The sequence below is a fragment of the Novosphingobium sp. NPDC080210 genome (genome assembly GCF_050281025.1).
Lineage (GTDB): Bacteria > Pseudomonadota > Alphaproteobacteria > Sphingomonadales > Sphingomonadaceae > Novosphingobium.
Window position 1 is genome coordinate 1 of the sequence record NZ_JBNNWL010000001.1, and the last position, 448,612, is coordinate 448,612.

Consider the following 448,612-nt stretch of genomic DNA (forward strand, 5'->3'; position numbering starts at 1 on the left):
CTCCCCTGGAACTGGAAGGTCGCTCAGCAACAGCTCGCACAGGATATCGCTGCCTGAAATCCGGCGCCGCCGCGCCGCTCAGCGAATGCGTACGATTTAGCAGTTCTCCTATCGACATCTCGTAACCATCTGAGACGATCTCAGTGCGAGCGTGCTCAAGTTCGTCAGCAAGTGCCATGTGATCTCCTTATGTTTGGCAGGTTACAATGAGAGCAGGAGAGGTGCAATCGAGTTATCGCTTTTTTAATCTAGTTTCAGGTTGTTAACACTTTTTGTGCTCATTTGCACGCAGTTTGGCTGGAGTTGTAAGGCCGTAGACTCGCTCCCCATTTTCCTACTCCCCCAAAATCCGATAATCGGACCGGTTTCCCTTCACGCCATTTGCGAGGTGAACCATGTCCGACAGCGTCAAACCCAGCCCGTCCGTTTCCGGTGATGCGCCGGCCTTTGCCCCCTCCACTTTAGGGGGGCTAGGGGTCGTCCAGTCCCCCGGACTGGACTTGGACTGTCCGGGGGACAGTCCAACCCCGACGCCGGTTGGGGGAGGGGGACTTCAACGCGACGGTGGTTTTGAGACGCAGCCCCGCCCCGCTGCGACTAGGCAGCACGCTGCCAAGTCTCGCTGCCCCTCCCCTGAAGGGGTGGGGGACTATGGGGGAGAGTGCCGACTATCCCCGGAAGGGGTGGGGGTTTCTTCCCGCCCCGCTGCGACTAGCGCCGCTGGCAGCGCCGCAAGTCTCGCGCCCCTCCCGCAGGCGGGTGGGGAACGGGGTGTTGCTCTGTCCCCCCTCCCGCTTGCGGGAGGGGCCGGGGGTGGGGACTTGGGCGCGCCGCCTTGCTCCGGACGGCACAACCAGTGGACCCGCGCCAAGATGGTGGCTTTCCTGCGCGAGCTGGCGGCGACGCAGTCGGTCGCGGCGGCGGCGCGGGCGGTGGGGATGAGCCGGACTTCGGCCTATAACCTGCGCAACCGGCTGGCCGGACAGCCCTTTGCCCTGGGCTGGGAAGTGGCGCTGGAATGCGGGATGCACGCGCTGGCTCATGCAGTGATGGACCGCGCGGTCAATGGCGAGGAAGTGCCGCTGTACTATCACGGCGAGCTGGTCGGCACCACGCGGCGCTATGACAACCGGCTGGCGCAATGGATCCTGGAGAACCCGTGGCGGGTCGGGCGGCACCAGATGGCGCGCGAATATGCGGCGGGGGGCTTTGACGCCCTGCTCGAACGGATCGAAAGCGCCTCGCTGGACTGGGAAGCGGGCGAGCCGGTGCCGGGTCCGGGCTGGCCCCTGGAAGAAGACGCCGCCGCCGCCGCCGAAGCGCAGTTCCAGCGCGCCAGCTGGTACAGCGCCGAAGCCGCCGAAACCGCTCGCCCCGCGCGCCGGCGCGGCCGCGGTTTTTCCTGACCGGGCGCGGACAACTCCTCGCTTTGGGCCGGAAAGGCGGGGATTTCCGGGGCTGGTGCGGTGTTGGACGAAGTGGACAGGGTGTCAACTGTGTCAACTTGGGGGAGGGTGCTTCCGGGACCAAACGAAGCAAGGTTCACGCAAAGGCGCGAAGGACGCAAAGGGGTTGTGTCAGGCGCGAGGCCTCTGCGTCCTCTGCGCGAAAAATCAGGGTTTCACGATGGGCGGGCCGGATTGGGCAAACCCGCTCGTCCTGAGCTTGTCGAAGGACGTGGTGCATGGCGCGACATGCTTCGACAGGCTCAGCATGAGCGGGGGAGGGACGGCTCGGCATGAGCGGGGCGGTGCTGCGGGCCGGATTGCACAAACCTGCCCCACCACAATCCGTTCGTGGTGAGGAGGGCCTGAAATCGCAGATTGAAGGCCCGTCTCGAACCACGGCGTGCGGGGCTGTCCTTCGAGACGGCCTTTCAGCCTGCGGCTTCAAGGCCTCCTCAGGACGAACGGGGATTGGGGGCTGCGCTCAGCCGCGCCGGGTGCTTTCGCGGACGAGCAGCTTCACCGGAACGCGGCGCTGTTCGTGGGTCTCTCCGGCGAGGGCGGCGAGGAGCTTGTCGACCATCATGGCTCCGGCGGCGGCGAAGTCGGGCTGGACGGTGCTGAGCGGGGGCATGGCGTGGGCGCTGGCGCGGATGCCGTCGAAGCCGATCAGGGCCATGTCCTGCGGCACCTTGACGCCCTGTTCGGTCAGTTCGCGCAGGGCGCCCAGGGCGATCTCGTCGCAGACGGCGAAGACCGCGTCGCAGGGGCGGCCCGTGGCGAGCAGGTCGCGGACCGCGCGGCGGCCCTGTTCCTCGCGGGACAGGCCGCTCTCGATCTCGACCAGCCAGGGTTCCAGCCCGGCGCGCTCCATGCGTTCGGCATAGCCGTTGTAGCGCTCGGCAAACTGGCGCTGGAGCGAATCGAGTGAGCCGATGCAGGCGATCTTGCCGAAGCCGCGCTCGATCAGGTGGCCGGTGGCCAGCCGCGCGCCTTCGTGGTTGTCGCTGCGGATCCACTCCAGGTCGTCATAGGGGGAGCCCCAGCAGACCCAGTTCATGCCGGTGCTGCCCAGCTCGCGGTAATAGTCCCAGGCGGCCTCGTTCTGGGTGGTGCCGATCACGATCAGGCCATCGGCCTTGCGCTGTTCCTCGTACCGGCCCGACAGGTTGTTGGGGCCGTCCTGGAAGCTGACCAGCGTCTCGTACCCCCGGGCCGAGGCGGCGGCGCAGATCGAGCCGAGCAGGGCATAGGTGAAGGGGTTGAGGTCTTTCCGGTCCTCGTCCGGGCGGCAGATCACCACCACGGCCAGCGTCCCGGTCTTGCCGGTACGCAGGCGGGCGGCGTTGTTGTCGACGTAGTAGTTCAGCTTGCGCGCAGCCTCGGCCACGCGCAGGCGGGTCGCCTCGCTGACCACCGGGTCGCCGGCCAGGGCGCGGCTGACGGTGGACTGGCTGACGCCCGCCTCTGCCGCCACGTCGAACGAGGTGACGCGGAAGGGGCGGGGCTTGGACTTGTCGGCGGTGTCTCCCATGCGCCGGTTCCTAGAAGGTTTCGGCGCAAGAGGGAAGGCGGCGCCTCACATTGCGGAAATGCCGCCGTCCAGCTTGAGCTCGGCACCGGTCATGAAGCGGCTCTCGTCGCTGGCGAGGTAGAGCACGCCGTTGGCGATGTCGTTGGGTTCGCCCACGCGGCCCAGCGGGATCTGGCGGGCCAGCTTGCCCATGATCAGGTCCTTGGGCTTGCCGGTATTGGCGACGATACCATCCAGGATCGGCGTGTCGACAAAGGTCGGGTGAACGGAGTTGCAGCGGATGTCCCAGCCCATCTTGGCGCAGTAGAGCGCGACCGACTTGGACAGCATCCACACGGCAGCCTTGCTGGCGTTGTAGCCGGGCATGGTGTCGCTGGCGATCAGGCCGGCAATGGAGGAGATGTTGATGATCGAGCCGGGTTGGTTGTCCTTCAGCAAGGGCAGGGCCTTCTGGCAGCCAAGGAAGACCGAATCGACGTTGATGGCAAAGCCGCGATGCCAGTCTTCCAGCGTGCAGGTCTCGATATTGCCGCGCACGCCGACCCCGGCGTTGTTGACGAGGACCGAAAGGCCGCCAAGCTTGTCCGCTGCAACCTGGACCGCCTCGACCCACTGGTCTTCCTGGGTGACGTCCAGCTTTACCGAGAATGCCGTACCGGCGCCCAGTTCGGCGTTGATCTTCTCGGCCTGCTCGGCCGCGCCTTCGGCATTGATGTCAGCCAGCAGGACCTTCGCGCCTTCGCGCGCCAGCATTGCCGCCTGCGCCGCGCCCAAGCCTTGCGCCGCGCCGGTAACCAGAGCCTTCTTGCCTTGAACCCGTCCTGCCATTGTCATCGTCCTCCCAATATGCCGGGACCGAGCAGCATCAGCAGCCGCACGTCAATCCCCAATCCACGTTTGCGCGCGCTTTCGATGAAGGCGGGCAATTCTGCAAGAGGGACGCGGTGCACGGTGATGTCCTCGCCGTCCGTGCCGCCGCCCGGGCCGACCTGCTCCAGCCCGTGGGCGCGCAGCATGGTGAAACTCTCGCTGACCATGCCGGGTGAGGAGAAGAATTCGCCGAGCACCTCCATCCGCGAGGCGCTATATCCGGTCTCTTCAATCAGTTCGCGATTGGCGGCGGCGGCGGCATCCTCGCCAGGAAGTGAGTCATCGTCGCCGACCAGTCCGGCGGGCAGTTCAAGGCAGGCCTTGCCCAGCGGTACGCGGTACTGTTCGACCAGCAGGACGTGGTCCTCTTCGTCGATCGCCAGAATCACGGCGGCGCGGATGCCCCGGCTGCGCGCGACATATTCCCACTTGCCCCTGACCTTGGCGGTGATGAACTTGCCCGCCCAGACGATCTGCTCCGGTTCTTCGCTCATGGTCCTAAAGCTCGATCAGCCGGTCGGGCAATTCGTTGCGATCATCCTCGGCCCGTGGGAAGTGCTGGGCGAGGACCGCGCCGACCTGTTCCACGGCGGCGACCATCCCGGCGCCGGGGCGGCCTGCACGGATTTCAGCGATCAGGGCGGCCATCGCATCGCCCCAGACTTCGGGTGCGACCTTGCTGGCAATCGCCTCGTCAGCGACGATCTCGGCGCGGCGTTCGGCCAGGCTGAGGTAGATCAGGATGCCGGTGCGGCCATGGGTGCGGCGTTCGGCGCCGACCTTGAAATAGCGCACCGCCCGGTCGCGCACCCGCGCGCTCTTCAGTGCGGCAGGCACCAGGGCCAGGCGCAGCGGTCGCCACAGTTGCAGCAGCCACATCGTGAGGAACTTCGCCGTAGCTGCGGTGAGGGCGAGGGCCAGGACATGCTGCGGCGTCCACTCGCTGGCCCAGCGGCCCAGCACGCGGTCAACAAGCGGAAGGTAGAAATCCGGAAACAGGCCAAGGACAGCCAGGGACAGGAAAGCAACCAGCGCCGACCACAGCACGGCTACGTCGTGGAACGAATTGGACTCGCCAGCGATGATCGTCACGATCTCGCCCGCGCTCTTGCTTTCGGCTGCGGCAACGGCTGCGCTCACGGACTCGTGGTCCGCCTCGCTCAGGTGGACAGGTTGATGAACCATGCTTGCCTCCTACCAGCTGCCAGAGGCGCCGCCGCCCCCGAACGAGCCGCCTCCGCCGCCCCAGCTGTCGCCGCCGCCGCCTCCGCTTCCGCCCCAGCCTCCCCCGCCGCTGCGGGCCGCAGCGTTGAGGACTTCCCAGACGATCACCGGGCCCAGGCCGCTGCCGCGATAGTGCCGCCCGCCGCGCATCCGGCGCAGCAGGGGCAGGACGAAGAACAGGAAGAAGATGATCAGCCAGATCACCACGCCGAACGGCACGCCCTCCGGCTTGTCCTGCTTCTGGGCCTTGGCGGCGATCTGCGCGGCCTGGTCGGCGGGAAGGGTAAGCTGCCTGATGATCGCATCGGTGCCTGCCTCGATCCCGCCGGGCATGTCGCCAGCCTTGAAGCGCGGCACGATCTGCTGGTTGATGATCAGGCTGGACAGACCGTCGGTCAGGACCGGTTCCAGCCCGTAACCAACTTCGATCCTGACTTTGCGCTCCTTTGGAGCAACGATCAGGATCGCGCCTTCGTTCTTGTCCTTGGTGCCCAGCTGCCAGTGCCGGCCAAGCTGATAGCCATAGTCCGAAATCTCGTAGCCTTGCAGGTCGGGGAGGGTAACGACGACCAGTTCTCGCTGCGATTGCGCTTTCAGCGCAGTCAGCTTCTGCGCCAGTCGTGCCTCTTCATCGGCGGGGATGATTCCGGCCTGATCCACGACTGGCCCGGTGAGTTCCGGAAATGACTGCGCGCGGGCCAGACCGGGCAGCAGCAGCAGGGCGAGTGCCAGCAGCGCACCGGCCACCAGGGCCAGCGCGCTGCGATTGGTCATCGGGGAAGGCCAGGCCCGGCCGAGCATGGCTTTATCCTCCGCCCGCGTCAGAGCTTGCCTTCAAGGCTGGGGGCCACTTCCGCGCCGGGCGTGGTCGCCTGGTAGGGGACCATCGGCTTGGCGCCATAGATCACCTTGGCGCCAATCGCGTCGGGGAAGGTACGGATCGTGGTGTTATAGGCGCGGACTGCTTCATTATAGTCCCGGATCGTGATGCGGATGCGGTTCTCCTGCCCTTCCAGCTGGCTTTGCAGCATCTGGTAATTGGTGATGCTCTTCAGTTCGGGATAGGCTTCGACATTGGCGAGCAGGCGGCCAAATCCGCCGAGCGAACCGGAAAGCTGGTTCTGCGCCTCCTGGAATGCCTTCATCTTGGCCGGATCGGTGATGTCATCCGGGCTAAGCTGGATGCTGGTTGCCTTGGCGCGGGCTTCCATCACGTCGGTCAGGATGCCGCGCTCCTGCTCGGCCGCGCCCTTGGCCACGGCGGCAAGGTTCGGGACCAGGTTGGCACGCTCCTGGAAAGCAGCCTGGACATCGGCCCACTTGGCCTTGGCCTGCTCTTCGGCGGTGGGCACCGAATTGATCCCGCAGCCGGCCAGCGAGGCGGCGGCCACCGAGACAACGGCAAAGCGTCCGAAAGTACCAAGGCGGTCAAACGAAGTCGGCATCGGGTCAAATCCTTTTTACGCCCGCCAGATGCGGGTCTTGGTCAATGTAATAGTCCCTAGCCGCCGTTCAAGCGAAACCGGAATTATAGCGATTGCAGGCGTTTGGCCCGCATGGCAGGTTGTCCAAAGTGGAAAATGCTTAGGTGAAGGGGTGGTTTCATGCTCGGTGAATTCAAGGCGTTTATTGCGCGCGGCAACGTGCTGGACCTGGCCGTCGGGGTGATCATCGGCGCGGCATTCGGGAAGATCGTTTCGTCGCTGACCGACGACGTGATCATGCCCGTGATCGGCTTCATCACCGGGGGCGTGGACTTTTCAAACCAATACACCGTGCTTTCAGGCGAAGTCCCCGCTGGCGCGACCCTGGCTGCGGCCCGTGAAGCAGGGGCGACGGTGATCGGGTGGGGCAGCTTCGTGACGGCGGTGGTGAATTTCCTGATCCTGGCCTTCGTCATCTTCCTGATCGTGCGCCAGGCCAACCGCGTCTTTCCGAAGCCTGCCGCAGCGCCGAGCGGGCCGAGCGAGGTGGAACTCCTCACCGAAATCCGGGACGCGCTGCGCAAATAGGGCGCCATTTCAAAGGCACTGCATCGCCCCTTTAAATCCGCGGCACATGCCCTATATTGCCAAGTGCCGGTTTCGACCGGCTATGGCGATAAATTGCGGCGTGCAATAGATGCAGCGGACCCGGGGGCGGTACCCGGCGGCTCCACCACCTCCTTCGCCACGGCGGAGGATATGACGGGGCCGAACTAGGATCGACGTGTGTTGAAAAGCGGTGTTTTCGCCCGGGCTGAGTAACCCGTTAAAGGCTCAAAACTCACAAGTGCCAACGACAACGAAGCACTTGCTCTCGCAGCGTAACCTGACGGCCTAACGGCCTGATCTTACAAAGCGACAGCACGGTTCGGACCGAACCGGGTAACAGAATCGGAAACCGGGGGCCCGGGGTGAGCCTAGCAACAGAATCACCCCACCTTCATTTGCATTGGTGGGACTACAGCACAGCCGCGTCGGTCACGAACGTCTGGGCGAACGACTGACGTTAGTCGCCAGCTTCAACGGCCAGGCGCTTTTCGTGGCGCAGGCAGTCCAGGATCTTGCCCCCGGCCATGAACACGGCTCCGGTGCAGGCCAGGAACAGCAGCTTCCCGCCGAAACCGGGGAAGCGGTGGAGATAAACGGTGCCGCGCTCAACCGCCCCAAGGGCGAGAGCATAGATGATCATGTAAGCTTCCACCGGTGTCTTGATGACAAACAACCGGCCCAGTTTTGCAATCATCACGTCGCCCCAAAAGTTAACAGCGACTCCGCAAACGACAATGCCACGCCCACGGTTCCGCGCAAGGGAGTGGTTAAGCGCTGTTTACCGGGTTTGTCCCAGGATGGCACATCCGCGCCGGATCAGGCGAGTTCGGACAGGTCCAGTGCATCCAGCAAGAGCAACCGGGCGGCGATCACGCGCTCTGCCAAAAGCGCGGAGCCGACCTGATCGGGCGCTATCGATTCGGGCCATTCGCGCTGGATGATCTCCTCGATCCGCCTGGCTTTCGCCTCGTCCAGCAGGAAGCGTGGATCGACGGTTGCGGGGTCGGCCACCACGCGAAGGCGGAGGCACGCGGGGCCGCCGCCATTGGCCATGGACTGGCGGACGTCGACCGGCAGGACGGTCCGGATCGGGCCGTTTCCGGCCAGCATCCGGTCCAGGTACGGGCGTACCCGGGGATGCTCGATCGCCTCGCTTGGCACGACCAGCGCCATTTCGCCCGATGGCAGGGTGAGCAGCTGGGCGTTGAACAGGTAGGACTGGATCGCATCCGCCAGGCTGACTTCGGCGGCGGGAACGACGACGAATTCGGCTTCGGGCAAGCGGTCGCGGATCGCGGCGTAGGTTCCGGCCGAATCGGCAAAGGCCTGTTCGTGGGTGAACAGCACGCGTTCGTTTGCCACGGCCACGACGTCGTTGTGGAACGCCCCGGCGGCAATGGCTTCGGGGTTCTGTTCGACGAACAGGGTTTGCGCCGGATCGAGCCGGTGGAGCCGGGCCACGGCGCGGCTGGCCTCCTGATGCTGGCGGGCCGGGAATGCGCCGCCGCTGGTGCCGTAAACGAAGATCTCCAGGCCGGGCGCATCGTGGCTGGCCGCCATGCGCATGTGGTTGGCCGCGCCTTCGTCACCAAAGCAGGGCGGCACGGCATCGTGCACGGCAAAGTGCGCGCTGTCGGCAAAGGCGAGGCGCAGTTGCCGAACCGTATCGGGCCATTCCTGGCTGCGATGCGGCATGGTGACGAGGTTTGCCGCGGTCAGGTGGCAGCGCCCATCTGCCGTATCCGCGGCGGGCGAGACAGTCGCGGCATTGGCAGTCCACATCGAGCTGGCCGACCAGGCGGCGGCGTTCAGGCGGCGATCCTCGGTTCCGTCCGCCCCGATTGCGGCCAGGAACGCGGTGTTCGGGCGGGGCAGGGGCAGCAGGAACCCTTGAACCAGGCCAAGCGCCATGTTGTGGCGCATCTTGGCCAGCCCTTGCAGCGCGGCGGCGCGGGGATGGGCCAGATCGCCTGCGTGACTGGCCGAGGCCAGGTTCCCCAGGCTCAACCCCGCATAGTTGTGGGAAGGGCCGATGATCCCGTCGAAGTTGATTTCCACCATGGTCATGGGATCACCAACGCGCCACGAAAGTAACCGTTGCCCCGGGGCCGATGCCCAGCACGCTTGCGCATTCCGGGTCTATCGCCACCCCGCCATCGCGCGGTTCGACCCAGCCATAGGCGCAGCGGAAGTCAGCCATATGGCCGTGGGCGACCAGCATCTTCTCGCCGGTCTTGTGCTCGCCCAGGCCGTCGTCGACCGCGACGACCGCGCCGTCGCGCGCTTCGCGGATCGAGCGGATCTGATCGGTCCGCACGGTCATGGTTGGCCCCCCATCGAAGATGTCGATGTAGTTTTCCCAGGCAAAGCCCTCGTTCTCCAGCATCCGCATCGCCGCGCGGCCAGTGGGGTGGGGAATGCCGATCACGTGCCGCGCCGCATCGGACAGCATGGCGATATAAACCGGGTGCTTGGGCATCAGGTCGGCGATGAACTGGTTGCCGTATTTCGCGTTGAATTCGTCCGCATCCTGGAAGTTCATGCCAAAGAAGCGCCCGGCAACCCCGTCCCAGAAGGGCGAGCCGCCCGCCTCGTCGATCACGCCGCGCAGTTCGGCCAGGGTGCGGTCGGCAAAGCGGCCGCGGTGGTTGCGGATGAACAGATAGCGGCTGCGTGCGATCAGCATGCCCAGGCCCCCCGCGCGCTCGCCCGGGTGGAGGAACAGGCCGCCGACCTCGGTTGCACCTTCAAGATCGGTCGACAAGTTGAGGATATCGGCGCGAAAAGTCCGGCCCAGTTCCTCGCTATGCTGGGTCAGCGCGCCGATCCGGTAGGAATAGAATGGCCACTTCTGCCCGACAGCGGAGAACACCTGGCACGTGCCGCGCACTTCGCCGGTCTGGGTGTTTTCCAGCACGAAGAAGAACAGGTCGTCGCCCAGATCGTCACCGTCGCGCGTAAATCCGGCGTGCGAGCGGTCGAGCTTGGCGGTGAGGGCCTTGCGGTCCGGCGGCAGGTTGGTGAAGCCCCCTCCGGTGCGCTTGGCCATCTCGTAGATGTGCTGCAGATCGTCGTGGTTGGCGGCGCGGATCACGAAGGTCAAAGCGGGGCTCCGGTAGCTAGACGGTGAAGGACCAGCGCGGAAAGCTTCGCGCGCTCTTCCAGGCTGGGCACGATCAGGAATTCATCGGGCGAATGGATCGCCCCGCCGCGCACGCCCATGGTATCGACCACGGGCACGCCGCAGGCCGCGATGTTGTTGCCATCGCAGACCCCGCCCGATGCCTTGCGGGTGATCGGCTGGCCGAGCAAGGCGCTGCATTCCTCGACAATGCCGAACAGCTTTTCGGCGCGGGCATCGACCGGCTTGGGCGGGCGGCTGATCCCGCCATGGAGGTGGATCGAGACTTCGTGTTCTGTCTCAATCGCCGCAATCAATTGACTGAACTGAGTAGAGAATTCTTCCGCGTCCTGCTCGTGGCGCGGGCGGATGTTGAACCGCAGCACGGCCAGGTCGGGCACCACGTTGTTCGCGCTGCCGCCTTCGATCCTGGCGGGGTTCACGGAAAGCCCGTCGCGGTGCAGCGCCTTCAATCCCAGCGCCAGCGCGGCGGCGGCGACGATTGCGTTGCGCCCGTCGTCCGGATTGCGTCCGGCATGGGCGGAGCGGCCACGGATCGTGACGCTCCAGTTCCCGCTTCCCGCCCGCGCTCCGGCCAGAGTGCCATCGGGCAGGGCGGACGGTTCATAGGTCAGCGCCGCAGCCTTGCCGCGCGCCAGCTGCGCAATCAGCGGCGCGGAGGACAGGCTACCCGTCTCCTCGTCCGAATTGATCATCACGTCGTAGCCGACGGCTTGGGCCGCAGCGCTGGTTTCAAAGGCCTTCAGCGCGGCAAGGATCACGGCGATGCCGCCCTTCATGTCGGCAACCCCGGGGCCATTGAGGGTCTGCTCGTCAAGCCAGGTCTGCCCCTGAAAGGGGTGGCCCGCAGGAAAGACCGTATCCATATGCCCAGTCAGCAGAAAACGCCGCTCTGCCTGTGGGCGCACCCTGAGCACCAGGTGCTTGCCATAGGCCACGGGTGCTTCCTCACCGGCTGGCGTGATCGCACTGACCGGAGCGGGCTCTTCAAGCCGGACATCGCCAGGCAGGGCCGCAAAAGCATCGGCCAGCCTGGCCGCCTGTTCCGCCAGTCCGGTCAGATTTCCAGTCCCGGTATTGATCGCGCTCCAGGTCTGGACCTGCTCCAGCATGGGCGAGGCGTCGACCTGTTCCAGCAGTGCCGCTTCAAGAGAGGTAAACTGTTGCATCTGAAACCTTCTAGCCCAGCTAAAAGTGCTGTCCACCCCCCCCGGTGGATAACCAAGGGACTGGGACTGCGACCTATTCGCAGGCGGAGCGGTTCGACCAAAGTCTGGCCTTTACCGCACAACACCCGGTTGCCTTCCCTTCGCACTTGCGGCATAGCGCTGGCATTCCTCCCCGGGATCGTCGATGGTGTAGCGGTCGTGCAATGGCGCGGGCGCGCTGATTTACTTGCGAGGATCCATGAGCGAACGGGTTGAGAAGGCTGGTTTGAAGGTCGATGCGGCGCTGGCCGCCTTTGTCGAGACCGAAGTGCTGGCACCGCTGGGCAAGGATGCGGCCGGGTTCTGGAACGGCTTTGCCGCCCTGCTGGACCGCTTCGTGCCGCAAAACCGCGCCCTGCTGGCCAAGCGCGACTCGCTTCAGGCGCAGATTGACGAATGGCACCTGGCCCGCGCCGGCAAGCCGCTCGACCAGGGTGAATACCAGGCCTTCCTGCGCGAGATTGGCTATCTGGTCCCCGAACCGGCGCCGTTCCAGATCGGTACGCAGAACGTCGATGCGGAAATCGCCACGATGGCCGGGCCGCAACTGGTGGTGCCCGTGCTCAACGCCCGCTTCCTGCTCAATGCCGCGAACGCGCGCTGGGGCAGCCTTTACGACGCCTATTACGGCACCGACGCGCTCGATGCCCCGCCGGCGCGCCCCGGCGGCTATGACAAGGACCGCGGCGCGGCCGTGATCAAGGCTGCACGCGCGTTCCTCGATGGCGCGATCCCCGGTTGGCAGGCAGCGCTGGAAGGCAGGCAGAGCGAGCATCTGGTGGCCAAGCGTGACGGCGCGTACCTGTTCCGCAACAATGGCCTGCACATCGAAGTCGTGGTCGATCCCGCCAGCCCGGTGGGCCGCGACGATCCGCTGGGGATTGCCGATGTTCTGCTGGAAAGCGCGCTGACCACGATCTGCGACATGGAAGACTCCGTCGCGGCGGTGGATGCCGAGGACAAGCTGCTCGCCTATTCGAACTGGCTGGGCCTGATCCGGGGTGACTTGACCGACACCTTTGAAAAGGGCGGCAAGACCATGACCCGCGCCCTCAATCCGGACCGTGACTATACCGCGCTTGACGGTTCGAAGCTGACCCTGCCGGGCCGCTCACTGCTGTTCGTGCGCAATGTCGGTCACTTGATGACCAATCCGGCGATCCTGCTGGCCGACGGTTCGGAAGTGCCCGAAGGCGTGATGGACGGCGTGATCACCAGCGCCATCGGTGCCATCGGCATTGCGGGCCAGGGCAAATTTGCCAACAGCCGCTGCGGCTCGATCTATATCGTGAAGCCCAAGATGCACGGCCCGGAAGAAGTGGCCTTCACCAACAGCCTGTTCGATGCGGTCGAAGACCTGCTGGGCCTGCCGCGCCATACGCTGAAGGTCGGCGTGATGGACGAGGAACGCCGGACCAGCGCCAACCTGGCTGCCTGCATCCATGCGGTGAAGGACCGGATCGTGTTCATCAACACCGGCTTCCTCGACCGCACCGGGGACGAGATCCACACCTCGATGCGGGCCGGCGCGATGATCCGCAAGGGCGACATGAAGAAGAGCGCCTGGATCTCTGCCTACGAAGCGCGCAACGTCCAGATCGGCCTCGCCTGCGGCCTGTCCGGCAAGGCGCAGATCGGCAAGGGCATGTGGGCCGCTCCCGACCTGATGGGCGACATGATCGTGCAGAAGATCGGCCACCCCAAGTCTGGTGCGAACACGGCCTGGGTTCCGTCGCCGACTGCAGCGACGCTCCATGCGATGCACTACCACGCGGTCGACGTGTTCGCGGTTCAGAAGGAGCTGGCTGGGCAGCCGACTCCCGCGCTCGAACCGCTGCTGACCGTCCCGCTCGCCGAAGGGACCAACTGGTCCGAAGAGGAAGTGCGCGAGGAGCTGGACAACAATGCCCAGGGCCTGCTCGGCTATGTCGTGCGCTGGATCGACCAGGGGGTGGGCTGCTCCAAGGTGCCCGACATCAACGACATCGGCCTGATGGAAGACCGCGCCACCCTGCGCATTTCCAGCCAGCACATGGCCAACTGGCTGCTCCACGGCGTTTGCACCAGGGAGCAGGTGATGGACAGCCTGCGCCGCATGGCCGCCAAGGTGGACGCGCAGAATGCGGGCGATCCGCTGTACGAACCGCTGGTCGGGAACGAGGATGCCCCGGCGTTCCGCGCCGCCTGCGACCTGGTGTTCAAGGGCGTGGAGCAGCCGAGCGGCTATACCGAGCCCTTGCTGCACCACTGGCGGCAGGTGAAGAAGGCAGGGTAGGGCTCGACAGTCTGGTCGAGTGAAGCGTCGTTTCCTGATCCGTTCGTCCTGAGGAGCCAGCGAAGCCGCAGGCTGAGCTGGCGTCTCGAAGGGCAGCGTGGAAGCGCTGTGGTTCGAGACGGCTCCTCAATCTTCGATTTCGGAGCCTCCTCACCACGAACGGATTTGACGGACTTGGGTGGCCTTTAGAGGCTCAGCACCCGCGCGATTTCCACGAATTCGGACACGCTCAGCGTCTCGGCGCGGCGCTGGGGATCTATGCCCAATTGGTCCAGCGCATCCAGCGCCCCCGGCAGGCCCTTCAGGCTTTGGCGCAGCATCTTGCGGCGCTGGCCGAAGGCGGCTTCGGTCACGCGCTCCAGCATCCGGGCGGAAACCCCGGCGGGCATGTCTGACGGCGTAACATGGACCACCGCGCTCATCACCTTGGGCGGGGGAGTGAAGGCGCTGCGGTGGACCTTCATCGCGATCTTGGCATGGCTGCGCCACTGGGCCAGCACGGCGAGGCGGCCAAAGGCATCGCTGCCCGCTTCGGCCACGATCCGCTGCGCCACTTCCAGCTGGAACATCAGGGTCAGCGAAGCCCATTGCGGCGGCCAGTCCTGCCCGGACAGCCAGCCCGTGAAAAGCATGGTCCCGACGTTGTAGGGCAGGTTGGCGACAACGTGGAACGGACCCTCGATCCCGTGGGCGATCTTGGTCGCATCGCCTTCGATCACCCGCAGCTGCCCGGGGAAAGCCTCGGCCAGTTCGGCCAGGGCGGGCAGGCAGCGGCGGTCCATTTCGATCGCCGTCACTTGTGCTCCGGCGCGCAGCAGGGCGCGGGTCAGGCCGCCGGGACCGGGTCCGACTTCCAGCACCTGCTGGCCTTTTAGTTTGCCCGGTATCGCGGCGATCCGGTCCAGCAATTGCTCGTCGAACAGGAAGTTCTGGCCCAGCGCCTTGCTGGCGAACAGGCCGTGCCGGTTGATGACATCGCGCAGCGGGGGCAGGTCAGTCATCGAACAGGCCCGCACGGCGCATGGCGCAATCCCCGGCCATGCGGATCGCCGCAATCATCGCGCCGGGATCGGCCTGCCCGGTTCCGGCGATGCCAAAAGCAGTGCCGTGATCGGGACTGGTGCGGATGATCGGCAGGCCCAGGGTCACATTGACGCCCTGGTCAAAATCCAGCGCCTTGAGCGGAATCAGGGCCTGATCGTGATACATGCACAGCGCCACGTCGTAGGTTGCGCGCGCCCGCGCCGTGAACATGGCATCGGGCGGGAAGGGGCCGGTTACGTCCAGCCCTTCTGCGCGCAGCAGTTCGATGGCCGGGGCGATGATCCGTGCTTCCTCGTCCCCCATGCGGCCTTCTTCTCCGGCATGGGGATTCAGGCCGGCAATCGCTATACGCGGGCGCTCAATCCCGAAGTCCCGAGCCAAGGCCATGGCGGTGATCCGGGCCTTGCGCTCGATCAGGGCGGAGGTGAGCTGGTGCGGAACTTCTGACAGGGCGATGTGCACGGTGATCGGCACGGCGCGCAGGTTTGGTCCGGCGAGCATCATCACCGCATCGCCCGGCGCATAGCCGCAGGCATAGGCGACGAATTCAGTCTGCCCCGGATGATCGAAGCCGACTTCCGCGAGACGAGCCTTGGAAACGGGCGCAGTCACGATCCCCGAGACTTCGCCCGCCTGAGCCAGCCCGGTTGCCTCGTGCAGGCTGGCAAGTGCCAGTTCCGCCCCGGCGCGGCTGGGTTCGCCCGGAGTGTATTCGCCGTCCGCACCGTCCAGCACGGGCAGCGCGAAAGCAAAGCAATCCGCCGCTTCGTTGGGGTGGAACACCTGGCGCACCGGCACGTTCAGGCCGCGCCGGGCCGCAGCCGCGCGCAGCACGTCCGGCCCGCCCGTCACGACGAAGGGCATCAGTTCCTGGCTGTCACGCGCGGCCCAGGCAGCGGCAATCAGTTCGGGTCCGACACCTGCCGGATCGCCCAGCGAAATGGCAAGCGGTGCCCCCTCCACCAGCGCGCCTTAGCTGCCGTAGTCGATCACCGCATCGCGGCGAAGGTCGCGCAGATAGGCCTGGGCGCGGCGGTTGATCCGCTCGTCCTCAAGCTGGGACTGAACTTCGTCGAAATTCGGCGCGCCGCCCGCTTTGGGATCGTCGCGGCCGCACAGCATCAGCACGCGAACGCCGTCCTGGATCGAGCCGAAGGGCGGGGTGCTCTCGCCCAGTTGCAGGTTCAGCACCAGGTCCTGAAGCGCGCCGGGAAGATCGCGGGCCTTGAGGGATTCGTTGTTGACCACTTCCGCGCCCAGCTGGGCGGCAATCTGGTCTGCTGCGGCGCAGCCCTTGGCAGCCTTGATCTGTGCGGCAAAGTCCTGCGCGCGCTTGCCCGCTTGGGCTTCGGTCGTCCCCGGAGCGAAGGAAATGGCAATCTGCTTGAGGTTCAGCGTGGCATCACGCGGATCGGCGGTCAGCACCTTGCGCTTGTCGATCAGCAGGATGATCGAAAAACCGCCGCGCACTTCGATCGGTCCGGCCAGCTGGCTGGGCTGGAGACCCTGCATCGTCTGGTCCAGTTCCGGCGGAAGCACGCCTGTGCGAACCCAGCCCAGATCGCCGCCAACCGATGCGGTCGATGCTTCGGAAAACTGGCGGGCATAGCCGACGAAGCTGGCGCCCTTTTGCAGCTGCTCCACGATCTTCATCGCATTGGCCAGCACGGCCTCGCGGTTTTCGCTGGTGGCGGAGAGGAAGATTTCGCCGACGCGGTATTCGTCGCTGCCGCGCGCCGCTTCCTGACGGGTGATCGTTTCGCGCACTTCGTCTTCCGAGACGTTGACGAAGGGCGTGACGTTGCGGCGCAGCAGGCGCTGCCAGGAAAGTTCGCCGCGAATCTGGCGCTTCAGCGAGTTCGAGGATGAGCCGATGCGGTTCAGATAGGCGTCCAGTGCCTTGGGGTCCTGGCCAAAGTTCTGGCGGGCAATGCGCTCATAGCTGGCCGTCACTTCGGAATCGTCGACGGCCAGATCCTGGGCCTTCGCTTCCTGGATCTGGAGCGCTTCATCCATCAGGTTGCGAAGGACCTGCTGGCGCAGGCGGACCAGTTCTTCTTCGCCGATCTTGCCGCCGCTGGCCGCGACGATCAGCGCAACGCGCTGGTCAATGTCGGTGCCTGTGATCACTTCGCCGTTGATGATCACCGTCGCGGTGCGCAGGTTCGGATTGTTCTTGCCGAAGATCACCGGGTTTGCGGGCAGATCGAAACCACCTTGCGGACCTTGCGGGGCCGTCGAGCCTTGCTGGGCGACGAGGGCCGAAGGTGCCACCAGCGCGGCCGCAGCCAGGGACAGGACTAGGCTGTGAAGACGGGTAGGGCGGAAGCGCAAGGGGCGTGTCACCGTATCAAATTCCCAATTTGGACGCGGCCAAAGCGCGCCATTCTGGCCAGGCCAATGCCGACTGCCGGCTTAACCTTGGCTGAGCAAGGGCGGATAGCCTGTTTGTCCTTGCCTGCCAATCCTCAGGCCCGCCGGTACTGGGTCAAAACCCAAGGTTCTTCACTGCTATGTGAATCTGGAAGGTGTTGCCCTTTTCCGCGTCACCCGTCGCCACATAGTCGCGCCGCCAGGTCAGGTCGATTTCCAGGCAGTCATCCTCATAAGCGATGCCAAGCCGGGTGCGGATCGGCTGGAACCCGTCCGCGCCGACAATTGCCGGGTCTTCGTTTGCACCGGTCAGGTCGAACACGCCCGATCCGAACAGCGACCAGTTGCGGGCAACGCTGACGCGCCCGGCCAGGCGCAGTTCCTCGCGGTCCTTCAGGTCCTCGATCCCGCCGCCGATGTCGCGGTTAAGCCGCAGATAGCCTGCTTCGAGATAAGTGCCCTGGGTGCCCACGGAGGCATCGAATTCGTTGCGCCGGACCGACAGGTCGTCCTTGTCGAGGCGGAAGCGGTGGGTGACCTTGACCACGTCCTTGAACCGCACTTCCGTTCGCCCGACGATGTCCGAGGTGCGTTCGGACAGCCCGGTTCCATCCGGCAGCAGAGTGGGATTGCTGGACAGGCGGTAGGACTGGCCGACCGTGGAATTGATCCGCAGGCCGGGGCGTTCGAACTGCCAGTCCACGCCATAGGTAAAGCGCACGCCGTCTTCGAAGCGGTCGTAACCGGGGAAGCGGTTGAGCGCGAAGAGGTTGGAATCCTCAAGGTCGATCGAACGGGCATCCTCGTTCGGAACTTCCAGATTGCGCAAGGTCGGGCTGGCGACCACCTGGAAGCGCGGCGTCAGCACCTGGGTTCCGCCCAAAAAGCTGCCGACCAGCGGCCATTTCAGATCAACGGCGGCTGCGGCCAGACCCCGGCTCTGCCAGCCCGGATTGCCGCGATAGGAGGCCGTGGCGGTAAGGGCGTTCTCGTCCGAGTGATAGACGTCGCCGCGCGCCAGGGCGGTCACGGTCACTTCCTGGCCCCAGGGTGTCAGGCGGCGCAGGTCCCACTGCGCACTGGCAAAGGCGCGCTGGGTATCCTGCCCCGCCGTCCGGGTGATCGCCAGGCTATTGGCCTGAATCTGCACGCGTCCGCCCAGCACGGGATCGGTGAAGCGGCGGCGATAGTCGATTTCGGGAATGGCAAAGGGCACCTGACCCTGCACGTCGTTGACCCGCAGCGTTTGCGTTGCCCAGCCGGCGAGGGAGAAATAGCTGTCCGCGTCAATCCGCTCCAACTGGGCAGTCGAGCGCAGGCGGTCATCCCGGCTGATGTCATAACGGCGCAGGAAGGTGCGGTCGGACGTGACCCGGCCCGAAAAGTTCACACTCCAGTTCGGATCGAACTGATAGCGCCCGTTGGCGAACAGGTAGCCGCGGAAATCGGCCTGGCTCGACGCATTGGGAGCGCCGACGGGAATGCGGCTTGAGCGCGTGACATAGCCGGTTGCCTGCAAGGCGCCGTGGCTGGTCAGCTGGCGATACTGCGCCGAAACCATCGGCGGTGCCTCGGTGAAGAGATAGCCGGTAACGGCCAGGTCGCGGTTGTCGGCCAGGCGCTGGTACCAGGTTTCCGAAATCTGCACGCCGTTGGAGGCCGAGAACTGGAAGTTCGGGATGAGCAGGCCGGATATCGGCCGTCCGTCCGTGGCAATGACCAGTCCGGGCAGGGGCATCAGGCGCAATCCGAACACTTCTGCGCGCGCGCCTTCAAAGCGCACCGTCTTGCGTTCGGGGTCATAGATCACCCGGCGCGCGGTGATGCGCCAGCTGGGCGTGCGAGGGCAGCCCTTGTCATCCTCCACCGCGCAGGCGCTGTAGGCGGCATTGTGGAGCAGGACCTTGCCGTCCTCGATCCGCTCGCCCTTGATCGCCGCCAGCCTCCCGCCTTCGCGCAGGGCAAGCAGCATGTTCTCCATCGCCCCGGCGCGCAGTTCGTCGGTCAGTTCCAGCCGGTCGGTGAACAGCTGGTTTCCGTCCGCGTCGACAAAGCGGATATTGCCCTGGGCCACGATCTGCCCGGTCTTGCGGTCCCAGGTCAGCTGGTCGGCGCGAACCGACTGGCCATCGCGGCGCAGCACGACATTGCCGAAAACGGACAGAAGATCGGCATTGTCGTCATAGCTTGCGCCGTCGGCTTCGAACTGGATCTGGTCCTGCTCGGCGCTGGGCGGCTGCGGGGCTTCGGCAATCGGACCTTCGGGCGCCTCTTGCGCCTGGGCCAGTACCGGGCAGCCAAGCGTGGCCAGGGCCAATGCGGCGGCACTGGCGCGGACCGTGTTCAGGACCAGGAATGATTGCGGCAAATCAGGCCGCGCGGGCGGGTGCATGGCTTGCCTATCGCACCGCCCGCGCTTAACTGCAATCCACGCAAACAATCTGCGGCAACGCTTTGCCGCAGCACCGGGCATTTCCCTTGGGAGCAACCATGAAGATTGAATTCGTTTCCGGCACCCTGGTGCCCACGACCAGCCCCGTCGCTTATGTGATCGATCAGGACGCCCTGCCCAGCAGCCTTGAAGCCGTGGTCAGCGAAGGGGCCAAGGCCAGCCGCTTTACCGGCAAGACCGGGCAACTGCATGAAACCTTCGTGGCGCGTGATGGCGCGGTTGTCCGCGTGGCTTTGGCCGGGGCGGGGGAAGCCAGCGGCAAGGATCGCTCTGCCGCGCTGGAGAAGGCCGGATCGGCCATCACGGCCAAGTTCCTCGCTTCGGGCGAGAAGGAAGTGACGATCGACTTCACCGGCACCAAACTGTCGGCCAGCGACGTCGCTTCGGTCCTGCTGGGTGCGCGCCTGCGCGGCTGGCGCTATGACCATTACCGCACCAAGCTGACCGAGGAGCAGAAGGTCAGCCTGACCACGATCAAGGTTGCAGGCGCTCCCGACGGTGCGGAAGCCGCCTGGGAAGCCGAAGCGGCGCTGGCCGAAGGGATCGAATTCACTCGCGAACTGGTCACTGAACCCGCCAACGTGCTCTATCCCGAAAGCTTCGTCGCGCGGGCCAAGGCACGGCTCGACGGCACCGGGGTTACGGTACGCGCGCTGGATGAGAACGAGATGGCCGCGCTGGGCATGGGCGCGCTGCTGGGCGTGGCGCAGGGTTCGGTGCGCAAGCCGCGCCTGCTGGTGATGGAATGGAACGGCGGCAAGCCCGGTGAAAAGCCGACTGCCTTTGTGGGCAAGGGCGTCACCTTCGATACCGGCGGGATCAGCCTGAAGCCGCCGGCCGGCATGGAAGACATGAAGTGGGACATGGGCGGGGCCGGTGCCGTCGCCGGAGCCATGCTCGCCCTGGCCAAGCGCAAGGCCAAGGCCAACGTCGTGGCGGTCTGCGGCCTGGTCGAGAACATGCCTGATGGCAACGCCCAGCGTCCAGGCGACGTGGTGACCACCATGTCCGGCCAGACCGTCGAAGTGATCAACACCGATGCCGAGGGTCGCCTGGTGCTGTGCGATGCGATCACCTGGACGCAGAAGGAATTCAGCCCGGCCGCCGTGATCGACCTCGCCACCCTGACCGGTGCTATGATCATCTCGCTGGGCCATGAACACGGCGGCCTGTTCTCCAACGACGATGATCTCGCTGACAAGCTGGTTTCCGCAGGCCGTGCGACGGGTGACAAGCTGTGGCGCTTCCCGCTGGGTCCGGCTTATGACAAGCTGATCAACTCGCCGATTGCCGACATGAAGAACGTCGGCCCGCGTGAAGGCGGCTCGATCACTGCGGCGCAGTTCATCCAGCGTTATGTCGACAAGGGCACGCCCTGGGCGCACCTCGACATCGCTGGCATGGTCTGGGCCAGCAAGCCCGGCCAGACCTGGGACAAGGGCGCGACCGGCTTTGGCGTGCGCGTTCTGGACCGCTTCGTGCGGGACAACCTGGAAGGCTGAGGTATGGGCAGCCCACCCCCAACCCCTCCCGCTTGCGGGAGGGGAGCGAGACTTGCCAAGCCACAGGCGAGGCTAGTCGCAGCGGGGAGGGCTGCGAGGTGCGTGGGATGAGAGTAGATTTCTACCAGCTCAGCCAGACCCCGGTCGAAGGTGCTTTGCCGCAGCTTGCGGCGAAGATGCGCGAGGCCGGGGCGCGGGTGCTGGTGGTGTCGGCGGACGCGGCGCAGCTGACGCGGATCAGTGACGCGCTGTGGGCGGTAAAGGCCGATTTCCTGGCCCATGCCCCCGCAGGCGGTCCGCACGATGCGCGCCAACCGATCCTCCTGGCCGACAGTCTGGCCAATCCCAATGGCGCCACGTTCCTGGCTCTGGCCGACGGACTGTGGCGCGAAGGGGCGGAGGGCTTCGACCGGGTTTTCCTGCTGTTTGACGGACAGACCATCGAAGGGGCCCGTGCCACCTGGCGCAGCCTCGACGGGCGCGAAGGGATGGAGCGGCACTATTGGCGCCAGCTTGCCCCCGGCAAATGGGAGAAGGCAGGCTAGGCGCAGTCGTTCTTGCAGCGCAGCATTTTCCCCGCTAGGGGCGCGCCATCCCCGAAAACCATAAAATCGCAAGGACGAATATCATGGCGGTTACCCGCACCTTTTCGATCATCAAGCCCGATGCCACCCGCCGCAACCTGACCGGCGCGGTCACCAAGATGCTGGAAGAAGCCGGCCTGCGCGTCGTCGCCAGCAAGCGCATCCACATGACCCGCGAACAGGCCGAAGGCTTCTACGCGGTTCACAAGGAGCGCCCCTTCTTCGGCGAACTGTGCGATTTCATGATGAGCGAGCCGGTCGTCGTCCAGGTTCTGGAAGGCGAAGACGCCGTTGCCCGCAACCGCGAAGTGATGGGCGCAACCAATCCGGCCGATGCTGCCGAAGGTACCATCCGCAAGACCTATGCCCTGTCGATCGGTGAAAACACCGTCCACGGTTCGGACAGCGAAGAGAACGCGGCGATCGAAATCGCCTACTTCTTCAAGCCGGAAGAAATCGTCGGCTGATCTTGCGATCCGCCAACGCCTGAAAGGGGCCGTCACCACCGGTGGCGGCCTTTTTCTTTGCGATTTGACCAAGCGCAACGCGGGGCCGACGGGGGCAGGGAAGGATGCTTCTCAAGACCTTAGGGCAACAGAGGAGTCATCAATGTCGAACACCCCGCACGAACTGGCAGACGAATTTCCGAACGACCACGAACTGCTTCACAAGCTGAAGATGTTGGACCGCCATTTCGTGACCCTGGCCGAGCGCTATCACGAAGTGAACGGCGAAATTCACCGCATCGAGGCGCAGATCGAAACCCCGTCGGACGATTATACCGAATCGCTCAAGAAAAAGCGGCTGGCCCTGATCGACGAGATTTCGGGCATCATCGCCAAGGCCAAGGCTGACGCCAGCGCCTGAGTAAATTTCCGTCACCCTGAACTTGTTTCAGGGTGACGTTGCTTTTGCTTTCACCGCATTGCCCTGACGCCCTTGCACGTTAAGACTGCGTGCAAAGGGAGATTCGCAATGAAAGGCATGGGCGGAGAGGGCGAAGACTGCCCGTTCGCATTCAATTTCGATCCGGCCACGTTCAAGGTCGGCGATACGGTCAGCTACCGGGTCACGACCATGGAGGATTGGCCCTTTGTCGGCACCCTGCTGGAAGTGCACGAGGATCACGTGGTGATCAGCCCCGGCCCCACGGAGCCTGATGCCCGCTATCGCGGCACGCGCGAGGCACGCCCTGTGGTCGAAGGCAGCGAGATTACCTGAGTTCTGCGCAGCCGGGGGCGGTTCAATAGACCACACCATCGCCGTCACCCCGGCGCAGGCCGGGGTCCAGCCCGGATAAGACGAGCCGCACAGCGGCCCGGATTCGCTTGCGGTTCTGGGCCCCGGCCTGCGCCGGGGTGACGATCATTCCAAGGCGAGCTTCAGGGCTGCGACACCAGCCGCGCCAGGCAGCGCGAATAGAGCTGGTGCTCGGCTATCAGTACCCGCGCGGCAAGCGAGTCCGCCGTGTCGCCCGAGACAATCGCCACAGGCGTCTGGCCCAGGATCGGGCCGTCATCCAGTTCGGCGGTAACCAGATGGACCGTGCAGCCGCCGTGGCTGTCGCCAGCCTCAATCGCGCGGTCGTGGGTGTGGAGGCCCTTGTACTTTGGCAGCAGGCTGGGGTGGATGTTGACCATCCGCCCTTGCCAGCCGCCGACGAATTCCGGCGTCAGAATGCGCATGTATCCGGCCAGCGCCACGAACTGCGCACCGCTGGCGCGAATCGCCGCGTCCATCGCCATGTCGTGATCCAGCCGCGCCATGCCCTTGTGCGGCAGGGCAAAGGCCGGCACGCCTTCTGCTTCGGCCAGTCGCAGCCCGCCCGCTTCGGGATTGTTTGAAGCGACCAGCGCGATCTCGTAAGGGCAATCCGCCGCGCGGCTGGCGTAAAGCAGCGCCGCCATATTGGTGCCGCTACCGGAAATCAGGACGGCAACCTTGGCGCGCTCAGGCAAGGTGGCTGGCCTCCCAGCTGCCCCGCGCGGACCAGACTTCGGCCGCGCCCTGCACGGTGCACCCGCGCGGACCGGGCTCGATCGCGCCGATCACATGGACCGTTTCGCCCGCTGCGGTAAGGTCTGCCTGAACGCCCGCAGCCTCGTCAGCGCTGACCGCCAGGACCATGCCGATCCCGCAGTTGAACGTGCGCGCCATTTCCGCCGGCTCGATATTCCCCTGCGCTTGCAGGAAGGCCATCAGGCGCGGCTGGTCCCAGGCTCCGGCATCGATCCGGGCGTGGAGGCCATCGGGCAGGACGCGGGGAACGTTTTCCAGCAAGCCGCCGCCGGTGATGTGCGCCAGCGCATGAATGCGCCCCGCGCGGATCAGCGGGAGCAGGCTCTTCACATAGATCCGGGTCGGTTCGATCAGGTGGTCGATCAGCAGGCGGTCGGGATCGAACAGAGCAGGGCGATCCAGCTTCCAGCCCTTGTCCGCAGCGAGGCGGCGGACCAGCGAGTAGCCGTTGGAATGGACGCCGGAACTGGCCAGACCCAGCAGCACGTCTCCAGCGGACACCTTGTCGCCCACCAGCTGTTCGCCGCGCTCGACCGCGCCGACGCAGAACCCCGCCAGGTCATAGTCGCCTGCAGCATACATCCCTGGCATTTCCGCCGTTTCCCCGCCGATCAGCGCGCATCCGGCGAGCTTGCAGCCATCGGCGATCCCGGCCACCACGCGCTCGGCAATGCCGTTTTCCAGCTTGCCGGTGGCGAAATAGTCCAGGAACAGCAGCGGCTCAGCCCCTTGCACGATCAGGTCGTTGACGCACATGGCAACCAGGTCGATGCCGATGGCGTCGTGGCGATCATGGTCGATGGCCAGCTTGACCTTGGTGCCCACGCCGTCATTGGCGGCGACCAGCAGCGGATCCGAGTAGCCCGCGGCCTTCAGGTCAAAGAAGCCGCCGAAGCCCCCCAGTTCGGGATCGGCACCCGGCCGCGCGGTGGCGCGGGCCAGCGGCGCAATCGCCTTGACGAGGGCGTTTCCGGCCGCGATCGAGACGCCGGCCTGCTCATAGCTGTAAGACTTTTCAGACATCGCTTGCCGCCTAACGCTTTCCTGCTTGGATTTCCATGAGTGATTGGGCAAAAGGCGCTTGGTTTTCCCCCATGGCAGTCGTTTTACCCTCCCTCTCGCCGCGCTTTCGCCGCCTTGGCCCTGCTGCCACGCTGTTCAGCGGGCTGGGAATCGCGCTTGCCGTGGCCTTGTCCGTAGTCGGGGTAGAGCGTCTGATCGCCCAGATCGAGGCGGATCGCGGGATCATTCCGGTGGCCAGCACTTCGGACATCGAGATTGCCGGGATCGAAGTGAACACCACCGGAAAGACGGCTGAGGAAGCCCGCCTGAACGGCTGGCAGGAAGCCGCGCGCAAGGCCTGGAAGCAGGCGGGCGGCCCGGACATCAGCGACAGCCAGCTTCAGGCGATGGTCGCCGCCGTGGTGATCGAGCGGGAAGAGATCGGCCCGCGCCGCTATTTCGCGCGGCTCAGCGTCGTGTTCGATCGCGCCCGCGCGGGGCAGTTCATCGGCGGGAACAGCGGCGATACCAGCGGCATTCCGCGTTCGGCCCCGCTGCTGATCGTGCCGGTGCTGCATTCGGGCGGAGTGGCGCAGGTCTATGAGATCAAGGGGCCGTGGCAGCGCGCCTGGGCTGAATTCCGCGCTGGCGCCAGCCCGGTCGACTATGTGCGTCCGGTCGGGTCCGGTGGCGATTCGCTGCTGATCACGGCGGGCCAGCCCGAACGTCGCAGCCGTGCCTGGTGGCGCAACGTGCTGGACCAATTTGGCGCGGCGGACGTCATCATGCCCGAGGCGCGGCTGGAGCGGCAATGGCCCGGCGGCCCGGTGCGCGGTACTTTCACGGCGCGTTACGGCCCGGACAATACCTTCCTGGATAGCTTCGTCCTGACCGCCAATGACGAGGCGGGTCTGCCCAAGATGCTGAACGATGCCGTGGCGCGGCTGGACCAGATCTACGCCCGCGCGCTGGCCGATGGTCGGCTCAAGCCGGACAGCACCTTGAACGTCAGCCAGGGGATCGATCCTGCTTTGGCCGCCCTGATCGCTGCGGGGCAGAGCGCGGAAGCTGCCGCACCCGATGCCGCTGCCAGTGCCACGCCAAGCGCTGCGCCGACGGTGGCCGCTCCGGTCGAGACGCGGACCTTTACGGTGCAGTTCGCATCGCCCGATGCGGCTGCGGTCGATGCGGCGCTGGGCGCGGTGCGGTCAGCCCCGGGGGTGCGCGGCGCGGCGACGACCAGCCTTGCCATGGGCGGTACATCGGTCATGCGGGTGACGGTTGAGGGCGATCTCAACAGCCTGGCCGATGCCCTGCGCGCGCGCGGCTATCGCGTCACGGTGGGCACCAACGCGCTTTCGATCCGGCGCTGAGGGCATGAGCCAGATTGTCCTTCCCCTGAACGTCGGCAGCGCCGCGCCCAGCCGGATCGTGATCGGCAATGCCAACCGCGCGGCGCTCGAAGCGCTGCAAGTGGCGCAGACCTGGCCGTTTCGCACGGCGATCCTGTTCGGGCCGCCGCGTTCGGCCAAGTCGCTGATCGCGCGCTGGTTCATGGAAAGCGGCGCGGGCGAAGCCATCGACGATGCCCCGCAAATGGACGAAACCGAACTGTTCCACCGCTGGAACCGCGCCCAGGAAAACGGCACGCCCTTGCTGCTCACGGCGACGGGCGGAGAAGGGGAGTGGCGCATCGCCTTGCCGGATCTCGCCTCCCGCCTGGGGGCAGCGCTGCACTTGCAGATCGGCACGCCGGACGATGAGATGCTGGGCGAACTGATCCTGCTCCACGCCGAACAGCGCGGGCTGGCCCTGGGGCCGGACGCCGTGTCCTATCTTGTGCCGCGCGCTGAGCGTTCCCATATCGGAGCCGAGCGGCTGGTGGCCACGATCGATCGCATCAGCCTGGAACGAAAAGCGCCGCCCAGCCAGGGAATCTGGCGCGAGGCACTGGACGAAGTGATGGGACCCAGCGAGCCGCGCTTGCTTTGACGCGCTGTTTGGGGGACAATGGGGATACGATGCTGGAAGACCTGACCCGCTATCTGGATTCCGTGGTCGCCCGCGATCCCAGCCCCCGCTCGCGCTGGGAAGTGCTGATGTTCCCCGGCGTCTGGGCTCTCGGCCTCCACCGCGTGGCACACTGGCTGTTCGAAGCGCAGCTGTTCCTGCTGGCCCGGCTGGTGAACACGTTCAGCCGTTTCATGACCGCGATCGACATTCATCCGGGCGCCAAGATCGGGCGCAATTTCTTCATCGACCACGGCTTTGTCGTGATTGGCGAAACGGCGGAAATTGGGGACAATGTCACCATGTACCAGGGCAGCACCCTGGGCGGCACCAATCCCACCAATGGCATAGGCGGCAAACGGCATCCCACCATCGGGGACGGTGTGATCGTCAGCCTGGGTGCGGCGATCCTTGGCCCGATCCACGTCGGCGCAGGTGCCCGCATCGGTGCCAATGCGGTGGTGACCAAGGACGTGCCGGAAGGGGCGACCATGATCGGGATACCGGCCAAGGCCACCCTGGTCGAAGTGAAGCCGGAAACCCAAAGCTTCGTCCCCTATGGCACGCCATGCAGCGAACGCTTTGATCCGGCCACGCAAAAGCTGGAAATCCTGCAATGCCAGATGCAGATCATGCAAAAGCAGCTGGACGAGCTGCTGAAAGAGCGTGACGAACTCCTCGCCAAGCAAGGCGGCACTGGCAAGGGCAAGGCCAAAACGGCTTGAGCGGAACGGTTACGCCTTTCCCCATCCAGGCCGTCCGGCCGACGCAGGTGGGGTTCACGCGCGAAGAACTGCAACGAATCCTGGACCTCTATGGCCGCATGGTCGCCGCCGGGGAATGGCGCGACTACGCGATGGATTTTGACCGCGAGGCAGCGGTCTTCTCTGCCTTCCGCCGCGCTGCCGAGCGCCCCGTGGCCCGTATCGAAAAACGTCCCGCCTTGCGCAGCAAGCAGGGCATGTGGGCGCTGATCGGGGAAGCGGGCCAGGTGCTCAAGCGCGGGCATGAATTGCCGGGCGTGCTTTCCCCGCTGGAGCGCAAGCTGGTCAAGCTGGTGGACTAAGCCGCCGTCGTCTCGGCGGCGATGGCTTATTTGGCCAGCGATTGCGCGCGTTCCAAGTGCTTTTTCAGAGTCGGCAGGGTCTTGCGCGCAAAGTCCGCCACGGCGGCGTTCTGGGTGTCCTTGGCCGCGGTTTCGAACTTGGTGATCGTCTTCTGGTGCTCTTCGACCATGAAGCGGGTGAACTCCTTGTCAAAATCCGCGCCGGTCAGCCCCTCAAGTTTCGCATATTCCGCGTCTGCTTCGGGATTGGTGGAGTTCGTCCGGGCAAGGCCCGCGCTGGTCGCCAGGGTGAGCGCCTCGGCACCGGCCTTGCCGTGATCGTTGACCAGCATCGTGCCATAGTCCTTCACGGCCTTGCTCGACCCCTTTTCAGCGGCAAGCCGTCCGAACTTCATCTCGCTGTTGTTGCCCCTGATCGCATCGAGCAGGAACGCCTCTGCCGCGCTGCCCGCAGTGACGGCCGCATCGCTGGCCATGGCCCCATTGCTGCTCAGGTCACCCGAACCGTCGGCCACGGAAGTAGCCTCGGCCGTTGCGGCCTTGTCGTCCCGGTCATTGGAACAGGCCGCGACGGAGAAACAGAAGGCGGACATGGCGCTGAGGATCACGAAGGGACGGTAGGACATGGCGTGGAACTCCTGAATGTTCCGTCCACAACCCATCGCAGGCCGGGTTCGTTCCCGGTCGAGAAAATACGGCGATGATGCAGGAGAGGTGGTTCCGTGTGGAACCCTTGGCTGGGGCGGCAGGATTCGAACCTGCGAATGCCGGTACCAAAAACCGGTGCCTTACCACTTGGCGACGCCCCAGCGGGAGCGCGGCCTATAGAAAGGCCGCGCGGGGTTGGGAAGGGGTAATCTTAGGCAGGATCGGTGTTTTCAACCTTGTCGAAGTCCGCTGCCGAATGCCGTTCCGGCATCTTGGCGGTGTTGACGATCCGGCCGCGCTGGACGGCCGGGCGTTCCTTGATCTCTTCCACCCAGCGGCCCACCGCTTCGTATTGATCGAGCTGCAGAAATTCGCGCGTATTGCCATAGGCGTTGCCCGCGTAGAGGTTGCCCAGCCAGGGGAAAGCCGCCATGTCGGCAATGGTGTAGTCATCGCCGCCCAGGAAGCGGGCTTCCTTCAGCCGGTTATTGGCCACGTCGAACAGGCGCTTGGTTTCCATCGCGTAGCGGTTGATCGCATATTCGATCTTCACCGGGGCATAGTGATAGAAGTGGCCATAACCGCCGCCAATGAACGGCGCGCTGCCCATCTGCCACATCAGCCAGCACAGCACTTCGGCCCGCGCGGCGGGGTCTTGCGGGATGAAGGCGCCGAACTTGTCCGCCAGGTGCAGCAGCATCGCGCCGCTTTCGAACAGGCGGATCGGCTTGTCCCCGCTGCGGTCCAGCATGGCCGGGATCTTGCTGTTGGGGTTGAGCGCGACAAAGCCCGAACCGAACTGGTCGCCCTGGCCGATGTTGATCATCCAGGCATCGTATTCCGCACCGGAATGCCCAGCTTCCAGCAGCTCCTCCAGCATGATCGTGACCTTCTGGCCGTTGGGCGTGCCGAGCGAATAGACCTGGAAGGGATGCTGCCCGACGGGAAGTTCCTTTTCCTGCTGGGCGCCCGCCGTGGGTCGGTTGATGCTGGCAAAGGGGCCGCCGTTGCCCGGGTCCCAGGTCCATACCGCAGGGGGCGTATATTCGGCATCGGCCATGGTGCATTTCCTCAATTCGGTTGGTCGTTGCCCCTTGAATGCGGGCTATGCCGCGCCTTCGCAAGGGGCAATTGGCGGCGCACGATTGCCTTTATGGGCAGAATGGCTAGGCATGGGCCATGTCCAAACGCACCCTTGTTGCCGCAGCCCTTGCTGCGCTGTCCTTCGCCGTCCCCGCCGCCGCCCAGGAACCGATCAGCGAGGCTGGCCTGATCCAGACCGTCCGCACCATGACCGACGACTGGTTCCAGGGCCGCGCCCCCGGAACCATCGGGGAAGAGCGGACCATTGGCTATCTGATCGGGCGGTTTCAGGCGCTGGGGCTGGAACCGGGCGGGCCGGACGGACAGTGGATCCAGAAGGTGCCGCTGCTCCACACCCGGCTGGGCGCGCCGCAGCAGCTGGAACTGGCGACACCGCAGGGCAAGGTCCCGCTCAAGCTGGGAACCGACATCTACCTTTCCACGCTGCGCAACGATGCCGTGGCTACGGTTGCCTCTGCTCCGCTGGTCTTTGTCGGCTATGGCGTGACCGCGCCGGAACGCAAATGGGACGATTTCAAGGGCCAGGACCTGAAGGGCAAGGTCGCGGTATTCCTGATCAACGATCCCGACTTCGAAGCGGCCAAGGGTGAAGCGGTCGCGGGCAAGTTCGGCGGCAAGGCCATGACCTATTACGGCCGCTGGACCTACAAGTTCGAGGAAGCGGCAAGACGCGGGGCCGTGGCGGCGCTGATCGTCCACGATGCCGAAGGGGTCGGCTACGGCTGGAATGTCATCACCAGCCCGGGCGGTGAAAACTATGGCCTGGTGCGCAAGGACGGCAGCCAGACCAGCCTGGCCGTGCAGGGCTGGGTCAGCCACGAGCAGGGCGACCGCCTGTTTGCCAGCGCGGGGCTTGACCTGAAGAAGCTGCGCGTTGCGGCGCGCTCGGCGAAGTTCCGCCCGGTGGAACTGAAGGGCGTGACGCTTTCCGCCGCGATCCCGAACGCGCCCGAAGTCATCACCAGCCACAACGTCCTGGCCAGGCTGCCCGGCAGCGAGCGGCCGGATGAAGTGATCATGTTCGGCGCTCACTGGGACGCTTATGGAGAGGGCAAGCCTGATGCCCAGGGCCGTATCTACCGCGCCGGCGCGAATGACGACGCGCTTGGCATTGCCGCGCTGCTGGAAATCGCCGGACAGATGAAGTCCGCTCCCGCTCCCAAGCGCAGCGTGGTTTTCGCCGCCTGGACGGCGGAAGAGCGCGGGCTGCTGGGGTCAGAAGCCTATGCGGTCGATCCGGTCTATCCGATGGCCAAGACGGTCGCCAACCTGACCGTCGACGTGCTGCAAACCGCAGGCAAGGCGCGCGACGTGGTGCTGATCGGCAAGGGCCAGTCCAGCATGGAGGACGAACTCGCGGCCTTTGCGGCGAACCAAGGCCGGACGGTGACGCCGGAGAACCTGCCCGAACGCGGCCTGTTCTACCGCGCGGACCACTTCTCCTTCGCCAAGCGCGGCGTTCCGGTGCTGCTGATGATGAGCCTGGCTGGCGCTTCGGACCTGGTCGAGGGCGGCCGTGCCGGGGGGCAGGCGTGGATCGATGATTACACCGGGCGCTGCTATCACCAGGCCTGCGATGCCTGGGACCGGAACTGGAAAATGGCTGGCGCGGTGCAGGACATCGAACTGCTGCGCGACATCGGTTGGGACCTGGCCAATTCAAACCGCTGGCCGGTATGGAAACCGGGCAGCGAATTCGCCGCAGCGCGGGGCAAGGTGGGGCAGTAGCGAGGGCCTGAACGAATCCGTTCGTGGTGAGGAGGTCCTGAAATCGAAGATTGAAGGACCATCTCGAACCACAGCGCTTTACGCGGTCCTTCGAGACAGCGCTTCAGCCTGCGGCTTCAGCACCTCCTCAGGACGAACGGACTTTCGGGTCGCCAAACCCCGCTCAGGCTGAGCTTGTCGAAGCCGGATCGGGCGCGGCTTGATCCAGGTTGGAAACACCTGTCCTTTCTGCCATCTGCCCTTTGTCCAGCGATCGGCTTAGACCGCGTGGATGCACGATCTCGCGTCATCTGCGCGATTCACCAGCCACCCTTCTGAGTCGCCCGCCGCTTTGGTTTCCGCTCTTTCGGGCCACCACACCGTTCTTGTTACCGGGGGTACCGGCTTTGTCGGTAGCCGGCTCATCGAGGCACTGCTGGACGCGGGCCATTATGCCATCGTTCTGTCGCGCAAGCCTGGGAGTGCGGCGGTTCCGGGCAAGGCCTGGACGGTCGGGACGCTCGACGAGATTCCTGGCGATACGCGCGTCGATGCCATTGTGAACCTGGCCGGAGAGCCGATTGCGGACGGCCTGTGGACCGCAGCAAAGCGGCGGCGGATCATCACCTCGCGGCTCGACATGATCGGCGCCTGCCTGAAGCTTATCCAGCGCCTCATTGCCCGCCCCAAGGTCTTCGTCACGGCCAGCGCCATCGGTTGGTACGGGATTCGCGGGGACGAGGCCCTGGACGAAAGCAGCGACGGCGCTCCCTGCTTCTCGCGCGATGTTTGCCTGGCGATCGAAGACGCTGCCGAGCGGGTCGAAGCGACAGGACTGCGCACCGTGCGCTTGCGGATCGGGCTGGTGCTGGACCGCGCAGGCGGATTGCTGGGGCGGATGCTGATGCCGTTCAAGCTGGGACTGGGCGGTCCCTTTGGCCGGGGCCAGCACTGGATGAGCTGGATCCACCGTGACGACCTGATCCGCCTGATTTCCCACTGCATTGCGCATCCGGACCTTAGCGGCCCGATCAACGGCACCGCCCCGCAGCCGGTCCGCAACCGCGAATTCGTCCGCAGCCTGGGCAAGGCGCTGCGCCGTCCCGCAGTGATCCCGGTTCCGGCGCTCCCCTTGAAACTGGTGCTGGGGCAATTTGCCGAGGAATTGCTGCTGGGGGGCCAGCGGGTCCACCCGGTCCGGGCCGAGGCGAGCGGCTTTGCCTTTCGCTACGCCGATCTGGACGAGGCGCTGGAAGCCATCCTCGCCCGGCGCTGAGCGGAACCGGCAAGGAGCGCTGGCGTTGCGGGTTAATGCCGTCAGACCCGTCCGCTCGCCTGGTTTTCGTTGATGACAGCCTGCCGGGCATAACGCGCCGCCGCGCGGGCAAGGGCTGGCGCTATTTTGACGCAGCCGGGTTGCCCGTTGCGGACCGCGCCGAAGTGGCGCGACTCAATTCCGTGGCGCTGCCACCGGCCTATCGCGATGCCTGGTTTTGCCCGGCGCCGAACGGCCACATCCTTGCCACCGGGATCGATGACAAGGGGCGCAAGCAATACCGCTACCACCCCGATTTCCGCGCCGCGCGGGAAGCCGAGAAGTTCGACGGCTGCGTTGCATTCGGCAAGCTGCTGCCACTGGTCCGGCAGCGGGTGGAAGCGGATCTGGCGGGGACTGCCCTGACGCTGGAGCGGGCGGTCGCCTCTGTCGTCCGCTTGCTCGATACCGGCGGTATCCGGGTGGGGAACGAAGCCTATGCCAAGGCGAACCGCAGCTTTGGCGCAACCACGCTGCGGATGCGCCACGCTGAACTGAAAGGGCAGACCCTGCGTCTGCGGTTCCGGGCCAAGAGCGGCAAGGACTGCGTCATGAAGATCACTGACCGCAGTCTGGCCCGCTTCGTCAAGCGGATGCAGGATCTGCCTGGGCAGAACCTGTTCCAGTATCTTGACGATAAGGGCGAACCCCGACCGGTCACGTCGGGCGACGTGAATGCCTATTTGCGCGAAACGATGGGCGAAGACTTTACCGCCAAGCATTTCCGCACCTGGCACGCCAGCGTCCTCGCCTTTGAACTGCTGGCAGGAGCCAGGGAGCGGCTGGGCCTCAAGCCGGTGCTGGAAGAGGTCAGTCAGAGGCTCTCAAACACCCCGGCCATTGCGCGAAAAAGCTACGTCCACCCCGAAGTGATCGCGCTGGTCGAACGGCAGGAGGAATGGCGCAAGGCCCTGGTCCTGCCGCGCAAGTCGCGTTGGCTATCGCGGGCCGAACGCGGGCTGATCGCGTTTCTCGAGGAGCGGGCGTGAGAGCGCATTGGCTCTCACCCTTTGATGCAAGACGCCGCTCAGGCTGAGCTTGTCGAAGCCGGATTGCCGAACGTCACCCTTCGACAGGCTCAGGGTGAGCGGGGCGGGGCATCCGAGAGCCGGTCCAGCCTGCCTCAGCCGGATTTCCTACCCGATGCGGTGCACCCAGCCGTGGCTGTCGGCCGCTTCCCCGCGCTGGATGGCAGTGAGGCGTGCTTTCAGCTTGCCGGTGACCTGGCCGGGACCGCCCGAACCAATGGTGAATTCGCCGTCCTTGCCCGCAACCTTGCCGACCGGGGTGACCACGGCTGCCGTACCGCAAGCGAAGACTTCTACGAGGTTGCCCGATGCAGCATCGGCGCGCCACTGGTCCAGGCTGTAGCGGTCTTCGCGGACGGTCAGCCCTTCCTCGCGGGCCAGCTGGATCAGGCTGTCGCGGGTGATGCCGGGCAGGATCGTGCCGGTCAGCGGCGGGGTCGACAGGCTGCCATCGGCGAAGGCGAAGAACAGGTTCATGCCGCCCAGTTCCTCGATCCAGCGGTGCTCTGCCGCGTCGAGGAACAGCACCTGGTCGTGCCCCTTGGCAAAGGCTTCGGCGGTCGGCACCAGGCTGGCGGCATAGTTGCCACCACACTTGGCCGCGCCGGTGCCGCCGGGGGCCGCGCGGGTGTAATCCGATACCCAGATCGAAACGGCCGGAGCGCCCGACTTGAAGTAATTGCCCGCCGGGCTGGCGATGACGATGAACTTGTAAGCCTTGGCCGGACGCACGCCCAGGAAAGCTTCGGTCGCGATCATGAAGGGACGCAGGTAGAGCGAGCCGCCTTCAACCGTGGGGAACCAGGCCTTGTCCGCCCGCACCAGTTCCTCGATCGCGCTGACGAACATTTCCTCCGGCAGTTCCGGCATGGCCAGCCGCTTGGCCGACGCGTTGAAGCGCGCCGCGTTCGCCTGGGGCCGGAACAGCGCCATCGAGCCATCGGGATGGCGATAGGCTTTCAGCCCTTCAAAGATTTCCTGCGCATAGTGCAGCACGGACGCTGCTGGATCGAGCGGGATCGGGCCATAGGGCGCGACCGTGGGATTGTGCCAGCCGGCGTCCTCGCTCCAGTCAATCGTGACCATGTGGTCGGTAAAACGGCTGCCGAAACCGGGGTTCGCCACAATCTCGGCCCGCACGTCGTCTGCCACCGGGGAAGGGTGGGGCAAGTGCGTGAACTGGGTCCGGGATTCGGCGATTGTCGCCATGGGCTTCGATCCTTCTGTTACGGAGCGCGCGCATTGAACGAAAATTACCTTCGGTGCAAGCGCAGAGTAATAAATGAAAAGGGCTTATTTCGCTTTCCTGCATAGCGTGAATTGCCGTGCAGGCCAAGCGGGAGCGGGCCGGAGAAGTGGGGAGGCGCCAGACGCAGGTGCAAAAATGAGAAGGCCCGCCCTGGCTAAGCCAGAAGCGGGCCTTCACATGGTCAGCGGCCGGAAGTGCCGCTCACGAAGCCTTTATCGCGAAATCGAAACTCAGCGATAATGCTCCATAACGCGGATCACCGACCTCCCTGCTGAACCATGAGACATCGGTCACCTCCTTTCGCGCTGTTGAGCCAAAACGCTTCCGGCTGGAAGCTGGGGCCGATCCGCCCGGAGGCGAACCGTCCTTGTCCCTAGGTGTGAATCATTCGCGCGAAATCAACAAGTCTTGCATTGATTTTTTTCGCTGCCAGAATCCGCCACTTCCGCTGCCGGTTTCAAGTTCTCCACAGGCGCGAAAAATCCTTTAGCGGCAATCTTCGACGACGCGGCTGATTTCAGGCCAGCTCGGCAGGTAGAGCGTTTCCTGCCCCGCCGTTTCCAGAGCGAATCGTCCGCGTGAAAAGGCGATTGCGTCGAGCAGGGTATCCGATGCCGCGATCGGCACGACCAGCCAGCCATTGGCGGGGAAGGATGGATCGCTCAGCAGCGGTCTGCGCGTGAACGTGGTGGAAAGTGCCATGGGCAGGGCGGTTGCAGCGGCGCCAGTCCGCGCCAGCAATACGCGGCCTTGCACGCGGTCGCAGCTGAGCGTCACCATTGCGGCCCCGCTCGTGCCCGAGAAGGTCGCGGTGGAGCGCCCGCCGACCATGCCCCAGGTCCAGGTGCCGGGAGTCTGCATTGCATCGCGCCAGTCAGCGGGCGGCTGAGGCAGTGGGGCAGGCTGGATCGGGCGCGGCTTCGTCGCGACCGGCGCGGGGGCCGGAGCGGGGCGAGGGGCGGCGCAGGCGGCCAGGGCCAGCGACAACAGGACAAGGGGAGCAATTGCCTTCACGCCCCTTCTATGGAAGGAGCCGCGACGATGAGCAAGGCACCGAAAATCCGGGTCGATCAGCTGCTGGTCGAGCGCGGCCACGCCGAAAGCCGCACCCGCGCGCAGGCGCTGGTGCTGGCAGGCACCGTCTTTTCCGGGGGAACCAAGATTGCCAAGCCGGGCCAGACCCTGCCTGCCGATGCCCCGCTGGAAGTGCGCGGGCGCGACCATCCGTGGGTTTCGCGCGGCGGGATCAAGCTGGCTCATGCCATCGAAGCGTTCGATCTCGATCCATCCGGCGTGACCGCGATGGATATCGGCAGTTCGACCGGCGGTTTTACCGACGTCCTGCTGAGCAAGGGTGCGGCGCACGTCTTCGCGGTCGATTCGGGGACGAACCAGCTGGCCTGGAAACTGCGGCAGGACCCGCGCGTCACCGTGCTGGAACAGACCAGTGCCCGCGTGCTGACGCCGGACCTGATCACGGCGCCCTGTTCGTGGGTGGTCTGCGATGCCAGCTTCATCTCGCTGGCCAAAGTGCTGGACGTGCCGCTGAAACTGGCCGCGCCGCGCTGCCAGCTGGTTGCCCTGATCAAGCCCCAGTTCGAAGTGGGCCGCGCCGAAGTGGGCAAGGGCGGCGTGGTTCGCGATCCCGCGCTGCATCAGCGCGTCTGCGACGAGGTGCGCGGCTGGCTGGAGGGTCTCGATTGGCAGGTCCAGGGAATCGTGGAAAGCCCGATCAAGGGACCGGAAGGCAATGTCGAGTTTCTGATCTCTGCCACCCGCGGATTCTGACGGATTGCAACGGGGACAGCCTCTCGTCAGTATCATGCGGAAATTGCGCACTGATTCGAGGTTCCGGCAATGACTGAACTTGCTTCGCCCGGCCAATTGCGGGCCTCTCTTCTGCGCTGGTCGCTGTTTCTTGCACCGCTGTTGCTTTTGCTGGGCACGCTTTCGGGCATGATGTCGGGCAGCGGTGGCAACAATTACTGGTTTGCCGGACTGGAAAAGCCCGCGATCTATCCGCCGCCCGCCACGTTCGGGATTGTCTGGACGATCCTTTACTTGCTGATGGGCATTGCTCTCGCCATGGTCGTCACTGCGCGTGGAGCCCCGGGACGGGGTCTCGCCATTGCGATTTTCGTGGTGCAGTTCCTGCTCAACCTGGCCTGGTCGCCGGTGTTCTTCGGGATGCAGTTGCTGGTTCCCGGGTTCTATCTGCTGCTGGCAATCGACGTCGCCGTGCTGCTGACCGTCGTGCTGTTTTACCGCGTCCGGCCGCTCGCCGCCTGGCTCCTTGTGCCCTACCTGGCCTGGGTGCTGTTCGCGGCAGTGCTGAACTGGCAGTTCGTCCAGGCCAATCCGGAAGAGGCTGCCGGTGCGCAAGTGGCGCTCGCCTCTTGATCCCGGCGGCGCAAAGGCCCATTTAGCCGCCATGCAGAGCGAAAACCCCCTGATCGCCGATATTGCCAAGCTGCTGAACAGCGCGGCTGGAACCGTTGCCGGTATGGGCCGCGAAGCCCGCGATGCGGCGCGCGAACGCGTGAAGGAAGGGCTGGGCGGCCTCGATTTCGTCAGCCGCGAGGAATTCGACACGGTCAAGCTGATGGCTGCCAAGGCGCGCGAAGAAAACGAAGCGCTCAAGGCCCGGATTGAAGCGCTTGAGGCGGCTCTGAACGCAAAGTAGTAGGCGTTTCCGCCGCACTCTATCCCGCCGCAGAGAATTCTCCCTTTCAGTTGCGCTCCCTGCGCAATCCCTTCACACCGTGCCGATGCAGCTTCGTGCGTCCGCTCTTGTTTGTGCTTGCCGTCCGCATGGTGAAACGGCGGTCATTGCGCGGCTGCTGACCGAGCAGCACGGCATGGTCGCCTGCTATGTGGCCGGAGGCCGCGGCAGGCAGCTGCGGCCCGTGCTGATCCCTGGCAACCTGGTGGATGCCGATGTCCGCTCGAAGAGCGAAACGCAGCTGCCCTTCGGCAAGATCGAGCTGCTCGACAGCCGGGCGCCCTGGCTGGCCGAGCCGCTTCCGGCTGCGGCGATTGGCTGGGTTACGGCGCTGACCACGGCTGCCTTGCCCGAACGGCACCCCTATCCTTCGTTGTTCGAGGCCCTGTCCGCACTACTCACCGCAATTTGTCACGCGCCTTCCGCGCGGGGCTGGCTACCGGGTCTGATTGCCTATGAATCCTTGCTCTTGCGGGAACTTGGCTATGGCGGAGCGCCCCCCGATCCGGCCGCTGGACTGGCCGAGTTCGACGCCCAGGGGCAGCGGCTGGAGCGGTACTTGCTTGCAGATCGGCACGGCAATGTTATGGGCGCGCGCGCCATCCTGCGTGAGCGGCTGGCACGGATGGGCTGACTACATTGGGGTGTTGCTAAGATGAAGATTGCGGTTCTCGCCGGTGACGGCATCGGCCCCGAAGTGACCCGCGAAGCGGTGCGCGTGCTGGAAGCGCTGAATCTGCCCGGTCTGGAACTGGTGACGGCCGATGTCGGCGGCGCGGCCTACAAGCTGCATGGCCACCCGCTCCCGCCCGAAACGCTGGAAGTGGCCCGCAATTCCGATGCGATCCTGTTCGGTGCCGTAGGCGATCCGGATTGCGACAATCTGGAGCGCCACTTGCGCCCGGAACAGGCGATCCTGGGCCTGCGCAAGGAGCTGGGCCTGTTTGCCAACCTGCGTCCGGCCAAGCTGTTTGCCGGTCTGGAAGATGCCTCGGCCCTGCGCCCCGAAGTGGCCAGCGCGATTGACCTGCTGATCGTCCGCGAACTGAACGGCGACGTCTATTTCGGTGAAAAGGGCATTCGCACCCTGCCGGATGGCCGCCGCCAGGGCTGGGACATGATGGCCTATGCCGAGGACGAGGTGCGCCGCATCGCTCATGTCGGCTTCCGCGCCGCGATGGGCCGCAAGAAGAAGCTCTGCTCGGTCGACAAGGCCAACGTGCTGGAAACCAGCCAGGTGTGGCGCGACGTGGTGATCGAAGTGGCGGCGGAATATCCCGAAGTCGAACTCAGTCACATGTATGTCGACAATGCCGCGATGCAGCTGGTGCGCAATCCCGGCCAGTTCGACGTGATCGTCACAGGCAACCTGTTTGGCGATATCCTGTCCGACCAAGCCAGCATGTGCGTCGGCTCGATCGGGCTGCTCGCCTCGGCCTCGCTCAGCGAAGGCAGGCAGGGCCTGTATGAGCCGATCCACGGTTCAGCCCCGGACATTGCCGGCAAGGGTCTGGCCAATCCGATGGCAACGGTCCTTTCCGCTGCCATGCTGCTGCGCCACTCGCTGGGGCTGGAGGCCGAAGCGGCGCGGATCGAGGCTGCCGTTGCCAAGGCCCTGGCCGATGGCGTGCGCGGCGGCGATCTGGGCGGAAACCTGGGCACCGTTGCAATTGGCGACGCGATTGTCGAAAGACTGTAATCATGACCCTACGGCTTGGCGTTGTCCTTCCCACCTATAACGAGCGCAAGAACCTGCGCGGCATGATCCAGCGGCTGGACAAGGCGCTGGCCGGCATCCCGTGGGAAGCGATCATCGTCGATGACAACAGCCCCGATGGCACTTCGGATGAAGCGCGCGCGATTGCCCAGGAAGACGGCCGGGTCCGCGTGATCCAGCGGATTGGTCGGCGTGGACTGTCCTCTGCCGCAATCGAGGGAATGTGCGCTACGGCAGCACCCGTTGTCGCGGTGATGGACGCCGATCACCAGCACGATCCCGAACTGCTGCCCGGAATGCTCGCCGCCATCGAAAGCGGCGAATACGACCTGTCCTATGCCAGCCGCTTTGCCGAAGGGGCGAGCACCGAGGAGTGGGGCCGGCCCGACCGGGTCAAGGCTTCCAACCTGGCCAACCGCATCGCCAACAAGGTGACGGGCGTCGAACTGACCGATCCGATGAGCGGCTATTTCATGCTCAAGTCCGAAGTGCTGCGCGCTGACGCGCACCGCCTGTCCGGCGTCGGCTTCAAGATCCTGCTCGACATTCTGGCTACGGTCGAAGCGCCGCTGCGGATCAAGGAAGTGCCGATGAATTTCGCTGCGCGCGCCGAGGGCGAATCCAAGCTGGACCGGACCGTGGTGTTCGAATTCCTGGTCGGCCTGTACGACAAGTGGCTGGGCCGCTGGATCCCCACGCGCTTTGCCCTGTTCGGCACGATTGGCGGGCTGGGCGTTGTGGTCCACATGGCCGTTCTCGCGGTGGTGCTGAACCTGTTCGGCGAAGCGCTGCGGGTCAGCCACTATCCCAAGGAAACCGCCTTCATCGTCGGCCAGACGACGGCGGCGCTGGTGGCGATGACGTTCAACTTCGTGCTGAACAACGAGCTGACCTATGCCGACAAGCGGCTGCGAGGGTTCGTTCCGCTGCTGACCGGCTGGGTGCGATTCCTGCTGACCTGCGCGTTCGGCCTGCTCGCCAATATCGGCGCAGCGACCGCGCTGGTGCGGCTGGGCTTTAACCCTTACCCGGCCGCGATTGTCGGGATCGTACTGGGTTCGGTCTGGAACTTCGCTCTGTCGAGCAAGTTCGTCTGGGGCAAATATTGAGCCCTGTCGCGGGCGTTGTTTAATCCGCCCTGGATTGCTTCGCTACGCTCGCAATGACGACATCAGGTTCGTCATTGCGAGGAGCATAGCGACGAAGCAATCCAGGGCGAAACAGCCCCGCTGTTAACTACGCCTCCACCGGCTCACCGACAAAGCCGGGCCAGGTCTTCATGTAGCTGACGAAGGCCTCGCCCAGGCCTTCGGCGCGCAGGTGCGCTTCGCTGACCGGGTTCTTGACCGAGGCAAAGCCGTCGTCCGCGACGCAGCGGGCAGCGAAATCGTGGTGCAGGATTGCGCCCCGTCCGATCAGGACAAAGTCCGCCCCGGCGTCCAGACAGGCCTGGACCTTGGCGGCATCCATGATCTTGCCCGCCACGCCCAGGCGGGTGTTTCCGCGCGGCAGGGCGGTGAAGTGCGAGATCAGCGGCGCTGCGCCTTCCGCTTCGCCTACTGGGGCCTTGAAGCAATCCCACAGCGACATATCCAGGTAGTCCAGCTTGCCCCCTTCCATCACTTCCTGGGCCAGGGCCTTCGCCTCGGCAAAGTCGATGTTGAAGCGTTCCGGCGACAGGCGCAGGCCGACCTGGAAATCGGCGCGGGTCGCGGCGCGCACGCCGTCGATCACTTCCAGGAGCAGCCGCTTGCGGTTTTCAAAGCTGCCGCCGTAGCGATCCTCGCGCCGGTTGTTTTCGGCATCGAGGAACTGGGCCAGGACATAGCCATGGGCGCCGTGGATCTCCACACCGTCGAACCCGGCCTTTTCGGCGCGGACGGCTGCAGCGATGAAATCGTCGCGCAGCTGCTCGACCTCGGCAGTGGACAGGGCGCGGGTACCGGTTTCGGCGTCTTCGAACGGGCCCTGAGGCGCTTCGCCGATCACGTCGCGCGGGCTGCGCATTCCGGCGTGGTGAAGCTGGACCGAGGATACCGCGCCGTTCTCGCGCAGCCTGGTCGCCAGTTCGGTCAGGCGCGGCAAGTGGTCATCGGACCAGATGCCAAGCTGGCCCGGAAAGCCCTGGCCCTGCCGCTGAACATGAGCGGCGGCGGTCATGACCAGGCCAAAACCGCCCTTGGCCCGCATGGTCAGCCAGTGGATCTCGTCATCCGACAGGGTGCCATCGGCATGGCTTTGCAGGTTGGTCAGCGGCGCGAGCATCATGCGGTTCTTCAGCGCAGGGCCGCGCGCAAAGGTCAGCGGTTGGCGGCAATCGGTCATGTCTGGAAACTCCCCCTCAATATGTCGGATCAGCGCCAGCTTGGCAGCCACATCCAGAATTCGAAACTTGGCCGTCCGCAGCACAGCGGCAGGGCCGAGATGATCGGATAGAACACGGCGAACATAACCACGCTCAGGCCGATGCCAATGGGCAAAAGCAGCCGCCAGCGATTTGGCTGCCGTCCCGCCTCGTCCAGCGCCAGGGCCAGGATCGCCATCAGGAAGGTGCTGGGCAGGAGGTAGTGATAGAGGAACTGCACCGGCTTGCCTGAGGTCGCCCAGAACAGCAGGGTGACCAGATAGAGCGTGACGAAGGCCAGCAGGTCCAGGCGCCGACGCCGCAGCGCCTCGATCACCGCCCACACCAGCGCGACCAGCCCGGCCAGCATGGTGAAGGGATTGCCGATCAGGACAATGCCGCGCTGTGCCCCTTCGACCTCCTTGTAGAGGTACCAGATCGCCCGCCAGTTGCCGGCCCACTGGTACCAGACCGAGCGGTAGGGATGGGGTTTCTTCACGCTGTCCTGCAGCATCAGCATATGCTTGTGCCAGGCAATCGGATCCCACGGATTGACCGGGCGCGCAGCCCAGTGGAATGCCGGCCAGAAGGTTGTCCAATAGACCGCAAGGGGGACCAGGCCCAGCCACAGGCCCGCCTCGATCAGGCTGATGCCGGGTACCGGTCCTCCGCTGCGTGCCCACAGGAAGCGCCAGCCATTGTCGCGCAGCTTCAGCGCCAGGAAGGCGAGGCCCGGCAGGAGCAGCGCCGGGGCGACCGACCATTTTGAGCCGAGCGCCAGGCCCATCAGCACGCCTGTCAGCGCCAGCCGCCAGCGGCCTTGCCTCGGCAAGCGGATGGCCGCCGCCAGTTGCCAGCCGGCCAGCATGGTCAGCGCGGCCATGGTCATGTCGAGCATGGCGATGCGGCTGTGAATGAACCAGAAGAAATCCGTGGCCAGCAGCACGCCCGCCAGCACGGTCGCCCGGGCATTGCCGCTGGCGAACCAGACGATGCGGGTAAAGGCAAACAGGCCCAGCGCTCCGCCCAGGGCAGAGGGGATGCGCCAGTTCAGCGGCCTGTCACCCAGCCATTCGATGGCCAGCGACAGCACGGTCTTGGCGAACATCGGGTGTTCGGGATTGACCCGGATGTGGTCCAGCTGCTTGCGCGCCGCGTTGACGTAGTGGACCTCGTCAAAATAGATTTCATGCGGGACCGCCAGCCGCCACCAGACCAGCGCGAGGAAGAATATCGCGATGGTCCCGCACCAGAGGGCTGGATCGTGATCTCTGGTAAAGCGGGCCTGCATGACGTCCGGATTATCTGCGGCGGCAGGGCGGTGCAATGGTTTGGTTCACACGAAGACACGAAGGCACGAAGGGCTTTCGTTTAACTCCATGTTTGTCGGCACTTCGAAGTCTGCGGCATTCGGCATCGTCCAGATGATAGATCGGCTGCGCCGGAAAAGGGACATCTTCATGTCTTCGTGCCTTCGTGTGAGCCGATCTTTTCTTGCCCCGCACAGTGCCTCTGCCTAAAGCCGCAGCCACTATGAAACGCACCACCGGACAGGACCGCTCGATCACTTCCAAATGGCGTGCAGCCACCCGCGCCGTGCGCGCCGGGACCTGGCGCAGCGAGCAGGGGGAAACGAGCGAGGCGCTCTTCGTCAATTCCGGCTTCAGCTATGACAGCGCCGAACAGGTGGCCGCGCGGTTCCAGGGGGAAGAGCCCGGTCCGGTCTATTCCCGTTTCCAGAACCCGACCACGGCCATGCTGGAAGAACGCATCGCCATGATCGAAGGGGCAGAGGCGTGCCGCACCCAGGCTTCGGGCATGGCGGCGATGACTTCCGCGCTGTTGTGCCAGCTTTCCGCAGGCGACCATATCGTCGCAGGGCGCGCCGCTTTCGGGTCGTGCCGCTGGATCGTGGATAACCTGCTGCCCCGCTTCGGGATCGAAAAGACCATTGTCGATGCGCGCGACAATGCCGCCTGGGAAGCCGCGATCCGGCCCAATACCAAGGTGTTCTTCTTCGAAACCCCGGCGAACCCGACGATGGACATTGTCGATCTGGAATTCGTCTGCGGGCTGGCAAAGTCAAAGGGGATCACCACGGTGGTCGACAATGCCTTTGCCACGGGAGCCTTGCAGCGCCCGATCGAATTCGGCGCGGACGTGGTTGCCTATTCCGCGACCAAGCTGATGGAAGGGCAGGGCCGCGTCCTGCTCGGCGCGATCTGCGGAACGGCGGAATTCATCAACGACGTGCTGATGCCGTTCCAGCGCAACACCGGCCCGATTGCCGCGCCGTTCAATGCCTGGGTCGTGCTGAAGGGGCTGGAAACCCTGCCGCTGCGCGCCAAGGCGCAGAGCGCGAGCGCCATGGAAGTGGCGCGGTTCCTGGAAGGGCGCGGGGTCCAGATGCTCCACCCCGGTCTGGAAAGCCACCCGCAGCACGCCGTGGCGGCAAAGCAGATGGATGCGTTCGGCAATATCTTCAGCTTCAACCTGAAGGACCGGGCTGAGGCTTTCGCCATGCTCAACGCGTTCGAGTTGATCGACATTTCGAACAACATCGGCGATGCCAAGAGCCTGGCCTGCCACCCGGCCAGCACCACCCACAACAACATGGGCCCGGAAGGCCGCGCCGAGGCGGGCGTGGGCGAAGGGATGATCCGCATGAACGTGGGGCTGGAAGACGTGCAGGACCTGATCGAGGACCTGGACCGGGGGCTGCGCGCGATCGGGCGCTAAGCCCGCCGGGAACTTTCCGCGGTTTGAGGCGTTGAGCCGGGACATAATTGCGCCCGTCGCGGGTGCGTGCCCGGGGAACCCGAACAGAGATGAGCCGCCAGGAACCGTTCGCCGCGATGGATTACGCGGGCCTGTTTGCGGCAATCGTCAACTCGGTCGATGCGGCGGTGATCTCCAAGACCTTGGACGGCAGGATCCTCAGCTGGAATCCGGCGGCTGAGCGGATCTTCGGCTGGACGGCGAAAGAGATGATCGGCCAGTCGATCCGCCTGATCATTCCCGAAGAACGCCAGTCAGAGGAAGACGATATTCTGGCGCGGGTGGAGCGCGGGGAAAATTCCATCCAGCTGCGTACCGAACGCATCCGCAAGGACGGGACTCTAGTCCATCTTGAGATCATGGTCTCGCCGGTCAAGGACCGCGAAGGGCGGATCATCGGTGCCAGCAAGATCGGGCGTGACGTCACCCGCGAAGTCGAAACGCGCCGCGCGCTGAATGCGGCCGAAACGCGGTTCCGTCTGATGGCGGACAATATCGCGCAGCTGGCCTGGATTGCGGACGCGAAAGGCTGGATGTTCTGGTACAACAAGCGCTGGTTCGACTACACCGGGACCACCCAGCAGGATGTCGAAGGCAACGGCTGGCGCGACCAGATCCACCCCGACCATGTCGAGCGCGTCGAAGCGCACGTTGCGCGCTGCCTGAAAGAAGGGGTGGAGTGGGAGGATACGTTCCCGATCCGCGCGGCTGACGGCACTTATGGCTGGTTCCTCTCGCGTGCAGTGCCACTGCGGGATAAGTCTGGCGACATCGTCTGCTGGTTCGGCACAGCCACTGACATTACCGAGCGTAGGGCGGCGGAGCGGCAGATCGAATTGCTGCTGATGGAAGTCAACCACCGTTCGCGCAATCTGCTGACCGTAGTGCAGTCCCTGGCCGAACGCACGGCGGAGCACAGCGAGGATTTCCTGCCGCGCCTTCGCGAACGGATTGCTGGCCTTGCGGCGAACCAGGACGTCCTGGTCAAGCGCAACTGGCGGCAAGTGCCTTTAAGCGAACTGGTCGATGCGCAGCTTGCTTTCCTGGAGGACCGGCTGACGCAAGTCGAGCGGGACGGCCCGGACGTGATCATCCAGCCCGGTGCGGCGGAATCGCTCAGCATGGCGCTGCATGAAATGGCCACCAATGCCGAAAAGTACGGCGCGCTATCCGTGCCGGAAGGCCGGGTTACGATCCGTTGGCGGATCGAGCCGGGGCAGGGAGAACCGCGCTTTGTGCTGACCTGGGAGGAAAGCGGCGGACCGGCGGTCACGCCGCCCACCCAGCGCGGCTTTGGCAGCCGGGTGATCGAGGACGTTCCAGCGCGAAAGCTGCGTGCCGATGTCGAATGCAGCTACGATCCGGGAGGCTTCCGCTTCTCGCTCGCCTGCCCGGTGAGCCACGTGTTCGAGATGTAGGCCGGATTGAAGCGAGGCTACTCCCGCGCCAGGAACAGGACGTCGCGGGGTTGGGACAGGAGGTGCTGGCCGGAATCAACGTAGATCGTCTCTCCGCTTGCCAGCCAGCCCTGCGCCATGAACAGCGCCGCCTGGGCCAGTTCCGCCGGGTCGGTCAGGCGCTGCAACAGGTTCATCCGGCCGGAAATCTCGTGCTCTTCCTCAGCCTGGTCAAAGCTGGGCAGCATGGCACCAGGGGCCAGGCCATAGATGCGGGTGGCCGGATCGTCCTGCGCCATGGCCAGCATTCTGACCGTGCTGGCAAAGGCGTGCTTGGCCATGGTGTAGCTGAAGAAATCGGGATTGGTGTTGATCAGCTTCTGGTCAAGGAACTGGATCACCCGCTTGCCGCCCTGCGATTTTGCCCGGGCTAGAAAAGCCTGGGCCATGGCCGTCGGCGTTTCGGCATTGACCCGTATGGCTTCGGCAAAGATTTCCGGCTGGATGGCCTGTGCGGTATCGGGCTTGAACACGGCGGCGCTGTTCACCAGTACGCGCCAATCAGGCAGGCGGGCCGCCACTTCGGCAATCATTGCCAGGCCGGCTTCACGGTCGACCAGGTCAGCCTCGACCACTTCCGCGCTGGGCAGGGTGGCGGCAAATTCGCGGGCGAGGGCGGGGGAGTGGCCAGCGTGGATCACCACGTGCCAGCCGCTATCGGCAAAGCGGCGCGCCAGAACAGCGCCAATGCGCTTTGCCGCGCCGGTAATCAGGACTGCTGGTCGGACCATCCGTGCAGGCTTTGCTGAGGATGGTCCGCCAGGTCAACAGCCCCGAAGGGAATGCTTAGCGGCAGCGGGTCCGGCCCTGGGCCAGTTCGTTGCCGATGAAGGCGCCTGCGGCGGCGCCCAGGATGGTGCCGGTCGCCCGCTCGCCGCGGGTATCGACTGCGCGGCCCAGCAGTGCGCCCAGGGCGGCACCGGCCAGCAGGCCGACCGTGCCATCACCCCGGCGGCAGTAGTAGCGACCATCGTCGCCGCGCCAGTAGCGGACGCCGTTTTCAGCGCGTTGATAGCGGATATCGCCGTTCTTGGCCCGCCAGCCATGAGCTGGAGCCCAGCGCGGCGGATCGGCCAGGGCCGGGGCGGTCGCGCCAAACATCGTGGCCGCCAGGATCGACGCGGTAAGGGCCTTGTTCATGGATCATGCTCCTGTTGTTCTTGTCAGAAGCACAGTGGAACGCGCCAAATGAACGGCAGCTTTCTCGCATGGGCGAACCGTGGCGCAAGTGCGCCAAGCCGTTGCGGAATTTCGATTTCAGTCCGGCTTCAGCCGAGAGCCGCTTGCTTTTCTTCGGCCAGCCGGTCCAGTTCGGCGCGGCTCATCTTCTTGGCGGCGGTCTTGAGCTGGCCGCAAGCCGCGTCGATGTCGCGCCCGCGCGGGGTGCGCACCGGCGCGCTGATGCCCGCTTCGAAAACGATCTCCGAAAAGCGGCGGATGCGTTCCGGCGTGGAGCATTCGTAAAGTGCGCCGGGCCAGGGGTTGAACGGGATCAGGTTGACCTTGGCTGGCAGCTTGTAGTGCTTGATCAGGCGGACCAGTTCGCGCGCGTGCTCGTCGCTGTCGTTCTTGTCCTTGAGCATCACATATTCGAACGTGATGCGGCGCGCGTTCGAGGCACCGGGATAGTCGGCGCAGGCCTGGAGCAGTTCTTCCAGCCCGTACTTGCGGTTGATCGGCACGATCTCGTCGCGCACTTCCTTGGACACGGCGTGGAGCGAAACGGCCAGGTTCACGCCGATTTCCTCGCCGCACTTGGCCATCATCGGCACCACGCCGCTGGTCGACAGCGTGATGCGGCGCTTGGACAGGGCCAGACCGTCGCCGTCCATCACCAGTTTCAGTGCGTCGCGGACATTGTCGAAGTTATAGAGCGGCTCGCCCATGCCCATCATGACGATGTTGGTCAGCAGGCGGCCGTCGGACGAGTAACCGCCTTCGTCCTCGTCCTCGTCCAGTCCGGCCATCGAACCCTTGGGCCATTCGCCCAGCGCATCGCGGGCAAGCATGACCTGGCCGACGATCTCACCGGGGGTGAGGTTGCGCACCAGCCGCATGGTCCCGGTGTGGCAGAACCGGCAGTTGAGCGTGCAGCCGACCTGGCTGGACACACACAGGGTGCCGCGGTCCGCATCCGGGATGAAGACCATTTCAAACTCGTGGTCGTCCGCTGTTTTCAGCAGCCACTTGCGCGTGCCGTCGCTGGAGTGCTGGGCCAGGACGATTTCCGGGCGGCCAATCACGAAGCGCTCGGCCAGCCACGGGCGCATGGTCTTGGCAATGTCGGTCATCGCCTCGAAATCGGTGACGCCCCGGTGGTAAAGCCAGTGGAACACCTGCTTGGCGCGCAGCTTGGCCGCCTTGGCATCAAGGCCCGCGCTTTCGAACAGTTCGGCAATCCGCTTTTTCGGCAGGCCGATCAGGTCGACGCGGCCATCCTCACGCGGGGTGATGTCGCGCGGGACGGTGACGGGATCGATTTGTCCCGGAATCGACATGAGTGCAGTATCGGCCATAGGCGGCGCGATATAGTGCGGGAGCGGCGAAAAAGCTACCGCAACTGCGCGCAGCCCAGCGCAGCGGCGTCCATCGCGGTGGCCGCCCCTTCCAGCGCATAGGTGTTGGTAAAGCCGCGCCCGGTGCCATCGCGGGCCTGAACGGTCATGTCGCGGGCAGAGCGCATGGCGGCCAGGATCGCCGCATCGCCGCGCTTGTCAGCCGCCCAGGCATCGGCACCGCCGCCGACCAGGACCATGCGCTGCCCGCCGATCGAAAGCGTGATCGGCGCGCCAGGCCGGACCTGCCGGGACAGGCGGAAGTGGACCTGTCCGCGCACCTGCTGGCGCGGCCACCAGGCCACCGTGGCAAAGGGCTGGAATTCGCGCTTCAGCGTGGAGGGTGCGGCCATGGCAATGGCATAGCAGCGCGGCGCGCGCGGATCGCGGAAGGCCGCCCATTGGCCAAAGGTGCCCAGGGCATCGCGCGCCAGCGCCGGCGTGGCGATCAGCACGGAAAGGACCAGCAGGCGGCGCAGCATCAGCGGCTATTCCCCGATCAGGTCGAGATAGGCAACCACATCGTTGTCGGTGGCGATGAACAGGCCGGCCTGGACCTCTTCCGGCTGCTCGGCGGCCAGGCGCAAGGCCTCGGTCAGCGGGGCATAGCACAGGGTGGTGGCCGCGCCGCCTTCGCTGGCGTCGTCCAGGTGGTAGAGCCGCACCGTGGCGTGATCGTAGGTGGTCCGCATCAGTCGTCCTGCTCTCGCTTTGCTCCGTCCAGCAGCCGCGCCGCGCGCTGCGCATCGATCTGCTGGCGTTCCTTCTCCGCCCTGGTGCGGCCGTGAAGGGCGCGGTTCTGCTCTGCTTGCCGCGCTGCCTCGCCGCGGGCCTTGGCCTTGCGGGCCAGACGCAGGTTGATCACTTCAGCCATTTTCAGCACTGCTCCGGGTAAGTGATTGCGATGACTTCCCATTCCTTTTCACCGCCGGGCAAGCGAACCTTGCGCAGGTCGCCCAGGGCCGCGCCGCGCAGCGCTCGCGCCATGGGGGCGCTCCACCCGATCTGCCCGCTGGAGGCATCCTGCTCGTCATCGCCGACCAGAGTGACGGTGCGGTGGTTGTCATCCTCATCCGCGATGGTCACGGTCGCACCAAACCAGGCGCGGGTGCGGTCCTGCTGGCTGGCCGGATCGACCACGCGGCAGGCCTTCATCCGCCGGGCGAGGTGGGCCAGCTCCCGGTCGATCTCGCGCATCCGCTTGCGGCCATAGAGGTAATCGCCGTTCTCGCTGCGGTCGCCATTGCCAGCTGCCCACGAGACGATCTCGACGATGGCCGGGCGCTCGGTGCCCAGCAGATGGTCATACCGCGCGCGCAGTTTGGCCATTCCGGCTGGCGTGATGGGTGGGCCTTCCTTGACGATACTCATGGCGCGAAGCGGCGGTCCTTTGCTCCCCTCCCGCTTGCGGGAGGGAATTCTTGCTTTTCCCCTCCCGCTTGCGGGAGGGGCAGGGGAGGGAGTGTTATCCAACTTTGCTCCACATGCCCTCCCCCGACCCCTCCCGCAAGCGGGAGGGGAGAGGATGGGGCCATGGACCTTGCTTTATCCTGGATAGCGCTTGCCCAGGAAAAAGCTGAGCGGATTGGGGCCCTTGTTGATCGCGCGGGCCGGATACATCGCTTCATAGACCACCGCGTTTTCCAGCACCCGCTGCACATAGTTGCGGGTTTCGGTCACCGGGATCTTCTCTACCCATTCGACCCAGTCCATCGCCCCGGTGCGGGGATCGCCATTGGCGCGCAGCCACTTGTTCACATTGCCCGGACCCGCGTTGTAGGCGGCCACGGCCAGTGGGTAGGAGCCGCCGTAATAGTCCAGCATTCGCCGGAAATAGCCATCGCCCAGCAGCATGTTGTAACCGGCATCGCGGGTTAGGGCCGAGGGGTCATAGTCCATTCCCATCTTGCCCGCCTGCTCGCGCGCCGTGCCCGGCATCAGCTGCATCAGCCCGCGCGCCCCGGCATGGCTGATCGCGTTCATGGCGAACTGGCTTTCCTGCCGGGTGATCGCGTGGACGAAGGTCCAGTTCGCGCCCTGCGGGATCGGGATCAGCGGAAAGCTGGTACGACGGAACACGCCGTGGCCGTCCACGTGCGCGGCCTGGCCCAGGATCACGCCCAGATCGCGGCGGCCCAGTTCGCGGGCGAGATCGGCCACCAGCACGTGATCGGCCTCGCTGTCGGCCTGTTCGGCGATTTCCTTGAAGAAGCGCACCGCAGTTGGCCAATCGCTGTCGCGCGCGACTTCGCGCACGGCGCGGGTAAGCGGGCGGCTCTGGAAGGCCTGACGCTCAACCTGCGTGGGAATGGCCGTGGGATCACTGCCCAGCGGCGGGACCGGACGGCCCAGCCGCTCCAGCGCGAGCAGTCCGTAATACTGGTCGGGATATTGCGCTGCCATTTCGAAATAGCGCAGCGCCTCCGCCTGGTTGCCCGCCTGTGCGGCGGCGCGGCCCGCCCAATAGAAACCCTTGGTGCGGGTCTGCGGAGTGCGGGCCGCCGCGCCATAGCGCCAGAACAGCGGGGCCGCGCGCATGCCATCGCCCAGCGACCACAGCGCCTTGGTTCCGCCCAGCCACATCAACGAAGTATAATCATCGCGCAGGCCAAAGCTTTGCGCCGAAACGTCGGTGCCCGGGGCAAAGGTATCGTCCACCGATGCGGCAATCCGCGCCGCGCTGCCTCCGTCGACGTTGCGGGCCACCGCGAGCAGCTCGGAAATCCACTTGCGCGGGTCGCGCGGCGGCACGGCAAAGCGGGGTCGGCTGGCCAGCAGGTTCGCCGCCGTGGCGCTTTGCCCCGCACTGCGAAGCTGGCGGCTGCGGTTGTAGAGGTAGCCCGGATCGCCCAGCACGTCAGGGCCAAGCTGGATTCCGGCGCTGGCCGGATCGATTCCCTTCGTCAGTCCCAGCCGCGCCGCCAGCGCCATGCGGCGCGCGGGCGAGACATAGAGCAACTGCCGCTCTGCCTGGGCATCGGCATTGGCCCAGAGCAGGGCATCCATCCGGGTGTCGTGGTCTTCGGGCGTCAGCGTGGGAGCAAGCCGTGCGAACAGCGTAGCTTCGGCCATGTCGCCCAGCAGCCCGCCGCGCCATGCCTCCAGCGCAACGCGGCTCGCTTCCGGGCGGCCCAGGGCGTAAAGCGCGACGGCATATTGCCCGCGTCCGACATTGCTGAGGGGCGGGTAGCGGTCGAAAAAGCCGACCACCTGCTGCGCAGGCACGCTTTCGCGTTCCAGCGCCTTTTCGGCAAAGCCGCGCAGCTTGGCCTCTTCAGGCAGGCCGGGGTAGGTCAGCAGAAAGCCGGAATAGTCGCCAAAGGTGAAGCTGGGACTGGCGGTGAGTAGGCGCCAGCGCTCGACCGCCAGGTGCATGTCCCCCGGCGGCTGGGCGCGCACGGCGGTGCGGGCGTGGTCCCACTCCATCCCGTCCGGGTGCGCCGGCTGAGCCCATGCAGGAGCGGCATGGAAAGCCAGTATTGCGAGGGTCGAAGCAAAGGTGGTGCGAAGCATGCTGGACATTCTGCGCAAAGGCTCCTTATGGCAGGCTGAACAGCCCGTATGGGGCATTTGCAGGGATAAAGTCCATGTTCTCCGGCTCGATTCCGGCCCTAGTCACCCCCTTTGTGGATGGTGCCATCGATGAAGCCGCCTTTCGCCGCCTGATCGACTGGCAGATCGAGGAAGGCTCTTCCGCGCTGGTGCCTTGCGGCACGACGGGAGAGGCGCCGACGCTCAGCAACGATGAACAGCACCGCCTGTTCGCCATTACCGTAGAGCAGGCCAAGGGCCGGGTTCCGGTCATCGCGGGCTGCGGCAGCAACGATACGCAGACCGCACTGTGGCACATGCAGGAAGCAAAGGCCGTGGGCGCGGATGCCGCGCTGATGGTCGCGCCCTATTACAACCGCCCCAGCCAGGCCGGGCTGCTGGCCCATTTCAGCTATCTGGCCGAGCGGGTTGCCCTGCCCATCGTGCTGTACAACGTGCCGGGCCGCACCGTGACCGACATCAAGCCGGAAACCGTGATCGAACTGGCGCGCCGCTTCCCGGACCGGATCGTGGGGATCAAGGATGCCAGCGGCGACATGACCCGCCTGACCGCGCACCGCATGGCGCTGGGCGAAGGGTTCGACCAGATTTGCGGCAATGACGACATGGCCCTGCATTACAATGCGGGCGGCGGAACGGGCTGCATTTCCGTGACGGCCAACGTGGCGCCGCGCCTTTGCGCCGAATTCCAGGCGGCGAGCCTGGCAGGCGACATGGACCGCGCACACGAAATCAACCAGCGGCTGTTCCCGCTGCACCAGGCGCTGTTCACCGATGCCTCGCCTGGTCCGGTGAAGTATGCCCTGGCCAAGGTGCTGGGCTGGATTGGCGAGGAAGTGCGCCTGCCGCTGGTCGCCTGCTCTGCGGAATCGCGCCGCGCGGTCGATACGGCGCTGGCCCACGCCGGTCTGGCGTAAACGCTGTACCGCCCTGGATTGCTTCGTCGCTAAGCTCATCGCAATGACGGGGGGCTAAAGCCGTTCGTGGTGAGGAGGAGCCGAAATCGCAGATTGAGGATCCGTCTCGAACCACAGCTTTTTACGCAGTCCTCCGAGACGGCACTTCAGCCTGCGGCTTCAGCACCTCCTCAGGACGAACGGACGTGGGTCTCAACTCCGCTCAGGCTGAGCTTGTCGAAGCCGTGGATTGGTTCATGCAAAGGCGCGGAGAAGAAAAGGAAGGCGCGAAGGGGTAAGGGCGCAACAGCTGCGCGCCTATGCGTCCTCTGCGTCCTTTGCGTTCTTTGAGCGAACCTTCACACGTCACCCCGGCGAAGGCCGGGGCCCAGTCCGGACAATAAGCGCCGCACAGCGGCTCAGTTTTGCTGGTGGGTCTGGGCCCCGGCCTGCGCCGGGGTGACGGCAGGGGAGGGGTGGCCAGCCGTTTGCCTCTGGCTCCGCGCGCCCCATTCGTCTCCGCGCCCCTCTTTTGCTTTTGTGTCTTTGCTGAACCATCGGAAGCCGGTTTGCATTTCGCGCCGGGCAGCCTACATGCGCGAAGACCATGGCCCGCCCAACCCACGCCCAGTTCGACAAGAAGAAGATCGTCGCCGAAAACCGGCGCGCGCGGTTCGACTATTTCATCGAGGATACGACCGAGGCGGGAATCGCCCTGACCGGGACCGAAGTGAAGAGCCTGCGCTTTGGCGAGGGCTCGATTGCGGAATCCTATGCCGAAGTGAAAGACGGCCAGGTCTGGCTGATCAATTCCAACGTCCCCGAATTCAGCCACGGCAACCGTTTCAACCACGAACCCAAGCGTCCGCGCAAGCTGCTGCTCCACGCGCGTGAGATCGATCGCTTTACCGGCGCGGTCGAGCGCAAGGGGATGACGCTGGTTCCGCTGTCGATCTATTTCAACAGCCGGGGCCGGGCCAAGGTGGAGCTGGCTCTGGCCAAGGGCAAAAACGTTGCGGACAAGCGCGCCACGATCAAGGAACGTGACTGGAAGCGCGATCAACAGCGGATTATGCGGGACTACAAATGAGCACCTTCGTCTCCCGCATTTCCGGTTGGGCCCAGCGCAACATGCCCAAGCGCGAAGAGCTGGAGCATGTCCGCTTCGTCGGTCCCTTTGCCCGCAGGCCGGAACTGTGGCGCTTTACCCGCCGTTCGGTGCCGCGCGGCGTGGCCGTGGGCCTGCTGATCGGCATCTTCGCGCTGATCCCCGGCATCCAGATCGTCGGCGCAGCGCTGATGTGCGTGCCCAGCCGGGGCAACATCCCGCTCGCCGCGCTGATGACCTTCCTGTCGAACCCGGTCACGACTCCGCTGATCCTGATCGCTTCGGCCTGGATCGGCAACGGGCTGGGCTATCACGCCGACCTGGAAACGCTCTATGCCTTGATGGACCGCCGCGCCAGCCTGGGCGAATGGTCCACCTGGTTCTTCTCCGACGCGGCCCCTGCCGTCCTGATCGGGCTGTTCACGATCTCGACCGTGGCTGCAGCCATCGGCTACCTCGTCTCGTCCTTCACCTGGAACTGGTGGGTGCGGCACAAGCGCAAGATCGCGCTTGAGCGGATCCGCGAAGCGCGGGGCGAGGGGTGAGCCCCGGTTTGCCCGCCCCCGGTGCCCGGCTGTCCGAGCGCCTGGTGCTGGGCGGCGCTCTGCTGGCAAGCCTGATCCTGGTCTGGCTGGCAACGCGCCAGCTGGTTGCCCTTGCCGCCTTCGCGGGCGGACTTGGCGCGTTTGGCGCCGTCGTCTGGGCCTTGACCCGCCGTGCGCCCAAGGCTCCGGAAATCGAATATGCCCTGCCGGACTGGTCGGTCACCGTCACCGCGATTGACCGCACCGACGCCGCGATTGCCGTGACCGACCGGGCCGGGCGGCTGGTCTGCGCCAATCCGCTCTACGAAAAGTGGTTCACTGCCGATCATGCCCCGCCACGCCTGCCGGTGGATAACGCCAGCCTGGAACGCCTCGCCAAGGCGGGGCGGGCTGCCTGGCGCGACGGCAAGGGCGTGGTCGACGTGATCGAGAGCGAGCAGGGCGGACGCTGGAAAGTCACCGCGCTCCGCTCGGGCCGGGGCGACGATTACCTCGTCTGGACCGTCACTGCGGTGACGCCGCCCGATTTGGTCGCGGAACTGGTTCCCTATCTGGATGGCAAGCTGGGCCGCGCGCTCAGCCAGGCCGGCTTTTCCCTCGCCATTGTCGATCCTGATGGCAAAGTGCGCGCGGCCAGCTCCGGCTTTGCCCAGCGTGCTGCCGGGGACGCCGGCGCGATCCTGACCGGACAGGAATTCACCGCGCTGCTGCGGCAGGACGAAAATGACAAGATCACCTGGGCGCGCGAAGGCAGCAAGGGCGCGCCGCTCAGCCTGTTCTACATCCCGGTGATCGATCCCGATGCGCCCGGCTCGGTCGATTACGAGATCACCCCTTCGCTGATCCTGCTGGCCGACCACGGCGTCGGCATTGGCGGCGGGGGGAGCGAGGCGACAGCGGCGGTCCCGCATCTGGAGGCGCTGCTCTCGCAGTTGCCGCTGGGCCTGGCCATGGCCGACCGCGACGGGCGGATGCTCTTCGCCAATGTTGCCTTCATGCGCGCTGCCGGGCGCGAGGGCGATCCGCCGCCGACCTATCCCACCGACCTGGTGGTGCAGGAAGACAAAGGGCCGCTGTCCGACGCGGTCCGCCGCTTTGCCCAGGGCCCGGCGGCCAGCGGGGATATTGCCGTGCGCCTGCGCAGCCAGCCGGAAGAGCCGGTCAACCTCAGCCTTGCCGGAGTGCGCGGGCTGGGTGAGGCAGCGGTCCTGCTCGGCCTGACCGACACGACCGAGGAAACCCGGCTCAAGCGGCAGGTGGCCCAGGCGACCAAGATGCAGGCGGTCGGGCAGCTGGCGGGCGGCGTCGCGCACGATTTCAACAATGTCCTCACCGCGATCCTGGGCATTTGCGACCTGATGCTGCTGCGCCATACGCCGGGCGACAGCGACTATGACGATATCCAGCAGATCCGCGCCAATTCCAACCGCGCCGCCAGCCTGACGCGCCAGCTCCTCGCCTTCAGCCGCCAGCAGACCCTGCGCCCCGAAGTGCTGCAATTGCCGGATGTCCTGTCCGACGTGTCGCACCTGCTCAAGCGGCTCATCGGGGAAAAGATCCAGCTGGTGGTCAAGCACGACCGCGACCTTGGCCCCGTCCGCGCCGACCCGACCCAGCTGGAGCAGGTGATCGTCAACCTGGCGGTCAATGCCCGCGATGCCATGCAGATGCGCGGCGATGGCAGCGGCAAGCTGACCATGGCGACGCGCAAGGTCAGCGCGGCGGACGTGCGGGCGATGCGCAGCGCGATCATGCCGCAGACCGACTATACCGCGCTGATCGTGGAAGACACCGGCTGCGGGATTGCGCCCGATCACCTCGGCAAGATTTTCGAACCGTTCTTCACCACCAAGGAAACCGGCAAGGGCACCGGGCTGGGCCTCTCGACGGTCTACGGCATCGTCAAGCAGTCGGGCGGCTTCATCTTTGCCGATAGCGAAGTGGGTCGCGGCACCAAGTTCACCGTCTATCTGCCGGTCTATCACGCCGCTCCCGGGGAAAGCCCGGGCAAGGCGGTCAAGGTGGAGGAAGTGCGCGAATGGTCGGGCGGCGGCAACGTGCTGCTGGTCGAGGACGAGGACATGGTCCGCGCCGTCGCCGAACGCGCGCTGACCCGGGCGGGCTATTCCGTCACTCCGGCCAGCGACGGCGACGAGGGCCTGGAGATCGTGCGCAGCGGCGCGCAGTTCGACCTGATCGTGTCGGACGTCGTCATGCCCGCGCTGGACGGCCCGTCGATGGTGCGCGAGATTCGCAAGCTCGATCCGCAGATCCCGGTGCTGTTCATGTCGGGCTATGCCGAGGAGCAATTGCGCAAGGAAATCGACATTACCGACGTCCGGTTCCTGCCCAAGCCGTTCACCGTGCAGCAGATTACCGAGAAGGTGGGGGCCGTGCTGGCCGCTGCGAAGGGCTGAATTGCAAAGCGTTATCAAAAAACGGAAAAATCTTGTCGTTCCCCTCTTGTTCCATAAGAACAAATGCGATACATAATGGCGAGTTGACCTTCCGGGTCGGCTAGGTACGCAAGGGGAACTTCGATGGGTGCTCAACTCAAGCTGATTCAGGAAGGCAAGGACAACATGGACCGTCAAAAGGCGCTCGAAGCAGCGCTGGCGCAGATCGACCGGGCGTTTGGCAAGGGCTCGGCAATGAAGCTGGGTTCCAAGGAAACGATGCAGGTGGAGGCTATTTCCACCGGCTCGCTTGGCCTGGACATTGCCCTGGGCATCGGCGGCCTGCCGCGTGGCCGCATCATCGAAATCTACGGTCCCGAAAGCTCGGGCAAGACCACCCTGGCGCTGCACGCCATTGCCGAAGCGCAAAAGACCGGCGGCACGGCAGCCTTTGTCGACGCGGAACACGCGCTCGATCCAGTCTATGCCAAGAAACTGGGCGTCAACATCGACGAACTGATCGTATCGCAGCCCGACACGGGTGAGCAGGCGCTCGAAATCGTCGATACCCTGGTGCGTTCCAATGCGATCGACGTGCTGGTGGTGGACTCGGTTGCTGCCCTGGTGCCCCGCGCCGAAATCGAAGGCGAAATGGGCGACAGTCACGTCGGCCTCCAGGCCCGCCTGATGAGCCAGGCCCTGCGCAAGCTGACCGGTTCGATCAGTCGCTCGCGCTGCATGGTGATCTTCATCAACCAGGTCCGCATGAAGATCGGCGTGATGTACGGCAATCCGGAAACCACCACCGGCGGCAATGCGCTGAAGTTCTACGCCTCGGTCCGTCTCGACATCCGCCGCACCGGGCAGATCAAGGACCGCGACGATATCGTCGGCAACGCGACCCGCGTCAAAGTGGTCAAGAACAAGGTCGCCCCGCCGTTCAAGCAGGTCGAATTCGACATCATGTACGGCGAAGGCATTTCCAAGATCGGCGAAATCCTTGACCTTGGGGTCAAGGCTGGCCTGGTCGAAAAGTCCGGCGCCTGGTTCTCGTACGACAGCATTCGCATCGGGCAGGGGCGTGAGAACGCCAAGACCTACCTGAAGGAAAATCCCGAGCTTTGTGACCGGCTGGAGGCTGCCATTCGCAGCCAAACCGAAGGTCTTGCCGGGGAGATGATGACCGGTCCGGACGCGGAGGACGACATCTGATCCCTGAGAGCTTCCGGCCCGGCAGGCCGCCCGCCTGCCAGAACCGGGACTGAATGGAGGGCGCTCCCGTTCCCCGTACCCCGTGGGGCGTCCTCCAGACCATAAACCGGCGCGGCGAGCCACCCGGCTCCCGCGCCGGTTCTGTTCTTGCGGTTGATTGCTGGGCGCTCCGTGCGGAGCCACCCAAGCTGGCCCCCGGATCAAGTCCGGGGTGACGGCATTGCGGTAGTCCTCCACGCCGTTCGTGGTGAGGAGGCGCCGAAATCGCAGATTGAGGACCCGTCTCTAACCACAGCGCCTCAGGCAGTCCTTCGAGACGGCGCTTCAGCCTGCGGCTTCAGCACCTCCTCAGGACAAACGGCGATGGGATTAAACACCCCGCTCAGGCTGAGCCTGTCGAAGCCGGGTTGCGCCAAATTGTTCACGCAAAGGCGCAAAAAGAAGGAAAGGCGCAAAGGATATGCCGCCGCAGGCGCGCATCCTTCATCCGGTGCGTTTGCGGCGAGCCAGGAACAGCAGGCGACAGAGCCACAAACGCAACCCCTTCGCGCCTCCCTTCTTCTCTGCGCCTTTGCGTGAACCATTCCGAGCTGGCCGAAGACGCAGCGCGGGAAGGAAAACGCAGCTTCTGCCGCCCTGGATTGCTTCGTCGCTGCGCTCCTCGCAATGACGAGGTTTGATTAAATCCGTTCGCGGTGAGGAGGAGGCGAAATCCTGGATTGAGGACTCGTCTCGAACCACAGCGCCACAGGCAGTCCTTCGAGACGGCACTTCAGCCTGCGGCTTCAGCACCTCCTCAGGACGAACGGCCATGGGATCAAACACCTCGCTCAGGCTGAGCCTGTCGAAGCCGGGGTGCGACAAATTGTTAATGCGAAGGCGCAAAAAGAAGGAAAGGCGCAAAGGATATGCCGCCGCAGGCGCGCATCCTTCATCCGGTGCGTTTGCGGCGAGCCAGCAACAGCAGGCGACAGAGCCGCAAACGCAACCCCTTCGCGCCTCCCTTCTTCTCTGCGCCTTTGCGTGAACCATTCCGAGCTGGCCGAAGACGCAGTGCGGTAAGGAAAACGCAGCTTCTGTCGCCCTGGATTGCTTCGTCGCTGCGCTCCTCGCAATGACGGGGTTTGATTAAATCCGTTCGTGGTGACGAGGAGGCGAAATCCTGGATTGAGGACCCGTCTCGAACCACAGCGCATCAGGCAGTCCTTCGAGACGGCACTTCAGCCTGCGGCTTCAGCACCTCCTCAGGACGAACGGCAATCGGATCAAATACCCCGCTCAGGCTGAGCCTGTCGAAGCCGGATTGCTCGGCGCAACCTCGGCAGACCACAGCACCCTCAATGCGCCGCCGCGCTCCGCGCCTTGATCACTTCGTCCGCATGTTTCCCGCCCAGTTCCGCCAGGTGATCGAAGCTCGCGCTGAACTCCGCGAGGCCCTGGCTGAGCGAGCGCAGTTCCGCATCGAGCCGGTGCAGGGCGCTTTCTGGCAGCAAGGCCTCGACCCGTTCCCAGCGGGACCATTCCGGGTGCGGGGACAGGCCCAGAATCTGCCCGCGCCGTGCCGAAAGGACCGAGCCCGCCTTGGACCCTGTCCCGCCCGGCGTGTCCACGGCCACCTTGGCCACCGGCTCCAACAGGAAGGGTGAAGCCTTCTCCAGCGCTTCGGTCATGGCCATCCTTCCCGCCACGCGGAAGGCGAGTTCCGAGCTATCGACCGAGTGAAACGAACCGTCGGTCAGTGTCACTGCCACGTCGACCACCGGAAAGCCCAGCGGCCCGCGCTCCATCGCGTCTCGGATGCCGGCTTCCACTGCGGGAATATACTGGCGCGGGATCGCGCCGCCGGTGATCCTGTCTTCGAACTGGAAACCCGCCCCCCGCTCAAGCGGACGGATTTCGATCACGCAGTCGCCATATTGGCCGTGGCCTCCCGACTGCTTCTTGTGCCGCCCGCGCGCGCCTGCCGCCTTGCGGATCGATTCGCGATAGGGAATGCCCGGAGCGCGCGTGTCCACCGCCACGCCATAGCGGCGTTGCAAGCGGCCCAGCACGACGGCCAGGTGATCGACGTTGATCCCGCGCAGGACGGTTTCGTGGCTGGCATCGTCCTGGTTCCATTCCAGCGCCGGGTCCTCTTCGCACAGCCGGTGGAGCGCGGTTGACAGCTTGACGTCATCCTTGCGGTCCCGGGTGGTGATGGCGACGGCCGCGTTGCGGGCGGGATAGTCCGGCGCGGCTGCCCCGGCCGCCCCTTTGCCCCCCAGGATCATGCCGCAGCGCGCACCCTCGATCTTGGCCACCGCGACGACATCTCCCGTCCGCGCCTCGGCCAGTTTCGTGGTCTTTTCGCCCTGGACCAGGAACAGCGATCCGGCCCGTTCCGCCGCGCCGTCCACGACCAGTTCGTCGCCTTCGCGCAAGGCCGCGCCCAGCACCCGGCCTAGCGCCAGCCGCCCCATGGCGCCGCCATTGGCGATCTTGAACACGTGCAGCGCGCTGCCTCCTTCCAAGCCCAGACGGGCCGCCGTGGCCTCGGGAGGAGGCGTTTCGTGGCGCAGCATCTTGAGCAGACGGTGCACCCCGCCATCGCTCAGCGCCGAGCCGAGCAGCACCGGAACCACCTTGTTCTGCGCCGTATCGACGGCCAGGTCGCGCAGGACCAGATCCTGGTCCGGTTCCTGATCCATCAGCAGCGCTTCCAGCAGGGCATCATCGAAATCGGCTAGCGTTTCCAGCAGATGGGTGCGCTCTTCCTTCTCCCGCGCCAGCAGTTCGCCGGGTATCTCGGTCCGCTCGCTCTCTTTTCCAGGGCGATAGCGATAGGCGCGTTCCAGGGCGAGATCGACATAGCCGGTAATCTCGTCCCCTTCGCGGATCGGAATCTGGCGCAGGGCGAGCGGCTCGCGGCTCATCGGTTGCAGCTGCGCGATCAGTTCGCGCAGCGATCCGGCGCGGGCGTGCTCGATCTTGTTGACGAATAGCGCGTGGGGAATGCCCAGCCGGTCGAGCCGCCGCAGCATCGGTTCGGCCAGGATCGCGCGTTCCGGCGCGGGATCAATCACCACCAGCGCGAGGTCCACCGATTGCAGCGCTGCCAGGCCATCCACCGCGAAACCAGGGCCACCGGGCACGTCGATCAGGGCGAAACGGTCGCCCATGTAGTCCAGGTGATAGAGGTTCATTTCGGTCGAGCTGCCGCGCGCGCGGGCTTCGGGGCTGGCGTCGCCGATGCTGGATCCGGCCTCTACGCTGCCCTGGCGGTTGGTCATGCCGCTGGCGAACAGCAGAGCCTCTGCCAGGCTGGTTTTGCCCGTGCCGGCCGGCCCGACCAGCGCGACCGCACGGGTTGCCGCTCTGCCGCCATTCGTTGCTTTCTGGGTGTTGCCCATCGTCGCCTCCTTGTTCGAACGAGGCGCGCCGGGCGCAAATTCCGTGGGGCGCCCGGGGCGCGTGGAATGAATGGATGGTCTGCCTGTTCAAGATGAGTCGCAAGTCATTTCATGACGACGATTGTTCCTTGTGCGACAAGTCCGCCGTGCTTAACTTCGGTCCATGACTACCGGATCAGACTGGCGCGATGCTGTTGGGCGCACTTGGGCGGATAATTACCGCCTGACGGACCGGTCCTTTGCTGGACTGACCGAGCGATTGCTGGCGCGAATCGGCAGTTGCCAAGGGCAGAACGTCCTCGACATCGGTTGCGGCGCGGGTGAGCTGTCGATCGCGGTTGCCCGGGGCAACGATGGCGCGAACGTGATCGGAGTCGACGTTTCGCCCGCGCTCGTGGCAGCGGCTGTAAAGCGCGGTTCGGAACATCCCAACCTGCGCTTTGAAGAAGCCGATGCCGGGTCCTGGACGCCGAGCGGCTTCCGTCCCGACAAGCTGATTTCCCGCCACGGCGTCATGTTCTTCGATGCGCCGCGCGGTGCCTTTTCCCACCTGCGGGAGATCGCCGCGCCGGGCGGAGAACTGATCTTCAGCTGTTTCCGCAGCCCGAAGCTGAATCCCTGGGCCAGCGAGATGGCCAGCCTGCTGAAACTGCCGCCCAATCCCGATCCGCGCGCGCCGGGGCCGTTCGCTTTCGCCGATCAGGATCACGTCCGCTCGATCCTGACTGATGCGGGCTGGCAGGACGTGGAACTGGCCGAAACCGACTTTGCCTATGTGGCCGGAGTGGGCGACGACCCGGTTGCGGACGCGCTCGATTTCTTCAGCCGGATCGGCCCTGCCGCGCCTGCCTTGCGGGCGCTGGAGGGCGAGGAGCGGGAGCGCGCGCATAGGTGGATCCGCGAATGGCTGGAGCAGCACCGCAGCGGAAACCTGGTCGCCTTTGCCGGTGCAGCCTGGATTGTAACCGGAAAAGCCTGAAAACCGGCGCTTGACGCTTGCCGCTCGGCCAAGCGTGGCTTATCGGCGGCGACATGACCTCGACGAACGAAATCCGCCGCTCTTTCCTCGAATACTTCGGCTCCAACGGGCACGAAGTGGTGCAGAGCGCGCCTCTGGTGCCGTACAACGATCCCACCCTGATGTTCACCAACGCGGGGATGGTGCCGTTCAAGAACGTCTTTACCGGGCTGGAAACCCGCGCCGTACCGCGCGCGACCTCCAGCCAGAAGTGCGTGCGCGCGGGCGGCAAGCACAACGATCTGGACAATGTCGGCTATACGGCGCGGCACCACACCTTCTTCGAAATGCTCGGCAACTTCAGCTTTGGCGACTATTTCAAGGAACAGGCCATCACCCATGCCTGGACCCTGCTGACCAAGGAATGGGGCCTGCCCAAGGACAAGCTGCTCGCCACGGTCTATCACACCGATGATGAAGCCTTCGCCCTGTGGCAGAAGATCGCCGGCCTTCCGGAAGACCGCATCATCCGCATTGCGACCAAGGACAACTTCTGGGCCATGGGCGACGATGGCCCGTGCGGTCCGTGCTCGGAAATCTTCTTTGACCACGGCGACCACATCTGGGGCGGCCCTCCGGGATCGCCGGAGGAAGACGGCGACCGCTTCATCGAGATCTGGAACCTGGTGTTCATGCAGTTCGAGCAGACCGCCGGGGAAATCACCGGCGAACTGCCCAAGCCCAGCATCGACACCGGCATGGGCCTGGAACGCATCGCCGCCGTGCTCCAGGGCGAGCACGACAATTACGATACCGACACGTTCAAGGCGCTGATCGCCGCTTCGGAAAGCCTGACCGGCGTGAAGGCCCAGGGCGAACAGCAGGCCAGCCACCGCGTGATTGCGGACCACTTGCGATCGACCAGCTTCCTGCTCGCCGATGGCGTGCTGCCCAGCAACGAAGGGCGCGGCTATGTGCTGCGCCGGATCATGCGCCGCGCGATGCGCCATGCGCACCTGCTGGGCGCGAAGGACCCCTTGATGCACCGCCTGGTGCCCGCGCTGGTCGCGGAAATGGGCGCGGCCTATCCCGAACTGGGCCGGGCGCAGCCGCTGATCGAGGAAACCCTCCAGCGCGAGGAAGTGCAGTTCCGCCGCACCCTGGCCAATGGTCTCAAGCTGCTGGACGAAGCGACGGCTGATCTGGGCGAGGGCGCCGAACTGCCGGGCGAAACCGCGTTCAAGCTCTATGACACCTACGGCTTCCCCTATGACCTGACCGAGGACGCGCTGCGCGCCCGCGGGATCGGGGTGGACAAGGCCGGGTTCGATGCCGCCATGGCCCAGCAGAAGGCGGCGGCACGCGCGGCCTGGAAGGGCTCTGGCGAGGCGGCGGACAGCGAAGTCTGGTTCGACATTGCCGAGCGCGAAGGCGCGACCGAGTTCACCGGCTATGCCGCCGCCACGGGCGAGGCGCAGGTCGTCGCCCTGGTCCAGGGCGGCAAGGAAGTGACCAGCGCCAAGGCGGGCGAGGCGGTGACTGTCATCACCAACCAGACCCCGTTCTATGGCGAAAGCGGTGGCCAGATGGGCGACGCGGGCACGATCACGACCGCTGCCGGGCTGAAGCTGGTGGTGGTCGATACGGCCAAGCCGCTCGGCCGCCTCCACGCGCACCAGGCCAAAGTTGAGGCGGGCGAGATCAAGGTGGGCGACATGGTCCGCCTGGACATCGACGTGGAACGCCGCGACGCGATCCGCGCCAACCATTCGGCCACGCACCTGCTGCACGCGGCGCTGCGCAACCGCCTGGGCGGTCACGTAACGCAGAAGGGCTCGCTGGTCGCGCCGGATCGCCTGCGGTTCGACTTCTCGCAGCCGACCGCGCTGACGCCGGACGATATTGCGGCGATCGAAGCCGAAGTGAACGCGGAAATCCGCGCCAATGATCCGGTCGTCACGCGCCTGATGACGCCTGACGATGCCATTGCCGCCGGGGCCATGGCGCTGTTCGGCGAAAAGTATGGCGATGAAGTGCGCGTGCTCAGCATGGGCCGCACCACGGACAAGACCTATTCGGTCGAACTGTGCGGCGGCACCCACGTCCGCGCGCTGGGCGACATTGGTGTGTTCCGCATCGTTTCGGAAAGCGCGGTCAGCTCTGGCGTGCGCCGGATCGAGGCGCTGACGGGCGAGGGTGCACGGCAGTGGCTGGTGGGCCGCGAGGACGCGCTGAAGAGCGCCGCCAGCCTGCTCAAGACCACGCCGGACGAGGTCGAAACCCGCGTTGCGGCGCTGCTCGACGAACGGCGCAAGCTGGAGCGGGAACTGGCCGAGGCGAAGAAGGCGCTGGCGCTGGGCGGCGGCGGAGCCAAGGCTGAGGCTGCCGACGAGGAAGTGGGCGGAGTGAAGTTCTCCGGCCAGGTGCTCGACGGGCTTGATCCCAAGGAACTGCGCGGCCTGCTCGATCAGGCCAAGCAGCGGCTCGGTTCGGGCGTGGCGGTGATCGTTGCGGTCAATGACGGCAAGGCGAGCATCGCCGCTGCCGTGACCGACGACCTGACCGGCAAGGTCAGCGCGGTCGACCTGGTCCGCGCCGGCGTGGAAGCGCTGGGCGGCAAGGGCGGCGGTGGCCGTGCCGACATGGCCCAGGGCGGCGGTCCGGACGGTGACAAGGCGGCGGACGCCATTGCTGCTGCGAAGGCTGTGCTGGCGGGCTGAATTAAGAGGCTGCTTGAGCGGCCCTGGATTGCTTCGCTCCGCTCGCAATGACGGATGCAGATTCGTCATTGCGAGGAGGCGGAGCCGACGCGGCAATCCAGGCGGTTTACGCTAAGCGCTCAACTACAATTACCTGCCCCGGCTGGTCCCGCGCGTTTCGGGTTCGGAGCCGCGCGGCAGGTCCTTTTCGGGCATGGTCGCGTCGGTCTGCTGCGGGCGCTTGATCTTGCCCTTTTCCTCGCCCTGCTGGTGGGAAAGCTGGTGGGTTTCTTCGGCGCTGTGCGGGTCGCGGTCGGCCATTTCGGGTTCTCCTTTGCAGGAATAACCCGTTAGCCCGGGGCGCGTTCCCGAAGCGTGCTGGTGCGCAGCAGCGGCTTTTCGTCCAGGTCGCCTTCCTCCATGATCTTTTCGCGCAGTTCGTCGCGCTTGCCATGGATCGAGGCGATGACCGGCCCCATCGGCACGCCGATTTCCACCAGCGCGGCTTCCGACAATTGCAGCGAGGCCTCCAGCGCTTCGGGGATCGCGTGGCTGGCGCCCGCCTTATACAGCGCGGCAGCGTGGCCGGTATCGCGGGCGCGGGCCAGGATCGGCAGGTCGGGATAGGCCTTGCGCAATTGGCGCACCATGCGCAGCACGGCGACCGGCTCGTCCATGGTCAGGACGACCGCACAGGCCTTTTCGGCATCGAAGCGCATCAGCGCGCCGCTCTGGGCCGCATCGGCATATTCCGCGCGCAGACCCATCTTGCGGGCCTCGCGCACCTGGTCCGCGTCGGCATCGATGATCAGGTAGGGCTTGCCGTGGGTGACCAGCATGTCGGCCACCAGCCGTCCGACGCGCCCGCCGCCGATGATCAGCGTGCGTTCCCGCTCGCCCTCGTCGGGCAGGCTGTCGACCGCACCGGCCTGGTCGACGCGGCGTGCTAGCCAGCGACCGAAGATCGCCAGCAATGGCGTGACAGTCAGGCCCAGCGCGGTGACGATCTGCCAGAACTGCGCCGCGTCCGGCCGAATCAGGTTCACCGCAACGGCGCTGGTCAGGACGATCAGGGTGGTTTCGGAAGGGCTGGACAAGAGAATGCCGGCCTCTGTCGCCGTAGCCGTGCGATAGCCGTGAAGGCGCAGCAGCAGGCCGGTCACCAGCGCCTTTGCGGCCAGGATCAGCACGGTGGCCAAGACGATCTCGCCCAGCCGCGCCACGACCAGGCCCAGGTCCAGGCTCATCCCCACGGTCAGCAGGAAGACCCCCAGGGCCAGCCCCTTGAACGGTTCGATGATCGATTCGACTTCCGCGTGATAGTCCGTCTCGGCAATCAGCAGGCCCGCCACCAGGGCGCCGACGATGGGCGAAAGACCAACCGCGCCGGTCGCCAGGGCCGACACGATCACGACCAGCAGGCTGGCGGCGAGGAACAGTTCGGGGCTCTTGGTCCGGGCAGCCTGCGCGAACAGGCGGGGCAGGGCGAACCGGCCAATGCCGAGCAGGGCGACGATGACCAGCGTGCCCATGCCCAGGGTATGCAGGAAATCGCCCAGGTCGGCGCTTTGCTCCCCCCGGCCCATGGCGCCAAGCAGGAAGATGATCGGCACCAGGGCAATATCCTCGAACAGCAGGGTGCCCAGAGCGGCGCGTCCGACCGGCGTGGTCGTATCGGCAATGCGCAGGACCAGCGCGGTGGAGGACAGGGCCAGCGCCAGGCCCAGCGCCAGGGCGGTCGGCACCGAATTGCCCAGGAAGATCAACACTAGCGCAATCAGCGCCCCGCCGCCGAACAGCTCCATCGGCCCGATCCGGAAGATCGTCCGCCGCATCTGCCACAGGCGCTGGAACGAAAGCTCAAGCCCGATGGAAAACAGCAGCAGTATGATGCCGAACTCGGCAAAGGGGGCCAGCCGTCCCGGATCGCTGATGGTGACGTAGGACAGCCACGGGAATTCCGGCGCCATGCCCCCCAGCCCGAACGGGCCGACCAGCACGCCCGCCAGGATGAAACCGATCACCGGGGTGATGCGGAACCGTGCAAACAGCGGAATGACAATGCCCGCCGCGCCCAGAATGACAAGCGCGTCGCCAAGCGATGAAGTTGGAATGAATTCAGTGGGGCCGGCCATGACGGCACCCTAGGGCAGGGGCAGGCCGCTTGTCACGGGGCGGCGCAAAAAAGAAAACGGCGGCAGAAGTTTCCTTCCGCCGCCGCGTGTCCGGGAAAAGGCTGGCTGGAGCTTACTTCCAGTTGGCCATTTCGGCTTCGAGGTTCTTTACGATCGCTTCGAAGAAGCCTTCGGTGGTCAGCCAGGGCTGTTCCGGGCCGATCAGGATCGCGAGGTCCTTGGTCATCTGGCCGCCTTCGACGGTGTCGATGCAGACCTTTTCCAGCGTTTCGGCAAAGCGCACCACGTCGGGCGTGTTGTCGAACTTGCCGCGATAGATCAGGCCGCGGGTCCAGGCGAAAATGCTGGCGATCGGGTTGGTGCTGGTCGCCTTGCCCTGCTGGTGCTGGCGGTAGTGGCGGGTCACGGTGCCGTGAGCGGCTTCGGCTTCGACCGTCTTGCCGTCCGGAGTCATCAGGACCGAGGTCATCAGGCCCAGCGAGCCAAAGCCCTGCGCAACGGTATCCGACTGCACGTCGCCGTCATAGTTCTTGCAGGCCCAGACAAACTTGCCCGACCACTTGAGCGCGGAAGCGACCATGTCGTCGATCAGGCGGTGTTCGTAGACGATGCCGGCTGCGTCGAACTTTTCCTTGAAGCCTTCGGTGTCGAACACTTCCTGGAACAGGTCCTTGAAGCGGCCGTCATAGGCCTTGAGGATGGTGTTCTTGGTCGACAGGTACACCGGCCAACCCAGACCCAGGCCATAGTTGAAGCTGGCGCGGGCGAAGTCGCGAATCGAATCGTCCAGGTTGTACATCGCCATGGCGACGCCCGCGCTGGGGAACTTGAACACTTCAAGGTCGATGGTCTGGCCATCGTCGCCGTCGAACACCAGGCGCAGCGTGCCCGGGCCGGGGATCAGGGTGTCGGTCGCCTTGTACTGGTCGCCGAAAGCGTGACGGCCGACGACGATCGGATCGGTCCAGCCCGGAACCAGGCGGGGAACGTTCTGCATGACGATCGGTTCGCGGAACACCACGCCGCCCAGGATGTTGCGGATCGTGCCGTTGGGCGACTTCCACATCTTCTTGAGGCCGAATTCCTCAACGCGGGCTTCGTCCGGAGTGATCGTCGCGCACTTGACGGCGACGCCGAATTCCTTGGTTGCATTGGCGGCGTCAACCGTGATGCGGTCGTTCGTCTCGTCACGCTTTTCGATCGAGAGGTCGTAATACTTAAGGTCGATGTCGAGATAAGGCAGGATCAGCCGTTCGCGGATCCACTGCCAGATGATGCGGGTCATTTCATCGCCGTCCATTTCGACGACGGGGTTCGTAACCTTGATCTTGGCCATTGGCTTTTGCTTTCCCCGGGGATGTGAAACGCGCTCCCCTTAGCAGAGCCGTGACGGTGCGCAAGTAAGGGCTGGACGGGGCGGGCAGAGCGCTTTAATCGTCCGGTTAAACGTCCTGTTTGAGAGGAGCCACAACATGAGCGAAGCCCCTGAAGTCCTGACCGAAGTCGAAGACGGTGTCCTGATCGTCACGATGAACCGTCCCGAAGCCAAGAATGCGATGAACAAGGGGCAGTGCGAAGGCATCGCCGCCGCGATGGACCGGCTGGAAGCGGACCCCGATCTGCGCTGCGCGATCCTGACCGGTTCGGGCGGCACGTTCTGCTCGGGCATGGACCTCAAGGGCTTCCTGCGCGGTGAGCGTCCCAGCATCGAAGGGCGCGGATTCGGCGGCCTGACCGAATGGACTCCGTCCAAGCCGATCATCGCTGCGGTCGATGGTTATGCCCTGGCGGGCGGCATGGAACTGGCGCTGAGCTGCGACCTGATCGTGGCCAATGCCAATTCGAAGTTCGGCATTCCCGAAGCCAAGCGCGGCCTGGCTGCCGCCGCTGGCGGTCTGATCAAGCTGCCGCGCCAGATTCCGCCCCGCATCGCGATGGAACTGGCCCTGACCGGCGACTTCATCGATGCCAAGCGCGCTTATGAGCTGGGCTTCATCAACCGCATCGTCGAAGGCCCGGCCATCGAAGGTGCGAAGGAACTTGCCCGCGCCGTTGCCGCCAACGGTCCGCTCGCCCTGATCGCGTCGAAGGCGATCATCCGCGATTCGCACAGCTGGTCGGAAGAAGAGATGTGGAAGAAGCAGGCGTCCTACATCGCGCCGGTCTTCTCCAGCGAAGACGCCCGCGAAGGCGCGGCTGCCTTTGCCGAAAAGCGCAAGCCGAACTGGAAGGGCAAGTAAGCCCCTTTTTCGAAGCTGCCACGTGAATCGAAGGCCTCGGGTTTCCGGGGCCTTCTTTTTTAGGTCGGAAGCAAGGCGGGAGTCGCGGCGGCTTCAACCGAGGGCGCGGACACCGCCGTGCGCGCCGCGATCCGGTCGGCTGCCCAGGCGGAACCCCAGGCAAGCAACATGCCGACCGGCAGGTCGATGAAATAGTGCCAGCGGCTCGCCACCGCATCGATAGTGATGAAGCCGAACAGCATGAGGTAAAGCGGCACCAGGGCCGGGGCGTGGCGCCAGGCGAACAGCAGGAACAGGAACGAACCGCCCGTGTGCAGCGAGGGCATGGCGGCCAGGCCCACGGTGATGTGCGTTCCGCCGTTCTGCGCGATCCAGGCTGCTCCGCCGGCGACGATATCCTTGTAGCTGCCCAGCATGGCGGCCTGGGCGCTGGTCTGGGCGGGTTCCAGTCCCGTTTCGTAGAGGAACGGCCCGAGTGCCGGCATGACGAGATAGGCAAGCGCGCCTGCGCCCTGAAAGATCAGCGCGGCGAGGAACAGGGTGCGAAAGTCCCGGGCGCTGCGCAGCGCGTGAAAGCAGAAGCTGATATAGAACATCGCAATGAATGCGGTCATGTAGAGGTTGCTGTCCGCTGGAACGACCGGCAGCAGCGCCTTGCGCAGGGCAAAGCACAGGTCGACCACGGGGCGCAGCCAGCTATCGGTCTGCCAGTAGAAGGCGTCCCAGTTGACCGGATTGATCAGTGGTCGCCACAGCTTCAGGTTGAAATGACAAACCAGCATCAGCGCATAGCTGGGCAGGGCGATGAAGAAGGTCGAAGCGAGGTGCCGCCGCTGTCCGAACAGGGCAAACAGGCCCCACACGCCTACGCCCAGCAGGGGATAGAGGTAATGAATGCCGACAAAGGCAGCGCGGTCGCCTTCCGGCAGGCTGACCGGCACTCCGATGATCCAGCCGATCAGCGTGACCAGGGCCAGCATGGCGCCGGTGATCCAGATTTCCGGGAAGCGCTTCAGCTGTGTCGTCACATTCGCCATGCGGCAGGGATTAAGCCATTGTGGTTAAAATCGTATTGCCGGGCCAAAATGCAAAAAAACCCCGCATCGCTGCGGGGTTCTTGGTGAATGGTGGGCGTAGCAAGGATTGAACTTGCGACCCCTACGATGTCAACATAGTGCTCTACCACTGAGCTATACGCCCGCACCATTCAGGTTCTGCCCGAAGCCGTCGCCCCTGGCAGGGGAGCGCCATTAGCGAGCCTCCCCGGGATTCGCAAGCGCTTAGATGCGTGCCTGGGCCTGTTGGCCGAAAATACGTTCCACTTCGAGCACCAGATCCTTGAGATGGAACGGTTTGGACAGGATCTTGGCCTGCGGGGCTTCGCGGCTGGCTTTAAGGGATACGGCGGCGAATCCGGTAATAAACATCACTTTCGTGCTGGGGCTGACCTCCGCGCAATGCTGCGCCAGTTCGATCCCGTCCATCTCCGGCATGACGATGTCGGACAGCAGCAGATCGAAAGTTTGTTCCGTCAGCAAGGGCAGGGCGGCCGTCCCGCGATCGACCGCAACCACCTCATAACCCGCGTTTTCCAGCGCCCGCGTCAGGTATGTGCGCATGGCTGCTTCGTCTTCGGCTAGGAGAATGCGGATCATGGGGGGCCTTCTTGGTATTCAAATCGTGGCCTTTTGGGCGTCGGCACCGGTTAGCGGAGTTTGCAGACTTTGTCGGTTACCATTCATCGTTAAAATTCCACATGGCCGACTTTGACACACAAAGCGCGGCAGGCCAGTTTTCCACAATGGATTTCGGTCAGCCCCAAGCCAGCGATTCGCACCTCTCGCACGGGGGAGAAATACCGGGCGGAGCGGGCGGCCCGGCCTTCAGCCTGTCGCACCCGCAGCCGTCGGCCCTGCCGCTGATCATTGCCGTGCCTCATGCCGGGCGAGCCTATCCCGGCAGCCTGCTGGAACGGATGCGCAATCCGGGTTTCGCCGCGCTGAAGCTGGAGGACCGCTATGTCGACCGGCTCGGCCAGGAAGTGGCCAGGCGTACCGGCGCGGCCCTGCTGGTCGCCCATGCACCGCGCGCGATGATCGACCTCAATCGTGACGTGCATGACGTGGATTGGGACATGTTCGCGCGCGGGCGGCCTGACAGCGTGGGCAGCTATACCCCGGGAATGCGGGCCAAGACGGGCCTGGGGCTTATCCCGCGCCGCATTCACGGCCTTGGCGAGCTGTGGAAGCACCGGCACGAGGCAGAGGATCTGACCGCGCGGATTGCGGGCATCCACACGCCATACCACGAGTGCCTGTCCAGGGCGCTAGGCGAACTCAAGGCGCGGTGGGGCGCGGCCATGTTGCTCGATCTTCATTCCATGCCGCCGCTGGTCCTGCGGGGCGGAGCGCCCGCGCCCGAATTCGTGCTGGGCGACCGGTTCGGCACGACCTGCCACGGATCGCTGGTCGGCAGCTGCTTTGGTTATTTCGCGGAGAGACGGCGCGGGGCGGCGCACAATCGCCCCTATGCGGGAGGCTACGTGCTCGAACGCCACGCGGCGCCCGCTGATGGCATTCACGCGCTGCAACTGGAGATCGACCGGTCCAGCTATCTCGACTCGCGCCTCGCGGAACCGGGTGAAGGGTTCGACGCGATGGTCGACCTGCTGTGCGGCCTGGTCCGGCGTCTCGCGGCCGAGGTGGCGGACCTGGGACGCGGCGCCGGCTGGAGCAATGCTGCGGAATAGCCCGATAAAAAAACCACCTCGTGCAAGTTGCACGAGGTGGCCAAGGTTCAGGGAGGAGGTGCACATGCGTGCACCGTATCCAGCCGGACCATGAGGGAAGCCCGGCAAGACATCGTCCAAGATAGACTTGTCCCGGCCCTCTTGCAAGAGCCGGGACAAGCGATCTCGATCAGGTCATTGAAGGGCCTGAACTAATCAGGCCGTTCCAGAGCTGGCTCAGGCGGCGGGCACCGGAACCGGGCCCTTGCCCTGCTGTACCTGGCGGCCGAACACGTCGCTCATCAGTTCCAGGCTGAACAGGTGGGCGAAGATCAGCGCCAGCATGCCGCTCTGGTTCATCGAACGCAGCACGTCGCCGCGCAGATCGCGCAGCTTTTCCTGGTCGACCATCTTGAAGCCACGATAGACGAAGGGCTGGGCATTGCCCTGCTGCTGGATCGACACTTCGCCGTCCATCAGCAGGTCGTGCTTGACCAGTTCATCGACGAAAGCCTGGGTGCGGAAGCCGGCTTCTTCGAAGTTGCGGCAGAATTCCAGGGTCGCCTTGCAGGATTCGCTCGGTTCGCCGTTTTCGAACAGCGCCGCGCCTTCGGCAAAATCACCGAGCAGGTCGCTGGTCGGGTCGAAGCACAGCGAGAGTTCTTCGGTGTTGGCGTTCAGCTTGGCCAGCATGAACGGATAGCGGCGGGCATAGGCCGGGACATAGGCTGGATTGATCAGCTTGCCTTCGTTGTCGAAGAAGGTGTTCACGCCTTCGTTCAGGCCCATCAGGGCGAGCGGAACGGGGTTATCCGCAACCGAGAAAACGATCGGGTAATTGCGCGATGCGTGGACGAATTCTTCTGCGGTCAGCGGAATAGCGTGCTGCCCCACCATCCAGCTGGCGGTTTCGGTGGTCTTGCTCTTCCATTCGCCGTGATCGCGGCTGTTGAGCGGCATCAGGTCTTTGTAGAACAGCGGAAGGTTGGCAGATTGCGGCGCGCTGGCCATGGGTTTCTCTCCAGAATTCTATGCGGATCCAACCCGGCATGACTTCCAGGCAGGCACGAACTCGCGCCTTTAGGCGGTTGGCGCCCGCCGCGCAAGCAGCTTGCCGGGATTGAGCAGCCCATCGGGATCAAGTGCGCCCTTAACCTTACGTAGCAATGCGAGGGCGACCGGATCGCCCAGCCGTTCCAGTTCGTCCACCTTGAGCTGGCCAATCCCGTGTTCTGCCGAAATCGTGCCGTTCCAGGCGGTTACCAGATCGTCCACGGCCTGGCTGATCGCCTTGCCGTCGCCCGCTTCCCACGCGGCGCGGTCCACCCCGGCAGGAGCCTGGACGTGGAAATGGACATTGCCATCGCCCAGGTGGCCAAAGCCGAAAGCGCGGGTGCCGGGCCAGCGGCTCTCCATGGCGGGAACGGCAGCTTCCAGAAAATCTGCCATGCGCTCCACCGGGACGGCAATGTCATGCTGCATGGCAGGCCCCTTGGCGCGTTCCGCCGGGGAAATCGATTCGCGCAGGTTCCAGAAGGCGTCGGCCTGGGTTTCGGACGCGGCAACGACCGCATCTTCCAGCAGTCCGGCCTCCAGCGCCGAAGCGAGCATGGCCTCTCCGGTCGCTTGCGGATCGTCCCCGACCAGTTCGATCAAAGCGTGCCATGGGTGCTTGCCCTCCAGCGGTGCACGCGCATCCGGCAGGTAGGCCAGCACCGCGTCAAGGCAGGACTGGGGCAGGACTTCGAACCCTTCCAGCGCCTGGCCGGCCTGTGCCTCGCAGTGAAGCAGGAGGGCGCGGGCTTGCTGGATGGAGGACAACCCGGCCCAGACCACCATTCGCGCAGGTGCAGCCGGAACCAGCCGCAGCGTGGCAGCGGTGACCAAGCCCAGGGTGCCTTCGGAGCCGATGAACAGCTGCTTCAAGTCCCAGCCGCGGTTGTCTTTCTTCAGCGGGGTGAGCGCGGAATAGATCGTTCCGTCCGCCAGAACCGCCTCTATTCCCAGCACCTGCGCGCGCATCGAACCGTGGCGCAAGACCTGCGTGCCCCCGGCATTGGTCGAAATCAGCCCGCCGACCGTGGCCGAACCCTTGCCGCCCAGGGTAAGCGGAAAGCGCAGGCCGTGGGCCTCTGCCGCCTCGTGCAGGTCTTGCAGGATGACACCCGCTTCGCAAACCACCGTGCGGCCCTGGGGATCGAGGCGGCGAATGGCGTTCATGCGCCGTAGCGACACGATCAGCGCCACGCCGCTGGCATCGGGCGTCGCGCCGCCCGACATGCCGCTGTTGCCGCCTTGCGGGACGATCGGCACGCCGTGCCGGGCGCAGAGCCTGACCAACGCGGCCAGTTCCTGTGCATCGGCAGGCGAAGCAAGCGCGTGCGCCGCTCCGGTATAACGGCCGCGCCAGTCGGTCAGCCACGGCTCCATCAGCTCCGCATCGGCGGTCAGGCCGCGCGGGCCAAGCAGAGCGAGGGCTTCGGACAGGAAGGGATCGGCGGCAGGGCTCATCGTCTGCGCGCTATGGCACAGGGCGGGGGCCTGTTGCGAGTCCCCGCCGGGCAGCCTTTGCCGAGCAAGCTTGCCGAGTGGCCCTGCTTGAGGTTAAGCGGTCGTTCAAACAGGGGCGCTATTGACCGGGGCCATGCAAACCATCGCGCAAATCCTGGCACCCTTGGTGCTCTTGCTGCCCGGACTGGGCGTGGTGGAAGTTCCGCGCGATGCCGCTTTCCCGCTCGATCCGTTCCAGCCCCAGGCGGCGGAGCAGGTTTCGATCCAGCAACGCGTGACCGTGCGGATCAATCCGCGCCCCGCGCCGATGCCGCTGGATGCCATGCGCTTCGATAGCGAGATTGAGCGCGACGGCCCGCGCTTTGTCGAGCGCAAGATCGGCAAATGCCTGACGATGGATTCGATTTCCGGGGTGCAGCCGATCGACAATTCGCGCCTGCTGCTGTTCCTGCGCGACCGGCGGATGGTCACGGCCAGGCTGGAGAAGGGCTGCCAGGGCCGCGAATTCTATTCCGGCTTCATCGTCGCGCGCAATTCTGATGCCCAGATTTGCGCGGGCCGCGACCGCTTGCAATCGCGCAGCGGGATGGGTTGCCAGGTCAGCGGCTTCCGCCAGGTCGTCCAGATCAACGATTGATCGCTGCCAAAATGGTGGCGGCGGGCGCATTTTCTTGACTTTTGCAGGCCTTTGCGCCTAGGCCGCGGCAAGCCTGCGGCTGCTTGGAGCACCCTTCATCCGGTTCGGCCCGCGTCCCTCTTCTAACAGTTGTAACTGCCCATGAAATTTGCCGATCTCGGCCTGTCCGACGAATTGCTGAACGCGGTCATCGCGAAGGGATACGATACGCCCACGCCGATCCAGGCCCAGGCGATCCCCAGCGTCCTGATGATGAAGGACCTCATCGCCATTGCCCAGACCGGCACGGGCAAGACTGCCAGCTTCGTGCTGCCGATGATCGACATCCTCGCCCACGGCCGTCGCCGCGCGATGATGCCGCGCAGCCTGATCCTGGAACCGACTCGTGAACTCGCCGCGCAGGTCGCTGAAAACTTCGAAGCCTATGGCAAGAACCACGACCTGAAGATGGCGCTGCTGATCGGCGGCGTGCAGATGGGGGATCAGGTCAAGGCACTGAACGACGGCGTCGACGTGCTGATCGCCACGCCCGGCCGCCTGATGGACCTGTTCGAGCGCGGCAAGATCCTGCTGACCGGCTGCGACCTGCTGGTGATCGACGAGGCGGACCGGATGCTCGACATGGGCTTCATCCCGGACATCGAGACGATTTGTTCCAAGCTGCCGACCAACCGCCAGACCCTGCTGTTCAGCGCGACCATGCCGCCGCCGATCAAGAAGCTGGCGGACAAGTTCCTGAGCAATCCGAAATATATCGAGGTTGCTCGTCCGGCGACGACCAACACCAACATTGCCCAGCACAAGGTTCCGGTGGCTTCCAACCGCGTGAAGCGCGAAGTGCTGCGTCACCTGCTCAAGGCGGATGAGGTGCAGACGGCGATGATCTTCTGCAACCGCAAGACCACGGTGCGCGAGCTGGCCAAGAGCCTGCAGCGCCACGGCTTTGCGGCGGGCGAAATCCACGGCGACATGGACCAGTCGGCCCGCATTGCCGAGCTGGACCGGTTCAAGGACGGCGGGATCAACATCCTGTGCTGCAGCGACGTCGCGGCGCGCGGTCTGGACGTGAAGGGCGTGTCGCACGTGTTCAACTTCGACACGCCGTGGCACCCGGACGACTATGTTCACCGCATCGGCCGCACCGGTCGCGGCGGCGCCACGGGCCGCGCCTTCACGCTGGTCGCGCCCGAAGACCAGGAAGCGATCGAGAATGTCGAAAAGCTGACCGGCGGCAAGATCCCGGTCTACACGGTCGATCTGGGCAAGGCTGAAAAGCCGGAACGCGCCGAGCGAAAGCCGCGCGCCGCCAAGGAACCGCGCGAAGCCAAAGCCCCCCGCGAAGAACGCGCCGAAAAGCCGCGCCAGGATCGTCCCAAGCGCGACGGCACCAAGCCGCCGAGGGCCGAATCGCGCGGCAAATCCCGCCGCGAGGAAGAAGAAGTGGACGAGCCGGGCGTGTGGAACGGCCCGGTCCCCAGCTTCCTGGGTGTTTCGGCGCTTTAACCCTGCGGCTGGATTGACCCCGCAATAATACCTGGTCTAGGTCCGCCGCTTAAAGGGGGCGGACTTGAACCTTCTGGAATTGCTAGGATTTATCGTTCGGCACCCGCTCAATCGAACGGGCAGGGCGGCGGCGGTTGCGCGTTTCGTGCGGTGGCAGCTGGCCAGCCGCATTCTTGGTCAAGCCGCAGTCCTTCCGTTCGTGAACGAGACCCGGCTGCTGGTAAGGCGGGGCATGACCGGGGCGACGGGCAACTGGTACACCGGATTGCACGAGTGTGCCGATATGGCCTTTGTGCTCCACGTTTTGCGACCCGGCGACCTGTTCGTCGATGTCGGGGCCAATGTGGGCAGCTATACGGTGCTGGCGGCAGGCGCCGCGCAGGCCGATGCGATTGCGGTCGAGCCGGTGCCGTCGACCTTCTCCAGCCTTGCCGACAATATCGCACTCAACGCCCTGGGTGTGCGGGTGGAACTTCGTTGCTGCGGGCTATCGGCAAGTGCCGGCATGCTGACTTTCACCGCCGGGCTGGATACGATGAACCGGGTCGCGCGGCAGCGGGAGAGCGGGCCGGTCGTGACCGTTCCGGTGACCACGCTCGACGAACTGTGCCGCACGCGCATCCCGCTGGTTCTGAAGATCGACGTGGAGGGACACGAGCTGGCCGTGCTCGATGGCGCTCAGTCAGTTCTGAGCAACCCTGGCCTGCGCGCGGTGGTGATGGAGACGAACGGATCGGGTGCGCGCTACGGCCATTCCGATGGCGATTTGGTTGAGCGGATGCGCGCGGCGGGTTTCCTGCCCTGCCGCTACGACTGGAATAAGCGCCGCTTGCAACCAGTTGGGCGGGGCGGCCAGAACACCATTTTCGTCCGGGCACCTGACGAACTTTCGCGGCGTTGCCAGGCAGCACCGCAGTTCCGTCTGGTCAACGGAACGATCTAGTCCGCCAGCTTCACGAAACTGTCGATCACCCGCTTGGGTCCGGCAGTTTCGAAGTCGATCTCCAGCTTGTTGCCTTCCTGCGCGGTTACCTTGCCGTAACCGAACTTGTCGTGGAACACGCGTGAGCCGATGGCCACGTCGCTGCGCGGCTTGGCGGCAAAGCTGGCCGCGCTGCGGGTTGCCTCGGGCAGGCGTCGCGGCGTGGGGTCATAGGTTTGCGCTGCCGCGCGTTGCCAGCCCGGACCGCGCGTATTGCCCCGCGCGACGTGGGCAAAGGGGTCGCCGTGCTCCGACCACTGCGCCCGCCACAGCGAGGCCCCGCCAGACAGCGTGCTTTCCTGCTCGATATGAGCGTCGGGCAGTTCGCCGATGAAGCGGCTGGGGATGGAGCTGGTCCACTGGCCATAGATGCGGCGGTTGGCAGCATGCAGGATGGTGCAGCGCCGCCGCGCGCGGGTGATCGCGACATAGGCGAGGCGGCGTTCCTCCTCCAGGCTGGCCAGCCCCCCTTCGTCGAGCGCGCGCTGGCTGGGGAAGACGCCTTCTTCCCAGCCGGGCAGGAAGACGTGGTCGAATTCCAGTCCTTTGGCGGCATGGATGGTCATGATGGTCAGCTTTTCGGCGGCATCGTTCGCCTCGTTGTCCATGACCAGGCTGACGTGTTCGAGGAAATCGCCCAGCGTTTCGTATTCTTCCATGGCGCGGGCGAGTTCGGCCAGGTTCTCCAGCCGGCCTGCGCTTTCCGCGCTCTTTTCCGCCTGCAAGGCAGCGGTGTAGCCGCTTTCGTCCAGCACGGTCCGGGCCAGTTCCGCAGGCGTTGTCTGCTTGGCCAGGTCGCGCCAGCGGGCAATGTCGCGCATCAGCGAGATCAACGTGTTGCGGGCGCGGGCGGGCAATTCGTCCGTGTCGGCGATCTCCACCGCCGCAAGGCTGAGCGGCACGCCCCGCGCGCGGGCGTGTCGGTGCATCTTTTCCAGCGTCTTGTCGCCCAGGCCGCGCTTGGGCGTATTGTAGATCCGCTCGAACGCCAGGTCGTCGCTCGGCTGCGAGATGATCCGCAAGTAAGCCAGGGCATCGCGGATTTCGGCGCGTTCGTAAAAGCGGAAGCCGCCCACGATCTTGTAGGGCAGGCCGATGGCGATGAAGCGGTCTTCGAACTCGCGGGTCTGGAACTGCGCGCGGACCAGGATCGCGACCGTGGCCAGCGAAGCGCCCTCGCCCTCCAGCCGTTCCGCTTCCTCGCCGATCCGCCGCGCTTCCTCCGGTCCGTCCCAGACGCCGATGACGCGAACCTTGTCGCCGCCATTCCGCTCGGTCCACAGCGTCTTGCCAAGCCGCTCGCTGTTGGCGTCGATCAGGCCGGATGCGGCGGCGAGGATGTCCGGGGTGGAGCGATAGTTCTGCTCCAGCTTGATCACTTTCGCGCCAGGAAAATCCTGTTCGAACCGCAGGATATTGGCCACTTCTGCGCCGCGCCATGAATAGATCGACTGGTCGTCGTCGCCCACCACGCAGATGTTCTTGCGCGCCTGGGCCAGCAGGCGCAGCCACAGGTACTGGACCTGGTTGGTGTCCTGGTATTCGTCCACCATGATATATTTGAAGCGCTGCTGATACTGCTCCAGAATCTCGCGATTGGTGCGCAGGATGTTCAGCATGTGGAGCAGCAGGTCGCCAAAATCGCAGGCGTTCAGCGCTTTCAGGCGGTCCTGGTAGAGCCGGTAGAATTTCTGCCCCTGGCCATTGGCATAGGCCTCGCTGTCCGCAGCGGAAAGGTCCGCTGGCAACAGGCCCTTGTTCTTCCAGCGGTCGATGCAGCCGGCCAGTTGCCGCGCGGGCCAGCGCTTTTCGTCCAGCCCTTCGGCCTGGATCAGCTGCTTGAGCACGCGCAGCTGATCGTCGGTATCGATGATCGTGTAATTGCTTTGCAGCCCGGCGAGTTCGGCATGGCGGCGCAGCATCTTGGCCGCAATCGCGTGAAACGTGCCAAGCCACGGCATCCCTTCCACTGCCGGCCCGACCAGGTGGCCGACGCGTTCCTTCATCTCGCGCGCCGCCTTGTTGGTAAAGGTGACGCAGAGGATTTCGCTGGGCCAGGCGAGGCGGCTGCGGACGATATTCGCCAGTCGCGCGGTCAGCGCCGCAGTCTTGCCCGTTCCGGCCCCCGCCAGCATCAGCACCGGGCCTTCGGTCGTCAGAACAGCTTCGCGCTGCGGCGGGTTCAGCCCGCTCAGCAGTGGATCGGATTGGGGATCGATGGGAACTTGCACGCGCGAACAGCTAGGGAACAAAGCTGTTCGGCGCAAGAGCCGTGCGGCTGGGCGTTGCGCCGGAACCGGCATTCCGGGCGTTCGTTCGATTCCGGTCCACACCAGGAAAGGAAGATCCATGAAGCACCTGCTTGTCCTGGGCGCTGCCGCTGTGTCGCTGGCCGCCGTGCCCGTGCTGGCCCAGCACAGCCACCCGACCCCGCCGGTGACGCCTGCAACGCCCGCCACTCCGGCAGAGCCTGCCACCCCCGCAATTCCGGCGGACCCCGGCGTTGAACCGGCGACCCCGGCAGAACCCGCAACCCCCGCCACTCCCGCCACCCCAGCAGACCCCACGGTCATTCAGGCAAACCCGCCGGGACTGGGCGTTCCTTCGGCCACGCCGCCCAATCCGGCCAGTGCATCCGACGCGGTCCCGCCAGCACGGCCTGCCGATCCGGCCTATCGCGCCGGACCCTACAAGGGCGCACTGACTCCCCCGCCGCCAGAGGCGATGAACAAGGTCTATCCGGTTTGCACCAAGAAGCGGCAGGACAGCTGCCGCAATCCTGGCGGCGTGTAACCCGAACTGGTCCCGCGGGACACGCGCGAGGGGCGTCGGCCCGGACTGGTCCCGGGTCCGGCGCCCTTTTCGTTTGACTTGAGGGCGATGGGCCGCAACCAGATGCGCCCATGCATCCGGTTCGCCAACACGCCCGTATTCTGACCGCCTCGCTTACCGGCACGGCGGTCGAATTCTATGACTTCTACATCTACGCCACGGCGGCGGCGCTGGTGTTTGGTCCGCTGTTCTTTCCCGCGGAAAGCACCGCGGCGCAGACGATGTTCGCTTTCATGAGCTTTGGGCTGGCCTTTTTTGCCCGGCCCGTCGGCGCGATCGTGTTCGGCCATTACGGCGACCGGATCGGGCGCAAGTCGACGCTGGTCGCCTCGCTGATGCTGATGGGCGTTTCCACCCTGCTGATCGCCTTCCTGCCGACCTATGCGATGGTCGGCTGGGTCGCGCCGCTGCTGCTGTGCATTCTGCGCTTTGGCCAGGGCTTCGGGCTGGGCGGCGAATGGGGCGGGGCATCGCTGCTGGCGGTGGAATATGCCCCGAAGGGGTGGGAAGCGCGGTTCGGTTCGGCCCCGCAGTTCGGCGCGCCGGTGGGCTTTCTGGCCGCGAATGGCCTGTTCCTGCTGCTTGGCCTGTTCCTCTCCGATGCGGATTTCCGGGCCTGGGGCTGGCGCATTCCATTCGTGGCCAGCGCCGTGCTGGTGGGCTTGGGTCTGTGGGTGCGGCTGCGGATTGCGGAGACTCCGGCCTTCCGCGAGGCGCTGCACCGCAAGCCGCCGCCCGCCGTGCCGGTCGCGGTCCTGTTCAAGCATCACCTTGGCGCAGTGCTGGCGGGCACGGCCGGGGCGATTGCCTGCTTTGCGATCTTCTACCTCTCGACCGCCTATGCGCTTGCCCAGGGGACGACCGCGCTGGGCTATTCGCGCGAGACGTTCCTGGCGGTGCAACTGGGGGCCAACTGCTTCTTTGCGCTGGGCATCCTGCTGGCGGTGATCCGCGCCGATCAGACCAGTCCGCGCGCGGTCATGCTGCTGGGCGGGGTCATGACCATCGTGCTCGGCGCGGTATTCGGCGCGGGGCTGACGTCGGGTTCACTGCTGGTGATCTTCGTCACGCTGTCGGTCGCGCTGATGGTCATGGGCTTCGTCTACGGCCCGCTGGGTTCATGGCTGCCGACGCTATTTCCCGTGACCGTGCGCTACAGCGGAATTTCGCTGGCCTTCAACGTCGGCGGGATCGTCGGCGGAGCGCTGACCCCCATCGGCGCGCAGAAGATGGCCGAACTGGGGCAGGGCGGACAGGTTGGCCTGCTGCTCTCGCTGGCAGGACTGGCGACCTTGATCGGGGTGGCCGTGGCCAAGGAAAACCCCCAGTCAGTTTAACCCGCTCGTGGTGAGGAGGGGCCGAAGCCGCAGGCTGAGGTTCCGTCTCGAACCACGGCGTTTTGCGCGGTCCATCGACACGGCTGCTCAGGACGAACGGGGGCGATGGTTCGCGCAAAGGCGCAAAGGGCGCAAAGGGTTTCGCGCAGAGAACGCAGAGGACGCAGAGAAAGGTGTCCTTGCTGCCGCAGGCTCTGTCATATTGGCTTGTCGAAAACAGGAAAGCAGAGGCGCCAAAGCGCTTCACCTCTGCGTCCTCTGCGTTCTCTGTGCGAAACTCTGTGGCGGCTCGGCCTTGCGCTACGCCCGCTGGGCCCCGGCCTGCGCCGGGGTGACGGTTTAGGCTTTGAGCTTTTCAATACCCGTTCGTGGTGAGGAGGAGCCGAAGACGCAGGCAGAGGTTCCGTCTCGAACCAGAGCGTCACGCATGATCCTTCGAGATGGCCACTCAGCTTGCAGCTTCGCGGCCTCCTCAGGACGAACGGCTTATTGTGCGGGCTGCCGCAGCAGAGTGATGCGGGCCTTGCCGACCTTGCGGTCGGCCACGGTTTCCAGGCCCTTGACCTTGGGTTCCTCGTCAGCCGCCGTTTCCAGGCTGACCCAGGTGCCTTCGCCGATCCAGCCCAGCCGTTGCAGCTTGTCCAGCGCAACCGCGCCCGCGCCCGAGCCATAGGGTGGATCGAGCAGGACCAGGTCAAGCGGAGCCTTGGCCGGTCCCAGTGCCAGGACCGAACTTGCTCGCACGTCGCATTGCGGCGCGGCGCGCAGGGCCCCGATATTGGCGCGCAGGGCGCGCAGCGCGGCAGCATCCTGCTCGACGAAAATGCAGCTCGCCGCGCCGCGCGACAGAGCCTCAAGCCCCAATGCGCCCGATCCGGCGAACAGGTCGGCGACGGCCAGCCCGTCAAAATCGCCGATGCGGCTGACCAGCATGGAGAACAGCGTTTCGCGGGTGCGGTCGGCAGTGGGGCGCGTGGTGTCACCCGCCGGGGCCTGCATTTTGCGCCCGCGCCATTCCCCGGCAATGATCCGCAGGCTCATTTGCGCGGACCGGGCTTGCGCGGAGCAGGCTTGCGCGCGCCGGGCTTTGCCTGGCCAGGCCGTGCAGGACCGGAGCGCGCTGGGCCAGGCTTGGGCGCAGCAGGCTTGCGCGGGGCATCCTCGCTGCGGCGCGGAGCCGAACGCGCGATGCGGGCGCGGGCCTGCTGCGGGGCGCTGAGCTTGATGTCCGTACCGGTGCCGCCAACCAGCGCGCGGCGGAAGCGTTCCACTTCGACCTGGCGAATCTCCACCGCCTGCCCGCGCGGCAGGTCCAGCAATTCGAACGGGCCATAGGCGGTGCGCAGCAGGCGGCTGACTTCCAGCCCGAGGTGTTCCAGCACGCGGCGGACTTCGCGGTTCTTGCCTTCGGTGATGGTCACTTCGATCCACTGGTTGCGCCCGGTGCTGCGCTCCAGATTGGCGTCGATCTTACCATAGCGCACGCCGTCGATCTCGATCCCTTCGATCAGCTCTTCCAGCTGGGCCTGGGTCACGTCGCCAAAGGTGCGGGCGCGGTAGGTACGCGGCAAGCCGGTGGCGGGCAGTTCCATCGCCCGCTTCAACTCGCCATCGTTGGTCAGCAGCAGCAGGCCCTCGGTGTTGAAGTCCAGTCGCCCGATCGGCATAACCCGGCCCGCATCCTTGGGCAGGGCATTGCGCAGGGCGGTGTAGATCGTCGGGCGACCGGCAGGATCGCGCTCTGCCGTGATCAGGCCGGCGGGCTTGTGAAAGATGAAGATCCGGGTCGGTTCGGCCGCCTTCACCGGCTTTCCGTCCACCGTCACGCCCTTCAGGTTCTTGAGCACGGTGGCGGGCGTGGTCAGCACCTCGTCGTTCAGCTTGACGCGGCCTTCGGTAATCATCCGCTCCACCTCGCGGCGGCTGGCAATGCCGGCACGGGCAAGCAATTTGGCGATGCGTTCGCCTTCGCGGGGCTGTTCTGGGGAGTTCATCGCCTGCCCTTAGCCGCTGATGGCAATTTGGGGAAGGGTTGGGGGAATGGGGCCCATTTCACCGTTCGTCCTGAGGAGAGACCGAAGCCGAAGGCTGAGGGCTCGTCTCGAAGGACAGGGTTTGACGCAGTGGTTCGAGACGGTGCTTCAATCTACGATTTCAGCACCTCCTCACCACGAACGGGATTGGGTGTTACTTTCCGCTCACCCTGAGCCTGTCGAAGGGTGTGGGTGCTCGAAATCCGGCTTCGACGGGCTCAGCCTGAGCGGGTGGGCTGGTCAGGCTCGGCCTTCCGCCAGCGCCATCTGCTCCGCGATGATCTCATGCAGGCGGCGAATTCCGCCTTCCAGCGTGCCGAGCGTCAGGTGCGGCACCGCGCCCGTTTCCAGACCTTGCTGGCCCAGTGCAGCGGCGCGGAAGTCCTCCCCTGCAAAGACTCCGCCGTCGAGCAGTTTCCACGAGCGTTCCCAGTGGTTGCGCGCCTTGTCGGTCTGCGGCTCTTCCGGGATCAGCATGAAATCCTCGACCAGGGTGCGGTCATGCGCCTGGGGCCAGAGGGCCATGATGTTGACGTAATCCGGGCTGATCACCAGCACGGTCGCGGGGAACAGCTGATAGGCGAAAGTGCCGATCCGGCGCAGTGCGGCCATGTCGGTGAAGTCGACGCCTTCCAGTTCCTCGGCGCGGCAGACCAGGCTGCGCTGGTGCGGGCCGATCTGGTCACCGCTCGTCACCCCGTCCTTGAAGAACGGACCGATGGTTGCGGCGTGGAGCCGCGCGACGTGATAGCTTTCCAGGAAGGCATCCATGATCAGCTTCCAGTTGGAAGCGACCTCGTGCGTCTTGCGCCGGAACAGGTGCAGGTCGCGCATGGCAAAGGCGTCAAAATCCGCGCCCAGCGTAACCGCGTGACTGAAATCGGCCCCGCCTTGCGGCGCGTACCAGATCAGACCGCCAGCCTCGCAGCTCTCCAGCTCGACCAGACCATAGTCCGCCTTGTCGAGGCCGGGGAACGTTTCCGGCCGGGGCAGGGCCAGCAGGCGCCCGTCGGTGGAAAAGGTCCAGGCGTGATAGGGGCAGGTCATCCGCTTGCTGCACTGGACCTCGCTGCCTTCGACCAGGCGCGTGCCGCGGTGGCGGCAGACGTTCAGGAAAACATGCGCCTTGCCCTCGCCGTCGCGGGTAATCAGCAGCGGCCTGCCGGTGGCATCGTGCGGCACGGCCATATTCGGTTCAGGCAGCAAGGCCGAAGGGCAAAGCACCTGCGGCAGCCGGGAAAACAGCCTGTCCTTCTCGCAGTTCCAATGGGCCGGATCGGTATAGACCGACGCGGGCACGGTCGCGATCCCGCGCTCGATGCGGGTGCAGCCCTGGGCAATCGTCTGGGCCAGGGCAAGCTGGCCATCAGTCGGGCGAGCGCCCGGCAGCACGCCGGGAACGGTGGAAGTCCTCTCCATGGGGCTGGTCATACCGCATTTCGGCGCTAGGTTCGCGCCAAATTTAAAGGAAGGTCTGGATGTCGGTCGATCTCATTCGCTTTGTCATTTTCGCTGGCGTGCTGATCGGTCTGGGCTTGCTGGCAACGCGGGTGCCGCTGTTCCGGCCCTATCTGCGCAAGAACCCGATGATCACCTTCCTGCTCGGCATTTCGAGCGGTTTTCCGCTGACCCTGCTGGTCGCGACCATGACGTTCTGGCTCGCCAAGGTCGGGATCGACACGGCCACCATCGGTTTCGCCGTGGCGCTAGGCACGCCCTATACGATCAAGTTCCTCTGGGCACCGCTGGTCGACAAGCTGCCGCTGCCGTTCCTGACCCGGGCATTCGGGCAACGCCGCGGCTGGCTGTTTTTCGTCCAGGCGCTGCTGTTCGTCTCGATCTGGCAACTCGGAGCCAGCGATCCGCAGACCGGGCACATGGGACCCTTCGTGTTCTGGGCGATTGTCACGGCCTTCCTTTCCGCGACGCAGGACATCGTCATCGACGCCTATCGCATCGAGATCCTGGACGATGACGAATTCGCGCACGGCACGGCGACCAACCAGTTCGGCTATCGTACTGGCAACCTGATCGCCGGGGCGGGGACGGTCTATCTTGCCTCGACCGAGGGGCTGGGGCTGGGCTGGGCGATGGGCTATGGCCTGACCGCCTTTTGCATCATCCCCGCGATCATCGGCGCGATCTGGGCCGGGCCTGGCCGCTTTGTCGATCGCTTTGCCAATGCCAGCGGAATGAGCGCGGGACAGTGGCTGAAGGAAACGGTGTTCAACCCGTTCCGCGAATTCCTGGGCCGCCATGGGGCCTTCCTGATCCTGGGCTTCGTCCTGATCTACAAGGTCGGCGATGCCATGGGCCAGACCATGCTGGGGCCGATGATCGTTGATCTGGGCTTTGCCGATCTGGACTATGTTTCGGCCAACAAGCTGTGGGGCTTTGCCGCGCTGATCGTGGGTTCGGCTCTGGGCGCGCCGTTCATCCTGTGGCTGGGCATGGGCCGGGCGCTGCTGATCTCCGGCCTGCTGATGATGTTCTCCAACGTCATGTTCATGCTGCTGGCGCTTAGCGGCAACAATTACTGGATGCTGGTTCTGGCCATCGTGACCGAGAACCTGACCAGCGGCATCGGCCTGACGGTCTTCACGACGTACCTCTCCGGCCTGTCGAGCCTGGCCTATACGGCTACCCAGTTCGCCCTGCTGTCATCCTTCGCGGCATTCGGGCGCACCTGGCTGGCCTCGCCCGCTGGCGTGGTGGCGGAAAAGCTGGGCTGGGTGGGCTTCTGGGGCTTTACCGTGGTCGCCGCCGTTCCCGGGATGCTGCTGCTGTGGCTGCTGTGGAACAAGGGCTATCTGGTGCAGAGCGTCCGCCAACCGAGCACGCAGGACGATTAGTCTAGGTATTCCGCTCACCCTGAGCTTGTCGAAGGGTGATTTTGGCCAACCCGGCTTCGACAGGCTCAGCCTGAGCGGGGTTTCATATCCGTTCGGAGTCTTAGTCCGGAAACTCGCGGTTCCGGCGCAGCACGTCGCCCGCAAGGTAGAGCGAACCGGCGATCAGCACGTCGCCTTCGGGCGGCAGGGCCTTTAGCGCCGCGGCCACGTCGGCAAAGGCCTGAACCGGCACATCGGCGTGGGCGGCAATGTCCTCGGGTCGGTGTGCTTCGTGGCCCGGTGCGGGGACGACCGACAGGCTAAGCAGGTGGGCCTTCAGCGGCGCGACGATGGCCGCAGGGTCTTTGCTCGCCAGCATCCCGGTGATGAGATGGAGCGGCGGCTGGTCGGCAAAGTGACGGGCGATGGCGAGGCCCGCATCGGCATTATGCCCACCGTCCAGCCAGACCTTGCGACCCGGCACCAGTGCGGTCAGCGGTCCTTCGCCCAGCAATTGCAGCCGTGCGGGCCAGCGTGCGGCCTGGATGCCGCGCGCCATGGCCTCTGGCGAGACGTGGACCTTGTCCTGATGGCGCAGCATGGCGACGGCCAGCGCCGCGTTATCGGCCTGGTGCTTTCCGGCCAGCGCGGGCAGGGGCAAGGTCAGTTCGCCATGGCGGTCGCGATAAGCGATCTGCGCGTCGATCCGGGCCGACCAGTCGAGATCGCGGATCGCGGTTCGGGCGCCGACCTGCATCGCGTGGTCGATCACGGTCCTGGTCACGTCCGCCCGATAGGACTGCGTCACCAGCGGCACGCCCGCGCGCGCGATGCCGGCTTTTTCAAAGGCGATGCGGCACAGCGGCTCTTCGGGAACGCCTTTTTCGGGCGCGAGCAGGAATTCCTTGTGGTCGATCCCCAGCGAGGCAATCCCGCAGGCAGCCTGTCCGTCCAGCACATTTGTGGCATCGAAGCGCCCGCCAAGGCCGACCTCGATCACGCAGGCATCGGCGGGAATACGGTGGAAGGCCAGGAAGGTCGCCGCCGTGGTCACTTCAAAGAAGCTGGGCGAGAGGTCCGCGCCCAGGTCCAGCACTTCCTTGAGCAAATCGGCCAGCAGGTCATCCTCGACAAGCTTTCCCGCGATGCGGATGCGCTCGTTATAGCGAACGAGGTGCGGCTTGGTCGCGGCATGGACGGTCAGCCCTTCGGCCTCCAGCATCGCGCGCAGATAGGCGCAGGTGCTGCCCTTGCCATTGGTTCCGGCGACATGGAAAACGGGGGGCAGGGCGCGGTGCGGATTGCCCAGCCGCGCCAGCAGTTCGTGAATGACCTCAAGCCCCAGCCGCCCGCTTGGCAGACTCAGCGCGCCAAGCCGGTCCAGCTGCGCCTGGACCCGCGGATTGTCCGAGATGGCGAAGTCTTTCAAATGCCCCTCCCGCCTGCGGGAGGGGTTAGGGGAGGGCCTGTTTCCGGCCAATCCCCACAAGCCCTCCCCCGACCCCTCCCGCAGGCGGGAGGGGAGGTAAAGCCGTCGATCCGTGTTGGCGGACCCGTAATTACGCCGCCTTTGCCGCCGTCAGGAATTCCAGCACGCTGGCCAGCTTGGCTTTCAGGTCGCGGCGGTGGACGACCATGTCGATCATGCCGTGTTCGAGCAGGTATTCGGCGCGCTGGAACCCTTCGGGCAGCTTTTCGCGGATCGTGTCCTGGATCACGCGCTGGCCGGCAAAGCCGATCAGGCAGCCCGGTTCGGCAATCTGGATGTCGCCCAGCATGGCATAGCTGGCCGTGACGCCGCCCGTGGTCGGGTCGGTCAGGACCACGATGTAGGGCAGGCCCGCAGCGTTCAGGCGGCGGATTGCGACCGTGGTCTTGGGCATCTGCATCAGGCTGAGAATGCCTTCCTGCATCCGCGCCCCGCCCGCTGCGGTGCAGATCACATAGGCGCACTTTTCCTTCAGCGCCTTGTCCGCCCCGGCGACGAACGCCGCGCCCACGGCCATGCCCATCGAACCGCCCATGAAGGCAAAGTCCTGCACGCCCAGGACAACCTTGTGCCCTTCGATCTTGCCCAGGGCATTGGTCAGGGCGTCGGGATGCGGATTGGCGGCGCGGGCCGATTTCAGCCGCTCCGGATACTTCTTCTGATCCTTGAACTTCAGCGGGTCTTCCTTGACCTTGGGCGATTCAAGGATGGTGAAGCCTGCATCGAGCAACTGGGCAAAGCGCGCGTCGGCGCCGATGCGGCCATGATGGTCGCAGCGCGGGCAGACCGACTGGTTTTCCTCATACTCCTTGGTGAAGAGCATTTCCTTGCACGAAGGGCACTTCGTCCAGAGATTGTCGGGAGTGTCGCGCTTTTCCGTGAAGGGCAGCGCCTTGCGAACACGATCTAGCCAGCTCATGCCAGTTCCCTAGCGGAATGGACGGCATCGGCAAGCGCCTTGGTCAAGTCACGCACAGGTCCGGCGGCATCGGCGCCGTGCTGGCCGACCAGATCGACCAGGGCCGAGCCGACCACCACGCCGTCCGCCACCTTGGCAAAGGCAGCGGCCTGTTCGGGCGTGCGCACGCCAAAGCCGACCGCGACGGGAATCGTCGCCTTGGCCTTGATCCGCGCCATGGCCTCGGCAATCGAACCGACTGCGGCCTGCTGCATGCCGGTAATCCCGGCAACCGAGACGTAGTAGAGAAAGCCGGATGAGCCTTCCAGAACGGCGGGCAAGCGCGCGTCATCCGTGGTCGGCGTCGCCAGGCGGATCAGCGAAACGCCAACCGCGCGCAGGGCAGGGCCAAGCTCCGGGTCTTCCTCTGGCGGAATGTCGACGCAGATCACGCCGTCCACCCCGGCTTTCCGGCATTCCTCGGCAAACCATTCCGGCCCGCGAATGGTCATCGGGTTGGCATAGCCCATCAGGACCAGCGGCACTTGCGGATGGCGCGCGCGGAAATCGGCGGCGATGCGGAAGATGTCGGCGGTCTTGGTGCCAGCGCCCAGGCTGCGCAGGTTGGCAGCCTGGATCGCCGGGCCATCGGCCATGGGGTCGGTGAAGGGCATGCCCAGCTCGATCACGTCGGCCCCGCCTTCGACCAAGGCGTCAAGGATTACGGGCGTCGCATCGGGCGTCGGATCGCCCCCGGTGACAAAGGTGACGAGAGCCGGACGGCCCTTGGCGAATGCGGAGGAGAGGCGCGCGCTCACTTAGCCCTCTCCCCTTCAGGGGAGAGGGTTGGGAGAGGGGGGCGCAATTCAGCAATCACAGCCGCCAGGTCCATCAAGACACCTTCCAGATTATGCATGACATCCACATTCGAATAACGCACCACCCGATAGCCATGCTGGTTCAGAATGCCAGTCCTGATGTGGTCATTTCCGTCATTGGCATCGTGCGTATCGCCGTCGATCTCGATCACCAGCTTTGGATCGTTCGCGGCGAAATCGGCAATGTACGGCCCGATCACCTTTTCGCGGCGGAACTTGATGCCCATGAACCGGGCGGCACGCAGTTCCAGCCACATGCGCAAGGCAGGCTCCGACATGGCCGTGCGGTTTTCGCGGGCAAAGTTGGTAAGCCTTCGGTCGCGCAAAGCCCCTCTCCCAACCCTCTCCCCTGAAGGTGAGAGGGCTTTGCTGCTACAGCTTCACCCCCAGGTGTTCCGCAACGGAGAAGATGTCCTTGTCCCCGCGACCACACAGGTTGACCAGGATCACGCTGTCCTTGGGCATGGTGGGCGCGACTTTCATCACGGCGGCGATGGCGTGGCTGGGTTCGAGCGCGGGGATGATGCCTTCGGTGCGGCAGAGCAGCTGGAAGCCGGCCAGGGCCTCGTCATCGGTGACGCTGGTGTAATCGACGCGGCCGACGTCGCGCAGCCAGGCATGTTCCGGACCGATGCCGGGATAGTCCAGCCCTGCGCTGATCGAGTGGCCCTCGACGATCTGGCCGTCCTCGTCCTGCAACAGGTAGGTCTTGTTGCCGTGGAGGATGCCGGGGCGGCCGCCAGCCAGCGATGCGGCGTGGTCCTTGTCCAGGCCATAGCCTGCCGCTTCGACGCCCAGCATTTTCACGTCTGCGTCGTCGAGGAACGGGTGGAACAGGCCGATGGCATTGCTGCCGCCGCCGATCGCCGCGACCAGCAGGTCGGGCAGGCGGCCGGTGCGGGCGAGCATCTGGGCGCGGGCTTCCTTGCCGATCACGCTTTGAAAATCGCGGACCAGTTCCGGATAGGGGTGCGGCCCTGCGGCGGTGCCGATGATGTAGAAAGTGTCGTGCACATTGGCGACCCAGTCGCGCAGCGCCTCGTTCATCGCGTCCTTCAGCGTCGCGGCGCCCGCGGTGACCGGGACCACTTCCGCGCCGAGCAGCTTCATGCGGAACACGTTGGGCGCCTGCCGCGCCACGTCAGTCGCGCCCATGTAGACCACGCAAGGGAGGCCAAAGCGGGCGCAGACCGTGGCCGTGGCCACGCCGTGCTGGCCCGCGCCGGTTTCGGCGATGATCCGGGTCTTGCCCATGCGGATCGCCAGCAGGATCTGGCCGATGCAATTGTTGATCTTGTGCGCGCCGGTGTGGTTCAGCTCATCTCGCTTGAACCAGATCTGCGCGCCGCCCAGTTCTTCGGTCAGGCGCGGCGCGAAATAGAGCGGGCTGGGCCGGCCGACATAGTGTTCAAGCAAGTCGTCGAATTCGGCCTGGAACGCCGGATCGGCCTTGGCCGCGTTGTATTCGCGCTCAAGGTCCAGGATCAGCGGCATCAGCGTTTCGGCGACATAGCGACCCCCGAATTGTCCGAAGTGGCCGCGTTCGTCAGGCTGGTTGCGAAAGGAATTCGCTGTCGGGTTTGCAGTCATGATGGCCTAGCGCTTGGCAGAGCGGGGCCGCGAAGTCCAGCCTTGGCGCAGCGCCAAAAGGGGAAGCAGTCGGAAACAAGAATTCAATGACTTGTTACTTAGTGTTGCAACTTGGCCACATAAATTCAGGTTTGTGCAATTTCTGAACGCGTAGTTCATCGGCGCGCAAGCTGACGGTTCCTACTTAGCTCCTCGACCCCTGTACCGGGGCTGAATCGTAAAGGAGTTTCAAATGCGTAAGATCGTCCTCCCGCTGCTCGCCTCGCTTGCGCTGGCTTCGCCGGCTCTGGCCAACGAAACCCGCGTCGAAGCACGCGGCGGCGTGATCTGGTCGAACGGCACCAGCGAAGACACCTGGGGCGGAGCCGTGGGCTATGACTTCGACCTGGGCCAGACCACCTTTGCCGGTCTGGAATTCTCGGGCGACAAGATCGGCACCGAAGGCACCAAGGTTGCGTTCGGCGCGACCGGCCGCCTCGGCGTGAAGGCTGGAACCGGCACCGCGCTCTACGGTGCTGGCGGCTATACCACTGAGGCCTGCGACGCATGCAAAGGCCAGTGGCACCTGGGTGCGGGCGTGGAGCAAAAGATCTCCGGTCCGTTCTATGTGAAGGCCGAATACCGCCACTATTTCAAGAACGACGTTGTCGCCGATGGCGACGCGCTGGTTGGCGGCGTCGGCGTAAAGTTCTAATCCACCCGATCGGAAAACACCGAATGGAGGGCGGCCTGGCAACGGGCCGCCCTTTTCCTAGGCGGCGCGGGCAGCCTGGCAGAATGCGGCGATCAGGTCAGCGTCCTTCACCCCCGGCGCGCTTTCCACGCCCGAGGCGGTGTCGACCAGCGGCGCCTGGGTCCTGCGGACAGCCTCGGCAACATTGCTGGGCGACAGGCCGCCGGCCAGGCCCCAGGGCAGCGGCGATTGCCAGCCGTTCAGCAGGTTCCAGTCAAAGCTGAGGCCCATGCCGCCGGGCAGCGTGCCCTTGGGCGTCTTGGCGTCGAGCAACAGGAAATCCGCCGCGCCGGCATAGTTCTGGGCGCGGGGCAGGTCCTCCCGCGCGGAAACCGACAGGACTTTCCAGACTGGCAAGCCAAAGTGGGCCTTGGCCTGGGCCACGCGCTCCGGGCTTTCCGCGCCATGGAATTGCAGGGCATCGAGCGGTGAAGCGGCGAGGGTCTGGGCCAGAAAGGCATCGTCTGCATCGACGAAAACGCCGACGCGAACGATCCGGCCCGCCGCCGCTTGCGAAAGCTGCCCCGCCAGGTCAGGCGCGGCAAAGCGAGGGGAGGGCGGGAAGAAGTTGAAACCGGCATGGCTCGCCCGGGCGGCGATTGCCGCTTCGAGCGAGCCGGCGGAATTGATCCCGCAAATCTTGATCTGGGTGCGCGCAGCCATGCCGCGCGCCTAGCCTGCCTGCGATCAGGGCGCCAGTTCGAACTGTACGCTCAGGCTCACCTCGGCTTCTACCTCGCCCACCGCGATGGGCGTGGGGGCAGCGGCCATTTCCGCCTTCATCGCGCGGGCATAGACCGGCTGGGGCGGAGCAAAGCCGCCGCTTTCGCTGATCGAAACGATCCGCACCACGCGCAGGCCAGCGGCGCGGGCATAGAGATCGGCGCGGGCGCGCGCTTCCTTCATTGCGTCCAGCCGCGCTTCATCCAGGGCGGCGGCAGGTTCGGCCATCTGGAACGAAGGGCCGTTCACCTGGTTGGCCCCCGACGCAACCAGCGCGTCCAGCACCTTGCCGAACCCGGAGACGTTGCGGCTGCGGATGGTGACGTTGTTGACCGCCTGGTATCCGGTGATCCGGGGCTCCTGGCGCGGCACGCCGTTTGGGCCATATTCGGGCTGGCTATAGACCGGGTTCAGGCTGATCTGGCTGGTCTGGATGTCCTTGTCGGCAATGCCCGCTTTCTTCAGCGTGGCGATCACCCGGTTCATGGCTGCGGCATTGGCCGAAAGCGCTTCGCTGGCAGTCGCGCCCTGGGTGACCACGCCTGCGTTGAATACCGCGAGGTCGGGTGTGCGGGTCGACTTGCCCTGCGCGGTGAGGGACAGGAGCGTCGAACTCGCCGCAATCGAAGGCTGGCCAACCGGCCCTTGCGCGGCGGCGGGCAGGGCCAGGGTGAGGGCGAGCGGAGCGAGAAGAAACGTCAGCTTTTTCATGGCACTATCTCCTGTGCTTAAGCCCCGCGCTGCTAATCCCTGTCAGATTGCCCCCACCTGAATGCAACGGCCCGGATATCAAAGCGTTGCTTCGATTGCGCGGGCAGCGGCGGCGGGATCTTCGGCGCGGGCAATCGGGCGGCCGATCACCAGCACGCTCGCTCCCGCGTCGCGAGCCTGGCGCGGGGTGACCGCGCGCTTCTGGTCGCCAAGCGAGGCTTCGGCAGGGCGCAGGCCCGGAACCACCAGGAACCCGTCGCGCCACATGGCATGAACCGCACCGACTTCGTGGCCAGAGCAGACGATCCCGTCCAGCCCCGAATCGCGGGCCAGTTCGGCAAGGCGCATGACCTGATCCTGCGGCTCGCCGGAAATGCCGGTTGCGGCCATGTCGCCCCCGTCCAGGCTGGTCAGCAGGGTGACGCCGACGACCTTGCAGTTCTCTCCCGCAGCGGCCTTGGCATCTTCCATCATCGCCCGTCCGCCTGCGGCGTGGACCGTGACAATGGCCGGTTCCAGCACGTGGATCGCCTGCATCGCGCCGGCGACGGTGTTGGGAATGTCGTGCAGCTTCAGGTCCAGGAAGATCGGCAGGCCCAGCTTGTGCACTTCCAGCACGCCGTGGTGGCCATGGGCGCAGAAGAATTCCAGCCCCAGCTTTACCCCGCCGATGTGGGCCTTGGCCTTTTGCGCGACAGCGATAGCCGTCTCGAGCCGGGGAAAGTCGAGGGCGAGGTAGATCGGATTGGTGGTCATAGCGGGGATGCCGGTGGCTCCTGACGGGCTTCGAGTTGGGTGGATGTGGCAATGGCCGAAGGATCGGACTGGCTGGCCGATTTCAGCGTGTTTTCGAGAAAGCTGATCCGCCGGTTCATGCGCCAGCGCGCACCCTTGTGCAGCAGCCACATCGGCACGAAGCCAAGCGCGATCGAAACCAGGACGATGAACCCGACCGGCCATTCGAAATGGACGTAGTTCCCGTCCTGCAAGGGCCAGAGGTTGAGCGGCACCGTCTGCCAATTGATCGCGATGAAGGCGACCAGCGCAATCGTGACGATGAGCAGCAGGAGCGTGCGGATCAGTTGCATGGGCTTCCTTCCAATCGGCTCAGGGCTTTACCGGGGCAATGCTAGGCTGCTTGGGCGCGGAAGGAAAGGGGCTGGACAGGAAAGCATCCAGGTCCGCCGCCGAGCGGTCAGGAGCTTCCTCCATCGGAATGTGGCCAATGCCGGGATAGACGATCTTGACCGACCCGGGAATGCGCGCAGCGAACCAGTCTGCCCCGCTTGCCGGGATCAGCTTGTCCTCGGCGCCCCACAGGATCAGCGTGGGAACGGCGATCTGGCTGACCTGATCTGCATTGCGGTTGCGCCCGGAAAATTGCGCAAAGCGGGCGAGAGTCGCGCCGCGATTGCCGGGATAGCGGTTGAGTTCCCAATAGCGGTCGACCATTTCCGGTGTGACGATGGCCTGGTTCGAGACCGAACCGCGCAGCGACTTTTCGAACAGCGAACGCGGCGTAATGATCTCTGCCAGTCTGCTGATCCCCGGCATCCGGGCAAGGCGGAAGCCGATGGGCAATTTCTTGTTCGGATCGTCCGGCGGACCGGCGGCGTCGATCAGGATCAGGTGCGTCAGCTTGTCCGGATAGGCCAGGGCATATTCCCACGCGACCCAGCCGCCCATTGAATTGCCCGCCACGGCAAAGCGGGATACGCCGAGCTTGGCCAGCGCGGTATTGAGCGTGCCGACGAAGGCCAGGTTGTCATACTGCCCGGTCGGGTTCGGCCCGGTCAGGCCATGGCCGATCTGGTCCAGGCTGATGATGCGGTACTTGCTTTTCAGCCGTTTTACCCACGGCTCCCAGGTGTGGAGCGAGGCATTCGATCCGTGGAGCAGGACCAGCACCGGTCCGTCGCGGTTGCCCTCATCCCGGACATGCATTTTGACTCCGCCGCCCAGGTCGACGAATTGCGACGCGGGCGTGGCATATTTCGCGCGCATCGCGGCGGCATCGGTATCGGGCGTGTAGCCGAACGCGAAGAGGCCAAGCAGCGCGACCAGCAGCAGGCCGAATGTCCATTTGAGAATGCGCTTCATCGAGGCCCCCAATTCGCCTGCTTCATTCAACCGTCACCCTGAACTTGTTTCAGGGTCCATGTCTCGCCAGTGCCCGTTGTTTGTTGGCAGGCAAAACGCTTCGCCGTCCTGCTAAACCAAGCACGGGTTTGCCTCCCGATGGACCTCGGATCAAGTCCGGGGTGACGTGGTGTGGCAAGAAACGGCGGCGGGAGAAGCCAATCGACCGGCGACTCCATCCGTCACCCCGGCGCAGGCCGGGGCCCAGTGGGTCATGCGCAACCGGAGCCGTGCCAGCTGCCCCCCGGATCAAGTCCGGGGTGACGGGTGGGGTGGAGAGGGTGATTACTCCCCGAACACCCGGGCGAAGATCGTGTCGATGGCCTTGAAGTGGTAATCGAGGTTGAACTTCTCTTCGAGCTGCTCGGCACTCATCACAGCGGCGACTTCCGGGTCGGCCTTGAGCAGGTCGAGCAGGCTCAGCTGGCCGTCGCTTTCCCAGACCTTCATCGCATTGCGCTGGACCAGGCGGTAAGCCGCATCGCGTTCCAGCCCGGCCTGGGTCAGGGCGAGGAGCACGCGCTGCGAGTGGACGAGGCCGCCCATCTTGTCGAGGTTCTTCTGCATCCGCTCCGGATAGACGACCAGCTTGTCGACCACCGAGGTCAGGCGGGCCAGCGCAAAGTCGAGCGTGATGGTCGCGTCCGGGCCGATGAAACGCTCGACCGAGGAGTGCGAGATGTCGCGCTCGTGCCACAGGGCCACGTTTTCCAGGGCCGGGGTGACGGCGGAACGGACCATGCGGGCCAGCCCGGTCAGGTTCTCGGTCAGCACCGGATTGCGCTTGTGCGGCATGGCCGAGCTGCCCTTCTGGCCGGGCGAGAAGTATTCTTCCGCTTCCAGCACTTCGGTCCGCTGCAAGTGGCGCACTTCCACGGCGAGGCGTTCGATCGAGCTGGCGATCACGCCCAGCGTGGCAAAGAACATGGCGTGGCGGTCGCGCGGGATCACCTGGGTGCTGACCGGTTCCGGCTGAAGCCCGAGCTTTTCGGCGACATACTCTTCCACCGACGGGTCGATATTGGCGAAAGTACCGACCGCGCCCGAAATGGCGCAAGTCGCGATTTCCGCGCGCGCGGCGATCAGGCGAGTCTTGCAGCGGCTGAATTCCGCATAGGCTTCGGCCAGCTTCTTGCCGAAGGTGGTCGGCTCGGCATGGATGCCGTGGCTGCGGCCGATGGTGGGGGTGTACTTGTGCTCCAGCGCGCGGCGCTTGATCGCGGCGAGCAGGTCGTCAAGGTCCGCCAGCAGCAGGTCCGCCGCGCGCGCAAGCTGTACGGCCAGCGTGGTATCCAGCACGTCGCTGCTGGTCATGCCCTGGTGCATGAAGCGCGCTTCGGGGCCAACCTGCTGGGCCACCCAGTCGAGAAACGCGATGACGTCGTGCTTTGTCACGGCCTCGATCGCGTCGATGGCGGCTACGTCGATGGCCGGGTTCGTGGCCCACCAGTCCCACAGCGCCTTGGCGCCGCTGGGCGGGACAACGCCCAGTTCCCCCAGCTTTTCGGTCGCGTGGGCCTCAATCTCGAACCAGATGCGATAGCGCGCTTCGGGCTCCCAGATCGCGGTCATGGCGGGGCGGGCATAACGGGGGACCATCATCGACTCCTTGGCTGGTTGCGGCTGCCGCTACGGCGGGGGAGGGCGAATGGCAAGGGGCGGGGGAAAAGTCGGGGGGTGCTGGGCCGCCGCAGATAATAAGCACAACCACAAAACCGTTCGTGGTGAGGAGGGTCCGAAATCGAAGATTGAGGAGCCGTCTTGAACCACAGTGCCAAACGCGGTCCTTCGAGACGGCGCTTCAGCCTTCGGCTTCAGCGCCTCCTCAGGACGAACGGTTTTACTAAAACACGCTTACAACAACCCCGCTCAGGCTGAGCTTGTCGAAGCCGGGTTGTGCAAAGCACCCTTCGGGCTGGCTCAGGGTGAGCGGATAGTATTCTAAACCGGCCAGGTGAAATCCAGCACCGTCTCGCCCATACAGGCGCCGCTGGAATCGAACCTGCGTTCGCGGATCTGGCCCTGGCCGGAGTGATCGACCAGCACCACGGTCGAGCACCGCGTGCCATAGGTGGGGTTGCGGATGAAGACAGAGGAGAAGGCATCCTCCGGATCGCCCGATTCCGGCGTTTCATCGCGCAGGGGATCGAACAGCCTGTCCGCCTCCTGCTCCCCCGCCAGCCACAGCGCCAGCGCTTCTTCCAGCCGCGCGGTCTTGAACCAGCGATCACCGCGTGCGCCGTTGGACAGGCCGTGGATGCCGGGTTCCAGTTCCACCTCATGCGAATCCGGATAGTTGGAGACGAAGCGCAGGCTGTCCGCGCCCGCCAGCCACAGGTTGAACGGGTTCATCGCCTCGATCCCGACCGGCGCGCGGCCCTCCAGCCAGTCGGTGATCAGCTTCCCGCGTGAAGCAAGTTCCGGCTTGGGATAGCCCGGCACGCGCAGGTTGGTGACCAGGCCAAAGCGGCCTGCACTCACCCCCAGCCAAGTGCCGCCCGCCTGCAAGTCGCGTCCGGCCAGCACGGGGCTGTCCGGCCACGGTGCCAGCGGAGCGGCGGGGCGGGCGTGGTATTCGTCGCGGTTGCCGATGACCACCAGCTTCCAGCGCGGATCGGCTTGCCAGGCGATGGCCGCGACGCACATCAGACCAGCCCCTTGGCGCGCAGGCTGACGTGGCCTTCCTTGCCGACGATCACATGGTCATGCAGCGTGATGCCCAGCAGCCGCCCGGCCTCGGCAATGCGGTTGGTGATCTGGATGTCGGCGCGGCTGGGTTCGGGCGAGCCGGACGGATGGTTGTGCACCATGATCAGCGCCGCCGCACCCAGGTCGAGCGCCTTCTTCACCACTTCGCGCGGGTGGATCGCGGCTTCGTCCAGCGAGCCTTCGGACAGGACCTCGTCGCTGACCAGGCGGTTCTTGGTATCGAGGTAGAGCACGCGCACCCGCTCATGCCGAAGGTGCGCCATGTCGACGGTCAGATAGTCGATCAGCGCCTGCCAGCTGGACAGCACCGGCTGTTCCTGAACCCCGGTGCGGGCCAGGCGGCGCGTGGCGAGAGCAACGATCTTGAGCGCGGCGGCGCTGGTTTCGCCCATGCCTGGGTGCTTGGCCAAGGCGGACGGATCGGCATTGAACACGCCCGCCAATCCGCCGAACCGCGCCAGCAGGCTTTTCGCCAGCGGTTTCACGTCCTTGCGCGGAATCGCGGTCATCAGCAGGTATTCGATCACTTCGTGGTCGCCCAGCGCGGCATCGCCGCCGCCCAGCAAGCGGGCGCGCAGCCGGGCGCGGTGTCCGGAGCCGTCATGCTTCTCGCGCGTTTCGTCTGCCAAGCGGCGTCCCCTGACGGAATGTCGTCCCCCCAATCCATTGCCTTTCGCAGGGCGAGGGCGCAAGTGTAGCGATCTATGTCCGAGCTTGAGGCCGAACCCTCTGATCCAGAAACGGAAGCTATCTCTTCGCCTCGACGGCGCTGGGTACGGCGCACGCTGGCCGCATTCGGCATAGTCCTGATCCTCTTGCTGGGCGTGGTTTGGCTGGCGCGCGAGCGAATCGCCAATTCGATCATCGCGGGGAAGCTGGAAGACCTGAACATTCCAGGGACTTACGAGATCGAGTCGATCGGACCGCGCCGCCAGATCATCCGCAACGTGGTGATCGGCGATCCGCGCCGCCCCGACCTGACCATTGCCCGCGCCACCGTGTCGTTCGAGCCGCGCTTTGGCATTCCGGTGCTGGGCAAGGTCCGGCTGGAAGGGGCGCGGCTATACGGCACTTACCGCCAGGGGAAATTGAGCTTCGGGCGGCTCGATCCGGTGATCTTCGGCCCGCCCAGCGCGGAGGGGCCGCAGGGGCTGCCCGACCTGGACCTGGCGCTGGTCGACGCGCGGGCGCGGCTGGATGGCGATTTCGGCGTGGTCGGCTTCAAGGCCGAGGGCAGCGGCAACCTGCGCAATAGCTTTGCCGGCACCATCGCTGCAGTCGCGCCGCGGCTGGACTTTGGCGGGTGCCAGGCCGGACCGACTACCGCCTTCGGCCAAGTGCGCAGTGCGGGCGGTGGAGCGGCTTTTGCCGGACCTTTGCGCCTGTCGGACCTGTCCTGCCCGGAGCCGGGAGTGCGGACACGCTCCGCTACGCTGGACCTGGACGTCAGCACGGGCAAGGCTTTCGATACGGTAAAAGGCAGCTTTGCCTTGGCCGCGCGCGAACCGGGGGTGGGAACCGTCGGCGCGAACCTTTTGACCGGCAAGGGCCGCTTTTCCTTTGCCCAGGGCGATCTGGTCGCATCCTATCGGCTGAACGGCGCGGGGATTGACCTGGGCGGTTCCGGCATGAGGGCGCTGGCTGCGGAAGGGACGCTGCGCAGCCGTGAGCGGATGGCGCGAATCGAAGGCGAGGGGAACCTGCGTGGCAGCGAGCTGCGCGGTGGTCCTGCCCTGTTGGGTGCCCTGAATGGTCTGGAGAAATCGGGCGAGGGCTCGCTGCTTGCCCCGCTGGCGCGCAAGATGCGCGACGCCCTGGCCCGCGAAGAGCGCGGATCGGCGCTGCGCGGGGATTACAGCGTGCGGCAGAGCGGCGGCGTAACCCAGATCCTGCTGCCCAGCGCGGAACTGACCGGCGGCAGCGGAGAGCGGCTGGTGGCGCTCAACCGCTTTGCCGTGACGCTGGGAATGCCGGGCGGCCCGCGCTTTGCCGGGCGTTTCGCCACGGCGGGGGCGGGCCTGCCGCGCATCGATGGCTTTGCCCAAAGGCAGGCCGGGGGCGGCATGGAAGCGCGGCTGCGGCTGGCCGAATACCGCGCGGGCGACAGCGCGATTGCCTTACCCGAACTGCGCGTGGTGCAATTGCCGCGCGGCGAGCTTGGCTTTGCCGGTCGCGCGCTGCTGTCTGGTCCGCTGCCGGGCGGGGCAGTGCGCGGTCTGGACCTGCCGATTGATGGCAACTGGTCGCAGCGGGGCGGCCTTTCCATGTGGCGCGGCTGCGTTCCGGTGGCCTTCGACAGCCTGACCATCAGCAGCCTGAAGCTCACCCGGCGCGGGCTGACCCTTTGCCCGGGGCGAAGCGGGGCAATCGTTCGCAGCGATGGACGGGCCTTGCGAATCGCGGCGGGAACGGCGGGGCTGAACCTGGTCGGGACGATAGGCTCGACGCCGATACGCCTGCGCAGCGGCGCGATTGGCGCGGCCTGGCCCGGCACCCTGGCGCTGCGCAATCTGGACGTTTCAATGGGGCCGGTCGACAAGCCCAGCGTGATCAAGGTCGCCGCTTTCACCGGCTCGCTCGGCAAAGTGGTGTCCGGGCGTTTTTCCGGTACCGAAGCCAGGCTGTTCGCGGTGCCGCTGGATATTACCGAAGCCGAAGGCCGGCTGCGCTTTGCCAATAGCGTGCTCGACCTGACCGGCGCATCGCTGAAAGTCAGCGACCGCGCGCAGCCCAGCCGGTTCTACACCCTGACCGGGCGCGATGCGAAGCTGCGGCTGGCGGGCAATGTCATCACCGCACAGACCCTGCTGCGCGAGCCGAAAAGCGACCGCGAAGTGGTTCTGGCCGACATCGTCCACAACCTCGGCACGGCAGTCGGCCATGCCAACCTGAAGTTCCCCGGCATCCTGTTTGACAGCAAGCTTCAGCCCGACACGCTCAGCTATTACGCCAGCGGCGTCATTGCCCTGGCCAAGGGCACGGTGACAGGCGATGGCCGGATCGACTGGAACCCCAAAGGCGTGACCAGCACTGGCAAGTTCAGCAGCGAGGGGCTGGACTTTGCCGCCGCCTTCGGGCCGGTCAAGGGCGCAAAGGGTACGGTGGTCTTTACCGACCTGCTCGGCATGGTGACCGCACCGGACCAGCGGCTGCGCATCGCCTCGATCAATCCGGGGATCGAGGTGTTCGATGGCGTGCTGTCATTCCAGCTGGAGCCGAACCGGCTACTGGTGGTCAACGGCGCGCAGTGGCCATTCATCGACGGCACGCTGAAACTGCTGCCGACCCGGATGGTCCTGGGCAATGCCGAAGTGCGGCGCTTCACGCTGGAGTTGCAGGGGGCCAATGCGGCCAAGTTCGTCCAGCAGCTGGACCTTGCCAATATCAACGCCACCGGGATTTTCGATGGCACCCTGCCGCTGGTCTTTGACGAGGAGGGCGGGCGGATCGAGAAGGGCCTGCTGATCTCGCGCCCGCCGGGCGGCAATGTCTCCTATGTCGGCGAACTGACCTACAAGGATCTGTCGGCCATGGGCAATTTCGCCTTTCAGACGCTGCGCAGCCTGGACTTTACCCGCATGGAAATCGGGATCGACGGCAAGATCGACGGCGACATCGTCACCAACATGCGGTTCGAAGGGGTGCGGCAGGGGCCGGGGGCGAAGCGCAACTTCATCACCCGCCAGCTGGGCAACCTGCCGATTCGCTTCAACGTGAACATCCGCGCGCCGTTCTATCAGCTGGTGACCTCGTTCAAGTCGCTCTACGACCCGGCCTATGTCCGCGATCCGCGCACGCTGGGCCTGATCGACGCCGCGGGCAATCCCACGCTGCGGCCCGGCACGCCGGTCAGTCCCGATCCGGAAGACCTGCCGCCGATCAAGCCGAACGCCGTGCCGGTCACTCCCCAGCCAGCCCCGAAGCCTGACGAAAAAACAGATGATATTCAGGATTCAGACAGCAGGAACAGTCCATGAAGAGCGATGAATTGACCAACCGCGCCCGGCTTGCGAAAGACTTGTCCATGCAGGCTAGCAATCTTGGGAAACGGCGGTCGGGCCAGAGCGGCAAATTCGCCCTGGCCGCGTTGGTGGGAGGCGCGATGGCGCTGGGCGGGTGCGTTTCGGTGAAAGCGCCGGACAAGCCCATCGTCATCGAGCTGAACATCAACATCAAGCAGGAGGTCGTCTATCGGCTCGCGGCGGATGCCAAGAACACGATTGATGAAAACTCCGGCATTTTTTGAGGATTTGTCATGTTGAAGAAGCTTGTTCCTCTCGCCGCAAAGGCCTCGTTCGTGGCCTTGGCCACCGGCGTCGTCGTCCTGGGGGTGTCCGCGCTTACCGCTCCGGCCGCGCAGGCGCAGAACCGCGATCCGGCCTATGCCGCCGCCCGCGCCGCCGGCCAGGTGGGCGAAAAGATGGACGGCTACCTGGGCTATCCGGTCCCGCCGAGCGCAGAGATTCGCCGCATGGCCGAGGATATCAACATCAAGCGCCGCGCGCTTTACGCGCAAAGGGCGCAGGAACAGCACGCCACGGTGGAGGACTATGCCTTCACGTCCGGCTGCCTGCTGATTTCGCAGACGAAGGTAGGGGAAAAGTACCAGGGCCCCAGCGGCAACTGGGAAACCCGCACCAGCGCTGCTCCGCTGCGCGATGCGCGCTGTCCGTAAGGTCCCTTAACGGGTGCAAAAATCGAGCCTCTCCGCAAGACCTTGCGGAGAGGCTTTTTTGTGCCGGTTGACTTGAGGGCCGGGCCTGCTAAGGGGTCGGCGCCCTCGGCGGGCAACCGGTGTGCGTGCCCTGAGTTTCCCTTAAAAAGGAGCAAGGCATGAACGACGAGAAACCTGCCCGAGAGCCCATCGGCGAAGATGCGCGGATCGACGCGCTCGAAGCGCGGCTAGCAGCCGCACGCGAGCGGGAAGAACAGCGCAACAAGCCGATCGCGGGCGCCGAAGCCGATGCGAATTACCGCATGGGCAACCGCGTCCTCGCCGAGTTGATCGGGGGAATCGGCGGCGGTGCGTTCATCGGCTGGGTCATTGACCGATTTGCCGGAACATCGCCCTGGGGTCTGATGGTGGTGATGATCCTCGGGATCGTCGTCTCCTTCAGGAACATCATCAGGATGTCTTCGCCGCGATCCGACTAGGGATGGCGACCGGGGGCATCAGACCGATTTGAAAGAGGCAGGACTCGTGGCAGCCGAACAGGCCAAGGTCGATCCCATGCACCAGTTTTCGATCGAGCCGTTGTTCGGCACCGATCACTGGTCGATCGCGGGCTACTCCATCCCCTTCACCAATTCCGCGCTGTGGATGGCGATCACCTCGGTGGTGCTGTTCGCCTTCGTGGCAGGCGGGATGAAGCGTCAGCTCGTCCCCGGCCGCTGGCAGATGGCCGTCGAAAGCTTCACCGGCTTCATCGACAATCTGCTGGCCGCCAACATCGGCCCGGCCGGCAAGAAGTATGTGCCCTACATCTTCTCGCTGTTCATGTTCATCCTCTTTGCCAACCTCCTGGGCCTGATGCCCCTGATGCTGGTTGGCATTCACCCGTTCACGCCGACCAGCCACTTCACGGTGACCGGCGTCCTGGCGATCCTGTCGTTCTCGATCGTGCTGATCGTCGGTTTCTGGCGCCATGGCCTCCACTTCTTCTCGCTGTTCGTTCCGCACGGCACGCCCTGGTGGCTGCTGTGGCTGATTCCGATCATCGAAGTGGTGTCGTTCCTCGTCCGCCCGTTCAGCCTCGCACTGCGTCTCTTCGTTGCCATGATGGCCGGACACGTTCTGCTGGAAGTGCTGTCGAGCTTCGTGATCGACGCCGCCAACGCCGGCCCGCTTTGGGGCAGCGTGGTTGGTGTGCCCAGCTTCATACTGATGGTGTCGATCTGCGCTCTCGAGCTGCTGGTCGCCGGCATCCAGGCCTATGTTTTCGCGCTGCTGACTTCGCTGTATCTCAACGACGCGGAAAACCTCCACTAAGTTTTCGAACATTCATCCCAAACGGTTTTTTCTAAAGGAGTTTTGAAATGGACGCTGCAAGCGCAAAGATGATCGGTGCTGGTCTTGCCGCCATTGGTGCGGGCCTGGCTTCGCTCGGCGTGGGTAACGTGTTTGCCAAGTTCCTCGAAGGCGCGCTGCGCAATCCGGGTGCTGCTGACAGCCAGCAGGGCCGCCTGTTCATCGGCTTCGCCGCCGCCGAACTTCTGGGCCTGCTCTCGTTCGTCATCGCGATGATCCTGGTTTTCGTCGCCTAAGACCTACGATTGACTGACCGACCGGCTACGCGCCGCCCTGTTTCGGGGCGGACGCGGGCCGGGCAGATGCGGACGCCACGATGCCTCAGATTTCCCAGCTTGCCGCAACCTATGCCAGCCAGATTTTCTGGATGGCCGTGTTCTTCGGCTTCATCTTCTTCGTCATTGGCCGGGGCATGGTGCCCAAGGTGATGGCGAACGTTGAAGCACGCGACAAGCAGATCGCCGACGATCTCGCCGCAGCGGAAGCTGCCCGCAAGGCTGCCGACGAGCAGGAAGAGGCCTGGCGCGTCCAGTCCAATGCGCAGCGGGCCCAGGCCCAGGCGCTGATCGCCAAGGCCAAGGCAGACGCCGCCGCCGCGAGCGAAAAGACCCTGGCCAAGGCCGATGCGAAAATCGACGAGCGGCTGAACGAAGCTACGGCCCGCATCGCCGAAGCCCGCAATGGTGCGCTCAAGGAAATCGAAGCCGTTGCTGCCGAAGCGGCCGGGGACATCGTCGCCCGTCTGACCGGGGCAAAGGTTGATGCCAAGGCGGCTTCGGCTGCTGTGAAGGAAGCGCTCAATGGCTAATTTCAGCCTGCTGGCCGCCGCTGCCGAGCACGGCGCCGAACACGCCGAACCGATGGCTTTCGGTTTCGTCACGCCGGGCATGTGGGTGGCTCTGGCCATGACCACGCTGATCCTGATTCTGGTGTGGCAGAAGGTTCCGGGCGCGATTACGTCGGGCCTGGACTCCTCGATCAACGAAATCCGCAAGCAGCTGGACGAAGCCAAGGCGCTGCGCGCCGAAGCCGAAGCCCTGCGCAAGGAATATGCCGACAAGATCGCTGGCGCCGAAAAGGAAGCCGCCGAAATGCTCGAGCATGCCAAGGGCGAGGCTCAGGCCATCGTCGCCAAGGCGTCCGAAGACACCAAGGCCCTGATCAAGCGCCGCGAGAAGATGGCCGAAGACAAGATCGCCGCTGCCGAACGCGGCGCGATCGACGAACTGCGCGCCAAGGCTGCCACCGCAGCCGCCGGTGCCGCCCAGGCCCTGATCGCCGCCCAGCACGACGCCTCGGCCGACAAGGCCCTGGTCGACGAAGCCATCGCTGGCATCTGATATTTTTACAGTTGGAGAGGGAAAGGGCGGCCCGCTGAGGCCGCCCTTTTTCGTTGGGCGTTATTCGCGGTCCTTCGTGACAGCCATTCAGCTTGCAGCTTCATGGCCTCCTCAGGACGAACGGGAATAACGGATCGCGCAAAGGCGCAAAGGGCGCAAAGGGATTCGCGCAGAGAACGCAGAGAGCGCAGAGAGATGTGCTGCTGCCGCCGCAGGCTCTATCTCATTTCCTTTCCGGAAACTGGAAAGCCGGAGCGCCCAAAAGCACTACACCTCTGCGACCTCTGCGTTCTCTGCGCGAGATTTTTTACCCCTGTGACCCAGCGCAAGGTCTACTGGGCCCCGGCCTGCGCCGGGGTGACGGGGCCGTTGGCGCATACCCTTTAGATGCACCCCTCACGGTTCCAGTACGATCTTCCCCACGATGCCCCGCGCAGCCATGGCTTCGTAGGCTTCGCGCCAGCGGGCGAAGGGGAGGACGCGGTCGATGTGCGGGTTGAGGCGGCCGTCGGCGGCGAGGGTGGCGACCGCTTCGCGGATGGCCTTGCCGCGCTCCGGGAAGCGGCGGGCATATTCGCCGGCGCGGACGCCTACGACGGAGAAGCCCTTGATCAGCGGAATGTTGGTTGAAATGTCGGCGATGCGCCCACCGGCAAAACCGACCACCAGCAGCTTTCCGCCAAAGGCGACGCAGCGGGTGCTTTCGTCGAAGATGTCGCCGCCGACCGGATCATAGACCAGATCGCACAGCGCGCCGCCAGTGAGGTCGGCGACCTGCTCGCGGAACCGGCCTTCCGCCAGGATCACCGCATCGGCATCGCTGGCCGCTTTCAGCCGTTCGACCTTGTCCGGCGTGCCGGTGGTGGCGATAACGTGTGCGCCGAGCCGCTTGGCCAGTTCCACCGCCGCCAGTCCGACCCCGCCGCTGGCCCCGTGGATCATCACCCATTGCCCTGCCTTCAGGCCGCCCAGTTCGACCAGGCCGGTATAGGCCGTGCCATAGGCTGCGCCCAGAGCTGCGGCGGCCGGGAAACCAATGCCGTGCGGCATCCGCGTCACGGCGCGTGCCGGGACAGAGGCATATTCGGCGAAAGCGCCAGTCTTGTTCCCGCCATAGACCTGATCGCCCAGCGCAAAGCCGCTGTCCGCATCGGCCTCAACCACTTCGCCGGCAAATTCCAGCCCGGCAATGAAGGGCAGGTCGGGCTTCAACTGATATTCCCCCTTTGTCATCAGCAGGTCGGGGAAGTTGAGCGAGGCGGCGCGAATCCGCACCAGCACTTCGCCCGGTTTGCGCTTGGGCATGGGAACTTCGGTATAGGCCAGCCCGGAGAGATCCTGGGACAAGGTGCTGACGACAAGAGCTTTCATGAACGTTCCCCCATTCGGCGCGGCACCGCTGCGCGCGTGCTCGTCCCGGCACGGCGCGCGATCGCGGTGGGGCCGGTTATTGCTTAAAAGGTATCCTTGGCCCCGCGCAGGGCGGCAAAGGTGGCCACGGCGTCACCGCCCCCCCAGCGGGCCTGCATGGCGGGATCGTCCGCGCGCAGGAAGGGATTGGTTGCCAGCTCCCGCGCCAGGGCAAAGGGCACGGTCGGCTTGCCCGCCGCGCGCGCCTTGGCGATGGCTTCGACGTACTTGGCCAGCTCGGCATTGTCGGGATCGGCATGGAGGGCAAAGCGCGCGTTGGACTGGGTATATTCGTGTGCGCAGTACAGGATCGTGCTGGGGGGCAGGGCTTTCAGCCGGCACAGGCTCGCCCAGAACTGATCCGGGGTGCCTTCGAACATGCGCCCGCAGCCGAGCGCGAACAGCGAATCGCCCACGAAGGCCAGGTCGGCATCGGGCAGGTGATAGGCGATATGGCCATTCGTATGACCGCCCACGTCGATCACGGCGGCGTCCCATTCGCCCAGCATGACGACGTCGCCGTGCTTGACCGTGCGGTCCACTGCGGCAATGCGCCCCGCGTCGCCTTCCGGGGCAATCACGGTGCAGCCGGTGGCGGCCTTGATCGCCTCGTTCCCTCCGGCATGGTCGGGGTGCCAATGGGTGTTCCAGATCTGGCTGATCTGCCAGCCCTTGTGCCCGGCCTCGCGCAGATAGGCATCGGCATCGGGCGTATCGATGCAGGCGGTTTCGCCGCTCACCGGATCGTGAACGAGATAGCCGTAGTTGTCGGACAGGCAGGGGAACTGGTGAATTTCGAGCATGGTTTTCTCCCGCCGCGATTAAACACCAGATTTGCGGGCAAGGCGAGGGGGCGAACGTGTCTCTTGGTGTTCATTTGGACCAATCCGGCTTCGACAGGCTCAGCCTGAGCGGGGGTTTGGAACCAGCCCGTTCGTCCTGAGGAGGTGCTGAAGCCGCAGGCTGAAGCGCCGTCTCGAAGGACCGGATTTGGTGCTGTGGTTCGAGACGGCCCCTCAACCTGCGGTTTCGGGGCCTCCTCACCACGAATGGTCGGGATTCTGCTTCGTCATTGCGAGGAGCTTCGCGACGAAGCAATCCAGGGCGGCATGGGGTGTGGGTGCCATCCAGCGCTGTGTCTGCGGCCTGCTTGGAATGGTTCACGCAAAGGCGCGGAGAAGAAAAAGAGGCGCGAAGGGGGTGCGCTTGCGGTTCTGTTGCTTGCGGCTCTTTGCTCGCTTCAAACGCACCGGAGGGAGACTCGTGCCTGCGGCGGCGGATTGCTTCGCGCCTTTCCTTCTTTTCGCGCCTTTGCGTGAATCTTTCTGACCAATCCGGCTTCGACAGGCTCAGCCTGAGCGGGGGCGTGTAAGTGCTGGGCTATTGTCAAAAGCAAAAGCCCGCCCGGATCGCTCCGGACGGGCCTTTGGTTTCAGCCTGTCGGCGGAAGGAGATTAGTCCTTCTTGGCCTTCAGAGCGGCGCCGAGGATGTCGCCGAGCGAAGCGCCGGCATCCGACGAACCGTACTGTTCGACTGCTTCCTTCTCTTCGGCCATCTGGCGGGCCTTGACCGAGAAGTTCGGCTTCTTCGAACGGTCGAAGCCGGTGATCATGGCGTCGAGCTTCTGGCCAACCTGGAAGCGGTCCGGACGCTGTTCGTCGCGGTCGCGGCCCAGGTCGCTGCGCTTGATGAAGCCGGTCGCGCCGTCTTCGCCAGCCTGGACTTCCAGACCGCCATCGCGGACTTCGAGAACGGTGACGGTGACGACTTCGCCCTTCTTCAGGCCCGAGGCCGAAGCGGCGACGCCAGCGGCCGGAGCACCCTTTTCAAGCTGCTTCATGCCAAGCGAGATGCGCTCCTTTTCGACATCGACGTCAAGGACGATGGCCGAAACCTGCTCACCCTTGCGGTGCAGAGCCAGGGCGTCTTCACCCGAGATGCCCCAGGCGATGTCGGACATGTGGACCATGCCGTCCACGTCGCCATCCAGGCCGATGAACAGACCGAATTCGGTCGCGTTCTTGACTTCGCCTTCGACGGTCGAGCCAACCGGGTGCTTTTCTGCAAAAGCTTCCCAGGGGTTCTGCTGGGCCTGCTTGAGGCCGAGCGAAACGCGGCGCTTGTCGCTGTCGACTTCCAGAACGATGACGTCGACTTCCTGGCTGGTCGAAACGATCTTGCCGGGGTGGACGTTCTTCTTGGTCCAGGACATTTCCGAAACGTGGACCAGGCCTTCGATGCCCGGCTCCAGCTCCACGAAGGCGCCGTATTCGGTGATGTTGGTGACAGTGCCGTGCAGCTTGGCGCCAACCGGGTACTTGGCGGCAACGCCTTCCCACGGATCGCTTTCCAGCTGCTTCATGCCCAGGCTGATGCGCTGGGTGTCTTGGTTGATGCGGATGATCTGGACCTTCACGGTGTCACCGATGTTGATGACTTCGTTCGGGTGGTTCACGCGCTTGTAGCTCATGTCGGTGACGTGGAGCAGGCCGTCGATGCCGCCCAGGTCAACGAATGCACCGTAATCGGTGATGTTCTTGACCACGCCTTCGATGATCTGGCCTTCAGCCAGGTTCGAGATCAGGCCCGAACGCTGTTCAGCGCGGGTTTCTTCCAGAACGGCGCGGCGCGAGACGACGATGTTGCCACGGCGGCGATCCATCTTGAGGATCTGGAACGGCTGCGGCACGTCCATCAGCGGCTGCACGTCGCGCACGGGGCGGATATCGACCTGGCTGCCGGGCAGGAAGGCCACGGCGCCGTCGAGGTCGACAGTGAAGCCGCCCTTGACGCGGCCGAAGATCACGCCTTCGACGCGCTTGCCTTCGCCGAATTCGCTTTCCAGCTTGTCCCAGGCGGCTTCACGGCGCGCACGGTCGCGCGACAGCATGGCTTCGCCTTCGGAATTTTCGACGCGGTCGACATAGACTTCGACTTCATCGCCGACCTTCAGCCCGTGGGGCTGGCCGGCCATGGCGAATTCGCGCAGGGCCACGCGGCCTTCGCTCTTCAGGCCGACGTCGATAACGGCCTTGTCGCCTTCGATTGCAGTGATGGTGCCCTTGACCACGCGGCCTTCAAAGCCACCGTCGGCAGCGCCGCCGAGCGATTCGTCAAGGAGAGCCGCGAAATCGTCGCGGGTGGGGTTGGCGGTAGACGCCATAAGGTTGGTTTCCTATACCGATGTTTCCGGCCAGGCGGTTGTTTCCGCCGGTCTTCCTCCGCCTTCGGGACCATCCCGGGGCGGGCCAAAAGGGCCGAACTGCGATGGGGGCCGGATGCCTTCCACCGCGCCGGACAGGGCCAAAGGCCTTGCCAGACGCGCCGCCCTTATGCGCGAGCGCGCGCAAATGCAAGGAAAATGGCGCGTTTGGACGTGCCGGTGCGACGGACGGAGGCTTGCTGCGAATCCGGTTCCCAGTAGAAGTGGCCATGGACGCCGGGAAGGCGTAGGACTGTTTCTCCCTTTGCGGAGTTTTGACAGATGAGCAGCGCCCAGATCCGCCACCCCGGCCTTACCGCAACCGCCCGCGCCGCGCTGTGGAGCCTGTTCGCCGCCGTCCTGATCGTGCCCGCCGTGGCCATGCAGTTCACGGCCGAGGTCAACTGGGGGCCGGGCGACTTCGTGGTGGCCGCCGGTCTGCTCGGCCTGACCGGCCTGGGCCTGGAACTGGCCGCCCGCGCCCAAATGGGCCGCCCTGCCAGGCTGGCGGCGAGCGGACTGGTGGTGCTGGCGCTGCTGGTGGTCTGGGCGGAACTGGCCGTGGGGCTGTTTGACTAACCACCCAATCCGTCCCGCGCCCCGCTCAGGCTGAGCTTGTCGAAGCCGGGTTGTTGGATCGATTCACGCAAGGGCGCGAAAAGAAGGGAAGGCGCGAAGGATGGCCGCCGCAGGCGCTTGCCTGATCCGGTGCGATTTCAGCGGTCAATGAGCAGCCAGCAGCAGAGCCGCAAGCACAACACCTTCGCGCCTCTTTTCTTCTCCGCGCCTTTGCGTGAACCATTCCAAGCAGGCCGCAGGCGCAACGCCGGAAGGCGGGCGCGTCCTTTGCCGCCCTGGATTGCTTCGTCGCTATGCTCCTCGCAATGACGAGGGACTAGATTTCCGGTTTGTAATCCGCCTTGCGCAGGGTCAGGACATAGGCGGTCAGATCCTCGACCTGGCCCGGCTCGACCGTGAAATTCATGGCAGCGGGATAATTGTGCGAATCGCGCAGGAAATTGCGCAGGGTTTCGCGGGTCAGGCCGGGCATGTTGGCGACCGCCTGGAAGTCCGGCGATTCGACATTGGGCGATGCGGCGTTGGCGGTGATGGCGTGGCAACCAGCGCAATTGGCCTTCGCAAAGCTATAGCCGCGCGCCTCCTGCTCGGTCAGTTCGATCGGGGCCAGCCGGGGCACCGCCGGGGCGCAGGCGGCGAGGGCGAGGAGGAGCAGGCTGGCAGAGGGGAGCTTGGTCATGACGCCGGACCTAACCCGCCAAAGCAGCGGGTTCAACCGCAACAGATCAGCGCCGGAACAGGCGCGGGCAGAACCGCACCGCCAGCAGCAAGACCGTCGGCAGCAGCATGGTCAGGGCCAGGTCCTTGGCGCCTTCGCCCAATTGCTCGCCCAGATTGGGCCAGCGCTCGATCCTGAGGTCGTTCCATTCGTTGGCCAGTTCAGCCAGCAAGACCACGGCCCAGGGCCAGAACCGCGCGATGGAGGTGCGGAACAGTGCGGCGAGGACGAGTTGCACCGCCACGCCCACGATCACATGCAGCGCATCGTGGCTGACCCCGGTGAAGCGCTCCAGGAACGCCTTGGCCTCGATCCAGTCGCGCGCGGCGACGGGGGCGAGCAGGGTCAGGAGTGGGGGCACTTGGCCTCGGCAATGGCAATTGCGGCGGCGATGGCGGCTTCGCGGTTCAGGTCCGAGGTGTCGAGCAGCACCGCGTCCGGCGCGGCAGTCAGCGGGGCTTCGGCCCGTTCGCGGTCGCGCTTGTCGCGGGCTTCCAGGTCGGCGGAAATCTCGGCCAGCGAAACGGCGCGGCCCGCGGCCTGCATTTCGCGGAAACGGCGTTCGGCGCGGGCCGGGACCGAGGCGACGACGAACAGCTTCACCTCTGCCTCTGGCGCGATGACCGTGCCGATGTCGCGCCCGTCGAGCACCGCGCCGCCACTTTGCAGGGCAAAGCCGCGCTGGCGTTCATAGAGCGCCTGGCGCACGCCGGGGTGGACCGAGACGCGGCTGGCCAGCCCGCCGCTTTCCTCGCTGCGCAGTTCCGGATCGTCCAGCAGGCTATCGGGGAAGGCGCAGGCCTTCAGCGCGTCGGAAGAGTCGTCCGGGTTGCCGCCGTCCAGCGCGCATTGCCGCCCGACTGCGCGATAGAGCAGTCCGGTATCAAGATGCGGCAAGCCGAAATGCGCGGCCAGCGCCTTGGCTATCGTTCCTTTTCCCGAAGCGGTGGGTCCGTCGACCGCGATGATCATGCCTGTTGCCTCCGCTGCCGCCATGCCTTGGCCAGGCCCCACAAGGCAATGGCCGCCCAGAAGAATTCCAGCACCAGCGAGGCCAGGTTCAGGTTCACCAGCAGCGATACGGTCAGCAGAGCCGCGCCCAGCAGGTTGACGCCGTGCTGCACGAAGGGATTCGGCGCAGCCCGCGCGGTGGAATAGGCATAGGCGAAGATGATGCAGGCCGTGCCGGCAAAGCCGATCAGGTTGGCCAGGGTCTCATTCATCCGCGCAGGCCGTCCAGCAGGCTTTCGAACTGCGGGAAGCTGGTGGCGATAGGGCGGGTGTCATCCACTTCCACCCCGTCGCGGCTGACCAGGCCGGCCACGGCCATGCTCATGGCAATGCGGTGGTCGAGGTGGGTGACGACCGGCCCGCCGCCACGCAGCGCTTCGCCGCCGGTGCCGGTGATGGTCAGACCGTCCTCGGTTTCGACAACCGTGGCCCCGGCCAGAGCGAGCGCTTCGGCCATGGCGGTCAGCCGGTCCGATTCCTTGACGCGCAATTCGTCCAGACCGGTGGTGACCGTGGTCCCTTCGGCAAGGGCAGCAGCGACGAAGAGCACCGGAAACTCGTCAATCATGCTGGGGGCGATTTCAGGATCGACGGTGATTCCCTTGAGCGCGGAATGGCGCACCAGCAGGTCGGCCACCGGCTCGCCGCCGACCTCGCGCGCGTTCAGTTCGGTGATGTCGCCGCCCATCTGGCGCAGCACTTCGACCAGACCGGCGCGGGTGGGATTCAGTCCGACGTTCTGGATCACCAGCTCGCTGCCCGGCACGATCAGCGCGGCGACAATGAAGAAAGCGGCGGAGGACGGGTCGCCCGGCACTTCGATGGTCTGCGGCTTCAGCTCCGCTTCGCCGCGAATGCGGATCGTGCGGACCCCGGCGGAATCGGTCTCTACTTCCAGTTCCGCGCCGAATCCGCGCAGCATCCGTTCGGAATGGTCGCGGGTCGGCACCGGCTCGATCACGGTGGTGATTCCCGGGGTGTTCAGGCCCGCAAGCAGCACGGCGCTTTTTACCTGGGCGCTGGCGACCGGCAGGCGGTATGCGATCGGCACGGCGGGATTCGCACCGCGCAGGGTAAGTGGCAGGCGGCCGCCCTCGCTCGCCTCGAACGCCGCGCCCATCTGGCTGAGCGGTTCGATCACGCGGCCCATCGGCCGCTTGGACAGGCTGGCATCGCCGATGAAGGTCGCGGAAATCGCGTGGCTGGCGATCAGGCCCATGAGCAGGCGGGTCGAAGTGCCGGAGTTGCCCATGTCGAGCGGGGCCTGCGGCTGAAGCAGCGCGCCAACGCCGACGCCGCTGACCGACCATTCGCCTTCGCCGGTGCGTTCGACCGTGGCCCCCATGGCCCGCATGGCGGCAGCGGTGGCCAGAACGTCCTCGCCCTCCAGCAGGCCGGTGACGCGGGTTTCGCCCACGGCCAGCGCGCCCAGCATGATCGAGCGGTGGCTGATCGACTTGTCGCCCGGAACGCGGATCGTGCCTTTCAGTGGACCGCTGGGCAGGAAACGGCGCGGGCGAGGGGCGGAATTGGCTGGAGCGGTCAAAGGTCTATCCCATTCGTCATCCCGGCGCAGGCCGGGACCCAGTCCCCGCAAAAAAGCATCGCTGCGCGATACCTTGTGTCTTGCTGGGTTCCGGCCTGCGCCGGAATGACGGGATCATCCTGCGACGGATGCAAGTCAGTAAAATGCGCGCGGCTTTTGACAGCGCGGTCCCGCTATGGCAAGGCGCGCCCGCGCTGGGACTGGCGCAACTGCCTCCCAATACGTATTAAGCTTTTTTCCGCGAGGCCCCGGTGGGCCAGCGCAAGTGAGGAATTCTATGGCCAAGGCTGAATGGGGCGCCAAGCACGGCTGCCCGAAGTGCGGCACCCGCTTTTACGATCTGGGCAAGGACGATCCGGTCACTTGCATCGAATGCGGCTATGCCTGGCATCCCGAGCCGGTGCTGAAGTCGAAGCAGCCGATTCCCTATGAAGAAATTCAGAAGGAAAAGGTGGAAGTCGTTGAAGATACCGACCTGGCCGATGCCGATCTGGACATCGACGATGACGGCGATTCGCCCGACAATGACGTCGATCTGGGCGGCGATGACGACCTGGGCGTTGGCATCGACGATAATGGTGACAACGACGACAATTAACCTCTTGCCAAGCGCGAAGGTCGCCACTAGAGGGGCGGCCTCTCGCGAATGATCGCAAGGGCGACGGGCCTCCCAGGGTCTGTCGGAAAGAATGGCACGGGGCCTTAGCTCAGCTGGGAGAGCGCTACAATGGCATTGTAGAGGTCAGCGGTTCGATCCCGCTAGGCTCCACCATTCTTCAGGTTTTTGAGTACTTGAGCGGTAAGCTGGTCGGCGAGGTTTCGCCCACCGGCTTTTTTCGCGTTTTGGAGCGGTTTGCGCATGTTTGACGCCCTTTCAGACCGGCTTGGTACTGTCTTTGACAGGCTGCGCGGTCGTGGTGCGCTCAGCGAACAGGATGTTCGCGATGCCATGCGCGAAGTGCGAATCGCCTTGCTTGAGGCTGACGTCGCCCTACCGGTGGTCCGGCGCTTCATTGACGAAGTAACTGAAAAGGCCGTGGGCCAGAACGTCCTGCGCTCGGTCACGCCGGGCCAGCAGGTCGTCAAGATCGTCAACGACGCGCTGGTCGACATGCTCGGCGGCGAGGACGTGCCGGGGCTGGACCTGAACGCCGCTCCGCCCGTGGTCATCATGATGGTCGGCCTGCAAGGCTCGGGCAAGACCACGACGACCGCCAAGCTGGGCAAGCTGCTCAAGGAAAAGTACGGCAAGAAGGCACTGATGGCGTCGCTCGACGTCAACCGCCCGGCCGCACAGGAACAGCTGAAAGTGCTGGGCGAGCAGGTCGAAGTGGCGACCCTGCCGATCGTGCCGGGCCAGCAGCCGACCGAAATTGCCACCCGCGCCCTGCAATCAGCCAAGCTGCAGGCGATTGACGTCCTGCTGCTCGACACGGCGGGCCGTCTCCACGTCGATCAGGCGCTGATGGACGAAATGCAGGCCGTGGCGCGGATCGCCACGCCCAAGGAAGTCCTGCTGGTCGTCGATTCGCTGGCCGGTCAGGACGCGGTCAACGTCGCCAAGTCCTTTACCGAGCAGATCGACCTGACCGGTGTCGTGCTGACCCGGATGGACGGCGATGCACGCGGCGGTGCGGCGCTGTCGATGCGCCATGTCACCGGCAAGCCGATCAAGTTCGCCGGTGTCGGCGAAAAGCTCGATGCGCTGGAAGTGTTCCAGCCGAGCCGCGTCGCGGGCCGCATCCTGGGCATGGGCGATGTCGTCTCCATCGTGGAGAAGGCCGCCGCCGCGATCGAGCACGAAGAAGCCGAGCGCATGGCCGAGCGCATGGCCAAGGGTCAGTTCGACATGAACGACCTGCGCAGCCAGCTTCGCCAGATGCAGAAGATGGGCGGGCTCGGCGCTCTGGCCGGAATGCTCCCCGGCATGAAGAAGGCCAAGCAGGCGATGGACGCCAGCGGCATGGATGACCGGGTTCTGCTGCGCATGGATGCGATCATCGGTTCGATGACGCCCAAGGAACGCGGCCGTCCCGACCTGCTCAACGCCAAGCGCAAGATCCGCATTGCCAAGGGTTCGGGCGTACAGGTCCAGGACGTGAACAAGCTTCTCAAGATGCACCAGGAAATGGAGCGCGCGATGAAGCAGATCAAGAAGATGGGCGGTCTGGGCGGTCTGGCCAAGCTGTTCGGCAAGGGCGGCCTGGGAGCGGCCATGCCGGGGCTGGGCGGTGGCGCTGGCGGCCTGCCCGGTCTGGGCGGCGGAGTGATCCCGCCCGCGCTCGACGATCTTATGAAAAAGAAGTGATTTCGCAGTTAAAGTGATTTGTTAGAAAGGTAATTCAAATGTCCGTTTCTCTTCGTCTTTCGCGTGGCGGCTCCAAGAAGCGCCCCTATTACAAGATCGTCGTTGCCAACAGCCGCGCTCCGCGTGACGGCAAGTACCTGGAGCAGGTTGGCACCTACAACCCGCTGCTGGCCAAGGACGACGAAAACCGCGTGCGCCTGGTTGAAGACCGCGTGCGTTACTGGATCGGCGTTGGCGCCCAGCCGACCGACCGCGTTGCCCGCATGCTCGACAAGGCCGGCATCAAGGAGCGCGCCGCTACCCTGAACCCGAAGAAGGGTGAGCCGGGCCAGAAGGCCAAGGACCGCGCTGAGGAAAAGGCTGAAAAGGCCCGCGAAGCTGAAGAAGCAGCTGCCGCTGCCGCCGCCGCTCCGGCCGTGGAAGAAGCTCCGGCCGCTGAAGAAGCTGCTGCTGAAGCTCCGGCTGCCGAAGCCACCGAAGAACAGGCTGAAGGCTAAGCCTTGCTGGCCGATCGCCCCGTTACGCTGGCCGCCATCGTCGGTGCGCATGGCGTGGGGGGCGAGGTCCGCTTGAAGCTGTTTGGTGAAGGCGTGGATTCGCTCCGGCGATTCCGCGCCTTCAACGCTTCCGCGCTGACGCTCAAAAAGCTGCGTGACGATGGCAAGGGCGGGGCGATTGCTTCCTTCGCCGAAGTGCCGGATCGCACCGCAGCGGAAAAGCTGCGCGGCACTGCGCTCACTGTCCCGCGCTCGGCTCTGCCCCCGCTGGAAGAGGGCGAATACTATCACGCCGACCTGATCGGCCTTCCCGCCGTCTCGACCGATGGCGAAGCCTTGGGCACCTGCATCGCGGTGGACAATTTTGGCGCTGGCGACGTGCTGGAAATCCAGCGCCCCTCCGTCGATGGCAAGCCGGGCAAGAAGTTCATGGTCCCGATGCGCGCTGAAGCCGTGCCCGAATGGGATCACGCGCGTTTGGTCATAACTGCGGCATTTGCGGCCGAAGATTGATTTTCCGGCGGACGCTGTTCCTTGCAACCCGGCTTCGACAGGCTCAGCCTGAGCGGGGTTTTCAAGGGGAGCCTCTCACTCCGCTCGGGCTGAGCTAAAACTTCCGCTCAGGCTGAGCCTGTCGAAGCCGGATCGGGCTACCCCGCCTTCACGAACCGCTCCAGCTCCCGCCCGAAAGCCTTCAAGTCGAAATTCTGCGGATCGTCGTGGGCCTGGGGAATGGTCGAATCGACCGTGTTGTGCTGCGCCGGGATCAGCCAGCGCCCGGCCCGCGCGCTGACGTAGACGTAGAGCGCGGCGAGCATCCGGTACTGCTCGCGGGTGAAGCCCGGCTTCGGCCCGTGGGTTTCGGCGCGGGTGGTCGCTCCCGGCAGGAAGCGGCGCGGCTGGACCGTTTCGATATGGACGAAGCGCCCGCGCGCGCGCGGGCCGACCACGCGGCTTTCCAGCTTGGTCGCGCGCCAGCCTTCCTGGAACTCGTGCCCGGCCCAGATCTGCCCGACGCGGTTGAGGAAGATGTGCGCCACCGGAGCATCGGCGAAAGTGCCGTCGATGTAGGGCATGAAATCGTTGACCTTCCAGTCCTGGTTGAGCCGCTTGGGAAAAGGCTGGTGCTCATAGAACGGGGTCGAGGTGTCGTGGATCACGTAATAGAGCAGCGGATGGCCCTCCGCCGTGCTCGACACTGGCGCATCGGCATATTGCGCGGCATAGTCGCGATAGGGCTGGGGGAACGCGGCCAGGGCGGCTGCCTTCATCGCGGGCGTGGGCGCTCCATCGCTTTGCATCAGCTGCTCCAGAACGGGCGGCAGCGGCTGCGCCTTGCGCACCGCCTTCACCTCGATCTTGCGCATCAGACACATCGCCTGCTCCAGCGGCGTGCCCGCAAAGGTGAGGGTTTCGCTGTCGAACTGGCACTCGCCAATCGTCTCCGCACTGGCGGGGCTGGCGATGAGCAGGGGCAGGGCAAGCAGGCGCTTCATTGACGGTCGCTCCTGAAATGTATATACGCCGTGTATATACGGAGGTTCCCGATGGGCAAGGAATACATCGCCAAAAGCTTCATGTCGGGCAACTCGGTTGCCATTCGCTTGCCTGCTGCCCTGGGGATCGAACCGGACCGGGAATGGACGGTAAGTGAAGTGGATGGAGAATTGCACATCCGGGCCAAGGTGCCTGCGCCCAAGCGGATTGACCTGAGCGGAATCTATGGATCCTGCCCTGGTCTGAAGCCGCTTGATCCTGCGGATCGTACGATCGACCCGACGGAACTGGATTGGGAAGGAAAGCGGCTGGGCAATGCCTGAGCCGCGCTATCTGCTGGATACGAACGTCTGCATCTACCTGCTTCAGGGAATGTCCCAGGTAGCTCGCGACCGGGTGGAAGCGCTTGAACCCGGCGAGGTCGTGACTTCGGCCATCTGCTATGCGGAAGTGATGCGCGGGGTCGATCCGACCCGGACCGAAGCCCTGGCCAGGACCGAACAGTTCTTCACCGTCATTCCGGTCCTGGATTTCGGCCTGGAAGCCGCGCGGCGCTATGCTCGGCTTGCCTTTCGCCGCCATAGCTTCGACCGGTTGATTGCCGCCCATGCCCTCGCGCATGATCTGGTGCTAGTCAGCAACAATGAAAAAGATTTCGCCGACGTACCCGGCCTCAGGGTCGAGAACTGGACCGCATAAGCAATGACTTTCGCCGCAACCGTCCTCACCCTCTACCCTGAAATGTTCCCCGGGCCGCTGGGCGTCTCACTCGCTGGGCGCGCGCGGGAGGAGGGGAAGTGGACGCTCGATACGGTCCAGATCCGCGACTTCGCGATCGACAAGCACCGCACCGTCGATGACACGCCCGCAGGCGGCGGCGCGGGCATGGTGCTGCGAGTGGACGTGCTGGCAGGCGCGATCGACCATGCGCGCAGCCTGCATCCGGATGTTCCCGTCATCGCCATGACCCCGCGCGGCAAGCCGCTTCGCCAGGCGCGGGTGCGCGAACTGGCGGCGGGGCCGGGGGTCATCGTTCTGTGCGGGCGATTCGAGGGATTTGACGAACGAATCTTCGCCGCGCGCGAGGTGGAGGAAGTGTCGATTGGCGACATTGTCCTGTCGGGCGGCGAACCGGCGGCTATCATGCTGTTAGACGCTTGCATTCGGCTGCTTCCCGGCGTAATGGGCGCGGCTTCGAGTGGTTCCGAGGAGTCCTTTGAACAGGGACTGCTTGAATATCCTCACTACACCCGACCACAGGAGTGGGAGGGGCGCACGATCCCTGAAGTGCTGCGATCGGGGGATCATGCGAAGATCGCGGCCTGGCGCAAGCAACAGGCCGAGATCGATACACGGTCACGCAGGCCGGACCTTTGGGAGCTTCATGAGGAAGCTCGGGTCAGTCTGCCTCTGGCGCGCGGCGAAAAGAGAAGGACTGAGGACCAGTGAACCTGATCCAGCAGATCGAGGCCGAGGAAATTGCCAAGGCCGCCAAGGATATTCCCGAATTCCGCCCCGGTGACACCGTGCGCGTCGGCGTGAAGGTCATCGAAGGTGAGCGCAGCCGCGTTCAGGCCTACGAAGGCGTTTGCATTGCCCGCGCCAACAAGGGCATCGGTTCGAACTTCACCGTTCGCAAGATGAGCTTCGGCGAAGGCGTTGAGCGCGTATTCCCGCTCTACTCGCCCAACATCGACAGCATCACCGTCGTCCGCAAGGGCGTCGTGCGTCGCGCCAAGCTGTACTACCTGCGTGGCCGCACCGGCAAGCGCGCCCGCATTGCCGAGCGCCGCGACGTTCGCGACGAAGGCTAAGCGGCAAAGAGGCACTAGCCTCTTGCAGCAAAACCGGATTACGAAGGCGTCCTGGCCCAGCCAGGGCGCCTTCTTCCGTTTCAGGACCGACACATTGATATGCGTTTCATTGCCTGCCTGCTTGCCGCAAGCTGCCTTGCGGCCGTTCCCGTCCATGCCGAAGGTGCCGGCGTGAATCCGCCTGCCGTCCAGACCGAAGCCAAGGTGCTCGATTTCGAGCGGGTCTTTGCCAGCCCCAGCCTGAACGGCGCCGTGCCGCGCGGGGTGAAGCTGTCGCCCGATGGCCGCTGGCTGACCGTGCTGCGGGGCCGAACGGAGGACCGGGAACGCTATGACCTGTGGGGCTTTGACCGCACCACGGGGCAGTGGACCATGCTGGTCGACAGCCTGAAGCTCGGTTCGGGCAAGGAACTGTCCGAAGCGGAAAAGATGCAGCGTGAGCGGCAGCGGATCGGCGACCTGAAAGGCATCGTCACTTACGACTGGACTGCCGACAGCAAGGCGATCCTGGTGCCGCTGGATGGCGACCTTTTCCTGGCCTCGCTGGATGGTTCGGTCCGCCAGTTGACCCAAAGCCATGAGGATGAGCTGAACCCCGCGCTCAGCCCCAGGGGCACTTACCTTTCTTTCGTGCGCGACCGCCGGTTGTGGGCAGGCAAGGTGGGGCAGGAGCCGCTGCCGGTCACCCCGGAAGAGCAGGCGGAGACCGTCCACTGGGGCGAGGCGGAATTCGTCGCGCAAGAGGAAATGGCCCGCTTCACCGGATACTGGTGGGCACCTGATGACAGCCGCATCGCCGTGCAGCGGTTTGACGATGCGCCGGTGGGGATCGTGACCCGCACTGCCATTGGCGCGGAAAGCACCAAAACGTTCCAGCAGCGCTATCCAGTGGCCGGTTCGGCCAATTCGCTGGTCTCGCTGTTCGTCCTGTCGCCCGATGGCAAGAGCCGGGTCGAAGTCGATCTGGGTCCGAACCGCGACATCTATCTCGCCCGCGTCAACTGGGCGCCGGACGGCAAGACGCTCTACGTCCAGCGGCAGGACCGCGAACAGACCCGGCTGGATATGCTCGCCGTCGATCCGGACACCGGCAAGGCGCGCGTGCTGTTCACTGAAAAGGCCGCGCCGAATAGCTGGATCAACCTGTCGAGCGACTATCGCTTCCTCAAGGACGGCAGCCTGATCTGGTGGTCGGAACGCGATGGCTATGGCCATCTCTGGCATTTCAAGCAGGGCAAGTGGCGCCAGCTGACCAGGGGCGAATGGGTCGTCACGGGCCTGGCCGGTGTCGATGAGAAGGCGGGCCGGGTATATTTCACCGCCACGCGGGACGATGTGCTGGCCACCAATGTCTATGCGCTGAACCTGGCCAATCCGGGCAAGATCGAGCGGCTGGGCGAGGCAGGCTTTGCCCACACCGCCGCCATGGACAAGGCGGGGCAGACGCTGCTGATCACCCGTTCGGCGCAGAACCAGCCGCCGCAGGTCTATATCGCCGACGGCAAGGGCAAGCGGCTGGCCTGGGTCGAGGAAAACCGGGTGGATGCCAGTCATCCCTATGGCCCCTACCTGTCCAGCCACCGCGCGCCGACCTTCGGCACGATCAAGGCGGCGGACGGGACCGAACTGCACTGGCGCATGACCACGCCGGTGATGGAGCCGGGCAAGCGCTATCCGGTGTTCTTCCAGCACTATGGCGGCCCGACCTCGCAAACCGTCACGCGCGGCTGGGGGGGGGCGCTGGAACAGGCGGTTGTCGGCAAGGGCTATATCTTCTTCCAGATCGACAACCGCGGCAGCGAGAACCGGGGCGTGAAGTTCGGCTCGACGCTCTACCGCGCGATGGGTTCGGTGGAAGTGGAGGACCAGAAGGCAGGGGCGCAGTTCCTGAAGAGCCTGCCCTATGTCGATGGCGCCAAGATCGCGACCTATGGCTGGTCCTATGGCGGCTATATGACGATCAAGATGCTCCAGGCCGATCCGGGGCTTTACGCCGCAGGGATTTCCGGCGCGCCGGTGACCAAGTGGGAGCTTTACGACACCCATTATACCGAGCGTTACCTGGGCGATCCGAACAAGGAACCGCAGGTCTATGCCAAGGCGAACGCGCTGGACGATGCGGGCAAGATCAAGGATCCGCTGCTGCTGATCCACGGCATGGCGGACGACAACGTGGTGTTCGAAAACAGCTCGATGCTGATCTCGCGCCTGCAGGCCCAGGCCGTGCCGTTCGAAATGATGCTCTATCCCGGCTACACCCACCGCGTCGGCGGGCCGAAGGTGGGCGTGCACCTGTGGGAGACGATCTTTGCCTTCCTGCAGCGGCACGCAGTGACGCCGCCGGAGTGACGAGCGAGTTTCAAACCCCGCTCAGGCTGAGCCTGTCGAAGCCGGATTGCGCCGCTCCCTTCTTTTCGTCACCCTGAACTTGTTTCAGGGTCCATTGCGCCTAAAGGACAGGTGTGGGCTTCCGGCCTGATGGATGCTGAAACAAGTTCAGCATGACGGTTTTGAATTTGGAGTGATGCGATGGGTTACCGGGTAGTCGTCGTTGGCGCGACGGGAAATGTCGGCCGCGAAATGCTGAACGTGCTGGCCGAGCGCGAGTTTCCGATCGAGGAACTGGCCGCCGTGGCCAGCTCGCGCTCCACTGGCGACGAGATCGAGTTCGGTGAAACCGGCAAGATGCTCAAAGTCCGCAATGTCGAGCATTTCGACTTTGCCGGCTGGGACATCGCGCTGTTCTCCGCCGGGTCCGACGTGTCCAAGGTCTATGCGCCCAAGGCGGCTGCGGCGGGCTGCGTGGTGATCGACAACTCCTCGCTCTACCGCATGGACCCGGACGTGCCGCTGATCGTGCCGGAAGTGAACCCCGATGCGATTGACGGCTACAAGGCCAAGAACATCATCGCCAATCCCAACTGCTCGACCGCGCAGATGGTCGTCGCGCTGAAACCGCTCCACGATGCCGCGACGATCAAGCGCGTGGTCGTCGCAACCTATCAGTCGGTCTCCGGCGCGGGCAAGCAGGGCATGGACGAACTGTTCGAGCAGAGCCGCAATATCTTCGTCGGTGACAGCAGCGAGCCGGTGAAGTTCACCAAGCAGATCGCGTTCAACGTCATCCCGCACATCGACAGCTTCCTGGACGACGGTTCGACCAAGGAAGAATGGAAAATGGTGGTCGAAACCAAGAAGATCATCGATCCCAAGATCAAGGTGACCGCCACCTGCGTACGCGTTCCGGTGTTCGTCGGCCATTCCGAAGCGATCAACCTGGAATTCGAAAACGAAATCAGCGCCGAACAGGCCCAGGAAATCCTGCGCGAGGCTCCCGGCGTGATGCTGGTCGATAAGCGCGAGGACGGCGGCTACGTCACCCCGGTCGAATGCGTCGGTGACGGGGCGACCTTCGTCAGCCGCGTGCGCGAAGACCCGACGGTCGAGAACGGCCTGTCGCTGTGGTGCGTGTCCGACAACCTGCGCAAGGGCGCGGCGCTCAACGCGGTGCAGATCGCGGAACTGCTGGGGCGGCGGCACCTGAAGAAGGGGTGAGCGGGATGGATGTCACCACCGAGTTCTACCCCGGCCATGGCGGTGCGCAGCTCGCCTTGCACCGCATGGGGCAGGGCAGGCCGCTGATCCTGCTGCACGGGCTGTTTTCCAATGCGGAGATGAACTGGATCAAGTGGGGCCACGCTGCCCTGCTGGCCCAGGCCGGGTTCGAATGCCTGATGCCGGACCTGCGCGCCCATGGGCAGAGCGCGGCGCCGCATGAGGCGGAGGCCTATCCGGCAGACGTGCTGGCGCTCGATCTCGTGGCGCTGATCCAGCACCTCGGCCTGGCCGACTTTGACCTGTGCGGATTCTCGCTCGGCTCGCGCACTTCGGTGCGGGCCGTGGTGGGCTGCGGGGTGAAGCCGGCGCGGCTGGTGCTGGGCGGCATGGGGTTGCAAGGGCTGGCCGGCTGGACCGGGCGGCAGGCGTTCTTCACCGATGCGATCGACCGGTTTGAAACGGTCAAGCACGGCGATCCGGCCTATTTCGCGGTGCAGTTCATGAAGAGCATGAAGGTGGACCGCGTGGCCGTGCGGCACTTGCTGGGCACCTTTGCCGATACCGCGCCGGATGCGTTGAGCGCGATCACCATGCCGACCGCCGTGGTCTGCGGCGACGAGGACCGCGACAATGGCGATCCGGTCGCCCTGACCGAGGCGCTGCCCGATGCGGTGCACGTGGTCATTCCCGGCACGCACATGAGCTGCGTGACCAAGCCGGACCTGGGCCGCGCGATCCGGGATTTCCTGGCCCGCTAAATCCTCCCCGTGAGCTTGCTCATGGGGAGGGGGGCCGCCGCGTAGCGGTGGTGGAGGGGCCCCTCCGTCAGCCCTGCGGGCTGCCACCTCCCCATCGCCTGCGGCGACAGGGAGGGATTTGGTTTACCGGAACGGCGGCTCGTGGAAGGCGCGCAGTTTGCGCGAATGCAGCCTTGCCCCTTCGGCGCGGAGCAGATCGCAAGCCGTGGTTCCGATTTTCAGGTGGGCGCCGATGGCTTCCTCGTAAAAGCGGTTGGCCTGTCCGGGCAGCTTGATCTCGCCATGCAGGGGCTTGTCCGAGACGCAGAGCAGCGTCCCATAGGGAACGCGGAAGCGATAACCCTGCGCCGCGATGGTCGCGCTTTCCATGTCGATCCCGATGGCGCGGCTGAGCGAGAGGCGGCGCGCGGATTGGGTGTAGCGCAGTTCCCAGTTGCGGTCGTCAGTCGTGGCGACCGTCCCGGTGCGCATCCGCTTCTTCAGATTTGCGCCGCTATCGCCGCTGACCTGTTCCGCCGCCTGGGCGAGCGCGATCTGCACTTCGGCAATGGCCGGGATCGGGATTTCCGGGGGCAGCACGCAGTCGAGCACGTGATCGTCGCGCAGATAGGCGTGGGCCAGCACATAGTCGCCGATCCGCTGCGTATCGCGCAGTCCGCCGCAGTGGCCGATCATCAGCCAGGCTTCGGGGCGCAGCACGGCGAGGTGGTCGCAGATCGTCTTGGCATTGGACGGACCGACGCCGATGTTGACCAGAGTGATGCCGGTCTTGTCCTCGCGCACCAGGTGGTAGGCGGGCATCTGGTGGCGGCGCCATGCCGTGTCGGACAGCCGCTCGCGCGCATTGGCCGCAGGCGTATCGAGATGCAGGCCGCCCGCGCCGGTCAGGGCGACATAGCCATCCTTGCCCAGCTGCTCACCCGCCCAGTCGACGAATTCATCGACATAGCGGTGGTAATTGGTGAACAGGATGAAGCGCTGAAAGTCCTCGATCCGGGTGCCGGTATAGTGGGCCAGGCGGGCAAGGCTGAAATCGGTGCGCAGGCCATCGAACAGCGACAGCGGCATGGTATCGCCGTGGCCCGAAACCTCGATCCCGTCGGACAGTTCATCGCCGATCAGGGCCAGTTCCGTAGTCGGGAAATGACGCGCCAGTTCCTGCGGGCTGATCCCGGCAAGGCCGGAGCTGGCGTCGATCACATAGGGGAAGGGGATGGCCTGTTCCGACCGGACCACTTCGACTTCGACTTCGAAATCGTCGGCCAGCAGGTCAAGCTGCTCGCTCAGGTAATCGCTGAACAGCAGCGGCCGCGTGACCGTGGTGGCATAGGTGCCGGGATGCGAGAGGCGGCCGAACGAGCGGCGATAGTCCGGGCGGTTTTCGACGCCGTTGTAGTGGACCCGCAGTTCCGGATAGCACCAGCTCTTTTCGATCCGGCGGGAGGCGGGGGGAAGGGTGCCGTTCGCTGCGAAATTCGCGATGTCGCTTTGCAGGGTTGAAACGGCGGCTTCGTAAACGCGGACCAATTCCGCGATGATCTTTTCTGTCTTTTCCATCGCGGGCCTTTAGCCGCAAATGCATGACATTTCAATTGCAGGGAGGCAGTCAGTCCTTGTTACGGGTGTCGAACCGCGCTTCGCCAATTTCTCCACCATGATCGCGGACGAACCGGGCGAGGCGGAACGAAGCCCAAATGAGGGCTGCACCAGCAAGGCCCAGAAGGACAAAATCGAATAGCGAATCGGCGCCCTTGCCCATATGGACAAGCAACATCACACCGGTGACAGCGAGGACACCGGCGCCGCCACGAGTAGCACGCTGGTGATTGTCTGGCTTTGGTTCCATGGCAAAAATATTGCCATAAAACAGGTGCTTTGCCAATCCGGCGGGCGGATACGAAAAAGGGGGCGCCGAAGCACCCCCTGATCCGTATCGCTTGAGCGAAAGGCTTAGCCTTCGGCTTCGTCCGAAGCCGGAGCCTGCGCTTCGACTTCTTCGCCGTTGCCAGCTTCGAATTCGCCAGCCGCGGCAGCAGCCTCGGCAGCGTCGTCTTCGAACATGGCAGCGATGACGTCGACGCCGGCAGCCTGCTGTTCAGCTTCGTCCGGCGAGCGGGCGACGTTGACCTTGACCGTCACGGCGACTTCAGGGTGCAGGGCAACCTTCACGTCGAACACGCCGATGGTCTTGATCGGGCGTTCCAGCACGATCATCGACTTCGACAGGTTCGCGCCATCGGCGTTCAGGGCGTCAACGATGTCGCGCACCGAAACCGAACCGTACAGCTGGCCAGCGTTGGACGAAGCGCGGATCAGCACGACCGACTTGCCTTCGACATCCTTGGCGTGGACTTCGGCTTCACCGCGGCGGGCCGCGTTGTCAGCTTCGATCTTGGAGCGGTTGGCTTCAAAGACCTTGCGGTTGGCTTCGTTGGCGCGCAGCGCCTTCTTGTTGGGCAGCAGGTAGTTGCGGGCGTAGCCGTCCTTGACGGTTACGACGTCGCCGATCGTGCCCAGCTTCTCGATACGTTCGAGGAGGATGATATCCATCGGTATTCTCCCCTTACTTCACGAGGTAGGGCAGCAGGCCCACGTGCCGGGCGCGCTTGATCGCCTGGCTGAGCTCGCGCTGCTTCTTGGCGGAAACGGCGGTGATGCGCGAAGGCACGATCTTGCCGCGTTCGGACATGTAGCCCTGCAGCAGACGCGTGTCCTTGTAATCGATCTTCGGCGCGTTCTTGCCCGAGAACGGGCAGGACTTGCGGCGGCGGAAAAATGCGCGGGCCATTGCTTAGAACTCCTCGCGTTCGCGGCGCTTGGCGCGCTCACGGTCTTGCTTGCGCATCTGCACCGACGGGCCAGCTTCATGCTCGTCAACGCGGACGGTGAGCCAGCGGATCACGTCTTCGTTGATGGCGGTCTGGCGCTCCAACTCGGCCACGACGCCAGCGGGGGCATCGATGTTGAGCATCACGAAGTGCGCCTTGCGGTTGCGCTTGATCTTGTAAGCGAGATTCTTGAGGCCCCAGGTCTCGGTCTTGGTGACCTTGCCCTGTCCTGCTTCAACGATCTCGGTGGCGGCGGCAGCGAGCGCATCGACTTGCGCTTGGCTGAGGTCCTGGCGTGCCAGGAACACGTGCTCATAAAGAGCCACGGCAGCTTCCTTCCATCATTCTAACCGATCGCTGGCTGATCCGCGGGATTGCGGGGCCCCTCCGGCTTTCTTCAAGTTTCCGCCGGTCTGCCCGGAAGAAGGGGCGGGCCTTAGCCAGTTTGCGGCGGAATGCAAGGGAAAAAGGGGTGCGGTCAGCGCAACCTTGGTCTAAGTGTTTGCGCAAGGTCAATGAAGCCCATGCTGCAACTGCTAACAGATGCCGCAACGCAACAAGGAGGCCGTGATGAGCGCCGATAACAATGCTCCCCAGGTTCAGCAGATTCCGACCCGTTCGGGCAAGGTGATTTCGGTCCGCCCGGTTACGCCCGAAGACGAAGCGCTGCTGGCGGAATTTTTCGACCGCGTCAGCGACGAGGACCGCCGCTTCCGCTTTCTGACCGCGCACAAGCACCTGACGCATGAACAGCTCGCCCCGATGGTCGAGGTCGATCACAAGGGCACCGAAAGCTTCATCGCCTTTGACGATGCCGGCGCCGTGGTCGGCCATGCCTTGCTGGCCTGCGACGCGGCGATGGATACGGGCGAAATCGCCGTGTCGGTGTGCAAGAACTGGCGCGGCCAGGGCGTGGGCTGGGCTCTGCTGGACGTTCTGGCGGCAGCCGGACGCGAACGGGGCCTGCGCCGCGTGATGTCGCTGGAAGACCGTGAGAACCATGCCGCGATCGAACTGGAGCGCGAAAAGGGCTTCACTCCGCACGCCGTGGAAGGCGATGCCACGCTGATCATGCTGGAAAAGTTGCTGCGCTAAGGGCACTTGCACTGCCGGGCCAAGTGCCGCACAGGATCGGGAAGTCCCCTTCAGGAGTTCCCGATCCATGCCCACCGGCCTAGTCGCGCTGCTTGACGACATTTCCGTGATCGCCAAGGCGGCGGCGGCCACGATCGACGATGTCGGCGTTGCCGCAACCAAGGCCGGGACGAAAGCGGCGGGCGTGGTGATCGACGATGCGGCGGTCACGCCCTCCTATGTCACCGAATTCACCCCCGACCGGGAACTGCCGATCATCAGGAAGATCGCGATTGGCAGCTTGAAGAACAAGCTGCTGATCCTGCTTCCCGCCGCGTTGATCCTCAGCCAGTTCCTGCCCTGGGCCGTCACTCCGCTGCTGATGGCGGGCGGCCTGTTCCTATGCTTCGAAGGCGCGGAAAAGGTGCTGGAAAAGCTGGGCGGCGAAAAGCACGGCGAGACGCTGGAAGACGCGATCACCGATCCTGAGGCATTCGAGAAAGAACGCACCAGCGGGGCGATCCGCACCGACCTGATCCTCTCGGCTGAAATCATGGCGATTGCCCTGGCCGAAGTGGCGGGCGAACCGCTGCTCAGCCGCGCGATCATCCTGGCGGTGGTCGGGATCGTGATCACCATTGCGGTTTACGGCGTGGTCGCGCTGATCGTGAAGATGGACGATATCGGCCTGCACCTGGTCAAGCACCGCGACAGCGCTTTCGAGAAAAAGCTGGGCGCGGGCCTGCTCCACGCCATGCCGCGCCTGCTGGCGGTGCTTTCGGTGGTCGGCACGGCGGCGATGCTGTGGGTCGGCGGCGGGATCATCATCCATGGCTTCCACGAACTGGGCGTGCACGGCCCGTCCGATGCCGCCCATGCGGTGCAGCACGCGGTGGAAGTCAGCACTGGCGCGCTGGGCGGCGTCCTGGGCTGGCTGACCTATGCCGTGCTTTCGGCCATTGTCGGCCTGGTGCTGGGCGGGATCGTCGCGATGATCCTGCACGGCCTGCAGAAGGCGCGGGGCAAGGCGCATTGAGCTTTTGCGCCGCTCACCCTGAGCTTGTCGAAGGGTGTCTTTGGCCAACACGGCTTCGACAGGCTCAGCCTGAGCGGAGGGGTAATTCTAGACGCGTCTTAATCCCCACACTCGTCATTGCGAGCGGAGCGAAGCAATCCAGGGCCGCCCAAACCGCCCTGGATTGCTTCGCTCCGCTCGCAATGACGAGTTGCGTGTCCCCGGAAGCTTGCAGGACCGCTAAGCCAGCCGCGCCAGCAGGTCCCGCGCAAATTGCGTCAGCGTGTCGTCTCGCGCGCCCATCACGACCACGCGGTCGCCGGGGCGGGCGAGGGCTGCGATGCGGTCGGCACAGGCCTTGCGGTCAGGGATATATTCCGCCTTGCCGCCAGCCTGCTTGATCAGGCCCACGATCCGTTCGCTCCCTTCGCTGCGGTCCACCGTGCCGCCGAAATAGACCGGATCGCACAGGATCGTCACGTCCTCCGGTCCGAGCAGCCGCGCGAAAGTCTCGGCCAGTTCGTGCCCCATCTGGCGCAGCGGGCCATAGCCATGCGGCTGGAAGAAGGCGATCACGCGGCCCGGCTGGCTTTTCAGCGTGGTCAGCGTGGCGGCGCACTTTTCCGGGTTGTGGCCGAAATCGTCGATCACGGTCACGCCGCCCGGGCTGGTCCCGATCACGTCGAACCGCCGCGCGAGGCCCGCATAGCTGCCCAGGGCCGCCACGGCATCGCCGACCGAAACGCCAACCGCACTGGCGGCGGCAATGGCGGCCAGCGCGTTGGACAGGTTGTGCAGCCCCGGCACCTTCAGCTTCAGTTCGTGGTGAGAGGCATCGCGCCGGTCGATCAGGGTAGCCGCAATCGCGAAGGGTCCTTCAACAATGCTGCCTTCGACCACGCCGATCTGCGCGCCGGGATTGTGCACCGCATAGGTGATCGACGGCGTATAGACCGGCAGCAGCAGGCCCGCCTCGTGATCGTCCAGATTGACCACCGCCGTATCGCAAACCCGCAGGAAATCGCCGAACAGCTGGCGCAGCTCATCCATCGACTTGTGATCGAGGCTGACGTTGAGCAGCACCGCGACCCCGGGCTGGTAGAGCGCGATAGAGCCGTCGCTTTCATCCACTTCCGAGACGAACACGCCGCCGCTGCCCACCCGCGCGCTGGCAAAGGGAGCATCGGAGGTGGCGTAGTTCTTCATCACCGCGCCGTTCATGATCGTCGGATCGCGGCCCGCCTGGTCCATGATCCAGCCGGTCATGCCGGTGACCGTGCTCTTGCCGCTGGTGCCGCCGATGGCGATGCTTTCCGGGGCCTTGTTGAACAGGGTCGCCAGCAATTCGGCGCGGCTCATGCGCGGGCAGCCAAGTTCGCGCGCGCGGACCATTTCGGGCACGGTGTCCTCCACCGCCGCCGAAGCGATCAGGGTCTGCCCGGCCGAAGTGATGCCGCTGCCGTCCTGCGGGAACAGGGTGAAGCCCAGGCTTTCCAGCCAGGCGAACTTTTCCGGGGTGCGGCCCTGGTCGCGGCTGCGGTCCGATCCGGCAACCTGCGCGCCGGCGCCTTTCAGGATCAAGGCGAGGGGCAACATGCCCGATCCGCCAATGCCGCAGAAGAACCAGGGGTGGGAAGTAAGGTCGCTCATGCTTCTCCGGTATGCGCCCTTGCCTGCCAGCGCAACCGGGTTAGGAAGGGCCATGACCCGGATAGCCATTTGCGCGCCTTCGCGTCCGATCACCCACGACGATGCGGCGCGCGTCAGCGACATTGCCGCCCGGTTCCCCGGAATCGACCTGCATTTCCACCCGCAATGCTATTACGAACACGGCCATTTCGCCGGCACGGACCGGCAGCGGCAGGATGCATTCGTGGAATGCGCGAACGACCCCGCCTTCGACGCGGTGTGGTTCGCGCGCGGCGGCTACGGCTCGAACCGCATGGCCGAGGACGCGCTGGCGCGGCTCGACCACGCGGCGCAGGACAAGGCTTACCTTGGCTATTCCGATGGCGGCTATCTGCTTGGCGGGCTTTACCGGCAGGGGATTGGCCGTCCGGTCCATGCGCCGATGCCGGTCGACCTGCGGCGCAGCGGGGGCGAGGCGGCCATTCGCCGGGTGCTGGGCTTCATGGCTGGAGAAAGCGCCGGGCTGGAGCCGGGGCTGGATCACCGCCCGGTCGTGGCCTTCAACCTGATGACGCTGGCCATGCTCTGCGGCACTCCGCTGATGCCGGGGCTGGCCGGCCATGTCGTGCTGGTCGAGGAAGTGGGCGAGTACGACTATGCCTTCGACCGCCTGTTTTTCCACGTCACCGCGCATCTGGGGGGCGTTGCCGGACTGCGGCTGGGCCGGGTCAGCGACGTGCCGGTGAACGAGGTGGATTTCGGCCAGTCGGCAGAAGAAATCGCGCGGTTCTGGTGCGGGCGGCATTCGATCCCCTACCTAGGCCGCGCCGACATCGGCCACGATATCGACAACACAATTGTGCCCTTCGGGCTTGCCCGCGCCTTTGCCAGACAATAGGCGGCGGCAAGGATTGATCGGAGTTATGGTATGAAAGCTTTCGTTTTCCCCGGCCAGGGTAGCCAGAAGGTCGGCATGGGCGTGGAACTGGCCCAGGCCAGCGCCGCCGCGCGCGAAGTGTTCCAGGAAGTGGACGACGCCCTGGGGCAAAAGCTTTCCGCGATCATGGCCGAAGGGCCGGAAGACGCCCTGACCCTGACCGAGAACGCTCAGCCCGCGATCATGGCCAATGCCATCGCCGTGCTGCGCGTGCTGGAAAAGGAAGGCGGGATCACGCTGGCCCAGAAGGCCGACTATGTCGCGGGCCACAGCCTGGGCGAATATACCGCGCTGTGTGCTGCCGGAGCCTTTTCGCTGGCCGATACGGCCCGCCTGCTCAAGCTGCGCGGACAGGCGATGCAGGCGGCGGTTCCGGTTGGCGTGGGCGCCATGTGCGCGCTGCTGGGGGCCGACGTGGCCAAGGCCCAGGCGCTGGCCGATGCAGCGGCAGAGGGCGAAGTTTGCACCGTCGCCAATGACAACGACCCGACCCAGGTCGTCCTCTCCGGCCACAAGGCCGCCATCGAGCGCGCCGTGGCCATGGTCAAGGATTTCGAGATCAAGCGCGGCGTCCTCCTGCCGGTTTCCGCGCCGTTCCATTGCCCGCTGATGCAGCCCGCTGCCGACGCCATGGCCGAGGCCCTGGCCAAGACCCCGCCGGGCGCGCTCAGCGTGCCGCTCTTCGCCAACGTGACCGCCGCCGTCGCCAGCGAACCGGCTGACGTCCAGCGCCTGCTGGTCGAACAGGTCTGCGGCCGCGTCCGCTGGCGCGAAAGCGTGATCGCGATGAAGGACGCGGGCGTTGACAGCTTCGTCGAACTGGGCGGCAAGGTGCTCGGCCCGATGATCGGCCGCAGCGTGACCGACGTTTCCGTGACCAGCGTGGTGGGCATGGCCGATATCGAGGCGCTTTTGGCGGCGCTTTGATACTGGTTCGCGCAAAGGCGCGAAGGGCGCAAAGGGGTCGCGTATGGTTGATGTGGATGCGATAAGCGCAGACGTCGTGGACGAGGCTATTCGCATCCATCGAGAGTTCGGACCGGGACTGTTTGAAGGGGTTTATGAAACGGTTCTGGCTGCAGCCCTGGAGCGCAAAGGATATCGGGTCGACCGGCAGAAGCCGGTCGATATCGTTTATGACGGGATGTCCTTTTCGGGTGCCTACAAGGTCGACATCCTGGTTGAAGGAGCGCTGGTGATAGAGGTGAAGTCCGTTGAGCGATTGACGGGCACCCACGCGAAACAGTTGCTGACCTATTTGCGATTGTTGAAGCAGCCGCTGGGGCTGCTTTTGAATTTTTCTGGAGAGACTATGAAAGAGGGCATTCGGCGCTTGGCAAACAACCATCGACCCATTCGCTGACCCCTTTGCGTCCTTTGCGCCTTTGCGTGAACCAATCTGATACCGGAGCTTTTATGGAAAACCGCATGTTCGACCTTACTGGCATGACCGCCCTCGTTACCGGCGCGGCTGGGGGGATTGGTTCGGCGATCAGCCATGCCCTGGCGCGGCAGGGGGCGCGGTTGGCGCTTTCGGGGACCAATCCGCAAAAGCTGCGCGCGTTCCGCGAGGAACTGAACGACACCTATGGCCATGACCATGTCGAGATCACCTGCGACCTGTCGAACGCCGAACAGGTTGAGCATCTGGTTCCCGCCACGGTCGATACCCTGGGCAAGATCGATATCCTGGTGAACAACGCCGGGATCACGCGCGACAATCTGGCCATGCGGATGAAGGACGAGGAATGGGATGCGGTGATCCGCGTAAACCTGGAAGCCGCCTTCCGCCTGATGCGCGCTTCGCTGAAGCCGATGATGAAGGCGCGCTTTGGCCGCATCATCACCATCACCAGCGTCGTCGGCGCGACCGGCAATCCGGGCCAGGCCAACTATGCCGCGGCCAAGGCGGGCCTGGTCGGCATGTCCAAGAGCCTGGGCCAGGAAGTCGCCAGCCGGGGCATTACCGTGAACTGCGTCGCCCCCGGCTTCATCCGCACCGCGATGACCGACGTTCTGCCCGATGCGCAAAAGGACGCGCTCAACGCCCGCATCCCGATGGGCCGCATGGGCGAGGGCGAGGATATCGGCGCGGCGGTGGCCTATCTGGCCAGCAAGGAAGCCGGTTACGTCACCGGCCAGACGCTGCACGTGAACGGCGGCATGGCGATGATTTCGTGACTGTTGCACCAGGGACAGGGCGGGGGTGAAGTCCACCTCCGCTCAGCCTGAGCCTGTCGAAGGCGGATGCGAGACGCCAACTCCGGAATTATCCCCAGTTTCCCCGGCAAATCCGCGCGTAAAACTTGCCGCCGTGCGGTGCATCGTTAAGGAATAACGACCGCAAACCAAGGCGCGCGGGGGCGATTCCCCTTTGCGCGCCCTAGGGGGATACGATCGTACCATGAAGGCCACTATCGAACGCGCGACGCTCCTGAAGTGCCTGTCGCACGTCCAGTCCGTCGTCGAGCGGCGCAACACCATTCCGATCCTGTCGAACGTGCTGATCGAAGCAGCGGGCGATGGCACGGTGCGGGTCATGGCGACCGACCTTGACTTGCAGGTCGTGGAAAGCCTGGGCGCGGTCGCGGTCGAAAGCCCCGGCGCGATCACCGTTTCGGCGCACCTGCTGTTCGATATTGCCCGCAAACTGCCCGATGGCAGCCAGGTCAGCCTGGAAACGGCGGACAACCGCATGACGGTGAAGGCCGGGCGCAGCCGCTTCAGCCTGCCGACCCTGCCGCGTGACGATTTCCCGGTGATTGTCGAAGGCGACCTGCCGACCAGCTTCGAACTGCCCGCAACCACGCTGGCCCAGCTGATCGACCGCACCCGCTTTGCGATCAGCACCGAGGAAACCCGCTATTACCTGAACGGCATTTTCCTCCACGTTACGGACGAGGAACTGCGCGCCGCCGCCACCGATGGCCATCGCCTGGCGCGCTATACCATTGCCCGCCCGGACGGGGCCGAGGGGATGCCCGACGTGATCGTGCCGCGCAAATGCGTGGCCGAACTGCGCAAGCTGCTGGAAGAAGCGCTGGACACCAATGTCCTGATCGACCTTTCGGCCAGCAAGATCCGCTTTACACTGGGCGGCGAAAATGGCGTGGTCCTGACCAGCAAGCTGATCGACGGCACGTTCCCCGATTACAGCCGCGTGATCCCGACCGGGAACGACAAGCTGCTCAAGCTTGATCCCAAGAGCTTCTGGCAGGGCGTGGACCGCGTGGCCACGATCGCCACGGAAAAGACCCGCGCGGTGAAGATGGCGCTCGAAAATGACCGCGTGACCCTGTCGGTCACTTCGCCGGACAACGGCACGGCTGCTGAAGAAGTCCCCGCCAGCTATACCTCGCAGGGCTTCGAGATCGGTTTCAACGCCAATTACCTGAAGGACATCCTGGGCCAGATCGATGGCGACACGGTGGAACTGCATCTGGCCGACGCCGGTGCGCCCACTCTGATCCGCCAGGACGACAAGAGCCCGGCGCTCTATGTCCTGATGCCGATGCGCGTCTGAACTGCGCGGCCGCCCGGGCTTGGTCCGGGCTAGGGCTTCACCAGCGATGGCACACAAAACGAGACCCCGGAGGGCAACCTCCGGGGTCTTGTGTTTCCAGACTGGCCAGCCGTTCAGATATCGACGGCAATCTTCCCGAAGTGGGCATTGGCAGCCTGGTGGCGGAAAGCATCGGCCAGGTTCGCCAGCGGGAAGTGGTCCGAAATGACCGGCTTGATCCCGTTGCTGTCGATGCCCTTGATCATGTCGAGCTGCTGCTTGCGGCTCCCAACGGTGAGGCCCTGGACACGCAGGTTCTTGGCCATCAGCAGGGCGGTCTGGACTGGCCCGGCAAAGCCCGCCAGCACGCCGATCAGCGCCACGTGACCGCCAACGCGGGTGGCCAGCATCGACTGGTCAAGCGTGCCGGAACCACCGATTTCGACGACGCAGTCAACTCCAGTGCCGCCGGTCAGCTCCATTGCCTTCATCCCCCAGGCGGGGGTTTCCTTGTAATTGATCAGCTCGTCCGCGCCGAGCGCCTTCATCCGTTCCAGCTTGGCATCGCTGGACGAGGTCGCGATCACGCGCGCGCCTGCCGCCTTGGCGAATTGCAGCGCGAATACGGAAACGCCGCCGGTGCCCTGGACCAGCACGGTCTGTCCCGGCTGGACCGTCCCGTCCACGAACAGCGCGCGCCATGCGGTCAGGCCCGCGCAGGTCAGCGTGGCTGCTTCTGCGGCGTTGTAGCCCTTGGGCACGTGGGTGAACCAATGGGCCGGAGTGACGACCGCTTCGCGCGCATAGCCGTCGATCCCGTCACCCGGTACGCGGGTAAAGGCGGATGCGGGCGGGGCGCCGTCGATCCAGTCGGGAAAGAAGATCGAGGCAACTAGATCGCCCGGTTTGAACTCGGTCACGCCGTCGCCCACCGCTTCGACGATCCCCGCGCCGTCGGACATGGGAATGCGCCCGGCCTCTGCCGGGATCATGCCGCAGACCACGGCGAAATCGTGATAGTTGAGCGAACTGGCCTGCAGCTTGACGCGGATCTCGCCCGGTCCGGGCTGGCCCGGGTCCGGTGCGGTGGCGGGCAGCAGGGTATCCAGGCTGGCGGGCGAACCCACGCGGACAGCGGCAATGGTCATGGGAATCCTCGCAACAAAGGACGTAAAAGCAGTGCTTCGACAGGCTCAGCACGAGCGGCAGAAAGCACCGCTCAGCCTGAGCCTGTCGAAGGCGGGTTACTCAGCCGCTTCGCGCAGTTCGACTTGCTGCGGGCCACGGATCAGGCCGCCGGGGGTGGCGCCGGTCCAATCGCCGTTCCTGAAGGTCACGACGCCGTTCTTGATCGTGCAATCGTATCCCTCTGCCTTTTGCAGCAGGCGCTTGCCGCCCGCCGGGAGGTCAAAGGCCAGCCACGGCTTGCCCAGCTTGATCCGGTCAAGGTCGATGATGTTGAGGTCGGCGATGTAGCCCGGCGCCAGCACGCCGCGATCGTTCAGGCCATAGAGCCGCGCGGTGTCATAGCATTGGCGCTTTACTGCGGTTTCCAGGCTAATCCGGCCGCCGCGCTTGCGATCACGCACCCAGTGCTGAAGCATGAAGGTGGGGCTGGCCGCATCGCAGATCGTGCCGCAGTGCGCGCCGCCATCGGACAGCGAATTCACCGTGTCGTCGCTGGCTTGCAGGGCCTCCAGGAAGTCCAGGTTGCCATCGGCATAGTTCAGGATCGGCAGGTAGATGAAGCCCCTGCCATCGTCGCGGCAGAGCAGGTCATAGGCATATTCGTCGCCCGAAACCCCCGCAGCGGCGGCGCGGGCGGCGATGCTTTCATCGGCCTGGGGCTCGTAATTGAAGTCCGGGTCCATTTCGAACTGCATGGCCCAGCCGGCGGCCACGACCCTGGAAATGCCGATCAGGTCTTCTGGAACCTGGCTGTAATCGCATTCTTCGGACAGGAGCTGCGCCTTGAAGGCCGGATCGAGCAGCTTCGCGCGCTGCTGGTCCCACGGCAGTTCGGCAATGGCCTGCCATGACGGACGCAGGCGAAACGGGTGGACCGTGCCCTGCCAGGCCATGATGATCCCGTTGCCGCGCAGGGCAATGGCGGCGACGATGTTGGCGCCGTTGTCGTTCTCGGCCCGCATGCAGTCGATTTGCTCGCTCAGCGGCTGTTCCTTGGCGATGGATTGCAGCGCGGCGAAGGTCACCGGCAGCCCGGTTTCGCGGCTGATCTGGCCCATCCAGCCAAATTCGTTCCATTCGCGGCGCATGTCGCTGGCGAGTTCAAACACGCCATACCCGACCTTGCCCATGGCGCGGCCAATCGCGATCAGCTCTTCTTCGGTCGCGGTCGTGCCCGGGACGAGCTCACCGTCGATGGAGCGGTGCAGGACCGTGCGGCTGGTCGAAAAGCCCAGGGCTCCGGCGCGCACGCCGTCCTCGACGATGTCGGCCATCTTCTGGATGTCATCAGCAGTGGGAACGGCGCCGGGCCGCTCGCGGTCACCCAGCACATAGGCGCGCACGGCGCCGTGCGGAACGTGGGTGCCGACATCGACCGTGCGCGGCAGGCGCTCCAGCGCGTCGAGGTATTCGGGGAAGGTTTCCCAGTCCCACTTCATCCCTTCGGCCAGGGCCGTACCGGGAATATCCTCAACCCCCTCCATCAGGCGGATCAGCCATTCGTGCCGGTCTGGCGCGGCAGGGGCAAAGCCGACGCCGCAATTGCCCATGATGACCGTGGTGACGCCGTGCCAGCTGCTGGGGGCCATTTCCTGGTCCCAGGTGGCCTGGCCGTCGTAATGGGTGTGCACGTCAACCCAGCCCGGCGCGACGACCTTGCCGCCCGCGTCGATTTCCTGGGCCGCATCGCCGTGGACCTTGCCCACGGCGGCGATCAGGCCGTCCTTGATCCCGACATCGCCAGTAAAGCGCGGTGCGCCCGTGCCGTCGACAATCGTGCCGCCCCGGATAATCAGATCATAGGTAGCCATGGCATCACTCTCCGAATGCGCCGACTCTCGCTGGGTGGCGCTTTAACTGGGCGATTAAATCATGGCTTGGGGGAGGGGGCAAGGGCGAATGCCGCAGTCAGCTGCGCTAAGTTCCTCCCCATTTGCGCTGCGCGAAAACGGGGAGGATCTTTTGGTCAGCCTTTGCGCGCCTCGATCATGTCGGCGACGTCGACGAACTTTTCGCGCGGGGCGCCTTCGCGGGCGCGGGCTTCTTCCTGGGCTTCGATCTTTTTCCAGTCGCGGAACGTTACCACGTCCAGCCCGCGCCTTTCGGCCAGGGCGTCAAAGCCGGGGCGGCCTTGCTTGCCGCCATGGCCCAGCGCGCCCGCGGCCATGTCCTCGGCAATCTTTTCGACCACGCTGAACCCGTCCGGGCGGTTGGTGCCGATGGTGCCCGAAGGGCCGCGCCGCGCCCAGCCGACGCAGTAGAGGCCGGGCAGGATGCGGCCTTCGTCGTTGGCAAAGCGGCCCGCGCGCTCATCGAACGGAACGTCGGGAATGGGCGAGGAGCGATAGCCGATGCAGCAGACCACCATGCTGGCCGGGATCGTATAGACCTCGCCCGTGCCCACGGCGCGGCCTGCCTCTACCTTGGTCCGCTCCACTTCCACCGCCTCGACCTTGCCCGCACTGCCGATCAGCGCGCGCGGGCTGGCGAAGAAGTCGAACTCGATCTCGATCGGATAGTCGGCATAGTGGCTTTCCGGGATCGCCGCGAAGGAGCGCAGATGCGTGACCGACTTGCGCAGGCCGGGTTCCAGCAAGGCATCCTCGCCCTCTTCGGGCAGGTCGACCGGATCGACGCGGGGCGCGGCGCGGGTGAGGTGCGACAGCTCGCCCAGCTCCTTGGGCGTCATCATGATCTGGTGCGGCCCGCGCCGGCCCAGCACGACGATGCGCTTCAGCTTCGACGTGTCGAGAATGTCGAGCGCGTGGGCGACAATGTCGCTGCCAGCGAATTCCGCGCGCGACTTGGAGAGAATGCGGGTGACGTCCAGGGCTACGTTGCCCATGCCGATCACCACCGCCGTATCGCCCGACAGGTCCGGATCGAGATTGGCGAACATGGGGTGGCCGTTGTACCAGCCCACAAAGGCCGCGCTGCCGAAGACGTTGCCCAGATCCTCGCCCGGCAGGTCCATCTTGCGGTCGTGCGGTGCGCCCGTGGCAATGACTACGGCGTCGTACAGCTGCTGCAATTCGGCCACCGACACGTCCTTGCCGATCATGACATTGCCGACGAAGCGGACATTGTCGGACAGGGCGGTCGCCTCATAGCGCTTGGACACGCCCTTGATCGACTGGTGGTCCGGCGCGACCCCGGTGCGGATCAGGCCATAGGGGACCGGCAGCATGTCGAACACGTCGACCCGGACATCATCGCCCCATTGCTTCTGCGCGGCCTCGGCCGTGTAATACCCTGCGGGACCCGAACCGATGATCGCGATGTGGCGCATTTTTGCCTTGTTCCTTATCGATGGGGCTTCGACAGGCTCAGCCTGAGCGGAATGAAATGTCCGTTGGAACCCCGGCGACGCTCATCCTGAGCTTGTCGAAGGATGCGCCCCACGGATCAGGCCGCCTTGCGCTCTGGCCGGTCGGGCCCGTCGAGGAAGCCGCGCAGGCAGGATATGGTCTGCTCGCGGTGAGTCAGCATGAACAGGTGGCCGCCCTGTTCGAATATTTCCAGGCGGCTGTGCGGGATCAGGGCTTCCAGCATCTTGCCGTTGATCAGGGGCACGATCTGGTCCTCGTCCCCCATCATGATCAGCACGTCCTTTTTCAGGAAGGGCAGGGCCGGCACGCTGGTCCAGCCCAGCATGCACAGCAGCTGATACATGTAACCGCGCGGCGTGGGCGGGGTGAGGCGGCTGATATGTTCGTTCTTGCCCCCGGTCAGCCCGCCGTAAAGCGTGCGGAAATGCTCTTCCATGAAGGCCGCGTCGACATAGCGGCGCGGGTTGGCCATCTTGGTCAGGGCGGCAGGCTTGCCCGGAATCATGATCATGCCCGTGCTGGTCGCGGCCAGGGCCAGACGGCGGACCATGTTGCCGTGTTGCAGGGTAAAGTGCTGCGCCATGGCGCCGCCCCAGGAAATGCCCATCACGTCGACCTGTTCGACATCGAAGCGCTTGAGCAGCTCCTTTGCGGTCCAGCTCATGGTGAAGGGATTGTAGGGGACGACCGGCTCCGGGCTGCCGCCGATGCCGGGCATGTCGAACATGATGAAGGGCCGCTCGGTCAGGGCCTCGGCCAGCGGGGCCACGGCCTCGATATTCGCGCCGATGCCGTTGAAGAACAGGATCGGCAAGTGCTCGCTCGGCTCGTTCCAGCGCCACCGCGCGACGCGCAGCGTCCGGCCGCCGACGGTTTCCATCGAGAATTCGGCGGTCAGATCAAGGCTCACTTTCGGCAATTCCTCAGGACTGTTCGAGAACGTAGAGGCCCGGAGCCGGTTCCATCGGCGGGTGCTGCTTGCTGCCCAGGGCCTGCGGTGCCGGCACTTTTCCTCCCGACCTCTTTTGCAGCCATTCCATCCAGAACGGCCACCAGCTTCCTGCCTGTTCCTCTGCTCCCTTGAGCCATGCGTCAACATCGGCGGGCGGCTGTCCACCCTTTTTCGAGACGTAGTACTTCGCCTTGGGATTGCCCGGCGGGTTGAGGATCGCCTGCATGTGGCCCGACTGGCTGAGCACGAAAGTGACGTCTTTCGATCCGAACAGCTGGGTAGAGCGGTAACAGGCGCGCCACGGAGTGATGTGATCGGTCGTTCCGCCCAGGATGAACAGGTCGCTTTTGACCTTGCTCAGGTCGATCTTGTGCCCGGCCATCTCGACCTCGCCCTTGCGGGTAAAGGCCAGGGTTTCGAACAGGTGGAGGAAATCCCCCATCAGGCTGGCCGACAGGTTGGTGGCGTCCGCGTTCCAGAACAGCACGTCGAAGGCCGGGGGATCGTCGCCCATCAGGTAATTGTTGATGACATAGTTCCAGATCAGGTCGTTCGGGCGCAGCCAGGCAAAGCCGCGCGCCAGGTCGTCGCCCTTGATGATCCCGGCCCTGGCCGCACGCTGCTTGGCCAGTTGCAGGCCGTTTTCGGTCATCAGCGAGCCGGCCTCGATATCGTTCTGCTTGGGATGCAGGACCGTGACCATATAGGTCAGCGCGCCCAGCCGCTTGTCCCCGGCAGCGGCCATCTTGCTGGCCAGGATCGCGCCGGTCTGCCCGCCCGAGCAGGCCGAGGAAATATTGACCTTGGGCGCGCCGGTAATCTCGCAGACGATGTCCACCGCCTTCATGCACGAGGCGATGTATTCGTCCATGCCCCAGACGCCTTCCTCTTTCGTGGGGTTCTTCCACGAGATGACGAAGCACTGGATGCCGTTGTCGACCTGCCACTTCACCACCGACTTCTCTGGCGAAAGGTCGTTGATGTACATCTTGTTGATCTGCGGCGGGATCGTCAGCTGCGGGATCGCGTGCACTTCGTCCGTGGTCGGGGCGTAGTGGATCAGTTCGAACATGGCATCGCGGTAAACGACCGCGCCTTTCGACGTGGCGACATTCTCGCCCAGCTTGAAGGGCTTTTTATCGACCTGGCTGACCATGCCGCCGTTGTGGACCAGGTCGTTGTAGGCGTTCTTCAGCCCCTTGATCAGGCTCAGCCCGCCGCTGTCGATCACCCGCTTCTGCGCCGATGGATTGCCGGCCAGGGTGTTGGTCGGCGCCAGGCCGTCGATGATGATGTTGGAAATGAAGTTGGCCCGGTCACGCTCCAGCTCGTCCAGTTCCAGGTCCTCCAGCCATTTCTTCATGCCCTTCTGGACGGCGAGGTAATATTGCGCACCGGCGCGGAAGAAGGGGTTGAAGCGCCAGGCCGGGTCCATGAAGCGCTTGTCCTTGGGATCGGGGGCCAGGTCCGACTTGCCGGACAGGATCTTGACCACGTCCTCGCCCAGGCCCTGCATATGCTTGAACGTGCGCCCCGGATCGCTGGCCGTTTCGCGCAGCAGCAGGGCCACCGCCCCGACAAAGTCCTCTCGCGCCAGACCGACCAGCGGCCCCAGCGCCGTGGTTGACTGGGCCGCTTCGTTCTCAAGCGTGGTGCCGTGCCTGGCCATCCTCGTCCCCCCGAACCTATGTTTATGCCTGGCATGATGCCCTTCACTTCGGAGCATTTCAAGCGGCGCGATCGGTTAACGAAAATCACTCCATGTGGGTCAGGCGAAAAGCTTAATTTAACGGTTTATCAAGCGCTTCCTGACATGCGGGTAAGGATGGTCGCAGCCTCAGCCAATTTGTCCCGCGTCATGGGAGGCGCACAAGCGCAGCGCGTCGATGCGCCTGGCGATGGCGCTGCGGCCCTGCCAGCGGACGGCCCGCGGCTGGAGAAACGCCTTCCCGGCGCGCGTCCCCTGCCGCTGCGCCGCGTGCCGGTCCAGCCGATCCGTCCCAACCTGATCGAACCCAACTGGGTGCTGATGGCACCGATCATAGGGGCGGCGGCACTGACCAATGGCATCGCCACCATGACCCTGCCGCACTTCTATGCCGTGCTTGGCTGGGTGACGGCGCTGCTCATCGCGGCCTCGACCCCCTGGCTGATCCGGTTCGAGCGGGGACGGAACCTATCCGCCACCTGGCACAATACTGTCAGCGCGTTCCTGACCGCCCTGCCGATGTTCCTGATCGGCCTGTCCGTCGCGCTGTGGACCGATGCCACCCAGGCGCACTGGCGCGACGCGGTAGGCACCCTGGTCATGATCGGGGCCATGGCCAGCATCATCCTGAAGCGCCGCGCCCACAGCATCATTACCGCCCATGTTGCCCTGTGGACGGGCGTTGCCCTGATCGCGGGCAACCGGGGGATCTGGTTCGGCCTGACCATCGGGGCGGCCATCGGCCTGATCACCGCGATCCGCCAGGCCCACGCCGACGAGCGCGACGCGCGGCGGCAGCGGCAGCGCGAACACAACCAGCTGCGGGCCGAGGAAATCCTCAGCGACTATGAACAGACCGGGCAGGGCTGGTTCTGGGAAACCGACCGGCGCGGCCTGCTGGTCTATGTCTCGCCGACCATTGGCGAAGTCCTGCGCATGCCGCAGGGCCGGCTGCTGGGGCGGCCCCTGACCGAACTGTTCGATCCGACCGAGCAGGGCCTGGATGGCGAGCGGTCGCTGGCCTTTCACCTGACCGCGCGTTCGCCGTTCCTGGACCTGACGCTGCGCGCCGCCAGCCGGAGCGAGGAACGCTGGTGGTCGGTCAGCGGGCGGCCGATCTATGACAGTTCGGGCAATTACCTGGGCTTTCGCGGATCGGGCAACGACCTGACCGAAAAGCTGCGCTCGGAAGAGCAGGTGTCGCGCCTGGCCCATTACGATTCGCTGACGGGCCTGGCCAACCGCGTCCAGATGGCCCGCACGCTGGAACAGATCCTGACCTCGCCCAACAGCGAGGGGCGGACCTGCGCGGTCTTCCTGCTGGACCTCGACCGCTTCAAGCAGGTCAACGATACCATGGGGCATCCGGCGGGGGACAACCTGCTGACCCAGGTGGCAGAGCGGCTGGAAAATGCGGTCGACCAGTATGGCCGCGTCGGCCGGCTGGGCGGGGACGAGTTCCAGGTCATTCTGCCGGGCTATCATTGCCGCGAGGAACTGGCCGCGCTGGCGCAGCGGATCATTGCCGAGCTGTCGGAACCCTATTCGGTCGAAAACCATCGCATCGTCATCGGCGCCTCGATCGGCATCGCGCTGTCGCCGGACGATGGGCTGACTTCCGAAGCGATCATCCGCAATGCCGACCTTGCGCTTTATGCGGCCAAGGACAGCGGGCGCGGGCGTCATCATTTCTATGCCGCCGACCTGCACAGCGACGCCGAAGAGCGCCGCCAGCTGGAACAGGACCTGCGCGATGCCCTGATCAGTGGCGGCTTTGAACTCTATTACCAGCCCGTGGTGCACACCGTGACCGAACGGATCACCGGGTTCGAAGCCCTGCTGCGCTGGAACCACCCCACCCGGGGCTGGCTGCCGCCCTCGAAATTCATTCCGGTAGCGGAAGATTCCGGCCTGATCGCACAGATCGGGGAGTGGGCGCTGCGCACGGCCTGCGCGGACCTGGCGCAATGGCCCGAGCCGGTGCGCGTGGCGGTCAATGTCTCGCCCCTGCAATTCGCCAATCCGTCGCTCCCGGCGATCATCACCCAGGCCCTGGCCGCGGCACAGGTCAATCCGGCGCGGCTTGAGCTGGAAATCACCGAAAGCGTCTTCCTGAACGATGACGAGGGGATCGAAGCGGTCTTTGCCGCGCTCAAGCGGGTCGGGGTGCGGCTGGCGCTGGACGATTTCGGCACCGGCTATTCGGCGCTCGGCTATCTGAAGAAGGCCCCGTTCGACAAGATCAAGATCGACCAGTCCTTCGTGCGCGGGGCAACGGTGGATGGCAGCCGCAACGGCGCGATCATTTCCTCGATCGTCAGCCTGGCCGAGGCCCTGGGCATGGAAACCACGGCGGAAGGCGTGGAAACCCTGGACGAGCTGGACCTGGTCCGCTCGCTCGGTTGCAGCCACGTCCAGGGCCATATCTATGACCAGCCGCTGGACCGCGAGACCGCGACCGCGCGCTTGCAGACCGGGCCGACCGCCGCGGCAACCGGCCCGCGAACCTCGCGCGCGGTGCGCCACTCGGTTCTGCGCAAAGTCGATCTGGTCCATGGCAGCAGAACCTACAGCGGGACGATCCGCAACATTTCGGCGACCGGCGCCATGGTCGAAGGGCTGTGGAACGTGCCGCCGGGTACGGGCTTCACCATCGCCATGGGTGATGGGCACCAGCTGCGGGCGACGACCCGCTGGTGCCAGGACGACCGGATGGGAATGGAGTTCGCGCAGCCGCTGGCAGTGGACTCGATGGGCCGCGTTGCCCTCATCTGGGGCCACGGCGCGGACCGCCCACCGGCCAAGCGCGAAATATGGGAGCAGGACGCTGCCGTTTGATCAACAAGTCGGAACTTGATTCACATTATGCAATTCGAAACCTCGCGCCGCTAATCCGCGAGGGACACTCGGTTTTTTCAATTCTCTGAGGTGAGAGGTCTTTTCTGGAAATGTCGGTTGGTTCGGTCCTTGAACGCATTCGGAATCTGCGGGGTTCCGGGGCAAGCAAGCAGGCAGCGCCGCGCGTTGACCTGACCGGACAGGAACTGCACGAAGCTGTCCTGCTGTTGCAGGACTATGAAGCATCGGGCCTCGGCTGGTTCTGGGCCAGCGACCGCGAAGGGCGGATTACCTACATCTCGGATTGCGTGGCAAAGCTGCTGGGGCAGGAGCGCAGCGCGATCATCGGTCAGCCGCTGCAAAGCATGTTCATCCTGGAACGCGATGAGGACGACCCGGTCGAGCGGACCCTGCCGCTGCTGCTTTCGACGCGAAAGACCTTTTCCGACCTTCAGGTGCGCGCCGCGATCGACGGGAAAGAGATGTGGTGGTCGATCTCGGGCCGTCCCCAGGCGGACGAGGCGGGGGAATTCACCGGATATCGCGGCAACGGCAACGACGTTACGGCGACCCGGCAGAGCCAGCGCGATGCCTCGCGCCTGGCGCAGTACGATTCCCTGACCGGGCTGGCCAACCGTCACCGCATGGGCAAGCGGCTCAGCGCGACGCTGACGGCTTACCAGAAGTCAAAGCGCAGCTGCGCGGTGATGATGATGGACCTCGACCGGTTCAAGGCGGTCAACGATACCCTGGGCCATCCTGCGGGCGATGAATTGCTCAAGCAGGTGGCCGGGCGCCTGCAACGCATCGTCACCGAACCGGGCTGCGAGATCGGGCGGCTGGGCGGCGACGAATTCCAGATCATGATTCCCGATCTCGACGACCGGGGCCGGCTGGGCGAAATCGCCCGGACGATCATCACCATGATCAGCCAGCCCTATCAGATCGAAGGCAGCCGCTGCGTCATCGGTGCCTCGGTCGGGATTGCGATTGCCCCTTACGACGGGATCAATTCCGAAGAGCTGATCCGTTCGGCCGACTTGGCGCTCTATGCCTCGAAGGGCGGCGGGCGCGGCCAGTTCCGGTTCTATTCCAGCGAACTCCATTCCGAAGCGGAGCGCCGCCGCCAGATCGAGGAAGAGCTGCGCGATGCCCTGGCGCATGACCAGATGCACGTGGTCTATCAGCCGATCATCGATACCAAGAGCAACAAGGTGGTGTCGCTGGAGGCCCTGGCGCGCTGGACTCATCCCGAACTGGGCGAAATCTCGCCGGGGGTGTTCATTCCGATTGCCGAGGAAGCCAACCTGATCGGCGCGCTGGGCGATTGGGTGCTCAAGCGCGCCTGCGCCGAAGCGGCGGGCTGGCCGGGCGGCGTGCGGGTGGCGGTCAACGTATCGGCATCGCAGTTCGGCAATGCGGGCTTTGCCGCGGTCGTCGCCCAGGCGCTGGCCCATTCCGGCCTGCAGCCCGAACGGCTGGAACTGGAACTGACCGAGTCGGTCTTCCTGGGCGATGAAAATGCCACGTCGGACATGTTCGCGCAGCTGAAGCTGCTGGGCGTGCGGCTCGCGCTCGACGACTTCGGGACCGGCTATTCCTCGCTCAGTTATTTGCAGCACGCGCCGTTCGACAAGATCAAGATCGACAAGAGCTTCATTCGCGGCGTGACCCGCCCCGAAAGCCGCAATTCCGCGATCATCGCCTCGATTGTCAGCCTGGCCGATGCCCTGAAGATGGATACGACCGCCGAAGGGATCGAGGCGCAGGACGAGCTGCACGCCATGCGCGCGCTGGGCGTGAAGCAGATCCAGGGCTTTATCTATGCATGTGCGGTCCCGCCCGACGAGGTGAGCGCGGCCATGCTCAGCGGAACCTGGGTGATCGAACCGGAAGGCCCCAGCAAGTACCGGCCCGAACGCCGCACCGTGCTGCGCAAGGTCGGCCTGATCCACGAGGATCACCGCTATGAAGCGATGATGCGCAACCTTTCGCGCACCGGGTGCCTGGTCGAAGGCCTGGTCGACGTTCCGGTCGGCACGCCGTTCGTGGTGGATTTCGGCGATGGTCAGCTGGCGGTGGCCGTGGTCCGGCGCTCGGCCGGGGCCACGCAGGGTCTGGAATTCGAACAGCAGCTCGTGGACGACGGGGCAGGCGGCCTGTGCACCCGGCACCGCGTTTCGCCCTATATCCTGGCCCAGGTCGCCGCGCCGCAGCCGGTGGCCGGTGCGGGCCAATATCCGCCGCAGCCGGGCATGCCGCTCAGCATCCCGCGCTTTGGCCAGATCGAAACCAGCAAGGTGAGGACCAAGGTAGCCTGATCGGCCGAGCCTAACCCCCGGGGGCTGAGGGATAATAGACCTTCGGCCCGGCCACCGTAAGCTGCGGCCTGGGCAGCGGGATGCGGGGGAATTCGGGCGAGCCGGCCTGAGGCTGGGCAGCGACGGCGGTCGCCGGCGTTGCAGCAGCCAGGTCTTCAGGCGTGTCGGGATTGATCGGTGCCGGTTCTTCCGGCGTCAGGCTGTCGTCGCCAAAGGCCCATTGGTTCGAGCCGGTCGAACCTGACTTTTTCGCAGGCGGTTCGGCCACGGCGCTGGCCTGGGTTCCGGTCACGGCCTGTTGCTGCGCATTTTCCTGAACCTTGCTCAGAATGCCGCTGTCCTCACCGACCAGAATGTCGACAAGGAAGAGCAGGCCGAAAAGCGCAAGGACAAGATGGCTCGGCTTCATCGTCTTACCCGCACCGGCTGGGAGTGACAGCAGGGGAGGGGTTGTAGATCGCGGAGAGGTCGCGGTTGTCGCGGACGTACATGGCGGCTGTCTTGCGGATCTGCGTATTGATCAGGGAATCGCCGAACATCAGCGGGCGGTAATCGTAGACCACTTCTACGAACATGATGGCCGAACCGGGTTCCGCCGCAACTTGCCGTCCGGCTGGACCGATGGCGGCGAGGCCGGTGCCGTCCGCACCGTCGCCTTCCTTGCCAAAGCTTGATGGATAATCGTCCCCGCCAAAGCAGCGCTGCCAATGGATCCACTGCCCGCCTTGCGCGTTCGCTTCGACGCTGGAGAGGATGATCCTGCCGCGTTCGGCAATATCGAGGCCGGTGGTTTGCAGCACGGTGGCAGCGAACACTTCATTGACGTCTGCTTCGCGAATGCGCGGAATGCCCGAAACGACGCTCTGTTTCGCGCGTGACGCATTGTCGGCAAGGGAAACCGCGACCTGGCTGACCCGCATATGGGTTGTTGCGAAGTTGGTCAGTTCTACCCCGCTGCCCAGCAGCAGGAGGAAAAGCGGTACCGTATAGGCGAACTCGATCAGCGCTACGCCGCTATCCTCGCGGCGGAGCCGGTCAAGCAGAGCGGGGAGCCGCCCGATCACGCGGGGCATATCTGCTTCTCCGGTCGCGCGGCCTGGCTGCCGAACGGCTGGTTGCGCAGCACGGTTGAGGCACTGACCGTATTGGTATCCGCCCAGCCGATGAACCCGCCCATCGGTATCAGCCATCTGTAGGTCAGGTCCGCCGTGTAAACGACGACGTCATCGGCCCCGCCAAGGCCACCGATGGCGCGGTCCTGGTCCCAGGAGTCATTGCCGTTGACGTCGGTGAAACATTCGTTGTCATCGTAGGCGCCATTGTTGTTCGCGTCCTCGAAGTCTTCGGGCGTACCGACATCGTTGAAGGTGGCGTAGTTCTTGCGGGACGAGATGATCGCTCCGTCCGGCGCAATGCCTTTCACCCGCGCAATCACCAGGTTGTCGATCGCGGCGAGGTTGGATGCCGCAGCTTCGAGTCCGGCGTCGCGCCCGGCGTCCTGCACCGCACCGTGGAAGACGCCTTGCAGGTAGACCGCCTGGCCAAGGTTGAAAGTGCCCATCAGCAACAGGAAAAAGACCGGCGCGATCAGGGCGAATTCCACGGCCGTGACGCCGCATTCGTCCCTTGCCAATCGCCGCCCGGTGCCTTGGGTCAAGCGAGCCATGGCAGCTATTGACCCAGCCGCAGATTGGCAACCTGCGAGGCGATATAGCTGAACTGCTGCTGCAATGCGGCCGTGTCGCTGGCGTAAAAGGCGCGGCCATCGCTGGAGCAGGCCTTCATGTCGTTGGTCAGCGTGGTTCCAAAGGCCACGACCCAGACAGTGATCCCTTCTGCCTTCACCGCTTCGCACGCTGCCCTGAACCGCGCGATGTGCCGCGCGGTAACGGTAGTGGTATCGCTGTTCAGCGGGGCGACCCGGTTGGACAGGGCCTCGATCCCATAGGCGTTATAGCCGCCGATATTGGGTTCCATCTGGCCGTCCGACATGAAGATCAGGTGCCGGCTGACCGGCTTGTTGTCCTGGTTGACGTTCTCGGCAAAGATCCCGCGCGGGCTGGCCAGACGTCCGCCCCAGATCATGCCGATATCGTGGTATGTGTTGCCCGTTGCGACCAGGGCGGCGAGGTAGTTTTCCAGCCAGGCGGGCACATCGGCGGGATTGCCCGTGAGTTCGACTTCGCTGAACAGCCGCATCGGCGAAGGGCAGGCGCGGTTCGCATTGGACAGATTGGACGTGGAATCCATGTGCTGCTGGTTTGAGCGGCGATAGGTCAGCCGCTCCCACTGCGGGCGCCAGCGTGTCGCTTCGGAATCGGGTGCGCTGATCAGGTCGAGGTCGAAAGCTCCGCCCGGAACCGGATTCCAGTTTGCGGCATCGACAGTGTCGCGCTCCTCGATGCAGCCATCCCAGACCGTGTTGGTCACCCCGACATTGTGCAGCAGGGCCCCGTTCTGCTTGGCCATGGCAACCATGTCGTAATATCCGGCCTCGTCGGCATAGGTGAAGTTCTCGCTGGCCGGAACGACAGCGCTGCTCGGCATCGTGACGCTGGTCCCGACCGGCACGCTGGCGCGGGTCTTGAACGCCGATGTGTCGAGCATGACCTGCTTGTAGCGCCAGTTCGAAAAGGCGAATTTGGTCACATAAGTCGTTTCCGCAGTCGTCACGGTCCGCGTACAGGTGCGGGTGGTTCCGGAACCGGTCCATGACTTGAAGGCGTAGGTCTTGCGGGTGACCTTGCCCGGGGCGCTGCCGCTGATTTCCGGGTTCGATCCAGACGAGGACGGAAAGGTGTTTGCCCCGTAACGGTTGCAGTTGGCCGAACTGATCCTTGACGGATAGGTTTCGTCAACCGTTCCCGTCGTGACGGTCGTACCAACGTAAACCGGTGTGTTGAACAAGGCCTCGCGCGATTCATAGGGCGCGCTATCCCGGAAAAACTCGACCGGCATCGGCGTATCCGGATGGGATAGAAGCGCGCTGGCGTTCACTGTCATGGAATAGGGTACGAAGCCGTATCGCACTCGGGTCGTGTCCGACGTGACTGCCTGGTTCATCGTGCGGTGAAAGCCTTTGACCGCTTCGCGCAGGCCGGCGATCCGGGAGCCCGACATCGATCCGGTCGTATCCAGCACGAACATCACATCGGTGTTGGACACCTGCAATTCGGCCATGCAGTCGGCCGTGATGGCCATGCTGTCCTTGTTGAACATGTGCATGACCACAGTGGGCACCTGGGCGCTGGCGGTTCCCGTCACCTGCCCCTGATCGTTGCTGTCGGTTTCGAAGACGATGCGGCTTGCACTGACCGTGGCTGCGTCGAAGTTCGCATCGAACATGCGCCGCGCGATGGCGCGTTCGTTCGTTTCAAAGACGCCGGATTTGCCCATGGCGCGCCTTCCGGCCAGAGTTCCGGCATCGCACGCCGATTGAAGCTGGGTTTTTGCCATGTAAGCGCGGCTCATATCCAGCCCCCCGCCGATCATGGCAAGGATCGGAACCAGCGAGGCGGCGCTGATCAACGCAACGTTGCCGGACCGGTCCAGCAACAGCGGGCGTAACCAAGGCTTGATAAGGAACATAGAGTTTTCGCTAGCGCTGCTGGACTGAATGCGGGACAGCGCTAGGGATCAACCTCTTACCAAGTCATTAGCAAATAACGCATAATTGCCAATTTTGTCAGGTGGATAAGGTTGATTGGCGGCCAGGGGCAAGCCTGGTGCGCGTTCCGATCTGGCGCAGCCTGAATCACAGGCTGACAGTTTGGCAATCCGCTGCTAACGGCGCGAGCTATGACTGACCTGTCCCGTATCCGCAATTTTTCGATCATTGCGCACATTGACCATGGCAAGAGCACGCTGGCCGACCGGCTGATCCAGTTCACCGGCGGCCTGACCGAGCGCGAAATGAGCGCGCAGGTGCTCGACAACATGGATATCGAGAAGGAACGCGGGATCACGATCAAGGCCCAGACGGTGCGCCTCAACTACAAGGCGCGCGACGGGCTGGATTACGAACTGAACCTGATGGACACGCCCGGCCACGTCGACTTCGCCTATGAAGTCAGCCGCAGCCTGGCCGCCTGCGAAGGCGCGCTGCTGGTGGTCGATGCCGCGCAGGGGGTCGAGGCGCAGACCCTGGCCAACGTCTATCAGTCGATCGAGCATGACCATGAAATCGTGCCGGTCATCAACAAGATCGACCTGCCCGCCGCCGAACCCGAAAAGGTCAAGGCCGAGATCGAGGAGATCATCGGTCTCGACGCCAGCGATGCAGTCCTTGCCAGCGCCAAATCCGGCATCGGGATCGAGGAAGTGCTTGAGGCTGTCGTCACCAAGATCCCCCCGCCCAAGGGGGACCGCGACGCTCCGCTCAAGGCCATGCTGGTCGATAGCTGGTACGATCCCTACCTCGGCGTCGTCATCCTGGTCCGGGTGATCGACGGGGTGATCAAGAAGGGCTTGCAGGTCAAGTTCATGGCCGGCGGGACCGAGCACCTGATCGACCGCGTCGGCTGCATGACGCCCAAGATCGAACATCTGCCCGAACTGGGGCCGGGCGAAATCGGCTTCATCACCGCGCAGATCAAGGAAGTGGCCCAGGCCAAGGTCGGTGACACCATCACCACGGCCAAGAACGGCGCTGCCGAACCTCTGCCGGGCTTCAAGGAAGTCCAGCCGGTGGTGTTCTGCGGCCTGTTCCCGGTCGATGCGGCTGACTTTGAAAAGCTGCGCGAATCCATCGCCAAGCTGCGCCTGAACGATGCCTCGTTCTCGTTCGAAATGGAAAGCAGCGCGGCGCTGGGCTTTGGCTTCCGCTGCGGATTCCTGGGTCTGCTCCACCTGGAAATCATCCAGGAGCGCCTGACACGCGAATATGATCTGGACCTGATCACCACCGCGCCGTCGGTGGTCTATCGCATCCAGCTGCGCAAATCGAAGACCGACGACGCGCGCGAGATCCTGCTGCACAACCCGGCGGACTATCCCGATCCCAGCCGGATCGAGCAGATCGACGAACCGTGGATCAAGGCGACGATCTATACGCCCGACGAATATCTCGGCTCGATCCTCAAGCTGTGCCAGGACCGGCGCGGGGTGCAGACCGGCCTGACCTATGTCGGCGGGCGCGCGCAGGTGACCTATGAACTGCCGCTCAACGAAGTGGTGTTCGATTTCTATGACCGCCTGAAAAGCATCAGCCGCGGCTATGCCAGCTTCGACTATGAACAGATCGGCCTGCGCGAAGGCGATCTGGTCAAGATGAGCATCCTGGTCAACAACGAGCCGGTCGATGCCCTGTCGATGATCGTCCACCGCGGCCAGGCCGAAGCGCGCGGGCGGCACATGTGCGAACGCCTGAAAGACCTGATCCCGCGCCACCTGTTCAAGATCCCGGTCCAGGCCGCGATCGGCGGCAAGGTCATCGCCCGCGAAACCATCGCGGCCATGCGCAAGGACGTCACCGCCAAATGCTATGGCGGCGACATCACCCGCAAGAAAAAGCTGCTGGAAAAGCAGAAGAAGGGCAAGGCCCGGATGCGCGAATACGGCAACGTCAGCATCCCCCAGGAAGCCTTCATTGCGGCACTGCGGATGGGTGAGGAGTAGGGGCGGCGCTTCACCCGCTTTCCTACATGCCCCCGCGCGTGGTTTAGGGGGGTCATGTCGCTTCCCGTTCATCTCACTTCGTGCTGGTTGCCTGGCCTGGCGCAGGAATTTTGTTTTCCCGCGTTGCGTTTTGGCGGCGCTCCCGGTGAAATCGGCAGAAATGCAGGCGGTTCAGGCTGTTGGATGAAGTGGACAGGGTGTCAACTGTGTCAACCTGGGTTCCGCGCACGCGTGCCGGGTAAGCCTGTCGCAGTTGGCGGGGCTTGCGCTCGATCAGGGGAAACACCGCGCCTTTCACTTGGCGTTCAGGAAAGCACTGGTTATAGGCCAGCATCATGATCGCCCGCTCCCCGCTCAAGCTCGCCATCCTTGCCGCTGCCTCCACGGCCATGCTGCTCACTGCCGGTTGCGGCGGGCGGGCTGGAAAGGTGCGGGACACCGCCTTTGTCGCGCGTGACGTGGAAACGCTCTACAATGCGGCGAAGGACCGGCTGGACCGGGGAGATACCCAGGTTGCCGCCGCCCTGTTTGACGAGGTGGAGCGCCAGCACCCCTATTCGCCCTGGGCCCGCCGCGCCCAGTTGATGAGCGCCTTTTCCTATTACGTGGCCAAGGATTACACCAAGTCGATCCAGTCGGCCCAGCGCTTCCTGTCGATCCATCCGGGCAACCGCGACGCGCCCTACGCCTACTACCTGATCGCGCTGTGCTATTACGAGCAGATCAGCGACGTAGACCGTGACCAGAAGATCACCGGCCAGGCGCTGACCGCGCTGACCGAAGTGGTGCGCCGCTATCCGAACACCCGCTATGCCGCCGATGCGCGGGTCAAGCTGGACCTGGTCAACGATCACCTCGCCGGCAAGGAAATGCAGATCGGCCGCTATTACGAGCGTTCGGGCCGCTGGCTGGCTGCCAGCCTGCGTTTCCGCAACGTGATCGAAAACTACCAGACCACCAGCCATGCGCCCGAAGCGCTGTTCCGCATGGTCGAATCCAGCCTGACCCTGGGCATGCAGGAAGAGGCGCTGAAATATGCCGCCGTCCTGGGCAACAACTATCCGGGCAGCGAGTGGTACGACAAGGCCTACAAGCTGATGGGCAAGCATGCTCCGGGCGTGACGGCGAAGTAAGGTGGCAAGGCGGACTTTCTACTCCGCAGGTTGACATTTAGGATTTGCGGGTGCTCTATGGCGCCCGCTCATGCTTTCGCAGAAAACCCGCTATACGATCCGCGCCTTGCAGCACCTGGCCGATACCTGGCGGCAGGGGGCAGTGCGGCTCGATACGATTGCCGAAGCGCAGAATATCCCGCGCAAGTTCCTGACCGTGATCCTCTCCGAAATGGTCCGCGCAGGACTTGTGATTTCGCACCGGGGACGCGACGGTGGGTATGAACTGGCGCTGGCCCCGGTCGATATCCGCTATGGCGACATCATCCGCCTGACGCGCGGCAGCCTGGCTCTGGTCCCATGTGCCAGTCGCAACGCGCACGAACATTGCAACAATTGCCTGCCCGAAGCGGAATGCCGCCTGCGCGGCCTGATGCTGACCCTGCGGGACGAAATGGCGGCGATGCTCGACCGTGTGACCCTGGCCGACCCGATCGCGCTGGAGCCGCCTTTTGATGAGGACGAGGCCAGAGCCGAAACTGGGTAATTCGCGTGCAAGGTGGATGACTCCATGCAATCATGCCGTTAGAACAGGCGGCGAACATGCTGACCCGTCTATCCATCCGCAATGTCGTTCTGATCGAAGCGCTCGACCTCGATTTCGCGGGCGGGCTCGGCGTGCTGACGGGCGAAACGGGGGCGGGCAAGTCGATCCTGCTGGATGCGCTGGGCCTGGTGCTGGGCGCGCGGGCGGATAGCGGGCTGGTCCGTGCTGGCGAGGATCAGGCCAGCGTCACGGCCAGCTTTGAATTCGGCGCTCTGCCGCACGGGATCGCTACGATCCTGGGCGAGGCGGAACTGGACGTGGAACCGGGCGAGCCGCTGCTGATCAAGCGCCGGGTCAAGGCCGATGGCGGATCGAAGGCCTTCGTCAATGACCAGCCGGTCAGCGCCGCCCTGCTGCGCGAACTGGCGGGCCACCTGGTGGAGTTGCACGGCCAGCACGATGATCGCGGCCTGGTCAATCCGCGCGGGCACCGCGCCTTGCTGGACCGCTTTGCCCGCGCGGATGTTGCCGGGGTGGAAGCCGCCTGGGACAAGTGGCGCACCGCGCGCGAAGCGCTGGACGGCGCGCGCGCGGCTATCGCTCGCGCTGCCGAGGACCGCGACCTGCTGCTGGCGCACCTCGCCGAACTGACGGCGCTGGAGCCGCAGGAGGGCGAGGAAGAGCAACTGGCCGAGGCGCGCGCCGCGATGCAAAAGGGCGAGAAGCTGACCGACGACCTGGAGGCGCTGCGCGCGCTGTGGGCCGGATCGGATTCGGCGCTGGCCAATCTGCGCGGCGCGGCGCGGCGGCTGGACCGGATCGCCGGGGAGCATCCCATGCTGGGCGAGGCCCTGGCCGCGCTGGACCGCGCCGTGATCGAGGCGAGCGAGGCCGAGGAAAAGCTGGAGCGCGCGGCCGAGGCGCTGGCTCACGATCCCGCCGCGCTCGACCGGATCGAAACGCGGCTGTTCGATCTGCGCGCGGCTGCCCGCAAGCATCAATGTCAGGTCGATGACTTGCCAGCCAAGATGCGCGACATGCGGACAGCACTCGACGCAATCGAAGGCGGCGAGGCCGAGATTTCCGCGCTTGAACAGGCCGCTGCTGCTGCCGAGGCCGAATACCGCGCGAGAGCGGAGGCTCTGTCCGCGCAGCGCAGCGAAGCCGCCGGGCGGCTCGATGCGGCGGTGGCTGGGGAACTGGCACCGCTGAAGCTGGATGCCGCCAGGTTCCGCACCGCAGTTACGCCGCAACCGGAAGAGCGCTGGGGCCCATCAGGCATGGATGCGGTGGAATTCCTCATCAGCACCAATCCCGGTGCCGATTTCGCGCCCCTGGCCAAGATCGCTTCGGGCGGCGAACTCTCACGCTTCATCCTCGCACTCAAGGTGGCGCTGGCCGAAGAGGGCGGGGCGGCAACGGTGATCTTTGACGAGATCGACCGCGGCGTGGGCGGGGCTGTCGCCAGCGCGATTGGCGAGCGGCTGGCGCGGCTGGCCGACGGGGGGCAATTGCTGGCCGTCACCCACAGCCCGCAGGTCGCGGCGCGGGGCAGCCAGCATTACATGATTGCGAAGTCGAGCGAGGGCACGGTCACGCGCACCTCGGTCCAGTTGCTCGACGTCAGCGGCAGACAGGAAGAAATTGCGCGCATGCTGTCCGGTGCGGAAGTGACGCCCGAAGCGCGCGCCCAGGCTGACCGGCTGCTGGAAGGGGTATGATGGAGCATCCACTGGATCGTCCGGTCTGGCACATGCTGACCGGACCGCAAGCCGCGCTTGCCCGCGGCGCTGGGCAGGCCGTGCGCGTCGATCCACGCTATGGCCCCTTTGCTGCGGCGCATGACCATTCAGACGAGGCCCAGGCCGCGCTGGCCGAACTGCTTGCGCCGGGAGAGCAGGCCTGGCTGGTCGAGGCGGAGGAATGGCCTGCACCTGCCGGAATGCGCACCGCCCGCACCGCACCCCTGTTGCAGATGGTGGCGGAAAGTCCTGCCCTGGTTGCCCCGGACGATGAAGCTGTCGTGCTGCTTGGCGCCGACGATGCCGAAGAGATGGCCGCGCTGGCCATAGCGACCGAACCGGGACCCTGGGCGCCGCTCACGCGTTGCTATGGCAACTTCTATGGCATTCGCCGTAATGGAAAGCTTGCCGCCATGGCCGGATCACGGATGCGCCCCACGCAGGAATTCGGCGAAGTATCCGGCGTCTGCACCTGGCCCGAATTTCGCGGGCAAGGGCTGGCCGGAGTCCTGATCCGCCGCGTGATGGCGGACATCGTTGCGGAGGGCCGGACCCCGTTCCTCCATTCCTACGCCGGCAATGCCAAGGCCATCGGTCTTTATGAGAGCCTCGGCTTTCGCGGGCGGCGGAACATGGTGGTGACCGTGCTGGAGCGGGAGTGAGCAGATGACCGAACTCTTTTCCACCAGCGAGGCGGACGCCGCGAATGAACTGATGCGCCTGGCCCGGCAGATCGCGCGCCACAACCGGCTGTATCACGCCGAGGATTCGCCGGAAATTTCGGACGCGGAATTCGATGCGCTGGTTCGCCGCAATGCGGAGCTTGAGGCCGCCTATCCCCACCTGATCCGGCCCGATTCCCCCAGCCGCAAGGTCGGGCACGACGTCGCAGCTTCGCCGCTGTCCAAGGTGCGGCACGAGCAGCGGATGTTCAGCCTGGACAACGCCTTTTCCGACGAGGACGTGGCGGACTTTGCCACGCGCGTGCGCCGCTTTCTGGCGCTGGGCGATGAAGTGCCGGTGGCCTTCACGGCAGAGGACAAGATCGACGGCCTGTCCTGTTCGCTGCGCTATGAGCAGGGGCGCCTGGTCCGCGCCGCCACGCGCGGCGATGGCGAAGTGGGCGAGGACGTGACGCCCAACGTGCGCACGATCACCGACATCCCCGAACAGCTGTCGGGCGAAGTGCCGGACGTGTTCGAAATCCGGGGCGAGGTCTATATGGCCAAGTCCGATTTCCTTGCGCTCAATGCTGCGCAAGAGGCCGCGGAGGGCAAGATCTTCGCCAATCCGCGCAATGCCGCGGCGGGCTCGCTGCGGCAGAAGGATCCGAAGATTACCGCCAGCCGCCCCTTGCGCTTCCTGGCCTGGGGCTGGGGTGCGGCGAGCGAAGTGCCGGAGCAGAGCCAGTTCGCGATGATGCAGCGTATTGCGGCCTGGGGTCTGCCCGTTTCCCCGCTGCTCGCGCGGTGCGAGAGCGTGGAGGCGATGCTGGCGCACTACCGCGGGATCGAGCACAAGCGCGCCGAGCTGGGCTATGACATCGACGGCGTGGTCTACAAGGTCGACCGGCTGGACTGGCAGGAGCGGCTGGGCTTTGTCGCCAAGGCGCCGCGCTGGGGCATCGCCCACAAGTTTCCGGCCGAACGCGCCGAAACCACGCTGGAGGCCATCGACATCCAGGTCGGCCGCACCGGCAAGCTGACGCCGGTCGGGCGGCTGACTCCGGTTACGGTAGGCGGGGTGGTGGTGCAGAACGTGACGCTGCACAACCGCGACGAGATCGCGCGGCTGGCGGTGCGGCCCGGTGACCGTGTGGTGATCCAGCGCGCCGGCGACGTGATCCCGCAGGTGGTGGAAAACCTCACGCCTGACGAAGCGCGGCCTGCCTACGCTTTCCCGGACCATTGCCCGGAATGCCAGTCCGAAGCCGTGGCGGAAGAGGGCGAAGTCGACGTGCGCTGCACCGGCGGGCTGATCTGTCCGGCGCAACGGACCGAACGGCTCAAGCACTTTGTCAGCCGCGCCGCGCTCGACATCGAGGGGCTGGGCGAGCGGACCATCGACGAGTTCTTCGCCCTGGGCTGGCTGGAAAGCCCGGCGGATATTTTCCGCCTGCGCAAGCGCCGCAGCGCCATCCTTGAGCGCGAGGGGTGGAAGGACAAGTCTGTGGACAACCTGTTGGCAGCGATCGAGGCCAAGCGCGCGCCGGATGCGGCGCGGCTGCTGTTCGGCCTGGGTATTCGCCACGTCGGCGCGGTCACGGCGCGCGACCTGATGAAGCGGTTCGGCTCGCTGCAGCGGCTGCGGACCGTGGCCGAGGCGGCCCATGCCGGGGACGCTGAAGCGGGCGCGGAACTGACCTCGATCGACGGGATCGGCCCCGCCGTCGCCGAGGCGCTGGGCGATTTCTTCCACGAACCGCACAACCGCGCGGTGTGGGACGATCTGCTCAGCGAAGTGTCCCCGCCGGACTACGTGGTCGAAACCAGGGACAGCGCCGTTGCGGGCAAGACCGTGGTCTTTACCGGCGCGCTGGAAACCATGAGCCGGGATGAGGCGAAGGCCCAGGCGGAGCGGCTTGGCGCGCGCTCTGCCGGTTCGGTCTCGGCCAAGACCGACCTGGTGGTCGCCGGACCCGGCGCCGGCTCCAAGCTGAAGAAAGCGCAGGAACTCGGGATCGAAGTGATCGACGAGGCAGCCTGGGCGGAAATCGTGAAGGCGGCGGGTTAGGGCCTGACACCCTTCGACAAGCTCAGGGTGAGCGGGTGTAGGCGCGTTACCAACCCCCGCTCAGGCTGAGCGAGTGCTTCAATGAACCCGCTCAGATACCCTTCGACAGGCTCAGGGTGAGCGGGTGTAGTCGCGTCACCGAACCCCGCTCAGGCTGAGCTTGTCGAAGCCGGGTTGTTTTCGCCAACCCTCACGAATGCTCCTGCGCTTGCGGGATCGGCGCGCGGGTGCGGCGCACGGCGACGATCAGCACACCGGTCAGGGCAATGGCAGATCCGGCAATCATCTGCGCGTCCAGCCGGTCCCCCGTAATCGCCACGCCGAGGCCAATGGTGGCGAGCGGCGTGATCAGCGTCAGCGGCGAAAGCAGGTTCGCTTCGTACCGCTGGATCAGCACGTAATAAGCGGTGTGGGCAACAACGGACACGATCAGCGCGGAGAACAGCAGTGCTGCCAGGAACGGCCAGCCAGCCGCTTCAATGACGGACCACTGCGGATTCTCCAGAATGAAAGTCAGCGGCGTCAGCGCGGCAAAGCCCATCAGGCCAACCCAGGCCTGGAACCGCAGCGGGGCAATCTCGTCCATCTGCTTCATCAGCACCGCGCCAAGCGAGGCAAAAAAGGCCGAGGCGAGGATCAGCAGCATCCCCGAAGAAACCGCGAAACCGGGCTCCCACACCACCAGCAGCACGCCGACCAGCGTCAGGGTGATGCCAAGCGCGCGACGCCAGGCGATCCGCTCACCCAGCATGATTATCGAAAGCAGGGTGGTGATCGGTACGCCTGCCTGGCTGACAATCGCCGCTTCGGATGGGGTGACTGTTTGCAGGCCGACGAACAGGATAGCGAAACTGCCTCCCCCCATCAGCAAGCCGACCAGCAATATGCGCCAGGTCGGTCTGGGGATAGGCAGCAGCCAGGGCAGCGTGGCCAGGAGCACGATGGCAAAGCGCAGCGCGGCATAGAGCAGCGGGGGCACGTGCCACTCTGCGACGACGATCTTGCTGATCACATTGTTGGCCGCCCAGGTCAGGCAGACGCCGATCAGGATCAGGAAGTCGCGCAGGTTCACCTTACCAGGCCCGCGACCAGTCGGGCAGGACGCCTGGACGACTGGCCCGAACCGCTCCGCCATTGCGCTTGCGCAGCCACAGGATCGACCAGTCGCCATTCACCTTGCGCTCGGCAATGCGAAGGCCGGCGGCGCGGCAGGCGCGGCGGACCTGTGGCTCCTGCGTTTCGAGCAGGCCCGCCAGCAGCAAGTGCCCGCCCGGCAGGAGCGCCTTGGCGAAATGGGCGGCAAGCCCGATCAAGGGTCCGGCCAGGATATTGGCAATGATCAGGTCATAAGGCCCGCGCGCTTTGAGCAGCGGATGCTCCATCCCGTCGGCCACCAGCATGGTCAGCTCGCCAGGACCCGCGCCCATCGCAATGCCATTGCTCCGCGCGTTGTCCTCGACCACGCCGACGCAGACCGAATCGATGTCGCTGGCCGTGGCAATGGCGCGCGGCCAGAGGTGGAGACCCGCAAAGGCGAGCAGGCCGGTGCCCGTGCCGATGTCGGCCAGATTGCGCACCACCAGCCCACGCGCCTTCATCTCGCCCAGCATTTCCAGGCACCCGGCAGTCGTGGCGTGCTGCCCCGTGCCGAACGCCTGGCTGGCCGGAATGGCAAAGTCCCGCACGGCGGGGTCGCCCAGCGGCGGATGCTCAGGCGTATGGACGTGAAAGCGTCCAGCGCGGATCGGCTCAAGCCCTTGCTGGCTTTCCGTCACCCAATCGACATCGGGTAGCTTTTCTTCGACCAACCTGGGTGCCTTGCCGGGGAACAGCGCCGCAATCGCGGCCTTGTCCGCCTTGCTCGGCTTACGGGCGAGCCAGGCTTCAAGCTGCCAGTCGTCGGGCCGGTCCTCGGCAATCTCGCTGCCGGACAGGACGATTTCCGGGTCCCAATCGAACGCATCCTCATGCGCCAGCAAGGCAGCCTCGATCACGCCGCGCGGGGCTAGGGCGGTCAGCTTCCAGCTCATTTGGCGGCGGTTTCCTTTTCAAGACGCTCGGCAAGGCGTTGCTGTCCGCCTGCGGCATAGGCCTGGCAAGCCTTGCTATCGACCAAGGCGGCACGACCGGACAGGCGCGGGAGCAAATTGCTGCCTTGCGGGTGGGGCGTCAGCAGCACGTCGCAAGGAAGCGCGGCAATCGCCTTGATCCCGCTGCGGGCCTCATCCACGCGCTGCGGGTGATCGATAAAGCGGTAGGGGCCGCTGGAAATCGTGCTGATGCTGTCCGCGAAGGCGATGTCCAGGCACTTGCCGTCCTGGCAGCTTTGCCACGTCCAGCTGGTCGAGCCCCTGGAATGCGTGGGCGTTGCATGGGCGGTCACGGTAACGCCGCCCAGCGTCAGCTTGCCACCGTCGCGCAGCACGCGGTCCACGCGCGCCGGGGGCATGGGCCGGTCCTTCAGTTCGTCATGCTGCGGATCGTCGGGATAGGAGCGACCAGTGCGCAGGGCTTCCCTGGCAAAAGGACCGACGGCCAACCTTGCGCCGGTGGCTTTCTGGATAGCCGCGATTCCGCCTGCATGATCAAAGTGTTCGTGCGTGACCATCAGCCATTTGATCTGGCGCGGATCGAATCCCAGCATGCGCACGCTGGCCAGGACGTGCTCTGCCGCATCTTCCGGGCCGGCGTCGATCAGCATCAGACCAGCGCTGGTCTCGATCAGGAGGACGGTAATGCCGCAAGTGCCGACGTACCAGGTGTTGCCATAGACATGGGCTGGTGGAGCCGGTTCGGACCAGCCATCGCGCGTTCCGCAGGCGGCGACAATGTCCTTGCTTGCCCCGACCCGCTCGGCAGAGGCGGTGCTGGCAAAACCTAATGCGGCAAGGGCGGCGAGTGTGATCTTAGCGAACAAAGCTGGCTCCATTGGCGTCCAGCACTGCGCCGGTCATGCTTTCGGGGGCATCCAGGGCGCAAAAGGTTGCCATGGTTGCGATTTCTTCCGGCTGGGCGACTCGGCCCAGCGGAATGTCAGCCAATAGGCCCGGACCGCCCCGGCTGGCCAGATAGTCATCCGCCATGGCCGTATCGGTGAAGCCGGGACAGATGGCATAGCTCATGATGCCTTTGCTGGCATAGTGGCGGGCAATGGTTTTGTGCAGGCCGATCATGCCTGCCTTGGCTGCGGCATAGTGCCAGTGGTCCGGCGAATCCCCGCGATAGGCGGCGCGGCTGGCGATGTGGACCACGCGTCCGCCGCGCTCTCCCTCAAGCCAGTGCTTGACGGCCAGGCGCGACAGTTCTGCCGCTGCGGTCAGATTGATCCGCAGCGTGTCCTCCCAGTTGTCGAGCCATTCGATGTCGGACAGGCCGATGGGATTGGCCTGGAACAGCCCGGCATTGTTGACGAGCAGGTCGATCCGGCCTCCGGCGCGTTCCAGCGCCTGGTCCCAGATTGAAGAAGGCGCGGTCGGGTCGGTTAGGTCGGCGGCAATGGTAGAGGCATCGACGGCACGGGTCGCGTGGCCAATCACCTGAACGCCGCGCGCGCGCAGCGATTGGGCAATGGCCGCGCCGATCCCGCGTGACGAGCCAGTAACGAGGGCAGTTAGATGGGTCATGCCCCGTCTCTGGCCCAGCTTTGCTCCTTCGACAAGCGCGGGCTTGTCCGGATGCGCCAATGCGCTGCTTCGGGCGTGCGAAGCGAAGCTGCCGCACCGTCTTCGCAAGATTACCCCATAGTGCGCTTGCGCCGTTCATCGTTTTGATTATGGGGAGTGTCGCGAAGGGGGCACTTTGCCCCGCCATGAATCCAAGGGGAAACGGCGCAGATGGCTGCCACGAAGAACCGACCGATCGCTCCGCACCTGCAGGTGTGGCGCTGGGGACCGGCAATGCTGGTCTCGATCCTTCACCGCGTTTCCGGCGATGGCCTGGCCCTGGTGGGTCTGGGTGTGCTGATCTGGTGGCTGGCCTCCCTGGCTGGCGGACCGGAGGCCTATGCCGGTTTCGTCGCTCACGCCTCGGCCTGGTATGGCAAGGTGGTGTTGGTTGGCCTGACCTGGGCTTTCTTCAACCACATGGCCTCGGGAATCCGGCACTTCGTGCTGGATATCGGCGCGGGTTACGAGCTTAAGAACAACGCCGCCTGGTCGGTCGCGACGCCGCTGCTTGCGCTTGCCGCAACGGTTGCGACCTGGGCCGTGATTCTCCTGAAGTAAGGACGAAAGACGATGGGTAACGGAACCTCTATCGGCCGCGTCCGCGCGCTTGGCTCGGCTCACTCGGGCTCGCACCACTGGCTGGTGGCGCGCTATACCGCGATTGCCAACCTCTTCCTGGGGCTGTGGCTGGTCTTCTCGCTCGTCACGCTGCCGGGCTATTCCTATGGCGACGTGATGAAGTGGGCGACTGCCCCGCTTGCCGCCACGCTGCTGGCGCTGTTCGCCGTATCGACCTTCTGGCACGCCAAGCTGGGCCTGCAGGTCGTGATCGAGGACTATGTCCACGAACATGCCAACAAGTTTGCCGCCATGGCCGCCCTGAACCTTGCCGCATTCGGCGGGGCCGCGGCCAGCCTGTTCTTCATCGCCCGCATGGTGATGGTCGCTGCCGGAAACGAAAGCGCCGCCAATGCCATGCAGGCCATGCAATCCATGATGGGAGGCCGCTAAGATGGCCGATGCTGCCAAGCCCGCTTACAAGATCATTGACCACACCTATGACACGGTCGTCGTCGGCGCCGGGGGCTCTGGCCTGCGCGCGACGATGGGCAGTGCCGAAGCCGGTCTGCGCACCGCCTGCATCACCAAGGTGTTCCCCACCCGCAGCCACACCGTCGCTGCCCAGGGCGGGATCGCCGCCAGCCTGAAGAACAACAGCCCGGACCATTGGACCTGGCACATGTTCGATACGGTCAAGGGTTCGGACTGGCTGGGCGACCAGGACGCCATCGAATACATGGTCCGCGAAGCACCCCAGGCGGTTTACGAACTGGAGCACGCCGGCGTGCCGTTCAGCCGCAACCCCGATGGCACGATCTACCAGCGTCCGTTCGGCGGCCACATGCAGAACATGGGCGAAGGCCCGCCGGTGCAGCGCACCTGCGCTGCGGCTGACCGTACCGGTCACGCCATGCTGCACGCGCTCTACCAGCAGAGCCTGAAGTACGATGCGGACTTTTTCATCGAATACTTCGCGATCGACCTGATCATGGAAAACGGCCAGTGCCGCGGCGTGATCGCCATGTGCATGGACGATGGCACGATCCACCGCTTCCGCTCGCACGCAGTTGTGCTGGCGACGGGCGGCTACGGTCGTTCCTACTTCACCGCCACTTCGGCCCATACCTGCACCGGCGACGGTGGCGGTATGGTGCTGCGCGCTGGCCTGCCGCTGCAGGACATGGAATTCGTGCAGTTCCACCCGACTGGCATCTACGGCGCGGGCGTGCTGATCACCGAAGGCGCGCGTGGTGAGGGCGGTTACCTCACCAACTCCGAAGGCGAACGCTTCATGGAGCGTTATGCCCCCAGCGCGAAGGACCTGGCCAGCCGCGACGTGGTTTCGCGTTCGATGGCGCTGGAAATCCGCGAAGGGCGCGGCGTCGGCCCGAACAAGGACCACATCTACCTGCACCTCGATCACATCGATCCCAAGGTGCTGGCAGAGCGTCTTCCGGGCATCACCGAAAGCGGCAAGATCTTTGCCGGGGTTGACCTGACCCGCCAGCCGCTCCCCGTTGTGCCGACCGTGCACTACAACATGGGCGGCATTCCGACGAACTATCACGGCGAAGTCGTCACCATCGGCGCCGATGGCAATCCGGAAACGGTTGTGCCGGGCCTGTTCGCGGTTGGCGAAGCGGCCTGCGTTTCGGTCCACGGCGCAAACCGCCTGGGTTCGAACTCGCTGATCGACCTCGTGGTGTTCGGCCGCGCCGCAGGTCATCGCCTCAAGGAACTGATCAAGCCGCAGTCGGCCCATGCCGAACTGCCCAAGGACAGTGCCGACCTGGCCCTGACCCGTCTGGACCACTTCCGCCACGCCAATGGCGGTTCGCCGACGGCCGAAGTGCGCACCGAAATGCAGCGCACGATGAGCCAGCACGCTGCCGTGTTCCGCACCGACGAACTGATGGCCGAAGGCAAGGTCAAGCTCGCCAAGACCTACGAGCGGATGCAGGACATCAAGGTGTCCGACCGCTCGCTGATCTGGAACTCGGACCTGATCGAAACGCTGGAGCTGGACAACCTGATCAGCCAGGCGACGGTCACGCTCCACGGCGCGCACAACCGCAAGGAATCGCGCGGCGCCCATGCGCACGAGGATTACCCCGAGCGTGATGACGCGCAGTGGATGAAGCACACTGCCACCTGGTTCGAAGGCTGGGGCGGCAAGGGCGGTCAGGTCAGGATCGACTACCGTCCGGTGCACGAATTCACGCTGACCGACGACGTGGAATACATCAAGCCGAAGAAGCGGGTGTACTAAGCGTTCCGGTTCACCGGAAAAACGAAGGGGCCGGGTCGCAAGATCCGGCCTTTTTCGCGTCTTGTCCGGAGGGTAAATGCCGAACCACTGCGTTCAGGCGCAATCCTTCGAGACGGCGCCTCAGCCTGCGGCTTCAGTACCTCCTCAGGATGAACGGACATCCAAGAATCTCGCTCAGGCTGAGCTTGTCGAAGCCGGGTTGGTCAGAAGGGCTCACCCAAAGGCGCAAAGGCGTGAAGAGGGGGTGACAAGCTTGAAGTGCAGCCCCCTTCGCGCCTCCTCCTTCTTCTTCTTCTTTGCGCCTTTGCGTGAATCCTTCGGATCATGCCGTAAGACCCAGCGCCAAAGGGAACGCGCATCACTCGCCGCCCTGGATTGCTTCGTCGCTGCGCTCCTCGCAATGACGAGGTGCTTTAACCGCCCCCCATCAACGCCAGCGCAGCCGGTCCGGCGTTAGTTCCGCGACGGACTTGACCCCCATCAGCTTCATGCCGCGTTCGATCTCGTCCTTCAGGATGCTGATCGCGCGTTCCACGCCGTCCTGGCCGGCAGCGGCGAGGGCATAGAGGTAGAGCCTGCCGCCCGATGCCGCCGTGGCCCCGGTGCAGACGGCTTTCAGCGCGTGGGTGCCGCGCCGCACGCCGCCATCGCAGATGATCTCGATCCGGCCGCCCACGGCATCCTGGATCTCGCGCAATTGGTCGAACGGAGAGCGGCTGCCGTCGAGCTGGCGGCCGCCGTGGTTGGAAATCATGATCGCGTCGATCCCCATGTCGGCGGCGCGGCGGGCGTCGGCCACGCTCATCACGCCTTTCAGCGCGAACTTGCCGCCCCAATCGTCGCGGAGTTGCTCGGCCATTTTCCAGTCCATGTTGGTATCGAGCATGGTGTTGAAATAGCCAGCGATCGAGATCGCCTCGCCCGTGCCTTCGCGGACATGGGTGTCGAGATTGGGCAGGGCGAACTTTTCGCGCAGCAGATAGTCCAGCCCCCAGCGCGGCTTCATCGCATAGCCCAGCAGGTTGCGCGCGGTGAACTTGGGCGGAGAGGTGAAGCCCGAGCGGGCGCAGCGTTCGCGCTTGCCCGAAACGATGGTGTCGACCGTCAGAGCGATGGCATCGAACTTTGCCGCCTGGCAGCGTTCGATCATCGAACGGTTGAGCCCCCGGTCCTTGTGGTAATAGAACTGGAACATCTTGGGCGTGGAGACCAGGTCGGCGATTTCCTCGATGGAAACGGTCGCCAGGCTGGAAATCCCGAACCACAGGCCGAACTTTTCGGCGGCGCGGGCCACGGCGCGCTCACCCTGCCAGTGGAACACGCGTTGCAAGGCCGTGGGCGACAGCATCAGCGGCAGCGCGCTCTTGCGGCCCAGGATGGTGCAGCTGGTGTCGATCTCTCCCACCCCCGCCAGCACGTCGGGGACCAGATCGCAATCGGCATAGGCCGCCGTGTTGCGCTGTTTGGTCAGTTCATCGTCCGCCGCACCGTCGATATAGTCGAATACCGGCCAGGGCAGGCGCTGCTTCGCAAGAAGGCGAAAATCGTCGATGTTGTGGCAGTCGGTCAGTCGCATGGCGACGGAGTTACACGTGCGACTCCGGTCCGGCAACCGGCCTTGCTGCGGCGGGGATCAGCGCATCAGCTGGTCGCACACGGCGTCGTCGGCATTCTCCATGCCCTTGCGTAGCCACTCCATGCGTTGTGCGCTGGTGCCGTGGGTGAACTGCTCCGGACTGACGCGGCGGCCCGCACCGCGCATCAAGGCATCGTCGCCGATGGCATTTGCGGCGTTGAGGCCGCTTTCCATGTCGCCCGGTTCCGGCCGGTCGCGGTTCTTCGCGGCCCAGACCCCGGCATAGCAATCGGCCTGCAACTCCAGCCGGACCGACAGGGCATTCGCCTGGCGCGGGTTCTGCGATTGCAGGCTGCGGATCTGGTCGGACACGCCGGTCAGGCTCTGGATGTGATGGCCGTATTCGTGCGCGATCACGTAGTCGCGGGCGAACTTTCCTTTCGCGCCCAGCTCGCGGTCCATCTGCTCAAAGAAGTCGGTGTCGAGGTAGATTCCCTGGTCGCTGGGGCAATAGAACGGCCCCATCGCGCTCTGCGCTGCGCCGCAGCCGGACCGGCCCATCTGCGAATAGAACACCAGTTTGGGCGGCTGGAACGGCACGTTGGCGGCGGCAAAGACCGGCTGCCAGGTCTTGTTGAGCGAGGACAACGCGTTGCACATTTGCAGGCTGCTGGCGTCGGTTCGGCAGCTTTCCTCGACATTGGTACCGCCACCCGGTCGCGCGTCCTGGGCCGGTCCCTGTACCTGTTCCAGCCCGCCCAGCATCTGCGCGGGGTCGATCCCGAACACCAGCGCACCGATGAGGGCAATGATCAGCGAGCCACAACCCAGCTTGCCGCCGCCGCCGATCGGAAATCGTCCGCCGCGCTGGTCTTCCACGCGGATTGCACTGGGATCGAAATCATCGAGACGCATCGGCAACCCTCCGGGCCAGTTTGGTGGCGACCGGGCTGGACAAAGCGAAGTCCAGCCGCAATGGCCAAGCTCTATCGCATTAAACAAGTCTTTGGAGTCGAGAATGTTCCTTTCGGGCAAGCGTGCATTGGTTACGGGTTCCACTTCGGGCATCGGTCTGGCCGTGGCGCGGTCGCTTGCGGCCGAGGGGGCCGAAGTCGTCCTGTCCGGCTTTGGCGACGAACAGACGATTGCCGCCCTGTGCGAGGAGCTGAAGGCGGTTCACGTACCCGCTGACTTGTCCAGGCGCGAAGGCGTCGAAGCGCTGATGGCCGGGGCCGGGCCGATCGACATCCTGGTCAACAATGCCGGGATGCAGCACGTTGCGCCGGTGGAGGAATTCCCGGTCGACAAGTGGGACACGATCATCGCGCTCAACCTGACGGCGGCCTTCGATGCCTGCCGTCTGGCAATCCCGCACATGAAAGCGGCGGGTTGGGGCCGGATCATCAACACAGCGAGCGCCCACTCGCTCACCGCATCGCCGTTCAAGGCGGCCTATGTTTCGGCGAAGCACGGCCTGGCCGGCCTGACCAAGACGCTGGCGTTGGAACTGGCGACGTTCAACATTACCGCCAATTGCATCAGCCCCGGCTATGTCTGGACCCCGCTGGTGGAGAACCAGATCCCCGATACGATGGCGGCGCGGAACATGACGCGCGAACAGGTGATCAACGATGTCCTGCTGACCCGCCAGCCCACCAAGAAGTTCGTCCAGCCTTCCGACGTGGGCGAAATGGCGGTGTTCCTGTGCCGCGATGCCGCCGCGAATATCACCGGCACCAACATCTCGATGGATGGTGGCTGGACCGCCGAATAGCGGCACCTGTAACATTCCTGCCACCGTGCGGCGCAAAGTTTCCGCGCCGCACGCAGCCGCTTGCCGCTTTGCCCACTTGACGGGATAAGGAGGCGATGAGGCGTTTTGGACAAGCGATAATCCGCATTGCTGCGCCGCTGCTGGCGGCATCGCTGGCGATTCATCCGCTTGCCGCTGCAAAACCCAAGGCCAAGCCCGACAAGGCGCGAATCGAACTTGAAACGCAATTGCGCGCCCACATCACCGAACTGGCCAGTGACGAATACGACGGGCGCGAACCGGGCACCGATGGCGAGGCCAAGACGCTGCGCTATATCGGCCGCCAATGGTTTGAGATCGGCCTGCAATCGGGCACCAACGATCCTGCTCACCCGTGGTTCGCGCCGGTCAACATCGTCGCGCGCGAGCCGGATACCAGCCGCGCTTTTTTCACGCGCAAGGGGCGGCGGCTCTATGCCCCCGCCGGATCGGTCCTGGCGCTTACCTCGGGCAAGCGCGGCCTGGTGGAGAATGCGCCGGTCGTCTTCGTCGGCACCGGCGATGCCATACCGCCGCGCGCGGACCTCGCGGGGCGCGTCGCCCTATTGCTTGATGGCGGCATTGCCAATTCGGATCGGCAGAACGCGCTGCTGAAAGCCGGGGCCTCTGCGGTCCTCACCGTGCTGGACGGGGATCGCAGCCTGGACAACGTCCGGGCGCAGCGCATGCGCAAGGGCTATGCCCTGGCCAGTGACAGCCTGGGCGGCGACCTGGAGGCTTTCATCACCGTGCCGGCGCTGAACGGCGTGCTGGTCGGGGCAGGGCTCGACCTTGCCCGTCTACAAACAGAGGCCCGGCAGCCCGGCTTTACCGCGCGCCCGCTCGACCTGGCCGTTTCGCTGGAGGCGACCACGCGCGAAACCCGGATCAAGAGCCACAACGTGATCGGCAAGATCGCCGGTCGGCGGCCCGAATTGGGCGCGGTCATGCTGCTGGCGCACTGGGACCACTTTGGTGAATGTGCTGAACCGCCCGCCGAAGACCTGATCTGCAACGGCGCCGTGGACAATGCCAGCGGCGTTGCTGTCCTGACCGAAGTGGCGCGGCGGCTGGCGAAAATGCCCGAACCGGACCGCGACATCTATTTCATGGCGACGACGGCAGAGGAGATCGGCTTCCTGGGAATCGAATCCTTTGCCGACAATCCGCCTTTGCCGCTGGGCAACATCGTGGCCGCGTTCAACATCGATACGGTGGCCCTGGCCGGAAAAGGCCAGCCCTTTGCCGTCGTGGGCAAGGGCATGACCGCGCTCGATCCCTATATCGCCGCCGTGGCCAAGGCGGAAAAGCGCAAGCTGGCGGAAGGCGATGCTGCCAACGCCTATGTCCGCCGCCAGGATGGCTGGGCGCTGATGAAGCACGACGTTCCCGCGGTGATGATCTCCAGTTCCTGGTCGGACATTGCCCTGGTCGAAAAGTTCATGGACACCGACTACCACCGCCCCGGCGACCAGATCGGCCGAGGCCTTGAACTGGGCGGCGCTGCGGATGACGTCGAATTTCTGACTGCCCTGGCCCGCTGGTTCTCCGACCCGCGCAAGGTTCCCTTCGCGCGGAACTAGACTCGCGGCATCCTTTGGTGGTTGCCAGGAATAGTTCACGCAAAGGCGCGGAGAAGAAAGGGAGGCGCGAAGGTTTGGACCGCCGTAGGCGCGTCTCACCCGTCCGGTGCGTTTTACTCGGCACAGGATTGGAACGCGAAGCAGCCCATTGCGCAAGCCCTTCGCGCCTCCTTCTTCTTTGCGCCTTTGCGTGAATCATTGCGAGCTGGCCGCAAACCCGGCGCTGAAAGGACGCGCACCCCCTGCCGTCCTGGATTGCTTCGTCGCTATGCTCCTCGCAATGACGAGGTGTTTTTCAGAACCGTTCGTGGTGAGGAGGGGCCGAAATCGCAGCTTGAGGACCCGTCTCGAACCACAGCATCAAACGCAGTCATTCGAGACGGTGCTTCAGCCTGCGGCTTCAGCACCTCCTCAGGACGAACGGACTTGCTTTGAAACCCCGCTCAGGCTGAGCTTGTCGAAGCCGGGTTTTACGCGAACCAAGTTCTCCCTTCGGGGCACTAGCATATCCGCCACCCTGCGTTTACATGGGCCGCCACGAATCGAACCGCGCAAAAGGCAAGTGGCACCATGGATATCCCTCTCGGCCTGACTTACGACGACGTCCTGCTTCGGCCGGCCGAGTCTGACATCCTCCCTTCGATGGCGGATACCCGCACCCGGCTGACGCGCGATATTGCGCTGAATATCCCGGTGATCTCGTCGGCGATGGATACGGTGACCGAGGCCGACATGGCGATCGTCATGGCCCAGCTGGGCGGCATCGGCGTGCTGCACCGCAACCTGACGATCGAGGAACAGTGCGCCGCAGTTCGCGCGGTGAAGCGGTTTGAAAGCGGCATGGTGGTCAATCCGATCACCATCGGCCCGGACGCCACGCTGGGCGAGGCGCAGGCGCTGATGCTGGCCAACCGCATTTCGGGTATTCCGGTGGTCGAATCCGGCGGCAAGCTGGTCGGCATTCTGACCAACCGCGACGTGCGCTTTGCCGACAATCCGCTTCAGCCCGTGCGCGAACTGATGACGCACGAAAACCTCGCCACTGTCCGCCCGGGCGTCAGCCAGGAAGAAGCGCGCCGCCTGCTGCACCAGCGCCGGATCGAAAAGCTGCTGGTGGTGGACGAGAATTTCCACTGCACCGGCCTGATTACGGTCAAGGATATGGAAAAGGCGATCACCTATCCCGACGCCACCAAGGACGCGACCGGCCGCCTGCGCGTGGCTGCGGCAACGACCGTGGGCGACAAGGGCTTTGAACGCACCGAGGCGCTGCTGGCGGCGGAATGCGACGTTATTATCATCGACACCGCCCATGGCCACAACAAGGACGTGGCCCGCGCGGTTGATCGGGTGAAGAAGATCTCCAATTCGGCCCAGGTGATCGCTGGCAACGTTGCCACCTATGACGCGACCCGCGCCCTGATCGACGCGGGCGCGGACGGCGTGAAGGTTGGCATCGGTCCCGGTTCGATCTGCACCACGCGCGTCGTGGCGGGCGTCGGCGTGCCGCAGCTGACCGCCGTGATGGAAGCTGCCCGCGCCGCGCGCGATTCCGGCGTTCCGGTCATTGCTGACGGCGGGCTGCGCACCTCGGGCGATGCGGCCAAGGCACTGGCCGGCGGGGCGAGCACGATCATGGTCGGTTCCATGCTGGCTGGCTGCGAGGAAGCGCCGGGCGAGACGTTCCTCTACCAGGGCCGCGCTTACAAGAGCTATCGCGGCATGGGCTCGGTCGGGGCCATGGCGCGCGGCAGTGCGGACCGTTACTTCCAGCAGGACATCAAGGACCAGATGAAGCTGGTTCCCGAAGGGATCGAAGGTCAAGTGCCGTACAAGGGCCCGGCCAAGGACGTGATCCACCAGCTGGTCGGCGGGATCAAGGCGGCCATGGGCTATACCGGCAGCGCCACGATCGACGATCTGCGCACTCGCGCCCAATTCGTGCGGATCACCAATGCCGGGCTGAAGGAAAGCCACGTCCACGACGTGACGATCACCCGCGAGGCTCCGAACTACAAGCTGTGACCCCGCAAGCCCGCGTCCAGGCGGCGATCGAGATTCTCGATGCCGTGATTGCCGCAGCAAAGGGCGGCGGGGCCAGCGCGGACCGGATCGCGGCGGACTGGTTCCGCACCCGACGTTTTGCCGGAAGCAAGGACCGCCGCGCCGTGCGCGAACTGGTCTTTGGCGCGATCCGCGCCTGCGGCCCGGTTCCGGACAGCGGCCGCGCCGCCATGTTGCGCCTGGGGGAGGGCGATCCGGCCCTGCTTTCCTTGTTCGACGGTTCACGCCACGCACCCGCGCCGCTGGCCGAGGATGAGGCAGCGGCAAAAAGCGGTGTCGCTCCGGTCTGGCTCGAAGCCGCTTTGGCTAGCAGCGGAATTGCGGGAGTGGAGGCCCAGGCTCTGCTGGGCCGCGCGCCGCTCGACCTGCGGGTCAATTCCCTGCGGGCCGACCGCGATACGATCAGCCTGCCCGAAGCAGGCGAGCCGCTCGCCGCGCCGCATGGCCTGCGGTTTCCTTCGGGCACGCCGGTCGAGCAATGGCAGGCCTATGAGCGCGGCCTGGTCGAGGTGCAGGACGGCGGCTCGCAGATCGCCTGTCTGGCCGTGCAGGCCCGGGCCGGCGAAACGGTGGTGGATCTTTGCGCGGGGGCAGGGGGCAAGACGCTGGCCCTGGCCGCAGCGATGGAGAACCGGGGGCGGCTGATCGCCTGCGATACCGATCGCACGCGGCTGTCGCGCCTTGCGCCGCGGGCCGAGCGGGCCGGGGCGAGCATGATCGAGACGCGCTTGCTCAACCCCAATCGCGAGGCCGAGGTTTTGGCCGATCTGGCCGGGCAGGTCGATGCGGTGCTGGTCGATGCGCCCTGTTCCGGCACCGGCACCTGGCGGCGCAACCCTGAAGCGCGCTGGCGGCTGAGCGAGCGCGAGATTGCGCGCTACGGCGCGATCCAGGCGCGCTTGCTGGACATTGCCGCCAACCTGGTTCGTCCCGGCGGGCGGGTCGTGTTCGTGACCTGCTCTCTGCTCGATGCCGAGGGTGCGGATCAGGCTGAGGGCTTTCTTGCGCGGCATCCGGGTTGGAAGGCGCAGCTGCCTCCGCTTCCTGCCGGGGCACCGCGCGGGGCAGGCTGGCGCCTGTCCCCAGGGGCAGATGGAACCGACGGGTTTTTCATCGCCTGTTTTGGTTCGCCATGTTAAATGCACCGCAAATGGCTACGCTCAAGGAGCAGATCATGCGTTATTCCCCGGCCGCCTTCGCGCTGGCTTCGCTCGCGTTGGTAACGGCCAGCACCGGCCACAGCGCGCCGCCCGCGCCGCTGGACCCGCGCGCGGCAGTGCTGGTTGCGGAAGGACGGCAGGCCATGCTGGCGGGACAACCTGATGCGGCCATCGACAATTTCGAAAGCGCGCTGACGATCCAGCCGGGCCACGTTTCGATCTACCTCAACCTGGGTGAGGCGACCCGCAAGCAGGGCATGCATGGCAAGGCGCTGCACTATTACCGCGAAGCGCTGAAGATCGACCCGGAAAACCAGTACGCGATTTCCGGCGAGGGTCAGGCGCTGGTGGAAAAGGGCGCAGTGGAAAAGGCCCGCCGCAACCTGGCGCGGCTGGAACAGCTGTGCGGCGACCTGTCCTGCACGCCGGCAGCGCAACTCTCCGCCGCCATTGCGCGCGGCCCTGCCCCGCAAGTGGTAACCGCCGCGCAGATCGAGCCGAAGCTGGAAGTCTCGACGAACTAGGGGCGCCCAAGCCGAGGCGGGTTAGGCCGTCCTTCGAGACGGCGTTTCAGCCTGCGGCTTCAGCGCCTCCTTAGAACCAACGGATATTAGAAATCCCCGCTCAGGCTGAGCTTGTCGAAGCCGGGTCGGCCAGAATGATTCACGCAAAGACGCAAAAAAGAAGGAAGGCGCGAAGGCGTCTTTCCGCCGGAGGCGCTTGCCGTTGATGCTGTGCGTTTCACGCACTTGCCGAGCCGCAAGAGGCAGAGCCTAAAGCGCAACCTCTTCGCGCCCTTTGCGCCTTTGCGTGAACTATTAGAACTCGCCGCGTCCCTCGCAAAGACGAAGCGGCCAAATCAGATCAGATCGCGGAATTCGTCCAGGACCGCGCGATAGACGCGCTTTTTGAACGGCACGATCAGTTCCGGCAGCAGCAGCGGGTTTTCCCAGCGCCACTCTTCAAATTCCGGCGGATCGTGGCGTTCCAGGTGGATATCGGCGTCCTGGCCGGTGAAGCGGGCGAGGAACCAGTGCTGGCGCTGGCCGCGGTACTTGCCCTTCCACAGCTTGCCCATCAGATCGTCTGGCAGGTCGTAGAAGATTTCCTCGCGGGTCTGGGCCAGGATCGTGACGTATTGTTCTTCGACCCCGGTTTCCTCCCACAATTCGCGCAAGGCCGCGGCGCGCAGGTCTTCGCCATCGTCAACGCCGCCTTGGGGCATCTGCCAGTAGACGCCGCCTTCATCAGGCTGGCCGCGCGTATCAATGCGGCGCCCGACAAAGGCCAGGCCATCGGGATTGACCAGCATCACGCCGACGCAGGGACGATAGGGGAGGTGGGCAAAGGGATCGCTCATCCCTCTGCCTTAGCCTCAAACCTTGGTCAGCATCAACTTCATCGCGGCACGTGTCCGCATTCCCCGTCCGTTCGTCCTGAGGAGCCGCCGAAGCCGAAGGCTGAGGGGGCGTCTCGAAGGCCGCGCTGCTACGCAGTGGTTCGAGACGGGCCTTCGCCAAGGCTCAGTCCCTCCTCACCACGAACGGTAAAGGGGCGATGTGTGTGTCAAACCTTGGTCAGCATCAACTTCATCGCCGCAATGATCTTCGCCACGGCGGCAGCGGCGCTGGGCAGGGCCTTGCGGGTGGTGGAAAAGTCGTGCGTCATGCCTGCGATGTGCAGGTAGAGCGTATCGACCCCTGCATCGACCAGCTTGGCCGCCATGCGCCGGCCCTGGTCCTGAAGCGGATCAAGCCCCGCCGTCGCCACGATCGACGGGCACATGCCCTTGGCGCTGGCGTGAAGCGGAAAGGCGCGCGGATCGCCGCTTTTGGGCTGATAGAGCGAATAGAACCATTCCATCACCGCCTTGGTCAGCAGATGGTCCTCGGCAAAGGTCTCCATCGAACCGTCCTGGCTTTCGTCCGTCGCGGGATAGAGCAGAACCTGCAGCACCATCGGCGCAGCCGCGGGCCGGTCGATCAGGGCGCGGGCCGTGACCGTGGCAAGGTTGCCCCCGGCGCTGCCACCAATGGTGACCAGGCCGGTCACCTTTCGGCCCAGTTCCGTCGGACTGCCTGCCAGCCAGCGCGCCGCCGCTTCGCAATCGTCCGGCGCGGCGGGGAAGGGGTGTTCCGGGGCAAGCCGGTAATCCACCGCCAGGACGGGCAGGTCGAGTTCGGCGGACAGCTCGGTGCACAGCGAATGATGCGTGTCGAGATCGCCGATCACATAGCCGCCGCCGTGGAAGAACAGGATCACCGGGCTGGGATCGCGGCTTTCGCGTACGTCATAGAACCGCACCGGGATCGGGCCAGCGGGGCCCGGGCAGGTCAGGTCCTTGATCACCGCCATCTCGCGCGGGTCGGCCTCGGTCATCTGCTTAAGGCCAAGATAGCCGACGCGCTGCTCGACCGGGTCGAGTCGTTCCGGCTTGGGCAGGCTGTTGGCCAGGGCCAGGAAACCCTGCACGTCTTCGCGGATGATCTGGTGATGGTCGGTCATGGCTGCGGCATCCTCTCTTTTTTGCCCGTCTTGCCGCGCAGGGGCGCGGGAACGATTTAATCGACAGGTTAAGATACCTTTTGCCCCTTGACTAGCCGCCTTGGCGCGCCTCTTCTTCAATTGCCCGCAGCACAGTTTTTCTTGGTTGCGCGCAATGCGGGGAGGGGACTAGGGCGCTTTCGTGAAGCAGGCGCCAAGGTCCGCCTGACAAGGAAGAAGCATGGCAACGCAAACCGCCGAACCCAACGCAGTTATCAAGAACAGTCCCGAAGCCGTCGTCGTCCGCTTTGCGGGTGACTCTGGCGATGGCATGCAGCTGACAGGTGGCCAGTTCACCTTGTCGAGCGCGCTGGCGGGCAACGACTTTGCGACTTTCCCGGACTTTCCGGCCGAAATCCGCGCGCCGCAGGGCACCCTGTTCGGGGTCTCCGCCTTCCAGATCAACTTCGGTTCGACCGAGATTGACACCGCTGGCGATGCGCCCGACGTGCTGGTTGCGATGAATCCGGCAGCACTGAAAACCAATGTCGGCGCGCTCAAGCCCGGCGGGCTGATCATCGCCGACACGGGCGAGTTCACCAAGCGCAACCTGGAAAAGGCCAAGTACGAGGTCAACCCGCTGGAGGATGGCTCGCTGTCCAAGTGGCAGGTGCTGGCTTTCGACATTTCCGCGCTGACCATGGAATCGGTCAAGCCGTTCGGCTTGGGCAACAAGGAAGCCCTGCGCTGCAAGAACATGTGGACGCTGGGCCTGGCGCTGTGGATGTTCGACCGTGACCGCCAGCCGCTGATCGACTGGCTGAACGGCAAGTTCAAGAAGAACCCGGTCCTGGCCGAAGCCAACATCGCCGCGCTCAACGCCGGCCATGCCTATGGCGAAACGGCGGAAATCGGCGGGCAGCTGCACAAGGTTCACCTCGATCCTGTGGCAACCCCGGCCGGACTTTACCGCACCATCACCGGCGCGGAAGCCGTGGCGCTGGGCCTGGTTGCCGGTGCGCAGCTGGCCCACCTGCCGATGTTCTTCGGCGGCTATCCGATCACCCCGGCCAGTTCGATCCTGCACTATCTGGTCGGCCTGAAGGAATTCGGCGTCACCACCTTCCAGGCGGAAGACGAGATTGCGGCCATCGCCTCGGCCATTGGCGCAAGCTATGCTGGCCAGCTGGGCGTCACTTCCTCGTCGGGTCCGGGCATTGCGCTCAAGACCGAGGCGATGGGCCTGGCCGTGATGACCGAACTGCCGCTGGTGATCGTCAATTCGCAGCGCGGCGGTCCGTCCACTGGTCTGCCGACCAAGACCGAGCAGTCGGACCTTTACCAGGCCGTCTATGGCCGCAACGGCGATACGCCCATGCCGGTGATTGCCGCGCGCAGCCCGGGCGATGCTTTTGACTGCGCGATCGAGGCATGCCGGATCGCGACCCAATACATGACGCCGGTGATCCTGCTGACCGACGGTTACATCGCCAATGCGGCAGAGCCGTGGAAGGTGCCCGATCCGGCTGCTTACGCGGAATTCCCCGCGACTTTCCTGACCGAGCGCAACGGGCCGGACGGCACGCTGCTGCCCTATGCCCGCGATGAAAAGGGCGCGCGGCCCTGGATCAAGCCGGGCACGCCGGGCCTGACCCACCGCATCGGCGGGATCGAGAAGAACCCCGGCACCGGCAACCTTGACTACAGCCCCGGCGCGCATCAGGCGATGACCGACGCCCGCAAGGCCAAGGTCGATGGCGTGGCCAAGAGCATTCCGGATCAGGACGTGTGCCTGGGCAATACCAGCGGCAAGCTGGCCGTGGTCGGCTGGGGCAGCACCTTCGGCCCGATCCACCAGGCCGTGCGTCGTGCCCGCGCCAAGGGCCAGGACGTCAGCCACATCCACGTTCGCCACATCTGGCCGCTGCCGGCCAACCTGGGCGAACTGCTCAAGGGTTATGACCGCGTGCTCGTGCCGGAAATGAACACCGGCCAGTTCAAGACCGTGCTGCGCGATCAGTTCCTGGTCGATGCCCAACCGCTCAACAAGGTATCGGGCCAGCCCTTTACCATTGCCGAGATCGAGGCCGCGATTGCGACCTATTTCGACGGCGTACCGGGCAATGCCGGGGGCACCGAGCTTCCGGCCGACAAGACCCAGCTTCCCACCCCGGAATCCGGACACGACGACGGTTCGCTTCACCCCGACCGCCAGTCTCCGCAAAGCAGCAAGGCTTGATCCGATGAACGCGATTTCTCCTATCACCACCACGCTCAAGGACTGGGAATCGGACCAGGAAGTCCGTTGGTGTCCGGGCTGCGGCGACTATGCGATCCTCAAGGCGGTGCAGCGCACCCTGCCGGAACTGGGCGCGGACCCGGCCAAGACGGTGTTCGTTTCGGGCATCGGCTGTTCCAGCCGTTTCCCCTACTACGTCGAAAGCTATGGCTTCCACACCATCCATGGCCGCGCCCCGGCCGTGGCGACCGGAATCAAGCTGGCCAATCCGGAACTGGATATCTGGCTGGTCACTGGTGACGGTGACGGGATGAGCATCGGCGGCAACCACACGATGCACCTGCTGCGGCGCAACCTGAACTGCCAGGTGCTGCTGTTCAACAACGAGATCTACGGCCTGACCAAGGGCCAGTACTCGCCGACCAGCCGTGAAGGCACCCACAGCCCGACCACGCCGCTGGGCTCGGTCGACCGGCCCGCGCTCCCCTGCGCTTTTGCCTTGGGTGCCGGTGCCCGCTTCATTGCCCGCGGGTTCGACGTGTCGAAGCATCTGCCGGACGTGCTCAAGGCCGCCTATGCCCACAAGGGCGCGGCCTTCGTGGAAATCTTCCAGAACTGCATCGTGTACAACAAGGACCGGTTCGACGATTTCGCCGCCCCCAAGGGTGCCGAAGATCGCCAGCTCTGGCTCAAGAACGGTGAACCGATGCTGTTCGGCAGCGAGAAGACCGGCGGGGTCAAGGGTATCGCGCTCGACCTGGCCAAGCTGACGCTGAAGGTGGTCGACGTTGTCGATGGCGACTGGCAGGCCGCCGGGGTGATCGTGCACGACGTTACCAACCGCTCGATTGCGCACATGCTGGTCGAAATGCCGTTCGGTCCGTTCCCGATGGCGCTCGGCGTCATCTACGACGATCCGCGCCCGACCTATGAGGACGCGGTCCTGGGTCAGGACGCCAAGGCCCGCGAAGGCAAGAACACCGACCTCGCGCGCTTGCTGGCCAAGGGCCAGACCTGGACGGTCAGCGAAGGCGGGCCTGAGCTTTAATTCTAAAACAATGGTTTAATTGATTTTCTCACGCAAAGACGCGAAGACGCGAAGATGTTGCGTCTTGAGGAAATCGAAGCATTGGCCCGGACAGTCGTCGATTGCGGTTACCACCTGCATCGAGAGATTGGTCCGGGCCTTTTGGAATCCGTCTATCAGGCAATGATGATTGCCAGCATTCGCGAACGCGGGTTGCAAGTCGCAAGCGAAGTATCTGTTCCGATAAGGTATAAAGGCGTTGTCATCGACAACGCTTTCAAAGCCGACTTGATCATCGAGAACAAGCTTCTGATCGAACTCAAGTCCACAGAGCGAACGAGTTCCGTCCATGCGAAGCAGGTTTTGACCTATTTGCGCCTCTTGCAGATGCCGCTTGGCCTTTTGATGAATTTCGGCCAATCCACATTCAAAGATGGCCTCCAGCGGATCGTAAACGATCACCGCTGAACAAGCCTGTTGCAGAACATCTTTGCGCCTTTGCGGCTTTGCGTGAGTATCAAATGGACAATCTCACCCATTCCATGATCGGCGCGGCCTTGGGGCAGGCGGGGCTTAAGCGGAAGACGGGGCTGGCCATGCCCGCGCTGATCATCGGCGCGAACCTGCCCGATCTGGATGCGGGCTGCGTGGTCTATGGGGTCGAGAGCCTGGCCATGCGGCGCGGCCTGACCCATGGGCCGATTGCCCTGGCCCTCCTTCCGCTGCTCTTGGCAGCTTCGCTCTGGTGGTTCGACCGGTGGCAGGCGAGGCGCGGCAAGCGGCCCGAAACCCGGCCTGCCGTGCACTTCGGCTGGCTTGCCGCGCTCTGCTATCTGGGCACGCTCAGCCACCCGCTGTTCGACTGGTTCAACAGCTATGGCATTCGCTTGCTCGAACCGTTTTCGTCCCGCTGGTTCTATGGCGATACCCTGTTCATCATCGACATCTGGATCTGGATTGCCCTGGGCGTCAGCCTGTGGCGATCACGCCTGTGGGAGCGGGCGGGGAAGGGCAACTGGTCCCTTCCAGCGCAGATCGGACTGACCGTCCTGGCGCTCTATGTCGGCGCTAACATCGCCATCAGCCGCGCCAGCGCCGCTGCGGTCCGCGCGTTCGATCCGCAGATTGAGCTGGCCGTCTCCAATCCGGTGCCCTTTGCGTTCTGGCGGCGTGAAGTCCTGTGGCGGTCCGGTGATGGCTTTTACGGCACGATCACCTGCGATTTCGCGCAGTGCCAGCGCTACCCGCGGATCATCCGCAAGACGGCCATGGATGACCCGCGTATCGCCGCCTGGGCCAAGGGCGATCCTGCGGCGGAGGCGTTTCTGTTCTGGAGCCGGATGCCGGTCGCCGAAACAGGCCCAAAGGGCATATTGCTGAAGGACCAGCGCTTCATGGATAGCCCCGCCAGAAGTAATTTCACGGTTGAACTGAAGCCCCGCTGATGAGCATTCCAAGTCTAGTCTGGCTGCGCCGCGATTTGCGGCTGGCCGATCATGCCGCGCTGGTGGCCGCCTGCTCGGCTGGGCCGGTTGTGCCGGTCTATGTGCTGGACGACGAAACCGCCGCGCACCGCCGCATGGGCGGGGCCAGCCGGTGGTGGCTGCACCATTCGCTCGCCGCGCTGGATGCGGCTCTGCGCGCGAAAGGCTCGCGCCTGATCCTGCGCCGGGGCAAGAGCGACGAAGTGCTGGCCGCTCTGGCCGAAGAGACTGGCGCGCGCGAGGTTCATGCGCTGCATCACTACGAACCGTGGTGGCGCAATGCGGAGCGGGCCGTTTGCAAGCGGCTGACGCTGCACTTGCACCACGGCAATTACCTCGCCCCGCCGGGAACCGTGCTGAACGGGTCGGGTGCGCCGTACAAGATCTACACCCCGTTCTGGCGCGCGCTTAACGAGCGGCTGCCGCCTGCGCCCCCCTTGCCTGAACCGCGGTCGATTCCCGCGCCCGAAACCTGGCCGGAGAGCGATGCGCTGGAAAGCTGGAACCTGCTGCCGACCAGCCCGGACTGGGCCAGCGGCCTGCGCGACGAATGGACTCCGGGGGAGGCGGGGGCGCTGGAGCGGCTGGAGCAATTCGTCACCCGCGCGGCCAAGTACGAAGCGCGACGCAACCTTCCGGCGGTGGAAGGCACCTCGCGCCTGTCCGGCCATCTCGCCTTCGGGGAGATTTCGCCTGCCACGATCTGGCGCCGCGTGGCCGATCTGGGCGGATCGACGGCCACGTTCCTGGGCGAACTGGGCTGGCGCGACTATGCCCAGAACGTGATCCTGCAATTGCCGGACTATGGCGCGCGCAATGCCAAGGCGGAATTTGACCGCCTGGCGTGGCGCAGCGGGCCAGAGGCAGAGGCGGACCTGGCCGCGTGGCAGCAGGGCCGCACCGGCTATCCCATCGTCGATGCCGGAATGCGCCAGTTGTGGCACACCGGCTGGATGCACAACCGCGTGCGGATGATCGTGGCCAGCTTCCTGATCAAGCACCTGCTGATTGACTGGCGGCGCGGCGAGGAGTGGTTCTGGGATACCCTGGTCGATGCCGATTACGGCCAGAACGCCGTCAACTGGCAGTGGAGCGCGGGCAGCGGCGTGGACGCCAACATGTTCGTGCGGATCATGGCTCCGCTCAGCCAGTCGGACAAGTTCGACGCGGGCGAATATATCCGCCGCTGGGTGCCGGAACTGGCCCACTTGCCCGACGCCGCGATCCACGATCCCCCGCTGCCGGTACGCGGCTATCCGCGCAAGCTGGTCGACCATGCCGAGGGGCGGGCAAGGGCGCTTGCCGTTTGGGCCACACTGAAAAGCTGAAGGTCAGCGCCAAGTCAGCAAACGTCTCGCGACACTGCGCTTTTACACCAAACTTGTGAAAAGTGGTGCCCGGAGGCGGATTCGAACCACCGACACGCGGATTTTCAATCCGCTGCTCTACCAACTGAGCTATCCGGGCATCGCCTGAGCTGCGATCCGATGGACCGGCCAGCGACTGGAAGCGCGCCTATGGCGAAGCTAAGCGCGCTTGGCAAGAGGGTTTCAGGCCTTTCCTTCTTCTTCATCAAAAGCAGGCGGGCCGGGGATCGCATATCCGTCGTCCAACCAGCGCACCAGGTCGCGGTCCTTGCAGCGGGTCGAGCAGAACGGACTGTGTTCCTCGCGGCGCGGTTTGCCGCAGACTGGGCATTTGCGGGTGTTCGTCATAGCGCCACCGCCTGCGCGAAAGCGGCCTGCGGTGCAAGACCCTCCACTTCATTCCAGCGGATAGCGCGCCCGGTGCGGCGGACGAGTTCCTCCTCCCACGCGGCAGAAACAGCTGCGCGTACCGCGGGGGAAGCTGTCAGCAAGAGCGCGCCGGGTTCAGCTACAATTTCCGCGCGGCGCAGCAACAGGCGTGCTGCGGCTTGAGCGGGCGAAAGCGCAAAACGGTGGAGGATCGAGGGCCGCTCCAGGCGGGCAACCAGATGGACCAGGCCAAACCCGTTCATCGCGGTGCGTTCATGCGCCCAGCCGGACAGGGCGGCAGCCAGAGCCTCATCCACCGCCTTGCGGTCTGCCTTTTCGGCCAGGGTGGGAAAGTCGATGCCGATGGAGCCGGCGAGGTCCAGCCGCTGTATGGCAGCTGCCAGTGCGGGAACTGCTGCCAAGGCCAGGGCGCGCGGGGGCAGGTCGCCATCGATGTCGATCACGGTCAGGGCCGGGGTGGGGGTGATGGTCAGCGAGCCGCCGGGGAATGCAACATCGCCGCCGAAGGCTTCGCTGGCAATGTCTTCCCAGGCTCCCGCCGGAAAGCGTGCCACGCGCTTTGCCCGCAGCGATTCGGCCAGGCTGGGGGCAGGGCGCTTGGCCTCGTCCGTGGGGCGGGCCTGGGCGCGTTTGAAGCGGCCCCGTTCGGCCATGGCGGCGCGCGTGATCTTGAGACGGATTGCTGCGCCTTCGCTGACGTCGCGGGGCAGGCCGTCAACCAGCGCTTCCGCGCCGCTCGGGAAGCGGGCCGTGCCGCGCTTCGACCCAGCAGTGCGGGAAATCAGGACAGCATCATCGACCAGGCCCGCTTCGAGCCCGCCGGGCCAGCGCAGGCACGCTGCGATGACATCTGCGCCGCGAAGCAGGATCGCGCGCTCCTCGCCGATCCCTTCCTCGACCAGCCAGTCAGCCAAGGGGGAAGCCCGCCGCTTTGAGCAGGGCGCGGGTTTCGAACAGGGGTAGGCCCATGACGCCCGAATGGCTGCCGCCGATCCAGGCAATCAGTCCTTCGGCGCTACCCTGGATGGCATAGCCGCCCGCCTTGCCGTGCCATTCGCCGCCCGCGATATAGGCGTCAATCTCTGCGGCGGAGAGCGGCTTGAACCGGACGATCGTTTCAGACAGGCGTTCGCGCAGGGTGCCGTCAGGATACTTCAGCGCAACGGCGGACAGCACGCGGTGGCGGCGGCCTGACATGAGTTCCAGGCACTGGCGCGCAGTGGCTTCATCCTCGGCCTTGGGCAGGATGCGGCGGCCCAGCGCAACCACCGTGTCGCCGGCGAGGACGAAGGCTCCGTCGCCGGCAATGGCATGGGCCTTTTCGCGCGCCATGCGCACGGCATAGGGGCGGGGCTGCTCGTTCTTGTGGGGGGTTTCGTCAATCTCGGCAGCGGCGATGCGCGCGGGTTCGATCCCCAGCCGCGCGATCAGTTCGCGGCGGCGCGGGGACGAGCTGCCAAGTATCAGGGAAAGGTCGGACAAATCAGCCGAACTGGCCAGGGCCGCCACGGCCCGGCATGAAGCGATAGGTGATGCGGCCCTTGGTCAGGTCATAGGGCGTCAGTTCAACCAGAACTTCGTCGCCGACCAGGACGCGGATGCGGTTCTTGCGCATCTTGCCAGCAGTGTGGCCAAGGATTTCGTGATCGTTTTCCAGGCGGACGCGGAACATCGCATTGGGCAGCAGTTCAACCACTGTGCCGCGCATTTCGAGTAGTTCTTCTTTCGCCATTCGCGCCTGTATTCCGTATCAGTTTGGTGTGATTGCCGCGCGCCATAGCGGCGGAATGGCAAAAAGGGAAGCCTTACGCGCGTCTGCCCCTTTGCATCTGCGAAGCGACAATTTGATACGACGGGCGGCATTGCCTTGGCCACCGGGCTGCGCCAGTGACGGGGCGGGGGAGGGGTTTGTTCAATCCGCACAAGTACAAGCGAGTTCCCGAAGATCATGCGAAACCTGACAGCTCTACCACTGGTGCTTGCCCCCAGCCCTGCCATTGCCGCAGAGCCGGAGGCGCAGCAGCAGAGCACCAGCGCTGCGATCAGCCAGGCCGCTGACCAGGCGGCTGAGGATGAGTCGCGCGGTCTGGACGAAGGCGATATCGTGGTCGTCGCCACCCGTATCGGGGGGCAGATCGACGCGCCGCAAGCACCGATTGCGACCTTTGACGAAGCCGAGATTCAGGCGCTGGGCGCTTCTTCGGTGACCGAGCTGCTGGCCCGCGTCAGCCCGCAGACGGGTTCCGGCCGCGGCCGGGGCGGCGGGGGGCAGCCGGTGGTGCTGGTCAATGGCCAGCGCATCACCAGTTTCCGGGAAATGCGCAACTACCCGCCCGAAGCGATCAAGCGGGTGGACATTCTGCCTGAGGAAGTGGCGCTGCGGTTCGGTTTCCCGCCCAATACGCGGGTGGTCAACATGATCCTGAAGGACAGCTATTCCAACCGCCGGGTCGAACTGGACCATGCGATCCCCACGCGCGGCGGCTTTGGTCAGACGGAGCTTGAGGCGACGGTACTCAAGATCCAGAAGCTCAACCGCTTTACAGTTACCGCCAGCATCGATGACACTACGCCGCTGTTCGAAAACGAGCGCGGCCTGATCCAGCAGAGCGGTTCGCGGCCGACTGTCCTCACCGATCCCGATCCGGCAGCCTATCGCTCGCTGGTGGCGGATTCGCGCAGCTATGGCCTCAACGCCGCCTGGACCAAGGGGCTGGGTGAGAATGGCACGGGCGGAGCGCTGACAGTCAGCGCCGAGGCGAACCGCAGTGACAGCCTTGCCCTGTCAGGGCTGAATACCGTGTTGCTGCGCGGTCCGATCGGGGCCGAAGCCTTGCGCAGCCTGCCTGGCGGGCTGGAGCGGGTGACGCGCAGCACTACCCTGGCAGCGGGGCTGGGTTACAACGCAATTCTCGGGCGTTGGCAGTTCACGGCCACCCTGGACGGCAATCATGGCGAGACGCGCAGCCGGTTTGATCGCCGGGCCGATACCTCTGCGCTGGTTGCCCAGGCTGCTGCCGGAACTCTGCCAATCACCGGGCCGCTGCCCGCGGTTGCCGATGCCGGGTTCGATACCACGACGAGCAATACCGATAGCATGACCTCGCTGGTGACCATGGTGGGCCGTCCGCTGCGGCTGCCGGGCGGGGAAGTCAGCACCACGTTCAAGGCGGGCTATGGCTGGTCGGGGATCGACAGCACCGATACCCGCAGCACCGCCGGCCCAGTCAGCTTGTCGCGCGGCGATCTCTCGCTGGGGACCAACCTGGCGATCCCGCTCACCAGTCGGCGCGAGAACTTCGGGGCGGGTGTGGGCGACATCACTCTGAACCTCAGCGCCGGGTGGAACCACCTGACCGACTTTGGCGACCTGACCGACTGGAGCGCGGGCCTGACCTGGGCTCCGACTGAAAAGCTGAACCTGCAAGGCAGCTATATCGTCAACCAGGCCGCGCCCGGTCTGTCTCAGCTGGGCAATCCGCAGACCGTTACGTTCAACGTGCCGGTCTATGACTTCAGCACCGGTCAGACCGTTCTGGCCAGCGTGATCGGCGGAGGAAATCCGCTGTTGCAGCGCGAACAGCAGCGCGACATCAAGCTCTCCGCGACCTGGACCCTGCCGTTCCTGCAAAATTCCAACCTCCTGGTGGAATGGTTCCGCAATCGCTCCAGCAATGTGACCGCGTCGTTCCCCTTGCTGACGCCCGAGATAGAGGCCGCGTTTCCAGGCCGCGTGACGCGGGATGCGAATGGCCAACTGCTCTCCATCGATCAGCGCCCGGTGACCTTCGCCAGCCAGGAAAGCTCGCGCCTGCGCTGGGGCCTGAACCTGTCCGGCGCCCTGACCAAGCAAGCCGAAGGCGGCCCGGGTCCGCGCGCTGGCGGAGGAGGGGGAAGCGGTCCGCGCGGCGGTTTCATGGGGCCGATGTTCGGCGGCGGACGGGGCGGCGCTGGCGGGCGCTGGAGCCTTGGCCTCTACCACACGGTCCAGTTCCAGAACGAGGTACTCGTCGCGCCCGGTGGTCCGGTGCTGGACCTGCTGGACGGCGATGCCCTGTCCACCAGCGGCACGCCGCGCCACTCGCTCGAATTCAATGGCGGACTGTTCTACAAAGGCTTTGGCAGCTTCCTGCAAGGCAGCTGGAACGCGCCGACGCGGCTGGATGCCAGCGGCCTTCCGGGAACGAGCGACTTGCGCTTTGGCAGCGTGACCAATGTGAACCTGAACCTGTTCGCCGAACTTTCGATGATGCCGGGCGTGGTCAAGGCGGTCCCCTTCCTGAAGGGAACGCGCCTCTCGCTGCGGTTCCAGAACCTGTTCGATTCCGTGCAGAAAGTGACGGACGCCAGCGGTTCGGTTCCGCTGTCCTATCAGCGCGATTACCTCGACCCGCGCGGGCGGATCATCGAGGTGGAACTGCGCAAGTCGTTTTAAGCGAACCTGCTGGACTTGAACCAATATTCGTCATTGCGAGCGCAGCGAAGCAATCCAGGGCGGTTTGCGTCGGCACTGGATTGCTTCGTCGGCTCTGCCTCCTCGCAATGACGATGGTGTAGGGCGGTACCTTAGTGGAACACGCCAATGATCAGGTGCAGCGTCAGCGCGATAAGGCAGAGGCTGGAGAGCGAGAACAGCAGGAAGCGCACGGCCACCTTGTTCACGGTCGATTGCCAGATCGAATGAACGATGCGCAAGGCCACATAGGCCCAGGCCAGCGTGGCGTTCAGGCCGTCGCCCTGGCCGATCATGGCCAGTGCCAGCGCCACGGCATAGAACACGGTCGGCGCTTCGTGCAGGTGGTTGTAGTTGTGCGCCTTCCACTGCACTTCGCGCGGGATCAGGCCTTCCAGCATTGCGCCGGTCCAGCCCTGATCGGCACCCGGCTCGTTCGACTTGGGCAGCTTGTTGATCGCGGGAATCCGGGTGGCGTACATCCAGATCCACATGATCATGGTCCAGCCGGCCAGGACGGCCAGCGGCTTCAGAATTTCCATGGCATTCTCCCCCTTTTTCGCGCGGCTCGGCTCAAGCCGGTCCGCGTGGGGAGAGGTTGGTTCGCGCCGCCACCAATGTCAAACGCAACTAATCCTGCGCCGCCAGGACCTTGGCAAATTGTGCCGCATCGGTGTTGCCGCCGGAGAGGATGATCGCAGTCCGTCCGTCCAGCGGCACCTTTCCGGCGAGGGCCGCAGCCAGAGCTACCGCGCCGCCCGGCTCTACAACCAGGTGAAGATGGCTGAAGGCCCAGCGCTGCGCCGCGCGTACTTCTGCTGGCGAGACGGCCAGGCCATAGGGGCAGCGCTCCTTCAGGATCGCAAAGTTGATCGGCCATGTGGCAATCGTCTGGAGCGCATCGCAATCGGTGGGCGGCGCGTCGGTCGGCACGCGCTGGATCTCGCCACTCGCCAGGCTGCGCGCAATGTCATCCCAGCCTTCCGGCTCAACCGGAATGATTTCGGCATCCGGGCAGGCGAGGGCCAGGCCTGCGGTAAGTCCCCCGCCGCCGCAACAGGCGACGATCCGGCTGGGGCCAGGCAGGCCTCGCTCGGCCATTTGCTGGGCAATCTCGATCCCGGCGCTGCCTTGCCCCTCGATCACCCAGGGGTCGCCATAGGCATGGACCAGCGTCGCACCAGTCTCGTCGATCAGCCGCTGCGCCACCGCGTCGCGGTCTTCCCCGCCGGGCCGGTCATAAAGCACGACCTTGGCCCCCATAGCGCGGGTTGCCTCAAGCTTAACTTGCGGGGCATCGACCGGCATGACGATGGTCGCCGCAATTCCCAGCCGCCGCGCGGCCCAGGCGACGCCCTGTGCGTGGTTCCCGCTGGACACGCCCACGACGCCTCGCGCGCGCTCTTCCTCGGTCAGGTCGCTCAGCCGGTGCCAGGCGCCGCGAATCTTGAACGCCCCGATGGGTTGCAGGCATTCCGCCTTGAACCAAACCGGGGTGCCGCCGATTTCCCCCTCGATTAAAGGTGTTTTCGGCAGAAGTTCGGCTATCTTGGCGGCGGCGCGTCCTACCCCTTGGGGAGTCGGAGTTCGCATTTGTTGTGCGGTCATGAAACAATCCTATATGCGCGCAATTCTGCGGCAAGGAGATTCGAGCAGTGAGCAAGGTTCTGGTGATCGGCGCGGGCGGTGTAAGCTCGGTCTGCGTGCACAAGATGGCGATGAACGCCGGGATTTTCAGCGAGATTCACCTCGCCAGCCGAACCAAGGCAAAGTGCGACGCGATCGCCGCCTCGGTGAAGGAACGCACCGGCCAGACGGTCCAGACCTATGAGATCGATGCCGAGGAAGTGCCCGCCCTGACTCGCCTGATCGAACAGATCGCGCCTAAGCTGGTGGTCAATCTGGCGCTGCCCTATCAGGACCTGCCGATCATGGACGCCTGTCTGGCCGCCGGCGTCAATTACCTCGACACCGCTAACTACGAGCCCAAGGACGAGGCGAAGTTCGAATACAGCTGGCAGTGGGCCTATCACGACCGGTTCAAGGAAAAGGGCCTGATGGCGCTGCTGGGTTCAGGCTTTGACCCGGGCGTGACCAGCGTGTTCGCCATGTGGCTGAAGAAGCACAAGCTGAAGACGATCCGCCAGCTCGACATTCTGGACTGCAACGGCGGCGATCATGGCCAGGCCTTTGCCACCAACTTCAACCCGGAAATCAACATCCGCGAAGTGACCGCTCCGGCGCGTCACTGGGAGAACGGCCAGTTCGTCGAAACCCCCGCCATGTCGAAGAAGGTCGCCTTCGACTTTGAAGGCGTGGGCCAGAAGAACATGTACATGATGTACCATGAGGAGCTGGAAAGCCTGGCCAAGTTCCTGCCCGAACTGGAGCGCGCCCGCTTCTGGATGACCTTCGGCGATGCCTATATCACCCACCTGACCGTGCTGCAGAACGTCGGCATGACCCGGATCGATCCGGTGGTCTACCAGGGCAAGGAAATCGTGCCGCTGCAGTTCCTGGCCGCCGTGCTGCCCAAGCCGGAAACGCTGGGCCCAACGACCAAGGGCAAGACCAACATCGGCGACATCGCCACGGGCGAGGCGCTGGACGGTTCGGGTGAAAAGACCTTCTACATCTACAATATCTGCGACCACGAAGACGCCTATGCCGAAACCGGCAATCAGGCGATCAGCTATACCACGGGTGTCCCGGCGATGATCGGCGCGGCCATGATGCTGACCGGCGCATGGAAGGGCGAGGGCGTGTTCAACATGGAGCAGATGGACCCCGATCCGTTCATGGACATGCTCAACACCCAGGGCCTGCCGTGGCAGGTCAAGGAACTGGCTGGCCCGGTCGAGTTCTGATCTCAGATGACTCTGGCTGCTCGCGATATCCTGAGTGATTGCGAGACTATACTTGAAATGATGGAGGTGGAGACCAATCCAAAGCGACTTCGCGTTCTTTGGATTGGCGCTCTAGCGATACTGCGAATGGTCGGCCATATCTTAGATAAAGTCGATTGCAGTGATCCCAAAATTAGATTGGTAGTCGATGAGAAATGGTCCGATTTAAAATGCGAACCAATATTTTCGAAATTCATCGAAAAGAGGCGAAATCTTGCCATTAAGAAAGGTGAAGTTGGTCTGCGTGGCGAGAGTGAGATAACTGTCTTGATTCAATCGAATAGTTCCAGACCTACCGTGGCAACATTTCAAGATTGCTTGTTTATGCCGCTGGAAAGTGGATTTCGAGCAGGCGAGGATGGGCGAGATGTTTATCGTGATGCAATTGACTGGTGGGACGCCGTGCTTGAAGAGATTGAGAGTGTTTGAATAATGGAAACCAGAGCCGGCGATCCGGGCGCATTTGCCCACTTTGACCTTTCCCGCGTGGATAGCCCCAGCTTCGTGGTCGATGCCGCGCGGCTGCGGCAGAACCTTTCCATTCTGGCCGACGTGCGCGACCGGGCGGGGATCAAGTTGCTCTCCGCGCTCAAGGCTTTTTCGATGTGGTCGACCGCGCCGATTGTCGGGGAGTATCTCGACGGAGTCTGCACCTCGGGCCTGTGGGAAGCGCGCCTGGCCAGCGAGTTCTACGATGGCGAGATTGCCACCTATTGCGCGGCCTACAAGCCAGAGGACCTGGACGAGATCCTGCGCCTGTCGGACCACGTGATCTTCAACTCCCCGCAGCAGATCGTGCGGTGCAGCGCGATCATCGAGGCGGCGCGGGCGCGGGGCGAAAGCTTTGACATTGGCCTGCGGATCAACCCGATGCACGCCGAGGGGGAGGTGCCGCGTTATGACCCTTGCGCCCCGCATTCGCGCCTGGGCTTTCCGATCGACCAGCTGACCGACGAGCATATCGAGCTGATCGACGGCATCCACATGCACACGCTGTGCGAGCAGGATTTCGAGCCGCTCCACCGCACCTGGGACGTCGCCTTCGATTATCTCGAGCCGTGGTTCGGCCAGTTCAAGTGGATCAACCTGGGCGGCGGGCATCACATCACCCGGGCCGATTACCAGCGCGACGAACTGGTCGAATTCCTGAAAGACCTGCGCGAGGACACCGGCGCTGAAGTCTATCTGGAGCCGGGCGAGGCAGTCGCGCTTGACGCCGGCATCCTGGTCGGCACGGTCCTCGATCTTGGTTACAACGGCATGCCAGTGGGGATCACCGACATTTCCGCGACTTGCCACATGCCAGACGTGATCGAGGCACCCTATCGCCCGGCCATGCTGGGTGAACTGCCGCAGGTCGATACCGAGATCGACGAAGGCGCGGGCGGGGCGGTGCGGCTCGGTGGTCCGTCGTGCCTCGCAGGCGATGTCATCGGCGATTACCGTTTCGCGCAGGGGCCGCAGGTGGGACAGCGCTTCGCTTTCCTCGACCAGGCGCATTACTCGATGGTCAAGACCACGACGTTCAACGGCGTGCCGCTGCCGTCGATCTGGCTCTGGGACAGCGAGACGGACAGCCTGGAATGCATCAAGCGGTTCGGATACGAGGATTTCCGGGATCGGTTGAGCTGAGTTTTATTGGCTCACACGAAGACACGAAGAGGTTTTGTTTTCGGCAGCGTGGCGTGCTTTGGCTGCGTGTTGCTTTGGTGCTGATCTCGTAAAATGCTCACACGAAGGCACGAAGACACGAAGAGGTTGCGCTATTCGCCGAAGGCGTTTGCCAATCCTTGGTCGAAGCAAGTTCCACCGTTTGAATGAAAAACGGCTTCGCCGAAAGCACAGAATCTTAGCGTCTTAGCGCCTTTGCGTGATAATCCTGCGACATCGCCTCCAACTCTCCGCACCGAACACCAGGCAGCCCAGCCGAAACCGCAACCCCTTCATGTCTTCGTGTCTTCGTGTGAACAAACACTGGCACAACGCCCCCATTTGCTTATCCTCGCCGCAAAAGGGAGAGAGCAATGCCGGACAAGATCCTCGGCGCGCACACGTCTGACCCCACCGTCATGGGCTGGATGGAAGGCCTGCCTCCGCCGCCGGAAAAGCGGCTGGCCTGGGCGCGGGCGGATCACATGCGCTTTCCGACGCACCGCTATGCCTATTCCCACATGCGCGAATTTCTGCCCACGGTGCGGGTGGGGCGGGGCGGCCCGGTGTGGGAACTGCCGACCGCGCCGCGGGGCGACCTGGACGGCATCAGCTTCAAGACTCTGACCGACGGGCGCGAAATGACCTGGGCGGAATCGCTCGCCGCCAATTTCACCGATGCGATCCTGGTGCTGCACAAGGGTGCGATTGTTTATGAACGCTATTTCGGGGTTACCCGGCAGGACACGCCGCACATCGCTTTCTCCGTGACCAAAAGCTTTGTCGGCACCTTGGCCGAAATGCTGGTTGTCGAAGGGCGACTCGATCCCGCCGCGCCGATGGGCGACCTGATTCCGGAACTGCGCGGCAGCGGGTTTGCCGACGCGACTCTGCGCCAGGTGATGGACATGACCACCGGCCTCGATTTCTCGGAGGAATATACCGATCCCACATCCGGCATCGGCGCCATGAGCAATGCCCTGGGCCTGACCCCGCGCGCACCCGGCTATTCCGGCGCGACAGACGTTTATGCCTTCCTGCCGACCATCGCCAAGGCAGGCGAGCATGGCGAGCGGTTCACCTATCGCACCTGCAACACCGAAGTTCTCGGCTGGCTTGTCGCGCGGACCGAGGGCAAGCGAATCGAGCGCGTGCTGAGCGAGCGAATCTGGCAGCCGCTGGGCATGGAACAGGACGCCGATTTCCTGATCGACTCGACCGGAATGCCCTTTGCCGGTGGCGGCCTTAATCCGGTGATCCGCGACATGGCCCGCTTCGGCGAAATGATGCGCTGCGACGGAGCCGGAAACGGCGCGCAAATCGTCTCTGGCGCTGCGGTCGAATCGATCCGTGGCGGGGGCAGCAAAGAGGCCTTTGCCAAGGCTGGATATGTCTTTCTGCCGGACAGTTCCTATCGCAGCCAGTGGTGGATAATACCCGGAAATCACGGAGCTTTCTCGGCCCGGGGCATTCACGGTCAGGTGATCTATGTCGACCCTGCGGCAGAGATGACCATTGCCCGCTTCGCCTCTCACCCGGTGGCTGCGAACTCTGCCCTGGACCCCACTTCGCTGCCTGCCTATCGGGCCATGGCGGAGCACCTGATGCGGGGGTGATTTTCACTTGCAGTTCACCTGCGAATCTCTATAGCGACCCCCCGCTGCCCCAAGGGGACTTCCAATAACCGCAAGGCAGCCTCGTCTTCGTGTTACCTGGCCGTCAGGCCTATTGGGGGTCCCTTGAGTTGCACAGCTATCCTGACGCATCGGCAGTAGTTCGCGCCCTTTCGCCCGACGAACCCGTCATCCTCAATCGCCCGCATGCCGCAGCACGCGCCGCCCGTTTCTTTGCTGAGAAGTTTCCGGGCAAGTCGCTCTATGCGGTAAAGGCCAATCCGTCGCCGGAACTGCTCCGGGTCCTCTGGGCTTCTGGCGTGACCCATTACGACGTCGCTTCCATTTCGGAAGTGCGGCTGGTGCGCGAAACGCTGCCCGATGCCGTGCTGTGCTTCATGCACCCGGTAAAGCCGGCTGGCGCGATTGCCGAGGCTTACAAGCTCCACGGCGTGCGCACCTTCAGCCTGGACAGCCACGAAGAGCTGGAAAAGATCGTCAAGGCGACTGCCGCTGACGATGGCACTCCGGTCACGGACCTGCGCCTGTGCGTTCGCCTGCGCGTTTCGTCCGACTATTCGGAGCTCAGCCTCGCTTCGAAGTTCGGCGTCGACCTGGTTGATGCGGCCGCGCTTTTGCAAGCCACCCGCCAGGTCGCGGACTGGCTGGGCGTGTGCTTCCACGTCGGTTCGCAGGCCATGACCCCGTTTGCCTATGTCCAGGCAATGGAGCGGGTCCGCGCCGCGATTGTCGATGCCTCGGTCACGGTCGATATCGTCGATGTCGGTGGCGGCTTCCCGTCGATCTATCCGGGCATGGAACCGCCGCCGCTGGAAGACTACTTCGGCGTGATCCACCGCGCGTTCGAATCGCTGCCGGTGTCCTATTCGTCCGAACTGTGGTGCGAGCCGGGCCGGGCCCTGTGCGCGGAATACAATTCGATGATCGTGCGCGTGGAAAAGCGCCGCGGCGATGAACTGTATATCAATGACGGTGCCTATGGTGCGCTCTATGACGCGGCACATGTCGGCTGGCGCTTCCCGGTGAAGAGCCTGGCCGAGGACCGCGTGGATGCCCTGGGCACCTATTCGTTCTACGGCCCGACCTGCGACGATGCCGACTATATGGAAGGCCCGTTCCTTCTGCCGGCGGATATCCAGCCGGGCGACTACATCGAAGTCGGGATGCTGGGAGCCTATGGTGCGGCCATGAAGACCCGCTTCAACGGCTTTGGCACCGGCAGCGTCGTCACGGTCGACGATGAACCGATGCACAGCCAGTATCGCGGTGACCGCCGCGATCCGCGCCAGAGCGACAACGTCGTCTCGCTGCGCTGATCGAAGTCACAGCAAAAAGAAAAGGGCGGCCCCGCAAGGAGCCGCCCTTTCTGTTTGCGTTCGGGTTAAATCAGGCTGCGCCGCGTCCGATTACCCAATAGACCAGGAAGCCGATCAAGGCAGCGCCGAGGGCCCACCACAGCCAACCCAGGCCGGAGCTCTGCTCCTGCTCCTGGCTGGCACTGGCAGCCTGCGCGCTGGGCTGAGGCGCGGGGACTGGCGCAACGACAACAGGCTCGGGCGCAGCGGCCGCAGCTGCCGGTGCCGCCTTGGCCTCCACCGGAGCCGCTGCCTTCGCCGAGGCGACCTTCTTCGCGCTCGCTGCGCGCTTGGCCGGAGTGCTTGCGGCAGTTGCTTTCTTCGCTGCTGGCTTTGCCGGTTTCGGGGTCGCCTTGGGTGCAGCCTTCGCAGCAGGCTTGGCGGCCGACTTCGTGGCGCTGGCAGCCTTCACTGGTGCAGCAGCCTTCGGTGTTGCGGGCTTGGTCTTGGCCGGTGCCTTGGCGGCGGACGTCTTCGAGCTCGCAGCAGGTGCCTTTGCCTGGGCCTTGGATGCAGCAGCTTTCGGGGTTGCCGGTTTAGCCGGGGCCTTAGCCGCCGTCGTCTTTGGTTTGGTCTCTGCCGGAGCGGCTTTCTTGGCGGCAGGTTTGCCAGCCTTGGCCGGAGCCTTTTCCTTGCTTGCCATCTTCCCAAATTCTCCCCATCGATCGGCAAGGTCGCGTTGCCGTCGTCTCTCCCACCGGAGACGCGCGGAGAAATTAACCGATTTTAGGCTTGGGTCTAGGACCTAAAAATGTGGTCTCAGGCGGCCAGCTTCAGTTCGAGCCGGCCCCAGATTTCCACCAGCGCGTCGGTCAGTTCCCGCATCATCGCTTCGGTATGGGCCGGGCCGGGCGTAAAGCGCAGCCGCTCTGTCCCGCGCGGAACCGTGGGGTAATTGATCGGCTGAACGTAGACGCCATACTCGGCCAGCAGAATGTCCGAGATCTTCTTGGCCTTGACCGGATCGCCCACCATCAGCGGAACGATGTGCGTGGTCGAATCCATCACCGGCAGACCGGCATCACGGAACATCTGCTTGAGCATGGCGGCAGCCGCCTGCTGGCCTTCGCGTTCGACCGAGCTGGACTTGAGGTGGCGGACCGATGCCAGCACGCCTGCCACCAGAACCGGCGACAGCGAAGTGGTGAAGATGAAGCCCGGCGCATAGGAGCGGATCACGTCGATGATCCGCGAATCCGCGGCGATATAGCCGCCCATGACGCCGAATGCCTTGCCCAGCGTCCCTTCGATGATGTCGATGCGGTGCGCCGCTTCGTCACGATCGGTAATGCCGCCGCCGCGCGGGCCGTACATGCCCACGGCGTGTACTTCGTCGATGTAGGTCAGCGCATTGTACTTTTCGGCCAGGTCGCAGATCGCGTGAATCGGGGCGACGTCGCCTTCCATCGAATAGACCGATTCAAAGGCGATCAGCTTGGGCGTGTCCGCATCTTCGGCGGCCAGCAGCTCTTCCAGATGTTCCAGATCGTTGTGGCGGAACACGCGTTTTTCCGCGCCGGAATTGCGGATGCCGGCAATCATCGAGGCGTGGTTAAGCTCGTCCGAAAAGATCACGCAGCCGGGCAGGATCTTGGCAATGGTCGAAAGCGTGGCATCGTTCGAGACATAGCCCGAAGTGAACAGCAGCGCCCCTTCCTTGCCGTGCAGGTCCGCCAGTTCGCGCTCCAGATCGACGTGGTAATGGGTGTTGCCGCCAATGTTGCGGGTGCCGCCCGAACCAGCGCCGACATCGTGCAGCGCTTCTTCCATGGCGGCGATCACCTTGGGGTGCTGGCCCATGGCGAGATAGTCGTTGGAGCACCAGACAGTGATCGGCTTGGGCCCGTTATGCCCCGCAAAGCAGCGCGCGTTGGGATAGGCACCCTTGTTGCGCAGAATGTCGATGAACACGCGATACCGGCCTTCGGAATGAAGTCGCTCGATCGCCTGATCGAAAATGTGCTCGTAGTTCACTTTGCGAAGTACTCCCGGCTGAGCGCCGCAATTTGGCGCGCTCTACGCCAAGATATGGCCAAAAGCCAGCCTAAAGGCGTTGCGCTGGATCAAAGGGCATTAAGCGGAAACACTGTGTGACGGGACCGCCCGGGATATTGCCGAGCGGGTTGCTGACATTCAGGTCAATAGTTCAATGCTCTCAAGCCCATAACTGGCGAGCGCTGGCTGGAGCGCGGCGAGGCCCGGTTCGTCCTTGGTGAACAGCGCAAAGTCGGGCCGGTTTCGCTGAAACGGCTGACCTTGGGTGAGGTGCACGATGCGCCGCGCGATTCCCGCAGCCCCATCAACGAATGTTACGCCGGGTCCGAAAGCAGCGGCGAGTTCATCGCGAACCAGCGGAAAGTGCGTGCAGGCGAGGACCACCGTGTCGATCTCGGCTCCGCCCGGTTGATCGCGCAGGCCGGCTGCGGCGCGGGCGTAGACGGCGGGATCGACTGCCTCGCCGCGCAGTTTCGCTTCCGCAGCGCCGACCAGTTCGCCGGCTGCAAAGCGCAGCAAGCGCTTATCGGCTGCGAAGTCTGCCACCAACCGGTCGACATAGGGCTGGCGGATAGTCGCCGCCGTGCCGAGCAGTCCGATCACGCCGCTGCGGGTCTGCTCGGCAGCGGGCTTGATCGCCGGGACCGTGCCGACGATCGGCACGTTCAGCACGTCGCGCACCATGCCCAGCGCTATGGTCGATGCCGTGTTGCAGGCAATGCAGATCAGGCGCGGGCGGTGGCGCTCGCTCATCCGGCCCAGCAGGCCGCACACGCGCGCTGCCACTTCCGCCTCGGTCTTGGTGCCATAGGGGAGGCCGCCGTTGTCCGCCGCATAGACGACCGGCGCCTGGGGCAGGGCGCGGCGCAGTTCGGCCAGCACCGACAGCCCGCCGACGCCGGAATCGAACAGCAGGATCGGTGCACTCGCATCCATTTCCGTGGCATTCCCCTTCTGCGGGCTTGTGATAGCCGCAGGCTTGTAGCTAGGCTTAGGACAAGAAGGGAAGGTGGGGCAATGTATTGGATTTACGCTGCGGCACTTGGGTACTTGCTGGGATCGGTTCCGTTCGGCCTGATCCTGACCCGGATGTTCGATGCGGGCGACATTCGCCAGATCGGTTCCGGCAATATCGGCGCGACCAACGTGCTGCGCACCGGGCGCAAGGGACTGGCTGCGGGCACTCTGCTGCTCGACGGGGCAAAGGGCTTCCTGGCGGTGTGGCTCGCCTGGCGCTACCTGCCGGACGTTCCCGGCTTTGCCGCGCTGGGCGCGGTGCTGGGCCATTGTTTCCCCATCTGGCTGAAATTCAAGGGCGGCAAGGGCGTGGCGACCACGCTGGGGGTGACGCTGGGCCTCGCCTGGCCGATTGGCGCGGCCTATGCGGCGGTCTGGCTGGTCATGCTGGCGGTGACGCGGATCTCCTCGCTGTCCGGAATGGCGGCTGCACTTGCTGCACCGATCGCGGCGGCTCTGCTGGGGCGGCTTGAGCTGGTGCCGGTCCTGGCCGCGATCGCGGTGATCGTCCTGATCCTGCACCGCGCCAACATTGCGCGGCTGCGGGCTGGAACCGAACCAAAGGTCGGGTCCAAGGCGTGAGCGGCCTTTCGCAGGAGGAGGCCTTTGCGCGCATCCGCCTGCTGCGCTCGCCCAATATCGGGCCGGTTTCCTATCGCCAGTTGCTGCGCCGGTTTGGCACGGCATCGGCTGCCTTGGCGGCCTTGCCCGATCTGGTGAAGCGCGGCGGCGGGCAATACCAGGCCGCACCGGAAGAGCGCGTGACCAGGGAAATCGCCGCCGTCCGCTCCGCCGGTGCGCGGTACCTGTTCCATGACAGCGCGGACTATCCGCCGCTTTTGGCTGAACTGGACAGTGCGCCGCCGATCCTGACTTATCGCGGTGACCTTGCGCTGGCACGGCGTCCCTGCGTGGCCATCGTCGGCGCGCGCAACGCCTCTGCCGCAGCGGTAAAGCTGGCGCGCCAATTCGCGGCCGACCTGGCAGAGGCGGGCATGGTGGTCGTATCCGGCCTTGCGCGCGGGATCGACGGGGCCGCGCATCAGGCTGCACTGAACGGCGGCACCGTTGGCGTGATCGCCAGCGGGATCGACGTGACCTATCCCCCCGAGCATGGCGACTTGCAGGAAGCCGTCGCCCAGCGCGGTCTGCTCCTGGCCGAGCAGCCCCCGGGCACTGAACCGCTGGCCCGCCATTTCCCTTCGCGCAACCGGATAATCGCCGGCCTGGCCGCAGGGACCGTGGTGGTTGAGGCTGCGCCCAAAAGCGGCTCCCTCATCACGGCGCGGCTCGCCGGGGAGGCTGGGCGCGAGGTCATGGCCGTGCCTGGCTCTCCACTAGAACCGCGCTCGCAGGGCTGCAACGAACTGATCCGCGAAGGCGCGGTCCTGGTCCAGTCCGCAGCGGACGTGGTGGAACTGCTCAGCGCCTTTGACGGCGTGCCGCGCTCCAGCCTTCGCGAGAGCGCAGCCGTATTCGACGCCCAGGCCGAGGAACTGGCCGACACCCCCGCCGACATCGCGGCCTTGCTCACCACGGCCCCCATCGGCGTGGACGAACTGATCCGCCAAAGCGGAGAAAGCCCCGCCGCCGTGCAACTGGCCTTGCTGGAACTGGAACTGGCCGGGCGCCTGGTCCGCCACGCCGCTGGCCGGGTCAGCCTGGTGGGTTAGATATAAAAGGAGAGCGCCATGCACAGCTTCCCCTCCCGCATGTTCCGCTGGGCCGCGATCTATGGCGTGGTTGTGCTGACGCCGCTTTACCTGACGCCTCTGCCGCCGATGATGGGCGAGACGCTGTTCGGCTTCATCGGGCTGGCGCTGGTGTTCCAGGCGGTGTTCTGGGTGATTGGCGGCGATCCGGTGAAGTACCGGGCGCTGATGCCGATTGCCGTGGCGGAGAAGCTGGTCTTTGCGGTGCCGGCGCTGGGTCTGTTCGCGCAGGGTTATCCGGTGCCGCCCCCGGTTGCGGTCTTTGCCGGGATCGATGCGCTGCTGGCGCTGGGGTTCTTCATCGCCTGGCGCCGCACCCCCTTGACGAGGGGATAGGAGCCTCGCCACCCTCGCGCGTGTACACATACGCGTAGAAGGGCACCGCGCCGCATCATGCAACTTGTCATCGTAGAATCCCCGGCCAAGGCCAAGACCATCGAGAAGTACCTGGGCAAGGACTACAAGGTCCTCGCCAGCTATGGCCACGTCCGCGACCTGCCGCCCAAGGATGGCTCGGTCCGCCCGGACGAAGGCTTTGAGATGGACTGGGAGCTTTATGGCGACAAGCAGCGCCAGGTGAAGGCGATCACCGATCTGGCCAAGCAGGCCGACCGCCTGATCCTCGCCACCGACCCTGACCGCGAAGGTGAGGCGATTTCGTGGCACGTGCGCGAACTGCTGGGCAAGCGCAAGGCGCTGCCCAAGGACGTGCAGCGCGTCACCTTCAACGCGATCACCAAGGATGCCGTGACCACGGCCATGGCTCACCCGCGCGAGCTGGACCAGGACCTGATCGACGCTTACCTGGCCCGCCGCGCGCTGGATTACCTGTTCGGCTTTACCCTTTCGCCGGTGCTGTGGCGCAAGCTGCCCGGAGCCAAGAGCGCGGGCCGCGTCCAGTCGGTCGCCCTGCGCCTGATCTGCGAGCGCGAGCATGAGATCGAGAAGTTCCGCCCGCAGGAGTACTGGTCGGTCCTGGCCCGGCTGGAACACCTCGGCACGGAATTCACTGCGCGGTTGGTCAAGTTCGACGGCGAAAAGCTGGAGAAGCTGAGCCTGGGCGATCAGGGCAGCGCGGACCGCGCCAAGGCGGCGGTCGAAGGCGCGCAGTTCCGTGTGGAAGAGGTCGATACCCGGCCCACGCGGCGCAATCCCTATCCGCCGTTCACCACCTCGACCCTGCAAATGGAAGCGGCGCGCAAGCTGGGCTTTGCCGCCGCGCACACCATGCGGGTGGCGCAGACGCTGTATGAGCAGGGCGCGATCACCTATATGCGGACCGACGGGGTGCAGATGGACCCCAGCGCCATTTCCGCCGCGCGCAAGGCGATCTCGGAGCGCTATCAGAACGGCCATTACCTGCCGGAAAAGCCGCGGCACTATGAAACCAAGGCGAAGAACGCGCAGGAAGCTCACGAGGCGATCCGGCCGACCGATTTCGGCAAGGATCACTATGGGAGCGGCGACGAAGCGCGGCTTTACGAACTGATCTGGAAGCGCGCCATCGCCAGCCAGATGGCCAGCGCCAATATCGAACGCACCACGGTTACGCTGCGCGATCCGACCGGCAAGCATGAGCTGCGCGCGACCGGGCAGGTGGTGAAGTTCCCGGGCTTCTTGGCGGTCTATGACGAAAGCCTGGACCAGAAGCCGGGCGAGGACGAGGACGAAAGCGGCCTGCTGCCCGCGATGGTGCAGGGCGACACTCCGGCCAAGCGCGCGGTTGAGGCCAGCCAGCACTTCACCCAGCCGCCGCCGCGATACAGCGAAGCGACGCTGGTCAAGCGGCTGGAGGAACTGGGTATCGGCCGTCCGTCCACCTATGCCGCGACGATCCAGGTGCTGAAGGATCGAAACTACGTTAGAACTGAAAAAAATCGTTTTTTTGCAGAGGAATCAGGGCGACTTCTCACCGCGTTTCTGGAACGGTTCTTCCCGCGCTATGTCGCTTATGATTTCACGGCGGGCATGGAAGAAGAGCTGGACGACGTGTCCGGCGGGCGCATGGAATGGAAGGCGCTGCTCGAGGAGTTCTGGAAGGACTTCAAACCGAAGAGCGACGAGGTGATGGAGCGCAAGCCTTCGGAAGTGACCGAGGCGCTGGACGAATACCTCGATGATTACCTCTTCCCGCCCAAGGAGGACGGCAGCGACCCGCGCCAGTGCCCGCAGTGCGGGGCCGGGCGCCTGGCGCTGCGCGGTGGCCGGTTCGGGGCTTTCGTGGCTTGTTCAAACTATCCGGAGTGCAAGTTCACCCGCAAGTTTGCCCAGCCGGGCGGCTCGGCAGCGGGCGAGGAAGGCGAAATCGGCCAGCATCCGGAAACGGGCGAGCCGATCAGCCGCAAGGTTGGCCGGTTCGGTCCCTACATCGAAATGGGCAGCGGCAAGGAAGCCAAGCGCAGCTCGATCCCCAAGGACGTTCCGGAAATGAACCTGGACTGGGCGGTCAAGCTGCTCAGCCTGCCGCGCACGGTCGGCGTCCATCCTGAGAGCGGGGAAGAAATTACTGCATCCATAGGCCGTTACGGCCCCTACCTTGCGCACAATGGCAAGTATGCGAAGCTCGGCGGCACGGCGGAAGTGTTCGACATCGGCATGAACGCAGCGGTCGCGCGGCTGGCCGATGCGGCCAATGGCGGAGGTCGCGGCGCGCGCACTCCGGCGGAACCGCTCAAGACCTTTGGCCCGCACCCGGACAGCGGCGGCGAAATGAAGCTGATGGCCGGGCGCTATGGTCCCTACGTCACCGACGGCACTACCAATGCCACCCTGCCGCGTGACAAGAAGCCGGAAGACCTGACCGCCGAAGAAGCAACCGTGCTGATCACCGAAAAGGCAGCCAAGGGTCCGGCCAAGAAGGGCGGGCGCAAGAAGGCGGCGCCGAAGAAGGCTCCCGCAAAGAAAGCTCCGGCGAAGAAGAAGGCCGATTGACAGTTTTGGAGATGACCAGCGATCCCTGCTTTCGCGGGGATGACTCCAAGCGGCTCGTCGTCCCCGCGAAAGCGGGGACCGCTGGCAAATGGCATAAAGTTTCGTAGAATAACGAAATCTTGTTTGCCTGTGCCAAGGAGGTGCCATGCGCGGCGGGTTTGTCTATATCATGACCAATCGGCCAGGGGGTGTGCTCTACATCGGCGTGACGGCTGATTTGTTGAAGCGCATTCACCAGCATCGGTCCGGCCAAGGCTCAAGTTTCTGCCGACGATATGGTTTGGATCGCCTCGTCCTCGTTGAAGACTATCCCACGATTGAAGAGGCAATCGTTCGGGAGAAGCGCCTTAAGAAGTGGGAGCGGGCCTGGAAGATCGCGTTGATCGAAGCGGCCAATCCCGGCTGGCAGGACTTGTCCGGATTTCAGCTATAGCGGTGGCCGAATTCGGGCGGGGCGCTGAACCGCGCGCGATCCCCGCCTTCGCGGGGATGACGAGATGCGATAGGGATTGCAAAAGGGGGGCTGGACGACGGTCAGCGAACCCAGTCCAGGCCCAGTTCTTCGTAGATTTCCTTGTCTTCGGTCCAGCGCTCGTCGACCTTGACGTGAAGGAACAGGTGGACCTTTACGCCCAGCAGTTCGGCCAGCTCCTTGCGGGCTGCCTCGCCAATGGCTTTCAGGCGTGATCCGCCTTTGCCCAGGACGATGCCCTTCTGGCTGTCCTTGGCGATGACGATCTGCTGGTGGATCTCGATCGAGCCGTCCTTGCGGGTCTGATAGCTTTCCGGGCGGACCGTGCTGTCATAGGGCAGTTCGTCGTGCAGCTGGCGGTAAAGTTGCTCACGCGTGATTTCGCAGGCGAGCAGGCGTTCCGATGCGTCGGAAACCTGGTCTTCCGGATAGTGCCACGGACCTTCCGGCATCAGCTGCGCCAGCCGCGTTTTCAATTCCGGCACGCCGTCGCCGGTGAGGGCGGAGATGAAGAATACCTCGTCAAATTGACCTTCGCCCGCCAGGGCCTGGGCGGTGACCAGCAGCGGCTCCTTGGCCACTTCGTCAACCTTGTTCAGCACCAGGATCTTGCGTTCCGGGCGCCCTTGCAGGCTGGCTAGGATGCTTTCCAGATAGTCCAGCTTCTTCTTGCGGCCATCGACCACCAGCAGGATCGCATCAGCCTCTGATGCGCCCTCCCAGGCCGCATTGACCATGGCGCGGTCGAGGCGGCGTTTCGGCTCGAACAGGCCGGGGGTATCGGCGAGGATGATCTGCGCGTCACCTTCCAGCGCAATCCCCATCAACCGCGCGCGCGTGGTCTGCGCCTTGGCGCTGACAATCGCGACCTTCTGCCCGACCAGCGCATTGACCAGCGTGGATTTGCCCGCATTGGGCGCGCCAAGAACGGCAACCAGGCCGCAGTGTTGTGTCATGTGATCGTCCAATTCTTGTTCAGGTGCGGGCCAGCTTAACCGGAATCACCCGAACCTCTTCATAAACGCAGCGGCGGCTGCTGTCTCGGCATCGCGCATGCTGGAGCCGGTGGCTTCGGCTTCGCCCACGCCCTTGATCCCGACCGCTACGGTAAAGCGGGCGTTATGATCAGGGCCGGAGCGTTCGACCAGCCGGTATTCCGGCATCTTGCGCCGGTTGCCCGCAGCCCATTCCTGCAGTGCCGATTTGGGATGCTTGGACTTGCCAGCCTGCCCGGCGACCATGTCGGCCCAGAGCCGCCGTACGACCTGAGCCGTGGCGTCAAAGCCCTGGGTGACGAAGCTGGCGCCGATCAGGGCCTCCATTACGTCCCCGAGGATATTGTCGCTGTCCTGCCCGCCGTCGTCGCGGGCCTGTTTGCCCAGCTTGATGTGTGGACCAAGTCCGATGGCGCGGGCTACCTTGGCGCAGGTGGCGCGGCTGACCAGGGCGTTGAGGCGCTGCGAAAGCTTGCCCTCATTTCCCGTGTCGAGCTTGTAGAGCCATTCGGCAATGACCATGCCCAGCACCCGGTCGCCCAGGAATTCCAGGCGCTGATAGTCCCGCGCCGCGCCGGTGCTGCCGTGGGTCAGCGCTTCAAGCCACAGGGCTTCATCGACCGGCGGACGGCCCGCCAGTTCAGTCAGGAAATCGTGGGTTTCCCGCGATAGCACTTAGAACGTGCCGCCGATGCGGTTCCAGCGGGCGGCGGTGAACCAGGTCCACGGCTTGAGCCATTCGGCCCCGCCATCGGTGGACCACATCATCACGGTCGCCCGGCCAATCACGTTGTCGATCGGGACAAAGCCGATCCCGCCGCCGACTTCGGCCGGAAAGCGGCTGTCTTCGGAATTGTCGCGGTTGTCGCCCATCAGGAACAAGTGGCCTTCCGGCACGACATAGGGGTCGGTATCGTCCGAAGGCTTGTTGAACAGGTCCAGCACTTCGTAGGTGCGGCCACCCGGGAGCGTTTCCTTGAAGCGGGGATAGCGGCAGACGTCGATCCCTTCGGCATTCTTGGCTTCGAAGGTGGTCGAGAGGCAGTGCGTGTTGGGGCTGACCGCAACCTCGAACGGGGCGATTTCCTCCTTGGGGATCGGCTGGCCGTTCAGCCAGACCTGGCCGCCCTTCATCTGCACCGTGTCGCCGGGCAGGCCGATGACGCGCTTGATCCAGTCATCCTTGCCCAGCGGCGGGTTCTTGAACACCACCACGTCGCCGCGTTCGGGAGTAGAGGCCAGCACGCGCTTCTCAGGCAGCAGCGGCACGCCCAGCGGGAGCGAGCGGTTGGAATAGCCGTAGGGCCACTTCGCCAGCAGCAAATAGTCCCCGTTGATCAGGCGCGGCAGCATCGATTCGCTGGGGATGTAGAACGGCGAAAAGATGAAGCTGCGGAAAATCAGCACCACCAAGGCCAGCTTGAGCACGAAGACGGGAAACGAATCCTCTTTCTTCTCGGCTTTCTTGGCCTTGATCGGCTCGGCAGCGGCGGCGGTGGTCGTATCGGTCATATGCCTGTCCATGTTTGCCCGCCGCCGCTGCGTCAAGTGCTTACGGTATGGGGCCTGAATACGTTTTTAGCTGCTTGGCCTGCGCAGCCCGGGCGGGCATAGGCTCTTTCGACCAAAGGCAGGAGCGATACGATGAGCGATACGGTGGCGGGAATCTGGCAAGCCCTTGAAAAATTGGAAAAGCCGACGCTGGGTACGCTCTTTGCCGATCCGGCGCGCGTGGCGGATTGGTCGACGCGGCTGGACCTTCCGGGCGGGGCGATCCGGTTCGACTGGTCCAAGACCCACCTCAATGCCGCTCATGCCGCGCAGTTCGATGCTCTGGCCGATGCCGTCGGCTTCAAGGTCAAGCGCGGCGCGATGTTCGCGGGCGAAGTGATCAACGTGACCGAACACCGCGCGGTCGAGCATACTGCCCTGCGCGGGATCGGACGCGACACCTCGGTCGAGGAAGCGACTGCGCTGCACCTGCGGATGAAAAGCCTGGTCGAGGCGATCCATGCCGGGGCGCTGGGTGAGGTAAAGCACCTGATTCACATCGGCATCGGCGGTTCCGCGCTGGGTCCGGCCCTGGCGATCGACGCGCTGACCCGCGACGGGGCGAAGGTGGACGTCCAGATCGTCTCCAATATCGATGGCTGCGCGCTGGAAGCCGCCTTTGCCAAGTGCGATCCGGCGACCACGCTGATTGCCGTGGCGTCCAAGACCTTCACCACGACCGAAACGATGACCAATGCCGATTCGGCGCTGAACTGGCTGCGGGAAAATGGCGTGGGCGATCCCTATGGCCGGGTCGTGGCGCTGACCGCCAGCCCGGACAAGGCGGTTGATTGGGGGGTGGACGAGACGCGCGTCCTGCCGTTCCCGGAAAGCGTCGGTGGGCGTTATTCGCTGTGGTCCTCGATTGGCTTTCCGGTCGCGCTGGCGCTTGGGTGGGACGATTTCGCCGAATTCCTGGAAGGGGCAGCGGCGATGGACCGGCACTTCCTGGAAAGCGACGGCCTGGCCAACCTGCCGCTGCGCGCGGCCTATGCCGACCTTTACTACGCCCGTTTGCGCGGCTGCCAGACGCGGGCCTGCTTTGCCTATGACGAGCGGCTGCGCCTGCTCCCCAGCTATCTCCAGCAGCTTGAGATGGAATCGAACGGCAAGAGCGTGAAGGCCGATGGCTCGCCAGTGGACGGCCCGACTGCACCGATCACCTGGGGCGGGGTGGGGACCGACGCGCAGCATGCCGTGTTCCAGTTGCTCCACCAGGGCACGAACCTGGTCCCGGTCGATTTCATCGCGGCGATCATTCCGGGCGACAGCCTGGATCCGGCGCATCACCGCAACTTGCTGGCCAATTGCTTTGCCCAAGGGGCGGCGCTGATGGCGGGCAAGGAAGCGAAGGACGGCGCACGCGCCTATCCGGGTGACCGCCCCTCGGCCACGATCCTGTGCGAAGACCTGAACCCCGCCACCCTTGGCGCCCTGATCGCGTTCCACGAACACCGCACTTTCGCCAATGCCGTGCTGATGGAAATCAACGCCTTCGACCAGTTCGGGGTGGAGCTTGGCAAGGAAATCGCCAAGTCGATCCTGGGTGGAGGCACGAAGTTCGACGCCAGCACCGAGGCGCTGCTGGCAGAGGCGGGGATCAAGTAGGCAGCTTCTGAAGGCTACCGTCACCCTGAACTTGTTTCAGGGTCCATGGTGCGGACGAAACCAGTGGTCTGGGATACTAGGCTACGGTGCCGTTTGCTCCTCCGTGCACCAGCTGGGCTAAGCGGAGGGATGGACCCTGAAACAAGTTCAGGGTGACGGTAGGTGCGAACTGGGTGTTTGCCGGTCAATCACTCTGACCAGCAAAACCGTTTGGCAAAGCGGCCTGCCAGGCTCCATATCCGGCGCATGACAAATTTTGACTACGACCTTTTCGTGATCGGTGCCGGTTCGGGCGGAGTGCGGGCCAGCCGCATTGCTGCCTCCCACGGGGCGCGGGTGGCTGTTGCGGAAGAGTTCCGCGTGGGCGGCACCTGCGTGATCCGCGGCTGCGTGCCCAAGAAGCTGCTGGTCTATGCCTCGCACTTTGCTCACAGCCTGGAAGACGCGCCGACCTATGGCTGGACCCTGGAAGGCAAGAGCTTTGACTGGGCCAAGCTGCGCGATTTCGTCGCTAGCGACGTGGACCGGCTGGAGCGGGCCTATACGAACACGCTGGACAGCAACAAGGTCGATCACTTCCACGAACGCGCGACCGTTGCCGGGCCTAACACGGTGCGACTGGCCAGTGGGCGCGAGATCAGCGCGAAATATATCCTGATCGCGGTCGGCGCCTGGCCGGTCATGCCGGAGATCGACGGAGCAGAGCACTGCATCACGTCGAACGAGGTGTTCCACTTGCCGGAACTGCCGAAGCGGGTGGTGATCCAGGGGGCGGGCTATATCGCGCTGGAATTCGCCGGGGTGTTCAACGCGCTGGGAAGCCAGGTGACCGTGATCAACCGCAGCGACAAGATCCTGCGCGGCTATGATCATGACCTGACCGACCGCCTCCTGCCGATCATGCAGGCGCGCGGGATCGAATTCGGCTTCAACCGTCCGATCAGCAAGGTCGAGAAGCAGGCCGATGGATCACTGCTGGTCCATGCGGGCGAAGGGGAACCAATTGCCGCAGACGTCGTGATGGTCGCCACGGGTCGCCGGCCCAAGACCGCTGGGCTTGGCCTGGAAAACGCCGGGATCGCGTTGGGTGCGGGCGGCGAAGTTCCGGTCGATGAATTCAACAAGACCAGCTGCGACAGCATCTATGCCGTGGGCGACGTGACCGACCGGGTGCAGCTGACCCCGGTCGCCATCCGCGAGGGCCATGCCTTTGCCGATACCGTTTTCGGCAAGGCGCCGCGCACGACCGCTTATGACAATATCCCCAGCGCGGTTTTCACCCAACCGCCGATTGCCGCAGTCGGCCTGACCGAAGAGCAGGCGCGGCTGGTCCACGGCAATGTGAAGGTGTTCAAGTCGGACTTCCGCCCGATGCAGAACATGTTCTCGGCCGTGGCAGAGCGGGGATACTACAAGCTGGTGGTCGATCCGGAGACGGACAAGGTGCTGGGCGTGCACATGATCGGCCCGGATTCCCCGGAAATCCTCCAGGCCGCTGCTATCGCGGTGAAGGCGGGGCTGACCAAGGCGCAGTTCGATGAAACGGTCGCCTTGCACCCAAGCATGGCCGAGGAACTGGTGCTGATGCGCTGATGGACCGCTACGTTCCCGAGCTTGACGGCCTGCGGGCGCTGGCGGTGCTGGCAGTCGTGGCTTTTCACGCCGGGAACGGTCCCTTTGGCGGCGGCTTCATCGGCGTCGATATCTTCTTCGTCCTGAGCGGTTATCTGATCACCGGCATCCTGGCCGGGCAGTATGCGGCACGGGGACGCATTGCCGTCTGGCCATTTTATCTGCGGCGCTTCTTCCGCTTGATGCCTGCGCTGCTGCTGCTTTGCCTGGTGTACCTGGTCGCCGCGCCGTTCGTCTGGCCCGAATATGGCCTTGCCAACCATGTCCGCGACAGCCTGGTCAGTGCCGCCTACCTTTCCGATTATGGTCGCGCCATCTGGGGCGTGCCGGAGTTTCTGCGGCACACCTGGTCGCTGGCGGTGGAAGAGCATTTCTATCTCGCTTGGCCGCTGGTCCTGCCCTTCGTGCTGCGATCCCGCCGACCTGCGCAGATGGCCTTGCCGCTCTATCTGGCGGCGACGCTGTGGCGGACGCTGAACTTCCTGTCGGTCGAATGGGACCTGGCCTACTATCGCTTCGATACCCGCTTGGCGGGCATCCTGCTCGGTTGCTGGCTGGCCTTGTGGTTGCGTGAGCGGGCTGCGAGCGGAAGTGCACTACCGCAGATCGGCCCGCAGTTACCCGCGCTGCTGCTTGTGATCGTAAGCATCGCGCTCCCATGGCATCACCGGCTGATCTATCCGATGGCGGCGGTGGGCGTAGAAATCGCTACTGCCGCCTTGATCGTCGCTCTGGTCCACCCGCGAAAGCTGGAGGAAGTGCGGCTTTTTCGGTCTGCTCCGGCAGTGTTCCTCGGCAAGCTTTCTTACGGGATCTACCTCTGGCACTTCCTGATTTCGCTGATAACGCGGGACACGCTGCCCTATTGGCAGTCGGTTGCGGTCTGCCTGATCGGCGCAACCTTCTGCGCCTGGCTCTCGTGGCACACGGTCGAGGCCTGGGGACGGCGCGCCAAGCAGCAAGTCCCGGCGACGACCCGGACCCTGGCGGTCTGACCTTTCGATTTGCATCCGCCCGGCGCCTCATTAGTCTGCACCGCAAACAATAAAGGGGAGAATGCCATGCAGATCGCGGGCAAAACCATTTTCGTCACCGGCGGCACGGACGGGATCGGGGCGCAATTGATCCGCCAACTGCGCGGCAAGGGCGCGACTGTCATTACCCAGGGGCGCAATCCGGAACGCTGCGCGGCGACGCGGGCCGATGGGTTCGAAGTGATCGAGGCCGATCTTGGCGCACAGCCTGGAGTAGACGCGGTCCTGGCGGCGCTTTCCGGTCGGCAGATCGACATTCTGGTCAACAATGCCGGGGCGGGGGTGGATCATGACTTCCGCGATCCGGGGCTGCCTGACCTGGTCGCCAGCGATGCGACGATCTTCCTCAACCTCAATGCGCCGATCCATTTGATTACGGCCCTGATGCCGGTGCTGAAGGCGCGGCCAGAGGCGATGATCGTTAACGTCACTTCAGGCCTTGCCATTGCGCCGCGGGCAGGCGGCCCGGTCTATTGCGCGACCAAGGCGGCGCTGCGGTCCTATTCCCAGGCCTTGCGGGCGCAGTTGAAGGACACCTCGGTGCATGTCCTCGAAGCGCTCCCGCCGGTGGTGGAAACGAAGCTTACCGCAGGGCGGGGCAACCGCAAGATGGCCCCGGATGAATGTGCGCGCCAGATCGTCGCCGGGATCGAAAGCAATGCAGACGAAGTGAACGTCGGCATGGTCAAGGTGCTGCAACTCGTCCATTCGATCTCGCCCACCCTGGCGCGGTCGATCATGCTGCGGTTCTAGCCCACGCGGTACGGCACGACCCCGCGCTGGTCGGGGTCGACGCTGATTGGGCGGTCGCTGGGCGGGAAGGCGCGCTGGTCGCAGTCGCCGCGCGGGCAGATGCGGCAGGATATGCCGATGCGGGTTGCGGCGGCGGCGGCAGTCAGGTCCAGCCCGTCGGCATAGACGAATTCGCTCGCGTGCTCGGCCTCGCAGCCGAGCGCGACGGCATAGCGGCGCGGTGCGCGCTGGTAGGAGCCGCTGGGCTTCACCAGCCCCTTGGCCATCGAGACATAGCGCACCCCGTCCGGCGTTTCCGCCAGTTGCACCAGGATGCGGTCGGGAATCGCCACGGCTTCGTGCACGATCCACAGCGGGCAGGCCCCGCCGAACCGCGCGAATTGCAGGCGGGTGGCGGAGTGGCGCTTGGTGATGTTCCCGGCCATGTCGACCCGGCAGAAGAAGAACGGGACGCCCTTGGCCTCTTCGCGTTGCAGAGTGGAAAGGCGGTGGCAGGTCTGTTCGAAGCTGGTGCCGAAGATCTGCGCCAGCCGGTCGATGTCATGACGCACTTCGCGTGCTTCGGCGCGAAAGCGGCGGTAGGGCATCAGCAGGGCACCGGCCGCATAGTTGCATAGGCCGACGAACAGCAGCTGGCGCGATGCCGCACTGTTGAGCCGCGCGTTCTCAACCACGGCGGCAATTTCATCCTTCAGCGCCAGGGCGGCCAGTTGGTGTGCCAATTGAAAGCGGCGGCTTTCGCTTGGTTGCCCCGGATCGACGGTCAGGTGCCCCATTTCGGCATCGAACGAGCGCAGTCCCGCCTGTTCGGAATAGATCAGGGAGATAGAAAGCGCTTCCTTCAGATAGGTTTCGATGGCGCCGGTATCGGGCGAAAGCCCGCCCAACTGCCCGGCAAGCGCCTCTGCCGCACGGTCGAGGCTGTCGACGTAGTTGTTCTCCAGGTGGAACCAGTCGCGCACTTCCTCCCACGGCAGGCGAGCGACCGAGCCGGTTTCGGCTGACAGTGCCTCGTCCACCATGGCCAGCCGCTGCCCCGCGCGGCGGTAGGCTTCGTGCAGGGCAATGAAGCGTTCGGCCAGGGCAGGCTGCTGCTCTGCAAAGCGCGCGAGATGGGCAGCGTCGATTGGCTCGGCAAAGATCGGATCGGCATTGGCCTCGCGCAGGGCAGCCAGCCGCGTTTCCGCATCGCCCGCACCGATCTCGCGCCAGTCCAGCGGGAAGGCGCGGCTCAGCCGCTCGATCAGGGCCGGGGTAAGCGGCCGGTCGTCATTCTCAAGCTGCGAGAGGTAGCTGGTCGAAATCCCCAGCAGGTCGCCCATCGCCGCCTGGTTCAGCCCCCGCTCCGCGCGCAGCGCCCTCAATTGTTCCCCTGCAAAAATCCGCCGTTTCATCGCTATCCCTCTGCGTCTCGGTGGTTCTTCTCTGCGTCTCTGCGTGAACCAATCTTCGGATGAGTTCACGCAGAGACGCAGAGAAGAAAAGGAGGCGCTGAGGTTATTGGCAGTTTATGGAAGTTTTGCAAACTCTGACTTTGCAACTTTGCAAATTCACATTGGACATTGCCTGTCTCGCTCGCCATGCCCGACCTTTCGGAATTACCGGGACGAGGGACCATGTCCGCAAATATCGCAGAAATGGAAAAGCGCCGCGCTGCAGCCCGACTGGGCGGTGGGCAAAAGCGGATCGATGCACAGCACGCCAAGGGCAAGCTTACCGCGCGAGAGCGGCTTGAAGTGCTGCTTGACGAAGGCAGCTTCGAAGAACTCGACATGTATGTTGAACACAACTGCGTTGACTTCGGCATGCCCGATACGACCATTCCGGGCGACGGTGTGGTCACCGGAAGCGGCACGATCAATGGCCGCCTGGTCTATGCCTATGCCCAGGACTTCACCGTGTTCGGTGGTGCCGTGTCGGAACGCCACGCGATGAAGATCTGCAAGATCATGGACGCGGCGATGAAGGTTGGCGCGCCGGTGATCGGCCTGAACGATTCCGGCGGCGCGCGCATCCAGGAGGGGGTCGCCTCGCTGGGCGGCTATACGGAAATTTTCCAGCGCAACGTGCTGGCTTCGGGTGTGGTCCCGCAGCTTTCGCTGATCATGGGGCCCTGTGCGGGCGGGGCGGTCTATTCGCCCGCGATGACCGACTTCATCTTCATGGTGAAGGACAGCTCCTACATGTTCGTCACCGGTCCGGACGTGGTCAAGACGGTCACCAACGAGATTGTTACGCAGGAAGAACTGGGCGGCGCGGTGACGCACGCGACCAAGACTTCGGTCGCAGACCTGGCTTTGGAAAACGACATCGAGGCATTGCTGACTGCGCGTGACCTGATCGATTATCTGCCGCTCAACAATCGCAGCGGTGTGCCGGAGCGGCCGACCAATGACCCGTGGGACCGGATCGAGGACAGCCTGGATACCCTGATCCCGGCCAATGCCAACCAGCCCTATGACATGCATGAAGTGGTCCGGAAGGTCCTGGACGAAGGCGATTTCTTCGAAATCCAGCCGACCCATGCCGCCAATATCATCGTCGGCTTTGGCCGGATCGAAGGGCGCACCGTAGGCGTGGTTGCCAATCAGCCGATGGTGCTGGCCGGGGTGCTGGACATCAATGCCAGCAAGAAGGCGGCCCGCTTTGTCCGGTTCTGCGATGCGTTTGAAATCCCGATCCTGACCTTTGTCGACGTGCCGGGCTTCCTGCCGGGAACGGCGCAGGAATACGGCGGGATCATCAAGCACGGGGCAAAGCTGCTGTTCGCCTACGCCGAAGCAACCGTGCCCAAGATCACCGTCATCACCCGCAAGGCCTATGGCGGGGCATATTGCGTGATGAGTTCCAAGCACCTGCGCGGCGATCTCAACTATTCCTGGCCGACCGGGGAAATCGCCGTGATGGGGGCCAAGGGCGCGGTGGAGATCATCTTCCGTCAGGACATCGGCGATCCCGACAAGATTGCCGAGCGGACCAAGGAATACGAAGACCGTTTCGCCAATCCCTTCGTGGCGGCGAGCAAGGGCTTCATCGACGAGGTGATCCACCCGCACTCCACCCGCCGCCGCATTGCTCTCGGCCTGCGCAAGCTGCGCAACAAGAGCCTCGAGAACCCGTGGAAGAAGCACGACAACATTCCGCTGTAAGGAATTACCCATGAAGCTTGGCCGTCTGAACCACATCGGCGTTGCAACGCCGTCCATCGCGGAATCCATCGTGTTCTACCGCGATGTGATGGGCGCGACGAAGATTCACGAACCGTTCGACCTGCCGGACCAGGGCGTGAAGGTCTGCTTCGTCGATACCCCCGGCGCGGATGGCGCGCTGAACGGCACGCAGATCGAACTGATCGAGCCGCTTCCCGGCAACACCTCGATCGCCAGCTTTCTGGAAAAGAACCCGGCGGGCGGGCAGCACCACGTCTGCTACGAAGTGCCAGACATTCACGCGGCCAAGGCCTGGTTCGAAAGCCAGGGCAAGCGCGCGCTGGGCGAACCCCGCATCGGCGCGCATGGCACGCTGATCTTCTTCGTCCACCCCCGCGACATGCAGGGCGTGCTGACCGAGATCATGGAAACGCCGAAAGAAGCGCACTGAATAGGGCTTCGCTCACCCGGCGGGCCCCAAAGAATGGAGAGAGGGAAAGACGATGGCTGAATACGAAACGATCCTGACCGAACGCGTGGGCAACGTGCTGAAGATCACGCTGAACCGGCCTGAACGCCTCAACGCGGCGTCGATCCCGCTGGCGGAAGAACTGGGCGCGGTGTTCTATGACCTGGGCGATGCGCGTGCGGTTCTGATCACGGGTGCGGGCAAGGGCTTCTGCTCGGGTGCGGACCTGGCAGCGCGCGGCGAACAGAGCGCGATCCAGCAGAAGGGCGGCAGCCACCGTGCGCTGCAGAACTATTACAACCCGCTGATCACGCAGATCCTGCGCTGCCCTGTGCCGGTGGTGACCGCCGTCAACGGTGCAGCGGCTGGTGTCGGCTGCTCGATTGCGCTGGCGGGCGATTTTGTCCTGGCGGGCAAGAGCGCCTATTTCCTGCAAGCCTTCGTCAATATCGGCCTGGTGCCGGACGGCGGCAGCACCTGGCTGCTCGCCCGCGCGATTGGTCGTGCCCGTGCCACCCGCATGATGATGCTGGGCGAAAAGATCGGGGCCGAGCAGGCCGAGGACTGGGGCCTGATCTACAAGGCGGTCGCCGACGAAGCGCTGATGGACGAAGCCATGGCGCTCGCCACCCGCCTGTCGGAAGGGCCGACCGTGTCCTACTCGACCATGAAGGCCAACATCCAGACCGCGCTGGACGGCACGCTCAGCCAGGTTCTTCTGGCCGAAGCCGAAGGCCAGCGCGTGGCTGGAGCCAGCGAGGATGCGGCGGAAGGCGGCATGGCCTTCCTGCAAAAGCGCAAGGCCGAGTTCAAGGGTAAGTAAGCAGTTCTTTGCTGGACTGGGTCCCGGCCTGCGCCGGGATGACGAAAAGAAGCGTCACCCCGGCGCAGGCCGGGGCCCAGTCCGGACAAAGACACCGCGCAAGTGTCAACTTAATCGAGTGGAAGTAATGGCGAAGATCGAAGACTGGCAGGCCGCAGCGGCGAAAGAGGTCAAAGGTAAGGACCTGACCTGGCATACGCCCGAAGGCATCGCGGTAAAGCCGCTTTACACGGCGGACGACGTGAAGGCCGATCCGGGCCTGCCGGGCTTCGCGCCATTCACGCGCGGGGTGCGGGCCAGCATGTATGCCGGGCGTCCCTGGACGATCCGCCAGTACGCCGGTTTTTCGACGGCCGAGGAATCGAACGCTTTCTATCGCCGCAACCTGGCGGCAGGGCAAAAGGGCCTGTCGGTCGCCTTCGACCTTGCCACGCACCGCGGCTATGACAGCGATCACCCGCGCGTGGTGGGCGACGTGGGCAAGGCCGGGGTTGCCATCGACAGCGTCGAGGACATGAAGATCCTGTTCGACGGCATCCCGCTCGACAAGATGTCCGTCTCGATGACCATGAACGGCGCGGTCATCCCGATCCTGGCCTTCTTCATCGTTGCGGGCGAGGAACAGGGCGTTCCGACCGAGCAGCTCGACGGGACCATCCAGAACGACATCCTCAAGGAGTTCATGGTCCGCAATACCTATATCTACCCGCCCGAACCCAGCATGCGGATCATTTCGGACATTTTCGCCTATACCAGCGCCAAGATGCCGAAATTCAACAGCATTTCGATTTCCGGCTATCACATGCAGGAAGCCGGGGCGACGCAGGTTCAGGAACTGGCCTTCACCATTGCCGATGGCATGGAATACGTGAAGTACGGCGTGGCCAGCGGGCTGGACATCGACAAGTTCGCCGGACGCCTGTCGTTCTTCTTCGCCATCGGCATGAACTTCTTCATGGAAGTTGCCAAGCTGCGCGCCGCGCGCGTGCTGTGGCACCGGGTGATGACGCAGTTGGGGGCCAAGGACGAACGCTCCAAGATGCTGCGCACCCACTGCCAGACCTCGGGCGTGTCGCTGCAGGAGCAGGACCCCTACAACAACGTCATCCGCACCACGATCGAGGCCATGGCCGCGATGCTGGGCGGAACCCAGTCGCTCCACACCAATGCCCTGGACGAGGCGATTGCCCTGCCGACTGATTTTTCGGCCCGCATTGCCCGCAACACCCAGATCGTGATCCAGGAAGAAACGGGCATGTGCAACGTGGTCGATCCGCTGGGCGGGTCGTACTACATCGAAGCGCTGACTCAGGAACTGGTCGATAAGGCGTGGGAAATCATCGAACGCGTCGATGCCGAGGGCGGCATGGCCAAGGCGGTTGCCGCCGGTTGGCCCAAGGCGATGATCGAGGAAGCCGCCGCTGCGCGCCAGGCCCGGGTGGACCGGGGCGAGGACGTGATCGTCGGCGTCAACAAGTACCGCCTCGCCAACGAAGACCAGCTGGAAACGCTGGAAGTCGATAACCACGCCGTGCGCGAAGGGCAGATTGCCCGGCTGAAGCGCGTGCGCGAAACCCGCGACGAGGCGAAGTGCCAGGCCGCTCTTGCCGCCCTGACCGAAGGCGCGAAGTCAGGTGCCAATCTGCTGGAGCTAGCAGTCGAAGCTGCCCGCCAGCGGGCCACGCTGGGCGAGATCTCCGACGCAATGGAAGCCGTGTTCGGCCGCTTCGGCACTGTACCGACTCCGGTCAAGGGCATCTACGGCGCAGCCTATGCCGAGGATACGCGCTACAACCAGGTGATCGAAGGGGTTGAGGCTGTGACCCGCCGTCTGGGCCGCAAGCCCCGCATGCTGGTCGCCAAGATGGGTCAGGACGGGCACGACCGCGGCGCGAACGTGATTGCGTCCGCGTTTTCCGACATGGGCTTTGACGTGACCAGCGGACCGCTGTTCCAGACCCCGGAAGAGGCCGCGCAACTGGCGCTTGCGAATGACGTCGACGCAGTCGGTGCATCCTCGCTTGCCGCCGGGCACAAGACGCTGATCCCGGAACTGATCGGCCATCTCAAGGCTGCTGGCCGCGCCGACATCAAGGTCGTCGCGGGCGGGGTCATTCCGCCGCAGGACTATGACTTCCTGCGCGAAGCCGGGGTGCAGGGCATCTATGGCCCCGGCTCCAACGTGGTCGAATGCGCGGCGGACATGCTCCGCCTACTGGGCCACAACATGCCGCCGCTTGACGCCTGAAGGAGGCACCGATGACGCAGAAGCTTGAAACGCTGACCATTCATGCCGGGTGCGAGCCTGATCCGACCACCAAGGCGCGGATCACGCCGATCTATCAGACCGCCAGCTATGTGTTCGACGATGTCGATCACGCGGCGGCGCTGTTCAATCTGGAGCAGTTCGGCAACATCTACACCCGCCTGATGAACCCCACCAACGGGGCCTTCGAAGGCAAGATTGCCGCGCTGGAAGGCGGCGCGGCGGCGCTGGGCTGTGCCTCTGGCCATGCCGCGCAGTTCCTGGCGTTCCACACCCTGATGGAGCCGGGCTGCGAAATCGTTGCGGCGAAAAAGCTTTATGGCGGCTCGCTCAACCAGCTGGCCCATTCGTTCCGCAAGATGGACTGGCACGCGAAGTTCGTCGACGCCGACGATCCGGCCAATGTGGCGGCTGCGATCACCGACAAGACCCGCGCGGTGTTCATCGAAAGCCTCGCCAATCCGGGCGGGGTGGTTCAGGACATTGCCGCCATTGCCGAAGTGGCCCATGCCGCTGGCGTTCCGCTGATCGTCGACAACACCATGGCTTCGCCGATGTTGTGTCGCCCGATCGAGCACCGCGCGGACATCGTGGTTCATTCGGCCACCAAGTTCCTCGGCGGCCATGGCAATTCGCTGGGCGGCGTGATCGTGGACGCGGGTCGGTTCGACTGGGCGAAGGACGGCAAGTATCCGTACCTGTCGCAGCCCAACCCCAGCTATCACGGCAAGGTCTTTACCGAGGCCTTCGGCAATCTGGCCTTCATTCTCGCCTGCCGCGCGCTGGGTATGCGGGATCTGGGGCCGCAGCTGGCACCGATGAACGCCTTCCAGATCCTCACCGGCATGGAAACCCTGGCCCTGCGGATGGAGCGGCACTGCGCCAATGCGCTGCACCTGGCGCAGTGGCTCCAGAACCATCCCAAGGTGGCCTGGGTCAGCTATTCGGGCCTGCCGGAAAGCCCCTATCACCAGCTTGCGCATCGGTACCTGGGCGGCAAGTTCGGCTCGGTCTTCACCTTTGGCGTGAAGGGCGGGTACGAGGCCGGGGTCAAGCTGGTCCAGTCGGTCAAGCTGTTCAGCCACCTGGCGAACCTGGGCGACACCCGCTCGCTGATCATCCACCCCAGCTCGACCACCCACCGCCAGCTTGAAGAAGCCGCGCAGGTCGAGGCCGGGGCCGGTCCGGACGTGATCCGCGTTTCGGTCGGTATCGAGCATATCGACGATATCGTGGCCGATCTGGCCCAGGCGCTCGAGCAGGTCTGAGCGCCATGTCGGCTTTCCGTCTCTTCCGTCATGCTGAACTTGTTTCAGCATCCATCTCGCCGATCCAGCCAAAGGTCTGCGGGGCGCGATGGACCCTGAAACAAGTTCAGGGTGACGAGAGTGGCGAACAACAAGCTCCAACCAATCCAATTCAGATCAGACTGGATCGCTGAATGTTCAAGAAAATCCTCATCGCCAACCGTGGCGAAATCGCATGCCGGGTGATCAAGACTGCCCGCCGCATGGGTATCCAGACCGTCGCGGTCTATTCCGATGCCGATGCCCGCGCGCCGTTCGTGCAGATGGCGGACGAGGCCGTGCACATCGGCCCGTCGCCCGCCGCGCAGTCCTATTTGATCGCGGACAAGATCATCGCCGCGTGCAAGCAGACCGGGGCCGAAGCGGTTCACCCGGGCTATGGCTTCCTGTCCGAGCGTACCTCGTTTGCCGAGCAGCTCGCGGCTGAGGGCATTGCCTTCATCGGCCCGCCGGTCGGCGCGATTGCGGCGATGGGCGACAAGATCGAATCCAAGAAGCTGGCCAAGGAAGCGGGCGTCAATGTCGTCCCTGGCTTTGTCGGTGAGATCGAGGATACCGAGCACGCGGTGCGCATCTCGAACGAGATCGGCTATCCAGTGATGATGAAGGCCAGCGCGGGCGGCGGCGGCAAGGGCATGCGCCTGGCCTATGACGAAAAGGACGTGCGCGAAGGCTTTGAAGCGGTGAAGCGCGAGGGCCTGAACTCGTTCGGCGACGACCGCGTCTTTATCGAGAAGTTCATCCTCAACCCGCGCCACATCGAAATCCAGATCCTGGGCGACCAGCATGGCAACATCCTCTACCTGAATGAGCGCGAATGCTCGATCCAGCGCCGCCACCAGAAGGTGGTGGAAGAAGCGCCGTCGCCTTTCGTGACGCCCAAGATGCGCAAGGCGATGGGCGAACAGTGCGTCGCCCTGGCCCGCGCGGTCGGCTATTACAGCGCCGGTACGGTCGAGCTGATCGTCTCGGGCGCGGACCCCAGCGGGGAGAGCTTCTACTTCCTGGAAATGAACACCCGCCTGCAGGTGGAGCATCCGGTCACCGAATGCATCACCGGGATTGACCTGGTCGAACAGATGATCCGCGTGGCTGCGGGCGAGAAGCTGGCCTTCACTCAGGACGACATCAAGATCGAGGGCTGGGCGATCGAGAACCGCGTCTATGCCGAAGACCCCTATCGCGGCTTCCTGCCCAGCACGGGCCGTCTGGTGCGCTACCAGCCACCGGTCGATGGCTGGACCGAGGATGAGGACGGCAACGGACGCCGCGGCGTGGACGGCGTGCGCGTGGACGATGGCGTCTATGAAGGCGGCGAAGTCTCCATGTTCTATGACCCGATGATCGCCAAACTGATCACCTGGGGCAAGACCCGCGACGAAGCGGCCGACAAGCAGATCGAAGCGCTCGACCGGTTCGAGATCGAGGGGCTGGGTCACAACATCGACTTCGTTTCCGCCATCATGCAGCACCCGCGCTTCCGCTCGGGCGAACTGACCACCGGCTTCATTGCCGAGGAGTATCCGGACGGCTTCAGCGGCGCGGCGACTTCGGACGAGGCGCTGGGCCACCTAGCCGCAATTGCCGGTTTCGTCGCCACGGCGCGGGCCGACCGGGCGCGGCAGATCGACCAGCAGCTCAACGGTGAGCTTGAACCGCCCTACGATTGGTCGGTGAAGATTGGCGGGCGGACCTTCACGGTTGAGCTGGAAGAGGAAGTGCTGGTCAACGGCGAGCCGCTCGACATCGGCATCAGCTACACTCCCGGCGAGCGCCTGATCGAAGCGCACGTCGAAGGGCAGACCTACGGCGTCAAGCTGGAGCCGACCCGCACCGGCCTGAAGATGACGACGCGCGGCGCGATCCACAATGTGCAGATCCTGCCTGCACGGGTGGCGAACCTGACCCAGCACATGATCGAGAAGGTGCCGCCAGACCTGTCCAAGTTCCTGATCTGCCCGATGCCCGGCCTGCTGGTCGCGCTGCACGTGGCCGAGGGGGACAAGGTCGAGGCCGGACAGCCGCTGGCCGTGGTCGAGGCGATGAAGATGGAGAACATCCTGCGCGCCGAGAAGTCCGCTACGGTCAAGAAGGTCAATGCCAAGGCGGGCGACAGTCTGGCGGTCGATGCGGTGATCCTGGAACTGGAGTAAGCGGCGGGGCGTTTCGCCTTGGTCATGCCCACGATCTGGACCATCGGTTACGAACAGACCACCATGCCCGCCTTCCTTGCCGCCTTGCAGGGGGCGGGGGTGGAGCTTGTAGCCGATGTCCGCGCCATTGCGGCCAGCCGCCGCCCTGGCTTTGCCAAGAACGCGCTGGCCGCGAACCTGGCCGAAGCGGGAATCGACTATCGCCACTTCCGCGCGCTCGGCACGCCGCCCGATGGCCGGGCTGCTGCCCGGGCGCTCGACCTGCCCAAGCTGGAGCGGATCTATGCCGGGCAGCTTGAACTGCCCGAAGCCATGGCCGCCGGGGCAGAACTGGCCGATCTGGCGCACCAGCGCCGGGTCGCTCTGCTCTGCTACGAACGCGATCCGGCCTGCTGCCACCGCACCCTGCTGCGGGGGGCGGTGCTGCCGGACTGCGTGGCGGTTGACCTCTATCCCTAGCCGTCGATCAGCGCGACCGCGCGGATCCAGCCCGCGCTCGCCCCTTCGATCTTCACCGGAAAGCAGCTGACCGTGAAACCTGTCGAGGGTAGGGCGGCCAGATTGGCGAGCTTTTCGATCTGCCAATAGGGACGGATGCGCCCGGCCTTGTGGCCTTCCCAGATGATCGCCGGATCGCGCGTTTCGGACCAGCGCCGCGCGGTGTGGCTGAAGGGCGCATCCCATGACCAGGCATCGGTGCCGACCACTTCCACGCCCCGCTCAGTCAGCCACAATGTCGCTTCCGCGCCCAGGCCAACGCCCTGATCGGTGAAGTTGTCCGTGCCATAGATCGCCCCGGATTGGACCAGAACGATGTCGAGCGGTTGCAGCGCATGGCCGATGCGCGCCAGTTCCGCCTCTACCTCGGCAGCGGTGACCACGTGGCCGTGGGGCAGGTGGCTGAAATCCAGTTTCACGCCGGGGCGGAAGAAGCGGTCGAGCGGAGCCTCGTCAATCGTCGGGGCCGGGCGCGCGCCGCTGTCCGTGGTCGAATGGTAATGCCACGGTGCATCCATGTGCGTGCCGTTGTGGGTCGAGAGGGTGAGCGTCTCGACCGCCCAGCCTTCGCCATCGGGCAGGTCCTGCTTGGTCAGGCCGGGGAAGAACAGCGCGATCTGGGCCCAGGTCTCGGCATGATCGGTATAATGGATCTGCGGCAGCATCTGGGGCGGATCGGAGATCACCTTGGTCGTGATCGGGATCGACAGGTCGATGAACTTTGTCATGGGGAGAGGATTGACCCGGTTTCCGTTTACGTCAATGGAAAGTGCATGAGCCTTCCTCAAGTCCTTGCCGCCGCGCGGCCGATCGACGGCGGATTTGCCGCCACTGTTCCCGCCGACTGGATGCAGGGCCGCACGGCCTATGGCGGCTTTTCCGCGGCACTCGCCCTGATCGCGGCGCAGCGCGCTGCGGACGACCTGCCGCCGCTCCGTTCGGCCACGGTCAACTTTGTCGGCCCGCTTTCGGGCGATGTCGAAGTGCGCGCCAAGGTGCTGCGGCGCGGGCGCAATGCCAGCTGGATCAGCGCCGAAGTAACCAACGAGAGCGGCGTTGGGCTGACGGCTACTTTCGTGTTCATGGGCCCGGTCGAGGCGAGCAGCCTGCACCTGCATGACGTGCCGATGCCCGCCCACACCGTGCCGCTGGACCAGGCCGTGCCGCTGCCGGAACGCGCCGGTCCCAGCTTTGCCCCCAATTTCGAGCGCCGCTTTGCCCAGCCGCGGACCGAGGAGAAGGTGCCGGAAATCCTGTGGTGGGAACGCCTGAAGGACACCGAAGGCCTCGACCCGATGGTCGCGCTGATCCTGCTGGCCGATGCGCTGCCGCCCGGCGTCATGCCGCTGACTGGATCGGTGCCGATCAGTTCGATGACCTGGCTGATCAACCTGCTCACCCCGCTGCCGCAGACCGACGACGGCTGGTTCCTGCTCCAGGCGCTAGGCAACTATGCCGAGAAAGGCTGCTCCAGCCAGGACATGGCGATCTGGAACACGCGCGGCGAGGCGGTTGCCGTGGGGATGCAGTCCATCGCGGTCTTTGGCTGAGGCGCCGCACCCGGTCATGCCGGGGATGCGGCCAGCCGTTTGCCCATGACCGCGCGGAACAGCGCAAATCCGACCAGACCGGCAAAGGCGGAGCCGACATGGACCAGCCAGAAGGTCGGCGTGTCCATGGTCGAATACCAACCGCCGATGATCCCCACCGTCTTGTTGGCGGTGAAGAAGGCCAGGTAGTAGATCCCGACCACCGTGGCGTTGATCGCGCGCGGGGCGACCTTGGTGAACAAGGCCAGGCTGACCGGCATGATATGGGCAAAGCCGATGGAGTTGAGCAGGTGGAACAGCACCGGCCAGCCCAGGCCGATCTTGCCCGCGCCCTGGGTGAGCGCGGCGGCATAGAGGCACAGGCCGCCAGCGATCACGAACAGGCTACCGATGATCATCTTGCCGATCTCGTCCGGCTCCCAGCCGCCCTTGCCGCTGCGCCATTTCCAGTACAGCGCGACTGCGGCCAGCATCGAAAAGCTGAGCGCCGCGTCGATGGTGATCATGTAGCTGGTGGGCAGGGTGGTGCCGAAGAAGGTCAGCTGGAAATGCTCGTCCGCCCAGACGAGGTAAGCGTTGAAGATTTCCTGATTGGTCAGGACCGACAGTGCCAGGATCGGAATCAGCAGCAGCAGCGCGAACACGCGGGGGCGGTCTGACCCGCTGACCGCGCCAAGCAGGCCCAGCGCAACGGACAGGCCGACCTGCCCGGAAATGCCCATTTCAGCGATTTGCGGAACCGCAGGCGCCAGCAGCATGAGCACGGCCAGGGACAGCGCGGCAAAGCCCAGCAGCCTGGCCCCGTTCACCCCGTCGGAGGACTGCGCGGCCCGCTCGGCCCGGTCCTCGCCCGGGAGCCACGGACCGGCCTTGATGTACAGCAGCAGGCCCGCAACCATGACCACGCCCGCCGCGCCAAAGCCGTAATGCCAGCCGACCTTTTCGCCCAGGGTGCCGGAAATCAGCGGGGCGACGATCACGCTGACGTTGATCGCGATGTAGAAGATCTGGAAGGCCATGGCCCGGCGCAGGTCGTTCGGGCCGTACAGCTCACCCACCTGGCTGGCGATATTGCCTTTGAACAGGCCGACACCGATCACCAGGGCGATCAGCGCGAACAGGAACAGCCCTTCGAAAGCCATCAGGAAATGGCCCACGGCCATGACCACGGCCCCGGCCAGCAAGGTCGCCCGCCGGCCCAGCCAGCGGTCCGCAATCAGCCCGCCCGCGATGGGGGTGAGATAGACCAGGCTGGTGTAGTCCCCAAAAATCGCCGAGGCGAGCGGCTGGCCTTCCTTGCCGTCATAAGCGACGGCTTGAAGCCATTGCAGGCCGAGCACATTGCCGATGTTTTCCGGCAGCAGCAGGTACTTGACCATGTAGAGCACCAGCAGGGTCTGCATGGAGTAATAGGAAAACCGTTCGCACCCTTCGACGAAGGCGAGGTAGCCAAGGCCCTTGGGGTGGCCCAGGAAGGCCCGGTCGTGCGGCGGGGCTTCCAGCTCCGGCGTGGCTTCGGCAGCAGTCATGGCAGTCCCCGCAATAGTTTCGTTTGCAACGGGCTAGCGGCATGGTCCCGCGCTGGCAAGTTGACACAGTTGACACCCTGTTCACTTCTTCCAACAGGCGCAAAGCCGCAGGGAAGGCGAAGTTCCTGCGTCAGGCGGGACATGTGCGCGCGTGGGAAAAGGAAAAAGTTGCCGCTTAGGCGCGCTGTTGCGGCATGGGAAAGGTGCACGGGTTTCATCCTGCCGACGATGTCAGATTGCGGCAGAGTAGGAAAATTCGGTATATCCTCCGTCATCCCGGCGCAAGCCGGGACCCAGTACAAAACAAGATGCCGCCGCTTCGCGGCACCGCTTTCTATTTGAGGGCTGGGCCCCGGCCTGCGCCGGGGTGACGGGATTGATTGGTGTAGGACGTAGCGCTAGTCGCTCTTGCGCACGTGCTCCGGCTTGCCCTTGCGCTTGGTCGAGGCGAAGTCTTCCAGTTCGTCCTCGCTCATCGAGGCTTCCATTTGTCTGGAGGCCCCGCGCAACTTGCTCTTGGGCGTTTCGCCGCGCTTGGCGGACAGGGCGGCTCCGGCGGCTTTCTGCTGGGCCTTGGACTTGGCGGGCATGACGGGTTCCTTTGGCTGGGGTGGCAAAGGAACAGTACGGGATGGGATCGGTTCCGACCTTCCCCGCCAAGCACCGTCACCCTGAACTTGTTTCAGGGTCCATTCCTCGGTTTAGCCGAATGTTTCGTGGAAGGCGCGACCGCGCGGTCGTGTGCCGGTCGAGGCTTCGGCGCAAACTGCCCGATGGATCCTGAAACAAGTTCAGGATGACGGGAAGTGGGAGGTGAGGGTCGCTTGGGACGCCCTGGATTGCTTCGCTGCGCTCGCAATGACTTCGCCCGCAAACCAAACCTCCGTTCGTGCTGAGGAGGTTCCGAAATCGAAGATTGAGGGACCGTCTCGAAGCACAGCACGCGGCCCTTCGAGACGCCTTTCAGCTTGCAGCTTCAAGGCTCCTCAGGGCGAACGGCTTGGAAGTATTTACCCCGCCAGTTCCCCGTCCAGGAACCGCGCCACTTCGGCCAGATCGACGTCCTTGGCCAGGAAAGCCTCGCCGATGCTCTTCAACAGCACGAACGGCAGGGTGCCGGCGTCCATCTTCTTGTCGTGCAGCATGTGCTGGACCAGCGCCTGACCGTTGCAGTTGAGGCCCAGCGCAGAAATCTCGCTCGCCATGCCGACTTCTGCGAAATGGCGCGCGATGCATTCCGCGCTGTCCTGCGTCATCAGGCCGCGGCGGGCGGAGAAGCGGGCGGCGAGGACCATGCCCAGCGCGACCCCTTCGCCGTGAAGCAGGCGGCTGGAAAATCCGGTCTGCGCCTCCAGCGCGTGACCGAAGGTATGGCCCAGGTTGAGCAAGGCGCGCAGGCCCAGGGTTTCCTTCTCGTCTTCCTTGACGATCCGCGCCTTGGCCGCGACCGAGTGAGCCACGGCATATTCGCGCAGGGCCGCGTCCCCGGCCAGCATGGCCGCGCCGTGGGCCTGGCACCAGGCGAAGAAGTCCGCGTCGCCCAGCAGGCCGTATTTCACGACTTCGGCGTAACCGGCTTTCAGTTCGCGCTCTGGCAGGGTGTCCAGAGCCGCGAGGTCGGCCAGGACCAGCGAGGGCTGATGGAACGCGCCGACCAGGTTCTTGCCGGCGGGCGTGTTGATCGCGGTCTTGCCGCCCACGCTGGAATCGACCTGGGCGAGCAGGGTGGTGGGAAGCTGGATGAACTTGCAGCCGCGCTTCAGGATCGCGGCGGCAAAGCCGGTGAGGTCGCCAATGACGCCGCCGCCGAGCGCCAGAACGTGGTCGCCGCGCTCCACTTCCTCGGCTAGCAGCCAATCGACCGTGGCGGCAAGCTGCTCCCAGTTCTTGCTCGCTTCGCCGGGGGGAAGGATGCGCCAGACCGCCTCGTGCCCGCCTTCGTGCAGGGCCTGTTCGACCACGCCGCCCCAGGCCTTGTGGACCTGGGCGTCCGTAATCACCGGCACCCGGCGCTTGCGCAGGCGGCCGCTGCATTGCTCGGCCAGGCTGGCGAGCAGGCCCGTGCCGATCCGCACTTCATAGGGAGCGCCGGCAATGTCGACGGGGATCACAGCCATTCGGCAATTCCTTTCAGCACGCGCGCCACGGTGCGGCTTTGCGGGCCGGTGGAGCTCATCACCCGGATCGGCGCCTGGGCATAGGCCGGTTCGCGCTCTGCCTTCAGCCGGGTGAGGATTTCGCGCGGGTCGCCATCCTTCAGCAGGGGGCGCGTGTCTTTCCGCCCGACGCGGTCGACCAGCACGTCGATCTCGCTGTCGAGCCAGACGGCAATCGCCTTGTCGAGGATCAGGGCGCGGGTTTCGTCGTTGACGAAGGCGCCGCCGCCCGTGGCGATCACGCAGCGCGTGCCGGGGCCGTCGATCAGGCGGGCAATGACGCGGCGTTCCCCGTCGCGGAAATAGGGTTCGCCGAACTGGGCGAAGATTTCGGAAATCGACATCTGCGCGGCGCGCTCGATCTCGTCGTCGGCATCGACGAAGGGCACGTGCAGCAGGCTCGCCAGCTTGCGCCCGATGCTCGATTTGCCCACGCCCATCAGGCCGACCAGCACGACCGGACGGTCGATCCGCTGGACCAGTGCCTCTATTTCAGCGGGCGAAAGCGTGGATTCGTCATGTTCCATTGCGGCCCCGCCTATAGATAGGCTAACCGGCAGTGCAAGTTTCCGAACATGGAGAAGTGGCGCGTGGCAATAAGTGGGCGCAAGTCGGTGTTGGGTTTCGCTGTCGTGCTGATCGTTGCCGCTGTCCTTGTCTGGGCGTGGAGCGATGGCGGCGAGCGTCCGGTTTCGCCGCAGATCGCGCCTGCGACCCTGCCGGGAGTCGCCCGGTGAAGCGCCTGCTGCTGATCACCGCCGGGGCCGCCGTGGCGCTGTCCTCGGCCCTGGTCATGGCGCAGGATTCGCCCGAATCGCTGCTGCCGCCGGGCTTTGAACGGCCCAAGGCCGCGCGGCCCGCAGCCCAGCCGCAACCGCAGCCCGGCTCCACTCCGGTGATCCAGCCCCTGCCGAGCGAGGGCACTGCCACGAGGACCGCTGCGCCGCGTACGCTTCCCAATGGCCAGCGCATTCCGACGCTGAAAGAGATCGAGGCGATGTCGCCGGAGGAGCTCGACGAGCTGCTGGGGCTCAAGCCCAAGTTCGACATTCCGCCCGCTGCGCGCCGTTCGATGAGCCAGGTCGGCGTGCTGGGCGCGGGCGAGGGCGGCTTCTCGCCCGGATCGCTGGGCGGACAGGACGCGCGGCTGGTCGGGCGCTTGCTGGATGGGAACAAGGGGCGGCTGGTCTCGCGCTGGGGGCATATCCTGCTGCGCCGCGCGCTGGTTTCGCGGCTGGATGCGCCGCAGGGCATGAACCCCGCCGACTTTGCCGGACAGCGCGCCAGCCTGCTGATCCGCATGGGCGAAGGGCCGCTGGCCCGCTCGGTCGTGCAGGACGTCGATGCGGCCAACTATACCCCCAAGCTGACCGATGCGGCGCTGGATGCCTATGCCTTTACCGGCGACATTACCGGGGCCTGTCCGATGCTGGCGGTGCAGGGCGGGGCACGCAAGGACGTGGACTGGCGCGTGCTGCGGGCGATCTGCGCCTCGTTCCAGGGCGATGGCGCTGCGGGCATGGCCCAGCTTGACCGCCTGATCGGCCCCAATGGGTGGAAGCGGACCGACGGCCTGCTTGCGATGAAGTACGCCGGGGCCGCAGGCAAGGTGCGCCGCGCGGTCAAGGTGGAATGGGACGATGTCGAGGGGATGACCCCGTGGCGTTATGCCCTGTCCATCGCCGTCGGGCTGGAACCGCCGGAAAAGCTGATGAAGGATGCAGCGCGCCGCTATACCCTGGTCAATGCCACGGCGCCGATGCTCTCGCTGCAATCGCGCGCCCTGGCGGGGGACAAGGCGGCTGGGCAGGGCATCCTGTCGAGTGCGGCCATGGTCGATCTCTACAGCCAGATCTATGCCCAGCCGGACATCGAGGGCGATCTCGCCACCATGGCAGAGACGCTGCGCACGGCCTACGTCGGCGAAACGCCGTCGGAACGGATGGCCGCTATCCGCAAGCTGTGGGACGGCGCGCCCGATGCAGAGGCGCGTTACTCCCGCCAGGTGCTGACCGCCTATGCCGCCGCGCGCATGCCGGTATCGGAGGATTTCGCGGACGACGCGCCGGAACTCATCGCCTCGATGCTGGCGGCGGGGCTGGACCGCAATGCCCTGCTCTGGACGGCGCAGGCCGAAGCGGGTTCGCAGGCCTGGGCCCTGCTCGCACTGGCCGCGCCGCAGCGCGCCCCGGTCGAGGCCGGGCCGCTCTACAGCTTCTACGACGATGATCCCAGCGACGACTATCGCAAGAGCGCCTTCCTGCTGGCGGGGCTCTATGGCCTCAACCGGCTCGACGCTGGCCTCGCCAAGGAATTTGCCGACAAGTTGAAGGTCGACCTCAACCGGCGGAGCAACTGGACGCGCCTGATCGATCAGGCCGCCGATGCGAACAACCAGGCGCTGGTCGCCATGCTCGCGGGCGTGGGGATGCAGGGCAATAGCTGGGAACTGATGACCCCGCTGCACCTCTACCACATCGTCTCCGCGCTTAACCGCGTCGGGCTGGGGGCAGAGGCGCGGATGATTGCCGCCGAAGCGGTCGCGCGGGGCTGACGATTACCGACGCGGTAGAAACCTTCCTGGCCATGCTGGCGGCAGAGCGCGGCGCGGCGGCCAATACGCTGGCCGCCTATCGCCGCGACCTGGAGGGAGCAGAGGAAGCGATCGGCGATCTGGTTCATGCCGACAATGCCGCACTCGCCTCTCTTGGAGCGGCCTGGTCGGGCCTGGCACCCAGCAGCCTGGCCCGCAAATGCTCCGCGCTGCGGCAGTTCTATGGCTTCCTGGTGGACGAGGGCTGGCGCAAGGACGATCCTTCGCCCGCCCTGCCACGCCCGCGCGCGCGCCGCCCACTGCCGCGCCTGCTGAGTCACACCGAGGTAGAGGCCCTGTTCGCCCGCGCCGAGGAAGAAGCGGCGGGCGACAAGCCGGATGCCGTGCGGATGCTGGCGCTGCTGGAACTGCTCTATGGTTCGGGCCTGCGCGCGACGGAGCTGGTGTCGCTCCCGCTTTCCGCCGTGCCACGCGACGCTCCGTTCCTCACCGTGACCGGCAAGGGCGGGCAGCAGCGCATGGTGCCGGTCAGCACGCGGGCGCGTAAGGCGCTGACCCGCTGGCTGGCCCTGCGCGGCGATGCGGGCAAGGCCCTGTTTCCCTCCACCAGCCGCCAAGGCCACCTGACCCGCATCCGCCTGTTCCAGCTGCTCCGCGCGCTCGCCGCCCGGGCCGGGATCGATCCGGAAAAGGTCAGTCCGCACGTCCTGCGCCATGCCTTTGCCACGCACTTGCTGGAGGGCGGGGCCGATCTGCGCGTGTTGCAGACCCTGCTGGGCCATGCCGATATCGCCACCACGCAGATCTATACCCATGTCGATTCGGCGCGGCTGGTGGCCCTGGTCAATGCGCGGCACCCGCTTTCGCGCCAAGCGAGCTAGGGATAGTGGCCCGCTTGGCTCTTGCCGAGCGCGGGAAGGGGGGCTAGCGCGAACAGCATGATTTCCTACCTTGAGTTCGAAAAGCCCGTTGCAGCGCTGGAAGCCCGGATTGCCGAGCTGCGCCAGACCGCTGCCGAAGGTGACGTCGATATCGCCGCCGAAATCCGCCGCCTGGAAATGAAAAGCGCGGACCTGCTGGCCGCGACCTACAAGGCGCTGACCCCGTGGCAGAAGACGCAGGTTGCGCGCCATCCGATGCGCCCGCACTTCGTCGACTATGTTGCGCAGTGCTTCACCGATTTCATGCCGCTGGGCGGAGACCGCTATTTCGGCGACGACCAGGCGATCATCGGCGGCTTTGCCAAGCTGGGTGACCGCCGCGTCATGCTGATCGGCCACGAAAAGGGCCACGACACGCAGACCCGCATCAAGCACAACTTCGGCATGGGCAAGCCCGAAGGCTATCGCAAGGCGATCCGCCTGATGGACCTGGCCGGGCGGTTTGGCCTGCCGGTCGTCACGCTGGTCGATACGTCCGGGGCCTTTCCGGGCGTCGAGGCGGAAGAGCGCGGCCAGGCCGAGGCCATTGCCCGCTCGACCGAGGCCTGCCTGGGCCTGCCGGTGCCGATGGTCGCGGTGATCGTGGGCGAGGGCGGTTCGGGCGGCGCAGTCGCGCTGGCCAGCGCCGAACGCGTCCTGATGCTGGAACACGCGGTCTATTCCGTCATCAGCCCGGAAGGCTGCGCCTCGATCCTGTGGCGCACGGCCGAAAAGGCCGCCGATGCAGCCGAGGCGATGAAGGTTACGGCGCAGGATCTGCTGGCGCTGGGCGTCATCGACCGGATCGTGAAGGAACCGATCGGCGGCGCGCACCGCGATCCGGCCCTGACTGCGCAGGGACTGTCCAAGGCCATCGGCGAAGAGCTGGACGAACTGGGCAAGCTCTCTCCGGAAAAGCTGCGGGCCAAGCGCGAAGAGCGCTTCCTGCGCATCGGCGAGAACTGAGCAGAGCGGAACCTTCGGGGGTTTCCATGCGTTTCAACGGTGTATAACCGTTAAACGTCGGAAATTGCTGAAAGGATAGTCCGCCATGCCCGCCAGTTCCTTCCCCGCCAAGCGCGCGGCAACCCTGCTGATGGGCGCGGCCCTGGCCCTGCCGGCCTGCGCCGCCGGTACCTCTGGCTCGACCGCGAGCGCTCAGGGATCGACCGGCGCGGTCCAGGCGATCAGCACGCAGGAAAAGCAGGAAGGGGCGAAATATCACCCGCAGCTGCTCGCCGAATTCGGCGGTGCGGTTCAGGGGCCGCAGGCGAATTATGTCGCCTCAGTGGGCAAGAAGATTTCGGTCCAGTCGGGCCTGTCCAACGCGCAGAGCGACTTTACCGTCACCTTGCTGAACTCGTCCGTGGACAATGCCTTCGCCATTCCGGGCGGCTATGTCTACACCACCCGCCAATTGGTTGCGCTGATGAACAACGAGGCGGAACTGGCCGGGGTGCTGGGTCACGAAGTCGGCCACGTCGCGGCCCGCCACTCGGCCAAGCGCCAGTCGAACGCGATGAAGAACCAGATCATCGGCGTGCTCGGTGCGGTCCTTTCGGGCGTGTTCCTGGGCAACAGCCAGGTCGGCCAATTGCTGCAACAGGGCTTCATGCAGGGGTCGCAGCTGCTCACGCTCAAGTTCTCGCGCACGCAGGAGAACGAGGCGGACCGGCTGGGGATCGAATACCTGCGCCGGGCCGGTTACGATCCGCGCGCCATGTCCACCGTGCTGGCCAGTCTGGCCGCGCAAAACGCGCTGTCGGTGCGGCTGCTGGGCGCGCAAGAGAATCGCGTGCCGGAATGGGCCTCGACTCACCCCGATCCCGCGTCGCGCGTCTCGACGGCGCTGCGCCTGGCCGGAGCCAATCCGGGGGGCGTGCTGAACCGCGACGTGTTCCTGAATAATGTCAGCGGGCTGATCTATGGTGACGATCCGAAGGAAGGGATTGTCGAGGGGCGGACTTTCACCCATCCGGTCGAGCGATTCGCCTTCCAGGCGCCGCAGGGCTTCTTCCTGGTCAATGGCACCCGCGCGGTTTCGATCAGTGGCCAGACCGGCAAGGGGCAATTCACCATCGCCCAGTTCAATGGCGATCTTGATACCTATGTCCGCTCGGTCTTTGCCGGGATTGCCAAGGACAACCAGGTCCAGCTGACCCCGGCGGCGGTGCAGCGGACCACGGTGAACGGCATTCCGGCCGCCTTCTCGGTCGCGCGCGTCGCGCAAAGCAGCGGGGCGATCGACGTTACCGTGTTTGCCTATCAGATGGATGCGAACAAGGCGTTCCACTTCATGACGCTGACCCAGGCGGGGAGTTCGGGCGTGTTCGATTCGATGTTCGGCTCGATGCGCCGGATCAGCGCGAGCGAGGCAGGCTCGATTCGTCCGCGCAAGCTGACCGTGGTGACCGCGCGCAGCGGCGATACGGTTCAGTCGCTGGCGTCGCGCATGGCCTATACCGACGCGCCGCTGGACCGGTTCCTGGTGCTCAATGGCCTCAACGCCAATTCGCGGATCGTGGCGGGACAGCGGGTGAAGCTGGTCACGTACTGAGCCACGCGTCTCCCGCGCGCATAAGAAAAGGGCGGCAGGTTTCCCCGCCGCCCTTGTCTGTAAGAGCTTGCCAGCCTTAGGCCGCCGGAGCGCTCGAGTTGGCGGTCTGCATAGCGCCCTGTGCGCTGTTGAAGGTGGTCTGCAGTTCGCCACCCAGGCCCTGCAGGGCGCCGATTGCGGCAACGGCGATCAGAGCGGCAATCAGACCGTATTCGATAGCGGTCGCACCAGCTTCGTCGCGGAACAGCTTGTTGATGAACTTCATGGTCAGTCTCCTGTTAGCAGTCATTTTTCCCGGCTCTTTCCCTGTCACCCGGATCGAGCGTTTTCAGGGCTAGGTCCAATTCCTTGATATTTATTTAATTGCCGGGGTTTGTTGCTTCGCGGGTCTTGTCGGCGATGGTATCCCACATGTTGATGGCTTCGCCGGCGAATCCGTTCAGCGCTCCAAGCAGGGCAAGGACGATCAGCGCGCAAAGCAGACCCATCTCGACCGCGGTGGCACCGCGGTCATCCTTGAGAATTGCGATAAAGGTCTTCATGCGTGTGATTTCCCGCCCTCTGGTGGAACGGTCAGCGCATAGGCCGATCGTCCCTAAGGATTCGTTTAAGGAGCGGATAGGAATGAAAAAAATCCCGACAGTCGTGCTCGTCGTGGCCGTCGCGCTGCTTGACGATGCGGGGCAGGTGCTGATGCAGCGCCGCCGCCGGGGGGCGGAACATGGCGGTTTGTGGGAGTTTCCGGGCGGCAAGGTCGAAGTCGATGAAACGCTTGGCGAATCGCTTTGCCGGGAAATTTGCGAAGAGCTGGGAATCGCGCTGAACCCGGCCGTGCTGGAGCCGCTGACTTTCGCGACTTCGCCCGATCAGCCGCATGTCATCCTGCTTTACACTTGCCGCGACTGGACTGGCGAGCCGGCTTGCCTGGACGGGGAGGAGATCGCCTGGTTCGCGCCGGAGGCCGTTCTTTCGCTGGATATGCCGCCGCTCGACGTGCCTTTGGCACAGGCTCTGCTGGCTCGTGAAAAAAGGTCAAATTAGTCGCTTGCCAAGCCGGAATGTCGCCCCTATTAGCGCCTCTCCAACGCGCCCGTAGCTCAGCTGGATAGAGCATCAGACTACGAATCTGAGGGTCGGACGTTCGAATCGTTCCGGGCGCGCCATTTTCCCAAAGGGGTCTTCCGCAAGGAAGGCCCTTTTGCGTTTCGGGCCTTGCATCGGGCGGCCCAGAAGGAACCTGAACCGCCGCAGGGCGTTAGGTTCCACGGGGGTGCAATCCAGCCTGCGCTGACCAGCCTGCGCTGACGTTTTGCCGTGCGGTTTCCTGCGGCAATGCCTTGCGCTCTGGAAGATCAGAGGCCCCGCGATGCTGCTTTCTCCCGATACCGCCCAACTGGAACAAGGCCTGCTTGGCCGCATTGCGGAAAGCAGCTTTCCCTGCCTGGGCGCAAAGTCCGCCCTGGCGCGCGGGACGCTCAAGGTTCTGGCCTGCCACTCGCTGACCAGCACCTGGGATGACCTGCGTGTGCACCGCGAACTGCTCGCCTGGGCGGCGGACTATGCGCTTGAACCCGGCGGCCTGCGCAGTCTGGCCGTCGTGTTCGAAGGCCCGCTCGACCTGGACGAACCCGCGTTCGAGCGCGCGATGTGGAAGCGCATCCAGTCCTTTGCCGACAAGGACCACTGGCTGGGCCTGCCCTATGACGCGCGGGTCAGCGCCGATCCGGACGATCCGCATTTCTCGCTCAGCTTTGGCGGAGAGGCATTCTTCGTGATCGGGCTGCACCCCCATGCCTCACGCCCGGCGCGCCGCTTTCCGGCGCCGACGATGGTGTTCAACCTGCACGACCAGTTTGAAAAGCTGCGCGAGGAAGGGCGCTATGAAAAGATGCGGCAGCGGATCGTTGCGCGCGATTGCGATCTGGCCGGTGCGCCGAATCCGATGCTCGCCCGCTTTGGCGAAGTGAGCGAGGCGCGGCAATATAGCGGGCGACTGGTCGGCCCGGAATGGCGCTGCCCCTTCAGGGACCAACGCGCATGAGCGGCATTGTCGAGATAGCGCCGCGTTCGGGCACGGCCTTTCGGCTCAGGGCGGGCGAGCTTCTGACCGTGATCGATCCCGAGGGCGAGCAGGTCAGCGACCTGGTGGCCTTCGCGGCGCGGGACATGCGCGAAGTGCTCTCCAACGGGCGGACGTTTGATTACGAAGAGACGATCCGCCTGACGCAGGGAAACCGCATCTGGTCCAACCGCTCGCGCCCGATGCTGGAGATCGTGGCGGACAGCGTGGGGCAGCATGACTTCCTGCTGACCCCGTGCAGCGAGGCGACCTTCCGCGACTTCTATCCCACCAAGCCGGTTCACCGCGGCTGCATGGGCAATCTGGTCGAGGCCCTGGCACCCTATGGCGTGGAGGAGCACCAGATCCCCACCGCCTTCAACCTGTTCATGAACGTGCCGGTGGATGGCGAGAGCGGGAAGGTGCGGGTCCTTCCGCCGGTCAGCAAGGCGGGCGACAGCATCGCCTTGCGCGCGCTGATCGACCTGGTGGTCGGCCTGACCGCCTGTTCGGCCTACGATTCGAACGGCGGGAGCTTCAAGCCGATCCACTACCGGATCGATCAAGCGGCGGCCTGAGCGGCTGCTTCAGTGGGACTTCGCGGCGCAGGGTGGCAAGCGGGGTGGCGGCGCTTTTCAGGCGGCCCTGGCGATAGATCACGCCGCCCTGAAACACCCGGGTACCCAGGGCGAGCCATGCGGTGACGCCCCGTTCGGCCAGCCAGGCCGGACCCCATAGGGCACTGCTGGCGGGAAAGACCTTTGCTCCGCCTGCTTTCCGGCGTCCCGCTTCGGCGGCCAGGACTGCGACGGCGGCCGCTCCGGCAAGGCCCGCCAGACCCTTGCGCCGGGCCAGCAACGCCGCCAGCGGCAGGATCGCCAGTTGCGCGGCGAGGCGGCCCGGGCGGGCCCATTCATCATAGGCCTGGCGCACCCGCTGCGAGCGGAAATGCTTCGTTTCCGGCGGACGGCGGGTGACGAACAGGTCCAGCGCCAGCGCTTCTTCGCCCCCGGCTGCCTGGACCGTGCGGACCATCTCCAGGTTCTCGAACAGGACATCGCCCGAATAGCCTCCGGCCTGGATCAGGACATTGCGGCGCACGCCCAGCGTTCCGGGCCAGTCACCATCGCCGAGGCGGTTATAGAGGCTGCGCGCCGTGTCCCAGCGGGCGTGCCAGGGCAGGGGATGGAAGTGGTTCTGCGGCCGCACCACGTCATGCCGGTCGAGCAGGTCGAGCATCCGGCCCAGCTCCGCCGCGCGGTAACGAACGTCGTCGTCGGCGATCACCACGCGGTCATGGCGGGCGGCGTGAACTCCGGTCAGCACTCCGGCGACCTTGCCGTTGGTGGTGCTAAATTGCGGAGCCATGTGCCGCACCTGGCTGCCCCACAGCGCTGCATGGGCCTGGAATACTTCGGGCGGGGAGCCATCGACAACGATGACTTCATCCACTTGCCGCGACAACCGCCGTAAATAGCCGGTCAGTTCGCGCAGCTGCGGCGTGGATGCGGCAATTGGCAGGACATAGCTGGCTTCTAGGAGGGGGCGGCGATCAGTACTTTGCAAATGGTCCATCGGGCTGAAACGCACCGCGCCGCAACTGGTTCTCCCGCGTAAAACATTAATTCAAAGCGGTGTTTGCTTGTTGTAGCATGGGCATGCGCGCCCTAAGTTGAAGGCCATGGAAAGCGCGCCACCTGCCACGACGCAGCCGCAATCGGTGTGGCGCTTTGCCCGCGCCACGCGGGCGCACGTGGTGGTCGATGCCGCCGCTTACTTCGAGCTGATGCAACAGGCCATGCTGCGCGCGCGGCAACGCATCCACATGATCGGCTGGGATTTCGACACGCGGGTCCGGCTGGGGCCGGGACGCAAGTTCTACAACCTGCCGGACAAGGACGTGCAGCCTGCGCGCCTGGGGGCCTTCGTGGTCTGGCTGGTCAAACGCAACAAGGGCCTGCAAGTGCGGGTGCTGAAGTGGAATTTCGGCGCGCTGAAGTTCATTTTCCGCGGCTCGATGATCCTTGACCTGATCCGCTGGTTCTTCAAGCGCGGGATCGATTTCAAGTTCGATTCCGCCCACCCGCTGGGGTGCAGCCATCACCAGAAGATTATCGTGATCGATGACAAGTTCGCGGTCTGCGGCGGGATCGACATGACCAGCGACCGCTGGGACACGCCCGAACACCTGGAAGCCGATCCGCGCCGTCGTCATCCCTATGGCACGCGGCTTTACGGGCCGTGGCACGACCTTTCGATGCTGGTCGAAGGGGAGGCGGCGGGCGCCCTGGCCGAACTGGGCCGCGAACGCTGGGTCGCGGCGGGCGGGGCGGCGCTGATCCCCTGCGCTCCGCAGCAGGACAGCGCCTGGCCGGAAAACCTGAAGGCGGAATTCACCGATGTCGAAGTCGGCATTGCCCGCACCCGCTCCGCCTGGGGCCGGCTGGACGAAGTGCGCGAGATCGAGGCGCTGTTCGTGGAGCATATCCGCCGCGCCACGCGCTTCATCTATGCCGAGAGCCAGTATTTCGCCTCGCGCGCCGTGGCCGAGGCGATTGCCGAGAAGGTGGCCGAGCCGGACCCGCCGGAAATCGTCCTGATCAATCCCGCCACGGCCGAAGGCTGGCTGGAACAGACCGCGATGGACGGGGCGCGGGTGCGCTTGTCCCACGCCATCGCCCAGCGCGATCACAAGCAGCGCTTCCGCATCTTCATCCCGCGCAATGCGGCGGGCACGGCAATCTATGTCCATGCCAAGACCATGATCGTAGACGATGAGATTCTGCGGATCGGCTCGGCCAACATGAACAACCGCTCGATGGGGCTGGACAGCGAATGCGACCTGTTCATCGACGCCGCGCGGCCCGGAAACGAACACGCGGCCGCGCCGATCCACCGGCTGCGGGTCAACCTGCTGGCGGAACACACCGGGATGCTGCGCGAAGCGGTGGAGGAAGACCTGGCCCGCTATGGTTCGATGATCGACCTGATCGAAAATGCGCCGCGCCAGGGCAAGCGGCTCGATCCTTTTGTCTTGCGTCCGCTGACCGATGCGGAGAAAGCGGTCGCCGACAATGCGCTGCTCGATCCCGAGCGGCCAGAGGAACTGTTCGAACCGTTCAGCGCCCGGCGCGGCTTGTTCCGCCGGGGAGGGCTGCTGCGGCGACCGGGTTGAGGAGGTTAAGCAATGTCCTGTGCTCATGATGGTGGCGATGAAGGCCCCATGGCCAAGCTGCCTGTTCCCGATGACGTGCAGGACGCGATCCGCACCCTGATCCGCTGGTCGGGCGACGATCCGGCGCGCGAAGGGCTGATCGACACTCCGGCACGCGTGGCGCGCGCCTGGCGGGAGTATTGCCAGGGTTATGACGAGGACCCGGCCTATCACCTCTCGCGCCAGTTCGAGGAAGTGGGCGGCTATGACGAGCTGGTCCTGCTCAAGGACATTCCGTTCCAGTCGCACTGCGAACACCACATGGCCCCGATCACTGGCAAGGCCGCCATCGCCTATATGCCGCGTAACCGCGTGGTCGGGATTTCCAAGCTGGCGCGGGTGCTGCACGGTTTCGCCCGGCGCTTGCAGATCCAGGAGCGGCTGACCGCCGAAGTGGCGCAATGCATCTGGGACAATCTCAACCCCCAGGGCGTGGCCGTGGTGATCGAGGCGCAGCACGGCTGCATGACCGGGCGCGGCGTGAAGACGCCGGGCGTGGGCATGGTCACCAGCCGGATGATGGGCTGTTTTCTTGAGGACCACCGCAGCCGCAAGGAAGTGCTGAGCCTGATGGGTTACTGACCGGTGACTCCGGTGATGAGCGTGGCTGAGCTGGAAGCGTTCTTCCGCAAAGCCTTTCCCGACGTTGCCGAGGAACATCACGCCCGGATCGACGCGATCGAGCCGGGGCGGGTGCGCCTGACCTTGCCCAGGGCGGCCCTGGCCTTGCGTCCCGGCGGGATCGTGTCCGGTCCGACCCAGATGGGCCTGGCCGACCGCGCCGCCTATGCCGTGATCCTGGCCCATATCGGCCCGGTGGCCATGGCGGTCACGAGCAATCTCAATTTCAGCTTCCTGCGCGCGGTCGAGGCCAAGGCCGTCCATGCCGATGCGGTCCTGCTCAAGCTGGGTCGCAGGCTGGCGACCGTGGACGTGCGGCTGTGGCAGGACAGCGAGGCCGTGGTGCTAGCCCAGGCGAGCGTGACCTACGCAATTCCGGCCTGACGAAAGAAGTCTTGTGCTTTGGTGGCCGGCTTCGACAGGCTCAGCCTGAGCGGGGTTTTGAATCCCAGGCCGTCACCCCGGCGCAGGCCGGGGCCCAGCGGACCTTGCGCAAGGCCGGGAGGTATCAAGGTTTCGCGCAGAGAACGCAAAGGACGCAGAGGCGCTAAGGAGTTGCGCTTGCCGGAGCGCTGCCTGGTCCTTCTGCGGTTGGCTTGGAGGCCCGGAATATTGACAAGCGCCTGCGGCGGTCTGAACCCTTTGCGCCTTCCTTCTTTTCGCGCCTTTGCGTGAATCCTTTTCCCGGAACCCCGGCTTCGACAGGCTCAGCCTGAGCGGGGCTTTACCGGGCCGTCACCCCGGCGCAGGCCGGGGCCCAGCGGACCTTGCGCAAGGCCGGGAAGTTTCCAGGTTTCGCGCAGAGAACGCAAAGGACGCAGAGGCGCTAAGGAGTTCCGCTTGCCGGAGCGCTGCCTGGTCCTTCTGCGGTTGGCTTGGAGGCCCGGAATATTGACAAGCGCCTGCGGCGGCCCGAACCCTTTGCGCCTTCCTTCTTTTCGTGCCTTTGCGTGAATCCTTTTCCCGGAACCCCGGCTTCGACAGGCTCAGCCTGAGCGGGGCTATCAACTCTTTCCGGCCTGACGAAAAAAGGCCCGGAAGGCCTTGCGGCTTTCCGGGCCAAGTGAGGGAAGGCTGTTGCCTGTCCCTCCGGGTCGCAAAGCCAGATATAAGAAGTTTAACTTAAGTTGCATTGCGCAGAATCAAAAACCCCTCCCGCAGCGCGAGAGGGGCCTTTGTTTTGTTTGAAGCGATCTTAGAGCTGTTCGAGCATGTACTCGGCGCTGCTGACCTTGAACTCGCCCGGTGCTTCGACGTGGAGCTGTTCGACGGTGCCGTCGTTGACCACCATCGAGAAGCGCTGGCCGCGCTTGCCCAGGCCGAATGCGCTGCCGTCCATGGTCAGGCCCAGGGCTTCGGCAAAGTCGCCGTTGCCATCGGCCAGCATGGTGACGTCTTCGCTGCCGCCCGACTTGCCCCAGGCGCCCATCACGAAGGGATCGTTGACGGCGGTGCAGGCGATTTCGTCGATGCCCTTGGCCTTGAGGTCCGCGGCCTTGTCCACGAAGCCGGGCAGGTGCTTGGCCGAGCAGGTCGGGGTGAAAGCACCCGGGACCGAGAACAGCGCAACGCGCTTGCCCTTGAAGTAATCGGCGCTCTGCACCGCTTCCGGACCGTTTTCGGTGGCCTTGACCAGCTTAACGTCAGGCAGCTTGTCGCCAATAGCGATCGTCATAATCTCTCTCCTTGATACGGGGAACGGTTGGGGGAATTTGCGATTCCCTCGCAATATAGGTGCCCTTCGCGCGGGGGCAAGGCGCAGAGCACGTGGTTAATTTCGCTTTACCGGGGCAGTTGAAGATTGGGTAAAGGCATTGCGCGAAACTTCGCTCCAGCGGGATCGTCCCGCCGGAGGAATTTGCCATGCGTTCAAGCAAAGGCGTCGCGGCTGGACTGGCTGCCCTATCCCTGCTTCTTGCCCTTCCGACCGCTGCTGCCGGGAATGGAGCCGACCAGGCGGAAAAGATCCGCCGGCTGGACATCATGCTGATGGTCACGGGGCTGCGGTGCCGGACCACGGCGGACAATTTCCAGTCGGACTATGGCCGCTTCACCAGGGCCCATCTCGGCACGCTGAATGCCGCGAGCGATTCCCTCAAGGCGGACCTGTCGCGGCGGTTCGGCGCTGCCGGGGCAAACCGCGCGCTGGACCGGCTCAGCACGCAGATGGCAAACCAGTACGGGCAGGGGCACCCCTGGCTGAATTGCGGGCAATTGAAACAGGTTGCGCGTTCACTGGCTGACATGCGCGGCTCTGCGCCGCTGGTCGAAGCGGCAGACGCCTTGCTGGAGCGCGGGCCGCAGCGGCTGGCCTGGCTGCGCAAATAGCGGGACTCTGCTGATGGTGCTCGAAAAGATGATATAAAGGTTCTGTTATATTTGCCTCGCAGGCTCCAAGCGGCTAAGGGCAGCGTCAGGACGGCGCTGCCTTTTTGCTTGCGCAAGTGCCGGTTGTATCAAGACAGGAGTTGCCCCACGTGGCCAATGAGCACGACTATGTGATCGCCGATATCGGACTTGCCGACTTCGGCCGCGCCGAAATTGCCATCGCCGAAACCGAAATGCCCGGCCTGATGGCCCTGCGCGAGGAATTCGGCGCCAGCCAGCCGCTGAAGGGCGCGCGGATCACCGGTTCGCTGCACATGACGATCCAGACCGCCGTGCTGATCGAAACGCTGGTCGCGCTGGGCGCGGAAGTGCGCTGGGCGACCTGCAACATCTATTCGACCCAGGACCATGCCGCCGCCGCCATTGCCGCACGCGGCATTCCGGTGTTCGCGGTGAAGGGCGAAAGCCTGGCCGATTACTGGGACTATGTTGGCCGGATCTTTGACTGGGACGACGGTTCGGGCCGCACGGCCAACATGATCCTGGACGATGGCGGCGATGCCACCATGTTCGCGCTGTGGGGTGCGCGGGTCGAGGCGGGCGAAGAACTGTTCGAACCCAGCAATGCCGAGGAAATCGAATTCTGCCGCGCGCTCAAGGCCTTCCTCAAGGCCAAGCCGGGCTACCTCACCATGTCGGTCACCCATATCAAGGGCGTGTCGGAAGAAACCACGACCGGCGTCCACCGCCTCTACCAGATCGCCAAGGACGGCAAGCTGCCGTTCCCCGCGATCAACGTGAACGACAGCGTCACCAAGTCGAAGTTCGACAACCTCTATGGCTGCAAGGAATCGCTGGTCGACGCGATCCGCCGCGCGACCGACGTGATGCTGGCCGGCAAAGTTGCATGCGTCGCGGGCTTTGGCGACGTCGGCAAGGGCTCTGCCGCTTCGCTGCGCCAGGGCGGCGCGCGCGTGATGGTCACTGAAATCGACCCGATCTGCGCGCTGCAGGCGGCGATGGAAGGCTATGAAGTCGTCACCATGGAAGAAGCCGTGCAGCGCTGCGACATTTTCGTCACCGCCACCGGCAACGAGGACGTCATCACCGCCGAGCACATGAAGGCGATGAAGCCGATGAGCATCGTCTGCAACATCGGCCACTTCGACAGCGAAATCCAGATTTCGGCGCTCGACAACTACAAGTGGACCGAAGTGAAGCCGGGCACCGACCTGGTTGAATTCCCGGACGGCAAGCAGATCATCGTCCTGGCCAAGGGCCGCCTGGTGAACCTGGGCTGCGCCACCGGCCACCCCAGCTTCGTCATGTCGTCCTCGTTCACCAACCAGACCCTGGCCCAGATCGAGCTGTTCACCAAGAACAGCGAGTACAAGAACGAGGTCTATGTCCTGCCCAAGCACCTGGATGAAAAGGTCGCGGCGCTGCATCTGGAAAAGCTGGGGGTCAAGCTGACCAAGCTGAGCCAGAAGCAGGCGGACTATATCGGCGTCTCGGCCGAAGGACCGTTCAAGCCGGATCACTATCGCTATTGATCCCAAAGGACTGGCTGGCCGAAGGGCGCCTGCTTTTCGGCCAGCCGCCCCCGCTTTCGCGGGGATGACGGGGCCATGCGTCTTGCCATTGCCCGCGTCGGCGCATAGCTGAAAGACATGACGCTTACCCCCACCGCGCTGGTCCTGCTTGGCCTCTTGCTGGCGGCCTGGACCATCGCCGCGCTGTGGGCCGTTGCCGCCGCGCGGCTGCGCCAGCGCAAGGCCGAAGCCGGGCAGCGCAATGCCCGGCGGCTGGCGCGGATGGTCGATGAAAGTCCGGCCCTGCCGCTGCTGGTGCGGGCCGATGGCCGGATCGAGGCTCCGCAGCGCCTGGCCAACTGGCTGGGGCTGGACAGCGTCCCGCAATTTCTGACCGAACTCGACGGGGGCCGCATTGACGGCGGGGGCGGGGGCCTGACCACCGAACAGCTCAATGAACTGACCGAGGCGGTGCGCCGCTGCCAGCGCACGGCGGCGCCGTTCCGCATGGTCGCCACCCCGCGCGGATCGAGCCGCAGCCTGGCCCTGCGCGGACACCTGGCCGACCCGCAGATTTCCCCGGGCGGGGCGGCGCTGGTCTGGGTCTTCGACTTTTCCGACAGCGAGAGCGAACTGGTGCAATTGCGCGGCGAAGCAGCCCGCGCCCGGGATGATTTCATCGCGCTGGTCGGGCTGATCGAGGCTGCGCCCATGCCGATGTGGTTCCGTGGCCCGGACGGCGATCTGCGGCTGGTCAACCAGGCCTATGTCGAGGCGGTGGCAGGGCAGGACGCCCGCCAGGTCGCGGCGGACGGGGTGGAATTGGTCGAAAGCGTCGACGGGCTGACCGCCAGGCAGGTCGCGCTTCAGGCTGCGGCCAAGCAGATGCCGATCGAGCGGATGGTCTCTGCCACGATCAATGGCGAGCGCCGCGCGCTGCGCGTGTCCGACCTGCCGCTGGGGCAGGAAGGCGTCGCCGGTTACGCCGTCGACGTCGAGGAAATGGAAGAGCTGTCGCGCACCCTGCGCGCTTTCCGCGATGCCCAGCGCAACATGCTGGACCAGCTTTCCGCCGGCGTGGCGCAGTTCGATGCCAAGCGGCAGATGACCTTCGCCAACCGCCCGTTCCAGCGCATCTTTGGCATGAACGCGGCGGCCATGCTGGACCTGCCGCAGTTCGACCGCCTGCTCGACATGGCCCGCGATGCCGGGCGCGTGCCCGAAGCGCGCGACTTCCCGGCCTGGCGGCGCGAACGCGCGGCCTGGTTCATGGCCAGCACGCCGCAGGAAGAAGCCTGGATGCTGGCCGATGGCACGCACCTGCGCATCGTCGCCCAGCCGCTGCCCGATGGCGGGCTGATGCTGATTGCCGAGGACCGGACCGAGCAACTGCAACTGGCCGCGGCGCGTGATACCCTGCTGCGCACCCGCACCGCCACGTTCGACAGCCTGTTCGAATCCATCGCGATCTTCGCGCCGGATGGCCGCTTGCAACTGTGGAACCGCCGCTTTGCTGCCGACTGGGGGCTGGACGACACCCTGCTCGACACCCATCCCCGGATCGAGACGCTGCTGGAGCAGATCGCGCGGCAGCTGACCAAGCCGGTGAAGGTAAAGGCCGTGGGCGACGTTGTCCGCGCCGCCACGCTGGACCGCCGCCAGACCGGCGGGCGCGCCCTGCTGGCCGACGGGCGCACGCTGGAATTCGCCGGGGTGCCGCTGCCCGATGGCAATGGCCTGCTGACCGTGCTCGACATCACCGACTCGCAAAAGGCCGAAGAAGCCCTGAAGCAGCGCAATGCCGCGCTGGAAGAGGCTGACGCGATGAAGACCCGCTTCCTTGCCAACATGAGTTACGAATTCCGCACCCCGCTTACCTCCATCGGCGGCTTTGCCGAATTGCTGGAGGCCGGGCTGGGCGGTGAATTGAGCGAGAGCGGCAAGGAATATGTCGGCGCGATCCTGCAATCGGTCGACCGGCTGGGCGAACAGATCGAATCCGTTCTCGACCTGTCGCAGAGCGAGGCTGGAATGCTCCCGCTGGCGCAGGAGGAAATCGACCTGCTGCCCTTCGTCACCAAGCTGGTTGAGGACCGCGCGGCGCGGATCAAGGCGGCGAACCTGACGCTGGACATGCGCGGCGACCGCAGCGCCGGACGGTTGCAGGGCGACCGCCGCCGTCTGGGCCGCGCCATTGGCCACCTGATCGACAATGCCATTGCCGCTACCCCGGAAGGCGGGCGCATCCTGGTCGAACTGGGCGTGCACAAGGGCAAGGCGCGGCTGGTGATTTCCGATAACGGCGCGGGCATGGACGCGGCCACGCTGGCCCGCGCGCTGGAAGGGATCAAGGTCAGCAGCGACGGCAAAGGCGTGGAACGCCGCCAGGGCCTGGGCCTGCCGCTCGCCCGCCAGTTGATCGAGGCTCACGGCGGCACGCTGGAGCTGATCAGCGAGCCGGGGCAGGGCACGGCTGCCATCGTGGACCTGCCGTAAGCATGATCATCGACCTGCCCGATCTTGCCGCGATGGAGCAGCTGGGCGCGCGCCTGGCCGAGGCGCTGCGCCCCGGTGACGTGATCGCCCTGTCTGGCGGGCTGGGTGCGGGCAAGACCACCCTGGCCCGCGCGATCATTGCCGCACTTGGCCATCAGGGTGAAGTCCCGTCGCCCAGCTTTGCGATCATCGAAACCTATGATCCGCCCGCGCTGCGCCTGCCGCTGGTCCACGCCGATTTCTACCGCCTGAAGCACCCGGAAGAGGTGGAGGAACTGGGCCTGGACGACTATCGCCACGGTGCCGCGCTGATTGCCGAATGGCCTGAAATGGCGGGAGGTTTCGCGCACGAGGCAGGCTGCCTGTCGATCCGCCTCGAAACTGCGGATAGGGGGCGCAAGGCGATTGTCGAACCCGGCCGCGATTGGCTAGGGCGCTTGGCATGAGCGACAGTCTGCCGGACGGCATCGAAGCATTTCTGAACACTGCGGGCTGGTCCGCGGCGCAGGTCGAACCGCTGCCGGGCGATGCCTCTTTCCGGCGCTATTTCCGCATCCGGCAGGGTGAAAAGTCGGCCATGCTGATGCACGCGCCGCCGCCGCACGAAGATCCGCAGCCCTTTCTGCGCGCCGCCAAGTGGCTTGACGCCAATGGCCTGCGCGCGCCGCAGATCCTGGCTGAGGACGCAGCGGCGGGCCTGGTCCTGCTTGAGGACTTTGGCGAAGTGCGGATGCGCGAATACCTCGACGAATGGCCCGATGACGAGGCCGAGGTCTACCGCGCGGCGATTGACGCCCTGGTCGAATTGCGCCGCCTGCCGCCGGGTCCGTTTCGCGACTATTCGCTCAGCGAATATCTCCGCGAGGCACGGCTGCTGACTGAATGGTATTGCCCCGCGCAGAACCTGACCGTTGACGAGGCGGGCTATGCCAGCGCCTGGGAAAAGGTGCTGGGCGACATGCTCCCCCGCCAGCGTCCCGGTATCTGCGTGCTGCGCGATTACCACGCCGAGAACATCATGCTGCTGGGCGCGCTGCGCGATCAGGGCCTGCTCGATTTCCAGGACGCGCTGAACGGCCATCCGGCCTATGACCTGGTCTCGCTGCTCCAGGATGCGCGGCGCGACGTGTCGCCCGAACTGGAAGCGGAAATGTTCGACTATTATGTCGAGAAAACCGGCGCGGATGCGGAAGAATTTCTCGCCGACTATGCCCGGCTCGGCGCACAGCGCAATGCCAAGATCGTCGGCATCTTCGTCCGCCTGTGGAAGCGCGACGGCAAGCCGCGCTACCTGGATTACATCCCCCGCGTCTGGGCCTTGCTGGAACGCGACCTGAGCCATCCGGCGCTGGCCCCCGTGGCGGAATGGTTCGAAGCGAATATTCCGGCCGAGCTGCGCGCGGCAGGCGGAGGCGTGTTCCATCCATGAGCGGCACGGCGCTGGTTTCCGATACCGCCATGGTCATGGCCGCAGGGCTGGGCACGCGGATGCTGCCGCTGACGGCGGGCACGCCAAAGCCGCTGATCGAAGTGGGCGGCAAGAAGCTGATCGACTACATGATCGAGCATCTGGCCGATGCCGGGATCGAAAAGGCCGTGGTCAACGTCCACTACCTGCCCGATCAGGTCGAGGCGTACCTGCGCACGCGCCAGCATCCCTCCGTTGCTTTCAGCGACGAACGTGACCTGCTGCTGGAAACCGGCGGCGGCATGGTCAAGGCCTGGCGCAGCGGTCTGCTGCCCGACCCGTTCTATTGCCTGAACAGCGACAACATCTGGATCGACGGGCCGCGCAATACCTTGCTGGACCTGTCCGATGCCTGGGATGCGGAGCGGATGGACGCGCTCTTGCTGCTGGTCCCGCGCGAACGGGCGTTTGAGCATCGCGGCAAGGGCGATTTCCATCTCGAAGCCGATGGCCGCCTGCGCCGCCGCGCCAAGGACGAGGACAGCGCGCCCTATATCTTCATCGGCGCCCAGATTGCATCGCACCGGCTGCTGCGCGATGCGCCGGACGGGCCGTTTTCCACCAATGTCCTGTGGGACCGGGCGCTGGCCGAAGGGCGGCTTTACGGCGTGGTCCATGCGGGTGAGTGGTTCGATCTGGGCACGCCCGAAGCGATTGCTCCGGCAGAGGCGCGGCTGGAACGTGCCTGAACGCGCCGGGCCAAAGGTCTATTCCATCGCCGCCCACCGGGGCTTTGCCGACGCGCTGGTGGCCGGGCTGATCCCGCGCTACGCGGACAAGGAGCTCGGGCTGGCGCGGCTGACCCTGCTGCTGCCCTCCAGCCGCGCGGTGCGGATCGTGACCGAGGCTTTCGTGCGCCTCTCGGGCGGCGGGATGCTCTTGCCGCGCATGGCGGCGGTGGGCGATCTGGACCTGGACGAGACGCTCGGCCCGCTGCTCGATCCGCTCGGCGCGGGAAGCGAAGTGCCTCCGGCCGCCGATCCGACGCTGCGCTGGCTGCGGCTGGCGGACCTGCTGCGCGAGGAGCTTGGCCCGGATGCGCCCAAGGCTCCCGGCCTGCTGCGCCTGGCCTTTGAAACGGGCCGGACCATGGACCGGCTGACGGTTGAGGGGCTGGAACTGGGCGACCTGCTGGACGAACGGATTGCCGGGATCGTCGGCGATCTGGCCAGCCACTGGCAGCAATCGACCCGCACTTTCGCCCGCGTCCAGGCGCGCTGGCTGGCCGAACTGGCCGCGCGGGGAGAGGTTGACGCGCCTGAGCGGCGCAACCGCCTGTTCGCCCATGCCGCGCGGCGCTGGCGCGAGAGGCCGCCTGCTCATCCGGTCGTCGCTGCCGGGGTGACCAGCGCTTCGCCCGCGCTCGCCAGCCTGCTGCGCGTCGTGTCCGAATTGCCGCAAGGCGCGGTGATCCTGCCCGATCTGGACCTGTCGCTGGACGAAGCGGTCTGGCAATCGCTGGGCAGCGCCGGGATTCCGGCGAGCGAGGGCGAGGCTCCGTTTGGGGAGCGCGATGCCCTGGCGCACCCGCAATATCACCTCAAGCTGCTGCTCAACCGCATGGGCGTCAATCGCGGCGAAGTGGATGCCTGGCACCGCGCGGGCATGGCCGCCGCTCCGCCAGAGCGCAGCCGGGCGATCTCCAACCTGTTCCTGCCGCCGGAAGGCAGCGCGGGCTGGGTTGACCTGAAGCCCGACCAGCGCCGTCTGTCCGGCGTGCGGCTGATGGAATCCGCGCATCCGGGCGAGGAAGCGCAGGCCATTGCCCTGCTGATCCGCCAGGCGCTGGAAGTGCCGAAAAAGCGCGTCGCGCTGATCACTCCGGATCGCGGACTGGCGGGGCGGGTGGTGGCGCACCTCAAGCGCTGGGACATTGTTGCCGATGATACGGCGGGCCGACCGCTGCCGCAGACCCCGGCGGGCCGCATCCTGCTGCTGCTGGCCGAAGTCGCGGCAGAGCAGGCTACGCCGGTTCCGCTGCTGTCGCTGCTGACTCACCCGCTGGCCGGTGCCGGGGAAGGGCGCGCGGTCTGGCTGGATAATGCCCGCGCGCTCGATCTGGCGCTGCGCGGTCCGCGTCCCTCTCCGGGGCTGGAGCCGCTGGCGGAAATCGTGCGCGAACAGGCGCGGCGCGGCAAAGGCAGCGACATCGCCGCCTGGTGGGACGGCGTGCAGGCGATCCTTGCGCCGCTGCTGGCAGGCGCGGACGAAGTTAAACTGGGCACGGCCCTGGCGCGACTGGCCGAGGCGGGGGAAGCCCTGTGCGGCACGCGGCTATGGGCCGAGGCGGACGGGCGCTCGCTCTCTGCCTGGCTGGAGGAACTGCGAATCGCGGCGGATCAGGCCAGAACGCGCCTTGCCGCCAAGGACCTGCCCGGCGTGCTGCGCGACGCGATGGACCGGGTTTCGGTGCGCCCGCCATGGGGCGGCCATCCCCGCGTTGCCATCTATGGCTTGCTCGAAGCGCGGATGAGCCGCGCCGATCTGGTGATCTGCGCCGGTCTGGCCGAGGGCACCTGGCCCGCCGCGCCCAGCCCGGAACCCAGCCTGCCGCCGCCGGTGCTGCGCGCGCTGGGCGTGCCTTCGGGCGAATTCCGCATCGGCCTGGCCGCGCATGACCTGGCCGGAGCGCTGGGCGCACCGGAAGTCGTGCTGAGTTGGGCGCAGCGCAGCGAAGGCGGCCCGGTGATCCCCAGCCGCTTTGTCCTGCGGGTTCAGGCCATGCTGGGCGAACTGGCCGAAAGCCACCGCGAGACGGAGGCGGTCGCGCTCGCCCGCGCCATTGACCATGCTTCGCCCGCGCCGGCCTATCCCCGGCCCCAGCCGCGCCCCAGCGCCGAGCAGCGCGACGTGGCCCTGGCCGTGACCGCGATCGACCGGCTGCGCGGCGATCCCTATCAGTTCTATGCCGGTTCGATCCTGCGCTTGCGGCGCAAGGACGGGCTGGATGCGGAACCGACCGCCGCCTGGCAGGGCACCGTGGTCCATGCCGTGATGGAACGCTGGCACAAGAACGGCGGCGGTGCGGGCGAACTGACCGCGCTGGCTCAGGAAGAGCTGGCCAAGATGCAGGCCCATGTCGTCACGCGCGGGCTATGGTGGCCGCGCCTGTCCCGCGCGCTGGAATGGATCGACCTGAAAATCGCGCAGGACCGGGGCGAGGGGCGCGAAGTGCTGGCCAGCGAGATCAAGGGCGAGATGACTCTCGCCGGAGTGAAAGTCCATGGCCGCGCCGACCGGATCGATCGCCGCGCCGATGGCCGTCTGGTCGTGGTCGATTACAAGACCGGCAAGCCGCCATCGGGCGGGCAAGTGAAGGATGGCTTCGCGCTCCAGCTTGGCACCCTGGGCCTGATCGCCAATGCGCGCGGGTTCAAGGACGTGGCCGGAATGCCCGACGGGTTCGAATACTGGTCGTTCGGCAAGGACGACAAGAGCGCGACCGGCTTTGGCTATGTCTACGAGCCGGTGGCTGACGGCAAGAAAGTGGGCATTCCGCGCGACGAATTCCTGATGGAAACGCAGCGCTATCTGCTGGAAGCCATCGACAAGTGGATCAAGGGCGACGAGCCGTTCACGGCGCGGCTCAATCCCGATCTGGGCGGCTATAACGACTATGACCAATTGATGCGGCTGGACGAATGGCAGGCGCGCGGGGAGGCCGAGGGATGAGCCGGCTCTTCCCCCTGACCCATGAACAGCACCCGGCGGTCGATCCGGGTGAAGTGGTCTGGCTCTCCGCCTCGGCGGGAACGGGCAAGACCCAGGTGCTTTCCGCCCGCGTGCTGCGCCTGTTGCTGCAGGACGGCGTGCGCCCGGATCAGATCCTCTGCCTGACCTTCACCAAGGCGGGCGCGACCGAAATGGCGGCGCGGATCAACGAAGTGCTGGCGCGCTGGGTGCGGGCCGATGCCGTGTCGCTGGCGCAGGACCTGCAGGCCATCGGCGCGGACTACGGCCCGGCGGCGCAGGAAAAGGCGCGGCGGCTGTTTGCCGAAGTGCTCGATTGCCCCGGCGGCGGGCTGCGGATCGACACGATCCACGCCTTTGCCCAGTGGCTGCTTTCGGCCTTTCCCAGCGAGGCGGGGCTGCTGCCCGGCGTCAAGGCAATGGAGGATCGCGACCGCGACCTGCTGCTGCGCGAAGTCCTGTCCGACATGCTGCTGGAGGCAGAGCGCAGCAACGACGTTGCCACCTTTGCCGCGCTGGAGCAGCTTTCGGTCCGGCTTGGCCCCATGGCCGTCCCCGCCTGGCTGCTGCGCTGCGCCACGGCGCGCGAGGCGTGGGAAGGGCCGGGCGGCTGGCAACCGCCGATGCGGGCCAACGTGCTGCGCCTGATCGGCCTGCCCAGCGATGCCTGCGCGGACGACCTGGCCGACCTGTGCAGCAACGGGGTGTTCGATACCGATGCCTTGCAACTATGCCTGGGCACCTATCGGCAATGGTCTTCCCCAACCGGACAGAAATGCACGGCGGCGATCCAGTCCTGGCTGGAAAGCGGCCCGGCAGAGCGGCTGGAAGCCCTGCCGGAACTGGTGAAGGAGCTGTTCACGCTCGACGACCGGCCCAAGAACCTGCGCTACATCGCCAAGTTCGAAGAGTTCTATGAAGAGGCGGCCCAGGCGGTGCTGGACTGCTGCAAGGCCGTGCGCGACCGCCGTGCCTTGCTGGAACTGGCCGATTTCCTGACCCCGGCGCTGGAACTGGGCCGCAAGTTTTCGGCCCTGTGGGACGATGCCAAGGCGCGGGCTGGCTATATCGACTTTGACGACCAGATCCGTCAGGCGGCGGGCCTGCTGACGCGCGGCGATCTGGCCGAATGGATCCGCTACAAGCTGGACCGGCGCTTTGACCACATCCTGGTCGATGAAGCGCAGGATACCAACGAATCGCAGTGGGAAATCATCAATGCCCTGACCGGTGATTTCTTTGCCGGGGAAGGCGCGCATGGTGACAAGCTGCGCACCCTGTTCGTGGTTGGCGATTACAAGCAGGCGATCTTCCGCTTTCAGGGGACCAGCCCGGAAAACTTCGCGCGGGCCAAGGACCGGGTGCGCGGGCAGATGGAAGGGCTCGCCGCCAATCTTGCCCAGCTGCGCACCGCCAGCCAGGCGCGCAGCCTGCGCGACCTGGACCTGGGGCAAAGCTTCCGCACGGCGCGGGCGATCCTCGACTTCGTCGACCGCGCAATTGCCGACATTGGCCACGAAGGATTTGGGCTGGGCAAGCCGGCAGAGCCGCACAAGGGGCAGGACCGCCCCGGACAGGTCGTGTTCTGGCGCGTGCTGGGCGCTCCATCCGAAGATGAAGGCGAACCCGGCGAAGCGGCGGAAGAGGGGCAGGAAGGCTGGCTTTCCCGCAGCGACCGGCAATTGGCGGACCGCATCGCGCGGCAGGTCAAGGCGTGGATGGACCACGGCTTTCCGCTGGTAAAGGGCGAACCGGAGGGCAAGGCGCGGCGCGCCACACCGGGCGATGTCATGGTGCTGGTGCGCAAGCGCAAGGAACTGGCGGGCCTGATCGTGGCACGGCTCCATGCGGCTGGCGTCGCCGTGGCGGGGGTGGACCGCTTGCGGTTGGCCGCGCCGCTGGCGGTGCGCGACCTGATGGCCGCGCTGCGCTTTGCCGCGCAGCCGCTGGACGACCTGAACCTTGCCTGCCTGCTTGTCTCGCCGCTGATCGGGTGGAGCCAGGACGACCTGCTGAGCCACGGCTGGCGGCCCGAAGGCGTCCACCTCTACGATCATTTGCGCAAGCTTCGGGGCGAGCCTTTGGTGGACCGCACGTGGGAGCAATTGACGCAATTGCTCCGCATTGCCGACTACGACCCGCCGCAAGCGCTGCTCCACTGGATCCTGACCGGTCCGTGGCAGGGGCGGCGCAAGCTGGTCGCGCGGCTGGGGACCGAAGCGGGCGATCCAATTGACGAACTGCTCAACGCCGCGAGCGCTTTTTCGGCCAGCAAGGTGCCCAGTCTCAACACCTTCATCCAGTGGTTCGACGCGGGCGAGGGCGAGCTTAAGCGCGAGGCAGGCAAGAACCGCGACGAAGTGCGGGTGATGACCGTGCACGGCTCGAAAGGCTTGCAGGCCCCTATCGTGATCCTGGCCGATGCGGCGGACAATCCCCGTGCTTCCCGCAGTTCTGCTCTGGAATTAAGCGACAACCTGTCAGGTAGGAAAATTCCTCTTCCGCGTTTAAACAAGCACGAAGTGGCGGGCGCGATTGCCGAGGCCAAGGCGCAGACCGAGCAGGAGGAAATGCAGGAGCATTGGCGCTTGCTCTATGTCGCCATGACCCGCGCCGAAGAGGCGCTGTTCATCGGCGGGGCGCTCAGTTCCCGCGAAAAGGAACCCAATGCCGATAGCTGGTATGCCCGGCTGGAGCCGCTGTTCGATGGGGACTGGCTGGACGATCCGCTGTGGGGCGCGGTCAAGCTGCACGGCGAGGCGCCGGACGTGGCGGTCCCGCCGCTGACCGGCGCGGTCGGCCAGCTGGCCCTGCTGCCCCCCTGGGTGGCCAGGACTGCCCCGGCTGAACCGCGTCCGCCAAAGCCGCTTGCCCCCTCTTCGTTGGGTGAGGACCGCGCCAGCGATCCGCCCTGGCCAGCGGGTGCCGGTGCGGCGGCGGCGCGGCGCGGGGTCTTGCTCCACCGCTTGCTGGAACGCTTGCCCGAAGTGGCCCCGGCAGAGCGCGAAGGAGCGGCGCAGGCCTGGCTGGCGCGGTCCGCGTCCGAACTGGAAAGCGCGGCGCGCGGCGAAATGGTCACCTCGGCCCTGCGCGTGCTGGCGCATCCCGCCTGGGCCGATCTGTTCGCGCCCGGTGCCCTGGCCGAAGTGCCGATTGCGGCAACCGTCGGCGGTCAGGTCGTGGCCGGAACCATCGACCGCCTGCTGATCGAGGGCGAGCGAATCCGCCTGGTCGACTTCAAGACCGCGCGCCGCCCGCCCGCTGGCCTCGACGAAGTGCCGGTGTCGATCCTGCGGCAGATGGCGGCCTATGCCGCCGCGCTGGAAGCGACCTATCCCGGACGGCGGGTAGATGCGGCGCTGCTTTACACGCAAACGCCTGTCCTGCTGGAAATTCCGGCGGAGCTTCTGGCCATTCACAAGCAGGGTTTGGGTGGAGACTAGCAATCCTATGTGCGGGAAAGCGTTGCCAAGCCCGCCTTCGACCCTAGATTAGCGCAAGAGAGATCAAAGGAGATTCCCATGGCCACCAAAGAAGTCACCGACGCCAGCTTTGCCACTGACGTGCTCGGTTCGGACAAGCCCGTTCTGGTCGATTTCTGGGCCGACTGGTGCGGTCCGTGCAAGATGATTGCCCCCGCGCTTGAGGAAATCAGCGAGGAACTGGCCGACAAGGTGACCATCGCCAAGGTCGACATCATGGAAAACACCGACATCGCAGCCAAGTTCGGCGTGCAGTCGATTCCGCTGATGGTCCTGTTCAAGGACGGCCAGCCCGTCGCGCAAAAGCTGGGCGCTGCACCCAAGAGCCAGCTCAAGGGCTGGCTGGAAAGCGTACTCTAAGCGGGGAGGGGAACCCGGCTTCGACAGGCTCAGCCTGAGCGGAGCTTTGAACCCCCCAAGCCGTCACCCCGGCGCAGGCCGGGGCCCAGTGGGCCTTGCACAAGGTCGTGGGGTTTTCAGGTTTCGCGCAGAGAACGCAAAGGACGCAGAGGCGCTAAGGGGCGTTGGCGGCGCTGTCGTTCATTCCTTTTGCGCGGGTTCTGGATGCCCTGAAGGGTAGCAAACGCCTGCGGCGCCCGTCAGCCTCTGCGCCCCCTTCTTCTCCGCGTCTCTGCGTGAACCATTTGTCCAACGACCGGCTTCGACAGGCTCAGCCTGAGCGGAGTGGGAGGGACTATTCTTCCCGCCAGCTTATCAGCGCCGCAAAGACCCCGCTCAGGCTGAGCTTGTCGAAGCCGGATTGCACACGCAACACCCGCGCCGAATTCACAGTTGCGCCAGCCGCCCAGCCAGTTCGTCCCATAGCGCCGGGCTGGCCGCGCCGATCAGGCCGGGCAGGTGCGCCTCGTCCACGCGGTAGGCTCTGCCATCGGGCCGCGCGGCCTTGCCTCCGGCCTCGTTGACGAACAGCACTCCGGCGGCATGATCCCAGGCGAGGGTCCGCTCGAAGATCGAGACATCGTTCACGCCCAGGACCAGCCGGGGATATTGCTCGGCGGCGCAGCGCGGAATGTCGACCAGGCTGTAATGCGGCGCGATGTGGGACTTCATCGCCTCGCGCTGGGCCGGGTCCATGAAGACGAGGGAAATCGCCGCAATCGGCGGCTCCTGTCCGGTGTCGCGGGCGGTGATCCGGTCCTTGCCGATGAAGGCCCCGCCATCCCGGTGCGCGTGGCACAGCCGGCCGCTGAGCGGATCGAGAATCCACCCGGCAATCGTCTCGCCCCCTTGGCTAAGTGCGACCATCAGGCCGAATGGTGGTTTTCCCGCCGCGAAGTTGTTGGTTCCGTCCACCGGGTCGATGATCCAGCACAGCGCATCGCCCAGACGGTCGAGCAGCCCCGGATCGGCATGGGCGGCTTCCTCACCCACGATGGCCGCTTCCGGCAGCAGCCGCGCCAGGCCCTCGGCCAGGATCAGTTCGGCTTCCTTGTCGGCAATGGTGACGACGTCGTCCGCCGCCTTCGCGTCAATCTCATGCGCGGCGAGCGACTGGTAACGCGGCATCACCGCTTCGCGCGCGGCGCGCTGCATGATCGCCAGGACATCGTTGGTCAGGGCCTTGGTCAAGAGCGATAGTCCGCGTTGATCGAGATGTAGCCGTGGGTCAGGTCGCAGGTCCAGACCGTGGCGCGCCCTTCGCCCAGGCCCAGGTCGACCTCGATGGAGATGTCCTGGCCCTTGAGGTGGGCCGCCACCGGCGCCTCGTCATAATCGGCCAGCGGCTGGCCGTCGCGCGCGGCCCAGGTGCCGCCAAAGCCGATGGAGAGTCGGTCGCGGTCTGCCGGTTCGCCCGCCTTGCCCACGGCCATGACCACGCGGCCCCAGTTGGCGTCTTCCCCGGCAATCGCGGTCTTGACCAGGGGCGAATTGGCGATGGCGAGGCCGACCTTGCGGGCGCTCTCGTCGCTCACCGCGCCGCTGACCGTCACGGCGATGAACTTCTGCGCGCCTTCGCCATCGCGTACGACCAGGTGCGCCATCTGGCGGCAGACGTCCTCCAGCGCGGCGGCAAAGGCATCAGCGCCGGGGCTGTCATCACCGGTCAGCGCCGCATTTCCAGCTGCGCCCGTGGCAAAGGCCAGTACGGTGTCGCTCGTCGAAGTGTCGCTATCGACCGTGATGCAGCTGAAGGTGCGCTGGTTGGCCGCGCTCAGCAGCTTTTGCAGATAGGCCGGGGCAACCGCGCAATCGGTGAAGACATAGCCCAGCATGGTCGCCATGTCGGGCGCGATCATGCCGCTGCCCTTGATGATGGCGCAGAGCGTCACGGTCTTCCCGTCAACCACGGCCCGGGCCATGGCACCCTTGGCAAAAGTGTCGGTGGTGCCGATGGTATTGGCCGCGTCCTGCCAGGTGCAGGGCTGGGCGACCAGCGCCGCCTCGATCCCGGCGCGGGCCTTGTCCTTGGGCAGGGGAACGCCGATCACTCCGGTCGAGGAGACGAACACCTGATCCGGCCCGCAGCCAAGATGCGCGGCGACCTGGCCCATGATCTGCTCCACCGCCTCGCGCCCGCGATAGCCGGTGAAAGCGTTGGAGTTCCCCGCATTGACCACCAGCGCGCGGGCGTGCCCCTGCGCGACATTGGCGCGGCCCAGCTCGACTTCGGAGGAGCAACAGACGTTGCGCGTAAACACGCCCGCCACCGCAGTGCCCTCGGCCAGTTCGACATAGGTCAGGTCGCAGCGGCCCCAGTCCTTGTACCCGGCCCGAACCACGCGCAGCGTCACGCCAGGGATCGGCGGCATGTCGGGAAACGGACGGGCGAGCGGGGATACGGGGTGGGTCATGGAAATCCGCCTAGCCTTGGCGCCGCGCTGGAGCAACGCCCTAACGACGTAACCCGCTTACTTCCCCAGCTGAACCAGCGCCATCGGCCCGGTCTTTTCGCGCGGGGTGATGGTCCATTCCAGGCGCTTGCCGGTCGGCACGGCGGCCGGGCCTTCGTCAGTGTTGTTGGCGAGGATCGTGCCGTCGGTGGTCAGGACGAAGCGACCGTCCAGCACCGGAAGCTGCGGGTCGGTTGCTTCCGCAATCTTGCCGTCCTTGCCCGCACGCTCGGCGGCGATGATCTGGGCCAGGCTGCCGAAGGGGGTGGAGCCCTGGTTGGCATCGGTGAAGGCCGGGGAATCGAGCCGGACCGAACCGTCGGCGCGGCGGTTCAGCGCGAAGAAAGGCACGACCTGCGGCATCTTTTCGATCGTCGGGAACTGGAAATCGTGGTCCAGCCGCCCGGCAATGCTGAAGTCCACTTCGTAAAGGCCGTTGCCCTTGTAGATCACGCTGTTCCACCCGGCCTGGCGGCGCAGGCGGGCGGCGAGTTCTTCCGCGGCCTTTGCGTCGCTGGCGTCGATCCCGCCGAGCAGCGCCTTGGCCATGTCCTGGTCCTTCTTGCGCCGCTCCGCATCGGTTTTGCGTTCTTGCTCCCAGTCGGCCTTTTGCTGCTCCAGTTCTTCCTTGGTGCAGGCGCGATCCTCGCCGCTGTCGCTTTCATAGCAGGGCAGGGGCGTGAAAGACTCGTCGGCTGACTGGCCGACCTTCATCAGTTCGGACAGGCCCAGCACGAAAATCTCGCCCTTGTAGGAGTAGGTGAACCGTCCGTCCCGGCGCAGGTCCAGCGCGGCATCGAACTTGCCGGGGGAGATCAGGCAAGCGCTCAGCAGCAGGCTGAAGGCTGCGGCCATGCCGGCGGCGGCCATGCGGCGCAGGTTAAAAGGTCGGTTCATCGGTGCCCCCCCCGGCGTGGAAGATCAATCGCGCGTGGCGATGGCGTAAAGCGAAATGGCGGCTGCGTTGGAAACGTTCAGGCTTTCGATGGCGCTGGCAATCGGCAGGCGGGCGATAGTGTCGCAGTGCTGCACGATGTTGTGGCGCATCCCTTCGCCTTCTGCGCCCAGGACCAGCGCGACAGGGCCGGCTGGCAGCGCCTCGGCCAGCGTGGCCTTGCCATCGCCGTCGAGGCCAATGCGCCAGTAACCGGCCTCGGCCAGTTCATCGAGCGCGCGGGCGAGATTGACGACGCGGACCCATGGAACCACTTCCAGCGCGCCCGAAGCGCTCTTGGCCAGGGTGCCCGATTCCGGCGGCGCATGGCGGTCTTGCGTGACAATCGCAGCCGCGTTGAACGCCGCGGCAGAGCGCAGGATCGCGCCGACGTTGTGCGGGTCGGTCACCTGGTCGAGCACGACAATGGGGCGGGTGGGATCGCCATCCAGCACTTCGTCCAGGAACACGTCCTCCAGCGCATCGCAATCGAGCACCAGCCCCTGATGCGGGGCCTCGCGCGCGACGAGGCGAGCCAGATCGGCCGGTGCGGCCCATTCCAGCGGGAAATCGGCCGGAAGCTCGCCATCCAGGGAAGCGACACCCTCGCGCGTGGCCCACAGCTTGCGGTGGCGGCGCTCCGGATTTTTCAGCGCGGCTTCAACCGCATGGCGGCCCCACAAGCGGACCGCGCCCGTGCTGGCCCGACCAGAGCCGCGTCCGCCCTTCATCCGCCCCGCGCGCCCGCGCAGTGCCTTGCCCTTCTTGCCTTCGTGCTGGCCGCTCATCTGGAGAATCCCCTTTGCATCGCCGCTCTCTAGGGCACGATGCGGCTTTGGGCTAGGTTGCGTAAAAGCGGTCAATCGGGATAAGTGCTGCTACTTATATATTTCCGGCGCGCCGGTATTGTAGAAGCGTTGCCGGAGTGTGATGCCCTATGCCACGACTTTTGAACTTCATGGTGAGCGTGCGGCGGCTGCCGCCACTGTCCGAATTGTCCGGCGATGAAGAGCGGATGCTGTTCGAACTGCGCGCCCTGTGGGAGCAACGCGGCGCCCTGACCGTGGCCGATGCTTATGATCTTGGTGCGGGTAGCTCGTCGATCACCTCTTACCGCCGCCTGGTCGCCCTGAAGGACAAGGGCCTGGTGGACATTGCCGTGATGGAGGAGGACCGGCGCAAGCGGACGGTCACCTTCACGTCGGTGGCCGAAGACCTCTTTGCCCGACTGGCCCTGTGACAGCAGGCGCGGGCCGCATCTGGTCCAGCGCGGCATTCGGGCTGCTTTACATTTCGCTATACCATCTGTCCGCACTGATTTCCGAGCCGCAGGAAACCGGCGGGCTCGCTTCCATCTTTTTCCTGCCTGCGTTCGTGCGGTTGCTGGGCTTCCTGATCGTCGAGTTCTGGATCATTCCAGCATTGTTTCTGGCAAGTATCTTTCTCATCCTGACCGGTGCCTATGACCTTGGACCGGGCAATGGTCCGGAAATGGTCATTACAGCCTTCACTTCGGTCGGCGGCCCGTTCGGCGTGTTCATTGCCAGCCGGATCGGAGATCTCAAGCCCAGCCTGGTCAACCTGACGCCGCTCAGACTGCTGGGTCTTTCCATCGGCTGCGCGGGGGGCAACGTGGCCGCGCATTATCTCTCGCTCCTGGCCATCGGCTTCGATCCGCCGACAGGGCACGTCATGGCGACGATCTTCCTTGGCGATCTAATCGGCACCTGGGTGATCATCTACCTGATCAAGATCGCGCTGACCGTTTACGGCCGATCCATTCGCAGCTGAACCGGTCGGGTTTTCAGCCTATCCCGTAGCATTCGCTGTCATTTGGCGAGCAATCCGGTTTGCAGTCAGCAACTGATTGAAAAGCAAACAAAAAATAACCTCAATTGCTGACGTCGTGCACAAATATATATATCTATTGCAATGAATTAGATTGGCTGTAAAAGGCGGAGCGCTTTGAACGCTCCTAAGTGTCAGTACTTACATTAGTTTGGCAGTGATACTTTTTTGCAACATATTGCAACTATATTCACCTGGGTTTCTTTTTTCTCTTTTCCGATTTGAAATGAAAACCTAGTTGGCCTCCAGCTCTGAGGAGCAAATAGGAGGATTTTCAATGCGTAAGTTTGCAATCGCCGCCGCAGCTGTTGCTGCTGTTGCTTCGGCTCCGGCGTTCGCTGCCAACTCGGGTCCGTACATCGGCGTTGGCGTCACCCACGACAACGTTTCGACCGGTGGCGACATCGAAGGCGTTGGCTTCAATGGCGTTGGTGGCACTGTGTTCGCCGGCTACGACATGGCTCTGTCGGAAACCACTTTCGTCGGCGTCGAAGCCAACTTCGACCTGGCTTCCGCCAAGATCGGCGACGATGTTGACTCGCTGAAGGCCGACAACATTTTCGGTGCGACCGTGCGTCTCGGTGCGAACGTGAGCGAAGGCGTCGCTCTTTACGCTCGCGGTGGTTATCAGCGCGGCCGCATGTCGACGACCGTCGACAGCGTGAAGACTTCGGAATCGCGTGACGGTCTGCGTTTCGGCGCTGGCATCGAAGCTGCTGTTTCGGAGCAGGTTTCGGTTCGCGCCGAGTACAACCGCACCCACTTCTACCCGACTGCTGAAGACAAGGCTCTGGCCGAATCCGACAACGTCGGCATCAACAACGACCAGTTCTCGCTGGCAGTCGTGTTCGGCTTCTAAGCCAGCCAGACAAATTCACTCCGCTCGCCCGAGCGGAATGGATCGAGAAGGGGGCGGGATTTCCCGCCCCCTTTTTTCGTGCGCGCGAGAAAGACGAGGAATCGCTGCGGCTTAGACCATTCCTGCGATTCTGCGCGATCAAGTGCGGCGTTTCTGCAACACAAGCTGAAAAAGTCTTCTGATCAATCGCTTAACCGCTTGATCAACTTAATCAGATCCTTAGGTGGCCCGCATCCTTTCAGGATAAACAGGAGAAATTTCAATGCGTAAGATTGCTTTCGTCGCCGCCGTTGCTGCTGCTGCCGTTTCGGCACCTGCTTTTGCACAGGGTCCGTACATCGGCCTGGGCGTGACGCACGAGAACACCGCAACCAGCGGCGACCTGGAAGGCCTTCTTGGCGTTTCGGGCATCGGCGGCACGGTTCTGGCCGGCTACAGCATGCCGCTGTCGGGCAGCGTCTTTGCTGGCATCGAAGCGAACTTCGACCTGTCCAGCGCGAAGCTGGGCGACAACACCGCTGGCTTCGAAGCTGACAACTCGTTCGGCGTTTCGGGCCGTCTGGGCACCAACCTGAACGAAAAGACCTCGCTGTTCGGCCGCGTCGGTTATCAGCGTGGCCGCCTCAGCTTCACCGCTGACAGCGTCAAGGAAAGCGAATCGTTCGACGGCCTGCGTTTCGGCGCTGGCGTGCAGACCGCCGTTTCGGAAAAGGTTTCGCTGCGCGCTGAATACAGCCGCACCCACTACTCGCTGAGCAAGGAAAGCCGCGACGACCTGGCTCCGGAAAAGGGCGGTTACAACACCGACCAGTTCTCGATGGCAGTCGTGTTCGGCTTCTAAGCAGAGCATAGCTTTCGCCGGACTTTGCGGTCCGGAGAACGAGAAGGGAGCAGGCCGCGCGCTTGCCCCCTTTTTCGTGCGCGTGCTTTTCCAGTGATTCAGATGCACGAGCAGCGAGGGCGTGAAATAGGGGTGCCCCCTGGGGGGTAACGTGGTTCGCTCTGCTAGGAAGGGCGGTGGTGGACAGGGCTAGATTCGAACTAGCGTACGCTTGCGCGGGCAGATTTACAGTCTGCTGCCTTTAACCACTCGGCCACCTGTCCACACCAGCTTGCCGGTGTCGGGTTGCCCCGATTTGCTTTGCTTCGAAACGAAGCGTCCGGCCGAGGAAGCGCGCATTTGGCGAAGCAATTGCCTGCTGTCAATGCCCGATTGAAGCGCGGGTGACTTGCCGGGGGTGGAAAGGCCCGGTAGGACCACGCGCCATGAGCGAAATCATCCCCGTCATCTCCGCGACCGGCCTCTATACGCCGCCGGAAATCGTCACAAACGAAGAGCTTGTGGAAAGCTTCAACACGTACGTTGAGCGATTCAACCAGCGCCACGCCGCCGAAATCGAGGCGGGTGAAGTCGCTGCTCTTGCTCCCAGCTCGGTCGAATTCATCGAGAAGGCCAGCGGGATCAAGGCGCGCCACGTGATGAGCAAGGCGCCGCTGCTAGATCCGGAGATCATGGCGCCGCGCTGGGCCGAACGGCCTGACGAGGAACTGTCGGTCCTGGCGGAGATGGGCGTGAAGGCCGCGCGCGACGCACTGGAACGCGCCGGGCGGGATGCCGCGGATGTCGACGCGGTGCTCTGCGCCTGCTCCAACATGCAGCGCCCCTATCCGGCCATGGCGATCGAGATCCAGCACGCCCTGGGGATCGAGGGATTCGGCTTTGACATGAATGTCGCCTGTTCCTCGGCGACCTTCGGGATTCAGACCGCGGCGGACTTCATCCGCGCTGGCCATGCCCGCTCGGTCCTGGTGGTCAGCCCGGAAATCTGCACCGGCCACAACAACATGCGCAACCGCGACAGCCACTTCATCTTTGGCGACGTGGCCACCGCCGTGCTGGTCGAGGCCAAGGACATTGCACCGGCGCAGCACTGGGACATTCTGGGGACGCGGCTGAAGACCGTGTTCTCCAACAATATCCGCAACAATTTCGGCTTCCTGAACTGCGCGACGCCGGAAACCATCGGCACGCCGGACAAGCTGTTTGTCCAGGAAGGGCGCAAGGTGTTCAAGGAAGTGGTGCCGATGGTCGCGGCGATGATCGTCGATCATGCCGAGACGCTTGGGCTCGATCCGGCAGCCTTGCGGCGGCTGTGGCTGCACCAGGCCAACCAGGGAATGAACCGTTTGATCGCCCAGCGCGTTCTGGGTCATGAAGCGAACGAGGACGAAAGTCCGACCGTGCTCGATACCTATGGCAACACGTCGAGCGCCGGTTCGATCATTGCGTTCCACCTGAACAGCCAGGACCTGGCAGCGGGGGATACGGGCGTGATCTGTTCGTTTGGAGCCGGCTATTCCGCCGGCAGCGTATTTGTGCGGAAGGCGGCCTGATGCCCGGAGATATTCTTGACAATCGCGGGCGGGGTGAAGCGACCTGGTCCTGGCCCACGGTTCATCCCGAAGGCCGCGTCTTTGCGGTGATTGCAGCGGCGCTGTGCCTGACTGCCGCTTTGTTCGCGTGGGAGACGCTCGCCTGGCCGCTGGGCGGTCTGGTGCTGGGCATCCTGGCATTCTTCCGCGATCCGCGCCGTGTCACGCCGCTGGGCGACAATCTGGTGATTTCGCCGGCCGATGGCCTGGTGACGCTGATCAAGCAGATGGACGCCCCGCGCGAACTGGTAATCGACGATGGCACCGGCGCGCCGGGCCTGTCGAGCGGTCCGGTCACGCGCATTTCGATCTTCATGTCGGTGTTCGACGTGCACATCAACCGCGCCCCGATTGGCGGGACGGTGCGGCGCGTGGTCTATATTCCGGGCCGGTTCCTCAATGCCGACCTCGACAAGGCCAGCGAAGAGAATGAACGCCAGCACATCCTGATCGAGCGCGGCGATGGCACGCGGATCGGCTTTACGCAGATCGCTGGCCTGGTGGCGCGGCGGATCGTCCCCTTCGTCAAGCCGGGCGACATGCTGGCGGCAGGGCAGCGGGTCGGCCTGATCCGCTTTGGCAGCCGGGTCGACGTCTATCTGCCCGCCGGGACCGAGCCGAAGGTGCTGATCGGGCAAAAGGTCATTGCCGGTGAGACGGTGCTGGCCGAGCTTGGCTCTGCCCCGCTGATCGAGGGTGCGCGCCAGTGACCGTGCAGGCGCCGCAGCCGGCGGGTCTGACCCTGCGGGCCATGGTGCCCAATGCGATTACCGCCGCCGCGCTGTGCGCTGGCCTGACCGGTATCCGCTTTGCGATCACCGGCGATTTCGAGAAGGCGGTGCTGGCCGTGGTACTGGCAGGCGTGCTGGACGGAATCGACGGACGGATCGCCCGCTTGCTCAAGGCGCAGTCGCGCTTTGGCGCGGAGCTGGACAGCCTGGCCGACAACGTTTCGTTCGGCGTTGCTCCCGCGCTGATCCTGTTCCTGTGGTCCTTGAACGACCTGCCGCGCCTCGGCTGGTTTGCTGCCCTGGCCTTTGCCGTGGCCTGCGCGCTGCGCCTCGCGCGCTTCAACGCCCGGATCGACCTGGCGGACGAGCCGCGCAAGACGGCGGGGTTCTATACCGGAGTTCCGGCTCCGGTCGGGGCAGGCCTCGTGTTCCTGCCGCTGTACCTGTGGTTCGTGACGAATGACGAGCAGTTGCGGGAGCAGCTTCGCGAACCGATCCTGGTGGGCGCATGGCTGGTCGCCATGGCCTTCTTGATGATTTCCGCCGTTCCGACCCTGACCTGGGGCAAGCTGCGGCTGCGCAAGAATTTCCGGCTGGAGGCGCTCTTGCTGTTCGGGCTGGTCGGCGCCGCGCTGCTGACCGAGACCTGGTGGACCCTGATCGGCATTTGCGCCGTCTACCTGGCCCTGCTGCCAGTGGGGTGGATTGCCTATGCCCGGATCAAGCGGCAGCGCGCGCACCAGGGCGAAGAGTCAGCCTGACCGGCTGCCGCTGGCGCAGCGGCACGACCTTGCCATCGTTGTAACGCACCACGACTTCGCGGATGGTGAAGCGCACTTCGCGCTGTTCCGGGCATTCGGCCAGGGCCTGCCGAATTGCCGCGACCTGGGGCAGAGCGGCTCGCACCGACTGGACCAGCGAAACCCCGCCGAGCAGCGCGGAAAGACCCAGGAGAACCGAGAATTCGACCGTGAACATCGCCAATTCCTTCACCTCGTCGCCTGTGTACAGGCTTGTGGATAAGTCCGGGATGGAGTAGAAAGTTCCTATTCCGTTCCGATATGGACGATGTTCTCTATTTGTTCTCCCGAGTCAAGCGGCTTTTTTCACGGCGCCTGCGCAGGCTCGAATTTCCGCTGGATTTTGCTGGGCGGGGCGGTTAAGGGCGCCGGGCTTGCAGGCGGAATGGCTGGTTTGGCCCGTCCGTGTCGTGCAGGCAAATCCACATGGGAAGCGCCGACATACCGGTGCCGCAGCGGCAGATTTCCGCACGGTTCCAGCTTCCCAGAGGTGAAACCGGAAAGGAAAGTCCTATGGCGGCTCCCGTCGTCACCATGCAGCAATTGATCGAGGCCGGCGCACACTTCGGCCACCAGACCCACCGCTGGAACCCGCGGATGAAGCCGTACATCTTCGGCGCCCGCAACGGCATCCACATCCTCGACCTGTCGCAGACCGTGCCGCTGATGGCCCGCGCTCTGGACTTCGTCGACGCCACTGTCCGCGCAGGCGGCAAGGTCCTGTTCGTCGGCACCAAGCGCCAGGCGCAGGAGCCGATCGCCCAGGCAGCTCGCCAGTCGGGCCAGCACTTCGTCAACCACCGCTGGCTGGGCGGCATGCTCACCAACTGGAAGACCATTTCGCAGTCGATCAAGCGCCTCAAGGGTCTTGAGGAAAAGCTGGCTGGCGACACCGCCGGTCTGACCAAGAAGGAAGTCCTCCAGCTGACGCGTGAGCGTGACAAGCTGGAACTGTCGCTGGGCGGCATCCGCGACATGGGCGGCATCCCGGACGTGATGTTCGTGATCGACGCCAACAAGGAAGAGCTGGCGATCAAGGAAGCCAACGTCCTGGGTATCCCGGTCGTCGCGATCCTCGATTCGAACGTTTCGCCCGATGGCATCGCGTTCCCGATCCCGGCCAACGACGACGCCAGCCGCGCCATTGCGCTGTACTGCCAGGCCGTCGCCGCTGCCGCGACCAAGGGCCGTCAGGAAGCCGTGGTCGATTCCGGCGTTGACGTCGGCGCTCTGGAAGAAGCCCCGGTTGAGCAGGCCGTGGTCGAAACTCCGGCCGCCGAAGCGACCGAAGCCTAAGCTTTCGTCATCAATCTGTAGCGTGCCGGGGCCAATGGCCCTGGCCGCCAGTTCATTTTCAAGAAGGACAAGTCAAATGGCCTATACCGCCACTGACGTGAAGAACCTGCGCGAGCGCACCGGCGCCGGCATGATGGATTGCAAGAAGGCGCTGGACGAAACCGGCGGCGACTTCGAAGCCGCCGTTGACGCCCTGCGCGCCAAGGGCCTGGCCGCCGTTGCCAAGAAGTCCAGCCGTACCGCCGCTGAAGGCCTGGTCGGCGTGGCCGTTTCGGGCACCAAGGGCGTTGCCGTCGAAGTCAACTCGGAAACGGACTTCGTGGCCAAGAACGACCAGTTCCAGGACTTCGTGCGCAAGACCACCGAAGCGGCCCTGGGCCTGGATTCGGACGATGTCGAAGCGCTGAAGGCTGCTCCCTATCCGGACGGCGGCACGGTTGCCGACACCCTGACCAACAACGTGGCGACCATTGGCGAAAACCAGCAGGTCCGCCGCATGAAGACCGTTTCGGTCAGCAATGGCGTGGTCGTGCCTTACATGCACAACGCCGCGGCCCCGATGCTGGGCAAGATCGGCGTGCTGGTCGCGCTGGAATCGGAAGCTGGCGCCGACGTGCTGGAGCCGCTGGGCAAGCAGATCGCGATGCACATCGCGGCTGCCTTCCCGCTGGCGCTGAACGCAGAAGACCTCGACGCCGAAATGATCGCGCGTGAACGCAAGATCGCGGCGGAAAAGGCTGCCGAATCGGGCAAGCCCGCCGAAGTCCAGGCCAAGATGGTTGACGGTGCCGTCGCCAAGTTCGCCAAGGAAAACGCGCTGCTCAGCCAGCTGTTCGTCATGGACAACAAGACCCCGATCGCCCAGGTCGTCGAGCAGGCCGGCAAGGCCGCTGGCACCAAGATCGTGCTGAAGGACTATGTCCGCTTCCAGCTCGGCGAAGGCATCGAAAAGGAAGTCACCGACTTCGCGGCCGAAGTGGCGGCTGCTGCCGGTCTGAACTGATCGCCTTTCCGGGCCTGGCCCGGATCGACGCGAAAACAAGGGCGCAGGCCGCAGGGTCTGCGCCCTTTTTCGTGTCCGGCGCGGGCGTCGTTCCCCGGCAATTCCCCCTAGCTGCCCTTGGCATCGGAGGCGTGCCGGTATAAGGCCGCGCAAACCCTTCGAGAGTGATGCCACCACCCATGTCCAAGCCTGCCTACAAACGCATCCTGTTGAAGCTCTCCGGCGAAGTGCTGATGGGCAACCAGCAGTTCGGGATCGACCCGGAATTCGTGGCAGAGCTGGCGCTGGAAGTGAAAGCGGCCAAGGAAACCGGCCTCGAAATCTGCCTGGTCATCGGCGGCGGCAATATCTTTCGCGGCATGGCGGGCGCAGCCAAGGGCATGGACCGCGCCCAGGCCGACTACATGGGCATGCTTGCCACGGTGATGAACGCCCTGGCCATGCAGAACGCGCTGGAGCAGATCGGCGTCGAAACCCGGGTGCAGAGCGCTGTCCAGATGGACCAGGTGTGCGAACCGGTGATCCGGCGCCGGGCTGAACGCCACCTGGAAAAGGGCCGCGTGGTGATCTTTGCCGCCGGTGTCGGCGCACCTTATTTCACCACCGACAGCGGGGCGGCCCTGCGCGCGGCAGAAATGCGCTGTGATGCGCTGCTGAAGGGAACTTCGGTGGACGGGATCTATGACAGCGATCCCAAGTCCAATCCCAACGCCTTGCGTTACGATACAGTTGATTACGACACGGTCCTGGCAGATAACCTGAAGGTGATGGACGCTTCCGCCGTCGCCTTGTGCCGGGACAACAGCATTCCCATCGTCGTCTTCTCGATCCGCGAACAGGGCAACCTTGCCCGGGTGCTGGCCGGGGCGGGGACGCAGACCATTGTAAAGAAGGGTTAGAACCATGGCCAAGTACGACAAGGCCGATCTTGAGCGCCGCATGAAGGGCGCCGTCGAATCGCTGCGCAGCGACCTGTCCGGCCTGCGCACGGGCCGCGCCAACACGGCGTTGCTCGATCCCATCACGGTTGAGGTTTACGGCGCGCATATGCCGCTGAACCAGGTCGCCACGGTCTCCGCGCCGGAGCCGCGCCTGCTTTCAGTGCAGGTGTGGGACAAGTCGAACATCGCTCCGGTGGAAAAGGCGATCCGTTCGGCAGGCCTGGGCCTGAACCCGATCAACGATGGCAACAACATCCGCCTGCCGATCCCCGACCTGACCGAGGAACGCCGCAAGGAACTGGCCAAGCTGGCGCATTCCTATGCCGAAAAGGCCCGCGTCGCGATCCGCAACGTGCGGCGTGACGGGATGGATGCGCTGAAGGCGGACGAGAACAAGAAGGAAATCTCGGAAGACGATCGCAAGCGCGGCGAAGCCGAGGTCCAGAAGCTGACCGACGACATGATCAAGGAAGCCGATGCCGTCGCAGCCCAGAAGGAACAGGAAATCCTGGGCAAGTGACCGCAGGCCGCGCCACTGAAGGCGCGCGTCACGTTGCCATCATCATGGACGGCAACGGGCGCTGGGCCAAGCAGCGTCATCTCCCTCGCGCCATGGGTCACCAGCGCGGGGTCGATGCCGTGCGCACCCTGGTGCGTGCGGCGCGGCAGATGGGGCTTGAGGTTCTGACGCTCTATGCCTTCAGCACCGAGAACTGGCGGCGCAGCGAGGACGAAGTCTCGACCCTCATGGGCCTGCTCAAGCGCTACATCCAGGCCGACCTTGATGAATTCGTCGCCAACAATGTCCGGCTGAAGATCATCGGTGAATACCGCGCCTTGGCCAGCGACATCGTCGAATTGCTCGACCATGCGCTGGAACGGACCGCGCAGAACGACGGCACCACGCTGGTCGTCGCTCTGAACTATGGATCGCAGGACGAAATCGCCCGCGCGGCAGCCAAGGCTGCGGCCAAGGGACCGATCACGCCGGAGACCATCGATGCGGAACTGGACACGGCGGGCCTGCCGCCGCTCGATCTGCTGATCCGCACTTCGGGCGAAGTCCGCCTGTCGAACTTTCTGCTGTGGCAGGCGGCCTATGCCGAGATGATCTTCACCGACGTGCTCTGGCCCGATTTTACCCCGGACCACCTGCGCGCCGCGCTGGAGGAGTTTTCGACCAGGGAGAGGCGCTATGGTGGACGCTAAGCCGCGCAAGAACGCCGATCTTCCGGTGCGGGTGGTCTCAGCCGTGGTCATGGTGGCTGTCGCCGGGACCGCGCTCTGGCTTGGCGGGTGGGGCTGGACGCTGTTCGTTTCTGCGGTCGGCCTAGGCGTGCTGTGGGAGTGGTGGGGGCTGGCCCGCGCCATTGCCAAGACTGTTCCTAGCCGCCTCGTCTGGCTGCTGGGCGGAGCGATCTATATCGGCCTGGCAATTGTCATGCTGGTTCGCCTGCGCGGCGAATCCGCGATTGGCTGGCCGCTCTTGCTGATCGTCCTGCTGGGCGTGATCCTCACTGATGTCGGTGCCTATTTCACTGGGCGTACCTTTGGCGGGCCCAAGATTGCGCCGGCGATCAGTCCGTCCAAGACCTGGTCCGGCCTGCTCGGCGGTGCGCTGGGTGCGGCGCTGGGCATCTACCTGGCCATCCGGATTTCCTTCAGCCAGCCGTTTCTTGACGCGATGAACGCTGCGCTGGGGCCGGAGCATCCGGTGCTGGTTCCGGCCAGCGCTTCGCCCAGTCTGCTGGGCTGCCTGATAGGCGGCGCGGTGCTGGCGGTTGTCGCGCAAAGTGGGGACTTCTTCGAAAGCTGGATGAAGCGCCGTGCGGGGGTGAAGGATTCCGGCCATCTCATTCCTGGCCACGGCGGTCTGTTTGACCGGACCGATGGCCTGATCGCGGTGCTGTTCGTGCTCGCCCTGATCGGCTTGCCGGGATTCCTGGCGGCATGACCGTGCGGTCCATCACTGTCCTGGGCGCAACCGGCTCTATCGGCGCATCGACGCTCGACTTGATCCGGCGTGAGCGGGACAAGTGGCGCGTCGTGGCCCTGACGGCCAATTGCCAGGCGCAGGAACTGGCGCGACTGGCGCGGGAGTTCGGGGCGGAAATGGCCGTGGTTGCCGATCCGGCCTGCCTGCCGGAACTCGAAGCGGCCTTGCAAGGCAGCGGCATCCGCGCACTGGGCGGGGCGGAGGCGCTGGTCGAGGCGGCTGCTCTGCCTGCCGACCTGACGCTTGCAGCCATCGTCGGCTGCGCGGGCCTTGCGCCGACCATGGCCGCGATCGAGCAGGGCCGCACCGTGGCGCTCGCCAACAAGGAAGCGCTGGTTTCGGCGGGCGACGTGATGACCGCCGCCGTGGCTGCCCATGGCACGACGTTGCTGCCGGTGGACAGTGAACACAACGCGATTTTCCAGTGTCTGGCAGGCAACGATCCGGCCCACGTCCGTTCGATCACGCTGACGGCCAGCGGCGGACCGTTTCGCGATTGGACCCTGGAGCAGCTTGCCGCCGCGACCCCGGCCCAGGCGGTCAAGCATCCCAACTGGTCGATGGGCGCGAAGATCAGCGTCGACAGCGCGACCATGTTCAACAAGGGCCTGGAACTGATTGAGGCGCACCACCTGTTCCCGGTCGGGCTGGATAGGCTGCGGATCGTGGTGCACCCGCAATCGGTGGTCCATTCGATGGTCGAATACCGCGACGGATCGACTCTGGCGCAGCTTGGTCCCAGCGACATGCGCGTGCCGATTGCCTCGTGCCTGGCCTGGCCGGAGCGGATGGACACGCCCTGCGATCCCCTGAATCTGGCCGCCATTGGCGAACTGACCTTCCGCGCGCCGGACGAGGTGCGCTTTCCCGCCACCCGCCTGTGCCGCCAGGCAGCAGAGCAGGGCGGGGCGGCTCCGGCCGTGCTCAATGCGGCGAATGAAGTCGCGGTTGCGGCGTTTCTGGCCGGACAGATTGCGTTCACCCGGATCGCCGTAATGGTGGAGGAAGTCCTGGCGCGCTATGTTCCCGCTGCGCCGGTCTCGCTGGCCGACGTCATCGCCATCGATTCCGAAGCGCGGAACCGGTCGCGCCTGTTGTTGGAGCTGAACTGAATTGCCCGAGTCGCCCTCTATCCTCCTGACTGTCGCTGCTTTTCTCCTGCTGCTGGGGCCGCTGATCGTCCTGCATGAACTGGGCCACTACCTGATGGGCCGGGTCTTTGGCGTTCGCGCGCTGACCTTTTCGGTCGGGATCGGCAAAGAGCTGTGGCACCGCATCGACAAGCGCGGCACCCGCTGGCGCATTGCAGCCATTCCGCTGGGCGGCTTCGTGCTGTTCGCCGGGGACGCTGACGCCACCAGCAAGCCCGATCCGGCTATGCAGAACGCTTCTCCCGAAGAGCTGAAAGGCACGTTCCCCGGGGCGCCGCTGTGGCAGCGCACGCTGATCGTGCTCGCCGGCCCCATGGCCAACCTGCTGGTGGCCGTGGCGATCATTGCGGCTTTCGTGGCGGTGATCGGCGTGCCATCAAACCCGCCGATCGTAACTGGACTGCCAGAGAACTCTCCTGCACGGTCCGCGGGGATCGTCCAGGGCGACCGGATCGTGGCAGTCGATGGCCAGGTCACGGAATCGTTCAAGGACGTGGCCAGCACGGTCATGATCTATCCCAACCAGACCGTTCGCCTGACGGTGGAACGCGACGGTCGCGCCTTCGACGTTCCGGTGAAACTGGGCGAGCGCGTGGTGACCGACCGGTTCGGGAACGAAAGCCGGTTCGGCCTGCTCGGGATCGAAGGCGGGCAGCTGGAAATGCGCGACGTCTCGCCGATTCAGGCGGTCGGCTATGGCTTTACCGAAAGCGTTGCCATCATGAAGACGATGGCGATCGGTCTGAAGCAGATCATCGTTGGCGAACGCTCGGTCAAGGAAATGGGTGGGCCGGTGAAAATCGCCAAGTATTCCGGCGAGATGATGAGCCTGGGCTGGCTCGCTTTCATTGAATTTGCCGCGCTGATCTCAATTAATTTGGCATTCATCAACCTGCTGCCAATTCCCACCCTCGACGGTGGGCACCTGGCTTTCTACGCCGCGGAAGCAGTCCGCCGCAGACCGCTGGGTGCGCGCAGTCAGGAATGGGCGTTTCGTGGCGGCATGGCCCTGGTGCTGACCGTTGCGGTGTTCGTGACTTTTAACGACCTGATTTCCCTTTTCGCCAAATAGGGCGGAACGTGCTGGAAAGCGGGAAAACTGCGGAAGGCAAGGGCGACTTGGCTTGATCGAAACCGGCGCATCGGGCAGAGGGCAGCAACGTGCCTGCAAGCTGCGCAAGGTGTCCCTAAAGGCAAGCCGCCCGCAGCCAAAATGAAGACTGGAACTGTCGTGCCGAAGAACAAGACCATGGTGGAACGCAAACAGCCGATGCGCGCCAGCCTGCCGATGGCCGCGCTGCTTTTGGGCACCACGGTGCTGGCTGGCCTGCCCCAGGCCGCTTTGGCCCAGGCCGCGCAGCCTGCTCCGTCTGCTCCCGCCACGGGCGAGACGATCCAGTCGATCAGCGTCTCCGGTGCACAGCGGCTCGAGGCGGATACCATCCTCACCTACATCAAGCTGCGCCCCGGCCAGGCCTACACCCAAGCCGCGGCTGACCAGGCGCTGAAGGACCTGTTCGCCACCGAGCTGTTCTCGGACGTGCAGATCCGCAACGAAGCAGGCAAGGTGACGATCCAGGTGACCGAGAACCCGGTCATCAACCGGATCATCCTGGAAGGGAACAAGCGCCTCAAGTCGGAAAAGATTCTGCCGGAAATCAAGCTGGCCGCGCGCCAGATCTTCACCCGGTCCAAGGTCCGCGCCGACGTGGCCCGCATCATCGAGCTGTACAAGCGCCAGGGCCGCTTTGCCGCTTCGGTCGAACCGAAGATGGTGATGCTGGAACAGAACCGCGTCGATATCGTGTTCGAAATCAACGAAGGTCCCAAGTCCAAGGTCCGCAAGATCAACATCATTGGCAACGAAGCCTTTGACGATGGTGAACTGCGCGGCGAGATGATCACCAAGCAGTCCAGCTTTACGCGCATCTTCAGCTCCGGCACCACCTATGATCCGGACCGCATGGCGTTTGACCAGCAGAAGCTGCGCCAGTTCTATCTGACCAAGGGCTATGCCGATTTCCGCGTCGTTTCCGCCGTGGCGGAGCTGACGCCGGACAAGAAGGACTTCATCCTGACCTACGTGGTCGAGGAAGGTCCGCGCTACAAGTTTGGCGATGTGAAGGTGGAAAGCCAGTTGCGCGACTTCGATGGCGACCGCTTGGCGGCTCAGCTGCCGATGAAGAAGGGTGACTGGTACGACGCCAAGATGGTCGAAGACACGATCGAGCGTCTGAACCAGACCCTCGGCACCTTCGGTTATGCCTTTGCCGACGTGCGGCCTGAATATGCCCGCAACAAGGACGACCTCACCATGAGCTTGTCCTTCCAGATCGCGGAAGCGCCGCGCGTCTACGTCGAGAAAATCGACGTCAACGGCAATACGCTGACCCAGGACAAGGTGATCCGCCGCGAATTTCGCCTGGCCGAAGGGGATGCGTTCAACTCGATCCAGGTGAAGCGCTCGACCGCGCGCATCAATTCGCTCGGTTACTTCCAGGAAAAGTTCGAGGTTGAGCAAAAGCCGGGTTCGGCACCGGACCGGATCATCCTGGAAGCCAATGTCGAGGAAAAGCCCACCGGGCAGCTCCAGCTGTCGGCCGGTTACTCGAGCCTTGAAGGCCTGATCTTCCAGGGCGCGGTAGAGCAGCGCAACTTCCGCGGTCGCGGCCAGACGATCGGCTTGAACCTGGCTTATTCGAACTATTCGAAGCAGGTCGACGTGAGCTTCACCGAACCCTATATGTTCGACCGCAACGTCAGCCTGGGCGTGAACGTCTATCGGCGCGACCTGAACAGCTTCAACTATTTCAACAGCAACCGGAACACGATCTATCAGCAGGCCACGACCGGTTTCCAGGTCCGTGCCGGGGTGCCGCTGACGGAATTTATCTCTGCCGTTGCCAGCTATACGCTGAACTATGACGACATCAGCGTGGACCAGAACCAGTACTTCACCCGGCGCAAGAATCCGCCGGCGTTTGAATGCGATCCGCTGGTTGCCGGCCTGTACCTGTGCGAAGCACTGGGCAAGCGGACCAGCTCGATCGCGGGTCTGTCCATGATCTATGACGCGCTGGACAACCGCTATCGTCCGACCAGAGGCAAGGCTGCCTCGGTCAGCGTGGACTTCGCGGGCCTGGGCGGCTCGGTGAAGTACGTCCGCGTTCGCACCAATTCGTCGGCCTATTTCCCGGTCGGCAAGGGCTTCGTCTTCTCGCTGCGAGGCGAGGGCGGTGCGATTGCTCCCCTGGGCAACAGCAACGTCGGCAGCGATGCCGTCCGCCTGACCGACCGCTTCTACCTGGGCGAACCGCAGCTGCGCGGCTTTGACATTCGCGGCGTTGGTCCGCGCATTATCCGCGAATTCTACGATTCGAGCGGTAACCCGATCACCGATCGCAATCAGGTGGTCGATAATGCCCTGGGTGGACGCTATTACTACCTCGGTCATGCCGAGCTGGAGATTCCACTGGGCTCGGGCGCGCGTGAACTGGGCCTGCGTCCCTCGATCTTCATGGATATCGGCGCGGTCTGGGGCGTGAGGCAGCCCGCAGGGGAGTCGAGCCCCTATCCGGACGGCATCAAAATCTTCGAATACGATGGCAGCGGGCAGCAGCTTTACAACCAGATCAACGTGGCAACGCTGGTCAACGGCGTCTGCACCCCGGGTACGGCGGCTGGCGATATCACCAAGGTGACCAGCCCGACGAACCCGAACCCGCCTGCCTGCCTTACGTCGGCTGCAAACTCGCCCAGCGTGCTGCAGACCATCGCACCTTTCCGCGAACGCTTCGTCGGAAATTCGCCGAAGCCGCGTATCTCGATCGGTGTCGGCGTAAACTGGAATTCACCGTTCGGTCCGTTCCGGATCGACTTTGCTCATGCCCTTACGAAGGTCGATGGTGATGACACCAAGTCCTTCACCTTCAACGTAGGAACCCAATTCTGATGACCAAGATTTTCAAGGCCCTGTGTGGCACCGCAATCGCACTCGCTCTGGTTTCGCCGGCTGTTGCGCAGAAGAAGGACAAGTCGGCTCCGGCTCCGGTGGCTGCTGTTTCCAGCCCGGTTGTGCCAGGTATCGGCGTTGCCAACCTGAATGCTGCCGTTGCCGGTTCGAACGCCTTCCAGGTCGCTGGCCAGCAGCGCCAGACCACCTACAAGGCAACCTATGACGCGGCCCAGGCCCGCGCGACCCAGATCGACACCGAACTGAAGGCGCTGGCCGACAAGTTCAATGCCGACAAGACAGCGAAGAAGCCTGACGCCATCCTGCAGCAGAGCGTCGTCGCTTATCAGCAGCGCCAGGAGCGCGGTAAGGAAGAGATCCGCCAGATCCTGATGCCGGTGATGCTGTCGGAAGCCTATGTCGAAGAACAGATCACCGACAAGCTGGACCAGGCCGTCCAGGCCGCGATGACCAAGCGCGGCGTCAGCCTCCTGCTGCAGCCGGACACCGTGATCGCCCGCGCTAATGGCTATGAAATGACCGCCGCAATCGTTGCCGAGCTCAACGCCCTGATCCCGTCGGCCAACATCGTTCCGCCGCAGGGCTGGGTGCCGCGCCAGGTGCGCGAACAGCAGGCTGCGCAGCAGCAGGCCCAGCAGGCTCAGCAGCCGGCAGCCGCCGCTCCCGCCCAGGCTCCGCGTCCGGCCGGTCCGCAGACCGACGGTCGTTGATCCGGCACCCGGGGGCATAAGATGAGCGAGGAAGCCAGCGCCGGTTCGGCCTATGACATCCCGAAAATCCTGGCCGCCCTGCCGCATCGCTATCCGATGCTGCTGGTCGACCGGGTGATCGAGGTTGGCGAGGAAGCGATCACGGCGGTCAAGGCTGTCAGCTTCAACGAAGGCTTCTTCCAGGGGCATTTCCCGGGCCGTCCGATCATGCCCGGCGTGCTTCAGGTGGAGGCACTGGCCCAAGCGGCGGGCATCCTGGCGATTGAAAGCCTGGGGCTCGCCGGTACGGGCAAGCTTGTCTATTTCATGGCCATCGAAGAGGCGAAGTTCCGCGCTCCGGTCGAACCCGGTGTCCTGCTCACGCTGGAGGCCGGGTTCGTGCAGAAGCGCTCGCGCGTCTGCAAGTTCTGGGGCCGCGCCTCGATCGAAGGCAAGGTGACCTGCGAAGTGCAATTCACCGCCATGATCGCCGACGCACCCGGAACTTGATTTTACAGCGCGCCGCGGTTAAGGGGCGCGCTTCCTGTTTCAGGCCGGTCGGAACCGGCCATTAGCGAAAGAGAATTGCCATGAAGGCCGAAGGACATCCCGACTACCACATGATCAAGGTGCAGATGACGGACGGCACCGTGTTCGAAACCCGCTCCACCTGGGGCAAGGAAGGCGACACGCTGGTGCTGGAAATCGATCCCACCTCGCACCCGGCCTGGACCGGCGGCACCCGCCAGGTTGACCAGGGCGGCCGCGTTGCGCAGTTCAACAAGCGCTTTGGTGGTCTGTCGCTCAAGAAGAACTGAGCGTTCGGCTTCAGCCAGAAAAACGAAGGGCGGCCTTGCGGGGCCGCCCTTTTCGTTTGTGGAGGTGGATGGGGGGATCAAGTCCGTTCGTGGTAAGGAAGATGCGAAACCGAAGGTTGAGGACCTGCCTCGAACCACAGAGTTTTCCGCAGTCCTTCGAGACGCCAGTTCAGCCTGCGGCTTCACAGGCTCCTCAGGGCGAACGGCTAAAAACAGTGCCCCGCTCAGGCTGAGCCTGTCGAAGCCGGGTTACTGGAAAATGCTTCACGCAAAGGCGCGAAAAGAAGGAAAGGCGCAAAGGGCTTCGATGTCGCATTCACCCGCGCACTGCGGCAAGCGCAACCCTTAGCGCCTCTGCGTCCTTTGCGTTCTCTGCGCGAAACGTTGAAACGTCGCCACATTGCGCAAGGTCCACTGGGCCCCGGCCTTCGCCGGGGTGACGCACTAGCCTGAATTCCCGCTCAGGCTGAGCCTGTCGAAGCCGGGTTGCAGTCGCCGCGTCAGCGCGAATTTACTCCCCGCCGGAAAGCTCGCGCGCGTCGGCCTGGCTGATCGGGCGGAGGAATTCCGCCCCCGCGCGGCCATTGCAGACCCAGCGCAGGATGGCCTGGATGGTCCAGCCATCGGCAGGGGTGATGGTCAGGAACATGCCAGTGCGCAGCCAGCCCGCTTCGCTGTCCAGCGCGCAGCCGAAAGTGGAAACGTCGCGCAACACGGCGGTGCTGGCGTGGCCCTGGTTGCAGCGGATGCCGACTTCGCTGTGGGCGACCATCCGCGAGACCCGCCGCGTGCGCCGCTGGAGCGGCCGGCTGGAGACGCTTTCAAGTCTTAGTTTCGCGACCACAGCTTACCTCTTTATTGCGCTTGGACCCCATAATCCTACGGTGCGGTGGTTAACAAATTGCTGGCCATGCGCGCTTCCGCGGCGGCCTTGCGCACAAGGCAGCAGTTTTTCCTTCCATTCGCGCAGGTCTTGTGCAAAGGCGCGCGCCTGCGTTGCCTACCTCTTGCAGGGGCAGCCTGTGGCGATCGTAGCTCAGTTGGTTAGAGCGCCGGTTTGTGGTACCGGAGGTCGTGGGTTCGAACCCCATCGATCGCCCCATTTCTCTTTGCGCTGGGTCAATGGCAATTGGTGAAGATCCGCTACTTCGCCCTTGCCGCGAACGTGCGCTCCTGCCAAAGCGTGGCGCAGATTCTTCATAGCGCTGGGTCCATGCACGGCTTTGCCAATCCTGCCCGTTTTCTGCGCCTTGCGCGCTTGCTGACTGGGCCATTCCTTATCATCGGGATCGCTGTTGCCATCGCGGCCATGGCCTGGGGGCTGCTTGGCGCTCCGGCAGAGCGGTTGCAGGGCGATTCGGTGCGGATCCTGTTCGTCCACGTCCCCGCCGCATGGCTGGGCATGGGCGGGTGGACCGCGATTGCGATTGCCAGCCTGACCGAGCTGGTCTGGCGCCATCCGCTGGCGGGAATCGCGGCCCGCGCCGTGGCTTTGCCGGGCGCGTTCTTCGCCTTGCTGTGCCTGGTGACGGGATCGCTCTGGGGCCGTCCGGCCTGGGGCACCTGGTGGGTGTGGGACGGGCGGCTGACCTCGATGCTGGTCCTGTTCTTCCTCTATTGCGCCTATATGGCTCTGGCCGACGCGGCCAACCGCGACGGGGAAAGCGGTTCGCGTCTGCCGGCGATTTTCGGGCTGGTCGGGGCGGTCAACATTCCGATCATCCATTATTCCGTGCTGTGGTGGAACAGCCTGCACCAGCCCCCGTCGATCAGCGTGGGGAAAAGCGAAATGGCCGCGCCGTTCCTCTATGGGCTGCTGGCCGCGACGATCGGTTTCTCGCTGATATTCGGTGCCGTGGTGCTGATGCGGATGCGCGCGATCCTGGCCGATGCCCAGGCCGAAGCCCGCCTGCGCCGCCGCGCGATGGAGGCTGTCGATGTATGAAGGTCTGAACCATTGGGGCTTTGTCGTCGCATCCTATGCGATCACCGTGGCGGGCACGGCACTGCTGGTAATCTCCAGCCTGGTTTCCATGCGTCGGGCCGAATCCCGGCGAGATAAGGCACGCGAAAGATGAGCGGACCGGTCAAGGCAAAGCACCAGCGTCTCGTGCTGGTCCTCATCGCGCTGGCGGCGCTGATCGGGGCAGGGCTGCTCGCCGCCTGGGCGCTGCGCAGCCAGGCCTCGTTCTTTTACCTGCCCGCCGAAATGGCCGCCAACCCGCCCGAGGAAGACCGCGCGGTCCGCCTGGGCGGGATGGTCGAACCCGGCTCGCTCAAGACCGATGCCGATGGGGTCACGATCCATTTCGTCGTGGGCGACGGCAAGGCGCGCATTCCGGTCATGTTCAAGGGCATTGTGCCAGACCTGTTCAAGGAAGGCTCTGGCGTCGTGGCAGAGGGCAAGCGCGGTGCGGACGGCACTTTCGTCGCCGACAACCTGCTGGCCAAGCATGACGAGAAATACGTGCCGCGCGAAATGAAGGACATGACCGAGGCCCAGGCCCGGCAGACGGTGGAACAAACCCAGTGATAGCCAACCTAGGTCTTGCGGCGCTCTGGTTCGCAGCCGCGCTTGCCCTGCTGCAACTATTGGCGGGGGCGATGTCGGTCCGCACTGCCGGCCATCCCCTGCAAGGGATCGTGCGCCCGGTCGCGGTGATCCAGGGCGCGCTCGTCACGCTGTCGTTCCTGGCGCTGGTCTGGCTGTTCTGCGTCACCGACCTGTCGGTTGCGCTGGTGGCCAAGAACTCGCACTCGGCCAAGCCGTGGCTGTACAAGTTCGCCGGAACCTGGGGCAATCACGAAGGCTCGATGCTGCTGTGGGTCATGGTCATGGGGCTGGCGGGCGCATTCCTGGCCCTGCTGGAACGCCGCCTGCCCGAACGGACCATGCTGGCGACCCTGTTTGCGCAGGCCTTCGTCAGCCTGGGCTTCTATGCCTTCCTGCTGTTCGCATCGAACCCCTTTGCCCGGAACAATCCGGTTCCCGAGGAAGGGCTGGGGCTGAACCCGCTGCTTCAGGATCCGGGCCTCGCGTTCCATCCGCCGACGCTTTATTTCGGCTATGTCGGGCTCTCCATTGCGTTCAGTTTCGCTGTCGGCGCGCTGCTGACCCGTGAAGTCGGGCCGACCTTTGCCAAGGCCATGCGCCCCTGGGTGCTGGGCGCGTGGATTTTCCTGACCATCGGCATCACCGCTGGATCCTACTGGGCCTATTACGAGTTGGGCTGGGGTGGCTGGTGGTTCTGGGACCCGGTCGAGAACGCATCGCTGATGCCCTGGCTGGCGGCGACCGCATTGCTCCATTCCGTGTCCGTCCTCGCTTCGCGCAATGCGCTGCGGACCTGGACGATCATGCTGGGCGTCGTGGCCTTTTCGATGTCGATGGTCGGCACCTTCCTGGTCCGCTCCGGCATTCTCACCTCGGTTCACGCCTTTGCCGTGGACCCGACGCGCGGCGCCTTCATCCTGGCCCTGCTGGCGATCTACATTGGCGGCGCGCTCAACCTGTTCGCCCTGCGCGCATCGACGATCAGCGAGGGCGAGCAGTTCAAGGTGACCAGCCGCGAAGGCGCGCTGGTGATGAACAACGTGCTGCTTTCCGCCACGCTGGGCGTGATCCTGATCGGCACGCTCTATCCCTTGCTGGCCGAATCGCTGGGGGCCAAGGTCTCGGTCGGGCCGCCCTATTTCAACCCGATGTCGGCGGTGTTCATTATCCCGATGCTGGTGGTCATGGCGATCGGCCCGCTGCTGCGCTGGCGGCAGGACAGCTTTGCCCGGATCGGCAAGATGCTGCTGCTTCCGCTGGGGCTGACGCTGGCAGGAGCGGCCATCGCGATCGGGGCAGGGGTGAAGATCCTGCCGCTGCTGGGCTTGGCGCTGGGCCTGGGTCTGCTGGTCGCCAGTGTCCTGCCGCTGCGTGGCCGCAAGCTGCGCACGGTTAAGCTGCCGCTGTGGGGCATGGTCATCGCGCACCTCGGCGTAGCGGTGGCCCTGCTGGGTATGGCGGCCGAGTCGGCCTTTACCAAGGAGCGGCTGGTGGCCGTGCGGATCGGCGACAAGGTGGACGTCGGCCCGTGGACCGTGCAGCTGGAACACGTCAGCCCGGTGGCCGGCCCGAACTGGACCGCGATCGAGGCGAACATGTTCGCCAGCTACCAGGGCGGAAAGCCGCGTGAACTGCACCCGCAGGCCCGTGCCTTCTGGTCGCCGGCGCAGGAAACCAACGAATCTGCGCTAGTCACCCGCTGGAACGGTCAGCTCTATGCGGTTCTGGGCGAGGAGTCCGAAGACGGGCGCTGGCAGCTGCGCTTGTGGTGGAAACCCTTCGTGACGCTGATCTGGTATGGCGGCCTGATGATTGCGCTGGGCGGTCTGCTCGCGCTGCTGGGCCGGGTGGCCAGTGACATCCGCCGGATCGTCGCCAAGGACAAGATCGCCTATCGCCGCATGAGGCAGGGCCGATGACCGAGCCCGCCGCTCCGCGCAAGTCCTCGCCCTGGCTGCTGTGGCTACCGGTGATCATGTTCGCCGGTTTCATCGCGGTCGTGGCTTACAACCTGCGCAACCCGGCGGAGCGTGAAGTGCGTTCCGCGCTAATTGACAAGCCCTTGCCGGAATTCGCGCTGCCAGCCGCCTTGACCGGCCAGCCGGGGCTTGCCCGCAAGGACATGGCTGATGGCAAGGTCCGCGTGCTCAACATCTTCGCCAGCTGGTGCGTACCCTGCGCTGTCGAAGCGCCGCAACTGGCCGAGCTGCGGGCCAAGGGCGTGGACGTGGTCGGCGTTGCCATCCGTGACCGCCCGGAAGACCTGGCCGCGTTCCTGGCACGCCACGGCAATCCGTTCAGCCGGATCGGGGGGGACAACCTCAGCTCGATCCAGTTCGCGCTTGGCTCTTCCGGGGTTCCGGAAAGTTTCGTCATCGATGGCAAGGGCGTGATCCGCTATCAGCACATCGGTGAAATCCGGCCCGAGCAGGTGGCCCTGATCATGGAAAAAGTGCGGGAGGCGGGCGAGTGAGGCTGCTTCTGATCGCACTGATGGCCCTGGTGATGGCCCAGCCGGTTCTGGCCGACGGCACCATGCCGCCCGCGCCCTATGCCTATCGCCAGCTGGACGACCCGGCGAATGAGGCCAAGGCCAAGGCGCTGATGGAAACGCTGCGCTGCCTGCAATGCCAGGGTCAGTCGATTGCCGATTCCGATGCGCCGATTGCCGGGGACATGCGCCACCAGGTACGCGAACGCATCCAGGCGGGCGAGGATCCCGAGGCGATCCGCGCCTGGCTGGTCGAACGCTACGGCGACTATGTCAGCTATGCGCCGCAAATTACGCTGAAGACCTGGCCGCTCTATGCCGCGCCGCTGGCCTTTCTGGCCTTGGCCCTGCTCATTGCGCGGCGCCGTTTTGTGAAGAGGACGGGCGCATGACCTGGCTCTGGATTATTGCTCTGGCCGCCGTCTCCTTCGTGGCGCTGGCATTCGTGCTGAAAGCGCCGCGCGGGGGCTGGACGGCTATCGGCGCCGCGCTTGCCCTGGGGTGTGCCGGTTTTGCCAGCCAGGCGAGCATTGCCCTGCCGGGGGCGCCCAAGGAAGCGCAGGAGCGGACCAACAAGTCCGGTGCGGCCCTGATCGAAGCGCGCCGCGAACTCGCCAGCGAAAACGCCATGCCGAACCAGCCGAACCGCTGGATGGTCATTGCCGATGCCCTGTCGCGCAATGGCCAGTTCGGCGATGCGGCGGGCGTGGTTCTGGGCGCGGTGGAGAAAGACCCGAAGAACGCCGACGCGTGGCTGTCGCTGGCCAACAACCTGGTTGCCCATGCCGATGGCAACCTGACTCCGGCCGCGCAATATGCCTATCGCCAGGCCGCATTGGCCAATCCGGCGCACCCGGGGCCGCCGTTTTTCCTGGGCCTCGCCTTGGCCGGCAGCGGCAAGCTGGCAGAAGGCCGCGCGCTGTGGGCCGATCTCCTTGCGAAAACGCCTGCCGACGCGCCTTACCGTGCGGATCTCGAGGAACGTTTGAAGCGCCTGGACGCTTTCATTGCCATGCAGGACAAGCAGCAATAGCGCCATTGCTGGACCGCATTTTGCCCAGGTGCTAGGCGCATCGCGTCGCGCCGACTCAAGGGGGTAGCAGGTTCGATGAGTGACCAAGTCCACACCGGTGGCGACGCGCCCGAAGCGGTTCACTCCGCCGAAGGGCACGGCCATCACCAGGGCAAGCTGATCGCCCTGGCCATTGGCGCCATCGGCGTCGTCTTTGGCGACATCGGGACCAGCCCGCTCTACGCTTTCCGCGAAACCTTCGCCTCGCACCACGGCGCGCCGGGGATTCAGGTCGATCCGGTGCACATCCACGGCGTGCTCAGCCTGGTGTTCTGGTCGATGATGATCGTGGTGACCTTCAAATACGTCCTGACCATCATGAAGGCGGACAACAAGGGCGAGGGCGGCAGCTTGGCCCTGCTCGCGCTGATCAACCGCAAGTCCGAGAATGCCAAGTGGACCGGGCCGTTCGTCCTGCTCGGCGTATTCGCCACGGCGCTGTTCTATGGCGATTCGATGATCACCCCGGCCATGTCGGTGCTTTCCGCGACCGAGGGCCTGCAATATGTCGCGCCCGGCCTGAAGCCGATGATCGTGCCCATCGCGGTGGGCATTCTGGTGGGGCTGTTTGCGATCCAGTCGCGCGGGACGGAAAAGGTCGGCAAGCTGTTCGGGCCGATCATGATGGCCTATTTCCTGACCCTTGCCGCGCTGGGCATCATGCACCTGTCCGTCATGCCCAGCATCGTGCTGGAAACGGTCAATCCGCTCAACGCTTTGAACTTCTTCCTGACTGACGGCTTCCGTGCCTTTGTGGCCATGGGCAGCGTGGTGCTGGCCGTGACCGGGGCAGAGGCGCTTTATGCCGACATGGGCCATTTCGGGCGCAAGCCGATCGGGGTCAGCTGGCTGTCGTTCGTCCTTCCCTCGCTGATGCTGAACTACATGGGGCAGGGGGCTTTCGTCCTGTCGCAGGACCCGGCCGAAGCCGCGGCGATCATCAAGGATCCCTTCTTCCTGATGATCCCGGACTTGGTCCGCGTGCCGGTGATCTTCCTGGCCCTGGCGGCCACGATCATTGCCAGCCAGGCCGTCATCTCCGGGGCGTTCAGCCTGACCCAGCAGGCGATCCAGCTGGGCTTCATGCCCCGCATGCAGATCAAGCACACCAGCGCCTCCGCCGCCGGACAGATTTACATTCCGACGCTCAACTGGGGCCTGATGATCATGGTCATCATCCTGGTCCTGTTCTTCCGTTCCTCCAGCAACCTGGCTGCGGCCTATGGCATCGCGGTGACGGGGGCGATGTTCATCGACACGCTGCTGCTGGCCGCCGTGCTGGTGACGCTGTGGCGCTGGCCATTGTGGAAGGCCGCGCCGCTGGTGCTTGTCTTCATCATCGTCGATCTGGCCTATCTGGGTGCGAACCTGATCAAGGTGCCGGATGGCGGCTGGGTGCCGCTGACCATGGGCCTCTTGATCTTCACCATGCTGACCACCTGGTCGCGCGGGCGGGCACTGATGCGCCAGTCAATGGCCGAGGGCACCATCCCGATGGAGATCTTTGCCAAGAGCGCCCATTCCAGCGCACAGCGCGTGCCCGGAACGGCGATCTTCATGGCCAGCACCAGCGCGGGCGTGCCTTCCGCCCTGCTGCACAATATCAAGCACAACAAGGTGCTGCACGAACGCGTGATCGTGCTGACGGTCGAGATTCAGGACGTGCCCTTCGTGGCGGAGGAAAACCGCAGCCAGTGCAAGGACCTGGGCCAGGGCTTTTACCGCGTTTCGCTGAAGTACGGTTTCCTTGAGGAAACAGACGTTCCCGCCGCGCTCAAGACCGTCAACATGTGCGGCGAGCCGTTCGACATGATGAAGACCAGCTTTTTCCTGTCGCGCCAGACCCTGATTGCGTCGAGCAAGCCGGGCATGGCGATCTGGCGCGAAAAGCTGTTCGCCTGGATGCTGCGCAACGCGGCCAGTGCGATGTCGTTCTTCCGCCTGCCGTCAAACCGCGTGGTCGAACTGGGCAGCCAGGTCGAGATCTAGGGTCTAGCCGCGCGCGCCCTTGTTGCGCGCGGCGAACCACGGCTCCATCCGGCGGATTGCCTCTTCGATTTCCGGGGTGGAAACGGCGAAGCTGATCCGGACGAAATGATTGCCGTCGACCGGGTCAAAGTCGATCCCCGGAGCCGTGGCAACGCCCGTGTCCTGAAGCAGCTGCTGGCAGAATTCCAGCGCGTTGTCGGTATATTCCGACACGTCGGCATAGATGTAGAAGGCCCCGTCCGGCGGCGCGATGCGCGCAAGGCCGAGCTTGGGCATGGCTTCCAGAAGCAAGGCCCGGTTGCGGGCATAGGTGGCCAGGTTGGCCTCCAGTTCGGCGGTGCAGTCCATCGCCACCAGTCCGGCGTGCTGCGCCAGGCTGGGCGGGGTCAGGAACAGGTTGCCCATGCGCGCCTGGGCCGCGCCGATCCCTTGTTCCGGCACGATCAGCCAGCCCAGCCGCCAACCGGCCATCGACCAGTATTTGGAGAAGGAATTGACGACCAGCGCCTGCGGCTCGAACTCCAGGATCGAAGGCGTTTCCACGCCATAAGCGATGCCGTGATAGATCTCGTCCGAAATGATCACGATGCCGCGTTCACGGCAGACCCGGGCGATGGCCTCAAGCTCGTCACGCGGGATGATCGTTCCGGTCGGATTGGCCGGGCTGGCGAGGATCAGGCCTTTCGGAGCCGGTTCCATCTCCGCCAGCGCCTCGGCCGTCATCTGATAGCGTTCCGCTTCGCCGCAAGGCACTTCCACTGGTTCAAGGTGCAGCGCGCGGCAATTGTTGCGGTAGGCGACATAGCCGGGCCGGGCAAAGGCGATGCGGTCGCCCGGGTTGAAGCTCATGTTCAGGGCCATGACCAGGCCGGGCGAAGCGCCGTTGGTCAGGATGACCTGCGTCGGCTTGATCGTGACGCCGTACCAATCGGCATAGTGCTGGACAATGCGGGCCTTGAGGTCCGGGCTCTGCCAGTAACCCATCGGATCGCTGTCGAGCACGCGGTGGGCGGCGGCGATGGCCGCGGCGGGGGCGCCGGTGGACGGCTGCCCGAATTCCATATGGATCACGCTGCGCCCTTCGGCCTTGAGGCGGTGGGCGAGCTCTGAAACGGCGATGGCGCGGAAGGGATCGATCTTGGCAGTCATGCCAGCGCCCTAGTCAGACGCCGGGCAAAAGAAAAGCGCGACGCTCGTTTCCGGGCGCCGCGCCTTTCTTTTGATGATTAGCTGGTTCAGCCCAGGTTGGCGCTGACCATCGCGTAGAGCATCGGCAGCGACAGCAGCACGTTGGTGCGGCTGGCGTAGAGCGCGCGCGGAGCGGCTGCGGCCTTTTCCTCGGCGCTGGCTTCCACCAGGCCCAGGATCTTCTGCTGGGCGGGCCAGATGATGAACCACACGTTGAAGGCCATGACCATGGCCAGCCACATGCCGATACCGATCAGCTTGACCGCGCCTTCACCGGCGAAGGTCAGGGCCGGGACGAGGTACCCGGCGTGTCCGGCAATCGACAGGCCGGTCAGCACGGTCAGCAGCGCGCCATAGCGGAAGAAGAACAGCACCTTCGGCGCGATATAGCCGGTGACGCCGCCCTTCAGTTCGGCCGGAATGGCGGGCATGGTCGGCACCTGGACGAAGTTCAGGTAATAGAGCAGACCGATCCAGACGATGCCGAAGAACAGGTGCAGCCAGCGCATCACATCGTTCACGACTTCGCCCGCTCCGGTACCGGTAACGTCAGCGAACTGCATGATAACCACGACTGCGAGCACCAGGCCCGTCAGCAGCACCAGGTGCAGGTTTCCGAAAAACTTGGCCATTTGCTTCCCCCTAAATTGAAGCGTGTTCGTGCGTTTGAACTTTTGACCCAGGTTAAATGGGTCGCGAGCGCCTTATTGCGCGGTTGAAGCGCTTTTGCGAGTAATTTTCACTCGTGCGGCGGATCGCTCAGCACTTCGCCCTCGGCCTCCTGCAACAGCCCGTGCCGGATCAGCATAGGCAGCTGGGTGAAAGTGAAGAGGAACGAGAGCGGCATGAATAGCCACAGCTTGAGCGAAATCCAGGTGCCGAAATTGCCTTTTTCGACATTGTAGTAATGGCGCAGCACTTCGTTGAGCAGGGCCAGGAACAGGAAGAACAGGCCCCAGTTGCGCGAGAGTTTCAGCCAGCCGGTATCGTTCAGCCCTTCGAAGGCGGCTTCCAGCAGGTACTTGAGATAAGCCTTGCCGCGCGCCGCACCCACCAGCAGGACGGCGCCGAACAGCAGGTAGATGGCGGTCGGCTTGACCTGGATCCAGATCGGATCGCGCAGCAGGATGGTCAGGCCGCCGAAGCCGACGATCAGGACCGTGGAAAGCCACAGCATCGGCGAAATCCGCCCCAGTTTCCAGCGCGAGACGCCCAGCGCAACGATGGCGGCAATCATGAAGGAGGCCGTGCCTTTGACCACGGCCACCACCTCGGCCAGCGCATCGTGCTGATCGCTGGGCGGGGAATACTGGCGGTAGACGAGGAAAAAGACCAGGACCGGTCCGTAATCGACCAGCAGGTTCAGCCAGCCCGACTTCGCCTTGGGTTTCGTTTCTGCCATCACGCCACCCCTGCGATGACGCGGGCGACCAGATCGGGGTCGAACGGGCGCAGATCGTCGATCTTTTCGCCGACGCCGATGGCGTGGATGGGCACGCCGTATTGCTCGGCAGCGGCAACCAGCACGCCGCCGCGCGCCGTGCCGTCCAGTTTGGTCATGATCAGGCCGGTCACGCCAGCAACCTCCTTGAAGATTTCAATCTGCTGCAAGGCATTTTGCCCGTTCGTCGCGTCCAGCACCAGCACAACGTCGTGCGGCGCCTCCGGGTTCAAGCGGCCCAGCACGCGGCGGATCTTGGCCAGTTCGTCCATCAGCTCGCGCTTGTTCTGCAAGCGGCCCGCAGTATCGACGATCAGCGCGTCGATGCCCTTGTCGGTCGCCGCCTTGACCGCATCGAACACGACGGCAGAGGGATCTCCGCCTTCCGGCCCCTTGACGATCTCGATGCCCAGCCGGTCGGCCCAGACGCCCAGCTGCCCGATCGCTGCCGCGCGGAAGGTGTCACCGGCGGCGAGCATCACCGAATAGTCGAGTTCCTGGAACAGGTGTGCCAGCTTGGCGATGGTCGTGGTCTTGCCCGAGCCGTTGACCCCGATCACCAGGATCACTTGCGGGCGGGGGAAGGCGACGATGTCGAGCGGTTTGGCCACGGGGCGCAGGATGGCGGCGATTTCCTCGGCCACAGCCTGACGGATCGCCGTTTCGTCCGCGCCCTTGTCAAACCGTTCGCCCGCCAGCTTGGCGCGGATCCGGGCGGCGGCGCGCGGGCCAAGGTCGGACAGGATCAGCGCATCCTCGATCTCGTCCAGCTGCGCATCGTCCAGCCGGGTCTTGGAAACGATCCCGGCCAGGTTTTCGGTGAGTTTTTCAGAAGTCTTGCGAAAGCCGCCGAACAGGCGGTCCGACCAGCTGGTGCTGCCAGTTTCGTCCGCGCTCATGCCAGGTAGCCTTCGACAATTCGGGTAGGGGTGACGGTCACAATCGTTGCTGCCTCGGTTCCGGGTGGCAACTGCACCCGGGCAAAGTTCGGCGCATGGCCGGTTCCGTCCCGTTCGGCAAGCACTTCCAGCGGCTGTCCGATCAGGCTTTCAAGCCACCGCGCTCGCTCTGCCGCCACGGCTTCGCGCAGCTGTGCGGCGCGGGCTTTAACGATGGGCGGAGCGACCTGCGGCATCCGCGCGGCCGGTGTGCCGGGGCGGGGCGAATAGGGAAAGACATGGCCGTGAACCAGGCCGAGCTCGGAAATGATCGAAAGGTTCGCCGCATGCGCCGCTTCATCCTCGGTCGGGAACCCGGCGATCAGGTCTGCGCCAAAGGCCACGTCCTGCCTTTGCCCGCGCAGCCGTGCGACCAGTTCGGTCGCCTGGGCGCGGCTGTGGCGGCGCTTCATGCGTTTCAGGATCAGGTCGTGCCCATGCTGCAAGGACAAGTGGACATGCGGCATGACGCGGCTGTCGCGGGCGATCAGGTCCAGCAGTTGCGGATCGATCTCCACTCCGTCGACCGAGGACAGGCGCAGACGGCCAAGCTGGGGAAAGGCATCGAGGATTGCGGCGACCAGCGCGCCAAGGGCCGGGCTTCCGTCCAGGTCATGCCCCCACGAGGTAAGGTCAACCCCCGTCAGCACCATTTCGCGGCTGCCCAGGGCCAGGTGCCGCTCGACCTGGCGGAGCGCATCGGCAATCGACAGTGAGCGGCTGGGGCCGCGTCCTTGCGGGATGACGCAAAAGGTGCAGGCGTGATCGCAGCCGTTCTGCACGGCGATAAAGGCGCGGGTGTGCCGCCGCATTTCGGCGCGCTGAGCAGGGACATTCCAGGCGCGCGGATCGAGCTTGGCCGTGTTGGGGATCAGGCCGTCCACTTCGGGCATGGCGGACAGCGCGGCGCGCTCCACCTCGGCCGCGCAGCCGGTGACGAGCAGCCGGGCCTCGGGCCGGTCGCGGCGGGCGCGGCGGATCGCCTGGCGGGTCTGGCGCACGGCCTCTGCCGTGACGGCGCAGGAATTGATCACGACCAGATCGCCTTCCTGCGCCAGAATGCCGCGCAGTTCCTCGCTCTCCGACAGGTTGAGCCGGCAGCCGAGTGAAATCACCTCGGCCCCCATCACTCGGCTCCGAAGTCTGCCGGATCGAAGTCGCCGCGGAAACTGATCGTCGCCGGGCCGGTCATCAGGATGCGGCCAGCCTCGGTCCATTCGATCTGCAAGTCGCCGCCGGGAAGGGAGACCGTCACCCGGCGTTCCACCAGCCCGCGCCGCATCGCGCCGATGGCCGTGGCGCAGGCGCCGGTCCCGCAGGCCCGCGTCTCGCCCGCGCCGCGTTCCCAGACGCGCAGACGGATGTGGCTGCGGTCAAGCACGGTGGCGACATTCACGTTGATCCGGGCGGGGAACATGGGATCGTGCTCGATCTCTGGCCCCAGCCGGTCCAGTTCAACCGCCGTGCAGTCCGGCACGAAGAAGATCACGTGCGGATTGCCGACATTGACGGCGGTGGGATTCTCCAGCGCTTCCCAGGCCAGCGGCATGTGATGGGTGTCCATCGCATAGGCCAGCGGGATCTGGTCCCATTCAAAGCGCGGTTGGCCCATGTCGACGGTAATGCCGCCAGCGCTTGGCGCAACCTCGATCAAGCCGCCCAGCGTTTCCACCATGGCGCGCTGGCCAATCAGCAGGCCGATCGCGCGCGAGGCATTGCCGCAGCTTTCCACTTCGCTGCCGTCCTGATTGAAAAAGCGCGCCTTGAGGTCCGCCTTGCCGGATGGTTCCAGCACGACCAGCTGGTCGCAGCCGATCCCCGTGCGGCGATCCGCCAAGGCCACGGCAAAGGCGCTGCTCAACGCCGGAAGCGCTTGCGCACGGCCGTCCAGCACGACGAAATCGTTGCCCAGGCCGTGCATCTTGATGAAGGGAACGCGCATGTCCTGCGCTCTATGCGCTGGCGGGCGCGGCGTAAAGGTGGCCCGTCAGGCGATGCGCGCGGCGGGGAGCCCTGCTTCGTCAGCAGGGTCGTAGTCGGCGGCGACGACAGGCCGCCGGGCCAGCCCTTGCGCGCCCAGTTCCTCGCGGATTTCGTCGGCCGACTGGGGTTGGCCATAGAAGAAGCCCTGCCCCCGGAAGTCACCGAACTGGCAGAGCCGGACCAGCGCATCCTCGGTCTCGATGCCTTCGGCCGTAATCGGCAGTCCCAGCCCTTCGCCCAGCGAGATGATGGAGCGGACGATGGCCGCGCTTTCGGCGGAATGGTTCAGCGTAGTGATCAGGCTGCGGTCGATCTTGATCCGGTCGAACGGCAGGGCGCGGAGCCGGGACAGGGCGCTTTGCCCGGTGCCGAAATCGTCCAGGATGATCCGCACGCCCTGATTTTTCAGGCTGGTGATCATCGTGCCCAGCAGGCCCAGGTTTTCCTGCAAGGCGCGTTCGGTAATCTCGATCTCAAGCCGGCTGGGCGGGAAGTTGTTTTCGATCATCAGCTTGAGCAGCTTTTGCGCGAACCACGGATTGCGCAGCTGGCAGGCTGAAATGTTGATCGAGAGGCTGAGCCGGGGTGCCCAGTCGCGGGCGTCGATAAAGGCCTTGCGGATCAGGCTTTCCGACAGGACTTCGATCAGGCCGATTTCTTCCGCGATCGGAATGAAGACGTTCGGGCCGATCTGGGGCGGTCCGGCGGACTCCCATCGCGCCAGCATTTCGAAGCCGGTCAGCTCGCCCGTGCGCAGGTCGATCTGCTTTTGATAGAACGGAACGAATTCATCCTGGGCGACCCCATGGCGAACCCGCGATTCCAGCTCGCGGCGCAGGCGCAGCGCCTGTTCCATCGCCGGATCGAACCAGCAGTGACGGTTCCGGCCGCGCTTTTTCGCGTGATACATCGCGATGTCGGCATTGTGCAGCAGGGCAGGAGCTTCTTCGCGCGAATCCGGAAGATGCGCGGCCATCCCGGCGGAGATCGTTGTTTCGATTTCCGCCCCGGCGAAATGGACCGGACGCGCGACGGCACCGATCAGGCGCTCGACCAGATGGTCGATCTGGTGCGGACGTTCCGGCGCATAGCTGACCGCACAGGCAAATTCGTCGCCGCCGATTCGCGCCAGCAAGGCATCCTCGGGCAGGATTTCGGCGAGGCGGCTGGCCGCTTCGACCAGCAGGGTGTCCCCGGCAGCGTGGCCGTTCAGGTCATTGACCTGCTTGAACTTGTCAAGGTCCAGCATGATGATCGCCACGGCCTTGCCTTGCTGGGCGGCTTCCTGGCACAGACGGTTGGCGGCGGTGCCCAGCGAGCGCCGGTTGAGCAAGCCGGTCAAGGCGTCGGTTTCCGCCAGCAGCCAGGCCTTTTCCTCGGCGCGGCGGCGGGCTGCAACCTCGTCGGTCAATTCGCGGTAGCGCTGCCAGCCCAGCATCACGATGGCGATGTTGAGCAGCAGCGCGGTGGTCAGCAGCCGGTCAGGCCCGGGCCCATCGCCCAGCATCGCATGTATCGCATCAGGGATGACCGCGCTGCCGATGCCGACGAACATGATGATGGCGGCCAGGGCAATCCCGCGCGCAGCGACATCGCTCTCCGTGCGCCCCAGGTGCTCCTCGCACCTGGGTTGCAAACGCTGCAAAGCAGGCGTTGACTGCGGTTTGTCCTGGGCACCCATCGGCATAGTTTTTGAAACTTGCCAAAAGGTACTGAAATTTAGGTTAATGTACCTGAAAATTGCCTGTAAATCGCTATTTTTTAAGGCCAATTTCCTTCAGGCGCTGCTGCAAAAATTCGTCTGCGGTTATTGATGCAGGATAACGATCGGGATTTTCAGGCGTGATGCACTGCGGCAGCGTCTTGATCGGAAAGTCGCTGCGCAGGTGCAGGAAGAACGGCATCGAGTAGCGGCTGAAGGCCGCGCGTTCGGGGTTCGGATTGCGGACGCGGTGGATCGTGGAGGGCAGGGTGTGGTTGGTCAGCCGCTCCAGCATGTCGCCTACGTTGATGACCATGGCCCCTTCTGGCGGGGATGCGCTGATCCACTCCTTGCCCTGGTAAAGCAGTTCCAGCCCCGCCTCTTCTGCGCCCAGCAGCAGGGTAATCAGGTTGATGTCGCCATGCGCCCCGGCGCGGATCGCTTCCCCTTCGATGTTGTTGAGCGGTGGATAGTGCAGCAACCGCATGACCGAATTGCCGTCCTCGATCGCCGGATCGAACCAGTGCTCGTCCAGGCCGAGATAGAGCGCGATGGCGGACAGGATCGTCGCCCCGGTCGCGTCGAACTGGCGGTAGAGTTCCGAGAAGACTGCCTGGAAATCATCCGGTCGATTCGGCCAGACGTTGGGCGGCATCGATGCATCGGCCAAGGGGCTGCCTTCGGGCAGGTCGCGCCCGATGTGCCAGAATTCTTTCAGGTCGTGCGCCTTGGCATCCTTGGCGATTTCGACGCCGAACGGGGTGTAGCCGCGCGCTCCGGCAATGGCGGGGTTGTGATAGCTGCGCTTTTCTTCCTCGGGCAGGGCGAAGAATTCCTCGGACAGCTTCCAGGCGCGGTCGATCAACGCGCGGTCGATGGCAAAATCCTTCACCATCGCAAAGCCGAATGTCTTGAAACTGTCGCCAATTGCCTGGGCAAATTCGGCCTTGGGCATGGTCAGGGAAAGAACGGGGAGGGTAGTCAGGCTCATGGAGTGGACGCTTTCGCAAATCTGATGCAATGGGCGCGCCATAGCCCCTTTCGAGAGTTCTGGCATGACGAAAATCAAGAGTTACTGGCTGATGAAATCGGAACCCGATGTGTACAGCTGGGACGACCTGGTTGCGGAAGGGGAAGGCACCTGGGACGGAGTGCGCAATTACACCGCGCGCAACAACATGCGGGCGATGGAGCCGGGCGACCAGGTATTCTTCTATCACTCGAACATCGGGGTCGAAATCGTTGGAATTGCCGAAATTACGCAATCGAACATTCCCGATCCCACCGACGATACGGGCCGCTGGTCAGCGGTGAAGCTGAAGCCGGTGCGCAAGCTGAAGCGCAGCGTGACGCTGAAGGAAATCAAGGCCGACCCGGCCCTGGCCGACATGGACCTGCTGACCAAGTTCCGCCTGTCCGTCTCTGCCGTCAAACCGCAGGAATGGGATCACATCCTGCGGCTGACGGGGGATGCGGCTTAGAATTCGTCGCAGACCTATCTTCATTCTTCCTTGCGAGCGGAGTGAAGCAATCCGGGGCGGTTTAAGCGGCCCTGGATTGCCGCGTCGCTGCGCTCCTCGCAATGACGAGTGAAATGGGGAAACCGTTCGTGGTGAGGAGGGTCCGAAATCGCAGATTGAGGAGCCGTCTCGAACCACAGCACCAACCGCAGTCCTTCGAGACGGCGCTTCAGCCTGCGGCTTCACCGCCTCCTCAGGACGAACGGACTAGAGGATTTCGCGCAGAGGACGCAGAGTTGTAATTTCTCTGCGTCCTCTGCGATCTCTGCGCGAAACTTTACTCCGAGCTAACCCTTCGCGCGGGCGCGCAGGGCGGAGACGGTTGTGCCGGCGGCGCTGAGCTGTTCAACCTCGATAATCAGGTGAAGCAGGCGCAGGCCCTTTCGCTCTTTCGCTTCGGCCAATGCCGCGTTGAATTCGGCAGTCGTTTCCACCCGGCGCGCCCAGCCGCCATAGGCGATGGCCAGTGCGGCAAAGTCCGGGTTGTGCAGGGTGGTCCCCGAAATCCGCTCTGGAAACTCGCGCTCCTGATGCATCCGAATCGTGCCGTAAGCGCCATTATCGACCAGCACGACCAGCATGTCGCAGCCGTACTGGACGGCGGTGGCCAGTTCCTGCCCGTTCATGAGGAAATCCCCGTCTCCGGCCAGAGCCACGACTGTCCGTTCCGGATGGCGCAGGGCCGCAGCGACGGCGGCTGGCACGCCATAGCCCATGGCTCCGGCAGTCGGGGCAAGCTGGGTCGGAAAGCCGTTGTAATGCCAATAGCGGTGCCACCACCCCGAGAAGTTACCCGCGCCGTTGCAGATGATGCTGTCATCCGGCAGGGCTTCGCGCATCGCGGTGACGCAGGCCGCCATGTCGAGCGCATAGGGGGCAGGCGCGGCGGTGGTCCATTCCAGCCACTCACAGTGCGCCTCGCGCCCGGCGTCGAAGGAGACGATGTCATCGTCCCACAGCGCCGCCGTCTCGGCGAACTCCGCCATGTCGGCACAGATGGCCAGGTCCGCGCGGTAGACGTGCCCCAGTTCGTTCGGGTCGGGATGGACGTGGACCAGGGTCTGGCCTGGATGATCGGGCGTGATCAGCGTATAGCCGTCCGTCGTCGCCTCGCCCAGGCGCGCGCCCACGGCCAGGATCAGGTCGGCCTCCTTGATCCGCTGGACCAGCTTGGGGTTGGGGCCATAGCCCAGGTTTCCGGCCCAGACCTTGCTGGAGTTGGAAATGGCGTCCTGGCGGCGGAATGCTCCGGCCACGGGCAGGCCGATACGCTCGGCAAATTCGGTGAAATGCTCGCGCGCCTTGGCGTGCCAGCCTGCGCCGCCGACGATGGCGATGGGCGCTGCCGCATCCTCCAGCAGGCCCATCAGCGCGCCCATGGCATCGGGGCAGACCGGCTGGGCTGGGCGATAGACCGCCGGGCGGGGCAGGACGTCGCTGACTTCTTCCAGCAGCATGTCCTCGGGCAAGGCAATCACCACCGGACCGGGACGACCGGCCTGGGCCACGGTCCAGGCGCGGGCGATGTATTCCGGAATGCGGCGGGGATCGTCGATGCGCAGGACCAGCTTGGCGAGCGGGCCGAACATCTGGCCGAAATCGACTTCTTGGAACCCTTCGCGGTCCTTCATGCCGCGATCGACGTCGCCAATGAACAGCAGCATCGGCTGCGAATCCTGCATGGCAACGTGCACGCCGATGCTGGCATTGGTGGCGCCGGGACCGCGGGTGACGAAGCAGACGCCGGGGCGCCCGGTCATCGCGCCATCGGCACAGGCCATGAAGGCCGCGCCGCCTTCCTGGCGGCAGATCACGGTCTGCACTTCGGGCGAATCGTGCAGGGCATCGAGGACCGCCAGGAAGCTTTCCCCCGGCACGGTAAAGACGCGGTCGGCCCCCTGGGCGATCAGGCAATCGACGAGCAGCCGCCCGCCATTCACGGTCGAAGTCTGGTTCATGGGTGGACCTTAACCGCCTCAAATCAAACCGGCAACGCGAGTGAAGGCAATTCCCCCGCATGGTTGTTGCCGGACTACGAGAATCTACGGGTTAACCACGTTTTCCGGCTGGTCCGATGGTCAACAAGTCCTTAATCTGGAGGCATGAAGCGGCGGAGCCTGGTCCTGACGAATGAAGCGGCGCGACACCCGTTGCGCGCGCGGCTGGGCCTGGGGCAGTGTCAGGACCTGCCGCAGCCAAAGCGCGGCTGGCGCGGCATCACGGCGCAGGACGTGCGCGAATTCCTGCTGGCCTATTGCGCCTGCTTCCTGGCGGTCAGCCTCTATATCGCCTGAGCGGCGCGCTCTGCCTGGACCAGTTTGCGGGCCAGGTGCGCGGAATAGATGCACATCACCGCGCTCAGCAGGACCTGGTTCACGATCGAAACGCCTGCTGCCGATAGCCCGCTGGCGAGCAGCGAGCCGATCACCATGGCCCCGGAATTGACGATGTTGTTCGCCGCGATGGTCCGCGAGGTCTGGGTCTTGTCGACGAAGGTGGTGAGAAAGGCATAAAGCGGCACCACGAACATGCCCCCGGCCACGGCAATGCCAAGCAGCGCCAGCAGCAGCGGAATCGCCAGCGGCATCGCGATGAACCCGGCGGTGTCGTAAAGCGATCCTTCCGGAAGCTGCGGCCACTGCCGGCAGATCAGGAAGAACACGCCGACGAAGGCCGCCATGACCAGCACCGAAGCCGGAGAATAGCGCGCCGAAACCGTGCCTTTCAGCAGGGCGTTGACCGACATCGAACCAATCGCCACGCCGACCGAGAAGATCACCAGGAACAGGCTGGCCACTTCCTTGTTGGCGTGCAGCACGTGCTTGGCGAGCGGCGGGAACTGGATGAACAGGACGGTGCCGACGGTCCAGAAAAAGCTGATCGCCATGATCGCCAGGAACACTCGCTTGTCATGGGCGGTACGCTTCACCAGGTCGATCGAGGCGCGCACGAAATGATAGTCGAGCGGCTCTATCTCTCCCTGCGGCGGGGCAGGGGGGACGTGGCGGCTGGTGATGTAACCGACCACCGACGTCGCCAGAACAGCCAGGGCCGCCCATTCCACCTCGATCCAGCCCGCAACGATGGTTCCGGCCAGGATCGCGATATAGGTGCCTGCTTCGACCAGCCCGGTCCCGGCCAGAACCTCGTCCTGGTGCAAGTGCTGCGGCAGGATCGCGTACTTGATCGGGCCGAAGAAGGTGGAATGCACCCCCATGCCAAGCAGGGCCAGCAGCATCAGCGGAATGGCCAGCGTGGTCACCATGGTGCCTTGCCAGGCGAGGAACAGGCCCGCGCCGCCAACCAGCATGATGCCGATTTCAGCCGCTTTCACCATGCGGATGATTCGCGCTTTGTCGCGCATGTCGGCCATTTGTCCGGCAATCGCGGAAAGCAGGAAGAATGGCAGGATGAAGATGGCCGAGGCAATCGCGCTGAACTGTGCGCCTTCCTGCTCGGACTGATAGACCTGGTACACGACGAACAGGACCATCGCGTTCTTGAACAGGTTGTCGTTGAAGGCGTTGAGCAGCTGGGTGACGAACAGCGGCAGGAAACGCCGACTGTGGATCAGGTGGGTCTGGGTAGTCATGCAGGTTTCAGCGGTCCCCGTTTGGCGCGGACCCTAGCGGCGATTGCCTATGGGACAAGTGCAAAGTCTCCTCTTTTGCACCGGGGACTTGGTCGCTATCGAAGGGGGCGATGATGTCTCTTCCCAACATCCTTACGCTTTCGCGGATCGTGGCCTTGCCGCTGCTGGCCTTCCTGATGTGGTGGCCGGACTGGGAGTGGGGCTATCTGATGGCCTTTGCGCTGTACTGCGCCATGGGCATTACCGACTATTTCGACGGCTATCTTGCCCGGTCGAGCGGGACGGTCAGCAAGCTGGGGATCTTCCTCGATCCGATTGCCGACAAGATCATGGTCGCCACGGTGATCCTGGTGCTGGCCGCGCAAGGCGTGCTGCGCGGGCCCTATGTCGGCGATGCCCATGTGATTGCGGGGCTGATCATTCTGGCCCGCGAAATTGCCGTATCGGGCCTGCGTGAGTTTCTGGGCGGATTGCAGGTCTCTGTGCCCGTAAGCCGCCTGGCGAAGTGGAAAACGACCTTTCAGATGGTCTGTCTGGGTGCGCTGATCCTGGGCCGGGCCATGCCCTGGTGGACGGTGGAGCTAGGAGGCCTCAGCATGAACGTGCCGCATACCGTGGGCCTGACCACGCTGTGGGCCGCTGCCGTGCTGACCGTGATCACCGGCTGGGATTACCTGCGGGTCGGCCTGAAGCACATGGATTGAGCGCCTAGCCGGCGCGCAGTTCCTCCGCCAGCAGGCGGAATTCCTCGGCGCGCGGGCTGTTCTTGCGCCAGACCAAGGCAATCTCGCGGTTGGCGCTTTCGCTGATGAGCGGCCGCGCCACGACCTGCGTTCCGTTCAGGATGCCAGCGTCCAGCGCCATTTCCGGCAGCATGGTCAGGCCCAGGCCGTTGTCGACCATCTGCACCAGGGTATGCAGGCTGGTCCCGATCATCGTGGCAGAGGCGCGCAGTTCCGGGCGGTTGCAGGCGGCCAGCGCATGCTCTTTCAGGCAGTGCCCGTCTTCCAGCAGCAGCAGGCGGTTCTCGTCGATAAGATCGGGCGAGATTTCCTCGGGCGGATCGCGCGGGTCGTCCTTGGGGAAGGCGACCCACAGCGCGTCCAGCTCGATCGTTTCCTTTTCCACTTCGCCAGTCGGGAAGGGCAGGGCGAGCAGCACGCAGTCCGACCGCCCGTGATGCAGCGATTCGATGGCGGCAGCGCTGGGTTCTTCGCGCAGGAACAGCTTGAGCTGCGGCCGTTCACGCCGCAGGCGCGGCAACATGCGCGGCAGCAGGAAGGGCGCGATGGTCGGGATCACGCTCATCCGCACTTCGCCCGACAGCGGCTGGCCAGCGGACTGGACCATGTCAGACAATTCCTCCGCCTCACGCAGCAGACGGTGGGCCTTGGACACGACCGCATTGCCCAGCGGGGTAAAGCGCACCGCGCGCTTAGTCCGTTCGACCAGGGCCACGCCCAGCAGCGTTTCGAGGTCACGCAGACCTGCGGAAAGCGTCGATTGCGAGACGAAGCAAGCGTCCGCCGCCCTGCCGAAGTGCCCATGTTCGTGCAATGCCACCAGGTATTGCAGCTGCTTGAGCGTCGGCAGGTAGGTGCTCATTCGCTGTCCTCCGCTGCCGGTTCGGACAGAGGTTCGGCTTCCGGTTCTGACTGGGCTTCCGGTTCAGCCTGGGCTTCCGGTTCAGGCGCAGGTGCTTCGATCCGGGTCATTTTCAGGCGGCCATTGACCACGGCAAAGGCCATCTTGCCCTCGACCAGGTCCAGCGCGTCCTTCCCGAACACTTCGAAACGCCAGCCTTGCAGCAAGGGCAGTTCGCGAATCCCGGCGGCGAGCAGTTCCAGATCCTCGCTGCGGGCCAGCAGGCGCGAAGCGACGTCGATTTCGCGGCTGCGAATCTTGAGCAGCAGCTTGAGCAGGTCGGCCACCAGCGCGCCTTCCTTGCCCAGCGGCGCGCCGCGCGGGGTGCGGGCGGGCATTTCCGCCTCGGTCAGCGGTTTGGCCGCCTCCAGCGTCGCCATCAACCGCTTGCCGATCTCGTTGTCCTTCCACGCTGCGGAAAGCCCGCGCACCTTGGCCAGGTCGGCCTGGGTCTTGGGCGGGTGGGAGGCAATGTCGGCAACCGTTTCATCGCGGGCAATGCGGCCGCGCGGGATGTTCTTGTCCTGCGCTTCCAGTTCGCGCCAGTGGGCCAGAGCCTTCAGCCGTCCCAGCATGGCCGGATTGCGGCCCGGCGCCTTGATCCGCTGCCACGCTTCGGACGGGTCGTTGCGATAGCCAGCCGGATCGGCCAGCTTTTCCATTTCGATGTCCAGCCATTCGCCGCGCCCGGTCTTGATCAGGCGTTGGAGCAACTTGGGGAAAATCCGGGCGAGGTGGGTAACGTCGCCAATCGCATAGTCGATCTGGCGTTCCGTCAGCGGGCGGCGCGACCAGTCGGTAAACCGCGCGCCCTTGTCGATGGTCATGCCCAGCCACGATTCGACCAGGTTGGAATAGCCGATCTGCTCGCTCTGGCTGACGGCCATCATCGCGATCTGCGTGTCAAAGATCGGGTGGGGGGTCTTGCCGGTCAGGTTGTAGACGATTTCGACGTCCTGCCCGCCCGCGTGAAAGACTTTCAGCACGTCCTCGTTATCGACCAGCAGGTCCAGCAGCGGGGACAGGTCGATGTCCCTGGCCAGCGGATCGATCGCGGCCGCTTCGTTGGTGTCCGCAATCTGGATCAGGCAGAGTTCCGGCCAATAGGTGTTTTCGCGCATGAATTCGGTGTCGACGCACACGAAATCGGCCTTGGCAAGGCGGGCGCAGAGTTCCGAAAGGGCTTCGGACGTGGTAATCAGGGGATGGATTTTCATTCTTCTTTTTCTTCAGGTAGGCCCGTGCGGGCCTGCGGCTTGACAAATCTGCGGCTATCGCCTGTTAGCCGCGCTTTCGCCCCTGCAACAAAGTGGGCCGCTTGGAAAGAGTTTCGATGCACATTTATCGTTCGCACACCTGCGGCGCCCTGCGCGCCAGCGACGTCGGCCAGACCATCCGCCTTTCGGGCTGGGTCCACCGCAAGCGCGATCACGGCGGCGTCCTGTTCGTCGACCTGCGCGATCACTACGGCATGACCCAGATCGTCGCCGACGTGGACAGCCCGGCCTTGCCGGTGCTGGAAGGGCTGCGGGTGGAATCGGTTGTCACCATCGAGGGTGAGGTCAAGGCCCGCAGCGCCGGAACCGTGAACCCGAACCTGCCGACCGGTGAGATCGAAGTGTTCGCCCGCTCCGCCACGGTGCTCAGCCGCGCCGAGGAACTGCCGATGCCGGTCGCCGGTGAGCAGGAATATCCCGAGGACGTGCGCCTGAAGTACCGCTTCCTCGACCTGCGCCGCGAAACGCTGCACGCCAATATCGTCAAGCGCACCCAGATCATCCGCGAAACCCGCCGCCGGATGGAAGACATCGGCTTCACCGAATATTCGACGCCGATCCTCACTGCGAGCAGCCCCGAAGGCGCGCGTGACTTCCTGGTCCCCAGCCGCATCCACGCGGGCAAGTTCTTCGCGCTGCCGCAGGCGCCGCAGCAGTACAAGCAGCTGCTGATGGTCGCCGGGTTCGACCGCTATTTCCAGATCGCGCCGTGCTTCCGCGACGAAGACCCGCGCGCTGACCGCCTGCCGGGCGAGTTCTACCAGCTCGACCTGGAAATGAGCTTCGTCACCCAGGAAGAAGTGTGGGAGACGATGGAGCCGGTCATGGCCGGGATCTTCGAAAAGTTCGCCGATGGCCGCAAGGTCACCCCGGCGGGCGAATTCCCCCGCATCCCCTATGCCCAGGCGATGCTCGACTATGGCACGGACAAGCCGGACCTGCGCAACCCGCTGATCATCCGCGACGTAACCAGCGAATTCGCCGCATCGGGCTTTGGCCTGTTCGAAAAGATCGTCGGTTCGGGCGGCGTCGTGCGCCTGATTCCCGCGCCGGACACGGCGGACAAGAGCCGCAAGTTCTTTGACGACATGAACGAGTGGGCGCGCAGCGAAGGCCATGCCGGCCTGGGCTATGCCACCCGCAAGGATGGCGTGTTCGGCGGCCCCATCGCCAAGAACCACGGCGAGGACAAGATGGCCGCGCTGTGGGATTCGCTGGGCCTTGGCCCGAACGACGGCGCGTTCTTTGCCGCGGGCAAGGAAGACCAGGCCGCCAAGCTGGCCGGTCAGGCCCGCGTCCGCGTTGGGGAGCAGCTGGAACTGACCGAGCAGGACGCGTTCCGCTTCTGCTGGATCGTCGATTTCCCGTTCTACGAATGGGACGAGGACAACAAGAAGCTCGACTTTGCGCACAACCCGTTCTCGATGCCGCAGGGCGGGCTTGAGGCGCTGGAAGGGCAGGACCCGCTCACCATCAAGGCCTATCAGTACGACATGGTCTGCAACGGTTACGAACTGGCCTCGGGCTCGATCCGCAACCAGCACCCGGACCTGATGGTCAAGGCGTTCGAACTGGTTGGCCTGAGCAAGGCCGACGTTGAAGAACGCTTTGGCGGAATGTACCGCGCGTTCCAGTATGGCGCGCCGCCGCATGGCGGGATGGCCGCCGGTGTGGACCGCATGGTCATGCTGCTGTGCGGGGTGCAGAACCTGCGCGAAATCACGCTGTTCCCGATGAACCAGCGGGCCGAAGACCTGCTGATGGGCGCACCGTCTTTCGCCGAACCAAAGCAGCTGCGCGAATTGCACATCCGCGTGGTGGAACCTCCGAAGGCCTAAGCGCTTTTGTGGGCAAACTGCTTCGTTTCCGTGAGGAAGCCGCGCACCCTCTTGCCAGCGCGCGCGGCGTTCTCTAGGGCGAGGTCCGAACAAATTTCATCTGCCGTTCACGAAGGGACATATCCATGAGCGACACCGCCGATCGCGTTAAGAAGATCGTTGTCGAACACCTCGGCGTCGAGGCTGACAAGGTTACCGAAGATGCCAGCTTTATCGACGATCTGGGCGCCGACTCGCTCGACATCGTTGAGCTGGTGATGGCGTTCGAAGAAGAATTCGGCGTCGAAATCCCGGACGATGCTGCTGAAAAGATCAGCACTGTCGCCGATGCGATCAAGTACATCAACGACAACAAGGGCTGATTGCCTTTGGCCCACAGGCCCGACCGGCGTTTCCCGGCCCTTGAAGGTACGGTTTGACGTAGTTCGCGGTCTTTGACAGGCTCGGCCCCGCAAAGGGCTGGGCCTGTTGTGTTTTGAGGTTTTGGAGATAGTGCAATGCGGCGTGTCGTCGTAACCGGACTTGGCCTTGTCACCCCCCTGGGCGGCGATGTCGAAACCACCTGGGCCAACCTGATCGCCGGCAAGAGCGGCGCGGGCAAGATTACCCGCTTCGATACGGCCGATCACAAGTGCCACATCGCCTGCGAGGTAAAGCCTGCGGATCACCCGTGGGGATTCGATCCGATGAAGCGCGTGGATCACAAGATCCAGCGCCAGGTCGATCCGTTCATCGTCTATGGCATCGATGCTGCCGGACAAGCGCTGGAAGATGCGGGCCTGGCCGAAATGGACGACGATCTGAAGCTGCGCACCGGCTGCTCGATCGGTTCGGGAATCGGCGGTTTGCCGGGGATCGAAAGCGAATCGATCGTCCTGCACGAGAAGGGTCCGGGCCGCGTCAGCCCGCACTTCGTCCATGGCCGCCTGATCAACCTGATCTCTGGCCAGGTCTCGATCAAGTACGGCCTGATGGGTCCGAACCACGCTGTGGTCACGGCTTGCTCTACCGGCGCGCATTCAATCGGCGATGCGGCGCGGATGATCCGCGATGGCGATGCCGATGTGATGCTGGCGGGCGGTGCGGAAAGCACTGTGAACCCGCTCGGCGTGGCTGGCTTTGCCCAGGCGCGCGCGCTTAATTGCAGCTATAACGACCGCCCCGAACAGGCCAGCCGCCCCTATGACAAGGACCGCGACGGTTTCGTGATGGGCGAGGGCGCGGGCGTTGTCGTGCTGGAAGAATACGAACACGCCAAGGCGCGCGGCGCGAAGATCTATGCCGAAGTGGTCGGCTATGGCCTGTCGGGCGATGCCTATCACGTCACCGCCCCGCACCCCGAAGGAAAGGGCGCGGAACTGGCCATGCGCATGGCGCTGAAGAAGGCCGGAATGGGCCCGGGCGACATTGACTACGTCAACGCCCACGGCACCTCGACCATGGCCGACACGATCGAGCTGGGCGCGGTAAAGCGCGTGCTGGGCGACGATCTGGCCGGTGCCTCGATGAGCTCGACCAAGTCGGCCATCGGCCACTTGCTGGGCGGTGCCGGTGCGGTTGAGGCGATCTTCTGCATCCTGGCGATCCGCGACCAGATCGTGCCGCCGACGCTGAACCTCGACAATCCGGACGAAGGCACCGAAGGCGTCGACCTGGTGCCCAAGGTGGCCAAGAAGCGCACCGTGCGCGCCGCGCTGAACAACTCGTTCGGCTTTGGCGGCACCAATGCCAGCATCATCGTCAAGGCTGTGGAAGACTGATGTTCGGATCTCGCAGGGGCCGCAAGCCGTTCATCGCGGCGGCGGCCCTGCTGCTTGGCTTCATGGCCTGGTTCCTGGGCGGTTGGTACGTGTCCGGCCCGCTGGTCAAGGAAGCGGCTTTCCGCGTGCCCGATGGCTCGAGCCTGTCCAGCGTGGCGGCTAAGCTTGAAGCGGAAGGGGCTATTTCCTCGGCCACCGCCTTCAAGCTGCGCGCCCGGGTGCTGGGCATGGGGTCCAAGGTCAAGGCAGGGGAATTTGCCCTGCCGGCCGGGGCCTCCATGGCGCAGGTGTTCCGCTTGCTGACCGGCGATGAAGTGCTGCGCCGCTTCGTCACCGTGCCCGAAGGAATGCCTTCGATCATGGTCTATGAGCGGCTGATGGCCAATCCGCTCCTATCGGGAGAGATCGCCGTTCCCGCCGAAGGCTCGATCCTGCCCGATACTTACGAAATCCAGCGCGGCGAAAGCCGCCAGGCGGTCGTTGCGCGGATGCAGGCAGCGATGAAGCAGGCTCTGGCCGAGGAATGGGCCAAGCGCGGCAAGAACGCGGTCGTGCAAAGTCCGCAAGAAGCGATCATCCTGGCTTCCATCGTCGAGAAGGAAACCGGCAAGGCCAGCGAACGGACCATGGTGGCCGGGCTCTATTCCAACCGCGTGCGGGAGGGGATGCGTCTACAGGCCGATCCCACGATCATCTATCCGATCACCAAGGGCAAGCCGCTGGGCCGCCGCATTCTCCAGTCGGAAATTCGCGCTGTGAATGACTACAACACTTACACCATGGCGGGCTTGCCCAAGGGGCCGATCACCAACCCGGGGCGCGATTCGATTGCTGCCGTGACGAACCCGGCGGATACCGATGTGCTGTACATGGTGGCCGATGGCAGCGGCGGCCACGCCTTTGCCAAGACCCTGGACGAGCACAACGCCAACGTCGCCAAGTGGTTCAAGATCCGCAAGGAACGCGGCGACTTCTAGGCAAAGCCGCCGCGTCCGGTGATGCCGATTACGGCTCGACGATATTGAACCCGCTGGGCACCGGATCGAGCGCGGCCTGGATCGCGCTGACCGCAGCGGCATCGCCTTCGACCTTCAGGCCCGCCGCCTGCAATCGGTCCAGCGGCAGCTTCATGAACAGCAGCGCCAGAATCAGCTGACGCGGCCCGGTCACCGTGGCGGCCGGATTAGCGGAAGGCTGACCGACGCGGGCAATCAACACGTTCTTGCCTGCGTCCAGCCCGACCGTTTCCTTGCGGTCGGTCACCACCAGGTTGATGCTTTGGCCGGGCCGCGCATTCTTTGCCGGGTCATAGCGGGTGGCCATCGAATCCATCAGCAACTGGGTCGGCACAGCGGCGATCATGTCGCTGCTCTGGGTCGTGCGGGCCCCCGAAGGCGCATAGCCTTCGCGCAGTTCGCGCGCGGCGGAAAGGAACTGGTTGCGCCAGATGCCGCTTTCCGCCTGGTAACCCTGCTGCTCATAGCTGTCGGCCAGCAAGGCGCGGGCCTGCTTGTTCGTTGGATCGGCAAAGACCAACTGGTTGAGCAGGTCCGAAGCCCAGCGATAGTCGCCCGATGCCATTGCCGCCTTGGCCGTGGCCAGAACCTTCTTCCCGCCGCCCATGGCCGCAACATAGCGCTTGGCCCGTTCCTGCGGCGGCCAGGGGTTCAGGTTGGCCGGGTTGGCATCGTACCAGCCCAGATACCACTGGTAGATCGCCTTCGAATTGTGGCTGTAGGTGCCGTAATAGCCCCGGTTGTACCATTGCTGCGAAAGCTCTGCTGGCTGGGTCAGGCGCTCGGCAATTTCGGCCTGGGTCTCGCCCTGGTTCATCAGGCGCACGGTCTGATCGTGGAGATAGCGGTAATTGTCGCGCTGACTGGCCAGCATTCCGCTCACTTCCTGCGGGCCAAAGCGCGGCCAGCAGTGGCTGGAGATCACCACCTCGCTGCGATTGCCGTAAAGCCGCAGCGCTTCGTCCAGAAAGCCTGCCCAGGCATGCGCATCGCGCACCTTGGCCCCGCGCGGGGTGAGGATATTGTGCAGCGAACAGGTGCTCATTTCCGATGACAGGAAAGTGCGCTGCGGGACGAGGTAGACGTTCAGCTCGCTGGGTGCCTCGCTGCCCGAGACGATCTGGAATTCCATCGGAACGCCATCGACCACACGGGTCTCGCCGGTCCGCTCGACACTGTCGGTCGGCGCGATCAGGGTGATTTCCCCGGCCGAGGTTCCCACCCCGATGCCCGAACCCATCTGGCCCTGCGCGCCCGGTTTCAGCGAGGTGCCGAACTGGTAAGTCGCGCGGCGGCCCATCGCCGCACCGGCCATGACGTTTTCCGAAGCGGTTTCTTCCATGAACTTGGCGGGCGCGATGATCGTGGTCTTGCCGGCCTTGACGTCTGCGTCGCTGGTGATGCCGCGCACTCCGCCGAAGTGATCGGCGTGGCTGTGGCTATAGATGACCGCGCTGACCGGGCGCTTGCCCAGCTTGGCATTGACCAGTTCCAGAGCTGCTGCCGCCGTTTCACGGGTGGTGAGGGGGTCGATCACGATCCACCCGTTCGCGCCGCGCACCACGGTCATGTTCGAAATGTCAAAGCCGCGGACCTGCCAGACGCCCTCACTCACTTCGAACAGGCCATGCTTGCGCAGGTTGCTGACTTCCCGCCACAGCGAGGGATTGACGGTGGCCGGGGCAGGGCCATCCACCCAGTCATAGGCGGCGAGGTTCCACACCGGCTGCCCCTGGGCATTGCGGATGATCGGATCGGTCAGGCTGCCCAGGAAGCCGCGCGCCGCGAAGTCCGCATCGCGGCCATCCTCCACCGGCAGGCCTGCCTGCGCCGCCTTTTGCGCGGCAATCGTGGCAGCGCTGGCGGGCTTTGGTTGCAGCGCCGGGTCTGCGATTGGGGCGGGGGAAGCGTTCTGGGCCAGAGCGGCAGTGCCGCTCAGAAGCAGGGCAGCGGCGGTCAACCGCAGGGCGGGGCGGTACATCGGCAAGTCTCCTCTCTCCGTGGAACGGGATGCTGCCACTGGCGTTTTGACGCAAGGAATTTCTAAGCAGGCAATTAATCGCCTCAGCCGATCATTCTGGCCGCGTTTGCCTGTTTTACGGATCAAAGCCTGCCGCCTAGTGCGGGCGGCGAACAAGGAGACACTCACATGCTTGGACGTACCATCCCCGACGTTACCCTGAAGACCCGCGTGCGTGACGAATCGATCGGCGGGCCGAACCCGTTCCGCTGGCAGGACCTGAACGTGCGCGATGAATTCGCGGGCAAGAAGGTCGTGGTATTCTCGCTTCCCGGCGCTTTCACGCCGACCTGCAGCAACGAGCAGTGCCCGAATTACGAGCGTCTTTACGACCTGTTCAAGGCAGCCGGCGTGGACGAGGTGTACTGCCTGTCGGTCAACGACGCTTTCGTCATGTACCAGTGGGGCAAGAGCCTGGGCCTGGAAAAGGTCAAGCTGCTGCCCGACGGTTCGGGCCACTTCACCCGCCGCATGGGCATGCTGATCGACAAGGATCACCTGGGCTTCGGCTATCGTTCGTGGCGCTATGCGATGATCGTTGACGACAACCAAATCACCCACTGGTTCGAAGAGCCGGGCATCAACGATAGCGGCGCGGACAGCGATCCCTATGGCGAAACCGCACCGGAAAAGCTGCTTGGCGCGCTGACCAACGACCCGGTGGCCTGATCAGCCGATTTCAGTTAGGTGCGGGCGGTGGACCCTGACCCCCTCTCCCAAAAGCCGCCCGCACCGTTCATTGTCACGGGGGAATTGCCCCCGGACATTCTGGCCTGGGCCGATGGCCTGCGCCGCGCGCATTTCCCGCCAGAGCGCAACTGGCTGAAAGCGCATGTCACGCTGTTCCACTCCTTCGCCCCCTCGCTGAAAGAAGAGCTGCCGCGCTTTCTGGCGGCCATGGCGGGTGAGTTCGCTCCGCCCAAGGCCGAGGTCACCGGGTTGATGGACCTGGGCGGCGGTACGGCCATAGCGCTGCGCTCGCCCGCCTTGCTCGCTGTGCGCAAGCGGATTGCCGATCATTTCTGGGACATGCTGACCAAGCAGGACCAGGGCGGCAAGAAACTGCACATCACGGTGCAGAACAAGGTGAAGCGCGAAGATGCGCTGGCCTTGCAACGCGCGCTGGAACCGGTCCTGCCGCACCCACAATTCGCCTTCACGGGCCTAGGCTTGCACATTTATCGCGGACCTCATTGGGAGCCGGTGCAGGTGTGGAAGTTTCGCGGCAAACAGGACGCTTGACCGCAGCGAAAGCGCACCTTATGAGCCGCCGCCTGCCCCCGTGATGCGGGGCGCGGCATTGGTATGGCGGAGTAGCTCAGCCGGTTAGAGCAGCGGAATCATAATCCGCGTGTCGGGGGTTCGAGTCCCTCCTCCGCTACCATAACCCTATCCGGAAGCTTCCATCAGCTTCCGCATTTTTCCAAAAATCGAAGAAAAAGCAGAGGGTTGCGGGTGATTCGCGTCCGCATGCGCCCGTGCCCTTCCACATGCAGCCAGATTTGGTGTGGGGGTATTTTGGGGGTAGTTTTGCGGAGTATCGGAAAGGAGCGATACCCCCATGCCTCTGACGGAGACTCAAGCCAAAAATGCCAAGCCCCGCGAGCGGGCTTATAAGCTTGCCGATAGCGAGGGCTTGTTCCTGCTCGTCCAGCCAAATGGCACGAGGCTTTGGCGGCTGAAGTACCGCTTTGCAGGAAAGGAAAAGCTGCTGTCGTTCGGGGCTTATCCGGCGCTGGGGATCGCAGCTGCCCGGGATAAGCGCAAAGCCGCTAAGGCGCTGCTTGCCGAGGGCAAGGATCCGATGAAGGCCAAGGGCGAGGTGACATCGGAGAACGGTGACACCTTCTACATGGTGGCGAAACGCTGGCACGAGAACCGCCAGTCGGCGTTGAATCCGGCACATGCCGAACGTGTCTGGTCACGAATGGAGCGGGACGTGTTCCCCTCCCTGGGACAAAGGCTGATCCACGAGATCACTGCCCCAGATGTCTTGCAGATGATCCGCAGAATTGAGACACGAGGTGCGCTCGATATCAGTCGGCGAGCCAAGCAAGGGGTAGGGCAGGTCTTTCAGTTCGCGATTGCTTGTGGGCTGGCATCCAGCGATCCCACTGCTCATCTTCGCGGAGCGCTCAAGCCCAGGCCCAGGGTGCAGCACATGAGCCGCCTTCCTTTGGCCGAAATACCGGCGTTCCTCGAAAAGCTGCGAGCCTATCAAGAGGAGGGTGACCGGCGCTCGGCTATCACCCGCGATGCGGTACTATTCGCCTTGCTGACCTGGGTCAGAACAAAAGAGCTTCGGCTAGCAGTCAAATCTGAATTCGAAAATCTCGATGGTACGGAACCCGTTTGGCGGATTCCGGCTGCTCGCATGAAGATGGGGCGTGAACACCTTGTTCCGCTTTCCGCTCAGGCCGCACTCATTGCTAGAAAAATGGTATCATCGGCGGCCGGCGATTACCTGTTTCCTGGGACCCACCCAGACAAGCCGCTTTCTGAAAACACCATGATCTATGCGCTGTACCGCCTTGGTTATCATAGTCGGCAGACCGTCCACGGATTTCGAGGGCTTGCCAGCACATGGGCGAACGAGCAGCTGGTGGAGTTTGGCAAGCCAGCGATGTGGATCCGGAAATACCATGAGGATTGGGTTGAGATGCAACTTGCCCATTCTGAGAAGAACGATGTCCGGGGTGCCTACAACGCTGCTGAGTATCTCGCCCCCCGCCGGCGAATGATGCAGGATTGGGCTGATTTTCTCGATGGGCGCAAGGTGGTCGACATCAGGAAGGGGCGGAAGCGTGCCGCGTGACGCCGATCATTTTATGCGTCAGTTCAATCTAATCTCACTCGATTCAGTTCGTATCAAAGCTGCCAGTGTCGGAGGACGTCGCGGACATATCCGGGGGTCTCGCCATTCCGCGGAATACCGCCTGCGCGTTCGACTGCGCCTGGACCGGCATTATAGGCCGCCACGGCGAGGTGAACCACGCCGAACCTGTCGAGCATCTGCCTCAGATACCGCGCCGCGCCAAAGATATTGGCCATGGGGTCAAAGCGATTGACGACGCCGAGTTCCTTTGCAGTTGCTGGCATCAGCTGGCCAAGGCCCGCAGCGCCTGCCGGGCTGACAGCAAGGGGATTATAGCGGGATTCCGTCCAGACGAGCGCGTCGAGCAGGCCGGTGGGTAATGAATACTTCGCTTCGGCCGCATAGACGTGAGGCAGGTAGCTCGCCCGCCGAAATCCGGATGGGCCAACTTTGGTCGTGGGCTCATACCTGTACGGCAGGTTCACCCGTTTGTTTTCCGCAGCGCTCGAACTTTGTGCTGCGGCGGCCTGCGCGGATTGCCAGAAGCCATGCTCGACCAGCTGAAACCCGTTCGATGCTTCTGCAATCCTAATGCCGCCGGATGGACCTGCATGTTGCTCGGGGACTTCTGGCCTTGGCAGATCCTGGGCATTGGCAGGAATGGCTGATGCGATGGCAATGCCACCGATCAAGAGGACTTTCATTGTCATTTCTCGATCCTTCTATAGCCGAATCGAGTGAGAACATATAAAGAACAAATGATGTAGGAAAATGCTTTGGCGCTGGTGCAGAGCGGAGGCTGCACGGGGAGTGCACCTCAACCGGAGTAGGTCGATGCCCCTGCTAAAGAACACTCATCAACTCGAACGCCGCGCCCGCACGATCGTCGAAAGTCTCAAGGGAACATGGCGCCAGAGCAGGGGCATGTGCTGCTGTCCCGCTCACGACGATCGCACACCGTCGCTGAGCGTGACGTTGGGGCGAAAGGCCATCCTGTTCCATTGCTTCGCCGGATGTTCGAATGAGGACGTCATTGCAGCATTGGATAGCCAGGGCGTTCGGAGCCGAGAGCTCTTTGATGGTTCTGGCGCTGGGACCGCCGATCGGCAAAATCGGGGTGACTTCAGTCCCAATGCGCGACGCTTGTGGCAATCAGCTTCGGCGATCTCCGACAGCCCCGTCGAACGATATCTCTCACAGCGCGGTCTCCAGCGCTCATCTGACCAGTTCCGTTACCTGGAACGTACGCCGCTCGGACCACGCGGGGCAGTTCAATTTCTCCCTGCGATGTTGGCGGCAGTCACGACTGACATTGGCATTATCGCAGTACATAGGACATTTCTTGATGTGGCGAGCGGCAAGCTGGCCAGTTTCGAGCGGCCCAAGCGTGCGCTCGGCAGCCTTGGCTATGGTGCTGTCAGGATTGCCCCTGCACTTCAGGGGCGTTTGGGCCTTGCCGAAGGAATCGAGAGTGCACTCTCAGCCATGCAGCTGTTCGGTATCCCGTGCTGGGCAACGCTTGGGAACGAGCGGTTCGGTCTGGTTTCGATCCCTGAAAGCGTGCGCGAGCTCTTCCTGTTCATCGACAATGACGCCGGAGGCGCTCTCGCCGAGGAGCGCGCGCTCAAGGCCTACGCTGCGCCTGATCGTGTCATCCACTCACGAGCACCAGCCTCGCTAGGTTTTGACTGGAACGATGAGCTGCAGTCGCGGCTTGCCCGAAAACCTGATCCATCGGGCAGAGCGGAGGGAGCCTTTGGCTGATTGAGGCCTGCCCGCCGCAGGACCTCGTCAGGAGGTTCCCATGTCCAATTCTTCCCTCGCCTTCGCATTCGATGAACCATCACCGCCCGTCGTTGTGATGGCGGCCCAGACCATGGCATCCGAGTTGGAGGCAGGCCGCGCGCTTTCACGCAGCGACGTCACGCGCATCATGACAGAGCACTTCGGGGGGAGCGATGCTCTCGGGCGTTGGTCAGTTCGTGACGCCCATGCAGCTACCGAGCTGGCACAGGTTCAATACCTGCGAGCAGCGGATCAGATCCTGCTCTCGGCGTCGATCGACGAGGCGGAACAGTTCTTCTGCTCCCTCGATGCTCGACTGCCGACCCAGACCAATCGCAGCGACGAGCAGATCGAATGGCAGCAGTTTGCGACGCCGCCGCGCCTTGCCTGGCTTGCTGCCCGGGCTTGCGCGCTGGCCACTGGCGAGCTTGTGCTGGAACCCTCGGCCGGAACGGGCATGCTCGCGGTCTGGGCCGCCAAGGCTGGCTCGCGCCTTGCCCTCAACGAAATCTCGCCGCTCCGCCGCGACTGCCTGAATGCCCTGTTCCCGGCTGCTCGAGTGGCCGGTCATGACGCTGAGCTGATCGATGAACTGCTTGATCCCGCCATCACCCCAAGCGTCGTGTTGATGAATCCTCCCTATTCGCACGGCATCGAGCGAGGGCACGATAGTCGCACCGGCTCGCGCCACCTGAAGCCGGCCTGGAACCGTCTGGCGTCCGGCGGTCGGCTTGTCACAATCATGCCCGAATGGTTCGATTGCGCGAGGTTTCTGGCCGGGCTGAACGGGCCAGCTTCGCTGCGGCTCAATGTCGCCGTCGAACGTGCGTTCGTCAGGCATGGCACCGGGATCACCACCCGGCTGCTGGTCATCGACAAGGTGGGAGGCTCCAAGGAGACCGTCACAATCCGTATCAGCGAAATCGGCCAGCTGGTCGATCTAGTCGATGCTCTGCCGGCTCGCGCCAGCTTGGAGGCTGTTCCCGAGCAATCGAGCCTTCCAGTTCGTTCGCCGTTTCGCTTGGTGGCCTCGCCGCGCAGGCCACTGCCCACACCGACCAGAATCACTTCTGCAGCCTCCGCCATCGGGTCGCTCACCTACCAGACCCTCGAAATGCCTGCGCCGCTTGCGCCTCAGGTCGGCCACTATCTGCCCTATCGTCCGAGCAGAATCGTGATCCATGGCGCAGCCGAGCATCCGACGCCGCTCGTTGAGTCCGTCGCCATGGGGTCGATCGCCGCGCCGATGCCCGAAGCTGTGCCGCAGCTGCCTGACGGGCTGGTTGCCAAGGGGCTGCTGTCTGCTGCCCAGGCAGAGACGCTGATCTACGCTGCAAGCGCTCATGCGCGCGATCTTCCCGGTCGGTTCGAGCCAGAGGACAAGGGCTGTTCGCTCAAAGCATCTGCGGAAGGCCAGACGTACCGCCAGGGCTATTTCCTCGGGGACGGAACGGGCGCCGGGAAGGGCCGTCAGGTTGCCAGCGTCATCCTCGATCGCTGGGTGCGCGGGGCACGCCGCCATATCTGGATCTCGAAAAATGAGGCACTGCTGGAAGATGCCCGGCGCGACTGGGCTGCGCTTGGCGGCCTACCGATCGACATCCAGCCACTGGCTTCCTGGAAACTCGGCACCCCCATCGCCATGCGCGATGGCATTCTCTTCGTGACCTACCCGACCCTGCGTTCGGGCCGAAACGATGCAACCCGCCTCGACCAGATCCTGGCTTGGGCTGGTGAGGATTTCGACGGCGTGATCGTGTTCGACGAGGCGCACGCCATGGCCAATGCCGCTGGCGGGGAAGGATCGCGCGGCAAGGTCAAGGGATCGGAGCAGGGTATCGCTGGCGTGCGCCTGCAGAACCTCCTGCCGCGGGCACGCGTGCTCTACGCCTCGGCAACCGGCGCGTCAGACGTCAACAACCTGGCCTATGCGACGCGCCTTGGTCTGTGGGGTCCGGAGACCGCCTTCGCCAATCGCGAGGCGTTCGTCGCCGACATTCGTGACGGCGGGATCGCAGCGATGGAGTTGGTCGCCCGGGACCTCAAGTCGCTCGGCCTATACACCGCGCGCGCATTGTCCTTCGCCGGCGTCGAATACGAGATCCTCGAGCATCGCTTGAGCGAGGATCAGGTTGCGGTTTACGATGCCTATGCTGAAGCCTGGGCGATCATTCACGCCAACCTCCGCGAAGCGCTGGAGGCCACCCGGATCGTCGATAGCGAAACCGGCGGGACGCTCAATTCCGGTGCCAAGTCCGCAGCGCTCTCGATCTTCGAGGGAACCAAGCAGCGCTTCTTCGCGCAGCTGCTTCTCTCGATGAAGCTGCCCAGCCTGTTACCAGCTATCGACGCAGCGATTGCCGAGGGGAACGCCGTGGTCGTCCAGCTGGTCTCGACCGCAGAAGCCATGCTCAATCGTCGGCTTGCCGACATCTCTGATGAGGAGCGCGAAGCGCTGGAGATCGATCTGTCCCCGCGGGAATATGTGATCGATTACCTCGCCAAGAGCTTTCCTGTCCGGCTGATGGCGGTCTTCACCGATGAAAACGGCAATCCTCGCTCAGAACCGATGAGCGATGAGCAAGGCGCGCCGGTACTATGCCGATCGGCACTCGCCGCCCGCGACCGGATGATCGAGCAGCTCTGCGCGTTGCCGCCCATCGCGACCGCGCTTGATGCCATCATCGAACGCTTCGGCGTCGACCAGGTGGCGGAAGTGACTGGCCGGACGCGTCGGCTCATCGTTAGCGGGGATGGCCATCAGAAACTCCAATCCCGATCGCCGCGCGCGAACGTCGCTGAAACCCAGGCCTTCATGGATGGCAGCAAGCGCATTCTCGTCTTTTCCGATGCCGGAGGAACCGGACGCAGCTACCATGCCGATCTGGCCGCCAAGAACCAGGCCCGCCGCGTCCACTTCCTGCTCGAACCGGGCTGGCGCGCTGATGCTGCAATCCAGGGGTTAGGGCGGACCAATCGTACCAATCAGGCATCAGCCCCGCTGTTCAGACCAGTGACGACCGATGTGCGCGGTGAGCGCCGGTTCATCTCGACGATCGCACGCCGCCTCGACAGCCTCGGAGCTCTGACGCGCGGGCAGCGCCAGACCGGCGGACAGAACCTGTTCGATCCGGCCGACAATCTCGAAAGCATCTACGCCAGGGAGGCGCTCCACCGCTGGTTCGGCTTGTTGTTCACCGGTAAGCTCGAAGCGGTCAGCCTCGGGCACTTTCAGGAGCTGACAGGTCTCAGGATCGAAGCCCCTGACGGGTCGATGGTAGATGACCTGCCGTCGATCCAGCGCTGGCTTAATCGCATCCTCGCGCTTGCCATAGCCTTGCAGAACGCGATCTTCGATGAGTTCATGGGGCTGGTCGAGGCGCGTATCGATGCTGCCCGGCAGGCCGGTACGCTCGATCTCGGCCTTGAGACCATCGCGGTCGAGGACTTTACGCTTCTGTCGGACACGCTGCTGCGCACGGATCCGGCGTCGGGCGCAACAACCCATCTGCTGGAACTGGAAATTGCCAGAGCCCTGAAGCCGCTGACGCTGAAGAGGCTCGAGGAGCTCCACGGCCTCACTGGGCAAAGCCAGCGGCCTGTTCGGAACGCCCGATCAGGACGGGTCGCCTTGCTCGTGCCCGCCCGCAGCATTCTTGCCGATGACGGCACGCGCATTTCCCGCTTAGAATTGCTGCGCCCGCTGAAGCGCAGCCACATCACCGAGGATCAGCTGGCTGAGAGCAGCTGGGAGGGAATCTCCGTCGAGGCATTCCGTGAAGCCTGGGCTGCCGAGGTTGAGGAAGCGCGGACCAGCCACAAGCGCGAGCGCCTCTATCTTGCGACGGGCCTCCTGCTGCCGGTCTGGGACAAGCTGCCTTCGGATTTCGTGAGGGTGAGCCGCATCTCGGCGGCGGATGGCCGGTCGCTGCTTGGCCGGGAGGTTCCTCTCCATTGTGTTCCGGAACTGTGCCGGGCGCTGGGTCTGGAACGCGAGCAAACGCTTTCCGCCGATGACGTCGTCCAGACCGTTCTGGCGACTGGCCGTGCCATGGAATTCCCGGGTCGTGAGCAGCTCTTGGTCAAGCGCAGCTTGGTCAATGGCTCACAGCGAATTGAATTGACCGGATGGAGCGTAGCACGCCTTGACTGGTACAAGGCCCAAGGCTGCTTCACGGAAATCATCCGCTACCAGACGCGGCTGTTCGTGCCGATCGAGGGCGCGGCGAGCGTGGTTGCCAGATTGGCATCATCCGCATAGACCGTTGCCAAATGGCATTGAGTGGCGTATATGATGCCATATGGAGATTTGCCATGCTTGCCCTGCAACCCGTTGATACTGCCGTTACCGCTTTCCATCCCGATCCGATTACCCAGGACGAGGCAGCTGCCATGTTCCGGGCAGTCCTCAATCTGTTCGGCAAATGGGAGCTGACCGACGACCAGGCGGCAACGCTGCTCGACATGCCAGTGCGCTCCTATCGTCGCTGGAAGGCCGAAGGCCCCGGGCGCGTTTCGCGTGATGGGCGTGCGCGTCTCTCCAACCTTATGGGCATCCACAAGGCGCTTCGGATCATCTTCTCGGAGGCAACCCGCGGCTATGCCTGGATCAGGTCGGCCAACGATGCCTTTGGCGGATCCAGCGCGCTTGATGTGATGCTCGGGGGCGAACTCACCGACATCATGCGGGTGCGTCGCTACCTCGACGCCGAGCGTAGTGGCTGGTGAGCGGAATAGCGGATATCCCCGTTTCTCGAATTGAGTGGAGGGGCGCTGTCAGGATCATCCGCAGCGCCTTTCCGCCGATCGACCTGTTCGAAGACATCGCTGATCCAGCCGACTGGCCGCTGCTGATCTCGGCAGAGCAGAAGACCAATCCGCGCATCATGGCCACGATTGGCAATCTCGACCTGGTGCCGATCGATCGCCGAGTCGGCGGCAAGGGTGCATCTTACCTCATGGCGCCATTCACCCATGTCAGCACTGACCGGCCAAGCCGCTTTACCGATGGCAGCTACGGCGTGCTCTACGTAGGCGATCGGTTTGAAACCGCACTGTTCGAGACGATCCACCACCATGCCCGCTTCATGGCCCGCACGAAGGAAGCATCTGGCTGGACCTCGCAATTCCGTGAAATCGTCATGTCAGTCGATGCTGACCTCCATGATCTTAGAGCTGCAGATGCAGAACCGACCCCGATGCTGGACCCTCACAGCTACACGGCATCTCAAGCTCTCGCTGCCAATCTCAGGGGCGCGGGATCAAACGGGATTGCCTACCCGAGCATCCGGCATCCCGGTGGGGAATGCGTCGCTCTTTTCCACCCGGACTGCGCGTCAAATCCTTTGCAGGGGCGCCACCTCGACTATCACTGGGATGGGGAGCGCGTTGACCTCGTCCGAGATGCCGGATCGGGAGCTGTTTTCCGTATCGTAGATTTGCCAAGCAATGACTGAATAGGTTGCGTCCCTTTTACAGGCCGTACACCCTGCTTCTTATCGGCCTAACGAGAGCTGCCATACGTTCCGGCTCTCGCAAGATGTGGCGATTGGGCCGTTCTACAACAGGCCACTCCATGACGTCGAGGATCGATTACGGGACGTTGTACGAGGATTGATGTGAACACTGCGCCCACCCAACCATGGCCACTACATGATCTACAAACGGGCAGTATTTTGGGAGGAATAAAGTTCAAACCACGATCTGCGTCATCAAGGTGGCAGCCCGTGCGCTACGATCCTGCAAGTAGTCGCGGTAGCGAGACAGCAGGCCGTCGTGATCTGCTCCTTCCCCAATCAACTTATCCGTTTCCGTCAAAGCAAGCGCGTATGTGAGGCAGCCGGATCCATCTCCAGCCAATTGATTTGCCAATCGGAGCTCTATTTCGGCTCTTACCGTTGCTGGAAGAACCCTTCGGGCTTCGGAATATATCAGGCGTAAGCCCAACCACCGAAGACGCTCGTCTTCCAAGCCTTGTACAATTTGGAGGCGATCAGGCCAGGAGGCTTGGTGAAAATTATTCATGCGCATCTCGTCATCCGGCCCAGGGAAGCCATTGTAAATTTGCTCCTCCAGATGAGGTGAGAGGGGAAATGGCTCGCGAATAGCGTTGTAAGCGGCGAAAACCCTCTCACGTAGATGTGAGTCAGCCTTCACGCGCCGGGCCTGTTCTTCGATGCGGCCAATCGAGCCACCTTCCATCATGTGTTCGGGAGCATCGAAGAGAGCGGTCAGCGTCGGTGCTGCATTGACCCTGAAGCGACGGATCGGACTGGGTTTTTGCGTCAAATGGGCCTGAAGCTCGAGATCACCCATCGCAGCGAGATGGTCGAGGTCTTCATTGAGGTTGAGGCAAATGCGACCGTTTGCTTGGTCAGGGTCAACACCGATACATACGACCGGCGCATGATAAGCCTGCCCGCCGTAGAACTCCGTCAGCACGAAACCATCTTCGGTGTCGACGAAATCTGAAACAGTTGCCTTGTTCGAGAACCGCACGAACCGTTGCCAAAGCTCCGGGGACCGCTGCCGGACTAGTCGGCAGAGCTCGACCGTTGCAAGCACATCGGACATCGCGTCATGCGCTCGAGGATGAGCCACTCCATTTGCCGCCGCCAAGTGCTGCAGACGAAATGTCCTTCGGCCATCATCGTTGATTGGCACAACAAGCTGAGCTGGCGAGACCGCATCAGCGGCCATCACCAGACTGAGGGCATCGGCCCTGCAGTTGCGGTGATTGCTTGTTAAATAGGCAGGGTATAGGCATTGAAAGAGCGCATTGCGCAGCATCTCCTCGTCGAAGCGGATCGAGTTAAAGCCGACGAACACGGCCGGACTCCAAGACAAAAGATTCCGACGAATGTCGCTTACCATCGCGTAGTGCGAAGGCAGGTTGGTGTCCGTCAGCCAATCGATCGGCAAGCCGTTCGTACGCAACGCCGAGGGATGGGGGAGCACATGGGGCTGGAGGCGCGAGCGCGCTTCGAAGCGCCCTAATTCATTCAGGTCTGCGTCGGTGCGAACTGCCGCGAAATGGATGATCTGATCAAACCCGCGCTTGAGCCCCGTCGTCTCTGTATCGAAGAATACGAAGCTCAAGGCGCGCTACCAGCGAATTAGCCGAAAACGCATGGCCGCGGCGCTCACTCTGAACCGACGGGCCAACCCTTCGATCGCCGCCTCGTCCTCTAGATCGACGCCACCGCCCTCCAACGCAGCAGCCAAGAGGTAACCGGGGATCAGGAGCTCTGACGCGAACGCGTTGGCCTCGATTTCCATCGGCTCAGTCCCCAGCGCTGACACATCGTTACGGAATAGGACGCGAATCCCCTTATCGACATGGACAGCTTGGCTGATCACAGGCGCATGGAGTATGTGATGTGCTAGCTCATGAGCAGCCGAGAACCGCTGTCGGTTCGGATGATGCAGCGCATTGACCCCAATGATGCCGACGCCATCCTTGATGTACGCCATACCCGAGAGGTCCTCGTCGAGCGGTGCATACTGAAGGACGATTTTCCGCGACTTAATTATACGCTCGATCGGGACTGGTGGCGTCGACACGCCAAACTCCTCGAGGATCGAACGCGCAGATGCACGCGCCCGATCAAAATCCGCATCAGCCATAATCAAGCCTTGCCGCGTCGAGGCTGCAACGCGGTTGTGATCAGGTCGGCGACTTGAGCTTCAGCATGTTGCGAAAGCGTCTGCTGATTGGAAACCATCATCTTCAGTCCATTCCCCAAAGGCTTCTGCGGCGTCGGAGGCAGGAGTTCTGCCACCTTGGTAAAATCAAGTGCGGCGGCGAGCGCGTAAACGTGATGCAGGAGGATGTTCTGTCGGCCGCTCTCGATGTTTGCGATCGACGCACGCGACATCTTCACCTTGCCTGCCAGTTCCGCCTGGGTAAGGCCAAGCGCTTTCCTGCGCGTTGAGACCGCGCTGCCGAAAGCCTTGTAGAGCGCTTCGCTTGCCATGCATTCTGTTTGCGCTGCGTTCTCAGGAATGTCAACTTCGCAAACATTGTGTGCTCTATACAAACATGTATTCGTGCTCATAGCTTGACATGACGCTCAGACTCGGAGACCTACTGTGTAAGGGCGCGGTGCCCCGGATGAGTCGGAGGATCAACGATGTCGAAGAGGATTCACGTAGTGCCCCACGGGTCGGGGTGGGCCACGCGTCGCGAAGGTGCCACCCGCGTGGGATCGACACACAGCACCCAAGCCGATGCAACACAGGCCGCGCGTGGCACCGCGGTTCGCGAACGCGGCGAAGTCATCATTCACCGACCGGACGGTCGCATCCGCGACGCCAATTCGTACGGCAACGACCCCTTCCCGCCGAAGGGGTGACTGGGCACCTCGGAGGCACCCTGGCTCCGGCACGCGGATAGGGCAACTAGGTCGTTACAAAGGAAGCATTGCGTAAATGGGGAACGGCGAAAGACAGTACGGCGCTGAGCGACCATATCGCGTGCTCAGCTTGGACGGCGGAGGGATGCGGGGCATTTATACGGCCGCGTTTCTTGCGCGCCTGACTGATCAGTTCGCGCGCATTCGCGGCGAATCTGCCCTCGATCTGGGACGCGGCTTCGACTTGATCACCGGGACCAGCACCGGCGCGATTGTCGGCTGTGCGCTGGCCGTTGGGCGCCCGATGACGGAAGTGGTGGCGCTTTATCGCGATCACGGCCCCAAGATTTTCCCGCATCGGATCACAGGGAAGCAGAGTGCTATCTACCGAGCGAGCCAGGGCAGCCGTTTCGTGCGCACGGGCGACAAGGCGCTGCGTGAGGCGCTGCGCGGCGTGCTCGACGACATCACTATGATCGACGTGTTCGAAAGTCGCGGCATCTCGCTAGCAATCCCGACCGTGCTGATGAGCGAACACCGCGCCTGGGTCTTCAAGAAAACTCCCAAGAGCGGGGTGCGCGACGATCACTATCCGCTGGTGGACGTTTGCATGGCCACGAGCGCCGCGCCAATCTACCGCTCGCTCGCCGCCATCGATGACCCGAACGCGCCGGGCGGACCCAAGCAGGTGTTCGCCGATGGGGGGCTGTGGGCCAATAATCCGATTATGGTCGGGCTCGTCGACGCGCTAACGGTGGCACCGCCCGATTGTCCGATCGAGATCTACTCACTCGGAACATGTCCGCGCCCCGAGGGTGACCACCTCGACGCAGAGAGCGCGCACCGCTCCATGCTCGACTGGTCGCTCGGCGCTGACGTCGCGCCTCTTAGCATCTCGGCGCAGGAGTTTGCTTTCGACCACATGGCGAGGCTTTTGACGAACGCCATCAGCAACTGCGGTCGCTCGATCCGGCGCGTGCGCTTTCCCAACAAGCCGGTGCCGGCAAGTATGATGCCGTACCTCGCCCTCGACGACACTCGGCCAGAGGCGATGGATCGGCTGGTCGGCCAGGCGCACACCGACGCCGATCTGACCAAGAGTGCTTGCGATGATTCCAACAGCGCCGACGGGCGCATGATTCGCCAACTCATGCTCGATCTACCGACGATGCCGGCCACCGGTGCCGTCTGGCGTCCCGCTTCCACCGATATGCAGAAAGGATAGGTGATGTTCGACTGCGCCAAAGATGTTCGTGCTTACCACGACCAGGATGTGACCCTGCCCAAGAGCGAGCAGGATGCAATGCGCGACCGACGAAACTCCAACCGGACGCGGCTGCGGAACGGGCTGGAGAAGGCTGGCAAGCCCAAGCCGATCGAGTTCGTCAAACAGGGCAGCTACGCCATGAAGACAATGTGCCGCGACCCAGACAACGACTATGACATCGATGACGGGGTCTATTTCCACAAGAATGATCTGGTCGGTGATCGCGGGGCCGAGATGACGTCCCTACAGGCGCGTTGGATGGTGCGCGATGCGGTCGACGACGGCAAGTTTAAGCGTGCGCCTGAGGTGCGATCGAACTGCGTGCGCGTCTTTTATGAGAAGGGTTATCACGTCGATCTGCCGGTCTACCGCCGCGTCGTCACAAACACCGTCTTCGGCGAAGAGGTGCAATACGAGCTGGCGGCGAGCAGCGGCTGGAAGCGGTCTGACGCCCGCGACGTGTCGGACTGGTACGAGGACCAACGCGCCGCATCAGCCGACGGCATCCAGCTGCGCCGCATCAATCGCGACCTGAAGAAATACGCCCGCAGCCGCTATAGCTGGCGCGGCTCGATCCTTAGCGGCTTTGGCATCTCGATTCTGACGACCGAGAAGTTTCGCACGAACGACCGCGAGGATCGCGCGCTATATGACACTATGGTTGCCATCCGTGATCGGCTGAACTGGAACCTTGTCGTCGCCCACCCAGTAACACCAGGGGACACCATCACCAATGGGGGCGACGATGCCAAGGCTCGCTGCTTCCGCGAGAAGTTGACTGAGGCAATCGACACGCTGGCACCGCTCTTTGACACCGACTGCACACGCGAGAAGGCACTCAAATGCTGGGACAAGGTGTTCGCGACGACATTCTTCAGCGAGCGCTTGGAAGATGAGCAGCGCGCCTCTCTAGTTGCTCCGGCGATCATCAGTTCGGCTGCCCTGTTGGGCGCGACGTCGGCGGCGGCAAGCGCAGTCAGCAGCGCCGGCGGCGGTCGCCATGCCTAGTGATGCCTTACCACTCGGTTGGCGACAGGCAGCGCTTCGCCTTGAAGGGGCCTTGCGCGAGCATGCGGGTCAGACGCCAGAGCGACTCGACGCCACGACGGTTGGCGCAGACTATCCCACCCGCGATTGGATCGCGGCCGGTTGGCGGATCAGAGTTGCCTTCTCCGACGGCGTGACCCGACGCATCGACCTGCTGGCGGGAAGGCATTTCCCAACGACGCCGGTGAGAACGGCGCTAGTTGACCACCCCGAGGCGATGACTTGGCCGCATGTCGAGAGCGACGGCGTCCTTTGTCTATTGCCCAATATGGCCGAGTGGGATCCGGACGATCCGTCAGCGGTCGCCCTGGGCCTCCTCCATCGCTCGATCATTTTGATTGAGGAGCTGCTGGAGGGTGGCATAGTCGATCGCGATTTCCGCGAGGAATTCGTGACCTACTGGGGCTACAAAGCGCATTCACAAGGCAAATCGCTGTTCAGCTTGATCGTGCCAGGCCCGGTCTCGCGGCGAGTGCGGATTTGGCGCGGAAAAGGCATCGAGGTAGTTGGAGAGGACGAAGAATCCTTGGCCGCCTGGGTCCGTCATCGCTTTGGGGATAAGACGCCAATCAAGACTGAAGCGGCGGCCTTCCTCTGGCTGGAAACGCCGCCCTTGCCGGTCGAGTACCCGGAAACCGCTGCTGATCTCTATCTGATGGCCGAACGAATCAACGATGATGCGCGGACCGTTCTTGAAGAGGTGGCAAGCGACGAGCCCGAAGAGTTGTTAGTACTGTTGGGCGCGGTCGGGCGCGGCGGCGCTGCGTTGATTGGAGTGAAGGCGCTTAATCCGAAGCGACGCAAGGGCCGGCCACGCGCGCCGGACGAGCCGCTGTCGGTCGGGTTCCGACCGGGCCATACGCCACAACCTCTCCTTCTGGGACGCTTCTTCGGCGCGCTTCCGATCGTGCGGACCCAGGTCCAGCGCGCGGACGCTGATTGGGTACATGGGCGCGCTCAGGATTCTCGCACGCATCATCTGCTTGGCGCGACCGTTGTCGTGGTCGGCTGTGGTTCGGTCGGTGCGCCCGTCGCGTGCACTTTGGCACAGGCGGGGGTCGGGCGGATGGTGCTAGTCGATCCTGAATTTCTGGGCTGGCCGAACGTCGGTCGTCATCCGCTTGGTGCGACGGATGTCGGCCGTAACAAAGCCGAGGCTTTGGCGGAGCAACTTCGGACCAACTATCCGCACCTCACCGTCGAACATCGTCCGTGGGGTCTCCATCAGCTCATCGCGCAAGACGGGAATGTGCTCTCGGAGGCCGACCTGATCGTCGCCGCGACCGGCAATTGGGGTGCCGAAAGCGCCCTCAATCGGTGGCATGTCGCGCAGGGCCGCGCGAGACCCATTCTTTACGGGTGGACTGAGGCGCATGCCTGCGCCGGCCATGCAGTCGCGATCGGTGCGGGCGACGGATGCCTGCAATGCCATATCGGTCGGACCGGGGCGCCGGATGTGACGGTGATCGAGTGGCCGGAAGGGGGCGACGCCACCCTAGAGGAACCAGCGTGCGGCGCACATTATCAACCCTACGGTCCGGTGGAACTGGCCTATGTCACCGCGATGATCGCAGACACGGCAATGGATTGCCTCCTCGAACCGCCCGCGCAATCTTTCAGTCGCGCATTCGTAGCTTCGGGGCGCCGTGTTGCAGCACTTGGCGGACAACTGACTAAAGGCTGGCGCGCTGCTTTTGGCGAGCTTGGCGAGAGCATTCAAACGGTCGACCGGCCTTGGCCGTCTGCCAGCTGCGCTGCTTGCGGGCCTCGGCGTTTGGACGAAGCTGCCTAGCATTTTGCAGAAGTCTTACGAATTCGACGAGACCAGCAAAAGGTGTCGTCTAAGAGTCTACCGCGGAAGGCTGACGTCATCGAGCACGGGTTAAAGCGGAAGCTTATTGCGATCTTGCATTTCGACGCGAGGATGCTGGACCGTTGTCAACCTCGATCATTTGTCTTGGCTCGCGAATGAAGCGAGCTGTGCTTCGAACGGACCAGAGGGGAGTGGGCTTTGCCCCGATTGAGCCATTTGGGCGTCGATGGTCGATGCTCTTGGCTCACATCAGGAGTGTGTCCCATGATCAAGTCGATCCCGCTGAACAAGCTCGTTCAATCGCCCCGCAATGTCCGCCGTCACGGCGATCCAGGAGCCGATGCCGAACTCAAGGCCAGCATCGCTGCCCATGGGCTGCTGCAGAATCTCATCGTCCGGCCTGCCGCAAAGGGCAAGTTCGAGGTCGAAGCCGGCGAGCGTCGCCGCCGCGCGATGCTGGCGCTCGCGGACGACAAGATCCTCGCGCGTGATCACGAAGTCACATGCCTCGTGCTCGAGGACAGCGCCGAAGCCGCGGTCGAGACTAGCCTCGCGGAGAACTTCCACCGCTTGGCCATGAACCCTGCCGATGAAGCCCAGGCATTTGCGGCACTCGTGACAGGCGGTGCGACTGTTGAGGATGTTGCGCGCCGCTTCGGCCTGACCGTTCGCTTCGTCGAAGGCCGTCTGCGTCTCGCGACGCTCGCGCCCGTCTTGTTCGAGGCACTTGCATCGGGCCAAATCACCCTCGACATCGCCAAAGCCTTCGGGGCGACTGCGGACCAGGAGATCCAGACCCGCGTCTTCGAACAGGTTTCCTCGGCCTACTATGCGCCCAATCCCGACAGCATTCGGCGAATGGTCCTCTCCGGGACCGTCCGGGGCAGCGATCCCCGTGCCCGGCTAGTTGGCCGAGACGCCTACATCGCTGCCGGCGGCCGGATCGAACGCGAACTGTTCGATGACGATGACAGCGAATCCTGGGTCGATGTCGCGCTGCTCGAGAGCCTCGCGGCGGCGAAGATGGAAGAACAGGCGAAGGCGCTCGCAGCCGAGCAGGGCCTAGCCTGGGTCAAGCCCACGCTCGATCCCTATGCCAGCCACGATCTGGTCGAAGGGCTGGTCAGGCTTCCTGCCGAACCGGCGCCGCTCACCGAGGCGGAACTGGCGAGGCTCGACAAACTCGATGCCTCCTATGACGAACATGCGGCGATCCTCGAAGACGAGGATAGCGCCGAGGAAGCCATGGCGGCAGCCGAAGCGGCTATCGAGGCCATCGAACGCGAATGCCAGGAAATCCGCGCACGCCCGCCAGTCATTGCGCCCGAGCTGAAGGCCGAAGCGGGCATGATCCTGGTGCTTTCACGCGATGGCACTCCGGTACTCCAGCCGGTTTTCTATGGTGAGAGGCAGGCTGAGCCCGCTGAAGGCGACAGCGGAATTGAAGTCGTTGCTGGCGAGGAAGGTTTGGACAAGCGCCGGACCACCTTGTCCAAGCGCCTGGTCGATGAGCTCGCCATGCAGCGTCGCGACGTCCTTGCGCTGCATGTTGCCTCTGACCCGGGGATTGCGCTTGACATAATGGTCTTCACGCTGGCCGATGCCGATACCCACGACTGGCGGGCGCGGGCTGCGACCACGCTGCGCGCGCCTCTTCCGGCAGGCCCGATCATCGGCTTCGAAGCCAAGGATGCTCCGGCCAGCAGCGCGCTTGCCGAGCTCAGGTCCAATCTCGACGAAAGCTGGCGCGCGGGCACCGATGCGACTTCTCGCTTCGACCTGTTTCGCGCGCTGTCCGATGACAGCCGCGCCGCATGGCTCGGCTATGTCGTTGCCCGGTCGCTTGAGGCGGGCCTCAACATGACCGGCGAGCGTCAGCTGCCGTTCCAGGACCACCTCGGCAGCTTGATCGGCATCGACATGGCGCAGTGGTGGCGACCGACGGCGGCCAACTACTTCGACCGAGTGTCAAAGCAGGTGATACTCGACGCGCTCACCGACGTCGGCGGTCTCGAGCTTTCCTCGCGCTTTGCCTCGGTCAAGAAGGGTGATCTCGCGATGAGCGCCGAGCGCGTCTTCGCTGGCACCTACATCACCGAGGTCGAGGTGCGCGAGAAAGCTCTGGCCTGGGTGCCTGAGGTCATGCGCTTCGCCTCCGCTGCGCCGGAGGCTGGCGCCCCCGAGATTGACGCCACTGACGCTGAGCCAGGCGTCGACACCGAGCATCAGTCCCCCCGCGAGCTGGCCGCCTGACCTCCTCCTGACAGGTAAGGCCACTCGTACCTCGAGAAGCGGTCCTTCGGCTTACGCCGGAGGGCCGCTTACTTTTTGGAAGAAGAGCAGAGGAGGCTTTGGGACCTGCGGCACTGACCGGCGAACCCATCGCCGACTGTCCAGATGCCAAGATCAGGAGAACCAGCATGGCCTATCGCAAGGGGCAGAGCGACGGTCTGTCGCCCGCTACCCGCATCACCCTGGAAATCATCGCGCGTCTGGAAACCGGCACGAAGCCGTGGATCAAGCCGTGGCGCGGCGTGCCCGTTTCGCGGCCCCTGCGGGCCTGCGGGATTCCGTACCGCGGTATGAATGTGTTCTGGCTGTGGATGGTCGCTGACATGTGCGGCTACGCCTCGCCGTTCTGGATGACCTACAATCAGGCCAAATCGCTCGGTGCCCAGGTCCGCAAGGGTGAGAAGTCGACCATCGCGATCTTCTACAAGAGCTACACCAAGGAGGTGGAGGCTCCCGATACCGGTGAAAAGACCGACGAGGCCCGCCGGGTGCTCAAGGCCTATCCGGTCTTCAATGCCGATCAGGTCGAAGGTCTGCCCGAGCGCTTCCATCCGGCTGCAACGCTGGAGCTGGTCGAGCCTGAAGGGCGCGAGGCCAAACTCGACGCCTTCTTCGCCGCCATCCCTGTCAACCTGCGCCACCAGGGCTCTGAAGCCTATTACGAACCTACGGCTGATCGCGTCACGATGCCGCCTACCAGCCTGTTTTCCGGCTTCGATCACTACTATGCGACGCTCGCCCACGAGCTCTCGCACTGGACAGGCCATGCCAGCCGCCTGGGACGTGACCTCAAGAACCGTTTCGGAACGGCGGCCTATGCCGCCGAAGAACTGGTAGCCGAGCTATCGAGCGCCATGCTCGGCGCTGAGCTGGGCCTGCCCGTCACGCATCTCGACAGCCACGCGAGCTACATCGAGCATTGGCTCAAGCTTCTGAAGGATGACGATCGCGCCATCCTGACCGCTGCCGCCAAGGCTGAGGAGGCGTCGACCCTGCTGCTGAAGCTTGGCGGAAGGGCCACGCTCGAACAGTTCGACGACGCGTCAGACGACGCTGCGCTCGCTGCCTGAGGGAGGATATGATGGGCCGATCGGTCAGCTATCCCAGCGGGGCAATCGTGGCGTTCACGGTTCTCGAGGTCGAAGCCGAGTACGACTGGGAGTTCGAATACGAGTGGCTGCGTGACGACCTGCGCGAGCGGGCCGGCCGAGCCTTCCCGTCGCTGATCCCGCATGACGGCTGGCGCGGCCGGGAAGACCGGATCCTCATGCGCAATGCCTATGCGGATTTCGGCGTATCGGTCTTCGGCGGGCTGGTGGCCGTCTGGATCGTCGAACGCGATGACGGCGCCTATTGGGACGCCGATTGGCGCACGGCCCGCTCACCGCGGGCACAGCGCTGGCTGTCCCAGATCGCATCCCGCTTCGATGCCGTGTTCGGCGACTATGACTGTCTCGGGCATATGTCGAACGGAGAGGGTGTCTACACCAAGCGAGCGGCCTGAGCCGAGCCGGTGCGGTGCATGCAAGAGGCATAGGGCGTGCCCCTGCCAATATCTGTTCCGACCGCCCATGGTCTGGCGCCATGCGAGAGAGGCCCTGGGCCAGCCGCCAGTCTTGCGCAACCCGGCTTGGTCGGGCCCGAGTTGGCCTCCGCCCTTTGGGCTCAAGGCCTGCCCGCGCCAGCCCGCCAAGCCAGGTTTCCCCTGACGGGTGCGCAACCCTGCCTGAATGCTGGCCCTGATGGGCTCTCGCTGGCGCAGCCATGAGCGGGTGCGTCGGCCTCACGTCAGTCAGGAGGACATCCCATGCACACGTCATTCGCCGATCAACTCGCCGGGCTCGATCTCGCCGGCTTTTCCATCGGTCCTGCCCCCGTATCGACAAGCGATTTCCCGGTCCGGGAGGCTGTCGTCCAAACCATCGAAGCGGTCTGGTCCGATCTTTTCGCCATGGTGTCCGGGACAGCTCTTGAAGCCGACGCCGAGGATCTCGGCTGGGCTTTCGTCAACATCTTTCACCGCTCCGCCGAGCGCAAGTCGACTGCCCTTGACCGGGCGACCGACGAGATCCGCGCGCTTCTTGCGACGGCTGACGGATCCGAGATCCACACCCATGAACTCGAGACCCAGGTCGAGCGGGCGCAGTGCGCCGAAGGCGCCATGCTGGCGCTCGAAGAGATGCGCGAAGTCGCAGCAGCCCTATACCTGAACGAGTTCGGTTCCTCCTGGAAGCCAGTCTCGAGCTCGCGCTTCAACCACAGCGCAATGCTGACGTCCGCGCTCGTCGAAGGGCGCGATTTCCTGCGCGCCCGCGCCGAGGCCAAGCGCCGTGCGGCCGTGCCCGAAGGAACCCCGGTCGTATTCGCTGGCGGGCGCACCCGTCATGTTACCGAAGACGATGCGCTGACCTTCGGCAACAATGTCTGGGCCACACTCGACAAGGTCCGCGACCGCGTGCCGGACATGGTGCTCATCCACGGCGGCGACACCAAGGGCGTCGACCGTCTGGCATCGAGCTGGGCTGAACGTCGCGGCATTCCGCAGGTAACGTTCTCGCTCGATATGCGGCTGGGCGCCCGTGCTGGCTTCAAGCGCAACGAGCGGATGCTCTCGCTCGAACCGCGCTACGTCATCGCCTTTCCTGGTAACGGTGTGCTCGAGCGGCTCGTAATCGAAGCCAAGGCTCGGCGGATCACCGTGGTCGATCGTCGCGGGCCCCTTGGCACCAATCCGAAGAACACTTCGGCCAGCACCGACTGAGACCCTGTCGGCCTTCGCGCCAGCGCCGGATCGGCACTGGCGTCGTCCGTCAGAGGAAAGGCGAGCGCCTGTCGGTTGGAGCCAGCGGATGGTCGCCGGCTCCGTTCTACAGGAGGCATTCCATGATCGATATCGAAGCCGTGATGGCCGACTTTGCCGTTCGCCAGGCCGAGCGGCAGACCCAGGTGGTCGAAGAGATTCAGCAGCTCAAGACCGTCATTCTCCCGCGCTTGCAGGAAGCCGGCATCGCCCGCGTCGAGATCCGCTTTGACGGTTGCGGCGACAGCGGTGCGGTCGAGGAATGTGTCTGCCTCGATGCAGCCGGCGCGGCGATCGCGTGCCCTGATGTTACGCTGCAGGAAGGCGAAGCACATACGGCGGATGGTGCCGGTTCCGAGCAGCTGCCGTCGCTTGGGCAAGCTCTCGAGCAGCTGACCTATCTGGCGCTCGAACGTCACCACCCTGGCTGGGAGATCAACGACGGTGCCTGCGGCGAACTCGTGATCGATGTGGCTGAAGCGACCTTCGTGCTCGACTGCAGCCTGCGCTTCACCGCGACCGATGATCACTCGACCGAGCTCTAGGAGACCCGGCATGGCACACTGCTACTACCACGCCCTCTCGTCGGTCCGGAAATGGGGCGGCACGGTCGATGACTATCTGCCGCTTCACCAATGGTTCGACCAGTCCAAGGCAATCCTGGCAGACCCTCGGCACCGCGCGCTGCGGCACCATGCCGAGGGGATATTCATGTTGGAGGCAACCTTCGGCGAGACCCTCGTCAATGCCGATGGTCGGGTCGTTCCGGTGCGACTGGTCGGCGAGCAGCACGTCCGCGAAGACTTGGGCTCGATCCCCTCCTTTGCGGACTGGGCGCGCTTGATCACGCCGCAGGCCTGGATGCTGCGAGGCAACCCTCTGGACGGTGCTGAAGGAGTGACGATCGACATGCCTGTGCCCGGCAATGCCGTTGCGTCCAGCAGCGTGTCACCTGCTGGAGGAGCCGTCCGTACCGAGATTTAAGAGGGGGTTCTCCGGTGGAGGGCTGGGGTGGATAATCCGGCCAAGACCGGAGGGAAACGAGCCAGGGCAAACCTTATCAAGGCATCCGGCTCCACCCGGCTTCGATACAAACCTGTCCCTGAACCACCCCCCGTCGAGACGCGCAACCCGGATCAGGTCCGGCCGAGTTGCCGGGCTGTGCCCGGCTGCCCGCACCACCCGAACCAGTTCCGGGTTCCCCTTCGGTGCGCTTCGCCGCGGGGCGCTTCTGCTCGGGTTTGCAGCCGGGATGGACCCGGAATGCTCGATCAGGAGAAAGCCCATGACCAATCTCGTTATCCTCGTTGGCCGCATCGCTCGCGACCCCGAAACCCGCACCACCCAGGGTGGAACCAGCATCACCTCGATCTCGGTTGTGACCGACCGTCCCGCCCGCAAGGATGGCAAGACCTACAAGGACGAGAACGGCTACACTGCCAAGGACAGCGAATTTCACCGGATCACCTGCTTCAACGGCCTTGGCCAGAACGTCGCCAAGTACTGCACCAAGGGCCAGCTCGTGACGGTCGAGGGGCGCATCCACTACACCCAGTGGGAGGATCAGAGCGGCACCAAGCGCTACGGCTGCGAGATCATCGCTGACAAGGTCGACTTCCTCACCAAGGGCCGTTCGGGTGGCAACGAGGGCGCTCCCGATATCGACGAGGACTGAAGGTCCTTACCCCACGACAAGGCCCCGGTGGCAGATGCCATCGGGGCCTTTTCTTTTGCTCTGGGGCGATGCGGCGGCGCGGGGCAACGAACCCCTTGCCGCCGCTGGGTTGGCCTTAAGCGGTAGCGATCCGCTTCAGCGTTTCCTCGATCCCGAGTGCCATAGAAGCACGCACGATCTGGCGCAGTTGTGCCGGTTCGATCGTCTCGGCGCCGCACTCGATCAGCAGCCTGCCGAGTTCGGTCGCTGCCTCTTCGCGAAGACGAGCTTCCTCGCTTTCGAGTTGGGCACGCTGTTCACGAAGCTTCTTCAGCGCATCGCGCGCAGTGGGTTTGGACCTGGCCATAGGGTTTCCTTCTTGCTGGCCGTTGGTCCCCTCCGCTGACGATATTGGCATTCCGGACGCGTGTAGGAAAATGGTTTGTGGGGCGATTGGTGCGCTTTCCCGCTGACGTTGGAGAGGTCTCTCTCGCAGAAAGACCAAGTCTGATGCGGGCTTTGGGGCTGCGTCAAGGACGACGGGGCCCCACCATTTTTACCGGGCAAGCCCGGCAAAAATTGTTGCCCCCATCGCCGCTTCGCGGCCGCTGACGCGGTCCCTGACCCAGCCCGTCACCCACATCTTTCGCAATCCCTGATGCGACGCATCGAACATCAGGAGGAAAGATCATGTACGCTTCGCTGAACATTGCCGATGCCGGTCTCAAGGCAGATCAGGCCGCCTTCGTTGCCGCACTGGATCAGGCCCATGCCCGGTCCTTTCACAGCTACTACACGCAGTATGTCCTGACCGATGACGAGGCCGGATACATCGCGGTCGATGAAGGCGACTATGGCGCCTTGCCGAAGGCCATGCTGGACCGGGTAATAGACACGGTTCCGGGCCGTCTCAGCGATGAATTCTGATCCGCCGGTTCGGGAGGAAGTCCGTCAGGGCTTCCTCCTTTCTTTTTGCTCGCAGACTGTTTCGGCATCTCTCAGCCGGGACGGGAAGGCGGCACGCAAGCTTCAGTCGGGGGTATCGGAACGGTCGAGATCGGTGAGCCGCTCCGGCATATCCAGGACCTTCAACGCTGCGGCTTCGATTGCCTCTGCCTGCGTCGGGAAAGCCTCGGAAGAACTGATCGACACCCCGTTCGGGTAAGTGACTGTCGCCTGGAAGCCGTTGCCCTTCGGTGTCGCACTCAATGTGACCTGGCCCATGCCGTGCTTCCTTGTTGCCCGGGGTAATGCCCGCATCATAGGCATCGATCCCGTCTGTGCCTATTAGGATCCGAGGCATCGGCAACCTGCAGAGCGACCGGCCGAACCGACATCGCAGACCGCATCATCCGTTACAGGCTCAATAGCTGGTTCCTGTCCTCGCAGCTGGGGACGGTTGAGCACACCCTACGCGACCGGTCGCAGGAAAGATGGGCGATAAACCACGAAAATACAGATATTTGTGTGGGGGATACTGGATTGGCAGCTTCTCCGTCAAAAATGACGTGGGCGAGGGGAGTTACGTGGAATTGACCCAAGCAGCGCAGCGATTGGCGGAATTTCGCCGAATTCGATGTTCTTGACATGTTCTTGAATCTGACTTAGCTTCGATCCTGCCTTTCGCAGTGTGAACCGGGCTCCTGACCACAAGGAGTCCGTGCATGACACGGCCAATCTGTCTCCAAGTTTACATCTCGGCCGAGCTCAGCTCGCTGATCCGCAAGGCTGCCAAGGCCAAGGGGATCAGCATGAGCGAATGGGTTCGTGCCTTGCTCGCCAATGCCTGCGCCGAGGACGATCTTGCCTCCCGGCTCGACGCTTCCATTGAACGCATTTCCCGCCGCTCGGTGTTCCTCATGGTCGGTGTGGATGCGCTACTGGCAGGGCACCCCGACCACGCTTTGCGCGGTCGGGCTCATCAGGCTTACGTGCGCAAATGCAAGGAGCTCGGCCTCTCCACCGCTACCGGCGAGGGAGGTTCCGATGAAGCGTAACCTCGTCAATTTCACGCGCGGCAGCCAGCTGCTCGGACACTTCAGCTTCATGTTCGCGGCAGGTCTCAAGGGCCCCTTGATCGTTGCCGCGCTCGTGATCTCATGGACATCTTGGTGGACCATTTCGGCAGGGCTCACCGACCACGAAATCTACCTTGTCTGGATGCGGATCTATGCCGCCATCTACGGTTTCATGGAGTTCGATCCTGCCAAGCGTATCACGCTGGAAACCGCCTTCGGCGCCGCCATTCAGTTTCCTATTGCACAGCTCGACCACTATCCACCGGTTGTCCATGCGTGGGATAAGCTGACAGATCTTCTGACCAGTGCCTTGTGGCGATCGGGGCTCCTGCTGGTCCCTGCCTTTGCCGTCTTTTACTGGTTTGCTGAGCGGTTCGGTGGTCGTTCCAAGGAACGCAAACACGAGCGCGGCGCCATGCTTGTCACGCTTCCCGAGCTCGTCGATGAACTCACAAGCCACAACCGGCGCGAGCGCACCCGTGAGCTCGATTCCGCTATGGGCTGGAGATGGCGGCTCAGCCTGCCGCGAGAGATCGCCCGGGTCTTTCCCTATCGACCATCGCATATCGCCACTGTGGCTTATCCCTGGCGGCTCGAACAGAGCCACGCGATGCTCATTGGCACGACGGGCATGGGCAAGACCGTGGCGATCTCGGACATGATTGCGGAGGCAAGAGCCAAGGGCCAGCGCTGCGTGGTTTTCGATCTGACCGGTGCCTTCGTCGAGCACTTCCATGCCGCCCATTGCGACATCATTTTGAACCCGCTCGATGCGCGCTGCCCCCAGTGGAGTCTCTTCGACGAATGCCGCACCGAAGGCGAATTCTGGGCCGCTGCCGATGCCCTCGTGCCCCATGACGGGGGCGGGGAAGCCCAGTTCTGGGTGATCGCTGCCCGCGCCCTGTTCGTCGAATTCTGCCTCAAGCTCGTGGCGGAAGGCAGGGCAACCAATGATGCCCTGGCGCGCGAGCTGATGACCGCGGACCTCTCGCGCGTGCATGCCATGATGCGCGGAACGATCGCCGATCCGCTGACCGCGCCGGAAGCCGCGCGCATGGCGGAATCGATCCGGGCCGTCTTCAACGTCAACGCCAAGGCGCTCAAGCTGCTACCGACTGCAGGTCCTCGTTTCTCGGTCCGCGAGTGGATTGAGGACGGAGCCGATAGCGCCCCGAACCAGGGGTCAATCCTGTTCATTTCGGCCCGCTATGTCGACATGAGTGTTTGCGCGCAGCTGCTCACACTCTGGCTCGACACCGCGATGAACACGCTGATGACGATGCCTCGCACGCGCGATCTCAAGTGCTGGTTCTTCGTTGATGAACTGGGCGCATTGCATCGCCTGCCAGCCCTCGAGAAGGGCTTGCAGACGGCCCGCAATTTCGGCGGCGCGATTGTCCTTGGCCTTCACGCCTATGCCAAGCTCAAAGAAGTCTACGGCGAGAACATGGCGATGACGCTGGCATCGCTGGCCCGGACGAAACTGATCCTCGGAACTGCCGATCGCGAAACGGCAACCTGGTGCTCTGACTTCATTGGACATCGCCAGGTCCGGGACATGGAAGAGGGCTATACCTACGGGTACAACAATGCCCGTGATGCGGTCAGCCTGACCCCGCGCAAGCACATTGAACCGCTCTTGCTGCCCGACCAGCTCATGAATCTGCCGCGCTTGTCCGGGTATATCAAGTTCCCCGATGGTTTCCCTGCTGCGCCCGTCAAGCTCACTCCCGTCGACCGTCCCAAGCGGGCGGAGACCTTCATCGCAAGAGTGAAGGAAGGGCCAAAGGCACGCGTCGTTGAGCCCCGGCCGCCGGCGGAGCAGTCTGAGCCATCCGCTGCATCGGCGGGCAATGAGCATCCCTCGGCCAACGACGACGGGGCAGGGAAGCCGGTCGTGCCCAAGCAGGGAGAACTGGCTCTCGACAATGCGCCGGAATCCGGGTCGAGGCAGAAACCCGAAGCGACCGCAAAGGACTTGCAGCGGGCTGTTGAAAGCACATCGGGTAAGACCGCGAAGCAACAGGAACGAGCAGCCCGATCCGGGAAAGAGAAGGCGGGCAGGGCCAACCGGGATGTTTCGAAAACCCGAACTGATGCAAGGCCGAGAAAGACTGGCCCCTCCGCCCGCCCGCTCCTTCCTACCGGCGAGACCACCCCGACGCAGGAGCAGCCGGCTACTCCCAAGGGTACTGCTAGAGCCGGAACAACGGACGTAAATCCGCTGCAAGAGGGCAAGCAGGATGGCCCTAAGAGCGTGCGACCCAGCGATGCAGTAGCGCGCAAGCTGATGCTCGAGGATGGGCTGCGCGAGCAGGAACCGCCGCCAATCCCGGGTCCCGACCTCGGCGACATGGAGATGTGATCATGCCGCCGATTGCCGCAGCCTCGGGGGACAAGCGATGCTATCGGTAGCCAATGTCCGCACCGCAGGCGGCGCGGCCAATTACTTTGCTGCCGACAACTACTACACGCGCGCAGACGCTGATCGCTCCGGCGAATGGCTGGGTGAAGGCGCTACCGCCCTGGGGCTGGTTGGGGCCGTGGATGCGCGGCAGTTCGAGGCAGTCCTTAAAGGAATGCTGCCGGATGGTAGCCGGGTTGGAAGTGACAATCGGGCGCACCGCGCGGGGACCGACCTAACCTTTTCGATGCCGAAAAGCTGGTCGGTCCTTGCTCTGGTGGGCGGCGACAAACGGATCCTCGATGCCTACTCGTCAGCCGTCCGGGAAACCCTGCGCTGGGCCGAAAAGAACCTCGCTGAGACCAGGATGGAGGTTCGGGGCAAGGAGCGAGCCGTCCAAACCGGTAACCTCGCGATCGCGCTCTTCCAGCACGACACCAACCGCAACCAGGAACCCAACGCCCACTTCCATGCCGTCATTGCCAATGTGACCCAGGGGCCAGACGGCAAATGGCGGGCGCTGCGCAACGACAAGCTCTGGCAGCACAACACCTTGCTCAATGCCATGACAATGGCCCAATTTCGGTTGGGCGTGGAGAAGCTCGGTTACGAGGTTGGGGAGTTCGGAAAGCACGGCAATTTCGAAGCTGTCGGGGTGCCCAAGGCCGTGCGCGATGCCTTCAGTTCCCGGCGCGCAGAGATCCTGGAGGCAGCAGCTCAAATGAACTTCTCAGGGCCGAGCGTCCTTGATGCCGCAACCTTGATGACCCGGGCCAACAAGGGCCGGATCGAGGATCGCGATGCGCTTACACAGCAGTGGCAGGAAACGTCCGCCAGGCTTGGTTTTGATCCCGCCACGATCATTGCCAGTGCCAACGGCCGAAGTGCACAGGATCTTGGGAATGTGGCCGGCATCGGTCCAACGATGCGCGGGCTTGTCCGCCATGCTCAGGCCCTCGCAACTTCCTTTGCCGAGCGTCTGGGCCTGCGGGAAGGTGATCCTCTGATACCTGCCCGGCTGACCAATCGCAGTGTCGAGCAGGTCGCCGCAATTCATGCAGTCGCCTCGGCTGTCCGGCATCTGGGCGAGCGGGAAGCGGCATTCACGCGCACCGAGATCTACCGCACAGCACTTGGCTTTGCGCTCCCCACATCGCTTGCCGCGGTCGAGCATCGCGTCGATCAACTGCTCCGCCAGGGATATCTGAAGAAGGGCAGGAGCGCAGAAGGGGGCCTGCTGACCACCCGCGACGCCGTCAGCCTTGAGCAGCGCATCATCGCCGGAGTCGAAAGCGGGCGAGGGGCCGCCCCGGCGATTGTACCTCCCGACCTTGCCGGGACCCGCCTCCAGGCACTTTCCCAAATCAAATACGGGCTCACCTTGAATGCCGGACAGGAAGGGGCGGGGCGCCTGCTGCTTGGATCGAACAACCGCATCGTCGCCATCCAGGGCGTTGCCGGGGCAGGCAAGAGCACGGTCCTCAAGCCCGTCGCGGACGTTCTGCGCGAGGAGGGCAGGGCCGTGCTAGGGCTCGCGGTGCAAAACACGCTGGTCCAGATGCTCGAGCGCGAGACGGGCATCCCGTCCATGACTGTATCGCGGTTTCTCGCGCGGCACCGCGATCTTCTCGAAGGGGCCGATGCGGACCGCCTCGCCGAGGCTCGGGCCGATATGCGCGGCAGTGTCGTGCTGCTCGATGAAGCCTCTATGGTCGGCAATGCCGACAAGGAAAAGCTGGTGCGCCTGGCCAACCTGCTCGAACTCGGCCGCTTTGCCAGCATCGGGGACCGCAAGCAGCTTGGTGCAGTCGATGCCGGCAAGCCGTTCGATGTGATGCAGCAGGCCGGGATCGAGATGGCGGTTATGAGCACCAATCTTCGCGCGCGCAGCGAAGGCCTGCGCGCAGCCCAACAGGCAGCTCAGGAAGGGCGCATTGAGGATGCTATGCGCCATTTGGCACCCCAGGTGATCCAGGCGGGGAACGATGCTGCTGTCGAAGCTGCCGCCGCTTGGTTGTCGCTCTCGTCAGCCGAGCGCGAGACAACCGCAATCTATGCCTCAGGCCGGAACTTGCGCAGCGCGGTGAACGATGCGGTGCAGACGGGCCTTAAAGCGAGCGGGGAGCTCGGTCCTGCGACCATGCGGCTCCAGACCCTGTCGCGCGTCAATGTCACCCGCGAGGAGCTGCGATATGCGAGCACCTATGCCCCCGGCATGGTGGTCGAGGTCGCGCGGCGTCAGCGCAGCCAAGGCCTTGCAGCAGGCGAGTACCGGGTGGTCGGGACCGATGTGGCGCGCGAGCGGATCACGCTCGAAAACGAGCGCGGCCGCCAGTTCGAGTTTCGTCCTGGTCAGATAAGGCCGCAAGGTGAACAGGATCCGCTACGCCTGTTCGAAGTCCGGGCACTCGACATTTACACCGACGACAAGATCCGGTGGACCGAGACCGATCACCAGCGCGGCCTGCTCAATGCCGACCAGGCCCGGATTGTCGCAGTCGAAAAAGAGGCTGTCGTGGTGAAGACATCCTTGGGCGCAGAGCACAGACTCGAACGCGAAGATCCAATGCTTCGACGTCTCGATCTCGCCTATGCGCTCAATGCCCATATGGCGCAGGGGCTAACCTCCGATCGCGGCATTGCGGTCATGGACAGCCGCGAGCGCAATCTGGCCAACCAGCAGACGTTTCTGGTCACGATCACACGGCTGCGCGATGGCCTCACCCTCTATGTCGACAATGCTGGCAAGCTTGAAGCCGCGGTCGAGCGCAATGCCGGTATGAAGCGCTCGGCGCTGGAAACGGTCGATCTCCTCCGCGACGCTGCGTCCAAAGGGCAGGCCAAAGATCGTGTCGACCTTGCACCGGAACGCAAGCCGCCAGAGCTTGACCGGTCGATCACGAAGCCCTTCGAAATCGGCATCTAGCCACCTGCTGTCCCCATGCGTCCGCACACTGCCGGTTGACGATAAGTTCTTTATTTGTTCTCATTGCCCCATGCCACGAATCTCCGACGATATCCTTCTCACGCACCTCGAAGTCGCGCTGGCCGTTGCGCCGGAGCACACGCTCTTGCGTCTCAATGCCGATGATCCACGCGCCCAACGCAGCGCCAGGGTCGATCTTGCTCGTCATCTGGTTGAGAGAATGCGCGGCTTCACCATCGAAAGCGACGGCGATGGCGGCGCAGGCGCGCAATCCTGTCTCTTTCCTGGCGATCTCTCGCCAATCGGATGACCCGGCCGGTTTCGTCGGTGACGCTTAATGCAGTGGCTTGTCAGAGGCGTTGGAGCTCAGCTGGACAATCCGCTCAGCGATAGCCTGCCATATCCGGATGCCTGCTTCGTCGCCAACAAGTGCCAGGGCCCCAATCTGATCGGCGACATGGACGGGTGCCTGATCGCCGTGGGTTTGCAGGACATGGTTGGCGCAGGCCCAGAGTTCCCAGTCGCTGAGCATCAGCCTAGCGCGCTGACGAACGCGCCAACTGTCGCGTAGAGACCATAGGCGACGAAGCCGGCCGCAAGAAGGAATTCGATGCGGAGTTTGAAAGCTGTCGGACGAGGCTGATCGGCCGGCCATATCTGTTCGCAGGTAAACCCGTTGAACCCCGAACGCTCCCCGACCACTTCGACGCGAGAGCCGATAAATTTGCGTACCTGGCGACTGTTGTCGAGTTCCCAAGTCCCGCCACCATCGGTGCGTAGCACCGGTCCGTTTCCTGCCCGCTCGACGAAACCGGTCAGATGCGTGGAGCTGTTCACCGGCAAGCCGGGCCTTTCCAGTAGCGATCCCAGCGCAGGACAGTGCCGGTCTTGATCATGGCGCATGACAGATCTGCGCCTGAGGGCAGCCGGCACCAGGCAGCGGTCCTGTTTCCGCCTGCGCCCCCCTCGGAGCGGCATGTCAGTCGCGGGCCTCTGACTACCACATGACCGGTCGAGATCGTTCCGCGCGCGCCGCCCATCAGCTGTACCAGCGCATCGCGCGCTTCAATCGCCGAGGCATCGGGGCAGGGCTGATTGGTGCGGCAGGTGCCGTCCATTTCCCGCGCAGCGATGCCGGCGATCCGCAAGTGAGGACCTTCCGCACACCAGACCGGACCGTCACCATCCCAGACGTGGGTCGGCGTGCAGGTGAATGTCTGTCCGGAGGCGACGATGGAGGCGGCAAGCAAGGCGAGTATCATGTGGCCACCTTAGAGCGCCCGTCCGAACCAGAGAACCCGCCCAACGATATTGAGCGTCCGCTTCTCGAGACCGCGCCAGCTCGGATAGGCCGGGTTGTCGCTCAGAACCGAAGCGCGCTTGCCCTGCGGTTCGAGGGCAATCCGCTTGACGCTCAGCATGTCGTCCATCCGCAGGACATAGATCCCGTCTCTCAGGCGCGCCTGGCCGTCCCCGAGATCGACCATCACTTCGTCGCCATCATGAAGAGTGGGCTCCATGGAGTCGCCATGCACGGCGATGATCGACAGGCTCGATGCCTTGCTCGCGGTCAGCCGGCGTAGCCACTTCTCGTCGAAGCCGAATTGCGCTGATTTGGCTTCCATCTCCGCGAGCGCGCCGTGGCCGGCTGATGCCTCGACATTGAGCAAAGGCACATGGACCAGTTCGACGACCGGACCTGAACGACGGGCGGGGGCACCGAGAATTTTCTCATCGACCCCGAAAAATCGCGCCAGAACCGAGCGATCCTGCTCGTCCAGCTGCCGCGGGCTTCCGCGCCGGATGTACTGCTGGATGTAAGCGGCATTGCGCCCCAGCAGGCGTGAAACCGAGGAATAGTTCACGCCTCGCTTCTGAATGAGCTCGTCCAGGGCTCTTCGTGCGTCGTCCATGACTGCCAGTCCTATCGCGGGCGCCTAGGAAAATCGATCCTAGACTCTAGGAAGCCTTCCTAATAAGAACATACCAAGAACGCAAGCGTAAAGCGAGTCTACGGCCATGCAGCTTCTGGAGCAGATCGAGGAATATTTGGCGCGAACCCGGACGTCGCCGAGCACCTTTGGCAGGTTGGCAGTTGGGGACCCAAGGCTGGTAACCGATCTGAAGTCGGGTAGGCGGCCTCGTCGACGAACCGAGGAGCGCTTGCAGGGTTATATGAATGAAATCAGGGCAATTGATGGAGTCTGACAGTCTGTGCGATGCGCTCGCAAGCGATAGGCTTGCGTGAAGTTCGCACGATACAGGGTGAGCACAGGTGTTCCCGAGCGCGCCACCGGTAGCTTGGCTTCTCCGTCGCTGATCACATAGCTGCTACGGGTTCCGGCGGTCTACCTTTTGTGCAATAACGCAATTGCACAGGCATTTGCGGGGCAGTTCATGCGCTTTACTGACACCAAGAGCGAAACCCTGAACCTTCGGGTGTCCCCCACATTCAAGCGGGCATTGAAGGAAGCCGCAGATCATGAGCAGCGCAGCATGGTGAACATGCTCGAGGTGTTGTTGGGTGACTACTGCGACAGCAAGGGGATCGTCCCCCATGGATCGACAACCAAAATGACGCCCACATCAAAACCGCCACGTTCGAATCGCAGGTCAGAGGCTGGAGCGGCTGCAGAATGACCTTTCGCTATATTGGATCGAAATCGAGGCTGGTCGACCAGATCATCGATTACATAGGGGAGCCTAAAGCTGGGGGCTTCTTTGTGGACGCCTTTTGCGGGACCGGTGTAGTAGCCGAGGCCGCAGCTGCTCGAGGTTGGAATGTTCGGATAAACGACAGCTTGCACTCGGCAGTTATTTCTGCTGGCGCACGACTTATCAGCCATGAGCAAGCCGCCTTCAAAAGGCTTGGTGGCTATGCGGAGGCCATTGCCAAACTCAATGCCGCGAAGCCTGTCTTCGGCTTCATGTGGCGTGAATATAGTCCAGCATCATTTGACTCTTGTGGCCTCGAGCGGCGTTACTTCACTGAGGAGAATGCTGCACGTATCGATGCTATGCGGACGCTGATCGCGTGTTGGCGAGCTGCCGGTGAAATTAATGAAGTTGAAGAGCGGCTTCTAATTGCCGATCTCTTTGGCGCCCTCAATCGCGTAGCAAATATTGCGGGGACCTTCGGGTGCTTTCTCTCCAAGTGGACTAGCCAGTCTCAAGGAAAGATCGTCATGCGTTGCCGGGAATTGAAATCTACCAATGTCCTCGTGGAAGCCTCGGTTGGCGATGTTTTCGACGTGGTCAATGAGCTCCAAGACTTAGTGTACCTCGACCCTCCATACACAAAGCGCCAGTACGCCAGTTATTATCACATCCTTGAAACCGTGGCCTTGGGAGACGAGCCAGAAGTTGAGGGTGTAGCAGGCCTTCGGCCCTGGAAAGATCGGGCATCGGATTTTTGCTACAAAAGCCGCGCCTTGAAGACTCTTTCACGTTTGGTACAAAGCTTGAAAGCATCGAAAGTTCTTTTGTCGTATAGTAGCGAAGGCCACATTTCCATGGAGGGCATGAACGAGGAACTCTCTAAAATTGGAAAGTTCACGATGCATCCACTCGGATCAGTAGGTCGATACAGACCAAATAAGATCGCAAGCAAGTCTGCATCTGATGTGAACGAATTTTTGGTCATGATTGAGAAGTGTCCGGCTGCACCCGATATTATCCAAGTCGGAAAATTTAATGGCACAGAACCGGTTCTTTTGGAGAACTATGCATGAGTGCCCCCCGCCCCTTTGAAGCTGAGTGCCTCGCTCCGGTAGAAGCAGCCCTTACCAAAGCTTGTGGCGGCGTGCATGGAACGGCCAGCTTTGAACTTCGGCTGCAGGTATTAGAAGCTGCTTCGGCCCGCTTTGGCGGGTTCGACTTAGCATCGTATCATGAGGCGTTCAGCATTCGCAGCAAGAGACGGCCTTCTGAACTGATGGAGCTGGCCGCCCCCGTCGCGAGTGCAATTGAACGATCACCGATCCATCACGCCCTTGCATTGAGCGCACTTGCTAGGGAACCCTTGCACGAACATAACCGGAAGAACACTGGCGCCTATCACACAGACTTCCGACTAGCCACCAGGCTGGCGGAGCTTGCAGCGCCAAAATTGACTCATGAAAGTCGGGTTATCGATCCGGCCTGCGGCGCGGGGATTCTGCTGGCGGCGCTGACCCACGCGGTATGCGGCCTAGATCGGGCTAAAGCTGCTAAGTGGCTAGCGCACGGTGTCAACGCTGCGGACTTGTCAGCCAACTCGTTGCGGGCTGCCTTGCTGAGCCTGGCGTCTTTCACCGACGATGTCTCAGTCCTCAAAGCCATGAGAGCCCGTTGGCATTGCGGCGACAGTCTTATTGCAGATCACAATATATGGACCTCGATCTCTCCTGATGGCTTCGATGCCGTGATCGGCAACCCCCCTTGGGAGAAGGTTAAGCTGTCTCGGCATGAGTTCCTAAAATCTTCAGGCGCGCAGCGTCACTACGGAGACAAAATTCAGGAACTAGACGAGCAGCGCTTCGCCAAAAACCGCGACGAAGTTGCGAACTATTCACGCCTCTTGCTCGAGCGCTATCCCGATTTAGGTGCCGGCGAACCCGATCTTTATATTGCCTTCACCGATCTCTTTTTTGATCTCTGCAAGCCGAAAGGTGTTGTAGCTGCACTCGTGCCAGGTGGTCTAATTCGGTCACAAGGCACGCAGGCCATACGCCAGAAGATCGTCAACGCGAGCCAGAGCGTCTCGATGTCAATCATCGACAATCGCGCTCGGTTCTTTGCGATCGACACACGGTTTAAGTTTCTTGCGGTCGCTCTGGTCAAGGCTGGCTCCACCAAATGCAAGCGTGAACCCATCCAGCTCTTGCACGAACGCGGCACAGCAAAGGGCTTGGAAACAACAGGAGCAGCAACGATCGGTCGCACTGCCTTGGCTTCCGTAAGGGCTGATCTAAGTTTGCCTGAGGTGCGCAGTGTTCCCGAATGGAAGCTCTTCTGTAAGATCGTAGAGGCAGGCATAACGTGGGAGGAACCTGGCTTTGGCTGGACGCCAAAGTTCTGCCGCGAAGTCGACATGACCAAAGAGCGATCGAAATTTCTGAGTCATGCAGGTTCTGGAGTCATGCCATTGATCGAGGGCCGCATGGTCCAAGCTCATAGATTTGGCGTGAAAGGGCATGTGTCGGGCACTGGCCGTAGGGCTGTGTGGGACGCCTACCCCATTGGCGGCTCACAGCTGTCACCACAGTTTTGGATTCGTCGCTCGGCTGTACCCAAGGCAAACCAGTACAGGGCCGATTTGCTGCGGGTAGGCTTTTGCGACGTCGCGGGTCAGACCAATGAGCGTTCGCTGATGGCCGCCTTGATTCCTCCCGGCGTGGTGTGCGGCAATAAGGTTCCTACGATCCTTTTCCCTGAGGACCCAAGCGAAGAGAGGCTGTTGGTCTGGACCGCAATAGCAAACAGTTTTGTCTTCGATTGGATGTTGAGGCGCGTGCTCACAACCACTGTGAATTACTTCCTGCTGCAAAGTGTGCCGCTGCCGAGGCTAGCCAAAGAGGGCTTGCCATGGAAAAAGCTGGAAAGCGCAGCCCGCGAACTTCGGATGATCGACAACGCTGGAGTTTCGCGCGAAGCTTGCGAACGCATGGCCCAGCTTCGAGGAGAAATTGATGCTGAAGTGGCCGTAGCCTATGGGTTAGATTTGAAGGACATGGAGCTGATACTGCAAGACTTTCCAATTTTGGATCGAGGCCAGATTCCACTGCGGGGTGAGGCAAAGTCGACGATCACCCGAGACAGCGCGTTGGCGGCGGTGGCAAAGCGTACAGGGCGACGCTCTACAGTTTGGGCTCGTCGGGCGGAAGAGGCAAAGGCACTTGGGGCCTTGGCTTACGTTCCATCGGAACTTGCCTTGGGCGGAGACGAAATTGAAGAAGGGGGAAGCCAAAGTCATGGCTAGCAACGCCGGGCAAGTGGCCCGCATTCTGTACAAAGAAATTGTCCCGGGAGATCTCAGGAAGATCCTCGCTCAATCGAATGATGCCGATACAGGTGGCGGCGCTCGCGATTTTCGGTTTGGCTCGTACGATTTGCTTTTGCCAGTCATTAAGCAGATGTTTCCGAATACGATCAAAGAAAATCGAAAACGCAATGGATCTGTAATTCAGATCGACGTGTTTCAGGGTAAATTCTTTTGGTATAATGCTAGCAATCAGGTCGTCAGCAAAGACTCATTCTTTGAACCTCCAACCGATGTGCGCCCCTCGGAAGGGCGGATCGCGCGGGTACATGAATATGGCTGCTTCGATACTAGCCGTGTGCCCAGTGGGGGCGCTGGTAATCGCGTTTTGCTGTTGTTGATTCAGCTAACTGACCGATCAGTATGGCCTTATTATGCTGAGGAAAAGACACTCCGCACGCCGGGGGTTTGGGATCCCGTCGTGGCCAAAGAAATATTGGACTGCTTGGACGCCGTGCGTCCCAGTAACCGTGCCGTAATCGGATACAGGGATTTCACTAATGCGGGTCGTTACTGCAATGGCAAGTGATGATTGCAAGCAGGCCTTAAAGCTTCTCGCGCGTTCACGAAACGTATTGGTGTCAGGCGCGCCGGGTACTGGCAAATCGAGGCTCTTGGCAGAGGTCGCGCTGGCTTTCGAGACAGCCTTTGGCCTAGCCCCTGCAGGAGGGCCGCCTCAACACAACCCTGTCGGAGGAATCCCTATCCCACCTGCAGCAGGTGGGACTGTCAAGGATATCCCGGCTCCAGCCAAGATGAACCGCAAGGTTTTTCGAACAGTCTTTCACCAGAGTTCCAAATACCGCGATTTTGTTTCTGGAATCACCCCGGCAGTGAACAAGGCTGTAGGAAGTCCAGATTTTGCAATCGTTAAAGGTACTTTATATCGAGCGAGTGAACATGCCAAAGTCACCAATGGAGCTGCACTCTTAATCATTGACGAGATCAATCGAGGGCCTGCAGTGCAAGTATTTGGTGGCGCCATTGTGGCCATCGAATCTGACAAGCGATTGGCCGCTGATGGCTCTAAACGAGCCGAAACGCAATTTTTTGAAATCCTTGATCCTGTCAGCGGCGATGTGATTGAGTACGCCTTGCCCCACGACCTATACATCTTGGCAGCAATGAACCAGGCAGACGCCTCTGTTGAGCCTCTCGATGTGGCGTTTTTGCGCCGCTGGGAGCCGTTGCGGCTTGAACCGGACGAGAAAGCTTTGAGAGCCTTCTATGGCCTTGGAGCATTGGGCGCCGATGCGCTGCCCGAGGAGCCTGTCACATCGGCTAATGCTTTGGAAGCTTCAGTAAGAGCGTGGGTCGCCGTCAACGAGCAAATCGCCCTCGGTAGAGGCCCTGAGTTCCAGATCGGCCATGGCGTGCTCATGTCGGACGTGAAGCCTCAGGCACTGTCTTTGAGCGAAGCTTTGGGCATGCTTTGTGTTGGGTGGGCCAAAGTAAGGGCCCACATCGAAGAGGTATTCTTCGGCGATACCCGAGGAATTGCCGCTACCCTCAACGCACTGGATGGCCCGCTCTTCAATCCCTTTAAATTCAGCGAGACGACTTTTGCCGACGACCTTCGGTTCCGGCTTGAAGGCCCCACGAACTTCAACGAGGAAAACATCTATGCGGCCCTTAGGGCCTTTGCGAGGGGCTAGCGTTTGGCTCACACTCGCATTCGGTTGTCGCTTGTAGAATATGGCTCACCAGTCGATCTCAGTCATGAGATCGCAGCGTCTGTTGGCGTGGATCGGACCAAAGCGAACAGCCTGCTCACTGACGCTGGCGCACGCGCTGCTTCAAGCCTTGGGTTAAATTACAACCCAATCAGTGTGGATGGTAAGGGCGCGCGGGCTATCGACTTTGCAGGTCTCATCCGCTTGGCGCCCTCTGTCGAACTCGAAGTTGCACCGAAATTCTTGGGGCTTGATGAAGCCGATTCTGCCTGGCGAGAGGACTTTTTCTTTCTCTCCACACTCTCCAGGCATGGCCGACTTTTGGCTACAGAGCGCTTATCGGCTGCAGGTGGCGCACCTCGTGACCTTTCCACTTTGGTGGCTAGATCTATCACGAGCATGTACGATTCGCGGAAGCGAAGACCTCTCCGCAGTTACCGTAGGGTCAAGGAGGCTGACTTCTTTATTGATGGGGATCCGGATCCCGTGGATCTCATTTTTCCTTCGCCTGATGGTTTCGAACAAGAACTAACCCGCTTTGATCGGCGCAACGGATGGAACGCCGACATTGTTGCTGCAGCTAGAGAGCTACTGCCCGAGGTGAGCGACCCCTCCGTTGTTAGCGCGTTGGTGCGAATGATTGAAGATTTGTCCCCGCAAAACACCCCAAGCAATCGCCGAAAGTCAATCCCTGCACGGCACCGGGCCTGGAAGCCGTTGCACGAGCTATCGGTCGACGTGCTTGGGGGCCTTGGGATCAGCTATAAGCAAGGCAACGCACATGCCCCCGGCTATCTCGTCAGCACTTGGCGTGTTTGGGAGGACCTGTTGACGCTGGCAACGCGAATGGGCTTTGGTCGTTCAGCTGTGATGCCGCAAAAGGGCTTCCACCTAGGCACTAAGACCAAGATCAGCACAGGAAAAGTGAGCAAACTATCAGTATACCCTGACTGCGTACTTCTGGCGGATGGCTCTCGGCCAACCATGCTATTGGACGCCAAATATAAAGGCCACATAGAGAAGAGTCAGCTTCGAATTAGCGAGGCTGATATATACGAAGCTCTGGCATTTTCCCGAGCCACGGGCTGTAACCTCGTGGTGCTTGCCTATCCCGCGCAGCCAAACGAGCCATCCCGACCAGTGGGTACATGCGTTGTTTTCGAACGGGTCTTGGTGGATGATGTGCACATTGTTGGTGTCGAGATCGAAGGAAGATTTATTTCCAGAAAGGGGGCCCTGCGTGACTTCTCTGCCAACTTGGCTGCAGGCATTGTCGGACTATTCCCTTAAAGCGGAGTTTATCAGTAGGAGCCTAGAGGCGTCCATCGAATTTTCCTAGCTCCGCGCGAGTGTTTTTCCTATGTTCTAAGGGGAAACGAGATGAACGCGATCATGACGAATTTCGAAATTGATACCTCCAAGGCGCGCGGCGTCCCTAAGTGGGAAGGACTGTCTGAGATCGATCAGGCCATCCGCGACAACCGCTTGATGGAGTATCGGATCAAGAAGTCTTGGGCCGACCCGTGGGGGCGCAGGCTAACGATAGCGGTCTTGGTCGTCATTGCAGCTGGTTTCTCTTACTTGGCTGGTGCGTCATTCGGTCTGTGGTGACCGTTGCAGGTCACCACTCCTTCACATCATCCGCTGCTTCTGCACTGGCACCTTGGGCTCCCTTGGTGATCGCGTCCAGACGCCCCCTAGAGCCGGTAATCTTCTGGCGACCGGCCGCCTGAGCCCTTTGCACCTCTTCTTGGAGACCGCCAGCACCGACCCGTGGTACCGACCCGGAAGCTCCGCCACCGGTTTGTGCTCGGCCGCGCACCGATCCCGCGCCAGAGACCGCTGGACGGGATACGGGCAACCCGGGGGCGAGTACGAGGCGATCGTCGATCCCGTCGCGAAGTTGCTCGGCATAGCTTTCGATGAACTTTGCCTGCAATGCCTGGCCTTCCGGACTGAGTTGGAAGGTGATGTCATCGAACCGCGCATTGCCATAGAAATCGCGATTGCTTTCGATCTCGGCGAGACCCCATTCACGGTAGGCTTGGGACAGGTTAAGACTGCCTGCAGCACTGTTTCCTTCGAAGAAAGACGCCTGGCTCTCGAGACGATTGGCAAGCTCCTCGGCCCGACGAGCCTCGCTTGTGAAGCTCTGGGCTTCTGTCAGAGATGCGTTCATGCCGCTCGCGGTGCTCGAGATCGACGAGCTTGATGAGGTACTGACTGAGCGAACGAACCCATCGCGGGTGCTCGACCAACTGCGGCTGTCAGCCATCTGGGACAGGCTCCCGAAGATGCGCGAACGGTCTTCCGAAGCGATCCCGATGTCGCTATCGGTCCATGTACGTGTCCCGCCGCCCTTTAGGCCGACGTTAGCCGAAGCGACACCGTTCGAGATGCCCGCTTTGGCGCCGGCTTCACCACCGAGGAACCAGGCCGTTGAAATGTCATCGGCTGCTCTGCGCGATAGTCCGAATTGCCGCTGCAGACTGGTCGATGCCTGATCGACCTCGCTGAATGCGGTCTGGATGCTGTCGGAGTTCGAGGTGCCGGTCGCGCTCTCGAAGGATGCGCCGCGGCTGAACTGGTCCCTGAGCTCGCGGAACTTCGTGACGGCGCTGGTCGTCGATTCCGTCGCGACATTGGCATAGGTCTCGCTGTTGGAGCGGGCCTGCGATGCCATCGTCGAAAGCCGCGCCGTGAACTCCTGGCCGAGCGTCGGCGTGAAGGGGTAGCTGGAGGTCGGGATCTGGTCGTAGCTGCCATCCGGGAAGCTTGTGGTCATCGAGCCGGTGTCGCTGAATGTCCGCGTCTGCGGTGCACCATAGGTGAAGCTCGGAGCAATCGTGCCTTGGGCGAACTGGCGCGTGAGGACGCTCGAGTTTTCGAAGCTGCTGTTGCCGAGCGAGATATTGCCTGTGCTCGCCTCTCGGGCAGCTTCTTCCGCCGCGTTCTGGCTTGGGTTGAGGTAGCTCGTCGCATGGTGCGAGATTGCCATGGCACCCTTGGCCACACCGCCTGCCAGGAACGGAACCGAGGCGATGAGGTAGCCTGCCAGCAGACCGATATCGCTGTTCACGTCGGCCATGCCAGTGAAGCTAGCAAGGCTGAGGCCGTTGCTGCCTGTGACCGCGCTCATGTCGGCGGCGCCCTTGTACATCAGCATCATGTGGAGGATCACGAACAACGGTCCCCAGGCCGCGAGATAGAAGAAGCCCGTCACATAGCCCTTGAGTGCGACAGGCCCCGTCTTGGGAAGCAGGAACAGCGGGAACAGCACCGGGAATAGGGCGTAGAACAGCACGGTCAGAACGACGTTCAGGAGCGGGACCCACTTCATCGCGTTGCTTGCGATCGAACCATAGGTCCGCTCGGTTTGGATGTCGGCGCGGGTCTGGGCATAGACGTCGACATTGCCAGCGCCGCTGCTGCCGGACATCGAGTGCATGGCCTGGCTCATCGCGTTGATGGTCAGCGTCTGCTTGAAGATCTCAGTCGCATTCGCTGAGACCCCGGTCAGATACTGATAGGCCACCGGCAGATCGGCAAAGAGCTTGGCCTTGGCGAGCGCGGCTGTCTGGTTGGGGTAGAGCTGACGGCCAAACACCGATCCCATCGCGTCGACAAGCCCGGCCCATTGCGCATTGAGCGTGTCGTAGGCCTCACGGCAGGTCACGATGTTCGAGCTCACCTGGCCCGAGGTCGCATCGCGGGTCAGGAACCGTTGGGCCCGGGCCTGGCTGCCCGGTGCGATCGTCGCCCAGATGTCACCCGTCTCCGCCAGTTCTTTCATCGAGTAGCGGCCGAGCAGGACGTCGTAGAACACGCATTGCCGGAAATGCTCATCGAGATTGGCGGCGAACTCGGGATCGGAAATCCGCAAGGAGCGGGTCGCATCGTAGAGCCGCGCGCCGTAGATCATGCCGTTTTTCGAATAGTTGAGATCGCCAGGCAGGCCGAACACCACCTCGGCCGAGCCCGTCAGATAGTCGCCGACCTGGCTGGTGAAGCTCGCCATCAAGGCTAGGCCCAGTGGCACATTGCTGACATTGGCAGGCGCAAGGCTGGGGTTGAGCCGGTCGGTCACATGGACGTCGAGCCGCGGCACCATCAGGCAGGAGTAGATGAGCGTGGCGCCCAGGAACCAGTTGATCCAGGCGCGCCAGTCCTGGTTGAACGCCAGGGTCAGGGCGGACAGGCCAAGGCCCATCACCATGACCACCTGGAGCAGGCTTTTGTAGCCGCCGTTGCCGGTCCAGGCGGCGACTGCCTGGAAGACGTTGACCAGATAGTCCCCGCCGCCGACCGTGAAAATCTCGACCATGTCTATTGTCCCGCCTGGATGTGGTTGGGCCGGTCAGTGAGTGAGGGCGCGGCTCTGGACGCCGCGCGACCAGTCCAGCGATGCGGCCATTCCGGGTGACATCGAGGCAGCCAGCACGTTCTCAATGAATGCCGTCTTTTCGATGATCTGCAGCACCGCATTGACCTTGAGATGCGTGTTGGCCTGCCGGTCAGCGAGTGCCTGACGCACGACATTGACCTGGTTCTGCCACATCGCGATCTTCGCTTCGTCGGCCCCGATGAAGCTCGACATCGATCGGCCCGCCTCGCTGACGATGCGGTCGAGCACGGCAAACAGCAGATCGACACTGGCGATCTCGGCCAGGGTCTCGCGGTCGTCGGTCGGCATGCCGCGGCCATAGGCCGCCTGGACGGTCAGGATCTTGTAGAGCGGGATCGACGCGACCTGCAGCAGTTCCTTCTGCTCTTCGGTGATCGCTGTATCATCGCGGATCGCCTGAACCATCCCACCAATGAGCGCCGCGACGCGCGGCCGCAGCGCTTTCGATGCGGGCAGGCTCAGCGACTTGAAACCTGGGTTGAGGCACTTCTCCGTCTCGTCGCAGTCGAAGATCAGGACGTTGCCGTTCGTGGTGCCATCCAGCAGCGAGGTGACGAGCGTTGACGAGGCTTCGCCGACGATCGGCACGAACTTGCCCGGTTCATCGTCCTTGGGCGGCACGTAGATGATCGTGCCCAACAGCGTCATGGCATATTCGGCGAGCTCTTCGTCGAAGCGGCCTCCGGGCGAGAAGAACGCCGACTTCTTGAGGATCGTCCAGGTGTAGTTTCGCGGCACGCCGGGATTGACGTCGTCATACTTGCCCGACCCTTGCGCAGTCGTGTTCGAACGCTGCCCCCTGGTGCCGCAGCCGTGCTTGGCTGCGGCATAGTCGGTGAAGATGCCTTCGGAGTTGCCGATAGCTTCGCAGACGGCTTTGTCGGCAAGGTCGCCTTTCGGCCAGATCCCGCCCACCAATCCTTGTGCCATCTCGCAGGAATTGATGTTGAGGTTGTTCATGAGCTGAGCCTTCTGGCTGAACTCCTGCATGATCTTCGAACATTCCGGGCAGACCGTGTCGATCGCCAGGCTGAAGGCGAAGCCGACGGCATTGTTGGCGACCGCCTTCAGCATCGCCACGATCTCGCTCGCGTTGATGAAGCTGAAGGATCCCGCGAAAATGTCGATACCGCCGCACCCTGCGCGGGCGCGCGGCAGCTGCAGGTTGGCAATGTTGGTCGTCTTCTGGGGAAAGCGCGTCCAGACATTGCCGAGGCTGTAATAGCCAGCTGACTGCCCCTGGAACGCGGTCGGCCCGTTGACGTTGGCTGCGCCGCCGACGTCGTTCAGAAACGAGTCCATCGAACTGCCGACGTCGGCCGATGCACTGGTGAGAGGAAGGGTAGCTGCAAGGATCGCAGCGACGGCTCTTTTCATCCTAGTAGTCACGTCCAGCTTCCTTCGATGTGAGGAGGTAAATCCGGTCCTGAAGCTCGTCGGCGCTCATCACGCCGTAGCCGATCGGAATAGGGCGGCCGGTCAGGGCGTCCCAGAGCACGACAGCTGGCGTAATCTTGGGCTCCAGGCCCATGCGGGTGCGCTGGTTGGTCTCGACCGTGTAATTCGGGAAATGCCGCGATGGGCCGCCGTCGGTCGAAATCGCTCGGACAGCGATATGCCACGTCGAGGCAACACTCTGTACGATCGGCGACATGACCTCGCAGGCGCCGCAGCTCTGGGCGAAGAAGTAGAAGAGCCCGTAGCGCTCGGAGAGCTGCGCCATTGCCGCGTTCCGTTCCGCGCTGCGCGAATCCTGCCACTGGCGCTTGCCGAGCGTCGAAACCGGGCGCTGCAGCGTGTAGTCGAGCTCGGGATCCTGCCAGATCGCCCGTTGCCAGACGTCGCTGAAGAGTGAAGCCCGGTCGAGCTGGGCGCGCTGGAACCGAATGTAGGCCGTCACATTAGCAGGCGTGGGCTCGAGGATCGCCTTGGCCTTGAGCTCCCGCAAGGTCGCCGTGATTGCGTCAAGCTGGCTCGTGGCGCTCGCAGCCGGCGCGGGTGCCTGCTGTTCCGGCGGCTTGGGCCGGTTGCAGTAGAACCAGTACCCAAGCCGGCGCTCCTCGCAGTAGAAGCTGTCCTGCCGCTCGCTCGTCTCGGCGCGTGGTGGCGCATCGGTCTGGGTGGTGGCCGTCTGCGCGTTTGCGGACGGAAGGACGCAAACGGCATTGGCAATCGCGCAGGCGGCAAGCAGCCGCCACGCGGCCTTATTGGCGTGCGCGGGCATAATAGTCCTCGATCTTCTGTTGGATTTCCTGGGTGGCCTGCAGTTCATCAGGCAGGCGGGCGGCGTCGGTGAACTCGGCATAGACTTCGCTAAAGTCCATTCGGCTCAGATCAAGCCGGGCGAACTCGTCGATGGTGAACCCGGAGCATTGCTCCGTCTTCGGCTTGCCCCAGGGCTTGTTCAGCTGCTGGCGGCCTTGTTCCTGCAGGATCCGCGAGAGCTTGGATTCAAAGCAGCAGTAGACCTTCCGCTTGGTCAGGCACACGCCAAGGAAGGAGGACGAGCAATAAGTGCCGACGTAGGCGCACAGACCCTGTGCGTCCTTTTGATGCAGCAGCATCTCCTCGCGGCTGCAGCCCAGTGCCACGAGCAGCTGGATGCCCGGAATCAGCGGGAAGCCTTTGCCCTTGCAGCAATTGAGAATGCCGAACACCTTCGACGAGCAGCTTTCGCGGGTCCCCTTGAACAGGGTTAGATTGTCTGGATCGAATTCGCGGCGGGCCTGATTCATCGCGTTCAACGCGACAACCGCGTCCTTGAACTCGTCATTGGCTTCGCGCTGGATGGTCTCGCACGAGCCATCGATGCAGTAGACATCGCCATCGCAGATGAACTGATTGCTGTTCGCGGGCTGGTCCGGAACCGGGCAATCATAAACCCGCTCCCAGGTGCGGCAGGGCTCGCCAGCAAGACAGTCTTCGCGCACGAGCTTGCAGCCCGGGGTGTCTTCAAGTGTCTGGCAGTCCTGAGCCTCGGTAAACTGTGCGCAGCTGTAACTACGGCTCCATGCCCAGCAAGGCTGCGTCACGGCGATGCCATCGACAATGCGGGTCACCGGATCGCTGTCGGTGCACGTCTCAGTGTCCTGCTGACATGAGCTGTCGGCTGCGAGGCCAGCGCACTGGCTTTCGTCGCGTGTCGTCGTGACGACGTTCTCGCCCGTCACCGTATAGGGCGTGGCGCCCTCGACCGGCGCGGTGCAACTGACGAGGTCAACCCTCAGATCGCCGGAGTTGCAGCCCCAGTAGATCCCGAAATAGGGATCGCACAGGTTGATCGGATAGGACTGCGTGACCGTGCATTGCGGCGCGGGGTAGCGGTTGCAGTTGTAGACCGAAGCCGGGTCAACCCCGCTGCCGCCAACGCAATAGTAGCCGTAGACCTGACGTTGCTCGACCCGCGCGGTCAATGTCACGGGGCAGGTCCGGGTTTCTTGGCTGGCGGTGTAGCCGACATTACAGGTTGCCATGTAGCGCGCTGCGGTTCCGCTGGCCGGCGGCAAGGGCACGCAGCGTCCTTGCGTGCCGCCGATGGCCATCCCGCTTGTATAGGCGAGCGGATCATCGCTGATTACATTGCTGCGCGCGATCGTCGCATCGAGATCCTGAGGGGCAAACTGGGCCCGCCGGTCCATCGAGTCCCGCATGGCTTTGTAGCCGGTACTGGTGGTGGCCTGGCTAGCCGCTTCGCGGCTCATCCGGTCCGGATCGTCGAAATAGCCCGACTGACTTGGTGTGCCGCCGAAATTGGGGATGCGACTGGCATCCGGGTTTGTGGTTGCCGCACTTTGCGCGGATGCCGCCTTGTCTCGCCCGAATGCCTTGCCGTCCGCCTTGGCAGCATCGGTTGTTGTCTGGGCGTGAAGCGGTCCGGCGAGGGTGAGCAGGAGCGCGAACACGCCTGCGCGACAGAGGATTGGTCGTTTCATGGATCCTGCCTTTCAAGACGGGCGAGGTGCTGGGCCGCGAGCAAAGCGCCGGGGCCGCCGCCGTGCGCGAAGGTCTCAAGGGCGTAGGCTGCGCTGACATTGCCGCTCATCCGGTCGTGGGGCGGGACCTGCGTCCGACAATCGAACCCGTCGCACAGATCGAAGTCGCTGCTGGTGACGACGTAGGTGGGCACGGTCTCGATCCCGAAAGCACGGAAAAGCCGCGGGTCGATACCGACGCCGTCCAGCTGCTCGCCGGGCTTTGCGACTTTTGCCAATGCGTCCGTCAGAGCCTTGGCGCTGTTGCCAGGCAGACCGCGCAGGGCGACGATGCCGCCGGCCTTGGCCACGTCGTCGATCATTGCCCGTAACGCCGCCGGCGGCATCGAGAGCGAAGCAAAGGCTATAAACCTTGGCGCATCGCCCATGCCTTCGCTGGTCATGGTGCCGGCATCGGCCACCATCCGGTCAAAGTCGAAGGTGCTGGCCGGATCGTGCTTAGCACTTGCGGCGGCCTCACGGGTGAAGCGGCGAGCGTGCGCCTCGGCCTCGCTGGTGCTTGTCATGGCCTCCCGCGCCAGCGCCTCGGCCCTTGCGCGAGCATTGGCAGAGAGCGCGTCGGCATCACTGGCGCCAGCGCTGGCGCGTGCCCGGATGGCCGCCACATCAAGGTCCGGTTCGGCCGTCTGCGCCGACGCGCCAGCGAAAGCGGCAAGGCTCGAAAGCGAGGCGATCACAATGAGATGAGGAATGGTTTTCATAGTGCGCAGCAGTTCCGCTTGCGCCAGACCAGATAGCCCATGTCCTCGCCAATGGCGGGATAGACCTGGCCTGCCGACATGAAGGTGGTGGAGGCACCAATGGGCGCGCAGGCGTAGCGGCCCTTGGTCTGCGGATTGGGATTGGTGGCCTGGAAGCGGTATTGCTGCTTGCGCATCACCGGCATCAGGTACTTGCCGCAAAGCCCCTTGCTCCCCATCGTCCCCCAGGCGACGAGCTCGCGGTGGAGCTTGTAGGAGAAGCGGGCGAGCGCGAGCCGCGAGGCTTGGACATGGCCAATGGTCGCCGAGACATTGCCGTTAAGCGGATACATCGTGCCCTGACAGCCCGCGCACCAGAACAGTTCATCGGTCGGCAGCTTGGCCGTTGCCGCCACGCAGTCGGCCGCGCAGGCCGCAAGCGCCAGCGGATTGGCGAACAGGACCGCCTCGGGGTTGATGATCGCGGTGAGTTCGCTGTCCTGCCAAAGCGGATCGATTTCGGTGATGTAGAGGATGTCGATCGAGCCGGACTCGAGGCACAGGAAGTCGGCAACGATCTCCATCCAGTAGATCAGCGGATAGGCATACCAGTGGACATGCCACTGCGAGTTGTACTGGGTATTGCCGCCAACTGCAGATGGCCCCGCCATCGACTTGAAGCCGATGTCGAACCCAGGATCGAGCTTCATCCCGCCCAGATTGACGAAGCACCAAGGCTTCATGCTGACGTCGGCAAGCCGGACCGGCTCCCAGAACCCCATGGCGATACCGGGCCGCAAACCGCAGAGGCAAACGGGGAGAGCTGGATTGCTGGTGTCGGGCCGACTTGACGGCCAGATTTTCAAGCCTCCGATCGAAATCGGGAAAAGGCACGACCAGCAGATGTCCGTGATCGGATTGACGAACTTCCCGGTGCAGCGGCCGGGACCGGCCGCAGCCTGGGCTGGAGCGGCTGAGATGATGTTCATGCTGGCGAGCAGAAGTGCTCCGCAAAGCCATGACAGAAGGCGATGTTTCCTGCTCATGATGGCGCCCGCTCGTTGGGAGTGACCGGCTGTTCAGTGATGAGGAGCGCGCGACCCTGCTGCTCGACGGTTGCCGGTACTGCGCGAATGCCGAAGTGCTTCACCAGCGTGCCGCCTTGGTCGAAGTAGAAGCGCCGCTGGCGGGCTTTCATGAGTTCGAGCGGCGCGCCGGCCACGAGGATGAACTTGGCCTTTGTGCTGGCATAGCGACGGGTGGCCCAGGCGAGCTGTGCCGGGTCGTCGCCATCGAGGAAGACGAGCGGAGCCCGCAGCGGCACGGTATCGAGCGGATTGACCCTTGTGCCTGCGGCAATGATGACCCGGCCCTTGTCGTCGGCAATATCGCGCTCGACGGTGATCGTCGGATCGAAACGCCAGCTGCGTGTTGCCGGAGCGAGGGAGAGACCTGTGACAGGCTCTGGCCGGTTGACCCGGGCGATCGTGCGCCGCTTCAGCTCCTCATTGAGGCGGGCGGTCTCGCCGGTCTTCTCGAGCTGCGTAAGCCTGGCATGGATCTGCTGCAGCAGGTCCGGTTCGATGACTGGCCAGACCGTGCCGTGCTGACCGTAATCGCGAGCCATTGCTTCTGGCGCTATGGCCAGCGCCAGCGCAGTGGCGCATATGGGGAAGGTAAGGAGCCTCACAGGATCGGCCTCCCGACCCCGAGAATGCGTGGGCCGCAAATCCAACCGATTGCGGCGTAGCGGCTGTCGAAACCGTCCTTGTGTTCGCTTGTGACGAAATAGCAGCTTTTCGGAACGCGGCCCGTCGGGCCGAGCGCGAGGGGTTCACCAAGGCGGCTCGTGAGCTTGGCCTTTGCGACAGCCTGCCCGTTGACGAAGTAGGTGCGGTTTTGCTCGGTGACGATGTCGCCCGGCACGCCGCTCACCCGCTTACCGAACGGTTTCGGCGCCGCTCCGAAATGCTTCACCAGCAACGAGGAAGCAGGCGGATCGAATAGGATGATATCCCCGCGGTGCACGGCCGCCCCGCGCGTCACCCAGATGGCCCAGTAGGGCAGGCTGGGGCTCACGTTGATCATGAGCGCGTGGCCCTGAGCGAAGGCGGCGAGCGAGGAGAGTGCCAGCGCCCCGGCGCCAAGCCCGCCCCAAAGCACGACACGGCGCGCGGACGCAGAGCGGATCAGGCGATCAGCGGGCAGCATCGGGGATGGCTCCCATCCGGCGCACAACATCGGCGCGAACAGATTGCGTCAGGTCCGGCGTGCTCCCGGCCACCACGGCTTCGGCAACGAGGACCGTGCGGCCTTCGCGGCCCAGCTGCTGCACCGAGGCTTCCACGGCCTTGAGGTAGGCCTGCACGCGCAGCCTGGTTTCTTCCGGAGGACGACCAGATCGTGCTTCGGCTTCGATGAAGTCGCCCATGATCCGGCTCAACTGGACCGTCACGACCTCGCGCTTCTCAAGGGTGAGCAGCTTGTCGGTCGTCCAGACGCCCCACAGGACCTGCCCGATCATGCCGACGCCGAGCACGACAGCGGTGAGATTGATCGATGCAAGCCGCCCGCGCAGGTTGGATGTTGCCAGAATGTTCCTCACAGCTTTTCTCCCGAGAGTTCGCGGTCGAGATCACGGATGAAGCGCGGCATGCGCCACACGACGACGAGCGTGGCGAGACCGATCAGAACGAACTTGCACTGATCGACGAATGTGACGCGCCGAGTGAAATCCGCCGCCAGGAAGCGATCACCGAGATTGGCGACATGGGCGAAGAAGGCGTCGGGATTGCCGCCCGATAGAAGCAGGAAGAAGAGCAGCGGCAGGCCCAGAGCCATCAGATAGGACGAGCCCAGAAACAGACTACCGCGCAGCACGATGTAGCAGCCATCGGCGATGCGCGAGCGCCAGGTCGGCACCGGCGAGAAGAGGGGCTGTTCGTCTTCGGGCGCATCGGGCCGGTCGAAAGGGGTGACGAGATGGAGAGGCATGGAAATAGGGATCCTTTGATCTGGCGATGTCAGCGATTGGCGAAGGCGATGCGCTCGATGGCATCGGCGAGCTGGTGGCCGCGGGCGATCTCGGCATCGATGGCGGCGAAGGTCTGGGGCGAACTCGAGAAGAGCGTTGCCGAATAGTCATCGAGCACGAGCCGCCCGATCGCCTCGGTCTCCGGGCCCTTGATGAACACCTCGGAATAGTCGCTCCCGGAGCGCTTGAGGCTGCGGATCAGCGTCTCGGTGCGATCGTCCATATCGAGGCGCTTGCTCGCCTTGAAATCGGCGATCGTCTCCGGCTTCTGCTGAAGGATCAGCATCCAGTCGCTGTTCTCCAGCGCTGCCGTCGCCCCGTCGGACTTGTAGTAGTCGTTGAGCGACTGTGTGGCGGTCGCGAGGGCGCCGCCATATTTCCGGCAGGTGCGGGCATAGGTTTCGACGAATTCACCCATCGAACCGCCCTTCAGCATCGACCAGGCTTCATCGATCAGAAGCAGCTTGCGCAGCGACCTTGGGCTGCGCGTCATCGCCTGGCTGGTCATGAACATGATCGCGGAGAGGACCACGCTGCGCAGGTCTTCCCGGCTCGCGAGGTCGGACATCTCGAACACAGTGAAATCCGCATCAAGGTCGAGACTGGCCTGGCCTTCGAAGAAGGCGCCGTAGGTTCCGCCAGCCATGTAGGGGGCAAGCGCAGTCGCAATGTCTGCGGCCGTGTCATGGCCAAGAGTGGCCAGCATCTCGCCGACGGTCGTGACCGTGGCCGCCGCGCCGTGTTCAGCCCAGACTATGTTGACCGCCCGGTCGATCAGCCCGCGCTCGGTATCGGTCAGCTTTGCGCTGTGGCGGGCCATTTGCCCGACGATCGCCTTGATCATCCCGACGCAGTCGAGGCGATAATCCTCGTCCTCGGCGGCGCGGGTTCCGTCGATCATCGAGAAGGGGTTGAGGCAGAAGCCCGCTTTCATTGTGAACTCGACAAAGCGGCCGCCTTGCAGCTTGACCGAATGCTCGAAGCTGCGACCATCGTCGATCACGACCACTTGCGCGCCGGCGCCGCGCAGCGCGGCGCACATCTCCTGGAGCAGCACCGACTTGCCAGATCCCGACTTGCCGCAGATCGCGACATTGTGGTTGCCCGCCTCGTTCTCGAACGGCGACCAGAAGAAGGGCTGGCCGCGCCGACCGACGAACAGCAGGTGAGGGTGGGCGCTTCCGAGATACTCGCCCTGCATGGGCGCGATATTGGCTGCCGTGGTCGACAGAACGGTCTTGAACCGCTTCAGCCGCTCCATGTCGGCACCGAGCCCGTCGGCTAGCGTCAGCGGCATCGCCGCGAGAAGCCCCTGGATCTGCAGATAGCGCTCGTCGGTGAGGTCCCAGCCTGCCGCCTTGTAGATCGACTTGATCGCGCGCTCGTGGCGGTCGCCGGACCCAAGTGGCGAATAGGTCGTCACGCCGTAGAACACGCGCACCAGACGGCGGCCTTCCTGCAGCTCAGCCTGAACATGTTGCCACTCGGCGGCCTGTTCCCCGATCCGTGGCAGGAACCTGGCACTGCGGGTTCCGGCGAGGCTGGTTGTCCGCATGAACTTGAAGCCGGCCTTCGCCGATGCAGCCTCTTGGTCGGGATAGACGAGACACAGCATGGTCGCGGCCGGGCAGGGGAAGCGCAGCTTGTCGGTGAACAGGTCGCCGATCAGCCGCGCGCATTCCCACGGGGCCCAGCGCGATGGCATGTTGCGTACGGCAAAATGCCGGACATCGAAGGCATCAGGATAGACGGTCCCGATCTCGGGCACCCCGTCATTGACCTTGCCGGTGGGACGGAACCGCTCGGTCACCAGGCGCATGCGGTCTTCTGCCACGACCAGTTCGATGTCGTGGCGGATTGCCTGGGAGGCGATCGGATCGTTCGGGTTGTAGGGCACCGCGTCGTCCTGCGGCGCGGTGGTGGGCGAGGTCAGATCATCGATGACCGCGATCAGCGCTTCGGGCCCGACTTCGACCACGCCGAGGTTCAGCGACTTGAGCATCGCCACCAGTCCCTCGCGGGTCTGTTTGAGATCCTCGTTGCTGACAGCCTTCGATGTTGGCACGCCGACCGAGACGATGACCTGGTGATGCCGCGCATGAAAGGGTGCGTCCGCAGAGCCGGACTCCCAGACGAGCGAATAGAGCCGCCGCGCGCGGTGACGGGCAATCGCCTCGTACACGCCGCCCTGCATGTACCGTGGCGCAAACCACGGGGCGATGATTCTGCTGATGCGCGGGCTTGCGAGGTGGAGCACCTGCAGGCAGGCGCCCGCTGGTAAGCCTTCCGAGAAGAATTGCCCGAGGATTTCCCCTGTGCGCTCGTCCGCGCCGATCAGCGGCGTGACCGAGAGGACAAAGCCCTTCGAGCGTGCGTTGAAGTACAGGCGCGTTGCCGGATCATAGACCCTGTAGGGCAGCCAGTCGGACAGCATGTCGACCATCAGCTGGGGGCGGGGCTTTTCGACGTGCTCGGCGTCACCCAGCAATCCGCTAAGCAGCCGATCAATGACGGACTTGAGTTGCTCGGCCATTACTTGGGTTCCTCGGGCTGCGGGGTGCTGGCTATCGGCTGTTCACCGGCCCTGGCTGCGGGGCGGATCGCAGCTTTCGCGGCTTCAATCGCCGCGGCGCTGGGGAACACGGGAGCGCTGTGCCCCGCCTCTGGCCGAGGGGTCCGATCACGCGGGGGAGGCGGCGTGTCGAACCCCTCGACCGCCGGTGCTTTGGCACCGGCAACGGCCTCGCGCGCCGTGGAGGGGAGGACCAGCGGCGAGGCATCTGAAACGGCATTTTCGGAACTGGGGGCATCAGCGCCCGGGGTCTCCAGGGTGCTGGTCCCGTTCGTGGGCGCGGATGAAAAGGGCGACGCAAGATCGACGGTAGCATCCGAGTGTCCGTCTGCGGCTTCGTGTGCCGACGCAGCTTGCGCGGCCTTCAACTGCCGGCGGACCTGACGCATGACGGCCCCGCTCTTGTCCTCACCCGCCTTGCGGCGCAGTTCGGTTGCCCAGCGCGGGTTGTCGACGACTGTCCAGGCGACCGCTTCATCATGGAGCGTTCCTGCCTCATCGACATGCGCTGGGAAGACGACCCGCAGGGTCCGCTCCGCCGTACGCGTGGTGTCAGCCTCCACCACGCCCGACCGGGGGCGTGTCTCGGCACGAGGCGTCGTGCCCGACGACAGAGTGTTCGTCGCCTTGGCATCGATGACGTGGGCCGGTGCGCAGTCGCCCTTGGGCGCCCGGCAGGTGAAGTCGCCTTCGACATTGGTGCCGAACGTGGCGCAGCCACTGGAGAAGCCGGCCAGGCAGGCGCAGACAAGAAGACGTGATGGAAACCGCATGGGGTTATCCTTTCGGAGCTGGGGTGGGAGCCCGGGTGGAGGTTGGGCGCAGGAATTCCCGGAGCACTGCAGCAGGCCGGAAACCCTCGAGAACGGCGCCATCGGCGGGGCGCACGATCACCGGCGTGCCGCCAAAGCCGTGTGCCCGGGCGAAGGCCTCGTTGGCATCGAGGCCGCTCGTGTCGCAGGGTTTGGGATTGGCGAGCGCCAGACCCGAATAGGCCATGTGCAGCGCCAGCTCGGGTCGAGGTGAGCACAGAACCCGCTCGGCGTCGCGGCGGCTCTCTGCGCCGAAAATCGAGATCGGCCGTTCTTCGACCCGCGCCCCGATCGCCTTCAGTTCTGCCTCAAGCTTCTTGCAGTAGCCGCAGTGGAAGTCCGAGAAGACAACGACACGTGGACCATTGGCAGGGCCCCAGGTGATCGCGCCATTTGATGGAAGCTTGCCAAGCTGCACATGCCGCGGTTCAGCGTTCCGGGCTGAAGCTGCTGAAGGGTTTGGGCTCCCATCCGCTTGCGCTTCGGGATTGCTGCGCCGCGCAGCGCCTGCCGCCAGCAGATCCGGATTGAGGGCAAGCAGCCGCGCAGCCGTCAGATCCTGACGGGCTTCCATGTCGTAGACCCGGCCGATCACCAGGTATTTCGCAGCCCGGTCGACATAGAAGAGCGTCGATTTGGACGCGACTTCGCACAAGCCCCCAAGGCCTTTGCAGTTGATCGCGTCGATCGGCGTCTTGGGCAGGCGCAGCTTGAGTGCCTCACGCACCTTCGCCGTGTCCGGAGCGGCAGCAGGGGCTGCAAGGCTTGCTACACCCCATCCGGTCGCGGCCGACAAGACGATGATTGCTGCCAGCCCGGCGCTGGCACGCAGCCAGCGGCGCCGACCATTGCCGTGCTCTAAAAGCGAGTTTTCGATCATTGGGAGTTCCTCACGTAGACGCCGTCGAGGAACACGATCTCGACATCGATGCCGGTCGGCATCTCGACGACGGGTTGGTACTGTTCGGCGCGCTCGATCAGGTATTTGCTGACCGTGTCGGCGGCATCGGCGGCGCCTTGGCCAAGCCCGCCACCAAGGATGTCACCAGCCGAGAGCTTGGAGCGACTGCCATCGGGGTTGGTCGTGACGCCGGAGAACACGCTGTTGGCGTTTGCGGAGAAGCCGCGCCCGAAACCGCCGACGATCCCGGCGAGCAATGCCTGGCTGACGAGGCTGCCTTCGCGGCTCACGACGCGACCCCGGACCCCGGACTTGCCAGCGAAGCTGATGAAGCCCTTGACCTCGCTCACTGCGACCCGGCCACCAGGCTGATCGCAGGTCATGCGGGCAAGCTTCACATAGACCTTCTCGCTGCTGAGATCCCCGCGCGCCGCGCCGTTCACAACGCAGCCCTGGATCCGAGTGGTCAGAACCTTCCCGTTCTGCATCACCGATCGGGCCGGGCCGGTGATCCTCAGCACCACGGGCAGCGGATCGGTCTGGCTGGCGACGCCCGCCGAAGCATCGACGCCAACGATAACCCTGGCCGACGCATAGGAATTGGGCGGCAGGTAATCAGGCGAGTCCTCGACGACGACCGGCGGCGCATCGGGGCGGCCCACCCGGAGACCACTGCTCCCTGCCTTGTCAGAGCTGAAGCTCATCAGCTTCACCTCGCCAGAGGGCGGGATCATGCCGCCCTGAGGATCACCACCTGCGGACACAGCACTGGGCTGGGGCGAACGCCCCCGCGCGTCATAACCGCCCGCCTGCGGCCCATAAGCCGGTGGCGGTACAGTTGGTGCCGTCGTCGCCGGCTGAGCGGCAAGCCGTGTCTTGAGCTCGGCATTCTCTGCGGAGATGGCATCGATCGCGGCCTGCCCATCGACCCGCATGGCCTGGTTTTCGGCCTTGAGAGCAGCAAGCTGCGCCTCGATCTCCGTCCGCGGAATGCTCCCCTCCTTCAGGGCCTTCTGTTCGCGCGTGACCGCATCCAGCCGGTTGCCGTAGGTCGCGACGAACTCGCGCTGCGATAGATCGCGGTTGACGAGGCCCGCCGTGTCGATCGTCTGCGCCGCATTGGGATCGCCGGTCTTGGCCTTGTCGTCACCGCCAAGGATGAACCAGCTCCCGCCGAGCAGCGCGAGCGCTCCCAATGAGCCCAGCAGGAGCTTCTGACGGCGCGCAGTTCGGGCGTTGAGCCCGGAAAGTTCGGATGGCGCCGCACTTTCGGCCTGCAGAGGGGCAGGGCTTGGCGTATTGGCTGCATCAGTCATGGCCGGTCTCCGCGTTTGCGCCGACCACAAAGGCCGTGGTGCTGGTCCCGGGCTCGAGCTTCGGCTCGGCGATCGAGACAGCGAGAGTGTCGCGGGGCGCGAGATCGCGCTCAGCCAGTGTCACCGGCTTCGACCCGCGATTGTGGATGCGGACCACCTTTCCGGTGAGACTGGCGCCGCGATAATCTGCGATGAGCTGGACTTCGAGATCGCCGACTCGGGCAGGCATGGCGGCCCTCTGGCGGACCTCGAAGCCATCGACAGTCCGGTCGTTGGCCATCGCCTGGATCAGCCTGACGGCGCTGGTCTCGAGCGGGGTCTGGCTTTCCCAGTCCGCCGCGCGGTTCTTCGCGATCGCGGGGTTGGTGACGAAGACCTGGGTCGCCGGAATTTGCTCAACCCGGCACGCGACCTTGTAGACGAAGCCCTTTTTCGTGGTGGCGAAGAAGCTGATTGCCCGGGCGGCGTAGGTTTCCGGCACGGACACGTAGATATCCCCGCGCACCGGCTCGTTGGTCACCGCAAAGTCGTTGTAGGGCGTGCCGGTCGAGATCTTCGAGACGCTGGCGAACTGGTCGTCGACCAGCGCAAAGCGGGTCAGTTCCCGCGCCGAAACACTGCACTCGATCCCGGCACCATCGGCCGCTTGCTTGAACTGGTCGGCGGCATGAGCGGGGGATGCTACTGCTGTGAGCAGTGCTGCCGCACTCAGAAGTCGGACCCGAGCGTAAGCATCTTTTCGGTAAGCCATCACTGGGCCTCCTTTGATTTGTCCTGTGGGGGGAGCTGGGCGAACCCTGCCAGCGCCAGGCGCAGGCCGCGGTAAGTCCAGCTGAAGCGGAAGCGGCGCTCGTCACTCGCAATCACCTGTGCGCCGACGAAGGTCTTGAGAGTTCCGGTCACATCCGAGGTCAGCCCCTTCGGATCGACAGTCATCGACCGGATCACGAATGCCTGGGTGACGTCCGAGCCCCGCTGCTCCTCGACAATCCGCACGAGCTCAGCTTTGAGCCGCCCATAGCTTGCGGGATCCGCCAGCTTCAGGATCTCGTTCATCCAGTAATCGAGGCCCTCGGGGCTGCGATTGAGGAGCACAAGGGCGGCATCGCGGGTGACGAGCTCGAGATAGTCGGCCTCGACCCCGGCGCTGCTAACCGTGAGTTGCTTGGGAACGGTCGGCACCAGCACAACCTCACGGTCGCGGGTGGCGGCAAGGCTCCCTGCTACGACCAGTGCGAGGCCGAGACCGGCACTGGTGAGCGCGAACAGGTTCCGCTGGCGCAGCAGCGATTGCTGACGTTCGTGTGATATGTCGGAAAACATCGGTGTGCCCCTCAACCGGCAAGCAGTCGGCAGTGAGAAGGCGGCGTTGCCTTGAGGCCCAGAAATCCTGCAGGCAGATACCAATATGCGGCATGGGCTACCCAGGAGCTGGCGCGTCCTGCTTTTGCCTTTCGCAATGCGAACCAGGCGCCGAAGGCGACTATGATACCGATAAAGATATGCTGGGTGAGGATTCCCCAGGTGAAGGGGACCAGCATTCCCGCGAACTCGTCGATGGTCCAGAAGCCGATAAGCTCCGGGTCATCGAGGCGCCGGGGAATGATGTAAGGGTCTGCCATGGCGACGCCGCCTTCTCGGGCCGTGTTCAGATGACCGCGGTCACGACCGAGGTGACGATCGGAACACCGGTGCCGACACCGATGCCGACGCCCACCGGAACGGCGACCTGGCCGAGCGAAAAGCGCCCGGATGCCAGACCGATCAGGCCGCCAGCGAGGCTGAGAACCGTGATGATCTTGCCGCCCGAACCTTCGAGAAAGTCGGTGAACTTGGTGAGGGCAGGGGTGAAGGTCGTGTCAGCGCCCGCATAGGCGGCGCTCGCCGCAAGCGCCGCGACTGCGAACGGGATGGCAATGTTGAGGGCCTTGCCGAGACCGGTGACGCCGACGCGCCGGGGGAGGGTGAGAGACTGCATGTGAAGCTCCGGTTGGAGGGGTGGTCACAGCGTCCTTGCGTTCGCTGTGTGTTCCACATGCATCTAGGAAGTGTTTGTAGGAAAGAGTTGTGATCTGATCTCCGCTGGAGGCGGACAGATGCGGACACATCTTTTCCTGCCCGACGATCAAAACCGACGATAATGGCGCTAAATCAGTCTTTATGTGTCGGTGACTACCGTCACGCTAGACGCGATTCGGCGACGACTCGGATAGAGGAACTGATTCGCCTCTAAACGAGATGTTCTATCTATGTTCTTTTCATTTTCCTACATGGGATGCTTCGCGATATGCCTGCGAATCGCACCATTGAAGAAACGAGGAGACAACCATGCACCATCCAACCGCCGCCGACAGACCGGCCAATGAAAGCCTGGCTCGCGTGCTTGCCCATGCGATCGATGCCGCCGGCAAACCACGCCACAGGATTGCCAATGAAAGCGGGATGCATCGCGAGACCTTGCTTCGCGTTGCGCGCGGCGAGCGGCCTATCGGGCTCGACGAAGCATCACGCGTGCTCGCCGCCTGTGGAGCACACCCCCGCGCTACCATGATCCTAGCGCTCGCCGGGCAGGAAGATCTCGCTTGCGAATGGATGCATGGCGAGATGGGCGAATTTCTCGAAGAGTTCTTCACCAGCCTGCCCGTCCATCTGCAGCGAACCCTCGGCCGCCGGATCGAGGATCTGCGGCCTCGGTGGGCGGGCGGCACGGCGCAGCTGGTGGCGCGAATGCTCGCCAAGCACATCGATGATTTCGCCAATCGCGACATCGCCATGTCGCTCTCACGGTAGGCCTGGGAGTTCGGAGGGGACCGAACTTTACGATTGAGATCAGCAATGTCGCATTCAGCTCAAGATGAAGCGCCCTACCTGCCGCCGGCGGAAACTGTGTCGCCGGCCCGACTTCTTCGACTGCCGGAAGTGATGGCCCGCGTCGGGCTGCGTCGTTCGGCCATCTATCAGCGGATGAGCGAAGGGCGTTTCCCCAAGTCACGATCGCTGGGGCCCAAATGTGCAGTTTGGGTCGAAGCGGAAATTGATGAGTGGATCCGCGCCGTATCGCGAATTCCAAACTGATCACGCCGTAGTCTATTCCGTTAGGATTCCTCGCGCTAAGCTGCGCGCATGGTTTATCGATATCCGCTGGGCAATACTCTTCATCCCGAAGCTCTGAAGGAGAAGCAGCGTTCGCTGCGGGACGGCTTCCAGAAGCCTTTGGGGCTTCGCGTGCACCGTGCGCTATCTTGGCTTCGACGAGCCGAAGCTGAGGATGAAGACCATGATGTCCGCTTCATCCTTCTCTGGATTGGATTTAACGCGGCCTATGCCGGTGATGTCGAGGCATCGGCCAGCAGCTCAGCGCCGGAAGGCGAACGCGGTCTCTTTCAGGCATTTTTCTCGACCTTGGTGAAGTTCGACGCCCGCCACCGGGTCTACGATGCCGTCTGGCAACGGTTCAGCCAGGAAATCCGGCTGCTTCTGGATAATCGGCATGTCTATCACCCGTTCTGGCAGCACCAGAACGGGGACCCGGGCTATGCGGATTGGGAGCAAAAGCTTGAGCGAAGCCAGACAGCCATCAAGCACGCCTTGCGTGAGCACGATACAGCCCGGATTCTCTCTATCCTGTTTGATCGGCTGTACGTTCTGAGGAACCAGCTGGTGCATGGCGGCGCAACCTGGAACAGCGACGTCAACCGTGACCAAGTCAGGGATGGCGCCTCTCTTCTGGGTTGCCTGCTGCCCATCTTCGTCGATCTGATGATGGATAACCCGGATCACGCTTGGCCGATGCCGAATTACCCTGTGGTCGACTAGCTCGGCCGCTTCGGGGTGAGTTCACGCTGCCTCGTCCAAGTCTTCTGTGCGTTGACGTGGCGCAGGGGGCGAGTGGACGTGAAACCCCATCGTACCCCGCATCTGGTCGCCACGCGCATCGATCTCGTCACGTAGCCACCTCACTAGGACAGCTGGATCCTTCTCCGCCAGCAGCTTCGCGCGGTGCGCAACGACCGCAAAGTCACCCGGCGTTTGGCCATGGTGGATGGGCCACTCCGATGGCCAGTCGAGGCCAAACCGGGCTTGGAAAAGCTTGCCTGCCTGCGCTGGCGTCATGGCATTGAACACAGCGCGGATCGTGAAGCGACGCTGGGTCGCTGGATCGAGATTGTCGGCCAGATTGGTCGTGGCGATGAAGGGAGTGCGGAGGTGTTCGAGCTGTACCAGCATCTCGTTGACCTGGCTGACCTCCCAGCTCCGTTGACCGGCTTCCCTGCGGTAAAGGAAGCTGTCGACCTCATCGATCAATAGCAGCGCACCGCGGTCGGCTGCCTTGGCAAAGGCTTCAGCAATGTTTTGTTCGGTCTCGCCTACATAGGGACTCATCAGGTCCGAGCACCGCCGCTCTTCAATTTCCAACCCCATGGTCTCGGCGAGGTGCCGCGCAAAGGCGGACTTACCTGTACCTGAAGGCCCCGACAGCAACAGGCTCCAGCCTCGATCTGGGGTCGCGGCCAGACGCTCAGCGAGACGAGACAAATCAGTGTCCGCCCGTGACAGCTTCGGATCATAAACCGAACTGCCTGGTGCGTCGGGGGCGCAGGACTGGCCAAGAGCACGCATCACACTGTGGATGGCGGTCTTCGCAACGTCGGCCCCGCCGCTGGCGAGATGGGCGGCCTTCAGGCCGGCCGCAACGACTGCAGGAGGCGCCTTCAGACTCGCGATCTCACGCAGTTCAGCCGTGCTCAGGGCAACCGATGCTGTCTGAGCGGACCTCTGGGCAACCCGCTCTCGCACTGCAAAACGCGGCCTGTCGAAGCCAATTGCGAGGGTCATGCGCCGCAGGACGGCAGGGTCCAACCGCGAACGCTGATTGACGATCCAGATCGTGGAAACTTGGGGAGCCTCAACGAGGCGGTTGATCCATTGCTTGGAACTGCCCTTGCGCTCGCTCATCATCAGGACATCGTCGGCTTCGTCGACGACGATAACCCTGTCCCGGTGATGGCGACACATGGCGCGCAGGATCATGAGATGATCGAGGCGCTCGGAGCGATCGGGCTCGTTGCCGAAGTCGTCGCTCAAACCGGCAAAGATCGCGCCGCTTCCTGCCTCGCTGGCGAGCGAGCGGGCGAACTCGGTCTTTCCCGTGCCGGGCTCGCCGAACAACAGAATGCTAACGGGTTCCTTGCTTACAAGGATCTTGAGGGCGACGCTCCGCAAAGGATCGAGGTGCTCGAAATCATCCCAAAGCAGTCCCCCTTGCTCCGGTTCAGGCATGAGCCAGCGCAACATGTCCTCCCGGGTTTCCGCATGAACCCGAATGAGGCGCCTGAGAAGCGGGCTCAGGCTGTATTCTCCGTCCCGGCCGTCATGAAGGAGACGGGACGCGAAGAGCGGGGCGCCGGGCATAAATTTCTGCTCGACGGTATTGTTGGCAAGGCCAGATAGCTGAGCGACGGCACTGGGGGTGAGGTTGCTGCATGAGATTGGGGCACGGCGCACGAGCTCCCGCCAGCACTCAAATTTCCCCCAGCGAGCGAAAATAGTGAGGATGGTGATTTCAGCGGGATCCAGACCGAACAGTTCACCAACCCATGCAAAGACATTGTCCAACTGGGCTTTCTCGGCACGCTTCGCGGCCAATTGCCGAGCTACCGCCCGCATTTCGACCACCGAGGGTTTTTCCCTATTGGCAAGTTTTTGCAGCGCAGCAACCGGCACCTCCCGGTCAATGAGATCAATCAGATCCTCACCGCACCGCTTCACTTGGTTGACGCTCAACCCTTGCAATACGCGCGCAGCAGCATGCGCGAAATGCGCTGTTTCACCCTGCTCGTGCTGGCCGAACTCCGCTTGTGCTGCCCTTTGACGTGCCATCTTGTGCGCAATCTCCCTGAGCTCCAGTTCCATGAGGAGCCTTCAAACATACGAGTGCGACAAGAATGGTCGTATAATGTGGGGATTGCGCGTGATCCGACTTGCGCTTGTAGGACAGGCAGTTAGCAATGGCTTTAATGACAAAGCGCCTCAGTAATCTCGATCGCACACTCAAACTCGTGCACGCGTTGACGCAAAGCATCGAAGGCTTGTCGCTCGATGAGATGGCTGTATTGCTTGAGGTTAACCGCAGGACTGTTGAGCGTCTGCGCAACGTCATACTCATTCATTTCGACTTGGAAGAAGCGGTTGATGGCCGCATCAAGCGGTTCAGAATCAAGGATAGCCCCGGCAGGGCCTATGCAAGGCCAAACGCGGCCGAAGTCGCCGCGCTCCAGGCCGTGGTTGAAGCCGGACGCATTGAAGGCACCGCCAACACTGAAGCACTTGAAAAGCTGCTGTCGAAGATCAAGATCGCCTTCGACAGCGCGGAGCGTCGTCGGCTCGACAATGATCTCGATCTGCTCACCCGGCTGCAGCGATCGCGAGTTGCCGCAGGGCCTGCCGTCATTGCCTCGCCTGAGGATCTGACAACGATCCAGTCTGCGATCCTAGCCGCCCACTGTGTCGATTTCGACTATCAGCCCGATTGGGCAGCCGAGCCTTCTTGGCGACGGGTCATCCCGTACGGCCTGATCCATGGGCCCATCACCTATCTTCTGGGCAAGATGCCCGACCGGGATGATCCGCCATTCACCTTTCGGCTCGACCGTATGAGCAACGTTCGAGACAGCGGGATCGTCGGCTGCCCGCCGGATGATTGGGATCTCGACGGCTGGATGGCCCGGAGTTTCGGCATCTGGCAAGAAGAAGACCATGACATTGTGCTGAGAGTCCTCCCACATGCCGTGGAGCGTGCGCGCGCATGGCGATTCCACCCGCTTCAGCAGTTCGAAGATGATGGCGAAGAGCTGCTGGTGCGGTTTCGTTCCGGCGGCCTGTTCGAACTCGCCAATCATCTGTTCGGATGGGCGGGCGACTTGGTCATCGAAGGACCTGCGGCACTCCAAGAAATGATGGAGAAGCGCCTGGCAGTGGCTCAGGCAATGCTACGACCTAATATGTCGTAGCTGATGTGCAGAAAAGGGCAGGGATTGGTGCGACGATTGTCGAGGGGATTCGTTTGAATGTTTGAGAATTGCCATCTTCGGATCGGCGACGCGCCATTTGCGAGCTGCATGCCGCTCAGCCCGCAGCTCCTGGCGAGCCTCTATGCCTTGCCTCACTGTACCGAGAAGCCCCTGCGCGAGGTCCTGGAAACGTTGGGCGACAATGTGCCCTGGGCGGAAAGCTTCGCGGTCGCCCCTGAACAGACAGCCTCGGCCATCGGGGCCATGCTGGGCCATCTGATGATGGCCACGCGAGACCTGGAGCCAGGATCGATAACGACCGATGCTTTGCCGTCGGATGGGCGGGCGCGCGTCCACATTGATGCGCTACGGGATCTTTGGGCTGGTAGTCCAGCGATCGTGCCGTCCGACCTGGCAACGCTGAAGGCAATTCTGGCCTGTGAAGCGGCCGAGGCACTGCAGTCGTTTCAAGTCATTTGGGATCGAAACTGCACCCAGCTGACGTCTCTCGAGCGTGCTGTGCTCGAGCACCTTGAAAGCCACCATGGCAAGCTCGACGAGGACGACATTGACCATGTGCGGTTGATTTCGGATCGCAAGATTTGCCGCGCGCCTGCCTCGGTGCTTGCCGGTCATGTCCAACGGCATCTTCTGGACCCGTCGGCGCCTGTCGCGCCCATGGACGACAGCCTCGCGGTTCTCTCCGTCCGGGATGCATTGACCGAATGCGAAGCAGCCGCAGCCATCGTCCAGCGCTGGCTGACCGAAGATCAAACTCTGGCCGCCAGTGAGATCGGCATCATTTTGCCATCCGGTCCGGAATACATTCATTACCTGTCCGAAGCATTCGGGCAGGCTGGGCTCACAACATCGTCCTTGCCTGGTGTGCCGGAACGCAGAAATGTTGGGGGTGAGACGCTCCTGCACTTCCTGCAATGCCGACGGCGCCCAGCACCTGCCATGGCGCTCGCCTCGCTCTATTGCTCCCCCATCCTTTGCTGGTCCCCGGACGTGGGCACGGCTCTGGCCAGTGCCGTCATGGCTGGCGATTTTCAGCCGATGCTGGTGCATAGCCTTAGTGGGAAACAGGCGGCGCTCTTCTCGCTCATTCGGTCAGCATCACCTGCGACGAATGGTCAGCTCAAAGAGCAGGTACGCTCCTTCCAGAGGCTGCTCAGTGACGACGAACTCTTCGCGCCGGATGTAGCCGAGGCGAAGCAGTTGGCATCGCGCCTCCTGGCCGCTCTGGGCAATGCTAATGATGCCGCCGAGGCAGAACTGGAGAAGGCCATTCAAATGGCCGCTGCTTATCAGGCGCCGCCTTGCCCACGGGGCGACTACTTCCTTGGCGGCATCTCGGTGATGCTCGCCCATGAAGCGCCCAAGCGGCAGTTCCGCAAGCTTCTCGTTCTTGGCTTCAACGATGGTGCCTATCCGCCGTCACCGTCGGGCAATCCGTTCTTCCTCGATAGCGAGGTTGTGGCGATTGGCGGGGCAACTGGCTTGCAGCTACCGTCGCAGGCTAAGCAGCTCGATGCTGCGCTCGAGCTGTTCGCGCGTCAGATTGGAGCTGCCAGTGAACAGGTGATCTTCCTCCTGTCAGAGCGCGATCGCGGCGGCAACTTTCTCTCCGTCTCGTCGAGCTTGCCTCTTATCTCGCGTCTCGTTGCAGGCTTGGAAGACCCAGAATCACTGGTCGTGCCGCTGACGCATAGCGAAGGGACTATCTGGGACAGGCTGGTGGCCTGGAAGCCACGTCCTGTTGTGGAACCGCTCCAGCCGCTTGAGGTGCCGAGCCACTACGAGTTCGATCTCGATCTCCTTGGTCTGCGCAAGAAGGATGATGGCAGCCCGAGGGCGCAGAGCCCGAGCCGTCTCGAGAAGCTGCTCATCAGCCCATTGGCCTGGGTTTTGGCCGAACTCGGCGCCGAGCATGTTTCGTGGCAGCCGGAGGCGCTTGACGTTATGCTGCGTGGCTCGCTCGCGCACGAGGTGTTTGAGCGCTTGTTCCCACCAGGCAAGGATCATCCTTCGAACGAAGTCATCGAAGAAAAGGTGCCTGAGCTGCTGCTGGAACGGATTCGTGCGATTGCGCCGTTCCTGCAGACGTCAGTCTGGGCTGTCGAACGCAATACGCTCGAGGCGGAGATTACAAAGGCGGCCAAGCACTGGTCGATGGTCCTCAGATCGCTCGATGCCGAGATCGTGGGCAACGAATTCTGGCTCTCAGGCACCCTGTTCGGCCATCCCGTCCACGGCAAAGCTGACTGCCTGCTTCGCCTTCCCGATGGGCAGCCGATTGTCGTCGATTACAAGAAGAGCAGCTCGGGAACGCGGCGCCAGCGCCTTCAAAAAGGCTGGGACCTGCAGGTCGACCTCTATCGACGCATGAGCGTGCAGATCGATGAGCGCAGCCATGAAGGCGTTGTCCGAATTGGCGAGACTCTGAGCGGTTGGTCCAAGCTCCCGGCCGTTGCCTATCATACGCTGAACGACGGGAACGTCCTCCTCAACGGGATTGAGGTCTTCGATAGCACGGAGGTCGAACTCGTTGCCGGCGACATCGCTGCCAATGCACTTGCCCTGATTTCGGCTCGGTTCGAGGCCCTCAAGGCTGGCCGACTGGAAACAAACACCACGGCCGATGCCAAATTCTTCCAGAAGGCAGCAGCCCTTGGCACCTACGCCTTGGAGGACAGTCCGTTGATCACCGCCTTCATGCGCGACGACACCGCTCCCTCCGTAACCCTTCCGGACGATCAAGATGACTGAACTTTCGATTGTACCCGCAGGGGCAGGGGCGGGCAAAACCCACCATATCCAGGAAACCCTCACCCAATGGGTCAGGGACGGCAAGGTGCGGCCCGAGAAGATCCTCGCGGTTACCTTTACCGAAGCCGCCGCCGGGGAACTGCGGCAGCGGATCAGGGGCGCGCTCATTGCGGACAGCAATCTTGCAGCAGCGCTGGCTGTCGAACGAGCCTATGTCTCTACCATCCACGGGCTGGGCCGCCGTTTGCTGATCGAGCATGCCTTCGCATCGGGGTCATCCCCTCAGCAGCGCCTTATCGCCGAAGACGAGCAAGACTTGCTGATCCGCCGCTCGATCGAAGAAAATCCAGGACTGAGCGAGATCACCCGGAACCTGGCCGCTCTTGGCTATCAAGGAAGCTTCTCCTCCGACGAAACCGCAGAGGACAGCTTCCGCAAGAGGTTGCTCGGCGTCATCGCTTTGTTGCGAACGCTAGGACCGCGGGGCAGCGATCCGGCCATGGCCGACTTTGTCGAGGCATCCATCCGAGCCGGGTACGGAGCGCCGATCGGCAAATCCGATACCCTTGCAGCAGGGCTGAAGAAGGCTGTCGATGCCTTGCTTACCGCCTTTCCGCGATCGCTCGCTGACGAGGCAGGCAGTGCCGCCGCCAAGACTGCATTCCGCGAGAATTTTCGGGCTCTGAAGCAAGCGCAGCAGCTCCTCGCCGCCAATGGTAAGGACTGGCGGCTGTGGCAAAGGCTGCGCGACCTCCGTCTGTCGAAGCGCGGCAGTCCGACCCCTGATGGCTACGATGATCTTGCAACTGCGGTCATGCTCGCGGCCGACAACCTGGTTACTCATCCCGGACCGCTTGAGGATGCGGTCTCGCATGCGCGCGCTCTGGTGGAAGGCGCACAGTCGGCGATGACGGACTACGAGACCCGCAAGCGTGAGCTCGGCGTCATCGACTTTAGCGACATGGTGACGAACGCCGCGCGGATCCTCGAGGAAAAGCCAGCCGTGCTTGGCGCCATCATGGACGAGGTCGATTGCGTCATTGTCGACGAGTTCCAGGACACCAACCCGATCCAGTTCACCTTTCTGTGGGCACTCGCGCGTAGGGCCAAGCGGGCGCTGATCGTTGGGGACACCAAGCAGGCGATCATGGGCTTCCAGGGCGCGGATCCCCGGCTGACCGTCGCGCTTACACAGCAATTTGAAACCAGCCCACTCGACCGGAACTGGCGCTCCGATCCGCGCATCATGGATTTCGTGAACGCGCTGGGCCCGTGCCTATTCGGAGACGATTACACTGCGCTTGCCGCGCAGAACGCCGCCGGGCACGACACCGCCCTGGAGGTCATCGAGTTGGCCAACAAACGCGGCGCCCGCTCTGGCGGAAAGCCCCAGCATTTCATCGCTGATCGGCTCCTGTCTTTGCTGACGGATGATCAGGTCACCATCGTCGACAGGCATTCCAAGGCCCTGCGCGATCTGGAGCCGCGGGACGTTGCAATCCTGTGTCCGACGCACAACCACTGCGCGAGCTACGCGGCTGCGCTGCGTGCGCTGGGTTTGCCAGTCCGCGTCGCAGAAGGTGGCTGGTGGCAAAGCAAGATCGTCCAGGCTGCGTGCTTTGCTCTCCGCTTCGTCGTCGATCCTGCAGACAATCACGCAGCTATCTGCACCGCCACGCTCGGGCCTGGGGCGACACCTCTCACAGAGGCCCTGGGCGCGCTGGCCCGCAAGGGCCGGATCGATACACCCGAGCTAGCGGCGTTGCAGGGGCTTTGGCCGGACTCCCTTGCGACGCCCGTGGACAGACTGGTTCACCAGGTGATCCAGGTCGTCGGACTGCGCGACTGGTGCGACCGGCTTGACGACCCAGCCCAGATGAGAGCGGATCTCCTTCGCTTCGAGGCTGAAGCGGCGGCTTTCATGGAGGCACACCGCGATATGCGAGAAGCCTCCGGTTTCTATGGTCAGAGTGCCAACGTCTTCCTTGGCTGGCTCGAAAACAAGGTGGGATTGAAGGGCGAGGATTTGCGCCCCAATCCTGCCGGCGCCGAGGCCGACGGCATCGAGATCGTGACCTGGCACGCATCGAAGGGGCGGGAGTGGCCGGTCGTGGTCGTATGCGGTCTGGACCACAAGCTTGATCCTCGTGCTGGGACATTCAGCACAAAGTTTCCCGGCTTCGACGACCTCGATCATGTGATCGAAGAGGCGACACTTGCCTATGCTCCTGATTTTGCGGCTCCAGAGGCGACAGCGCGCTTTCTCCACGAGCTCTATCCCGAGAGTGAAGAAACAGCGCGCCGATTGCTGTACGTCGCCCTGACGCGTGCGCGTGATCGCCTGATCATCGAATGGCCACAGGACGACGACAAGGTTGAGCCGCCATTGCCAATAACGGCGCGCCGTCTTTTGCACGACGTCTGTGGCATCAAGTTACAGGGCAATCAGATCACTGTCGGTTCGGCGAACTTCCCGTCCCGCATGACGATCTGTGACAAGGAGATCCCGGCATCGTTCGATACGGTAGGCAGAATCTGCTTGGCGAGCAGCAACCGCGAACCCAGATTTGCCATTGAAAAGCGAGCTATCGGCCAGCTGACCTCGGTAATCAGCCCTTCCCAGGCAATCGCCACCGCTCGGCCGCTGCCCTCGCAAATTGACACCCGGGCGATTTCAGTGGGTGTCCGGCTCACCGGATCGGATCTCGCCCAGGCAACGGATAAGGGAACTGCAGTCCACGAAGCCTTGCGGATTTTGCTGTGCAGACCAAATCTGCGGGGCAGGGTAAGCCAGCATTGCCGGGTCTCCGACGCTGAGGTCGAGCTTCTCGCGCAACAGGCGCAAGCGCTTCGTCAGACCCTCGCGGAGCTTGGCTATACGCGCCTGCATATCGAACAGCCAATCGAGCTCGAACTGGCCGACGGAGGACGTCAAAGCATCATCGTCGATCTGATTGCGGAGGGGGCTGAAGGCTTCATTATCATCGACCATAAGAGTGGCCCGATTGCTGACCATGCAGTCCGCTTCGAGAGCTATTGGCCGCAGCTAGCCGCCTACATCGACGCCGTCGGTAATCGAGGAGGCAAACCCGTCAACGGAGCGGCTGTATTTTGGACGGAAACCGGCGAACTGACGCTCGGACTTGGGATTTGAGGGGCAGTCACTTGGCGCAAGGCATGAATTCAGCGATCGGCTGGATCGATTTTGATGAGTCGGAACGCGACCGTGCGCAAAGGTTGATGGACCTGTTTCGTGAGCAGGACAGCCGCGATGAGCTTGGGCTTGGCGCGATTAGAGATTCCATTGCCGATCATCTTTTTCCTGGGACAAGTACGATCCAGACGCGGCTGCGGTACATGCTCTTCATTCCATGGGTGCTTAGGTCATTGCCTTCGAACCTTGGGGTCCGGGAAATGGCCGCCAAGGCGAGGCAAAAGGAAATTGAACTCGTCAGAGCCTTGATCGCCGGAGCGCCGAAAGATATCGGAATCATCGGACGGGACGCGGGCGACAAGCTCAAGCGCTTGCCCAGCAGCGTCTACTGGTCGGGCTTGGAAAGCTGGGGCATTCGCTACTTTCCCGGTTCGATTGAGGCCTACTTTGCGGCGCTCCCGCATTGGCCCAAGGATGCTGCGAAAGATCACGCAGAAGATGATCTTGGAGGTGCTCCGCGCGGTCGCTCGTTGTGGCACGAGCGCTTGCCTGATCCACCGGCAGGGTGGCCGGAAAACGTCGACTTTGAGCTGAAGCCAGACGAAGCGAGTTTCCTGCTTGATCGCCTAATCGAACGTCATCCTAACAGCCTTTTGACTTATCTCGCGTGCAGACAAGATCGAGCCACGGCGGACGCGATTTGGTTGCACCCCCATCTGGCAGATTTCCCTGCGCAAGCACGGAGGCTGGTTGACCACGCCAGGGTATTCTCGGGCGTGATGCATGGCGCTGCTTTGCTCTACAATCTGCTGCTGAGTGAGCTGCGACGCAAAGAGGACTGGATCGAAAAGTACCAGACCGCGCTTGCTAATTGGAGTGACGAGTTTGATTCCAAGGCGCTAGCGTCCTGGTCGTTGGACGACTTCTGGCATGAGACGCGTCACACAGGGCACCAAGTGCTTGAGCCAGCCAAGCGTTTTGTCACCGAGTGGGTGTCTCTAATCCGCAAGGAAGGAGGGATAGGCCGCAATCGCGACGCAGCCAATGCCCTGATCATCTCGCGTGAACGTAAGCTCAAAAAAGGCCAGTCACGGTTCGCAAACACGAGTGCCAGAGATCGTTGGCAAGGAGCCTCCGGTATTGAACGGTTCCAGTTTCGCTGGCCCATCGCCCGCAGCTACCTGAAGGATCTCAGACCTTGACCCGGAACACGCTCGATCCGGAGACTCGGCTACTCTACGGCGACAGCCTCCAGGCACCACCCGGATATCGCTTCGATGCTGGGGTCGCGACGACCTTTTCGCTCGATTTTGAAACGGCGTTGGCGGTTCCCGTGAGCCTTGCTCTGTTTGCCGCAGACAATCGAGAGGAAATACTGCAGCACCCCATTGCTTTGCTGGAAGGTGCAGAGCGGATTGCTGGGCGCTTGGCCGTCTTTGCCGAGGCCGGTCAGATTCATGCGGCACACGCCCAGCAATCTCGCCTCTGTTCGTTGCTCGAAAAGGTTATCGTCGAGGTCCAAGCCCCCAAAGAGGGTAGCTTCCATCCGAAGATCTGGGCTCTGCGCTTCAAGCCGTTGGACGACGAAGGCGATGATCTTCTTCGTGTCCTCGTGTTGTCGCGCAACCTCACGCGAGACCGATCCTGGGACATCGCCGTTCGTTTGGACGGACGCCGCACGCGTCAGCCGAAAGCGCAGAATCGTCCGCTTCACGCGCTGATTTCAAAGCTTCCAAGTCTCGCTGTCGGCAACATCTCCCTGGAGCAGCGCGCTCTTACAACGGAGCTCGCGGAGGACATGCGCTTCGGGGAGTGGATTTTGCCTGACGGGTGTGAAACTCTGGAGTTTGCAGTCAACGGCTTGGGAGGGCGACCTTGGCAGCCGCAAGAATGCACCCGTATCGGCGTAGTCTCGCCATTTTGTGACAACGAAGCGCTGGCGACCTTAGCGAGCAAAGCACGCCGATCCGCTGAAGTCCTGATCAGCAGGCCTGACCAGCTGGCGTGCATCTCCGCAGAAACGTTGAACGATTTTGGGCGTGTTGCCGTGCTCGACGAAATGGCTGAGCGCGAAGATGGTGAGGAAGCTGAGTCGACGGCTTTCGAGGGGCTTCATGCCAAGATCATCGTTGCCGAGCACAGCTGGGACACTCGCCTGACGCTGGGCTCGGGAAACGCCACCACGCCGGCGTTCATTTCAGGGCGCAATGTCGAGTTTTTCGTAACCTTCACCGGCAAAACATCGAAGCTCGGGTCAATCGACACAATCCTCGGCGAAAGCGGGTTCGGGCGATTGACGCGTGCCTATGTCCCGGGAGAGCTGGCCGCTGCTGAAGCATCCGAGCGCGCAGCTGAACGTGTTTTGCTGTTTGCTCGGCGGGCCCTTGCGCGAGGTGGTCTCACCATCCGCTGCGAAGCAGTGGCAACCGAAGGTCCAGGGAACTGGCGCTTATGGCTGGTTCCGCCGGAAGAGGGAATTGCGCTTGCGGGAATCCAGCAAGTGCGGGTTTGGCCAATAACGCGTGGGGAAGGGCACGCCCGTGATGCCAAAGATTCCCTTGCTTCCGGTCAGCCGCTCGATCTTGGGGTTGTTCCGCTGGCCGATGTGACCCGCTTTTTGGCGATCGAGTTGAACGAGCAGGCGACTGGTCGAACGATCCTCTTTAGCACGGGTTTGCCGATTGAGGGGCTGCCGGCTGAACGCGATGCGGCGATCATGCGGTCTGTGATCAACGATCGAAAGACATTCCTTCGCTACCTGAGGCTCTTGCTCACGGCCCTTGGTGATCCGTTTTCGGCCGCTCTAGCGGCTACAGGAAATGGTAGCGGAGCAGGTTGGGCGATGTCAGTCGCGGACGACGAACCGATGCTTGAAGAACTGGTCCGGGCCCTGTGCGCCAAGGATGGTCGGCTGGACGCGGTTGATCGACTGATGACCCGGCTCGACGAAACGACCTCTGCGGGCACCGATCCGATACCAGAAGAATTCCGTACGCTTTGGCAGGTCTTCCGCTCCGCGCTTGAGGAGGCTGGCCATGGACGATGAGCGGTTCGACGCTGGACCTGCCCTAGCTCAGCTCAAGCGATTTCAGCGTCGCACGGTGGACTATGTCTTCGACCGTCTGCACGGCGCAGATCCTGTGCGGCAATTCCTCGTCGCGGACGAGGTGGGCTTGGGCAAGACGATGGTCGCCCGTGGGGTCATTGCCAAGACTATTGAAGCGTTATGGGATCGATCCAAACGGATCGACATTCTCTACATCTGCTCCAATCAGGCCATCGCTGCGCAAAACCTCAATCGCCTGAACGTGTTGGGAAAGCGCGCGATGGCGCTGCCCACCCGGATGACGCTGGTCCCATTGCAGCTACGCGGCGAGCAAGACCTTTCCGCGAACAAGGTCAACTTCATCAGCCTCACGCCTGGGACCACGTTCAACCTTCGATCGACGACCGGGGTCGTGGAAGAACGGGCACTCGTGCATCGCCTGCTCGAAGCCATGGGCTACCCGTTCACGCCGCTCAGGAACGCGCTTCAAGTGGACGCTGGAAATGGGCGGTGGGATGCCTGTGTGAGCGGCATGTCACTTCAAGGCATCGATCCGACGATCATTGCGAACTTTCAGGAGGCAATTCGCGCTGATCTGGCTCTGACATCTGCGATCGAGGAAATGATCGCGCTGTTTCCGCGCCGACAGCCCACTTACCCTGATGAAAAGCGATGGAAGCGCAACGACGTGATCGGGACGCTGAGGGGTAAACTGTCGCACGCCTGTGTCAGCGCGCTCAAGCCCGATCTCATCATCCTCGATGAATTCCAACGTTTTCGGGAATTGCTGCGTGGTGAAGGGGAGCCAGCTGAGCTAGCACGGGCTCTGTTCGAATATTCCGACGATACAGCCAGCGCGCGTACCCTTCTTCTCTCCGCGACGCCTTACAAGATGCTGACGCTGACGGGCGATGAGCCGGAGGATGGCGATCATTACGAGGACTTCCTCGAAACGATCGAGTTTCTCTATGGCCGTGACAGAGGTGCTGACATCAAGGTCGAACTCGACCGGGAAATGCGCCGCTTCCGCAACCTCCTCCAGCAATTGCCGACGAGTACGAACGATGCCAAACGAGCGCGTAACACGGTTCAGCGCACACTGAAGCGCGTTATGGCCCGCACCGAGCGTGTAGGCAGCACTGCTGAGCGAGATTCGATGTTGGCAGAGCCGACGATCGATGTCCCCCTCGCACCTGTCGATCTCCATCAGGCGGAAGCTTTTGCGCGCGTTGCGCGCGCTGTAGATGCTCGCGAAATCATCGAATATTGGAAGTCCGCGCCTTACCTCCTGAATTTCATGCGTGACTACACGCTGAAGCATCGCCTCAAGGACAAAGCTGCAAACGCGGACCCGGCCTTGCTGTCCGCATTGAGCGCCGCGCAGGCGCTGGGGATCAGTCGCGAACAGGTCGAAGCCTATCAACCGATTGATCCTGCGAACGGGCGCCTTCGTGCATTGATGGCAGACTTGTTCGACCCCGGGCTCCACCAGCATCTTTGGCTCCCTCCGGCACTTACATACTATGGACCCGTCTCGGATGGTGCGCCGGCGACGAAGGCGCTCGTCTTCTCGGCATGGCAGATGGTGCCCGATGCACTTGCTGCCCTGCTATCCTACGAAGCCGAGCGGCGCATGGGTGCCGGGTCTGTCGTCCGATCTTATTCCGAAGCTACGCGCCGTCGTCCATTGCAGTTCAAGCTGGTTGATGGCCGCCCGGCAGCGATGCGTGCTCTGCACCTGATATATCCATCGCCAACATTGGCCCGAGTTGGTGATCCTCTCGAGGTGTTTGCCGGCTCGCCGACACAGTTATCAGTAGAGGAAATGCGCGCAGCGATTGCGGAGCGCATTAGAACAGAGCTTGGATACCTGTTCGCCGGAGAATCTGTCGCCGACGCAGCTGGTCGGGATACCGAATGGTCCACCCCAGCGACGATCGACGCACTTCTAGGTACCAAAGCGTCGGGCTGGCTTAAGTACCTCGGTTACCGATGGACAGCCCAGGAAGACGGCTTCCGGGAGCATATCTCAGAATTGCAGAGGACGTCGGCTGACGGGTCAGTAGAGACGCTTGACGACGAAACGTTGAGTTTGCTGGTAGACGTTGCCCTGGGAAGCCCAGCCGTTTGCGCGTTGCGAGCTCTGCGTCGTATTGCGCCAGGATTGGCCTGGGATGATCCTGATCTGCTCGAAGCTGCGGCCTCAATTGCTTGGGGCTTCCGCGCACTCTTCAACCAGCACGACGCTGTCGCTTTGCTTCGACAGGAGCGAGATGAGCATTATTGGCGCAGTGCTTTGGCGCACGGGGTCCAGCACAACCTGCAGGCTGTGCTGGACGAGTATGCGCATTATCTCGTCGAGGGCGAAGGCTTGGCCGATAGCTCAGAGCGTGATCGCATCGCCGGGGTGGCCAAAGCCATGACGCACGCGTTGGCGGTACGCCCCTCACAGATCGACGTCGATGATGTGGTTGTCGAGGACAACAAGGTCATCTTCCATCCGCCGATCAGGATGCGTGGGCGGTTTGCCATGCGTCTGGCTGAGTACAAAGATGATGAAGGCGGAACGGTCCGGCTGGGGAGCGTCCGCGACGCCTTCAATTCTCCTTTCCGACCTTTCGTTCTGGCCACGACTTCGATAGGTCAGGAAGGGCTGGATTTTCACCCCTATTGCTATCGGGTCTATCACTGGAACCTTCCTGGGAATCCAGTCGATCTTGAGCAGAGGGAAGGGCGGGTTCACCGGTTCAAAGGACATGCCGTTCGGCACAATGTCGCGAAGGCACATGCAGATACAATCCGCATTGCTGCGAAGACTCCGAAGGATCCTTGGAGGGCGATGTTCGACGCTGCGCGGCGTGCAACGAAGAGCTCGTCGGAACTTGTGCCCTATTGGGTTTATGACGGTCCGGTGAAGGTCGAACGGCGCGTGCCCATGCTGCCTATGAGCCGCGAAAACACGCGACTGCGTTGGCTGAAGCGCAGTTTGACACTCTACAGGCTGGCGTTTGGGCAGCCGAGGCAGGATGATTTGTTGGCCTACCTTGATCGTCTCGTCGACGAAGGCGTCGACATAGCCACATTGGAGGAATTGCAGATCAAACTCGAGCCGTGACCCACGGGGCGGGCGATTTCCCCGTCATTCAGACGGGACCAGTCTGCACAGGAGGAATCTCAAGCAGCATATATGGAAGTGCCGAACTGCATTCAGACCAGCGGAATGCGTAGCTCCCGGCGAGGGTGATGGGCGGACCATACGCTCCGGTCTTATAAGTGAGTGTTGTTCCCGCCCCGTACTGGCGTTCGTGCCGGAAATCGAAATCACTCGTATCGCTCGAATAGCCGCCTTGATCGACGTAGTGGCGATGGTCGGTCGCTACCAGCATAAAGCCGATATCGGCCACGTCGGCGCACTGTTCCAAGCGGGCGATGTCCTTGAAAACGTCGTACCGGTTGTTCGGCTCGCGGTGGTTCTCTCGTTTGAAGAATTTGAGCTCGATCGCACAGCGCCATTCGCGGGCTTCATCGTCGGTGAGCCGGAACCAGACATCAATCCGGCCTCGCTTGCCGCCATTGCTGCGAAGCGGTTTTTCCAGTTCTATCGAGAAGGTCTCCCGTTCGCTGATGATCTCGAGATCGGCAGCAGTCGAGATGATGCGACCAAGGTGTAACTGAAGCGTTGCCTCGCTTTCGCACCGGACACGCCCTCCGCCGATCTGGCGAAAAAGCGTAGGCACTGCGAGGTTCACGATATTGCGCAGACGAACTAGTGACATCTGGTCCTGATTATACAAAGATTGGCGCGGCTAGGTGTCCGGCCGAAAGCCTGATAACTTACTGCGATAGTTGTTGGAAGGAGCCAGTCTCGTCTCCAAACGATTACTGGAAATGGCAAGCGGCAACTACGACCGCTTTTGACGGAAGATCTCCATAGGCCGACCTCATGAGAAAACCTGATTCTGTGGCGGCGCTGACCGAATTTGGCCGCGTTCGCCTATCAAAGTCATTCTTTATGCGCGATTTCCTGTTCTCTGATATCGCCGCGGTTCATGGGCTAAGCAACGTGCCTGATGATCCTGACCTGGCGATCGCGGCAGGAAGCAGGCTCTGCGAAGAACTGCTTGAACCGTTGCAGGATCGGTTCGGCCGCATCGCTATTCGATCCGCCTTTCGCTCGTGCGAAGTCAACGGGTTGGGCAATGAGATGCAAGCTGCAGGGAGGGGCGGCTACAACTGCGCTTCGAACGAGGCCAATTTTGCCGGGCATATTTGGGATCGACGCGATGCCCAAGGCAAGATGGGGGCCACGGCCTGCGTCGTCGTTCCGGCATTCTGGGATACATTTCAGGCAGAGGGGGATTGGCGCAAGCTGGCCTGGTGGATCCACGACCATCTGCCCTATTCGAGCCTCTATTTCTTCCCGAAGTTCTGGGCCGTGAACATCGCTTGGCGCGAGGAGCCGGAGCGACGGATCGACAGCTACACCTATCCCAAGGGCTGTTTGACCAAGGCGGGCATGCCGAACAATTCTGGATCACACGAGCAGGAGTGGGCCGGCATCGAGGCAGCAATGGTGCGTGGATTTGCGTGAAGGGGCACCCGGCATGACGATCCCAGGCCAGCTAATCACTGCCGTCGATATGGCCATTGCGAACGGAATAGATCCGAAACGCTTTCGAGCTGCCCTTCGAGCTGCAAGTCTCGATTGGCATCCTTACAACGGACGTTGGGAGGTCGTGCGAGGGAGCGATCAGCACCAAGACATGGAAAGGGTCATGGCCCAGTTGAGCGGAAAGCGCTTCAAGCTCCGATCGACTTCAAAGGCCGTAAAAGGCGTTGTCCCGGCCGCAGTTCGTGACGAGCATTACGTGCTTGATCTCTGCGACGCAGTTCTCGGGCTGAAAGCCGTCCGGCAGCATTGCTTTCCGTTTTTGACCGGAGATCCAGATCGGCGCGGTTACCGGAAGCCATTGCCTGTCGATGGCTTTTATCCGGCGCTTGGCCTCGTCGTGGAATATCATGAGCGCCAACACCGCGAACGTGTCGAATTCTTCGATGATAAGCCAACGATTTCCGGCTGTCCTCGGGGTGAACAGCGCCGACGATATGATGAGCGCCGCGCCGATTTGCTGCCGAGGCATGGCTACAGTTTAGTCGTTCTCAATGTGGATGAATTCGCGCACGATAGGGCCAAGCGCCTGCTCAGGAGCCCTCAAGATCAGGCCGTTGTAAGCAGCCGCCTTGCAGGCTTTATCGGCTAGTTAATGGCTATCAGGGCAATAGTGCAAAATGGCCAATGAACCTCGCACCCCACGTCTTGCTGTCTTGATTGACGCAGACAATGCATCCTCCCGGATCGCACCGCGCCTCTTTGAAGAGATTGCAAAGATCGGTGAGGCAAGTGTCCGCCGCATTTACGGTGATTTCTCCGGCACTCGGCTTAAATCCTGGGCCGACGTTCTTGCCACACATGCGATCAAGGCGCACCAGAACTTTGCATATACCAGCGGCAAGAATGCCTCGGATATTGCGTTGGTCATCGACGCGATGGACCTTTTGCATACCGGTCGTTTTGACGGGTTTTGCCTTGTCTCTTCCGATAGTGATTTTACCGGTCTGGCCTCGCGTATCCGTGAGCAGGGCATAGATGTCTACGGCTTCGGAGAGCAGAAAACACCCGAGAGCTTCCGCCAAGCGTGTCGCCGCTTCATCTACACTGAGAACCTGCTGCCAGAGGCGCCAACGTCAGATGAGCCAGGTCGACAGGATGCCCGTCCGGCTAGCGTAAAGAAATCGCCCACTGCTGCGGCACCTTTGATCCGAACTGCCATCTCACAGCTCGATGATGAAGGGGGCTGGGTACCTCTTGGGCGGGCGGGGCAACGCCTTGCAGCGCTCGCCTCCGACTTTGATCCCCGAACCTATGGTCACGGCAAGCTGAGCGACTTGGTCGAAAGAGCAGGGGGCTTCGAATCACGCAGAACTGAAACCGGTCATTTGCAGATTCGCGTCGTTCCCTCTGGAAAGGCGAGCCAGGCGAAGGCCAAACAAGCAAAGCCCGCATGACAGTCCCGGTTCACCCCTGCGCGAGCTTGAACTTGCCGTGCGCGGCAGGGATTTGAAAAGGGAGCACCGCAGTTGGCTCGCCTCACCAAGGCGCATTTGCGCTACTTGAAGCACCACGGGATTGAACCTGAAGAAGCGTTCGATGCCTCGGGCCTCAAGCGAGCTGAATATCGACCCAGAATGAAGGCGGAGGGGAAGTTCGTCGCCTACGGTGTCACCCCGTGTCATAATGGCCACGCTTTGCGCAATCGATACGGAAACTGCATCCAGTGTTTTCCCGCTTCGATCGCCTTCGCGCGTCGAAGTGAATTGTCAGGCTACCTTTATCTCGCCCGGTCATCGAGCTTGGGCCTGATCAAGGTTGGCTTCTCCAGCGACGATCCGGATAATCGAATCTACATCGCGAATCTCGACGGATACGGCGGAGCATGGGACTGGCAGATTTGCGCGACGGTTTGGGCAGATCATGCAGGGGTGAAGGAGATTGCCGTTCATCAATCGCTTTCCGACTTTCGCGCTGAAAGGGCCTGGATACGGAATGGGACGGCTATCGTTTCTAAGGAGCTGTTTGACTGTGATCTGGCCGCAGCCATCGGTGCCTTGTCGGCACAGCTCACAGCCAAAGAACTGCAGATGATCGAGTACAGGTAAGCAGTCGTGGCACTACGATGCATAGATGCGCTGACTGGACAGAGCCTGCACGCGTTCGAATTTGATCCCATGGAATGGGACAATCTGGCGTTGAGGAACAAGCGGGAAGGGCATCTGCGAGCACCCTGCTGTCAGGCTGACGTGATCCTCAGGCGCTCCAAGTTGGGGACGCAGCATTTCGTGCACAGAGTTCGCGGCACTTGCGACAGCGCGCCCGAAACGGAAGAGCACAGGCAGGTGAAGCGCGTTATCGTAGAAGTGGGAAGAGCCAACGGTTGGCTGGCTGATGCGGAAGTGGGTGGCCTAAGCCCGGAGGGCGAAGTCTGGCGCGCCGATGTCCTGTTAAGCAAGGGCGCGGCTCGCATCGCCATTGAAGTCCAATGGTCAAAGCAAAGCGATGATGAGACAGTGCGCCGTCAGGCCCGTTATGCCTCGTCTGGGATCCGGGGGCTTTGGGTATTCCGGCAGCAGCGTTTTGCGGCATCCAAAGACATTCCTGCCGTTCGGATCTGCGGGACGCTTGCCGATGGCTTTGAAGTGTACGTACCAACTGGAACGGGCGAGCAGGTTCTGCCGCTGGCACCGTTCGTTTCAGCCGTTCTGAACCGGCAGTATCGCTTCGGGCTACCGTTGGGGGCACCAGCGGTAGTTGCCGTGCGCTGTGGGATCATAGACTGCTACAGGTGTGGTGCGGAAACGCCGATCATCACCGGGCTCGACATCAAAGTTGGCCCGCACAAGCTCTCCGCCACCATCCCGGAACTCGACCGTTGTCCTGATCTGATAGCGCGCGCGCTGCAGGTGATGCCACAGCACATTTCACCTGGCCGGATCATGCGCCGTCACAGCCAAGAAGCGAATTCCCGCTATCTGAGCAATGGCTGCGCCCATTGTGGCACCCTGATAGGCGCCCATTACGAGTATCTGGCGTGCGAAAACCAGGCCGTGGTTGGGAAGTTCCAGGTGGTTGTTGATGATCGCATGCGCCAATTGGCCATACAACTCGGTGAGGAGCCAGGATGGGGCGTTCACCCGGAAATTTCCCCGATCTAGGCTCTCCGGTTCAATTCTTTGCAAAGGCCAAACAGCCAAGGCAGTTGCGACCACTTTTGACGGGTACGGAAAATAGGAGGAGATGATGAGCGAACTTTTCCTCCCTGGCGTCCCAGAGCATCTCGTCCGCCAAGAATTAGATCGAGCTGGGGGCAACGAATTGGCCTCGGGCAAATTTGCAAATCCAGAAAGCAGCGCAGCTTTGGCGGCGAACGGTTTCGGTTGGTTTATTGAACGACCCGCTTTGCTTCCGGCTTTCCCGGGCCTCGACGACATCGATTGGCCCGCTGTATCGGTCGAGATCGAACGTCAGATGCGTTTTCCCTGGTCTGGCGGTCGTCACCCATGGCTCGATGCCGCGGTTGTTACCGAGACCCACCTCATTGGCATTGAGTCCAAACGGTTCGAGCCATTTCGTGATAGAAAGCAGGCCGTCCTGGCCGAAGCCTATGATCGCGATGTTTGGGGCGAATCGATGGAGCCCTGGCTGACCATGCGCGACGCCTTGAGAAGCGATCCGTCCGCTTATTGCTTTCTTGATGCGGCACAGCTTGTGAAGCACGCTTTCGGGCTGGTTACCGAAGCTGGGCGGATCAACCGATCGCCGGTCCTGGTGTACCTCTACGCCGAGCCATCACGAGTGGCTGCATCTGCGTGTTCGGCGCACCGCGCGGAAATCGAAGTCTTCTCTGCCGCAGTGCGTGGCGCACGTGTTCGTTTTGCGGCGGTTAGTTGGTCGGACTGGCTGAAACGCTTCGATACGACAGCAGTGTCATCCGGAGTTAGGGCCCATGCTGAGGCATTGCGCCGCAAGTTTGAGCCATAAGTGGGACGAACGAACTCTTTCACACGATTTCCATCGGGAATGCCCCATTTCTGCACCGGTGGTTGAGATGTGCGGGCGATGCAAGATCGACAATGAGGAGTGTGTGCGACCGATTTTGTCGTAATGAGGATGTACCCAGCCGCAATGAACAGAAACATCCGCACGAGCTTTACCGACCCGATCCAAATTGCGACGCTGTCAGCTCGCAATGGCCGCATTGGGGTGTCCTTTTGCCCAGGCAAGCAGAGTAGATCCGTCGGTGGATTTGACTGGCGGCGTGACCTGGCTGTGGACCTCGACGCGGTGTCTGAGTGGGGGGCGGCTGCGGTCATCTCACTCATCGAAGACCATGAGATCAGTACGCTAGGCGTATCGAATCTGGGCTCGGAGGTGGCTGCCAGGAGGATGGAGTGGATCCATCTGCCAATTCCTGATGTGACGGCTCCCGGCGAGGAGTTTGAACAAGGATGGCTTTCGGCTGGGGCTCGCGTCCGCGGCTTGCTCACCAGTGGACAGAGCGTTTTCATTCATTGCAAGGGTGGGCTCGGCCGCGCGGGAACCGTAGCGGCGAGACTCCTCATTGAGCTTGGAGAAGCCGACTCGAAAAGCGCAATTGCGCGAGTGCGCGAAGTCCGTCGCGGCGCAATCGAGACTGTGCCCCAAGAGGACCACCTACACTCGATTTGGAACATCTACGATCGCGCTCGCGGATGCCTGCTTGGATTGGCAGTTGGAGACGCCTTGGGGACGACTCTCGAGTTCAGAACCCGTGATTCCTACGACCACATTACGGACATGATCGGGGGAGGGCCGTTCGGCCTGGATGCGGGCACGTGGACCGATGACACTTCGATGGCATTGGCGCTCGGCGAGGCACTACTCGCGAGTGCAGCCAAGGGCTCGATCTTCGAGCCAGCGGAGGCGCAAAAGCGTTTCGTAGAATGGTGGAGGAATGGATCGTACAGCCCAACCGGTGACTGTTTCGACATCGGGATAACCACCCGCCAAGCGCTGTCTCGGTTTGAACAGACCGGCGATCCTATCTCCGGCTCAGCTGATCCTTTTTCAGCCGGGAATGGTTCGCTCATGAGACTGGCGCCCGTCGCAATCTGGGGGACCCGCGCGGATCCTTTGGTAATGACCAGAGTAGCCCGTCGGCAGAGCATGACTACCCATGCGGCCGAAGCCTGTCTGGAAGCCTGCGATGCTTACTCACTCATACTGCGAGCGGCGATTCTCGGTGCTGATTTCTATGGGGCACTGACCCACGCTCGCGGAGACTATGGACCCGAGATCGGGCCAATTATCGCCGGCAGCTGGCGCGGGAAGCAGCGCGATCAGATTTCGAGCAGCGGCTTCGTGGCGCATAGTCTCGAGGCGGCCCTCTGGTGCCTGGATAACACGGACAACTTCGATGAGGCCGTGCTTTTGGCGGCAAACTTGGGTGACGATGCCGACACCACTGCTGCTATCACAGGCCAGTTAGCTGGAGCCCTTTATGGATCCTCGTCCATTCGGCCATCATGGTTGGAAAAGCTGGCATGGCGCGAGGAAATTGAGGGTCTTGCTCGCAACCTGGCTTTCCCGACAACCACGCCGCCGAGCCGGCACTGATCGATCTCAGTGATCTAATCGCAGCACAGTTCACCAGTATGAGTTCGGGTAGAATCCGCGATCATCGTCGCTACCGAACACGTTTTGCTCCCGAAACAGTTCGTCCAAACCGACTGCGCTCAAACTGCGATCCGCAGAAGCAAGCTTCTTTCTGGTCCAGGCCACGAACTCGGAAACCCTGATGCCCTGATCGTCCGCAAGTTCTTCCTCCAGCCTTTCGACAAAGTTCCTCAAGCGATCCCTGTGTTCAAGGCGAGCGAGCACATCCTCGAGAACCTTGCTTCGGCGGTCGTCTATGTAGGCCAGCCGCTTGGCTTCGATACGCCGTTGTTTGGCTTCCTCTTCCCGAAGACGAGCTACCTCGGCCTTTTTGTCATCCTCGACCTTGGCTGCTGCCAGGACGGCGAGCCCTACAGCAATGTCTGGCGCCAGATTCTCAAGTCGTTGGAGCTTGGCATCCTTGAATGCTCTGCGAACCTGCGACGCATACCTTAGATGAATATCAAACTCGAAGGCCAGCTGACCGGTGGGCACATAGTCCCATTCCGGTCGTCCAAAACTAAAGCTGTGAGGCGTCCAATCGCTGCGGCTCCAATCCCGCGATCGCCGTCGTTGGCGACGCTCGTCTTCGGCGATCTCCTCAGGTGTCAGAACATGCTTGATGCGTTTGTAGGCTTCCTTGATGGCGAACGGGATAGCCACGGAGCCGTTGGTGAAAGTCGCCTTGCTTGCCTGTGCGGAAAGCTCAAATCCTTGGGACCTGGCGGCAGCTACGATCTGGAGGAGACACAACTCTGCCCGGTCGATTGAAGCCGGAGCCATTTCGAGATGGACATATCCGTCCGACGAAAGGGTGACGAGGCCGGTGTTCCCGGGCTTTGCCTTTCGCAGCTTGTCGAAGCTCTTTTTCACCAAGGGGTGCGAGAGCACCTCTCCCGACAGATCGAGTTCGGACGCCTTTACGCGTGCTTGTTCTCGTGCCGACGCCAAGTTGTCAGGTTCTTGCCGGACCTCACCACTCGCTATGACGACTGTGAGGGCCACCCCAGCTTTGGCCTTCGGAAGCGGGATTTGCTTCACTTTGTGGCCGGCGGCATGCTTGGCCCACCAGCCGAGGGGCGGGTTGGGGATATCATGCTTCCTGCAGATCTTGTGAAGCGCAACGTCTGACAGTCTGAAGTCCTTGGCTAAGTGCGTCATCGGCTTCGACCAAACCAGTTCGTAGAATTCTTCGCGCGTAAATCTCTGACTCATCTCGGTTAGGTTCCAGTCACGCAACCAAGATCCCAACAAAGGAGGATGTCCTCCCTTATTGGAAGGGCTCTATCAGATTCCATGCTTGGCTTTTTCGAGTCTCAAGATTCGCTACAGCATCTCGGCCTTTTGCCCTTAGCGGCGGCAAGGCCGCCCCTCGTACTGGCGACGATGAAATGCGTACGCTCGCCCATTCCAACGCTCCACCGGGAAGCAGAAGCCTGGTCCACCAATTTCTATATCAGGCCAGCCACCAACGCCCTTGGTTGCAAGAAACGTCGCCATGCCTGTGCGGGACGCCATCAGCCTCCAACTGCCATTGGCTTGCTTGCTGACCAATTCGAACCCGGTGCCTGTCATACCAAAGCAGAATGTGCTGCCCTCGGTGATGACCGCCTCCGGGAGGCCGTCGCCGTTGAGATCCTTCACCTGCTCCACGGACCCTGCCGTATAGCCAGCCGTGCCGGGGTCGTCGCATTTGCGCCATTGCCCGCCAGCTCGGGTGTATCCGGCTGCACGAAATGCTGCCGCCTGATCTGCGCTCGGCAATGCTGTCTGAGCAATGGCCGATGGGGCGGCAATGGTTATCGACATGGCGAGAATGGGAATGATGCGCATGGTCAATTCTCCCGGGGTGTAATCCTTCCAGACCAAAGTTCGATGGTCGGCCGCCACTCGCTGAAGGGGATCCGGGGGGACTGAGGCCGACCATCGAATTGAGGTGATCGTTGCTTTGGCAGGGTGGCAACGAGCCCTGGAGGATTTCCTCCTTGAGCATGTATTGGTTACCGCAGCTCGGCGACAGTGGCACCTAAAAAGGTCATAATAGAGATCACGCGACAATGTCGGTGGCTTGGTTATGTTTCGTTTGGAGATTGGCAATCAGCTTCCCTGAGGAGGAGGCGAGACCGCCATTGGCGCGCCAGCGACAGCCGCCATGTGAGGTGAACCACGCCAAAGCCGACAGTGGCCGAGACGGTCGCAAACAGGAGGAGACCGGCGATTGTGGGCAGCGAGGCCCCCATCACCAAGCCGAGCATCGACGTCGGCGCGTCGCTCGCCGCTACAGGTATGGCGCCGGTCCCGCCAGATGAGCCAAGCAGAAGGTTGCCTACGCGAAACGCGGCATAGTAGATCGGGGGGAAGGTGAACGGATTTGTGACCAACGTCGCCAGCGCTGCAACGAGGAGGTTCCCGCGCGCAGAAGCAGCGAGAAGGGCCGCGACGACAATCTGCCCGATCGGCAGGACAAATCCCACGAAAAGCCCCAAGGCGATACCGCGAGCTACGTTGCGGCGGTTGAAGTGCCAGATGACGGGATGCGTCAATCGGTGCGCAACAGGCCTAAGCCAGCGGTTGGCGAGCAGAGCTTCACGCTCGGGAGAAATCCGCTTGAACCATTTCCTCATGTAGACGGCCTGCCATCAGGTTTAGATGCACCGCCATGCCGCGCGTCAAACATGGGTCGTTTCCAGGCAGGGATTGGATCATCTGCCTGCGCGCAGGACTGCTGCGCCAAAACGAAGGCCAAATCTCATGGGAGAGTTGACCTTCGGTTGGTCAACCTTGCGTCACTTGCCCTTTTTGGCACCCTCTTCGGCCTTGGGCGACGCAACAGGCGCAACCATCGCGGCGGCACTGTCCGAAGCATCGGGGGCCATTTCTGCAGCTTCGCTGGCATCGTCTGCCTGAGGCTGCGCATCGGTGTTCTTCTTGCAGGCCGTGAGGCTCAAGCCCAGGGCGACAACGCCCGCGACCAGCATGCTCTTCGAGATTACCTTCATTTCAGTCACCCTCCTCAGTTGAAGATCGGATTTGATGCGTGATCTACCGGGTGGGAATCGGACTGGCACCTAAAAAGGTCATAGTAACCCTTGCGCGCAAACGGGCCGAATAGGGGGCAATGTCGAATTATACCGCTCATTGACCATGTTCTGGAAGAAGCAATCCCAGGAACCTGCCGGTGGCAAGCCGGCTCTGATCTGGTTGATCATGCTGATCGGGATCGCGCTCGCTATCGTTGCCCACTCGGTATTCGGCAGCACGGCCAAAATTGTCCCGGTTCAAGAGGCAATCGCTGATCGACCGTTGGGCACATCGGCTCCCGCAGAAAGCGCGGAACCCCCGCAAGGCCTGCAGTCGCGACTGGAACAACTCACCGCTACGTCGCCGGGCAAGGCTGCTGTCCTGGTGAGAGCGATCGACGAACAATGGGTCGCAGGCGTCCGCGGCGCCACAACGTTCCCGCAGGGTAGTCTGCGGCGCATCTGGTTGGGTGCTGCGCTGCTCGAAGCCGTCGATCATGGCGATATATCGCTTGATCAACGGGTGCCGCTTCTTGCCAGCGGTTCACACCGTTCGGCGCAGAGTGAACAGGTCCGATCCCTGCTTCGAAAGGCAGTCGCTGAAGATGACCGCGTGGCGCAGGATGAAATCCTTGCCGGCCTGACAGGACCTGCAGGAATGGCCGCATGGCTGGAGCGCCGCGAATTTGGCGAAGTGGCTTTCGGTCCTTCGAACCGGGATCTGGCGCGACCTGGCCCAGCCAAGGCTGCGCGAGGCACTCCTCCTGATGGCGCCACCCCGGATGGCATCGCGTTTGCCTTGGGGGAGCTGTTTGCAGGCAAGGTGCTCAACGAAGAGACCACAGCGCTCCTCTTGCAGCAGTTTGCGCCGCATCAAGGGATTGAGGATGCGGCGGGCTGGCAGACCTTGCGGCTGACGGGCACCTCGCCCTTGATCGGACCCGTCGCTTCGGCAGGAGGAATCGCACTTGTCCGCGCGCGAACCGGACAACGCTACGTCGTTGTCGTGTTTGTCTCGGGCCGGGGGGAGCTTTCCCGAAACCGTGACAGGTTGCTGGCCGACGCCGTTGCAACTCTGCAGCAGTACTGATCAGACCGGATCGCGCACCAGCAATCGATAGCCTACCCCCGGCTCGGTTACGATGAGCTCGGGCTCGGATGGGTTCTCCTCAAGCTTCTGGCGCAGGAGGCCCATATATACCCGCAGGTACTGCAAATCCGAGGTTGTATTGCCCCATCCGGCCGTCAGCAGCCGTTTGTGCGTGACGACCTGCCCGGCGTTGCGGGCAAGGGCGTGGAGCAGCATATATTCCTTGGGCGAGAGCTTGATCGGCTCGCCCATCAGTTCGACCTCGCGTTTGGCGAAGTCGATCCGCAGTGGACCACCTTCAAATACGGCTGCATTTGCTGGCTGCGCCAGCGAACGGCGCACGGCCACGCGCATGCGGGCCATCAATTCGCCGATCTCGAAAGGCTTGTTGACGTAGTCGTCCGCGCCTTCGTCGAGAGCCGCAATCTTTTCGGCTTCCTGGTGCCGTGCCGAGATGACGATGATCGGAACCTGACTGGATTCGCGAATAACGCGGATGACGTCCTTGCCGTCCATGTCGGGCAGACCAAGATCAAGCAGGACCACGTCGGGATCCTTCGCGATCACGCCGCTGATCGCTCCGTTACCATCGGTCGCGACGGTGACGGTGTAGCCGGCAGCCTTGAGCGCTGGTTGCAGTACAGTAATCAGGGCCGGTTCGTCATCGACCAGCAGCACATGCCCCTGCATCATGCCTTCGCCTCGCTGACGATTGGCAGCGTGATCGTCACAGTTGTTCCTTTCCCGCCGATGACCGGCGAGGTCAAATCGATAGTCCCGTCAAAGGCTTCGACAAATCCCTTGGCGATCGCAAGCCCAAGTCCACTGCCCTGGGGAGAGGTCTCGCTACGCTTGACCCGATAGAACCTTTCAAACACGCGGGCCTGCTCGGTTTCCGGAACGCCGCAACCTTGGTCGGTAATCGTCAGAACACAGCGGTTGCGATCGCCACTGCTCTGCACAAGGATAGGCTTTGCCGGCTCGCTGTAGATGAGAGCATTCTGGATGACATTGGTCAGCGCCAGTTCGAACAGGGCTGTATCCGCCGTGACTAGGATCTCTGGATCGGTCGAAGTGACGGAGATTTCCCGCCCAGCGAAGCGCGTCCGCAGCCTCTGGACGACCGAACGTATCACGTCGTTCACCGACAGGACTTGTCCAGCAATGCTCGGGCCGCCAGCCTGAAGACGGCTCAGTTCCAGCAAGTTCGCGGTGAACCGATTGAGACGCTCGCATTCATCGACGATCCCCTGGAGCAGAGTCTGCGAGGTTTCGTTATCAAATCGGCTGCCGAATTCGATCAGACTCGACGCCGAAGCGCTAATTGCGGTGAGCGGGGTACGCAGATCGTGACTGACCGAAGAGAGCAGCGCCGATTTGAGTTCCTCGGTGCGCACATTCGCCTCCGCCTCCGCAATGAGCGAGGCAAACCGGGCACGTTCGAGTGCCAATCCTACCAGACTGGCAAGTGCTTCCAGAAAGGCCTGATCGACCCGCGCGCCGCTCACGTTCTCGACGACGAGGGCCCCTACGCAGGAGCGGCTTCCATCCAGTCGAAACGCAATACTCTCGCCATTGCGCACGATGCCGTCACCTTCGATTGCCTGCCGGGCGAGCGCTAGGGCCTCGGGACGCCGATCCGAAGCGGGGAGCGCCTCGGTCGATCCGTCCTTGATGCCGTATAGCGAAAGCCTGAACCCCAGCCTCCCCGGCACGGTTGCGGCAAGTGCTGCTTCAACTGCGGCGACGTCGGGTGCGGCCTGGAGCATGCGACTGGTTTCAAGCAGACTCTCGAGCTGGAGATTGGTCCGGCCCAGCTGGAATGTCTTGTCCTTGAGCCTGCCGGCCAGAAGCCCGGAGACCACCGCGCACGCGGTAAAAATCACCGGCGGTGCGAGGTCTTCGCCGGTCGACATCCGGAATGTCAGCACCGGGTCGGCGAGGAAGAAGTTGAAAATGGCTGCGGCCAGTACCGAAGCTATCAGCGCCGGGGTAAGGCCCGAGTTCGCACCGACCAGCGTGATGCCGAGTACAAAGATCAATCCCGACGAGACTTCGCCATCGAGCAAAGGCTTCAGGACGACTGCGAGGATCGCTGTGACCAGGAAGATGATTGCCGGGGTGCGCCAGGCCATCGCGCGCTGCAGACTGCTGCGGCGCAGCTCGTCGCGAAAGCTGGCTTCCGTCAAAAACTGCATAGCGGACAAATTCTCTCAGACGCTTATTGAATACGGTGCCTTCTGCGCTTCGTGGATACGGTGCGTCCATGCATAAAAAACCTATAATACCGCGCGCCTCGCAAGCTGGGCTAGGTCTTCGTGCAATTCACGGACAGGAGATCCAGCCCCATGAACCGCACGCTTGCCATTACACTTGTTGCCGCCGGCGCCCTTGCCCTTTCTGCCTGCGGGCAGAAGCGCACGCCTGCCACGCTGCCGCCCGCTCCAGGCGGCGAGGTTTCAAGCACGGCCAACGATCCCAACTACGACGCCAACGGCAACTACATCGGCCCGGGCAGCCAGACCGACCTGCGCCGTTCCGCGGGCAGCGACCGGGTATTCTTCGACCTCGATTCCTACGGGCTGGATGACACTGATCGCGCGACCTTGACTCGTCAGGCTGCCTGGTTGGCGCAGTACCCGAATGTCAACGTCACGATCGAAGGCCACTGCGACGAGCGCGGCACGCGCGAATACAACCTCGCGCTTGGCGAGCGCCGGGCCAATGCGGCCAAGAACTTCCTGGCCTCGCTTGGCGTGGCACCGGGCCGGATGTCGGTGGTATCCTATGGCAAGGAGCGCCCCGAAGCGCTGGGTTCAGACGAGCAGTCCTGGGCACAGAATCGCCGTGCGGTCACGATGGTGATCCGCTGAGATCGTCAGGCTGCGCATGGCCTTGGCGATGAACAGCAGCACCGAGCGCGCCTTCCTCAGAGCACGAGAAATTCTGCGCAAGGAAGGCGCGCTCACCAGCGCCGAATGTAACGAACTGGAGGAGTTGTTTGACGAGGTAAGCGGCACGCAGTTCATGGCCCTGACGCAGGACCCTGAACACAGCCGCGCTCTTCGCGAATATGATCGGCATACCAGGCGACCGGCCATGCCGATCATCATCACCATGGTGGTCTTGCTGATCTTCAGCATTGCCATGGGCATTTACGTGTCCTTGCGGAATTAGCGACAGCTTGCCGCCGCAAGCAGATTAATCGGGAAGTTAACCATGAAGCAGCGCCTGCTTACCGGTCCCGTCCAGGCAGCGCGTGCGTTCTTTGCGACCGAGGCTGCGGGCGGCATTGTCCTCATTGCTGCCGCAGCTGCGGCCATGATCCTCGCGAACAGTCCGCTGGCAACGGGCTATTTCGGCCTCATCCATCACAAGCTTGGCCCACTCAGCGTCGGGCACTGGATCAACGATGCGTTGATGGCACTCTTCTTCCTGCTCGTCGGCCTCGAGGTGAAGCGCGAACTGCTGGAAGGTGAACTGTCGAGTTGGCAGGAGCGGCGGCTACCGGGCGTCGCCGCAATTTGTGGCGTCATTTTCCCAGCCCTGATCTACATCCTTTTCAACCGGAACAACCCGGCGGCGCATGCCGGTTGGGCCATTCCGACGGCGACCGACATCGCCTTTGCACTCGCAATCCTTGCCATAGTCGGTAGCCGCGCACCAGCATCACTCAAGATACTACTGACGGCGATCGCCGTCATCGACGATCTGATCGCGGTCCTGATCATCGCCCTCTTTTATAGCGGAACAATCGATCTCGTCCCCCTGTTCGGCGCGTTTGCCGTGCTGGCGATCATGCTGCTACTCAACTCGTTGCGGATTTCGTCGTTACTCGTACGCCTGCTTCTGGGCGTGGCGGTCTGGTCGGGTGTCCATGCATCCGGTGTCCACGCTACGGTGGCGGGCGTTCTGGTCGCGCTTGTTATCCCGATAAAGTCATTGTCGCCAAAGGCCGCCGATGAGCCTTCGTTGCTCCATAAGCTGGAGCATGGCCTTCATCCTTGGGTGGCCTGGTTGATCATTCCGCTGTTCGGCTTCGCCAACGCTGGTGTTTCCCTTGCTGGGGTAGCCCTCGAGGGCGAGACCGGCGACGTCGCACTCGGCATCGGCATTGCGCTCGTCCTGGGCAAGCTGCTCGGCATCTTCGGGGCAATCCGGATTGCTTGCGCGATTGGCTGGGCGCGGCGCCCGCGCGGCGCGAGTTGGCCGCAGGTCTTCGGCCTCGCTTGTCTGTGCGGCATCGGTTTCACGATGAGCCTGTTCATCGGACTTCTTGCGTTCGGCGAGGGGTCTGCCTTCGGCGATGCCACCAAGATTGGAATTCTTGCAGGCTCACTCGTCTCCGCGTTCGCCGGTTTTCTGGTCCTGCGTTTTTCGCACCCGTCCGCTCCTTCCCATTGATCCAAGGTCAATCCTGCCCATGCCCACCGATGCCGTTCCTGCCGTTACCGACTTCTCTCCGATCACGCTGTTCATGCAGGCGGACATTGTCGTCAAAGTGATCATGCTCGGCCTTATGGCCGCCAGCATCTGGACCTGGGCGATCATCGTTGCGCAGATCCTGAAAAACCGCAGGGCCCATGCGGCGAGCGACCAGTTCGAAGCGGAGATCAAGGAAGCCGGAATCACGAGCGAGAGCACGAAGCATCTCGGTCGTGACTCATCGCCTGCCGCTGCCTTGTTCAAGGCGGCGATGACCGAATGGACCAAATCGGTCCGCGCCAAGGCGAGCCTCGATAAGGACGCTGCGCGCGAGAGAATAGCCGACGTTCTCGAAGGTGCGATCGAAGGCGAGGTCGACCGCTTATCGGAACGACTGAATTACCTTGCGACGATTGGCTCGATCGCCCCGTTTGTCGGCCTGTTCGGCACGGTCTGGGGGATCATGCGCAGCTTCACTTCGATCGCTGCGTCCCAGAATACTTCGCTCTCGGTCGTCGCTCCCGGCATCGCTGAAGCCTTGCTGGCAACGGCAATCGGGCTGTTTGCAGCCATTCCTGCCGTCATTGCCTATAACCGCTTCGGCCACGGCGTGAACCGCTTCGAGGCCCGTCTTGTGCGCTTCGCCCGTTACCTGCGCGGAAACCTCAGCCGTGAACTGGACGCGCTCTGATGGCGGTCAATCTTTCTGGCGGCTCGGGCCGGGGTCGGAGTGGCTTCGGCGGGCGTAGCCCAATGTCCGAAATCAACGTGACCCCGCTCGTTGACGTGATGCTGGTACTGTTGATCATCTTCATGGTCACCGCGCCACTACTCAAGGCCGGAGTTCCGGTGAACCTGCCTGAGAGCAAGGCCAAGACGCTTGGCGATGAGAAGGATCAGGTGACGCTGAGCATGGCGCGCGATGGCCGGGTCTATCTCGACGACGTGGAAGTGGCTCCCGGTGAACTGTCCGACCGCCTTGCCGCCTTGCCCAGAACCGAGGCTGGAGAACCGCCGCTGATCACCCTGCGGGCTGACCGTTCGCTCGATTACGGGCGGATCATGGAAGTCATGGGCGAGCTCAACCAGGCGGGGTTCAATTCGATCTCGCTAATCACGCTCGCCTCGGGAGAAGCCCGCCCGCGCGCTCGGGAGAAGCAGGCGCAGTGAACAGCCTTGCTGCCCGGTCCATGCCTCCAGTGCCGAGTGACGAGCGCATCGGGCTCGCCGTGGCGGCCGGGCTGCACGCCTTGCTGCTTGCATGGCTGGCCTGGAAGCCGGTCTCAGTGGCTCTGCCGCCGCCGCCCGAGCGGATGACCGTGACACTGACGCAATCGGTGGGTCTGACTTCGACTTCGCCGGACCCGGCTGCTGAGGCTGCGCCGGACATTGCGCCGCAACTGGGCGAGCCGGCACCACCCGTCACAACCGCGCCGAAGGCAATCCCTGACATCGCGGCCAAAAGCGTGCCTGAACCGGTCCCCGCGAAACCTTCACCCATCGTAAAGGTGGAGCCGAACCCGAAGCCACAACCTTTGCCCAAGCCGACTGCAAGTCCGGTGGCGAAGCCAGATCCAGCGCCCCGTGTCGCTTCGCAGCCAGCCCCGCGCCCAGCCACTCCCGCACCCATGGCACCAACGCCAAGAGCTACACCGGTACCTCGCCCCAAACCGGTACCGACCCCAGCGCCACGCCCCGCGCCGGCTCCCACCGTTCGGCCGGCACCTGCTCCAGCACCCGCCCCGGCACGTCCGGCGGCACCGGCAAGCCGGATCGGCAACGATTTCCTCAAAGGCGTGCCTGCCCCGCGCTCAGGCAGCCAGACGGTGCGTCCCCCCGCGACGCCCGGGGGCAGCCGACTCGGCGAGGATTTTCTCAAAGGTGTCTCCGGCGCCCAAAACAGCGGAAGCGCTGCGACACCGACTGCCGCAGCAATCGGACCGGCAGTGCAATCGGCCCTCGCGGGTTCGATCTCGCGTCAGCTCAAGCCGCACTGGACCGTACCGCAAGGAGCGGATGCCGAGAAGCTGGTGACGATCCTGTCCTGGTCCCTCAATCGCGACGGCAGCCTGGCAGGCGCACCGCAAGTCGTTCGCCAGGAGGGCGTAACCGATGCCAACCGCGCCCAGGCTGCACGACATGTCGAGCAGGCCATCCGCGCGGTTCAGCTAGCGGCACCATTCAATCTGCCCGCCGAATATTATGATGCGTGGAAGCGCGTCGCCTCGTTCCGATTTGACAGAAAGTTGTCACAATGACGTTTCGCACCCTTTTCGCTCTCGCTTTGCTGGCCGCTGCTCCTGTTCAGGCGCAGCAGGCCGCCACGCCGCCGGTAGAAGAGGGCGGCCTGTCGGGCGCGGTTTCAGATGACAGCGAGTGGCAGGATCTGGGCATTGCGATCCCGGCTTTCGCAACCAATGCCGATGTGCCGACCCCGACAAGCGCTGGCTCCACCGCTTCGCTCGGACAGGCACTCGCCCAGATCATCACCGCTGACCTCAGGAACAATGGCCTGTTCAAGCCAGTGGGTCCCGAAAGCCTGCCCAGACCGGCATTCGAGCACGTCCAGGCACCAGAGTTCGCAATCTGGTCAGGACGCAGCGCGGAAATGCTTGTTCAAGGATATGTGCGCCTGAATGCCGACGGACAGCTGACCGTTGGCTGCTACCTCTACGACGTTGCACTGAAACAGCAGCTCGAGAAGGCAGGCTGGACGGTTGCTCCGGGCGAGTGGCGCCGCGCGGCGCATAAGTGCGCGGACATGATCTATGCACGCCTCTCAGGCGAAAGCCCGTTCTTCGATAGCCGCATAGCCTACATTGCCGAATCCGGCCCCAAGGACCGGCGGATGAAGCGGCTCGCCCTCATGGATTCGGATGGGGCCAATCACCGCTTCCTCACCACCGGGCAGGCGACCGCGCTCACGCCGCGATTTTCTCCGGACTACAAATCAATCCTCTACTTGTCCTATCTCGACGGCAAGCCGCGCATCTACGTCTATGATCTGACGACGAACTCGCAGCGCCTGGTCACACAAACGCTGGGACCAACCTTTGCCCCCCGCTGGTCGCCTGACGGGAAGTGGATCCTCTATTCGATGGCGACCGGCGGCAACACGGACATCTACAGAGTCCCCGCGAGTGGCGGCACCAGTCAGCGACTGACCGACACGCCAGGGATCGATATCGGCGGCAGCTTCTCGCCTGACGGGTCAAAAATCGTCTTCGAAAGCGATCGCTCCGGCAGTCAGCAGATATACGTGATGAACGCCGACGGCACCAACCAGCAGCGGATCAGCTTCTTCGGTGGCCGCGCTGCGACGCCTGAGTGGAGCCCGCGTGGCGATCAGATCGCCTTCACCCATATCGCCGGAAATTTTCGAATTGCTGTCATGAGTCCGGGCGGGGGAGAGCTCCGTTACCTTACAGATAGTTGGCAGGACGAGGCACCGAGCTGGTCGCCCAATGGGCGTATCATTCAGTTCTTCCGCACCGAGCGGGGCTCGGGCAAAGCCAGCATCTGGCAGGTCGACCTAACCGGTCGTAACGAACGGCGCTTGTCAACGCCCGGCGATGCTTCCGACCCGGCCTGGGGGCCGTTGCTGCCGTGACCGGCGGGGCCATGTCGCCATCGTGGGGCGAGCCGGTGCCATGGTTCAGGGCAAAGGCGCTTTCGGGCAATCCAGCCTATGCGCTCGATACGGCAGCCGGTCGGCCTATGCTTTTGCTATTTTTCGGATCAGCGGCCCAACCTGCCTGTGCCTCTGCCCTGGCGCGGGTTTCTGCGAACAGGGCTTTGTTCGACGACGTGCGCGGCTGCTTCTTCGGGGTCACTATCGATCCATCCGACGAAATCCAGGGGCGGATTGCCCAGCGAATTCCAGGCCTGCGCTTCTTCCTGGACTATGATCGAGCCGTGTCGCGTCTGTTCGGAGCCAGCGAAGGCGACGCCTACACACCATTCTGGCTTGTGGTGGACCGGCAATTGCGGGTCGCAGGACGGTTTAACCTCGCCGAAGCCGAGCAGGCCTTCGCCTGCTTTGCGGCTTTGACAAAAACTGCGGCTGAGAATGCAAGTGCTCCGGTCCTGATCGCTCCGAGTGTTCTGGAACCAGAGCTCTGCCAACATCTAATTGCCCTTTACGAGGTGAACGGAGGCGAAGAATCCGGGTTCATGCGCGAAGTCGAGGGCAAAACCGTCGGGCTGGTCGATCCCTCACACAAGCGTCGCGCTGACATGCAGATCGAAGACGAGGATCTGCGACGCGCTTTGATGGTGCGCATACATAATCGCCTTGTGCCGATGATCGAGCATGCGTTTCAGTTCCGGGCCACCCGTATGGAGCGGTATATCGTTGCTTGTTACGACAGCGCGGTCGGAGGACATTTCCGGCCGCACCGTGACAATACGACGAAGGGCACCGCGCACCGCCGCTTTGCAGTTTCCATCAACCTCAATGCTGACGACTTCGACGGCGGCGATCTGTGCTTTCCCGAGTTTGGTCCGAGGCTGTATCGCCCACCAACCGGCGGTGCCGTCGTCTTCTCGTGTTCGCTGCTTCACGAGGCGAAGCCAGTCACCCGTGGACGGCGCTATGCGTTCCTGCCTTTCCTGTATGACGATGCAGCGGCGATGATCCGCGAGCGGAACAATGCCTATCTGGGGGATAATGTGTCCGCCTATTCGCAGGAAGAGGGTTAGCGCGGAGCCATGGACATCCAACTTGTCGAGAGCATCCTGCCATTCGTGGCCGTCGGGTTCCTGGCACAATTGATCGATGGGGCTCTTGGCATGGCGTTTGGCGTCATCACCAACACGCTCCTGATTTCCGTACTGGGTGTGGCTCCTGCACGGGCATCAGCCAGCGTCCATATCGTCGAGTGCTTCACCACCGCAGCATCGGGGATCAGCCACATCGCTCATGGCAACGTCGACTGGCGCCTGTTCGGTCGGCTTGTTGTCCCGGGTGTAGTCGGTGGGGTTTGCGGGGCCTACCTGCTGTCGAGCATCGACGCTGCTGTCGCTCGGCCTTTTGTTATGGCGTATCTGGCAGGGATCGGAATTTACCTGATCTGGCGGGCTTGGGAGATGAGCCACCATCATGTCCATAAGGCCCCCCGTTATATCGCGCCGCTTGGGCTGGTGGGCGGATTTCTTGATGCAGCAGGTGGGGGTGGCTGGGGGCCGGTAGTGACCTCAAACCTGCTCGTCCAGGGCAGCGAGCCGCGCCGCACGATCGGTACAGTCAATGCCTCCGAATTCGTCCTCACCCTGACGATTTCAGCGACGTTCTTGTTCGCCCTTGGAGCCGACGCCTTTACCAAGGCCGCTGTCGGCCTGATCATCGGTGGCTTGCTTGCCGCACCGGTCGGTGCGATGCTCGTCAAGCGAGTGTCTGCAAAATTGTTGCTCGGCTTGGTTGGGGTAGTCCTACTCGTGACAAGCCTTTTCAACTTGCTGAGAGCCGTGTTTGCCTGATCGATGCGGTCTTCAGCGCATAGGTCGGAAATCCACCGCCAGATGAAAAATCAATCTGTCGATAAGTCCCAGTTCGGGGGTAGTGTTGGGGGTATCTGGGGGTATTCCTGAAGGAAATTGTCGATAAAACAAACAATTATGATGCTCGGTGGATCCCTCCTCCGCTACCATCCCTTCACGTTCAGAATTCGGCAGGTAGGGGGGCGGTCAGGCGCATTGGCGTCCGTGCGATTGCCTCTTCCATGCGCTTCGCCCGCTCGGCGGCCCGGCGGTGTGTGCCGCCAGGGAGCAGCAAATCGAATTCTCGCCCCCTGGTGCGCATGAAGCGCGGGGCAGTGCCGGGATCCCAGCCAGCGTTTTGCAGCAAGTGCAGGGCAAGAAGGTCAGCCTCGTCCTCGAATTGGCGGGCGAGGGACTGGCGCTTTCGCTTTGCCGCCCGCGTCCCTGCGGATTCCAGCGATGCCAGGGTTTCGCGGTGTCCACGAATGGTGTGGGCAAGTTCGTGAGCAAGGACAAAGGCCAGTTCTGCATCGTCCAGCGGCTCAGCGAATGCCTGCCCGATCTGGATCGTCTTGCCATCCGACCGAGCCTTGACCGCGTCGCCTGCAACCACCTCGATGCGGCTGCTGCACGCCGGGCTTGGTTTCAGGTCCGATGTAATGGATTTGCCATCTCGATTAATATAGATTTTGATTAATGATGTATTATCCAAGCCAGATAAGTATTGCTCCAGTTGATCTCGTTGGCTTGTTGCGTTGGCCTTATCTTCGTTCCCCGGAGAAAATCGACGGTCATTGACTGCCTCGATGCCATCGCCTGGACGCAGACCTGCCGCTTGGGCGGGGCTGCCGGGGACAATGGCTTCCACGGATACGGGACTGGGAAATTTCCACTCGCGCAGGGCATCGTCGCGCACCGCGCTGCCATACTGTCGGAGCGAGTGGAGCACGAGGCCGGTCGCACTCCCTCGCTTTGGGCATAGCGCATGATTGCGCGTGAGCAGCCGGTAGCCGACCGTCGCGACTCGGAGGTCCGAATCGCCCAAGCGCTGGAGCGTGTTTTCGCGTGCGGCCACGGTGCAGGGGGCGAGGGCCAGAGCGGCACCCATCACCATGGCCACTGCCCGATCACGCCGCCGCATTACGGTTCCCGCGCGGATAACAATTCACCCCCGTTCTCGCACCACTCATCGTGTAGGCCTCATCATAAATATTGATCCATGTTTACTTGATTGCGCTGCGGCTGGTTATGTAGATATTTGCCATTGCTTAAAAAAATTGGCTCTAGAGTGCTTTCTGTAAATTGCATTGTATAGCTGCCGCTGTTACAATCGCGTAGCAATACCTACCCGATCAGGAGCCTCGGCAGATGACGTTGACGAAGAAATTGATGGCCGCCACAGCGGCATTCGCCCTCACCGCCACCCCGGTCATGGCTGCGGGTAACGCAAAGCCTGCGCCGGTTCGCGAAGCCGCGCCGGTTGGCCAGTCCGAACAGCTGTTCGGCGAAGATGGCGGTGGCTGGCTGCTGTTCGTCCTGTTGGGCGCTGCCGCCGTGATTGGTCTGATCCTCGCACTGGACGATCCTGCCAGTCCGTAATGAACAGCGGCTGTATCGGCGCATTTCGGTGCGCTGGGCCGGTAATACAGAAAGCCAGAGCAGCGATGCTCTGGCTTTTTTGCGTCTTGGTGAAATGGCTGCGCGGCGCCGGATCGAGACGCCAAGGGCGCTGCCGCAATCAGATCTGGAGCATCTCTTCGCGTTTGCCCGCACCCGTCTCGGCCGCCCGGTGCGGCTTTGCGCCAGGCACTTCGGCCGGCCTTCGTGCCACCACGCAGCACAGGGCGATCAGGCTGCTGATGGCTGCCGTCCGCAGCGGGTAATCGACCAGGCTGTGCGCCATGACCGCAGCTATCGCCAGGGTCGATCCCAGGGCGACGCGGTGTTCGCGGCGAAATCCGTGCCACAGGTTCCAGGCCGTGGAGGCGAACCAGCGCGCGAAGAGCAGCACCAGAACAAGCCCGAAGACCCCCTTCTCGATCAGCAGTTCCAGCAGGTCGTTGTGGGCGTGGTTGGCATAGGTGGTGCCGACCTGGGCGTGATCCTCATACCACGGATAGAGTTCGCGGAAGGTCCCCAGCCCCGAGCCGAATGGGGCGAAGTCCGCCAGAATCCGCAGACCGTTGCGCAGAAACTCGCCGCGGCTGATCCCTGCGGTGGCGGACGTGTTCATCAGGTCATTGGCCACCAGGCCGGACGCCAGCAGCCACGCCAGGCCGACGGAGAACAACAATCCGCCAGCCAGCAGCCAAGGCCACCTGAGCGTCAGTTCGGGCCGGGCAAGCAGATAGACGCCGCAAATCATCGGGATCAGCAACAGAATGCAAGCGAGCGAATTGCTCAGGAATACGCCGATCACCAGCGGAGCGAGCAGGGCGGACAATTGAAGCGGGCGCGCAAGGGCCTTTTTGTCAGCCCAATTGTCCCGGCTGTCATGCAACCATTGCGCCGCGATCAGGGCGATCGCCATCAGCATGAACGTGCCGAAGTGATTGCTGTTCGAAAACGCGCCGACCCCGTTGCCCCGGTTCGTCACCGTGTAGACGTATCCGGTGTTCTGATAGACCTGCAAACCGGCCATGAGGACTGACGCATAGGCCACGGCGCCGATCACCCAGACGGCGTGGCGGGTGGACGGTGCATGGCTGGACCGCATGGCCATGAACAGCGCCAGTGCCGGAATCCACCAGACCAGGCTTTGCAGGGTGCTCCAGGGATCGAGGGACAGGGTCAGCCAGGGGAGTGGCATCCGCGCCAGTTCGAAGCCGCTGGCAATCGCGGCCCGGCCCGGCATCAGGGTCCAGAGTGCCGGCGGCAAGGGCAGGAACTGTATTGCCGCTATCAGTGCAAGAGCCGCGAGGAACAGGCGCAGCCCGGTCCGCGTGGCTGCGGTTCCCGGTCTTTTCCACCAGATCCAGGCCATCAATCCGGCCCCGGCAATCTCCAGAAGTCCGTTCGCTCCGAAACCTGCCGCGCTCGCCCCGCCCAGCAGCAAGACCGCCGCGAGGTATGTCAGGATCGCGCCTTGCCCCAGGGAGAGATTCATTGCCCGCCTCCGGCTGCGACCAGGTCGATCCGCCTGATTTGCAATTGCGTCTCGCCGCGCTCCTCGCTTGCAGTGCCCAGAATGCTGATCCTTTGTCCGGCGCAGCTGGAAAGCGGCACGATGAAGTTGACGGCAAGGCGGTTAACCCCCGGCTTGCGCGCGACGAAAGCGGCCTCGGCCAGGGTGGCGGCGCTGTCGTTGCAGGCGATTTTCAGGTGTACGTTGTCTGCCGTCCCGGCGAGCACTTCGAAATCCGCCACGGCGCGGTAGGCGCCCGGTGTCAGGGTCAGAAGCTGCTCTGCCAGCGCACCAGGATTGCGGTCGTAATAGACGACGCTGAGGCCGCCCGAACGGTCGCGTTCCGCAGCGCCGGTGGAGTTGACCGCCAGTTCCCAGTTGAACGGTGGCGGCGCCTTCGCGTCGGAAAAGTCAGGGGAATGGATCAGCCCGCTGGCTCCGGCGGCATTGCCTTTCTGCCAGATGTTCCGGGCCGTCGCATATTCGCCCACCTGGACAAGCTGCTTGATGATCGTGGTGCGGATATCGGAGTCCGCCTTGATGCCAGTGGGCAAACCTTCGGCCAGGCGGCGGACCACTTCGGGCGGTTTGCGCTTGCTTGCCATGCGCTCCACAAACGGGCCGTAGAGCGATCTGTGCGGGTCGATGGCGGCGAGCGCCTCGTCGACTTTTTCGGGAGTGTCGATCCGGCCAGTGATGGCTTCCATGACCCGCGCGACAAGACCCGGGCTAAGCCTGCTGAACACGGCCAATTGATCGAATGCGCCTTCCAGATCGCCCGTTGCCGCCATGTGGCGCAGCAACAGGATTCTGGCGGTGCGGGAACGCGGATCGCGCCGGATAGCCTCTTTCAGCAAGGCCGCATCCCGCGCGCTGCCCTTGGGGTTCCTGGCCATGTCGGTGGCGGCAAGTGCGGTGAAGGGATCGCTGGCGAGGGGCAGGCCCGAGAGGGTGCGATGGGCGAGCGCCGGGTCCAGTTCCACTTGCTTTGAGCCGACTTGCGCCAGTTCAAAGCGGATGCGGCCCAATGCGCCGGGCGCAATTGCCTCTAGCCCGGCGTTGCCCCCGGTTGTGGGCGTCTGGGTGACGCGGGCCGATCCGGCAATCAGGACGGCTATGCTGATCGCCGCGAACATGCCGATGGCCAGGCCGAGGCGCGGCAGGTCTTTGGGCAGCGAGATGGTGAGGCCTTTGCGCACTTGGGTTCTTAGGCCCTGCCAACTTCAATGCGGCGCGCGGCTTCCTCTTCGCTGGTCTGCTCGCCCTGATCGTAGGCGTAGTAGCCGTAGCCATAACCATAGCCATAGCCGTAACGGCTACGCTTCAGGGCAATCTTGGTCAGGATCACCCCGGCCAGATTGGCGCCGGCATCGGTCAGGCGGCGGACCATTTCCTGCACGTCGCCGGTGCGCGAAAGGCGGCTTTCGACCACGAGGACGGTCGATTCCGCGACCGAGGCGAGGAGCGGCGCATCGGCCAGGCCCAGCACTGGCGGCCCATCGATCACCACCATGTCGTACATGGTGGAAGCTTCGCGGATCAGCACCGGCAAGCGATTGGAGCTGAGCAGATCGGCCGCCGAACCGGAAAACCGGCCGACGGGCAGCAGGCTGAGATTATCAGTGCGGGTCCGCTCGATCAGGCCCGAAATCGGGTCTTCATTGTTCAGCAGGGAAGCCAGGCCGCGACCGTCCGGGCGGTCGGATGCGAAGGTTGGCTTGCGCAGATCAGCATCGATCAGCAGCACGCGGCTACCTAGCTTGGCGACGCTTAGCGCGATGGCATAGGCCGAGGTCGACTTGCCTTCGCCGGGGCGCGTGGAACTGACCAGCAGGCTCTTGGGCAAGCCCTCTGGCCGCGCGAACTTGAGCGCGGTACGGACCGAGAGATAGGCTTCGGAAAGCTCCGACTTGCGGTCTGCCAGGGCCTCCATCGGCGCGCGTCCTTCGGGCTCCATCGGGATGGCGCCCAGCACCGGCAGGTGCAGCTTGTTACGCACGTCGCGCGGTTCCGCGATGGTATCGAACAGCAGGTGCAGGGCGAGGGCGAGGGCAACGCCGAGGGCCAGCCCGCCGAGCAGACCGATCAGGGCGTTGAGCAGCGGACGCGGACGGAACGGGCCGCGCGGGGCTTTGGCCTCATCCACAAGCGAGATTTCACTTTGCCCGATGCCGCCTGCAACGCCCACTTCCTTGTAGCGTTGCAGCAAGGCGTCATAAAGCGCGCGGTTGGTGTCCGCTTCGCGCTGAAGGATGTTGTACTGGATCGAACGCCCCCGATCGAGCACGACCTCACCCTTGGCTTCGGCCACCTTCTGGCGCAGCTCTTCCTCGATCCGGACGGCGGACTGGAATTCGCCGTAAAGCTCGGCGCGCTTGTTGGAGGTGGAGCGGCCGCGTTCGGACCGGATGGCAGCGTCCAGCCGGTCGATCCGGGCCTTCAACTCGGTCATGGTCGGATAGTCGGGTTTGTAGACCTTCAGTTTCTCGTCATATTGCGCCTGAAGGTCGGTGCGGCTCTGGATCAGCGGGGCAATGCTGGTGGCCGCTTCGCTGGCGAAGTTGATCTCTGACTTGCGATAGCGCTGCTCGGCAGTGATCCGGTTGATTTCGGCCTGCTTCAGCGCATCGTTCAGCTTGGTCAGGTCAGACAGGGGCAGGGACGCGCCATCGACCTTCTTGCCATCGACATCGCTGCCCTGTTCGCGGAAAATCCCGGCGCTGATGGCGTAATTGTTGACGTTGCGCTCGGACTCTTCCAGCGCGTTCTTGGTCCGGGCGATCTGGTCCGAAAGGAACTTGCGGGCATAGGATGACGCATCGAAGCGGCGCTCGATATTGGCCGAGATATGTCCCTGGACCATGGCATTGGCGATCTTGGCGGCTAGCAGGGGATCGCCCGAAATGGCGCTCACCTGGATCAGGGTGCTGCCCTTGACCGGTTCGGCCACGGTATTCTCGCGCACGATGGCAGCGGCCCGTTCGGTGCGTTGCGACAAGGTTCCGGCATCGCCGCCATATTCCGGCATGGCCACCAGATTTAGATCCTGAGCGACCTGACGGGCGAGGGAGTCGCTGTGGAGCAGGCCGATCTGCGTTGCGATGGCTTCCTGATTGCTCCCGCGGATGCGCGGCGCGGAATTGTTGTCGCCCGGTTGCAGGACTTCGGTCGTAGCCGGATCAAACTGCAAGAGAGCGCTGGCACGGTATTCCGGCGGCGACAGCAGAGCCAGGGCGATCCCCAGCAACATCCCGCCACCTGCCAGGGCTGCTATCAGCTTCCAGCGTTCGGTCAGGACCGCCAGCAGCGCGTTCAGCTCAAGCCCCTGTTCCTGGTGGGGGACCGGACCGGAAGCCGGCTGTGGTTGCCCACCGGCGGGCGAATTGCCTTGCCATAGCATAGCGGAAAGTTTCCTTCGTTCGGCTATTGCCGGGACAGATCAAAGCCTGGTGAACAGGGATATGAGCGGCATGGACATGAGCAGATCGCGATAGAGCGGGCGCAGGGTCGAGCTGTCGACCACCACGGTATCGCCCGGATAGATCACCGGATCTTCCATTTCGCCGCGCCGGATCGAGATCAGGTCGAAGGCCGCGGCCATGGTCTTCCCGTCGCTCTTGCGGAAGATCACGACGCGGCGGGGGTTGCCGTCGTTGATCGATATGCCCCGGGCCAGGGCTATGGCGCCGATCAGCGTTGTCTTGCCGGGCAGGGTGTAGATGCCAGGTCCGTTGACGCCGCCTTCCACGGTCACGCTGTTCAGATTGCTGCTGGTGACGCGAACGGTGATGTCCGGATTGTTGAGGTAGGTCGCGCCGTACCGCCGCTCCAGTTCCAGCGCGAGATTTTGGGGAGTCTTTTCCCGGACGCTGATCGGGCCGATCAGCGGCAGATCAAGATTGCCTTTCGCGTCGACCTGATAGTCGCCGCTCAGTTCGGGGACGCGGAATACGCTGACCTTCAGCATGTCGAGCGGACCGAGCGGGAGGTCGTAGGCGGCGTCCGAAGGGACCGCCTTTTCCGGCGGGCCAAAGTCGGCGGGGGCGTAGGGGATGTCTCCCCCACGCGAGGCGCACGCGCCCAGCGCCAACAGGGATAAGACAGGAAGGGCCGTGCGAAGCATAGGTCGCAAGCTGCTGTTAAAAGACATCTGGGTTTCCTAACGAAGCAGGAGCCGGCAGGTTCCGGGGCGAAGCAAAAAATTTTGCTGTGGTGGTCATCTCATGCGGCCGGACGCACACCGGCCTCTGCCAGGGCCTGGAGGTAGAGCGCGGTAACGCGGTTCTGGGAAAACCCGGAAACGATGCGGGCGCGGCTGGCCTGGCCCATCACGCTCCATTCCGCGTCGCTTAGCGCAGCGGCCCGGTCCATGGCCTCGGCCAGGGAGGCGGGATCGCGCACCTTGCACAAGAACCCGTTGTGGCCATCGCTGACGATGTCCCGGCATCCCGGTGCATCGGTGGTAACGATCGGGCGGCACATGGCGGCCGCCTCAAGCAGGACGCGGGAAAGGCCCTCGCGGTAGGAAGGCAGGACGATCACGTCGGCTGCGGCAATGTCGGGCCGGACGTCGGCGACTGGCGCGCGATGCTCGATTATACCCTCGGCGATCCAGGACTGCACTTCCTCGCGCGGAATGGCGGTGCGGTTGGCGGCGCCTACTTCGCCTATCAGGATGAACCGGGCGTCGGCCCAGCGGGAGCGGACGGCACGCGCCGCTTCGACATATTCGCGCACGCCCTTGTCCGCGACGATCCGTGCCAGCATGAGGAACCGGCGCGGCTGGCCGCGTTGGTCATTCGGCGGGCACCAATAGTCCGGGTCGACGCCCGAGCCGGGGAGCAGCCTCGCCTGAGTGGCGCGAACCATCCGTCCCTTGATGAACAGGTCGCGATCATCCGTATTCTGGAAGAACACGGCAGGCGCACGGCGAAACCCGGTGCGGTAAAGCTGCGTGGCGATCAATGTCAGCAGATTGCGCCGGATAAAGGCGGTGCCCAGTCCGGACACGTTGGGAAAGGCGGGAATTCCGAGCATCCCGGCTGCGAGCGAGCCATAGACGTTCGGCTTGATCGTCCAACTGAGCCATGCCGCCGGGCGCAGTCTGTTCAGGATGCGCCAGATTGCCAGAAAGCTGCCCAGATCGCGGGTGGGCGAAAGTCCGGCTGAGTCGATCGATAATGGCGTAAATCCGCAGCCCATGGCGCGCAGCCTGCCTTCCATGGCGGCATCGGCGGGAGCAATGGCCTCCACGGTGAAGCCCTGTTCCAACAGCGCTTCGATCAGGCCGGCACGGAAGTTGACCAGGTTCCAGGCCTGGTTCGCGCAAACCGCAATGACCGAACGGGTTGAAGGGCGGTTCCCGCTCACAGGAACTGGAGTACCGATTGATAGGGCACCCAGTATTCCGCGTGTGAGGCGTAGATCAGCCACACGACCTGGACGGCCACCGCCACTGCAATCAGCAGCAGGCGGAGCAGCACGGCGAACTTGCCGGGCAGCGGTACAAGATTGCGGAACTCTCCGAACATGGCGACCTGGATTGGGGCCAGGAACAGGGCGAGCCGGTCGACTGCGGTTGACGAGGGGGTCACGAGCAGGATCGCAAAGGCAGCGAAGTTGGCGAGGGCTATGCTGATCCAGACCGATCTGGCCTTGTTGCCGGGGGCGAAATACCGCCAGCGCAGCAGGATCATGGCAGAGGCGAGGACGTTCATCAGAACGCGGACGAAAGCGCCTTCGGAATCGTAGTCGGCGTCCAGATAGCCCGCTTCGAAGCCGCTCAGCCTGGGGGCGAGGACGAAGATGTAAGCCGCCGCGCCCAAGGCGGTGAAGATCACCGACAGTGCACGGTGCCGCGTGGAAAGCGCATAGGCAAACATCGGGAAGACGACGATGGCCGTCGAGTGAAACCCCATGGCAAGCGCCAGGAAGAGCGAGGTGCGCCAGGGGCGGGACTGATCGAACGAGGCGATGGCCACCAGGATCAGACCAATCGCCGCGCCTTGGCGAACATAGCCCATGCCCACCACGATCAGCAGGTATGGAACCGCCATGGTGATGGCCAGCCAGGGATCGCGAAAGCGCAGCGCGACCCGGACCACGCCATAGATCAGGAGCAAGGCGCAGAAGCCATTGACCAGATAGACGCCTCCGCCCACCAGCGCAGACAGCCAGTTCAGCAGGCCATAGAGCGGATCGGTCGAGGTCAGCGCATAGCCGAGGCTGTCGGTCTTGATGTCGAGATACTTGGCTTCGTAGTTGCCCCAGTCGCCGCCAATTTCAAAACGCAGCGCCGCAAGCATGGTGTAGAAGATGATGAAGCTGATGATGGCCAGCCCCTGCGCGGCAGAGGCGCGGTAACGCTCCATCGCCGCCGGATAGGCAAGGGCCATTGTCGCCGGGAAGGCAAGCAGGATCCAGTAGATCAGCATTGGGCGCCGTGTTTCCCCGCCAAGATCATCATTCGTGCGGCGCTTTCGTTCAAATCGCGCAATGGCTGGGCGCTGTATTTCCGGGTTAGATCCAGGTCGGATCAATCAGATCGTTGCGGCGTTAAACGTCCTTCGGGGGAGGTTGTTCCGCCGCTAACGTCAATTAATTTTCCGGCTCGATTGCAGCGCGATTTCAGTGCAGCGCCGCGCTTTCCGGCTGTATGGGCTCAATCCAGATATCCGGCGTATTTGTCGGCCAGGTACTCGTCCAGGCAGACCCGCCAGTCGCGCATCGTGTTCACGCCGCGCAGGTCCAGCTTCTTGGTGATCAGCCGTTCAGAAGGCGGGCGGGGGGCAAAGTATTCCTGGGCGAAATAGTCCGAACTGACCGGCTCGACCTTGATCTCTTCGGACTTGCCCAAGGCGCTGACGAGATACTCGGCCACTTCGAAGCGGCTGGTCACGCCCTGGCAGACCATGTTGTAGAGGCCCCACAGCTCCTGTTCGATCAGGACCTTTACCTGAGCAGCGAAATCGCGGGTGTAGGTTGGCGTGCCCAGCTTGTCGTCCACAACCTTCAACTCGCGCGCGCCGTCTTTCAGCTGGGCCATCAGCTTCTGGATGAACTTCTTGTCCTTGTCCGGTCCCGCCCCCATCATCCACCCGGCGCGGCAGACCAGATAGCGGTGCGCATTCTCAACCACGAAGCGCTCGCCCATGTATTTCGACCGGGCATAATGGCCCAGCGGGTTCGGCTGGTCCCAGTCGTCATAGGTTTCCTGCGCGCCGTCGAAGATCCCGGCGGTCGAGATGTAGAGCAGCGGAATGTCCAGCCGGTTGGCCAGCCGCACCGCATCCTCGACCGGCAAGGTGTTCGTCGCATAGGCGTCGTCGACGTTGTCCTCGCAGTATTCAAGGCTAGTGTGGGCGCCGATGTGGAACAAGAAGTCCGGCCGGAAGTCCAGCACCTGGCGCGCATACTCATCGCGGTCCCGGAAATCGAGGAACGAGAGCCACGGCGCGTTGACGTCCTTGTCCGTGCACAGCAATTCGTGGCTGCCGGAAAAGACATGGTGGAACGCTTCGCCCAGCATTCCGCCAACGCCTGCCATGTAAATCCTGCTCATGTTCGTCCTTTCAGCTCGGCGCTCTCGATGACCTTGCGGTATTCGGCGGCGATGGCGTGGGTTGAGTAACGGGTGACGGCATCCTGGCGCGCGGCCTGGCCCAGGCGGCGTCGCAGTTCCGGATCGCGGATCAGGCGTTCCAAGGCCTGCTCCCATTCGGCCTCGGTGCGGACCAGCAGGCCGTTCTCGCCGTCCCGGATCAGCATCGGCGTCGTGCCGACTTCGGTGGCAACGCAGGGCAGGGCAAAGGCCATGTACTGAATGGCCTTGAGACCGGACTTGCCCAGCACCCAGTCGTCGATCGGCAGCGGATAGACGCCGATGTCCAGCGCCTGGAGCTGCGCCACTTCCTGCTCCGCGCTCCACCGCACGACTTCCAGGTCGACCCCGGGCAGGTCGTAATCGAAGTTCCCGATCACCCGCAGCTTGAATGGAACGCGCCGGGCAAGCCGCTGGAACACACCGCGCAGCAGATCCAGGTAGACCCTGGAACTGAACGTTCCGGTCCAGCCGATCACGACTGGCTTGTCGTTGGAATAGGGCGTTGCCGGCTGGAACCGGTCGGTGTCCACCGAAGAGGAAATGTAGGTGCAGGCCCCGTGCCGGTTGAGCGGAATGCACAGGTCATTCAGGAACGGGGAACTGGTCACGACATGGTCCGCGCTGCCGATCAGGTAGCGCGCCTTGCGACCACTTTTGAGCAGTTTGACCAGCGGGCCGATATGATCCGCCACGCCGCCCTGGACATCGGACAGGACATTGTCCTCGACGTCGAAGATCAGGCTTTTCGCTTGCGCGCGGACCAGGCGTTCAAAGCCGGTCGTGCCGAATGGCGTGACCCATTTGAACACGTAGACCAGATCGTAGCGGCGAATGCGCCCCAGGTCGCGAAAGCGGCGCCAGGTACCGCGCAGCACTCCCAGGATCTTGGCCGGGACGTTGCCCTTGGCCCAGACCACGTTCCACATGGCGTGGTCCATGTAGTTGGATACGTCGATCTGCCAGCCCTGGCGGCGCCAGTCATCGAAATACTGTTCGTATTTGAGCCGCTGCCCGGCGGCGACCCCTTCGGGATAGGGGCACAGGACCAGCATACGTTTCATGCGGTCATGTCCTGATAGATCTGGCGGTAGCGCGCGGCGCCGTCGCTGGTCGAAAAATGGGCCAGGGCAACGTCGCGGCAGCGCTGCGCCGTGGATCGATCCTGCGCCAGAGCCAGAAGGCGGTCGACGGCGCGTTCCCGATCCTCTGGCGTGAAGTCCGACAGGGCAACGCCGCACCGCTTGCGCTCCAGGATCAGTTCCATATCACCAACGCCTGTGTTCCCCAGGCATGGCACGCCGCAGCCCAGGTACTCGGCCAGTTTGGTCGGTGCGCTTGCGATCTTGGAATAGACCGGGCGAATGATCGCGGCGCCCGCATGCATCCGGCGAATCTGTTCCGGCACTTCGGCATGGTCGGCCGCTCTGACTTCGATGCACTCGGTTGGAATTCCGGCTGCCGCCGCACTGCTGCGGACCAGGTCCTGTTCGTTGCGATTGATGACCAGGAGCCGCGCATCAGGACGCCGCTGGCGCAGCACGGCAAAGCAGGCGAGTACCTCGTCAAAAAGATACCAGGTTCCGATGGAGCCAAGGTAGCCAAGGACGAACGGACCGTCCTGCGCCGTTGCGCCGGGGCTGAACCGCTCAAGGTCGGCACAGGTGGGAATGACCGTCATCGGCGCATGACCCCGAGACGCGTGATAGGGAAAATCCGCGATCACGCCCTCTGATGCGTGGGTAAGCGTGACGACATGATCCGCGCCGAGGAGCAGCGTCTTTTCCAGCCGCTTGACCACGCGGTAAAGGTGCCCGCCCCTGGGCCAGATGTTGCCGTCGACCCGTTCATCGGCCCACAGGCCGCGCATGTCGAACAGCAGCTTCGTCCCGGTCAGCAGCTTGATCATCCAGCCGATCAAGGCAGGAATGTAGCTGCGCGCGTGGATCAGCCGGACCCGGTGGCGCAGCGTCAGCCAGAGCGCGACAGCCGTTCCCTGGGCAATATCGAATAGCGTGGCGGGCAGGGTGGGGGACTTGTGATAGGTCAGCGGATGCCAGGCGATCCCGGCCCGGTTCAGGCGCTCTCCAATGGCCGCGACCTTGTCCGCTTCGGCCTTGTCGGCGGGCTTCTCGAAACTCACCAGATGGATGGAATAGTCGCCGGAGAGCCGTTCCAGGTAGGCAATCACCTGGCTCTGGCCCAAGGGCTCAAGCATTCCGTCATAACTGATATAGAGAACGGCGTTCTTGCGCATCAGGGCAGCGGCCCGCGCTCGCACAGACCCGCGAGATACCGGCCATAGCCGGTCTTGGCGTAGTCCTCGGCCCGGGAAGCCAGGGCGTCGTCGTCGATCCAGCCCGCTTGCCAGGCGATCTCTTCCAGACAGGCGAGCTGGATTCCCTGCCGGTTCTGGAGTGTGCGGACGAATTCGCTCGCCTCCAGCAGGCTTTCGTGGGTTCCGGTGTCCAGCCACGCGTAACCGCGCCCCATCCGCTCCACGTGCAGTTCGCCTGCTTCGAGATAGAAGCGGTTGAGGTCCGTTATCTCCAGTTCGCCGCGCGCGGACGGTTTCACCTTGCGGGCGAACTCCGTCACGCGCTCGTCATAGAAATAGAGCCCGGTCACAGCCCAGTTCGAGCGTGGCTGCTGGGGTTTTTCCTCAATCGACAGCGCTTTGCCCGCCTCGTCCAGCTCGACGACCCCATAGGCTACAGGGTTTTCGACGCTGTAGCCGAACACGGTGGCGGCACCTGCCTCGGCCCGCTCTCGGGCGCGCAAAAGCATGTGCGAAAGCCCGGCGCCGTGAAAGATATTGTCGCCCAGCACCAGCGCGGCAGGGCCGCCGCCGACAAAGCCGGCACCGATCTGGAACGCCTGGGCCAAGCCTTCCGGGCGGACCTGGATGGCATAGTCGATCACCAGGCCCAGCTGCGAGCCATCGCCGAACAGGCGTTGATAGTTGTGCAGGTATTCCGGCGCGCTGATGATCAGGATTTCGCGGATCCCAGCCAGCATCAGCGCGCTGATCGGAAAATAGATCATCGGCTTGTCGTAGATGGGCAGCAATTGCTTGTTGACCGCCAGCGTGGCCGGGTGGAGCCGGGAGCCAGAACCTCCGGCAAGTACGATGCCCTTCATGCTGCAAGTCCTTCGCTGGCCAGTTCCCCGACAATGTCGCTGACGGCCTCTTCCCAGGGACGAAGCGCAATCCCGAAGTCCCGCGCGATGAGGCTGCAATCGAGCCTGGAATCCTGCGGACGGATGGCGCGGGTCGGATAGTGCGCAGTCCGGATCGGCTCGACCACTTCGGGGACCTTCAGGCCCAGTTCTTCGGCGCGCGCGAAAATGCGCGTCGCCAGTCCGTGCCAGGTCGTTTCGCCGGCATTCGTACAGTGCCATGTCCCCGATGGCTGGTCCGGATTTCCAGTGAACCGCTGCGCAATGGTTACCAAGGCTGCGGCGAGATCGCCCGCGTGGGTAGGGGTTCCGCGCTGGTCCGCCACCACGCGCAACACTTCGCGTTCCGCGCCCAGGCGCAGCATGGTCTTGACGAAGTTGGTTCCGTCCGCGCTGACCACCCAGGCGGTGCGAACGATCGCATGGCGCGCGCCCGAGGTGCGGACGGCTTGCTCACCGGCGAACTTGCTTTCGCCATAGGCGTTGCCGGGCTTTGCGCGGTCATGTTCACGCCAAGGGCCGGTTCCATCGGCGGGGAAGACGTAGTCGGTCGATACGTGGACCAGCGGAATGCCTGCTTCTGCTGCCGCCCGGGCAAGGATGCCCGGCGCCTTGGCGTTTACAAGCATCGCCAGTTCAGGCTCGCACTCCGCCTGGTCGACGGCGGTGTAGGCGGCGCAGTTGACTACCGCAGATACCCCGTGCAGCCACGATCCGACGTCTTGCGGATCGGTCAGGTCGAGCTGCGTGCGATCTGGTGCGATGATCTCCACGCCCGCAGGGGCGCTCCGGCGCAGGGCGAGCCCCACCTGGCCGGTTCCACCGGTCAGCAACCAGCGCTCAGGCATGGGCCAGTCCCAGCCGTTCGCCCTGGTAGGAACCATCCTTCACGCTGCGCCACCAGCCTTCGTTGGCGAGGTACCAGGCCACCGTGTTGGCAATGCCGCTGGCAAAGCTTTCCTGGGGTTGCCAGCCCAGTTCGCGCGCCAGCTTGCTCGCGTCGATGGCATAGCGGAAATCGTGCCCGGGGCGGTCGGTCACGAACCGGATCTGCTCGCAGTAGGAGGCACCGTCGGAGCGGGGGAGCAAGCGATCGAGCACGTCGCAAATGGCTTCGACCACTTGCAGGTTCGTCCGCTCGGCATTGCCGCCGACGCAATAGGTTTCCCCGATCCTCCCCTGTTCCACGACCAGCCGCAGCGCGCGGGCGTGGTCGTCCACGTGCAGCCAGTCGCGCACGTTGGAGCCGTCGCCGTAAACCGGCAGGGCTTCTCCCGCGATTGCCTTGAGGATGGTCAGCGGAATGAGCTTTTCGGGGAAATGGTAAGGCCCGTAATTGTTCGAGCAATTGGTCAGGACCACCGGCAGCCCATGGGTATGGTGCCAGGCCCGGACCAGATGGTCGCTTGCGGCTTTCGTTGCGGAATAAGGGGAGCGCGGGTCGTAAGCAGTCGTTTCGTCGAAACTGCCATCGGCGCCCAGCGATCCGAACACTTCATCGGTCGAAACGTGGTGAAAGCGGAAAGACCGCTGCTCCGCTGCATCCAGACCGCGCCAATAGGCCGTTGCAACGTCCAGCAAAGTGAAGGTGCCAACGACGTTGGTCTGGATGAAATCCGCCGGCCCGTCGATGGAGCGATCGACGTGGCTTTCGGCCGCCAGGTGCATCACGGCCTCGGGCCTGAAGGTGCGGAAGATGGTTTCCATTGCGGGCCGGTCGCAAATGTCCGCCTGGTGGAACTGGTGGCGCGGCGAATGCCGGGCCTCCGCCAGCGAGGCGAGATTTCCGGCGTAGGTCAGCTTGTCGACATTGCAGACCTGCGCGCCCGTTTGCGCGATCAATTGCCGCACTAATGCCGAGCCGATGAAGCCGGCTCCTCCGGTTACCAGAATGCGCCCGATGGCCATGTTGTTCCTTCGTTAGTCCAGTGGGGCGAGTGGGATGCCGTCATAGGGAAAGTCCGCCGTAAACGCGCGAAGCGGCGGCAGGTTCCGATCTTTTTCGGAAAGGTGTGGCTGCGCGCCATCGAGCGGCCAGTCGACGGCGATCTGCATGTCGTCCCAGCTTACGCCCGCCTCGCATTCGGGTGCGTAGAGGTCCGAGCATTTGTAGAGCACTTCGGTTTCATCGCTGAGCGTCAGGAAGCCGTGCCCGAAACCCACCGGGACATAGAGCTGTTCGCCGCGCTCTGCGGTCAGCGTGGCGCCGACCCACTGGCCAAAGGTCGGAGAAGCGCGGCGCAGATCGACTGCAACGTCAAAAATAGCGCCGCGAATACAGCGCACTAGCTTTGCCTGGGCATGCGGCGGGGTTTGGCAATGCAACCCGCGCAGGGTTCCGCGCGTTAGCGACCTGCTGTGATTGTCCTGAACGAATTCGTCCGTGATGCCCAGATCATGAAAAACTGCGCGGTTGTAAGTCTCGCTGAACCATCCGCGCGCATCGCTGAAACGTCTCGGCCGAATTAGTTGAGGGGTCATGTTGGCTCCGGGCAATCAATAATGAAAAGATTTGAGGGAATTGCAGAATGGCCGCGTCGTTGTGGATCGAACTTCCACAAAACTACTGCGCAGACCTGGGGCGAATAATTGTCAGTCGGAAGCAATCGGTGGGTAGATCGTAATGCCACCGAAGAAACTTCGGCTGCAGCGCACGTCCCCCGTGCTCAATCCGCTGTTCCAGCTGGGAGTGGCGGCACTTGCCTGTGTCATCTGGCCCTTCCTCCTCACCGCGCGGTTCTTGCCTGCGGGTGTGAATGATTACGTGGCACAGAACACACTGGTGGCCTGTCTGGTTGCATTGGTGCTGGGATTTATGTTGCACCGCTCGCTCAGCAACCTGCCGGGCACTTTCGAAAGCTATGGGATTCTACCCGGTTATCTGACCTCGTTCGGGCTGGTCTTGGTCACTATCCTGCTGTTCCGGGTGGAGTACACCCGCAGCTTGCTGGTCATGAGCTTTCTGGCCTGCATCGTCTGGTTTTTCGCCGTCTACCTGATGGTACAGCGCCGGACCTTGCTGCGGCTGGGGGTCATTCCGGGAGGCAGGCTGCCGCGCTTTGACGAGTTGACCGGGGTTACCAGCCGTTTCCTGACCGCCCAGTCCGCCTTGGACGACATCGACGCGGTGACGGCTGACTTCCGGCACGAACACAGCGATGCCTGGGAAGCGCGGATTGCGGATTACACGCTGTCCGGAATTCCGGTCTACCACTCCAAGGACCTCTATGAATCCCTGACCGGCCGGGCCGAGCTTGAGAACCTGTCCGAGAACAATTTCGGCGCGCTGGGTCCGGCCAATTCGTGGATGCTCCCCAAGCAGGTGATCGACTGGCTGGCCGCGCTGATCATTGGCCCGCTGGTCCTGCCCATCTGCCTGGTCGCGGCAGTGGCGATCCGGCTGGACGGGCCGGGACCGATCCTGTTCCGACAGAGCCGCATGGGATACCGGGGCAAGGAGTTCACGGTCTTCAAGTTCCGCACCATGCGGGTCTGTACGCCGAGCGGCGGCAAGGGCTCCGTCGACGATCTGATCACGCGGCCGCAGGACAACCGGATCACCCGCATCGGCAAGTTCCTGCGCTTCACCCGCATCGATGAACTGCCGCAGCTGATCAACATCCTGCGCGGCGAAATGAGCCTGATCGGACCGCGCCCAGAGGCGACCGGACTGTCCGATTGGTACCAGTCCGAAGTACCCTTCTATCGCTATCGTCACATCGTGAAGCCCGGAATTACAGGATGGGCCCAAGTAAATCAGGGCCACGTTGCCGGTGTCGACGACATCAAGATGAAGCTTCAGTTCGACTTCTATTACATCCGTAACTTCTCAATATGGCTCGATATTCTGATCGTCATGAAAACTATCAAGACGATGCTCACCGGATACGGTCACAAGTAGGATAACTTCATGACAGAAACGAACCCGCGTATTGCCGTGATCGGGCTGGGCTATGTCGGCTTGCCGCTGACCCTCGCGCTGGCCCGCCAGTTCGAGACCTGGGGGATCGACGTTGACCAGAGCCGCATCGCCCAGCTTCGCGAAGGCCATGACCGGACCGGAGAGATAGACGGCCCGGTCTTGCGGGAAAGCCCGATCAGCCTGCTCGACCGGCTGGAGGACTGCCCGCCGTGCGATTTCTACATCGTCACCGTGCCCACCCCGATCGACGCCGAGAACCGGCCCGACCTTGGCCTGGTGGTAAAGGCCAGCCGCGCCGTGGGTGCCGTACTGCGCCCGGCAGTTGAGGAGGGGCGCCGGCCGGTCGTGGTCTATGAAAGCACGGTCTATCCCGGTGTGACCGAAGAGATCTGCGCCCCGGTTCTGGAGGAAGTGTCCGGCCTGAAATCCGGCGTCGACTTCTTCCTGGCCTACAGCCCGGAACGGATCAATCCGGGCGACCGCGAGCATACGGTGGACAAGATCACCAAGGTCGTTTCCGGCCAGACTCCCGAAGTGCTGGAACGCGTCTCGGCGGTCTATGGCGCGATCACTTCGGGCGGAGTGTTCAAGGCCAGTTCGATCAAAGTGGCCGAAGCGGCCAAGGTAATCGAGAATGCCCAGCGGGACATCAACATCGCCTTCATGAACGAGATTGCGCAGATTTTCTCACGCATCGGGATTTCGACCTGGGACGTCTTGGCGGCTGCGGGGACGAAGTGGAACTTCCTGCCGTTTACGCCCGGACTGGTCGGCGGGCACTGCATCGGGATCGACCCTTATTACCTGGCTCACCGCGCGCGCGATCTGGGGATCGATCCCAACGTGATTACCGCCGGGCGCGGGATCAACGATTCGATGGCAAGCTGGGTTGCGCAGGAACTCCATTCGGCGCGGGGCGGCAGGGTCGGTTCGGTCCTGGTCCTGGGCCTGACCTTCAAGGAAAACATCCCGGACCTGCGCAACAGCAAGGTCGCGGACCTGGCCATGGCCTTGGGGCAATTGGGGCACCAGGTGATCGTCCACGACCCGATGGCCGATCCGGGCGAAGCAGAACATGAATACGGCATCAGCCTGGCCGAGGCGCTGCCGCAGGGCCCGTTCGATCTGGTCCTGCTGGCCGTGCCGCACCGCACCTACCTGGACCTGGGAGAGCAAGCGCTGCGGGGGTTGCTGGCTCCGGGCGGGTCGCTCGCCGATCTGAAGGGAGTGCTGGAGGGCAGGGCGGACTGGTCGCTCTGATCGTCAAACCCGTTGCACTCTGCAACCCGACCTGCCAAGCCATGCGCCATGGTTGATTCCCGCGTTCTGAAGCTCGATGGCGTCCACAATTTCCGCGACTATGGCGGCTATGACACAGCGGACGGCGCTGCGGTAAAGCGCGGTTTGCTGTGGCGTTCGGCCCAGCACGGCGATGCCAGCGACGCGGATCTGGACGCGATCCACGCGCTGGGCGTGACCACGGTGATAGACTTGCGCGGTCCGTCCGAGCGGACTGCCAAGCCGTGCCGCCGGCATGAAGACTTTGCCGCCGAAGTGCTGGCGCACCCGGACGAGACTGCCGGACTTGCTCTGCATACCGAAGCTGCTGACGGGGTCGTGACAGCAGATGAAGCCCGCGCGGCCATGATCCGCCTGTATGATGGCATCGCGTTCCGGCCCAACCTGGTGCCGATGCTGCGGGCCTATTTCGACGTGCTGGAAAGGGCGTCAGTCCCCAGCCTGGTCCACTGCGTTGCGGGCAAGGACCGCACCGGCTGGGCTGTCGCCATGGCCCAGCATGCGCTGGGCATTCCGCGCGATGCGATCATGGAGGATTACCTGCTGACCAACACGGCGGGGAACATCGAAGCGCGCATCGCTGCCGGGGCCACGCAGATCCGGGAAAAGCATGGCGCCATTTCGGATGATACGATCCGCGCCTTGATGGGCGTCGATGCGGACTACCTCAACGCCGCCTTCCGCGCGGCGGAAGAGCGCCACGGCGACCTGGACCGCTATCTGGAAGAGGTACTGGGGGTCGACGCGCCGCGCCGCGAGGCACTGCGGGCGCATTACCTGGAGGGGTAAGAGATTCGGCGCTCCATGAATTGGTGAAGGCCATCAAAAACCGTTCGTGGTGAGGAGGCACCGAAACCGGAGGTTGAGGGCCGTCTCGAACCACAGCGCTGCTACGCGATCCTTCGAGACGCCGGATCAGCCTGCGGCTTCACCGGCTCCTCAGGACGAACGGGGGTAATGTCACCTGTCGTTATCCGCGCAGAGCTTCGTTTTGCTCGCAATGACCAGCTGAGATATCAGAGAAACGCCTTGATCTCGCCCATGAAGCGGTCGAACTGGTCGTGGTGGAGCCAGTGGCCGGCGTTTTCGAATTCGATCACGCGCGCATCGCGGAAGTTCTTCATGCGGCCGTCCAGTTCCGGATTCGATGCCCATGAATTCTCGCCATAGAGCAGCAGCATCGGGCAGGTGATTGCCCGCCACAGCTCCTCGGTCAATTCCTGCGGGGTATCCTCGAACGGCCAGACGTTCAGATAGGGATCGAACTTCCAGCTCCAGGTGCCGTCCTCATTGCGGCTGGCGCCGTGGATGGTGAGGTGACGGGCCTGCTCGTCGGTCAGGAAGGCGTTTTCCTCCTTCATGCGGGCATAGGCGGCCTCGATCGTCGGATAACGGCGCGGGATGCGGCCCGCAGCGGCACGGCGCTTTTCGATCCAGCCCCGGAAGCGGTTGGCATAGCCTGCCGCTTCGCGCTCTGCCCGGGTCTTGGGCGAGGGGCCAAGCCCTTCGATATTGACGAACTTGCGGACTTTCTCGGGATAAAGCCCGGTAAAGCGCGTCGCCACGTTGCCGCCCAGCGAATGGGCCACGATCGTCACCTGGTCATGTCCCAGCGTGTGGACCAACTGGGCAAAGTCATAGACGAAGGCATTGATCTCGTAATTGCCGTCCGGCGCCCAGGCGCTGTCGCCATGGCCGCGCAGGTCGGGCGCGATGACATGCCAGTCCTTGGCCAATTCCTCGGCCACCCAGTCCCAGCTGCGGCAATGGTCGCGCCCGCCATGCTGAAGGATCAGCGGCGGGGCATCGGGATTGCCCCAGTCGACATAGTGGAGGCGCAGGCGCTGCGAGATGAAGCTGTTGGCGGTCGGTCCGTGCGGTGTCATGCAAACTGCTTTGCTATGAAGGGGCACCTGCGTCAATCCGGGGGAAATCGCTTTCGAATCCTCTGGCAATGGCGCGGCGCGGTCCTTATCTGCACGGCCAAACGGAGGGATTCATGACCACCCACACCACGCGTATGCTCATCATCGGTTCCGGACCGGCCGGACTTTCCGCCGCCATCTATGGCGCCCGCGCCGGAATGCAGCCGATCGTGGTGCAGGGCCTTCAGCCCGGCGGGCAGCTGACTATCACCACCGACGTCGAGAATTATCCCGGCTTTCGCGACGTGATCCAGGGGCCGTGGCTGATGCAGGAAATGCAGGCCCAGGCCGAACACGTCGGCACCCGGATGCTGTGGGACACGATTGTCGAAGTGGACCTGTCCGGCCCGCCGTTCCGCGCGATTGGCGATGGCGGGGACGTTTACGAAGGCGAAACGCTGGTGATCGCCACGGGTGCACAGGCCAAGTGGCTGGGCGTTCCCGGGGAGCAGGAGCTTTCGGCCAAGGGCGTTTCCGCCTGCGCCACTTGCGACGGGTTCTTCTATCGCGGCAAAAAGGTCGTGGTGATCGGCGGGGGCAATACCGCCGTGGAAGAGGCGCTGTACCTCACCAACCACTCGCAGGACGTAACCCTGATCCACCGCCGCGATTCGCTCCGCGCGGAAAAGATTTTGCAGGATCGCCTGATGGCCCATCCCAACATCAAGGTGCTGTGGAACAAGGCTGTCGACCACTTTGTCGGCGGCGAAAAGGGCCTGACCGGCGTTGCCTTGAAGGATACGGTCACCGGCGAGAGCAGTCTGGAGCCGACGGACGGAGCCTTCGTTGCGATCGGCCACGCCCCGGCGACCGAACTGTTCAAGGGCAAGCTGGAGCTGGACTCTGCGGGTTACATCGTGGTCCAGCCGGGAACGCCCAAGACCGCGATCCCGGGCGTTTTTGCCTGCGGCGACGTGATGGATCACACCTATCGCCAGGCCGTGACGGCGGCGGGCACCGGCTGCATGGCCGCGCTGGACGCCGAACGCTTCGTGGCCGAGCGGGAATTCGCGGCCAGCCAAGGCTGAGCAGGGAACGCGCCTTAAGCGGCTTCCTGCTTGGCAACGGCGAATTTCAGCAGGCTGCCGTAGGTTTCGAAAATCTCGCCATCGATTTCGTCTTCGTCGATGGTGATGCCCAGCCGGTCTTCCATTTCGGTGAGAAGGCCGGCAACGGCCATGGAATCAAGCTCCGGCAATTCCCCGAACAGGCCCGTATCAGCGGTAAAGCCATCGACCTGTCCGGGCTTGAGGCCCAGAACCTCTTCCAGGATCTGCCGCAGTTTCAGGTCGGTTTCGGGTCGCATGGGAATCCATTCGTGGTTTCGAGCGGGCTCTAGCCGGGCGGCAACACTTTCCGCAAGTGCGAGATGGCCCTTTGGCAAGATCGCTGCGCGCGATTGCCGTGAAACTCTCGGCTTGGACTTCGCCGGGATCATCGCCATAGACGCGGCGGAGCAGTTTTATGGGAGCCATGACAGCCGTGTCCGTGGATGCGCAAACCGATATCCGGCCGCTCGATCATCTCGCCCTGCGGGGTGCGGATGATGACGTGGCCCTGGTGCTGCGCGGAGAAGTGCTGACCTACCGGGACTTGCGGGACAAGGTGGCGGCGCTGGCCGGGTGGCTGGCAGCTTCATTGCCATCGTCGGGCGCGCGGGTCGCAACCTGGGCGGCCAAGGACGCGCTGACCTGCCTGATGCCGCTCGCTGCCGCGCGGGCCGGGCTGGTCCACGTCCCGATCAATCCCTTGCTCAAGCGCAGCCAGGTCGCGCATATCCTCGCCGACAGCGGCGCGGCTCTGCTGATCGGCACGCCCAGCCGCCTCGCCAGCCTGGAACCCGGTGATGTTCCGGCTGCTTGCCGGGCAATGGGCGAAGCCGAAGTCCTGGCCGCGCTGGAACAGGCCGAGCGACTTGGCCCCAGTGAAGCCGATCCGGACAGCCTGGCAGCGATCCTTTACACCAGCGGATCGACGGGCAAGCCCAAGGGGGTCATGCTTAGCCACGCCAACATGTGGCTCGGGGCGCAGAGCGTGGCGACCTATCTGGGCCTGGCGGCGGACGATGTGACCCTGGCGGTCCTCCCGCTTTCGTTCGATTATGGCCAGAACCAGCTGCTTTCAACCTGGTACGCCGGGGGCAGGGTGGTCCCGCTGGACTACCTCACCCCGCGCGACGTGGTGAAGGCGGTGGGCAAGCACGGCGTCACGACACTGGCCGCCGTGCCGCCGCTATGGGTCCAGGTCGCGGAGCTGGATTGGCCAAGCGAAACCGCAGCCAGCCTGCGCCGCCTGACCAATTCCGGGGGAGCGCTGACTGTGGATCTGGTCCGGCGGCTGCGCGGATTGTTCCCGCAGGCGCGGCTCTTCGCCATGTACGGCCTGACCGAGGCGTTTCGTTCCACCTATCTTGATCCCGCCTTGATCGACAGCCATCCCACTTCGATGGGCAAAGCCATTCCCCATGCCGAAATTCTGGTCATCGCCGATGATGGCGCGGTTGCAGCCGATGGCGAAGAAGGCGAACTGGTCCATTGCGGGCCGCTCGTTGCTCATGGTTACTGGCAGGATGCAGAGCGAACCGCGGAGAGGTTCAAGCCCGCTCCCGCGCAGTCGCGCTATGGCGGAAAGGCAGTCTGGTCGGGTGACCGGGTGCGCCGCGACGGGGACGGGCTGCTCTATTTCGTCGGGCGGCGTGATGCGATGATCAAATGCGCAGGAAACCGCATCAGCCCGCAGGAAATCGAGGACGCAGCACTGGCCAGCGGCCTGGTTGCCGAGGCGGTGGCCCTGGGCTTGCCGGACGAGCGCCTCGGCCAGGCCGTGCATCTGGTGGTGCGGGGGCGTCAGGGAAGTTCAAGTCATGCTGAAGAACTCGCTCATTTCCTGCTGAAAGAACTGCCAAACTTCATGCAGCCGAAACAGATTTACTGGCGCGATGCCATGCCGATCTCGCCCAATGGCAAGATCGACCGGACGGGCCTTGCTCAGGAGTTGCAGGCGTGAAACCTCTCGGTCCGATCCCTGCGGGTTACGCTGCGATTGATGGGGAACTCGTCATTGGCGGTCGCAAGGCCTCTGATCTGGTGGCGCAGGCCGGACGCACTCCGCTGTTCGTCTATTCCGCTGACCTCTTGCGGCAGCGTGCGGCTGCGTTGCGCGCTGCCATGCCAGAGCAGCTTTCTTTACATTTTGCAGTCAAAGCAAATCCCTATGCGCCGGTACTTCAGGTCATGTCTGAACTCGTCGACGGGTTCGACATTGCCTCTGCCGGGGAACTGACCCTGGTTCGCGCGGCGGGGATCGATCCGGCGCTGATAAGCTTTGCCGGTCCGGGCAAGCGGGACGACGAACTGGAAGCGGCCGTTGCCGCCGGAGTCACACTTAACCTGGAATCTGAAGGTGAGGCTGAGCGCGCCCTGGCCATTGCCGCACGCCTGGAAACCAAACCCCGGCTCGCCATCCGGGTGAATCCGGACTTCGACCTGAAAGGGTCAGGCATGAAAATGGGCGGCGGGGCCAAGCAGTTCGGCGTCGATGCTGAGCGTGTGCCGGCGCTGGTGCGCAAGGTTGTCGAAGCGGGTGCGGAATGGCGGGGCTTTCACATCTTCGCGGGCAGCCAGGCGCTGGATGCCGAGGCGATTATTGAAACCCAAGCGCAAACCCTGAAACTGGCTGCGCGCCTGGCCGAGGAAAGCGGCGTGCCGCTACCGTGCTGCAATCTGGGCGGGGGTTTCGGCATTCCCTATTTCCCGGGCGACAAGCCGCTGGACATCCAGGCGATTGGCAGCGCGTTGAAGGAGCAATTGGCGCACCTGCCCGAAGTCCTGTCAGGCACCCGGTTCTGCATTGAGCTTGGCCGCTACCTGGTGGGCGAGGCCGGGGTCTACTTGACCCGCATCGTCGACCGGAAAGTCAGCCACGGCGAAGTTTTCCTGATCGTCGATGGAGGATTGCACCACCAGTTGGCCGCTTCCGGCAACTTCGGCACCGTCGTGCGGCGCAACTACCCGGTCGCCATCGCCAACCGCTTCGATTGCCCGGTGGAGGAAGAAGCAAGCGTCGTGGGCTGCCTGTGCACCCCGCTGGATCGCCTGGCCGACAAGGCAGGCTTTCCCCATGCGGGAGTGGGCGACCTGGTCGCCGTGTTCTGCGCCGGGGCCTATGGCGCTACGGCCAGTCCGGCGCAGTTCCTGGGGCACGGACCAGCTGCGGAAATGCTGGTTTAGCGCTCCACGCCGCTTTGTTGATTGTGAGATAAGGCTGCCCGCTGGTGCGGGGCAGAGCGGCACTTTGCGCCGACTGCAGCTTTCGGGTTTGCCCAAATGAGAACGGCCCCGACTTTCGCCGGGGCCGCTTCGAAACTCGTAACGTCGCTTACTTACGACCGAAGAAGCGCTCGAAATAATCGTACATGCCCATTGTAAGTCTCCTGCACTCCACAGCGGGCCCCTAGGGCCATCTGCTGACCCTTAAAATAACCAATTGTTTACCAAAAGCAATAACCAAAAATTAACCATAATTAGCTGCAAGGGCTGGAAAAATGTCGGAATTCAGCCACTTCGGAAACTTGGTGCAAGAGGGGGATGCGCGGCGCGCATGTGCCGGACAAGCCGGAGATGGATAAAAATATCTAGGGCAAAGAGGTGATTCGCGACGCCGCGGCAGAGCGTTAGCTGTTAGGAATCAGCCCTCTGTAGCCAGCATTTTGGATCTTTCGATCAGGCTGCCTTGGGCTGGGTATCCGTATCGAGCAGTGCTTCGAGGCCGTCGAGAGCCATCGGCTTGGCAAGATAATAGCCCTGCGCCATGTCGCAGCCGATGGCGCGCAGCATTTCGAGCGTCTCGGGATCTTCAATCCCTTCGGCAATGACCCGGCGACCCAGGCCATGGGCCAGTTCGATCGTCGATTCGACCAGCAGCATGTCGCTGGCGTTCGATACCAGCCCGCCCACGAAGCGACGGTCGATCTTGATCTCCTGACAGGGGACCGAGCGGAGATATTCCAGGGTCGCGTTGCCGGTGCCGTAATCGTCGATCGAAAGGTCTATGCCGATGGCCGAAATGCCACTGAGGTTGGTTGCAACGATGTTGTGCTCGCTGAAGGGAGCCGACTCCGTAACTTCAAGAGTGAGGTTGGCGGCGGGGAAGCCGGTTGCAATCAGTACCTGCGCGATGTGGGCAGGAAGCTGTGGTTGCTCCAGCAGGCTGGCCGACATGTTCACGCTGAGGCGGAAGTCTGGATTCGTGGCCAGCAGCGGGCGTACCGAGCGGGCGGCCTGTTCCAGCACGTAGAAGGTCAAGCGCTTGATACGGTTATGCGATTCGGCGGGCAGGACAAATGCCTCGGGCGAAATGGCCCCGCGTGTCGGATGCTGCCACCGGACGAGCGCTTCGGCACCGGTGATCTGGTCGGTCCGCAGATCAAACTGGGGTTGATAGGCAATCCAGATGTCGCCCGCGTCAATGGCCGCGTCGAGCTCGCTCATCAGCGAAAGCTCCCAGGCTGCGTCTTCATCGCTGGCGGTGGAATTGAACTGAACCAACTGGTGCTTTGCCGCTGCATTGTCGGCCGCGAGGAGGGCGCGGCCAATGCGGTTCCCGACATTGCGGGCCAGGTCGATGTCCACGCCGAAAGCGACGTGAATGTCCACCTTGCGTCCACGAAGTTCGAAATGACTCTCGATCAGGCGGGCAAGGCCGGCAAGGTGATCGTGCAGTTCATCCGTCGAAAGCGTCGGACCGAGCCAGTAAAGCACGTCTTCTGCCTGATAGAAGGTATTGTCCGAACTGGGCAGCGAAAGCCTGCGGGCCAGTTCCTTTATCAGTTCGTCTTCAACCGAGGCTTCGAAGCTTGAACAGACAGCTGCATAGTTTCGAATGCGCATTGCGATGATCGGCCGGACCTCTGCCATCGGCTCCTGGCGCAAGGCCGACAGATTGGGCAATTGAGAACCGGCGTTCTTCAGACGGGCTTCGGTGATCTCCCGCAGAGTAGCGGAGCGATAGGCGACGATGCCGAACATGAGGAATGCCGAAAGGTAGTCAGCAGAGATCAGGTATTTGTCCAGGACGAATGGCACCACGAGTCCGAGTGCGACTCCCAGCAGGAGGATCGCGTTGGCCGCGCGGCGCGATCGCGAACGCAACAGGGCGATTGAGAACAATGCGGCCACCAGCATCGGCGGCACCCAGCCTGCCTTGATGGGATGTCCTTCCTTCAGCGTTTGCGCCCCGACTGCGTGGACATAGACGCCCGGAAACCAGCCCTGGCCGTAAACCTGCACAAAGTCGAAGCTTTGCTCAGTCGTCACACCGACAAGCAAGTCCTTCCCGCGAAGCCGTTCGGCGGGGACCTTTCCCTGTAGAATGTCGATCAGGCTGATCGTGGGGACCGACTTGACCTGGATCGTCCAGTCCGGGCGGTAGCGCTCTCCAACTTCTCCGGTGCGGCCAGCTATGTCAGCCGAAACCGACGGGACACGCTGGCCGCCGAAGCTGTCGGCGAAGACGAGTTCCGCGGACAGCGAAAACGGCGTTGCTGCGCCGTTGAGCGAGCGAATGGTCGTACCCTGGAACATGGGCAGGGGCAGGATCGCCTCGCGCTCGCCGGATTGCTGGTTGCGGAAATACATTGCGCCGCTGAAGACCCGGCCCTGGTGCCGGTTCAGCGCCTTGGCGAAAAGTTCGTCGCCTTCCGCATCTTGCGGTTTTGAGAATGCCTCGTCGAAATAAATCCGCTTGGCACCGGCAGCAAAGACGCGATCCAGCAGATCCGCGTTGAAGCGGCGCGAATAGGTGTCGTTGCCGAGCGCCTTCGCTGTCTTATCGTCGATTGCGACGACGATAACTGACTGATCAGCCGGGCGCGCCCGCATCTGATTGCGCATTCCGCGCCACAGGTCTTCCAGCGGAAGCGGCATCTGGATTACGCCCATGATCGAGCAAATCAGCAGTGCCCAGGCGAAGATTCGGGTCCTCGTGACCGGTTTTTTCAGGCGATTCTTGCGGAAGGGCCAGATCATTTGCCGCGCTCCCCATGTGATTCGCGGATCGCTCTGCTTTCATTGTAAAACAGCGACTTGGCCGCCGCGGGGGTGGCCAACTGGAATGATCTCGCGGGGCGCTTTCGTGGCCACATAGGACCTTGCTAGGGGCAAAATGGTAATTTTTCGTTAGCCCTAATATCTCTTTATACGGAGGCTATGCGGGAATGCCGCGGATTTCCGACAGCTGTCGCACGCTTTCCTGTAATGAGATATTGTAACAATCCAGCCGGTGAGCTAGGAGGCGGGCACTCCCAAATACCCGATGGATTCAAAATGAACCTTTCCTTTGCCCGTTCCGTTTCGCTGATTTCCATTCTGGCCGCAGGCGCCTTTCCTATGGCCGCCCATGCCAGCGGCGAAGCGGATCAGGTTGATTACCATGCCAGCCATAATGACGAGATCGTGGTCACCGCGCTGCGCGGGGCGAGCCGAGTCGATACGATTTCGGGCGTGGCCATCGTCAATGCCGAACAGCTGGTTGCAAATCTGCGCCCCAGCCTGGGCGACAGCCTGACCCATACCCCCGGCGTTTCGGCAACCTCGTTCGGTCCGAGCGCCTCGCGCCCGGTGCTGCGCGGCTTGCAGGGGGAGCGGGTGAAGCTCCTGTCCAACGGGATTGGTTCGATCGACGTGTCGAACACTTCGGTTGACCACGCTCCGGTCGTCAATCCGCTGCTCGCACAGCGGGTGGAAGTGCTGCGCGGTCCGCAGTCGCTTCTCTATGGTTCCTCGGCGAGCGGCGGAGTGGTGAACGTGATCGACCGGCGCATCCCCAACGCTGTCCCCGACGAGCCGGTGCACCTGTCCGCGATGGGCGGATATGGCAGCGCCGCGAACGAGCGCATGGCGGCCATGGCGGCGGAAGTGCCGCTGGGCGGAAACTGGGTCGGCCACGTCAATGGTTCGTGGCTCAAGACGGATGACCTGCGGATCGGCGGTCACGCCCTGACCCCGGCCTTGCGTGCGAAGGCTCTGGAGACCAGCCTGCTTCCGCCCGAAGAAGGCGCGGAGGAGATCGACTTTGCCGCCAATGCCGCGCTCAAGGGGGAGCTGCCCAACACCGCCAGCCGCACCTGGACGGCCGGGGCAGGGGTGGCCTACGTCACCGATCAGGGCAATATCGGCATTGCCTATGGCCGCTATGACAGTCTGTACGGGGTGCCGGTGCGCTTCGCGACAGAGCAGGGCCAGGGACAGGAATCTCCGCGCATCAAGCTGCGGCAGGACCGGATCGACGCCCGCGCTGAACTGGTTCCTAATGGCGACCTGATCGAAAAGCTGGCCTTCCGCTTTGCCTTTGGTGACTACGTTCACTCCGAGATCGAGCCGGACGGCGCGATTGGCACCACTTTCTCCAGCAAGGGCATGGAGGGCCGCTTGGAAGTGGTCCAGGCGGACCGGGACGGATGGAAGGGCGTCAGCGGCACGCAGTTCGTCACGCGCGATTTCAACGTGGTGGGTGAGGAGGCTTTCCTGCCCCGGAACAGCACTGAACAGGTCGGCCTGTTCACGCTGCAACAACTGGAAAGCGGCCCGCTCCTGGTCGAAGGCGGCCTGCGGTATGAGTACACTCGCCAGGTTTCAAAGCCCGATGCGTCGCACCCGGAATTCTTCAGCGGGACGCGCACGTTCAACACTTTCTCGGCAGCATTGGGCGGTGCCTTGACCGTGGCACCGGGCGTGAAGCTGGCGCTCAACGGTTCGCACACCGAACGCGCCCCTTCTGCCGAGGAACTGTTCGCCAATGGCCCCCATGCCGGCACTTCGTCGTTCGAAGTCGGCAATCCCGATCTGGAAACGGAACGGGTCTGGGCGGTCGAGGGCATTGTCCGCGCCAACCTCTCCGGTATCCGCTTTGAAGCCTCGGTGTTCCACAACTGGTACACCAACTTCGTCTATGAAGACCGCACCGGGAATATCGAGGACGGGCTGCCCGAATACCAGATCCGCCAGGCCAATGCCCGGCTCTACGGGTTCGAAGCGGAACTCGACGCGACCTTGGCGAAGCTTGGCGCCTGGACAGTCAAGAGCAATGCGCTGGTCGACTATGTCCACTCGAACATTGATGGCGTCGGTCCAGCGCCGCGTATTCCGCCGCTGCGCGTGCTGGGCGGTCTCTCTGCGGAATCGGCAAAGTTCGACCTGGGCGCAGAGGTAGAACATGTCTTCGCCCAGAATCGCGTAGCAGCGTTCGAAACGACGACGCCCGCCTATACCATGGTCAATCTGTCGGCGACCTGGCGGCCCATGGGTGAGGACGGCCCGCTCAGCCTGGTCCTGTCCGCAAACAATCTGTTCGATGTGGAGGCTCGGCGCCATGCCTCGTACCTCAAGGACTATGCGCCGCTGGCAGGCCGCGACATCCGCATCACGGCGCGGCTTGAAATCTAGGGCCTATTCCTCGCCGTGACCGGCGGCGAGGTAGTCCTCGCTTTGCATTTCCATGAGGCGGCTGACGGTGCGTTCAAATTCGAACGCGCCGTCGCCTGCTGTATAGAGCTTTTCCGGCTCCGCCGCTGCCGTGGCGAACAGCTTCACCTTGTTTTCGTAGAGCGCGTCAATCAGCGTGACGAAGCGCGCGGCTTCGTTGCGGTTTTCCGGTCCCATGCGCGGAATGCCGACCAGGATCACCGTGTGATAGGTTTGCGCGATGGCCAGGTAATCGCTGGCCCCGCGCGCTTCCTCGCACAGGCGCTTGAAGCTGAATACGGCCACCCCCTTCAGGCTTTTCGGAACGTGCAGGAAGCGTCCGCCGCCCAGGTCCAGATCGGCCGAGGGAACGTGGGCGCTGTCCTCGGGCGGATAGTCCGTCAGGCGAAAGAACGCCTCGCGCACCTGGGCCGTTGCCGCATCGCCCAGCGGCGTATGCCAGGTGTCGATCCCGGCCAGACGCTCCAGCCGGTAATCGTGCGGGCCGTTGAGAGCCAGCACGTCCAGCTCGCGTTCGATAAGGGCGATGAACGGCAAGAAATGCTCGCGGTTGAGCCCGTCCTTGTAAAGCTGTGACGGCGCGCGGTTGCTGGTGGTAACGATCACCAGTCCGTGATCGACGATCAGCGCTGTGAACAGGCGGCTCATGATCATGGCATCGGCGGAATTGTTGACGACCATCTCGTCGAACGCGAGCACCCGCAACCCGCTGGCAATGGCGGCGGCAACCGGTGGGATCGGATCGCCGCTTTCGCTCTTGCGGGCTTCGCGCAGGCGGGCATGGACTTCCAGCATGAAGGCGTGAAAGTGGACGCGGCGCTTTTCCGGGATGGCCAGGCACTGGTGGAACAGGTCCATCAGCATGGACTTGCCCCGGCCGACGCCGCCCCACAGGTAAAGCCCGCGCGGCGTGCTGGCCTTCTTGCCGAACAGCTTGCCCAGCAAGCCGGAGGAGGGCGGCGCAGCTTCCAGTTCGGCCTGGAGCCGGTTCAGCCGCTCTGCCGCACCGCGTTGTTCGGTATCGGCGCGCAGTTCGCCCGCTGCCACCAGCTCTTCATAGCGGTCGATGACGCGGGTCATCGCGGGGCAGTGGGCTTGCGGATCGTGCCAGAGAATGCGGCGACCAGATGACCTTCGCCTTGTTCCACGACGCCCCGCAGGAACACCAGGCGGCGCGTTTCCCTCAGCAGTTCGGTCACCGCGTCGCAGGGAACGCCGGGCTTGCCCGCGCCGATGAACTGGACGTTGAGGTCAAGCGTGACCGCCGTGCCAGCCTCGATAATGCCCAGCATCCGCGAGCAGGCGAACAGGGCAATGTCGACCAGCGCCATGACCGTGCCGCCGTGGATATTGTTGCCAAGGTTGGTGTGGCGGTGTTCGGGGAACATCCGGAGCCGCGCCTTTCCATCGGGATCGGCGCGAACCAGCAGCTTGGGGAACATCCAGCTGTTGAACCGGGTCGGATCATTCAGCTGCCAGGTGTGCCAACCCGGATTTTCCGGGTCCGGCACACTGGTAAAACCGCGGTCGTCACTCATCGGCTGAATGCCTTATACGTGACGTTCTGCCTGCATCTTCTTGATTTCGGCGATGGCACGTGCGGGCGAGAGGCCCTTGGGGCACACGTTGGCGCAGTTCATGATGGTGTGGCAGCGATAGAGACGGAACGGATCTTCCAGTTCGTCCAGACGCTCGCCGGTCATTTCGTCACGGCTGTCAGCCAGCCAGCGATAGGCCTGAAGCAGGATCGCCGGACCCAGGAACTTGTCCGAATTCCACCAGTAGCTGGGGCACGAGGTGGAGCAGCAGGCGCACAGGATGCACTCATACAGACCGTCCAGCTTCTCGCGCTGTTCGGGGCTTTGCAGGCGCTCCTTGCCCGACGGGGTGGTGGAAACAGTCTGCAGCCAGGGCCGGATCGAAGCATACTGCGCATAGAAATGGGTGAAATCGGGGACGAGGTCCTTGATCACTTCCATCGCCGGCAGCGGGGTGATGCGGATTTCGCCCGACAGGTCTTCGATCGCGGTGGTGCAGGCCAGGCCGTTGCGGCCGTTCATGTTCATCGCGCAGGAACCGCAGATCCCTTCACGGCACGAACGGCGGAAAGTCAGGGTCGGGTCCATTTCCGACTTGATCTTGATCAGGGCGTCCAGGACCATCGGGCCGCAATTGTCGAGATCGATGTCGAACACGTCGTAGTGCGGGTTTTCGCCGCTGTCCGGGTCATAGCGATAGACGGTGAACTTCTTCACGCGCGTCGCGCCCTCGGCACGGTGGTGAGTGCCTTGACGGCTGATCTTGCTGTTCGCAGGAAGAGTGAAGTTTGCCATGACTGTCCCTGTATCCATGCGGGCGGCGTGCCACGCTTTGGACCCCTCTCTAGCGATTGATCACGCCGGGGCAAGCCGTCCTAAAAGGAAATTTGATCGAAAAGCGCAATGCGCCATGGCGGTGCCAGGGCTGGTCCGGTGTCCGCTTCGGGACGCAGGAAATCAAGAATGTGTGCAGATGCCGCTTTCCCTTGCGATCCCCTGTGGCATCATGCGGGGGACAATGACGCGCGAAGGGGAGAGAGATGGGCCTAGCGAACTGGTATGAAGAACACGTCGTCCCGCGCCTGATCAAGTGCGCCTGTTCAAGTCCCGCCATCATGCACCTGCGGGAAAAGGTCGTGCCCCTGGCCAGCGGCGCGGTGTTCGAGATCGGTTGCGGCGGCGGAATCAACCAGCAGCTTTACGATACCAGCCGGATCACCAGCTATGCGGGGCTCGATCCTTCGACGAAGGGACTGGAATTCGCCCGCGCTGAGGCGGCCAAGCGGGGCTGGCAGGCGGATATGCGCCAGGGTTTTGGCGAGGACATTCCCTTTGCCAGCGATTCCTTCGATACGGTCGTTTGCACTTTCACGCTCTGTTCGGTGGGAAGCCAGGCGCAGACCCTGCGCGAGCTGCGGCGCATCCTGAAGCCCGGCGGGCGCTTGCTCTACGCCGAACATGGCCGCGCCCCGGACCAGCACGTGCGCACGTGGCAAGGGCGGATCGAGCCGGTGTGGAAGCGCATGGCTGGCGGGTGCCACCTGACCCGTCCGGTGACCAGCGCGATTGCTGAGGGCGGGTTCGACACCCACGAAGCGGGTGAGCGTTATGCTCCCAAGACCCCGCGCTGGGCGGGCTGGATGGAGTGGGGCGAAGCGATCAAGACTGGCTGAACCGTTGGACAGGATACGAAAAAGGCGGCGAGGGTGACTCGCCGCCTTTTTGTTCGCTCGCAGTCGAGCTTATTCGCCGAAAGTGCGCTGCCACCAGCCCCGGCGGGGAGGCCCGGACTGTTCCGGTTCAGCCGGTGCGGCGGCTTCCGGTTCTGCCTCGGCCACAGGTGCCGGTGCTTCCGGTTCGGCAGCGGGTTCAGCCGCTGCGGCCTTCTTGCGGGTGCGCTTGGGCTTGGCCGGGGCTGCTTCGGCTGCGGGTGCAGCTTCTTCTGCCGCGGGAGCTTCTGCGGTCACTGCCGCTTCGTCGGCGACCTTCTTCTTGCGGGTGCGCTTCGGCTTGGCCGGTGCTTCTTCCGCTACTGGAGCAGGCTCGGCCGCTTCGGCAGATTCGGCTTCGACCGGGGCCGCTTCAGCAGGCGCTGCTTCAGCATCGGCCTTTTTCTTGCGAGTGCGCTTCGGCTTGGCCGGAGCTTCTGCGGCTGCTTCGGCAACTTCGGTCTGGGCCACTTCGGCAGGAGCGGCAGGCTCACCCTCTGCTTCAGAGGCTGCCTCGCCTTCGTCCGAAGTGCCTTCGGTTTCGGCGCTGCCTTCACCTTCACCGCGGCCCCGACCGCCACGCCGACGGCGACCACGGCGGCGCTTCTTGCGCGGCGCTTCGCCATCTTCGTCTTCGCTGCCTTCACGGCGCTCGGCCTGTTCGCCTTCTTCGCGCTCGTCTGCCTCGTCGGAGACTTCGCCTTCTTCGCGGGGTGCGCGTTCGTCGTCGCGGCCACGACCGCCACGGCGGCGGCGCTTGCGGCGGCGCTTGCCACGGCCTTCGCCATCGTCGCCGCGCTCTTCGGCTTCGTTTTCGAACTCATCCTCTTCCTCGATCACATCGTCGTCATCTTCCTCGATGACGATCGGATCGAAGCGGGGGGTGAATTCGGGGCGCGGACCGGACGAGGCGACGCGCATCTTGGCGCCTTCGTTCTCACCTTCCGGCAGCACTTCGACGCGGACGCCATAGCGCTCCTCGATCTCGCCCAGGTCAGCGCGCTTGGCGTTGAGCAGGTAAACCGCCGCTTCGGTGCTGGCATAGAGCGAGATGATCGAGCCCTTGCCCTTGGCGGCTTCGTCCTCGATCAGGCGCAGGGCGGAAAGGCCGGCGCTGGACGCGGTGCGGACCAGGCCGGTGCCATCGCAGTGCGGGCACGAACGGGTGGTCGCTTCCAGAACGCCGGTGCGCAGGCGCTGGCGGCTCATTTCCATCAGGCCGAACGACGAAATGCGGCCCACCTGGATGCGCGCGCGGTCGTTCTTCAACGCATCCTTCATCGCCTTTTCGACTTTGCGGATGTTGGAGTTGTACTCCATGTCGATGAAGTCGATCACGACCAGCCCGGCCATGTCGCGCAGGCGCAGCTGGCGGGCGATTTCGCGCGCCGCTTCAAGGTTGGTGTTGAGCGCAGTCGCCTCGATCCCGTGTTCCTTGGTCGAACGGCCCGAGTTGATGTCGATCGAAACCAGGGCTTCGGTCGGGTTGATGACGATATAGCCGCCGCTCTTCAGCTGGACGACCGGATCGTACATCGCGGTAAGCTGGTCTTCCGCGCCATAGCGCTGGAACAGCGGCACCGGATCGGAATAGGCCTTCACCCGCTTGGCATGGCTGGGCATCAGCAGCTTCATGAAATCGCGCGCGGCGCGGTAGCCCGCTTCGCCTTCGACCACGACGTCTTCGATGTCGCGGTTGTAGATGTCACGGATGGCGCGCTTGATCAGGTCGCTGTCCGAATGGATCAGGGCCGGGGCCGTGCTCTTCAGCGTCGTTTCGCGAATGCCGTCCCAGAGGCGAGCGAGGTAGTCAAAGTCGCGCTTGATTTCGGTCTTGGTGCGCTGAAGGCCGGCGGTGCGGACGATGCAGCCCATCGACTTGGGCAGGTCCATTTCGGCAATGATGGTCTTCAGGCGCTTGCGATCGGCAGCCGAGCTGATCTTGCGGCTGATCCCGCCGCCATGGCTGGAATTGGGCATCAGCACGCAATAGCGGCCCGCCAGGCTGAGATAGGTGGTCAGCGCCGCGCCCTTGTTGCCGCGCTCTTCCTTGACGACCTGGACCAGCAGCACCTGGCGGCGCTGGATCACGTCCTGGATCTTGTAGCGGCGACGCAGCGCCATGCGCTTGGCGCGCAGTTCGTCGGCTTCCTTGGCGTGGCCGCGATTGCCACCCTGGCGGCGACGGCCCCGGCCACGGCGGCGCGGCTCTTCGCCTTCGCTTTCGCTGTCGCCTTCGCCCGATTCCTCGCCATCGTGATCAAAGCCGTTTTCGACGTGGCCGTCCTCGATGGTGGCGACTTCGTCCTTCTCGGCAGTGTCGACTTCGGTCACTCCGCCGAAATCATCGTCGTCGTGGTGATGGTCGTGCGTGGTTCCGGCCATGTCGTCGGCCAGGGCCTCGCCCAGTTCGTCGTCGCCAACGAAGTCTTCCTCACCCTCGGCAATGGCGCGCAGGGCGGCTTCTTCTTCGGCATGAGCCGCTTCTTCAGCCAGCAGGGCTTCGCGGTCTTCCTTCGGGATCTGGTAATAGTCCGGATGGATTTCGCTGAACGCTAGGAAGCCGTGGCGATTGCCGCCAAAATCCACGAAAGCCGCCTGCAGCGACGGTTCGACGCGGGTAACCTTGGCTAGGTAGATATTGCCCTTGATCTGCTTGTGTTCGGCAGATTCAAAGTCGAATTCTTCAATCCGATTGCCCTTCAGCACCGCCACCCGGGTTTCTTCCTGGTGGCGCGCATCGATTAGCATGCGCATGGTCATTATAAATACTCCGTGCGCGCCCTGTGCAGACCGGCCCCGCTAGGGCGGTCGAAATGCTGGCGCGACTGTTGGCGGAAACTCCGCGCGCAGCCGGAATTTCCCGGAAAAAGCGCGCGGACCTATCGAATGAGCCGGTGCCACGATGGGTTCCGGCGGCGATGAGCGTGTCTGCTGAAACGAGAATGTACGGCGATTCGGTACGCACTGTGCCGATTACTTGCGCTGCCGCATGCCCTGGGGCATTCGGCACGGAGGCAAGTGAAGGGCTTCTCATTACGGCATCAACCTGTCTGATCCGGCAGATCTGCGCCGGATTCTCCCCCCGGAAGTCTGGATGGACAGTGCCGATCCGGTTCCGGTTGGACATTGCCTAGCATCGGTTTGTCTTATCGGCAAGGCGATTGCGCCAATGCGGCAGGTTGATTAAGTGCCTGACCATGCGTCGCATCGTGCTTTTCACGGCCATTATTTTGCTGCCTTTTGCAGTCTTGGCCGTGATGGTCCTGACTGGTCGGACAGGCGGGCTGCGCGGCGGCGGACAGGACTATGTCGTTTCGGTCAAGCTTGAGCGCGGGCAGAGCATGGTCAGCTTGCCCCAGATCCAGGGACCGCAGGATCCGACCCGCCCGCTGGTCGTGATCGACCCTGGCCATGGCGGTCGCGATCCCGGGGCAGGCAGTGGACCAACCAAGGAAAAGCAGCTGACCCTCGCTATTGCCCTGGCCCTGCGCGACGATCTTCTGCGCAGCGGCGGGGTGCGCGTCGCCCTGACCCGCAGCGACGACCGCTTCCTCGCCCTAGGTGAGCGCAGCGCGATTGCGCGGAAGATGGGCGCCGATCTATTCATTTCGATCCACGCCGACAGTACCGAGGTGGAGGCAGGAGCGGTTGGCGCTTCGGTCTATACCCTGTCGGCCAAGGGTAGCAGCGAAGTGGCCGAGCGGATGGCCGCGCGGGAAAACGCGGTGGACCTGATCGGCGGTGTGCCGATCCGCCAGCAGGACGATACCGTCAGCGCGATCCTGGTCGACCTGTCGCAGCGCAAGACCCAGGGACAGTCTGAAGAGTTTGCCCGCCTGATCCTGCGCGAGGCGCGAGGGAAGGTGCCGTTCAAGGACAGCACCTTCCAGTCTGCCGCTTTCGCCGTGCTGAAATCGCCGGAACTGCCCTCGGTCCTGCTGGAGAGCGGATACATCAACCATCCCTCCGATCTGGCGCGGCTGACGTCGCGGGAAGGGCAGCTTGCCCTGGCCGAAGTGGTCGGACAGGCGATCCGGGTGTTCTTTGCCCGGAACAATCAGACTGTCGCGGCGCTGTAGGTTGGCGCTGGCATTGGTCCGATTTACCGTGCTAGAGCGCCCCATCCATGGCTGACGACGACGCTCCAGAATCCGTCCACCTGCGCATCCGGCGTGAAGCGCGCGGTCTATTTTCCGGCCTGCGCGCGCGGTTTGCTGCTGCCTGGGCCGTGGTCTGGGCAAGCTCGTCTGAATTGCTGGGCAAACTGCGCGAAAGCCGCCTTGGCCAGTGGCATCAACGCCGCTGGCATGAAAGCAAGCGCTTTCGCCTCGCCAACTACACCCTGGGCGGAGGCGTGCTGGCCTTTGCCTTGCTGTGGATCGCGATTGGCTGGAACCTGCCTTCGGCTGACCGCCTGCTGACCTATCAGCCGCGCCTTCCGACTATCGTGCGCGGCGTGAATGGCGAGATTGTCTATGCCTATGCGCGCGAACGGCGGGTGCAATTGCGCTACGTCGATTTCCCGCAACCGCTGATCAATGCCTATCTCTCGGCAGAGGACCGCACGTTCTTTTCGCACGGCGGGGTGGATTTCGGCGGCCTGGCCGGGGCCGTGGTGGACTATGTTGCCAAGATGGGTTCGGGAGAACGGGCCAAGGGCGGTTCGACCATTACCCAGCAGGTCGCGAAGAACATCCTGATCGGCAACGAGTACTCCGTCACCCGGAAGCTCAAGGAAATGGTCCTGGCGCGGCGCATCGAAGGGGTGCTGACCAAGCAGCAGATCCTGGAGCTTTATCTCAACGAGATTCCGCTCGGGCGGCAAAGCTTTGGGGTCGAGGCTGCGGCCCAGGCCTATTTCGGCAAGAGCGTGGGCGACCTGACTCTGGCGGAAAACGCCTTCCTGGCCGCCTTGCCGCGCGGCCCGGAAATCTATGGCCGGGAAAAGTATGCCGCCCGCGCGATTGAGCGGCGCAACTGGGTGATCGACCAGATGGTCCGCAACGGCTTTGCCAGCGCAGCCGAAGCTGCCCAGGCCAAGGCGCAGCCGCTGGGCATCGTGCCGCGCCGTTCCGCAGTCTATGATCCCTCGACCGGCTATTTCGTCGAGGAAGTGCGCCGCAACCTGATCGACAAATATGGCGAAAATGCCGAGGCTGGGCCGAACAGCGTCTATGATGGCGGGCTGTGGGTGCGCACCTCGCTCGATCCGCAGATCCAGAAGGCCACCCAGGATGCCTTGCGCGCCGGGCTGCTGCGCTATTCCGGCGGGCGCGCCTTTTCCAAGCCGATCGAGCATGTGAAGCTTGATCCCGACAAGTGGCAGACCCAGCTGATCGCCCAGGGCAAGTCGATCAGCTATCAGGACTGGCGCATCGCCATCGTGATCGAGCGCAGCGGTGCGCGCGCGACGGTGGGCTTCGCCGATGGCAAGAAGGGCCCCCTAATCAGCGCACCGGATGCCCTGCGCGAAGGGGACATCATCGCCGTTGCTCCGGCCGGCAATGCCTGGGCCTTGCGGGTCGTGCCCGAAGTGTCGGGCGGGATGCTGATGCAGGAGGCGTTCTCGGGCCGGGTGCTGGCCATGCAGGGCGGTTTCGATGCCGGACTGGGCAGCTTCAACCGCGCCACCCAGGCGCTGCGCCAGCCGGGTTCCACGATCAAGCCGTTCGTCTATGGCACCGGCCTCGATTACGGGATGAGCCCGGCCAGCCAGGTCGTCGATGGCAGCTTCTGCGTCTATCAGGGCGCGGCTTTGGGGCAGAAGTGCTTCCGCAATTTCGACATGCGCGGGGCGGGCGGCACCCACACCATGCGCTGGGGGCTTGAGCAATCGCGCAACCTGATGACGATCCGGATCGCCAACGATACGGGCATGGACAACGTGGTGCGGACGATCGACCGGGTGGGTATCGGCAAGTACGATCCCTATTTGTCCTTCGCACTGGGGGCAGGCGACACGACCGTGCTCAAGATGGTCAATGCCTTCTCGTCGCTGGCCAACAACGGGGTCCAGTATCCGCCGACGCTGATCGACTATATCCAGGACCGCAATGGCAAGGTGATCTGGAAGGCGGACAACCGCCGCTGCGACAGCTGCAACATGGCGGAGTGGGATGGCAAGCCGATGCCCCGTCTGGCTCCGCGCGGCAAGGAAGTGATGGACCCGCGCACCGCCTATCAGGTGGTGCACATGCTGGAAGGCGTGGTCACGCGCGGAACGGCCACGACCCTGCGCGAACTGGGCCTGCCCCTGTTCGGCAAGACCGGCACGACGACCGGCCCGACCAACGTCTGGTTCATCGGCGGCAACCAGGAAATCGTCGGCGGCGTCTACCTTGGCTTTGACCAGCCGCGTTCGCTGGGTGGCAATGCGCAGGGCGGTTCGACTGCGGCGCCTATCTTCAAGCAGGTCGTCCAGGCTACCAAGCCGCGCTGGAGCACCCGGCCCTTCGTTGCGCCCAAGGGCGTCTACATGGTCCGGATCGACCGGGTCAGCGGCAAGCGCGTGCTCGACGGAATGCCCAGCAACGATCCCAAGTCCTCGATCATCTGGGAGGCTTTCAAGGCCGAGTCCGAAGCCCGCACTGGCCCCAGCGCGGACGACGCAGCCAAGCAGCGCGATGCCCTGATTGCCGCGATCCGCCGGGGCGCGTCGCGCGGCGCGGATACGGCGGTAGAAGCGCCGGTGGCCGAACAGGCTCCCCCCGCTGCTGCCGGACCGGGACCCGCGATACGCGTCCCATAGGACAGGGTGGACAGGGCCGCGACCTGGGCGCAAAATGGTTGCCATGAAACGCTCCATTCTTGCCGGTCTGGCCTCGCTCGCCCTCTTTTCGGTCCACGCTGCTGCGCCTGCGGTCTTGCCGCAGGGCGCCAAGGCTCCGCAGATCGTCACCCAGGGCGCGCTGGCCGGAAAGCCGTTCAACTTCAACCTGGGTCAGGCGCTGAAGAAGGGGCCGGTCGTCCTCTATTTCTACCCCAAGGCCTTTACCCAGGGCTGCACGCTGGAAGCGCGCGCCTTTGCCGAGGCGAGTGCGGACTTCAAGGCGGCGGGTGCGACCGTGGTCGGCATGTCGGCGGATGACCTTCCTTCGCTCCAGCGCTTTTCCAAGGAAGCCTGCCGCGACAAGTTCGCCGTTGCCATTGCCAGCCCGCAGACCATTGCGGCTTATGACGTTGTCCTGCGCAAGCCCGATGGTGCGAATACCGGTGTTGCCAGCCGGACCTCCTATGTCATTGGCAAGGATGGAAAGGTGAAGTTCGTTCACTCTGACATGGACTACCGCGACCACGTGAAGCTGACGCTGGAGGCGGTTCGCGCGCTACGCCGCTAAGGCTTGCGCTTTACAATCAAGTGACTTGCGCTAAGCGGGGCTGGTGCGCCCGCTTGGCGCTTTTCGTTTTGCCGGAGTGTAAGGTCATGCGTGCCGAAGGGCAGGCTCATATTGAACGGATCGAGGCCGCACTGGCGCTCGTCCGCAAGTTCCTCGATTGGGATCGCGCGCTGCGGCGCCTGGATGAACTGAACGCGCGGGTCGAAGATCCGAAGCTGTGGGACAATCCCAAGGAAGCCGAAGCCGTGATGAAGGAGCGCCGCCGGCTTGAAGCCGCGGTGGGCACGGTCAACGAGATTTCGTCGCAGATGGCCGATGCCATCGAATTCGTCGAACTCGGCGAAATGGAAGGCGACGAAGCCACCATCGATGAAGGCATTGCTGCGCTGGCCGCACTGGCCGACCGGGCGGATGCGGACAAGGTCCAGGCGCTGCTGGCTGGCGAGGCTGACGGCAACGACACCTACATCGAAATCCACGCCGGGGCTGGCGGCACCGAAAGCCAGGACTGGGCGGAAATGCTGTTCCGCATGTACACCCGCTGGGCTGAAAAGCGCGGCTTCAAGGTGGAAACGATCGAATATCAGGCGGGCGACCAGGCCGGGATCAAGTCGGCCACGATCCTGTGCAAGGGCGAAAACGCCTATGGCTATGCCAAGACGGAAAGCGGGGTCCACCGCCTGGTCCGCATCTCGCCCTATGACAGCTCGGCGCGGCGTCACACCAGCTTCAGCTCGGTCTGGGTCTATCCGGTGATCGACGACAGCTTCCAGATCGACATCAACCCGGCCGACCTGCGGATCGACACCTACCGTGCGTCGGGTGCGGGCGGTCAGCACGTCAATACCACCGACTCGGCCGTGCGCATCACCCACACGCCTTCGGGCATCGTCGTCGCCAGCCAGGTTGACCGCAGCCAGCACAAGAACCGCGAAATCGCGATGGGGATGCTGAAGGCGCGCCTCTATGAAGAGGAAATGCGCAAGCGTGAGGAAGCGGCCAGCGCCGAACACGCTGCGAAGACTGATATCGGATGGGGTCACCAGATCCGTTCCTATGTTCTTCAACCGTACCAGATGGTGAAGGACCTGCGTACTGGCGTGACCAGCCCGACCCCCTCGGACGTGCTGGACGGCGCGCTCGATCCGTTCATGGCCGCTGCCCTGGCGCAGCGCGTGACGGGCGAGAAGGTTGAGGTGGAGGACGTGGATTGATCCGCGCCGGGGCGGCAATTCTGATCCTTGCTGCTCTGACTGCCTGTCAGGGCGGGGCCGACGATAGTGCTCGCCCTGCCGGCGCGCGCGAGTTTCCAAAGCCCTTCCGTCCGGTATCCGCTGTCACTTCCAACGAGTTCTCCGACGAGGACGTTCGTGACAACCTGGGTGAGGCCAAGGTGGTCATGGACCTGGCCAAGATTGGCGCTGGGACTTCCGTGGCGGATATTGGCGCGGGCGAGGGTTATTACACCGTGCGCCTGTCAGAGCGGGTCGGACCGCGTGGCCGCGTGCTGGCGCAGGACATCGATCCCGGCGCGATCCAGCGGCTTGGCCAGCGGGTAGAGCGCGAGCGGCTCGACAACGTTTCGATCAAGCTGGGCGCAGCGGAAGACCCGCGGCTGCCGGAACGCAGCTTTGACCGCGTGTTCATGGTCCACATGTACCACGAAGTGACCGAGCCTTACGCGTTCCTCTGGAACCTGCGCCCCTCGCTCAAGCCCGGTGGGCAGGTGGTGGTGGTCGACGTGGACCGGCCCACCGACCAGCACGGCATTCCTCCACAGCTCTTGTTCTGCGAATTTGGAGCCGTAGGCTTTCGCTTGGTGGAATTTGTCGTAAAGCCGGAACTGAACGGCTATTATGCCGCTTTCGAAGCACAGGGCCAAAGGCCCGAACCTAAAGTTATCAAGCCGTGCAATTCGGCAGCAGGAAAGTTGGGGACGTAATGGGTTTCAAGGGGCTGCAACCGATCCTTTATGGCGGCCGCGAAGTTTGGCCGCTGGTGGAAGGCGGCAAGGGCGTGGCAGTATCGAACCACGCCAGTTCCGGTGCCTGGGCAGCAGCGGGCGGCATCGGCACGGTCAGCGCGGTCAATGCGGACTTCTACGACGAACACGGCAATATCGTCGATCAGCCCTACCACGGCGCCACTCGTCGCGATCGCCACGAGGAACTGATAGCCTATGGCATCAAGGGCGGGGTGGAACAGGTCCGCCGCGCGCACGAGATTTCGGGCGGGCAGGGCGCGATCAACATCAACGTCCTTTGGGAAATGGGCGGCGCCCAGCAAGTGCTGGAAGGCGTGCTGGAACAGACCCGCGGCCTGGTCACCGGCGTTACCTGCGGGGCGGGGATGCCCTACAAGCTGTCCGAGATCGCGGCGCGGTTCAATGTGAACTACCTGCCGATCATCAGTTCCGCCCGCGCTTTCCGCGCCCTGTGGAAGCGGGCCTATCACAAGGTGGCGGACCTGATGGGCGCGGTCGTCTATGAAGACCCGTGGCTGGCGGGTGGCCATAATGGCCTGTCCAACGCGGAAGACCCTTTGCAGCCGCAAGATCCCTATCCCCGCGTCAAGGCGCTGCGCGACACGATGCGGGCCGAAGGCATTGCCGACAGCGTGCCGATCGTGATGGCCGGCGGCGTGTGGTATCTGCGGGACTGGGAGAACTGGATCGGAAACCCCGAACTGGGCCAGATCATCTTCCAGTACGGCACCCGTCCTCTGCTGACCCAGGAAAGCCCGATCCCCCAGGCGTGGAAGGATCACCTGCGCACGCTGGAGCCGGGCGACATCCTGCTGCACCGCTTCTCGCCCACCGGGTTCTACAGCTCGGCGGTGCGCAATCCCTTCCTGCGCAGCTTGGAAGCGCGCAGCGAACGGCAGATTCCCTATTCCAAGGTCGAAGCGGGCGAACACACCGCGCGGCTAGACGTGGGCGTGGGCAACAAGAACTTCTGGGTGGCTCCGGCCGATCTGGAACGCGCGCGCAACTGGGTCGCCCAGGGCTTCACCGACGGGCTGCGCACGCCGGATGACACGATCATCTTCGTGACGCCGGAAGAACGCAGCGTGATCCAGCAGGACCAGAAGGACTGCATGGGCTGCCTGTCGCACTGTGGTTTCTCGGCCTGGAAGGACCATGACGACTACACCACCGGCTACCTGGCCGATCCGCGCAGCTTCTGCATCCAGAAGACGCTGAAGGACATCGTTCATGGCGGCGACATCGACCAGAACCTGATGTTTGCCGGTCACGCCGCGCATAACTTCCGCACCGACCCGTTCTATTCGAACAACTTCACGCCGACCGTGAAGCAGCTGGTCGACCGTATCCTTACCGGCGATTGATCCGCTCAGACTGCGCGGGAATCGGGGCCAAAGCGATTTGGCCCCTTGGTTCCCGGCAGCAGGAGCAGGACGATCAGGACCAGATTGGCAAGGCCGCCGAACCAGTCGAGCGGCCAGGCGATCTGGTCTATCCCGAACGGCATTGTCGTATCGGGCACCAGCACCAGAACCTTGCGGACCAGCCACAGGGCCATTCCCGGAACCGCCAGCCAGACCCAGGCGGCGGAGCGCTCCTGATCGTGGAGCCTGCGGATCATCAGCGCCGGGACCGGAATGAAATAGGCCACCAGCAGGACATCACGCGCAATCGCTTGCGTGGGGGCGTCGAGCGCCAGCATCAGCACCAGGCCCACGGCAAGGTGGAACAGGACGACGCAAAGCACGTAATGCGCCAGTTCCGCGACGTCCGAGCGGCCCGAGCGATCCAGGGTGGCCCTGATGGTGCGGCTGAGCCTGTGGCTGTCCAACCGCACCATGGCTGCGTTCAGTCCATTTCCCAGGCGCGTTCGCCATGGCTCGACAGGTCGAGCCCTTCGCGCTCATCGTCTTCGCTGACCCGCATCGGGAAGGCGAGGGCGACCAGCTTGGCGATCAAGACCGTTGCCAAGCCCGACCACAGGGCAACGGTCAGCACGCCGACAAGCTGCGCACCGATCT

At 63.8% G+C, this 448,612-nt stretch carries 421 protein-coding genes, 8 tRNA genes, 1 other RNA gene and 2 pseudogenes (1 of these 432 cut by a window edge); 239 read left to right on the forward strand and 193 right to left on the reverse strand.

Features of this window, described 5'->3' with window-relative positions:
- Positions 1-821 precede the first annotated feature (821 nt).
- Positions 822-1,406, forward strand: a complete 585-nt coding sequence (locus tag ACQKOE_RS00005) for a hypothetical protein (protein ID WP_427511008.1) — start codon at positions 822-824, stop codon at positions 1,404-1,406.
- A 523-nt stretch (positions 1,407-1,929) separates the two neighbouring features.
- Here the strand turns inward: ACQKOE_RS00005 and ACQKOE_RS00010 are convergent.
- Genes ACQKOE_RS00010 through ACQKOE_RS00035 form a run of 6 tightly spaced genes read right to left on the reverse strand, consistent with a single transcriptional unit; the run spans position 1,930 to position 6,518 of the window.
- The gene (locus ACQKOE_RS00010) at positions 1,930-2,979 is read right to left on the reverse strand and encodes a LacI family DNA-binding transcriptional regulator (protein WP_427511010.1); all 1,050 of its coding nucleotides are present in this window, start codon (positions 2,977-2,979) and stop codon (positions 1,930-1,932) included.
- A 45-nt stretch (positions 2,980-3,024) separates the two neighbouring features.
- The gene (locus tag ACQKOE_RS00015) at positions 3,025-3,807 is read right to left on the reverse strand and encodes an SDR family oxidoreductase (protein ID WP_427511011.1); all 783 of its coding nucleotides are present in this window, start codon (positions 3,805-3,807) and stop codon (positions 3,025-3,027) included.
- 2 nt (positions 3,808-3,809) lie between these two features.
- Entirely contained in the window at positions 3,810-4,343 is a 534-nt protein-coding gene (locus ACQKOE_RS00020) for an NUDIX hydrolase (RefSeq protein ID WP_427511013.1), read from the reverse strand.
- A 4-nt stretch (positions 4,344-4,347) separates the two neighbouring features.
- Positions 4,348-5,034, reverse strand: coding sequence for a TPM domain-containing protein (locus ACQKOE_RS00025; protein ID WP_427511014.1), 687 nt, complete (start codon positions 5,032-5,034; stop codon positions 4,348-4,350).
- Between the two features lie 9 nt (positions 5,035-5,043).
- Positions 5,044-5,847, reverse strand: a complete 804-nt coding sequence (locus ACQKOE_RS00030; RefSeq protein WP_427511015.1) for a TPM domain-containing protein — start codon at positions 5,845-5,847, stop codon at positions 5,044-5,046.
- A 47-nt stretch (positions 5,848-5,894) separates the two neighbouring features.
- Positions 5,895-6,518, reverse strand: a complete 624-nt coding sequence (locus tag ACQKOE_RS00035) for a LemA family protein (RefSeq protein ID WP_427511016.1) — start codon at positions 6,516-6,518, stop codon at positions 5,895-5,897.
- Positions 6,519-6,677: 159 nt separating this feature from the next.
- Between ACQKOE_RS00035 and mscL the strand changes: the two genes are divergently transcribed.
- Positions 6,678-7,085 carry a large conductance mechanosensitive channel protein MscL gene (mscL, locus tag ACQKOE_RS00040; RefSeq protein ID WP_427511017.1) on the forward strand — a complete coding sequence of 136 codons (408 nt, stop codon included), beginning with the start codon at positions 6,678-6,680 and terminating at the stop codon, positions 7,083-7,085.
- 26 nt (positions 7,086-7,111) lie between these two features.
- Positions 7,112-7,457: a transfer-messenger RNA gene (gene ssrA / locus ACQKOE_RS00045) on the forward strand.
- Between the two features lie 106 nt (positions 7,458-7,563).
- Here ssrA and ACQKOE_RS00050 read toward each other — a convergent pair.
- The 4 genes from ACQKOE_RS00050 to ACQKOE_RS00065 all read right to left on the reverse strand — a co-directional run bounded on the left by ACQKOE_RS00050 (position 7,564) and on the right by ACQKOE_RS00065 (position 11,417).
- Positions 7,564-7,800 carry a hypothetical protein gene (locus ACQKOE_RS00050; protein WP_427511932.1) on the reverse strand — a complete coding sequence of 79 codons (237 nt, stop codon included), beginning with the start codon at positions 7,798-7,800 and terminating at the stop codon, positions 7,564-7,566.
- A gap of 122 nt (positions 7,801-7,922) precedes the next feature.
- Entirely contained in the window at positions 7,923-9,173 is a 1,251-nt protein-coding gene (locus ACQKOE_RS00055; RefSeq protein ID WP_427511018.1) for an N-succinylarginine dihydrolase, read from the reverse strand.
- A 4-nt stretch (positions 9,174-9,177) separates the two neighbouring features.
- Positions 9,178-10,209 carry an arginine N-succinyltransferase gene (locus ACQKOE_RS00060; protein ID WP_427511019.1) on the reverse strand — a complete coding sequence of 344 codons (1,032 nt, stop codon included), beginning with the start codon at positions 10,207-10,209 and terminating at the stop codon, positions 9,178-9,180.
- A complete protein-coding gene (locus ACQKOE_RS00065; RefSeq protein ID WP_427511020.1) occupies positions 10,206-11,417 on the reverse strand; it encodes a hydrolase in 1,212 nt (403 codons plus the stop codon). The genes ACQKOE_RS00060 and ACQKOE_RS00065 overlap by 4 nt, the downstream gene beginning before the upstream one ends.
- Before the next feature lie 238 nt (positions 11,418-11,655).
- On the opposite strand from ACQKOE_RS00065, the gene ACQKOE_RS00070 reads away from it, so the two are divergent.
- Complete coding sequence (locus ACQKOE_RS00070; protein WP_427511021.1) at positions 11,656-13,731, forward strand: malate synthase G; 2,076 nt, start codon at positions 11,656-11,658, stop codon at positions 13,729-13,731.
- A gap of 185 nt (positions 13,732-13,916) precedes the next feature.
- On the opposite strand, the gene rsmA is transcribed toward ACQKOE_RS00070, so the two are convergent.
- The 4 genes from rsmA to ACQKOE_RS00090 form a co-directional block, all read right to left on the reverse strand.
- Complete coding sequence (gene rsmA, locus ACQKOE_RS00075; protein WP_427511022.1) at positions 13,917-14,732, reverse strand: 16S rRNA (adenine(1518)-N(6)/adenine(1519)-N(6))-dimethyltransferase RsmA; 816 nt, start codon at positions 14,730-14,732, stop codon at positions 13,917-13,919.
- Positions 14,725-15,741: a 4-hydroxythreonine-4-phosphate dehydrogenase PdxA gene (pdxA, locus tag ACQKOE_RS00080; RefSeq protein WP_427511933.1), complete on the reverse strand. Its 1,017-nt coding sequence runs from the start codon at positions 15,739-15,741 to the stop codon at positions 14,725-14,727. The genes rsmA and pdxA overlap by 8 nt, the downstream gene beginning before the upstream one ends.
- Positions 15,742-15,747: 6 nt before the next feature.
- Positions 15,748-17,109 (reverse strand): foldase protein PrsA, encoded by a 1,362-nt coding sequence (locus ACQKOE_RS00085; protein WP_427511023.1) that lies wholly within the window; start codon positions 17,107-17,109, stop codon positions 15,748-15,750.
- A gap of 154 nt (positions 17,110-17,263) precedes the next feature.
- Entirely contained in the window at positions 17,264-19,540 is a 2,277-nt protein-coding gene (locus ACQKOE_RS00090) for an LPS-assembly protein LptD (protein WP_427511024.1), read from the reverse strand.
- Positions 19,541-19,638: 98 nt separating this feature from the next.
- Here ACQKOE_RS00090 and ACQKOE_RS00095 point away from each other — a divergent pair, with 98 nt between their 5' ends.
- The 5 genes from ACQKOE_RS00095 (at position 19,639) to ACQKOE_RS00115 (ending at position 22,907) form a co-directional block, all read left to right on the forward strand.
- The gene (locus ACQKOE_RS00095; RefSeq protein ID WP_427511025.1) at positions 19,639-21,102 is read left to right on the forward strand and encodes a leucyl aminopeptidase; all 1,464 of its coding nucleotides are present in this window, start codon (positions 19,639-19,641) and stop codon (positions 21,100-21,102) included.
- 107 nt (positions 21,103-21,209) lie between these two features.
- On the forward strand, positions 21,210-21,647 hold the full coding sequence (locus ACQKOE_RS00100) for a DNA polymerase III subunit chi (protein ID WP_427511026.1): 438 nt from the start codon (positions 21,210-21,212) through the stop codon (positions 21,645-21,647).
- Between the two features lie 83 nt (positions 21,648-21,730).
- Entirely contained in the window at positions 21,731-22,153 is a 423-nt protein-coding gene (gene ndk, locus ACQKOE_RS00105; RefSeq protein WP_374589941.1) for a nucleoside-diphosphate kinase, read from the forward strand.
- Between the two features lie 142 nt (positions 22,154-22,295).
- On the forward strand, positions 22,296-22,553 hold the full coding sequence (locus ACQKOE_RS00110; RefSeq protein WP_427511027.1) for a YdcH family protein: 258 nt from the start codon (positions 22,296-22,298) through the stop codon (positions 22,551-22,553).
- 108 nt (positions 22,554-22,661) lie between these two features.
- Entirely contained in the window at positions 22,662-22,907 is a 246-nt protein-coding gene (locus ACQKOE_RS00115) for a hypothetical protein (RefSeq protein WP_427511028.1), read from the forward strand.
- 22 nt (positions 22,908-22,929) lie between these two features.
- Here the strand turns inward: ACQKOE_RS00115 and ACQKOE_RS00120 are convergent, their stop codons facing one another.
- Genes ACQKOE_RS00120 through purM form a run of 3 tightly spaced genes read right to left on the reverse strand, consistent with a single transcriptional unit; the run spans position 22,930 to position 24,728 of the window.
- Positions 22,930-23,055, reverse strand: coding sequence for a hypothetical protein (locus ACQKOE_RS00120; protein ID WP_427511029.1), 126 nt, complete (start codon positions 23,053-23,055; stop codon positions 22,930-22,932).
- A 13-nt stretch (positions 23,056-23,068) separates the two neighbouring features.
- Positions 23,069-23,644 (reverse strand): phosphoribosylglycinamide formyltransferase, encoded by a 576-nt coding sequence (purN, locus tag ACQKOE_RS00125; RefSeq protein ID WP_427511030.1) that lies wholly within the window; start codon positions 23,642-23,644, stop codon positions 23,069-23,071.
- Positions 23,637-24,728, reverse strand: coding sequence for a phosphoribosylformylglycinamidine cyclo-ligase (gene purM / locus ACQKOE_RS00130; RefSeq protein WP_427511031.1), 1,092 nt, complete (start codon positions 24,726-24,728; stop codon positions 23,637-23,639). Before purM ends, purN begins: the two co-directional genes overlap by 8 nt.
- Positions 24,729-24,799: 71 nt before the next feature.
- Between purM and ACQKOE_RS00135 the strand changes: the two genes are divergently transcribed.
- Genes ACQKOE_RS00135 through ACQKOE_RS00150 form a run of 4 tightly spaced genes read left to right on the forward strand, consistent with a single transcriptional unit; the run spans position 24,800 to position 27,783 of the window.
- Positions 24,800-26,080, forward strand: coding sequence for a heavy-metal-associated domain-containing protein (locus ACQKOE_RS00135; protein WP_427511032.1), 1,281 nt, complete (start codon positions 24,800-24,802; stop codon positions 26,078-26,080).
- Positions 26,081-26,084: 4 nt separating this feature from the next.
- Entirely contained in the window at positions 26,085-26,699 is a 615-nt protein-coding gene (locus ACQKOE_RS00140) for an ATPase (RefSeq protein ID WP_427511033.1), read from the forward strand.
- 29 nt (positions 26,700-26,728) lie between these two features.
- The gene (gene epsC / locus ACQKOE_RS00145; RefSeq protein WP_374591140.1) at positions 26,729-27,442 is read left to right on the forward strand and encodes a serine O-acetyltransferase EpsC; all 714 of its coding nucleotides are present in this window, start codon (positions 26,729-26,731) and stop codon (positions 27,440-27,442) included.
- A complete protein-coding gene (locus ACQKOE_RS00150) occupies positions 27,439-27,783 on the forward strand; it encodes a DUF2794 domain-containing protein (RefSeq protein ID WP_374591143.1) in 345 nt (114 codons plus the stop codon). The genes epsC and ACQKOE_RS00150 overlap by 4 nt, the downstream gene beginning before the upstream one ends.
- A 26-nt stretch (positions 27,784-27,809) precedes the next feature.
- Here ACQKOE_RS00150 and ACQKOE_RS00155 read toward each other — a convergent pair whose 3' ends face one another.
- The 3 genes from ACQKOE_RS00155 to yghU all read right to left on the reverse strand — a co-directional run bounded on the left by ACQKOE_RS00155 (position 27,810) and on the right by yghU (position 29,491).
- The gene (locus tag ACQKOE_RS00155) at positions 27,810-28,409 is read right to left on the reverse strand and encodes a DUF4142 domain-containing protein (protein WP_427511034.1); all 600 of its coding nucleotides are present in this window, start codon (positions 28,407-28,409) and stop codon (positions 27,810-27,812) included.
- A 108-nt stretch (positions 28,410-28,517) separates the two neighbouring features.
- Positions 28,518-28,592 (reverse strand) — tRNA-Gln (locus ACQKOE_RS00160).
- Between the two features lie 50 nt (positions 28,593-28,642).
- Positions 28,643-29,491 (reverse strand): glutathione-dependent disulfide-bond oxidoreductase, encoded by an 849-nt coding sequence (yghU, locus tag ACQKOE_RS00165; RefSeq protein ID WP_427511035.1) that lies wholly within the window; start codon positions 29,489-29,491, stop codon positions 28,643-28,645.
- Between the two features lie 119 nt (positions 29,492-29,610).
- On the opposite strand from yghU, the gene ACQKOE_RS00170 reads away from it, so the two are divergent.
- The 3 genes from ACQKOE_RS00170 to ACQKOE_RS00180 all read left to right on the forward strand — a co-directional run bounded on the left by ACQKOE_RS00170 (position 29,611) and on the right by ACQKOE_RS00180 (position 33,546).
- Entirely contained in the window at positions 29,611-31,263 is a 1,653-nt protein-coding gene (locus ACQKOE_RS00170) for a M20/M25/M40 family metallo-hydrolase (protein WP_427511036.1), read from the forward strand.
- A gap of 271 nt (positions 31,264-31,534) precedes the next feature.
- The gene (locus tag ACQKOE_RS00175; RefSeq protein ID WP_427511037.1) at positions 31,535-32,518 is read left to right on the forward strand and encodes a TIGR01777 family oxidoreductase; all 984 of its coding nucleotides are present in this window, start codon (positions 31,535-31,537) and stop codon (positions 32,516-32,518) included.
- A 35-nt stretch (positions 32,519-32,553) separates the two neighbouring features.
- On the forward strand, positions 32,554-33,546 hold the full coding sequence (locus ACQKOE_RS00180; RefSeq protein ID WP_427511038.1) for a DNA topoisomerase IB: 993 nt from the start codon (positions 32,554-32,556) through the stop codon (positions 33,544-33,546).
- A 147-nt stretch (positions 33,547-33,693) separates the two neighbouring features.
- Here ACQKOE_RS00180 and ACQKOE_RS00185 read toward each other — a convergent pair whose 3' ends face one another.
- Both ACQKOE_RS00185 and ACQKOE_RS00190 read right to left on the reverse strand, forming a co-directional pair.
- A complete protein-coding gene (locus tag ACQKOE_RS00185; protein ID WP_427511039.1) occupies positions 33,694-34,794 on the reverse strand; it encodes a branched-chain amino acid aminotransferase in 1,101 nt (366 codons plus the stop codon).
- Positions 34,795-35,320: 526 nt separating this feature from the next.
- A complete protein-coding gene (locus ACQKOE_RS00190) occupies positions 35,321-35,848 on the reverse strand; it encodes a hypothetical protein (RefSeq protein WP_427511040.1) in 528 nt (175 codons plus the stop codon).
- A gap of 27 nt (positions 35,849-35,875) precedes the next feature.
- Here ACQKOE_RS00190 and ACQKOE_RS00195 point away from each other — a divergent pair, with 27 nt between their 5' ends.
- The 6 genes from ACQKOE_RS00195 to ACQKOE_RS00220 all read left to right on the forward strand — a co-directional run bounded on the left by ACQKOE_RS00195 (position 35,876) and on the right by ACQKOE_RS00220 (position 40,382).
- Positions 35,876-36,622: a TlyA family RNA methyltransferase gene (locus ACQKOE_RS00195; protein WP_427511041.1), complete on the forward strand. Its 747-nt coding sequence runs from the start codon at positions 35,876-35,878 to the stop codon at positions 36,620-36,622.
- Between the two features lie 69 nt (positions 36,623-36,691).
- Positions 36,692-37,234, forward strand: a complete 543-nt coding sequence (locus ACQKOE_RS00200) for a TspO/MBR family protein (RefSeq protein ID WP_427511042.1) — start codon at positions 36,692-36,694, stop codon at positions 37,232-37,234.
- A gap of 31 nt (positions 37,235-37,265) precedes the next feature.
- On the forward strand, positions 37,266-37,517 hold the full coding sequence (locus ACQKOE_RS00205; protein WP_427511043.1) for an accessory factor UbiK family protein: 252 nt from the start codon (positions 37,266-37,268) through the stop codon (positions 37,515-37,517).
- Between the two features lie 85 nt (positions 37,518-37,602).
- A complete protein-coding gene (recO, locus tag ACQKOE_RS00210) occupies positions 37,603-38,190 on the forward strand; it encodes a DNA repair protein RecO (protein WP_427511044.1) in 588 nt (195 codons plus the stop codon).
- A 21-nt stretch (positions 38,191-38,211) separates the two neighbouring features.
- Positions 38,212-39,255, forward strand: coding sequence for a 3-isopropylmalate dehydrogenase (leuB, locus tag ACQKOE_RS00215; RefSeq protein ID WP_427511045.1), 1,044 nt, complete (start codon positions 38,212-38,214; stop codon positions 39,253-39,255).
- 2 nt (positions 39,256-39,257) lie between these two features.
- Positions 39,258-40,382: a glycosyltransferase gene (locus tag ACQKOE_RS00220; RefSeq protein WP_427511046.1), complete on the forward strand. Its 1,125-nt coding sequence runs from the start codon at positions 39,258-39,260 to the stop codon at positions 40,380-40,382.
- A gap of 127 nt (positions 40,383-40,509) precedes the next feature.
- Here ACQKOE_RS00220 and ACQKOE_RS00225 read toward each other — a convergent pair whose 3' ends face one another.
- Positions 40,510-41,598: an NADH:flavin oxidoreductase gene (locus tag ACQKOE_RS00225; RefSeq protein ID WP_427511047.1), complete on the reverse strand. Its 1,089-nt coding sequence runs from the start codon at positions 41,596-41,598 to the stop codon at positions 40,510-40,512.
- Positions 41,599-41,627: 29 nt separating this feature from the next.
- Positions 41,628-42,908 carry a phospholipid carrier-dependent glycosyltransferase gene (locus ACQKOE_RS00230; RefSeq protein ID WP_427511048.1) on the reverse strand — a complete coding sequence of 427 codons (1,281 nt, stop codon included), beginning with the start codon at positions 42,906-42,908 and terminating at the stop codon, positions 41,628-41,630.
- 242 nt (positions 42,909-43,150) lie between these two features.
- Here ACQKOE_RS00230 and ACQKOE_RS00235 point away from each other — a divergent pair, with 242 nt between their 5' ends.
- Entirely contained in the window at positions 43,151-44,356 is a 1,206-nt protein-coding gene (locus ACQKOE_RS00235; RefSeq protein ID WP_427511049.1) for a trans-sulfuration enzyme family protein, read from the forward strand.
- An 89-nt stretch (positions 44,357-44,445) separates the two neighbouring features.
- Entirely contained in the window at positions 44,446-45,813 is a 1,368-nt protein-coding gene (locus tag ACQKOE_RS00240) for a PAS domain S-box protein (protein ID WP_427511050.1), read from the forward strand.
- Positions 45,814-45,830: 17 nt separating this feature from the next.
- Here the strand turns inward: ACQKOE_RS00240 and ACQKOE_RS00245 are convergent, their stop codons facing one another.
- The 8 genes from ACQKOE_RS00245 to ACQKOE_RS00280 all read right to left on the reverse strand — a co-directional run bounded on the left by ACQKOE_RS00245 (position 45,831) and on the right by ACQKOE_RS00280 (position 51,929).
- Positions 45,831-46,583: an SDR family oxidoreductase gene (locus ACQKOE_RS00245; RefSeq protein WP_427511051.1), complete on the reverse strand. Its 753-nt coding sequence runs from the start codon at positions 46,581-46,583 to the stop codon at positions 45,831-45,833.
- 55 nt (positions 46,584-46,638) lie between these two features.
- Positions 46,639-46,992 (reverse strand): glycine zipper 2TM domain-containing protein, encoded by a 354-nt coding sequence (locus ACQKOE_RS00250; protein ID WP_374589751.1) that lies wholly within the window; start codon positions 46,990-46,992, stop codon positions 46,639-46,641.
- 128 nt (positions 46,993-47,120) lie between these two features.
- Positions 47,121-48,368, reverse strand: coding sequence for a 23S rRNA (adenine(2503)-C(2))-methyltransferase RlmN (rlmN, locus tag ACQKOE_RS00255; protein WP_427511052.1), 1,248 nt, complete (start codon positions 48,366-48,368; stop codon positions 47,121-47,123).
- Positions 48,369-48,403: 35 nt separating this feature from the next.
- Positions 48,404-48,889, reverse strand: a complete 486-nt coding sequence (locus ACQKOE_RS00260; protein ID WP_427511053.1) for a hypothetical protein — start codon at positions 48,887-48,889, stop codon at positions 48,404-48,406.
- 6 nt (positions 48,890-48,895) lie between these two features.
- A complete protein-coding gene (locus tag ACQKOE_RS00265; protein WP_374589754.1) occupies positions 48,896-49,099 on the reverse strand; it encodes a hypothetical protein in 204 nt (67 codons plus the stop codon).
- Positions 49,099-49,281 carry a DUF4169 family protein gene (locus ACQKOE_RS00270; RefSeq protein ID WP_427511054.1) on the reverse strand — a complete coding sequence of 61 codons (183 nt, stop codon included), beginning with the start codon at positions 49,279-49,281 and terminating at the stop codon, positions 49,099-49,101. The genes ACQKOE_RS00265 and ACQKOE_RS00270 overlap by 1 nt, the downstream gene beginning before the upstream one ends.
- A gap of 2 nt (positions 49,282-49,283) precedes the next feature.
- The gene (locus ACQKOE_RS00275) at positions 49,284-49,778 is read right to left on the reverse strand and encodes a GreA/GreB family elongation factor (protein ID WP_427511055.1); all 495 of its coding nucleotides are present in this window, start codon (positions 49,776-49,778) and stop codon (positions 49,284-49,286) included.
- Positions 49,779-49,952: 174 nt separating this feature from the next.
- Positions 49,953-51,929 carry a lytic transglycosylase domain-containing protein gene (locus tag ACQKOE_RS00280; protein ID WP_427511056.1) on the reverse strand — a complete coding sequence of 659 codons (1,977 nt, stop codon included), beginning with the start codon at positions 51,927-51,929 and terminating at the stop codon, positions 49,953-49,955.
- Positions 51,930-51,994: 65 nt separating this feature from the next.
- Between ACQKOE_RS00280 and dapA the strand changes: the two genes are divergently transcribed.
- From dapA to recA, 5 genes are all read left to right on the forward strand, one after another.
- Entirely contained in the window at positions 51,995-52,876 is an 882-nt protein-coding gene (dapA, locus tag ACQKOE_RS00285) for a 4-hydroxy-tetrahydrodipicolinate synthase (protein WP_427511057.1), read from the forward strand.
- 586 nt (positions 52,877-53,462) lie between these two features.
- Complete coding sequence (gene smpB / locus ACQKOE_RS00290; protein WP_374589759.1) at positions 53,463-53,945, forward strand: SsrA-binding protein SmpB; 483 nt, start codon at positions 53,463-53,465, stop codon at positions 53,943-53,945.
- Positions 53,942-54,508, forward strand: coding sequence for a DUF2062 domain-containing protein (locus ACQKOE_RS00295; protein ID WP_427511058.1), 567 nt, complete (start codon positions 53,942-53,944; stop codon positions 54,506-54,508). The genes smpB and ACQKOE_RS00295 overlap by 4 nt, the downstream gene beginning before the upstream one ends.
- Positions 54,505-56,925 carry a response regulator gene (locus ACQKOE_RS00300; RefSeq protein ID WP_427511059.1) on the forward strand — a complete coding sequence of 807 codons (2,421 nt, stop codon included), beginning with the start codon at positions 54,505-54,507 and terminating at the stop codon, positions 56,923-56,925. Before ACQKOE_RS00295 ends, ACQKOE_RS00300 begins: the two co-directional genes overlap by 4 nt.
- Positions 56,926-57,048: 123 nt before the next feature.
- Positions 57,049-58,116, forward strand: a complete 1,068-nt coding sequence (gene recA / locus ACQKOE_RS00305) for a recombinase RecA (protein WP_374589762.1) — start codon at positions 57,049-57,051, stop codon at positions 58,114-58,116.
- 1,337 nt (positions 58,117-59,453) lie between these two features.
- Here the strand turns inward: recA and ACQKOE_RS00310 are convergent.
- Positions 59,454-61,505, reverse strand: a complete 2,052-nt coding sequence (locus ACQKOE_RS00310) for an elongation factor G (protein WP_427511060.1) — start codon at positions 61,503-61,505, stop codon at positions 59,454-59,456.
- 163 nt (positions 61,506-61,668) lie between these two features.
- On the opposite strand from ACQKOE_RS00310, the gene ACQKOE_RS00315 reads away from it, so the two are divergent.
- Both ACQKOE_RS00315 and alaS read left to right on the forward strand, forming a co-directional pair.
- On the forward strand, positions 61,669-62,484 hold the full coding sequence (locus ACQKOE_RS00315; RefSeq protein ID WP_427511061.1) for a class I SAM-dependent methyltransferase: 816 nt from the start codon (positions 61,669-61,671) through the stop codon (positions 62,482-62,484).
- A gap of 53 nt (positions 62,485-62,537) precedes the next feature.
- Positions 62,538-65,183, forward strand: coding sequence for an alanine--tRNA ligase (gene alaS / locus ACQKOE_RS00320; protein ID WP_427511062.1), 2,646 nt, complete (start codon positions 62,538-62,540; stop codon positions 65,181-65,183).
- Between the two features lie 129 nt (positions 65,184-65,312).
- Here the strand turns inward: alaS and ACQKOE_RS00325 are convergent, their stop codons facing one another.
- The 3 genes from ACQKOE_RS00325 to ACQKOE_RS00335 all read right to left on the reverse strand — a co-directional run bounded on the left by ACQKOE_RS00325 (position 65,313) and on the right by ACQKOE_RS00335 (position 68,633).
- Positions 65,313-65,483, reverse strand: coding sequence for a hypothetical protein (locus tag ACQKOE_RS00325; protein WP_374589766.1), 171 nt, complete (start codon positions 65,481-65,483; stop codon positions 65,313-65,315).
- A 29-nt stretch (positions 65,484-65,512) separates the two neighbouring features.
- Positions 65,513-67,297: a cation:proton antiporter gene (locus ACQKOE_RS00330; RefSeq protein WP_427511063.1), complete on the reverse strand. Its 1,785-nt coding sequence runs from the start codon at positions 67,295-67,297 to the stop codon at positions 65,513-65,515.
- 112 nt (positions 67,298-67,409) lie between these two features.
- Positions 67,410-68,633, reverse strand: a complete 1,224-nt coding sequence (locus ACQKOE_RS00335) for an NADP-dependent isocitrate dehydrogenase (protein ID WP_427511064.1) — start codon at positions 68,631-68,633, stop codon at positions 67,410-67,412.
- Positions 68,634-68,769: 136 nt separating this feature from the next.
- Between ACQKOE_RS00335 and ACQKOE_RS00340 the strand changes: the two genes are divergently transcribed.
- Entirely contained in the window at positions 68,770-69,537 is a 768-nt protein-coding gene (locus ACQKOE_RS00340; RefSeq protein ID WP_427511065.1) for a crotonase/enoyl-CoA hydratase family protein, read from the forward strand.
- Between the two features lie 59 nt (positions 69,538-69,596).
- Here the strand turns inward: ACQKOE_RS00340 and ACQKOE_RS00345 are convergent, their stop codons facing one another.
- The 3 genes from ACQKOE_RS00345 to cpdR all read right to left on the reverse strand — a co-directional run bounded on the left by ACQKOE_RS00345 (position 69,597) and on the right by cpdR (position 71,192).
- The gene (locus tag ACQKOE_RS00345) at positions 69,597-70,574 is read right to left on the reverse strand and encodes a phosphatase PAP2 family protein (RefSeq protein WP_427511066.1); all 978 of its coding nucleotides are present in this window, start codon (positions 70,572-70,574) and stop codon (positions 69,597-69,599) included.
- 88 nt (positions 70,575-70,662) lie between these two features.
- Positions 70,663-70,737, reverse strand: a tRNA-Val gene (locus ACQKOE_RS00350).
- Positions 70,738-70,817: 80 nt separating this feature from the next.
- Entirely contained in the window at positions 70,818-71,192 is a 375-nt protein-coding gene (gene cpdR, locus ACQKOE_RS00355; protein ID WP_427511067.1) for a cell cycle two-component system response regulator CpdR, read from the reverse strand.
- A gap of 146 nt (positions 71,193-71,338) precedes the next feature.
- Between cpdR and ACQKOE_RS00360 the strand changes: the two genes are divergently transcribed.
- The gene (locus tag ACQKOE_RS00360; RefSeq protein ID WP_427511068.1) at positions 71,339-72,286 is read left to right on the forward strand and encodes an N-formylglutamate amidohydrolase; all 948 of its coding nucleotides are present in this window, start codon (positions 71,339-71,341) and stop codon (positions 72,284-72,286) included.
- A gap of 216 nt (positions 72,287-72,502) precedes the next feature.
- Here the strand turns inward: ACQKOE_RS00360 and ACQKOE_RS00365 are convergent, their stop codons facing one another.
- Positions 72,503-73,276 carry a SapC family protein gene (locus tag ACQKOE_RS00365; RefSeq protein WP_427511069.1) on the reverse strand — a complete coding sequence of 258 codons (774 nt, stop codon included), beginning with the start codon at positions 73,274-73,276 and terminating at the stop codon, positions 72,503-72,505.
- A 69-nt stretch (positions 73,277-73,345) separates the two neighbouring features.
- Positions 73,346-74,776, reverse strand: coding sequence for an FAD-binding oxidoreductase (locus ACQKOE_RS00370; RefSeq protein WP_427511070.1), 1,431 nt, complete (start codon positions 74,774-74,776; stop codon positions 73,346-73,348).
- A 133-nt stretch (positions 74,777-74,909) separates the two neighbouring features.
- Between ACQKOE_RS00370 and ACQKOE_RS00375 the strand changes: the two genes are divergently transcribed.
- The 3 genes from ACQKOE_RS00375 to ACQKOE_RS00385 all read left to right on the forward strand — a co-directional run bounded on the left by ACQKOE_RS00375 (position 74,910) and on the right by ACQKOE_RS00385 (position 77,859).
- Positions 74,910-75,413, forward strand: coding sequence for a hypothetical protein (locus ACQKOE_RS00375; protein WP_427511071.1), 504 nt, complete (start codon positions 74,910-74,912; stop codon positions 75,411-75,413).
- A gap of 141 nt (positions 75,414-75,554) precedes the next feature.
- On the forward strand, positions 75,555-76,916 hold the full coding sequence (locus ACQKOE_RS00380; protein WP_427511072.1) for a DEAD/DEAH box helicase: 1,362 nt from the start codon (positions 75,555-75,557) through the stop codon (positions 76,914-76,916).
- A gap of 64 nt (positions 76,917-76,980) precedes the next feature.
- Positions 76,981-77,859, forward strand: a complete 879-nt coding sequence (locus tag ACQKOE_RS00385) for an FkbM family methyltransferase (RefSeq protein WP_427511073.1) — start codon at positions 76,981-76,983, stop codon at positions 77,857-77,859.
- Here ACQKOE_RS00385 and ACQKOE_RS00390 read toward each other — a convergent pair.
- Positions 77,856-80,129: an ATP-dependent helicase gene (locus ACQKOE_RS00390; protein WP_427511074.1), complete on the reverse strand. Its 2,274-nt coding sequence runs from the start codon at positions 80,127-80,129 to the stop codon at positions 77,856-77,858. The two genes, ACQKOE_RS00385 and ACQKOE_RS00390, sit on opposite strands and share 4 nt — an antisense overlap.
- A 118-nt stretch (positions 80,130-80,247) precedes the next feature.
- Here ACQKOE_RS00390 and ACQKOE_RS00395 point away from each other — a divergent pair, with 118 nt between their 5' ends.
- Positions 80,248-80,691 (forward strand): Fe-S oxidoreductase, encoded by a 444-nt coding sequence (locus tag ACQKOE_RS00395; protein WP_427511075.1) that lies wholly within the window; start codon positions 80,248-80,250, stop codon positions 80,689-80,691.
- A 110-nt stretch (positions 80,692-80,801) separates the two neighbouring features.
- Positions 80,802-82,067 carry an MFS transporter gene (locus ACQKOE_RS00400; RefSeq protein ID WP_374590169.1) on the forward strand — a complete coding sequence of 422 codons (1,266 nt, stop codon included), beginning with the start codon at positions 80,802-80,804 and terminating at the stop codon, positions 82,065-82,067.
- A gap of 486 nt (positions 82,068-82,553) precedes the next feature.
- Here ACQKOE_RS00400 and rsmD read toward each other — a convergent pair whose 3' ends face one another.
- The 3 genes and pseudogenes from rsmD to ACQKOE_RS00415 all read right to left on the reverse strand — a co-directional run bounded on the left by rsmD (position 82,554) and on the right by ACQKOE_RS00415 (position 85,531).
- Positions 82,554-83,108, reverse strand: coding sequence for a 16S rRNA (guanine(966)-N(2))-methyltransferase RsmD (rsmD, locus tag ACQKOE_RS00405; RefSeq protein ID WP_427511076.1), 555 nt, complete (start codon positions 83,106-83,108; stop codon positions 82,554-82,556).
- A 206-nt stretch (positions 83,109-83,314) separates the two neighbouring features.
- A pseudogene (locus ACQKOE_RS00410) lies at positions 83,315-84,061 on the reverse strand (pseudouridine synthase); the annotation flags it as partial.
- A 279-nt stretch (positions 84,062-84,340) separates the two neighbouring features.
- Positions 84,341-85,531 (reverse strand): aromatic ring-hydroxylating oxygenase subunit alpha, encoded by a 1,191-nt coding sequence (locus tag ACQKOE_RS00415; RefSeq protein WP_427511078.1) that lies wholly within the window; start codon positions 85,529-85,531, stop codon positions 84,341-84,343.
- 47 nt (positions 85,532-85,578) lie between these two features.
- Between ACQKOE_RS00415 and ACQKOE_RS00420 the strand changes: the two genes are divergently transcribed.
- The gene (locus ACQKOE_RS00420) at positions 85,579-86,952 is read left to right on the forward strand and encodes an AmpG family muropeptide MFS transporter (protein ID WP_427511079.1); all 1,374 of its coding nucleotides are present in this window, start codon (positions 85,579-85,581) and stop codon (positions 86,950-86,952) included.
- Between the two features lie 100 nt (positions 86,953-87,052).
- Here the strand turns inward: ACQKOE_RS00420 and ACQKOE_RS00425 are convergent, their stop codons facing one another.
- The 5 genes from ACQKOE_RS00425 to trpB form a co-directional block, all read right to left on the reverse strand.
- The gene (locus ACQKOE_RS00425) at positions 87,053-88,360 is read right to left on the reverse strand and encodes a bifunctional folylpolyglutamate synthase/dihydrofolate synthase (protein ID WP_427511080.1); all 1,308 of its coding nucleotides are present in this window, start codon (positions 88,358-88,360) and stop codon (positions 87,053-87,055) included.
- A 130-nt stretch (positions 88,361-88,490) separates the two neighbouring features.
- On the reverse strand, positions 88,491-89,339 hold the full coding sequence (accD, locus tag ACQKOE_RS00430; RefSeq protein WP_427511082.1) for an acetyl-CoA carboxylase, carboxyltransferase subunit beta: 849 nt from the start codon (positions 89,337-89,339) through the stop codon (positions 88,491-88,493).
- Positions 89,336-90,136 (reverse strand): tryptophan synthase subunit alpha, encoded by an 801-nt coding sequence (gene trpA / locus ACQKOE_RS00435; RefSeq protein ID WP_427511084.1) that lies wholly within the window; start codon positions 90,134-90,136, stop codon positions 89,336-89,338. Before trpA ends, accD begins: the two co-directional genes overlap by 4 nt.
- Positions 90,133-90,474: an endonuclease domain-containing protein gene (locus ACQKOE_RS00440; RefSeq protein WP_427511086.1), complete on the reverse strand. Its 342-nt coding sequence runs from the start codon at positions 90,472-90,474 to the stop codon at positions 90,133-90,135. The genes trpA and ACQKOE_RS00440 overlap by 4 nt, the downstream gene beginning before the upstream one ends.
- A gap of 94 nt (positions 90,475-90,568) precedes the next feature.
- Positions 90,569-91,786 carry a tryptophan synthase subunit beta gene (gene trpB / locus ACQKOE_RS00445; RefSeq protein ID WP_427511087.1) on the reverse strand — a complete coding sequence of 406 codons (1,218 nt, stop codon included), beginning with the start codon at positions 91,784-91,786 and terminating at the stop codon, positions 90,569-90,571.
- A 232-nt stretch (positions 91,787-92,018) separates the two neighbouring features.
- On the opposite strand from trpB, the gene ACQKOE_RS00450 reads away from it, so the two are divergent.
- The gene (locus ACQKOE_RS00450; protein WP_427511088.1) at positions 92,019-92,480 is read left to right on the forward strand and encodes an outer membrane protein; all 462 of its coding nucleotides are present in this window, start codon (positions 92,019-92,021) and stop codon (positions 92,478-92,480) included.
- 57 nt (positions 92,481-92,537) lie between these two features.
- Here ACQKOE_RS00450 and ACQKOE_RS00455 read toward each other — a convergent pair whose 3' ends face one another.
- The 8 genes from ACQKOE_RS00455 to radC form a co-directional block, all read right to left on the reverse strand.
- Positions 92,538-93,182, reverse strand: a complete 645-nt coding sequence (locus tag ACQKOE_RS00455; RefSeq protein ID WP_427511089.1) for a phosphoribosylanthranilate isomerase — start codon at positions 93,180-93,182, stop codon at positions 92,538-92,540.
- Between the two features lie 24 nt (positions 93,183-93,206).
- Positions 93,207-93,953, reverse strand: a complete 747-nt coding sequence (locus ACQKOE_RS00460; RefSeq protein WP_427511090.1) for an SIMPL domain-containing protein — start codon at positions 93,951-93,953, stop codon at positions 93,207-93,209.
- A gap of 78 nt (positions 93,954-94,031) precedes the next feature.
- A complete protein-coding gene (gene pyrF / locus ACQKOE_RS00465) occupies positions 94,032-94,709 on the reverse strand; it encodes an orotidine-5'-phosphate decarboxylase (protein ID WP_427511091.1) in 678 nt (225 codons plus the stop codon).
- On the reverse strand, positions 94,706-95,041 hold the full coding sequence (locus ACQKOE_RS00470) for a LapA family protein (protein ID WP_374590148.1): 336 nt from the start codon (positions 95,039-95,041) through the stop codon (positions 94,706-94,708). Before ACQKOE_RS00470 ends, pyrF begins: the two co-directional genes overlap by 4 nt.
- A gap of 19 nt (positions 95,042-95,060) precedes the next feature.
- Positions 95,061-96,053: an alpha/beta fold hydrolase gene (locus tag ACQKOE_RS00475; RefSeq protein ID WP_427511092.1), complete on the reverse strand. Its 993-nt coding sequence runs from the start codon at positions 96,051-96,053 to the stop codon at positions 95,061-95,063.
- 324 nt (positions 96,054-96,377) lie between these two features.
- A complete protein-coding gene (purB, locus tag ACQKOE_RS00480; protein ID WP_427511093.1) occupies positions 96,378-97,691 on the reverse strand; it encodes an adenylosuccinate lyase in 1,314 nt (437 codons plus the stop codon).
- Between the two features lie 342 nt (positions 97,692-98,033).
- A complete protein-coding gene (locus ACQKOE_RS00485; protein WP_427511094.1) occupies positions 98,034-98,738 on the reverse strand; it encodes an NRDE family protein in 705 nt (234 codons plus the stop codon).
- Complete coding sequence (gene radC / locus ACQKOE_RS00490; RefSeq protein ID WP_374590144.1) at positions 98,738-99,430, reverse strand: RadC family protein; 693 nt, start codon at positions 99,428-99,430, stop codon at positions 98,738-98,740. The genes ACQKOE_RS00485 and radC overlap by 1 nt, the downstream gene beginning before the upstream one ends.
- A gap of 75 nt (positions 99,431-99,505) precedes the next feature.
- Here radC and ACQKOE_RS00495 point away from each other — a divergent pair, with 75 nt between their 5' ends.
- The 8 genes from ACQKOE_RS00495 to ACQKOE_RS00530 all read left to right on the forward strand — a co-directional run bounded on the left by ACQKOE_RS00495 (position 99,506) and on the right by ACQKOE_RS00530 (position 106,169).
- Positions 99,506-102,778 (forward strand): intermembrane phospholipid transport protein YdbH family protein, encoded by a 3,273-nt coding sequence (locus tag ACQKOE_RS00495; protein WP_427511095.1) that lies wholly within the window; start codon positions 99,506-99,508, stop codon positions 102,776-102,778.
- Entirely contained in the window at positions 102,775-103,047 is a 273-nt protein-coding gene (locus ACQKOE_RS00500) for a YnbE family lipoprotein (RefSeq protein WP_427511096.1), read from the forward strand. Before ACQKOE_RS00495 ends, ACQKOE_RS00500 begins: the two co-directional genes overlap by 4 nt.
- A 9-nt stretch (positions 103,048-103,056) precedes the next feature.
- Positions 103,057-103,476 carry a YdbL family protein gene (locus ACQKOE_RS00505; RefSeq protein WP_427511097.1) on the forward strand — a complete coding sequence of 140 codons (420 nt, stop codon included), beginning with the start codon at positions 103,057-103,059 and terminating at the stop codon, positions 103,474-103,476.
- Between the two features lie 158 nt (positions 103,477-103,634).
- Positions 103,635-103,955 (forward strand): AtpZ/AtpI family protein, encoded by a 321-nt coding sequence (locus tag ACQKOE_RS00510; protein ID WP_374590136.1) that lies wholly within the window; start codon positions 103,635-103,637, stop codon positions 103,953-103,955.
- A 46-nt stretch (positions 103,956-104,001) separates the two neighbouring features.
- On the forward strand, positions 104,002-104,790 hold the full coding sequence (locus ACQKOE_RS00515; protein WP_374590134.1) for a F0F1 ATP synthase subunit A: 789 nt from the start codon (positions 104,002-104,004) through the stop codon (positions 104,788-104,790).
- Positions 104,791-104,837: 47 nt separating this feature from the next.
- A complete protein-coding gene (locus ACQKOE_RS00520) occupies positions 104,838-105,065 on the forward strand; it encodes a F0F1 ATP synthase subunit C (RefSeq protein WP_189542331.1) in 228 nt (75 codons plus the stop codon).
- 80 nt (positions 105,066-105,145) lie between these two features.
- A complete protein-coding gene (locus ACQKOE_RS00525) occupies positions 105,146-105,637 on the forward strand; it encodes an ATPase (protein ID WP_427511098.1) in 492 nt (163 codons plus the stop codon).
- Positions 105,630-106,169, forward strand: a complete 540-nt coding sequence (locus ACQKOE_RS00530) for a hypothetical protein (protein ID WP_374590130.1) — start codon at positions 105,630-105,632, stop codon at positions 106,167-106,169. Before ACQKOE_RS00525 ends, ACQKOE_RS00530 begins: the two co-directional genes overlap by 8 nt.
- Before the next feature lie 396 nt (positions 106,170-106,565).
- On the opposite strand, the gene ACQKOE_RS00535 is transcribed toward ACQKOE_RS00530, so the two are convergent.
- From ACQKOE_RS00535 to rpsA, 3 genes are all read right to left on the reverse strand, one after another.
- Complete coding sequence (locus ACQKOE_RS00535; RefSeq protein ID WP_427511099.1) at positions 106,566-107,540, reverse strand: NADPH:quinone oxidoreductase family protein; 975 nt, start codon at positions 107,538-107,540, stop codon at positions 106,566-106,568.
- An 83-nt stretch (positions 107,541-107,623) separates the two neighbouring features.
- Entirely contained in the window at positions 107,624-108,382 is a 759-nt protein-coding gene (gene gloB, locus ACQKOE_RS00540) for a hydroxyacylglutathione hydrolase (protein WP_427511100.1), read from the reverse strand.
- A gap of 651 nt (positions 108,383-109,033) precedes the next feature.
- On the reverse strand, positions 109,034-110,743 hold the full coding sequence (gene rpsA, locus ACQKOE_RS00545; RefSeq protein ID WP_374590122.1) for a 30S ribosomal protein S1: 1,710 nt from the start codon (positions 110,741-110,743) through the stop codon (positions 109,034-109,036).
- A gap of 321 nt (positions 110,744-111,064) precedes the next feature.
- On the opposite strand from rpsA, the gene ACQKOE_RS00550 reads away from it, so the two are divergent.
- The gene (locus tag ACQKOE_RS00550) at positions 111,065-111,361 is read left to right on the forward strand and encodes a hypothetical protein (protein ID WP_427511101.1); all 297 of its coding nucleotides are present in this window, start codon (positions 111,065-111,067) and stop codon (positions 111,359-111,361) included.
- 316 nt (positions 111,362-111,677) lie between these two features.
- On the opposite strand, the gene ACQKOE_RS00555 is transcribed toward ACQKOE_RS00550, so the two are convergent.
- Genes ACQKOE_RS00555 through aroA form a run of 5 tightly spaced genes read right to left on the reverse strand, consistent with a single transcriptional unit; the run spans position 111,678 to position 114,636 of the window.
- Complete coding sequence (locus ACQKOE_RS00555; protein ID WP_427511102.1) at positions 111,678-112,040, reverse strand: c-type cytochrome; 363 nt, start codon at positions 112,038-112,040, stop codon at positions 111,678-111,680.
- Positions 112,041-112,086: 46 nt separating this feature from the next.
- Positions 112,087-112,440, reverse strand: a complete 354-nt coding sequence (locus ACQKOE_RS00560) for a hypothetical protein (RefSeq protein WP_427511103.1) — start codon at positions 112,438-112,440, stop codon at positions 112,087-112,089.
- Positions 112,425-113,051: a (d)CMP kinase gene (locus tag ACQKOE_RS00565; RefSeq protein ID WP_427511104.1), complete on the reverse strand. Its 627-nt coding sequence runs from the start codon at positions 113,049-113,051 to the stop codon at positions 112,425-112,427. Before ACQKOE_RS00565 ends, ACQKOE_RS00560 begins: the two co-directional genes overlap by 16 nt.
- Positions 113,048-113,302, reverse strand: coding sequence for a CBU_0592 family membrane protein (locus tag ACQKOE_RS00570; RefSeq protein WP_427511105.1), 255 nt, complete (start codon positions 113,300-113,302; stop codon positions 113,048-113,050). Before ACQKOE_RS00570 ends, ACQKOE_RS00565 begins: the two co-directional genes overlap by 4 nt.
- On the reverse strand, positions 113,299-114,636 hold the full coding sequence (gene aroA / locus ACQKOE_RS00575) for a 3-phosphoshikimate 1-carboxyvinyltransferase (RefSeq protein WP_427511106.1): 1,338 nt from the start codon (positions 114,634-114,636) through the stop codon (positions 113,299-113,301). Before aroA ends, ACQKOE_RS00570 begins: the two co-directional genes overlap by 4 nt.
- Positions 114,637-114,913: 277 nt before the next feature.
- Between aroA and ACQKOE_RS00580 the strand changes: the two genes are divergently transcribed.
- From ACQKOE_RS00580 to rimM, 5 genes are all read left to right on the forward strand, one after another.
- Positions 114,914-115,234, forward strand: coding sequence for an FYDLN acid domain-containing protein (locus tag ACQKOE_RS00580; protein WP_374590110.1), 321 nt, complete (start codon positions 114,914-114,916; stop codon positions 115,232-115,234).
- A 98-nt stretch (positions 115,235-115,332) separates the two neighbouring features.
- Positions 115,333-115,408, forward strand: a tRNA-Ala gene (locus tag ACQKOE_RS00585).
- 87 nt (positions 115,409-115,495) lie between these two features.
- On the forward strand, positions 115,496-116,944 hold the full coding sequence (gene ffh / locus ACQKOE_RS00590; RefSeq protein ID WP_427511107.1) for a signal recognition particle protein: 1,449 nt from the start codon (positions 115,496-115,498) through the stop codon (positions 116,942-116,944).
- A 38-nt stretch (positions 116,945-116,982) separates the two neighbouring features.
- Positions 116,983-117,441, forward strand: coding sequence for a 30S ribosomal protein S16 (rpsP, locus tag ACQKOE_RS00595; RefSeq protein WP_374590106.1), 459 nt, complete (start codon positions 116,983-116,985; stop codon positions 117,439-117,441).
- Positions 117,442-117,447: 6 nt separating this feature from the next.
- Positions 117,448-117,954, forward strand: a complete 507-nt coding sequence (gene rimM, locus ACQKOE_RS00600) for a ribosome maturation factor RimM (RefSeq protein ID WP_427511934.1) — start codon at positions 117,448-117,450, stop codon at positions 117,952-117,954.
- 137 nt (positions 117,955-118,091) lie between these two features.
- On the opposite strand, the gene ACQKOE_RS00605 is transcribed toward rimM, so the two are convergent.
- Positions 118,092-118,937 carry a hypothetical protein gene (locus ACQKOE_RS00605; RefSeq protein ID WP_427511108.1) on the reverse strand — a complete coding sequence of 282 codons (846 nt, stop codon included), beginning with the start codon at positions 118,935-118,937 and terminating at the stop codon, positions 118,092-118,094.
- Positions 118,938-118,988: 51 nt separating this feature from the next.
- Between ACQKOE_RS00605 and ACQKOE_RS00610 the strand changes: the two genes are divergently transcribed.
- The 7 genes and pseudogenes from ACQKOE_RS00610 to ACQKOE_RS00640 all read left to right on the forward strand — a co-directional run bounded on the left by ACQKOE_RS00610 (position 118,989) and on the right by ACQKOE_RS00640 (position 125,068).
- On the forward strand, positions 118,989-119,261 hold the full coding sequence (locus ACQKOE_RS00610; protein WP_374590100.1) for a hypothetical protein: 273 nt from the start codon (positions 118,989-118,991) through the stop codon (positions 119,259-119,261).
- Entirely contained in the window at positions 119,254-119,637 is a 384-nt protein-coding gene (locus tag ACQKOE_RS00615; RefSeq protein WP_374590098.1) for a type II toxin-antitoxin system VapC family toxin, read from the forward strand. The genes ACQKOE_RS00610 and ACQKOE_RS00615 overlap by 8 nt, the downstream gene beginning before the upstream one ends.
- A 3-nt stretch (positions 119,638-119,640) precedes the next feature.
- A pseudogene (gene trmD / locus ACQKOE_RS00620) lies at positions 119,641-120,377 on the forward strand (tRNA (guanosine(37)-N1)-methyltransferase TrmD).
- Between the two features lie 6 nt (positions 120,378-120,383).
- Positions 120,384-120,752, forward strand: a complete 369-nt coding sequence (gene rplS / locus ACQKOE_RS00625; protein ID WP_427511109.1) for a 50S ribosomal protein L19 — start codon at positions 120,384-120,386, stop codon at positions 120,750-120,752.
- A gap of 99 nt (positions 120,753-120,851) precedes the next feature.
- Complete coding sequence (locus ACQKOE_RS00630) at positions 120,852-123,101, forward strand: DPP IV N-terminal domain-containing protein (protein WP_427511110.1); 2,250 nt, start codon at positions 120,852-120,854, stop codon at positions 123,099-123,101.
- A gap of 180 nt (positions 123,102-123,281) precedes the next feature.
- Positions 123,282-124,307, forward strand: coding sequence for an aspartate-semialdehyde dehydrogenase (locus tag ACQKOE_RS00635; protein WP_427511111.1), 1,026 nt, complete (start codon positions 123,282-123,284; stop codon positions 124,305-124,307).
- 5 nt (positions 124,308-124,312) lie between these two features.
- The gene (locus ACQKOE_RS00640) at positions 124,313-125,068 is read left to right on the forward strand and encodes an alpha/beta fold hydrolase (protein WP_427511112.1); all 756 of its coding nucleotides are present in this window, start codon (positions 124,313-124,315) and stop codon (positions 125,066-125,068) included.
- 123 nt (positions 125,069-125,191) lie between these two features.
- Here the strand turns inward: ACQKOE_RS00640 and ACQKOE_RS00645 are convergent, their stop codons facing one another.
- The 5 genes from ACQKOE_RS00645 to rpsF all read right to left on the reverse strand — a co-directional run bounded on the left by ACQKOE_RS00645 (position 125,192) and on the right by rpsF (position 128,222).
- Positions 125,192-126,625 (reverse strand): AMP nucleosidase, encoded by a 1,434-nt coding sequence (locus ACQKOE_RS00645; RefSeq protein ID WP_374590088.1) that lies wholly within the window; start codon positions 126,623-126,625, stop codon positions 125,192-125,194.
- Between the two features lie 49 nt (positions 126,626-126,674).
- Positions 126,675-126,950 carry a hypothetical protein gene (locus ACQKOE_RS00650; protein ID WP_427511113.1) on the reverse strand — a complete coding sequence of 92 codons (276 nt, stop codon included), beginning with the start codon at positions 126,948-126,950 and terminating at the stop codon, positions 126,675-126,677.
- Between the two features lie 68 nt (positions 126,951-127,018).
- Positions 127,019-127,618, reverse strand: coding sequence for a 50S ribosomal protein L9 (gene rplI, locus ACQKOE_RS00655; protein WP_374590084.1), 600 nt, complete (start codon positions 127,616-127,618; stop codon positions 127,019-127,021).
- A gap of 13 nt (positions 127,619-127,631) precedes the next feature.
- Positions 127,632-127,856 carry a 30S ribosomal protein S18 gene (gene rpsR / locus ACQKOE_RS00660; protein ID WP_374590082.1) on the reverse strand — a complete coding sequence of 75 codons (225 nt, stop codon included), beginning with the start codon at positions 127,854-127,856 and terminating at the stop codon, positions 127,632-127,634.
- A gap of 3 nt (positions 127,857-127,859) precedes the next feature.
- On the reverse strand, positions 127,860-128,222 hold the full coding sequence (gene rpsF, locus ACQKOE_RS00665) for a 30S ribosomal protein S6 (protein WP_374590080.1): 363 nt from the start codon (positions 128,220-128,222) through the stop codon (positions 127,860-127,862).
- A 244-nt stretch (positions 128,223-128,466) separates the two neighbouring features.
- Here rpsF and ACQKOE_RS00670 point away from each other — a divergent pair, with 244 nt between their 5' ends.
- Positions 128,467-128,991: an N-acetyltransferase family protein gene (locus ACQKOE_RS00670; protein WP_427511114.1), complete on the forward strand. Its 525-nt coding sequence runs from the start codon at positions 128,467-128,469 to the stop codon at positions 128,989-128,991.
- Positions 128,992-129,058: 67 nt separating this feature from the next.
- Positions 129,059-130,006, forward strand: a complete 948-nt coding sequence (locus ACQKOE_RS00675) for a DUF808 domain-containing protein (protein ID WP_427511115.1) — start codon at positions 129,059-129,061, stop codon at positions 130,004-130,006.
- Between the two features lie 219 nt (positions 130,007-130,225).
- Here ACQKOE_RS00675 and ACQKOE_RS00680 read toward each other — a convergent pair whose 3' ends face one another.
- The gene (locus ACQKOE_RS00680; protein WP_427511116.1) at positions 130,226-131,635 is read right to left on the reverse strand and encodes a glutamate ligase domain-containing protein; all 1,410 of its coding nucleotides are present in this window, start codon (positions 131,633-131,635) and stop codon (positions 130,226-130,228) included.
- A gap of 52 nt (positions 131,636-131,687) precedes the next feature.
- Here ACQKOE_RS00680 and ACQKOE_RS00685 point away from each other — a divergent pair, with 52 nt between their 5' ends.
- The 5 genes from ACQKOE_RS00685 to dnaN all read left to right on the forward strand — a co-directional run bounded on the left by ACQKOE_RS00685 (position 131,688) and on the right by dnaN (position 136,074).
- Positions 131,688-132,512 carry an LD-carboxypeptidase gene (locus ACQKOE_RS00685; protein ID WP_427511117.1) on the forward strand — a complete coding sequence of 275 codons (825 nt, stop codon included), beginning with the start codon at positions 131,688-131,690 and terminating at the stop codon, positions 132,510-132,512.
- A gap of 30 nt (positions 132,513-132,542) precedes the next feature.
- Positions 132,543-133,478 (forward strand): ACP S-malonyltransferase, encoded by a 936-nt coding sequence (gene fabD / locus ACQKOE_RS00690; protein WP_374589877.1) that lies wholly within the window; start codon positions 132,543-132,545, stop codon positions 133,476-133,478.
- Between the two features lie 43 nt (positions 133,479-133,521).
- Complete coding sequence (locus ACQKOE_RS00695) at positions 133,522-133,914, forward strand: GxxExxY protein (RefSeq protein ID WP_427511118.1); 393 nt, start codon at positions 133,522-133,524, stop codon at positions 133,912-133,914.
- 65 nt (positions 133,915-133,979) lie between these two features.
- Entirely contained in the window at positions 133,980-134,732 is a 753-nt protein-coding gene (gene fabG / locus ACQKOE_RS00700) for a 3-oxoacyl-ACP reductase FabG (RefSeq protein ID WP_427511119.1), read from the forward strand.
- Between the two features lie 223 nt (positions 134,733-134,955).
- Positions 134,956-136,074: a DNA polymerase III subunit beta gene (dnaN, locus tag ACQKOE_RS00705; RefSeq protein WP_374589874.1), complete on the forward strand. Its 1,119-nt coding sequence runs from the start codon at positions 134,956-134,958 to the stop codon at positions 136,072-136,074.
- Between the two features lie 113 nt (positions 136,075-136,187).
- Here dnaN and ACQKOE_RS00710 read toward each other — a convergent pair whose 3' ends face one another.
- The 5 genes from ACQKOE_RS00710 to ACQKOE_RS00730 all read right to left on the reverse strand — a co-directional run bounded on the left by ACQKOE_RS00710 (position 136,188) and on the right by ACQKOE_RS00730 (position 143,191).
- Positions 136,188-137,195, reverse strand: a complete 1,008-nt coding sequence (locus ACQKOE_RS00710; RefSeq protein ID WP_427511935.1) for a zinc-dependent alcohol dehydrogenase family protein — start codon at positions 137,193-137,195, stop codon at positions 136,188-136,190.
- Between the two features lie 102 nt (positions 137,196-137,297).
- Positions 137,298-139,052 (reverse strand): N-acyl-D-amino-acid deacylase family protein, encoded by a 1,755-nt coding sequence (locus ACQKOE_RS00715; protein ID WP_427511120.1) that lies wholly within the window; start codon positions 139,050-139,052, stop codon positions 137,298-137,300.
- 155 nt (positions 139,053-139,207) lie between these two features.
- Positions 139,208-140,530: an FAD-dependent oxidoreductase gene (locus ACQKOE_RS00720; protein ID WP_427511121.1), complete on the reverse strand. Its 1,323-nt coding sequence runs from the start codon at positions 140,528-140,530 to the stop codon at positions 139,208-139,210.
- Between the two features lie 116 nt (positions 140,531-140,646).
- The gene (locus ACQKOE_RS00725) at positions 140,647-141,480 is read right to left on the reverse strand and encodes an alpha/beta fold hydrolase (protein WP_427511122.1); all 834 of its coding nucleotides are present in this window, start codon (positions 141,478-141,480) and stop codon (positions 140,647-140,649) included.
- Positions 141,481-141,493: 13 nt separating this feature from the next.
- Positions 141,494-143,191, reverse strand: a complete 1,698-nt coding sequence (locus ACQKOE_RS00730; protein WP_427511123.1) for a PHA/PHB synthase family protein — start codon at positions 143,189-143,191, stop codon at positions 141,494-141,496.
- A gap of 189 nt (positions 143,192-143,380) precedes the next feature.
- On the opposite strand from ACQKOE_RS00730, the gene ACQKOE_RS00735 reads away from it, so the two are divergent.
- Positions 143,381-146,068, forward strand: a complete 2,688-nt coding sequence (locus tag ACQKOE_RS00735; RefSeq protein WP_427511124.1) for an EAL domain-containing protein — start codon at positions 143,381-143,383, stop codon at positions 146,066-146,068.
- A gap of 110 nt (positions 146,069-146,178) precedes the next feature.
- Positions 146,179-148,389: a putative bifunctional diguanylate cyclase/phosphodiesterase gene (locus ACQKOE_RS00740; protein WP_427511125.1), complete on the forward strand. Its 2,211-nt coding sequence runs from the start codon at positions 146,179-146,181 to the stop codon at positions 148,387-148,389.
- Positions 148,390-148,399: 10 nt separating this feature from the next.
- Here the strand turns inward: ACQKOE_RS00740 and ACQKOE_RS00745 are convergent, their stop codons facing one another.
- From ACQKOE_RS00745 to ACQKOE_RS00760, 4 genes are read right to left on the reverse strand one after another with little or no spacing between them, the layout of a single operon-like run.
- Positions 148,400-148,798, reverse strand: a complete 399-nt coding sequence (locus tag ACQKOE_RS00745) for a hypothetical protein (protein WP_427511126.1) — start codon at positions 148,796-148,798, stop codon at positions 148,400-148,402.
- Positions 148,799-148,802: 4 nt separating this feature from the next.
- Positions 148,803-149,462 (reverse strand): TadE/TadG family type IV pilus assembly protein, encoded by a 660-nt coding sequence (locus ACQKOE_RS00750; RefSeq protein ID WP_427511127.1) that lies wholly within the window; start codon positions 149,460-149,462, stop codon positions 148,803-148,805.
- Positions 149,450-150,055: a TadE/TadG family type IV pilus assembly protein gene (locus ACQKOE_RS00755; RefSeq protein ID WP_427511128.1), complete on the reverse strand. Its 606-nt coding sequence runs from the start codon at positions 150,053-150,055 to the stop codon at positions 149,450-149,452. The genes ACQKOE_RS00750 and ACQKOE_RS00755 overlap by 13 nt, the downstream gene beginning before the upstream one ends.
- Positions 150,056-150,060: 5 nt before the next feature.
- Positions 150,061-151,917, reverse strand: a complete 1,857-nt coding sequence (locus ACQKOE_RS00760) for a VWA domain-containing protein (RefSeq protein ID WP_427511129.1) — start codon at positions 151,915-151,917, stop codon at positions 150,061-150,063.
- Positions 151,918-152,187: 270 nt separating this feature from the next.
- Between ACQKOE_RS00760 and lepA the strand changes: the two genes are divergently transcribed.
- The gene (lepA, locus tag ACQKOE_RS00765; protein WP_427511130.1) at positions 152,188-154,005 is read left to right on the forward strand and encodes a translation elongation factor 4; all 1,818 of its coding nucleotides are present in this window, start codon (positions 152,188-152,190) and stop codon (positions 154,003-154,005) included.
- Between the two features lie 73 nt (positions 154,006-154,078).
- Here lepA and ACQKOE_RS00770 read toward each other — a convergent pair whose 3' ends face one another.
- A complete protein-coding gene (locus ACQKOE_RS00770) occupies positions 154,079-154,342 on the reverse strand; it encodes a hypothetical protein (protein ID WP_427511131.1) in 264 nt (87 codons plus the stop codon).
- Here ACQKOE_RS00770 and ACQKOE_RS00775 point away from each other — a divergent pair.
- The 5 genes from ACQKOE_RS00775 to ligA all read left to right on the forward strand — a co-directional run bounded on the left by ACQKOE_RS00775 (position 154,341) and on the right by ligA (position 160,139).
- Positions 154,341-155,138: an outer membrane protein assembly factor BamD gene (locus ACQKOE_RS00775; protein ID WP_427511132.1), complete on the forward strand. Its 798-nt coding sequence runs from the start codon at positions 154,341-154,343 to the stop codon at positions 155,136-155,138. The genes ACQKOE_RS00770 and ACQKOE_RS00775 overlap by 2 nt on opposite strands.
- A 70-nt stretch (positions 155,139-155,208) precedes the next feature.
- Positions 155,209-155,664: an RrF2 family transcriptional regulator gene (locus ACQKOE_RS00780; RefSeq protein ID WP_427511133.1), complete on the forward strand. Its 456-nt coding sequence runs from the start codon at positions 155,209-155,211 to the stop codon at positions 155,662-155,664.
- A gap of 56 nt (positions 155,665-155,720) precedes the next feature.
- Positions 155,721-157,385: a DNA repair protein RecN gene (gene recN, locus ACQKOE_RS00785; protein ID WP_427511134.1), complete on the forward strand. Its 1,665-nt coding sequence runs from the start codon at positions 155,721-155,723 to the stop codon at positions 157,383-157,385.
- A complete protein-coding gene (locus ACQKOE_RS00790) occupies positions 157,385-158,068 on the forward strand; it encodes a GNAT family N-acetyltransferase (protein ID WP_427511135.1) in 684 nt (227 codons plus the stop codon). Before recN ends, ACQKOE_RS00790 begins: the two co-directional genes overlap by 1 nt.
- A 4-nt stretch (positions 158,069-158,072) precedes the next feature.
- Positions 158,073-160,139, forward strand: coding sequence for an NAD-dependent DNA ligase LigA (ligA, locus tag ACQKOE_RS00795; protein ID WP_427511136.1), 2,067 nt, complete (start codon positions 158,073-158,075; stop codon positions 160,137-160,139).
- 190 nt (positions 160,140-160,329) lie between these two features.
- On the opposite strand, the gene ACQKOE_RS00800 is transcribed toward ligA, so the two are convergent.
- From ACQKOE_RS00800 to ACQKOE_RS00815, 4 genes are read right to left on the reverse strand one after another with little or no spacing between them, the layout of a single operon-like run.
- On the reverse strand, positions 160,330-161,274 hold the full coding sequence (locus ACQKOE_RS00800; protein ID WP_427511137.1) for a DMT family transporter: 945 nt from the start codon (positions 161,272-161,274) through the stop codon (positions 160,330-160,332).
- Positions 161,213-162,169 (reverse strand): 50S ribosomal protein L11 methyltransferase, encoded by a 957-nt coding sequence (locus ACQKOE_RS00805; RefSeq protein WP_427511138.1) that lies wholly within the window; start codon positions 162,167-162,169, stop codon positions 161,213-161,215. The genes ACQKOE_RS00800 and ACQKOE_RS00805 overlap by 62 nt, the downstream gene beginning before the upstream one ends.
- Entirely contained in the window at positions 162,166-163,056 is an 891-nt protein-coding gene (gene bla, locus ACQKOE_RS00810) for a subclass B3 metallo-beta-lactamase (protein WP_427511139.1), read from the reverse strand. The genes ACQKOE_RS00805 and bla overlap by 4 nt, the downstream gene beginning before the upstream one ends.
- Positions 163,046-163,762: an SDR family NAD(P)-dependent oxidoreductase gene (locus ACQKOE_RS00815; RefSeq protein WP_427511140.1), complete on the reverse strand. Its 717-nt coding sequence runs from the start codon at positions 163,760-163,762 to the stop codon at positions 163,046-163,048. The genes bla and ACQKOE_RS00815 overlap by 11 nt, the downstream gene beginning before the upstream one ends.
- A 210-nt stretch (positions 163,763-163,972) precedes the next feature.
- Between ACQKOE_RS00815 and sdhC the strand changes: the two genes are divergently transcribed.
- The 3 genes from sdhC to sdhA are packed head-to-tail and all read left to right on the forward strand — an operon-like array spanning position 163,973 to position 166,634.
- Entirely contained in the window at positions 163,973-164,362 is a 390-nt protein-coding gene (gene sdhC / locus ACQKOE_RS00820) for a succinate dehydrogenase, cytochrome b556 subunit (protein ID WP_374589855.1), read from the forward strand.
- Positions 164,363-164,374: 12 nt separating this feature from the next.
- Positions 164,375-164,815, forward strand: coding sequence for a succinate dehydrogenase, hydrophobic membrane anchor protein (gene sdhD / locus ACQKOE_RS00825; RefSeq protein ID WP_374589854.1), 441 nt, complete (start codon positions 164,375-164,377; stop codon positions 164,813-164,815).
- A gap of 1 nt (position 164,816) precedes the next feature.
- A complete protein-coding gene (gene sdhA / locus ACQKOE_RS00830; RefSeq protein WP_374589853.1) occupies positions 164,817-166,634 on the forward strand; it encodes a succinate dehydrogenase flavoprotein subunit in 1,818 nt (605 codons plus the stop codon).
- Between the two features lie 427 nt (positions 166,635-167,061).
- On the opposite strand, the gene ACQKOE_RS00835 is transcribed toward sdhA, so the two are convergent.
- Positions 167,062-168,210: an alpha-hydroxy acid oxidase gene (locus ACQKOE_RS00835; protein WP_427511141.1), complete on the reverse strand. Its 1,149-nt coding sequence runs from the start codon at positions 168,208-168,210 to the stop codon at positions 167,062-167,064.
- 57 nt (positions 168,211-168,267) lie between these two features.
- Complete coding sequence (gene ypfJ, locus ACQKOE_RS00840) at positions 168,268-169,125, reverse strand: KPN_02809 family neutral zinc metallopeptidase (RefSeq protein ID WP_427511142.1); 858 nt, start codon at positions 169,123-169,125, stop codon at positions 168,268-168,270.
- A 103-nt stretch (positions 169,126-169,228) separates the two neighbouring features.
- Here ypfJ and ACQKOE_RS00845 point away from each other — a divergent pair, with 103 nt between their 5' ends.
- The 5 genes from ACQKOE_RS00845 to ACQKOE_RS00865 all read left to right on the forward strand — a co-directional run bounded on the left by ACQKOE_RS00845 (position 169,229) and on the right by ACQKOE_RS00865 (position 175,333).
- Positions 169,229-169,984, forward strand: coding sequence for a 3-hydroxybutyrate dehydrogenase (locus ACQKOE_RS00845; protein WP_427511143.1), 756 nt, complete (start codon positions 169,229-169,231; stop codon positions 169,982-169,984).
- Positions 169,985-170,079: 95 nt separating this feature from the next.
- Positions 170,080-171,585, forward strand: a complete 1,506-nt coding sequence (locus ACQKOE_RS00850) for a M28 family metallopeptidase (RefSeq protein WP_427511144.1) — start codon at positions 170,080-170,082, stop codon at positions 171,583-171,585.
- 570 nt (positions 171,586-172,155) lie between these two features.
- Positions 172,156-173,610 (forward strand): IMP dehydrogenase, encoded by a 1,455-nt coding sequence (gene guaB / locus ACQKOE_RS00855; RefSeq protein WP_427511145.1) that lies wholly within the window; start codon positions 172,156-172,158, stop codon positions 173,608-173,610.
- Positions 173,607-174,788: an RsmB/NOP family class I SAM-dependent RNA methyltransferase gene (locus ACQKOE_RS00860; protein WP_427511146.1), complete on the forward strand. Its 1,182-nt coding sequence runs from the start codon at positions 173,607-173,609 to the stop codon at positions 174,786-174,788. The genes guaB and ACQKOE_RS00860 overlap by 4 nt, the downstream gene beginning before the upstream one ends.
- Positions 174,789-174,823: 35 nt before the next feature.
- Positions 174,824-175,333 carry a tetratricopeptide repeat protein gene (locus tag ACQKOE_RS00865; RefSeq protein WP_427511147.1) on the forward strand — a complete coding sequence of 170 codons (510 nt, stop codon included), beginning with the start codon at positions 174,824-174,826 and terminating at the stop codon, positions 175,331-175,333.
- A gap of 335 nt (positions 175,334-175,668) precedes the next feature.
- Here the strand turns inward: ACQKOE_RS00865 and ACQKOE_RS00870 are convergent, their stop codons facing one another.
- A complete protein-coding gene (locus ACQKOE_RS00870) occupies positions 175,669-176,169 on the reverse strand; it encodes an RNA pyrophosphohydrolase (protein WP_427511148.1) in 501 nt (166 codons plus the stop codon).
- A gap of 206 nt (positions 176,170-176,375) precedes the next feature.
- The gene (locus tag ACQKOE_RS00875; protein WP_427511149.1) at positions 176,376-177,314 is read right to left on the reverse strand and encodes an alpha/beta hydrolase; all 939 of its coding nucleotides are present in this window, start codon (positions 177,312-177,314) and stop codon (positions 176,376-176,378) included.
- A gap of 220 nt (positions 177,315-177,534) precedes the next feature.
- Here ACQKOE_RS00875 and ACQKOE_RS00880 point away from each other — a divergent pair, with 220 nt between their 5' ends.
- The 5 genes from ACQKOE_RS00880 to ACQKOE_RS00900 are packed head-to-tail and all read left to right on the forward strand — an operon-like array spanning position 177,535 to position 183,371.
- Positions 177,535-179,532: a 2-oxoacid:acceptor oxidoreductase subunit alpha gene (locus ACQKOE_RS00880; RefSeq protein ID WP_427511150.1), complete on the forward strand. Its 1,998-nt coding sequence runs from the start codon at positions 177,535-177,537 to the stop codon at positions 179,530-179,532.
- A gap of 4 nt (positions 179,533-179,536) precedes the next feature.
- Positions 179,537-180,580: a 2-oxoacid:ferredoxin oxidoreductase subunit beta gene (locus ACQKOE_RS00885; RefSeq protein ID WP_374589842.1), complete on the forward strand. Its 1,044-nt coding sequence runs from the start codon at positions 179,537-179,539 to the stop codon at positions 180,578-180,580.
- 54 nt (positions 180,581-180,634) lie between these two features.
- Positions 180,635-181,027: a GxxExxY protein gene (locus ACQKOE_RS00890; protein ID WP_427511151.1), complete on the forward strand. Its 393-nt coding sequence runs from the start codon at positions 180,635-180,637 to the stop codon at positions 181,025-181,027.
- A gap of 53 nt (positions 181,028-181,080) precedes the next feature.
- Positions 181,081-182,004, forward strand: a complete 924-nt coding sequence (locus tag ACQKOE_RS00895) for a metal-dependent hydrolase (RefSeq protein ID WP_427511152.1) — start codon at positions 181,081-181,083, stop codon at positions 182,002-182,004.
- On the forward strand, positions 182,004-183,371 hold the full coding sequence (locus ACQKOE_RS00900) for a cryptochrome/photolyase family protein (RefSeq protein WP_427511153.1): 1,368 nt from the start codon (positions 182,004-182,006) through the stop codon (positions 183,369-183,371). Before ACQKOE_RS00895 ends, ACQKOE_RS00900 begins: the two co-directional genes overlap by 1 nt.
- A gap of 63 nt (positions 183,372-183,434) precedes the next feature.
- Here the strand turns inward: ACQKOE_RS00900 and ACQKOE_RS00905 are convergent.
- The 5 genes from ACQKOE_RS00905 to infA all read right to left on the reverse strand — a co-directional run bounded on the left by ACQKOE_RS00905 (position 183,435) and on the right by infA (position 185,532).
- Positions 183,435-183,510 (reverse strand) — tRNA-Phe (locus tag ACQKOE_RS00905).
- An 83-nt stretch (positions 183,511-183,593) separates the two neighbouring features.
- Entirely contained in the window at positions 183,594-183,758 is a 165-nt protein-coding gene (gene yacG, locus ACQKOE_RS00910) for a DNA gyrase inhibitor YacG (protein WP_427511154.1), read from the reverse strand.
- Entirely contained in the window at positions 183,755-184,714 is a 960-nt protein-coding gene (locus tag ACQKOE_RS00915) for a ribonuclease (protein ID WP_427511155.1), read from the reverse strand. The genes yacG and ACQKOE_RS00915 overlap by 4 nt, the downstream gene beginning before the upstream one ends.
- On the reverse strand, positions 184,707-185,282 hold the full coding sequence (locus ACQKOE_RS00920) for a Maf family protein (RefSeq protein ID WP_374591403.1): 576 nt from the start codon (positions 185,280-185,282) through the stop codon (positions 184,707-184,709). The genes ACQKOE_RS00915 and ACQKOE_RS00920 overlap by 8 nt, the downstream gene beginning before the upstream one ends.
- Position 185,283: 1 nt before the next feature.
- Positions 185,284-185,532, reverse strand: coding sequence for a translation initiation factor IF-1 (gene infA, locus ACQKOE_RS00925; RefSeq protein ID WP_147090742.1), 249 nt, complete (start codon positions 185,530-185,532; stop codon positions 185,284-185,286).
- Between the two features lie 216 nt (positions 185,533-185,748).
- Here infA and ACQKOE_RS00930 point away from each other — a divergent pair, with 216 nt between their 5' ends.
- Positions 185,749-188,235 (forward strand): TonB-dependent receptor, encoded by a 2,487-nt coding sequence (locus ACQKOE_RS00930; protein ID WP_427511156.1) that lies wholly within the window; start codon positions 185,749-185,751, stop codon positions 188,233-188,235.
- A gap of 131 nt (positions 188,236-188,366) precedes the next feature.
- Here ACQKOE_RS00930 and ACQKOE_RS00935 read toward each other — a convergent pair whose 3' ends face one another.
- Both ACQKOE_RS00935 and ACQKOE_RS00940 read right to left on the reverse strand, forming a co-directional pair.
- Complete coding sequence (locus ACQKOE_RS00935; RefSeq protein WP_427511157.1) at positions 188,367-188,795, reverse strand: MAPEG family protein; 429 nt, start codon at positions 188,793-188,795, stop codon at positions 188,367-188,369.
- Positions 188,796-188,883: 88 nt separating this feature from the next.
- The gene (locus tag ACQKOE_RS00940) at positions 188,884-189,861 is read right to left on the reverse strand and encodes a threonine ammonia-lyase (RefSeq protein WP_427511158.1); all 978 of its coding nucleotides are present in this window, start codon (positions 189,859-189,861) and stop codon (positions 188,884-188,886) included.
- A 47-nt stretch (positions 189,862-189,908) separates the two neighbouring features.
- On the opposite strand from ACQKOE_RS00940, the gene ACQKOE_RS00945 reads away from it, so the two are divergent.
- The 5 genes from ACQKOE_RS00945 (at position 189,909) to ACQKOE_RS00965 (ending at position 195,759) form a co-directional block, all read left to right on the forward strand.
- Complete coding sequence (locus ACQKOE_RS00945) at positions 189,909-191,120, forward strand: saccharopine dehydrogenase C-terminal domain-containing protein (protein ID WP_427511159.1); 1,212 nt, start codon at positions 189,909-189,911, stop codon at positions 191,118-191,120.
- 6 nt (positions 191,121-191,126) lie between these two features.
- Complete coding sequence (locus tag ACQKOE_RS00950) at positions 191,127-191,588, forward strand: hypothetical protein (RefSeq protein WP_427511160.1); 462 nt, start codon at positions 191,127-191,129, stop codon at positions 191,586-191,588.
- Positions 191,589-191,591: 3 nt separating this feature from the next.
- On the forward strand, positions 191,592-192,791 hold the full coding sequence (locus tag ACQKOE_RS00955) for a carboxynorspermidine decarboxylase (protein ID WP_374591409.1): 1,200 nt from the start codon (positions 191,592-191,594) through the stop codon (positions 192,789-192,791).
- A gap of 392 nt (positions 192,792-193,183) precedes the next feature.
- The gene (locus ACQKOE_RS00960) at positions 193,184-194,425 is read left to right on the forward strand and encodes a serine hydrolase domain-containing protein (RefSeq protein ID WP_427511161.1); all 1,242 of its coding nucleotides are present in this window, start codon (positions 193,184-193,186) and stop codon (positions 194,423-194,425) included.
- Between the two features lie 128 nt (positions 194,426-194,553).
- Complete coding sequence (locus ACQKOE_RS00965) at positions 194,554-195,759, forward strand: type III PLP-dependent enzyme (protein ID WP_427511162.1); 1,206 nt, start codon at positions 194,554-194,556, stop codon at positions 195,757-195,759.
- Between the two features lie 70 nt (positions 195,760-195,829).
- Here the strand turns inward: ACQKOE_RS00965 and ACQKOE_RS00970 are convergent, their stop codons facing one another.
- The 3 genes from ACQKOE_RS00970 to murI all read right to left on the reverse strand — a co-directional run bounded on the left by ACQKOE_RS00970 (position 195,830) and on the right by murI (position 198,729).
- A complete protein-coding gene (locus ACQKOE_RS00970; protein WP_427511163.1) occupies positions 195,830-196,441 on the reverse strand; it encodes a hypothetical protein in 612 nt (203 codons plus the stop codon).
- Positions 196,442-196,557: 116 nt separating this feature from the next.
- Positions 196,558-197,772, reverse strand: coding sequence for a 5-aminolevulinate synthase (gene hemA, locus ACQKOE_RS00975; RefSeq protein WP_427511164.1), 1,215 nt, complete (start codon positions 197,770-197,772; stop codon positions 196,558-196,560).
- A gap of 159 nt (positions 197,773-197,931) precedes the next feature.
- On the reverse strand, positions 197,932-198,729 hold the full coding sequence (gene murI / locus ACQKOE_RS00980; protein ID WP_427511165.1) for a glutamate racemase: 798 nt from the start codon (positions 198,727-198,729) through the stop codon (positions 197,932-197,934).
- Positions 198,730-198,810: 81 nt separating this feature from the next.
- On the opposite strand from murI, the gene plsY reads away from it, so the two are divergent.
- The 5 genes from plsY to ACQKOE_RS01005 all read left to right on the forward strand — a co-directional run bounded on the left by plsY (position 198,811) and on the right by ACQKOE_RS01005 (position 203,886).
- Positions 198,811-199,392: a glycerol-3-phosphate 1-O-acyltransferase PlsY gene (gene plsY, locus ACQKOE_RS00985; RefSeq protein WP_427511166.1), complete on the forward strand. Its 582-nt coding sequence runs from the start codon at positions 198,811-198,813 to the stop codon at positions 199,390-199,392.
- Positions 199,389-200,483 carry a DNA-processing protein DprA gene (dprA, locus tag ACQKOE_RS00990; RefSeq protein ID WP_427511167.1) on the forward strand — a complete coding sequence of 365 codons (1,095 nt, stop codon included), beginning with the start codon at positions 199,389-199,391 and terminating at the stop codon, positions 200,481-200,483. The genes plsY and dprA overlap by 4 nt, the downstream gene beginning before the upstream one ends.
- A gap of 18 nt (positions 200,484-200,501) precedes the next feature.
- Positions 200,502-200,858, forward strand: coding sequence for a hypothetical protein (locus tag ACQKOE_RS00995; RefSeq protein ID WP_427511168.1), 357 nt, complete (start codon positions 200,502-200,504; stop codon positions 200,856-200,858).
- 57 nt (positions 200,859-200,915) lie between these two features.
- On the forward strand, positions 200,916-203,453 hold the full coding sequence (gene topA, locus ACQKOE_RS01000) for a type I DNA topoisomerase (RefSeq protein ID WP_427511169.1): 2,538 nt from the start codon (positions 200,916-200,918) through the stop codon (positions 203,451-203,453).
- A gap of 145 nt (positions 203,454-203,598) precedes the next feature.
- Positions 203,599-203,886: a GIY-YIG nuclease family protein gene (locus ACQKOE_RS01005; RefSeq protein WP_427511170.1), complete on the forward strand. Its 288-nt coding sequence runs from the start codon at positions 203,599-203,601 to the stop codon at positions 203,884-203,886.
- Between the two features lie 101 nt (positions 203,887-203,987).
- Here the strand turns inward: ACQKOE_RS01005 and era are convergent, their stop codons facing one another.
- The 3 genes from era to lepB are packed head-to-tail and all read right to left on the reverse strand — an operon-like array spanning position 203,988 to position 206,432.
- The gene (gene era, locus ACQKOE_RS01010) at positions 203,988-204,881 is read right to left on the reverse strand and encodes a GTPase Era (RefSeq protein ID WP_427511171.1); all 894 of its coding nucleotides are present in this window, start codon (positions 204,879-204,881) and stop codon (positions 203,988-203,990) included.
- A 45-nt stretch (positions 204,882-204,926) separates the two neighbouring features.
- Positions 204,927-205,595 carry a ribonuclease III gene (rnc, locus tag ACQKOE_RS01015; RefSeq protein WP_374591371.1) on the reverse strand — a complete coding sequence of 223 codons (669 nt, stop codon included), beginning with the start codon at positions 205,593-205,595 and terminating at the stop codon, positions 204,927-204,929.
- Positions 205,596-206,432, reverse strand: coding sequence for a signal peptidase I (gene lepB, locus ACQKOE_RS01020; protein WP_427511172.1), 837 nt, complete (start codon positions 206,430-206,432; stop codon positions 205,596-205,598).
- Positions 206,433-206,564: 132 nt separating this feature from the next.
- On the opposite strand from lepB, the gene pgi reads away from it, so the two are divergent.
- The 4 genes from pgi to ACQKOE_RS01040 all read left to right on the forward strand — a co-directional run bounded on the left by pgi (position 206,565) and on the right by ACQKOE_RS01040 (position 211,498).
- Entirely contained in the window at positions 206,565-208,079 is a 1,515-nt protein-coding gene (gene pgi, locus ACQKOE_RS01025) for a glucose-6-phosphate isomerase (RefSeq protein ID WP_427511173.1), read from the forward strand.
- Positions 208,080-208,325: 246 nt separating this feature from the next.
- Positions 208,326-209,672: a glutathione-disulfide reductase gene (gene gorA, locus ACQKOE_RS01030; protein ID WP_374591366.1), complete on the forward strand. Its 1,347-nt coding sequence runs from the start codon at positions 208,326-208,328 to the stop codon at positions 209,670-209,672.
- A complete protein-coding gene (locus tag ACQKOE_RS01035; RefSeq protein WP_427511174.1) occupies positions 209,672-210,706 on the forward strand; it encodes an acyltransferase family protein in 1,035 nt (344 codons plus the stop codon). The genes gorA and ACQKOE_RS01035 overlap by 1 nt, the downstream gene beginning before the upstream one ends.
- Before the next feature lie 66 nt (positions 210,707-210,772).
- Positions 210,773-211,498: an SDR family oxidoreductase gene (locus ACQKOE_RS01040; RefSeq protein WP_427511175.1), complete on the forward strand. Its 726-nt coding sequence runs from the start codon at positions 210,773-210,775 to the stop codon at positions 211,496-211,498.
- Here the strand turns inward: ACQKOE_RS01040 and ACQKOE_RS01045 are convergent.
- On the reverse strand, positions 211,495-212,892 hold the full coding sequence (locus ACQKOE_RS01045; RefSeq protein ID WP_427511176.1) for a helix-turn-helix domain-containing protein: 1,398 nt from the start codon (positions 212,890-212,892) through the stop codon (positions 211,495-211,497). The genes ACQKOE_RS01040 and ACQKOE_RS01045 overlap by 4 nt on opposite strands.
- Positions 212,893-213,114: 222 nt before the next feature.
- Here ACQKOE_RS01045 and ACQKOE_RS01050 point away from each other — a divergent pair, with 222 nt between their 5' ends.
- From ACQKOE_RS01050 to ACQKOE_RS01080, 7 genes are all read left to right on the forward strand, one after another.
- Entirely contained in the window at positions 213,115-214,647 is a 1,533-nt protein-coding gene (locus ACQKOE_RS01050) for an acyl-CoA carboxylase subunit beta (protein WP_374592097.1), read from the forward strand.
- 10 nt (positions 214,648-214,657) lie between these two features.
- On the forward strand, positions 214,658-215,098 hold the full coding sequence (gene mce, locus ACQKOE_RS01055; protein WP_427511177.1) for a methylmalonyl-CoA epimerase: 441 nt from the start codon (positions 214,658-214,660) through the stop codon (positions 215,096-215,098).
- 52 nt (positions 215,099-215,150) lie between these two features.
- Positions 215,151-215,939 (forward strand): enoyl-CoA hydratase-related protein, encoded by a 789-nt coding sequence (locus ACQKOE_RS01060; protein WP_427511178.1) that lies wholly within the window; start codon positions 215,151-215,153, stop codon positions 215,937-215,939.
- Positions 215,940-216,066: 127 nt separating this feature from the next.
- Entirely contained in the window at positions 216,067-218,187 is a 2,121-nt protein-coding gene (gene scpA / locus ACQKOE_RS01065; RefSeq protein WP_427511179.1) for a methylmalonyl-CoA mutase, read from the forward strand.
- 11 nt (positions 218,188-218,198) lie between these two features.
- A complete protein-coding gene (locus ACQKOE_RS01070; protein ID WP_427511180.1) occupies positions 218,199-219,473 on the forward strand; it encodes an O-acetylhomoserine aminocarboxypropyltransferase in 1,275 nt (424 codons plus the stop codon).
- 173 nt (positions 219,474-219,646) lie between these two features.
- Positions 219,647-221,665: a biotin carboxylase N-terminal domain-containing protein gene (locus ACQKOE_RS01075; protein WP_427511181.1), complete on the forward strand. Its 2,019-nt coding sequence runs from the start codon at positions 219,647-219,649 to the stop codon at positions 221,663-221,665.
- Between the two features lie 24 nt (positions 221,666-221,689).
- Positions 221,690-222,124 (forward strand): DUF488 family protein, encoded by a 435-nt coding sequence (locus ACQKOE_RS01080; RefSeq protein ID WP_374589611.1) that lies wholly within the window; start codon positions 221,690-221,692, stop codon positions 222,122-222,124.
- Here the strand turns inward: ACQKOE_RS01080 and ACQKOE_RS01085 are convergent.
- A complete protein-coding gene (locus ACQKOE_RS01085; RefSeq protein ID WP_427511182.1) occupies positions 222,121-222,891 on the reverse strand; it encodes a cyclase family protein in 771 nt (256 codons plus the stop codon). The genes ACQKOE_RS01080 and ACQKOE_RS01085 overlap by 4 nt on opposite strands.
- 45 nt (positions 222,892-222,936) lie before the next feature.
- On the opposite strand from ACQKOE_RS01085, the gene ACQKOE_RS01090 reads away from it, so the two are divergent.
- Complete coding sequence (locus ACQKOE_RS01090) at positions 222,937-223,713, forward strand: acyl-CoA thioesterase (protein WP_427511183.1); 777 nt, start codon at positions 222,937-222,939, stop codon at positions 223,711-223,713.
- Positions 223,714-223,727: 14 nt separating this feature from the next.
- On the opposite strand, the gene ACQKOE_RS01095 is transcribed toward ACQKOE_RS01090, so the two are convergent.
- From ACQKOE_RS01095 to ACQKOE_RS01110, 4 genes are all read right to left on the reverse strand, one after another.
- Positions 223,728-225,242: a peptide MFS transporter gene (locus tag ACQKOE_RS01095; RefSeq protein ID WP_427511184.1), complete on the reverse strand. Its 1,515-nt coding sequence runs from the start codon at positions 225,240-225,242 to the stop codon at positions 223,728-223,730.
- Between the two features lie 398 nt (positions 225,243-225,640).
- Positions 225,641-225,832, reverse strand: coding sequence for a DUF3008 family protein (locus ACQKOE_RS01100; RefSeq protein WP_374589615.1), 192 nt, complete (start codon positions 225,830-225,832; stop codon positions 225,641-225,643).
- A gap of 420 nt (positions 225,833-226,252) precedes the next feature.
- Positions 226,253-227,359 (reverse strand): 3-dehydroquinate synthase, encoded by a 1,107-nt coding sequence (gene aroB, locus ACQKOE_RS01105; RefSeq protein WP_427511185.1) that lies wholly within the window; start codon positions 227,357-227,359, stop codon positions 226,253-226,255.
- On the reverse strand, positions 227,350-227,925 hold the full coding sequence (locus tag ACQKOE_RS01110) for a shikimate kinase (protein ID WP_427511186.1): 576 nt from the start codon (positions 227,923-227,925) through the stop codon (positions 227,350-227,352). The genes aroB and ACQKOE_RS01110 overlap by 10 nt, the downstream gene beginning before the upstream one ends.
- 48 nt (positions 227,926-227,973) lie before the next feature.
- Here ACQKOE_RS01110 and ACQKOE_RS01115 point away from each other — a divergent pair, with 48 nt between their 5' ends.
- From ACQKOE_RS01115 to ACQKOE_RS01135, 5 genes are all read left to right on the forward strand, one after another.
- The gene (locus ACQKOE_RS01115; protein WP_427511187.1) at positions 227,974-228,135 is read left to right on the forward strand and encodes a hypothetical protein; all 162 of its coding nucleotides are present in this window, start codon (positions 227,974-227,976) and stop codon (positions 228,133-228,135) included.
- Positions 228,132-229,952, forward strand: a complete 1,821-nt coding sequence (locus ACQKOE_RS01120; protein WP_427511188.1) for a hypothetical protein — start codon at positions 228,132-228,134, stop codon at positions 229,950-229,952. The genes ACQKOE_RS01115 and ACQKOE_RS01120 overlap by 4 nt, the downstream gene beginning before the upstream one ends.
- Positions 229,949-230,833, forward strand: coding sequence for a tyrosine recombinase (locus ACQKOE_RS01125; protein ID WP_427511936.1), 885 nt, complete (start codon positions 229,949-229,951; stop codon positions 230,831-230,833). Before ACQKOE_RS01120 ends, ACQKOE_RS01125 begins: the two co-directional genes overlap by 4 nt.
- A 57-nt stretch (positions 230,834-230,890) precedes the next feature.
- Positions 230,891-231,838: an acetyl-CoA carboxylase carboxyltransferase subunit alpha gene (locus tag ACQKOE_RS01130; protein WP_374589620.1), complete on the forward strand. Its 948-nt coding sequence runs from the start codon at positions 230,891-230,893 to the stop codon at positions 231,836-231,838.
- Positions 231,839-231,923: 85 nt separating this feature from the next.
- Entirely contained in the window at positions 231,924-233,429 is a 1,506-nt protein-coding gene (locus tag ACQKOE_RS01135) for a M48 family metalloprotease (protein ID WP_427511189.1), read from the forward strand.
- A gap of 76 nt (positions 233,430-233,505) precedes the next feature.
- Here ACQKOE_RS01135 and ACQKOE_RS01140 read toward each other — a convergent pair whose 3' ends face one another.
- Both ACQKOE_RS01140 and ACQKOE_RS01145 read right to left on the reverse strand, forming a co-directional pair.
- Positions 233,506-233,694, reverse strand: a complete 189-nt coding sequence (locus ACQKOE_RS01140) for a Flp family type IVb pilin (RefSeq protein ID WP_427511190.1) — start codon at positions 233,692-233,694, stop codon at positions 233,506-233,508.
- 94 nt (positions 233,695-233,788) lie between these two features.
- Positions 233,789-233,971, reverse strand: a complete 183-nt coding sequence (locus ACQKOE_RS01145; protein ID WP_427511191.1) for a Flp family type IVb pilin — start codon at positions 233,969-233,971, stop codon at positions 233,789-233,791.
- On the opposite strand from ACQKOE_RS01145, the gene ACQKOE_RS01150 reads away from it, so the two are divergent.
- The 4 genes from ACQKOE_RS01150 (at position 233,970) to ACQKOE_RS01165 (ending at position 236,066) form a co-directional block, all read left to right on the forward strand.
- Positions 233,970-234,470, forward strand: coding sequence for a (deoxy)nucleoside triphosphate pyrophosphohydrolase (locus tag ACQKOE_RS01150; RefSeq protein WP_427511192.1), 501 nt, complete (start codon positions 233,970-233,972; stop codon positions 234,468-234,470). The two genes, ACQKOE_RS01145 and ACQKOE_RS01150, sit on opposite strands and share 2 nt — an antisense overlap.
- Positions 234,471-234,515: 45 nt before the next feature.
- Positions 234,516-234,592, forward strand: a tRNA-Arg gene (locus ACQKOE_RS01155).
- A 203-nt stretch (positions 234,593-234,795) separates the two neighbouring features.
- The gene (gntA, locus tag ACQKOE_RS01160) at positions 234,796-235,470 is read left to right on the forward strand and encodes a guanitoxin biosynthesis heme-dependent pre-guanitoxin N-hydroxylase GntA (protein ID WP_427511193.1); all 675 of its coding nucleotides are present in this window, start codon (positions 234,796-234,798) and stop codon (positions 235,468-235,470) included.
- A complete protein-coding gene (locus ACQKOE_RS01165; RefSeq protein ID WP_427511194.1) occupies positions 235,467-236,066 on the forward strand; it encodes a DUF1989 domain-containing protein in 600 nt (199 codons plus the stop codon). The genes gntA and ACQKOE_RS01165 overlap by 4 nt, the downstream gene beginning before the upstream one ends.
- Here ACQKOE_RS01165 and ACQKOE_RS01170 read toward each other — a convergent pair.
- A complete protein-coding gene (locus ACQKOE_RS01170) occupies positions 236,026-237,054 on the reverse strand; it encodes a glycosyltransferase (protein ID WP_427511195.1) in 1,029 nt (342 codons plus the stop codon). The two genes, ACQKOE_RS01165 and ACQKOE_RS01170, sit on opposite strands and share 41 nt — an antisense overlap.
- Positions 237,055-237,169: 115 nt before the next feature.
- Between ACQKOE_RS01170 and ACQKOE_RS01175 the strand changes: the two genes are divergently transcribed.
- Genes ACQKOE_RS01175 through ACQKOE_RS01185 form a run of 3 tightly spaced genes read left to right on the forward strand, consistent with a single transcriptional unit; the run spans position 237,170 to position 239,707 of the window.
- Positions 237,170-238,663 (forward strand): phospholipase D-like domain-containing protein, encoded by a 1,494-nt coding sequence (locus ACQKOE_RS01175; protein ID WP_427511196.1) that lies wholly within the window; start codon positions 237,170-237,172, stop codon positions 238,661-238,663.
- Between the two features lie 12 nt (positions 238,664-238,675).
- Complete coding sequence (gene folE, locus ACQKOE_RS01180) at positions 238,676-239,284, forward strand: GTP cyclohydrolase I FolE (RefSeq protein WP_427511197.1); 609 nt, start codon at positions 238,676-238,678, stop codon at positions 239,282-239,284.
- Between the two features lie 15 nt (positions 239,285-239,299).
- Positions 239,300-239,707 (forward strand): PaaI family thioesterase, encoded by a 408-nt coding sequence (locus ACQKOE_RS01185; RefSeq protein ID WP_427511198.1) that lies wholly within the window; start codon positions 239,300-239,302, stop codon positions 239,705-239,707.
- An 811-nt stretch (positions 239,708-240,518) separates the two neighbouring features.
- Here ACQKOE_RS01185 and ACQKOE_RS01190 read toward each other — a convergent pair.
- Positions 240,519-240,998, reverse strand: a complete 480-nt coding sequence (locus ACQKOE_RS01190) for a peroxiredoxin (RefSeq protein ID WP_427511199.1) — start codon at positions 240,996-240,998, stop codon at positions 240,519-240,521.
- A gap of 188 nt (positions 240,999-241,186) precedes the next feature.
- On the opposite strand from ACQKOE_RS01190, the gene ACQKOE_RS01195 reads away from it, so the two are divergent.
- The 9 genes from ACQKOE_RS01195 (at position 241,187) to trxA (ending at position 254,679) form a co-directional block, all read left to right on the forward strand.
- Positions 241,187-241,651, forward strand: a complete 465-nt coding sequence (locus ACQKOE_RS01195) for an S-adenosyl-L-homocysteine hydrolase (RefSeq protein WP_427511200.1) — start codon at positions 241,187-241,189, stop codon at positions 241,649-241,651.
- Positions 241,652-241,800: 149 nt separating this feature from the next.
- Entirely contained in the window at positions 241,801-243,204 is a 1,404-nt protein-coding gene (gene ahcY, locus ACQKOE_RS01200) for an adenosylhomocysteinase (RefSeq protein WP_427511201.1), read from the forward strand.
- A 117-nt stretch (positions 243,205-243,321) separates the two neighbouring features.
- Complete coding sequence (locus tag ACQKOE_RS01205) at positions 243,322-245,679, forward strand: sensor histidine kinase (RefSeq protein WP_374589634.1); 2,358 nt, start codon at positions 243,322-243,324, stop codon at positions 245,677-245,679.
- Positions 245,680-245,681: 2 nt separating this feature from the next.
- The gene (gene tsaE, locus ACQKOE_RS01210; RefSeq protein ID WP_374589665.1) at positions 245,682-246,125 is read left to right on the forward strand and encodes a tRNA (adenosine(37)-N6)-threonylcarbamoyltransferase complex ATPase subunit type 1 TsaE; all 444 of its coding nucleotides are present in this window, start codon (positions 245,682-245,684) and stop codon (positions 246,123-246,125) included.
- Positions 246,122-247,108, forward strand: coding sequence for an aminoglycoside phosphotransferase family protein (locus ACQKOE_RS01215; protein ID WP_427511202.1), 987 nt, complete (start codon positions 246,122-246,124; stop codon positions 247,106-247,108). The genes tsaE and ACQKOE_RS01215 overlap by 4 nt, the downstream gene beginning before the upstream one ends.
- Positions 247,105-247,836 carry a nucleotidyltransferase family protein gene (locus tag ACQKOE_RS01220; protein WP_427511203.1) on the forward strand — a complete coding sequence of 244 codons (732 nt, stop codon included), beginning with the start codon at positions 247,105-247,107 and terminating at the stop codon, positions 247,834-247,836. Before ACQKOE_RS01215 ends, ACQKOE_RS01220 begins: the two co-directional genes overlap by 4 nt.
- A complete protein-coding gene (gene addB, locus ACQKOE_RS01225; RefSeq protein WP_427511204.1) occupies positions 247,829-250,819 on the forward strand; it encodes a double-strand break repair protein AddB in 2,991 nt (996 codons plus the stop codon). The genes ACQKOE_RS01220 and addB overlap by 8 nt, the downstream gene beginning before the upstream one ends.
- Entirely contained in the window at positions 250,816-254,280 is a 3,465-nt protein-coding gene (addA, locus tag ACQKOE_RS01230) for a double-strand break repair helicase AddA (protein WP_427511205.1), read from the forward strand. The genes addB and addA overlap by 4 nt, the downstream gene beginning before the upstream one ends.
- A gap of 78 nt (positions 254,281-254,358) precedes the next feature.
- Entirely contained in the window at positions 254,359-254,679 is a 321-nt protein-coding gene (trxA, locus tag ACQKOE_RS01235; RefSeq protein WP_427511206.1) for a thioredoxin, read from the forward strand.
- A gap of 426 nt (positions 254,680-255,105) precedes the next feature.
- On the opposite strand, the gene ACQKOE_RS01240 is transcribed toward trxA, so the two are convergent.
- Genes ACQKOE_RS01240 through rlmB form a run of 4 tightly spaced genes read right to left on the reverse strand, consistent with a single transcriptional unit; the run spans position 255,106 to position 258,893 of the window.
- The gene (locus ACQKOE_RS01240) at positions 255,106-255,873 is read right to left on the reverse strand and encodes an inositol monophosphatase family protein (protein ID WP_427511937.1); all 768 of its coding nucleotides are present in this window, start codon (positions 255,871-255,873) and stop codon (positions 255,106-255,108) included.
- A gap of 32 nt (positions 255,874-255,905) precedes the next feature.
- Positions 255,906-257,132 carry a bifunctional glutamate N-acetyltransferase/amino-acid acetyltransferase ArgJ gene (gene argJ, locus ACQKOE_RS01245; RefSeq protein WP_427511207.1) on the reverse strand — a complete coding sequence of 409 codons (1,227 nt, stop codon included), beginning with the start codon at positions 257,130-257,132 and terminating at the stop codon, positions 255,906-255,908.
- 57 nt (positions 257,133-257,189) lie between these two features.
- On the reverse strand, positions 257,190-258,068 hold the full coding sequence (locus ACQKOE_RS01250) for a hypothetical protein (RefSeq protein WP_427511208.1): 879 nt from the start codon (positions 258,066-258,068) through the stop codon (positions 257,190-257,192).
- A 24-nt stretch (positions 258,069-258,092) separates the two neighbouring features.
- Positions 258,093-258,893 (reverse strand): 23S rRNA (guanosine(2251)-2'-O)-methyltransferase RlmB, encoded by an 801-nt coding sequence (gene rlmB, locus ACQKOE_RS01255; protein WP_427511209.1) that lies wholly within the window; start codon positions 258,891-258,893, stop codon positions 258,093-258,095.
- A 149-nt stretch (positions 258,894-259,042) separates the two neighbouring features.
- On the opposite strand from rlmB, the gene ACQKOE_RS01260 reads away from it, so the two are divergent.
- From ACQKOE_RS01260 to ACQKOE_RS01275, 4 genes are all read left to right on the forward strand, one after another.
- Positions 259,043-259,345: a hypothetical protein gene (locus tag ACQKOE_RS01260; protein WP_427511210.1), complete on the forward strand. Its 303-nt coding sequence runs from the start codon at positions 259,043-259,045 to the stop codon at positions 259,343-259,345.
- Positions 259,342-259,896 (forward strand): hypothetical protein, encoded by a 555-nt coding sequence (locus tag ACQKOE_RS01265; protein ID WP_427511211.1) that lies wholly within the window; start codon positions 259,342-259,344, stop codon positions 259,894-259,896. Before ACQKOE_RS01260 ends, ACQKOE_RS01265 begins: the two co-directional genes overlap by 4 nt.
- 334 nt (positions 259,897-260,230) lie before the next feature.
- The gene (locus ACQKOE_RS01270; RefSeq protein ID WP_427511212.1) at positions 260,231-260,812 is read left to right on the forward strand and encodes a porin family protein; all 582 of its coding nucleotides are present in this window, start codon (positions 260,231-260,233) and stop codon (positions 260,810-260,812) included.
- 262 nt (positions 260,813-261,074) lie between these two features.
- The gene (locus ACQKOE_RS01275; protein ID WP_427511213.1) at positions 261,075-261,653 is read left to right on the forward strand and encodes an outer membrane protein; all 579 of its coding nucleotides are present in this window, start codon (positions 261,075-261,077) and stop codon (positions 261,651-261,653) included.
- Between the two features lie 177 nt (positions 261,654-261,830).
- On the opposite strand, the gene ACQKOE_RS01280 is transcribed toward ACQKOE_RS01275, so the two are convergent.
- Positions 261,831-261,916, reverse strand: a tRNA-Tyr gene (locus ACQKOE_RS01280).
- A 162-nt stretch (positions 261,917-262,078) separates the two neighbouring features.
- On the opposite strand from ACQKOE_RS01280, the gene ACQKOE_RS01285 reads away from it, so the two are divergent.
- The 3 genes from ACQKOE_RS01285 to ACQKOE_RS01295 are packed head-to-tail and all read left to right on the forward strand — an operon-like array spanning position 262,079 to position 264,737.
- Entirely contained in the window at positions 262,079-263,206 is a 1,128-nt protein-coding gene (locus ACQKOE_RS01285) for a beta-ketoacyl-ACP synthase III (protein ID WP_427511214.1), read from the forward strand.
- Positions 263,206-263,955: a phosphatidylserine decarboxylase gene (locus ACQKOE_RS01290; protein WP_374589646.1), complete on the forward strand. Its 750-nt coding sequence runs from the start codon at positions 263,206-263,208 to the stop codon at positions 263,953-263,955. The genes ACQKOE_RS01285 and ACQKOE_RS01290 overlap by 1 nt, the downstream gene beginning before the upstream one ends.
- 41 nt (positions 263,956-263,996) lie before the next feature.
- The gene (locus ACQKOE_RS01295; RefSeq protein ID WP_374589667.1) at positions 263,997-264,737 is read left to right on the forward strand and encodes a CDP-alcohol phosphatidyltransferase family protein; all 741 of its coding nucleotides are present in this window, start codon (positions 263,997-263,999) and stop codon (positions 264,735-264,737) included.
- Here ACQKOE_RS01295 and ACQKOE_RS01300 read toward each other — a convergent pair.
- Entirely contained in the window at positions 264,697-264,954 is a 258-nt protein-coding gene (locus ACQKOE_RS01300) for a hypothetical protein (RefSeq protein ID WP_427511215.1), read from the reverse strand. The genes ACQKOE_RS01295 and ACQKOE_RS01300 overlap by 41 nt on opposite strands.
- Positions 264,955-265,289: 335 nt before the next feature.
- On the opposite strand from ACQKOE_RS01300, the gene rpsB reads away from it, so the two are divergent.
- From rpsB to rpmE, 12 genes are all read left to right on the forward strand, one after another.
- A complete protein-coding gene (gene rpsB / locus ACQKOE_RS01305) occupies positions 265,290-266,072 on the forward strand; it encodes a 30S ribosomal protein S2 (protein ID WP_374589648.1) in 783 nt (260 codons plus the stop codon).
- Between the two features lie 76 nt (positions 266,073-266,148).
- Positions 266,149-267,075, forward strand: coding sequence for a translation elongation factor Ts (tsf, locus tag ACQKOE_RS01310; RefSeq protein ID WP_374589649.1), 927 nt, complete (start codon positions 266,149-266,151; stop codon positions 267,073-267,075).
- A 179-nt stretch (positions 267,076-267,254) separates the two neighbouring features.
- Complete coding sequence (gene pyrH / locus ACQKOE_RS01315) at positions 267,255-267,974, forward strand: UMP kinase (RefSeq protein WP_374589650.1); 720 nt, start codon at positions 267,255-267,257, stop codon at positions 267,972-267,974.
- 4 nt (positions 267,975-267,978) lie between these two features.
- Positions 267,979-268,536: a ribosome recycling factor gene (gene frr, locus ACQKOE_RS01320; RefSeq protein ID WP_374589651.1), complete on the forward strand. Its 558-nt coding sequence runs from the start codon at positions 267,979-267,981 to the stop codon at positions 268,534-268,536.
- 44 nt (positions 268,537-268,580) lie between these two features.
- A complete protein-coding gene (gene uppS, locus ACQKOE_RS01325; protein WP_427511938.1) occupies positions 268,581-269,225 on the forward strand; it encodes a polyprenyl diphosphate synthase in 645 nt (214 codons plus the stop codon).
- Entirely contained in the window at positions 269,212-269,970 is a 759-nt protein-coding gene (locus ACQKOE_RS01330; RefSeq protein ID WP_427511216.1) for a phosphatidate cytidylyltransferase, read from the forward strand. Before uppS ends, ACQKOE_RS01330 begins: the two co-directional genes overlap by 14 nt.
- Positions 269,967-271,124, forward strand: coding sequence for a 1-deoxy-D-xylulose-5-phosphate reductoisomerase (locus ACQKOE_RS01335; protein WP_427511217.1), 1,158 nt, complete (start codon positions 269,967-269,969; stop codon positions 271,122-271,124). The genes ACQKOE_RS01330 and ACQKOE_RS01335 overlap by 4 nt, the downstream gene beginning before the upstream one ends.
- 1 nt (position 271,125) lies before the next feature.
- A complete protein-coding gene (gene rseP, locus ACQKOE_RS01340; protein ID WP_427511218.1) occupies positions 271,126-272,235 on the forward strand; it encodes an RIP metalloprotease RseP in 1,110 nt (369 codons plus the stop codon).
- Between the two features lie 141 nt (positions 272,236-272,376).
- Positions 272,377-275,115 (forward strand): outer membrane protein assembly factor BamA, encoded by a 2,739-nt coding sequence (gene bamA / locus ACQKOE_RS01345; protein WP_427511219.1) that lies wholly within the window; start codon positions 272,377-272,379, stop codon positions 275,113-275,115.
- Positions 275,115-275,846: an OmpH family outer membrane protein gene (locus tag ACQKOE_RS01350; RefSeq protein ID WP_427511220.1), complete on the forward strand. Its 732-nt coding sequence runs from the start codon at positions 275,115-275,117 to the stop codon at positions 275,844-275,846. Before bamA ends, ACQKOE_RS01350 begins: the two co-directional genes overlap by 1 nt.
- Before the next feature lie 21 nt (positions 275,847-275,867).
- Positions 275,868-276,335, forward strand: a complete 468-nt coding sequence (fabZ, locus tag ACQKOE_RS01355) for a 3-hydroxyacyl-ACP dehydratase FabZ (protein WP_427511221.1) — start codon at positions 275,868-275,870, stop codon at positions 276,333-276,335.
- 80 nt (positions 276,336-276,415) lie between these two features.
- A complete protein-coding gene (gene rpmE / locus ACQKOE_RS01360) occupies positions 276,416-276,643 on the forward strand; it encodes a 50S ribosomal protein L31 (RefSeq protein ID WP_374589659.1) in 228 nt (75 codons plus the stop codon).
- Between the two features lie 511 nt (positions 276,644-277,154).
- Here rpmE and ACQKOE_RS01365 read toward each other — a convergent pair.
- Complete coding sequence (locus tag ACQKOE_RS01365; protein ID WP_427511222.1) at positions 277,155-277,415, reverse strand: hypothetical protein; 261 nt, start codon at positions 277,413-277,415, stop codon at positions 277,155-277,157.
- 253 nt (positions 277,416-277,668) lie between these two features.
- Here ACQKOE_RS01365 and ACQKOE_RS01370 point away from each other — a divergent pair.
- The 8 genes from ACQKOE_RS01370 (at position 277,669) to ACQKOE_RS01405 (ending at position 284,749) form a co-directional block, all read left to right on the forward strand.
- Positions 277,669-277,745: transfer RNA gene (locus tag ACQKOE_RS01370), tRNA-His, on the forward strand.
- Between the two features lie 111 nt (positions 277,746-277,856).
- Positions 277,857-278,588, forward strand: a complete 732-nt coding sequence (ccmC, locus tag ACQKOE_RS01375; protein ID WP_427511939.1) for a heme ABC transporter permease CcmC — start codon at positions 277,857-277,859, stop codon at positions 278,586-278,588.
- 129 nt (positions 278,589-278,717) lie between these two features.
- On the forward strand, positions 278,718-279,176 hold the full coding sequence (gene ccmE, locus ACQKOE_RS01380; RefSeq protein ID WP_374589662.1) for a cytochrome c maturation protein CcmE: 459 nt from the start codon (positions 278,718-278,720) through the stop codon (positions 279,174-279,176).
- The gene (locus ACQKOE_RS01385; protein ID WP_427511223.1) at positions 279,173-281,116 is read left to right on the forward strand and encodes a heme lyase CcmF/NrfE family subunit; all 1,944 of its coding nucleotides are present in this window, start codon (positions 279,173-279,175) and stop codon (positions 281,114-281,116) included. The genes ccmE and ACQKOE_RS01385 overlap by 4 nt, the downstream gene beginning before the upstream one ends.
- Positions 281,113-281,670 carry a redoxin family protein gene (locus tag ACQKOE_RS01390; RefSeq protein ID WP_427511224.1) on the forward strand — a complete coding sequence of 186 codons (558 nt, stop codon included), beginning with the start codon at positions 281,113-281,115 and terminating at the stop codon, positions 281,668-281,670. Before ACQKOE_RS01385 ends, ACQKOE_RS01390 begins: the two co-directional genes overlap by 4 nt.
- A gap of 20 nt (positions 281,671-281,690) precedes the next feature.
- Positions 281,691-282,080 (forward strand): cytochrome c-type biogenesis protein, encoded by a 390-nt coding sequence (locus ACQKOE_RS01395; protein ID WP_427511940.1) that lies wholly within the window; start codon positions 281,691-281,693, stop codon positions 282,078-282,080.
- Positions 282,077-282,721 (forward strand): tetratricopeptide repeat protein, encoded by a 645-nt coding sequence (locus tag ACQKOE_RS01400; protein ID WP_427511225.1) that lies wholly within the window; start codon positions 282,077-282,079, stop codon positions 282,719-282,721. Before ACQKOE_RS01395 ends, ACQKOE_RS01400 begins: the two co-directional genes overlap by 4 nt.
- Before the next feature lie 75 nt (positions 282,722-282,796).
- Positions 282,797-284,749 carry a potassium transporter Kup gene (locus ACQKOE_RS01405; protein ID WP_427511226.1) on the forward strand — a complete coding sequence of 651 codons (1,953 nt, stop codon included), beginning with the start codon at positions 282,797-282,799 and terminating at the stop codon, positions 284,747-284,749.
- A 3-nt stretch (positions 284,750-284,752) separates the two neighbouring features.
- On the opposite strand, the gene ACQKOE_RS01410 is transcribed toward ACQKOE_RS01405, so the two are convergent.
- The 8 genes from ACQKOE_RS01410 to ACQKOE_RS01445 form a co-directional block, all read right to left on the reverse strand.
- Entirely contained in the window at positions 284,753-285,898 is a 1,146-nt protein-coding gene (locus tag ACQKOE_RS01410) for a pyridoxal phosphate-dependent aminotransferase (RefSeq protein WP_427511227.1), read from the reverse strand.
- An 86-nt stretch (positions 285,899-285,984) separates the two neighbouring features.
- The gene (locus tag ACQKOE_RS01415) at positions 285,985-286,569 is read right to left on the reverse strand and encodes a urate hydroxylase PuuD (RefSeq protein WP_427511228.1); all 585 of its coding nucleotides are present in this window, start codon (positions 286,567-286,569) and stop codon (positions 285,985-285,987) included.
- A 107-nt stretch (positions 286,570-286,676) separates the two neighbouring features.
- Positions 286,677-287,339 (reverse strand): inner membrane-spanning protein YciB, encoded by a 663-nt coding sequence (locus ACQKOE_RS01420; protein ID WP_374591346.1) that lies wholly within the window; start codon positions 287,337-287,339, stop codon positions 286,677-286,679.
- On the reverse strand, positions 287,339-288,277 hold the full coding sequence (gene ftsY / locus ACQKOE_RS01425; RefSeq protein ID WP_427511229.1) for a signal recognition particle-docking protein FtsY: 939 nt from the start codon (positions 288,275-288,277) through the stop codon (positions 287,339-287,341). Before ftsY ends, ACQKOE_RS01420 begins: the two co-directional genes overlap by 1 nt.
- Positions 288,274-289,443, reverse strand: coding sequence for a MiaB/RimO family radical SAM methylthiotransferase (locus ACQKOE_RS01430; RefSeq protein ID WP_427511230.1), 1,170 nt, complete (start codon positions 289,441-289,443; stop codon positions 288,274-288,276). Before ACQKOE_RS01430 ends, ftsY begins: the two co-directional genes overlap by 4 nt.
- A complete protein-coding gene (gene dapF / locus ACQKOE_RS01435) occupies positions 289,443-290,258 on the reverse strand; it encodes a diaminopimelate epimerase (protein ID WP_427511231.1) in 816 nt (271 codons plus the stop codon). The genes ACQKOE_RS01430 and dapF overlap by 1 nt, the downstream gene beginning before the upstream one ends.
- A gap of 45 nt (positions 290,259-290,303) precedes the next feature.
- A complete protein-coding gene (locus tag ACQKOE_RS01440; RefSeq protein ID WP_427511232.1) occupies positions 290,304-291,935 on the reverse strand; it encodes a putative bifunctional diguanylate cyclase/phosphodiesterase in 1,632 nt (543 codons plus the stop codon).
- A gap of 118 nt (positions 291,936-292,053) precedes the next feature.
- The gene (locus tag ACQKOE_RS01445; RefSeq protein ID WP_427511233.1) at positions 292,054-292,992 is read right to left on the reverse strand and encodes an isopenicillin N synthase family dioxygenase; all 939 of its coding nucleotides are present in this window, start codon (positions 292,990-292,992) and stop codon (positions 292,054-292,056) included.
- A 64-nt stretch (positions 292,993-293,056) separates the two neighbouring features.
- Between ACQKOE_RS01445 and ACQKOE_RS01450 the strand changes: the two genes are divergently transcribed.
- Positions 293,057-293,482 carry an EVE domain-containing protein gene (locus ACQKOE_RS01450; RefSeq protein ID WP_374591328.1) on the forward strand — a complete coding sequence of 142 codons (426 nt, stop codon included), beginning with the start codon at positions 293,057-293,059 and terminating at the stop codon, positions 293,480-293,482.
- 326 nt (positions 293,483-293,808) lie between these two features.
- Here the strand turns inward: ACQKOE_RS01450 and ACQKOE_RS01455 are convergent, their stop codons facing one another.
- Positions 293,809-295,479, reverse strand: a complete 1,671-nt coding sequence (locus tag ACQKOE_RS01455; RefSeq protein ID WP_427511234.1) for a thiamine pyrophosphate-binding protein — start codon at positions 295,477-295,479, stop codon at positions 293,809-293,811.
- Between the two features lie 144 nt (positions 295,480-295,623).
- Here ACQKOE_RS01455 and ACQKOE_RS01460 point away from each other — a divergent pair, with 144 nt between their 5' ends.
- Positions 295,624-295,815, forward strand: coding sequence for a hypothetical protein (locus ACQKOE_RS01460; RefSeq protein WP_427511235.1), 192 nt, complete (start codon positions 295,624-295,626; stop codon positions 295,813-295,815).
- On the opposite strand, the gene ACQKOE_RS01465 is transcribed toward ACQKOE_RS01460, so the two are convergent.
- Positions 295,803-297,113, reverse strand: coding sequence for an MFS transporter (locus tag ACQKOE_RS01465; RefSeq protein ID WP_427511236.1), 1,311 nt, complete (start codon positions 297,111-297,113; stop codon positions 295,803-295,805). The two genes, ACQKOE_RS01460 and ACQKOE_RS01465, sit on opposite strands and share 13 nt — an antisense overlap.
- 110 nt (positions 297,114-297,223) lie before the next feature.
- Here ACQKOE_RS01465 and pgsA point away from each other — a divergent pair, with 110 nt between their 5' ends.
- Complete coding sequence (pgsA, locus tag ACQKOE_RS01470; RefSeq protein WP_374591317.1) at positions 297,224-297,817, forward strand: CDP-diacylglycerol--glycerol-3-phosphate 3-phosphatidyltransferase; 594 nt, start codon at positions 297,224-297,226, stop codon at positions 297,815-297,817.
- Between the two features lie 4 nt (positions 297,818-297,821).
- On the opposite strand, the gene ACQKOE_RS01475 is transcribed toward pgsA, so the two are convergent.
- Together ACQKOE_RS01475 and rnd are read right to left on the reverse strand one after the other, a co-directional pair.
- Entirely contained in the window at positions 297,822-298,718 is an 897-nt protein-coding gene (locus ACQKOE_RS01475) for a hydrogen peroxide-inducible genes activator (RefSeq protein WP_427511237.1), read from the reverse strand.
- Positions 298,715-299,974 (reverse strand): ribonuclease D, encoded by a 1,260-nt coding sequence (gene rnd, locus ACQKOE_RS01480; RefSeq protein ID WP_427511238.1) that lies wholly within the window; start codon positions 299,972-299,974, stop codon positions 298,715-298,717. Before rnd ends, ACQKOE_RS01475 begins: the two co-directional genes overlap by 4 nt.
- A 116-nt stretch (positions 299,975-300,090) precedes the next feature.
- Between rnd and aspS the strand changes: the two genes are divergently transcribed.
- From aspS to mltG, 4 genes are all read left to right on the forward strand, one after another.
- On the forward strand, positions 300,091-301,872 hold the full coding sequence (gene aspS, locus ACQKOE_RS01485; RefSeq protein WP_427511239.1) for an aspartate--tRNA ligase: 1,782 nt from the start codon (positions 300,091-300,093) through the stop codon (positions 301,870-301,872).
- Between the two features lie 125 nt (positions 301,873-301,997).
- Entirely contained in the window at positions 301,998-302,234 is a 237-nt protein-coding gene (locus tag ACQKOE_RS01490) for an acyl carrier protein (RefSeq protein ID WP_374591306.1), read from the forward strand.
- Positions 302,235-302,369: 135 nt separating this feature from the next.
- Entirely contained in the window at positions 302,370-303,632 is a 1,263-nt protein-coding gene (gene fabF, locus ACQKOE_RS01495; RefSeq protein ID WP_374591303.1) for a beta-ketoacyl-ACP synthase II, read from the forward strand.
- Entirely contained in the window at positions 303,632-304,609 is a 978-nt protein-coding gene (gene mltG, locus ACQKOE_RS01500; protein WP_427511240.1) for an endolytic transglycosylase MltG, read from the forward strand. Before fabF ends, mltG begins: the two co-directional genes overlap by 1 nt.
- A gap of 28 nt (positions 304,610-304,637) precedes the next feature.
- Here mltG and ACQKOE_RS01505 read toward each other — a convergent pair whose 3' ends face one another.
- Positions 304,638-306,629 (reverse strand): alkyl/aryl-sulfatase, encoded by a 1,992-nt coding sequence (locus ACQKOE_RS01505; RefSeq protein WP_427511241.1) that lies wholly within the window; start codon positions 306,627-306,629, stop codon positions 304,638-304,640.
- Between the two features lie 168 nt (positions 306,630-306,797).
- Between ACQKOE_RS01505 and ACQKOE_RS01510 the strand changes: the two genes are divergently transcribed.
- The 4 genes from ACQKOE_RS01510 (at position 306,798) to ACQKOE_RS01525 (ending at position 309,483) form a co-directional block, all read left to right on the forward strand.
- Positions 306,798-307,337: a peroxiredoxin gene (locus tag ACQKOE_RS01510; protein ID WP_427511242.1), complete on the forward strand. Its 540-nt coding sequence runs from the start codon at positions 306,798-306,800 to the stop codon at positions 307,335-307,337.
- A gap of 27 nt (positions 307,338-307,364) precedes the next feature.
- On the forward strand, positions 307,365-307,910 hold the full coding sequence (locus ACQKOE_RS01515) for a 2'-5' RNA ligase family protein (protein ID WP_427511243.1): 546 nt from the start codon (positions 307,365-307,367) through the stop codon (positions 307,908-307,910).
- Positions 307,911-307,975: 65 nt separating this feature from the next.
- Positions 307,976-308,052, forward strand: a tRNA-Met gene (locus ACQKOE_RS01520).
- A gap of 177 nt (positions 308,053-308,229) precedes the next feature.
- Positions 308,230-309,483 (forward strand): tyrosine-type recombinase/integrase, encoded by a 1,254-nt coding sequence (locus tag ACQKOE_RS01525; RefSeq protein ID WP_427511244.1) that lies wholly within the window; start codon positions 308,230-308,232, stop codon positions 309,481-309,483.
- 53 nt (positions 309,484-309,536) lie between these two features.
- Here the strand turns inward: ACQKOE_RS01525 and ACQKOE_RS01530 are convergent, their stop codons facing one another.
- Positions 309,537-310,193 carry a lytic transglycosylase domain-containing protein gene (locus tag ACQKOE_RS01530; RefSeq protein WP_427511245.1) on the reverse strand — a complete coding sequence of 219 codons (657 nt, stop codon included), beginning with the start codon at positions 310,191-310,193 and terminating at the stop codon, positions 309,537-309,539.
- 124 nt (positions 310,194-310,317) lie between these two features.
- On the opposite strand from ACQKOE_RS01530, the gene ACQKOE_RS01535 reads away from it, so the two are divergent.
- Genes ACQKOE_RS01535 through ACQKOE_RS01550 form a run of 4 tightly spaced genes read left to right on the forward strand, consistent with a single transcriptional unit; the run spans position 310,318 to position 316,724 of the window.
- Complete coding sequence (locus tag ACQKOE_RS01535; protein WP_427511246.1) at positions 310,318-311,247, forward strand: DUF7146 domain-containing protein; 930 nt, start codon at positions 310,318-310,320, stop codon at positions 311,245-311,247.
- 40 nt (positions 311,248-311,287) lie between these two features.
- A complete protein-coding gene (locus tag ACQKOE_RS01540) occupies positions 311,288-315,529 on the forward strand; it encodes a strawberry notch-like NTP hydrolase domain-containing protein (protein WP_427511247.1) in 4,242 nt (1,413 codons plus the stop codon).
- A gap of 53 nt (positions 315,530-315,582) precedes the next feature.
- Complete coding sequence (locus ACQKOE_RS01545) at positions 315,583-315,996, forward strand: MbcA/ParS/Xre antitoxin family protein (protein ID WP_427511248.1); 414 nt, start codon at positions 315,583-315,585, stop codon at positions 315,994-315,996.
- Positions 315,993-316,724: an RES family NAD+ phosphorylase gene (locus tag ACQKOE_RS01550; RefSeq protein ID WP_427511249.1), complete on the forward strand. Its 732-nt coding sequence runs from the start codon at positions 315,993-315,995 to the stop codon at positions 316,722-316,724. The genes ACQKOE_RS01545 and ACQKOE_RS01550 overlap by 4 nt, the downstream gene beginning before the upstream one ends.
- Before the next feature lie 235 nt (positions 316,725-316,959).
- On the opposite strand, the gene ACQKOE_RS01555 is transcribed toward ACQKOE_RS01550, so the two are convergent.
- The 3 genes from ACQKOE_RS01555 to ACQKOE_RS01565 are packed head-to-tail and all read right to left on the reverse strand — an operon-like array spanning position 316,960 to position 319,244.
- Entirely contained in the window at positions 316,960-318,366 is a 1,407-nt protein-coding gene (locus ACQKOE_RS01555; RefSeq protein WP_427511250.1) for an exonuclease domain-containing protein, read from the reverse strand.
- A 6-nt stretch (positions 318,367-318,372) separates the two neighbouring features.
- Positions 318,373-318,894, reverse strand: a complete 522-nt coding sequence (locus ACQKOE_RS01560; protein ID WP_286866186.1) for an ImmA/IrrE family metallo-endopeptidase — start codon at positions 318,892-318,894, stop codon at positions 318,373-318,375.
- A 2-nt stretch (positions 318,895-318,896) separates the two neighbouring features.
- Positions 318,897-319,244, reverse strand: a complete 348-nt coding sequence (locus ACQKOE_RS01565) for a helix-turn-helix transcriptional regulator (RefSeq protein ID WP_427511251.1) — start codon at positions 319,242-319,244, stop codon at positions 318,897-318,899.
- A 156-nt stretch (positions 319,245-319,400) separates the two neighbouring features.
- Between ACQKOE_RS01565 and ACQKOE_RS01570 the strand changes: the two genes are divergently transcribed.
- The 11 genes from ACQKOE_RS01570 to ACQKOE_RS01620 all read left to right on the forward strand — a co-directional run bounded on the left by ACQKOE_RS01570 (position 319,401) and on the right by ACQKOE_RS01620 (position 330,516).
- On the forward strand, positions 319,401-319,622 hold the full coding sequence (locus ACQKOE_RS01570) for a DUF2188 domain-containing protein (RefSeq protein WP_286866191.1): 222 nt from the start codon (positions 319,401-319,403) through the stop codon (positions 319,620-319,622).
- Between the two features lie 76 nt (positions 319,623-319,698).
- The gene (locus ACQKOE_RS01575; RefSeq protein WP_427511252.1) at positions 319,699-320,847 is read left to right on the forward strand and encodes a patatin-like phospholipase family protein; all 1,149 of its coding nucleotides are present in this window, start codon (positions 319,699-319,701) and stop codon (positions 320,845-320,847) included.
- A gap of 3 nt (positions 320,848-320,850) precedes the next feature.
- Positions 320,851-321,897, forward strand: coding sequence for a cyclic GMP-AMP synthase DncV-like nucleotidyltransferase (locus tag ACQKOE_RS01580; RefSeq protein WP_427511253.1), 1,047 nt, complete (start codon positions 320,851-320,853; stop codon positions 321,895-321,897).
- The gene (locus tag ACQKOE_RS01585; RefSeq protein ID WP_427511254.1) at positions 321,890-323,728 is read left to right on the forward strand and encodes a ThiF family adenylyltransferase; all 1,839 of its coding nucleotides are present in this window, start codon (positions 321,890-321,892) and stop codon (positions 323,726-323,728) included. Before ACQKOE_RS01580 ends, ACQKOE_RS01585 begins: the two co-directional genes overlap by 8 nt.
- 285 nt (positions 323,729-324,013) lie before the next feature.
- Entirely contained in the window at positions 324,014-326,002 is a 1,989-nt protein-coding gene (locus ACQKOE_RS01590; protein ID WP_427511255.1) for a ParB/RepB/Spo0J family partition protein, read from the forward strand.
- 167 nt (positions 326,003-326,169) lie between these two features.
- A complete protein-coding gene (locus tag ACQKOE_RS01595; RefSeq protein WP_427511256.1) occupies positions 326,170-327,111 on the forward strand; it encodes an ArdC family protein in 942 nt (313 codons plus the stop codon).
- 11 nt (positions 327,112-327,122) lie between these two features.
- The gene (locus tag ACQKOE_RS01600; RefSeq protein ID WP_427511257.1) at positions 327,123-327,545 is read left to right on the forward strand and encodes a hypothetical protein; all 423 of its coding nucleotides are present in this window, start codon (positions 327,123-327,125) and stop codon (positions 327,543-327,545) included.
- Between the two features lie 303 nt (positions 327,546-327,848).
- Complete coding sequence (locus ACQKOE_RS01605) at positions 327,849-328,802, forward strand: DUF2493 domain-containing protein (RefSeq protein ID WP_427511258.1); 954 nt, start codon at positions 327,849-327,851, stop codon at positions 328,800-328,802.
- A gap of 122 nt (positions 328,803-328,924) precedes the next feature.
- On the forward strand, positions 328,925-329,386 hold the full coding sequence (locus ACQKOE_RS01610) for a DUF6878 family protein (RefSeq protein ID WP_427511259.1): 462 nt from the start codon (positions 328,925-328,927) through the stop codon (positions 329,384-329,386).
- Between the two features lie 10 nt (positions 329,387-329,396).
- Positions 329,397-329,825, forward strand: a complete 429-nt coding sequence (locus ACQKOE_RS01615) for a DUF6915 family protein (protein WP_427511260.1) — start codon at positions 329,397-329,399, stop codon at positions 329,823-329,825.
- 301 nt (positions 329,826-330,126) lie between these two features.
- Positions 330,127-330,516 (forward strand): single-stranded DNA-binding protein, encoded by a 390-nt coding sequence (locus ACQKOE_RS01620; protein WP_037445600.1) that lies wholly within the window; start codon positions 330,127-330,129, stop codon positions 330,514-330,516.
- 115 nt (positions 330,517-330,631) lie between these two features.
- On the opposite strand, the gene ACQKOE_RS01625 is transcribed toward ACQKOE_RS01620, so the two are convergent.
- Positions 330,632-330,862: a DUF6437 family protein gene (locus tag ACQKOE_RS01625; RefSeq protein ID WP_427511261.1), complete on the reverse strand. Its 231-nt coding sequence runs from the start codon at positions 330,860-330,862 to the stop codon at positions 330,632-330,634.
- 323 nt (positions 330,863-331,185) lie between these two features.
- Here ACQKOE_RS01625 and ACQKOE_RS01630 point away from each other — a divergent pair, with 323 nt between their 5' ends.
- A complete protein-coding gene (locus tag ACQKOE_RS01630) occupies positions 331,186-331,422 on the forward strand; it encodes a hypothetical protein (RefSeq protein ID WP_066120159.1) in 237 nt (78 codons plus the stop codon).
- Between the two features lie 102 nt (positions 331,423-331,524).
- Here the strand turns inward: ACQKOE_RS01630 and ACQKOE_RS01635 are convergent, their stop codons facing one another.
- Positions 331,525-331,719, reverse strand: a complete 195-nt coding sequence (locus ACQKOE_RS01635; RefSeq protein ID WP_041383570.1) for a hypothetical protein — start codon at positions 331,717-331,719, stop codon at positions 331,525-331,527.
- 440 nt (positions 331,720-332,159) lie between these two features.
- Here ACQKOE_RS01635 and ACQKOE_RS01640 point away from each other — a divergent pair, with 440 nt between their 5' ends.
- From ACQKOE_RS01640 to ACQKOE_RS01655, 4 genes are all read left to right on the forward strand, one after another.
- Entirely contained in the window at positions 332,160-332,492 is a 333-nt protein-coding gene (locus tag ACQKOE_RS01640; protein ID WP_073975370.1) for a hypothetical protein, read from the forward strand.
- Complete coding sequence (locus tag ACQKOE_RS01645; RefSeq protein WP_427511262.1) at positions 332,482-334,878, forward strand: type IV secretion system DNA-binding domain-containing protein; 2,397 nt, start codon at positions 332,482-332,484, stop codon at positions 334,876-334,878. The genes ACQKOE_RS01640 and ACQKOE_RS01645 overlap by 11 nt, the downstream gene beginning before the upstream one ends.
- Before the next feature lie 37 nt (positions 334,879-334,915).
- Entirely contained in the window at positions 334,916-337,843 is a 2,928-nt protein-coding gene (gene mobF, locus ACQKOE_RS01650) for a MobF family relaxase (protein ID WP_427511263.1), read from the forward strand.
- 70 nt (positions 337,844-337,913) lie between these two features.
- Positions 337,914-338,153 (forward strand): hypothetical protein, encoded by a 240-nt coding sequence (locus ACQKOE_RS01655; protein WP_427511264.1) that lies wholly within the window; start codon positions 337,914-337,916, stop codon positions 338,151-338,153.
- A gap of 24 nt (positions 338,154-338,177) precedes the next feature.
- Here ACQKOE_RS01655 and ACQKOE_RS01660 read toward each other — a convergent pair whose 3' ends face one another.
- From ACQKOE_RS01660 to ACQKOE_RS01675, 4 genes are read right to left on the reverse strand one after another with little or no spacing between them, the layout of a single operon-like run.
- The gene (locus tag ACQKOE_RS01660; protein WP_427511265.1) at positions 338,178-338,375 is read right to left on the reverse strand and encodes a DUF6961 family protein; all 198 of its coding nucleotides are present in this window, start codon (positions 338,373-338,375) and stop codon (positions 338,178-338,180) included.
- A complete protein-coding gene (locus ACQKOE_RS01665; protein WP_427511266.1) occupies positions 338,375-338,680 on the reverse strand; it encodes a DUF5818 domain-containing protein in 306 nt (101 codons plus the stop codon). The genes ACQKOE_RS01660 and ACQKOE_RS01665 overlap by 1 nt, the downstream gene beginning before the upstream one ends.
- Positions 338,677-339,102, reverse strand: coding sequence for a thermonuclease family protein (locus ACQKOE_RS01670; RefSeq protein ID WP_427511941.1), 426 nt, complete (start codon positions 339,100-339,102; stop codon positions 338,677-338,679). The genes ACQKOE_RS01665 and ACQKOE_RS01670 overlap by 4 nt, the downstream gene beginning before the upstream one ends.
- A 12-nt stretch (positions 339,103-339,114) precedes the next feature.
- The gene (locus ACQKOE_RS01675; RefSeq protein ID WP_036527693.1) at positions 339,115-339,756 is read right to left on the reverse strand and encodes a S24 family peptidase; all 642 of its coding nucleotides are present in this window, start codon (positions 339,754-339,756) and stop codon (positions 339,115-339,117) included.
- Positions 339,757-340,240: 484 nt separating this feature from the next.
- On the opposite strand from ACQKOE_RS01675, the gene ACQKOE_RS01680 reads away from it, so the two are divergent.
- The 7 genes from ACQKOE_RS01680 (at position 340,241) to ACQKOE_RS01710 (ending at position 347,146) form a co-directional block, all read left to right on the forward strand.
- The gene (locus ACQKOE_RS01680; RefSeq protein WP_427511267.1) at positions 340,241-340,483 is read left to right on the forward strand and encodes a hypothetical protein; all 243 of its coding nucleotides are present in this window, start codon (positions 340,241-340,243) and stop codon (positions 340,481-340,483) included.
- Positions 340,480-341,574 carry a DNA adenine methylase gene (locus ACQKOE_RS01685; protein WP_427511268.1) on the forward strand — a complete coding sequence of 365 codons (1,095 nt, stop codon included), beginning with the start codon at positions 340,480-340,482 and terminating at the stop codon, positions 341,572-341,574. The genes ACQKOE_RS01680 and ACQKOE_RS01685 overlap by 4 nt, the downstream gene beginning before the upstream one ends.
- The gene (locus ACQKOE_RS01690) at positions 341,571-343,802 is read left to right on the forward strand and encodes an Eco57I restriction-modification methylase domain-containing protein (protein ID WP_427511269.1); all 2,232 of its coding nucleotides are present in this window, start codon (positions 341,571-341,573) and stop codon (positions 343,800-343,802) included. Before ACQKOE_RS01685 ends, ACQKOE_RS01690 begins: the two co-directional genes overlap by 4 nt.
- Positions 343,795-344,391 (forward strand): hypothetical protein, encoded by a 597-nt coding sequence (locus ACQKOE_RS01695; protein WP_427511270.1) that lies wholly within the window; start codon positions 343,795-343,797, stop codon positions 344,389-344,391. The genes ACQKOE_RS01690 and ACQKOE_RS01695 overlap by 8 nt, the downstream gene beginning before the upstream one ends.
- Positions 344,392-344,617: 226 nt before the next feature.
- The gene (locus ACQKOE_RS01700) at positions 344,618-345,517 is read left to right on the forward strand and encodes an AAA family ATPase (RefSeq protein ID WP_427511271.1); all 900 of its coding nucleotides are present in this window, start codon (positions 344,618-344,620) and stop codon (positions 345,515-345,517) included.
- A gap of 24 nt (positions 345,518-345,541) precedes the next feature.
- Positions 345,542-346,825 (forward strand): 5-methylcytosine restriction system specificity protein McrC, encoded by a 1,284-nt coding sequence (locus ACQKOE_RS01705; protein WP_427511272.1) that lies wholly within the window; start codon positions 345,542-345,544, stop codon positions 346,823-346,825.
- 90 nt (positions 346,826-346,915) lie between these two features.
- Positions 346,916-347,146 carry a hypothetical protein gene (locus ACQKOE_RS01710; protein ID WP_427511273.1) on the forward strand — a complete coding sequence of 77 codons (231 nt, stop codon included), beginning with the start codon at positions 346,916-346,918 and terminating at the stop codon, positions 347,144-347,146.
- Between the two features lie 10 nt (positions 347,147-347,156).
- Here ACQKOE_RS01710 and ACQKOE_RS01715 read toward each other — a convergent pair whose 3' ends face one another.
- Genes ACQKOE_RS01715 through ACQKOE_RS01800 form a run of 18 tightly spaced genes read right to left on the reverse strand, consistent with a single transcriptional unit; the run spans position 347,157 to position 365,225 of the window.
- Positions 347,157-349,859: a conjugal transfer protein TraG N-terminal domain-containing protein gene (locus ACQKOE_RS01715; RefSeq protein WP_427511274.1), complete on the reverse strand. Its 2,703-nt coding sequence runs from the start codon at positions 349,857-349,859 to the stop codon at positions 347,157-347,159.
- Between the two features lie 33 nt (positions 349,860-349,892).
- Positions 349,893-351,317 (reverse strand): conjugal transfer protein TraH, encoded by a 1,425-nt coding sequence (locus ACQKOE_RS01720; RefSeq protein WP_427511942.1) that lies wholly within the window; start codon positions 351,315-351,317, stop codon positions 349,893-349,895.
- A gap of 1 nt (position 351,318) precedes the next feature.
- Positions 351,319-352,164, reverse strand: a complete 846-nt coding sequence (locus tag ACQKOE_RS01725) for a conjugal transfer protein TraF (RefSeq protein ID WP_427511275.1) — start codon at positions 352,162-352,164, stop codon at positions 351,319-351,321.
- Positions 352,145-353,872, reverse strand: coding sequence for a conjugal transfer protein TraN (locus tag ACQKOE_RS01730; protein ID WP_067105277.1), 1,728 nt, complete (start codon positions 353,870-353,872; stop codon positions 352,145-352,147). Before ACQKOE_RS01730 ends, ACQKOE_RS01725 begins: the two co-directional genes overlap by 20 nt.
- Positions 353,869-354,633 carry a type-F conjugative transfer system pilin assembly protein TrbC gene (gene trbC, locus ACQKOE_RS01735; RefSeq protein ID WP_067105278.1) on the reverse strand — a complete coding sequence of 255 codons (765 nt, stop codon included), beginning with the start codon at positions 354,631-354,633 and terminating at the stop codon, positions 353,869-353,871. The genes ACQKOE_RS01730 and trbC overlap by 4 nt, the downstream gene beginning before the upstream one ends.
- Positions 354,630-355,601, reverse strand: coding sequence for a conjugal transfer pilus assembly protein TraU (traU, locus tag ACQKOE_RS01740; RefSeq protein ID WP_291549028.1), 972 nt, complete (start codon positions 355,599-355,601; stop codon positions 354,630-354,632). The genes trbC and traU overlap by 4 nt, the downstream gene beginning before the upstream one ends.
- Before the next feature lie 53 nt (positions 355,602-355,654).
- Entirely contained in the window at positions 355,655-356,302 is a 648-nt protein-coding gene (traW, locus tag ACQKOE_RS01745) for a type-F conjugative transfer system protein TraW (RefSeq protein WP_096614348.1), read from the reverse strand.
- Complete coding sequence (locus ACQKOE_RS01750) at positions 356,299-356,823, reverse strand: S26 family signal peptidase (protein ID WP_184048535.1); 525 nt, start codon at positions 356,821-356,823, stop codon at positions 356,299-356,301. The genes traW and ACQKOE_RS01750 overlap by 4 nt, the downstream gene beginning before the upstream one ends.
- Positions 356,810-357,217 carry a type-F conjugative transfer system protein TrbI gene (locus ACQKOE_RS01755; protein WP_427511276.1) on the reverse strand — a complete coding sequence of 136 codons (408 nt, stop codon included), beginning with the start codon at positions 357,215-357,217 and terminating at the stop codon, positions 356,810-356,812. The genes ACQKOE_RS01750 and ACQKOE_RS01755 overlap by 14 nt, the downstream gene beginning before the upstream one ends.
- The gene (locus ACQKOE_RS01760) at positions 357,214-357,606 is read right to left on the reverse strand and encodes a hypothetical protein (RefSeq protein ID WP_427511277.1); all 393 of its coding nucleotides are present in this window, start codon (positions 357,604-357,606) and stop codon (positions 357,214-357,216) included. The genes ACQKOE_RS01755 and ACQKOE_RS01760 overlap by 4 nt, the downstream gene beginning before the upstream one ends.
- A gap of 29 nt (positions 357,607-357,635) precedes the next feature.
- Positions 357,636-360,179, reverse strand: coding sequence for a type IV secretion system protein TraC (gene traC, locus ACQKOE_RS01765; protein ID WP_427511278.1), 2,544 nt, complete (start codon positions 360,177-360,179; stop codon positions 357,636-357,638).
- Positions 360,179-360,991, reverse strand: a complete 813-nt coding sequence (locus ACQKOE_RS01770; protein ID WP_427511279.1) for a conjugal transfer protein TraV — start codon at positions 360,989-360,991, stop codon at positions 360,179-360,181. The genes traC and ACQKOE_RS01770 overlap by 1 nt, the downstream gene beginning before the upstream one ends.
- A 4-nt stretch (positions 360,992-360,995) precedes the next feature.
- Positions 360,996-361,910, reverse strand: a complete 915-nt coding sequence (locus ACQKOE_RS01775) for a DsbC family protein (RefSeq protein ID WP_427511280.1) — start codon at positions 361,908-361,910, stop codon at positions 360,996-360,998.
- On the reverse strand, positions 361,907-363,247 hold the full coding sequence (locus tag ACQKOE_RS01780; protein WP_427511281.1) for a TrbI/VirB10 family protein: 1,341 nt from the start codon (positions 363,245-363,247) through the stop codon (positions 361,907-361,909). Before ACQKOE_RS01780 ends, ACQKOE_RS01775 begins: the two co-directional genes overlap by 4 nt.
- Entirely contained in the window at positions 363,240-363,998 is a 759-nt protein-coding gene (locus ACQKOE_RS01785; RefSeq protein WP_427511282.1) for a type-F conjugative transfer system secretin TraK, read from the reverse strand. The genes ACQKOE_RS01780 and ACQKOE_RS01785 overlap by 8 nt, the downstream gene beginning before the upstream one ends.
- Positions 363,998-364,570 (reverse strand): type IV conjugative transfer system protein TraE, encoded by a 573-nt coding sequence (locus tag ACQKOE_RS01790; RefSeq protein ID WP_062348245.1) that lies wholly within the window; start codon positions 364,568-364,570, stop codon positions 363,998-364,000. Before ACQKOE_RS01790 ends, ACQKOE_RS01785 begins: the two co-directional genes overlap by 1 nt.
- Before the next feature lie 11 nt (positions 364,571-364,581).
- Positions 364,582-364,869 carry a type IV conjugative transfer system protein TraL gene (gene traL, locus ACQKOE_RS01795; RefSeq protein ID WP_427511283.1) on the reverse strand — a complete coding sequence of 96 codons (288 nt, stop codon included), beginning with the start codon at positions 364,867-364,869 and terminating at the stop codon, positions 364,582-364,584.
- Positions 364,870-364,895: 26 nt separating this feature from the next.
- Positions 364,896-365,225 carry a hypothetical protein gene (locus ACQKOE_RS01800; RefSeq protein WP_338642575.1) on the reverse strand — a complete coding sequence of 110 codons (330 nt, stop codon included), beginning with the start codon at positions 365,223-365,225 and terminating at the stop codon, positions 364,896-364,898.
- A gap of 350 nt (positions 365,226-365,575) precedes the next feature.
- Here ACQKOE_RS01800 and ACQKOE_RS01805 point away from each other — a divergent pair, with 350 nt between their 5' ends.
- From ACQKOE_RS01805 to ACQKOE_RS01815, 3 genes are read left to right on the forward strand one after another with little or no spacing between them, the layout of a single operon-like run.
- Positions 365,576-366,037: a transcriptional regulator gene (locus ACQKOE_RS01805; protein WP_427511284.1), complete on the forward strand. Its 462-nt coding sequence runs from the start codon at positions 365,576-365,578 to the stop codon at positions 366,035-366,037.
- Between the two features lie 45 nt (positions 366,038-366,082).
- Positions 366,083-366,322: an AlpA family transcriptional regulator gene (locus tag ACQKOE_RS01810; protein WP_427511285.1), complete on the forward strand. Its 240-nt coding sequence runs from the start codon at positions 366,083-366,085 to the stop codon at positions 366,320-366,322.
- A 48-nt stretch (positions 366,323-366,370) separates the two neighbouring features.
- Positions 366,371-367,063, forward strand: a complete 693-nt coding sequence (locus ACQKOE_RS01815; protein WP_427511286.1) for a hypothetical protein — start codon at positions 366,371-366,373, stop codon at positions 367,061-367,063.
- 21 nt (positions 367,064-367,084) lie between these two features.
- Here ACQKOE_RS01815 and ACQKOE_RS01820 read toward each other — a convergent pair whose 3' ends face one another.
- Positions 367,085-369,160 carry an AAA family ATPase gene (locus ACQKOE_RS01820; RefSeq protein ID WP_427511287.1) on the reverse strand — a complete coding sequence of 692 codons (2,076 nt, stop codon included), beginning with the start codon at positions 369,158-369,160 and terminating at the stop codon, positions 367,085-367,087.
- 104 nt (positions 369,161-369,264) lie between these two features.
- On the opposite strand from ACQKOE_RS01820, the gene ACQKOE_RS01825 reads away from it, so the two are divergent.
- The 6 genes from ACQKOE_RS01825 (at position 369,265) to ACQKOE_RS01850 (ending at position 382,344) form a co-directional block, all read left to right on the forward strand.
- Positions 369,265-370,257 carry a helix-turn-helix transcriptional regulator gene (locus ACQKOE_RS01825; RefSeq protein ID WP_427511288.1) on the forward strand — a complete coding sequence of 331 codons (993 nt, stop codon included), beginning with the start codon at positions 369,265-369,267 and terminating at the stop codon, positions 370,255-370,257.
- Between the two features lie 108 nt (positions 370,258-370,365).
- Positions 370,366-373,029, forward strand: coding sequence for a PD-(D/E)XK nuclease family protein (locus ACQKOE_RS01830; RefSeq protein WP_427511289.1), 2,664 nt, complete (start codon positions 370,366-370,368; stop codon positions 373,027-373,029).
- A complete protein-coding gene (locus ACQKOE_RS01835) occupies positions 373,022-376,183 on the forward strand; it encodes a UvrD-helicase domain-containing protein (protein ID WP_427511290.1) in 3,162 nt (1,053 codons plus the stop codon). The genes ACQKOE_RS01830 and ACQKOE_RS01835 overlap by 8 nt, the downstream gene beginning before the upstream one ends.
- Before the next feature lie 23 nt (positions 376,184-376,206).
- Positions 376,207-377,385 carry a DUF6361 family protein gene (locus ACQKOE_RS01840; RefSeq protein ID WP_427511291.1) on the forward strand — a complete coding sequence of 393 codons (1,179 nt, stop codon included), beginning with the start codon at positions 376,207-376,209 and terminating at the stop codon, positions 377,383-377,385.
- Positions 377,382-379,229, forward strand: a complete 1,848-nt coding sequence (locus ACQKOE_RS01845; RefSeq protein ID WP_427511292.1) for a phospholipase D family protein — start codon at positions 377,382-377,384, stop codon at positions 379,227-379,229. The genes ACQKOE_RS01840 and ACQKOE_RS01845 overlap by 4 nt, the downstream gene beginning before the upstream one ends.
- A complete protein-coding gene (locus ACQKOE_RS01850; RefSeq protein ID WP_427511293.1) occupies positions 379,219-382,344 on the forward strand; it encodes a helicase-related protein in 3,126 nt (1,041 codons plus the stop codon). The genes ACQKOE_RS01845 and ACQKOE_RS01850 overlap by 11 nt, the downstream gene beginning before the upstream one ends.
- 28 nt (positions 382,345-382,372) lie before the next feature.
- Here ACQKOE_RS01850 and ACQKOE_RS01855 read toward each other — a convergent pair whose 3' ends face one another.
- Positions 382,373-383,005, reverse strand: a complete 633-nt coding sequence (locus ACQKOE_RS01855; protein ID WP_427511294.1) for a hypothetical protein — start codon at positions 383,003-383,005, stop codon at positions 382,373-382,375.
- Between the two features lie 167 nt (positions 383,006-383,172).
- Between ACQKOE_RS01855 and ACQKOE_RS01860 the strand changes: the two genes are divergently transcribed.
- The 7 genes from ACQKOE_RS01860 (at position 383,173) to ACQKOE_RS01890 (ending at position 389,439) form a co-directional block, all read left to right on the forward strand.
- Complete coding sequence (locus tag ACQKOE_RS01860; protein WP_427511295.1) at positions 383,173-383,820, forward strand: hypothetical protein; 648 nt, start codon at positions 383,173-383,175, stop codon at positions 383,818-383,820.
- A 13-nt stretch (positions 383,821-383,833) separates the two neighbouring features.
- On the forward strand, positions 383,834-384,490 hold the full coding sequence (locus ACQKOE_RS01865) for a hypothetical protein (RefSeq protein ID WP_427511296.1): 657 nt from the start codon (positions 383,834-383,836) through the stop codon (positions 384,488-384,490).
- A gap of 28 nt (positions 384,491-384,518) precedes the next feature.
- On the forward strand, positions 384,519-385,295 hold the full coding sequence (locus ACQKOE_RS01870; protein ID WP_427511297.1) for an NYN domain-containing protein: 777 nt from the start codon (positions 384,519-384,521) through the stop codon (positions 385,293-385,295).
- A gap of 72 nt (positions 385,296-385,367) precedes the next feature.
- Positions 385,368-385,946 (forward strand): GIY-YIG nuclease family protein, encoded by a 579-nt coding sequence (locus ACQKOE_RS01875; RefSeq protein ID WP_427511298.1) that lies wholly within the window; start codon positions 385,368-385,370, stop codon positions 385,944-385,946.
- Positions 385,947-386,015: 69 nt separating this feature from the next.
- Complete coding sequence (locus ACQKOE_RS01880; protein ID WP_427511299.1) at positions 386,016-386,999, forward strand: competence protein CoiA; 984 nt, start codon at positions 386,016-386,018, stop codon at positions 386,997-386,999.
- Positions 387,000-387,084: 85 nt separating this feature from the next.
- The gene (locus ACQKOE_RS01885; RefSeq protein ID WP_427511300.1) at positions 387,085-387,825 is read left to right on the forward strand and encodes a PGN_0703 family putative restriction endonuclease; all 741 of its coding nucleotides are present in this window, start codon (positions 387,085-387,087) and stop codon (positions 387,823-387,825) included.
- 144 nt (positions 387,826-387,969) lie between these two features.
- Entirely contained in the window at positions 387,970-389,439 is a 1,470-nt protein-coding gene (locus ACQKOE_RS01890; RefSeq protein WP_427511301.1) for an ADP-ribosylglycohydrolase family protein, read from the forward strand.
- A gap of 30 nt (positions 389,440-389,469) precedes the next feature.
- On the opposite strand, the gene ACQKOE_RS01895 is transcribed toward ACQKOE_RS01890, so the two are convergent.
- The 4 genes from ACQKOE_RS01895 to ACQKOE_RS01910 all read right to left on the reverse strand — a co-directional run bounded on the left by ACQKOE_RS01895 (position 389,470) and on the right by ACQKOE_RS01910 (position 392,477).
- Positions 389,470-390,693, reverse strand: a complete 1,224-nt coding sequence (locus tag ACQKOE_RS01895) for a hypothetical protein (protein ID WP_427511302.1) — start codon at positions 390,691-390,693, stop codon at positions 389,470-389,472.
- A 135-nt stretch (positions 390,694-390,828) separates the two neighbouring features.
- Positions 390,829-391,311 carry a hypothetical protein gene (locus ACQKOE_RS01900; RefSeq protein WP_427511303.1) on the reverse strand — a complete coding sequence of 161 codons (483 nt, stop codon included), beginning with the start codon at positions 391,309-391,311 and terminating at the stop codon, positions 390,829-390,831.
- 239 nt (positions 391,312-391,550) lie between these two features.
- On the reverse strand, positions 391,551-392,102 hold the full coding sequence (locus ACQKOE_RS01905; RefSeq protein WP_427511304.1) for a DUF2062 domain-containing protein: 552 nt from the start codon (positions 392,100-392,102) through the stop codon (positions 391,551-391,553).
- A 162-nt stretch (positions 392,103-392,264) separates the two neighbouring features.
- Complete coding sequence (locus tag ACQKOE_RS01910; RefSeq protein ID WP_427511305.1) at positions 392,265-392,477, reverse strand: hypothetical protein; 213 nt, start codon at positions 392,475-392,477, stop codon at positions 392,265-392,267.
- Between the two features lie 145 nt (positions 392,478-392,622).
- On the opposite strand from ACQKOE_RS01910, the gene ACQKOE_RS01915 reads away from it, so the two are divergent.
- Complete coding sequence (locus ACQKOE_RS01915) at positions 392,623-393,588, forward strand: serine hydrolase (protein WP_427511306.1); 966 nt, start codon at positions 392,623-392,625, stop codon at positions 393,586-393,588.
- Here the strand turns inward: ACQKOE_RS01915 and ACQKOE_RS01920 are convergent, their stop codons facing one another.
- Positions 393,589-394,281 carry a response regulator transcription factor gene (locus tag ACQKOE_RS01920; protein WP_427511307.1) on the reverse strand — a complete coding sequence of 231 codons (693 nt, stop codon included), beginning with the start codon at positions 394,279-394,281 and terminating at the stop codon, positions 393,589-393,591.
- Complete coding sequence (locus tag ACQKOE_RS01925; RefSeq protein ID WP_427511308.1) at positions 394,278-395,786, reverse strand: sensor histidine kinase; 1,509 nt, start codon at positions 395,784-395,786, stop codon at positions 394,278-394,280. Before ACQKOE_RS01925 ends, ACQKOE_RS01920 begins: the two co-directional genes overlap by 4 nt.
- A gap of 150 nt (positions 395,787-395,936) precedes the next feature.
- On the opposite strand from ACQKOE_RS01925, the gene pal reads away from it, so the two are divergent.
- From pal to ACQKOE_RS01970, 9 genes are all read left to right on the forward strand, one after another.
- Positions 395,937-396,461: a peptidoglycan-associated lipoprotein Pal gene (gene pal, locus ACQKOE_RS01930; RefSeq protein WP_427511309.1), complete on the forward strand. Its 525-nt coding sequence runs from the start codon at positions 395,937-395,939 to the stop codon at positions 396,459-396,461.
- Between the two features lie 28 nt (positions 396,462-396,489).
- Positions 396,490-396,765, forward strand: a complete 276-nt coding sequence (locus tag ACQKOE_RS01935; protein ID WP_427511310.1) for a hypothetical protein — start codon at positions 396,490-396,492, stop codon at positions 396,763-396,765.
- A 42-nt stretch (positions 396,766-396,807) separates the two neighbouring features.
- On the forward strand, positions 396,808-397,992 hold the full coding sequence (nhaA, locus tag ACQKOE_RS01940; protein WP_427511311.1) for a Na+/H+ antiporter NhaA: 1,185 nt from the start codon (positions 396,808-396,810) through the stop codon (positions 397,990-397,992).
- A gap of 19 nt (positions 397,993-398,011) precedes the next feature.
- Complete coding sequence (gene tolQ / locus ACQKOE_RS01945) at positions 398,012-398,704, forward strand: protein TolQ (RefSeq protein WP_427511312.1); 693 nt, start codon at positions 398,012-398,014, stop codon at positions 398,702-398,704.
- Positions 398,704-399,183 carry an ExbD/TolR family protein gene (locus ACQKOE_RS01950; protein ID WP_427511313.1) on the forward strand — a complete coding sequence of 160 codons (480 nt, stop codon included), beginning with the start codon at positions 398,704-398,706 and terminating at the stop codon, positions 399,181-399,183. The genes tolQ and ACQKOE_RS01950 overlap by 1 nt, the downstream gene beginning before the upstream one ends.
- Positions 399,184-399,959: 776 nt before the next feature.
- Entirely contained in the window at positions 399,960-400,271 is a 312-nt protein-coding gene (locus ACQKOE_RS01955; protein ID WP_427511314.1) for a hypothetical protein, read from the forward strand.
- Positions 400,268-401,623, forward strand: coding sequence for a Tol-Pal system beta propeller repeat protein TolB (gene tolB / locus ACQKOE_RS01960; protein ID WP_427511315.1), 1,356 nt, complete (start codon positions 400,268-400,270; stop codon positions 401,621-401,623). The genes ACQKOE_RS01955 and tolB overlap by 4 nt, the downstream gene beginning before the upstream one ends.
- Positions 401,620-402,714, forward strand: coding sequence for a 2OG-Fe(II) oxygenase (locus ACQKOE_RS01965; protein WP_427511316.1), 1,095 nt, complete (start codon positions 401,620-401,622; stop codon positions 402,712-402,714). The genes tolB and ACQKOE_RS01965 overlap by 4 nt, the downstream gene beginning before the upstream one ends.
- Positions 402,715-402,723: 9 nt before the next feature.
- Positions 402,724-403,491: a sulfite exporter TauE/SafE family protein gene (locus ACQKOE_RS01970; protein ID WP_427511317.1), complete on the forward strand. Its 768-nt coding sequence runs from the start codon at positions 402,724-402,726 to the stop codon at positions 403,489-403,491.
- A gap of 181 nt (positions 403,492-403,672) precedes the next feature.
- On the opposite strand, the gene ACQKOE_RS01975 is transcribed toward ACQKOE_RS01970, so the two are convergent.
- The gene (locus ACQKOE_RS01975) at positions 403,673-404,566 is read right to left on the reverse strand and encodes a M48 family metalloprotease (RefSeq protein WP_427511318.1); all 894 of its coding nucleotides are present in this window, start codon (positions 404,564-404,566) and stop codon (positions 403,673-403,675) included.
- 293 nt (positions 404,567-404,859) lie between these two features.
- Here ACQKOE_RS01975 and ACQKOE_RS01980 point away from each other — a divergent pair, with 293 nt between their 5' ends.
- Positions 404,860-405,090 (forward strand): hypothetical protein, encoded by a 231-nt coding sequence (locus tag ACQKOE_RS01980; RefSeq protein WP_427511319.1) that lies wholly within the window; start codon positions 404,860-404,862, stop codon positions 405,088-405,090.
- 139 nt (positions 405,091-405,229) lie between these two features.
- Here the strand turns inward: ACQKOE_RS01980 and ACQKOE_RS01985 are convergent, their stop codons facing one another.
- From ACQKOE_RS01985 to rfbC, 13 genes are all read right to left on the reverse strand, one after another.
- Positions 405,230-406,597, reverse strand: coding sequence for an O-antigen ligase family protein (locus ACQKOE_RS01985; RefSeq protein WP_427511320.1), 1,368 nt, complete (start codon positions 406,595-406,597; stop codon positions 405,230-405,232).
- Positions 406,594-407,814 (reverse strand): hypothetical protein, encoded by a 1,221-nt coding sequence (locus ACQKOE_RS01990; protein ID WP_427511321.1) that lies wholly within the window; start codon positions 407,812-407,814, stop codon positions 406,594-406,596. The genes ACQKOE_RS01985 and ACQKOE_RS01990 overlap by 4 nt, the downstream gene beginning before the upstream one ends.
- Positions 407,815-407,822: 8 nt before the next feature.
- Positions 407,823-410,015: a GumC family protein gene (locus tag ACQKOE_RS01995; RefSeq protein WP_427511322.1), complete on the reverse strand. Its 2,193-nt coding sequence runs from the start codon at positions 410,013-410,015 to the stop codon at positions 407,823-407,825.
- 39 nt (positions 410,016-410,054) lie between these two features.
- Positions 410,055-410,705, reverse strand: a complete 651-nt coding sequence (locus tag ACQKOE_RS02000) for a polysaccharide biosynthesis/export family protein (RefSeq protein WP_427511323.1) — start codon at positions 410,703-410,705, stop codon at positions 410,055-410,057.
- Between the two features lie 131 nt (positions 410,706-410,836).
- Positions 410,837-411,985, reverse strand: a complete 1,149-nt coding sequence (locus ACQKOE_RS02005; protein WP_427511324.1) for a glycosyltransferase family 4 protein — start codon at positions 411,983-411,985, stop codon at positions 410,837-410,839.
- Positions 411,982-413,049 carry an EpsG family protein gene (locus ACQKOE_RS02010; RefSeq protein WP_427511325.1) on the reverse strand — a complete coding sequence of 356 codons (1,068 nt, stop codon included), beginning with the start codon at positions 413,047-413,049 and terminating at the stop codon, positions 411,982-411,984. The genes ACQKOE_RS02005 and ACQKOE_RS02010 overlap by 4 nt, the downstream gene beginning before the upstream one ends.
- A 227-nt stretch (positions 413,050-413,276) precedes the next feature.
- Positions 413,277-414,176, reverse strand: coding sequence for an SDR family oxidoreductase (locus tag ACQKOE_RS02015; RefSeq protein WP_427511326.1), 900 nt, complete (start codon positions 414,174-414,176; stop codon positions 413,277-413,279).
- Complete coding sequence (locus ACQKOE_RS02020; RefSeq protein WP_427511327.1) at positions 414,173-415,279, reverse strand: glycosyltransferase family 4 protein; 1,107 nt, start codon at positions 415,277-415,279, stop codon at positions 414,173-414,175. Before ACQKOE_RS02020 ends, ACQKOE_RS02015 begins: the two co-directional genes overlap by 4 nt.
- Complete coding sequence (locus ACQKOE_RS02025) at positions 415,276-416,472, reverse strand: glycosyltransferase (protein ID WP_427511328.1); 1,197 nt, start codon at positions 416,470-416,472, stop codon at positions 415,276-415,278. Before ACQKOE_RS02025 ends, ACQKOE_RS02020 begins: the two co-directional genes overlap by 4 nt.
- Positions 416,472-417,356: a glucose-1-phosphate thymidylyltransferase RfbA gene (gene rfbA / locus ACQKOE_RS02030; RefSeq protein ID WP_427511329.1), complete on the reverse strand. Its 885-nt coding sequence runs from the start codon at positions 417,354-417,356 to the stop codon at positions 416,472-416,474. Before rfbA ends, ACQKOE_RS02025 begins: the two co-directional genes overlap by 1 nt.
- Positions 417,353-418,243, reverse strand: a complete 891-nt coding sequence (rfbD, locus tag ACQKOE_RS02035; RefSeq protein ID WP_427511330.1) for a dTDP-4-dehydrorhamnose reductase — start codon at positions 418,241-418,243, stop codon at positions 417,353-417,355. The genes rfbA and rfbD overlap by 4 nt, the downstream gene beginning before the upstream one ends.
- On the reverse strand, positions 418,236-419,303 hold the full coding sequence (gene rfbB / locus ACQKOE_RS02040) for a dTDP-glucose 4,6-dehydratase (RefSeq protein WP_427511331.1): 1,068 nt from the start codon (positions 419,301-419,303) through the stop codon (positions 418,236-418,238). Before rfbB ends, rfbD begins: the two co-directional genes overlap by 8 nt.
- Positions 419,304-419,315: 12 nt before the next feature.
- Positions 419,316-419,876, reverse strand: a complete 561-nt coding sequence (gene rfbC / locus ACQKOE_RS02045) for a dTDP-4-dehydrorhamnose 3,5-epimerase (RefSeq protein ID WP_427511943.1) — start codon at positions 419,874-419,876, stop codon at positions 419,316-419,318.
- Positions 419,877-420,018: 142 nt separating this feature from the next.
- Between rfbC and ACQKOE_RS02050 the strand changes: the two genes are divergently transcribed.
- Genes ACQKOE_RS02050 through ACQKOE_RS02060 form a run of 3 tightly spaced genes read left to right on the forward strand, consistent with a single transcriptional unit; the run spans position 420,019 to position 423,405 of the window.
- On the forward strand, positions 420,019-421,296 hold the full coding sequence (locus ACQKOE_RS02050) for a sugar transferase (RefSeq protein ID WP_427511332.1): 1,278 nt from the start codon (positions 420,019-420,021) through the stop codon (positions 421,294-421,296).
- A 9-nt stretch (positions 421,297-421,305) separates the two neighbouring features.
- Positions 421,306-422,577, forward strand: coding sequence for a nucleotide sugar dehydrogenase (locus ACQKOE_RS02055; protein ID WP_427511333.1), 1,272 nt, complete (start codon positions 421,306-421,308; stop codon positions 422,575-422,577).
- 48 nt (positions 422,578-422,625) lie between these two features.
- Entirely contained in the window at positions 422,626-423,405 is a 780-nt protein-coding gene (locus tag ACQKOE_RS02060; protein WP_427511334.1) for a tyrosine-protein phosphatase, read from the forward strand.
- 227 nt (positions 423,406-423,632) lie between these two features.
- Here ACQKOE_RS02060 and ACQKOE_RS02065 read toward each other — a convergent pair whose 3' ends face one another.
- The gene (locus tag ACQKOE_RS02065) at positions 423,633-424,502 is read right to left on the reverse strand and encodes an alpha/beta fold hydrolase (RefSeq protein WP_427511335.1); all 870 of its coding nucleotides are present in this window, start codon (positions 424,500-424,502) and stop codon (positions 423,633-423,635) included.
- A gap of 113 nt (positions 424,503-424,615) precedes the next feature.
- Here ACQKOE_RS02065 and trxB point away from each other — a divergent pair, with 113 nt between their 5' ends.
- Positions 424,616-425,569, forward strand: a complete 954-nt coding sequence (trxB, locus tag ACQKOE_RS02070) for a thioredoxin-disulfide reductase (RefSeq protein ID WP_427511336.1) — start codon at positions 424,616-424,618, stop codon at positions 425,567-425,569.
- Between the two features lie 14 nt (positions 425,570-425,583).
- Here trxB and ACQKOE_RS02075 read toward each other — a convergent pair whose 3' ends face one another.
- Positions 425,584-425,847, reverse strand: a complete 264-nt coding sequence (locus ACQKOE_RS02075; RefSeq protein WP_427511337.1) for an acyl carrier protein — start codon at positions 425,845-425,847, stop codon at positions 425,584-425,586.
- A gap of 167 nt (positions 425,848-426,014) precedes the next feature.
- On the opposite strand from ACQKOE_RS02075, the gene ACQKOE_RS02080 reads away from it, so the two are divergent.
- Positions 426,015-427,547, forward strand: a complete 1,533-nt coding sequence (locus ACQKOE_RS02080) for an acyl-CoA ligase (AMP-forming), exosortase A system-associated (protein WP_427511338.1) — start codon at positions 426,015-426,017, stop codon at positions 427,545-427,547.
- Complete coding sequence (locus ACQKOE_RS02085) at positions 427,544-428,770, forward strand: pyridoxal-dependent decarboxylase, exosortase A system-associated (RefSeq protein WP_427511339.1); 1,227 nt, start codon at positions 427,544-427,546, stop codon at positions 428,768-428,770. Before ACQKOE_RS02080 ends, ACQKOE_RS02085 begins: the two co-directional genes overlap by 4 nt.
- Positions 428,771-429,262: 492 nt before the next feature.
- Here ACQKOE_RS02085 and ACQKOE_RS02090 read toward each other — a convergent pair whose 3' ends face one another.
- Positions 429,263-431,566, reverse strand: coding sequence for an EAL domain-containing protein (locus tag ACQKOE_RS02090; RefSeq protein ID WP_427511340.1), 2,304 nt, complete (start codon positions 431,564-431,566; stop codon positions 429,263-429,265).
- 297 nt (positions 431,567-431,863) lie between these two features.
- Here ACQKOE_RS02090 and ACQKOE_RS02095 point away from each other — a divergent pair, with 297 nt between their 5' ends.
- Positions 431,864-433,981 (forward strand): TonB-dependent receptor, encoded by a 2,118-nt coding sequence (locus ACQKOE_RS02095; RefSeq protein ID WP_427511341.1) that lies wholly within the window; start codon positions 431,864-431,866, stop codon positions 433,979-433,981.
- 3 nt (positions 433,982-433,984) lie between these two features.
- Here ACQKOE_RS02095 and zapE read toward each other — a convergent pair whose 3' ends face one another.
- The 3 genes from zapE to ACQKOE_RS02110 are packed head-to-tail and all read right to left on the reverse strand — an operon-like array spanning position 433,985 to position 436,353.
- Entirely contained in the window at positions 433,985-435,100 is a 1,116-nt protein-coding gene (zapE, locus tag ACQKOE_RS02100; RefSeq protein ID WP_427511342.1) for a cell division protein ZapE, read from the reverse strand.
- Complete coding sequence (locus ACQKOE_RS02105) at positions 435,097-435,558, reverse strand: PaaI family thioesterase (protein WP_427511343.1); 462 nt, start codon at positions 435,556-435,558, stop codon at positions 435,097-435,099. Before ACQKOE_RS02105 ends, zapE begins: the two co-directional genes overlap by 4 nt.
- A gap of 12 nt (positions 435,559-435,570) precedes the next feature.
- Positions 435,571-436,353: a succinate dehydrogenase iron-sulfur subunit gene (locus tag ACQKOE_RS02110; protein WP_374588246.1), complete on the reverse strand. Its 783-nt coding sequence runs from the start codon at positions 436,351-436,353 to the stop codon at positions 435,571-435,573.
- A 245-nt stretch (positions 436,354-436,598) separates the two neighbouring features.
- Between ACQKOE_RS02110 and ACQKOE_RS02115 the strand changes: the two genes are divergently transcribed.
- Entirely contained in the window at positions 436,599-437,231 is a 633-nt protein-coding gene (locus ACQKOE_RS02115; RefSeq protein WP_427511344.1) for a class I SAM-dependent methyltransferase, read from the forward strand.
- 69 nt (positions 437,232-437,300) lie between these two features.
- Here ACQKOE_RS02115 and ACQKOE_RS02120 read toward each other — a convergent pair whose 3' ends face one another.
- Entirely contained in the window at positions 437,301-440,030 is a 2,730-nt protein-coding gene (locus ACQKOE_RS02120; protein WP_427511345.1) for an Rne/Rng family ribonuclease, read from the reverse strand.
- A 497-nt stretch (positions 440,031-440,527) separates the two neighbouring features.
- Between ACQKOE_RS02120 and ACQKOE_RS02125 the strand changes: the two genes are divergently transcribed.
- The 6 genes from ACQKOE_RS02125 (at position 440,528) to ACQKOE_RS02150 (ending at position 447,955) form a co-directional block, all read left to right on the forward strand.
- Positions 440,528-441,349, forward strand: a complete 822-nt coding sequence (locus ACQKOE_RS02125; protein WP_427511346.1) for an N-acetylmuramoyl-L-alanine amidase family protein — start codon at positions 440,528-440,530, stop codon at positions 441,347-441,349.
- Positions 441,350-441,396: 47 nt separating this feature from the next.
- Positions 441,397-444,018, forward strand: coding sequence for a penicillin-binding protein 1A (locus tag ACQKOE_RS02130; protein WP_427511347.1), 2,622 nt, complete (start codon positions 441,397-441,399; stop codon positions 444,016-444,018).
- 43 nt (positions 444,019-444,061) lie between these two features.
- The gene (locus tag ACQKOE_RS02135; protein ID WP_427511348.1) at positions 444,062-444,607 is read left to right on the forward strand and encodes a peroxiredoxin; all 546 of its coding nucleotides are present in this window, start codon (positions 444,062-444,064) and stop codon (positions 444,605-444,607) included.
- A gap of 86 nt (positions 444,608-444,693) precedes the next feature.
- Positions 444,694-445,821, forward strand: coding sequence for a peptide chain release factor 2 (prfB, locus tag ACQKOE_RS02140; protein ID WP_427511349.1), 1,128 nt, complete (start codon positions 444,694-444,696; stop codon positions 445,819-445,821).
- Positions 445,818-446,549, forward strand: a complete 732-nt coding sequence (locus ACQKOE_RS02145; protein ID WP_427511350.1) for a class I SAM-dependent methyltransferase — start codon at positions 445,818-445,820, stop codon at positions 446,547-446,549. The genes prfB and ACQKOE_RS02145 overlap by 4 nt, the downstream gene beginning before the upstream one ends.
- Positions 446,549-447,955, forward strand: coding sequence for an NAD(P)H-dependent flavin oxidoreductase (locus tag ACQKOE_RS02150; protein WP_374588231.1), 1,407 nt, complete (start codon positions 446,549-446,551; stop codon positions 447,953-447,955). Before ACQKOE_RS02145 ends, ACQKOE_RS02150 begins: the two co-directional genes overlap by 1 nt.
- A gap of 5 nt (positions 447,956-447,960) precedes the next feature.
- On the opposite strand, the gene ACQKOE_RS02155 is transcribed toward ACQKOE_RS02150, so the two are convergent.
- The gene (locus ACQKOE_RS02155; RefSeq protein WP_427511351.1) at positions 447,961-448,431 is read right to left on the reverse strand and encodes a DUF805 domain-containing protein; all 471 of its coding nucleotides are present in this window, start codon (positions 448,429-448,431) and stop codon (positions 447,961-447,963) included.
- Positions 448,432-448,439: 8 nt separating this feature from the next.
- Positions 448,440-448,612 carry the end of an ammonium transporter gene (locus ACQKOE_RS02160; RefSeq protein WP_427511352.1) on the reverse strand. It continues 1,099 nt past the right edge of the window, so 173 of the gene's 1,272 nt are visible here — the last part of the coding sequence; the start codon falls outside the window, past its right edge; it ends in the stop codon at positions 448,440-448,442.

What these genes read in the sequence shown, in the direction of transcription:
- ACQKOE_RS00010 (WP_427511010.1), bottom strand. Translation starts at nt 2,979, where the DNA reads ATGGGAGACACCGCCGACAAGTCCAAGCCCCGCCCCTTCCGCGTCACC.
- ACQKOE_RS00015 (WP_427511011.1), bottom strand. Translation starts at nt 3,807, where the DNA reads ATGGCAGGACGGGTTCAAGGCAAGAAGGCTCTGGTTACCGGCGCGGCG.
- ACQKOE_RS00020 (WP_427511013.1), bottom strand. Translation starts at nt 4,343, where the DNA reads ATGAGCGAAGAACCGGAGCAGATCGTCTGGGCGGGCAAGTTCATCACC.
- ACQKOE_RS00025 (WP_427511014.1), bottom strand. Translation starts at nt 5,034, where the DNA reads ATGGTTCATCAACCTGTCCACCTGAGCGAGGCGGACCACGAGTCCGTG.
- ACQKOE_RS00030 (WP_427511015.1), bottom strand. Translation starts at nt 5,847, where the DNA reads ATGACCAATCGCAGCGCGCTGGCCCTGGTGGCCGGTGCGCTGCTGGCA.
- ACQKOE_RS00035 (WP_427511016.1), bottom strand. Translation starts at nt 6,518, where the DNA reads ATGCCGACTTCGTTTGACCGCCTTGGTACTTTCGGACGCTTTGCCGTT.
- mscL (WP_427511017.1), top strand. Translation starts at nt 6,678, where the DNA reads ATGCTCGGTGAATTCAAGGCGTTTATTGCGCGCGGCAACGTGCTGGAC.
- ACQKOE_RS00050 (WP_427511932.1), bottom strand. Translation starts at nt 7,800, where the DNA reads ATGATTGCAAAACTGGGCCGGTTGTTTGTCATCAAGACACCGGTGGAA.
- ACQKOE_RS00055 (WP_427511018.1), bottom strand. Translation starts at nt 9,173, where the DNA reads ATGACCATGGTGGAAATCAACTTCGACGGGATCATCGGCCCTTCCCAC.
- ACQKOE_RS00065 (WP_427511020.1), bottom strand. Translation starts at nt 11,417, where the DNA reads ATGCAACAGTTTACCTCTCTTGAAGCGGCACTGCTGGAACAGGTCGAC.
- ACQKOE_RS00070 (WP_427511021.1), top strand. Translation starts at nt 11,656, where the DNA reads ATGAGCGAACGGGTTGAGAAGGCTGGTTTGAAGGTCGATGCGGCGCTG.
- rsmA (WP_427511022.1), bottom strand. Translation starts at nt 14,732, where the DNA reads ATGACTGACCTGCCCCCGCTGCGCGATGTCATCAACCGGCACGGCCTG.
- ACQKOE_RS00090 (WP_427511024.1), bottom strand. Translation starts at nt 19,540, where the DNA reads ATGCACCCGCCCGCGCGGCCTGATTTGCCGCAATCATTCCTGGTCCTG.
- ACQKOE_RS00095 (WP_427511025.1), top strand. Translation starts at nt 19,639, where the DNA reads ATGAAGATTGAATTCGTTTCCGGCACCCTGGTGCCCACGACCAGCCCC.
- ACQKOE_RS00100 (WP_427511026.1), top strand. Translation starts at nt 21,210, where the DNA reads ATGAGAGTAGATTTCTACCAGCTCAGCCAGACCCCGGTCGAAGGTGCT.
- ndk (WP_374589941.1), top strand. Translation starts at nt 21,731, where the DNA reads ATGGCGGTTACCCGCACCTTTTCGATCATCAAGCCCGATGCCACCCGC.
- ACQKOE_RS00110 (WP_427511027.1), top strand. Translation starts at nt 22,296, where the DNA reads ATGTCGAACACCCCGCACGAACTGGCAGACGAATTTCCGAACGACCAC.
- ACQKOE_RS00115 (WP_427511028.1), top strand. Translation starts at nt 22,662, where the DNA reads ATGAAAGGCATGGGCGGAGAGGGCGAAGACTGCCCGTTCGCATTCAAT.
- ACQKOE_RS00120 (WP_427511029.1), bottom strand. Translation starts at nt 23,055, where the DNA reads ATGATCGTCACCCCGGCGCAGGCCGGGGCCCAGAACCGCAAGCGAATC.
- purM (WP_427511031.1), bottom strand. Translation starts at nt 24,728, where the DNA reads ATGTCTGAAAAGTCTTACAGCTATGAGCAGGCCGGCGTCTCGATCGCG.
- ACQKOE_RS00135 (WP_427511032.1), top strand. Translation starts at nt 24,800, where the DNA reads ATGGCAGTCGTTTTACCCTCCCTCTCGCCGCGCTTTCGCCGCCTTGGC.
- ACQKOE_RS00140 (WP_427511033.1), top strand. Translation starts at nt 26,085, where the DNA reads ATGAGCCAGATTGTCCTTCCCCTGAACGTCGGCAGCGCCGCGCCCAGC.
- epsC (WP_374591140.1), top strand. Translation starts at nt 26,729, where the DNA reads ATGCTGGAAGACCTGACCCGCTATCTGGATTCCGTGGTCGCCCGCGAT.
- ACQKOE_RS00155 (WP_427511034.1), bottom strand. Translation starts at nt 28,409, where the DNA reads ATGTCCTACCGTCCCTTCGTGATCCTCAGCGCCATGTCCGCCTTCTGT.
- yghU (WP_427511035.1), bottom strand. Translation starts at nt 29,491, where the DNA reads ATGGCCGATGCCGAATATACGCCCCCTGCGGTATGGACCTGGGACCCG.
- ACQKOE_RS00170 (WP_427511036.1), top strand. Translation starts at nt 29,611, where the DNA reads ATGTCCAAACGCACCCTTGTTGCCGCAGCCCTTGCTGCGCTGTCCTTC.
- ACQKOE_RS00175 (WP_427511037.1), top strand. Translation starts at nt 31,535, where the DNA reads ATGCACGATCTCGCGTCATCTGCGCGATTCACCAGCCACCCTTCTGAG.
- ACQKOE_RS00180 (WP_427511038.1), top strand. Translation starts at nt 32,554, where the DNA reads ATGCCGTCAGACCCGTCCGCTCGCCTGGTTTTCGTTGATGACAGCCTG.
- ACQKOE_RS00185 (WP_427511039.1), bottom strand. Translation starts at nt 34,794, where the DNA reads ATGGCGACAATCGCCGAATCCCGGACCCAGTTCACGCACTTGCCCCAC.
- ACQKOE_RS00195 (WP_427511041.1), top strand. Translation starts at nt 35,876, where the DNA reads ATGAGCAAGGCACCGAAAATCCGGGTCGATCAGCTGCTGGTCGAGCGC.
- ACQKOE_RS00200 (WP_427511042.1), top strand. Translation starts at nt 36,692, where the DNA reads ATGACTGAACTTGCTTCGCCCGGCCAATTGCGGGCCTCTCTTCTGCGC.
- ACQKOE_RS00205 (WP_427511043.1), top strand. Translation starts at nt 37,266, where the DNA reads ATGCAGAGCGAAAACCCCCTGATCGCCGATATTGCCAAGCTGCTGAAC.
- recO (WP_427511044.1), top strand. Translation starts at nt 37,603, where the DNA reads ATGCAGCTTCGTGCGTCCGCTCTTGTTTGTGCTTGCCGTCCGCATGGT.
- leuB (WP_427511045.1), top strand. Translation starts at nt 38,212, where the DNA reads ATGAAGATTGCGGTTCTCGCCGGTGACGGCATCGGCCCCGAAGTGACC.
- ACQKOE_RS00220 (WP_427511046.1), top strand. Translation starts at nt 39,258, where the DNA reads ATGACCCTACGGCTTGGCGTTGTCCTTCCCACCTATAACGAGCGCAAG.
- ACQKOE_RS00225 (WP_427511047.1), bottom strand. Translation starts at nt 41,598, where the DNA reads ATGACCGATTGCCGCCAACCGCTGACCTTTGCGCGCGGCCCTGCGCTG.
- ACQKOE_RS00230 (WP_427511048.1), bottom strand. Translation starts at nt 42,908, where the DNA reads ATGCAGGCCCGCTTTACCAGAGATCACGATCCAGCCCTCTGGTGCGGG.
- ACQKOE_RS00235 (WP_427511049.1), top strand. Translation starts at nt 43,151, where the DNA reads ATGAAACGCACCACCGGACAGGACCGCTCGATCACTTCCAAATGGCGT.
- ACQKOE_RS00240 (WP_427511050.1), top strand. Translation starts at nt 44,446, where the DNA reads ATGAGCCGCCAGGAACCGTTCGCCGCGATGGATTACGCGGGCCTGTTT.
- ACQKOE_RS00245 (WP_427511051.1), bottom strand. Translation starts at nt 46,583, where the DNA reads ATGGTCCGACCAGCAGTCCTGATTACCGGCGCGGCAAAGCGCATTGGC.
- ACQKOE_RS00250 (WP_374589751.1), bottom strand. Translation starts at nt 46,992, where the DNA reads ATGAACAAGGCCCTTACCGCGTCGATCCTGGCGGCCACGATGTTTGGC.
- rlmN (WP_427511052.1), bottom strand. Translation starts at nt 48,368, where the DNA reads ATGGCCGATACTGCACTCATGTCGATTCCGGGACAAATCGATCCCGTC.
- ACQKOE_RS00260 (WP_427511053.1), bottom strand. Translation starts at nt 48,889, where the DNA reads ATGCTGCGCCGCCTGCTGGTCCTTTCCGTGCTGATCGCCACGCCGGCG.
- ACQKOE_RS00265 (WP_374589754.1), bottom strand. Translation starts at nt 49,099, where the DNA reads ATGCGGACCACCTACGATCACGCCACGGTGCGGCTCTACCACCTGGAC.
- ACQKOE_RS00270 (WP_427511054.1), bottom strand. Translation starts at nt 49,281, where the DNA reads ATGGCTGAAGTGATCAACCTGCGTCTGGCCCGCAAGGCCAAGGCCCGC.
- ACQKOE_RS00275 (WP_427511055.1), bottom strand. Translation starts at nt 49,778, where the DNA reads ATGAGTATCGTCAAGGAAGGCCCACCCATCACGCCAGCCGGAATGGCC.
- ACQKOE_RS00280 (WP_427511056.1), bottom strand. Translation starts at nt 51,929, where the DNA reads ATGTCCAGCATGCTTCGCACCACCTTTGCTTCGACCCTCGCAATACTG.
- dapA (WP_427511057.1), top strand. Translation starts at nt 51,995, where the DNA reads ATGTTCTCCGGCTCGATTCCGGCCCTAGTCACCCCCTTTGTGGATGGT.
- smpB (WP_374589759.1), top strand. Translation starts at nt 53,463, where the DNA reads ATGGCCCGCCCAACCCACGCCCAGTTCGACAAGAAGAAGATCGTCGCC.
- ACQKOE_RS00295 (WP_427511058.1), top strand. Translation starts at nt 53,942, where the DNA reads ATGAGCACCTTCGTCTCCCGCATTTCCGGTTGGGCCCAGCGCAACATG.
- recA (WP_374589762.1), top strand. Translation starts at nt 57,049, where the DNA reads ATGGGTGCTCAACTCAAGCTGATTCAGGAAGGCAAGGACAACATGGAC.
- ACQKOE_RS00310 (WP_427511060.1), bottom strand. Translation starts at nt 61,505, where the DNA reads ATGGGCAACACCCAGAAAGCAACGAATGGCGGCAGAGCGGCAACCCGT.
- ACQKOE_RS00315 (WP_427511061.1), top strand. Translation starts at nt 61,669, where the DNA reads ATGACTACCGGATCAGACTGGCGCGATGCTGTTGGGCGCACTTGGGCG.
- alaS (WP_427511062.1), top strand. Translation starts at nt 62,538, where the DNA reads ATGACCTCGACGAACGAAATCCGCCGCTCTTTCCTCGAATACTTCGGC.
- ACQKOE_RS00325 (WP_374589766.1), bottom strand. Translation starts at nt 65,483, where the DNA reads ATGGCCGACCGCGACCCGCACAGCGCCGAAGAAACCCACCAGCTTTCC.
- ACQKOE_RS00330 (WP_427511063.1), bottom strand. Translation starts at nt 67,297, where the DNA reads ATGGCCGGCCCCACTGAATTCATTCCAACTTCATCGCTTGGCGACGCG.
- ACQKOE_RS00335 (WP_427511064.1), bottom strand. Translation starts at nt 68,633, where the DNA reads ATGGCCAAGATCAAGGTTACGAACCCCGTCGTCGAAATGGACGGCGAT.
- ACQKOE_RS00340 (WP_427511065.1), top strand. Translation starts at nt 68,770, where the DNA reads ATGAGCGAAGCCCCTGAAGTCCTGACCGAAGTCGAAGACGGTGTCCTG.
- ACQKOE_RS00345 (WP_427511066.1), bottom strand. Translation starts at nt 70,574, where the DNA reads ATGGCGAATGTGACGACACAGCTGAAGCGCTTCCCGGAAATCTGGATC.
- cpdR (WP_427511067.1), bottom strand. Translation starts at nt 71,192, where the DNA reads ATGATCCGCATTCTCCTAGCCGAAGACGAAGCAGCCATGCGCACATAC.
- ACQKOE_RS00360 (WP_427511068.1), top strand. Translation starts at nt 71,339, where the DNA reads ATGGATTTCGGTCAGCCCCAAGCCAGCGATTCGCACCTCTCGCACGGG.
- ACQKOE_RS00365 (WP_427511069.1), bottom strand. Translation starts at nt 73,276, where the DNA reads ATGGCCAGCGCGCCGCAATCTGCCAACCTTCCGCTGTTCTACAAAGAC.
- ACQKOE_RS00370 (WP_427511070.1), bottom strand. Translation starts at nt 74,776, where the DNA reads ATGAGCCCTGCCGCCGATCCCTTCCTGTCCGAAGCCCTCGCTCTGCTT.
- ACQKOE_RS00375 (WP_427511071.1), top strand. Translation starts at nt 74,910, where the DNA reads ATGCAAACCATCGCGCAAATCCTGGCACCCTTGGTGCTCTTGCTGCCC.
- ACQKOE_RS00380 (WP_427511072.1), top strand. Translation starts at nt 75,555, where the DNA reads ATGAAATTTGCCGATCTCGGCCTGTCCGACGAATTGCTGAACGCGGTC.
- ACQKOE_RS00395 (WP_427511075.1), top strand. Translation starts at nt 80,248, where the DNA reads ATGAAGCACCTGCTTGTCCTGGGCGCTGCCGCTGTGTCGCTGGCCGCC.
- ACQKOE_RS00400 (WP_374590169.1), top strand. Translation starts at nt 80,802, where the DNA reads ATGCATCCGGTTCGCCAACACGCCCGTATTCTGACCGCCTCGCTTACC.
- rsmD (WP_427511076.1), bottom strand. Translation starts at nt 83,108, where the DNA reads ATGAGCCTGCGGATCATTGCCGGGGAATGGCGCGGGCGCAAAATGCAG.
- ACQKOE_RS00415 (WP_427511078.1), bottom strand. Translation starts at nt 85,531, where the DNA reads ATGACCAGCCCCATGGAGAGGACTTCCACCGTTCCCGGCGTGCTGCCG.
- ACQKOE_RS00420 (WP_427511079.1), top strand. Translation starts at nt 85,579, where the DNA reads ATGTCGGTCGATCTCATTCGCTTTGTCATTTTCGCTGGCGTGCTGATC.
- accD (WP_427511082.1), bottom strand. Translation starts at nt 89,339, where the DNA reads ATGAGCTGGCTAGATCGTGTTCGCAAGGCGCTGCCCTTCACGGAAAAG.
- ACQKOE_RS00440 (WP_427511086.1), bottom strand. Translation starts at nt 90,474, where the DNA reads ATGTCGGAGCCTGCCTTGCGCATGTGGCTGGAACTGCGTGCCGCCCGG.
- trpB (WP_427511087.1), bottom strand. Translation starts at nt 91,786, where the DNA reads ATGACTGCAAACCCGACAGCGAATTCCTTTCGCAACCAGCCTGACGAA.
- ACQKOE_RS00450 (WP_427511088.1), top strand. Translation starts at nt 92,019, where the DNA reads ATGCGTAAGATCGTCCTCCCGCTGCTCGCCTCGCTTGCGCTGGCTTCG.
- ACQKOE_RS00455 (WP_427511089.1), bottom strand. Translation starts at nt 93,182, where the DNA reads ATGGCTGCGCGCACCCAGATCAAGATTTGCGGGATCAATTCCGCCGGC.
- ACQKOE_RS00460 (WP_427511090.1), bottom strand. Translation starts at nt 93,953, where the DNA reads ATGAAAAAGCTGACGTTTCTTCTCGCTCCGCTCGCCCTCACCCTGGCC.
- pyrF (WP_427511091.1), bottom strand. Translation starts at nt 94,709, where the DNA reads ATGACCACCAATCCGATCTACCTCGCCCTCGACTTTCCCCGGCTCGAG.
- ACQKOE_RS00470 (WP_374590148.1), bottom strand. Translation starts at nt 95,041, where the DNA reads ATGCAACTGATCCGCACGCTCCTGCTGCTCATCGTCACGATTGCGCTG.
- ACQKOE_RS00475 (WP_427511092.1), bottom strand. Translation starts at nt 96,053, where the DNA reads ATGAAGCGCATTCTCAAATGGACATTCGGCCTGCTGCTGGTCGCGCTG.
- purB (WP_427511093.1), bottom strand. Translation starts at nt 97,691, where the DNA reads ATGGTCCCCCGTTATGCCCGCCCCGCCATGACCGCGATCTGGGAGCCC.
- ACQKOE_RS00485 (WP_427511094.1), bottom strand. Translation starts at nt 98,738, where the DNA reads ATGTGCGTCGCGGCCATCGCCTGGCAAGCCGATCCGCGCTGGAAGCTG.
- ACQKOE_RS00495 (WP_427511095.1), top strand. Translation starts at nt 99,506, where the DNA reads ATGTCCGAGCTTGAGGCCGAACCCTCTGATCCAGAAACGGAAGCTATC.
- ACQKOE_RS00500 (WP_427511096.1), top strand. Translation starts at nt 102,775, where the DNA reads ATGAAGAGCGATGAATTGACCAACCGCGCCCGGCTTGCGAAAGACTTG.
- ACQKOE_RS00505 (WP_427511097.1), top strand. Translation starts at nt 103,057, where the DNA reads ATGTTGAAGAAGCTTGTTCCTCTCGCCGCAAAGGCCTCGTTCGTGGCC.
- ACQKOE_RS00510 (WP_374590136.1), top strand. Translation starts at nt 103,635, where the DNA reads ATGAACGACGAGAAACCTGCCCGAGAGCCCATCGGCGAAGATGCGCGG.
- ACQKOE_RS00520 (WP_189542331.1), top strand. Translation starts at nt 104,838, where the DNA reads ATGGACGCTGCAAGCGCAAAGATGATCGGTGCTGGTCTTGCCGCCATT.
- ACQKOE_RS00525 (WP_427511098.1), top strand. Translation starts at nt 105,146, where the DNA reads ATGCCTCAGATTTCCCAGCTTGCCGCAACCTATGCCAGCCAGATTTTC.
- ACQKOE_RS00530 (WP_374590130.1), top strand. Translation starts at nt 105,630, where the DNA reads ATGGCTAATTTCAGCCTGCTGGCCGCCGCTGCCGAGCACGGCGCCGAA.
- ACQKOE_RS00535 (WP_427511099.1), bottom strand. Translation starts at nt 107,540, where the DNA reads ATGAAAGCTCTTGTCGTCAGCACCTTGTCCCAGGATCTCTCCGGGCTG.
- gloB (WP_427511100.1), bottom strand. Translation starts at nt 108,382, where the DNA reads ATGCTCGAAATTCACCAGTTCCCCTGCCTGTCCGACAACTACGGCTAT.
- rpsA (WP_374590122.1), bottom strand. Translation starts at nt 110,743, where the DNA reads ATGGCGTCTACCGCCAACCCCACCCGCGACGATTTCGCGGCTCTCCTT.
- ACQKOE_RS00550 (WP_427511101.1), top strand. Translation starts at nt 111,065, where the DNA reads ATGAGCAGCGCCCAGATCCGCCACCCCGGCCTTACCGCAACCGCCCGC.
- ACQKOE_RS00555 (WP_427511102.1), bottom strand. Translation starts at nt 112,040, where the DNA reads ATGACCAAGCTCCCCTCTGCCAGCCTGCTCCTCCTCGCCCTCGCCGCC.
- ACQKOE_RS00565 (WP_427511104.1), bottom strand. Translation starts at nt 113,051, where the DNA reads ATGATCATCGCGGTCGACGGACCCACCGCTTCGGGAAAAGGAACGATA.
- ACQKOE_RS00570 (WP_427511105.1), bottom strand. Translation starts at nt 113,302, where the DNA reads ATGAATGAGACCCTGGCCAACCTGATCGGCTTTGCCGGCACGGCCTGC.
- ACQKOE_RS00580 (WP_374590110.1), top strand. Translation starts at nt 114,914, where the DNA reads ATGGCCAAGGCTGAATGGGGCGCCAAGCACGGCTGCCCGAAGTGCGGC.
- ffh (WP_427511107.1), top strand. Translation starts at nt 115,496, where the DNA reads ATGTTTGACGCCCTTTCAGACCGGCTTGGTACTGTCTTTGACAGGCTG.
- rpsP (WP_374590106.1), top strand. Translation starts at nt 116,983, where the DNA reads ATGTCCGTTTCTCTTCGTCTTTCGCGTGGCGGCTCCAAGAAGCGCCCC.
- ACQKOE_RS00605 (WP_427511108.1), bottom strand. Translation starts at nt 118,937, where the DNA reads ATGAAGCGCCTGCTTGCCCTGCCCCTGCTCATCGCCAGCCCCGCCAGT.
- ACQKOE_RS00610 (WP_374590100.1), top strand. Translation starts at nt 118,989, where the DNA reads ATGGGCAAGGAATACATCGCCAAAAGCTTCATGTCGGGCAACTCGGTT.
- ACQKOE_RS00615 (WP_374590098.1), top strand. Translation starts at nt 119,254, where the DNA reads ATGCCTGAGCCGCGCTATCTGCTGGATACGAACGTCTGCATCTACCTG.
- ACQKOE_RS00630 (WP_427511110.1), top strand. Translation starts at nt 120,852, where the DNA reads ATGCGTTTCATTGCCTGCCTGCTTGCCGCAAGCTGCCTTGCGGCCGTT.
- ACQKOE_RS00635 (WP_427511111.1), top strand. Translation starts at nt 123,282, where the DNA reads ATGGGTTACCGGGTAGTCGTCGTTGGCGCGACGGGAAATGTCGGCCGC.
- ACQKOE_RS00640 (WP_427511112.1), top strand. Translation starts at nt 124,313, where the DNA reads ATGGATGTCACCACCGAGTTCTACCCCGGCCATGGCGGTGCGCAGCTC.
- ACQKOE_RS00645 (WP_374590088.1), bottom strand. Translation starts at nt 126,625, where the DNA reads ATGGAAAAGACAGAAAAGATCATCGCGGAATTGGTCCGCGTTTACGAA.
- rplI (WP_374590084.1), bottom strand. Translation starts at nt 127,618, where the DNA reads ATGGATATCATCCTCCTCGAACGTATCGAGAAGCTGGGCACGATCGGC.
- rpsR (WP_374590082.1), bottom strand. Translation starts at nt 127,856, where the DNA reads ATGGCCCGCGCATTTTTCCGCCGCCGCAAGTCCTGCCCGTTCTCGGGC.
- ACQKOE_RS00670 (WP_427511114.1), top strand. Translation starts at nt 128,467, where the DNA reads ATGAGCGCCGATAACAATGCTCCCCAGGTTCAGCAGATTCCGACCCGT.
- ACQKOE_RS00675 (WP_427511115.1), top strand. Translation starts at nt 129,059, where the DNA reads ATGCCCACCGGCCTAGTCGCGCTGCTTGACGACATTTCCGTGATCGCC.
- ACQKOE_RS00680 (WP_427511116.1), bottom strand. Translation starts at nt 131,635, where the DNA reads ATGAGCGACCTTACTTCCCACCCCTGGTTCTTCTGCGGCATTGGCGGA.
- ACQKOE_RS00685 (WP_427511117.1), top strand. Translation starts at nt 131,688, where the DNA reads ATGACCCGGATAGCCATTTGCGCGCCTTCGCGTCCGATCACCCACGAC.
- fabD (WP_374589877.1), top strand. Translation starts at nt 132,543, where the DNA reads ATGAAAGCTTTCGTTTTCCCCGGCCAGGGTAGCCAGAAGGTCGGCATG.
- ACQKOE_RS00695 (WP_427511118.1), top strand. Translation starts at nt 133,522, where the DNA reads ATGGTTGATGTGGATGCGATAAGCGCAGACGTCGTGGACGAGGCTATT.
- fabG (WP_427511119.1), top strand. Translation starts at nt 133,980, where the DNA reads ATGTTCGACCTTACTGGCATGACCGCCCTCGTTACCGGCGCGGCTGGG.
- dnaN (WP_374589874.1), top strand. Translation starts at nt 134,956, where the DNA reads ATGAAGGCCACTATCGAACGCGCGACGCTCCTGAAGTGCCTGTCGCAC.
- ACQKOE_RS00715 (WP_427511120.1), bottom strand. Translation starts at nt 139,052, where the DNA reads ATGGCTACCTATGATCTGATTATCCGGGGCGGCACGATTGTCGACGGC.
- ACQKOE_RS00720 (WP_427511121.1), bottom strand. Translation starts at nt 140,530, where the DNA reads ATGCGCCACATCGCGATCATCGGTTCGGGTCCCGCAGGGTATTACACG.
- ACQKOE_RS00730 (WP_427511123.1), bottom strand. Translation starts at nt 143,191, where the DNA reads ATGGCCAGGCACGGCACCACGCTTGAGAACGAAGCGGCCCAGTCAACC.
- ACQKOE_RS00735 (WP_427511124.1), top strand. Translation starts at nt 143,381, where the DNA reads ATGGGAGGCGCACAAGCGCAGCGCGTCGATGCGCCTGGCGATGGCGCT.
- ACQKOE_RS00740 (WP_427511125.1), top strand. Translation starts at nt 146,179, where the DNA reads ATGTCGGTTGGTTCGGTCCTTGAACGCATTCGGAATCTGCGGGGTTCC.
- ACQKOE_RS00745 (WP_427511126.1), bottom strand. Translation starts at nt 148,798, where the DNA reads ATGAAGCCGAGCCATCTTGTCCTTGCGCTTTTCGGCCTGCTCTTCCTT.
- ACQKOE_RS00750 (WP_427511127.1), bottom strand. Translation starts at nt 149,462, where the DNA reads ATGCCCCGCGTGATCGGGCGGCTCCCCGCTCTGCTTGACCGGCTCCGC.
- ACQKOE_RS00755 (WP_427511128.1), bottom strand. Translation starts at nt 150,055, where the DNA reads ATGGCTCGCTTGACCCAAGGCACCGGGCGGCGATTGGCAAGGGACGAA.
- lepA (WP_427511130.1), top strand. Translation starts at nt 152,188, where the DNA reads ATGACTGACCTGTCCCGTATCCGCAATTTTTCGATCATTGCGCACATT.
- ACQKOE_RS00775 (WP_427511132.1), top strand. Translation starts at nt 154,341, where the DNA reads ATGATCGCCCGCTCCCCGCTCAAGCTCGCCATCCTTGCCGCTGCCTCC.
- ACQKOE_RS00770 (WP_427511131.1), bottom strand. Translation starts at nt 154,342, where the DNA reads ATGATGCTGGCCTATAACCAGTGCTTTCCTGAACGCCAAGTGAAAGGC.
- ACQKOE_RS00780 (WP_427511133.1), top strand. Translation starts at nt 155,209, where the DNA reads ATGCTTTCGCAGAAAACCCGCTATACGATCCGCGCCTTGCAGCACCTG.
- recN (WP_427511134.1), top strand. Translation starts at nt 155,721, where the DNA reads ATGCTGACCCGTCTATCCATCCGCAATGTCGTTCTGATCGAAGCGCTC.
- ACQKOE_RS00790 (WP_427511135.1), top strand. Translation starts at nt 157,385, where the DNA reads ATGGAGCATCCACTGGATCGTCCGGTCTGGCACATGCTGACCGGACCG.
- ligA (WP_427511136.1), top strand. Translation starts at nt 158,073, where the DNA reads ATGACCGAACTCTTTTCCACCAGCGAGGCGGACGCCGCGAATGAACTG.
- ACQKOE_RS00800 (WP_427511137.1), bottom strand. Translation starts at nt 161,274, where the DNA reads ATGGCGGAGCGGTTCGGGCCAGTCGTCCAGGCGTCCTGCCCGACTGGT.
- ACQKOE_RS00805 (WP_427511138.1), bottom strand. Translation starts at nt 162,169, where the DNA reads ATGAGCTGGAAGCTGACCGCCCTAGCCCCGCGCGGCGTGATCGAGGCT.
- ACQKOE_RS00815 (WP_427511140.1), bottom strand. Translation starts at nt 163,762, where the DNA reads ATGACCCATCTAACTGCCCTCGTTACTGGCTCGTCACGCGGGATCGGC.
- sdhC (WP_374589855.1), top strand. Translation starts at nt 163,973, where the DNA reads ATGGCTGCCACGAAGAACCGACCGATCGCTCCGCACCTGCAGGTGTGG.
- sdhD (WP_374589854.1), top strand. Translation starts at nt 164,375, where the DNA reads ATGGGTAACGGAACCTCTATCGGCCGCGTCCGCGCGCTTGGCTCGGCT.
- sdhA (WP_374589853.1), top strand. Translation starts at nt 164,817, where the DNA reads ATGGCCGATGCTGCCAAGCCCGCTTACAAGATCATTGACCACACCTAT.
- ACQKOE_RS00835 (WP_427511141.1), bottom strand. Translation starts at nt 168,210, where the DNA reads ATGCGACTGACCGACTGCCACAACATCGACGATTTTCGCCTTCTTGCG.
- ypfJ (WP_427511142.1), bottom strand. Translation starts at nt 169,125, where the DNA reads ATGCGTCTCGATGATTTCGATCCCAGTGCAATCCGCGTGGAAGACCAG.
- ACQKOE_RS00845 (WP_427511143.1), top strand. Translation starts at nt 169,229, where the DNA reads ATGTTCCTTTCGGGCAAGCGTGCATTGGTTACGGGTTCCACTTCGGGC.
- ACQKOE_RS00850 (WP_427511144.1), top strand. Translation starts at nt 170,080, where the DNA reads ATGAGGCGTTTTGGACAAGCGATAATCCGCATTGCTGCGCCGCTGCTG.
- guaB (WP_427511145.1), top strand. Translation starts at nt 172,156, where the DNA reads ATGGATATCCCTCTCGGCCTGACTTACGACGACGTCCTGCTTCGGCCG.
- ACQKOE_RS00865 (WP_427511147.1), top strand. Translation starts at nt 174,824, where the DNA reads ATGCGTTATTCCCCGGCCGCCTTCGCGCTGGCTTCGCTCGCGTTGGTA.
- ACQKOE_RS00870 (WP_427511148.1), bottom strand. Translation starts at nt 176,169, where the DNA reads ATGAGCGATCCCTTTGCCCACCTCCCCTATCGTCCCTGCGTCGGCGTG.
- ACQKOE_RS00875 (WP_427511149.1), bottom strand. Translation starts at nt 177,314, where the DNA reads ATGACCGACCATCACCAGATCATCCGCGAAGACGTGCAGGGTTTCCTG.
- ACQKOE_RS00880 (WP_427511150.1), top strand. Translation starts at nt 177,535, where the DNA reads ATGGCAACGCAAACCGCCGAACCCAACGCAGTTATCAAGAACAGTCCC.
- ACQKOE_RS00885 (WP_374589842.1), top strand. Translation starts at nt 179,537, where the DNA reads ATGAACGCGATTTCTCCTATCACCACCACGCTCAAGGACTGGGAATCG.
- ACQKOE_RS00890 (WP_427511151.1), top strand. Translation starts at nt 180,635, where the DNA reads ATGTTGCGTCTTGAGGAAATCGAAGCATTGGCCCGGACAGTCGTCGAT.
- ACQKOE_RS00895 (WP_427511152.1), top strand. Translation starts at nt 181,081, where the DNA reads ATGGACAATCTCACCCATTCCATGATCGGCGCGGCCTTGGGGCAGGCG.
- ACQKOE_RS00900 (WP_427511153.1), top strand. Translation starts at nt 182,004, where the DNA reads ATGAGCATTCCAAGTCTAGTCTGGCTGCGCCGCGATTTGCGGCTGGCC.
- yacG (WP_427511154.1), bottom strand. Translation starts at nt 183,758, where the DNA reads ATGACGAACACCCGCAAATGCCCAGTCTGCGGCAAACCGCGCCGCGAG.
- infA (WP_147090742.1), bottom strand. Translation starts at nt 185,532, where the DNA reads ATGGCGAAAGAAGAACTACTCGAAATGCGCGGCACAGTGGTTGAACTG.
- ACQKOE_RS00930 (WP_427511156.1), top strand. Translation starts at nt 185,749, where the DNA reads ATGCGAAACCTGACAGCTCTACCACTGGTGCTTGCCCCCAGCCCTGCC.
- ACQKOE_RS00935 (WP_427511157.1), bottom strand. Translation starts at nt 188,795, where the DNA reads ATGGAAATTCTGAAGCCGCTGGCCGTCCTGGCCGGCTGGACCATGATC.
- ACQKOE_RS00940 (WP_427511158.1), bottom strand. Translation starts at nt 189,861, where the DNA reads ATGACCGCACAACAAATGCGAACTCCGACTCCCCAAGGGGTAGGACGC.
- ACQKOE_RS00950 (WP_427511160.1), top strand. Translation starts at nt 191,127, where the DNA reads ATGACTCTGGCTGCTCGCGATATCCTGAGTGATTGCGAGACTATACTT.
- ACQKOE_RS00955 (WP_374591409.1), top strand. Translation starts at nt 191,592, where the DNA reads ATGGAAACCAGAGCCGGCGATCCGGGCGCATTTGCCCACTTTGACCTT.
- ACQKOE_RS00960 (WP_427511161.1), top strand. Translation starts at nt 193,184, where the DNA reads ATGCCGGACAAGATCCTCGGCGCGCACACGTCTGACCCCACCGTCATG.
- ACQKOE_RS00970 (WP_427511163.1), bottom strand. Translation starts at nt 196,441, where the DNA reads ATGGCAAGCAAGGAAAAGGCTCCGGCCAAGGCTGGCAAACCTGCCGCC.
- murI (WP_427511165.1), bottom strand. Translation starts at nt 198,729, where the DNA reads ATGGATGCGAGTGCACCGATCCTGCTGTTCGATTCCGGCGTCGGCGGG.
- plsY (WP_427511166.1), top strand. Translation starts at nt 198,811, where the DNA reads ATGTATTGGATTTACGCTGCGGCACTTGGGTACTTGCTGGGATCGGTT.
- ACQKOE_RS00995 (WP_427511168.1), top strand. Translation starts at nt 200,502, where the DNA reads ATGCACAGCTTCCCCTCCCGCATGTTCCGCTGGGCCGCGATCTATGGC.
- topA (WP_427511169.1), top strand. Translation starts at nt 200,916, where the DNA reads ATGCAACTTGTCATCGTAGAATCCCCGGCCAAGGCCAAGACCATCGAG.
- ACQKOE_RS01005 (WP_427511170.1), top strand. Translation starts at nt 203,599, where the DNA reads ATGCGCGGCGGGTTTGTCTATATCATGACCAATCGGCCAGGGGGTGTG.
- era (WP_427511171.1), bottom strand. Translation starts at nt 204,881, where the DNA reads ATGACACAACACTGCGGCCTGGTTGCCGTTCTTGGCGCGCCCAATGCG.
- lepB (WP_427511172.1), bottom strand. Translation starts at nt 206,432, where the DNA reads ATGACCGATACGACCACCGCCGCCGCTGCCGAGCCGATCAAGGCCAAG.
- pgi (WP_427511173.1), top strand. Translation starts at nt 206,565, where the DNA reads ATGAGCGATACGGTGGCGGGAATCTGGCAAGCCCTTGAAAAATTGGAA.
- gorA (WP_374591366.1), top strand. Translation starts at nt 208,326, where the DNA reads ATGACAAATTTTGACTACGACCTTTTCGTGATCGGTGCCGGTTCGGGC.
- ACQKOE_RS01035 (WP_427511174.1), top strand. Translation starts at nt 209,672, where the DNA reads ATGGACCGCTACGTTCCCGAGCTTGACGGCCTGCGGGCGCTGGCGGTG.
- ACQKOE_RS01040 (WP_427511175.1), top strand. Translation starts at nt 210,773, where the DNA reads ATGCAGATCGCGGGCAAAACCATTTTCGTCACCGGCGGCACGGACGGG.
- ACQKOE_RS01045 (WP_427511176.1), bottom strand. Translation starts at nt 212,892, where the DNA reads ATGAAACGGCGGATTTTTGCAGGGGAACAATTGAGGGCGCTGCGCGCG.
- ACQKOE_RS01050 (WP_374592097.1), top strand. Translation starts at nt 213,115, where the DNA reads ATGTCCGCAAATATCGCAGAAATGGAAAAGCGCCGCGCTGCAGCCCGA.
- mce (WP_427511177.1), top strand. Translation starts at nt 214,658, where the DNA reads ATGAAGCTTGGCCGTCTGAACCACATCGGCGTTGCAACGCCGTCCATC.
- ACQKOE_RS01060 (WP_427511178.1), top strand. Translation starts at nt 215,151, where the DNA reads ATGGCTGAATACGAAACGATCCTGACCGAACGCGTGGGCAACGTGCTG.
- scpA (WP_427511179.1), top strand. Translation starts at nt 216,067, where the DNA reads ATGGCGAAGATCGAAGACTGGCAGGCCGCAGCGGCGAAAGAGGTCAAA.
- ACQKOE_RS01070 (WP_427511180.1), top strand. Translation starts at nt 218,199, where the DNA reads ATGACGCAGAAGCTTGAAACGCTGACCATTCATGCCGGGTGCGAGCCT.
- ACQKOE_RS01075 (WP_427511181.1), top strand. Translation starts at nt 219,647, where the DNA reads ATGTTCAAGAAAATCCTCATCGCCAACCGTGGCGAAATCGCATGCCGG.
- ACQKOE_RS01080 (WP_374589611.1), top strand. Translation starts at nt 221,690, where the DNA reads ATGCCCACGATCTGGACCATCGGTTACGAACAGACCACCATGCCCGCC.
- ACQKOE_RS01085 (WP_427511182.1), bottom strand. Translation starts at nt 222,891, where the DNA reads ATGACAAAGTTCATCGACCTGTCGATCCCGATCACGACCAAGGTGATC.
- ACQKOE_RS01090 (WP_427511183.1), top strand. Translation starts at nt 222,937, where the DNA reads ATGAGCCTTCCTCAAGTCCTTGCCGCCGCGCGGCCGATCGACGGCGGA.
- ACQKOE_RS01095 (WP_427511184.1), bottom strand. Translation starts at nt 225,242, where the DNA reads ATGACTGCTGCCGAAGCCACGCCGGAGCTGGAAGCCCCGCCGCACGAC.
- ACQKOE_RS01100 (WP_374589615.1), bottom strand. Translation starts at nt 225,832, where the DNA reads ATGCCCGCCAAGTCCAAGGCCCAGCAGAAAGCCGCCGGAGCCGCCCTG.
- aroB (WP_427511185.1), bottom strand. Translation starts at nt 227,359, where the DNA reads ATGGCTGTGATCCCCGTCGACATTGCCGGCGCTCCCTATGAAGTGCGG.
- ACQKOE_RS01110 (WP_427511186.1), bottom strand. Translation starts at nt 227,925, where the DNA reads ATGGAACATGACGAATCCACGCTTTCGCCCGCTGAAATAGAGGCACTG.
- ACQKOE_RS01115 (WP_427511187.1), top strand. Translation starts at nt 227,974, where the DNA reads ATGGAGAAGTGGCGCGTGGCAATAAGTGGGCGCAAGTCGGTGTTGGGT.
- ACQKOE_RS01130 (WP_374589620.1), top strand. Translation starts at nt 230,891, where the DNA reads ATGATTTCCTACCTTGAGTTCGAAAAGCCCGTTGCAGCGCTGGAAGCC.
- ACQKOE_RS01135 (WP_427511189.1), top strand. Translation starts at nt 231,924, where the DNA reads ATGCCCGCCAGTTCCTTCCCCGCCAAGCGCGCGGCAACCCTGCTGATG.
- ACQKOE_RS01140 (WP_427511190.1), bottom strand. Translation starts at nt 233,694, where the DNA reads ATGAAGTTCATCAACAAGCTGTTCCGCGACGAAGCTGGTGCGACCGCT.
- ACQKOE_RS01150 (WP_427511192.1), top strand. Translation starts at nt 233,970, where the DNA reads ATGCGTGTGATTTCCCGCCCTCTGGTGGAACGGTCAGCGCATAGGCCG.
- ACQKOE_RS01145 (WP_427511191.1), bottom strand. Translation starts at nt 233,971, where the DNA reads ATGAAGACCTTTATCGCAATTCTCAAGGATGACCGCGGTGCCACCGCG.
- gntA (WP_427511193.1), top strand. Translation starts at nt 234,796, where the DNA reads ATGCTGCTTTCTCCCGATACCGCCCAACTGGAACAAGGCCTGCTTGGC.
- ACQKOE_RS01165 (WP_427511194.1), top strand. Translation starts at nt 235,467, where the DNA reads ATGAGCGGCATTGTCGAGATAGCGCCGCGTTCGGGCACGGCCTTTCGG.
- ACQKOE_RS01175 (WP_427511196.1), top strand. Translation starts at nt 237,170, where the DNA reads ATGGAAAGCGCGCCACCTGCCACGACGCAGCCGCAATCGGTGTGGCGC.
- folE (WP_427511197.1), top strand. Translation starts at nt 238,676, where the DNA reads ATGTCCTGTGCTCATGATGGTGGCGATGAAGGCCCCATGGCCAAGCTG.
- ACQKOE_RS01185 (WP_427511198.1), top strand. Translation starts at nt 239,300, where the DNA reads ATGAGCGTGGCTGAGCTGGAAGCGTTCTTCCGCAAAGCCTTTCCCGAC.
- ACQKOE_RS01190 (WP_427511199.1), bottom strand. Translation starts at nt 240,998, where the DNA reads ATGACGATCGCTATTGGCGACAAGCTGCCTGACGTTAAGCTGGTCAAG.
- ACQKOE_RS01195 (WP_427511200.1), top strand. Translation starts at nt 241,187, where the DNA reads ATGCGTTCAAGCAAAGGCGTCGCGGCTGGACTGGCTGCCCTATCCCTG.
- ACQKOE_RS01205 (WP_374589634.1), top strand. Translation starts at nt 243,322, where the DNA reads ATGACGCTTACCCCCACCGCGCTGGTCCTGCTTGGCCTCTTGCTGGCG.
- tsaE (WP_374589665.1), top strand. Translation starts at nt 245,682, where the DNA reads ATGATCATCGACCTGCCCGATCTTGCCGCGATGGAGCAGCTGGGCGCG.
- ACQKOE_RS01215 (WP_427511202.1), top strand. Translation starts at nt 246,122, where the DNA reads ATGAGCGACAGTCTGCCGGACGGCATCGAAGCATTTCTGAACACTGCG.
- ACQKOE_RS01220 (WP_427511203.1), top strand. Translation starts at nt 247,105, where the DNA reads ATGAGCGGCACGGCGCTGGTTTCCGATACCGCCATGGTCATGGCCGCA.
- addA (WP_427511205.1), top strand. Translation starts at nt 250,816, where the DNA reads ATGAGCCGGCTCTTCCCCCTGACCCATGAACAGCACCCGGCGGTCGAT.
- trxA (WP_427511206.1), top strand. Translation starts at nt 254,359, where the DNA reads ATGGCCACCAAAGAAGTCACCGACGCCAGCTTTGCCACTGACGTGCTC.
- ACQKOE_RS01240 (WP_427511937.1), bottom strand. Translation starts at nt 255,873, where the DNA reads ATGCAGCGCGCCGCGCGCGAAGCGGTGATGCCGCGTTACCAGTCGCTC.
- argJ (WP_427511207.1), bottom strand. Translation starts at nt 257,132, where the DNA reads ATGACCCACCCCGTATCCCCGCTCGCCCGTCCGTTTCCCGACATGCCG.
- ACQKOE_RS01250 (WP_427511208.1), bottom strand. Translation starts at nt 258,068, where the DNA reads ATGAACCGACCTTTTAACCTGCGCCGCATGGCCGCCGCCGGCATGGCC.
- rlmB (WP_427511209.1), bottom strand. Translation starts at nt 258,893, where the DNA reads ATGAGCGGCCAGCACGAAGGCAAGAAGGGCAAGGCACTGCGCGGGCGC.
- ACQKOE_RS01260 (WP_427511210.1), top strand. Translation starts at nt 259,043, where the DNA reads ATGCCACGACTTTTGAACTTCATGGTGAGCGTGCGGCGGCTGCCGCCA.
- ACQKOE_RS01270 (WP_427511212.1), top strand. Translation starts at nt 260,231, where the DNA reads ATGCGTAAGTTTGCAATCGCCGCCGCAGCTGTTGCTGCTGTTGCTTCG.
- ACQKOE_RS01275 (WP_427511213.1), top strand. Translation starts at nt 261,075, where the DNA reads ATGCGTAAGATTGCTTTCGTCGCCGCCGTTGCTGCTGCTGCCGTTTCG.
- ACQKOE_RS01285 (WP_427511214.1), top strand. Translation starts at nt 262,079, where the DNA reads ATGAGCGAAATCATCCCCGTCATCTCCGCGACCGGCCTCTATACGCCG.
- ACQKOE_RS01290 (WP_374589646.1), top strand. Translation starts at nt 263,206, where the DNA reads ATGCCCGGAGATATTCTTGACAATCGCGGGCGGGGTGAAGCGACCTGG.
- ACQKOE_RS01295 (WP_374589667.1), top strand. Translation starts at nt 263,997, where the DNA reads ATGGTGCCCAATGCGATTACCGCCGCCGCGCTGTGCGCTGGCCTGACC.
- ACQKOE_RS01300 (WP_427511215.1), bottom strand. Translation starts at nt 264,954, where the DNA reads ATGTTCACGGTCGAATTCTCGGTTCTCCTGGGTCTTTCCGCGCTGCTC.
- rpsB (WP_374589648.1), top strand. Translation starts at nt 265,290, where the DNA reads ATGGCGGCTCCCGTCGTCACCATGCAGCAATTGATCGAGGCCGGCGCA.
- tsf (WP_374589649.1), top strand. Translation starts at nt 266,149, where the DNA reads ATGGCCTATACCGCCACTGACGTGAAGAACCTGCGCGAGCGCACCGGC.
- pyrH (WP_374589650.1), top strand. Translation starts at nt 267,255, where the DNA reads ATGTCCAAGCCTGCCTACAAACGCATCCTGTTGAAGCTCTCCGGCGAA.
- frr (WP_374589651.1), top strand. Translation starts at nt 267,979, where the DNA reads ATGGCCAAGTACGACAAGGCCGATCTTGAGCGCCGCATGAAGGGCGCC.
- uppS (WP_427511938.1), top strand. Translation starts at nt 268,581, where the DNA reads ATGGACGGCAACGGGCGCTGGGCCAAGCAGCGTCATCTCCCTCGCGCC.
- ACQKOE_RS01330 (WP_427511216.1), top strand. Translation starts at nt 269,212, where the DNA reads ATGGTGGACGCTAAGCCGCGCAAGAACGCCGATCTTCCGGTGCGGGTG.
- ACQKOE_RS01335 (WP_427511217.1), top strand. Translation starts at nt 269,967, where the DNA reads ATGACCGTGCGGTCCATCACTGTCCTGGGCGCAACCGGCTCTATCGGC.
- bamA (WP_427511219.1), top strand. Translation starts at nt 272,377, where the DNA reads ATGAAGACTGGAACTGTCGTGCCGAAGAACAAGACCATGGTGGAACGC.
- ACQKOE_RS01350 (WP_427511220.1), top strand. Translation starts at nt 275,115, where the DNA reads ATGACCAAGATTTTCAAGGCCCTGTGTGGCACCGCAATCGCACTCGCT.
- fabZ (WP_427511221.1), top strand. Translation starts at nt 275,868, where the DNA reads ATGAGCGAGGAAGCCAGCGCCGGTTCGGCCTATGACATCCCGAAAATC.
- rpmE (WP_374589659.1), top strand. Translation starts at nt 276,416, where the DNA reads ATGAAGGCCGAAGGACATCCCGACTACCACATGATCAAGGTGCAGATG.
- ACQKOE_RS01365 (WP_427511222.1), bottom strand. Translation starts at nt 277,415, where the DNA reads ATGGTCGCCCACAGCGAAGTCGGCATCCGCTGCAACCAGGGCCACGCC.
- ccmC (WP_427511939.1), top strand. Translation starts at nt 277,857, where the DNA reads ATGCACGGCTTTGCCAATCCTGCCCGTTTTCTGCGCCTTGCGCGCTTG.
- ccmE (WP_374589662.1), top strand. Translation starts at nt 278,718, where the DNA reads ATGAGCGGACCGGTCAAGGCAAAGCACCAGCGTCTCGTGCTGGTCCTC.
- ACQKOE_RS01390 (WP_427511224.1), top strand. Translation starts at nt 281,113, where the DNA reads ATGACCGAGCCCGCCGCTCCGCGCAAGTCCTCGCCCTGGCTGCTGTGG.
- ACQKOE_RS01395 (WP_427511940.1), top strand. Translation starts at nt 281,691, where the DNA reads ATGGCCCTGGTGATGGCCCAGCCGGTTCTGGCCGACGGCACCATGCCG.
- ACQKOE_RS01400 (WP_427511225.1), top strand. Translation starts at nt 282,077, where the DNA reads ATGACCTGGCTCTGGATTATTGCTCTGGCCGCCGTCTCCTTCGTGGCG.
- ACQKOE_RS01405 (WP_427511226.1), top strand. Translation starts at nt 282,797, where the DNA reads ATGAGTGACCAAGTCCACACCGGTGGCGACGCGCCCGAAGCGGTTCAC.
- ACQKOE_RS01410 (WP_427511227.1), bottom strand. Translation starts at nt 285,898, where the DNA reads ATGACTGCCAAGATCGATCCCTTCCGCGCCATCGCCGTTTCAGAGCTC.
- ACQKOE_RS01415 (WP_427511228.1), bottom strand. Translation starts at nt 286,569, where the DNA reads ATGGCCAAGTTTTTCGGAAACCTGCACCTGGTGCTGCTGACGGGCCTG.
- ACQKOE_RS01420 (WP_374591346.1), bottom strand. Translation starts at nt 287,339, where the DNA reads ATGGCAGAAACGAAACCCAAGGCGAAGTCGGGCTGGCTGAACCTGCTG.
- ftsY (WP_427511229.1), bottom strand. Translation starts at nt 288,277, where the DNA reads ATGAGCGCGGACGAAACTGGCAGCACCAGCTGGTCGGACCGCCTGTTC.
- ACQKOE_RS01430 (WP_427511230.1), bottom strand. Translation starts at nt 289,443, where the DNA reads ATGGGGGCCGAGGTGATTTCACTCGGCTGCCGGCTCAACCTGTCGGAG.
- dapF (WP_427511231.1), bottom strand. Translation starts at nt 290,258, where the DNA reads ATGCGCGTTCCCTTCATCAAGATGCACGGCCTGGGCAACGATTTCGTC.
- ACQKOE_RS01445 (WP_427511233.1), bottom strand. Translation starts at nt 292,992, where the DNA reads ATGAGCCTGACTACCCTCCCCGTTCTTTCCCTGACCATGCCCAAGGCC.
- ACQKOE_RS01450 (WP_374591328.1), top strand. Translation starts at nt 293,057, where the DNA reads ATGACGAAAATCAAGAGTTACTGGCTGATGAAATCGGAACCCGATGTG.
- ACQKOE_RS01455 (WP_427511234.1), bottom strand. Translation starts at nt 295,479, where the DNA reads ATGAACCAGACTTCGACCGTGAATGGCGGGCGGCTGCTCGTCGATTGC.
- ACQKOE_RS01460 (WP_427511235.1), top strand. Translation starts at nt 295,624, where the DNA reads ATGAAGCGGCGGAGCCTGGTCCTGACGAATGAAGCGGCGCGACACCCG.
- ACQKOE_RS01465 (WP_427511236.1), bottom strand. Translation starts at nt 297,113, where the DNA reads ATGACTACCCAGACCCACCTGATCCACAGTCGGCGTTTCCTGCCGCTG.
- pgsA (WP_374591317.1), top strand. Translation starts at nt 297,224, where the DNA reads ATGATGTCTCTTCCCAACATCCTTACGCTTTCGCGGATCGTGGCCTTG.
- ACQKOE_RS01475 (WP_427511237.1), bottom strand. Translation starts at nt 298,718, where the DNA reads ATGAGCACCTACCTGCCGACGCTCAAGCAGCTGCAATACCTGGTGGCA.
- rnd (WP_427511238.1), bottom strand. Translation starts at nt 299,974, where the DNA reads ATGAAAATCCATCCCCTGATTACCACGTCCGAAGCCCTTTCGGAACTC.
- aspS (WP_427511239.1), top strand. Translation starts at nt 300,091, where the DNA reads ATGCACATTTATCGTTCGCACACCTGCGGCGCCCTGCGCGCCAGCGAC.
- ACQKOE_RS01490 (WP_374591306.1), top strand. Translation starts at nt 301,998, where the DNA reads ATGAGCGACACCGCCGATCGCGTTAAGAAGATCGTTGTCGAACACCTC.
- fabF (WP_374591303.1), top strand. Translation starts at nt 302,370, where the DNA reads ATGCGGCGTGTCGTCGTAACCGGACTTGGCCTTGTCACCCCCCTGGGC.
- mltG (WP_427511240.1), top strand. Translation starts at nt 303,632, where the DNA reads ATGTTCGGATCTCGCAGGGGCCGCAAGCCGTTCATCGCGGCGGCGGCC.
- ACQKOE_RS01505 (WP_427511241.1), bottom strand. Translation starts at nt 306,629, where the DNA reads ATGTACCGCCCCGCCCTGCGGTTGACCGCCGCTGCCCTGCTTCTGAGC.
- ACQKOE_RS01510 (WP_427511242.1), top strand. Translation starts at nt 306,798, where the DNA reads ATGCTTGGACGTACCATCCCCGACGTTACCCTGAAGACCCGCGTGCGT.
- ACQKOE_RS01525 (WP_427511244.1), top strand. Translation starts at nt 308,230, where the DNA reads ATGCCTCTGACGGAGACTCAAGCCAAAAATGCCAAGCCCCGCGAGCGG.
- ACQKOE_RS01530 (WP_427511245.1), bottom strand. Translation starts at nt 310,193, where the DNA reads ATGACAATGAAAGTCCTCTTGATCGGTGGCATTGCCATCGCATCAGCC.
- ACQKOE_RS01535 (WP_427511246.1), top strand. Translation starts at nt 310,318, where the DNA reads ATGCCCCTGCTAAAGAACACTCATCAACTCGAACGCCGCGCCCGCACG.
- ACQKOE_RS01540 (WP_427511247.1), top strand. Translation starts at nt 311,288, where the DNA reads ATGTCCAATTCTTCCCTCGCCTTCGCATTCGATGAACCATCACCGCCC.
- ACQKOE_RS01545 (WP_427511248.1), top strand. Translation starts at nt 315,583, where the DNA reads ATGCTTGCCCTGCAACCCGTTGATACTGCCGTTACCGCTTTCCATCCC.
- ACQKOE_RS01560 (WP_286866186.1), bottom strand. Translation starts at nt 318,894, where the DNA reads ATGGCTGATGCGGATTTTGATCGGGCGCGTGCATCTGCGCGTTCGATC.
- ACQKOE_RS01565 (WP_427511251.1), bottom strand. Translation starts at nt 319,244, where the DNA reads ATGGCAAGCGAAGCGCTCTACAAGGCTTTCGGCAGCGCGGTCTCAACG.
- ACQKOE_RS01570 (WP_286866191.1), top strand. Translation starts at nt 319,401, where the DNA reads ATGTCGAAGAGGATTCACGTAGTGCCCCACGGGTCGGGGTGGGCCACG.
- ACQKOE_RS01575 (WP_427511252.1), top strand. Translation starts at nt 319,699, where the DNA reads ATGGGGAACGGCGAAAGACAGTACGGCGCTGAGCGACCATATCGCGTG.
- ACQKOE_RS01580 (WP_427511253.1), top strand. Translation starts at nt 320,851, where the DNA reads ATGTTCGACTGCGCCAAAGATGTTCGTGCTTACCACGACCAGGATGTG.
- ACQKOE_RS01585 (WP_427511254.1), top strand. Translation starts at nt 321,890, where the DNA reads ATGCCTAGTGATGCCTTACCACTCGGTTGGCGACAGGCAGCGCTTCGC.
- ACQKOE_RS01590 (WP_427511255.1), top strand. Translation starts at nt 324,014, where the DNA reads ATGATCAAGTCGATCCCGCTGAACAAGCTCGTTCAATCGCCCCGCAAT.
- ACQKOE_RS01595 (WP_427511256.1), top strand. Translation starts at nt 326,170, where the DNA reads ATGGCCTATCGCAAGGGGCAGAGCGACGGTCTGTCGCCCGCTACCCGC.
- ACQKOE_RS01600 (WP_427511257.1), top strand. Translation starts at nt 327,123, where the DNA reads ATGGGCCGATCGGTCAGCTATCCCAGCGGGGCAATCGTGGCGTTCACG.
- ACQKOE_RS01605 (WP_427511258.1), top strand. Translation starts at nt 327,849, where the DNA reads ATGCACACGTCATTCGCCGATCAACTCGCCGGGCTCGATCTCGCCGGC.
- ACQKOE_RS01610 (WP_427511259.1), top strand. Translation starts at nt 328,925, where the DNA reads ATGATCGATATCGAAGCCGTGATGGCCGACTTTGCCGTTCGCCAGGCC.
- ACQKOE_RS01615 (WP_427511260.1), top strand. Translation starts at nt 329,397, where the DNA reads ATGGCACACTGCTACTACCACGCCCTCTCGTCGGTCCGGAAATGGGGC.
- ACQKOE_RS01620 (WP_037445600.1), top strand. Translation starts at nt 330,127, where the DNA reads ATGACCAATCTCGTTATCCTCGTTGGCCGCATCGCTCGCGACCCCGAA.
- ACQKOE_RS01625 (WP_427511261.1), bottom strand. Translation starts at nt 330,862, where the DNA reads ATGGCCAGGTCCAAACCCACTGCGCGCGATGCGCTGAAGAAGCTTCGT.
- ACQKOE_RS01630 (WP_066120159.1), top strand. Translation starts at nt 331,186, where the DNA reads ATGTACGCTTCGCTGAACATTGCCGATGCCGGTCTCAAGGCAGATCAG.
- ACQKOE_RS01635 (WP_041383570.1), bottom strand. Translation starts at nt 331,719, where the DNA reads ATGGGCCAGGTCACATTGAGTGCGACACCGAAGGGCAACGGCTTCCAG.
- ACQKOE_RS01640 (WP_073975370.1), top strand. Translation starts at nt 332,160, where the DNA reads ATGACACGGCCAATCTGTCTCCAAGTTTACATCTCGGCCGAGCTCAGC.
- ACQKOE_RS01645 (WP_427511262.1), top strand. Translation starts at nt 332,482, where the DNA reads ATGAAGCGTAACCTCGTCAATTTCACGCGCGGCAGCCAGCTGCTCGGA.
- mobF (WP_427511263.1), top strand. Translation starts at nt 334,916, where the DNA reads ATGCTATCGGTAGCCAATGTCCGCACCGCAGGCGGCGCGGCCAATTAC.
- ACQKOE_RS01655 (WP_427511264.1), top strand. Translation starts at nt 337,914, where the DNA reads ATGCCACGAATCTCCGACGATATCCTTCTCACGCACCTCGAAGTCGCG.
- ACQKOE_RS01660 (WP_427511265.1), bottom strand. Translation starts at nt 338,375, where the DNA reads ATGCTCAGCGACTGGGAACTCTGGGCCTGCGCCAACCATGTCCTGCAA.
- ACQKOE_RS01675 (WP_036527693.1), bottom strand. Translation starts at nt 339,756, where the DNA reads ATGGACGACGCACGAAGAGCCCTGGACGAGCTCATTCAGAAGCGAGGC.
- ACQKOE_RS01680 (WP_427511267.1), top strand. Translation starts at nt 340,241, where the DNA reads ATGCGCTTTACTGACACCAAGAGCGAAACCCTGAACCTTCGGGTGTCC.
- ACQKOE_RS01685 (WP_427511268.1), top strand. Translation starts at nt 340,480, where the DNA reads ATGACCTTTCGCTATATTGGATCGAAATCGAGGCTGGTCGACCAGATC.
- ACQKOE_RS01690 (WP_427511269.1), top strand. Translation starts at nt 341,571, where the DNA reads ATGAGTGCCCCCCGCCCCTTTGAAGCTGAGTGCCTCGCTCCGGTAGAA.
- ACQKOE_RS01695 (WP_427511270.1), top strand. Translation starts at nt 343,795, where the DNA reads ATGGCTAGCAACGCCGGGCAAGTGGCCCGCATTCTGTACAAAGAAATT.
- ACQKOE_RS01700 (WP_427511271.1), top strand. Translation starts at nt 344,618, where the DNA reads ATGAACCGCAAGGTTTTTCGAACAGTCTTTCACCAGAGTTCCAAATAC.
- ACQKOE_RS01710 (WP_427511273.1), top strand. Translation starts at nt 346,916, where the DNA reads ATGAACGCGATCATGACGAATTTCGAAATTGATACCTCCAAGGCGCGC.
- ACQKOE_RS01715 (WP_427511274.1), bottom strand. Translation starts at nt 349,859, where the DNA reads ATGGTCGAGATTTTCACGGTCGGCGGCGGGGACTATCTGGTCAACGTC.
- ACQKOE_RS01720 (WP_427511942.1), bottom strand. Translation starts at nt 351,317, where the DNA reads ATGAAAAGAGCCGTCGCTGCGATCCTTGCAGCTACCCTTCCTCTCACC.
- ACQKOE_RS01725 (WP_427511275.1), bottom strand. Translation starts at nt 352,164, where the DNA reads ATGCCCGCGCACGCCAATAAGGCCGCGTGGCGGCTGCTTGCCGCCTGC.
- ACQKOE_RS01730 (WP_067105277.1), bottom strand. Translation starts at nt 353,872, where the DNA reads ATGAAACGACCAATCCTCTGTCGCGCAGGCGTGTTCGCGCTCCTGCTC.
- trbC (WP_067105278.1), bottom strand. Translation starts at nt 354,633, where the DNA reads ATGAAAACCATTCCTCATCTCATTGTGATCGCCTCGCTTTCGAGCCTT.
- traU (WP_291549028.1), bottom strand. Translation starts at nt 355,601, where the DNA reads ATGAACATCATCTCAGCCGCTCCAGCCCAGGCTGCGGCCGGTCCCGGC.
- ACQKOE_RS01750 (WP_184048535.1), bottom strand. Translation starts at nt 356,823, where the DNA reads ATGCTGCCCGCTGATCGCCTGATCCGCTCTGCGTCCGCGCGCCGTGTC.
- ACQKOE_RS01760 (WP_427511277.1), bottom strand. Translation starts at nt 357,606, where the DNA reads ATGCCTCTCCATCTCGTCACCCCTTTCGACCGGCCCGATGCGCCCGAA.
- traC (WP_427511278.1), bottom strand. Translation starts at nt 360,179, where the DNA reads ATGGCCGAGCAACTCAAGTCCGTCATTGATCGGCTGCTTAGCGGATTG.
- ACQKOE_RS01770 (WP_427511279.1), bottom strand. Translation starts at nt 360,991, where the DNA reads ATGCGGTTTCCATCACGTCTTCTTGTCTGCGCCTGCCTGGCCGGCTTC.
- ACQKOE_RS01775 (WP_427511280.1), bottom strand. Translation starts at nt 361,910, where the DNA reads ATGATCGAAAACTCGCTTTTAGAGCACGGCAATGGTCGGCGCCGCTGG.
- ACQKOE_RS01780 (WP_427511281.1), bottom strand. Translation starts at nt 363,247, where the DNA reads ATGACTGATGCAGCCAATACGCCAAGCCCTGCCCCTCTGCAGGCCGAA.
- ACQKOE_RS01785 (WP_427511282.1), bottom strand. Translation starts at nt 363,998, where the DNA reads ATGGCTTACCGAAAAGATGCTTACGCTCGGGTCCGACTTCTGAGTGCG.
- ACQKOE_RS01790 (WP_062348245.1), bottom strand. Translation starts at nt 364,570, where the DNA reads ATGTTTTCCGACATATCACACGAACGTCAGCAATCGCTGCTGCGCCAG.
- traL (WP_427511283.1), bottom strand. Translation starts at nt 364,869, where the DNA reads ATGGCAGACCCTTACATCATTCCCCGGCGCCTCGATGACCCGGAGCTT.
- ACQKOE_RS01800 (WP_338642575.1), bottom strand. Translation starts at nt 365,225, where the DNA reads ATGCAGTCTCTCACCCTCCCCCGGCGCGTCGGCGTCACCGGTCTCGGC.
- ACQKOE_RS01805 (WP_427511284.1), top strand. Translation starts at nt 365,576, where the DNA reads ATGCACCATCCAACCGCCGCCGACAGACCGGCCAATGAAAGCCTGGCT.
- ACQKOE_RS01810 (WP_427511285.1), top strand. Translation starts at nt 366,083, where the DNA reads ATGTCGCATTCAGCTCAAGATGAAGCGCCCTACCTGCCGCCGGCGGAA.
- ACQKOE_RS01815 (WP_427511286.1), top strand. Translation starts at nt 366,371, where the DNA reads ATGGTTTATCGATATCCGCTGGGCAATACTCTTCATCCCGAAGCTCTG.
- ACQKOE_RS01820 (WP_427511287.1), bottom strand. Translation starts at nt 369,160, where the DNA reads ATGGAACTGGAGCTCAGGGAGATTGCGCACAAGATGGCACGTCAAAGG.
- ACQKOE_RS01825 (WP_427511288.1), top strand. Translation starts at nt 369,265, where the DNA reads ATGACAAAGCGCCTCAGTAATCTCGATCGCACACTCAAACTCGTGCAC.
- ACQKOE_RS01830 (WP_427511289.1), top strand. Translation starts at nt 370,366, where the DNA reads ATGCCGCTCAGCCCGCAGCTCCTGGCGAGCCTCTATGCCTTGCCTCAC.
- ACQKOE_RS01835 (WP_427511290.1), top strand. Translation starts at nt 373,022, where the DNA reads ATGACTGAACTTTCGATTGTACCCGCAGGGGCAGGGGCGGGCAAAACC.
- ACQKOE_RS01840 (WP_427511291.1), top strand. Translation starts at nt 376,207, where the DNA reads ATGAATTCAGCGATCGGCTGGATCGATTTTGATGAGTCGGAACGCGAC.
- ACQKOE_RS01850 (WP_427511293.1), top strand. Translation starts at nt 379,219, where the DNA reads ATGGACGATGAGCGGTTCGACGCTGGACCTGCCCTAGCTCAGCTCAAG.
- ACQKOE_RS01855 (WP_427511294.1), bottom strand. Translation starts at nt 383,005, where the DNA reads ATGTCACTAGTTCGTCTGCGCAATATCGTGAACCTCGCAGTGCCTACG.
- ACQKOE_RS01860 (WP_427511295.1), top strand. Translation starts at nt 383,173, where the DNA reads ATGAGAAAACCTGATTCTGTGGCGGCGCTGACCGAATTTGGCCGCGTT.
- ACQKOE_RS01865 (WP_427511296.1), top strand. Translation starts at nt 383,834, where the DNA reads ATGACGATCCCAGGCCAGCTAATCACTGCCGTCGATATGGCCATTGCG.
- ACQKOE_RS01870 (WP_427511297.1), top strand. Translation starts at nt 384,519, where the DNA reads ATGGCCAATGAACCTCGCACCCCACGTCTTGCTGTCTTGATTGACGCA.
- ACQKOE_RS01880 (WP_427511299.1), top strand. Translation starts at nt 386,016, where the DNA reads ATGGAATGGGACAATCTGGCGTTGAGGAACAAGCGGGAAGGGCATCTG.
- ACQKOE_RS01885 (WP_427511300.1), top strand. Translation starts at nt 387,085, where the DNA reads ATGAGCGAACTTTTCCTCCCTGGCGTCCCAGAGCATCTCGTCCGCCAA.
- ACQKOE_RS01890 (WP_427511301.1), top strand. Translation starts at nt 387,970, where the DNA reads ATGAACAGAAACATCCGCACGAGCTTTACCGACCCGATCCAAATTGCG.
- ACQKOE_RS01895 (WP_427511302.1), bottom strand. Translation starts at nt 390,693, where the DNA reads ATGAGTCAGAGATTTACGCGCGAAGAATTCTACGAACTGGTTTGGTCG.
- ACQKOE_RS01900 (WP_427511303.1), bottom strand. Translation starts at nt 391,311, where the DNA reads ATGCGCATCATTCCCATTCTCGCCATGTCGATAACCATTGCCGCCCCA.
- ACQKOE_RS01905 (WP_427511304.1), bottom strand. Translation starts at nt 392,102, where the DNA reads ATGAGGAAATGGTTCAAGCGGATTTCTCCCGAGCGTGAAGCTCTGCTC.
- ACQKOE_RS01910 (WP_427511305.1), bottom strand. Translation starts at nt 392,477, where the DNA reads ATGAAGGTAATCTCGAAGAGCATGCTGGTCGCGGGCGTTGTCGCCCTG.
- ACQKOE_RS01915 (WP_427511306.1), top strand. Translation starts at nt 392,623, where the DNA reads ATGTTCTGGAAGAAGCAATCCCAGGAACCTGCCGGTGGCAAGCCGGCT.
- ACQKOE_RS01920 (WP_427511307.1), bottom strand. Translation starts at nt 394,281, where the DNA reads ATGATGCAGGGGCATGTGCTGCTGGTCGATGACGAACCGGCCCTGATT.
- ACQKOE_RS01925 (WP_427511308.1), bottom strand. Translation starts at nt 395,786, where the DNA reads ATGCAGTTTTTGACGGAAGCCAGCTTTCGCGACGAGCTGCGCCGCAGC.
- pal (WP_427511309.1), top strand. Translation starts at nt 395,937, where the DNA reads ATGAACCGCACGCTTGCCATTACACTTGTTGCCGCCGGCGCCCTTGCC.
- ACQKOE_RS01935 (WP_427511310.1), top strand. Translation starts at nt 396,490, where the DNA reads ATGAACAGCAGCACCGAGCGCGCCTTCCTCAGAGCACGAGAAATTCTG.
- nhaA (WP_427511311.1), top strand. Translation starts at nt 396,808, where the DNA reads ATGAAGCAGCGCCTGCTTACCGGTCCCGTCCAGGCAGCGCGTGCGTTC.
- tolQ (WP_427511312.1), top strand. Translation starts at nt 398,012, where the DNA reads ATGCCCACCGATGCCGTTCCTGCCGTTACCGACTTCTCTCCGATCACG.
- ACQKOE_RS01950 (WP_427511313.1), top strand. Translation starts at nt 398,704, where the DNA reads ATGGCGGTCAATCTTTCTGGCGGCTCGGGCCGGGGTCGGAGTGGCTTC.
- tolB (WP_427511315.1), top strand. Translation starts at nt 400,268, where the DNA reads ATGACGTTTCGCACCCTTTTCGCTCTCGCTTTGCTGGCCGCTGCTCCT.
- ACQKOE_RS01970 (WP_427511317.1), top strand. Translation starts at nt 402,724, where the DNA reads ATGGACATCCAACTTGTCGAGAGCATCCTGCCATTCGTGGCCGTCGGG.
- ACQKOE_RS01980 (WP_427511319.1), top strand. Translation starts at nt 404,860, where the DNA reads ATGACGTTGACGAAGAAATTGATGGCCGCCACAGCGGCATTCGCCCTC.
- ACQKOE_RS01985 (WP_427511320.1), bottom strand. Translation starts at nt 406,597, where the DNA reads ATGAATCTCTCCCTGGGGCAAGGCGCGATCCTGACATACCTCGCGGCG.
- ACQKOE_RS01995 (WP_427511322.1), bottom strand. Translation starts at nt 410,015, where the DNA reads ATGCTATGGCAAGGCAATTCGCCCGCCGGTGGGCAACCACAGCCGGCT.
- ACQKOE_RS02010 (WP_427511325.1), bottom strand. Translation starts at nt 413,049, where the DNA reads ATGCTGATCTACTGGATCCTGCTTGCCTTCCCGGCGACAATGGCCCTT.
- ACQKOE_RS02015 (WP_427511326.1), bottom strand. Translation starts at nt 414,176, where the DNA reads ATGAGCAGGATTTACATGGCAGGCGTTGGCGGAATGCTGGGCGAAGCG.
- ACQKOE_RS02020 (WP_427511327.1), bottom strand. Translation starts at nt 415,279, where the DNA reads ATGAAACGTATGCTGGTCCTGTGCCCCTATCCCGAAGGGGTCGCCGCC.
- ACQKOE_RS02025 (WP_427511328.1), bottom strand. Translation starts at nt 416,472, where the DNA reads ATGCGCAAGAACGCCGTTCTCTATATCAGTTATGACGGAATGCTTGAG.
- rfbA (WP_427511329.1), bottom strand. Translation starts at nt 417,356, where the DNA reads ATGAAGGGCATCGTACTTGCCGGAGGTTCTGGCTCCCGGCTCCACCCG.
- rfbD (WP_427511330.1), bottom strand. Translation starts at nt 418,243, where the DNA reads ATGCCTGAGCGCTGGTTGCTGACCGGTGGAACCGGCCAGGTGGGGCTC.
- rfbB (WP_427511331.1), bottom strand. Translation starts at nt 419,303, where the DNA reads ATGGCCATCGGGCGCATTCTGGTAACCGGAGGAGCCGGCTTCATCGGC.
- rfbC (WP_427511943.1), bottom strand. Translation starts at nt 419,876, where the DNA reads ATGACCCCTCAACTAATTCGGCCGAGACGTTTCAGCGATGCGCGCGGA.
- ACQKOE_RS02050 (WP_427511332.1), top strand. Translation starts at nt 420,019, where the DNA reads ATGCCACCGAAGAAACTTCGGCTGCAGCGCACGTCCCCCGTGCTCAAT.
- ACQKOE_RS02055 (WP_427511333.1), top strand. Translation starts at nt 421,306, where the DNA reads ATGACAGAAACGAACCCGCGTATTGCCGTGATCGGGCTGGGCTATGTC.
- ACQKOE_RS02060 (WP_427511334.1), top strand. Translation starts at nt 422,626, where the DNA reads ATGGTTGATTCCCGCGTTCTGAAGCTCGATGGCGTCCACAATTTCCGC.
- ACQKOE_RS02065 (WP_427511335.1), bottom strand. Translation starts at nt 424,502, where the DNA reads ATGACACCGCACGGACCGACCGCCAACAGCTTCATCTCGCAGCGCCTG.
- trxB (WP_427511336.1), top strand. Translation starts at nt 424,616, where the DNA reads ATGACCACCCACACCACGCGTATGCTCATCATCGGTTCCGGACCGGCC.
- ACQKOE_RS02075 (WP_427511337.1), bottom strand. Translation starts at nt 425,847, where the DNA reads ATGCGACCCGAAACCGACCTGAAACTGCGGCAGATCCTGGAAGAGGTT.
- ACQKOE_RS02080 (WP_427511338.1), top strand. Translation starts at nt 426,015, where the DNA reads ATGACAGCCGTGTCCGTGGATGCGCAAACCGATATCCGGCCGCTCGAT.
- ACQKOE_RS02090 (WP_427511340.1), bottom strand. Translation starts at nt 431,566, where the DNA reads ATGATCTGGCCCTTCCGCAAGAATCGCCTGAAAAAACCGGTCACGAGG.
- ACQKOE_RS02095 (WP_427511341.1), top strand. Translation starts at nt 431,864, where the DNA reads ATGAACCTTTCCTTTGCCCGTTCCGTTTCGCTGATTTCCATTCTGGCC.
- zapE (WP_427511342.1), bottom strand. Translation starts at nt 435,100, where the DNA reads ATGACCCGCGTCATCGACCGCTATGAAGAGCTGGTGGCAGCGGGCGAA.
- ACQKOE_RS02105 (WP_427511343.1), bottom strand. Translation starts at nt 435,558, where the DNA reads ATGAGTGACGACCGCGGTTTTACCAGTGTGCCGGACCCGGAAAATCCG.
- ACQKOE_RS02110 (WP_374588246.1), bottom strand. Translation starts at nt 436,353, where the DNA reads ATGGCAAACTTCACTCTTCCTGCGAACAGCAAGATCAGCCGTCAAGGC.
- ACQKOE_RS02115 (WP_427511344.1), top strand. Translation starts at nt 436,599, where the DNA reads ATGGGCCTAGCGAACTGGTATGAAGAACACGTCGTCCCGCGCCTGATC.
- ACQKOE_RS02120 (WP_427511345.1), bottom strand. Translation starts at nt 440,030, where the DNA reads ATGACCATGCGCATGCTAATCGATGCGCGCCACCAGGAAGAAACCCGG.
- ACQKOE_RS02125 (WP_427511346.1), top strand. Translation starts at nt 440,528, where the DNA reads ATGGTCCTGACTGGTCGGACAGGCGGGCTGCGCGGCGGCGGACAGGAC.
- ACQKOE_RS02130 (WP_427511347.1), top strand. Translation starts at nt 441,397, where the DNA reads ATGGCTGACGACGACGCTCCAGAATCCGTCCACCTGCGCATCCGGCGT.
- ACQKOE_RS02135 (WP_427511348.1), top strand. Translation starts at nt 444,062, where the DNA reads ATGAAACGCTCCATTCTTGCCGGTCTGGCCTCGCTCGCCCTCTTTTCG.
- prfB (WP_427511349.1), top strand. Translation starts at nt 444,694, where the DNA reads ATGCGTGCCGAAGGGCAGGCTCATATTGAACGGATCGAGGCCGCACTG.
- ACQKOE_RS02150 (WP_374588231.1), top strand. Translation starts at nt 446,549, where the DNA reads ATGGGTTTCAAGGGGCTGCAACCGATCCTTTATGGCGGCCGCGAAGTT.
- ACQKOE_RS02155 (WP_427511351.1), bottom strand. Translation starts at nt 448,431, where the DNA reads ATGGTGCGGTTGGACAGCCACAGGCTCAGCCGCACCATCAGGGCCACC.